The 368,138-nt window shown below is 52.3% G+C and carries 341 protein-coding genes, 33 pseudogenes, 4 riboswitches and 1 other annotated feature; of the genes and pseudogenes, 257 read left to right on the forward strand and 117 right to left on the reverse strand.

All coding sequences use genetic code 11. The features are described from left to right. Positions 1-25: 25 nt before the first annotated feature. The 4 genes from OCY70_RS06425 to OCY70_RS06440 all read left to right on the forward strand — a co-directional run bounded on the left by OCY70_RS06425 (position 26) and on the right by OCY70_RS06440 (position 5,549). On the forward strand, positions 26-1,663 hold the full coding sequence (locus tag OCY70_RS06425) for an SLC13 family permease (RefSeq protein ID WP_213430369.1): 1,638 nt from the start codon (positions 26-28) through the stop codon (positions 1,661-1,663). A gap of 278 nt (positions 1,664-1,941) precedes the next feature. Then, a complete protein-coding gene (locus OCY70_RS06430; protein WP_213430370.1) occupies positions 1,942-2,892 on the forward strand; it encodes a ring-cleaving dioxygenase in 951 nt (316 codons plus the stop codon). Beyond that, entirely contained in the window at positions 2,889-3,503 is a 615-nt protein-coding gene (locus OCY70_RS06435) for an alpha/beta hydrolase (RefSeq protein ID WP_213430371.1), read from the forward strand. Before OCY70_RS06430 ends, OCY70_RS06435 begins: the two co-directional genes overlap by 4 nt. Before the next feature lie 687 nt (positions 3,504-4,190). Continuing rightward, positions 4,191-5,549, forward strand: a complete 1,359-nt coding sequence (locus OCY70_RS06440; RefSeq protein WP_261944692.1) for an IS1182 family transposase — start codon at positions 4,191-4,193, stop codon at positions 5,547-5,549. A 439-nt stretch (positions 5,550-5,988) separates the two neighbouring features. On the opposite strand, the gene cdaS is transcribed toward OCY70_RS06440, so the two are convergent. Further along, entirely contained in the window at positions 5,989-6,621 is a 633-nt protein-coding gene (cdaS, locus tag OCY70_RS06445) for a sporulation-specific diadenylate cyclase CdaS (RefSeq protein WP_213431315.1), read from the reverse strand. 227 nt (positions 6,622-6,848) lie between these two features. Between cdaS and OCY70_RS06450 the strand changes: the two genes are divergently transcribed. The 6 genes from OCY70_RS06450 (at position 6,849) to OCY70_RS06475 (ending at position 11,945) form a co-directional block, all read left to right on the forward strand. Further along, the gene (locus OCY70_RS06450) at positions 6,849-7,586 is read left to right on the forward strand and encodes an RNA polymerase sigma factor (protein ID WP_261944691.1); all 738 of its coding nucleotides are present in this window, start codon (positions 6,849-6,851) and stop codon (positions 7,584-7,586) included. Between the two features lie 16 nt (positions 7,587-7,602). Further along, a complete protein-coding gene (gene clpP / locus OCY70_RS06455) occupies positions 7,603-8,178 on the forward strand; it encodes an ATP-dependent Clp endopeptidase proteolytic subunit ClpP (protein WP_213431313.1) in 576 nt (191 codons plus the stop codon). Positions 8,179-8,382: 204 nt separating this feature from the next. Next, a complete protein-coding gene (locus OCY70_RS06460) occupies positions 8,383-8,940 on the forward strand; it encodes a protein phosphatase 2C domain-containing protein (protein ID WP_213431312.1) in 558 nt (185 codons plus the stop codon). Then, positions 8,934-9,242, forward strand: coding sequence for a hypothetical protein (locus OCY70_RS06465; protein WP_213431311.1), 309 nt, complete (start codon positions 8,934-8,936; stop codon positions 9,240-9,242). Before OCY70_RS06460 ends, OCY70_RS06465 begins: the two co-directional genes overlap by 7 nt. 473 nt (positions 9,243-9,715) lie before the next feature. Beyond that, positions 9,716-11,074 (forward strand): IS1182 family transposase, encoded by a 1,359-nt coding sequence (locus OCY70_RS06470; protein WP_261944690.1) that lies wholly within the window; start codon positions 9,716-9,718, stop codon positions 11,072-11,074. 448 nt (positions 11,075-11,522) lie between these two features. Further along, positions 11,523-11,945: a C40 family peptidase gene (locus OCY70_RS06475; protein ID WP_373871463.1), complete on the forward strand. Its 423-nt coding sequence runs from the start codon at positions 11,523-11,525 to the stop codon at positions 11,943-11,945. Between the two features lie 67 nt (positions 11,946-12,012). Here the strand turns inward: OCY70_RS06475 and OCY70_RS06480 are convergent, their stop codons facing one another. After that, entirely contained in the window at positions 12,013-13,437 is a 1,425-nt protein-coding gene (locus OCY70_RS06480) for a sensor histidine kinase (RefSeq protein WP_213428602.1), read from the reverse strand. Positions 13,438-13,494: 57 nt separating this feature from the next. Continuing rightward, the gene (locus tag OCY70_RS06485) at positions 13,495-14,184 is read right to left on the reverse strand and encodes a response regulator transcription factor (protein ID WP_213428604.1); all 690 of its coding nucleotides are present in this window, start codon (positions 14,182-14,184) and stop codon (positions 13,495-13,497) included. A gap of 268 nt (positions 14,185-14,452) precedes the next feature. Between OCY70_RS06485 and OCY70_RS06490 the strand changes: the two genes are divergently transcribed. After that, positions 14,453-15,619, forward strand: coding sequence for an AI-2E family transporter (locus OCY70_RS06490; RefSeq protein ID WP_213428605.1), 1,167 nt, complete (start codon positions 14,453-14,455; stop codon positions 15,617-15,619). Positions 15,620-15,705: 86 nt separating this feature from the next. Here OCY70_RS06490 and OCY70_RS06495 read toward each other — a convergent pair whose 3' ends face one another. Further along, positions 15,706-16,500: a divergent polysaccharide deacetylase family protein gene (locus OCY70_RS06495; protein WP_306433936.1), complete on the reverse strand. Its 795-nt coding sequence runs from the start codon at positions 16,498-16,500 to the stop codon at positions 15,706-15,708. A gap of 165 nt (positions 16,501-16,665) precedes the next feature. Here OCY70_RS06495 and OCY70_RS06500 point away from each other — a divergent pair, with 165 nt between their 5' ends. From OCY70_RS06500 to OCY70_RS06515, 4 genes are all read left to right on the forward strand, one after another. Further along, positions 16,666-17,805 (forward strand): amidase domain-containing protein, encoded by a 1,140-nt coding sequence (locus OCY70_RS06500; RefSeq protein WP_213428606.1) that lies wholly within the window; start codon positions 16,666-16,668, stop codon positions 17,803-17,805. Between the two features lie 83 nt (positions 17,806-17,888). After that, positions 17,889-19,373 (forward strand): oligosaccharide flippase family protein, encoded by a 1,485-nt coding sequence (locus OCY70_RS06505; RefSeq protein WP_213428607.1) that lies wholly within the window; start codon positions 17,889-17,891, stop codon positions 19,371-19,373. Positions 19,374-19,536: 163 nt separating this feature from the next. After that, positions 19,537-20,259 carry an ABC transporter ATP-binding protein gene (locus OCY70_RS06510; protein ID WP_213428608.1) on the forward strand — a complete coding sequence of 241 codons (723 nt, stop codon included), beginning with the start codon at positions 19,537-19,539 and terminating at the stop codon, positions 20,257-20,259. Then, positions 20,256-21,356 carry an ABC transporter permease gene (locus tag OCY70_RS06515; RefSeq protein ID WP_213428609.1) on the forward strand — a complete coding sequence of 367 codons (1,101 nt, stop codon included), beginning with the start codon at positions 20,256-20,258 and terminating at the stop codon, positions 21,354-21,356. Before OCY70_RS06510 ends, OCY70_RS06515 begins: the two co-directional genes overlap by 4 nt. A gap of 54 nt (positions 21,357-21,410) precedes the next feature. Here OCY70_RS06515 and OCY70_RS06520 read toward each other — a convergent pair whose 3' ends face one another. Together OCY70_RS06520 and OCY70_RS06525 are read right to left on the reverse strand one after the other, a co-directional pair. Continuing rightward, on the reverse strand, positions 21,411-22,061 hold the full coding sequence (locus tag OCY70_RS06520) for a TetR/AcrR family transcriptional regulator (protein WP_213428610.1): 651 nt from the start codon (positions 22,059-22,061) through the stop codon (positions 21,411-21,413). A gap of 156 nt (positions 22,062-22,217) precedes the next feature. Then, the gene (locus OCY70_RS06525) at positions 22,218-23,543 is read right to left on the reverse strand and encodes a hemolysin family protein (RefSeq protein WP_213428612.1); all 1,326 of its coding nucleotides are present in this window, start codon (positions 23,541-23,543) and stop codon (positions 22,218-22,220) included. A 234-nt stretch (positions 23,544-23,777) separates the two neighbouring features. Here OCY70_RS06525 and OCY70_RS06530 point away from each other — a divergent pair, with 234 nt between their 5' ends. From OCY70_RS06530 to OCY70_RS06545, 4 genes are all read left to right on the forward strand, one after another. Next, the gene (locus tag OCY70_RS06530) at positions 23,778-24,536 is read left to right on the forward strand and encodes a DUF1836 domain-containing protein (protein ID WP_213428613.1); all 759 of its coding nucleotides are present in this window, start codon (positions 23,778-23,780) and stop codon (positions 24,534-24,536) included. Positions 24,537-24,828: 292 nt separating this feature from the next. Further along, positions 24,829-25,665, forward strand: coding sequence for a TrmB family transcriptional regulator (locus tag OCY70_RS06535; protein WP_213428615.1), 837 nt, complete (start codon positions 24,829-24,831; stop codon positions 25,663-25,665). Next, the gene (locus tag OCY70_RS06540; protein ID WP_249725168.1) at positions 25,662-26,312 is read left to right on the forward strand and encodes an AzlC family ABC transporter permease; all 651 of its coding nucleotides are present in this window, start codon (positions 25,662-25,664) and stop codon (positions 26,310-26,312) included. The genes OCY70_RS06535 and OCY70_RS06540 overlap by 4 nt, the downstream gene beginning before the upstream one ends. Beyond that, positions 26,303-26,629: an AzlD domain-containing protein gene (locus tag OCY70_RS06545; RefSeq protein ID WP_213428617.1), complete on the forward strand. Its 327-nt coding sequence runs from the start codon at positions 26,303-26,305 to the stop codon at positions 26,627-26,629. Before OCY70_RS06540 ends, OCY70_RS06545 begins: the two co-directional genes overlap by 10 nt. A 49-nt stretch (positions 26,630-26,678) precedes the next feature. Here OCY70_RS06545 and OCY70_RS35720 read toward each other — a convergent pair whose 3' ends face one another. Further along, positions 26,679-26,825 carry a hypothetical protein gene (locus OCY70_RS35720; RefSeq protein WP_306433937.1) on the reverse strand — a complete coding sequence of 49 codons (147 nt, stop codon included), beginning with the start codon at positions 26,823-26,825 and terminating at the stop codon, positions 26,679-26,681. Positions 26,826-26,871: 46 nt separating this feature from the next. Then, on the reverse strand, positions 26,872-27,228 hold the full coding sequence (locus OCY70_RS35725; RefSeq protein ID WP_306433938.1) for a MerR family transcriptional regulator: 357 nt from the start codon (positions 27,226-27,228) through the stop codon (positions 26,872-26,874). 168 nt (positions 27,229-27,396) lie between these two features. Between OCY70_RS35725 and OCY70_RS06555 the strand changes: the two genes are divergently transcribed. The 5 genes and pseudogenes from OCY70_RS06555 to OCY70_RS06575 all read left to right on the forward strand — a co-directional run bounded on the left by OCY70_RS06555 (position 27,397) and on the right by OCY70_RS06575 (position 30,175). Then, positions 27,397-27,846, forward strand: a complete 450-nt coding sequence (locus tag OCY70_RS06555; RefSeq protein WP_213428618.1) for a MarR family winged helix-turn-helix transcriptional regulator — start codon at positions 27,397-27,399, stop codon at positions 27,844-27,846. A 15-nt stretch (positions 27,847-27,861) separates the two neighbouring features. Continuing rightward, a pseudogene (locus OCY70_RS06560) lies at positions 27,862-29,055 on the forward strand (MFS transporter). 185 nt (positions 29,056-29,240) lie between these two features. Beyond that, positions 29,241-29,390, forward strand: a complete 150-nt coding sequence (locus tag OCY70_RS06565) for a hypothetical protein (RefSeq protein ID WP_213428619.1) — start codon at positions 29,241-29,243, stop codon at positions 29,388-29,390. 110 nt (positions 29,391-29,500) lie between these two features. Beyond that, a complete protein-coding gene (locus OCY70_RS06570) occupies positions 29,501-29,884 on the forward strand; it encodes a DUF2642 domain-containing protein (RefSeq protein ID WP_213428620.1) in 384 nt (127 codons plus the stop codon). A gap of 183 nt (positions 29,885-30,067) precedes the next feature. Beyond that, positions 30,068-30,175, forward strand: a complete 108-nt coding sequence (locus OCY70_RS06575) for a YjcZ family sporulation protein (protein WP_242069396.1) — start codon at positions 30,068-30,070, stop codon at positions 30,173-30,175. 226 nt (positions 30,176-30,401) lie between these two features. On the opposite strand, the gene OCY70_RS06580 is transcribed toward OCY70_RS06575, so the two are convergent. Beyond that, complete coding sequence (locus tag OCY70_RS06580) at positions 30,402-30,995, reverse strand: C40 family peptidase (protein ID WP_213428622.1); 594 nt, start codon at positions 30,993-30,995, stop codon at positions 30,402-30,404. Between the two features lie 287 nt (positions 30,996-31,282). Here OCY70_RS06580 and OCY70_RS06585 point away from each other — a divergent pair, with 287 nt between their 5' ends. Next, complete coding sequence (locus OCY70_RS06585) at positions 31,283-31,681, forward strand: Rrf2 family transcriptional regulator (protein ID WP_213428623.1); 399 nt, start codon at positions 31,283-31,285, stop codon at positions 31,679-31,681. 107 nt (positions 31,682-31,788) lie between these two features. Continuing rightward, positions 31,789-31,974, forward strand: a pseudogene (locus OCY70_RS06590) (FAD-binding protein); the annotation flags it as partial. Positions 31,975-32,506: 532 nt separating this feature from the next. Here the strand turns inward: OCY70_RS06590 and OCY70_RS06595 are convergent. Further along, positions 32,507-32,938 carry a VOC family protein gene (locus OCY70_RS06595; protein WP_213428625.1) on the reverse strand — a complete coding sequence of 144 codons (432 nt, stop codon included), beginning with the start codon at positions 32,936-32,938 and terminating at the stop codon, positions 32,507-32,509. 104 nt (positions 32,939-33,042) lie between these two features. Then, complete coding sequence (locus OCY70_RS06600; RefSeq protein ID WP_213428626.1) at positions 33,043-33,324, reverse strand: CPBP family intramembrane glutamic endopeptidase; 282 nt, start codon at positions 33,322-33,324, stop codon at positions 33,043-33,045. A 706-nt stretch (positions 33,325-34,030) separates the two neighbouring features. On the opposite strand from OCY70_RS06600, the gene OCY70_RS06605 reads away from it, so the two are divergent. Together OCY70_RS06605 and OCY70_RS06610 are read left to right on the forward strand one after the other, a co-directional pair. Further along, on the forward strand, positions 34,031-34,465 hold the full coding sequence (locus OCY70_RS06605; RefSeq protein ID WP_213428628.1) for an SRPBCC family protein: 435 nt from the start codon (positions 34,031-34,033) through the stop codon (positions 34,463-34,465). Next, complete coding sequence (locus OCY70_RS06610; RefSeq protein ID WP_213428629.1) at positions 34,466-34,834, forward strand: ArsR/SmtB family transcription factor; 369 nt, start codon at positions 34,466-34,468, stop codon at positions 34,832-34,834. It begins immediately after the preceding gene. Between the two features lie 84 nt (positions 34,835-34,918). Here the strand turns inward: OCY70_RS06610 and OCY70_RS06615 are convergent, their stop codons facing one another. Continuing rightward, positions 34,919-35,932, reverse strand: coding sequence for an MFS transporter (locus OCY70_RS06615; protein ID WP_213428631.1), 1,014 nt, complete (start codon positions 35,930-35,932; stop codon positions 34,919-34,921). Here OCY70_RS06615 and OCY70_RS06620 point away from each other — a divergent pair. From OCY70_RS06620 to OCY70_RS06655, 8 genes and pseudogenes are all read left to right on the forward strand, one after another. Then, positions 35,931-36,272, forward strand: coding sequence for an alanine racemase C-terminal domain-containing protein (locus OCY70_RS06620; protein WP_213428633.1), 342 nt, complete (start codon positions 35,931-35,933; stop codon positions 36,270-36,272). The genes OCY70_RS06615 and OCY70_RS06620 overlap by 2 nt on opposite strands. A gap of 204 nt (positions 36,273-36,476) precedes the next feature. Beyond that, a complete protein-coding gene (gene comJ, locus OCY70_RS06625) occupies positions 36,477-36,815 on the forward strand; it encodes a competence protein ComJ (RefSeq protein ID WP_249725170.1) in 339 nt (112 codons plus the stop codon). Then, positions 36,797-36,994, forward strand: a complete 198-nt coding sequence (locus OCY70_RS06630) for a hypothetical protein (RefSeq protein ID WP_249725171.1) — start codon at positions 36,797-36,799, stop codon at positions 36,992-36,994. Before comJ ends, OCY70_RS06630 begins: the two co-directional genes overlap by 19 nt. A 209-nt stretch (positions 36,995-37,203) precedes the next feature. After that, complete coding sequence (locus OCY70_RS06635; RefSeq protein WP_213428634.1) at positions 37,204-37,683, forward strand: DUF6530 family protein; 480 nt, start codon at positions 37,204-37,206, stop codon at positions 37,681-37,683. Positions 37,684-37,726: 43 nt separating this feature from the next. Further along, entirely contained in the window at positions 37,727-38,119 is a 393-nt protein-coding gene (locus OCY70_RS06640; RefSeq protein ID WP_213428635.1) for a GIY-YIG nuclease family protein, read from the forward strand. Positions 38,120-39,214: 1,095 nt separating this feature from the next. Beyond that, a pseudogene (locus tag OCY70_RS06645) lies at positions 39,215-40,141 on the forward strand (ABC transporter ATP-binding protein). Further along, complete coding sequence (locus tag OCY70_RS06650) at positions 40,134-40,691, forward strand: ABC transporter permease (RefSeq protein WP_249725172.1); 558 nt, start codon at positions 40,134-40,136, stop codon at positions 40,689-40,691. Before OCY70_RS06645 ends, OCY70_RS06650 begins: the two are co-directional and overlap by 8 nt. Positions 40,692-40,741: 50 nt before the next feature. Beyond that, positions 40,742-41,086: a hypothetical protein gene (locus OCY70_RS06655; RefSeq protein WP_249725174.1), complete on the forward strand. Its 345-nt coding sequence runs from the start codon at positions 40,742-40,744 to the stop codon at positions 41,084-41,086. A gap of 152 nt (positions 41,087-41,238) precedes the next feature. On the opposite strand, the gene OCY70_RS06660 is transcribed toward OCY70_RS06655, so the two are convergent. Next, positions 41,239-42,456 (reverse strand): cytochrome P450 family protein, encoded by a 1,218-nt coding sequence (locus tag OCY70_RS06660; RefSeq protein WP_213428637.1) that lies wholly within the window; start codon positions 42,454-42,456, stop codon positions 41,239-41,241. Between the two features lie 435 nt (positions 42,457-42,891). On the opposite strand from OCY70_RS06660, the gene OCY70_RS06665 reads away from it, so the two are divergent. From OCY70_RS06665 to OCY70_RS06690, 6 genes are all read left to right on the forward strand, one after another. Continuing rightward, positions 42,892-43,602 (forward strand): alanyl-tRNA editing protein, encoded by a 711-nt coding sequence (locus OCY70_RS06665; RefSeq protein ID WP_213428638.1) that lies wholly within the window; start codon positions 42,892-42,894, stop codon positions 43,600-43,602. Between the two features lie 635 nt (positions 43,603-44,237). Beyond that, positions 44,238-44,501, forward strand: coding sequence for a hypothetical protein (locus tag OCY70_RS06670; RefSeq protein WP_249725176.1), 264 nt, complete (start codon positions 44,238-44,240; stop codon positions 44,499-44,501). Positions 44,502-44,558: 57 nt separating this feature from the next. Then, the gene (locus OCY70_RS06675; protein WP_249725177.1) at positions 44,559-44,843 is read left to right on the forward strand and encodes a hypothetical protein; all 285 of its coding nucleotides are present in this window, start codon (positions 44,559-44,561) and stop codon (positions 44,841-44,843) included. A gap of 60 nt (positions 44,844-44,903) precedes the next feature. Then, on the forward strand, positions 44,904-45,452 hold the full coding sequence (locus OCY70_RS06680; protein WP_249725178.1) for a hypothetical protein: 549 nt from the start codon (positions 44,904-44,906) through the stop codon (positions 45,450-45,452). Further along, positions 45,359-45,568, forward strand: a complete 210-nt coding sequence (locus tag OCY70_RS06685; protein WP_249725180.1) for a M60 family metallopeptidase — start codon at positions 45,359-45,361, stop codon at positions 45,566-45,568. Before OCY70_RS06680 ends, OCY70_RS06685 begins: the two co-directional genes overlap by 94 nt. Before the next feature lie 74 nt (positions 45,569-45,642). Beyond that, positions 45,643-45,909, forward strand: coding sequence for an amidohydrolase family protein (locus OCY70_RS06690; protein WP_249725182.1), 267 nt, complete (start codon positions 45,643-45,645; stop codon positions 45,907-45,909). Between the two features lie 177 nt (positions 45,910-46,086). Here OCY70_RS06690 and OCY70_RS06695 read toward each other — a convergent pair whose 3' ends face one another. Further along, positions 46,087-46,527: an Hsp20/alpha crystallin family protein gene (locus OCY70_RS06695; RefSeq protein WP_213428643.1), complete on the reverse strand. Its 441-nt coding sequence runs from the start codon at positions 46,525-46,527 to the stop codon at positions 46,087-46,089. Between the two features lie 377 nt (positions 46,528-46,904). Here OCY70_RS06695 and OCY70_RS06700 point away from each other — a divergent pair, with 377 nt between their 5' ends. Both OCY70_RS06700 and OCY70_RS06705 read left to right on the forward strand, forming a co-directional pair. Then, entirely contained in the window at positions 46,905-47,519 is a 615-nt protein-coding gene (locus OCY70_RS06700) for a TetR/AcrR family transcriptional regulator (RefSeq protein WP_213428644.1), read from the forward strand. Further along, positions 47,516-48,166 (forward strand): HXXEE domain-containing protein, encoded by a 651-nt coding sequence (locus OCY70_RS06705; RefSeq protein ID WP_213428646.1) that lies wholly within the window; start codon positions 47,516-47,518, stop codon positions 48,164-48,166. The genes OCY70_RS06700 and OCY70_RS06705 overlap by 4 nt, the downstream gene beginning before the upstream one ends. Positions 48,167-48,265: 99 nt before the next feature. Here the strand turns inward: OCY70_RS06705 and gltS are convergent. Beyond that, positions 48,266-49,453, reverse strand: a pseudogene (gene gltS, locus OCY70_RS06710) (sodium/glutamate symporter). Then, a complete protein-coding gene (hutG, locus tag OCY70_RS06715) occupies positions 49,437-50,423 on the reverse strand; it encodes a formimidoylglutamase (RefSeq protein ID WP_213428647.1) in 987 nt (328 codons plus the stop codon). The pseudogene gltS and the gene hutG overlap by 17 nt, the downstream one beginning before the upstream one ends. A gap of 126 nt (positions 50,424-50,549) precedes the next feature. Here hutG and OCY70_RS06720 point away from each other — a divergent pair, with 126 nt between their 5' ends. Further along, a complete protein-coding gene (locus tag OCY70_RS06720; protein ID WP_261944688.1) occupies positions 50,550-51,452 on the forward strand; it encodes a LysR family transcriptional regulator in 903 nt (300 codons plus the stop codon). Between the two features lie 39 nt (positions 51,453-51,491). On the opposite strand, the gene OCY70_RS06725 is transcribed toward OCY70_RS06720, so the two are convergent. Then, a complete protein-coding gene (locus OCY70_RS06725) occupies positions 51,492-52,508 on the reverse strand; it encodes a PocR ligand-binding domain-containing protein (protein ID WP_213428650.1) in 1,017 nt (338 codons plus the stop codon). 205 nt (positions 52,509-52,713) lie between these two features. Between OCY70_RS06725 and OCY70_RS06730 the strand changes: the two genes are divergently transcribed. Together OCY70_RS06730 and dhaK are read left to right on the forward strand one after the other, a co-directional pair. Continuing rightward, positions 52,714-53,844: a glycerol dehydrogenase gene (locus tag OCY70_RS06730; protein WP_213428651.1), complete on the forward strand. Its 1,131-nt coding sequence runs from the start codon at positions 52,714-52,716 to the stop codon at positions 53,842-53,844. A 2-nt stretch (positions 53,845-53,846) separates the two neighbouring features. Next, a complete protein-coding gene (gene dhaK / locus OCY70_RS06735) occupies positions 53,847-55,607 on the forward strand; it encodes a dihydroxyacetone kinase subunit DhaK (protein WP_213428653.1) in 1,761 nt (586 codons plus the stop codon). A 349-nt stretch (positions 55,608-55,956) separates the two neighbouring features. On the opposite strand, the gene OCY70_RS06740 is transcribed toward dhaK, so the two are convergent. Then, positions 55,957-57,147, reverse strand: coding sequence for an IS4 family transposase (locus OCY70_RS06740; RefSeq protein WP_261944552.1), 1,191 nt, complete (start codon positions 57,145-57,147; stop codon positions 55,957-55,959). A 206-nt stretch (positions 57,148-57,353) separates the two neighbouring features. Here OCY70_RS06740 and OCY70_RS06745 point away from each other — a divergent pair. From OCY70_RS06745 to OCY70_RS06760, 4 genes and pseudogenes are all read left to right on the forward strand, one after another. Next, positions 57,354-58,051: pseudogene (locus OCY70_RS06745) on the forward strand (IS5 family transposase); the annotation flags it as partial. Between the two features lie 843 nt (positions 58,052-58,894). Further along, the gene (locus OCY70_RS06750) at positions 58,895-59,203 is read left to right on the forward strand and encodes a caspase family protein (protein WP_249725674.1); all 309 of its coding nucleotides are present in this window, start codon (positions 58,895-58,897) and stop codon (positions 59,201-59,203) included. Positions 59,204-59,261: 58 nt separating this feature from the next. After that, positions 59,262-59,657 (forward strand): hypothetical protein, encoded by a 396-nt coding sequence (locus OCY70_RS06755; RefSeq protein ID WP_213431336.1) that lies wholly within the window; start codon positions 59,262-59,264, stop codon positions 59,655-59,657. Positions 59,658-59,969: 312 nt separating this feature from the next. Continuing rightward, positions 59,970-60,842, forward strand: coding sequence for an AraC family transcriptional regulator (locus tag OCY70_RS06760; protein ID WP_213431337.1), 873 nt, complete (start codon positions 59,970-59,972; stop codon positions 60,840-60,842). Between the two features lie 276 nt (positions 60,843-61,118). On the opposite strand, the gene OCY70_RS06765 is transcribed toward OCY70_RS06760, so the two are convergent. After that, positions 61,119-61,772 carry an ATP-binding protein gene (locus OCY70_RS06765; protein WP_213431338.1) on the reverse strand — a complete coding sequence of 218 codons (654 nt, stop codon included), beginning with the start codon at positions 61,770-61,772 and terminating at the stop codon, positions 61,119-61,121. Between the two features lie 149 nt (positions 61,773-61,921). On the opposite strand from OCY70_RS06765, the gene OCY70_RS06770 reads away from it, so the two are divergent. Next, a complete protein-coding gene (locus OCY70_RS06770; RefSeq protein ID WP_390905197.1) occupies positions 61,922-63,499 on the forward strand; it encodes an IS5 family transposase in 1,578 nt (525 codons plus the stop codon). Between the two features lie 534 nt (positions 63,500-64,033). On the opposite strand, the gene OCY70_RS06775 is transcribed toward OCY70_RS06770, so the two are convergent. Together OCY70_RS06775 and OCY70_RS06780 are read right to left on the reverse strand one after the other, a co-directional pair. Next, the gene (locus OCY70_RS06775) at positions 64,034-64,771 is read right to left on the reverse strand and encodes a LytR/AlgR family response regulator transcription factor (protein WP_213431492.1); all 738 of its coding nucleotides are present in this window, start codon (positions 64,769-64,771) and stop codon (positions 64,034-64,036) included. A gap of 165 nt (positions 64,772-64,936) precedes the next feature. Beyond that, positions 64,937-66,096: pseudogene (locus OCY70_RS06780) on the reverse strand (IS110 family transposase). A 777-nt stretch (positions 66,097-66,873) separates the two neighbouring features. On the opposite strand from OCY70_RS06780, the gene OCY70_RS06785 reads away from it, so the two are divergent. The 12 genes and pseudogenes from OCY70_RS06785 to OCY70_RS06840 all read left to right on the forward strand — a co-directional run bounded on the left by OCY70_RS06785 (position 66,874) and on the right by OCY70_RS06840 (position 77,958). Next, on the forward strand, positions 66,874-67,338 hold the full coding sequence (locus tag OCY70_RS06785; RefSeq protein ID WP_213431495.1) for a hypothetical protein: 465 nt from the start codon (positions 66,874-66,876) through the stop codon (positions 67,336-67,338). Between the two features lie 34 nt (positions 67,339-67,372). Continuing rightward, positions 67,373-67,762: a hypothetical protein gene (locus tag OCY70_RS06790; RefSeq protein ID WP_213431494.1), complete on the forward strand. Its 390-nt coding sequence runs from the start codon at positions 67,373-67,375 to the stop codon at positions 67,760-67,762. Positions 67,763-67,828: 66 nt separating this feature from the next. Next, complete coding sequence (locus OCY70_RS06795; protein WP_261944687.1) at positions 67,829-69,391, forward strand: IS5 family transposase; 1,563 nt, start codon at positions 67,829-67,831, stop codon at positions 69,389-69,391. A 117-nt stretch (positions 69,392-69,508) separates the two neighbouring features. Continuing rightward, positions 69,509-69,892 carry a hypothetical protein gene (locus OCY70_RS06800; RefSeq protein WP_213431282.1) on the forward strand — a complete coding sequence of 128 codons (384 nt, stop codon included), beginning with the start codon at positions 69,509-69,511 and terminating at the stop codon, positions 69,890-69,892. A 30-nt stretch (positions 69,893-69,922) separates the two neighbouring features. Further along, entirely contained in the window at positions 69,923-71,740 is a 1,818-nt protein-coding gene (locus tag OCY70_RS06805; protein WP_213431283.1) for an ABC transporter ATP-binding protein, read from the forward strand. A 53-nt stretch (positions 71,741-71,793) separates the two neighbouring features. Continuing rightward, positions 71,794-72,966 carry a cysteine desulfurase family protein gene (locus OCY70_RS06810; protein WP_213431284.1) on the forward strand — a complete coding sequence of 391 codons (1,173 nt, stop codon included), beginning with the start codon at positions 71,794-71,796 and terminating at the stop codon, positions 72,964-72,966. Positions 72,967-73,051: 85 nt separating this feature from the next. Next, positions 73,052-73,300, forward strand: coding sequence for a GNAT family N-acetyltransferase (locus OCY70_RS06815; protein ID WP_249725664.1), 249 nt, complete (start codon positions 73,052-73,054; stop codon positions 73,298-73,300). Between the two features lie 259 nt (positions 73,301-73,559). Then, on the forward strand, positions 73,560-74,120 hold the full coding sequence (locus tag OCY70_RS06820) for a DJ-1/PfpI family protein (protein WP_213431285.1): 561 nt from the start codon (positions 73,560-73,562) through the stop codon (positions 74,118-74,120). A 65-nt stretch (positions 74,121-74,185) separates the two neighbouring features. After that, a pseudogene (locus tag OCY70_RS06825) lies at positions 74,186-75,475 on the forward strand (ABC transporter permease); the annotation flags it as partial. A gap of 137 nt (positions 75,476-75,612) precedes the next feature. Next, the gene (locus OCY70_RS06830; RefSeq protein ID WP_213426958.1) at positions 75,613-76,050 is read left to right on the forward strand and encodes a LytTR family DNA-binding domain-containing protein; all 438 of its coding nucleotides are present in this window, start codon (positions 75,613-75,615) and stop codon (positions 76,048-76,050) included. A 12-nt stretch (positions 76,051-76,062) separates the two neighbouring features. Further along, positions 76,063-76,518, forward strand: a complete 456-nt coding sequence (locus OCY70_RS06835; RefSeq protein WP_213426957.1) for a DUF3021 family protein — start codon at positions 76,063-76,065, stop codon at positions 76,516-76,518. Positions 76,519-76,656: 138 nt separating this feature from the next. Then, positions 76,657-77,958: an alpha/beta hydrolase family protein gene (locus OCY70_RS06840; protein WP_213426956.1), complete on the forward strand. Its 1,302-nt coding sequence runs from the start codon at positions 76,657-76,659 to the stop codon at positions 77,956-77,958. Positions 77,959-78,098: 140 nt separating this feature from the next. Here the strand turns inward: OCY70_RS06840 and OCY70_RS36000 are convergent, their stop codons facing one another. Further along, positions 78,099-78,644 carry a G1 family glutamic endopeptidase gene (locus OCY70_RS36000; protein ID WP_213426955.1) on the reverse strand — a complete coding sequence of 182 codons (546 nt, stop codon included), beginning with the start codon at positions 78,642-78,644 and terminating at the stop codon, positions 78,099-78,101. On the opposite strand from OCY70_RS36000, the gene OCY70_RS06850 reads away from it, so the two are divergent. From OCY70_RS06850 to OCY70_RS06855, 3 genes are all read left to right on the forward strand, one after another. Next, positions 78,529-78,957, forward strand: coding sequence for a zinc ribbon domain-containing protein (locus tag OCY70_RS06850; RefSeq protein WP_249724653.1), 429 nt, complete (start codon positions 78,529-78,531; stop codon positions 78,955-78,957). The genes OCY70_RS36000 and OCY70_RS06850 overlap by 116 nt on opposite strands. Positions 78,958-79,085: 128 nt before the next feature. Continuing rightward, the gene (locus OCY70_RS36005) at positions 79,086-79,298 is read left to right on the forward strand and encodes a TIGR04104 family putative zinc finger protein (RefSeq protein WP_213426953.1); all 213 of its coding nucleotides are present in this window, start codon (positions 79,086-79,088) and stop codon (positions 79,296-79,298) included. Positions 79,299-79,380: 82 nt separating this feature from the next. After that, on the forward strand, positions 79,381-79,740 hold the full coding sequence (locus OCY70_RS06855; RefSeq protein ID WP_249724652.1) for a hypothetical protein: 360 nt from the start codon (positions 79,381-79,383) through the stop codon (positions 79,738-79,740). Between the two features lie 325 nt (positions 79,741-80,065). Here the strand turns inward: OCY70_RS06855 and OCY70_RS06860 are convergent, their stop codons facing one another. Next, the gene (locus tag OCY70_RS06860; RefSeq protein ID WP_213426952.1) at positions 80,066-80,260 is read right to left on the reverse strand and encodes an aconitase family protein; all 195 of its coding nucleotides are present in this window, start codon (positions 80,258-80,260) and stop codon (positions 80,066-80,068) included. A gap of 444 nt (positions 80,261-80,704) precedes the next feature. Between OCY70_RS06860 and prpB the strand changes: the two genes are divergently transcribed. From prpB to OCY70_RS06875, 3 genes are read left to right on the forward strand one after another with little or no spacing between them, the layout of a single operon-like run. After that, positions 80,705-81,598, forward strand: coding sequence for a methylisocitrate lyase (gene prpB / locus OCY70_RS06865; RefSeq protein WP_213426951.1), 894 nt, complete (start codon positions 80,705-80,707; stop codon positions 81,596-81,598). After that, on the forward strand, positions 81,599-82,723 hold the full coding sequence (gene prpC, locus OCY70_RS06870) for a bifunctional 2-methylcitrate synthase/citrate synthase (RefSeq protein ID WP_213426950.1): 1,125 nt from the start codon (positions 81,599-81,601) through the stop codon (positions 82,721-82,723). 23 nt (positions 82,724-82,746) lie between these two features. After that, positions 82,747-84,186, forward strand: a complete 1,440-nt coding sequence (locus tag OCY70_RS06875; protein ID WP_213426949.1) for a bifunctional 2-methylcitrate dehydratase/aconitate hydratase — start codon at positions 82,747-82,749, stop codon at positions 84,184-84,186. Between the two features lie 60 nt (positions 84,187-84,246). Here OCY70_RS06875 and OCY70_RS06880 read toward each other — a convergent pair whose 3' ends face one another. Genes OCY70_RS06880 through OCY70_RS06900 form a run of 5 tightly spaced genes read right to left on the reverse strand, consistent with a single transcriptional unit; the run spans position 84,247 to position 87,463 of the window. After that, positions 84,247-84,906: a sensor histidine kinase gene (locus OCY70_RS06880; RefSeq protein ID WP_213426948.1), complete on the reverse strand. Its 660-nt coding sequence runs from the start codon at positions 84,904-84,906 to the stop codon at positions 84,247-84,249. Between the two features lie 17 nt (positions 84,907-84,923). Next, positions 84,924-85,154: a hypothetical protein gene (locus OCY70_RS06885; RefSeq protein WP_213426947.1), complete on the reverse strand. Its 231-nt coding sequence runs from the start codon at positions 85,152-85,154 to the stop codon at positions 84,924-84,926. Next, positions 85,141-85,947, reverse strand: a complete 807-nt coding sequence (locus tag OCY70_RS06890; RefSeq protein WP_213426946.1) for a hypothetical protein — start codon at positions 85,945-85,947, stop codon at positions 85,141-85,143. The genes OCY70_RS06885 and OCY70_RS06890 overlap by 14 nt, the downstream gene beginning before the upstream one ends. Beyond that, positions 85,944-86,717, reverse strand: a complete 774-nt coding sequence (locus OCY70_RS06895; RefSeq protein WP_213426945.1) for an AraC family transcriptional regulator — start codon at positions 86,715-86,717, stop codon at positions 85,944-85,946. The genes OCY70_RS06890 and OCY70_RS06895 overlap by 4 nt, the downstream gene beginning before the upstream one ends. A 50-nt stretch (positions 86,718-86,767) precedes the next feature. Continuing rightward, positions 86,768-87,463: a response regulator gene (locus tag OCY70_RS06900; protein WP_213426944.1), complete on the reverse strand. Its 696-nt coding sequence runs from the start codon at positions 87,461-87,463 to the stop codon at positions 86,768-86,770. Between the two features lie 201 nt (positions 87,464-87,664). Here OCY70_RS06900 and OCY70_RS06905 point away from each other — a divergent pair, with 201 nt between their 5' ends. The 14 genes from OCY70_RS06905 (at position 87,665) to OCY70_RS06970 (ending at position 100,225) form a co-directional block, all read left to right on the forward strand. Then, positions 87,665-89,098, forward strand: coding sequence for an extracellular solute-binding protein (locus OCY70_RS06905; protein WP_213426943.1), 1,434 nt, complete (start codon positions 87,665-87,667; stop codon positions 89,096-89,098). 20 nt (positions 89,099-89,118) lie between these two features. After that, positions 89,119-90,009 (forward strand): ABC transporter permease, encoded by an 891-nt coding sequence (locus OCY70_RS06910; RefSeq protein WP_213426942.1) that lies wholly within the window; start codon positions 89,119-89,121, stop codon positions 90,007-90,009. Between the two features lie 12 nt (positions 90,010-90,021). After that, entirely contained in the window at positions 90,022-90,900 is an 879-nt protein-coding gene (locus OCY70_RS06915; protein WP_213426941.1) for a carbohydrate ABC transporter permease, read from the forward strand. 145 nt (positions 90,901-91,045) lie between these two features. Continuing rightward, on the forward strand, positions 91,046-92,329 hold the full coding sequence (locus OCY70_RS06920) for an amylo-alpha-1,6-glucosidase (protein WP_213426940.1): 1,284 nt from the start codon (positions 91,046-91,048) through the stop codon (positions 92,327-92,329). 2 nt (positions 92,330-92,331) lie between these two features. Further along, positions 92,332-93,270 (forward strand): amylo-alpha-1,6-glucosidase, encoded by a 939-nt coding sequence (locus OCY70_RS06925; protein WP_261944749.1) that lies wholly within the window; start codon positions 92,332-92,334, stop codon positions 93,268-93,270. Between the two features lie 153 nt (positions 93,271-93,423). After that, positions 93,424-93,654: a hypothetical protein gene (locus tag OCY70_RS06930; RefSeq protein ID WP_213426938.1), complete on the forward strand. Its 231-nt coding sequence runs from the start codon at positions 93,424-93,426 to the stop codon at positions 93,652-93,654. Then, on the forward strand, positions 93,641-93,778 hold the full coding sequence (locus OCY70_RS06935; RefSeq protein WP_213426937.1) for a hypothetical protein: 138 nt from the start codon (positions 93,641-93,643) through the stop codon (positions 93,776-93,778). The genes OCY70_RS06930 and OCY70_RS06935 overlap by 14 nt, the downstream gene beginning before the upstream one ends. A 916-nt stretch (positions 93,779-94,694) precedes the next feature. After that, positions 94,695-95,342 (forward strand): hypothetical protein, encoded by a 648-nt coding sequence (locus tag OCY70_RS06940; protein ID WP_213426936.1) that lies wholly within the window; start codon positions 94,695-94,697, stop codon positions 95,340-95,342. After that, the gene (locus OCY70_RS06945) at positions 95,343-95,474 is read left to right on the forward strand and encodes a hypothetical protein (RefSeq protein WP_261944686.1); all 132 of its coding nucleotides are present in this window, start codon (positions 95,343-95,345) and stop codon (positions 95,472-95,474) included. Positions 95,475-95,833: 359 nt separating this feature from the next. Next, a complete protein-coding gene (locus OCY70_RS06950) occupies positions 95,834-96,910 on the forward strand; it encodes a FecCD family ABC transporter permease (protein ID WP_213426935.1) in 1,077 nt (358 codons plus the stop codon). Beyond that, on the forward strand, positions 96,907-97,686 hold the full coding sequence (locus OCY70_RS06955; RefSeq protein ID WP_213426934.1) for an ABC transporter ATP-binding protein: 780 nt from the start codon (positions 96,907-96,909) through the stop codon (positions 97,684-97,686). Before OCY70_RS06950 ends, OCY70_RS06955 begins: the two co-directional genes overlap by 4 nt. A gap of 22 nt (positions 97,687-97,708) precedes the next feature. After that, a complete protein-coding gene (locus OCY70_RS06960; RefSeq protein ID WP_213426933.1) occupies positions 97,709-98,782 on the forward strand; it encodes a methyltransferase domain-containing protein in 1,074 nt (357 codons plus the stop codon). Between the two features lie 36 nt (positions 98,783-98,818). Further along, positions 98,819-99,835 carry an ABC transporter substrate-binding protein gene (locus OCY70_RS06965; RefSeq protein WP_213426932.1) on the forward strand — a complete coding sequence of 339 codons (1,017 nt, stop codon included), beginning with the start codon at positions 98,819-98,821 and terminating at the stop codon, positions 99,833-99,835. A 27-nt stretch (positions 99,836-99,862) separates the two neighbouring features. Beyond that, positions 99,863-100,225 carry a (2Fe-2S) ferredoxin domain-containing protein gene (locus tag OCY70_RS06970; protein ID WP_213426931.1) on the forward strand — a complete coding sequence of 121 codons (363 nt, stop codon included), beginning with the start codon at positions 99,863-99,865 and terminating at the stop codon, positions 100,223-100,225. Positions 100,226-100,885: 660 nt separating this feature from the next. Here OCY70_RS06970 and OCY70_RS06975 read toward each other — a convergent pair. After that, positions 100,886-101,035, reverse strand: a complete 150-nt coding sequence (locus tag OCY70_RS06975) for a hypothetical protein (protein ID WP_213426967.1) — start codon at positions 101,033-101,035, stop codon at positions 100,886-100,888. A gap of 4 nt (positions 101,036-101,039) precedes the next feature. On the opposite strand from OCY70_RS06975, the gene OCY70_RS06980 reads away from it, so the two are divergent. Both OCY70_RS06980 and OCY70_RS36010 read left to right on the forward strand, forming a co-directional pair. Continuing rightward, positions 101,040-101,213 (forward strand): hypothetical protein, encoded by a 174-nt coding sequence (locus OCY70_RS06980; RefSeq protein ID WP_213426966.1) that lies wholly within the window; start codon positions 101,040-101,042, stop codon positions 101,211-101,213. A gap of 86 nt (positions 101,214-101,299) precedes the next feature. After that, positions 101,300-101,521: pseudogene (locus OCY70_RS36010) on the forward strand (hypothetical protein); the annotation flags it as partial. Positions 101,522-101,733: 212 nt separating this feature from the next. Here OCY70_RS36010 and OCY70_RS06985 read toward each other — a convergent pair. The 4 genes from OCY70_RS06985 to OCY70_RS07000 form a co-directional block, all read right to left on the reverse strand. Further along, positions 101,734-102,048 carry a DMT family transporter gene (locus OCY70_RS06985; RefSeq protein ID WP_213426930.1) on the reverse strand — a complete coding sequence of 105 codons (315 nt, stop codon included), beginning with the start codon at positions 102,046-102,048 and terminating at the stop codon, positions 101,734-101,736. Next, a complete protein-coding gene (locus OCY70_RS06990; RefSeq protein WP_261944685.1) occupies positions 102,048-102,386 on the reverse strand; it encodes a DMT family transporter in 339 nt (112 codons plus the stop codon). Before OCY70_RS06990 ends, OCY70_RS06985 begins: the two co-directional genes overlap by 1 nt. 57 nt (positions 102,387-102,443) lie before the next feature. Then, a complete protein-coding gene (locus tag OCY70_RS06995; protein WP_213426928.1) occupies positions 102,444-103,013 on the reverse strand; it encodes a TetR family transcriptional regulator in 570 nt (189 codons plus the stop codon). Between the two features lie 176 nt (positions 103,014-103,189). After that, entirely contained in the window at positions 103,190-104,350 is a 1,161-nt protein-coding gene (locus tag OCY70_RS07000; RefSeq protein ID WP_213426927.1) for a hypothetical protein, read from the reverse strand. 217 nt (positions 104,351-104,567) lie between these two features. Between OCY70_RS07000 and OCY70_RS07005 the strand changes: the two genes are divergently transcribed. The 4 genes from OCY70_RS07005 to OCY70_RS07020 all read left to right on the forward strand — a co-directional run bounded on the left by OCY70_RS07005 (position 104,568) and on the right by OCY70_RS07020 (position 107,228). Then, positions 104,568-105,416, forward strand: a complete 849-nt coding sequence (locus OCY70_RS07005; RefSeq protein WP_249724657.1) for a VanW family protein — start codon at positions 104,568-104,570, stop codon at positions 105,414-105,416. 271 nt (positions 105,417-105,687) lie between these two features. Then, positions 105,688-105,945: a hypothetical protein gene (locus OCY70_RS07010; protein ID WP_213426926.1), complete on the forward strand. Its 258-nt coding sequence runs from the start codon at positions 105,688-105,690 to the stop codon at positions 105,943-105,945. Between the two features lie 123 nt (positions 105,946-106,068). Further along, positions 106,069-106,986, forward strand: a complete 918-nt coding sequence (locus OCY70_RS07015) for a TetR/AcrR family transcriptional regulator (protein WP_261944684.1) — start codon at positions 106,069-106,071, stop codon at positions 106,984-106,986. A gap of 74 nt (positions 106,987-107,060) precedes the next feature. Next, positions 107,061-107,228, forward strand: a complete 168-nt coding sequence (locus tag OCY70_RS07020) for a hypothetical protein (RefSeq protein WP_213426924.1) — start codon at positions 107,061-107,063, stop codon at positions 107,226-107,228. A 36-nt stretch (positions 107,229-107,264) separates the two neighbouring features. On the opposite strand, the gene OCY70_RS07025 is transcribed toward OCY70_RS07020, so the two are convergent. From OCY70_RS07025 to OCY70_RS07035, 3 genes are read right to left on the reverse strand one after another with little or no spacing between them, the layout of a single operon-like run. Beyond that, entirely contained in the window at positions 107,265-108,353 is a 1,089-nt protein-coding gene (locus tag OCY70_RS07025) for an ABC transporter permease (protein WP_261944683.1), read from the reverse strand. 2 nt (positions 108,354-108,355) lie between these two features. Next, positions 108,356-109,177 carry an ABC transporter permease gene (locus OCY70_RS07030; protein WP_213426922.1) on the reverse strand — a complete coding sequence of 274 codons (822 nt, stop codon included), beginning with the start codon at positions 109,175-109,177 and terminating at the stop codon, positions 108,356-108,358. 15 nt (positions 109,178-109,192) lie between these two features. Continuing rightward, positions 109,193-110,125, reverse strand: coding sequence for an ABC transporter ATP-binding protein (locus OCY70_RS07035; RefSeq protein ID WP_261944682.1), 933 nt, complete (start codon positions 110,123-110,125; stop codon positions 109,193-109,195). Positions 110,126-110,323: 198 nt separating this feature from the next. Here OCY70_RS07035 and OCY70_RS07040 point away from each other — a divergent pair, with 198 nt between their 5' ends. After that, positions 110,324-111,541, forward strand: a complete 1,218-nt coding sequence (locus tag OCY70_RS07040; RefSeq protein ID WP_213426920.1) for a sensor histidine kinase — start codon at positions 110,324-110,326, stop codon at positions 111,539-111,541. After that, positions 111,537-112,199, forward strand: coding sequence for a response regulator transcription factor (locus tag OCY70_RS07045; RefSeq protein WP_213426964.1), 663 nt, complete (start codon positions 111,537-111,539; stop codon positions 112,197-112,199). Before OCY70_RS07040 ends, OCY70_RS07045 begins: the two co-directional genes overlap by 5 nt. Positions 112,200-112,291: 92 nt before the next feature. Here OCY70_RS07045 and OCY70_RS07050 read toward each other — a convergent pair whose 3' ends face one another. Further along, positions 112,292-113,749, reverse strand: coding sequence for a DHA2 family efflux MFS transporter permease subunit (locus OCY70_RS07050; RefSeq protein WP_213426963.1), 1,458 nt, complete (start codon positions 113,747-113,749; stop codon positions 112,292-112,294). 352 nt (positions 113,750-114,101) lie between these two features. Here OCY70_RS07050 and OCY70_RS07055 point away from each other — a divergent pair, with 352 nt between their 5' ends. The 5 genes from OCY70_RS07055 (at position 114,102) to OCY70_RS07075 (ending at position 119,091) form a co-directional block, all read left to right on the forward strand. Further along, on the forward strand, positions 114,102-115,301 hold the full coding sequence (locus tag OCY70_RS07055; RefSeq protein WP_213426919.1) for an NAD(P)/FAD-dependent oxidoreductase: 1,200 nt from the start codon (positions 114,102-114,104) through the stop codon (positions 115,299-115,301). A gap of 77 nt (positions 115,302-115,378) precedes the next feature. Further along, positions 115,379-116,824 (forward strand): MBL fold metallo-hydrolase, encoded by a 1,446-nt coding sequence (locus tag OCY70_RS07060; RefSeq protein WP_213426918.1) that lies wholly within the window; start codon positions 115,379-115,381, stop codon positions 116,822-116,824. Positions 116,825-117,049: 225 nt separating this feature from the next. After that, on the forward strand, positions 117,050-117,439 hold the full coding sequence (locus tag OCY70_RS07065) for a hypothetical protein (protein ID WP_213426917.1): 390 nt from the start codon (positions 117,050-117,052) through the stop codon (positions 117,437-117,439). A gap of 231 nt (positions 117,440-117,670) precedes the next feature. Beyond that, positions 117,671-118,726, forward strand: coding sequence for a TraB/GumN family protein (locus tag OCY70_RS07070; protein ID WP_249724649.1), 1,056 nt, complete (start codon positions 117,671-117,673; stop codon positions 118,724-118,726). A gap of 191 nt (positions 118,727-118,917) precedes the next feature. After that, a complete protein-coding gene (locus tag OCY70_RS07075) occupies positions 118,918-119,091 on the forward strand; it encodes a hypothetical protein (RefSeq protein ID WP_213426916.1) in 174 nt (57 codons plus the stop codon). Between the two features lie 169 nt (positions 119,092-119,260). Here the strand turns inward: OCY70_RS07075 and OCY70_RS07080 are convergent, their stop codons facing one another. The 6 genes from OCY70_RS07080 to OCY70_RS07105 form a co-directional block, all read right to left on the reverse strand. Then, complete coding sequence (locus OCY70_RS07080) at positions 119,261-120,475, reverse strand: M24 family metallopeptidase (RefSeq protein ID WP_261944681.1); 1,215 nt, start codon at positions 120,473-120,475, stop codon at positions 119,261-119,263. Positions 120,476-120,498: 23 nt separating this feature from the next. Then, on the reverse strand, positions 120,499-121,254 hold the full coding sequence (locus OCY70_RS07085) for an amino acid ABC transporter ATP-binding protein (protein WP_213426914.1): 756 nt from the start codon (positions 121,252-121,254) through the stop codon (positions 120,499-120,501). A 15-nt stretch (positions 121,255-121,269) separates the two neighbouring features. Next, positions 121,270-121,914 (reverse strand): amino acid ABC transporter permease, encoded by a 645-nt coding sequence (locus OCY70_RS07090; protein WP_213426913.1) that lies wholly within the window; start codon positions 121,912-121,914, stop codon positions 121,270-121,272. A 27-nt stretch (positions 121,915-121,941) separates the two neighbouring features. Continuing rightward, a complete protein-coding gene (locus OCY70_RS07095) occupies positions 121,942-122,757 on the reverse strand; it encodes a transporter substrate-binding domain-containing protein (RefSeq protein WP_213426912.1) in 816 nt (271 codons plus the stop codon). Positions 122,758-122,799: 42 nt separating this feature from the next. Further along, positions 122,800-123,381, reverse strand: a complete 582-nt coding sequence (locus tag OCY70_RS07100; RefSeq protein ID WP_213426961.1) for a TetR/AcrR family transcriptional regulator — start codon at positions 123,379-123,381, stop codon at positions 122,800-122,802. 455 nt (positions 123,382-123,836) lie between these two features. After that, on the reverse strand, positions 123,837-124,358 hold the full coding sequence (locus tag OCY70_RS07105; protein ID WP_213426911.1) for a helix-turn-helix transcriptional regulator: 522 nt from the start codon (positions 124,356-124,358) through the stop codon (positions 123,837-123,839). 191 nt (positions 124,359-124,549) lie between these two features. On the opposite strand from OCY70_RS07105, the gene OCY70_RS36015 reads away from it, so the two are divergent. The 5 genes from OCY70_RS36015 (at position 124,550) to nrdF (ending at position 131,124) form a co-directional block, all read left to right on the forward strand. Beyond that, positions 124,550-124,750 carry a hypothetical protein gene (locus tag OCY70_RS36015; protein ID WP_373871423.1) on the forward strand — a complete coding sequence of 67 codons (201 nt, stop codon included), beginning with the start codon at positions 124,550-124,552 and terminating at the stop codon, positions 124,748-124,750. Positions 124,751-125,910: 1,160 nt separating this feature from the next. Further along, positions 125,911-126,375, forward strand: a complete 465-nt coding sequence (locus OCY70_RS07115) for a hypothetical protein (RefSeq protein WP_213426910.1) — start codon at positions 125,911-125,913, stop codon at positions 126,373-126,375. 1,246 nt (positions 126,376-127,621) lie between these two features. After that, positions 127,622-127,993: a class Ib ribonucleoside-diphosphate reductase assembly flavoprotein NrdI gene (nrdI, locus tag OCY70_RS07120; protein ID WP_213426909.1), complete on the forward strand. Its 372-nt coding sequence runs from the start codon at positions 127,622-127,624 to the stop codon at positions 127,991-127,993. Positions 127,994-128,003: 10 nt separating this feature from the next. After that, the gene (nrdE, locus tag OCY70_RS07125) at positions 128,004-130,058 is read left to right on the forward strand and encodes a class 1b ribonucleoside-diphosphate reductase subunit alpha (protein WP_249724655.1); all 2,055 of its coding nucleotides are present in this window, start codon (positions 128,004-128,006) and stop codon (positions 130,056-130,058) included. Positions 130,059-130,128: 70 nt separating this feature from the next. After that, positions 130,129-131,124: a class 1b ribonucleoside-diphosphate reductase subunit beta gene (nrdF, locus tag OCY70_RS07130; RefSeq protein ID WP_213426907.1), complete on the forward strand. Its 996-nt coding sequence runs from the start codon at positions 130,129-130,131 to the stop codon at positions 131,122-131,124. A gap of 901 nt (positions 131,125-132,025) precedes the next feature. Here the strand turns inward: nrdF and brnQ are convergent. Beyond that, positions 132,026-133,387, reverse strand: a complete 1,362-nt coding sequence (gene brnQ, locus OCY70_RS07135) for a branched-chain amino acid transport system II carrier protein (RefSeq protein WP_213426906.1) — start codon at positions 133,385-133,387, stop codon at positions 132,026-132,028. A 62-nt stretch (positions 133,388-133,449) separates the two neighbouring features. Then, positions 133,450-133,706: a binding site (T-box leader), on the reverse strand. A 494-nt stretch (positions 133,707-134,200) separates the two neighbouring features. On the opposite strand from brnQ, the gene OCY70_RS07140 reads away from it, so the two are divergent. Continuing rightward, a complete protein-coding gene (locus tag OCY70_RS07140; protein ID WP_249724646.1) occupies positions 134,201-135,364 on the forward strand; it encodes a pyridoxal phosphate-dependent decarboxylase family protein in 1,164 nt (387 codons plus the stop codon). Positions 135,365-135,608: 244 nt separating this feature from the next. Continuing rightward, positions 135,609-136,415: pseudogene (locus OCY70_RS07145) on the forward strand (MFS transporter); the annotation flags it as partial. A 36-nt stretch (positions 136,416-136,451) separates the two neighbouring features. Here the strand turns inward: OCY70_RS07145 and OCY70_RS07150 are convergent. After that, positions 136,452-136,877: a DDE-type integrase/transposase/recombinase gene (locus tag OCY70_RS07150; RefSeq protein WP_213426905.1), complete on the reverse strand. Its 426-nt coding sequence runs from the start codon at positions 136,875-136,877 to the stop codon at positions 136,452-136,454. Between the two features lie 978 nt (positions 136,878-137,855). Between OCY70_RS07150 and OCY70_RS07155 the strand changes: the two genes are divergently transcribed. The 10 genes and pseudogenes from OCY70_RS07155 (at position 137,856) to OCY70_RS07190 (ending at position 145,277) form a co-directional block, all read left to right on the forward strand. After that, complete coding sequence (locus tag OCY70_RS07155; RefSeq protein ID WP_213426904.1) at positions 137,856-138,254, forward strand: hypothetical protein; 399 nt, start codon at positions 137,856-137,858, stop codon at positions 138,252-138,254. Between the two features lie 3 nt (positions 138,255-138,257). After that, complete coding sequence (locus OCY70_RS07160) at positions 138,258-138,854, forward strand: gluconate 2-dehydrogenase subunit 3 family protein (protein ID WP_213426903.1); 597 nt, start codon at positions 138,258-138,260, stop codon at positions 138,852-138,854. Beyond that, entirely contained in the window at positions 138,851-140,425 is a 1,575-nt protein-coding gene (locus tag OCY70_RS07165; protein ID WP_213426902.1) for a GMC family oxidoreductase, read from the forward strand. Before OCY70_RS07160 ends, OCY70_RS07165 begins: the two co-directional genes overlap by 4 nt. Positions 140,426-140,744: 319 nt before the next feature. Beyond that, positions 140,745-141,035, forward strand: coding sequence for an Imm63 family immunity protein (locus tag OCY70_RS07170; protein WP_249724644.1), 291 nt, complete (start codon positions 140,745-140,747; stop codon positions 141,033-141,035). 13 nt (positions 141,036-141,048) lie between these two features. Next, positions 141,049-141,306 (forward strand): carboxylesterase family protein, encoded by a 258-nt coding sequence (locus OCY70_RS07175; protein ID WP_213426901.1) that lies wholly within the window; start codon positions 141,049-141,051, stop codon positions 141,304-141,306. A 24-nt stretch (positions 141,307-141,330) separates the two neighbouring features. Continuing rightward, positions 141,331-141,636 (forward strand): annotated as a pseudogene (locus tag OCY70_RS36020) (carboxylesterase family protein); the annotation flags it as partial. 162 nt (positions 141,637-141,798) lie between these two features. After that, positions 141,799-142,113, forward strand: coding sequence for a carboxylesterase family protein (locus tag OCY70_RS36025; protein ID WP_213426960.1), 315 nt, complete (start codon positions 141,799-141,801; stop codon positions 142,111-142,113). A 250-nt stretch (positions 142,114-142,363) separates the two neighbouring features. Next, positions 142,364-142,681, forward strand: a pseudogene (locus OCY70_RS07180) (GntR family transcriptional regulator); the annotation flags it as partial. Positions 142,682-142,748: 67 nt separating this feature from the next. Then, on the forward strand, positions 142,749-143,741 hold the full coding sequence (locus OCY70_RS07185) for a DMT family transporter (protein WP_213426959.1): 993 nt from the start codon (positions 142,749-142,751) through the stop codon (positions 143,739-143,741). 345 nt (positions 143,742-144,086) lie between these two features. After that, positions 144,087-145,277 (forward strand): IS4 family transposase, encoded by a 1,191-nt coding sequence (locus OCY70_RS07190; protein ID WP_261944552.1) that lies wholly within the window; start codon positions 144,087-144,089, stop codon positions 145,275-145,277. Positions 145,278-145,985: 708 nt separating this feature from the next. On the opposite strand, the gene OCY70_RS07195 is transcribed toward OCY70_RS07190, so the two are convergent. Continuing rightward, positions 145,986-146,375, reverse strand: a complete 390-nt coding sequence (locus tag OCY70_RS07195) for a YetF domain-containing protein (protein ID WP_249725658.1) — start codon at positions 146,373-146,375, stop codon at positions 145,986-145,988. Further along, positions 146,368-146,643, reverse strand: a complete 276-nt coding sequence (locus OCY70_RS07200) for a hypothetical protein (protein WP_249725657.1) — start codon at positions 146,641-146,643, stop codon at positions 146,368-146,370. Before OCY70_RS07200 ends, OCY70_RS07195 begins: the two co-directional genes overlap by 8 nt. Before the next feature lie 284 nt (positions 146,644-146,927). On the opposite strand from OCY70_RS07200, the gene OCY70_RS07205 reads away from it, so the two are divergent. Continuing rightward, the gene (locus OCY70_RS07205; RefSeq protein ID WP_261944680.1) at positions 146,928-149,948 is read left to right on the forward strand and encodes a KAP family P-loop NTPase fold protein; all 3,021 of its coding nucleotides are present in this window, start codon (positions 146,928-146,930) and stop codon (positions 149,946-149,948) included. 259 nt (positions 149,949-150,207) lie between these two features. Here the strand turns inward: OCY70_RS07205 and OCY70_RS07210 are convergent, their stop codons facing one another. Beyond that, positions 150,208-150,984: a Cof-type HAD-IIB family hydrolase gene (locus OCY70_RS07210; RefSeq protein ID WP_213431225.1), complete on the reverse strand. Its 777-nt coding sequence runs from the start codon at positions 150,982-150,984 to the stop codon at positions 150,208-150,210. 781 nt (positions 150,985-151,765) lie between these two features. Between OCY70_RS07210 and OCY70_RS07215 the strand changes: the two genes are divergently transcribed. The 3 genes from OCY70_RS07215 to OCY70_RS07225 all read left to right on the forward strand — a co-directional run bounded on the left by OCY70_RS07215 (position 151,766) and on the right by OCY70_RS07225 (position 155,768). Continuing rightward, positions 151,766-153,226 (forward strand): BglG family transcription antiterminator, encoded by a 1,461-nt coding sequence (locus OCY70_RS07215; protein WP_213431114.1) that lies wholly within the window; start codon positions 151,766-151,768, stop codon positions 153,224-153,226. Positions 153,227-153,485: 259 nt separating this feature from the next. Beyond that, positions 153,486-153,851: a hypothetical protein gene (locus OCY70_RS07220; protein ID WP_213431113.1), complete on the forward strand. Its 366-nt coding sequence runs from the start codon at positions 153,486-153,488 to the stop codon at positions 153,849-153,851. Positions 153,852-154,049: 198 nt separating this feature from the next. After that, complete coding sequence (locus tag OCY70_RS07225; protein WP_213431112.1) at positions 154,050-155,768, forward strand: methyl-accepting chemotaxis protein; 1,719 nt, start codon at positions 154,050-154,052, stop codon at positions 155,766-155,768. A 246-nt stretch (positions 155,769-156,014) separates the two neighbouring features. On the opposite strand, the gene OCY70_RS07230 is transcribed toward OCY70_RS07225, so the two are convergent. Beyond that, a complete protein-coding gene (locus OCY70_RS07230) occupies positions 156,015-156,248 on the reverse strand; it encodes a transposase (RefSeq protein WP_213431111.1) in 234 nt (77 codons plus the stop codon). A gap of 19 nt (positions 156,249-156,267) precedes the next feature. Next, positions 156,268-157,023 carry an N-acetylmuramoyl-L-alanine amidase gene (locus OCY70_RS07235; RefSeq protein ID WP_213431110.1) on the reverse strand — a complete coding sequence of 252 codons (756 nt, stop codon included), beginning with the start codon at positions 157,021-157,023 and terminating at the stop codon, positions 156,268-156,270. Between the two features lie 298 nt (positions 157,024-157,321). Between OCY70_RS07235 and OCY70_RS07240 the strand changes: the two genes are divergently transcribed. From OCY70_RS07240 to OCY70_RS07265, 6 genes are all read left to right on the forward strand, one after another. Further along, positions 157,322-160,054, forward strand: coding sequence for a Tc toxin subunit A (locus OCY70_RS07240; RefSeq protein ID WP_261944679.1), 2,733 nt, complete (start codon positions 157,322-157,324; stop codon positions 160,052-160,054). Between the two features lie 30 nt (positions 160,055-160,084). Continuing rightward, positions 160,085-163,678 carry a Tc toxin subunit A-related protein gene (locus OCY70_RS07245; RefSeq protein WP_390905196.1) on the forward strand — a complete coding sequence of 1,198 codons (3,594 nt, stop codon included), beginning with the start codon at positions 160,085-160,087 and terminating at the stop codon, positions 163,676-163,678. 359 nt (positions 163,679-164,037) lie between these two features. Then, positions 164,038-167,337, forward strand: coding sequence for a Tc toxin subunit A (locus tag OCY70_RS07250; protein ID WP_261944677.1), 3,300 nt, complete (start codon positions 164,038-164,040; stop codon positions 167,335-167,337). Positions 167,338-167,367: 30 nt separating this feature from the next. Beyond that, complete coding sequence (locus OCY70_RS07255) at positions 167,368-170,967, forward strand: Tc toxin subunit A-related protein (protein ID WP_261944676.1); 3,600 nt, start codon at positions 167,368-167,370, stop codon at positions 170,965-170,967. Between the two features lie 62 nt (positions 170,968-171,029). After that, positions 171,030-175,346 carry a SpvB/TcaC N-terminal domain-containing protein gene (locus OCY70_RS07260; protein ID WP_261944675.1) on the forward strand — a complete coding sequence of 1,439 codons (4,317 nt, stop codon included), beginning with the start codon at positions 171,030-171,032 and terminating at the stop codon, positions 175,344-175,346. 16 nt (positions 175,347-175,362) lie between these two features. Further along, complete coding sequence (locus OCY70_RS07265) at positions 175,363-177,729, forward strand: RHS repeat-associated core domain-containing protein (protein ID WP_249725623.1); 2,367 nt, start codon at positions 175,363-175,365, stop codon at positions 177,727-177,729. Positions 177,730-177,867: 138 nt separating this feature from the next. Here the strand turns inward: OCY70_RS07265 and OCY70_RS07270 are convergent, their stop codons facing one another. Together OCY70_RS07270 and OCY70_RS07275 are read right to left on the reverse strand one after the other, a co-directional pair. Further along, positions 177,868-179,058 (reverse strand): IS4 family transposase, encoded by a 1,191-nt coding sequence (locus OCY70_RS07270; RefSeq protein WP_261944552.1) that lies wholly within the window; start codon positions 179,056-179,058, stop codon positions 177,868-177,870. Between the two features lie 158 nt (positions 179,059-179,216). Further along, a pseudogene (locus OCY70_RS07275) lies at positions 179,217-179,492 on the reverse strand (EamA family transporter); the annotation flags it as partial. A gap of 107 nt (positions 179,493-179,599) precedes the next feature. Between OCY70_RS07275 and OCY70_RS07280 the strand changes: the two are divergent. Together OCY70_RS07280 and OCY70_RS07285 are read left to right on the forward strand one after the other, a co-directional pair. After that, positions 179,600-180,541: an AraC family transcriptional regulator gene (locus OCY70_RS07280; protein WP_213430770.1), complete on the forward strand. Its 942-nt coding sequence runs from the start codon at positions 179,600-179,602 to the stop codon at positions 180,539-180,541. Between the two features lie 22 nt (positions 180,542-180,563). Then, on the forward strand, positions 180,564-182,036 hold the full coding sequence (locus OCY70_RS07285; protein WP_213430771.1) for a protein adenylyltransferase SelO: 1,473 nt from the start codon (positions 180,564-180,566) through the stop codon (positions 182,034-182,036). 347 nt (positions 182,037-182,383) lie between these two features. On the opposite strand, the gene OCY70_RS07290 is transcribed toward OCY70_RS07285, so the two are convergent. Next, positions 182,384-183,904, reverse strand: a complete 1,521-nt coding sequence (locus OCY70_RS07290) for an FAD-dependent monooxygenase (RefSeq protein ID WP_213430772.1) — start codon at positions 183,902-183,904, stop codon at positions 182,384-182,386. Positions 183,905-184,409: 505 nt separating this feature from the next. Here OCY70_RS07290 and OCY70_RS07295 point away from each other — a divergent pair. Together OCY70_RS07295 and OCY70_RS07300 are read left to right on the forward strand one after the other, a co-directional pair. Beyond that, positions 184,410-185,176 (forward strand): annotated as a pseudogene (locus tag OCY70_RS07295) (ABC transporter permease/substrate-binding protein). 80 nt (positions 185,177-185,256) lie between these two features. Next, positions 185,257-185,967, forward strand: coding sequence for a DsbA family oxidoreductase (locus tag OCY70_RS07300; RefSeq protein ID WP_213430773.1), 711 nt, complete (start codon positions 185,257-185,259; stop codon positions 185,965-185,967). A 79-nt stretch (positions 185,968-186,046) separates the two neighbouring features. Here OCY70_RS07300 and OCY70_RS07305 read toward each other — a convergent pair whose 3' ends face one another. Further along, the gene (locus OCY70_RS07305) at positions 186,047-186,409 is read right to left on the reverse strand and encodes a winged helix-turn-helix transcriptional regulator (protein WP_213430774.1); all 363 of its coding nucleotides are present in this window, start codon (positions 186,407-186,409) and stop codon (positions 186,047-186,049) included. A 145-nt stretch (positions 186,410-186,554) separates the two neighbouring features. Here OCY70_RS07305 and OCY70_RS07310 point away from each other — a divergent pair, with 145 nt between their 5' ends. Continuing rightward, complete coding sequence (locus OCY70_RS07310) at positions 186,555-186,704, forward strand: hypothetical protein (protein ID WP_213430775.1); 150 nt, start codon at positions 186,555-186,557, stop codon at positions 186,702-186,704. 237 nt (positions 186,705-186,941) lie between these two features. On the opposite strand, the gene map is transcribed toward OCY70_RS07310, so the two are convergent. Together map and OCY70_RS07320 are read right to left on the reverse strand one after the other, a co-directional pair. Beyond that, positions 186,942-187,688 (reverse strand): type I methionyl aminopeptidase, encoded by a 747-nt coding sequence (map, locus tag OCY70_RS07315; RefSeq protein WP_213430776.1) that lies wholly within the window; start codon positions 187,686-187,688, stop codon positions 186,942-186,944. A gap of 57 nt (positions 187,689-187,745) precedes the next feature. Next, positions 187,746-188,399, reverse strand: coding sequence for a TetR/AcrR family transcriptional regulator (locus tag OCY70_RS07320; RefSeq protein WP_213430777.1), 654 nt, complete (start codon positions 188,397-188,399; stop codon positions 187,746-187,748). 291 nt (positions 188,400-188,690) lie between these two features. On the opposite strand from OCY70_RS07320, the gene OCY70_RS07325 reads away from it, so the two are divergent. The 3 genes from OCY70_RS07325 to OCY70_RS07335 all read left to right on the forward strand — a co-directional run bounded on the left by OCY70_RS07325 (position 188,691) and on the right by OCY70_RS07335 (position 192,828). Beyond that, positions 188,691-189,143: a 6-phosphogluconate dehydrogenase gene (locus OCY70_RS07325; RefSeq protein WP_213430778.1), complete on the forward strand. Its 453-nt coding sequence runs from the start codon at positions 188,691-188,693 to the stop codon at positions 189,141-189,143. Between the two features lie 200 nt (positions 189,144-189,343). Next, positions 189,344-191,320 (forward strand): elongation factor G, encoded by a 1,977-nt coding sequence (locus tag OCY70_RS07330; RefSeq protein ID WP_213430779.1) that lies wholly within the window; start codon positions 189,344-189,346, stop codon positions 191,318-191,320. Positions 191,321-191,637: 317 nt separating this feature from the next. Then, positions 191,638-192,828 carry an IS4 family transposase gene (locus tag OCY70_RS07335; protein ID WP_261944587.1) on the forward strand — a complete coding sequence of 397 codons (1,191 nt, stop codon included), beginning with the start codon at positions 191,638-191,640 and terminating at the stop codon, positions 192,826-192,828. A gap of 521 nt (positions 192,829-193,349) precedes the next feature. On the opposite strand, the gene OCY70_RS07340 is transcribed toward OCY70_RS07335, so the two are convergent. The 4 genes from OCY70_RS07340 to OCY70_RS07355 form a co-directional block, all read right to left on the reverse strand. Beyond that, positions 193,350-193,646, reverse strand: coding sequence for an SRPBCC family protein (locus OCY70_RS07340; RefSeq protein ID WP_249725649.1), 297 nt, complete (start codon positions 193,644-193,646; stop codon positions 193,350-193,352). A 40-nt stretch (positions 193,647-193,686) separates the two neighbouring features. Beyond that, entirely contained in the window at positions 193,687-194,064 is a 378-nt protein-coding gene (locus OCY70_RS07345) for a VOC family protein (protein WP_213431207.1), read from the reverse strand. Between the two features lie 71 nt (positions 194,065-194,135). After that, positions 194,136-194,939, reverse strand: a complete 804-nt coding sequence (locus OCY70_RS07350; protein ID WP_213431206.1) for a helix-turn-helix domain-containing protein — start codon at positions 194,937-194,939, stop codon at positions 194,136-194,138. A 64-nt stretch (positions 194,940-195,003) separates the two neighbouring features. After that, the gene (locus OCY70_RS07355) at positions 195,004-195,993 is read right to left on the reverse strand and encodes a zinc-binding dehydrogenase (RefSeq protein WP_213431205.1); all 990 of its coding nucleotides are present in this window, start codon (positions 195,991-195,993) and stop codon (positions 195,004-195,006) included. A 132-nt stretch (positions 195,994-196,125) separates the two neighbouring features. On the opposite strand from OCY70_RS07355, the pseudogene OCY70_RS07360 reads away from it, so the two are divergent. The 5 genes and pseudogenes from OCY70_RS07360 (at position 196,126) to OCY70_RS07380 (ending at position 198,864) form a co-directional block, all read left to right on the forward strand. After that, positions 196,126-197,000, forward strand: a pseudogene (locus OCY70_RS07360) (LysR family transcriptional regulator). Between the two features lie 327 nt (positions 197,001-197,327). Continuing rightward, a pseudogene (locus OCY70_RS07365) lies at positions 197,328-197,463 on the forward strand (DUF3626 domain-containing protein); the annotation flags it as partial. Positions 197,464-197,553: 90 nt separating this feature from the next. Next, positions 197,554-197,772, forward strand: coding sequence for a DUF3626 domain-containing protein (locus OCY70_RS07370; RefSeq protein ID WP_249725648.1), 219 nt, complete (start codon positions 197,554-197,556; stop codon positions 197,770-197,772). Positions 197,773-197,780: 8 nt separating this feature from the next. After that, entirely contained in the window at positions 197,781-198,317 is a 537-nt protein-coding gene (locus OCY70_RS07375) for a hypothetical protein (RefSeq protein WP_213431204.1), read from the forward strand. A 106-nt stretch (positions 198,318-198,423) separates the two neighbouring features. Further along, on the forward strand, positions 198,424-198,864 hold the full coding sequence (locus tag OCY70_RS07380) for an NUDIX hydrolase (protein ID WP_213431203.1): 441 nt from the start codon (positions 198,424-198,426) through the stop codon (positions 198,862-198,864). A gap of 655 nt (positions 198,865-199,519) precedes the next feature. Here the strand turns inward: OCY70_RS07380 and OCY70_RS07385 are convergent. Continuing rightward, positions 199,520-200,843, reverse strand: a pseudogene (locus OCY70_RS07385) (ISNCY family transposase). A gap of 146 nt (positions 200,844-200,989) precedes the next feature. Here OCY70_RS07385 and OCY70_RS07395 point away from each other — a divergent pair. The 14 genes from OCY70_RS07395 to OCY70_RS07460 all read left to right on the forward strand — a co-directional run bounded on the left by OCY70_RS07395 (position 200,990) and on the right by OCY70_RS07460 (position 212,884). After that, a complete protein-coding gene (locus OCY70_RS07395) occupies positions 200,990-201,313 on the forward strand; it encodes an ArsR/SmtB family transcription factor (protein WP_213430258.1) in 324 nt (107 codons plus the stop codon). 11 nt (positions 201,314-201,324) lie between these two features. Beyond that, positions 201,325-202,383, forward strand: a complete 1,059-nt coding sequence (arsB, locus tag OCY70_RS07400) for an ACR3 family arsenite efflux transporter (RefSeq protein ID WP_213430259.1) — start codon at positions 201,325-201,327, stop codon at positions 202,381-202,383. Between the two features lie 3 nt (positions 202,384-202,386). Then, positions 202,387-202,806 carry an arsenate reductase (thioredoxin) gene (gene arsC / locus OCY70_RS07405; RefSeq protein WP_213430260.1) on the forward strand — a complete coding sequence of 140 codons (420 nt, stop codon included), beginning with the start codon at positions 202,387-202,389 and terminating at the stop codon, positions 202,804-202,806. A 158-nt stretch (positions 202,807-202,964) separates the two neighbouring features. After that, positions 202,965-204,008 (forward strand): helical backbone metal receptor, encoded by a 1,044-nt coding sequence (locus tag OCY70_RS07410; RefSeq protein WP_213430261.1) that lies wholly within the window; start codon positions 202,965-202,967, stop codon positions 204,006-204,008. 36 nt (positions 204,009-204,044) lie between these two features. After that, a complete protein-coding gene (locus OCY70_RS07415; RefSeq protein WP_373871510.1) occupies positions 204,045-205,025 on the forward strand; it encodes a FecCD family ABC transporter permease in 981 nt (326 codons plus the stop codon). 3 nt (positions 205,026-205,028) lie between these two features. Then, a complete protein-coding gene (locus OCY70_RS07420) occupies positions 205,029-205,841 on the forward strand; it encodes an ABC transporter ATP-binding protein (RefSeq protein ID WP_261944672.1) in 813 nt (270 codons plus the stop codon). Further along, on the forward strand, positions 205,825-206,343 hold the full coding sequence (locus tag OCY70_RS07425) for a HugZ family pyridoxamine 5'-phosphate oxidase (protein WP_213430264.1): 519 nt from the start codon (positions 205,825-205,827) through the stop codon (positions 206,341-206,343). The genes OCY70_RS07420 and OCY70_RS07425 overlap by 17 nt, the downstream gene beginning before the upstream one ends. Before the next feature lie 28 nt (positions 206,344-206,371). Further along, complete coding sequence (locus tag OCY70_RS07430; protein ID WP_213430265.1) at positions 206,372-206,842, forward strand: DinB family protein; 471 nt, start codon at positions 206,372-206,374, stop codon at positions 206,840-206,842. A 98-nt stretch (positions 206,843-206,940) separates the two neighbouring features. Then, positions 206,941-207,882, forward strand: a complete 942-nt coding sequence (locus tag OCY70_RS07435) for an ABC transporter ATP-binding protein (protein ID WP_213430266.1) — start codon at positions 206,941-206,943, stop codon at positions 207,880-207,882. Between the two features lie 11 nt (positions 207,883-207,893). Beyond that, positions 207,894-208,652 (forward strand): ABC transporter permease, encoded by a 759-nt coding sequence (locus OCY70_RS07440; RefSeq protein WP_213430267.1) that lies wholly within the window; start codon positions 207,894-207,896, stop codon positions 208,650-208,652. Further along, positions 208,649-209,641 carry an ABC transporter permease gene (locus tag OCY70_RS07445; protein ID WP_213430268.1) on the forward strand — a complete coding sequence of 331 codons (993 nt, stop codon included), beginning with the start codon at positions 208,649-208,651 and terminating at the stop codon, positions 209,639-209,641. The genes OCY70_RS07440 and OCY70_RS07445 overlap by 4 nt, the downstream gene beginning before the upstream one ends. A 101-nt stretch (positions 209,642-209,742) precedes the next feature. Next, positions 209,743-210,510 carry an AAA family ATPase gene (locus OCY70_RS07450; protein WP_213430269.1) on the forward strand — a complete coding sequence of 256 codons (768 nt, stop codon included), beginning with the start codon at positions 209,743-209,745 and terminating at the stop codon, positions 210,508-210,510. Further along, complete coding sequence (locus OCY70_RS07455; RefSeq protein WP_213430270.1) at positions 210,488-212,317, forward strand: helix-turn-helix transcriptional regulator; 1,830 nt, start codon at positions 210,488-210,490, stop codon at positions 212,315-212,317. The genes OCY70_RS07450 and OCY70_RS07455 overlap by 23 nt, the downstream gene beginning before the upstream one ends. A gap of 459 nt (positions 212,318-212,776) precedes the next feature. Then, on the forward strand, positions 212,777-212,884 hold the full coding sequence (locus OCY70_RS07460) for a YjcZ family sporulation protein (RefSeq protein ID WP_249725491.1): 108 nt from the start codon (positions 212,777-212,779) through the stop codon (positions 212,882-212,884). Positions 212,885-213,128: 244 nt separating this feature from the next. On the opposite strand, the gene OCY70_RS07465 is transcribed toward OCY70_RS07460, so the two are convergent. Both OCY70_RS07465 and OCY70_RS36030 read right to left on the reverse strand, forming a co-directional pair. Further along, complete coding sequence (locus OCY70_RS07465; protein ID WP_213430271.1) at positions 213,129-213,329, reverse strand: hypothetical protein; 201 nt, start codon at positions 213,327-213,329, stop codon at positions 213,129-213,131. Positions 213,330-213,369: 40 nt separating this feature from the next. After that, the gene (locus OCY70_RS36030) at positions 213,370-213,738 is read right to left on the reverse strand and encodes a ChbG/HpnK family deacetylase (RefSeq protein WP_373871509.1); all 369 of its coding nucleotides are present in this window, start codon (positions 213,736-213,738) and stop codon (positions 213,370-213,372) included. Positions 213,739-214,699: 961 nt separating this feature from the next. Between OCY70_RS36030 and OCY70_RS07470 the strand changes: the two genes are divergently transcribed. The 4 genes and pseudogenes from OCY70_RS07470 to OCY70_RS07485 all read left to right on the forward strand — a co-directional run bounded on the left by OCY70_RS07470 (position 214,700) and on the right by OCY70_RS07485 (position 217,911). Beyond that, positions 214,700-214,915: a helix-turn-helix domain-containing protein gene (locus tag OCY70_RS07470; protein ID WP_213430273.1), complete on the forward strand. Its 216-nt coding sequence runs from the start codon at positions 214,700-214,702 to the stop codon at positions 214,913-214,915. Beyond that, on the forward strand, positions 214,905-215,270 hold the full coding sequence (locus OCY70_RS07475; RefSeq protein ID WP_249725492.1) for an ATP-binding cassette domain-containing protein: 366 nt from the start codon (positions 214,905-214,907) through the stop codon (positions 215,268-215,270). The genes OCY70_RS07470 and OCY70_RS07475 overlap by 11 nt, the downstream gene beginning before the upstream one ends. Before the next feature lie 70 nt (positions 215,271-215,340). Further along, positions 215,341-216,102 (forward strand): annotated as a pseudogene (locus tag OCY70_RS07480) (DUF1854 domain-containing protein); the annotation flags it as partial. 207 nt (positions 216,103-216,309) lie between these two features. Then, positions 216,310-217,911, forward strand: a complete 1,602-nt coding sequence (locus tag OCY70_RS07485; protein ID WP_213430275.1) for an alkaline phosphatase family protein — start codon at positions 216,310-216,312, stop codon at positions 217,909-217,911. Positions 217,912-218,017: 106 nt separating this feature from the next. Here OCY70_RS07485 and OCY70_RS07490 read toward each other — a convergent pair whose 3' ends face one another. Both OCY70_RS07490 and OCY70_RS07495 read right to left on the reverse strand, forming a co-directional pair. Continuing rightward, complete coding sequence (locus OCY70_RS07490) at positions 218,018-218,737, reverse strand: beta-lactamase family protein (RefSeq protein ID WP_249725496.1); 720 nt, start codon at positions 218,735-218,737, stop codon at positions 218,018-218,020. Positions 218,738-219,250: 513 nt separating this feature from the next. Further along, on the reverse strand, positions 219,251-220,495 hold the full coding sequence (locus tag OCY70_RS07495) for an IS110 family transposase (RefSeq protein ID WP_261944499.1): 1,245 nt from the start codon (positions 220,493-220,495) through the stop codon (positions 219,251-219,253). A gap of 405 nt (positions 220,496-220,900) precedes the next feature. Here OCY70_RS07495 and OCY70_RS07500 point away from each other — a divergent pair, with 405 nt between their 5' ends. Further along, on the forward strand, positions 220,901-222,967 hold the full coding sequence (locus OCY70_RS07500) for a serine hydrolase domain-containing protein (protein ID WP_261944671.1): 2,067 nt from the start codon (positions 220,901-220,903) through the stop codon (positions 222,965-222,967). Positions 222,968-223,028: 61 nt separating this feature from the next. Here the strand turns inward: OCY70_RS07500 and OCY70_RS07505 are convergent, their stop codons facing one another. Genes OCY70_RS07505 through trhO form a run of 3 tightly spaced genes read right to left on the reverse strand, consistent with a single transcriptional unit; the run spans position 223,029 to position 224,878 of the window. Further along, entirely contained in the window at positions 223,029-223,301 is a 273-nt protein-coding gene (locus tag OCY70_RS07505) for a YuzB family protein (RefSeq protein ID WP_261944670.1), read from the reverse strand. Next, positions 223,298-223,924 (reverse strand): helix-turn-helix transcriptional regulator, encoded by a 627-nt coding sequence (locus OCY70_RS07510; protein WP_213426826.1) that lies wholly within the window; start codon positions 223,922-223,924, stop codon positions 223,298-223,300. Before OCY70_RS07510 ends, OCY70_RS07505 begins: the two co-directional genes overlap by 4 nt. A gap of 57 nt (positions 223,925-223,981) precedes the next feature. Continuing rightward, complete coding sequence (trhO, locus tag OCY70_RS07515; protein ID WP_261944669.1) at positions 223,982-224,878, reverse strand: oxygen-dependent tRNA uridine(34) hydroxylase TrhO; 897 nt, start codon at positions 224,876-224,878, stop codon at positions 223,982-223,984. A 346-nt stretch (positions 224,879-225,224) separates the two neighbouring features. On the opposite strand from trhO, the gene OCY70_RS07520 reads away from it, so the two are divergent. From OCY70_RS07520 to bshB2, 5 genes and pseudogenes are all read left to right on the forward strand, one after another. Then, a complete protein-coding gene (locus OCY70_RS07520) occupies positions 225,225-225,761 on the forward strand; it encodes an NADPH-dependent FMN reductase (protein WP_213426825.1) in 537 nt (178 codons plus the stop codon). Between the two features lie 760 nt (positions 225,762-226,521). Then, the gene (locus OCY70_RS07525) at positions 226,522-226,842 is read left to right on the forward strand and encodes a hypothetical protein (RefSeq protein ID WP_213426824.1); all 321 of its coding nucleotides are present in this window, start codon (positions 226,522-226,524) and stop codon (positions 226,840-226,842) included. 491 nt (positions 226,843-227,333) lie between these two features. After that, a pseudogene (gene thrS / locus OCY70_RS07530) lies at positions 227,334-229,239 on the forward strand (threonine--tRNA ligase). Between the two features lie 150 nt (positions 229,240-229,389). Continuing rightward, on the forward strand, positions 229,390-229,740 hold the full coding sequence (locus OCY70_RS07535) for a YojF family protein (protein WP_213426823.1): 351 nt from the start codon (positions 229,390-229,392) through the stop codon (positions 229,738-229,740). A 76-nt stretch (positions 229,741-229,816) separates the two neighbouring features. Beyond that, positions 229,817-230,497 (forward strand): bacillithiol biosynthesis deacetylase BshB2, encoded by a 681-nt coding sequence (gene bshB2 / locus OCY70_RS07540; RefSeq protein ID WP_213426822.1) that lies wholly within the window; start codon positions 229,817-229,819, stop codon positions 230,495-230,497. Between the two features lie 81 nt (positions 230,498-230,578). On the opposite strand, the gene OCY70_RS07545 is transcribed toward bshB2, so the two are convergent. The 4 genes from OCY70_RS07545 to OCY70_RS07560 all read right to left on the reverse strand — a co-directional run bounded on the left by OCY70_RS07545 (position 230,579) and on the right by OCY70_RS07560 (position 235,789). Further along, complete coding sequence (locus OCY70_RS07545; protein WP_213426821.1) at positions 230,579-231,697, reverse strand: mandelate racemase/muconate lactonizing enzyme family protein; 1,119 nt, start codon at positions 231,695-231,697, stop codon at positions 230,579-230,581. An 80-nt stretch (positions 231,698-231,777) separates the two neighbouring features. Beyond that, on the reverse strand, positions 231,778-232,161 hold the full coding sequence (locus tag OCY70_RS07550; RefSeq protein WP_213426820.1) for a YmaF family protein: 384 nt from the start codon (positions 232,159-232,161) through the stop codon (positions 231,778-231,780). A 144-nt stretch (positions 232,162-232,305) separates the two neighbouring features. Then, complete coding sequence (gene mgtA, locus OCY70_RS07555; protein WP_213426819.1) at positions 232,306-234,939, reverse strand: magnesium-translocating P-type ATPase; 2,634 nt, start codon at positions 234,937-234,939, stop codon at positions 232,306-232,308. 371 nt (positions 234,940-235,310) lie between these two features. Continuing rightward, positions 235,311-235,480, reverse strand: a riboswitch (M-box (ykoK) riboswitch). A 72-nt stretch (positions 235,481-235,552) separates the two neighbouring features. After that, positions 235,553-235,789: a hypothetical protein gene (locus OCY70_RS07560; protein WP_213426818.1), complete on the reverse strand. Its 237-nt coding sequence runs from the start codon at positions 235,787-235,789 to the stop codon at positions 235,553-235,555. 239 nt (positions 235,790-236,028) lie between these two features. Here OCY70_RS07560 and OCY70_RS07565 point away from each other — a divergent pair, with 239 nt between their 5' ends. Together OCY70_RS07565 and OCY70_RS07570 are read left to right on the forward strand one after the other, a co-directional pair. Beyond that, a complete protein-coding gene (locus OCY70_RS07565; RefSeq protein ID WP_213426835.1) occupies positions 236,029-236,460 on the forward strand; it encodes a ribonuclease domain-containing protein in 432 nt (143 codons plus the stop codon). Positions 236,461-236,477: 17 nt separating this feature from the next. Continuing rightward, entirely contained in the window at positions 236,478-236,753 is a 276-nt protein-coding gene (locus tag OCY70_RS07570) for a barstar family protein (protein ID WP_213426817.1), read from the forward strand. A 49-nt stretch (positions 236,754-236,802) separates the two neighbouring features. Here the strand turns inward: OCY70_RS07570 and OCY70_RS07575 are convergent, their stop codons facing one another. After that, positions 236,803-237,075 carry a hypothetical protein gene (locus OCY70_RS07575; protein ID WP_261944668.1) on the reverse strand — a complete coding sequence of 91 codons (273 nt, stop codon included), beginning with the start codon at positions 237,073-237,075 and terminating at the stop codon, positions 236,803-236,805. A gap of 17 nt (positions 237,076-237,092) precedes the next feature. Beyond that, a riboswitch (cyclic di-AMP (ydaO/yuaA leader) is annotated at positions 237,093-237,281 on the forward strand. 110 nt (positions 237,282-237,391) lie between these two features. Beyond that, positions 237,392-237,570: riboswitch (cyclic di-AMP (ydaO/yuaA leader) on the forward strand. 118 nt (positions 237,571-237,688) lie between these two features. On the opposite strand from OCY70_RS07575, the gene OCY70_RS07580 reads away from it, so the two are divergent. From OCY70_RS07580 to OCY70_RS07610, 8 genes are all read left to right on the forward strand, one after another. Continuing rightward, entirely contained in the window at positions 237,689-238,105 is a 417-nt protein-coding gene (locus tag OCY70_RS07580) for a hypothetical protein (protein ID WP_261944667.1), read from the forward strand. 131 nt (positions 238,106-238,236) lie between these two features. Beyond that, positions 238,237-238,299, forward strand: coding sequence for a potassium-transporting ATPase subunit F (locus OCY70_RS36035; protein WP_390955134.1), 63 nt, complete (start codon positions 238,237-238,239; stop codon positions 238,297-238,299). 32 nt (positions 238,300-238,331) lie between these two features. Beyond that, complete coding sequence (kdpA, locus tag OCY70_RS07585) at positions 238,332-240,011, forward strand: potassium-transporting ATPase subunit KdpA (RefSeq protein WP_213426815.1); 1,680 nt, start codon at positions 238,332-238,334, stop codon at positions 240,009-240,011. 12 nt (positions 240,012-240,023) lie between these two features. Continuing rightward, complete coding sequence (gene kdpB / locus OCY70_RS07590) at positions 240,024-242,057, forward strand: potassium-transporting ATPase subunit KdpB (protein WP_213426814.1); 2,034 nt, start codon at positions 240,024-240,026, stop codon at positions 242,055-242,057. Between the two features lie 31 nt (positions 242,058-242,088). Then, positions 242,089-242,712 (forward strand): potassium-transporting ATPase subunit KdpC, encoded by a 624-nt coding sequence (gene kdpC, locus OCY70_RS07595; protein ID WP_213426813.1) that lies wholly within the window; start codon positions 242,089-242,091, stop codon positions 242,710-242,712. Between the two features lie 87 nt (positions 242,713-242,799). Next, positions 242,800-245,139: a universal stress protein gene (locus tag OCY70_RS07600; protein WP_213426812.1), complete on the forward strand. Its 2,340-nt coding sequence runs from the start codon at positions 242,800-242,802 to the stop codon at positions 245,137-245,139. A 136-nt stretch (positions 245,140-245,275) separates the two neighbouring features. Further along, positions 245,276-245,665: a VOC family protein gene (locus OCY70_RS07605; RefSeq protein ID WP_213426811.1), complete on the forward strand. Its 390-nt coding sequence runs from the start codon at positions 245,276-245,278 to the stop codon at positions 245,663-245,665. A gap of 172 nt (positions 245,666-245,837) precedes the next feature. Next, on the forward strand, positions 245,838-247,037 hold the full coding sequence (locus OCY70_RS07610; RefSeq protein WP_213426810.1) for an oxalate decarboxylase family bicupin: 1,200 nt from the start codon (positions 245,838-245,840) through the stop codon (positions 247,035-247,037). A gap of 13 nt (positions 247,038-247,050) precedes the next feature. Here the strand turns inward: OCY70_RS07610 and OCY70_RS07615 are convergent, their stop codons facing one another. Beyond that, on the reverse strand, positions 247,051-249,108 hold the full coding sequence (locus OCY70_RS07615; protein ID WP_249724614.1) for a helix-turn-helix domain-containing protein: 2,058 nt from the start codon (positions 249,106-249,108) through the stop codon (positions 247,051-247,053). 164 nt (positions 249,109-249,272) lie between these two features. On the opposite strand from OCY70_RS07615, the gene OCY70_RS07620 reads away from it, so the two are divergent. The 5 genes and pseudogenes from OCY70_RS07620 to OCY70_RS07640 form a co-directional block, all read left to right on the forward strand. Next, positions 249,273-249,521 (forward strand): hypothetical protein, encoded by a 249-nt coding sequence (locus OCY70_RS07620; RefSeq protein WP_213426809.1) that lies wholly within the window; start codon positions 249,273-249,275, stop codon positions 249,519-249,521. A 379-nt stretch (positions 249,522-249,900) separates the two neighbouring features. After that, on the forward strand, positions 249,901-250,956 hold the full coding sequence (locus tag OCY70_RS07625; protein ID WP_213426808.1) for a FecCD family ABC transporter permease: 1,056 nt from the start codon (positions 249,901-249,903) through the stop codon (positions 250,954-250,956). A gap of 5 nt (positions 250,957-250,961) precedes the next feature. Next, positions 250,962-251,996: a FecCD family ABC transporter permease gene (locus tag OCY70_RS07630; RefSeq protein WP_213426807.1), complete on the forward strand. Its 1,035-nt coding sequence runs from the start codon at positions 250,962-250,964 to the stop codon at positions 251,994-251,996. A gap of 51 nt (positions 251,997-252,047) precedes the next feature. After that, positions 252,048-253,778 carry an ABC transporter ATP-binding protein gene (locus OCY70_RS07635; RefSeq protein ID WP_213426806.1) on the forward strand — a complete coding sequence of 577 codons (1,731 nt, stop codon included), beginning with the start codon at positions 252,048-252,050 and terminating at the stop codon, positions 253,776-253,778. Between the two features lie 90 nt (positions 253,779-253,868). Further along, a pseudogene (locus OCY70_RS07640) lies at positions 253,869-254,084 on the forward strand (ATP-binding cassette domain-containing protein); the annotation flags it as partial. A gap of 30 nt (positions 254,085-254,114) precedes the next feature. Here OCY70_RS07640 and OCY70_RS07645 read toward each other — a convergent pair. Then, on the reverse strand, positions 254,115-254,333 hold the full coding sequence (locus OCY70_RS07645; protein ID WP_213426805.1) for a hypothetical protein: 219 nt from the start codon (positions 254,331-254,333) through the stop codon (positions 254,115-254,117). Positions 254,334-254,477: 144 nt separating this feature from the next. Then, positions 254,478-254,675 carry a hypothetical protein gene (locus OCY70_RS07650; protein WP_261948756.1) on the reverse strand — a complete coding sequence of 66 codons (198 nt, stop codon included), beginning with the start codon at positions 254,673-254,675 and terminating at the stop codon, positions 254,478-254,480. Between the two features lie 251 nt (positions 254,676-254,926). On the opposite strand from OCY70_RS07650, the gene OCY70_RS07655 reads away from it, so the two are divergent. The 4 genes from OCY70_RS07655 (at position 254,927) to OCY70_RS07665 (ending at position 256,928) form a co-directional block, all read left to right on the forward strand. Continuing rightward, the gene (locus OCY70_RS07655) at positions 254,927-255,442 is read left to right on the forward strand and encodes a phosphotransferase (RefSeq protein ID WP_213426804.1); all 516 of its coding nucleotides are present in this window, start codon (positions 254,927-254,929) and stop codon (positions 255,440-255,442) included. Then, on the forward strand, positions 255,408-255,548 hold the full coding sequence (locus tag OCY70_RS36040; RefSeq protein WP_373871420.1) for a hypothetical protein: 141 nt from the start codon (positions 255,408-255,410) through the stop codon (positions 255,546-255,548). Before OCY70_RS07655 ends, OCY70_RS36040 begins: the two co-directional genes overlap by 35 nt. 4 nt (positions 255,549-255,552) lie before the next feature. Beyond that, positions 255,553-256,116, forward strand: coding sequence for a DNA-3-methyladenine glycosylase family protein (locus OCY70_RS07660; RefSeq protein WP_213426803.1), 564 nt, complete (start codon positions 255,553-255,555; stop codon positions 256,114-256,116). A 128-nt stretch (positions 256,117-256,244) separates the two neighbouring features. Next, entirely contained in the window at positions 256,245-256,928 is a 684-nt protein-coding gene (locus OCY70_RS07665) for a DNA alkylation repair protein (protein ID WP_213426802.1), read from the forward strand. A gap of 190 nt (positions 256,929-257,118) precedes the next feature. Here the strand turns inward: OCY70_RS07665 and OCY70_RS07670 are convergent, their stop codons facing one another. The 4 genes from OCY70_RS07670 to OCY70_RS07685 are packed head-to-tail and all read right to left on the reverse strand — an operon-like array spanning position 257,119 to position 259,438. Then, complete coding sequence (locus OCY70_RS07670) at positions 257,119-257,937, reverse strand: SPL family radical SAM protein (protein ID WP_213426801.1); 819 nt, start codon at positions 257,935-257,937, stop codon at positions 257,119-257,121. Further along, positions 257,934-258,326: a 2OG-Fe(II) oxygenase gene (locus OCY70_RS07675; RefSeq protein WP_261944665.1), complete on the reverse strand. Its 393-nt coding sequence runs from the start codon at positions 258,324-258,326 to the stop codon at positions 257,934-257,936. Before OCY70_RS07675 ends, OCY70_RS07670 begins: the two co-directional genes overlap by 4 nt. Further along, positions 258,319-258,867: a methylated-DNA--[protein]-cysteine S-methyltransferase gene (locus tag OCY70_RS07680; protein WP_213426800.1), complete on the reverse strand. Its 549-nt coding sequence runs from the start codon at positions 258,865-258,867 to the stop codon at positions 258,319-258,321. The genes OCY70_RS07675 and OCY70_RS07680 overlap by 8 nt, the downstream gene beginning before the upstream one ends. Next, positions 258,851-259,438, reverse strand: a complete 588-nt coding sequence (locus OCY70_RS07685) for a bifunctional transcriptional activator/DNA repair enzyme AdaA (protein WP_213426799.1) — start codon at positions 259,436-259,438, stop codon at positions 258,851-258,853. Before OCY70_RS07685 ends, OCY70_RS07680 begins: the two co-directional genes overlap by 17 nt. A 542-nt stretch (positions 259,439-259,980) precedes the next feature. On the opposite strand from OCY70_RS07685, the gene OCY70_RS07690 reads away from it, so the two are divergent. Further along, positions 259,981-260,382, forward strand: coding sequence for a hypothetical protein (locus tag OCY70_RS07690; protein WP_213426798.1), 402 nt, complete (start codon positions 259,981-259,983; stop codon positions 260,380-260,382). Between the two features lie 227 nt (positions 260,383-260,609). On the opposite strand, the gene OCY70_RS07695 is transcribed toward OCY70_RS07690, so the two are convergent. Next, positions 260,610-260,783 (reverse strand): DUF3918 family protein, encoded by a 174-nt coding sequence (locus OCY70_RS07695; RefSeq protein ID WP_213426797.1) that lies wholly within the window; start codon positions 260,781-260,783, stop codon positions 260,610-260,612. A gap of 214 nt (positions 260,784-260,997) precedes the next feature. On the opposite strand from OCY70_RS07695, the gene OCY70_RS07700 reads away from it, so the two are divergent. Next, positions 260,998-261,516, forward strand: coding sequence for a TolB family protein (locus tag OCY70_RS07700; protein ID WP_249724610.1), 519 nt, complete (start codon positions 260,998-261,000; stop codon positions 261,514-261,516). Beyond that, positions 261,513-262,241 carry a hypothetical protein gene (locus OCY70_RS07705; protein ID WP_249724607.1) on the forward strand — a complete coding sequence of 243 codons (729 nt, stop codon included), beginning with the start codon at positions 261,513-261,515 and terminating at the stop codon, positions 262,239-262,241. The genes OCY70_RS07700 and OCY70_RS07705 overlap by 4 nt, the downstream gene beginning before the upstream one ends. 19 nt (positions 262,242-262,260) lie before the next feature. On the opposite strand, the gene OCY70_RS07710 is transcribed toward OCY70_RS07705, so the two are convergent. Continuing rightward, positions 262,261-263,262, reverse strand: a complete 1,002-nt coding sequence (locus OCY70_RS07710) for a serine hydrolase domain-containing protein (RefSeq protein ID WP_213426796.1) — start codon at positions 263,260-263,262, stop codon at positions 262,261-262,263. Continuing rightward, positions 263,252-263,812, reverse strand: a complete 561-nt coding sequence (locus tag OCY70_RS07715; protein WP_213426795.1) for a MarR family winged helix-turn-helix transcriptional regulator — start codon at positions 263,810-263,812, stop codon at positions 263,252-263,254. The genes OCY70_RS07710 and OCY70_RS07715 overlap by 11 nt, the downstream gene beginning before the upstream one ends. A 187-nt stretch (positions 263,813-263,999) precedes the next feature. Between OCY70_RS07715 and OCY70_RS07720 the strand changes: the two genes are divergently transcribed. Next, the gene (locus OCY70_RS07720) at positions 264,000-264,479 is read left to right on the forward strand and encodes a GNAT family N-acetyltransferase (protein ID WP_213426794.1); all 480 of its coding nucleotides are present in this window, start codon (positions 264,000-264,002) and stop codon (positions 264,477-264,479) included. Positions 264,480-264,799: 320 nt separating this feature from the next. On the opposite strand, the gene OCY70_RS07725 is transcribed toward OCY70_RS07720, so the two are convergent. Further along, positions 264,800-265,096 carry a phosphatidylinositol kinase gene (locus OCY70_RS07725; RefSeq protein ID WP_213426793.1) on the reverse strand — a complete coding sequence of 99 codons (297 nt, stop codon included), beginning with the start codon at positions 265,094-265,096 and terminating at the stop codon, positions 264,800-264,802. Between the two features lie 159 nt (positions 265,097-265,255). On the opposite strand from OCY70_RS07725, the gene OCY70_RS07730 reads away from it, so the two are divergent. Together OCY70_RS07730 and OCY70_RS07735 are read left to right on the forward strand one after the other, a co-directional pair. Continuing rightward, positions 265,256-266,206: a LacI family DNA-binding transcriptional regulator gene (locus OCY70_RS07730; RefSeq protein ID WP_213426792.1), complete on the forward strand. Its 951-nt coding sequence runs from the start codon at positions 265,256-265,258 to the stop codon at positions 266,204-266,206. A gap of 82 nt (positions 266,207-266,288) precedes the next feature. Beyond that, positions 266,289-266,900 carry an HAD family hydrolase gene (locus tag OCY70_RS07735; protein WP_213426791.1) on the forward strand — a complete coding sequence of 204 codons (612 nt, stop codon included), beginning with the start codon at positions 266,289-266,291 and terminating at the stop codon, positions 266,898-266,900. A 134-nt stretch (positions 266,901-267,034) separates the two neighbouring features. On the opposite strand, the gene OCY70_RS07740 is transcribed toward OCY70_RS07735, so the two are convergent. The 8 genes from OCY70_RS07740 to OCY70_RS07775 all read right to left on the reverse strand — a co-directional run bounded on the left by OCY70_RS07740 (position 267,035) and on the right by OCY70_RS07775 (position 273,697). Then, positions 267,035-268,075, reverse strand: a complete 1,041-nt coding sequence (locus OCY70_RS07740) for a polysaccharide pyruvyl transferase family protein (protein ID WP_213426790.1) — start codon at positions 268,073-268,075, stop codon at positions 267,035-267,037. An 18-nt stretch (positions 268,076-268,093) separates the two neighbouring features. Then, positions 268,094-269,227: a glycosyltransferase family 4 protein gene (locus tag OCY70_RS07745; RefSeq protein WP_213426789.1), complete on the reverse strand. Its 1,134-nt coding sequence runs from the start codon at positions 269,225-269,227 to the stop codon at positions 268,094-268,096. After that, positions 269,217-269,939 (reverse strand): glycosyltransferase family 2 protein, encoded by a 723-nt coding sequence (locus OCY70_RS07750; RefSeq protein ID WP_213426788.1) that lies wholly within the window; start codon positions 269,937-269,939, stop codon positions 269,217-269,219. Before OCY70_RS07750 ends, OCY70_RS07745 begins: the two co-directional genes overlap by 11 nt. A gap of 26 nt (positions 269,940-269,965) precedes the next feature. Beyond that, positions 269,966-270,160 (reverse strand): hypothetical protein, encoded by a 195-nt coding sequence (locus OCY70_RS07755; protein ID WP_213426787.1) that lies wholly within the window; start codon positions 270,158-270,160, stop codon positions 269,966-269,968. A gap of 16 nt (positions 270,161-270,176) precedes the next feature. After that, complete coding sequence (locus OCY70_RS07760; protein WP_213426786.1) at positions 270,177-270,536, reverse strand: hypothetical protein; 360 nt, start codon at positions 270,534-270,536, stop codon at positions 270,177-270,179. 230 nt (positions 270,537-270,766) lie between these two features. After that, positions 270,767-271,645 (reverse strand): sulfate ABC transporter permease subunit CysW, encoded by an 879-nt coding sequence (gene cysW / locus OCY70_RS07765; RefSeq protein WP_213426785.1) that lies wholly within the window; start codon positions 271,643-271,645, stop codon positions 270,767-270,769. Positions 271,646-271,727: 82 nt separating this feature from the next. Next, positions 271,728-272,591 carry a sulfate ABC transporter permease subunit CysT gene (gene cysT / locus OCY70_RS07770; RefSeq protein WP_213426784.1) on the reverse strand — a complete coding sequence of 288 codons (864 nt, stop codon included), beginning with the start codon at positions 272,589-272,591 and terminating at the stop codon, positions 271,728-271,730. 38 nt (positions 272,592-272,629) lie between these two features. Further along, entirely contained in the window at positions 272,630-273,697 is a 1,068-nt protein-coding gene (locus OCY70_RS07775; protein WP_213426783.1) for a sulfate ABC transporter substrate-binding protein, read from the reverse strand. A gap of 902 nt (positions 273,698-274,599) precedes the next feature. On the opposite strand from OCY70_RS07775, the gene OCY70_RS07780 reads away from it, so the two are divergent. Continuing rightward, a complete protein-coding gene (locus tag OCY70_RS07780) occupies positions 274,600-276,675 on the forward strand; it encodes a DUF4855 domain-containing protein (protein ID WP_249724604.1) in 2,076 nt (691 codons plus the stop codon). Beyond that, a complete protein-coding gene (locus OCY70_RS07785) occupies positions 276,635-277,144 on the forward strand; it encodes a cohesin domain-containing protein (protein WP_249724603.1) in 510 nt (169 codons plus the stop codon). The genes OCY70_RS07780 and OCY70_RS07785 overlap by 41 nt, the downstream gene beginning before the upstream one ends. A gap of 112 nt (positions 277,145-277,256) precedes the next feature. Here the strand turns inward: OCY70_RS07785 and OCY70_RS07790 are convergent, their stop codons facing one another. Further along, positions 277,257-277,556, reverse strand: a complete 300-nt coding sequence (locus OCY70_RS07790; protein ID WP_213426782.1) for a YerC/YecD family TrpR-related protein — start codon at positions 277,554-277,556, stop codon at positions 277,257-277,259. Positions 277,557-277,885: 329 nt separating this feature from the next. On the opposite strand from OCY70_RS07790, the gene hppD reads away from it, so the two are divergent. The 10 genes and pseudogenes from hppD to OCY70_RS07840 all read left to right on the forward strand — a co-directional run. Beyond that, on the forward strand, positions 277,886-278,998 hold the full coding sequence (gene hppD / locus OCY70_RS07795) for a 4-hydroxyphenylpyruvate dioxygenase (protein ID WP_213426781.1): 1,113 nt from the start codon (positions 277,886-277,888) through the stop codon (positions 278,996-278,998). Positions 278,999-279,028: 30 nt separating this feature from the next. Further along, positions 279,029-279,640 carry a flavin reductase family protein gene (locus OCY70_RS07800; RefSeq protein ID WP_213426780.1) on the forward strand — a complete coding sequence of 204 codons (612 nt, stop codon included), beginning with the start codon at positions 279,029-279,031 and terminating at the stop codon, positions 279,638-279,640. Between the two features lie 24 nt (positions 279,641-279,664). Next, positions 279,665-280,600: a fumarylacetoacetate hydrolase family protein gene (locus OCY70_RS07805; RefSeq protein WP_213426779.1), complete on the forward strand. Its 936-nt coding sequence runs from the start codon at positions 279,665-279,667 to the stop codon at positions 280,598-280,600. 58 nt (positions 280,601-280,658) lie between these two features. After that, entirely contained in the window at positions 280,659-281,846 is a 1,188-nt protein-coding gene (locus OCY70_RS07810) for a homogentisate 1,2-dioxygenase (protein ID WP_213426778.1), read from the forward strand. 43 nt (positions 281,847-281,889) lie between these two features. Continuing rightward, positions 281,890-282,618, forward strand: coding sequence for a CoA transferase subunit A (locus OCY70_RS07815; protein WP_213426777.1), 729 nt, complete (start codon positions 281,890-281,892; stop codon positions 282,616-282,618). After that, the gene (locus OCY70_RS07820; protein WP_213426776.1) at positions 282,615-283,289 is read left to right on the forward strand and encodes a 3-oxoacid CoA-transferase subunit B; all 675 of its coding nucleotides are present in this window, start codon (positions 282,615-282,617) and stop codon (positions 283,287-283,289) included. The genes OCY70_RS07815 and OCY70_RS07820 overlap by 4 nt, the downstream gene beginning before the upstream one ends. Positions 283,290-283,309: 20 nt before the next feature. Continuing rightward, a complete protein-coding gene (gene hisC / locus OCY70_RS07825; RefSeq protein WP_213426775.1) occupies positions 283,310-284,428 on the forward strand; it encodes a histidinol-phosphate transaminase in 1,119 nt (372 codons plus the stop codon). A gap of 126 nt (positions 284,429-284,554) precedes the next feature. Further along, the gene (locus tag OCY70_RS07830; protein ID WP_283776714.1) at positions 284,555-285,721 is read left to right on the forward strand and encodes an acetyl-CoA C-acetyltransferase; all 1,167 of its coding nucleotides are present in this window, start codon (positions 284,555-284,557) and stop codon (positions 285,719-285,721) included. A gap of 243 nt (positions 285,722-285,964) precedes the next feature. Further along, positions 285,965-287,020 (forward strand): LLM class flavin-dependent oxidoreductase, encoded by a 1,056-nt coding sequence (locus OCY70_RS07835; protein ID WP_213426830.1) that lies wholly within the window; start codon positions 285,965-285,967, stop codon positions 287,018-287,020. A gap of 285 nt (positions 287,021-287,305) precedes the next feature. Next, a pseudogene (locus tag OCY70_RS07840) lies at positions 287,306-287,563 on the forward strand (thiolase family protein); the annotation flags it as partial. 48 nt (positions 287,564-287,611) lie between these two features. Here OCY70_RS07840 and OCY70_RS07845 read toward each other — a convergent pair. Further along, on the reverse strand, positions 287,612-288,247 hold the full coding sequence (locus tag OCY70_RS07845; RefSeq protein WP_213426774.1) for a GntR family transcriptional regulator: 636 nt from the start codon (positions 288,245-288,247) through the stop codon (positions 287,612-287,614). Positions 288,248-288,737: 490 nt separating this feature from the next. On the opposite strand from OCY70_RS07845, the gene OCY70_RS07850 reads away from it, so the two are divergent. After that, positions 288,738-289,766, forward strand: a complete 1,029-nt coding sequence (locus OCY70_RS07850) for an alpha/beta hydrolase (RefSeq protein ID WP_213426773.1) — start codon at positions 288,738-288,740, stop codon at positions 289,764-289,766. A gap of 173 nt (positions 289,767-289,939) precedes the next feature. After that, positions 289,940-290,824, forward strand: coding sequence for an endonuclease/exonuclease/phosphatase family protein (locus OCY70_RS07855; RefSeq protein WP_213426772.1), 885 nt, complete (start codon positions 289,940-289,942; stop codon positions 290,822-290,824). Here OCY70_RS07855 and OCY70_RS07860 read toward each other — a convergent pair. Both OCY70_RS07860 and OCY70_RS36045 read right to left on the reverse strand, forming a co-directional pair. Beyond that, complete coding sequence (locus OCY70_RS07860; RefSeq protein WP_306433908.1) at positions 290,779-291,576, reverse strand: LysR family transcriptional regulator substrate-binding protein; 798 nt, start codon at positions 291,574-291,576, stop codon at positions 290,779-290,781. The two genes, OCY70_RS07855 and OCY70_RS07860, sit on opposite strands and share 46 nt — an antisense overlap. A gap of 165 nt (positions 291,577-291,741) precedes the next feature. Next, entirely contained in the window at positions 291,742-291,810 is a 69-nt protein-coding gene (locus OCY70_RS36045; RefSeq protein ID WP_373871421.1) for a hypothetical protein, read from the reverse strand. Between the two features lie 66 nt (positions 291,811-291,876). Between OCY70_RS36045 and OCY70_RS07865 the strand changes: the two are divergent. Further along, a pseudogene (locus tag OCY70_RS07865) lies at positions 291,877-292,156 on the forward strand (SDR family oxidoreductase); the annotation flags it as partial. A 260-nt stretch (positions 292,157-292,416) separates the two neighbouring features. After that, entirely contained in the window at positions 292,417-293,391 is a 975-nt protein-coding gene (locus tag OCY70_RS07870) for an NAD(P)H-dependent flavin oxidoreductase (RefSeq protein WP_261944664.1), read from the forward strand. A gap of 503 nt (positions 293,392-293,894) precedes the next feature. Here OCY70_RS07870 and OCY70_RS07875 read toward each other — a convergent pair. The 3 genes from OCY70_RS07875 to OCY70_RS07885 all read right to left on the reverse strand — a co-directional run bounded on the left by OCY70_RS07875 (position 293,895) and on the right by OCY70_RS07885 (position 298,689). After that, positions 293,895-295,085, reverse strand: coding sequence for an IS4 family transposase (locus OCY70_RS07875; RefSeq protein ID WP_261944552.1), 1,191 nt, complete (start codon positions 295,083-295,085; stop codon positions 293,895-293,897). Positions 295,086-295,486: 401 nt separating this feature from the next. Further along, positions 295,487-296,833, reverse strand: coding sequence for a lytic polysaccharide monooxygenase (locus tag OCY70_RS07880; protein ID WP_261944663.1), 1,347 nt, complete (start codon positions 296,831-296,833; stop codon positions 295,487-295,489). Positions 296,834-297,210: 377 nt separating this feature from the next. After that, on the reverse strand, positions 297,211-298,689 hold the full coding sequence (locus OCY70_RS07885) for an aldehyde dehydrogenase family protein (RefSeq protein WP_261944662.1): 1,479 nt from the start codon (positions 298,687-298,689) through the stop codon (positions 297,211-297,213). A gap of 291 nt (positions 298,690-298,980) precedes the next feature. Continuing rightward, positions 298,981-299,079, forward strand: a riboswitch (glycine riboswitch). A 149-nt stretch (positions 299,080-299,228) separates the two neighbouring features. Here OCY70_RS07885 and OCY70_RS07890 point away from each other — a divergent pair. Continuing rightward, positions 299,229-300,569 (forward strand): alanine/glycine:cation symporter family protein, encoded by a 1,341-nt coding sequence (locus OCY70_RS07890; protein WP_213431232.1) that lies wholly within the window; start codon positions 299,229-299,231, stop codon positions 300,567-300,569. A 417-nt stretch (positions 300,570-300,986) separates the two neighbouring features. On the opposite strand, the gene OCY70_RS07895 is transcribed toward OCY70_RS07890, so the two are convergent. Continuing rightward, positions 300,987-302,192, reverse strand: a complete 1,206-nt coding sequence (locus tag OCY70_RS07895; protein WP_261944661.1) for an IS4 family transposase — start codon at positions 302,190-302,192, stop codon at positions 300,987-300,989. Between the two features lie 786 nt (positions 302,193-302,978). Here OCY70_RS07895 and OCY70_RS07900 point away from each other — a divergent pair. The 8 genes and pseudogenes from OCY70_RS07900 (at position 302,979) to OCY70_RS07935 (ending at position 314,276) form a co-directional block, all read left to right on the forward strand. After that, a pseudogene (locus tag OCY70_RS07900) lies at positions 302,979-305,269 on the forward strand (GH39 family glycosyl hydrolase). 287 nt (positions 305,270-305,556) lie between these two features. Next, positions 305,557-306,852: an MFS transporter gene (locus tag OCY70_RS07910; protein ID WP_213430753.1), complete on the forward strand. Its 1,296-nt coding sequence runs from the start codon at positions 305,557-305,559 to the stop codon at positions 306,850-306,852. After that, positions 306,845-309,145, forward strand: coding sequence for a beta-glucosidase family protein (locus tag OCY70_RS07915; protein WP_213430752.1), 2,301 nt, complete (start codon positions 306,845-306,847; stop codon positions 309,143-309,145). Before OCY70_RS07910 ends, OCY70_RS07915 begins: the two co-directional genes overlap by 8 nt. Before the next feature lie 28 nt (positions 309,146-309,173). After that, positions 309,174-311,453 (forward strand): glycoside hydrolase family 3 protein, encoded by a 2,280-nt coding sequence (locus OCY70_RS07920; RefSeq protein ID WP_261944660.1) that lies wholly within the window; start codon positions 309,174-309,176, stop codon positions 311,451-311,453. Between the two features lie 354 nt (positions 311,454-311,807). Further along, positions 311,808-312,008 (forward strand): hypothetical protein, encoded by a 201-nt coding sequence (locus OCY70_RS35735; RefSeq protein ID WP_306433979.1) that lies wholly within the window; start codon positions 311,808-311,810, stop codon positions 312,006-312,008. Between the two features lie 20 nt (positions 312,009-312,028). Continuing rightward, positions 312,029-312,688: a carbohydrate ABC transporter permease gene (locus OCY70_RS07925; protein ID WP_306433978.1), complete on the forward strand. Its 660-nt coding sequence runs from the start codon at positions 312,029-312,031 to the stop codon at positions 312,686-312,688. Further along, positions 312,688-313,209 (forward strand): carbohydrate ABC transporter permease, encoded by a 522-nt coding sequence (locus tag OCY70_RS07930; RefSeq protein WP_249725568.1) that lies wholly within the window; start codon positions 312,688-312,690, stop codon positions 313,207-313,209. The genes OCY70_RS07925 and OCY70_RS07930 overlap by 1 nt, the downstream gene beginning before the upstream one ends. Further along, the gene (locus tag OCY70_RS07935; RefSeq protein WP_249725567.1) at positions 313,140-314,276 is read left to right on the forward strand and encodes an ABC transporter substrate-binding protein; all 1,137 of its coding nucleotides are present in this window, start codon (positions 313,140-313,142) and stop codon (positions 314,274-314,276) included. The genes OCY70_RS07930 and OCY70_RS07935 overlap by 70 nt, the downstream gene beginning before the upstream one ends. A gap of 128 nt (positions 314,277-314,404) precedes the next feature. Here OCY70_RS07935 and OCY70_RS07940 read toward each other — a convergent pair. Continuing rightward, positions 314,405-314,797: pseudogene (locus OCY70_RS07940) on the reverse strand (VOC family protein); the annotation flags it as partial. A gap of 136 nt (positions 314,798-314,933) precedes the next feature. Here OCY70_RS07940 and OCY70_RS07945 point away from each other — a divergent pair. Next, positions 314,934-315,631 (forward strand): annotated as a pseudogene (locus OCY70_RS07945) (IS5 family transposase); the annotation flags it as partial. A 262-nt stretch (positions 315,632-315,893) separates the two neighbouring features. Next, a pseudogene (locus tag OCY70_RS07950) lies at positions 315,894-316,445 on the forward strand (SulP family inorganic anion transporter); the annotation flags it as partial. 108 nt (positions 316,446-316,553) lie between these two features. Here OCY70_RS07950 and OCY70_RS07955 read toward each other — a convergent pair. Continuing rightward, on the reverse strand, positions 316,554-317,258 hold the full coding sequence (locus tag OCY70_RS07955) for a TioE family transcriptional regulator (RefSeq protein ID WP_213429669.1): 705 nt from the start codon (positions 317,256-317,258) through the stop codon (positions 316,554-316,556). A 221-nt stretch (positions 317,259-317,479) separates the two neighbouring features. Here OCY70_RS07955 and OCY70_RS07960 point away from each other — a divergent pair, with 221 nt between their 5' ends. Then, entirely contained in the window at positions 317,480-317,881 is a 402-nt protein-coding gene (locus OCY70_RS07960; protein WP_213429668.1) for a GNAT family N-acetyltransferase, read from the forward strand. Positions 317,882-317,958: 77 nt separating this feature from the next. Here OCY70_RS07960 and OCY70_RS07965 read toward each other — a convergent pair whose 3' ends face one another. From OCY70_RS07965 to OCY70_RS07975, 3 genes are all read right to left on the reverse strand, one after another. After that, on the reverse strand, positions 317,959-318,843 hold the full coding sequence (locus tag OCY70_RS07965; RefSeq protein ID WP_213429670.1) for a cation diffusion facilitator family transporter: 885 nt from the start codon (positions 318,841-318,843) through the stop codon (positions 317,959-317,961). Between the two features lie 174 nt (positions 318,844-319,017). Then, on the reverse strand, positions 319,018-320,238 hold the full coding sequence (locus OCY70_RS07970; RefSeq protein ID WP_213429667.1) for a cation:proton antiporter: 1,221 nt from the start codon (positions 320,236-320,238) through the stop codon (positions 319,018-319,020). Positions 320,239-320,240: 2 nt separating this feature from the next. After that, positions 320,241-320,732 (reverse strand): cation:proton antiporter regulatory subunit, encoded by a 492-nt coding sequence (locus tag OCY70_RS07975; protein ID WP_213429666.1) that lies wholly within the window; start codon positions 320,730-320,732, stop codon positions 320,241-320,243. 624 nt (positions 320,733-321,356) lie between these two features. Here OCY70_RS07975 and OCY70_RS07980 point away from each other — a divergent pair. Continuing rightward, a complete protein-coding gene (locus OCY70_RS07980) occupies positions 321,357-321,536 on the forward strand; it encodes an H-type small acid-soluble spore protein (protein ID WP_213429665.1) in 180 nt (59 codons plus the stop codon). Between the two features lie 107 nt (positions 321,537-321,643). Here the strand turns inward: OCY70_RS07980 and OCY70_RS07985 are convergent. After that, a pseudogene (locus tag OCY70_RS07985) lies at positions 321,644-322,008 on the reverse strand (RtcB family protein); the annotation flags it as partial. An 821-nt stretch (positions 322,009-322,829) separates the two neighbouring features. Between OCY70_RS07985 and OCY70_RS07990 the strand changes: the two are divergent. The 19 genes and pseudogenes from OCY70_RS07990 to OCY70_RS08075 form a co-directional block, all read left to right on the forward strand. Next, a pseudogene (locus OCY70_RS07990) lies at positions 322,830-323,597 on the forward strand (glutamate--tRNA ligase family protein); the annotation flags it as partial. 9 nt (positions 323,598-323,606) lie between these two features. Next, a complete protein-coding gene (locus OCY70_RS36530; protein WP_444980924.1) occupies positions 323,607-323,834 on the forward strand; it encodes a hypothetical protein in 228 nt (75 codons plus the stop codon). Positions 323,835-324,095: 261 nt separating this feature from the next. Further along, on the forward strand, positions 324,096-324,749 hold the full coding sequence (locus OCY70_RS07995) for a FusB/FusC family EF-G-binding protein (RefSeq protein WP_213429663.1): 654 nt from the start codon (positions 324,096-324,098) through the stop codon (positions 324,747-324,749). 197 nt (positions 324,750-324,946) lie between these two features. Further along, the gene (gene speD / locus OCY70_RS08000) at positions 324,947-325,759 is read left to right on the forward strand and encodes an adenosylmethionine decarboxylase (RefSeq protein ID WP_213429662.1); all 813 of its coding nucleotides are present in this window, start codon (positions 324,947-324,949) and stop codon (positions 325,757-325,759) included. Positions 325,760-325,913: 154 nt separating this feature from the next. Further along, positions 325,914-329,384 carry a BadF/BadG/BcrA/BcrD ATPase family protein gene (locus OCY70_RS08005; RefSeq protein ID WP_213429661.1) on the forward strand — a complete coding sequence of 1,157 codons (3,471 nt, stop codon included), beginning with the start codon at positions 325,914-325,916 and terminating at the stop codon, positions 329,382-329,384. A 31-nt stretch (positions 329,385-329,415) separates the two neighbouring features. Beyond that, entirely contained in the window at positions 329,416-331,077 is a 1,662-nt protein-coding gene (locus OCY70_RS08010; protein WP_213429660.1) for a 2-hydroxyglutaryl-CoA dehydratase, read from the forward strand. 284 nt (positions 331,078-331,361) lie between these two features. Beyond that, positions 331,362-332,083 (forward strand): annotated as a pseudogene (locus tag OCY70_RS08015) (response regulator transcription factor). Continuing rightward, positions 332,073-333,089, forward strand: coding sequence for a sensor histidine kinase (locus OCY70_RS08020; RefSeq protein ID WP_213429659.1), 1,017 nt, complete (start codon positions 332,073-332,075; stop codon positions 333,087-333,089). Before OCY70_RS08015 ends, OCY70_RS08020 begins: the two are co-directional and overlap by 11 nt. A gap of 98 nt (positions 333,090-333,187) precedes the next feature. Then, positions 333,188-334,108, forward strand: coding sequence for an ABC transporter ATP-binding protein (locus OCY70_RS08025; protein ID WP_213429658.1), 921 nt, complete (start codon positions 333,188-333,190; stop codon positions 334,106-334,108). Then, complete coding sequence (locus tag OCY70_RS08030; protein ID WP_213429657.1) at positions 334,101-334,835, forward strand: ABC transporter permease; 735 nt, start codon at positions 334,101-334,103, stop codon at positions 334,833-334,835. The genes OCY70_RS08025 and OCY70_RS08030 overlap by 8 nt, the downstream gene beginning before the upstream one ends. Positions 334,836-334,898: 63 nt before the next feature. Then, positions 334,899-335,492: an undecaprenyl-diphosphatase gene (locus OCY70_RS08035; protein ID WP_213429656.1), complete on the forward strand. Its 594-nt coding sequence runs from the start codon at positions 334,899-334,901 to the stop codon at positions 335,490-335,492. Positions 335,493-336,024: 532 nt separating this feature from the next. Then, on the forward strand, positions 336,025-336,639 hold the full coding sequence (locus OCY70_RS08040) for a copper amine oxidase N-terminal domain-containing protein (RefSeq protein ID WP_249725412.1): 615 nt from the start codon (positions 336,025-336,027) through the stop codon (positions 336,637-336,639). Continuing rightward, on the forward strand, positions 336,636-336,986 hold the full coding sequence (locus OCY70_RS08045) for a copper amine oxidase N-terminal domain-containing protein (protein WP_249725411.1): 351 nt from the start codon (positions 336,636-336,638) through the stop codon (positions 336,984-336,986). Before OCY70_RS08040 ends, OCY70_RS08045 begins: the two co-directional genes overlap by 4 nt. 91 nt (positions 336,987-337,077) lie before the next feature. Further along, positions 337,078-337,251 carry a hypothetical protein gene (locus OCY70_RS08050; protein ID WP_213429655.1) on the forward strand — a complete coding sequence of 58 codons (174 nt, stop codon included), beginning with the start codon at positions 337,078-337,080 and terminating at the stop codon, positions 337,249-337,251. Positions 337,252-337,282: 31 nt separating this feature from the next. Beyond that, entirely contained in the window at positions 337,283-337,462 is a 180-nt protein-coding gene (locus OCY70_RS08055) for a hypothetical protein (RefSeq protein WP_213429654.1), read from the forward strand. 15 nt (positions 337,463-337,477) lie between these two features. Further along, the gene (locus OCY70_RS08060) at positions 337,478-338,182 is read left to right on the forward strand and encodes an ABC transporter ATP-binding protein (RefSeq protein WP_213429653.1); all 705 of its coding nucleotides are present in this window, start codon (positions 337,478-337,480) and stop codon (positions 338,180-338,182) included. After that, on the forward strand, positions 338,175-339,314 hold the full coding sequence (locus tag OCY70_RS08065) for a hypothetical protein (protein WP_261944659.1): 1,140 nt from the start codon (positions 338,175-338,177) through the stop codon (positions 339,312-339,314). The genes OCY70_RS08060 and OCY70_RS08065 overlap by 8 nt, the downstream gene beginning before the upstream one ends. A gap of 23 nt (positions 339,315-339,337) precedes the next feature. Further along, the gene (locus tag OCY70_RS08070) at positions 339,338-340,516 is read left to right on the forward strand and encodes a sensor histidine kinase (protein WP_213429651.1); all 1,179 of its coding nucleotides are present in this window, start codon (positions 339,338-339,340) and stop codon (positions 340,514-340,516) included. A gap of 13 nt (positions 340,517-340,529) precedes the next feature. Continuing rightward, a complete protein-coding gene (locus OCY70_RS08075; protein ID WP_213429650.1) occupies positions 340,530-341,276 on the forward strand; it encodes a LytR/AlgR family response regulator transcription factor in 747 nt (248 codons plus the stop codon). 65 nt (positions 341,277-341,341) lie between these two features. Here the strand turns inward: OCY70_RS08075 and OCY70_RS08080 are convergent, their stop codons facing one another. Continuing rightward, positions 341,342-342,322 (reverse strand): DMT family transporter, encoded by a 981-nt coding sequence (locus tag OCY70_RS08080; protein WP_213429649.1) that lies wholly within the window; start codon positions 342,320-342,322, stop codon positions 341,342-341,344. A 117-nt stretch (positions 342,323-342,439) separates the two neighbouring features. Here OCY70_RS08080 and OCY70_RS08085 point away from each other — a divergent pair, with 117 nt between their 5' ends. The 3 genes from OCY70_RS08085 (at position 342,440) to vanS (ending at position 344,988) form a co-directional block, all read left to right on the forward strand. Then, on the forward strand, positions 342,440-343,009 hold the full coding sequence (locus OCY70_RS08085) for a helix-turn-helix domain-containing protein (RefSeq protein ID WP_213429648.1): 570 nt from the start codon (positions 342,440-342,442) through the stop codon (positions 343,007-343,009). A gap of 139 nt (positions 343,010-343,148) precedes the next feature. Beyond that, entirely contained in the window at positions 343,149-343,844 is a 696-nt protein-coding gene (gene vanR-A, locus OCY70_RS08090) for a vancomycin resistance response regulator transcription factor VanR-A (RefSeq protein ID WP_213429647.1), read from the forward strand. Then, positions 343,834-344,988: a vancomycin resistance histidine kinase VanS gene (gene vanS, locus OCY70_RS08095; RefSeq protein ID WP_213429646.1), complete on the forward strand. Its 1,155-nt coding sequence runs from the start codon at positions 343,834-343,836 to the stop codon at positions 344,986-344,988. Before vanR-A ends, vanS begins: the two co-directional genes overlap by 11 nt. A 16-nt stretch (positions 344,989-345,004) precedes the next feature. Here the strand turns inward: vanS and OCY70_RS08100 are convergent. Next, positions 345,005-345,768, reverse strand: a protein-coding gene (locus OCY70_RS08100) for an IS5 family transposase (RefSeq protein WP_390905211.1) whose coding sequence is annotated in 2 segments (ribosomal slippage) — positions 345,005-345,432 and positions 345,432-345,768 — 765 coding nt in all. Because the reading frame shifts where the segments join, the coding sequence is not laid out codon by codon here. A 244-nt stretch (positions 345,769-346,012) separates the two neighbouring features. On the opposite strand from OCY70_RS08100, the pseudogene OCY70_RS08105 reads away from it, so the two are divergent. From OCY70_RS08105 to vanY, 6 genes and pseudogenes are all read left to right on the forward strand, one after another. Continuing rightward, a pseudogene (locus tag OCY70_RS08105) lies at positions 346,013-346,224 on the forward strand (VanW family protein); the annotation flags it as partial. 125 nt (positions 346,225-346,349) lie between these two features. Beyond that, positions 346,350-347,318, forward strand: coding sequence for a VanH-A/VanH-Pt family D-lactate dehydrogenase (vanH, locus tag OCY70_RS08110; RefSeq protein ID WP_213431310.1), 969 nt, complete (start codon positions 346,350-346,352; stop codon positions 347,316-347,318). Next, entirely contained in the window at positions 347,311-348,345 is a 1,035-nt protein-coding gene (gene vanA / locus OCY70_RS08115) for a D-alanine--(R)-lactate ligase (RefSeq protein WP_213431309.1), read from the forward strand. The genes vanH and vanA overlap by 8 nt, the downstream gene beginning before the upstream one ends. A 2-nt stretch (positions 348,346-348,347) precedes the next feature. Further along, on the forward strand, positions 348,348-348,956 hold the full coding sequence (vanX, locus tag OCY70_RS08120; protein ID WP_213431308.1) for a D-Ala-D-Ala dipeptidase VanX: 609 nt from the start codon (positions 348,348-348,350) through the stop codon (positions 348,954-348,956). Between the two features lie 62 nt (positions 348,957-349,018). Next, the gene (locus OCY70_RS08125) at positions 349,019-349,207 is read left to right on the forward strand and encodes a hypothetical protein (protein ID WP_213431307.1); all 189 of its coding nucleotides are present in this window, start codon (positions 349,019-349,021) and stop codon (positions 349,205-349,207) included. Positions 349,208-349,393: 186 nt separating this feature from the next. Continuing rightward, a pseudogene (vanY, locus tag OCY70_RS08130) lies at positions 349,394-350,093 on the forward strand (VanY-A/VanY-F/VanY-M family D-Ala-D-Ala carboxypeptidase); the annotation flags it as partial. A 17-nt stretch (positions 350,094-350,110) separates the two neighbouring features. Here vanY and OCY70_RS08135 read toward each other — a convergent pair. After that, positions 350,111-350,874 (reverse strand): IS5 family transposase gene (locus OCY70_RS08135; RefSeq protein ID WP_261944658.1). Its coding sequence is split into 2 segments (ribosomal slippage): positions 350,111-350,538 and positions 350,538-350,874, totalling 765 coding nucleotides; the frame shifts between segments, so codons are not numbered across the junction. 47 nt (positions 350,875-350,921) lie between these two features. Between OCY70_RS08135 and OCY70_RS08140 the strand changes: the two are divergent. The 4 genes and pseudogenes from OCY70_RS08140 to OCY70_RS08150 all read left to right on the forward strand — a co-directional run. Then, positions 350,922-351,119: pseudogene (locus OCY70_RS08140) on the forward strand (D-Ala-D-Ala carboxypeptidase VanY); the annotation flags it as partial. Positions 351,120-351,440: 321 nt separating this feature from the next. Continuing rightward, entirely contained in the window at positions 351,441-351,515 is a 75-nt protein-coding gene (locus OCY70_RS36050) for a hypothetical protein (RefSeq protein ID WP_373871535.1), read from the forward strand. 101 nt (positions 351,516-351,616) lie between these two features. Further along, on the forward strand, positions 351,617-352,093 hold the full coding sequence (locus tag OCY70_RS08145) for a VanZ family protein (RefSeq protein WP_249725619.1): 477 nt from the start codon (positions 351,617-351,619) through the stop codon (positions 352,091-352,093). A 93-nt stretch (positions 352,094-352,186) separates the two neighbouring features. Further along, positions 352,187-352,489: a cupin domain-containing protein gene (locus tag OCY70_RS08150; RefSeq protein ID WP_261944657.1), complete on the forward strand. Its 303-nt coding sequence runs from the start codon at positions 352,187-352,189 to the stop codon at positions 352,487-352,489. Between the two features lie 30 nt (positions 352,490-352,519). On the opposite strand, the gene OCY70_RS08155 is transcribed toward OCY70_RS08150, so the two are convergent. After that, positions 352,520-353,395 (reverse strand): metallophosphoesterase, encoded by an 876-nt coding sequence (locus OCY70_RS08155; RefSeq protein ID WP_213431037.1) that lies wholly within the window; start codon positions 353,393-353,395, stop codon positions 352,520-352,522. 174 nt (positions 353,396-353,569) lie between these two features. On the opposite strand from OCY70_RS08155, the gene OCY70_RS08160 reads away from it, so the two are divergent. The 3 genes from OCY70_RS08160 to OCY70_RS08170 all read left to right on the forward strand — a co-directional run bounded on the left by OCY70_RS08160 (position 353,570) and on the right by OCY70_RS08170 (position 357,127). Beyond that, on the forward strand, positions 353,570-354,682 hold the full coding sequence (locus OCY70_RS08160; RefSeq protein WP_213431038.1) for an MGDG synthase family glycosyltransferase: 1,113 nt from the start codon (positions 353,570-353,572) through the stop codon (positions 354,680-354,682). Positions 354,683-354,911: 229 nt separating this feature from the next. Continuing rightward, positions 354,912-356,033, forward strand: coding sequence for an AAA family ATPase (locus tag OCY70_RS08165; protein WP_213431039.1), 1,122 nt, complete (start codon positions 354,912-354,914; stop codon positions 356,031-356,033). Between the two features lie 32 nt (positions 356,034-356,065). Next, complete coding sequence (locus OCY70_RS08170; protein ID WP_249725621.1) at positions 356,066-357,127, forward strand: vWA domain-containing protein; 1,062 nt, start codon at positions 356,066-356,068, stop codon at positions 357,125-357,127. A 484-nt stretch (positions 357,128-357,611) separates the two neighbouring features. On the opposite strand, the gene OCY70_RS08175 is transcribed toward OCY70_RS08170, so the two are convergent. Next, positions 357,612-358,061 (reverse strand): DUF5946 family protein, encoded by a 450-nt coding sequence (locus tag OCY70_RS08175; protein ID WP_213431040.1) that lies wholly within the window; start codon positions 358,059-358,061, stop codon positions 357,612-357,614. Between the two features lie 239 nt (positions 358,062-358,300). On the opposite strand from OCY70_RS08175, the pseudogene OCY70_RS36055 reads away from it, so the two are divergent. From OCY70_RS36055 to OCY70_RS08180, 3 genes and pseudogenes are all read left to right on the forward strand, one after another. Continuing rightward, positions 358,301-358,402, forward strand: a pseudogene (locus OCY70_RS36055) (hypothetical protein); the annotation flags it as partial. After that, positions 358,402-358,761, forward strand: coding sequence for a sigma factor-like helix-turn-helix DNA-binding protein (locus OCY70_RS36060; RefSeq protein WP_373871536.1), 360 nt, complete (start codon positions 358,402-358,404; stop codon positions 358,759-358,761). The pseudogene OCY70_RS36055 and the gene OCY70_RS36060, both read left to right, overlap by 1 nt. Before the next feature lie 692 nt (positions 358,762-359,453). After that, positions 359,454-359,684 (forward strand): hypothetical protein, encoded by a 231-nt coding sequence (locus OCY70_RS08180; protein ID WP_213431042.1) that lies wholly within the window; start codon positions 359,454-359,456, stop codon positions 359,682-359,684. Between the two features lie 226 nt (positions 359,685-359,910). On the opposite strand, the gene OCY70_RS08185 is transcribed toward OCY70_RS08180, so the two are convergent. After that, the gene (locus tag OCY70_RS08185; protein WP_261944499.1) at positions 359,911-361,155 is read right to left on the reverse strand and encodes an IS110 family transposase; all 1,245 of its coding nucleotides are present in this window, start codon (positions 361,153-361,155) and stop codon (positions 359,911-359,913) included. Positions 361,156-361,563: 408 nt separating this feature from the next. On the opposite strand from OCY70_RS08185, the gene OCY70_RS08190 reads away from it, so the two are divergent. The 4 genes from OCY70_RS08190 to OCY70_RS08205 all read left to right on the forward strand — a co-directional run bounded on the left by OCY70_RS08190 (position 361,564) and on the right by OCY70_RS08205 (position 365,146). Beyond that, positions 361,564-361,830, forward strand: coding sequence for an FAD/FMN-containing dehydrogenase (locus OCY70_RS08190; RefSeq protein WP_213431343.1), 267 nt, complete (start codon positions 361,564-361,566; stop codon positions 361,828-361,830). A 69-nt stretch (positions 361,831-361,899) separates the two neighbouring features. Next, a complete protein-coding gene (locus OCY70_RS08195) occupies positions 361,900-362,607 on the forward strand; it encodes a response regulator transcription factor (RefSeq protein ID WP_213431344.1) in 708 nt (235 codons plus the stop codon). Then, positions 362,600-363,976: a sensor histidine kinase gene (locus tag OCY70_RS08200; RefSeq protein ID WP_213431345.1), complete on the forward strand. Its 1,377-nt coding sequence runs from the start codon at positions 362,600-362,602 to the stop codon at positions 363,974-363,976. Before OCY70_RS08195 ends, OCY70_RS08200 begins: the two co-directional genes overlap by 8 nt. 117 nt (positions 363,977-364,093) lie before the next feature. Next, on the forward strand, positions 364,094-365,146 hold the full coding sequence (locus OCY70_RS08205) for a zinc-dependent alcohol dehydrogenase (RefSeq protein WP_213431346.1): 1,053 nt from the start codon (positions 364,094-364,096) through the stop codon (positions 365,144-365,146). Positions 365,147-365,260: 114 nt separating this feature from the next. Here OCY70_RS08205 and OCY70_RS08210 read toward each other — a convergent pair whose 3' ends face one another. The 5 genes and pseudogenes from OCY70_RS08210 to OCY70_RS08230 all read right to left on the reverse strand — a co-directional run. Further along, positions 365,261-365,605, reverse strand: coding sequence for a hypothetical protein (locus tag OCY70_RS08210; RefSeq protein ID WP_213431383.1), 345 nt, complete (start codon positions 365,603-365,605; stop codon positions 365,261-365,263). An 11-nt stretch (positions 365,606-365,616) separates the two neighbouring features. Then, positions 365,617-366,909, reverse strand: coding sequence for a phage tail protein (locus tag OCY70_RS08215; RefSeq protein WP_213431382.1), 1,293 nt, complete (start codon positions 366,907-366,909; stop codon positions 365,617-365,619). After that, positions 366,899-367,219, reverse strand: coding sequence for a hypothetical protein (locus OCY70_RS08220; protein WP_213431381.1), 321 nt, complete (start codon positions 367,217-367,219; stop codon positions 366,899-366,901). Before OCY70_RS08220 ends, OCY70_RS08215 begins: the two co-directional genes overlap by 11 nt. Further along, positions 367,216-367,902, reverse strand: a complete 687-nt coding sequence (locus OCY70_RS08225) for a hypothetical protein (RefSeq protein ID WP_213431380.1) — start codon at positions 367,900-367,902, stop codon at positions 367,216-367,218. The genes OCY70_RS08220 and OCY70_RS08225 overlap by 4 nt, the downstream gene beginning before the upstream one ends. Positions 367,903-367,906: 4 nt before the next feature. After that, positions 367,907-368,138: pseudogene (locus OCY70_RS08230) on the reverse strand (baseplate J/gp47 family protein); the annotation flags it as partial.

A 368,138-nucleotide genomic window follows, 5' to 3' on the forward strand; every position in this document is an offset into this window, starting at 1 on the left:
AGCGCTTACAGATGGGGGATGAATGATGAAGCAATTGGTTGTATCCGCTTGGCGCAGCCTGTGGGCACAGCATAAGCGAACGAAAGAGGTATTGACGGTATCCGGCCAAGCTGCGGATCAGGGAGGCGTTCGGCCTGCCGTCAAGTTCAATAAGCCGTATGCCGCGCCTCAACTCGTCGGATTTATATTGGGACCTGCTTTGTTTATCCTGACGATGTTATTTTTTCAGCCTGATGGCTTGTCTGCGGAAGGGAAATCCGTGCTCGCCGTTACGTTATGGATTGCCGTGTGGTGGATTACCGAGGCGATTCCGATTCCGGCTACATCTCTGCTGCCGCTGATCCTGCTGCCTGTCACGGGAGCGATGCCAGGGAACGCGGTCGCCTCCTCCTACGGCAACGATATTATTTTTTTGTTCCTGGGCGGCTTTTTTATCGCCACCGCGATGGAAAAATGGAATTTGCACAAAAGAATGGCTCTCTTTATTATTTCGCTCATCGGCACGAGCACGCAGCGTATCCTGCTGGGCTTTATGGCCGCAACGGGATTTTTGTCGATGTGGGTGTCCAACACGGCCGCCGTCATGATGATGGTCCCGATGGGATTGGCGATTACGGCCCAGATTGCGAGCACATTGGCAGGCAAGCCGGAGGAAGAGGAGCTGCCGAGATTTGAGAAGTCCCTTATATTTGGCATCGGCTACGCAGGCACGATCGGCGGGCTCGGAACACTGATAGGCACGCCGCCCAACATTATTCTTGTCGCCCAAATGAATGAATTATTCGGCATTTCCATCTCCTTTGCCCAGTGGATGCTGTTTGCCGTTCCGGTCGTCATGCTTATGCTTATCTCCACGTGGTTTTACTTGGGGAGAATCAAGTTCAAAACATCGATCCGCCAGCTTCCGGGGGGAAGAGAGTTAATTCAGAGCGAGCGCAGCAAGCTTGGCAAAACCTCCTATGAAGAAGGGATGGTTGGCCTCGTGTTCGTCTTCGCAGCTTTTATGTGGATCACGCGCGAGTTTTTATGGGTAGACGTCTGTTTGTTCGTGCCTATCCCCGGCATCTCGGACGGGATGATTGCGATAATGGCCGCAGCCTTATTATTTATGATTCCGGCTAAAAGAGAAGCAAGCTCACGCATTTTGAATTGGAGCGATTCCAAGGACATTCCGTGGGGCGTGCTCCTTCTGTTTGGAGGCGGGCTGGCGATTGCGGCGGGCTTCCGTTCCAGCGGTCTGTCCGACTGGATGGGAGAGCAGTTGACGATGCTGGACGGTTTTCATCTCATTGTCATTATTTCTTGCGCTACGCTTTTGATCATGATGATGACCGAGATCACGTCCAATACGGCAACCGCAACGATGATCCTGCCTGTCGTCGCCGCGCTCGCGATCGCGCTTGGCATTCATCCGTTCGCTCTTATGATCCCTTGCGCCATGGCGGCCAATTGCGCCTTCATGCTGCCTGTCGGCACGCCGCCCAACGCGATTATATTCGGCACGGGGAAATTAAAGATTATCGACATGGTCCGGGCCGGCTTTTCCGTTAACGTATTCGCGACACTCATTATTATCCTTGCCGTATATTATTTGCTGCCGCTTGTCTTCGGGATTGATCTGAATGTGATTCCGGAAAGTCTCTTGACGAAAGCGCAGGGCTAGGTTTCTGCCATGCGGAAAGCCACAGAGACGAAGCACGCGCTTGCCTTTGGCGCCAGAGCGTTCATCAGCCGCTTGTCATACATGTTGACCGAACCGGTTCCTTTGCGGAGCCGGTTTTTTGTTGCGCATATCCTATTAGGATGAGGGAGGACAAGGCTTGTTGACTGGGGGCGGCGGTTGCGGGGCACACTTGACAGAAGGAGATAAATATAATATCTTTAATTCAAGATATTAATGAATGCAATTGATTTATACCGAGATAAAAAGGAGAGATCCATATGACTTTGCATACGGCAGGGATTCATCATATTACGGCTTTTGCCCGCGATCCGCAGGCGAACGTTGACTTCTATGCCGGCGTTCTCGGCTTGCGGCTCGTGAAGAAGACGATTAATTTCGATGCGCCGGAAGTATACCACTTGTATTTCGGGAACGAGGTTGGCGGTCCGGGTACGATCATTACGTTCTTCCCGTGGCCCGATTCCCGCTGGGGGCGCATCGGGGGCGGCCAGGTCGGCATGACTACGTATGTCGTTCCGCCGGGGGCCCTGGACTTCTGGGAAGCGCGGCTGAGACGGTTCGGCATTTCCGTCATGACAGGCCGCCGCTTCGGGGAGAACTACGTGCAGTTTACAGATAATGAAGGATTGCGGCTGGAACTGGTGGAACGGGAGGAAGGTCCGGCCAGCCAATGGTCGTTCGACGGAATTCCGGCGGACAAGGCGATCAAGGGCTTCGGCGGAGCGGTGCTGTTCAGCGTGCATGCCAGCCAGACGATGAGCGTGCTCGAGCATGTGCTCGGCTTGACCCGGGTAGGCGAGGATGCCGGATTCGTCCGGTTCCGCGCCGCCGGGGAGATCGGCAATCTGATCGATATTCCGAAGTCGGACATGGAGCCGGGAGTCGGGGGCGCAGGGACTGTGCACCATATCGCCTGGAGGGCCCGCGATTTCGAGGATCATGCGGAATGGCGGAGCAAGGTGGAGCAGAGCGGCTATCATCCGACGCCGATCGTGGACCGGCAATATTTCAACGCCATCTATTTCCGGGAGAGCGGCGGGATTTTGTTCGAGATTGCGACGGATCCGCCTGGCTTCACGCGCGATGAGCCGTTCGAGTCGCTCGGAGAGCGCCTGATGCTGCCGGAATGGTTCGAGCCGCACCGCACGCAGATTGAAGCGAATCTGCTGCCGATCGAGGTCAGAGCGCTCAAGGAGGGGGAAGCATGAGACATTTGTACGAAAAAGGGACGAACGAGTCGGCCCCGACGCTGGTGCTGCTGCACGGGACGGGCGGTTCGGAGCGTGATCTGGTGCCGCTGGCCCGAATGATCTCGCCGGAATCGGCGGTGCTCAGCCTGCGCGGCAATGTGCTGGAGAATGGAATGCCGCGCTTCTTCCGGCGGCTCGCGGAAGGCGTATTCGATGAAGAGGATCTGCTGTTCCGGACGGGGGAAGTGAACGAATTTCTGGACCAAGCGGCGGAACAGTACGGGTTCGATCGGCGCCATCTCGTGGCCGTCGGATATTCCAATGGCGCGAATATCGCCGCCAGCCTGCTGTTCCATATTCAAGAGGCATGGGCCGGCGCCATTCTCCACCATCCGATGGTTCCGCGCCGCGGCGTCGTGCTGCCCGAGCTGAGCGGGATCCCCGTCTTTATCGGGGCGGGCAAGAACGACCCGATCTGCCCGCCGCAGGAGACGGAGGAGCTGGAAGGGCTGCTGCGCGGAGCGGGCGCCGACGTCACCGTTCATTGGGAGCGATATGGCCATCAGTTGACCTCGACCGAGGCGGAGGCGGCAGCGGACTGGTTCCGCGGCAAGTTTTTGACGCAATGAAATAGCGGAATTACATATCGATGAATGCGCAAATGGGGCTGTCTTAGAAGTAGTTTCTAGCTGCAATGAGACAGCCCCAACCTGTGAAAACAGTACTGCGTTTTGCCGGACATGCCTAATTATTCATGATCTCATTTGTTCGAGGTGACAGTGGATTCGCTTTTCGTTTGGCTGATTTGGTGCTGTCTGATTCACTCCTACTTTACTCTGTTTCGATTCGACTTCGACTCTCCTTCGACTCTGCTTTCACTTTGCTTCCGCTCTGCCTTGATTCTGCTTACGGTTTGCTTCCGCTTTGCCTTGATTCTGCTTACGCTTTGCTTCGATTCAACTTTGATTCAACTTTGATTCAACTTCGATTCGACTTCGACTCTGCTTTCACTCTGCTTTCACTCTGCTTCCGCTCTGCCTCGATGCTGCTTCGACTCTGCTTCCGCTCTGCCTCGAGACTGCTCCGACTCTGCTTCTGCTCTGTTTCGATTCTGCTTTCGCTTTGCTTCGATGCTGCTTCTCGCCGCTCGACTTGCCGAAATACTGCGGAAATGCAGTATTTCCTTATGACGCTTCCTCCGTTACAGGGATTCCTGCAAAACTCAGAGTGTTGAGAAAGTCTATGTTAATTACCCATTCACCGCGTTAATTTGGTATAATGTTCTTATCATAATCCATGGAAAGCGCGGTGTTTGTATGCTTTACACGAATGATCCCAACCCACAACTGGACTATGAACTGGTTTGTCTTGAGCATATGGTTGCCCCTGATCACTTGCTTCGTCATATCGATAAACATATTGATTTTACCTTTATTTTGGACCTTGTGCGTCCTTACTACAGCGAGTCGAACGGCCGACCATCTGTGGATCCCATTGTGTTCTTTAAAATGCTGCTGATCGGCTACTTGTATAACATTCGCTCAGAGCGAGAACTGGAGCGAGTCGTCAACGATTCCCTGGCTTTTCGGTGGTTCTTACGGCTCGGGCTTTCCGGCAAAGCGCCTGACCATTCGATCTTTAGCTGGAACCGGAAAAATCGGTTTAAGGATACTACCATCTTCCAAGATATCTTCGATAATATCGTTCAGCAGGCGATTCAGCACAACATGGTGGGAGGTCGGCTGCTCTTTACCGACTCCACGCATATCAAGGCAAATGCCAATAACGGACGGTACGAGAAACGAGAAGTCACTTGTACGCCTTATGAATATCTCCAAGAGCTGGAGCAAGCCGTGAATGAGGATCGGGTCGCTTTTGGAAAAAAGCCACTGCCTCCCAAAGAGGAGGCCGAAACCAAGGAACAAAAAGTTAGCTTAACAGATCCGGAGAGCGGAAACCTGAATCGGGATGGAAAACCGGAAGGGTTTCATTATTTAGATCACCGCACCGTAGATCATAAATACAACGTGATTACGGACTGCTACGTTACGCCTGGAAATGTGAATGATTCGGTTGTTTATGTAGATCGTCTACTACATCAAATAGAGAAGTTTGGCTGGGAAAAGTCGCTGGAGGCCGTTGCACTCGACTCTGGTTACATGACGGCCTATGTTTGTTACCGTACGAACAAATTAAACATCACGGCAGTTATTCCAGAGCGTTCGACCCGTGAACACGGTGTATTTCCCAAAGAGAAATTTCATTATGATGCAGAAAAGAATGTTTTTATCTGTCCAAACCAGCAAGAACTCACGTACCGCACCACAACACGAAAAGGATTCAGAGATTATAAATCCGATCCCAAACAATGCGCTGCCTGTACATTATTGAGCAAGTGTAACGAGAACAAAAATAAACAACGCACCATACAACGGCATATCTGGGAAGAACACAAAGAGAAAGTAGTTCAAAACTTCCAGAGTGAGAGCGGAAAAGCCGTTTATGCCCTACGCGCCCAAACCATTGAGCGAAGTTTCGCGGATGCCAAAGTGCTCCATGGACTTCGCTATTGCCGGTTTCGGGGAAGAGACAAGGTGCAGGAGCAAGTGCTAATGACAGCCACTGCACAGAACATAAAAAAGATAGCCACACATCTCGCCAGAAGGGCGGGGTAAAGCAAAGACCCCATCCCCCCTCCATTCTCTCTCATCAAACACCACTTTTTCCCAGCGAAATGATATTACATTGATATTACTTCGTAAAAAACAGGGGTTTTCCAACAGCCTGAAAACTGCAGGAATTTCAGCCATGTCAATGGTTTGAAAGCAATAATCGGCGAAATTGATGCGCTTTTGCAGGAATTTCATCAAATAGTGGAACAAATGGTAAAAATTCCTGCGTTTACGCAGGATTTCGCTGCCTCATCTATTTTCCGATCGCATTGTCCGCGCTGTCTTTCCCACTTCCCAATTTCCACTTTCCGCATCCGCCGCATTGTCCGTACCGACTTCCCCGCCTCCACATTTGCCGCAGTACCGTCATGCCCCTCGCTATTTGTAAATGACGTATGGGACAGTCCCTTTTTTAAGTGACCGATGGAACAGTCTCATTGCGTTACTTCGTATTATCCCCGGAGATAAGCGAAGAGATAGGATACAGCCGCCCGCCCAACGCGAAGGAAGCGGTGCCCGATTCTTCGGAGACGACAAGCACGAGCGCATCGCTGCGCTCGCTCAAGCCCGCCGCGGCCCGGTGGCGCGTGCCGAATTTGGAGCCGGGAGGGATCGAACGGGAGAGCGGCAATATATTGCCTGCCGACAGGATCTCGTTCGCCCGGATAATGACGGCGCCGTCATGAAGCGGGCTGCCCGAGATGAAGATCGACTCGAGCAGCGAGTGGGTCAAGGTCGCGCCGATCGGCGTCCCGGGCTGGATCAGGTGGTCGAGCGGGTCCTGCCGCTGCACGACGATCAGCGCTCCGAGTCTTCGCTGCGATAAATGATGAATGCTCAGCGTCAACTCGGCGTATTTGTCGGTGTAGGGGGACAGATAACAGTTCATATAAAATGATGCCGCCGTCGATTCCAGTGCGATAATGCTTTTCCGGAATTGCTCGAACTGGCCGAGCATGCAGTTGTCGGATTCATCGAATACTTCCAGGCTCTGCCGGATATCATCGGAGAGCTGCTTGAGCTGCTCTTTCAACTGCTGCTTGACGATGGATAGATCGCAATTTGCCGTCTCCATGCTCCTGGCTCCTTGTCTTGCCGATTGTCTTCTTAATGTTAATGTAAACCTTCCGGAACCTCATTATACAGAAAAGCTCATTTAAACCAACCCGTAACGGCTGCCTGCGGGTTTCCATACAAGCTCATGATATGATAATTTTATTTCAAATGATGCGTATCCTTTTTGGCCGTTCGGCCGTTTACGTAGTGTAAACGAAAGGAATCAGCAAAGGAGGGCCCCATTCCATGGCCTTTGTGAAATCCGATCTGACCTCTTCTGCGAGCGAGGCGCATGATGCTGTCCTGGAGGCGCTGCCTTCGCTGCGGAAATATTGCATGTCCCTGACCGGCTCGCCATGGGATGCGGAGGATCTGGTGCAGGATGCCTGCCTCAAGGCGATCCCCGTGTTCCGGCGCCCGGGCGGCAAGCCGCTTCAGACGGAAGCGTATTTGCTGCGGACGGCGAAGCATGCCTGGATCGATCGCATTCGTAAAGATAGAAACGCGCAGCGTCTGCAGCATTTGCACACGCTGGAGGACCTCATCGAAGTTCCGGATTCCGATGCCGGGATGGAGCTGGAAGCAGCCATGTCTTTGCTGCTGGCCTATTTGTCGCCGCTCCAGCGGACCGTGCTAATGCTGAGAGAAGGTCTTGGCTATTCAGCGGCGGAGACGGCCGCTCTGCTCCATACGACGGAAGGGGCGGTCAAGTCTGCGCTGCATCGCGCGCGAACCGTTCTGCGGACCGGGCTCCCGGCGGAGGAGGAACGGCTTCCAACCCCCGAAGGGGTGGATAGCAGGCTGCTGAAGGACTATCTGTCCGCCTTCCGGAGCGGAGACGCCGCACGCCTCGTTGAACTGGGGCTGCAGGGCGCAGTCGAGCCCGTCGTCTCCCTGCATGCCGTCCTGGGAAGCCGCGCTGGCCGCGGTCAGGGAATGCTTACCAACTTTGTCCGTTCATCTTCTTGGAGGATGGCGGCCTAACGAGAGGAGCATTCGCATGAATTTTATACCGTATGTGGTCGAGCAGACCAAGGTGGGAGAACGCAGCTACGATATTTATTCCCGTTTGCTGAAGGACCGGATTGTGATGGTATCCGGGGAGATTGAGGATCAGATGGCCAATTCGGTTGTCGCGCAGCTGCTGTTCCTGGCAGCCGAGGATCCGGGTAAGGACATTCAGATGTATATCAATAGTCCCGGCGGCTCGGTGACGGCCGGATTCTCGATCTATGACACGATGCAGTTCATCAAGCCGGACGTATCCACGATCTGCATCGGTATGGCCGCCAGCTTCGGGGCGATGCTGCTGACCGGCGGCGCGAAGGGCAAGCGGATGTCGCTCGCCAACAGCGAAGTGATGATTCACCAGCCCCTCGGCGGGGTACGCGGGCAGGCGTCCGATATCCAGATCCATGCCGAGTGGATACTGAGCACGCGGCGGAAGGTGAACCGGATTTTGTCCGAGCATACCGGCCAGCCGATCGAGCGAATCGAGCAGGATACCGATCGCGATCGCTTCATGGATGCGAAGGAATCGCTCGCGTACGGGATTATCGACAAGATTATTGCCTAGTGCGGCGTGCAGGCAGCGAAGCCCTTGGAACCGGTATGGAGACGGCAGTCTCCATCGCGCCGGGTGCCAGGGGCTTCTTGTTGTTAGCGGCGATGCCCAGGCCTTGCGGGAGCAGGCGAAGGGACGTATGATGGAGAAGATTGGAAAGCACGGAGATTTCGATATCATATGTGACTATGTTTTTCATGGGAGTGGAGTTCAGCGATGCAAACTTGTCATCTGCAAGGCAGTGGAATATGGAATGAAGATGCCCTGGTCGTGAACGAGCGGAATCAGGTGTACGGGGTGGTCGACGGAGCGACCTCTCTAGGCGGCTACCGGGACAAATCTAGTAATACGGGCGGCTATATCGCGGCGCAGCTGCTCGCCGCCCACGCGATAGAGGCCGCGGACGGCATGCCGCTGGAACAGTTGGTGATGCAGGCGAATGCCGCGTTGGGGGATAGAATGAGGGAAGCCGGCATCGATATGGCGGACAAGGCGCAGCGGTGGAGCGCGGCATTCGCGCTGTTCCGCGTGCGCGAAGACTGGATTGAATATGTTCAGGCCGGGGACTGCATGCTCTTCGCCAAATATAAAGACGGCACCTACCGGCGGCTGACGCACGATCAAGTGGCACGGTTCGATCGCGCCTGCTGCGGAAGCGTCAGGAGGCGCTGGAACTGGGCATTCGCGAACCGGCGGAGATTCTTCGCTATCTGCTGCCGTTCCAGCGCGAGAACCGGTTCAGGGCGAATACCCGCGGCGGATACGCCGTGCTGAACGGAGATCCGGAATTGAAGCGCGGCATGGAGCCGGGACGCATCAGCCGTTCCGGGCTGACGGCGATCTATGCGGTCTCGGACGGGTTCTTCCACGGCATGGAGGCGGAGAATCAACCGTGGTCGCACATGCTGGAGGCGATCGACCGCCATGGTCTGGAAGCTTATGCGAAGCGGCTTATCAAGAGGGAAGAGGCGGATTCGGATTGCACCGTCTGTCCGCGCCTGAAAATATCGGATGACAAAACAACCATCGTATGGACGGATCCCGTGGCCGCGAATGCGCATTGTGAGAAAATATGATGGGAAAATGAGAGAGCCTGCTTGCCCGCGACCCGTCCGGCATACCGGATCGGGGGCGCAATAACTGGGCTTCCGCGGCTGCAACGCCGCAGTCCGCGCACGATCGGAGGCTGCCCCAAAGGCAGGGCACGCGGAGGGGGCACGACGGGACAACAGAGAATATAGAGGCGGGAAGATAGTGGTGGAAGATGGATGATGCAGTGAAATGCTGCGTTAACGCAGGAATTTACGCCCTTTGAGTCCATATTCCATTAAATTCCTGCAAAACTACATTATTTCCCCCGTTTTTTTTCTTTCTATCTCTTTCATATGTTGAATTCATGCGGTGTTGCAGGAATTCCTGTAACGAAGCCAACGTCATAAGGGAAAACTGCATTTATCAGAGTGTTGAGAAAGTCTATGTTAATTACCCATTCACCGCGTTAATTTGGTATAATGTTCTTATCATAATCCATGGAAAGCGCGGTGTTTGTATGCTTTACACGAATGATCCCAACCCACAACTGGACTATGAACTGGTTTGTCTTGAGCATATGGTTGCCCCTGATCACTTGCTTCGTCATATCGATAAACATATTGATTTTACCTTTATTTTGGACCTTGTGCGTCCTTACTACAGCGAGTCGAACGGCCGACCATCTGTGGATCCCATTGTGTTCTTTAAAATGCTGCTGATCGGCTACTTGTATAACATTCGCTCAGAGCGAGAACTGGAGCGAGTCGTCAACGATTCCCTGGCTTTTCGGTGGTTCTTACGGCTCGGGCTTTCCGGCAAAGCGCCTGACCATTCGATCTTTAGCTGGAACCGGAAAAATCGGTTTAAGGATACTACCATCTTCCAAGATATCTTCGATAATATCGTTCAGCAGGCGATTCAGCACAACATGGTGGGAGGTCGGCTGCTCTTTACCGACTCCACGCATATCAAGGCAAATGCCAATAACGGACGGTACGAGAAACGAGAAGTCACTTGTACGCCTTATGAATATCTCCAAGAGCTGGAGCAAGCCGTGAATGAGGATCGGGTCGCTTTTGGAAAAAAGCCACTGCCTCCCAAAGAGGAGGCCGAAACCAAGGAACAAAAAGTTAGCTTAACAGATCCGGAGAGCGGAAACCTGAATCGGGATGGAAAACCGGAAGGGTTTCATTATTTAGATCACCGCACCGTAGATCATAAATACAACGTGATTACGGACTGCTACGTTACGCCTGGAAATGTGAATGATTCGGTTGTTTATGTAGATCGTCTACTACATCAAATAGAGAAGTTTGGCTGGGAAAAGTCGCTGGAGGCCGTTGCACTCGACTCTGGTTACATGACGGCCTATGTTTGTTACCGTACGAACAAATTAAACATCACGGCAGTTATTCCAGAGCGTTCGACCCGTGAACACGGTGTATTTCCCAAAGAGAAATTTCATTATGATGCAGAAAAGAATGTTTTTATCTGTCCAAACCAGCAAGAACTCACGTACCGCACCACAACACGAAAAGGATTCAGAGATTATAAATCCGATCCCAAACAATGCGCTGCCTGTCCATTATTGAGCAAGTGTAACGAGAACAAAAATAAACAACGCACCATACAACGGCATATCTGGGAAGAACACAAAGAGAAAGTAGTTCAAAACTTCCAGAGTGAGAGCGGAAAAGCCGTTTATGCCCTACGCGCCCAAACCATTGAGCGAAGTTTCGCGGATGCCAAAGTGCTCCATGGACTTCGCTATTGCCGGTTTCGGGGAAGAGACAAGGTGCAGGAGCAAGTGCTAATGACAGCCACTGCACAGAACATAAAAAAGATAGCCACACATCTCGCCAGAAGGGTGGGGTAAAGCAAAGACCCCATCCCCCCTCCATTCTCTCTCACCAAACACCACTTTTTCCCAGCAAAATGATATTACAATGATATTACTTCGTAAAAAACAGGGGTTTTCCAACAGCCTGATTTATGCAGTTTTTCGGCAAGTCGAGCTTTGAGATCAGGGGGCTGTCCCACGGTAGCGAAAACTACTTATGGGACTGCCCCTTTGTCATGTCTGGGAGCGGGATAAGCTGTCAAGAGGAGTTTTATGAGAAAAGTCTAATCCGTTTCTCATCGGGCGGCGCAAACGCAACGGGGACCGATTACATTTCACTTTCAAGAAAATAATGTAAAAAATTTATATGTTATGGTGGTTTCAGGTGATGTGCCTAACCCGATTTGAAGGAGGATGTATTTCATTGAAACCAGCCAAGTTCGGTAAAATCCTGATTAGTGTCAGCTTGAGCGTCTCATTTCTGATGTCAGCGAGTGTCATGATGCCGCTGCAGCCGGCGAGTGCGGCTTCCGCCACCACGAGCAGCGCCAAAGCGAAAAGCATCATTGCCACCGGCAAAAAATATATGGGCGTACCCTATAAGTTCGGGGCGAAGTCCGGCATAACGAGCGCATTCGACTGCTCATCCTTCGTTCAATATGTATACAAGAAGCATGGCATCAAGCTGCCGCGTACTTCGAAGCAGCAATCGAAGGTCGGCAAGAAGGTAAGCAAGAGCCAGATGAAGCCGGGAGATTTGGTGTTCTTCTACTCTCCGGTTCACCATGTCGCCATTTATATTGGGAATGGGAAAATCCTGCATACTTACGGCAAACCGGGCGTCACGATTTCCAGCCTCGATGGAAAATGGGGTAAGCGCGTAACGGGAGTTCGCCGCGTCCTGTAACCGGACAAGCTATGATAAGGCCTCCTGAAGATACGAATCTCGTGTCTTTAGGAGGCCTTATTGCGCGTTAATGCCGCTGCGGAGCGGGAGGCAGGCATACCGTGAAGGTGCTTCCTTCGCCGAGGCGGCTCTCCACCTCGATGCTGCCCTGGTGATTGTTCACCAGCTGCTTGGCGATAGACAAGCCGAGCCCGGTGCCGCCGGTTGCTCTGGATCGCGCTTTGTCCACCCGGTAGAACCGATCGAATACATTGCCGATCTCATCGGCAGGAATTCCGATGCCGGAATCGGCGACGGAGAAGCATACCCGCTTCTTGTTCCGCGCCACCTCCACCCGAATCCAGCCTCCCGGGTTCGTGTAGCGGATGGCATTCTCAATCAGGATGATGGCGACCTGGCGGAGCTGGTCCCCGTCCCCGAGCACGAAGGCGTCCTTGTCCAGATTGACGCGGAGCGTAATGCCCCGATCCTCGGTCCAGAGCTGATGGATCGCCTGATGGATCGTATCGGAGAGATCGATCCGCTCCCGGCTTGGCGTGATGCTGCCCGTCCGGGCCAGGGTGAGCAATTGCGCGATGAGGCGCTGCATTCGCTGACTCTCCTGATCCAACGCTTCGAGCGAGCGGTTCAGGACATCCGGGTTGCTCGTTCCCCAGCGCTTCAGCAGCTTGACGTATCCCCGGAAGGCGGTCAGGGGCGTGCGGAGCTCGTGGGAAGCATCCGAGACGAAATTTTTCTCCCGTTCGACCTGCTCTCCCAACTGCACAAGCATATGATTGAGCGTACGGGCCAGATCGTTGAGCTCCCGCGGCGTATCCGGCACGGGAATCCGGTGCTTGAGATCCGGATGATCCTGAATGTTCCGGACGGCGTTCGTGATCGCGAACAATGGGGACAGATTGCGCCGCGTCACATGGTAGAGCCATAACGATCCGACGGTGGAGCTGATCAGTCCGGTGATGAACAGCACTTGCACCATAATCTGAAGGAGGCGTTTGACATTATTCAATTGAACGCGGATATGAATCGTCCCTTCTCCGCCGCCCAACGGATTCCAGACGAGCTGATCCCGGAAGAACAGCCCGCTCTTCGTGTTCCACTTCAATGTATCGACGACCCAGTTCAGCTTCACTTCCTGCTGATTCGTATCATAAGCCTCGTACCATCCCCGGGATTGGGCCAGGACACGTCCGGACGCATCGATCACCTGCACGTAGTAATTCGCATGATCGGGATAGAGCATCTCATCCAGAATATCCTGATACTGTTTATCCGCGGGCGTCTCCAGCGTATCGATTAATTTGAGCTCGACGGCGGTCAGTTCCCGGCGCGTATCCTGAATGACGGTATGACTGACGGTTCCCATAATGAACAGCCCGATCCATACGATGACCCCAAGCAAGCTCAGCACATATAACATGGTGGTGCGGAACATTAAGGTGTCCGGCAATAAACGGAAGGGCTTTTTGAGGCGGGAAAAGAAAGACTTCATCGGAACGACCTCCCGTTGCAGTAACGTCAGCCTTGGCCGAATCGGCAGAGCCTCGGGCTAAGACGAGCGCAGCACATAGCCGACTCCGCGCACGGTATGAATGAGCTTCGGCTTGTATGTGCGATCCAGCTTGTTGCGAAGGTAGCGGATATAGACGTCGACCACGTTCGTCTCGCCAGCGAAGTCATAGCCCCAGACGTCGGACAGGAGCTGCTCCCGGCTGACGACTTCCCCTTGATGCTCGGTTAAATAGAGAAGCAGATCAAATTCCCGTTGCGTCAAATCGATCTGTTCGCCCTCGCGCGTCACCCGTCTTTTTTTCACATCGATCGTCAAGCTGTCGACTTGATACCGTTCCGGCGCCGCGGCATGCCATGACGGATTGTGCCGGCGCAAGACGGTCCGGATTCGCGCCAGCAGCTCCTCGATCTCGAACGGCTTCGTAATGTAATCATCGGCCCCGGTATCGAGGCCGGCGATTTTGTCGCCGATATAATCCCGGGCCGTCAGCAAAATGATGGGCACATCGCTCGTCTTCCGAATGCGGCGGCATACTTCCAGGCCGTTGAGGCGGGGAATCATCCAATCCAGGAGGATCAGATTCCACTCCTGCTGCTTGAAATAGTCGAGCGCCTGCTCGCCGTCCTGCGCAATCGTCACATCGTAGCCTTCATGCTGAAGCTCCAACTGAAGGAATTCCGATACATTATGTTCATCTTCCACGAGCAGAATCGAAGTCCTTGTCATGGCATCACCACATTTCCCCTGTTTGCCCTTATTATGTCCGGACCGCCGGCAATCATGCCGAAGCGAACGGGAAGAAAAAGTATCGAATAGGCCGGACACCCTATGCCGGTTTAAAGCGGAAATCCGCCTGCCGGGAAAGCGGGAAAAATGAAGAAAAGGGGCGCGTTCCCGCGTTGGCAGCGGTGTTAGGATTCGCGAAATCATTATGCTAAAATGAGAAAAAAGACAATGATGAACCAATGATATGGAGTGGAGAAGGGGTATGCATATGGATCAACCTCAATCGAAGATGAGCAAGTTCAAACTGTTCTTTTTAAACAACCGCTTCGTGCTGTTTTTGCTGATTCTGCTGCTGATCGGGCTCAACATTTTCCTGCTGACGAAGATCTCGTTCGTCTTCCGTCCGGTGCTTGTCTTGATCAGGACCGTCCTGCTCCCTGTCATTCTGGCGGGCGTGTTATATTACTTGTTTAACCCGATCGTCGATTATTTACAGGAAAAAGGAGTGAAGCGGGTCATTACGATCTTGCTTCTTTATCTCCTTATTTTGGGACTTCTTACGATCGTCGTCTTGGCCGTGATTCCGGTCATCCGCCATCAGGTGATAGAGCTGGTCTCGAACTTCCCGGCTTTCTGGGCTCGTATCGAGACGCTGTTGACGGACTTGATTGGCAGCGATTATGTTCAGCGCTTTCAGCAGACCATCGATCTCGATACAACGAAGCTGATCAATACGATAACGGAGCGTGCCACGAGCCTGTTGAATAATACGTGGTCGGGTATTGGCGGATTCGTCGGGGCGGTGACAGAGACTATTCTCTCCTTGGTGATCGTGCCGTTCATCTTGTTCTACCTGCTGAAGGACGGGAAGAAGCTCCCAGGCTATATTCTCGGGTTCGTGCCGACGCCGCTGCGCAAGCAGACCGGTCAGGTGATGACGGAGATGAACCATCAGATCAGCTCTTATATCCGGGGGCAGATTATTATCAGCTGCTGCATTGGCATGCTTCTCTATATCGGCTATCTGATTATCGGCCTCGATTATTCGCTTATTCTGGCCATGATCGCGGCCTGCACGAGCATCGTTCCTTATCTGGGGCCGGCGATTGCGATTACGCCCGCGCTCATCGTGGCGCTCGTGACTTCGCCGATCATGCTGTTGAAGATGATAGCGGTGTGGACGGTTGTCCAATTGATCGAAGGCAAGTTCATTTCCCCGCAAATTATGGGCAAGACGCTGCGGATTCATCCGATCACGATTATCTTCGTCATTCTGACGGCAGGCAATTTGTTCGGCGTCCTCGGCATCATCCTGGCCGTGCCGGGATATGCGGTGCTGAAGGTCGTGGCGACGCATCTGTTCCGTTGGTTCAAAGCCCGCTCGCATCTGTACGACGGGCCTCCTGCGGGACCGGATCCGACCGTTAAGGGGTAGCCGGTAATCATGTGGCGCGGCATCCCTGCCAGCAGTGGTAGACCAGTTCGCATCTATGCGGCTGGTCTACGATGCATCGGCGAAGGCTATGGATGAGGGACGACGGGAACGGCAGGCGGCAGCACCTCCGACACGGTTTTGAACACAACCTGCTGGTGGTTCATCTCAAGCATTTGGTCCTTCAGGATAGCTGCCGTAATATGTCCCGCGCTTCCGACATGTCCGATGGCGATACATATATTGTGGTGATTCAAATGCGCCCGCATCCGCAAGAACTGCTTCTTGATCGCCGACGGTTTGTGAACATCATCCAGGAAAATATGGTTTTCCAGCGAGGGGATATCCACTTCTTTTGCCACTTTGGCGACGACGCTGCGATAGTTGGTATGGCTATCCAGGAAATAAATGCCCCGCTCCTTGCACACTTCCAAGATGACTCGCATCACTCTCGGCTCAACCGTCACCTTTGAGCCCATATGATTGTTCATCCCGACCGCATGGGGAACATCGTCGATCGCGGCATGCACCCGCTTGCGAATCTCGTCCTCACTTAAATCCATCGTAATCGCTCCCGGTCCAAGCCACGATTTTTTGCCCGCCAGCGCCTCCATCGGCATATGCACGATGACTTCGTGACCGGCCGCATGCGCCCGTTCCGCGTCACTCTTCGTATACTTCAAAAAAGGCATCACCGCGACGGTCACCTTGAAGGGCAGCTCCATAATCTGCTGCGAACCGCGCCCGTTATTGCCGAAATCATCGATGACGATGACGGCCGTTTTCTGAGGTTCAGCCGCTGCCGTTCCGGGCAGGAGGCAGCCAATGAGCGCCAGCATAATGATGTACCTGCAGCCTGCCGCGATGAATGGAAATGGTTTCATCTGCTCACACATCCTATCCATACATTCCTTTTTAGATTGCGTAGGAGGACAAATTTCAGTCTGCTATTTTTTCGCAGCATCAAAACAACGGGTATGGAGAACTTAAAGGCAGTGAAAATGCGTTCTTCCCTCAATGATGTGGAAATACTGCCAAGGAGATGCGAAATGGTAAGGAAAACGATGTTCATCATGCTGTCGCTATGCTGCATATGGATTACGGCGATAGCGGAGGCTGCTTCTTCCGGTGACAAGGATGAAGAGGTGACCGGCTACATCCAGCAGGTTTTCAAAGACAGGACGAATTTTTTGATTCATCAGCAGGAACAGGCGATTCGCGATCATTATGCCGCTTCCGGCAGCAGCCGTCACGCGCTTCGACATGAAATTGATCGCTCCGCCTATATTCATGCCTGGGCGGAACGAAGAGGCATGCAATTCATTAACGCCGATAGCGATGTCCGGATCATTCGGGCCAAGGTGAGAGGAAATAAAGCAACGGTCTCCGTCGTCGAATCTCTGCGGCTGGATTATATCTATACGCACAGCGTCGTTCCGACACAATCGTTCGGAATCGGCACCCGCCATGCGATCACGCTGACGAAGGAGGACGGCAAGTGGAAGGTGCTGCGGGAATGGTATCTTGACCCGCTGGAGGAGAACCCGAAGCTGATTCCCGAAGCCGACGATATGATGCTGAGGCCGCAGCTGAAGCAGCCATCCAACGACGCCGATCGGCCCTCCACGCAATCGGACACGAAGCGGAGGCCGAGATATAATCGGCAGAAAGCCGTCGCTTACGCCAATAAATATGCCGGTACGGCCTGGGGAGCGGGCAACAAGCACCGATATAACCCGAAGTACCGGGATTATACCGGCTTGGGCGGCGACTGCACCAACTTCGCTTCCCAATGTATCGGCGATCCGGAGGAAGGCGGAGGCTTGAAAATGAGAGGCGGCTGGCATTATTTTTTGTTCAACGGGGGATCCCAGACATGGGTTCAAACCGATGCCTTTAAAAATTTCCTGCTGCACAGCGGTTATGGCAAGATGATCGCCAAGGGCAAATTCACCGATATCGTCAAGCCATCCGAGAGGCATCCGGCCGGGGCGATTGCGAAGCTGCAGCCCGGGGATCTGATTGGCTACGACTTTAACGGCGATGTGGATCATTTCTCGGTCGTCGTCGGATTCGATGATTTCGGCTATCCGTTGGTTAACTCGCATACCGCCGATCGCTACCGCGTTCCCTTCGACTTGGGCTGGGATCGGAATACGACCTACTTGCTGATCCATATCCGCGATTAACCGCAGCGCCGTCTGTTGAACATAACCCGGCCCGTCCAATCATACAATGGGAGGACAAGGTTGGAATGGTCGGGTGATGGAAAATGAAGCTGCCAGTCATAAATCCGGCTGCCCTGCGGGCAGGAGCTATCCTCGTGGGCAAGGTCATTGGCTTAGCGGGGAGAGCGACGCTGTCCCGCTTTCTTGGCGCCGAGGGCGTCGGATTATACCAGCTCGCCTATTCATGCTATGGTATTTTTCTCATGATCATTACCGGAGGGCTGCCGACGGCATTGGCCTTATTTACCGCCAAGCATCCGGCCAGAGGCTGGGCCGCTTTTCGCACGCTGTCCGTGCCCGTCGCACTGGCCGGGGGCGCGGCCAGCCTCCTGATGTACATGCAGTCCGAACATATTGCCGCCCTTCTTGGGAACCCGGATGTGGAAGCCGCTATCCGCTGCCTGGCTCCTTCTTTGCTGGCCGTTCCGATACTGCAGCTGCTGCGAGGGTATATGCAGGGAACCGAGCGGTACGGAGCCATCTCCTTCTCGGAGATAGCGGAGCAGGCCGTTCGGGTCGGCACCATGATTATTCTTGTCTTTTTGTTCGCCTCCGAAGGGACGTCCATCGCTTTGGGGGCCGGGTTGACGGGAACGACGACGGGCGCGCTGTCCGCCTTCCTGCTGCTTACGGTCTGTCTCGCGACAAGGCGCTTCCTTCCCGCAGGCTCTATTGAATCCCATTCGCCAGTCCGGAGCGGAGTCCGATCGATTATCCATGCTTCCCTGGCGATTGGCTTCACGAGGCTGCTGGTCCCCGCCTCGGACTTCATCGATTCGCTGCTCATCCCGCGCCGGCTTCAGACCGCAGGATACACCCTTTCGGAAGCGATATCGATTTACGGCGTCATTACGGGAATGGCGGTCATCGTCGCTTATATGCCGACGATCGTAACGGCCGCCGTCTCGTATACGATGACGATGAAGCTGGCCTCTTATTTTCAGCAGGGCGAGTTGAGGTCCTACCATGCTATGGTCCGGAGGATGCTTCAGCTCTGCTGGACATGGGGCTTGTTAAGCGGCATGTACCTGTTGTTGTTCGCGGATCCGTTGGCACATCTGTTGTTCCATACCCCCGAGGCGGCGGCTCCGATTCGGTACTTCGCGGTTCTCCCGCTTATCGTCGGCATTCGCGAGCTGACGACGAGTATTTTATGGACCCAAGAAAAGAAAAATATTCCATTCATGGGCCTGCTGAACGGAATCGCCTTCTCGACGGCCTTGCTGTTCTTCCTGCTGGCCATACCCGGATTCGGGTATGAGGCGGCGTCTATTGGCGTTCTGGCGCTGGAAGGCGTCGCGGTATTCGGTAATCTATATGCGCTCCATCGAATGCGGGCCCATCTGTTCGCCTGGAGATGGATCGGGTGGGAAGCGTTATTTTGCCTCCTGAGTTTATTCCTTTTCTTGTTCGCTGCTCCATCGGGTCCCGGGACGGCATCGTTGTGGCCATCGGCGGGCCATATGCTGATCTATTGGCTCGGAGCGGGGAGCGTCCTCTTCGTGCGGGCCAAGTCCTTCATGCAATAAGTGCTCATGAGGAGCGTCTTCATTCCGGCGGGAAAGGGGACGCTCATTTTGCTTCGTTGCGGGTTGGGAGCGAGATGAAACAATCGATTTACATAAGGAGAAAAGTTGGTATAATAAAAATGAGTAAACACTCACTCACATTATTGCAGGGATGGTGAATCCTTTGAAAAACGTAATTGCCGTCCATCAGGTAAGCAAGCGATATGGCAAGAAGGCGATTCTATCTGACGTGGATATGACCGTGGCCGAAGGGGAGATCTATGGGTTGATCGGCCCTTCGGGGGCAGGGAAGACCACTCTGGTGAAGCTGATCGTCGGCATGGATTCCGCCTCTCAGGGGGCGATCGAGGTCGAAGGCGTCCGGATACCGAATCTCGGGATGCTGCAGCGAATCGGGTATATGGCCCAGTCGGATGCGCTCTATCCGGAGCTGACAGGGGAGGAGAATCTTGATTTTTTCGCTTCTCTGTTCGGCCTATCCAAAAAGAAACGATCCGTACGGATTGCCTATGCGGCTGATCTGGTTCAACTCACGCCTCATTTGTCCAAAAAAGTGATGGCGTATTCCGGCGGCATGAAGCGCCGGCTGTCGCTGGCGATTGCGCTCGTTCACGATCCGCAGGTCCTCGTCCTCGATGAACCGACGGTTGGTATCGATCCCGAGCTCCGATTATCGATCTGGAATGAGCTGTACCGCCTGAAGCAGGAAGGCAAATCGATTTTGGTGACGACGCATGTCATGGACGAAGCCGAAAAATGCGACCGGCTGGCGATGATGAGGGAAGGGCGCATGCTGACCTATGGCTCGCCTGCTGAATTGAAGAGCCGCTTCGGCATTCACAGCCTGGAGGAAATATTTATTAAGGCAGGGGGAATGGACGCATGAGAACGGGAGCCCTCGTTAGACGGATTGGCCAGCAGATGATGCGCGACAAACGAACCTTGGCGCTCATGATGGTGGCGCCCCTGCTTATTTTGACGCTCATTCACTTCTTGTTCACGAGCGATTCCGGCGCGATTCCGAAGCTTGCGGTGATCGGCGCGGATGAAGCGATAGCAGAGGCGCTGCGGGACAAGGAGATCGAACCGATGGTCTATCCTGGCGGAACCGAAGCGAAGAAGCTGCTGGCTGAGGAGGAGCTCGACGGCGTCCTGCAGTGGCAAGGGGAGGAGGCCGCCCTTACGCTGCGGAATGAGGATCCGGCCTCGGCCAAAGCGCTGCAGATGAAGGTGATGCAGACGCTTGCGGCACAGGCGGCGAAGCAGCAAGCGGAACGGCTGGCTCATCTGCTGCAAGGAAAGGTTGAGCATCCGGCAGGGAACCCTCTCGGCGAAGCGGAGCCGAAGCTGGCGATCGATTATATGTACGGCGATGCCGGCACCTCGTTCTTTGATGTGTTAAGTCCGATTCTTGTCGGTTTCTTCGTCTTCTTCTTCGTCTTCCTCATCTCGGGGATCGCCCTGCTGCGGGAACGGACGACCGGCACGCTGGAGCGGCTGATGTCGACGCCAGTTCGCCGCAGCGAGATTGTATTCGGTTATTTGTTGGGCTACGGGCTGTTTGCCGTTATTCAGACGCTTATCGTCGTCTTTTATTCTGTCAAGGTGCTCGGAATTGTGATGGCGGGCAGCCTCGGGAACGTGATTCTCATTAATTTGCTGCTTGCGCTGGTCGCTTTATCGTTGGGGATATTGCTGTCGGCCTTCGCCAACTCGGAGTTCCAGATGGTGCAGTTCATTCCGCTTGTCATCGTCCCCCAAGTTTTCTTCGCCGGCATTTTTCCGGTGGACGGCATGGCGGATTGGCTGCAGGCCCTGGCGCGGATCATGCCGATGTATTATGGAGGGGATGCGCTGCAAGCGGTCATGTACAAAGGGATGGGATTGTCTGAAATCTATTCCGATCTCGTCGCGCTGCTCGGATTCGCTTTCGTCTTTATCGTGCTCAACATTGCCGTGCTGCGGAAGTACCGCAAACTATAAAGTGGAACTGAAAAAGCCGCCGCGGATTGCGATCTGCGGCGGCTTGTCTTTGGATCAAGGGGTGAGCGCCTTCATCAGGAAGGAAATCGTGGCTTCCCGTTCCCGCTCGTCGTTCCACTCTGCTTGCTCCTTCTCGATGAAGAGGGATCTCGCAAGCACATACCCGATAATGACCGAGGCGGTGAGCCGGATAACCGTGCCGGTCGGCAGCTCGACAAGCTTCCCTTCGGCCTGGAAGCGGCGGATAATCTTCTCGAACCGCTTCATCACTTGGGAGACGACAATCTCCTGCAGTTGGGCCTGAAGATCGGGCTGGAAGGGAAGCTCCTGCAGCACAATGCGGACCAAGCTCATATTGTGATGCAAAAAATCGATGCGGTTCTCGATGACGGCCCGCAAAAATTGATCGTAGCTCTCATATTCCGTGTCCAGCACGTCCTTGAACTCGCGCAGGACGAACGGGGCAATCAGCTTCACGATGGAGGGCGCCACGATGGAGAGGAGCAGATCCTTCTTCGTCTTGTAATGACGGAAGATGGTGCCTTCCGCCACGCCGGCGCGCTGCGCGATCTCGCTGGTCGAGGAGGCCGCAAAGCCCTTTTGCGCAAAAACTTCAATGGCTGCCTTCACGATCCGCTCCTGCTTCTCGGTCATCTTCGCATTGGCATCGGCGTGCAGCAGTTCTTCAATCCATGGCTCGGTCATAGGTTTATTGGCAACTCCTTATTTCCTTCGTTCCGTGTCACGTTACCGTTAGCTTATCACAAAGCAATAGGATTGTTAAATGCAGAAGCGCCCTCTTCCGTTCGGGAGAGGGCGCGATTGTGGCACATGTCCCATGATCAGGGCCAATGGCGCCTGTTATTCCGGTACTGGTGCTGGTGCTGGTGCTTCCACTTTGTCCTCGACAATGACTTCAATCCGGCGAATGCGGTTCTTGCTCATCTCGCGGATAATCATCCGGACATGCTCATAACGCAATTCCTTGCCGCGATGCAGCTCGGTGAAATGATTGAACACCCAGCCCCCGAACGTGTCCACTTCCGCGTTCTCGATCTCAAGTCCGGTCAGATGACAGAACTCGTGCAGCGGCACAAGGCCGTCAAGCAGGTAGCATCCTTCATCCAACACTTCGATTTCGCGGCGCTCATCGGTATCGAACTCATCCCGAATCTCGCCGACGATTTCTTCCAATATATCTTCTATCGTAATAATCCCCGATGTCCCGCCGTACTCATCCACGAGCAGGGCCATATGCATATTTTCCTGCTGCATCCGCGTCAGCAAGGTCTTGACCGGTATTGCTTCGGGCACGGTAAGAATCGGGTGAATCAATGCTCGAAAATCAAATTCCTTTTCTCGGTCATATTCCAGGAACAGCTGCTTCGTGTTGATCATGCCGATGATATTGTCTTTGGAGCCGGTCGCGACCGGGAAGCGGGTGTACTGCTCCTTGCGGATAATCTCCAGATTTTGCTCCAACGAATAGTTGGTATATACGCAGGCCATATCTGTGCGCGGAACCATAATCTCCTTCGCCAACAGCTCATCGAAGGCGAAGATGCGGTTCACATAGCCGTATTCGGCGTTATTGATTTTCCCGCTCTGCAGGCTCTCGGACAGGATAATCTGAATCTCTTCCTGGGTATGGGCTTCCTCATGCTCGCTGGCCGGCTTGAGTCCGAATGTCCGGACCAACAGGTTCGCAGAGCCGTTGAGCAGCCAGATGAATGGGTACATCAATTTGTAAAAGAATATGATCGGCTTCGCCGCCAGCAAGGTGATCGCTTCGGCCTTCTGAATGGCCAGCGTCTTCGGCGCGAGTTCCCCGACGACCACGTGGAGGAAGGTAACGGACAAAAACGCGATGGCATAAGACAGCACATGGCTGACATTGCCGCTAATATTCATGTCCGTCAACCATGGGAGCAGCATCGCTTCCACGGTCGGTTCGCCCAGCATGCCGAGTCCTAACGCCGTAATCGTAATTCCCAACTGACAGGCTGACAGATATCCATCCATGTTGCTTGTGACTTGCTGAACGGCGAGCGCTTTCTTGTGGCCTTCCAGCACGAGCTGATCCACTCTGCTGGAACGCAGCTTCACGATAGCGAACTCGGTCGCGACGAAGAACGCGGTCAGCATAATCAATACGGCAATCATGAATAGATTCAATCCTATACCCATATAATGTTGTCTCATCCCTTTATTATCAGATTTAAGTTCTTATGAACTAATTTTACGAACTTTACCTTGGATGTACAACTGGCGGCAGGGGTCGTTTGGGGGGAACGGTCCGGTTTATCCCCGTTGAGGCCCGTGTGGGATGCGATTCCCTTCGTTTTTCGGCTCTTTACAAGCAATTTTGAACAGTGCTATATTAGGTTCATATGAACTTTTGCAAGGCAAGGAGGGGAGCAGATGGAGTCCTTCACGCTGACCCGCAAAGAAATGTCGTCTCTGTTGCTCTCGCTGCAAGGGGTGCAGCGCCAGTCGCCGTTGGCCATTCTCCAGGCTGCATGGTCGCATAGTCACGGCAGTGCGGGAGAGGCGGCGGATTCGATGCAGGCGATCTTGTCGCTGGATATGCCGCATATCATTAAGAAATTGATTCAGGGCCAGCCGTTTGCCGGATTCTCGCTGCAGGAAATCGCGGATCTGGGCCATTTGATAGAGCATTCGAACATTTCGATTACATCGATTCAGAATTGGGTGAAGCGCGATTTCAAAGAGCTGTTCGCCAGCATGAAGGAGGGGCGCAAATACTCGGTGAATCAAGCGGCGCTCATGTTCATGATCGACGATCTGAAATGCACGCTCGATTTCGTATCGATTCGCACCCTGTTCGAGTCCTTGTTCCGCGACAGGCACGAAAGGATCGATCCGATTCAGATCTATCATGCCTACGCGGGCATGTTCGAGGAGTTGGACGCGAACAATGACCAGTTGTTCGACGTCGCCGGACATGCTTCGGCCGGGGGCGCGCCGGATGCGCTGCTCGAGCAGCTCGTCAAGACGACGGCCGATCGCAAGGCGCAGGAGTGGGCGCTCTCGGGTCCCTGCCGGAAGGCAGTCAGCAACGGTCTGGTCATCGCCGTTCTGTCCGTCCAGGCCTCCTACTTGCAGGATATTGCGAAGCGGTATTACACCGCCAACGTGTTCCTGCAATTCGAATCGTGAATCGGCCGCGAAGCATGATCGTTAACAAGCACTATTCCGGAACCTCATCGGCGATTCCATGCCCTGCCTTTCAACGGAGAATGGCGAGAAGCGTCGCAATATTCAGATCTTTGATGAGGAACCATTGACAGGATGTGGAAGCGGCATTATAGTAAGGAGTAATCTAACGACGCGGCCAGGTTGGCCGAATACGGTTCGCTCTGCGCTGAGCCGTTTTTCTTTTCGGCGATCGCTAGTAGTTAGATACATAACTCCGCAAGGAGATCTTAATCCGGAAGAAGGGATGTGCCGCATGGAAGAGGTATTTAAGGAGCTGCAGAAGCTCGGTTTTTCTCCGTATGAGTGCAAGGCTTATATCGGGCTGTTGAAGGTTCACCCGGTGACGGGCTATGAGATCAGCAAGCGATCCGGGGTGCCCCGCTCGATGATATACGAGGTGCTGGGGAAATTGATGGACAAGGGGGCAGTTCATCTCGTGCCTTCCGATCCGGTCAAATATTCCCCGGTCCCTTCGAGCGAGCTCATTGATCGGCTGCGGAACCAATTTGAGCAATCCTTATCGTTGCTGGAACAAAAGTTGCCGCTGCTGCAGCGGGAGCGGGACATGGATGTCATCTGGCATATCCGCAGCGATGAACTGGTGCTGAAGGAAATGGCCGACATGATCGGGAGGGCCGAGGACGAGCTGTGGCTATCCGTCTGGGAGCCGCAGGTGCCCGTCGTTCAAGAAGCGGTGGATTCGCATCTGCGGGACGGAGTCCAGGTGTTTTCCGTACTCTTCGGAGCCCCGGAAGCCCGGATCGGGACGACCTTCCATCATGATTATATGCCGCCGGAAGTGGTCAAGGATCGGGCGGGAGGGCGCTTGACCATCGTCTCCAGGGACGGTGAGGAGGTGCTCATCGCGAACTTCTCCGGCGACGCCGCCTCCTGGGCGGTTCGGACGCATGACCCGGTGCTCGTGCTGGTGGCGACCGAGTATATCCGGCATGACATCATGATTGAAGAGATTACGGCCGTCTTCGGAGCGGAGAAGCTGGATGCGCTGTGGCGGAATCATCCTGCGCTCTATCATGTCGTTACCGGACAACGCTATGGGGAGCCAGGGCGGACAGAGGAGGAGCTATGAACCAACAATATGTGAATGCGCCTGCCAGGAGGAGCGAACCGTTTCTGCTGGGGGTGAAGGACTGCCTTCCCACCGTATTGGGATATTTAAGCATCGGCTTTGCCGCGGGAGTGGTGGAGAAGACGGCAGGCATGTCTTTGGCCGAAATCGCCCTGCTGTCGATATTTTTGTATGCCGGCTCCGCTCAATTCATCGTGGCCGGCATGCTTGCCTCCGGAAGCCCCGTGTTTGCCATTATTTTTACTGTATTTTTTGTCAATTTGCGCCATCTGTTAATGAGCGCGGCGATGTCGCCTTATTTCCGCCATCTGCCGGCTTGGAAAAATATTCTGATCGGATCCCAGCTAACCGATGAGACCTTCGGCGTCGCCGTGACGAAGCTGACGGGGCGGACGCAGGGAAGCTTCCCCTGGATGCTCGGACTGAATGTGACTGCTTATCTGAACTGGCTCGTCGCCAATCTCGCCGGCGGCATATTCGGACACTGGATCGCCGCGCCGGAGAAGTACGGCTTGGATTTTGCCCTGCCGGCCATGTTCATCGGCCTGTTCATGCTGCAATTGCTGGAACGGTCCAAGTATCGAGTCGATCTGGCGGTCGCAGGCTGCGCCGTAAGCGTAGGGATGTGGATAGAAAAATGGAAGTAAGATGGAGTTTTCTCTTGATGCTGGCGGGCGCGGCGCTCGTTACCTTGATACCGCGGGTGCTGCCGCTTATCGTGCTGAGCAAGAAGCCGCTCCCGGAATGGGGACAGAATTGGCTGAGCCACATCCCGATCGCGGTCATGTCGGCGCTGCTGGCTCAGGAGCTGTTCGTGGGCAGCGAAGGCGGCTCCCTGCTGCCGCTCATTGCCGCGGCGGCCGCATTCGCCGCCGCATACTTCACCCGGAGCTTGCTCATTACCGTCGTTATCGGGATGGCGGCCGTTGCGCTGCTCCGTTATGCCGCCTCCTCCTGGCTGTAGCCAGCGTAAGGCAGCGGGAATGCGGCGGGCGGGCGAGGCCGCTCGCCGCTTATGCGCCGGCCTCCTGCTTCGGCTGCCGGGCGTCTTCGCAGGCAAGATAGTGGTTATACGCCTGCTCGAACAGCTCCAGCAGCTCTGGCTCCAAGGGATACATCCCGACTTGGGCGGATTGCTCCGGGCACTTCGCCCAAGCCATTCCAGCGAATCGGGATCGCTGCCATCCACTCTTGGCAGGCGCGACATCAGCTTGTGCTCATGCTCCTGGAAGAGGAGCTTGCGGTATTTCTGGCGCGTCTCCTGACTGCGTCCGGACAGTTGAATCGCACATAGGCCAACTGATTGTGCAGACTGGCCGACCAATCCAGGTCATGGATGGCGAGCATCTCATCGATCTCCTGCAAGCGGAAGCCCGTCTGCTTCAAAAATTGAATATGCTTCAATCTCATCAAATCGTCATCCGAATAGAGCCGATGTCCGCCGGGCGTCTTGCCTGCCGGGTTCAAGAGTCCGATCTGGTCGTAATAGCGGAGCGTCCGGACGGTGATGCCGGTCGTCTTGGTCACCTCTTGAATCGGAATCACGAATAATCCCACCTTCATTGGATGATGTCTCCTCATGATACAAGATGACGCAGCGTCAGTTTCAAGCGCCGTTGATGACAAATAACAGACGGAGGCCGCCTGATTTCCATTGACAATTGTAGTTGTTAGGCATATAGTTGTTTAGACAACTGTATTGACTTTAACCATTGAAAGGAGACTGCCGGCTTGACCGAAGAGAACCGCCTGTTCCGTTCCATTGGCTTCGTGTTGGGCATGACCTACCGCAAGGTGTCGACACTGTTCCAGCACCGCTTGAAGAAGTACGGCATTACGCCGGAGCAATGGACCATCCTGTATCAGATTAGCCGGGCCGACGGCTTGATCCAAAAAGATATTGCCGAGCGCTCGGGCAAGGATAAGCCTACGACGACGCGGATTCTCGATCATCTGGAAGCGAAGGGATTCGTGTTCAAGACACCCGGAGAGCATGATCGCCGCTCCTTCCTCGTCCGCATTACCGAGCGGGGGAAAGCGCTGATCGAGCAAACATCGCCAATCGAGCAGCAAATGATTCACGATATCAAGCAATGTATGTCGGAAGAGGAATATGAACGGCTCATCGAGCTTCTTCTCCGCGTCAACAGCCATGTGAATGAATTAGCAGACAGAGAATAAGGAGAGAGATAGTTGATGAAGGAACCATCCACACCGCTTTGGACGAAATCGTTCCTGTCGTTAACGATTTGTTCGTTTTTATTGTTTTTGAATTTGCAAATGCTGCTGTCTTCCTTTCCCGCCTATGTGAAAAATTAATTCCAGGCCGGGGATGTGACCGTCAGCTTGGTCACCAGCGTGTTCGCGGCCTCCGCGATCGCGACCCGCTTCATTACCGCCGCGCTGATGCGGAGGATGAAGCGCAGCGTCATCTTGTACATCGGCCTTGCCGCCGCCGCGGTCACCACCGCCCTCTATGTCGCGGCCGATTCCGTCGGCTCCCTCCTGCTGATGCGGGTCGGATACGGCATCGGGTTCGGCATGGGCAGCACCATTATCCCGACAATGGTCTCCCAGATCATTCCGCTGCCCCGGATGGGAGAAGGAATTGGGTATTTCGGCTTGTCGACCAGTCTCGCCATGTCCATCGGGCCGATGATCGGACTCAATGTCATGAAGCAAGCCGGATTCGGCACGCTGACCATCATCGGAACGGTAACCGTGGCCCTCATTTTTCCGATCCTGCTGCTGACCCGCTCGATCCCGCCCGAACGCCGGCCTCCCGGCCCCGCAGGGGCGTCCCGAAAGAAGCAGCCGTTCCATCCGAAGCTGCTGTTCCCGGCTCTGCTCAATGTGATTCTGTCCATAACTTATAGCGGGCTGCTCGGCTTCATTGCCCTGTTCGGCGAAGCGGTGCATCTGGAGCAAGTCGGGCTGTTCTTTTTATTCAACGCCGTCACGATCATCATGATCCGGCCGGTATCGGGCCGGGTCTTCGACAGCAGGGGCCATGCGGCCGTGCTGATCCCGGCGGCCGTCTGTGTTATCGCCAGCTTGACGATATTATCGTATACGGCCTCGATTCCGCTGCTGATCGTATCCGCCCTGCTGTACGGGCTCGGGTTCGGGGCGATTCAGCCAACGATTCAGGCCTGGATGATCCGGCTCGTGCCGAAGGAGCAATACGGCATGGCGAACAGCATGTTCTACAACTCGACCGATCTCGGGGTCGCCGCAGGAGCGCTCCTGCTGGGGGCTATCTCGGCCGCTACGGGCTATGCCGACATGTACCGGTATGCCGCCGGCTTCATGATCTTGTTCCTGCTTGTCTACGCGATGGCGCAGGCGGCAGCGATGAGGCAGCGGAGCAAAGCGGATCTGTCGGCCTAATCCCACAGCTGTCATCTCTGCCAAGAAGCTGTTCCGGAACCCAACGCCTTCTTCCGGAGCGGCTTTTTGTGCGTTATCCGGGGGTCATGCCCGGATGGCCCGTCAGGATTCGCATGCCGCACTGGCGAATGATCCCGTCCGGCGATATAGTTAGAGGATAGCCGCGGGGGCTGTCTGACCTGCATTTGCCGCACGGCATGCTGTTTGACGAGGATGTGTTCCGCGAAGGACTGATCAAGGATTGCGCCATCGAACGGCAGAACGGGGATCGCGTCACGTTCGACAAGGTGATATTGCCGAAGTCCGCCATTGCAAGCTTATCGGCATCGACTTGATGGAAGCGACGCTCCGCAATGTGCGGTTCATCGGATTCAACACCAGCCGGAATATTCCCTGCTCCGGAACATATATAATTACAATGAGACGGAAAAGGAGGGAACCGCCCATGACGGAGAAGAAGCCCGCACCCAAGCCGCCTGCCGAAAAAGAAAAACCGCCTGCCAAGCCGCATCATGTTCAGACTTGCCTTCACCCGATCGTGCAGCCTGCCTATGTTAATCATCAACCGGCCGCGTGCACGCCGATATGCACGACGCCGGCCGTGCCGCAGCCAACCGATTACGTGACTTGTCTGGATCCGGTATTCCTGGATCATCTAAGCCGGCATCAGGGCCAGCGGATCACCGTCCGGACGACCGTAGAGACGCTGGAAGGCGTATTGGCCGGCGTCGCGGTCGATCATATTCAGTTGAATCGGCATGACAAGGCGTTCCATATCCGGACCGCGCAGATTGTCTACTTCGAGGGGCTGCCGATATCGTATTTATGAGGAACAATGGATAATAAGAGAGACAAAAAGGCTCCCGGCGGGGCCTTTTATCATGGATAAGAATCTTTGGGACAAGCTGTCCGCAGCCAAAGCCCAATTCTTGTTGTCTGGGACATAGCCAAGGCAATAAGGATGCTTTCCTAATAATATGACAATGAACCTAGTGAAAGGAGGCCGCATGGAATGAGTGACATTGGATGCAAAGGTGTCGGAGGTCTTTTTACTTCCACAGGCGTTATCTTGGTTCTGTTCATCTTGTTGGTTATCGTATCGCGCGCATGTATTTATTAAAAGATTCGGCCCTATAAACCGGCCCTGCTTCAACAGCAGGGCTATTTCGTTGTTTAGACCGCAAAAGGGTTGCCGCGAGCGCATGATGTTCATTCCAGCGGGGATACTAACAAGTAAGGAGGCCCGTACGGATAAAGCCGGCGGAGTCCAGAGGCAGACAGAGAAAAAGCAGGGCTTCCGCATGAACCCCTGCTGTCAAGCACGTATATTATAGTTACCAATTCCACTAGTTTTCTTGGGAAGGAGCTTCCTGATCGTAGCCTTCTTCGGCGTTACGATCTTGCGTTGGGGCGGAGGCTTCGGATTTCGAGGCGGAGATGACGCGGCGCGCGGTCACAAACGTCTTGTCCCAGGCGCTGCCGGAAAAATCGGAAATCGTTACGCCGACACCGACTTTATAGGTATGAAGGATTTTGTCCTCGCCCATGTAGATGGAAACGTGGTTGATCTTGCCGTCCCGGTTCGTATCGGAAAAGACGAGATCGCCGGGCTGCAGTTCGTTTTTGGAGACTTTAACGCCGGCCGTAGCTTGCTCCCGGGAAGAGCGCGGAAGCTCGATGCCATGCTTCTTGAACACATACTGCGTGAACGAAGAGCAGTCGAATCGATCGGTGCGGCCGGACTCGGCTCCGAAATGATAAGGGACACCCAGAAAGGCTTTCCCTGTCGCAATAATATCATCCGCTGCCGCGGAAGCGGACGCGGAGGCCGCTTGGGCTTGTTGAGGGGCCGCCATCGCCGTGCCGGACAATGCTATAAAAAAGCTAAGGCTGATTCCCATTACTGTTTTTACGATGCGTTGATTCTTCATGTTGTTCATGGTCTTCCTCCTTGTATTGAAAAGTTGGGGCAAGGCCTATAACCAACATAACATATGATTTGCATCCAGTATTTAACGGAAGTCATGAAAACGCTGTAACGTCAATGAATTCCCGGCTTTATTAGAATTCGATGAGAAAATATTAACGATATCGTCACAAGCAAATGCTAGAAGCTCTCCGCGACTCATTCCCATGGCCGGGAAGGCCTGGCTTGACATATTGGCTTGACATATATCCAGCATCAAGGATATTATAGATACAATAAGTCCTTGAATGAGGTGCAGTCATGAGATTTTCAAAAGCGACGAATTATGCTCTTCACACGATGCTCATGTTATTGGAAGCTTCTTCGGTGAAGCCGATTGGCGTTCAGCAGTTGGCGGAAGCTCAAGGCGTGTCGCCGACCTATCTTTCCAAAATTTTAACGAGGCTCGTGAAAGCAGGCATGATTGAATCGGTTTCCGGGGCCAATGGCGGTTATCGGTTAACCGGCAATAAAGACGACATTACGTTTTTGGATATCATTCACGCCATTGAGGGGACCGCTTCCTTGTTTGAATGCGGCTTTGCCCACGGATCGGAATGCTTGATTCAAGCGGTCATGAAGGAAGCGGAAGAGAAGATGGAGCAGCATCTCCAAAATGCGAAATTGGGGGATCTGGCCCGCAAGCAAACGCAGGTCTGACGAGATCCGCCGCTTCGCGCGGCGTGGAAGTGATAGGATTCGAAGCGAAAAGAACTTTTTTTGGTTTTATTATAGATATAAAGAGTCTTTGATATCTACATTAGAAAGGATGCGCAAGAACCGAATCGGGCGGGATTATGACGGATCAACAGGGAAGAACCTCGATACCCGGCTTATATGCCGCAGGGGAAGCTTCGTACTTTGCGCCTTCCCAAGTCGTATTTGCGGCGGCGGACGGCAGCCGGACCGCGATGACCGTCAATATGGATTTGACCGAGGAAGATTACGGATAGGGGGATTATGGGCATTCCGGCAACGATTCTGTTCAAAAATGGCGAAGCGGTCGCCAAAAAAAGTCGGAGTCATGTCGCTGGAGGGACTGAAAGCATTCCTCTCAAAACATCAATAATATGCGTTTTATTGTCTGAATAGCGCCATGTAAAAAAGGGAGTGTCTTATAGGCATTGCAAAATGATTGAGGTGACGTGTCAACAGAGAATGCGGACGCGGGAAAAACGGCGGCGGGCAACCGATAGAAGATGGATGAGGCAGTGTGATCCTGCGTTAATGCAGCAATTTACGTTATTTGACCTCCTATTTGATGCAATTGCTGCAAATGTAAATTATTTTCATCGATTTTTATCTTTTATCTATTGGATAGTCTGAAATTGATGCAGTTGTGCAGAATTCCCTGTAACGGAGTACACGTCATAAAGGAAGGCTGCAGTTTTGCAGTTTTCGGCGTGTCGAGCTTTGAGAATCAGGGGGGCTGTCTCACTGTAGTGAAATACTACTTGTGGGATCCCCCTCTCTTATTTCCCGCTTTTAGGCTTCCATTTCCCCGCCTTCGCCGAGGTTCAGCTGCCACAAAATTCCGAACCGATCTTCCACTTGTCCGTAGCGTTTGCTCCAGAATGTCTCTTGGAGCTCCATGACGACTTTGCCGCCGGCCTTCAGCTTGTCGTAAATCGACTGGAGCTGCTCCTCGCTCTCGAAAATCGCGGCGAGGCTGATATTGTTGCCGACCGTGAAAGGCATTCCCGGGAATACGTCCGAGAACATGACGTTGCTGCCCAAAATGTTGAGACGGGCATGCATCACCAGATGCTTGGCTTCCTCCGGAAGCGTAAAATCCGGGTGGGGCGGCACGTCGCTAAAGGTCATGATCTGCGGCTTGTCTGTGCCGAAGGCATCGGCATAGAACTCGACGGCTTCCCGGCAGTTCCCGTTAAAATTCAGATATGCATCTACGGACATGTGCTTCAACTCCTTTGTTCGATTGGATCTTCCTCGTATATTATTTGGCGGCAGAAAATCAATTATGCTATAAAAAAATAATTAAAATTTTAATAGTTCGTTCTCTAGTAAAAATTACCAGAGGTATAAATACAAATAACGGTGGCGTTCATGATGCCGTGCAGCATGACGGGCATCCACAGGGTGCCACTTGTTCCATAAAAAAGCGCGAACAGGCTGCCGGTTACGAAGGCATTCAGCATCAGCTCCGGGGCATGGCCGGCTCCGAAAATAAGCGCGCTTACGATGACGCCGGCCAAGACGCCGAAGCGGCTCCGCAAATAGCGGTAAATGACGCCTCGATTGACGACCTCTTCCACGAAGGGAGCAACGACAGATCCCATCATCAATGTCAGCTCGAAGGCGGACGACTCCGCCACCCCGGCCTTGGATGAACCTTCCGTCTACAGCACAGTAAACGTAAACCACAGCACAAGAAGCGAGATGCAATTGGCGAGAAGCGCCCAGGGCAGCAATTGCACCCAATCGTATCGCGTTGGCCTGCGAAAGCCAAAGGATGTCCAGGTTAATTGATATTTGCGGATGATGAACAGCCCGATCACGGCGAGTTGAATGATGTGGACGATAAAGGCCGCAGCGCTGCGGGCATAGGCGGGCGGGAGCCCCGGATTACTCCAGCGGGATGGCGAACGCGTTCATGACGGGAGCCGACAGCAGCAGCCTCCATATGACCAGGATGATCAGCACGTCGGTTCCCTTCCATGGCACGCTGCTTCGTTCATTGGCGCGAGGAGGGCGGATCAGAATGTTGCGCCTGGCGTATTCTCCTTTCGATGCTTTCGTATTATCGCGGACCATCGGTGTGTTGAACAGCGCTATTTCGAATATTTGCCATTATATCCGGCTCCGTTACGTCGCTTTCAATGAACAAACGGTGAACTTCGGTTTGTGCGAACGGCAATTGGGTAAAATTGGATTATATTGCTTGGCGGATAGAAGAGCACGAATGATTGACATAACACCAAATGGTTTCATATAATCGAAAAGCGAAACCATTCGGTATCATATTTTCGAATTTAAAGGAGAATGAGGATGGAAACCAACAACAACAATCAAGTTCCCGATATCCGGCAAACCATCGTGTTGAACGCGCCGATTCAAAAGGTGTGGGATGCTGTATCGACGGCGGAAGGCATTGCCTCCTGGTTCATGGATAATGATTTCGAGCCGCAGGCGGGACATGAGTTCCATATTCAATCCCCGTTCGGCCCTTCCCCGTGCAAAGTCATCGAGATTGAGGCGCCGCACCGGCTGTCCTTCGCGTGGGATACCGACGGCTGGGTCGTGACGTTCCTGTTGAAAGAGATGGGGGACCAGACCGAGTTCACGTTGATTCACGGCGGGTGGAAGGAAGCGGATGCGATTATCGGGAAGGCGAACGAGACAAGCGCCGTCATTCGCGATCGGATGAACCAGGGCTGGGTTGCGATCGTGCATCAACGGCTTCGCCAGGCGGTCGAGGGCTAAGTGTCATCGTCTGCGCCCAAATACGATGTATTTCAGGCGATCGCCGACCCAACCCGCAGGGAAGTTCTTCGCTTGCTGGCGGACAAAGAATTGCCGATTTCGCAGATTACGAGCCATTTTCCAATCAGCCGCACCGCCATTGCCAAGCATCTTCATATTTTGACCGAGGCCGATCTGGTAAGCGGACGGAAGGCGGGCCGGGAGAAGATCTACCGGCTGCACCCGGAGCCGCTGACGGAGCTGAAGGATTGGCTCTCCTTCTATGAGCGCTTCTGGAACAACAAGCTGTCGATCCTGAAGCATGTCGTGGAGCAGGAGGCGAGTTCCGGCTTGCCTGACGCGGCTGCGGAGAAGAAGGACAGGCACTGACATTCGCGTCAGTGCCTGTTCATATGGGGAGGGCGGAGGACTGCCGGCTCCTCGTGCAAGCAGCGGGATCAACATTCGCCTGGCTCACTTGGCCGTCCGAAAGGAGCTCCTGGACAGATAGGAAGCAAGACAGGCGACGATGGCGTTCGCGATGAGGAATAGCCACGGAATCGGCAAATGGTCCGCCCACAGGCATGACAAAAGCAAGCCAAGCGGCAGCGCCAGCTTCATGAACATCGAAGAGGTGCCTGCGACGCGGCCGAGCAAATGATTGGGCGTCGACTCCTGCGAATCGCCAAATACATGATATTGACGATAACGGTCGTGCATGCTCGGCAGGCTAACAGAATCGCGGGCTGCCACCAAGTCTCCGCGAAGAAAAAGAAGCAGAGCACAACCGCATCGATGCAGAGCATGGCATGGAAAATGGCGCCTCTTGTCCATTTGCTGCGCAGCAGCTTCAGTCCTTGCGCTCCGGCAATCCCCCCCGAAAGCCGAGATGGAAAACATCCACCCCACCTCCTTCGGCGTCGCTCCCAATTGATCTACCGTGTAGAAGACGAGAACGCCGATGACCAAGCTCGTGGCCAAATTGGTGAACAAGATGGTGATGGTCGGCGGAAGCAACGTCTTATTGCCGAACAGTTCGCTCATCCCCTTCTTCATATCCTGCCAAATGGTCTGTTCCCGCGCGCATTGAGGCGATGGCACCGGATCAAGCAGCAAAACAGTAACCGATAAGAGCAGCAGGCTGATCGCGTAAAGGAAGAACAGCCATTCGTAAGCAAGCCAAATGAAAAGGAAGCGGACGATGGACGGGCCGATAATCGAGAGTACCGTTCCCAGCAGCGTGAACCGGGCCTGGATATCCGTCATCCTCTCCCGGGGAAATAACTGCGGCACAATCGCATGCTTCGCATTGCCGAAGGTGTAGCTGACGGCCGACAGCAGAAAGCCGAACAGATAGAGCTGCCACAGATGGAGCGCATCGAGCCACAGCAGAAGCACAAGGAACGCAGCTAAGGCGGCTTGCAGCACGCTGGTCCACGCCATCATTTTCCGGCGGTTCATCCGATCGACCATCGCGCCGGCCAGCATGCCGAGCAGCTACGGGATCGTCAACTTCCCTGAGCTGCGCTGCGGCCTGGCCCTGGCCCGCCCGGGCATCGCCCTGCTTGGTACGGAACGCGACCAAGCGCAAGCGCCCGTCGATCTGCGTCCGGCCCCGTCGTGGAGGGCCAGGGTCACCATGGTCAAGCAGATGCAGGCAGACGAGCCTGTCGGGTACGGGCGCAAGTACAATACGAGGCCGGGGAGCGTCATTGCGACGGTGTCGATCGGCTATGCGGACGGCGTGCCTAGAGTTCTCGCGAACGATTACGAACGAGATCGTGAGCCGCATCGGGAAGCGAGTGGAGCGAATTTATCTATAGCATGAAAGGAACCGTCTCTAACATGAACGAATCTAACTCTAACATGTCCCCGCCTAATCGGACGGATCGGCCCCTAATCGGGAGGAAATGCCGCTTCCGGCGAATGTAACAAGGTTACTTGCAGATACCAGAGCGCCGCTCTTGCAGTCGGGCTCACTCCCCAGCAGTCGGCACCACTCCGCCAGTCCTGGCGATATGGGAGGAGAACTGTGGAGCGCATCATTGAGAGGAGCGACAACATGACGAAGGGCAAGCTGGCCCAAGATGCTAATACGGGCATCTCGTATCATCAGATTCAAGTCCAATCCCGTAATTTCGACGAGGAGCTGTGCCAGTGGGGCAAGGTTAATGTCGAGCAAGGAGCGGTGATCCATCCCGGTTACGTGACGTTCGACCCGATTGTGGACGGTCTATTCGGGGCGTGGGTGAAGCTGGCTCTCTGCGAACGGTTCGAGGCGGATCCGCTTGCCCAGCGGCGGATGGTCGTGCCTTCGATGTGCTGGAGGCGGACAAGCTGGAGGTGCTGTCCGTGCCGGACAACTTCCTAATCGAGCTTCCGCTGGAGCAGGGACGCTGCTATGCGTTGTATTACGAGGCATGTGTCGGGGATGAGGTATACTATAGACTGACCTTCGTGCCGGAGGAAGAGCGGGGGCAGGCGAGGTTCTTAATGGATGACGAATGGGGCGGCCAAGCGGGCGCGCTGCTGGCGGAAGGGCGACAATAAGCACGACATAGAGCAAGCAGTGTTCTCGTTGGAGGACGCGTAGCGGTGCTGCGGATCGCCGAGGCGATCGGCGGGCTGGACGCGTCCGTTTTGCGATGTCTTGACTTTCGGCGCGGTGCGGGATATGATAGATCATGTGAGTTAGTAATTTAGTAATCTAGTAAATGACTACTTTCGATATAGTTCAGATTGGATGGAGGAAATAGAAGATGAAAATTCCTACAAATCTAAAGCATAAGCCTGTCATTGTCTCGGAAAATTACGAGAATGTGGACGGACGTTATTCGGGACATTCCGATGCGAAGGGGCTCTCCTTGGGCTTGGCCCAATGGAATGACCGCGGCAAGGTCGATATCTCGGCCAAGGTATGGCGATATACCGGCGAGAAATGGTCCAGACAGTCGGAGGAGCTGCCGCTTCACCGCGTGCTCGACCTGGCGATTCTCGTATGCCGGAGCATGGTTCATTTTCGCGAAGCGTATCGTTATGAAGACCTGTACGATCCGGAGAATCCGGTGCTGGACCGCATCGGTTTGCAAGGAGATGCGATGACGGTGGCGGTATGCACTGACAACGAGAAGATTAAGGAAGATATCAAGCTGTTCAGCCAGGCGCTCAGCGACGACGACGAGCTGAATGGCGAGCGGCTGCGGACACTGTCCGCCCTGTTGAAGGAAATGGGGTATTGATTCGAATAAAGCATCCACGCCGCGTGAGAAGGGAGGAGCCGTCATGGGACTGGATAAACAGAGAAAGAAAGAGCTGGCCTCGGCCTACCAGAATTCGTTCCGGCCGATGGGCGTCTACCAGATTCGCAATGTGAAGAACGGGAAAATTCTCGTGGACGGCACGATGGATCTGGATGGAGCCAAAAACCGGCTCGAATTCATGAAGCAGACGAAGTTGAACAACATTCCGGAGCTGAAGCAGGATTGGGAGCTGTATGGCGGGGACTGCTTCGTATTCGAGGAGCTTGACCGGATCAAGCCGCGCGAAGAGAGCATCGCCGACCGTTCCGAATTGAAGAAATACCGGGACGAGGTGGACGCGCTGCGGGAGCTGTGGATCGAGAAGCTGCAGCCATTTGGAGATAAGGGATATAATAAACCGAAGCGCAAGCCTTAAGCGCAGGAACCGGCCGGAAGGCCGGTTTTTTGCTGTCCGGTGGAACGCATGGAGAGGGACGGCCGGGCGACAAGGCGCTGCTCCGATGGAAGAGAAGCCACCGCTTGCGCTGCCGTGCCTGGCGGGATGCTGGCGGGTCGAGTGAAAGCGTGGGGTAAAGCCTGGTGTAAGGCTTGGTGTAAGGCCAGGTGTAAAGTCCTGGTGCAGAGCCTGGCGTAAAGTCCTGGTGCAAACTTGGGGTAAAGTTCTGGTGCAAAACCTGGGGTAAAGTTCGGGTGCAGAGCCTGTGTATAGTCTGGAATAAAGCCAGGTGTGCAGCTAATCCTGCAAAATTACAGTAATTTATCGCGTTGGAGGGGGTATTTTCCAAAATTGATGCAAAAATACAGCAATTTTCTTGTTCTCACGAAATTGGAGCCGGAACAAGCTGAAATTGATGTAATTTTGCAGGATTCTAAGTAGCGTTAATCGGGTTTGAGGCAATTCCTGCGTTTTTGCAGCTTTTCTCCCGCTGGTAGGGCTGATGCCAGTAAGCTACTATGCAGGTATGTTGGTAAGGTGCTGCACTGGTAGGCTAGTAGGTTGCTAAGCTGCAATGCGAGTATGTCGCTATGCTAGTGGACTGCTAAGCTGAAAAGGGTGCTTAAAGGGTATATCTAGTAAACTACTACGCTAGTTAGCTACTAGGCTGGTAAACCTGCTATCTTGGTCAGCTATTATGCCACTATGCTGCTAAGCCCTGGTAAGCTGCTATGCCACTATGTCACTATGCTGATAAGCTGGTAGGCTGCTATGCTACTATGTCACTATGCTGATAAGCTATGCTACTTTGCCGTTATGCTGGCAGGACTGCAATGCCGTTATGCCGCTAAGCATCTACCTTCCCGCGTGTAAAGCGGATGTAACCAGAGTGCGAACAAAAGTCCTCACCGTTTCCGGAAATGCTGTCCGTTCACAGGGCGGCATTTTTTTAAATGCCTTTTCGCTTGGACTGGAGGAAATTCTTCCCTTGACATCTATATTTTTAGGTGTGCGATGTGTATTAGGTGTACTACATCATATAATACACAAGAAAGCAAGGAAGGCATCTGCAAGATGAGAGAGCAAGCCGTGCTGCAGCTGCGGGGCGTGACCAAAAAGAGAGGGAGCCGAACGATCGTGGATCATTTATCGTTCGACGTGCAGCCAGGGGAGGTGTTTGGATTCCTTGGGCCGAATGGAGCAGGCAAAACGACAACGATCCGTATGATCGTCGGTTTGATTTCGATAAGCGAAGGGGAGATCTTCGTTAACGGCCTTTCCGTGAAAAAGAATTTCGAGCAGGCCATGACCCATATTGGCGCCATTGTGGAAAATCCGGAAATGTATAAATTTCTTACGGGCTATCAAAATCTGATCTATTATGCAAGACGGCATGCTGGCGTGACGCCGGAACGGATCGCTTAAGTGGTTAAGCTGGTCGGCCTTCAGAACCGGATTCATGAGAAGGTGAAGCGTTATTCCCTCGGGATGAGGCAGCGGCTCGGGGTCGCGCAGACACTGCTGCATAAGCCCTCGGTCCTGATTCTTGACGAGCCGACGAACGGGCTTGATCCGGCCGGCATCCGAGAGCTGCACGATTATTTGCGGACGCTTGGCCGCCAGGAAGGGATTGCTGTTATTGTCTCATCACATTTGCTGTCTGAAATGGAGCTGATGTGCGATCGGGTGGAGGTCATTCAGGCGGGAAAGCTGATTGATGTGCGGTCCATGTATGCGCTGAAGAATGGAGCGGCGGCCGGGCACATTATGGTGGATGTCGAAGCGCCGGAAGCGGCGAAGGAGGCGCTGCATAAGCTGCTCCCGGACATCCGGATGACGGTCGTGGACGGGGCATTGCAGCTTGCCGCCGGACGAGAGCGGATACCTGAATTGACGAGAGCGTTGGTTCGGGCCGAGATTGATGTATTTGGCATTCGGATGGAGCAGCGGACATTGGAAGATCAATTTTTGGCCATGACAGGAGGAAAAGAAATTGTCTAGCTTATCAAGCCTGATTCGGAACGAGAACATGAAAATTTACCGCCGGCCGCGCACCTGGGCGATGATAGGCGTCTTCCTGGTTGCCCTTCTCATGTTGACCGGAATTTTGGAGCTCGATCAGAACCCCAATATACGACCCGACAATTGGCAGCAGCATCTGATGGAGTCGAATCAACGGCTGCAGCAGCAGATAAGCCAGCCTGACACAGACCCCGAGATGAAGCTTCGGCTCGAAAAGGTGCTCATCCTGAACCAGTACTATCTTGAACATCATATGAATCCTTATGAGATTACGTTGTGGAGCGTGGTCAACGTCTCGGCCAACCTGCTCGTCCTGATTACGCTTCTCACGGTCATTGTGTCCGCCGGTATGCTGGCCGCCGAATATTCATGGGGAACGATCAAGCTGCTGCTTGTCGGTCCGGCGTCCCGCACCAAAATTCTGTTCAGCAAATATATATCGACCATCCTTTTTGCATGCGCCTTGCTTGTGCTCAATTTCACGATTTCTTTTGCGCTGGGCGCTTGTTGGAGGGATTCGGGGACATAACCCGTCCGGCCCTTACGGTCGATCCGAGCGGGGCAGTACGGGAAGGCTTCATGCTGTGGCCAATTATCCAGCTTTACGGCCTGAAAACCGTTGAATTGCTTATGTATGTGACGACGGCGTTCATGATTTCGGCGGCTTTTCGGAGCTCGTCGATGGCGATCACCTTCTCGCTGCTGTTCATGCTCCTGGGCAATTCGATCGTCAGCTTGCTGAGCAAATATGAATGGGTGAAGTATTTGCTGTTCGCCAACGTCAATTTGAGCCAGTATGTGAACGGTACGCCGATTCGGCCCGACACGACGATGCTGTTCTCGGTATCGGCGCTGCTGGTCTACTTCGCGGAATTCCTTCTTATCTCTTGGCTTGTCTTTACGAGAAGGGATGTGGCAGGGTAGATGCAGCGGCTTAAGGGCTGCTGTGGAAAATAAAAACCCAACGTTGCGCAGGCACACGCAAAAGCCTCCCGCGCCACGAGGAGTGGAACAGGAGGCGTTATGCAGCAGGAGGGGGCCTCACTCAACAAGCCGCGTGTTCGGCGTTCACGCCGTCACTGGAATTGCAGCGGCAAAGAGACGAATCCGCGCATGAGAAAAGTGGGCTGCCATTCAAGCTGCTCGGGCGGCACGGCCAGCTTCATGCGGCTTCGGCGGCGCAAGAGCGTGCCGATCGCAATCCGTCCTTCCAGGCGGGCGAGGGGAGCACCCAAGCAATGATGGATACCCATTCCGAACGCGATATGATGGTTCCGCTCCCGGGCCAAAATCAGCCGATCCGGTTGCTTGAAGTACTCGGGATCGCGGTTGGCCGAGGCAAGCGCGACAAGCACCATGTCCCCTTGCGAGATGAGCTTGCCGTTCCATTCATAATCTTCTCCGATCCAGCGGTTCGTTGCGAATTCGACCGGGCCCATGAACCGGAGGAGTTCTTCGATGGCGGAATCCATTAAGGAAGGGGTGTTCCGAAGCGTCTCCAGCTCTTCCGGATGATTCAATAACGTGAATATGCTATTGCCAATCAGGTTTACCGTCGTTTCATGTCCGGCTATGATCAGCAGGAGAATCGTCGATACCAATTCCTTTTCCGACAAGGAGTCCCCTTCGGATTCCGCTTGCACCAGCAAGGATAACAAATCTTCCTTCGGATCTCGCCGGCGCTGCTCGATCAGGGCGGTGATATAGTCCGTAAATGCGTCTATCTCCGATTCGATTTGCTTATATTTCTCCGGCACATTGATGGCCGAGATGAGCGCATGAGACCATTGGCGGAACTGATCCCTCTCTTCGCTAGGGAGGCCCAGCATCTCGCTTATGACAATAATCGGAAGGGGATAGGCATAATCTTGAATCAGCTCCATGGAGGTCTGATCCTCCACTTGATCCAGCAGCCCATCCGCTATGCCCTGAATACGGTCCTTCAGCCTCTCGATCATGCGGGGGGTAAATGCTTTTTGCACGAGGCCGCGGAGGCGGGTATGATCCGGCGGATCCGAATTGAGCATATGTCTGGTCATCAGGTCCATTTGGGACGGCGGGAGTCCCATTTCATCGGGCGTGACGAATTGGAACAGATTTTTCTTCAAATGATCGGCTTTCAGCGCGGCTACGGCGTCCTTATAGCGGGTCACGATCCAGGCTGTCCTGCCGTTGGGCAGAGTAATGCGGTGAAGCGGATCATGCTCTCTGAGCTTCTCATACAGCGCATACGCATGATCTTTAAAATCGGATGAAAAAGGATTGAACGTCGGGATGGTTGGGCTTGTGGCCATTCGAGCGCCTCCTTCATTCATAGTTCATGGTTACCGGACAGGTATACCCATGCTTAATAATTATACCAGTAATATATGAATATGCCATCATGTACATATATTTCTTTTTTTTCGTGTGGCGCTCAACCTATTGGAGAAATGAGGAATCCAGGGCGACGGCAACCGTCCGGATGGAAAAGATGCAAAGCGGCGTTGGAGTTCATTTTGACCAATGAATATCCAGCGTTGATAACGTTGAAACGGAACATTCGTATGGAAATACTTGACTTCCCGGCATATCGAATTTATAGTAAGCAGTAATATAACTACTAGAAATGGGCTTGCCGGATTTCGCTCGGCTCCAGGAGAACGGTTCGCTTCGTTGTGAGCCGTTTTTCTGCCACTCTATTGTAGTGGTTAGTATAATAACGTCTAATAGAAGAGGAGAGAGCATCATTGACGAAAGAATTGTTTTTGGAAGATTGTTATCTGCAGGAATGCGAGGCGGCTGTGCTGGAAACGGTCGATGACAAAATCATCCTGGATCAGACCGTGCTGTATCCCGCAGGAGGAGGGCAGGAGCAGGATACCGGCATACTGGAGCAGGATGGGCGGACGTTCGAGGTCTACAGCGTAAAACGGGAGGGCGGCCGCATTGTCCACTATGTGAGGAACGGAGCGGACTTGAACCTTGGGCCGGTCCGCGTGCGTGTGAACTGGGAGCGCCGCTTGGGTCTGATGCGCCATCACACCCTGCTGCATGTGCTTGGCGCGGTGGTCTACCAAAAGTACGGCGCTTTGTGCACGGGCAATCAGATTTACCCCGATCGGGCGCGCATCGACTTCAACCAGCTTCAGGATCTGACGCCGGAGCAGCGGGACGATATCGTGAAGGAAGCGAATCGCATCATTGCGGCGGATGTTCCGATCTCTTACCGGACCGTCAGCAGAGAAGAGGCGGAGAATATTCCCGGCATGATTAAGACGGTTGTCAGTCTGCTGCCGCCCTCTGTCCGCGCCGTCCGTCTCGTAGCCATCGAATCCGTCGACGAGCAAGCATGCGGGGGCACCCATGTCCGAAGCACCGGAGAGATTGGCGGGATGGAGCTTACTGATATCAAGAGCAAGGGGAAAAATAATAAACGGCTGGAGGTAAGGGCGGTATAAGCCGGCTAATTATCAGTTGGACGAGCGGTCTTCCAGAGCCAGGCCGCCATTCTTTTGAGGTTCATGGCCGCAAACGTGGAAATTCTGCAAAATTACAGTTTTTTATTGAAATGAAGGGGGTATTCTTTGCAATTCCTGCGAAGCTGCAGGAATTCGGCTGTTGTAGCCGACTTGGAGCCGTAACGGGTTGAAATTGATGTATATTTGCAGGATTCGAAGGAGCGTTAAGCGGCTTTGAGGGAAATCCTGCATTGTTGCAGCTTCAGTGTTTCGTATGCTGGCTTGAACTCGTCGATGATCTCGATCGCATGCCATTTTATTGACGGCACTGTTTGTCGGCACTTCCGTGCCGGTTATGGCCGGCGTCCTGATGATTGTTGGCGTCGTTGCGGGTTGAATAATGTATCCTGGCAAGCCGCTATGATCGCGGCCACGCCGCCGGGGATGATCGGAACGGCGAGCGCTGCCCTTGCCGGCGGAACCGAGGGCTCTTATCCAGCAGAGCCCTCTTTTTTCTATCCATCAATTGTTAAAAAGTACAGTAAAATCTTTAATATATCGTTGGTGTTCATGCCGCGCATCCGTCATGTATGTTCATCTCGTAAGCACAATCCATGAGGCAAAGGAGATGGATAATGTTGAGTACGAGAAATCGAGGCAAGCGGATGCGGATCGCGGCATGCGCGCTGGCGGTGTTCATGGTGATGGGGCAGGCGGCCGCTGGGGCATACACCGCAGACGCATACGTCACTGGGGCATACGCTGCAGACGAATATGCCGCGGACAGCGGCTTCGCCGCCATCAAGACGCGGGCGCAAAGGGACCCCGGGAGCGGGACCGGGGCCCGGGCAGCTTCGCAGCATGATCTGGATGTAATCTACCGTGACCTGGGGGGATAACCTTCCGTAGCGGCCACCTACAATGGAGGCGTCGCCGCCATCGGGGACAACGCCTTCGTGCTGGCCGCCAACCCGGAGACGGCGCCGATTCTGGCGGCTGCCCATTACGGCGGCGGTCGGGTCGTCGTCGCCGGGGACGATTCTTACTTCAAATTTACCTCCGATATGACCGATGATCGCCGGACAGTCGCCCGCAATCTCCTCATCTGGGCAACCGAAGAAGCGGAACCTCTCACTTATCAGGATGCGCTTGATGACGCAGGCACACTTCCTCTGCTCACGGCGACAAGCAAGAGCTTTGCCGCAGATTCCCGTTACCCGCTCCAAGTCTTGACCAAGTGATCCTTCCATTCGTTCGAGCTCGATCCTGCCCGCTACCCGGTTGCCTATGTGGACGCGACGATGAAGCAGGACGAGATCGATGCGCTGGCTTCCTATGTGGAGCGGGGCGGCAGCATCGTCGTGGCGATGAAGGGATGGGTCATGGAGCAATATCCGAACGTGTTCCTGGGGGAGGCGTATCAGGGACGCACGGCCAAGCTGAACGAGGATTATCCGCTTCAAAGGCTGGTGAACAGGATGGGGCTCGGCCTGATGAACAATATTGCGACCACGAAGACAGAGACGTTCCCCAAGCTGACGGAAGAGGGGGTGAATCATTACCATGCCGCTGCTCTGGTTGATCAGGCGAAGCGGGTAGAAGCAGGGGAGTTGGATCCGAGTCAGCTTCAGATTGGCCCGGCGGGAGCCGAATCCGCAGCCCGTACGGCGGACTCCTCTATCTCATTCCGGCGAAGCCGCAGGCAGGCGTACGGAAGGACATCGCGATTGAGGGCGGAGTCGAGGCTCCTTATTATGTGCTCGGCCAGACGGCGGATGAAGAGTGGAGATCGGCCGTCAGCCAGCGCCCGGCGCCGTGGGCCGAGCTGCAAGGCCGCAGAATCATCCTGACGCTGCCGTCCGAATATGTGCGGAATCTCGGCGATCCGAAGCCATTGCTCGAGAAGTGGGATCGGATCGTGGATTACACGGATGGTGCACATTGCAGGATTCACTTGCCCGAATAGCGGGGTCTATGAAAATACTGTAGTTTTGCAGTTTTTTGGAGGGGAGAGGAGTAAATCGGCCGGACGAGCGCAAAGTGCGCAGTGCAAACGCAACTGGTCCTTACGCGCTCCGGACGCCGGGAAGGGGAGAGTGGAATACGTCCGCCGCGGCGCTTGCGATCCAGGAGTCGACAGGCACGATCGAGGCCGGCAAGAAGGCGGATCTGCTGGTTGTATCGCGCAATCCATTGGAGGATATCAAGGTGCTGGAGGATACGTCTGCGATTGAGCGAGTCTATGTGGGCGTGAAGTTAGGGGCGGGAGGCAAAGGTGCTGAAATAGGCGAGGCAAGGTGGAGTTAAAGGTTAGACAAGGCGCAGTGAAGGACCAGACAAAGGCAAAACGTAGCCGCAAAAAAGGCGAGTTGAAGAGGAAGGAAAAGCCGCGGGACAAACGGACGGAGGCGGCAGAGTCGGAAGCGGAACGGCAAAACCTCCGCGTCCACGGGGTCGTTGGACGGGAGGTTTTGCTGCGGCCGGTTAGTGGAATTGGACATCGATTCGCTTCTTGTTGTCTCCCTGCATTTTCTGCATTCGAACCTCCAGCACGCCGTTCTTATACGTGGCTGTCACGTTGTCGGGAGAAACTTGCGCCGGCAGGGCGATAGAACGATGGAAACGTCCCGACAACCGTTCCTGCCGGTGCATATGCTCTTCCTTCACTTCATTCACGCGTTGGATCGAACCGCTGATCGTCAGCATGTTTTGATCGACATCGATATGTACATCTTCTTGTTTCTCCAGGCCCGGAATGTCGCATGTGGCGACCACTTCCTGCTCCGTCTCATAGACATCGACGTTTAGATGGCCGAGGAACGGAGATCCTGCCTTGAAGGGAGCAAAATCATGGTCGAAGAACCGATCCAGCTCCCGCCGCATCGTTTCCAGATGGCGGAACGGCTCGTAGGGCACTAATGGCATATGGCGCAGCCTCCATTTCATGTAAGATTCATTCTTACTGTCACCAAAGCAAACGGAATTATTCATGCCTGCGCTTGCTCCGTTCCGGTTTTTGACGGGACGTGGCCTTTGCGGAAATCGTGAAATTCATGCAAAGATAAGCGGAGTATCCATCACGACCTCCAGCTCAACATAATGGGCAGGAGGCATTTTGTTATGTGGTAATTGCTTGCTTTGTTCTGAAAAAGGTGATACATTCGCATTAAACAATGATTTAAACATTATTTAATTGGAAGTATATTCAGCGTTTAAGTCATGGTTTGCTTCACCTCACCACGGCGGAAGCGGATAGGCAAGGATGAACGATCTTACATCAATTCAGAATAAGGAGGGGTTCGATGACATCGCCAGACCAGAGCAATGATACTAAAGAGAAGATTTTGCAGACGACATTGGACGTCATCAAGCGGGAAGGATTCGACAGCATGACGATTCGCAAGATCGCGTCCCGTTCCGGCACGAACATCGCGCTTGTCAATTACTATTTTGGTTCCAAGGATAAGCTGATCAACGAGGCGATCAAGGGCTTGCTGATTGGCTTCCGCGATACGTTCGATGTGCTGGATGAAGTGTCTGCGCCGCCGAAGGAGCGATTGAAATTATTTTTGGCACGCTATGTTCAGGTCATTCAGCAATATCCGCAGCTGGTGCTGCACACGATAGCCGCCGGCTCGGCGATGTTCGCGACCCAGCATGAGTATGGGGAATTTTTGCGGGCCACCGGATTTCATAAGCTGCAAAAGGTGTTGAGCGAGATGACGGGGGAGGAACGGCCGGACTTGTTAATGATGATGATTACGCAAATTTTCGGCGCCATTTTTCTCCCCGCATTAATGAAGCCGCTGCTTGAATCCGGGGCCGGAGTCAGGCAAGCTCCTATCGACCGGCAAATCGATTTCTTGTTTGAACGCTATTTTCCAGAACAGGGAGGGGCAAAGGAGCGGGGAAAATGAAATTTCTAAGAGATTATTGGCAGGATCTGGGTATCGTCGTCGCTTTTTTCGTATGCATTGGTTTATTGGTAAATGAAGCGCGCCTGCCGGAAATCGAGATCATTTTATGGCTCAGCTTTGTGGCGATATTGGTGCATCAATTTGAAGAATATCGGTGGCCGGGTTATTTCGGAGGGCTGTTTAACGGCGTTATATTTCGAAGCGAGCATCCGGAGCGCTACCCGCTGAATACGCACTCCGCCATGATCATCAACCTCGGCATCGCTTATCTGTTTTATCTTCTTCCCGTCTTTGTGCCGCATCTCATCTGGCTCGGGCTTGCCCCCGTCTTCATGGGCTTTTTCCAATTTATATGGCACGGCATCTTTGTCAACATCAAAGCCAAAACGATCTACAATCCCGGCTTGGGCACCGTTCTCCTGTTTCATTTTCCGATCGGCGGCTGGTATATCTATCATATCGTGACACACAACCTTGCAAGCGCGTGGGATTGGATTCTGGGCACGGTTTATTTTGTGATCGCCGTCTATATCTTCATCATCAAGGGGAATATGTGGCTGAAGGACGAACACTCGCCGTATGCGTTTACTCCGAAGCAGCTAGGCCCTTACAATTTGTCCGCAAAAACGAAAAACGTCGCGCGGTGATCGGGGCTTGCGAACGTTTGCTGAGGATACTCGCATGACAAGGTCCATCTTCTTCAGCCGTTCCATAATTAACGCGGCGTTAATGCCTGTGAGACTTTTTTACTTAAATAAGTTAAGCGTCGTAATAATGATCGGCATAGCGAACACATCAATCAGAAAGGCGCCGACAATCGGAACGATCAGGTACGCTTTGCGGGAAGGGCCGAAGCGCTCGGTGACCGCAGCCATGTTGGCCATCGCATTGGGCGTGGCGCCGAGGCCGTGGCCCGTGAAGCCTGCGACCATTACGGCGGCGTCATAGTTTTTGCCGAGCAGCCGGAACAAAATGAAAATACCGAACAGGACGATAAATACGACCTAGACCAGCACGATAACGAGGATCGGAAGCGCCAGATCGGCTACTTCCCACAGCTTGATGCTCATGAGCGCCATGGACAGGAAAATGCCAAGCGTGACGTCGCTAATCAGGTTGATGCTTTTCATATCGATCGCTTGTGGCTTGAATTTGTCGACGATGTTGCGGACGATGACGGCGACAAACATGGCTCCGACATAGCCGGGCAGGACGAAGCCCGTTGCCGAGGAGAACAGATCTCCCAAATAGGTCCCTAGCGCCATGCAGAAGGTGATGAGCAAGACTTGAATGAAGAAGGTATGGGTCGTGATTGGCTGCGCGTTTTCTTTTACGTCTGCAGCCTCTTCAGCGGCTTCGGCAGGTTTCAGATTGTATTTGCCCAGCAAATACTTTACGGTCGGGCCGCCGACCAAGCCGCCGGCGATAAGGCCGAACGTGGCCGCCGCGATTCCGATGGACAGTGCCGAAGGGATGCCCATCTCTTCTATGGTTTGTCCAAAAGCGGTTGCGGCCCCATGTCCGCCTTCCATGGACACGGCTCCGGCCATCATCCCGATCAGGGGATGGATGCCGAACAGCGAGGCGAGGGAGACGCCGATGACGTTTTGCGCCAGAGCGAGGAAGCCGCAGGCGAGCCAGTAGATGACGAGCAGCTTGCCGCCCAGCTTGATAAGCTGGAAGCTGGCGCCCAAGCCTACCGTGGTGAAGAACGTGAGCATGAACAGACTTTGGAGCGAGGTGTCCAATGTAATGGCTAACAGGCCCGTCGTCTTCAAAATCGTAGCGATAATGGCGAACAGCAGTCCCCCGACCACGGGGGCCGGAATGCAAAACCTTTGCAGCAAGCCTGTCTTTTTCACAATGAATGTCCCCAGTACGAGCAGCGCGACGGCCAAAAATATCGTGTTCACTTGATTAAGTGCCAGTGTCATCGTTGTCCCTCCCTAAAATGGCCATAATGGCTTCATTCGTCAAGTAAGCACCTAACTTCACGGTTTTTCCCTGTTCGTCTACGACCGGATTCACTTCGCAAATATCAAAAGAAAGCGCTTTCGAATGTGAGGCTGCCGTGCGAATCAGGCTGCGGACAATCATCGGCGTCAACCCGAATGGGGACGGGGCGCTGACTCCCGGCGCGAATGCCGCATTGATCACATCGGTGCACAGGGTAAGCATCACATAATCGTGCTGGTCGATAAATTCGTGCAAGGCGGATGTAATCTCATCCATCAGTCCTTCCTGCAGCTCTTCTTCCAAAATATAGCCCGCGCCAAGCTCGTCCGCCTTGTCGAACAGCTCCTGCGTATTGCCGAAGCGCTGGATGCCGAGCACAAAATAATGGCTGTTCTTGTCCTGTTCCAATATTTGGCGGAACATCGTTCCCGAGGAAGGCTGCCGGTCGTAGGCGCGTAAATCGAAATGAGCGTCAATGTTGATGATGCCCAGCGAAGCGTCTGCGCCGATATATTGGCGGACCCCTAAATAATGCCCATACAAGGTCTCATGGCCTCCGCCTAATATAATGGGAGCCGCCGCTGCGGACAGGATGCGGGAGACCGCACGGCCCAATGCTTCCTGGGCTTCTTCCAGCCGTTCGCCGATGCAGCTTATATTGCCCGCGTCGACAAGGCGTTGGCCTTCCTTCGCTCTCCAGGGGATGCTTGCGAGCGCCCGCCGGATCGCATTCGGCGCTTGTGCCGCGCCGACTCGGCCCTGATTCCGCCGCACGCCTTCCTCGCATTCAAAACCGATGATGGCGCAAGTCTTGGCAGAGGCAGTATGCCATGTATCCAGATCGATCGGTACCACGATTTGATGGTAGCGAAAGCAGCTTCTTCTCTCCGTATGATCCGTCCGTCCGGTCCACACATCAGATTCAACCTTATTTTGCAATTTTCCCATCCTCTCTCTATGTTCTGACTGCTATTCGGTTGTTTGTTTCATTATAAGATGACATTATTATAATTTAAAATATATAATATTAATAAATTAATAGTTTAGGGCTATAAATAGGAAAGGAAGATGGCGTTGGACATCAAGCAATTATTTTATTTCGTGACGGTTGCCGATCAGTTGAGCTACTCCAAAGCGGCGCAAAAACTGCATATTTCCCAGCCTTCGTTAAGCAACGCCATTAAAAATCTGGAGCATGAGGTCGGTTCGCCCTTGCTGGAGCGAAGCAACCGAAAAATAGAGCTGACGGACGCCGGCAAAGTGCTGTATGCCAAATCGCTTCAGCTCTTGTCCCAGATGAACATTTTGAAAAAGGAGATGCAAGAGGTAAGGCTGACAGGGAGCGGGGAGCTGATCATCGGCATGATCGAGTCGGTGAGGCATTGGGTTCCGAAGGTGATCCGCGAATATCAAGGCCGGTATCCTTCGATGCGGATCAAGCTGATCGAGGTGTTGAGCCGGAAGGCGGTCATCGATTCCTTGCGGAAATATCATACCCATCTCATCATCACCAATCAGTGCATTGAGGAGGAAGACATCGAATCGCTTCCTTTATATACGGAGAAATTAGTGCTTGTGCTGCACCGGGATCACCCCCTGTCCGCGAAGGAATCCATTACATTTGCAGAACTGGCCGAAGAGCCTTTTATTATTAGCATGGAGGGGTTCCAGACGAGGGAGGATATTTTGGAAGCCTTTGCGCTAGAACAAGTGTCTCCGAACATCCAATTTGAGATCGAACGCTTTGAGACCGCTTTGACCTTAGTGAGAGAAAATCTGGGGGTGGCCATCATCCCTGAAAATTATTTGGTTGAACCGCAAGATGACACGATTATCCGGAAAACGATGGATTCGCCTGCGCTCGAACGGACGGTGTATTTGACCTATATGAAAAACCGGTATTTGGCTCCCGCGGTCCAAAGCTTTTTGGAAGACATCCAGCGGAGCTTCGCCCCGGATCAAAAAGCCAACGTCTGACGGACGTTGGCTTGCGGCCTTGCGATGGAGCAAATCTCTCTAGCGCTGATAAATTTGCCGGTAGCGGGCCGGCGTGATGCGCTCGAATTTTTTGAATGTTATAATGAAGTAGCTCGGTTCGCTGAAGCCGAGATCGTTGCTGATCTGCGAGATGGACAGATCCGTCGTCTCCAGCAGCTGCTTGGCCCATTCCATCTTCAGGCGGGGAATGAACACGGAGAAGTTCTCCCCGGTCTCCTTCGTAAAGATGCGGCTGAAATAGCTCGGACTGACATGGCACAGGCTGGCCATATCGGCCAGCTTCACATTTTCGCTTTTATGCGTATAAATATAATCGAATGCCGGCTGCAGAATCGGATTGGACGATGCCGTTCTCTGCTGGGTCATGCTGCTGATGTGGCTGTCGATCAGCGTGTTTTCCAGTTCGCTTTTCATCGTCTGAATGCTGCGAAACGCCTGATCGGCGAAGGAATCAAGGATCGGGTTATTGCCGGTTAACGCTTGACGGTACATATCGATGGTCGCGTTTTTATGAATCGCTTCCTCTACAATATAATTGCATAGATGATACAGCATCTCCGAGATCGTCACCACTTCGTCATACGACAGGACCGGAAGCGAGTCGTATTCCTGCTCCAGGCTGCGGAACTTGGCGTTGGCGACGGCATTGGAGGGGCGCGTCACGATCTGCTCCAGCTCCATCGGGTTGTCGCGCAGCTTGACCTGTCCGGCCATGATCGCGCCCATATATTGAGTGTGAACGATTATCGGGATCGCGATATCGACAATATTGAAGTGGCAGAGGTAGATATAAGGCTTGTTCAGCCGCACCGCTTCCAGACCGCCCCGGGCGTCGCATTTTTGGCAGTACGGCGACAAGGCCTCGTCCTGGCGTATCGCCTGGCAGAAGCTTTGGCAGTGGCTGTGCTTCGTGACGGGCACGCCTTTATAGTCGGTCGTGATGACGGCCATTTTCGTAACGAGAGAGAGCGAGTCCTGCAGCGTCTGCCATTTTTCCATATCGATGATGCTGTCCAGATGAAAACGCGAGGTCATATCACTCATTCTCCTTCCGTACGCTCGGCCCTATTATAGCACATAATAATCGGATGACAGGACAAGATAATACTATTTTTGAATGAGAGGATAAGAAAATACGATAAGATAGCGCTTTATTTTGCAGGAATAGTGCCATGATCTTGTCCCGGGCCGCTACTATAATGGAAACGGAAGTACACATACGCAGAGGAGGATTACGCAAATGAGAAAAGCGTTTATCAGTCCAGCCAAATATGTACAAGGTGAAAATGAGCTGTTGAATCTGGGATATTTCATCAAGACCTTCGGAGAATCGGCTCTGCTGATTGCCCATGCCGATGATGTGCAGCGCGTCAAGCCGAAGCTTGAACATACGATGAAGACCTATGGAGTGACGCTAGTTGAGAGCGGTTTCAACGGGGAATGCTCCCGCCAGGAAGTGCAGCGGTTGAAGCAGCTTGCGGCGGAGCATAACTGTTCCTGCACGATCGGACTGGGCGGAGGCAAGGCGATCGACACCTCCAAATGCGTCGCGGAGGGCGAAGCGCTTATTATCGTGCCGACCATCGCGGCGACGGATGCGCCGACAAGCCATTCGGCCGTGCTGTATACGCCGGAGGGCGAGTTCGATGATTATGCTTATTTCAAGCAAAGCCCGACGGTCGTCATGATCGATACGACGGTAATCGCGAATGCGCCGACGCGCTTCCTGGTCGCCGGGATGGGGGATGCGCTGTCTACTTACTTCGAAGCAAGAGCGACGTCGAATTCGTATTCGCGAGTCAATGCAGGTCTGCCGTGCGGAGAGCAAGAGGGCGTTGGGCCGGCAATAGGCACCCGGGCCGCGCTGGCTCTGGCCAAGCTGTGCTATGAGACTTTGCTGGAGGATGGCGCTAAGGCCAAAGCGGCCTGCGACGCGAATCTGGTGACCCCTGCGCTTGAAAATATTGTGGAAACGAATATCCTGTTGTCCGGCCTGGGCTTCGAAAGCGGCGGTCTCGCGGCGGCTCATGCGATCCACAATGGCTTGACGGCGCTCGAGGGTACGCATCATTATTATCATGGGGAGAAAGTGGCCTTTACGACGCTGGTGCAATTGGTTCTGGAAAATGCGAGCACGGCGGAAATCAATGAGGTGCTGCAATTCTGTGTCAGCGTAGGCCTGCCGGTCTGTCTCGCCGATATCGGCGTGACGAGCGTGACGGATGAAGAGCTGCGGAATGTGGCGGCCAAAGCCTGCATCGCGGAAGAGTCGATTCATTCGATGCCGTTCCCGGTTAATGAAGATATGGTGGTGGCCGCGATTCGCGTCGCGGATAAGATCGGCCAGCAATTTAAGCAAAAGGGTGAATAATCGTGAAGAAGATCATCAATAAGCCGGAGACGCTCGTCCGGGAAATGTGCCGCGGACTGGTGCTTGCCCATCCAGAACTGGAGTTCATCAGCAAATACAAGATCGTGAAGAAGAGAGAGCTGAACGCGGACAAGGTCACCTTGATCAGCGGCGGAGGAAGCGGCCATGAGCCGGCGCATGCCGGCTTCGTCGGGCAGGGGATGCTCGATGTGGCGGTATGCGGCGACGTGTTCGCCTCCCCGTCCCAGATTCAGGTCTATCAAGCAATCAAGGCTTCCGCCAGCAACAAGGGCACGCTGCTCATCATCAAAAATTACAGCGGCGACATTATGAACTTCAAAAATGCGGCCCATCTCGCGGAAGAAGACGGAATCAAGGTCGATTATGTGAAGGTGGACGACGACATCGCGGTGGAGGACAGTCTGTATACGGTCGGCCGCCGAGGCGTGGCCGGAACGGTGCTCGTGCATAAGATCGCCGGCGCCGCCGCCGAAGCGGGCTTGGAATTGGCGGACGTGAAGGCAATCGCCCAACACGCGATCGACCGCACGCGAAGCATCGGCTTCGCCCTCACTTCCTGCACCGTCCCGGCCAAAGGGACTCCGACCTTCGAGCTGGGCGAGGAAGAAATCGAGTACGGCGTCGGCATACACGGCGAGCCCGGCATCCGCAGGGAGAAGATGCAGTCGGCGGATGAGCTGGCGAAGAAAATGGTGGCGGACCTGTTCCGCGACATGAAGCTGGACGATGGTTCCGCCGAGGAACTTGCGGTGCTGGTGAACGGCTTCGGCGGCTCGCCGCTGCAGGAATTGTATCTGTTGGCGAACGCGGTCGTGCGGGAAATCCGGAGTCGTCGCGTTTCCATCCTCAAGGTCTTCGTCGGAAACTATATGACGAGCATCGATATGGCGGGCGCCTCCGTGTCTCTGATGCGGCTGGATGATCAGTTGAAGAAGTATTTGGCGGCGAACTGCGATACCCCAGCGCTGCAGGTCAGCGGGCCGTTCGCTCCGCTGCCTGTCCAGGAGGAGGCTGCGGAGACGGCGGAGAAGCAAGCGGTGTCCTATCGCTGCGAGACGGATCCTGCCTATGCGAAAATTGAACGGAATGTGTTCTCGCTGAACAACTTGATCTATCTGACCGACAAGATGAGCGAGATTATTATCGAGAATGAAGTGGCCTTCTGCGAGCTCGATTCGCATGCCGGCGACGGCGACTTCGGCATGAGCGTCGCCAAAGGCTTCAAGCAATTGAAGCGCGAATGGCATGAGATTATGGCGTATCACGCCGGGAATATCGGCGAGTTCTTCCATGCCTGCTCCTTGGTCATTATGGAGCATTGCGGCGGCGCTTCCGGGCCGATCTGGGGCTCGGCGTTCCGGGCGGCCGGGAAATATGCCGGGGACCGCACCGAACTGACGGTTCCGGAATTCGCGGAGATGATGCAGGCGGTAGTCAAAGGGATTCAGGACACCGGCGAGCGTTCCTTCGGCCGCGGCGCGGTTGTCGGCGACAAGACGTTGATCGACGCGCTTGCTCCGTTCGCGGACGCCTGGGAGCGGAGCGCCGCAGCGGGCGACGATCTGAAGACCGCCGCGGCTGCTGCGGCGGAAGCCGCCGTCCAAGGGGCGAAGCATACAGAGACCATCGTCGCCCGGATGGGCCGGGCAGGCACGGTTGGCGAACGCAGCCTCGGCTACCCGGACGCCGGCGCTTATGCGCTCGGCGTGATTTTCACGGAGCTGGCGCGGGTGCTGGAGTAGGAACTGGCGTGCTGCAGCCCCTGCAGCTGTAGCTGCAGGGGCTGCAGCAGGTGCCATTCGCAGGTGCACAGGTGGAGTGCTGCTGGGCCTCCCAGGGGAAGTGCCGCGTCCGGGTGACAGTTGCTGCAAAACTACAGCATTTTCCTCCTTTGGGAGGCCGATTTGGTCAAAAAGCTGCACTGGTGCCACTAGCGTTGCATCGAGCGGTTAGTTCATAATCTAATTTCAATTAACATCAATATATGATATATATTTACATTTGCGATGTCCGCGCTAAGTCTAAAAAAGTCGAGCTGGAAACAGACCCTACGCGTTATCCATTATATGTAAAAATCGTTTTCGTTTGTCATTACGTCACAATCAGTCTCGGTTTCATCGACTTTGTTGCCTTTTTCGGACGTCTCCCATTTCGCTTTGGTCGACCTCTAGATGTTCGAGTCGGCTTGCGGTTGAGTGCAGCGATCAAATTTTCCCATGGTTTTTCCGCATAGATGCGAATCAACTGGAGGAGGTCCCATGTCGACTTTTTACAGTCCAGTGTTAATTTAATCAGCAAACAGAGAGCATACGCGATTAAAGCAATATACATTTGGTTCCAAATCGCTTCGGCCGTATAACCGTGGGGTTTTACCAATCGAATATGCTGCTTGACCCATTTAAAAAACAACTCAATATGCCAGCGATTTCGATAAATCTCGGCAATTTGATGTGCGGATAAGTCAAATCGATTCGTTACAATTCGATAGGTACGCCCTTGGTCATCCTTAAACTCAATCAAACGCAGAACCGCTGGCAGCTCCGGCATCGTCACATCAGCATCAAGGATAAACCCATTCTGCCTTTTGGGGAGGTCTCTTTTTCTGATGATCGTTAACCGGCTCTTTTGCTTGACGCGGCAAACAAATTTAATCTTATCCTCTACCCATTTCTGAAAATGGTCGTATACCTGGTATCCTCGGTCCATCACGTAGGTCGCATCTTTATCCACTGTAAATTCCAACACGACTTCATGATCGGCTACATCTTTGGTTGAAGCGACGATCTTGTCTGGATACATCGTTTTGGAGTCCGCAACGACCAAGGAGGTGTGCATCTTCACGCCATGGCTACTTTTGGAACAATAGGACCATTTCGCGAGAATGGGAGGTAGTGTAATTCCCGATGAATCGATTAGCTTGAGTTTCCCAATACCAGGCGTAATGCCGCGTTTCCCTTTTGTAAGTTGCTTGATTCGATCAATGAGCGAGAAAAAGAGCGTCTGAAGATACTCCATAGGCAGCCGTTTCAGCTTCCGCGATAGTTGAGAAGCGCTTATGCTCTTGAGACCCAGAAGATCTTGAAATTCAGGATTAGCCGCTACATGCTCTGACATGACTTTGTATGAGTCTCGTTGCTGAAGCTGTGCCTCTACAAATAAGAGTGTCGAAGAGCCGACAAACAGCTTTTGGGCCCGGTAATCCAATGACTCGTGTCGAGTAGAATGGACATGTAACCATTTTAGGCATTGACAAATGACGTTATGATTCGGTACGTTATCCATAAGAAATCTCCTTTGTTGAGGCGTTTTATGGATAACGTTAGGGTAACTCAACAATAGGAGATTTCTTTATTTTTGTCCATGAATATAGTTCAATAAGTTACAAATATAGAGACTTATGGGATAGAAATTTTCGTAAAAAGATTGATGCAACGCTAGGGCGTGTACGCAAACTATCGAAATAGCCAAATATCTGGTAAACTTATCCTATGAGAAGACGATATGAGATACGAGATGACCAATGGGAACGACTCAAAGACCTCTTGCCACCGGAACGGAAACCACAGGGTGGACGTCCGGCAATCGATAACCGAAAAATGTTCAATGCCATGCTTTGGGTGATTCGTTCTGGTGCGCCTTGGCGAGACTTGCCAGAGCATTATGGCTCCTGGAGCAGTGTCTACAGTCGTTTCCGCCGCTGGGAGAAAGCAGGCATCTTTGATCGAATGCTAGAGGTTCTGGCTGCCAATCCCGATGACGAAAGTGTTATGCTCGATGCTTCCATCGTTCGTGTTCACCAACACGGCGCGGGGGCAAAAGGGGGCAGCAATTCCAAGCCATCGGACGATCACGCGGAGGCTTAACCAGCAAGATTCATGCCGTTGTAGACGGCCTTGGCAATCCGCTACGCTTCGAAGTAACCGCAGGCAACATCAATGATTGTGTAACGGGTTATGAGATCCTGCAAACCCAAGACATACAAGGTAAACATGTTTTGGCGGATCGCGGATACGATACCGATAAAATCATTGCGCTTTTGGAAGAGAAACTGGCCCATTCCGTCATTCCCAGTAAGAAGAATCGCACGATCCAACGTACAACCGACTGGTGGTTGTATAAAGAGCGTCATCTGGTCGAATGCCTGTTCAACAAACTCAAACATAATCGTCGGCTGGCAACTCGGTACGATAAATTGGCCTGTACTTTTGTTGCCTTCTTAAAGCTGGCCTCTTCCATGATCTGGTTGGCTTAAGGTTTGCATACACGCCCTAGTGCACTGGTGCAGCTTTTTGACCTTTTTTATCCCGTTCGGGGCCGAAGTGGGGAAAATTCCTGCAGATTTGCAGGAATCAATTTCGGGTAGCTAGATGTCTTAGAGAATACTGCAGTGGTGCAGCAATTTTTAACTTTCGAGGGAACAAGTCGCATTAACAAGTGGCTTGTAGACAAATTTACGATTTATTTCTTTGAAGCTGCTGCATACAAAATGCATGTTATAGATGATGATATAGTTAGCCTCAATGATTTCCAGCAAAACGCACGAGAATCAAAAATTATGAATGGTGTTCATGCATCGTTTTCTGAAAGCATTGGAGACACTTCGATCTGCCTGCAGTTGGAGGAGGTGTCTTTTTTTCTATGTACGATGATATTTCCAATATTACACTCTGTAGGTATACTTAGGGTTGGCAAGCGTTGTGAGTGTGAATTTGGGAAGGTGGACTGAAGTGGAGTTGGCGTTAGGATTCGCATAGGATGCTAAGCTTGTACAATAGCCTGTAACCGTCCATTCGCTTTGCCATTCATTTCGCACGGCTCCTAGGTATAATTTCTATCATAGCAATACTGTCGTGAAGGTGAAGCGGTATGACGTCGCAAGTTTGCGTGATTTAGTGGTAGGGAACTACAGAAGAGAACTGGTGCGCGGGGTGCTCTATGTGCTGCTGGAGTATTCGGGGAATGTGAAATATGGATTCCCCCGCTGGTTAAGACTAATAATAAATTGAAAAGCTGATAACAATCTTAGGTGGTGATTAAAACTGCAGAGAAATATAATAATACTTATGCGGTAATTGTTGCAGTCGAAAATTATCAATTTGGAGTTAAAAAGGTTGATTACGCAAAAAATGATGCTCAACCAGTTCGACAGTGGTTAATCGATTATCTTAAAGTACCTCATGAAAATATTAAGATATGGCTAGACGTCGATGCAACAAAATCAGCACTGACGGAAGAGCTTCGATATGAAATATCCCGGCTAAATGAGAGTGATCAGTTTATTTTTTATTATGCTGGTCATGGATTCTTTGATTCTGGATATAACAAAATAATTTGCTAATAATATCATCGATAATAACTCAAATGAAAGGTCAATATCACATAGGTTGGCTATTCATTTGGGGGCGGTATTTTATGAATGGGATGTTGATGTAGAGTACAACAGAAATCTTAATGATATTAAGAAATTCAATGAACTAACAATGAAACTAATACACGAACTAAGTGATAATCAAGACTTTTTAACCGGGAAGAAGTCAGTATTTCCAGATATTATTGTACATAAAAGAGGAACAAGTAATAATCTTATTGCCATTGAGGTAAAAAAAGCAAATGTGTCAGAGAGACTTGAAAAATATGATATTGAAAAGATTAAAGGATATATACTGGATAATTCATTGAACTACAAATATGCTGTTTTTATTAAACTAGGATTACCAAATGACCGTAAAAAATTTAGTTTAGTCTTGAAGAGTAGAGAGGAAGTGCAACAGGAGTATCTCAAGGAGAGTTGAACTTCGGATAACACCGTATCTATGCTGCGGGCTTTGCCCTTGCTTCTCAAGAAGCGTTAACAAAGAAATTGAATCAGCGAACAAACAACCCTGCGAGGCGAAGTCCGTCGGACACGGTCGCTGACGCTCCTTTAAGCCACTCGGGCTCGTAGATACAAGAACGTTATAGGAAATCAGCACAAGAAATTATAAAAATTCAAAACCTCTTTATGGTCTGCTGCAAAGGATTTACCCTGCAGGAAAGTGCACGGAATGTCGGGAGGAACGAATACCGTTTCTGCTATGCTTTGGTTAATGAGGGGAGGCGTTATCATGGATATGCTGGCGCGACTGAACGAGGCCTTGAGCTATATCGAGGAGAACTTGACGAAGACTGTGGACTATAAGGAGGCCGCGAGGATTGCCTGCTGTTCGGAATATCATTTTACACGCATGTTCTCCTTTCTTGCAGGCATTACCCTGTCGGAATACATCCGCCGCAGACGGCTGACGCTAGCAGCATTAGAATTAAGTCATAGTGACATCAAGATCATCGATGTTGCTTTGAAATACGGATATACCTCACCGGATTCATTTACTAGAGCATTCCAAAGTATGCATGGGGTTACTCCCTCGGAAGCCAGGTTCCATGGACAGTCTCTCAAAGCCTTCCCTCGGATGACATTTCAGTTGACCATTAAGGGAGGAAGTGAAATGAACTACCGCATTGAAGAGAAAGAGGCTTTTCGTATCGTTGGGATCAAAAAGAGAGTGCCTATGATATTCCATGGGGTGAATCCGGAGATTGCCTCGATGGTGAAAGATTTAACGCCAGAATTTATTAAAATGATTAAGGGGTTGTCGAATATTCAGCCTTCGGGACTGATTAGTGCTTCTACGAATTTTAGTGAAGGACGGATGGAGGAGAAAGGGGAACTCGATCACTACATTGGTGCGGCCACGACGAAAGAGGCTCCGGAAGGCTTGGCGTCACTGGAGGTACCGGCTTCCACATGGGCTGTATTCACGGCCGTCGGCTCTTATCCACTTGCACTTCAGGAGGTTTGGGGACGCATCTATTCAGAATGGTTTCCGTCCTCAGACTATGAGCTAAGCAAGGGACCGGAAATCCTGTGGAACGAGCACAAGGATGTAACTTCACCAAATTTCAAAAGTGAAATATGGATACCTATTAAGAAAAAGTAAGGGGAAATGTGCTCGGCAGCGCATAGGGAAATAACTCTCGTTCCTTGAGGGGAATGGACGTTTTCAAAGAAGGCGCTGACATCCTATAACACCGTAATTCACGCAATGGGGCTACCGCCCCTTGGTTGACAGATGTATAATCATGGAAGAAGGTCGGTCAACAAACGACCCAGTCTAAAGATAAGAACTATCTAAGGCTGGGTCGTTACGTCTATTACCATAAGAGAAATCTACTCTTTTCAGTATCGACGCAATGGATGTTTTCGGTTAATAGGACTAATCTATTATAAATGGAAGTACGACGATAGTATCAAATCGTTTATTTCCTGGCCTCGTTTGGAGATATCCGCCGTATTTTTGGGCTACTCGCTGGATGTTGCTCAACCCGATTCCATGCAAGTCAAGATTGTTTTTACACGTGCGTTCCAAAAAGTGGTTTTGCCCTCGTCGTGCATTTATGACTTGAATGAACAAAGCTTGCGAGTTCGAGGATATATTCAAGTGGATAAACCTGTCTTCCATTTTAGGAACAAGCCGAGCGGCTTCAATTGCATTGTCCAGCACATTTCCTAGTACGATACATAAATCATAACGGTCCAGAAAAATATCTGACGCGACAATTCGTATGTCGTGTGTCATCGCTATGCCGCTATCATATGCGATATCAAGCGAATGGCTGACTAGGGCGTCAATAACAAGGTTTCCTGTTGTAATACGTAAATTGGCGGAATTCATGTGTTCTAACATTTGATTGAGATGCGCGATGGCTTCCTCGTCCCGCTGCTCCTGAATGCAAGCGCGGATGAATACTAAATGTTTTTTGGTATCATGTAGGATGCGTTTCAGGATTTTGAAGGAATGAACCATTTTTTCACCGTTATTGTGCTGATACTCTATTTGCTTTTGCAGTTGCCGGTTTTCATCTGCCAACCGTTTTTTTTCCATTAGACGATTAAATAGGGCTTGCTGAACAATCATTTTTCAAAGGTTTTACAAGGATTTCTGGACTCTAACTCGAAATAAAATGCAAGGAGAATGCGAATTTCTTGCAAAAAATCGTGCACGTGGAGTGAGCCGACATGTATCGTAGAACCGAAAGCCAGCTTCAGTTGTTCGAAGATTTCTACTTGCCGTTTGGCGGTAAATTAAATAAGGAGAACCGTTGGGTGCAACTGGCCGCTATCATCCCGTGGTGGCGGGCAGAAGAATTCTACGCGAAGTCGTTCAAGAAATCAATGCGCGGTCAGATCCCTTTGTCTGTTCGTATGGCTTTGGGAGCGCTGTACATTCAGGAACGTATGCAGCTCGATGATCGAGAGACGGTCCAGCAGATCACCGAAAATCCGTACTACCAGTACTTCCTTGGGCTGCCGGCGTTCCAAGATAAGCCTCCGTTTCATCACTCGCTGTTGACCCATTTCCGCAAGCGATTGGGTGCGGATGTCATTGAACGAATCAACGATTGGATTTTGGAAGAGGACGCAGAGCGAAAGAAGCAGGAACAAAACAAGAACGATCCTCAAGATCCTCCAGGCAGCGGCCATGGCTCTGATGGAACATCCGTTAATGAAGACGGCAAAAGCAAAGAGAAACCATGCAACAAAGGCACCTTGATGCTCGACGCGACCTGCGCACCGGCCGACATCTCGTATCCGACCGATTTGAAATTATTGAACGAGGCGCGGGAAAAACTCGAAGCGATCATCGATGTTCTGCACGAGCCTTTCGTCGGGAAGGCCAAGAAACCGAGAACGTATCGTCAAACCGCCCGCAAACGCTACCTCGAGATCGCCAAGAAACGGCGAACGGGTGCCAAAGCCATCCGGAAAGCGGTTGGCAAACAGCTTCGTTATGTTTCGCGTAATCTTCGCATCATCGAAATGCTGGCAGCGAAAAGCAGCTTGAATCAACTGGGTTCGCAGCAGTATCGGCAATTGCTCGTCATTTCCGAGCTGTATCGTCAACAGCAAGAGATGTACGACAAACGGACACACTCGGTGGAAGATCGAATCGTCAGTCTTTCCCAACCGCATGTACGGCCGATTGTCCGCGGGAAAGTGAATGCTCCCGTCGAGTTTGGAGCAAAGCTGGCGATCAGTCTGGTGGATGGTTACGCTCGGATGGAGAAGCTGTCCTGGGATAACTTCAACGAAAGCATGACACTGAAAGCTTCCGTGGAGTCGTTCGTCCAGCGATATGGGTGTTATCCGGAAGCCATTCTAGCCGACCAAATCTACCGAAACCGGGAGAACCTTCGCTATTGTAAGGAGCACGGCATCCGTCTGAGTGGTCCAAACTTAGGACGTCCGAAGAAAGAAGCGGAACCAGAACGGAACCAGGCCAGACAGGATGCTTCAACGCGTAACGCGATCGAAGGAAAATTCGGAGAAGGCAAACGCTCCTACGGACTGGGGCGTATTCGAGCACGCCTTCGAGAGACAAGCGAAACGGTCATTGCTCTACAACTGCTTGTTATGAATCTCGAACGCAAGCTGCGCGTTCTCTTTTTGCCGATTTTCAGACTGTTGCTGAATCTGTGCCGTCAGCCTCTGTGGCCTAAAAGGCAATATGTTCAGCAAGCCCTAAATAGAAAGACGATAAGAAAATTAATTCCGATAATGCCTATAACGGAAAATGGGTATAGCCAATTACGATGAGCATAGAAAAAAGTTGTCTTTAGTATGATAAAGTTAAACAAAATTACGCATAGGACGGCAAAATAACTGGCCTTTTCCAACTGACAAGTGTATCTTCTACATTTGATCACCTGCAGTATGATGATCAAATACAACATAATGAATGAAGAAGCAGCCAAGAGTAAAAACCGGGTTTCTGATGTAGTTAAATCGTTCGTGTTTTCCAGTCCTTGAAAAAACAAGATAAGCTGATACGACAGCCATTCCGCGATGAAGTCCAGGAGAAGATATAAGAAAGAGAACAAAACTCGGTACTTCATTGGCGCTGAGTAGAGAAGGGAGATAAGGAGAAAAATTGAAAATAACAATAATCCTGTGATTAGAACCGGTAAAAATGACATGGATGAAAAGAATATAATCCCTCCAGCTACTGTATAAGCAAGCCTGATGATCCAATTTTTTTTATCCGATGCGTAGAACAGAACTGTAAAGTACCGGTAAAGCAAATATAGTTCCAAAGAAGTTGTTCCTATGAAAAATTCAAACGGCATGAAGTTACCCCCGACCGTTGAATTGGGCAACTCTGTACCTGATATACGCTTCATGAATCCCCTTCTTATAGGAACGCCCCAACGGAAATGACTCCTTATTGGACATGAACACGGTATCGGAAGTGAATTTGTGTACATACTCTAGATTGATAATTATCGAACGATAAATCTGATAAAAAAAAGCATTTAGTTTGCTCGTAAAATCAGCCAATGTGCATACCGTGGTGAAGCGTCGCTCGATTGTGATCACTTCCACGTGTCTTTTATCAATCTTTACAATTGCAATGATGTCCGAGGCTCGCAATACGATTTCACCTGCATCCGTCTTGACTATTACATATTGGCGAATTGCGGCATTAATATAGTCACATAATCTCCCCATTATCACCTGAAACTGCTCATAGGCCACAGGCTTGATCATGTAATGAAATGGTTGTACATCAAAGCTGTCGATCATATACTGCGGATAATGAGTCGTATAAATGATTTGCACTTCCCGATCCGGCAATGAACGGATTGTCCTCGCCGTCTCGATCCCATCCATCCCCTCCATTTCCACGTCCAGCATCAGGACATGAAATGTATATCGGCCATGCTGTTTATAATGCTGCAATAATGCCTCTCCTGAAAAAAAGTAATATATTTCGAAGTTGTTGGATGTATCTTCAGATAATTGAGCAAAAAACGTTTGGAATTGCTGATGCTCTTTCATTGAATCATCACAGATTGCTACTTTTAACAAGCGAATTTCTCCCCCTTATTTTTTCTGTGAAAATCCAAACGCACTCATGAACGATTATCGTCTTTAAAAAGCTGCAGTTTTCTGAGAAATGACCATAAGATGCCCGGTCCACCTTCTTTGAAGGGGCCTTGTTTAAAATCGCTATGTTTCGTCAATGCTGTAAGGTTAGTTGATCTGCATGAGTGGTGCTTGTGGTCCACCTTCGATGTAAATTTGTTTGTTCTTCAGCATGTGGTAAGCAATGATAAGTATCTTACGTGAAATGGCAATGCAAGCTTTTTTCTTTCCTCGTCGTGAAGCAATCTTCCAGAACTTTGTTGCCAAGACCGTGTTTCGTGAGCGAGCGATTGCCCAAGACGCTTCGCATAGTGTCACTTTTGCATGAGGATTGCCTTTTACGCTTTTTGTACTTTTTTTTTGCCTGCACTCTCGTGGTTGCCGGGTGCTACGCCAGCCCAAGAGGCAAGGTGATCTGCGGATGGAAATTGCTCCATATCGGCCCCGATTTCTGCAAGGAGTGCTGCAGCTGTTCGTTCGCTAACACCTGGAATGGTCTGAAGCAGTTCGTACTCCGTCCGATAGGGCTCCAAGTGATCGTTAATTTCGGCTTCCAACCGAGCAATGGACTTCTCTAAGTATTCGATATGCTCCCAACAATCTTTAATCAATCGAATTTGATGCGGGGTCATCGTGCCAAAAAGAGAGTCAGTAACTTCACTTTTTTTGTTCTTGATCGAACCCTTGACGCTCGCTTCAACATCTTCCGCGTCAACGTAACCTTTTTCGATTAAGCGTTGCAACAAACTGCGCCCGGATACACCGAATACGTCTGAGATGACACTGCCTAGCTTGACGTTACCTGCTTCAAGATACTTCTGGATTCGGTTTTTCTCCGCTGTTAGGGAGCCGATTCGTTTTTTTCGAAGTCGGCAGAGGTCCCGTAGCTCCCTTAAGTCCTCGGATGGCACAAAGCTGGGCTCAATTAGACCGACTCGAAGCAGCTTCGCGATCCATTCGGCATCACAAACATCCGTCTTGCGGCCAGGAACATTCTTAATGCGCTGCGCATTCGCCAGTACGACGGTGAAGTAGCCTTCAAGGATGTTGTAGACAGGTTTCCAATAGATTCCCGTGCTCTCCATTGCGATGTGTGTAACGCCTTGGGACTCCAGGTACTTAAGCAGTTCGAAAAGATGTTTGGTCATCGTTCCAAAGGTTCGGATCTCGCTGTGGGCCTCCCCCGCAGCATCTGTGGTCATCACACAAACGACGATTGTCTCTTGGTGAACGTCCATTCCAGCACAGCGTTCAAGCAATACTTCCATCTTGGCTTCCCTCCATAACTGAAATGCATGACGGCGGATGAATTCGAGCTTGAGCATTTTTCTGTTCGCGGTTCTCTGATTGGGCATACAGAGCCAGCACAGGTTTGTACACAGAACTCATCCTCAACAGTTTATTTGTCGGGGTTACACCACCATTAAAAAGAACGTGTTTCGCGTCATGTAGTAGCAGTATGGGAAATAGGTCCGACCACTAAACCCTCGCTATTTTCATGCTAGGTTTGCGAACGAGAGTTCATGAATGTTTATTTAATACCCTTATAATTACATTATACCAATATATTACTATATAGCAACTTGTCCTTCTATCAACTGTAGAAAAAACACTCTTGCATAAAGAAAAAGCATTAAAAAAGGAATAAAACCTTACACGAACGTGCAGTAGATACCCTGAAATATGCAATATATCCAGAATTATTTATTAATGGATCTACATGTGTTATATTGGGTCTAGCAATAAGAAAGGAGGTGAAAAAATGGCTCAATGTCCTTCAGGTTACTGGGGTACTGGGAATTCCTATGGTGCAGAATACTGTGACGGTAAAAAGTGTTCGCTTTTCAGTAGTCAGCGTACTTATCAGCGTCATGTGTACCTTCGTTGTCAAAACAGCTCAGGAAAGATTCAAGATGTTTATTCCCACACGGAAAAGATCAGATGTTGTTAACTGAAAGCAGAATTAATAAGTAACAAAAATGGGGTATAATAGCTTAGGTTGTTGCGGCCTGGCTATTATACCCGTCTAATTAATGGGGGATAAAATGAGGGAGATCATAAAAACGCAAACTCATCATAAATTCCTGAAAAGCGAGCATCGCAATATTCCGGGTCTTGGTGATTATCTGCCTTCGTTTTGCGTGGACGACAAGATGAATGTCTACGAATATATTACGGACTATCTTATTGTTGTCGTCCTCTCCACAACTTGTTCTCCTTGCCGGGAAGCTTTGGAGGTAGTATATGAGTTCGTGAATAAGACGCCGAATGTAAATATGATTATGTTGATAGATACGGATAATGAAAGTTTCCTACAAGTAAAAGAGCTTTTCGAAGACAAAATGAATGTCTTTATTGCTTCAGAAGAAAAAATAAGAACTTATTTCCAGGGCGTGCCTTGGGGATTGAGTTTGAATGCTCACGGTCAAATTGTGGGGTCTTATCCATTTGACAATCTGGAATGGTTTGAGAAAATTATTTATCCTGTAAAAAATTTAATTTTGAAATAAAAATAAATCTTATCATTTGGAAGGAGGAGATAGCATGCAAAGCAAACTGGATAGAATTTTCAGAGCAAAAGCGGGAGATAGTGATGAATTCATGAAGAACTATTCCGTTGGCGATCTTTTTCCGTCTGAACCTATTGTTCTGGGTGGTGAGGAGCGCTCTTTGTTTTGTTTTATCTCTCTGCATTGTTTAGATTGCGTCGATTTATTGCCGCACTTGAAAAAACTGAGTGAAGTTTTTTCAGGAGAATTTATTCTATTTACAGACGCTAGTCATGAAGAAAATCTGGAAATAGCAGCGCACTTCGGTTATAAGTTTAAGCTTATTTCCTGTACAAAAGAAGATTTTACGATGAAATACCGCATCTATTTAGGGCTTGCTGAACAATCATTTTTCAAAGGTTTTACAAGGATTTCTGGACTCTAACTCGAAATAAAATGCAAGGAAAATGCGAATTTCTTGCAAAAAATCGTGCACGTGGAGTGAACCAACATGTATCGTAGAACCGAAAGCCAGCTTCAGTTGTTCGAAGATTTCTACTTGCCGTTTGGCGGTAAATTAAATAAGGAGAACCGTTGGGTTCAACTGGCCGCTATCATCCCGTGGTGGCGGGCAGAAGAATTCTACGCGAAGTCGTTCAAGAAATCAATGCGCGGCCAGATCCCCTTGTCTGTTCGTATGGCTTTGGGAGCGCTGTACATTCAGGAACGTATGCAGCTCGATGATCGAGAGACGGTCCAGCAGATCACCGAAAATCCGTACTACCAGTACTTCCTTGGGCTGCCGGCGTTCCAAGATAAGCCTCCGTTCCATCACTCGCTGTTGACCCATTTCCGCAAGCGATTGGGTGCGGATGTCATTGAACGAATCAACGATTGGATTTTGGAAGAGGACGCAGAGCGAAAGAAGCAGGAACAAAACAAGAGCGATCCTCAAGATCCTCCAGGCAGCGGCCATGGCTCTGATGGAACATCCGTTAATGAAGACGGCAAAAGCAAAGAGAAACCATGCAACAAAGGCACCTTGATGCTCGACGCGACCTGCGCACCGGCCGACATCTCGTATCCGACCGATTTGAAATTATTGAACGAGGCGCGGGAAAAACTCGAAGCGATCATCGATGTTCTGCACGAGCCTTTCGTCGGGAAGGCCAAGAAACCGAGAACGTATCGTCAAACCGCCCGCAAATGCTACCTCGAGATCGCCAAGAAACGGCGAACGGGTGCCAAATCCATCCGGAAAGCGGTTGGCAAACAGCTTCGTTATGTTTCGCGTAATCTTGGCATCATCGAAATGCTGGCAGCGAAAAGCAGCTTGAATCAACTGGGTTCGCAGCAGTATCGGCAATTGCTCGTCATTTCCGAGCTGTATCGTCAACAGCAAGAGATGTACGACAAACGGACACACTCGGTGGAAGATCGAATCGTCAGTCTTTCCCAACCGCATGTACGGCCGATTGTCCGCGGGAAAGTGAATGCTCCCGTCGAGTTTGGGGCAAAGCTGGCGATCAGTCTGGTGGACGGTTACGCTCGAATGGAGAAGCTGTCCTGGGATAACTTCAACGAAAGCATGACACTGAAAGCTTCCGTGGAGTCGTTCGTCCAGCGATATGGATGTTATCCGGAAGCCATTCTAGCCGACCAAATCTACCGAAACCGGGAGAACCTTCGCTATTGTAAGGAGCACGGCATCCGTCTGAGTGGTCCAAACTTAGGACGTCCGAAGAAAGAAGCGGAACCCGATCGGAACCAGGCCAGACAGGATGCTTCAACGCGTAACGCGATCGAAGGAAAATTCGGAGAAGGCAAACGCTCCTACGGACTGGGGCGTATTCGAGCACGCCTTCGAGAGACAAGCGAAACGGTCATTGCTCTGCAACTGCTTGTTATGAATCTCGAACGCAAGCTGCGCGTTCTCTTTTTGCCGATTTTCAGACTGCTGCTGAATCTGTGCCGTCAGCCTCTGTGGCCTAAAAGGCAATATGTTCAGCAAGCCCTATTTAACACCTTATATTTATTTATTGGATTCGAATTCAGTCGTTATTGGAGCTCATAATGTTCAAAATGAAGCCGAACTTATGCGATTGCTCCAAAGCTGGAGTCTATTGAAGCCGCTAGCATCAACTGAAGCTGGTGATCCGGAATGAGACAGCCTGCTGTAGAGGGAGTCATTTTGGCAGCTCAAAAGGTTCATTTTGATTACGAGCGTAAGTCTCATAGCATTGATAATGTCCTGAATTCATTAGAAGTAGATGTTTTGCCGTCTATTGCGCTTGTTGATGTATGGGGGAAGTTATTGTTCTCCGGTGTGAGTGAGATTGGCATTTGGATTACGGTGATGAATCCAGAAGATGAAGTGATGCTGATCACAGAAAAAAGCCTCATGTCAAATATACGGGATTCCCTTATGACGCCTGGAATTGATTTCTCGATGAGTATTCGGTTTTTGGCGAATATGGAGGGGAACTACAAGATACAGTTATGCTCGGAAAACAAAGAGATTTTCATATATCCTTTATATATAAGCTGTCAGAAACAATTTGGAGCAAATTTTTAAAAAAACTGTTGCAGAGGATTAAATGTCCCAATGACTATAATAAAAGAAAAAAAAGCAGATACTGTTCTTTTTATGCTTCGTCGAATCATACCTGTCACGATAAAGGTATTTCCGGGTCTAATGGCAATGCTCATCTTTATAGTGCTTATTCAGTCCGCTATTCCTCTTTTGCAAGTTTTTGTAACCACGAAATTAATCAATACGATTCAGCAGTTAATTGAAGGGAATACGCCGTTATTGATAGTGATTGCATGGCTAGCCATCGAGGGGGGCATTAGTATTGTGGCAGCTACCATGTTATTGTTTGAACAGTTGCTGCAAAAAAAAATGAATTTTAAAATTAGTTTCTTTTTCGAAAAATTAGTGCTGGAGAAGACGGAGAAGTTGTCTCTGATTCATTACGAGCTTCCTCATTCCTATGATCTTTTGGCCCAAACGAATGGCGCGGGAGATAGGGGGCTCCAGATAATTATGTCATTCAGTACGATCTGTATGTATTCGATTACAATTATAGGCTACATGATAACTTTGTTTCAGTATAGCTGGATTTTGCCTCTATCCGTCATTGTCCTTGCTGTTCCCAATATTATTTTAAATATTAGAGTCAGCGAACAAAGGTATGGGCAAATGCTGTTACAATCTCCAAACTCCCGAAAAGCATCTTATATCACACAGCTATTCAAAGGAAGAGATTCGATAAAAGAAATTAAACTGTATCAAACAAACAAATACCTTTTAGAGAAGTGGGTATCCATCTATTGGAAGCAAGCGAATGAAAAGTACAATTTAGAGAAAAAGGCCGGGATAATGGGTTTCAGCTTTGATAGCATAGGAGTGCTATCCATATTAGTCGCATCTGCCATACTGATTCATATCTCTTCCACAGGAAAATTGAGTCTAGGGGAGTATGTTGCCTTAACAATAGCGATCTCAACATCATATGGAATGATCAAAACGATAGCAAATAATTTTTCTAAAATGTATGAGGATTCTCTCTTTGCAAAAAAACTGTACTCATTTCTTGATCTGCCTGAAGAAGAAGGAATCAATAGCGGACAAAAATTCCCGGAAAAACTGTCGATTGGAATTGAGATTAGAAATTTGTCGTTCTATTATCCGGGGCATGATCATCCGACATTGAACAATATTAGTTGTAAAATACGGCCCAATGAGAAGGTTGCCATCGTTGGATACAATGGGGCTGGAAAAAGCACCTTGATAAAGTGTTTACTCGGTCTATACCCCGTCCCCGACGGTACTATTTTTTTTGATGGCATTGATATTAACGACTTGGATAGAACCTCATTATACGAAAATATGACGGCCATTTTCCAAGATTTTGTCCGCTACAACTTAACAGTAAGAGAAAATGTAGGTTTCGGCAACCTGAATAAAATGAATGATGACGCCATGCTGAATGAAGCAACTTCCAAAGCGGATATTGAGTCCGTAATTGATCAACTCCCTAATAAGTATGACACAGAATTAGGGCCCGTATTTATAGGAGGACAAGATATATCTGGCGGACAATGGCAAAGAATCGCGATTAGCCGCGCATTTTTGAGAGAGTCGCAGATCGTCATCTTGGATGAACCGACTTCTGCGTTAGACCCTATAGCCGAAGCGCATATCTTTGAGAAAATGATGACCATTACAGAAGATAAAATCGCCATTTTTATTTCTCACCGGCTTAGCGGTTGCCGCTTGGCAGATCGTATCTTTGTGCTGGAAAACGGTATGATCGCAGAGTCCGGGACTCATCAGGAATTAATGATCGAGGGAGGATGTTACGCGGAGATGTTCGAAAAACAATCCTCCGGTTATCATACCGCGGCAACAGCAATTTGACTGTGCGCGTGCTTCCGTTACGCGATGATGACTACGAAGATGGAGGTAGAAGTATGGAAAAAATATATTTTGATTATTGCGCGTCTGCTCCGCTCCATCCCAGAGTGAGTCAAGTGCTATTTGAGACTTCCAGGAATGTATTTGCTAATCCATCCTCCGTTCATGAGACGGGACTGAAAGCAAGTCAACTTGTCGAAGATTGCAGGCAAAAAATAGCGGATTTATTAAACGTGAATATGGAGGAGGTTATTTTTACATCAGGAGCTACAGAAAGCAACAATCTGGCGCTATTTGGAGTTTGCCGGGCCATGCAACAAAAGACATCGAAGCCTGTACACGTCATTACATCTCACATCGAACACCCGTCCGTTTACAACTGCTGCCAACAGTTAGAACAAGAAGGCATCGAGGTCACCTATATTCCGGTTGACTCCAATGGGATCGTCGATGTGTCGGATATCGAGAGAGCAATCAAAGATCATACTGTACTCATTAGCATTATGCATGTTAATAATGAAACCGGAGCAATACAACCCGTTCATGAAATCGGAACGGTGTTAAAAAATAAGCGTGAAGATATTTATTTTCATGTTGATGGTGTCCAAGGGTTGGGAAAGGCAGACTTACATGTAGACGATATAGACTTATATACATTATCAGGCCATAAAATCGGAGGTCCAAAGGGAATCGGCGCTTTAATCATCAAGAAAAATGTAGATATAGTGCCTCTATTTTATGGGGGAAATCAAGAGTTTGGATTGCGGTCAGGCACGCTTAATGTACCCAGCATTGCCGCTTTGGCAGAAGCAATTAAAATCGCGGTTTTGAAGATGGAAGAGAGAAAAAGACAGTTGGCCAGTCTTCATTTATTATTGCGATCAAAGCTTTCAACGATTCGTAATATCGTTATTAATAGTCCTCAAGCTTCTAAGTGCGCACCGCATATTTTGAACTTCTCATTTCCTGGAATACCATCGGCTGTAACCATTAGTATTCTCGCGAAGCAAGGTATTATTGCATCTTCACAATCCGCTTGTGCGTCTAAGGGCGACAAGATAAGCCGTATATTAATGGCTGCAACTCATGATTCTGACATTGCATCTAGTAGCATAAGGATTAGTATCCATGAAGAGGTTACACGTCCCGAGATGGAATATCTAATAAGTTCAATTGTAAAAATGAGCGATTTTACAGCGTCAAAGGGAAAAATGCTCACATTGCTATAGGGGCGAAGGGTGGTTCGAACTCGGTATAAGGATATCCACCAGAGGATCCTCTTTCATCTGGTTAATGGCTGTTCTCTGCTGGGGAATGGTCCGCCGCGACCTTCACCGCTGCGGGTTCGGCCGAAAGCTTCTGGCCGAGCGATTGCGGAGAATCGCGGCGGAGCCGCAATATTCTATGGTGACGATCGAGACGTCGCAATACAGCCGCCCTTTTTTCGAACGATTCAGGTTCACGGCGGAACGGGTTGTCCCGGACGGCTTTGCTCCGGGCTTGGATCTTGTGGAGATGGAGCTGGATCTCTCCAATCGAGACGTATTCGCGCATATGGCATGAGAAAGTACCGGGAATGCGATATTCCGCAGACAGCAGTCCAGGAGGGGCCGAAGATTTATGCCCGTTATTAAGCTTTTCCTTGATTTCTTTTCGAATGTCGGACATCGGGTAACCTTCACCTCTTTGTGATTCTAAGTCAATAGTACCTTTTTCGTAACCATCGTACAAAAAAGTGCATTCTTTCCGCACTACGCGATACGGGCTATAATGGCGTTGATTGAACATCATTCTTCTTATATTGTAAAGGAGTGACGCGACAATGTCTAAAAAAGTGCTGATTCTGACCGGCGATGCGGTCGAAGCATTGGAAGCATACTATCCCTATTATCGTTGCCTGGAGGAAGGATTCGAAGCGACCATCGCTTCGCCGACGGATACGAAAGTGCTGCATACCGTCGTCCACGATTTTGAAGACTGGCAGACCTTCACCGAAAAGCGGGGCTACCAGTTGGAAGCCCACGCTTCGTTCGAGCAGATCGATCCCGAGCAGTATGACGCCCTGATCATCCCGGGCGGTCGGGCACCAGAGCATATTCGCCTGCATAAGGATTTCCCGCGGATTGTCCGCCATTTCTTCCAAAAGGATAAACCGGTCATGATCCTGTGCCATGCCAGCGTGGCACTGACCGTGATCGCCGAAGAGATCAAAGGGCGGGAGATGACAGCCTACTTCGCTTGCCGTCCGGAAGTGGAAGCGGCAGGGGCGAAGTATGTTCAGACCCGGTTCCATGTCGATCGCAACCTGATATCCGGCCATGCATGGAACGACTTGCCGCAGTTGATGAGAGAATTCGTGAAGCAGGTTAATGCATTGGCTTAAGTAAAGAAAAATAGTTACTTTGTAATGATGACAAAGGTTAAGAAAAAATGAAGTACTTTATATGCAACTGCGAGATCGGCGATCGGCTCGCTCTCCAGGTTGGCGAACGGTTCAGTGAGGGCAGGGATAAGCCGCTGAATCAATCGGAAGCATTGCGAGTGGAAAATGACAATGTGACCGAGACCTTAAAAAATGTCACGACAAGGGAGTACACGATTGTCGGCATCATCAAGCGCCCTGCCTGGGAACCGACGTGGGCGCCGGGATATACGGCGATTAGCTATGTGGATGAGAACCTGCTGGGGGCAAATGATCGAGTTAATGCGGCGGTAGTCTTGCAGAAAGTCAATCATTCCCTGTTCGCTCATGCGGAAAATTTGGCAAAGAACAACAACATCGAATCCGTCCAATATAATCACGAATTGCTTCACTATTATGGCGTGGCCAAAAGCGAAGCTGCGCAAAACACGCTGTTTTCATTATCAGCCATTATTATGGCAGTCATTATGATCGGTTCGGTTTCGTTAATCTATAACGCGTTTGCGATTTCCGTCTCGGAGCGTTCCCGTCATTTAGGGATACTTGCGAGCGTAGGGGCTACGAAGAGGCAGAAGAGAAATTCCGTGTTTTTTGAAGGTGTCATCATTGGCTTGATCAGTATTCCCACGGGAATGATATGCGGTCTTGTCGGGATTGGGATGACCTTGTGGTTCATCAATTCCATAATGGGGATGATTACAGAAGGGTTAGGCGGGTTAAATATTATCGTCTCAGAGCGAGTCATGGATCAGTTGATGAACGATAAGGGGAAGGATGAGGGTCACACCTGCCTCTACCTGAAAAGCCCGGATCCGATGAAAACGCAGCAGCAAATTGAAGATATGAAAGAAACCAATTTGGATATTCACAATACGTATCAATATCGAAAACAGAACGAACAGAAGATTCTGTTAATGTCCGTTTTTTCTTACGGCTTTATCGCATTAATTTCATTAATTTCGATTGCGAATATTTTTAACACGATCTCCACGGGCATCTCTCTGCGCAAGCGGGAATTTGCGATGCTGAAATCGGTTGGAATCACTCCAAAGGGCTTTAACAAAATGATGAACTATGAAAGCATCTTTTATGGAATCAAGTCGCTGTGTTACGGGCTTCCTAGCAGCTTCGCCGTGATGTACTTGATCTACAGAGCGATGACGAGCAAATTTAACTATGGATTTGTATTTCCCTGGATGAGTGTGATGTATGTTATCGCTGCCGTATTTGTCATTGTTAGTTCAGCGATGCTCTACTCCAGCGCCAAAGTAAAAAAGGAGAACATTATTGATGCAATAAAGCAGGAAAGTATATAGGTTGGAGTAAATAGACCCTGATGTTGAAGTCAGGGTCGTTTTTATTGCGGAAAAGATCTTCTCGGCTTGACATAACCTAATAGAAAGGGATATGAATGGATAGTCGAAGTACATAACCAGGCGGTGTATAAAAAGAGATGAAAATATCAATCGAAGAAATCAATATCCTAGAGGAAGAAGAAATCATCATACGATGTCATGAGGTCAATGAGGAAATTTTGAGCCTTGTGCGCCGGATCAAAGTAAAAACTAAGATGCTAATGGGCTTTCATGAAGATGCGATTCACCAAATCACACTTAGCGATGTGTACTATTTTGAATCGGTGGATAACAAGGTGTTTATGTATTGCAGGGATAAAGTGTTTGAATCGAAACAGAAGCTATACGAGCTCGAACAGTTATGTGAGGGACGGAAATTTTTCCGCGCATCGAAATCCAGCATCATCAATATCGCCAAAATTTCGTACATCAAACCGTCACTGAGCGGAAGGTTCGAGGCAAGAATGGATAATGGGGAAACGGTTATGGTGTCACGTCAATATGTACCGATTCTCAAAACGATGCTTGGACTATAGGGAGGGATGAAAATGAATTTTTCAGAGATGGTAAAAAGACTGGCAAGAGATTACTTGCTTATTTTTGCAGGCATTGTGATTTGTGTCACTCTGTTTAATCACCTATATGCCGTGATGAACGCCCTGGATGCTTCGGAGTTCTCACTCGGTCTCCGTCATATATACGCAATCATGATGTGTGCATTAGTGGGCGTTTTGCCAAGTCTTATCTTCTATTTTCCCTCCACAATCAGTGAAAAGGGAATGCGTATGCGAATCTTGATTCATTTTATTATCGTGGAAGCCGTGCTGCTTATTTTCACGAATACAATGGGCTGGGTTACGGGAGCAGCCGGAGCAACGATACTTGCATTACAAGTTGCCATCATATACATGCTGGTCTGTTTGCTTGGATGGAACAATGACCGCCAAGTCGCCAGGGAAATCAATGAGCAACTAATGAAGCTTAAAAAAGCAGATGAACAGTAAGGCGGGGAAGCAGCAGCTTACCCCGTTTTTTTTACAGCTTACCTTGCTTATCATGCAGCATACCGCAATGCATATTTACGCTGCGCACAGGGTTGTGTATGCTGATCCTGCACTAGATAAACAAAGGGGGCTTGGATTATGGGGATCCTTCTGTTGGTTATTGCAGCCGTTTTTGAGGCCGCATTTGCTGTATATTGCATTTGGACAAAGTCGAATCAGAACAAAGTCAGAGGCGTGATGAGAATCGGCGCGTTTGCCGTATTCGTTATGTTTACGCTGGCTTCGGTCATGGAGTGGAGCTTCCGCTGGGTGGGGATTGGCCTGCTGCTGCTTGTCTGGGCGGTGCTTGGAGTGAGAACGCTGATACGCAGCAAGGAGGAGCGGCAACAATACAGATGCGGCCGCATTGTCAGAAATGCTGTCGTTATGCTTGTGCTTGTCGTAATAGCTGTAACTCCCGCCCTCGTATTCCCGCAGTATCCATTGCCCCAAGTTACGGGGGAGTATGAAGTCGCAAGCGTATCTTACACCTATATGGACAAAAACCGCATGGAACAGTTTACCGGCACGGGAGAAAACAGAGTCGTAAATGTTGAGTTTTGGTATCCCGACAATGCACACGGAACCTACCCGCTTGTGGTATTCTCGCATGGGGCATTCGGTATCAAAGGAAGCAACGCCTCTACCTATACGGAGCTTGCAAGCCACGGCTATGTGGTGTGTTCGATTGATCATCCTTATCATTCTTTTTATACGGCATCGGCCGACGGAACAGTCGCACTCGTCAATTCGGAATATATGCAGGAAGTCAACAATGTCAACAAGGGCGTGTACACGGTTGAGGAAACCTACAGGCTCATTCAAAAATGGATGAAGCTGCGTACGGATGATATGAACTTTGTGATCGATACGATTCTGGAAAAAGCCAAAACTGGCAGTGAGAACGTGTATCAATTGGTGAATACCGAAAAAATAGGTGTATTCGGCCACTCCATGGGCGGTGCAGCGAGTGTGTCGCTCGGCAGGGAGCGGGATGATATCGGCGCCGTTGTAAATATTGACGCCCCGCTGTTTAGCGAGCTCGTCTACAATCGAGAGACCGACGACTTTGCGGCAAGCGGCCAGCCTTACACGACCCCGCTTCTTAATATATATTCTGATAGTGTCTGGGTGCAGCTCAATAGCAATTCGACGTATGCGGCGAACAAAGCAATTGATGAACATAGCACAGAAGTTTATACCGTTCATTTTCAAGGCGCCAAGCATATGAGTCTTACCGATCTGGCACTCTTTTCACCGATGCTTGCCAATATGCTGCAGGGCGGCAGGGCAGAGATTGATGCCCACTACTGTATTGATACGATGAACCGAATCATACTGGAGTTTTTCGATTGCTATCTCAAGGGGAAGGGCAGCTTCACTTCTGCGGGGACCTATTAACGGCAGAGTGAGGTTACAAGCCAATGCCTGGCGTCATCCATGGAAGGACGCTCCGAGGAACCGGGCTTCGAACAAAAACCGCTCAGGCAGCTTGATTGCTGCCTGAGGGAATTTGAGCGGCAATATCATATCTTTTGATGTTAAGAGCTGCGACTGCTAGATTTCGAAGGCGATGGCATTTTGGAACCGTATGCGACGACGAAGCCGTTTCTCGTTTTGTTGGGAAGTGACGGCGTGGAGACGGCCCGTTTTCTTTGAATCATAATCCCCCCGTTATTCGGTTTTAGTAAAGCATTTTTATCATTTACACGGCATTTCTGAAACAGCACCTTGCGATAATTGGCTAGTCGGGCTATTTGTCCGTTGACAAAAGGTGCCTCCATAATCCATTCTGCCGTAGCGGCTGGCCCCGTGTACCTCGTTATCTTTTTGAATGTCCATCCTTTTGTTTTGTTCTTCAGCACAATCTGCCGTTTGTTTTTACGAAGCTTTGTAATATCCGCATATTTCCGGATTTCCACCCTGGACGAACATGTGCATCGATACGTATGTTGGAAGAGTATGATCTGAATGCAACAGATCTTTTCGTTGTTCTTTGTATCAATAAATCCACCAAGAATGCGAGGTCGTGGCCCTTCTGCAATGGAGGCAATTGGAAGTATCGCGGTTGGAGTATTTGGAGTCATATGGACATTCGCCGCTGCCAATATGGGGGCTCCGATTTTTTTTGTTCTTTTTGGCATTGTCTTTGTTGGAATAGCGGTCATTCAAGGAATCTATCATTTTAAAAATGCTACGGGGACAAATCGAATGTCTTTATTCGATATTACTGACGAGCAATCAGAACCTGATCCGCTGGAGAACATGATGAATAGAAGGCAAGATATGAACGCGAATGAATCGAGTGAAGTTAACTATTGTCCTTATTGCGGAAATAAAATCATGGATAATTCCTATAAGTTTTGTTCCAAATGCGGAAAGGAACTCGATAATCATTAATCATTGTGGCCACTGTACAGACCAAAAAGGAAAGAAGGATTCTCCTAAATAGGTGAAACTTGTATAGAATTTTGGTAATTGGGTAGGATGCGGGATCTAAATCATTTGATTGCTGGGGGACAAAAAGAATGCAGAGATGCTTAAACTGTGGAGAGGGGTTTGCATACAAACAAATTATGAAATCGCTGCTCTACGCTTATAGATCAATTAAGTGCAGTCATTGTACAGAAATACATAAAATCAAAGTCAGTTCAAAGCTTCTTGCCGCGGTTGCCGTGGCGGTTTCTCCAATGATTTCTGGATTCCTTTTCAATAAATTCAAGAACTTTCATTCCGGGTAAAGCTAATTCTTTTGCTTCTTGGAATGACAGCCATTTGATATGCTGTAGGTACATAGCAGCTTAGATTGCAAAGGAGAAAGAAATGATTATATTAATAAGCGGCAATAGCTGTACAGGGAAAACATTCATGTCGCAAAAATTGCTTGAAAAATATAAGATTCCTTATTTTTCGATCGACCACCTCAAAATGGGGTTGTACAGAGGGAACAGCAACTGTGGGTTTACGCCGGAGGACAGTGTTGAAGTAATTGGCGAGCAATTATGGCCGATCATCAAAGGGATGATCATGACGAGTATTGAAAATAATCAAAACATGATTATTGAAGGTTGTTACATATTGCCTCGCTTTATGAAAGACTTTGAACAACCTTATTTCGATAACATCATATCTGTTGTTCTTGGTAGCGAAGGCCCGATATTAAGTTGCAAGAACCCACCCTAAAGTTAGTGCCCAGGTGGGTTCTTATGTTTTTGCAACTTACAAGCGATAGACCCATCCAAGCCAGTGGTTAGCCGTTTGCCTCACTCGGTTCCTTTAATGGTATGATATTACAATTGGAAGAAGTGAACATCACGAGCGTGCAACCTGGTCTTGCCGAGAACATTCCCGTAATCACCGTCTGTATCGTGAGCGCTTGTGCGTCAGGAACATGAGCAGCCTAAGAAGTCTAGCGCTAACCAGAGAGGAGTCGAAAAAAACGCGAGTTACCCCGCCACTCCCCGTTGCCGGTCCAGATCCGCCAGGACGCGGCCAATTTGCGCTTCCTCTACCACTTCGACATCGCTATTCTCCGCTTCGGCATCGGGCTCGAACTGCTCGAAGCTGCGGCCGGTTGGAGTCCTTTGGTCGAGACCAGAGCTGTCTTGGCGCCCATTTCAGTAGCCATATCGGCGACGGTAATCCGGCTGTCATAGATAAAAGAAACCAGTGCCTCCCCGGTAAACTCAATGCAATAATACATGTTTCATGTCTTCCTCAATACCGTTATAACCCACCACATGCAGAATCACAACTGTCGCCTATGTCGAAAGCTCCGATGACACGCAGGAGCGGGAGTGAGAAGCGGCCTCCAGAAAAAATTGTCCGAGCACGAACATGATAGTTGTCAATCATCAATTGATGACAGATTCCTTCGCCCACATCGTACAGCATGATGTTGTTAGCCCTGACGAAGCAGCGCATCAAGTCGTGAAGATTAAAAGTGCGCCGGGTGATTTGTCCCCCTGATTTCTTTTTTTCTCTTCATTTGCATAACAGTAGAGGTAAGGCGTTCGCCCATGCACTGGTCGGTGATGAGAAAGGCTGAAGGCGGGCTAATGCTCCGCTCTTCATCTTGCGCCGCAAGGGCTGTCCAAGCTTGGTTGAAAGAGGAAAGAAGATAGAAAAGGAAAGGGAGGTGGCAAGTATGACCCGTTTAGATTCTCCAGGCTTACGATTGCGTCAAGCTGTTGAGGAAGAGCGTCCGCTGCAGGTGGCCGGCACGATTCACGCCTATGCCGCTATGCTGGCCAAGTCCGCAGGCTTCCGTGCGATTTATTTGTCCGGGGCCGGTGTGGCCAACGCTTCATTCGGCTTGCCGGATCTGGGCATGACGACACTGAACGATGTGACGGAGGATGTCCGCCGCATCACTTCGGCGGTCGACCTGCCGCTTCTGGTTGATGCCGACACAGGATTCGGAAGCGCCTTTAATATTGCCAGAACTATCCGGGAAATGACCAGAGCCGGGGCGGCGGGCGTGCATATCGAGGATCAAGTGATGGCCAAACGATGCGGGCACCGGCCGAACAAAGCGCTTGTGAGTAAGGACGAAATGGCCGATCGGATTAAGACGGCTGTCGATGCCAAGACGGATGGCTCCTTCGTCGTTATGGCGCGTACGGACGCTCTGGCTTCCGAAGGGCTCGATGCTGCGCTCGAACGGGCGGCTGCCTATGTGGAAGCGGGGGCGGACATGATTTTTGCCGAGGCGGTTACCGAAGTGTGGCAGTACCGGAAATTCGCCGAAGCCGTGAACGTGCCGATTCTGGCGAATATTACGGAATTCGGCCAAACGCCGATGCTGTCCGCGGAGGAGCTTGGAGCCGCCGGCGTCAGCCTCGTGCTCTATCCTCTGTCCGCTTTCCGCGCTATGAATGCCGCGGCTTTACAGGTGTACCAGACGATCCGCCGCGAAGGAACGCAGAAAAGCGTCATCGATATGATGCAAACACGCAACGAGTTGTATGAATTTTTGAAGTACCACGAGTACGAAAAAAAGCTGGATGAATTGTTCGCTGCCGGCAAGGAGGGACAGTAAATGACAACGGCAAAAAAACAAGGCGGATTAGCCGGAATTATCGCCGGCCAAACGGCGATTGCTACCGTGGGGAAAGAGGGTAAGGGCCTGAATTATCGGGGGTATTCCATCTACGATCTGGCCGAGCATGCGACCTTCGAGGAAACGGCCTATCTGCTCATTTATGGAACATTGCCTTCTTCCAGTGAACTGGCCGCTTATTGCTCGAAGCTGCAGCGCCTGCGCGGACTTCCGGCTGGTCTGAAGAGGGTGCTGGAACAGCTGCCAGCCGGATCGCACCCGATGGACGTACTGCGCACGGGGTGCTCGGTTCTCGGCACCATGGAGCCTGAGGGTACCGGACGCAGCCAAAGCGATATTGCCGACCGCTTGATGGCCAGCTTCGGCTCGATGCTGCTGTATTGGTATCATTATGCCCAGACCGGCACTAGAATTGAGACGGAAACGGACGACAGCAGCATCGCCGGACATTTTCTGCATTTGCTGCACGGCAAGAAGCCGGAACCGCTGCATGAGCGGGCGATGGACGTTTCTTTGATTCTGTATGCGGAGCATGAATACAACGCTTCGACCTTTGCCTCCCGCACCGCGGCTTCTACTTTGTCGGATATGTATTCGGCGATTACTTCAGGCATCGGCACGCTGCGCGGTCCGCTGCACGGCGGCGCGAACGAGGCGGCTATGGAACTGATCCAACAGTTCCACACGCCGGACGAGGCCGAAGCGGGCCTGCGCCGGATGCTGCAGGAGAAAAAACGGATCATGGGGTTCGGGCACCGGGTCTATTCCGTCTCTGATCCGCGCTCCGATGTCATTAAGGTCTGGTCGCGCAAACTGTCGGAGCATGCAGGGAACATGAATCTTTATCGCATCTCCGAACGCATTGAAGCGGTGATGCGGGAGGAGAAGAAGCTGTTTCCGAACCTGGACTTCTACAGCGCTTCGGCTTACCACCTGATGGGCATCCCGACGGCGATGTTCACGCCCGTATTCGTGATATCCCGCACGAGCGGGTGGTCCGCTCACATCATCGAGCAAAGAGCGAGCAACAAGTTGATTCGCCCCAACGCGGAATATATCGGTCCAGAACCGCAGCCGTGGCTGCCGATGGAATCGAGAGCATAAGTACTCGTTAGGAGGAATGCATTGTGTCGTCACATAGCAGCAATGTAAGACCTGAGCCGGATCAAGTGATTAAGGATATCGCCGCTTATGTAGGCCAGACGATTGATAGCGAAGAAGCGTACCGAACCGCCCGCTACTGCTTAATCGATACGCTCGGCTGCGGCATGCTGGCGCTTCGTTACCCGGAGTGCGCGAAGCTGCTCGGACCGATTGTGCCGGGAACGGTCGTGCCGAACGGTGCCAAGGTGCCGGGTACTTCCTACCAGTTGGATCCCGTTACAGCCGCATTTAACATCGGTGCCATGATTCGTTGGCTGGATTACAACGATACGTGGCTGGCTGCGGAATGGGGCCACCCTTCGGACAATCTGGGCGGCATTCTGGCCGTTGCCGATTATGTAAGCCGGAAGAACGTTGCGGAGGGAAAAGCTCCGCTGTTGATGCGGGACGTATTGACGGGCATGATTCAAGCGCATGAAATTCAAGGCGTGATCGCACTGGAAAACAGCTTCAACCGCGCAGGACTGGACCATGTCCTGCTCGTCAAAGTGGCTTCGACCGCCGTTGTTACGAAGCTGCTCGGCGGAACCGAGGAGCAGATCATGAATGCGGTGTCCAACGCATGGATCGACGGACAATCCCTTCGCACGTACCGTCATGCGCCTAATACGGGCTCTCGCAAATCGTGGGCCGCAGGCGATGCGACAAGTCGTGCGGTGCGTCTGGCCATGATGTCGCTGAAGGGCGAAATGGGCTATCCCTCTGCCTTAACGGCGAAAACCTGGGGCTTCTACGATGTTCTCTTTAAAGGCAACGAGTTCAAGTTCCAGCGTCCTTACAGATCGTATGTCATGGAGAACGTGCTGTTCAAGATTTCGTTCCCCGCGGAATTCCATGCGCAAACGGCCGTGGAATGCGCGATTCAGCTGCATCCGGACGTCAAGGATCGGCTGGACGACATCGACCATATTGCGATCACCACGCACGAATCGGCGATCCGCATCATCGATAAAAAAGGACCGCTGTACAACCCGGCGGACCGCGATCATTGCCTGCAGTACATGACGGCAATCGGGCTTATTTTCGGTGAGCTGACGGCGGATCATTATGAAGATTCCACGGCAAAAGATCCGCGTATCGATGCCCTGCGGGAGAAGATGACGGTAGTGGAAAATCCGCAATATTCCAAGGATTATCTCGATCCGGAGAAGCGCTCCATTGCCAATGCCGTTCAAGTGATGTTCAAGGACGGATCCAAGACGGATAACGTGGCCGTTGAATATCCGATCGGCCACCGCCGCAGAAGAGCGGAAGGCATCCCGTTGCTGGAAAAGAAATTTAAAAACAATTTGGAGACGCGTTTCCCCGCACAGCAAGTGGCGGACATTCTGGAGCTTTGCGAAAATCAAGAGCGCTTGGAAGCTACACCCGTACAAGTTTTCGTGGACAAGTTTTTTATCTGAAAAGTAAGAACCCACCCTCAGGTTGGCGCCCAGGTGGGTTCTTATGAGTTTGACGAACTACTAATCCGCAGGAATTCTCAGCGTTACTGTAGTTCCGAACTGAACGGCGCTGTCTATCGTTAAGCCATACTCTGGCCCGTACATGAGCTTTGCGCGGTCGTTTACGTTTTTGAGGCCATACCCTTTGGACTGCGTTTGCAGCAGCAGGGGAAGCCGCTCCGGCGGAATGCCCGCTCCATTGTCCCGGACTTCGAACACGATGCAGTCCTGTTCCCGTCTTCCCGTCACGCCAATTTTCCCGCCGCCTTCTTCCCGGTTCTCAATGCCGTGAAGAATGGCATTTTCAATCAGAGGCTGCAGCATTAAGTTAGGCATGCGGCAGGACAGAATCTCATCCTCGATCTGATATTCCACTTCGAAGCTGTTGCTGTGCATGATGAGCTGAATGCGCAGGTAGGATTGCACATTGAGAATCTCGTCCGAGACCCGAATCATATTGTCGCCCTTATTCAGGGTGGTCCGATAAAAGGTAGACAGCAGCTGAGCCATCTCGCTAATCTCCGGGGCCCGAAGCCGAATCGCCCTCCAATTGATAAGAGAGAGGGAGTTGTACAGAAAATGGGGATTGATCTGCGCCTGGAGCGCCTTCATTTCATACTCTTTGCGCGCGATTTCCTCCACATACACCTTATGAATAAGCGTCTTGGTCTCTTCTACCATATGGCCAAACCCTTTGATTAAGTCTCCGATTTCATCTTTCGAGTCGCTTGTGACCGTACCTCAAGCACGCCTTTTCCGACGAGATTCATATTTTGATGCAAATGATCGATGCGGGACATCATTCTTCTGGCAAAAAAAGTGCCGGCCACGGCAACGGCAATGATACAGGCGATCATAATCAGCACGATGGTCACAATAATGAGCCACGCGGAAGCCGTGATCAGGTTCGTCGGCTTATATAAATACACATTCCACCCCGAGATCGGAAGGATGCGATTGCAAGACGGTGTATTCCTTCTCGCTCCATAGCAGCTCATGCCCTGCTTGATTGAAGGCTGGAATCTCGGTATGGCCATCCCGCTTTTCCGAGGAATAGACCGCATCTCCGCCTGCGTCCGTCACGAGAATCTGGGCTCCATTGGCCTGCAGGGACTCGAAGGACTGGAACAAGGAAGCATGGTCTACTTCGGTATACAAAATATTATCTTTCGGATTTCTTTGTTTGGTGTTGAAAATACGCCCGACGCTGAACATCTTCGTTCCATCGAAAAACCACAGGTTTTCCGTCGTGGTCATCACTTGCGGATACCAGGAAGCATTGGCGGCCTCCGCGATAGGGATGACCGTGCTTCCATGCTTCGGCAGATTCGTTCCCGTATAAAGCGTGATTCGTTTGAGATCCGGATTCAAATACTGGGCGGTGTAGAAATTTTGATCAATGACGTTTTTGAGCTGATCATACATCGTATAAGCGCTGTCATACGTATGATTGGCCGCATTGATGATGGCTTGATTGAAGCTCAAAAAGGTAATGATCTTATTGTATGTATTCAATTGATTGTTCACCGCTTGCACGCTTTGCTCCAGATTCGCCTTCAGATCCGCTTCAGCCTGCGCCAACAATAGCGATCGGGTCTCAAAAAAACAAAACCCTCCCAACACAATGACGGGAATCAAGCTGAGCAGGAGAAAGGCAAGCTTGATTTTGGTTTGGAATTTCATGTCGCGAATGCGTGCTTTCAGCGCCTGCCATTTTCTCATGCTCTTTCTCCCGCAGCCATGAATTGCCGGTATTTTTCGGGAGTGCGCCCGTAAAAGTCTCTATAGTTTTGGCAAAAATACGACACATCCCGATATCCCACGGCGCTCGATATATCGGACACCTTGAGATGTGTGCTCGTTAATAATTCCTTCGCCTTCTGCATGCGCACGTTTTTTATGTATTTGTTCAACCCGCAGCCCATATTCTTCTTGAACATGGAGCTGAGGTAATGGGGCGATAAGTAGACTTTGGCAGCGAGCCCATCCAGACTCAGATCGTCAGCATAATGTTCTTCGATATATTTTGTGATATAGGCAATGTCCTGGTTGCAAGCTGCTTCGGAATCTGTATATTTTTCCTCCAGCCGCAAGACGTACTCATTGATGATTTTTTGGATATCCCGGATATGTTCGGCTCTATATATTTTCTCGATCCCGTGGTTCAGGTCCAGTTGCGACACATCCGCCATAAGCTGGGTGACGATTTCTTGGCAGAGATTCGAGAACAGATATTTGACATAGAGCTGCGAAAATTGAACCTGCTTGGCGTATTTCTGATAAAGGATTTCGGTATTCGCCTTCAGGCCGAATAGATCCCGGTTCTTGATATTCGCCCGAATCTTGTCCAAGATGGCGCTGTCACATTGATCCGTGTCCTCGGAAGCATAAAGGTGATTATCCTGTTCTTCAAAAATAAAACGGTCCGGCGAGAAGAAGCGGTACTCCATCAACTGCTCCAATTGGTCAAGCCCGGCGGCCAGATCTTCCATAGCCGTCGGTCGCTCGTTCAAGTCGACATAACAGATCGAATTGAACTTAGTCAGAATGCTCTCGTGAATCCGCTTGCCATGTCACGATAGGACAAGCCCGAGGAACAGTTCGCTTCGGGAAAGAGCAGCAAGCTCTGATAGCCATTCAAATTGATATAGTCAGCCGGCGTCTCCAACAGGGACAGAACATAGCCTTCGAACTCGGTCCCGGCATGCTCGAAGAAGTTTTTTTCGAATTCCAACAGCAGCATTCTATCATAAGCCGCTGGCAAATCCAGGGAAGGTCCCTTCAAGGAAGAAGGGGCGCCAACACCGTTGACGAGAGTGAACAGCACATGTTTTTTGACATAGGCTTTTCTCATTTTCGATGCTTCGTCTTCTTGCTTTTGTTTGGTGATGTCTTGGATGACTTTTTGCATCGTCTCTTCAAAGGCGTCCACATGGATGGGCTTGAGAAGGTAGTCGGATACGCCAAGGGAGATGGCCGTCTTCGCATATTCAAATTCCGCGAAGCCGCTGAATAAAATTACCTTCATCTGCGGTTGAAGCTGCAGTGCCTGCCCGTCCATCAGCGGCATCTTGACATCGGTAAATAATATATCGGCAGACTGGCGGCGCAGAAATTCAAGCGCCTTTTTGCCGTTTTCCGCAAACTCCACGTGAAGTGGAAATTGAAGCTCTTCGATAAGAAAAGCGATGCCTTCTCGTTCTTCCTGTTGATCATCTGCGATTAAAATGGTTAGCATGTGCATCCTCTTTTCAAGCGTTATCAACATTTATTATAAGCCTTTTCAAAACGAATGAAATAGAAGGAGCGCTCATGATAAAACTTCGTAAAAAATTCGCGTAAAGCACAATTAATTCATATATACGGCCGTAAAGACAACGCATTAGAATTAGAGACATGCAAGACATGTTGGATATCCATGTTCAAGCAAGCCGGCGTTTTGAAACTGAATGTCCAAAATGAGATTGCGTTCGAGGCCAATGACGGCACAGACTATCAGCAAAAAGTGTCGATGGCGATCGTAAGCGGCGCGATTCCGGATATTATGGTCGTTCCGGATCACGAAACATTGGAGCAGCTTTACGAGAACGATCTGATCGAAGACCTTACCTCAGCCTATGAAAATACAGCCAGTGAGCGCATCAAGGAAATCTATGCTTCCTATGATGGCCGCGTTCTGGACACGGCCAAGTTCGACGGCAAGCTGATGGCGCTCCCAACCACGGAAATCTCTCACGGTCCGGGCGTCCTGTGGCTGCGCAAGGACTGGATGGACAAATTGGGGCTGCAAGAACCGAAAACCATCGAAGATATTGAACATATCATCGCCCAGTTCGTAGAAAAAGATCCCGGCGGCAACGGACCTGGAAATACGGTGGGACTGGTTATCGATAATGAACAGCCTGTCGGAATTTCGGGCGGGCAATATGAAGTGAATAACATATTTGCCTTATACGGAGCCTTCCCGAAGCAGTGGATCGATGACGGCACGGGAAAAGCCGTATACGGTTCCATTCAGCCTGAAATGAAGCCCGCCCTGGCCAAAATCGCGGATATGTACAAAAAAGGGCTCATTGATCGCCAATTTGCCGTCCGCACATCGGATGACCGCAAGGCGCTGCTGACGAGCGGCAAAAGCGGCTCGTTCCTGGACAACTGGTGGGGAAGCTGGACCGTGGCGGACTCGCTCAAGCTGAATCCGGATGCCGAATGGGTATCTTATGTCGCTCCGCAATCCGAGGACGGTTCGGTCACGATGTTCACCGGCAAACCGACCAGCAGTTATCTGGTGGTCCGCAAAGGGTTCAGCCATCCGGAAGCCGCCATTAAGATTGCGAGCGTTCAATTCGATTATCAGCGTTATCAAGAGAAGGACGAAGCCGTGCTCAAGGAATTCGAGGATTACAGCGCGCATAATGTAGGCGGATCTCCGCTCGCCGTCAACATTGACTATTACGATGCTTTCTACCGCAATGTTGGAATTATGGAAGAGGCGTTGGAGACAGGCGATGCCAGCAAATTAACGAGCAATCTGGATATTGCGGCTTATAAGTCTTACAAAAAATATTTGGATGATGTGAAAAACGGGAATCCAGTCGATGCCAACGCATGGGCCGGATATACATCGAGCATTACGACGGCGAAGCTGGTCAACAACTCCAACATCAAAGAAGTCAATCCGATCTTCTTCGGCAGCACACGGTCCATGTCTTTGAAATGGCCGACCTTAATGAAAATGGAGCTCGAAATGTATCTGAAAATTATTACGGGCGAGCAAACGCCGGATGATTTCGATAAATTCGTGGAGAATTGGAAGAAAACCGGCGGCGATATCATTACGGATGAAGTGAACGAAGCGATTGCCTCCAATTGAAGCGAAAGAGAGCGTTCTTCATGAAGAATAAAAACGATCAGATCGCGTTCCACTCGATGATGGCCGCAGGCATGATCTTTCTCATTATTTTCTCGTTCATTCCGATGTTCGGGATTGTGATGGCTTTTCAAGATTATGTTCCTGCCAAAGGGATCAGCGGTTCGCGCTGGGTGGGCTTGGATAATTTTACATTCATGCTGCAAATTCCGGACAGCAAGCAGATTTTTATCAATACGATCGTGATTGCGGTATGGAAGATTATTGTGGGGACCTTCGTTTCGATTACGTTTGCTTTGCTCCTGAATGAGATTCGAGTGAAAATCGCCAAACGGTTCATGCAAACGGTCGTGTATTTGCCGAATTTCCTGTCATGGGCCGTACTGGCCACCGTCGTGATGAACATCTTTTCCTATGAAGGTCCGATCAACGCATTTCTGGGATGGTTTGGCCTAGACCCGATTTTATTTATGGCGAGCAATGAATGGTTCCGGCCGATGCTGGTGTTGTCCGATGTGTGGAAAGAGTTCGGCTATGGCTCGATCATCTATCTGGCCGCCCTGACCTCGATTGATCCGGGACAGTATGAAGCGGCGTCGATCGACGGGGCGAACCGGTTCCAGAAGCTGTGGTATGTCACGCTGCCCGGCTTGATGCCTACGATTCTGCTGGTCACGACGTTGAACCTGCCGAATGTGTTGAACGCCGGGTTTGACCAAATTTTTAATCTGTATAATCCGTTGGTATACGAGACCGCCGACATTATTGACACCTATGTGTACCGGGTAGGTCTGGTCGAAAGACAATACAGTCTCGGAACGGCAGTCGGTCTCTTGCGTTCCATTGTCGGCATTATCTTAATCTTATCCGCGAATAAACTGACACAGAAGCTGACAGATTATCGCATTTTCTAGGGGGTGTCTTCCATGATAGCTCAGACGATGAAAAGCCGCGCCGCCGATGTCATTATCTGGATCTTGTTACTGGCGCTTACGTTGTCTTGCCTGTTTCCGTTACTTAACATGGTAGCTATTTCACTGAGTGATAATGCAGCCGCTTCCGCTAATTTGGTGGGCCTGTTCCCGGTGAATTTTACATGGAGCTCCTATGAAAAGCTGCTGTCAGACTCGCAGTTCTGGCGTTCGTTCCTGATCTCGGTCGAAAGGGTCGTGCTGGGGCTAGGCGTAAATATGGCGCTGATGATCCTGATGGCCTATCCGCTATCCAAAAGCTCGAAGCAATTCCGCGGACAAAAAGTGTACATGAATATCGTGATTTTCGCGATGCTGTTCTCCGGGGGACTTATTCCGACGTTCATGGTCGTGAAGCAGCTCGGCCTGCTGGACTCGATTTGGGCGTTGATTTTGCCGGGGGCGGTGCCCATCGGCAATGTCATCCTGCTCATGAACGCGTTCCGTGCGGTTCCGAAGTCGCTGGAGGAAGCGGCCAAGATGGATGGAGCGTCGCAGTGGAAAATCTTATTCTCGGTCTATTTGCCGGTCGTCTTGCCTACGCTGGCGACGGTGATGCTGTTTACGATCGTCGGCCACTGGAATGATTATTTCAGCGCGTTGGTGTATATCAACAAGACTTCGAACTATCCGCTGCAGACTTATATTCAGCAGCTTAGCGTGGAAGTGCAGAACATCACGGACCCGGCGAAATTGGCCGAATATGCCAAAATTTCAGACCGGGCGCTAAATTCCGCCAAAATCGTCATATCTACGCTGCCATTGCTTTTGATTTATCCGTTCTTGCAGAAGTACTTCGTGTCCGGAATCGTGGTCGGTTCCGTCAAGGAATAAGTCATTAGGATATCCGCAGCAAAATACAATAGGGTGAAAAGAAGCCGTACGATATAGCAGGTATGCTGCCTCGCCGCAATGTTTCCACAGCGCGGCGAGGTTTCGCATATCGGCGGCCGGCCACACGGTAATCAGGAGGTTAGCAATGACGAATGCAGGTGCAACATCAATGTTAGATGACATGAAAATGTTTGTATCGAAGGAAGGGAACCGGGCGATTTCCTTTACCAATAAGGAGTCCGCGTTTTACTTTACGCAATCACACCACACGAATCATCCGGAGCATGCTTATTTTGAAGGCTGGAATATCGCGAAGCGCCGAATCTTTCAGGGCTATCATTTATACGAGGGCGGCCGCAGGCTGGAGAATCAGCATTCCCAAGTGTATGTCTATCCTTACAAAATGGTGCGCGAGCATGGCCCTCTCACAGAGGAACTGTGGATGCTGGATTATCGCAATGTGCTGGAAATCAGCCTTGCCGGCGCGCAGCAGCCGACTATCGGCATGGAGCTTCGAGGAGAGCATGTGAAGCCGATGCGCCAAGAGGGGCATATCCTTCTCTTGCCGGCGATGACCGAAGGCTGGGTGATCGCGGTAGGCTCCAGGCCGCTGCAGCCATTAACGCTGGAGGGGCACATCATCACTGCGGATGCGAAGGAGGAAGGCTTCTGCATCGCTGCCGGCAGAACGGCAGAGGAAGCCGTCGCTCTGCTGCGGGATACGAGAGGAGAGGTCGACCGCCTCAAGAAGGAGCGAGTCGAACGCATGGAACGTCTGCTTCTCGAGAATACGTATCTGAAAACTACAGATGATACACTGGAGCTGGCTCTCCGCTGGATAAGCATCACGATGGATCAGCTTGTCACGAGACAGCAAGGAGACGGGATCTACGCCGGACTTCCTTGGTTCAATGAATATTGGGGGCGGGATCAGTTTATTTCGCTCCCGGGGGCTGTCTTGGTTAGCGGGCAATTTGAGACGGCACGCAACATTCTGCTTTCTTTTGCCGAATTTCAAAATACGGATCAGGATTCCAAATTTTACGGCAGAGTGCCGAATATCCTTGCTCCGGAAAATATTGATTATCATACGACGGACGGCACGCCGCGATTTGTGATCCAACTGCAGGATTATGTCAAATATTCGGGCGATACGGACATCATTACAGAGCTGTATCCGGCCGTCATTCACAGCATACAAGGATCCATCGAGCACTGGATGGACGAGAAGGGCTACCTGACGCACGCCGACAATGAAACGTGGATGGATGCCCGGGACAGCCAATTGCGCTCCTATTCGCCAAGAGATACGCGGGCCAATGACATTCAGGCGCTATGGCACAACCAACTGCTGGCCGGAGTGTACTTCGCCGAATATATGAAGGATGAAGCTCATGCGGACAGTGGAAGCAGATTGCCGATCGGTTGAAAATGAATTTTGAGAAGGATTACCGCGATGCCGGGCATCCTTATTTGGCCGACCGGCTCGATAAAGAAGGCAAGCCGGAGTTCTCCCTGCGTCCGAATCAGCTCTTTGCCTTCGACATGATTGATGATCGGGAGTTTGCTTGTCAGGCCATCCGCACGGCTTGGGAAGAGCTGGTATATCCTTGGGGAGTCGCTTCTCTGGACCGGCGCCATCCGCTGTTCCATCCGTTCCACTTGACACCTCATTATCACAAGGATGCCGCTTATCACAACGGCGCCGTATGGCTCTGGCTGAACGGCATCGCGATGCAGCGCATGATTGAGGCGGGAGAGGAAGAGACAGCCTATCGGCTGTTCAAGAACATGAACGGGATGGCGCTGAACAAGGGAGTCGTCGGCGGACTGTGCGAAAATATGGATGCTTACCCTCATGAAGGCAAGAGCTGGGCGAAGCTGACGGGGGCGTATCTGCAAGCCTGGTCCAATGCCGAGCATTTGCGGGTATGGTACCAATACTTTTTGGGAGTACGGCCGGATCTGATTCGGCATACCTTAGTCCTCGCTCCGCGAATGCCGGAGGAGATTCCGGATCTGAATTATGAGATCAACGTGGGCAAGGGCCGCATTGCCGCAGAGTACCGCAATGAAGGGGCCAGGGTATACCGCTATCAGTTCCAGGACCTCTCCTTGCGAGCAAGGATTGATATTTCGCCTTTTGAGCCGCTGGAGATAGAGGTGCGACCTGGTTCGGAGCTAAGGATAACGCAGGCCGACGGGACGCTGACCGTAACCTTGCTCGATCCTAACCATGACATCATCCAGGCGATGGAAGCCTCCGTCTTGCCAGCGCGCGCAGAGCAGCGGGCAAAACACCGCCGCATCCTGAAGGATGTCCGCTTCGCCGAGCCGATGGATATACAGAACCACCCGGTGATGAGATAGCGTTGCCTCAATAACATAGCGAGCATGAATAAAGATCCCTGCTATCAAAAAAAGGAGGGATCTTTATAATGGAAAGAAAACAGCTATGTTCGCAAATACAAGCGATGTTGATGTTATGGGCAATTTCAGTAATTCCTTAGAAAGGGTGGGGCAATGAAGAACTTAATAGTATTAGCCGGCCTTATATTTATTGTTGGATGCTCCGGTGTTAGAGGAGATCATCTTCAAAGACCGCCTGCTTATCCTTCCGAACAAGCGGAGAAGAACGGTGATATTGTGGTTGCGCTCTCCGGAATGAAAAATACGGATAAAATGGAGGAATTCCTGGCTAAACTCAGCAACAGGGAGAGCGCCGCGTTGCGGGATTGCGATGTATACGGTTGAAGGGGATGCCATTCTTTATGACGTAAATACAGAAATCAAATCCGAAAGCACCGGTGAAAAGAACACTGCTGGCGTTGTGCTGGCGGGGCTTCTTTTTTTTGTTGAAATCAAACATATACGGTAAAAGCCCCGGGACTATTCCGAGGCTTTTTTCTTACGGGTATACACGGGGTGGAGCGTAGTTCGACGGGTGCTCCACAAAAATGAGTAATTACCAAAAATGTCTTTCACAACAATGTTTTTTCCGTTTTTTGCACACGATCAATACTTTCTGCCCTTCTTTAAGAACAACCGTGATTGCTTTACGATGACGTCTCATTCAAGCCACCCCCTTTTCTAAAATACAATATGAGAAAGTGCTTCAAATGATTGGACCAGTATCACGACCAGTTAATAAGGGCATACCTATTTTGGTTCTTTGCCTCCTTATCAGGTGGGCCGTCTGTGTACGGCCTTTTTTGTTCTTTTAGCTCCATGGTTTTATTTGATATACTGTTGCCAAGCCGGTACGCCGGCAATCACCGAAGAACCGTTGAGGAAAGAATCCTACGGCTCATTATTATTAATTTTAGAACTCATTTACTTACCCCGGACTGGGAATTTATTTTTTCATTGCATTACGAACATGCATTCGCATATGCTGATCTCGAATATTCGTTCGAGGTGAGGGCGATCAAAGACTGGCGAGAGGAACTGCAACGTGAAGAGGTGCTAGCAAACGTAAAGCCGAAGAATGAATCTCTGTGCAGCTGTATGGCCAATATGAAGGGGAAATGGATCGGAGGAGTGTATACCTGTCCCAGATGCGGGCGCCCCGTGTACGACGCATGCGGAAAAAGATGAGTCCCCACATTATACCAGGGCTTTTATATCATTAAACTACAAAAACAAAAGAAAAAAGGGGGTGTCTCACAGGCACTGCAAAATGATGGAGAATTCCATTGTCAGTATATATATGACCGGATTTCGCTACAAAGAAGTTCATGGAATTTAAAAATGATCAAGTGCATATCAGTAGTTGCCGGAGAAGGAGGGCCTTAATGAAATTTACATCGATACATAAAAAGGTTCGAGGCATGAGAAGGAGAGCGAGAAGCCTTCAATTATGGGGAGCTCATCATAAGACGCTTGACATCGATTCCTTAATCCGCGATAAAAGAGAATATGTAAAAGTTTGGATTCCTCCGTTTTGTCATCTGCATAAGATCAATGAGCGGGAAGCAGGAAAAAAGAATCCGCCTTATCGATTTCGAAAACAAACGTTGTACCACTTGATCGAAATGTATATCGCATGGAAGAAGCAACTCGATGCAATGAAGAAGGAGGAGCCTTATTATCTGAAAATGTGGCTCGGAGATCCGGAGTTTATGGATTCACAAGTCGTTGCGGCGATTGGACCGAAGATGGATGACTATGAACAGTTATTTATGAAGCATCCGGAACAAAGGCCATTTCCTTATGAACGAGCGCATCCATGCTTGGATTTGTTCACATGGGAGAGGCATATAAATGGTTATCATGTGTGGGAAAGTGACTTGGAGACGGCAGAAGAACTTGAACTCGCCCGCAAAAAAGCTTTTCAAACCAATGAATATATCATTAACGGCAAAGTTGAAAAGTCGTATTTTATCAGCAAGGGAGATATGTGGATTGGGTATATGCAATCGCTTGAAGAGGAAGGCGGATGAATGATGGATAAGTACACCGAACCGAACTTGCGCCGCTGTGCCGTCATCACCATTGATATGCAAAATGACTGTAGCCTCCCTGGCGCAGTTGGCGAAATAAAAGGAACCAATGAAATCATGCCGCAGATTTGAATAGTGAAGAGCTGCTGGAGGGAACGATGCAAATGATTGCCGATACTTGGTCTTGACGAAAAGAGAGATCGCTGATAAACTTCATTAAACGTAATTATTACGATTAAGATCAAGATAAGCGGTTTGTTCCGGGAACCGGTGGACTTAACATGGGAGAAGGGAGTGACGGGAACTTTCGAAAACTCGATGATATAAGTCACTGAATGCCGGCGTTCATTCGTTATAGTATGGACAGGAATGCCTTTCAATTGCGCAGCGATTGGAGCATCTTCTTGTTTTGTGGGGAATGTATCCGAAAAACGAGTCAACGTCTCCCTAAATCGTAATGATTACATATAAATAAGGATGAAGGTTGTGAAATGATGAAAGAACCGGCAGACTTCCGCCGCCGCTCCTTCTTTTTTACGGCCATTCTATTGGCGCTGACGGCGGGGCTCGTCCTCTCGGTTACGCTCGCGGTGATGCTCGGGCCGGTTCCGATCGCGCCGGCAACGGTCTGGAAAATTGCCTTCTCCCATCTGCCGGGCTTCAACGGATGGATCGAGGAGACATGGGACACGGGGCAGGGACATATCGTGTGGGATATTCGTTTTCCGCGGGTGCTGCTTGGTGTCATCGTCGGCGCGGGGCTGTCCGTGGCCGGCGCCGCCATTCAAGCGCTTATGCGGAATTCCTTGGCCGACCCTTATATACTCGGCGTGTCGTCGGGGGCGTCTGCGGCGGCCACGCTCGTCATTCTGTTCGGCGCGTTCCGCTTCTTCAGCCAATATGCGCTTTCCTTATCCGCCTTTCTCGGTTCGCTCGCCGTGATGGCTATCGTCATGGTTCTGGCCCGCGTGGGAGGCAGGATCGCCACGAGCCGGCTTTTATTGTCCGGCATCGCGGTGTCCATGATGATGTCCGCCATCACCAACTTGATCGTAACGATGGCGCCGCGCGAAGAAGGCATACGTTCGGCGATGTACTGGATGATGGGAAGCCTGACGGGGGCGAAGTGGGAGTATTTGACGCTCCCGGCTTTGATCGTGATTGCCGGAACGATCTTTTTGCTTGTTCAGTACCGGGCGCTGAACGCCTTGCTGATGGGAGAGGAGGCGGCGCTTACCCTTGGCGTCAATCTCCATTCCTTCCGCAAAGGGCTGGTCGTCGCGGTCGCTCTGTTGACGGGAACGATTGTGTCCGTGAGCGGAGCGATCGGCTTTGTCGGCTTGATGATCCCCCATATCGTGCGGCTCATCGTCGGTTCGGATCACCGTCGCGTCCTCCCGGTCAGTATGCTGCTGGGGGCCATCTTCATCGTATGGGCCGATGTATTGGCGCGGCTTGTGCTGGCGCCCGAGGAATTGCCGATCGGCATTGTGACCGCTTTATGCGGAGGTCCTTTCTTTATATGGCTGCTCCGGCGCAACTCATATTCTTTTGGAGGCGGAAAATGAACGTCGAAGTGAAAGACCTGTCGTTCAGCATTCAGGATAAACGATTGATTGAAGCGATATGCCTGGATGTGCGGGAAGGCGAGATGGTCGGCTTGATTGGTCCGAACGGGAGCGGGAAATCGACGCTGCTCAAAAATATATATCGCGTGCTGGATTCCGATTCGGGCGAAATATTGCTGAATGGGCAGCATGTATCCCGGATGCCGCAAAAGGAATTGGCCAGACAGCTGGCGGTGGTCGGCCAGGAGTCGGCCGCCGCGTTCGATTTTACGGTTCGCGACATCGTGATGATGGGGCGCAGCCCCCATAAGAAAATATTCGAAGCCGATTCGATGAAGGATTACGAGATTGTGGAGCAGGCGCTGACGCGCGTCGGCTTGCTGCATGCCGCGGGCAGCAGCTTCTCCGACTTGTCCGGCGGAGAGAAGCAGCGCGTGCTGATTGCGAGGGCGCTGGCGCAGCAAGCTCGCGTTCTGATCTTGGATGAACCGACCAATCATCTGGATGTCCGGTACCAGCTGCAGATGATGGATCTGGTGAAGGAGCTGAAGCTGACCTGTCTCGCCGCGCTGCATGATTTGAACATTGCGGCTTGCTATTGCGATCGCATTTATGTGCTCCAAGAAGGCCGGATGGTTGCTTCCGGAAGCCCTGAGCAAGTGATGCGGCCGGATCTGCTGTACGACGTATTCGGGGTTCGGACGGAGATTGCCATCCACCCCCTGACGGGGAGGCCGGCGATTACGTTTTTGCCGGACAGGATCGCCGGCTTATAACAAGGGAAGGGAGGCGTAGGCGATGGCGATGACCCGATGCGGCTCCTGCCAGTTCATGTATGACGAATGGTATGGCGACACGCGCAACGGCGTCCCCGCGGGCACACCGCTCGAGGACTTGGCCGCTACGCTATGCTCCCGCTGCGGAATGCAGGGCAACCGGCATCAATGGCAGCCGAGTCCGAGGTACGCGGGGCAGGAGGCCGAATATTATGATCAGTTTGCCGGAAAAGCGGGGATCGCGTTCTACAAGCATTGGCTGGAGCAGGCGGCGGGAGCGCCGAGCGTGCTGGAGCTAGGCGTGGGCACCGGACGCCTGGCGATCGAGCTGTCCGGCCAGGCCGCCCGCTACTGCGGCGTCGATTGGAGCCCCATGATGCTGAAGGCTGCGGATACAAAGCGCAAACGCATATTCAAAGGGGAAGCGGAGCGGCGGCTGGAGCTGGCGGAAGAGGACGTTCTTGCGTTTCGCCCCCCCGTCGCCTATACCCATGTGCTGTGCCCGGACGGGTTTTTGCAGCATTTTACGCGGATGGAGGAGCATATTGCGCTGCTCCGCAATATCCATCGTTGGCTCCAGGCAGGAGGCTGGATCGCCGTCGATCTGATCCTGCCACCAGGCGGCGCCGCCTGGCAGATGCTGGAGCGCAAGCGCGTGCAGCCGCACAAGCTTGTTCGCCGCCAGATCGACGGGGCAACCTCGCTGTCCCGGCAGATCTTTCACTGCGCTATCGCTTACGAGACGTATGTCGACGGCGCCATGGAATCCCGGTACCTGGTGGAGCGCGAATATGCGCTGATGACGCCGAAAGAAGCCGTGCTGCTGCTCGCTGCGGAAGGATTTGAGGTCACGCGGATGATTCAAAATTACGGCTCGTCCACGCCGTGGCGAACGGCGCTTCCACCGGGAGTGAACGAAAGAGGGAGCGATCCGGATGCCGGGGAGGCGATAGAGGAAGCGCTCGCGGCCGGGAAAACGGTACGTCCGTATCGGGAGCACGCATGGGCGGACGGCGGATATCCGCTGCGCGGCGCGCTGCCGGCTCTATCGCCCGATGCTCCGGCAACGATGACGTTGATTGCCCGGAAGAAATGAAAAAGATGTCGGAGGAATAGACGGAGGAAGGATTGGATGAATCGGAGAACGTTCACCAAGAGGTTTTTACTGCTAGGAATGACCATGCTGCTCGTCCTGTTGGCGGCATGCGGCCGTTCGGAACAGCCGGATGCGAAGCGCCAGGCGCAAGCGGAGCAGCCGGCGGCGCAAGTGTCCGAGAGCGGAACGGTCGAGCTTGAAAATATGGGGGAGAAGCTGAGCTTCCCCGACGCGCCGAAGCGGGCAGTCACGCTGAACCAGCATGCGACCGAAGTGATGCTGGCGCTCGGTCTCGAAGATTCGATGGTCGGAACGGCTTATCTCGACGACAGCATCCTGCCTGAATATAAGGAGAAGTACGACAAGATTCCGGTCCTCGCGGACAAATATCCGTCGAAGGAAGTGTTCTTGTCGGTGTCTCCCGATTTCGCCTATGCGGGATGGAAGAGCGCGTTTGGAGAGAAGGCGCTAGGATCGCGGGCGGATCTGGCCGGGCACGGCGTCCTGACCTATGTGCAGGAATCGTCCAACAAGCCCGCGCCGACGCTGGAGGATGTGTACCAGGACATCATGAATATCGGGCGCATCTTCCGGGTGGAAGACAGAGCCGAAGCGGTCGTGAACGATCTGCGCAAGAAGCTGGAAGACATCCAGGCGCAAATCGGCAGCGTGAGCGAGCCGCTTAACGTATTCGTGTTCGATAGCGGGGAAGACAAGGCATTCACGGCCGCCAATACGTATTTGACCAGCCTGATTGCCAAGGTTGGCGGAAAAAATATTTTCGACGATATCGAGAAAGGATGGGCTGAGGTTAGTTGGGAGGAAGTGGTGAACCGCGACCCGGACGTTATCGTCATTGTCGATTACGGCGACACGACGGCCGAACAGAAGCGGGAGCTGCTCTTGAACAAAGCGCCGCTGGCCGATGTGAAGGCGATCAAGAACAAGCGGTTTATCATGCTGCCGCTCTCGGCGGCCGCGGAGGGCATTCGCGCGCCGATCGCCCTGCAGACGCTCGCTGCCGGCTTGTATCCGGATAAAGTGCAGCCATAAATGCATTATCGGGAAGGAGAACTATTCATGCCAACATGGAATTTGGAGGAAACCCGCCATCATCTGCTGATATGCAACGGCGGCAACTGCATGAAGCAGCAGGCCGATGAAGTGACGCAAGCAATCCGGGATGAAATCTCGGCACTCGGAGCGAAACAACAGATTCATACGACACGCACCCGCTGTAATGGCCGCTGTACGGACGCTTGTGTCGTCATCGCCTACCCGGAAGGGGTCTGGTATAAGGAGATGACTCCGGAGCTGGGAAGGGAACTGGTGCGCAAGCAGTTGGCAGGCGAGCGGCTGGAGGAGCAAATGGTCTACTCGTATGATCGCCGTTTCATCGCTACCGGCCGCTCTGCAGCCGGCAAAGATAAATCGCCGAGCTAGGTCTTGCCATAGCCAAGCCGCGTCCACCTCTCGCAACGTTCGGGACACTGGCGTCTGTATGGGGGAGCGTGAATTTTACCGATAACACTTTTTATCATAAGGGGCTGTCTCCAAAGTTGTGTTGTAGCTGCGGCGAGACAGCCCCGCCTTGCTTCTCACACCTTAGCTTGCTGAAAAATACTGTGAAAATGCAGCTTTCCATTATGACGTGTACATCTAAACAGGAATTGCTGCAAAACCGCATTAATTTCAGACTATCCACTAGATTACAGACAAAAATCGATGAGGATAATGTGCTTTTACAGGAATTTCTTCAAATAGAGGATCAAATAGCGTGAATTGCTGCATTAAGGCAGGATTTCACTGCTTCACCCATCTTCCACCGCTTTGTCGCCGCCGTTTTTCCCGCTTCCATTACCTCTGGTTCACCCGTCGACCCAAATTTTTTGGCAATTCCATATAAGACCGCTTTTTATATCTGGAAATGAGGTTGTCTCGGCAGAGGATCAGTCAATCATGCGGTTGATCTCGTTCACGATCAGTTCGGGCTGGCTGAACATGACGAGGTGGCCGGAATTCGGAGCATCGATCCATCGCCCGTTGGCCAATGCCGCCGCCGTCTGGCGATGGGCGGCGGCGATGGCCGGACGCACGCTCCGCTCAAAGCAGGGACATCTTCGTGCCCGAGATGAAGCTGACCTCCAGATCGCCCAGGTCGACAGGCTGGTCGCGCAGCTTGGCCAGCTCGCCGATAAACGGCGTCAGTTCGGCGATCATCGTGGGTGCGGCTTGTTCCGTAAAAGTCCTCATTGCGGTGATCGGCTGCGATATCCACCGGCTGAATGCGGCCGGCCCGGCTGCCGATCAGGCGATACATGCCGAACCGGGCCAGCAGCGGCACGAGAACCCATCATCGCTTGCCGCTTGCTTCCGGAAGGGAGGAAGTACAGATCGCAGTCTGAACGAGACCCCAGACGGACCGGGATAAGCCATGCCGGATTCGAACACGACCGTCGGGTTTCCGCTTCCGTTAACCATATCATGCCGCCGGCGTCCATCCTCGATCGTGTGGAAATGTCCAATTTCAAAACGTCAGGCAATTTGCACTCGACCGCGGCCGATTTGCTCCAATGGGATCGATGCTTGCAGAGGCGAACCGTTCCTCTCGTCGCGCCAGCCACGTTGGACCTGATGTTCTCGTCCCATGCCGTAGTTGACGCCGGCCGCTCTTACGGATACGGGCTGTCCGTGGATTCATCCAGCCGCGGCCATGGCGGACACCTCCCGGGTTACTGGAGCAAATACCGTTATTTTCCGGAGAACAAGGCAACGGTCATCATGCTGAGCAATCATGATTTATCGTGGAAGGCGATATCGTCACCCGAACGGCGGGGCTGCTGTGAAAAGGGAAGGGCGGGGACTTCAACTTCGCGTAGGCACCGCAAACCTAAAAGGCTGCCGAGAATCAACTCGACAGCCTTCGCTTCCCGTCACGGGAATAGCCTTTATTATGAGACAAGCTTTAGTCCCGTAACGCCCACAATAATCAGGGCCAAGCTGACAAGTCGGGCCGCGCTTTTGGACTCTCCGAAAAAGATCATATTGATCAGCACGGCGCCCGCGGTTCCGATTCCAATCCAGACCGCATAAGCGATACTCAATTGCAAATAGCCGAAGGCCTGATACAGCAGCCCGAAGGAGAGGGCAAACCCGCCCGCGAATATGGCGCCATTGCGGATATTTTTTTCCTGGCTGAACAGTTTCAACCCCACAACGCCAACGATTTCACTTATTGCAGCTAAAGTAACGAACAACCAACCCATTATGGATGACTCCTTTCTTCCGCTTTATTGTCAGCGAGCTTCAAACCAATGACTCCAGCAACAAGCAGCCCGATAAAGAGCAATTTCAGCGCGCTCATATTCCCGTCAAACAAGAAGTAATCCATCAATACCGTCCCGATTGAACCGACCCCGGCAAAGATGGCATAGACGGTCCCGGTAGGCAGCCCTTCACAGGCTTTGGACAGGAAATAAAAATCAACGATAATGACACCGACGAGCAAAATCCAATGCCATACGGCATCTGCTGTACTAAACCCAAAAACCCATACCATCTCCAATAAACACGTGATGACTACATACATCCAATATTTGTTCATCGCACACACTCCTAAATGAATGACATTCAGTCATTTTTGTAGAAAAGACAACATACTTTACGGACGCAAAGCATGCTCTAAAAAGGTCAGTAATTCAGCCTTTTGAGTGATTTCATTTTGTTGATCGTACACATCATATAAAAATACTTGCTCCGCGGCCGATTCGATCAGGCCAAGCACCAATTTGGCCGTACGGGCGGGATCCAGGTTTTCACGAACGAGGCGGCGTTGTTTGTTCGTCTCGAACAGAGAAGCGACCAAATCGTAAAGCGGAGTATAAATATTTTCCCATTTGCTCATATTTTCGGTTGTGGAAAGGCCTGCATAGACAAGAACGGACACATCACGAAATTCACCCGTAACCTGAAAAATGGCATCCACCAATTGACGCAGTTGTTCGGTCAACGGGTCGTCAAGTGAAACGGTGGCTTCAATTTTCTTGATAAATTGCAGAACAATTTGCTCCGCAATCACAGGCATAACCGATAATTTAGAGGGAAAATACAGATAAAACGTTCCCTGAGCAATCTCTGCCTTTTTTACGATGTCTGCGATTTTTGCTTTTTCAATCCCTTTCTCTTTAAAAACTTCGATGGACGCTTGTACGATCTTTTCTCTTTTGTCCATATGCGGTACCTCCCGGCAAAAATGACTGAACGTCATTCATTGTAACAGAAGATATTACATTCGTCAATCCATCCGCGGAAATTCAGGATTCCAAGACAATCCCTTACTATTGAGAATTAAAGCATATGACGGTGATTTGATCAATTCAATCGGTTAGAAAAAATCGTCATGAAGCGTTAACGGCGCGGACTCATGTTGCTCTTTACGCTGCTTATTTTCCAAGGTGAATGCAAAGAATCCCGCGCAAATTCAAATCGGAAGACTGCGCTCTTTTCGGCCTGATTTTTGCGCCGCCACGACACGCTGTGAGTCACTTCCGCCATCAGGCTGTCAACAGTGTCAAGTTCGGTATTCCGCGTTTTATCGTTACGCTTGTTTTTGGTCGTTAGACGAAACGTGGTTCCACTCTCCATCTCTTGAAAAAGGTAGTCTGCCGCTTCGGGTTCGAGCCCCTTCGAGACGCTTTTCAGGAGATCATGATCCTGAACGGACAATGCCCCGATGAAAATTTCCGCAAGCATGGCGGGCGACGCCGTATGGAGAAAGGTCTCGCGCTGTCCGGAAGCCGTATAGACCATCAACTGATGAAATATATCCGGGTTGGCGGAGCGGTGTGTGCTGCTGTCTAAGAAATGAACGCAGAAGTGGCCTGCAAATCCATTGCCCGGGATACCATCTCCTCCATGCGGCATTCCATTCATGGAAGCGGCAATTTTATGTTTATCCGTAACCACTAAAATCGCTTTTCGTTTCCAGCTCCATTGGTTGTCATAAATTTGCTTCATAATCTTCGTGTCCTCTTTGGTCAGCGGCTGCACGTCGGCATGTCTGCTTCCCGCTCGCCGTTGGACGCGGAACGAGAGCCCTTTTTCCAAATCGATGATGGAAAATGTGCTTTTCCGCGGGATTAATTGCTTCGCTTCACTCCAAGGGATGGTCGCTCCATAGTGGCGCTCCTTTAATTCTGCGCCATATTTTTGCATTCGCCGCGCTGCTTTTGGAGACAGGATAAGCCGTTTTGATTCCGTTTCGCTCCAAAGCACGCCAGGCTTTTCCATGCGGAAAGCTCTGGCCTGACCGTTTCGCGATATCAATACATAAATATCGGTAAGCGCATCCGGGCGTGAAGCCTCTTCCTCTCTGCTCGCCTCCAGCAGTTGGGCAGCCTCTTTAGGATTCAGAACCGTCATCTGTTCAAATGTGGCAGAAGGAGTGGTTCGCACACTGATGACAACCGTGGATTGCGGCTTGCGAGCTGCATAGACGGCCGGATTGTGAACGGGAAAGAAAGAAATAATCAGCAAGAATAGGACGATGCGAGTCATCAATGGATTCATGGTCGGGCCTCCATATCAATTCAGTCTGCCGAAGCGATAGTTGTGAATAGTGTTGTCATTTTTTATCAAATTATGTGTCTATAATCGGCCGCCGTTCAGGGAAATGTATGGAGGTATATTTCGTGAATTGGGGTGTCCCGATTTGAGTTGGAATACATATGTGCAAATTCTACTCCTGCTGCACCAGGCCCTCAATCCCGGCAGTGTGCAGATCGGCATGCAAGGGCGCAGCGTGGCGACCGTGAATCGCGCCGATTATATGGCGCCAGTCTTTCCGCTATTGGCTGATGATAAAATAGACCGGCTCCTCGACGATCTCGATAAGAAAATGTATCACGCCCCCCGGAATGCCCGGATTGGGGATCACGAGGAGATCATTCCGGAACAGAACGGTTACAAGCTGGATCGCGATCGTTTTCGAGAGCAATTCTATTCCTTCCTCTATGGCAGCGGTTCCTTGTCCATCGAAGCGCCGCGCTTGAAGATCCATGCCAAGGTCGATAGCGAGCTGTTGGCCCATATTCGCGACAAAAGAATCGGACATTACGTCACCTTTTATAACTCGAGGAACAAAAATCGTTCGCATAATGTTGCCCTGGCCGCGCAAGCCATTAATAACACCGTCGTGTTTCCGGGCGAGCATTTCTCGTTCAACCGGGTTGTCGGTATGCGAACCACGGCGAAAGGGTACAGGCAGGCTCCGATTATCGTTCGCGGGGAGTTCTCGGAAGGGATCGGCGGAGGGATCTGTCAGGTATCCTCGACACTGTTTAATGCCGTGGACCGGGCAGGGCTTGTCATCAAGCAGCGTTACTCCCACAGCCGGAATGTGCCCTATGTACCGCCCGGACGCGATGCGACGGTGAGCTGGGGCGGTCCGGATTTCGCTTTTCAAAACCTGTACAATCAACCGGTTCTTATCCGCGCTCATGCCGGCGGGGGCCAAATGACCGTGGCGGTCTATTCTTCCGAATTGATTAATCATAAACCACGGGAGGTCCCGGGAACGACCCGGCGCCTGCCGGAGGAGATCATCTTTGATTTAGAAGCGAAAGCAAAGGAATAAAGGAAGAGGCGCATGCCCGGCTGGAGGCATGCTTTTCCGCGTATTAACCGGGTCTGAACTAGCTGCAAGCTCGTCAGCCGCTTCGACCCAATCGATGGACCTTGGATAGATTTTACAGCATGGCGATCATATAATAGATTCAGGGAACAAGATGACAAGACTTGGATGTAAGAAGGGACGAAATGACCCTGGAAGCTGAAATTCTTACGATGGGAGACGTTAGAAGATCACACCGTAAAAAAGATCGTGGAAGCAGGTAAATCTGATTTTTGTGAATGTCGGCGAAAATAAAAACGAGGATTGCGGCTATGCTCTTCAAAACGCATGGAAGAATGGCAATAAGAATGATTTTATTGTCAGCTTCATAGCAGAAATCATGATATGGGTCCTTGCTGGAGTAACCTTAGTGGGACAATATATTTATAAGAATGAAAGAAGAGAAAGAAGACATCAAAAATTGTTGGAAAGTCTAAACCAACGGACAATTCAAATAGGAGATAAGAGTGTTAAAATCAGGATTCTAAAATGATACAGAAAATTATGATATGCACAGTAAATATATTGTAAGGGACAATGGAAATATTGTGATTTTGCAGAAAAATAGTCGTATACTCATAAGGGGACAAGTACAGATTAAGAAACGTTCGTTCGCTTGTTCGTTGTCAAAGGGGGGATCAGAATGAGCATGTTAAAGGAAAAAATTGTACAATCCGCGATCAGGCTTTTCACAGAAAAAGGGTACCAAGCGACGTCCATTCAAGATATCGCCGATGATTGCAGCATTGCCAAAGGCTCCTTATATAAGCATTTTGCCTCAAAAGAAGATTTGTATATCCATATCCTTGAGCTGCGGCAGCAAAACATGATGGATGCTGTAGAAAAAATTAAACAAAAAGGGTTGTCAAAAAGAGAAACATTCCTTGAGGAGATTGCTTGTCAGTTCGAGTTTTTCATAGAGCATGGATATTATATATCACGCGATCATAACGAGCTTCCTCCGGCAAATAACGATAAAATAGGAGCCGTAATTAAGCAGCTCCGGATCAATATGTTTCGTTATTACCAGGATATCTTGGTCCGTCAGTACGGAGCGATTGTGGAGGGCTGGAAATGGGACATCACGGCTCTGTTTAACGGGATGATAAGGGAATATACCTTTCATTTGCTGTTCGGGCACAAGCCGCTGGCCCAGAAAGATTTGGCCTTGTTTATAGCCGGCCGCATGGATGATCTCATCATTGGCTTTGAGCGGCATTCGCCAGCCCCCCTTCTTACGGATGAGCTCATGAAGGAATATGCGGATGCACAATTTGAACCGGAGAACGGCATCCAGGAGACTCGAAGATCTGCCTTGTTCCATACGATATTATCGATCATACCCGATATGTCTGTTCCGAACGCAAGAAAAAAAGATTTATCCGAGGTTGCGGCAATGCTTCGGGATGAGTTGGAAAAAGATCAGCCGAGGGGATTTTTAGTACAGGCGCTGCTTCGTGATCTGGCAGCGGAAAGAGAGCTCGGCTTTTATGTTAACCAGCTCCAGCCGCTGATGCCCAATACAAGCGGATAGTGAAGGACTTGTATGAGCTCTCGTCCCATTCCCGTGTCGGACCGGTGGTCCGACATCCGGGAGTTGACGCTTCAATGGGTAAGCTTCGAAATGCCATTGATGATCAGATATATCCCAATCACCCGAAGGGGGATTCGGGGTCCAGTGCCATCCTTCCGAAAGATGGCTTTGGCCATAAGGCCGATATTAATATTGATGAAAAGTCCGGCGAGCAGCTCCACGATACCGATGATAAAAATTGAATTCATAATGCGCACTCCTTGTCGTCGTTATCAATTTCATTCGTACGTTCTTCGTCTTTGTATTCGAAAGCTTATCAGAACAAAAGAGAGCGATAGGCCGAAGAAGCCGAGGCCGCTCAGTAATCCACTCGAAGTTAGCGCAGACGTAGCACCATTCAACCCTTCCCATGCCCAGGTTCCTGGAACGGCTCTGGAGATGAAGCGGAACCACTCGGGAAGAGCCGGATTCTGAACAGGGAAAAACGCTCCTCCGAGAATGCCTGTGAACACCATGATGACCGAGCCGCAGATCGTAAAGCTTTGGTGGCTTCTAACCCACGGCACAAGCAGGGTCACCACTCCGGTTACGGCGAGCAAGTAAGAAGCCCAGATCAGCATGTTGACGCCCATGCCGCCGGTTATGTTGATGTTAAGGATCCATTTTCCTGCACATAGTACGAGGCCAATGGTAAGGAGTCCGAACAGATAAGCAGCAATCACTTTGGATAGCAGGTATTTGACAAAGCGAACCGGCGTACTGAGCAATCTGTAGAGCATCCGGTTCTCTTGTTCGTCAATGAATGTCCGGAATCCCTGAATCACCGCGAACCATACAAACATAAGCATAAATCCGGTAAGCCTCTGGCTGATGGCTTCGGTATGGTCTGCTTCATGGCCAGTTGCGGCTGCGCTACTTTTCGTGTCCGGGCTGGGGAGAGAGGCCTCTTTGCCGGATAAGAGCAGGGCTAGCTCTTCCGTGACCGCAGCCTCCAGTCCGTTATCCCCGGTCTCCCGTTCCTGAATCATCTTGATATGCAGAGGACGATGCTCCGTCAGCATGTAATCACCGAAGCCAGGCTCAATGACGAGGCCGGAAGAGATGTCATGCCGCATAACTTTTTCCCGTATATCGGTTTCCTTAGCCAGTGTAATGTCCATATTCTGATGAGCCCGCATGCCGTCGATAAGCCGCGCCGAGTATGGACTCTGATCTCCATCCGCGATATACAGCTCTGCCCGATTGTCAGCTTGAGCAACACTGAAGAAATAGGCAAGCAGGACCGGGGAAGCTAATATCGCCAGTAAGGCCATCCTGTTCCGCAGCATCAGCTGCAGTTGCTTGACGACCATGGTTATTAGTTGCATTCTTATTTCCCCTTCCTGCCTGCCAATAGGATAGCTGCGATGAAAAATACCGCTGCTGCACCAGCAAGCATCAAAATATCAGACGAAATCCTGGTCAGGCTCCCGCCCTGAAAAATATGCAGGTAGGCGTTGATGGCCATTCCATTTGGCGTTACGGCCTGAACTGCCTTCAATATGGGCGGAAAATGATTTTTTTCGAAAAAACTGCCTCCCAAGAAACCGAGGCCATATAATACGGGTGCGGCAAAGCTGGATATCGAGGCTTGATTGTTCGCCAGTAATCCGCAGCACAGAACGAGAGAGCCGAGAGCCAGCCCGTATATGCAAGTGACAAGCAGTATGCCCGGGCTGTCGACCCAATTCACATGGAAAATCAGTCGACTGCCAACCATCACAACGGTCATCTGGACTGCAATGGCGAGAGTGATGCCAAGAAGCTTCCCCATGCAGTATTGCACCATCAAGGTGGGAGTGGAGCGAATTCTGGCCATCGTATGGTTCAGCTTGTCATTCACTAAGCTGTGAGCGAGTTCGAAGGCGGTCAGGAAGGAGAATAAGACCGTCATGGCCGCCACCTCATACTGCATCGCGCTTACCGGCCGTGTTCCGCTCGCAATCACTTCCTTCGGAATGCGCAGGTCTGTGTTCTGAACATGCACTGTCTCGCTTGATGGGACTGCGGAAGAGAAGGAGGCGGACTGATCGAACAGCGACCCCAGCATAAAGATGAGAACGAGCGGGAGCAAAATGAGCTTCAAATAAAACACCTTCGACTTGGCCAACAGCTTCGTATCCAGCATCACAAAACGGATCAATCGGTACAAATCGTAACCCCTCCTTCAATCTCTCAATGATTTTCCGGTAACCTGAAGGAAAATTTGCTCCAAATTGACTTCTTCATATTGGAAGGAGGCCAATTGAGCGCCCAAGCTTCGCAGGCCATCCAATATATCAATCACATTGCCTTCCTGCGGATTCACCAGAATCGACAGCTGCTGATTTTCCATCGTTATTTTCTTAACTCCGGGGATATGCTTTGACTTGCCGACCGCCTCGCTGTCCAAGGAATGGAAGGTGAACGTCAGCGTGTCCAGAGCTCCCGTACTTTGCTTCAACTCATCCTTGGTGCCATAGGTCAGGAGCCTTCCATGATCCATAATGGCGACCCGATCGCAGAGAAACTCAACCTCCTCCATGTAATGACTTGTATAGATCACGGTCATTCCGGTTTCCCGGTTCAGATGTTTTACCGTTTCTAAAATATGGTTTCTCGACTGCGGATCGATGCCAACGGTAGGCTCGTCCAAAATCAGCAGCTTCGGATTGTTCATTAGGGCAACGCCGATATTTACTCTTCGTTTCATCCCGCCGGAAAACTCGATTACATCCTGATGTCTGTGGTCGGATAGACCGATCAGCTCGAGAACCTCATTCACCCTTGCTTGCAATGGGCGCCCGCTCAAGCCATACAGGCATCCGAAGAACTCCAGATTATCCTTTGCGCTTAAAGGCTCATACAAAGCAATATCTTGGGGCACGACGCCCATTATTTTTTTGATTTCCCGCGAATGATCTTTTAGCGAGTTATGATCAATCAGGATATCTCCGCCGCTTGGCGCCAGTACCGTGGAAATCATGGAGACCGTAGTGGATTTGCCGGCGCCGTTCGGCCCCAGAAGTCCTACGATTTCACCTTGCTTTACATACAGGGACAGATTGTCGACAACGGTTTGCTTGCCGTATTTTTTCGTCAGATCGATTAGCTCAAGCATCAATTCATACCTCCTGCTGCCATTTGGTTTGGCTTACAGAATATATTGTAGAATGATGGCGAACTGTGCCCAATTCACGAAAGTACTCAATTGACGCATAACTTTTCCTATTTTTTCGATGACTTTCGTTATCTATGAAACCTAAAAAAGCCATGATATCATTAAGTGATATGATTGAAAGAATAGGAGAAGGAACAGATGACATCGTTGTTTGCCTCGCCGAAGAAGAGAGTTTTTATTCTCCTGATGTTCAAAGGTCTCGTGCTTCTGTCTGTAATGAATCAGGCAGTCAGTATGACAGAAACGGATAGCGCCACGGGAATCATATGGTGGGGAGCTGTTGCGCTGCTTGCCGTCAATGACTATGTACGGGGACGCTGCTGGTTGTTATCCCAGGATCATCCGCGGCACTTCTATATTTCGGTAACGATCAGCATCGCAATGCTCGGCTGGCTGAACTTGGTGACCCCAGATTCCGGTATATTGGCATATATTCAGCTGATACTGATTGAGCTGCTGATTTTCAGCGCCCGCGTGTCCTATATACTGGCAGGTCTTAATCTGATGAGCTATGTGCTGCCAAGTCTGCTCCAGCATCCTTCGGCAAATGATCTTCGCAGTCAAGTTATAAACTATGCAGGATTTCTTATCGTGGGATTGCTGTTTAGAACCATCATTAATGAGAAAGTCAAAACGGTGAAACTGTATAAGGAACTGCAAGAAGCCAATGCCACGCTGCAGATCTATTCGTCTGCCGTGGAAGAGCTGGCCATTGCCAAGGAGCGGACAAGAATTGCCCAGGAATTGCATGACTCCATCGGACACGCTCTCGTTGCCTTAAGCATGAACCTGGAATATGCTCACCAAGCAATCGACTCCAAGCAGGACAAGACGAAGGAGGTCCTTGCCACAGCCCTTTCCCTTTCAAGGGACGGCATGGCCCAGTTGAGAAAAGCGGTTCATACATTGAATCAAACGTTTACTGCGGAACATCTCCGCCGCGCTTTGACTGCGTTGTTTTCCAATTTTGAACAAACCCAACTGCTGACTTTCCGCTTGGAAATGGATGAAGAGATAGAAGCGGAGAATCCCCATGTTAAGGATTGCCTGTTCAAAACGGTTAGGGAGGCCATCACGAACGGAATTCGGCATGGGGGGGCGACCTCGTTCACGATTTGCATCAGTCACCATGAGTCGGGAAGTCACATGCAGATTCACAACAACGGTCTGGAAAGCGGGCCGTTGGCCAAGTCTAACGGTCTATTGGGGATGGAACGACGAATTGCAGCTCTCGGAGGACAACTGGAGTTCAGTTCCGATAAGGGATTTACCATTGATGTCCGGCTCCCTCCACAGCCTGAGCAGGCTCGGGGAAGCAGGGCAGCATGCATAAACGAAGGGGGACACTATGATTAAGGTAATGATTGCAGACGACCAGGAGATTGTCCGGGAAGGGCTTAAAATGATATTAAGCCTATATGAGAAGGAGGAGGTCTCGGTCATCGGAGAAGCGCCAAACGGAAGGGTGCTGTTGGAACAGCTTGAAGAGATGAATCCTGATGTCATTCTGATGGATATCAGGATGCCGGAGATGGACGGGATTACGGCTGCCCAATTGGTGAAGGAGCGGCACCCGCAGACCAAGATTATCATTCTGACCACCTTCGATGAAGATGAATATATTATCCAAGGATTGAAGAACGGGGTGGAAGGGTATATATTGAAAGATTCCAGTTCTGGGGATCTTTTAAACGCCATTAAAACGGTATATGCCGGCAGCGTGCTTCTCAATCCGAAGGTGACCGAGCGCATGGTAGAGGCCATATCCTCCTCTGGTCTGGACAACTCCATATCGTCTCGCCACGAGGAACAGGATAAGCTGGGGCTGCTTACTCCGAGGGAGATGGAAGTCGCCCGGCATATCCTGTCCGGCAGCAGCAATAAAGAGATCGCTCAAGCTTTGTTCGTCACCGAGGGAACGGTCAAAAATTATGTTTCCCGAATTCTGGATAAGCTCGAATGCAGGAACCGGACGGAGCTCGGTCTATATTTGAGCAGGCTGGGCCGCTTTTAACCCGCGTTTTGGATGAAAAAACAAACTTCATCATTTTTTCCCATCCTTTCGACGTCATTATACTCGGAGTTTGTGGAACCATGATTTTCAGTTTAGCCTTCCTTGGCTTCGGCCTCTTGTTGTTTTGGTTTTCTGAGAAAAAGGCTTGAAATCAAACCTGCCCCTGCTATACACGTTGCCAGAAAAAACGTCTCCCCGAAAGAGGCCGCGCTTGCTTCCGGCATCGTCATTCCTGCGGTGGTTCGGGCCATATTCACCGTCATGCGCGAAGCGAAATATCCGGTAAATCCGGCAATGGCGAACGAAGAGATGACTTGCTGAGAAGCGCTGGTAAGCGGTGTAACTCTGCCGACAAGGTGTCGGGGCGTTGCATTCAATACATGGGTGTTCAAAGCCATCATGGATAGTCCCATGCCAGAACCCAGTAAAAACAGCGCGCTCAAAATGATCGCTAACGAGGTGTCCATCGTAAGGCATGACATGGTGAACAGCGCGCCCGTGATCAGCGTCATGCCAACCAGGAGAGGGGGACGTGCTCCAACCCTGTCAAAAATTTTGCCCGCAATGGGCATACAGATCATGGAGCCCAGTGCCTGCGGCAGCATGATTAGCCCCGTCTCCAGCGGCGTATATTCTTTCATTTGCTGAAGCAGAAGCGGAAATAACAGAACCGTCCCAAATAAGGCGGTCTGCATAATCCATGAGATGACAATGCCGCGGGTGAAGTCCGAAGACCTGAAAACGCGCAGTTCCAGCAAGGGTTGCTGATGACGCAAGCAGGAGATCACAAAAAGAATCAGAGAAAGTCCCCCAATAACCAGACCGGTTAACGTTCTCGCAGAGGTCCAGCTCACCCCGCCCTCGCTAACCCCAAACGTAATCATAGAAAAAGCAAGCGGTCCAAGGATCATTCCCTTCATGTCCAGAGAAGGGGCCTGCATGCTTGGGAAGGAAGGCAGCCATTTCCGCCCAATCACAATCCCAGCTATTCCAATTGGAAGATTAATAAGAAAAATCCACTGCCAGGTTACATACTCAACCAGCCACCCGGACAATACCGGGCCCAGGGCCGGAGCAAGCAGCATCGGAATCCCGAGCATACCTATGACAGAACCTCGTTGGCGGGGTGGAGCAAGCCGGTATACCATGGCCATGCCGATAGGCGAGACCATTCCGCCTCCTATCCCCTGAAGCACTCGAAATAGGATTAATTGCTCAGTTGTCTGCGCGCAAGCGCAGAGGATAGATCCGACCGTGAATAACCCTATGGAAGCCAGAAACACCCGCTTGGCTTGAAATTGATCCGACATCCACCCGGCAAGCGGGATAACCGCAGACAATGCAAGCGTATAGGCCGTCACCGACCATTGAATCGTTTGAAGAGAAGCATCAAAGTATTCTACTAGTGTTGGAATGGCAACATTGACGACGGTGCTGTCTAGTATAACCATAAAAGTTCCGATGATGACGGCAAGAAGAGGCGCGAATAACTGTTTGAGTGAGACTTCACCGCCCTGCGGAGATTGATGTGCTGCAGAATGGTTGTGCATAACATAAGACCTGCTTTCTAAGAAATGTGGAATATTGAAGTAACTGATAAGCTGCAGGAACAAGGGGAGACTTCTTTCTCCAGCATAGAAAACAAATAGTTTTCCATAAAACTTAACAGTCACTTTCTGCAGTATAAATAATAGCGAGGAGAATCTCTGATGTCAACGATTACTCATTTTTTTGCCTCGGCATCAAAAAGAAAAGTAAATCATACAACCCGAAGTCCAGGCATATAATTTGACGATTGGTTCATTAAGGGTAGCTGTCAAACATTGGGATACAACTGCAGGCAAGGCCTCACAGGTTAAATGGAGAAGCTAGCAGCATTTGGGAACAGGGGGAGGGTAAGTGATGCCACAGCAATTTCACTATGCCGTCGCCATTGTCGGGGCAGGCAGCGCCGGGTTGTCGGTTGCGGCCCGTTTGCTGCGCGCGTCGGCCGCGCTGCACGGCTCCGTCGTGATCGTTGATCCCCAGGCCAAGCATTACTATCAACCCTTGTGGACGCTCGTCGGCGGCGGAGTCATGCGCAAGGAGGTAACGGAGCGCGATCAGCAATCGCTTATCCCGAAGGGAGCCGATTGGCTGCAGGAGGCGGTCGCGCATTTCCGCCCGGACGTGAACCGCATCGTGACAAGCGCCGGCACTGTCATCGGATACGATGTGCTCGTCGTCGCGGCCGGCATCCAGGTGGATTGGGACCGGATCAAGGGGCTGAAGGAATGCATCGGGCGCGAAGGCGTGTGCAGCAACTATGATTACCGCTATGTGGACAGCACTTGGCGGTCGATCCGGGAGTTCCGCGGCGGAACCGCGATTTTCACGCAGCCGAATACGCCTATCAAGTGCGGGGGAGCGCCTCAGAAAATCATGTATTTGGCCGATGACGCCTTCCGGCGCGCGGGTGTGAGGGAGAAGACCGATATTATCTTTGCTTGCGGCAATGCGTCGATCTTCGCCGTCCCGAAGTATGCCGCGGCGCTCGGCAAGGTGGTGGAGCGCAAAGGCATCACGGCCAAATACAAGCGCAATCTGGTGGAGATTGACTCCGCCAAGCGGGAAGCGGTCTTCGAGCATGTGGACACGAAGGAGCGGGAGACGCTCCGGTACGATATGATTCATGTCGTGCCGCCGATGTCAGCTCCGTCCTTTATCCGTGACAGTCCGCTTGCCGGGCCTGGCGGGTGGGCCGAGGTCGACAAGCATACGATGCAGCATGTCCGGTTCGCGAACGTGTTCGCTTTGGGCGATTGCAGCAATCTGCCGACCTCGAAGACAGGCGCGGCCATTCGCAAGCAGGCCCCGGCGGCGGCACGCAATGTGTTGAACGTGCTGGCGGGGAAGCCTCTGGATGCAAGCTATGACGGGTATACCTCCTGCCCGCTCGTAACGGGCTACAACCGGCTCATTCTGGCGGAGTTCGATTATGATTTGACGCCGCGGGAGACGTTCCCGTTCGACCAGTCGAAAGAGCGGTACAGCATGTATGTGCTGAAGAAGGATCTGCTGCCGAAGCTGTATTGGCATGGCATGCTGAAGGGTCGGATGTAGGCGCGCGCCCATAAACGTCAACAGAACAGATACAAAACGATAGTTCACTGTCTCGGAGAAAGGGGAGAGCGGCATCCATGCTGCTGCGCTATTTTTATGATGAGAAGCTGGCTCACGCTTCGTATCTTGTAGGCTGCCAAGCGACGGGAGAAGCGATCGTGATCGACCCCGCCCGCGATGTTGTTCCATACTTCAAGACGGCTCAGGCCGAAGGCTTGAAGGTCGTGGCCGCGGCGGAGACGCACATCCACGCCGACTTCGTATCGGGCGCCCGCGAGCTCGGGGAGGAGCATGGGGCGACGCTATACGTATCGGGCGAAGGCGGGCCGGACTGGTCTTACGCTTATGTGAACGGCGGGGAGGGCCGGGCAGCGATCAAGCACCGTCTGGTCCGGGACGGGGATCGGTTCCAGGTGGGCCGGCTCGAGTTCGAGGTGCTGCATACGCCGGGCCATACGCCCGAGAGCGTGTCGTTCCTGCTGACGGACCGAGGCGGGGGCGCCGATAGCCCGATGGGCATCTTTACGGGCGATTTCGTCTTCGTCGGCGATGTCGGGCGGCCGGATCTGCTGGAGAAGGCGGTGGGCCTGGCAGGCACCGCCGCGGAGGGAGCGCGGCAGATGTACCGCTCCCTGCAGCGCTTCAAGCAGCTGCCCGACTATTTGCAGGTTTGGCCGGCCCATGGAGCGGGCAGCGCCTGCGGCAAGGCGCTCGGCGCGATCCCGTCCTCGACGGTCGGTTACGAGAAGCGCTTCAATTGGGCGTTATCGATGGAAGACGAGCCGGCCTTCACCGCCGCATTATTGGCGGGACAGCCCGAGCCTCCAACCTATTTCCCCCGCATGAAGCGGGTGAACCGCGATGGTCCGGCGCTGCTGGCCCGGCTTCCCGCGCCGGAGTGGATTGAGGGGACACTCACGGCGGTCTCCGCTCTCGCGGAGGAAGGCGCGGTTGTGATTGATACGCGGCCTAGTAGGGAATTTGCGCGCGGGCATGTGAAGGGAACGCTCAACCTTCCGTACAACCGTTCCTTCACGGGATGGGCCGGATGGCTCGTCGATGACGAACGGCCGCTGTACGTGATGGGGGAAGCGGACCGGCTGCCTGAGATTGTTCGCGACATGCGGTCCATCGGCATCGACCGGATCGCGGGCACGATCGAGGCTTCCGCGCTGTGGAGCGGCATCGATGCGGCGGCGTCAGGCCTGGGATCCTATCGCGAAGTGGCCCCGGCGGACATCGCCGATCAGGTTCTCGCCGGGGAGCTAGCGGTGGTAGACGTGCGCTCCGGGGCGGAGTGGGAGGAAGGACGCATTCCGGGCGCAAGTCATATTCTGCTCGGAACCCTTCCGGGGCGCATTCGCGAGGTGCCTGCCGGCAAGCCGGTGCTTGTCCAATGCCGGACGGGGGCGCGTTCGGCGATTGCGGCCAGCATTCTGCAGGCGCATGGCTGCATGAATGTCATGAATCTGCAGGGGGGCATCGTCCGATGGCGTGAGGAAGGATGGCCTATCCTGAAGTAAAGGCTGGCTCTTGTGAGCGGCTCGATCCATCAGGCTGGAATGGCCTATGGAGAGCCGCTCTTTTTTGCGTCTTGTTATGGCCGGAGCTGTGAAATAAAATTTGTTCTACCAAATGTCACAAAAATTAGGAAAAGAAGGTTTACATTATATTATATCTTTGTTATATTTAAGGGGCGAAACTACCATATATTACATCTAGTACAAATATTTAAGGAGTGATGTGAAATGAAGAAGCTTCTGCTCTCACTGTCCGCGTTAGCGATCCTGGCTACCGCTTCGCCGGCCTATGCGTCTCAGAACCCTGTTCCTAGCGCCTCTGCCGGTCCCGTCGTTCAACAAGGCCAGCAAATCATCAAGTATTACGCGCTGCGGCCGAATGAACTCAGCCCATGGGAAGGAATCTACTTGAAGAAGGGACAGCAGCTTACCATTTATGCGCAAGGAAGCTACGCCTATTATTCGGTGTATAATTCAAACTATCATCTCGGCACTTTTTACAATAGCAATGTAGGCAGAATTTTTACGGCGACGGAAGACGGTTATCTGTATGTTCAATTTGCCGCTCCATCTTCGTATACGATGAATCACTTCACGGTTACATACAAAATCAACTGATTGGCGGCAGCAGGCGGCCTGGTAATAGATAGCCGCATGGAGCCTGCCAGCAAGCACCAACAAGGAGAGTCAGGGGCGACCTGACTCTCCTTATGTTGTTCGGCCCCTGGGTCCGTCATCGCCCCTGAACGCGATTCCCGACTCGACTTCAGCCAAATGGATGCGCTCGAATTAAAGAAAACAGGGAAGGTCGCCATTCCGTCCGGAGCAAAGGAAATTACGAGAAAAACGGTGATTGATGCCGTGTACGGCGTGTTGGCCCAGTACGAATGGCCGGAGTCGCTAGAACTCGATATGTCCGATGCGGTGGCGTTTTTGCAGAAGAACGGCATTGTCTATGGAACAGGCAAAGGGCTGGAGCTGGATAAGCCAAGCACCGTGGAGCAAGCGTCTGTCATGGCAAGCCGTCTGGTCCAATTCAGTTATGATGCGGTTGGAGGCGGCGCGAAGGGACTTCGCTGGAAAGCCACGAAGGGGCAAAATACGCTCTATCTTCTAGGGTCGATTCACCTGGGCATTCCTGACATGTATCCGATGCAAAAATCAATCAGAGACGCGTTTGAACGGTCGGACACGCTGTGGGTTGAAGTGAATTTGCTCGACAGAGGAGCCTCGATGCAGTATTTCACCCAACTCAAGACGTACAACGACGGCACCCAATTGAAGGATCATGTGTCGCAGCAAACCTATGAGAAGCTGCAAAAGGTGCTGGAGCAGCTGAACATGGCGAAAGATATCTTCGATCCGTTCAAGCCTTGGGCCATCACGACCAATCTCTCCATGGCCAATATGGCAGGTGAATCTGCAGATATGGCTCAGGGGGCAGCCCTCGGTGTCGATATGTACTTCACCAACTCGGCCCTGTTGACAGGCAAGCCGATCCATGAGCTGGAAGGACTCAAGTTCCAGGCGGATCTCTTCAATAATGTGCCGCCTGCGGTGCAGGAGAAAGAATTGAACGAGGCGTTGGATCAAATCCTGGCGCCGGCAGACAAGCCGAATGATGCAAGGGAGCAGTTGAAGCAGTGGCAGGTGCTGTGGGCCAAGGCCGACCTTGAAAAATTCTCGGAGTCCTTCACGGAATCGGAGGAATTGGTGAAGAGCGATTCGGCGCAGCGCTTGTTCGGGGAACGGGACAAAAATATGGCCAAGAAGCTGATGGCGCTGCTGGATAAAGAAGGGGCGTCCACGCACTTTGTCGTCGTCGGAGCCGGTCACTTCGTTATCAAAGATATGATTATCGATCAGCTAAAAGCGAACGGCTATCAAGTGGAATTCGTGAAATAGAATACAGCAACGGCAAAGGCTAACCCGTACGTAATTCCGAAGGCGGCGGGTTAGTCTTTTTGTTTGTAGTGGCATCAGCCGTTGTTCATCCAGCCCTCTAGAAAGAAGGGTATCCTATAGGCATTGCAAAAGAATAGGGACGACAGGTCATCAGAGAAGGCGGGGCGGGAAAAACGGCGTCGGGGAAAGCGGTGGAAGATGGATGGGAACAGAGAAATCCTGCGCCAATGCAGGAAGTTACGCTATTTGCTCAGCTCTTTGATGAAATTCCTGCAAAAGTACATCAATTCCGCCGGTTTTTACTTTCCATTCATTGGTATGGCGGAAATTCATGCCGTTTTGCAGGAATTGCGGTACCGGAGTAAACATCATAAAGGAAAACTGCATGTTCGCAGCTTGTTTAGCAAGCTGAGCTGTCAGAAGGTGGGGCGGAGCTGTCTCGCTGCAGCTAACAAACTAGCTTATGGGCTGCTTATGAAGACTGCTTATGGGACCAACCCCTTGTTCAACATAATAGGAGCAGCAGCGGGGGAGCTACAGCGAGATGAGATCCCGGGACAGCTTGTTCAATCGCTCACCGCCGGTGTCCGTAACCAGCACCATATCCTCGATCATGATGGAGCCAATGCCGTAGCCGTAGTACGGCGTCTCCAGGCAGATGACCATGCCCGGAACGAAGACGGCTTCCTCTGCCGGGCTCAGGAACGGGGCCTCCTCGGCCGCCAGGCTCAGGCCTGCGCTGTGGCCCAGATGGCCCCGGTTGTAATTCGGCAGGCCGGAGCGGCGGATGACCTGCATCGCCTCGTCAAATGCGCGGCTCATCGGCAGACCCGGCCCGATCAGCTCCAGCAGCCGGTCATGTCCGGCCCGCAGCGCGCCGTAGATGCGCTTCACCGTATCCGAAGGCGAGCCGAGCACGAAGGTGCGGGCCATGTCCGAACCGTAGCCGGCCACATCGACGCCGACGTCGAATTTGATCACGTCGCCGGGCTCTGCCGGACGCGTGTCGAATAGATGCGCGGGTGCGAACTTCGCCCCGACGGAAATCATATGGAAGCGGGAAGGCGCTCCATCCGCACGGGTCAGCAAGGCAAGCCGGAACGCGTCGGCAATGTCGGCCGCCGAGCTGCCGGCCCGGATTCCCTTTATCGCTTCGGCGATGCCGATTTCGGCGTAAGCGCAGCTTTGGCGAAGCTGCTCGACTTCCCAAGGCGTCTTGCGCGCACGCAGCTCGGTCAGCAGCCCGCCGGCCTCCGTCAGCTCCAGCGCAGGCACAGCTTGGCGCAGCGCATTCACGGCAGCATATCGCATCGCGCTCAGCTCGACAGCCACCTTGCCGCCGCGAATCCCGTATTCCGCCAGCACCTCCCGGAGCAGTCCGAACATTTCCTCGACTTGATGGTTGACGGGCCGCCGTCCTTCGTACCGATCGCCGCGCAGTCCGAGCGGATCGTCGACGTCAACCCAGGTCGGGTACGTTCGCAGCTCGCATTGGGGCAGATCGTCCGGTACGCCCGCGGCCTCGAACTCATTCATGATAATTACCGTGCGGCGGGACGGATCGCGGAATATCACCGCCAGCGCGACTTCATTCATGCGCAACGTATACATGAACGTGCTCGGATGACCGGACAAGTAGTAGAAATTTTCGCAGCTCGATGCCACGATCGCTTCTACGTTCTCCCGCTCCATTATCGCCCGCGCCCGTTCCGTGACATCTTGCAAATGCTCTGCTTTGCCGTAAACCACATTGTCAACTCCTTCGAAGCCGCTCATGCTTCCGGCTCACTGCCAAGCTGCCGCAAAAACTTGCGGGCCCGCTCCGTCTCCGGCTGTGTAAAAAATTGCTCTGGCGAGCCTTCCTCCTGGATTTTCCCGTCGCTCATAAAAATAACCCGATTCGCCACTTCCCGCGCGAATCTCATCTCGTGGGTGACGACGATCATCGTCATCCCTTCCGTGGCAAGCTGCTTCATCACCGCCAGCACCTCTCCCGTCAACTCGGGATCGAGCGCCGAGGTCGGCTCGTCGAACAGCATGATCTGCGGCTGCATGGCAAGAGCGCGGGCAATGGCTACCCGCTGCTGCTGGCCGCCGGACAGCCGGGAAGGATGTTCATTTTTTTTGCTTAACAATCCGACCTTGGCAAGCAGCGACTCGCCAATTTCGACCGCCTGCGCCTGGTTCATTTTTTTCACGATCATAGGGGCCATCTTGACGTTCTCCAGGACGGTCATATGGGGGAACAAATTGAACGATTGGAACACCATCCCGGTTAACGTGCGAATATGCCGCACCGCTTCCTTCTTGGCGGCTTCGCTCATGGAAGCGCTCCAGTCCGCATCGCCTACCCGGATCGAACCTGTGTCCGGCGCCTCCAGGCCGTTCAAGCAGCGCAGCAGCGTGCTCTTGCCGGAGCCGCTCGGCCCGACGAGGACCACGATTTCTCCGGAATCAATATGCAGGTTGATGTCTTCGAATACGGTCAACTCGCCGAACCGTTTGCCGAGATTGTTTACTTCTATCATGTGCATCACACGTCCTTAATAGGCTTTTGATAACCGCGTCTCGATGCGGTTCAGAATAAAGGAGAAGAACACGCTCATCACCCAATACATGAGCGCGATCGCCACATAAAAAGGCATGGCGACATAATACTGCGCGATAAGCAGTTGAGCGGAACGCAGCAGCTCGGTCACGGTAACGATGGAGACGAGCGACGTCTCCTTCAGCATCCCGATGAACGTGTTGCCGAGCGGCGGGATCGCCACCCGGGCCGCCTGCGGCAGCACGACGCGCCGCATCGTCTGCCAAGGCGTCAGGCCCAGGGACTGAGCGGCTTCCGTCTGCCCCCCGGGCACGGATAGAATCGCGCCGCGGAGCGTCTCGGACAAGTACGCGCCGATGTTGATGCTCAGGGAGATAAAGGCAGCGGCAAGCGGCCCCAGCGTGATTCCGAAATCGGGCAGTCCGTAATAGATAATGAAGATCTGCACCAGGATCGGCGTGCCCCGAATAAGGGAGACGTATCCTTTGGCCAGCGTGCGGACGAGCCGGTTTCCTTTCAAGCGGGCAATGGCCACGACGATCCCGATAATGAGCCCGAAAAACATGGAGACGATCGTAATCAGCAAGGTGTAGTACGCGCCTGTTAAGAGAAATTGAATATTACTAAAGACCAGCTCCATTATCTGTATCCTCCTGGCTCTTGCTCATTAGAAGTTCGGATCGACATCGAACCATTTATGGAAAATTTCCGCGAATGTGCTGTCGGATTTCATCTCGGCGAGCGCTTTATTGATCGCATCGAGCAGCTCCGGATTGTTTTTGCGGATCGCGATCCCGGCAAAATCCTCTTTAATCGGCTCGCCGACCGCTTTCACCTTGAACTGATTTTTCTCGATGAGCGGCTTGATGGCGAACACGTTATTGATCGTCGCGTCGATGCGGCCGACGTCCAGGTCTTTCAGAGAGGTGATGACATCGTTATATGTGGCGATCTCAAACGTGCCGACCTTCGGCATCGCGACGTCGCGCAAATATTTCTCGTCATTTGTTCCCAGCCCGACGCCAATCTTTTTGTCTTTGAAATCTTCGATCTTCTGAATCGTCGTGTTGTCGCTCTTGACGATGACGTTGACGGCGTTCTTCACGTAAGGCGTGGAGAAATCCATCATCTTTTTGCGATCCTCGGTAATCGTCACTTGGCTGACCAGCGCATCGTATTTATTTTGTTGCAGTCCTTCAATCAGTCCGGAAAACTCGCCGGTGATAAATTCCACTTCCACGCCGAGGCGCTTCGCCACTTCTTTGGCGACGTCCGCATCGAAGCCGTCGACCTCGTGCTTGTCGTTCAGGAAGTTATATGGGGCATAGGTGCCCATAAGACCGACTCTGATTTTGCCGGCCTTCTTGATCTGCTCAAGCGCGTTCGCGTTTTGGGCCGGCTTGCTTCCGCATGCGGCGAGACCGACAGACAGAACCGTGAGCAGCAGGGCGGCTTTGACGAATTTTTGCAGTTTGACAGACATGGTGGTAGCCTCCTTATAGGGTCTTCATATCAGTAAAATGGGTTATCCGAGCAACCCCCGGAATTCGAATCTAGCGGTTTCTTCGGCAATTTCCGCTGGGGAATAGGCGGACCTGAAATCGACCTCGTGCATCGGCCCGAACAGCCACTTGGACAGTACGCCCGTAATCAAACAGACGAGAATGCCGGCCCGAAGCGGCAGATCATTCGCAGGAGGAAGCATGCCCAGCTCTACCGCCCGCAGCATGTTGTTTTTGAAAGCCTCCTCGAACGCAACCCACGTTTGCGAGACCGCTTCCCGTACCGGAGGGTCTGCGCCTTGGCCTTTCATCAGCAGGAAAGCCATCAGTTCCCGGTTCCGGCCGGCGAAGGTGAACAGCTCCGTGAGCAGCCGTGCGGACGAACGGACCATATCATCGACCGGGCCTGCGTGCTTGCGGTAGCCTTGCTCAATGACGTTCATCAGTTTCTCTTTTCCGTCTTCGATTAATTGCAGCACGAGCTGTTCCTTGCTTTGAAAATACCAATAGAATGTTCCTTGCGACACTCCTGCGGCTTTGACCACATCGGAAATCTTGGTGCTGTGATATCCCTTGCAGGCAAATAGCTTCAGGGCGGCGCCCATCAATTGATGACGGCGATCCTGATCTTGATTCGGTCCGGCAGGCAGCTCCTATCGCCCCTTTCCACTTAACTGACGAGTCAGTTAATGATAATTCCGATGGGATTACTATATTTTAAAGCGAGGCTTGTGTCAAGCTATATTTTTGAAAGTGGGGGCGGTCTATCATTTTGATGGATCGCAGGGGCGCGGAAGCGAGCTAACTGCCGCTAGAAGCCGCGCTGACACTGAACGGTTGATGCGCTGCAGTACGGCATCGTTCTGACAAGGTCAACGGATGGAACGGATGGACAACGATAGCGCACGAACAACAAAGGCAGTTGCTGCAGGAGGTTTCTCCTTCTACAACTGCTTTTGGTACATTTCCCCGCAAAGGCTGATGCTGCGTGCAGCACAGGGCTTCTTCGGGCGGGAACCGATGCGTCATCCAACGCCGAAGCGGGAGAATAATTGCCAGATCAGTTCTCCGCGCTCGTGACTCCCGTTTTGCTGAAAATGGATTTGATGTGATCCTGCGCGGTATAGAAGGAAATATGAAGCGAATGCGCGAGATCTTTGGTCGACATGCCTCTGATGAGCGCATCGAGGATTTGCTTTTCGCGTTCGCTTAGCCCGTACGCTTCGGCCATCAGGCGCAGCGTGTCCGCCGGCCCGGTCGGCTCGAACGAGACGGCCAGCCGCGGTCCGTCTTCCGGTTCTTGGAGCCGACTTGCGCGAATCGCCAGATAAGGATGCCCGGGAAGATGGACGCAGGATTTGGCCGGAGACATCGCGGGAGGCGATGCCGCGGACAATGGCGACAACGCGCGGAAGCAAGCCGTCCTGACCGGCCGCCGAAGCGTGGCGCCGCCGATGCCTTCCCATTCGCGCAGCCGCGACAACCAGCGGTGCGCGGTTCCGTTGGCCGAGACGGTTATCCAGCACCAGAATGCCTGGATGCCTGGCTCGATCTCGGGCTCTGCCTTCGTCTCCGCAGGCAATGCGAAGCTCGAACGGCGCAGGCGCAGCGCAATGGCCGGGACGAGAGAAGTGCCCGGGAAATTTTTGAATAAAAAGCGATGCTATTTCCTAATCATGATAATTGAACAATGCGAACAATTGTTCTATAATTATACGTACAATTCATTGTTCTAAGTTGATTTACTGATGGAATTACAAGGGAGATCATGATATGGATCAAGCAATCCAAAAACTGTTTTCTGAATTAGAATCCGAAGTTAAGGATTTCCAATATGAAGCTTTGCAGAAGCTTTTAGCAGTAACGGATAAAGAAGTGGATTGGGCTTATGAAGTTTTGGATCAATTATTGGGATGGTTAACCGACCGGGAAAATCACAAAGATCCCGAGCAGCTCAGTTTCTCTCTAATTTAGCGCTCAGTGACCCGGAAAAACGGATCGCTTTCGAAAATGCTCCGTTGAGAAGAATGGTACATTGATTCGGGACGCTATCATTGTAGGCTTAAAGAAAATGTACGATGAATGAAAAGACGAAGAAATTAAGCAAACTGCTTTACAATTGATAGAATCAGAAGATGATATTAAATATCGCAATAAGTATGCGAAAACATGGCCAAATAATCCTTAACCGCACTGAGGTTGATTATAAACTGCCTGTCTGAGAAGACGTGTTCATTTTGGTCTTCAATCAACATTAATAACATCGCTTAATAAAAAGATGCACACGCCTGACTTCGAGCGAGCCGTCCAAATGACGAAAGAAAATAAAGTTATAGACTAGGCAAATAAAGTTGTAGACTGTGAAAATAAAGTATTAGACTGACGCATTTGTTCTGTTTTTTACCTTGATGCCCTTCTTTATTCCAATACCAGGAGGCAATAGCTTATTTCTTCAAAATATGAATCTGGTTCCTTTTAGAGATGTGATTAAAGGAATTAACGGTGCTATAAGGGAAGCTATTCTAAATATTATTATGTTAATACCATTTGGATTTTTACTTCCTATTCGTAAGAAAAAGAAATGTAATTACTATAACTCATTTTTCATTATTATTTTCTTTATCAAAAGAGCTAATGCAATTACTGTATATATGGTCAGCAGGACCAATAAGTAAAAGTTTGATGTTACAGATTTAATAAATAATACTATTGGAGGAATGATTGGCTATTTAATTTTTCTTATTTTTCGTCCACTTATTAATAAGATGATCTAACAAATAAAGTAACAATATTTATAGAATAAACGTGTGATTCAACTAACGGGAAACGTTAGTTCAATGAAACAGCGACAGTCTAGAACTTTATTTTCTCGTCCTTAGCTGTCGCTGTTCCAATATAGACATCCGGTCTAATACTTTATTTTCTGCTGACAACGAGCCTTAGAAGTGATTCTTGAGGCTCGTTGTCTCTTACGGCCAAAGTGGACTTTTTGAGAATCGCTCTCTCTTTTTCTTCTGAAAAACCAATGATAGATTTTGGTTGAATTGCCATGTATTCATAGTAAAATTGCCTTTTAATAGCTTGCATGCTATAATAACAACCTAACATCTACCACATAAAGGGGGAAGAGGAATATGAGGAAATATTTCCGTAACACGTTTTTTGCTTTCTTCGTTGTCGCCTTAGTAGTTACATTCACTACACCACAAACGGGATATGCAGAAACTAGTAAAAACTTCGAGTTCAATGTCGGGTACAGAGATGATGGCGCGTATGCAACGAAAAGTTCTGGTAAAAGGTTCGAGGTTACATTTAAGAAGCCAGTAAAATATTTATCGTTTGCTGCTGTGCTAGACGATTATAGTAAGAAAGAACTCCCACTGAAGCTTTATTTTCGCATAGAAGAAAAACTCGATAACGGAAGAACACATATTTTCAAGGACAAGAAAATTAAATTTAGTTATATTGGAGAAAGAGATTCATCAGAAGGCTACACACAAACAATTGATCCCGGTACTTATTATGTGTATGTTTCACGAAGAGATGGTTCAGTCCATCCAATAGAGGGTAATGGTTACTTCTATTATGATTATGAGTAATAAGTAAGTAATAAAGCAGGGATTCTTTGCCTAACGAAGCAGATCCCATAATGTGAGACAAATAAACACCTTCAAGAGAATGTTCTTATATCGTAAGATATAAAGACAACCTTGGAGGTGTTTTTACATTAGCAACAAGAGTGAGCTATCCAGTAGATGTGAAGATGCAAACGATTCAGATAAGATTGGCAGGCGGCGTTCCAATACAGGTACCGTTGATAAAAAGCTTCATCATGACCAACTGTTGAAAGAAAATAAAGTACCAGACTGAAAAATAAAGTTTTAGACTGAGAAAATATAGTTGTAGACTGTAGGCGCTGTAGGGCGTGACGGTGGTGGACGGACTTACGCAGCAGCTGCTCACATTCCTGGTACTCCGGAATCGATGCGTGCTACCGATCTGCATGCCGATTCCGGTGGACGGATATGCGTAGCCACACCTCTCATTCATTCACTCAGTCTAATACTATATTTTCTGGTTTTCATTTTTTAACGAATCATAATCATGAGACAGTCTAAAACTTATTTCTCGAATGCTGACGATTTTTCATACACAAAAATCGCGGAAAATCAACGATTCCAGTCTAGTACTTTATTTTTTCTGTACACCAAAGGCTCGTTTTTTGTATATAATTAATGCCGTAAACTATCCTTCCGCCGAGGAAAATTCCAACTTTGCGGCCGCCATGGAGATTGAAATCTATGGATTAATTAATCTCGTTAAATAAATCGCAAATACGTCACGGGTGCCCCTATTTCCTGCCGCGAGTATTGGTATTTGGACGGAGAGCGGCTGACTTGTCCCTCACTAACGGCTGCAAGGCGGCCCATTCGCGACAAAATATCCCGCATAATTCCAAAAAAAATGAACACCAATAATGGTCGCAGTTGTGGTACGATAGATATGTTTTTTGTCACAGGCCGACCTATTTCGTTGCTGCCGGCGAGGACAAAATGGGCTTGCCATTTATCTTAAAATTGGTTATTATTCAATAACGGACTATATATAGTATGACTAAATCGATACATACACTATATATTGTAACGGCAAGTGGAGTTCCCTGACTAACCAATATTCTATGTTTCTATCATTCTTCGAAGAGCAAGGAGAAGGAAGCGCCAATATCGGGTGCGGTGCATCGGTACATCGCGTCCATCGGCTTCGGTCTCTTTTCTTTGAGATGTGCTTTTTTTGGTGACTCCAGGCGGCTCTATTTGAAAGATTTCAATGCGACGGAGGGATCACGTGCTTATCGCTTACGACTCGAAGACTGGCAACGTGAAGCGTTTTGTCGAGAAGCTGGATATGGAGTGCGTTCGCATATCCGCGGATACGAAGCTGACTGAATCCTTTATTTTGATCACGTACACGACCGGGTTCGGACAAGTGCCTCAATCTACGATGCAATTCCTCGAGGAGCATGGCCGCTTGCTGCAAGGAGTCGCTTCCAGCGGCAACATGAACTGGGGCGTCCGGTACGGACTGGCGGCCGATCATATTTCTCGATTATTTTCCGTGCCCGTGCTGATGAAGTTCGAGCTCAGCGGCACGAAGAAGGATGTAGAACAATTTACGCGGGAGGTCCATTACTTTGATACCAAAATGGATACAGCTTAACAACGAAATTATGGTCCAGAAGGACGGCAAATTCCAATTTGACAAAGATCGCGAAGCGGCAAAAAGCTATTTCATCGACTATGTTAATCAAAATACAGTATTCTTCCATAATCTTGAGGAAAAGATTCATTATCTGGTAGAGAACGACTACTATGAAAAAGAACTGTTCGATCAATACGAATTCAAGGATGTCAAGCGGCTCTACGAATATTTGTACGCGAAGAAGTTCCGCTTCCCGTCGTTCATGAGCGCGTTCAAGTTCTATAACAACTACGCCATGAAGACCAATGACGACACGAAGTTCCTGGAGCGCTACGAGGACCGCCTGGCCGTCGTCTCTCTGTTCTTGGCGAGCGGGGATATCGACAAGGCTTTCGAGTATGCCGAATTGTTGATTTCTCAAGAGTACCAGCCGGCGACCCCGACCTTCCTCAATGCCGGCAAGAAGCGGAGAGGGGAGCTGGTCAGCTGCTTCCTGCTCGAAGTGGACGATTCGATGAACTCGATCGGATTCTCGATCAACTCGGCGCTGCAGCTGAGCAAGATTGGCGGCGGCGTCAGCCTGAATTTGAGCAAAATACGCGGCGCTGGCGAGCAGATCAAAGGGCTGGACGGAAAAGCAAGCGGCGTCCTGCCGGTCATGAAGCTGTTCGAGGATGCGTTCTCCTACGCGAACCAATTGGGGCAGCGCGACGGCAGCGGCGTCGTCTACTTGAATGTATTCCATTCCGACATTCATGAATTTCTGGATACGAAGAAAATCAACAGCGATGAGAAAATCCGGATGAAGACACTGTCGCTTGGCGTGGTCGCGCCGAATAAATTTTTTGAGCTGGTGGAGCAGGACAAGGATATGTACTTGTTCTATCCGTATACCGTGTACAAGGAATACGGCAAGCATCTGGACGACATGGACATCAGCGAAATGTACGACGAGCTGGTTGACAATCCGAATGTCCGGAAGAAGAAAATTGTCGCGCGCGACCTCATTTTGAAGATTGCGCAGATTCAGATGGAATCGGGCTATCCTTACATTATGTTCGTTGATAACACGAATGAATATCATGCGCTTAAAGAAATCGGACGCGTCAAGTTCTCGAACCTGTGCAGCGAGATAGCGCAGCTTAGCGAAGTGTCCACGATCAACGACTACGGCGTAGAGGATGAGATCCACCGCGATATTTCCTGCAACCTTGGGTCGTTGAACATTGTTAACGTCATGAAGAACAAGCGGATGCGCGGCACGGTGCACCGCGCGATGGATGCGTTGACCGAGGTGAGCGACCGCAGCAATATCAGCATTGTGCCTTCGGTGGCCAAGGCGAACCGCGAGCTCCATTCCGTCGGCTTGGGCGCGATGAACCTGCACGGCTTTTTGGCGAAGAACAAGATCGCCTATGAATCGAAGGAAGCGAGAGACTTCGTTCGCACGTTCTTCATGATGGTGAATTTCTATTCCCTGGAGCGTTCGATGCTGATCGCGCAGGAGCGCGGCGTGACGTTCAAAGATTTCGAGAAAAGCGAATACGCAAACGGCGCGTACTTCGACCGTTATCTCAATACGGACTTCAGTCCAAAGACGGAGCGAGTGAAGCAATTGTTCGAAGGGCATACGATTCCGACCCTCGAAGATTGGGCCCGCTTGAAGGAGCTGGTGATGGAGCATGGCTTGTACCATGCGTACCGTCTGGCGATTGCGCCGACGGGTTCGATTTCGTACCTGCAGTCCTCGACGGCGTCCATCGCGCCGATTACGCAGCGCATCGAAGAGCGCGAATACGGCGATTCGAAGACGATCTATCCGATGCCGTACATTAGCGATGAGAACTACTTCTATTACAAAGAAGCTTACGATATGGATATGTTCAACCTGATCGACCTGGTAGCCGACGTGCAGGTCCACGTGGACCAAGCCATTTCGACGGTCTTGTTCGTGAAGGATGATCTGACGACCCGCGATCTGGCGAAGTACTATATCTACGCGCAGAAGAAGGGGCTCAAGACGCTCTACTATACCCGGACGAAAAAGAAAACGATCGACGAGTGCGTGAGCTGCGTCGTATAAGTTGAATAAGTCGTATCAGTCGGAGCCTTATAAATTGCAGATGTTGCAGATATAGAAGGAGAATTCGTCGATGAAAAATTTTGAAGCAGTGAACTGGAACCGGCCCGAATCGGATTATATGGAAATGCTGTGGACGCAAAATACGTCCCAGTTCTGGCTGGATACCGAGATTCCGATCTCGAAGGACCTGAAGTCGTGGTCCAAAATGACCGAAGACGAGAAGCTCGCCTACATGCATGTGCTTGGCGGCCTCACGCTGCTGGATACGGAGCAGGGGAATGTGGGCATGCCGGTCATCGCCCAGCACGTGGAAGGCAAGCAGAAAAAAGCGATTCTGATCTTCCAGGCTGCGATGGAAGAGATTCACGCGAAGAGCTACAGCACGATTTTCACGACCGTGGCCAGCACGGCCATGATCGACGAGACGTTCGACTGGGTGAAGGAGAACAAGCATTTGCAGAAGAAGACCGCGATCATCGATGGTCTGTACAAAGGCATTCAAGACAATGAGCCGGTCAGCCTGTACAAGGCCATGGTCGCCTCCGTCTTCCTGGAGAGCTTCTTGTTCTACTCCGGTTTCTTCTATCCGCTGTACTTGGCCGGACAAGGCAAAATGGTCGCCAGCGGGGAGATCATCAAGCTGATCATCCGGGACGAGAGCGTTCACGGCGTCTTTGTAGGCTTGCTGGCGCAAGAAATCTACAACAAGCAGAGCGCGGCCATGCAGCAGGAGCTGTCCCGATTTGTGCAAGATCTGCTGATCGAGCTGTATGAGAACGAGCTGGAGTATACGGAGCATCTGTATGATGCGATTGGACTTACGCATGAAGTGAAGAAGTATATTCGCTATAACGCCAACAAAGCGCTCATGAACCTGGGCTTTGAGCCGCATTTCCCGGAAGAGGAAGTCAATCCGGTCGTGCTGAACGGCATTCGCACCGAGACGAGCACGCATGATTTCTTCTCGACGAAGGGCAGCGGTTATCAGAAGGGGAAAGTGGAGCCTTTGCAGGACAAAGACTTTGCGATGCTGAACGATCGCGTGAATCAGTCGGAGATTTTCTAACGAACAAAAGTGGTTGTGGCACCCTTCAGTACGAGGGCGGACGAAACGGGGAGCGGACGAAGCCGCCGGCTAATCCGCTGCCTGCTGAGGGTGCTTTTTTATGCCGCGCCGCGGGCAGTCGCCTGTGTACCGCGATGACTGCTCCCGTGCGTCCTGCAATGTGTTGCTGTACCGTTTATTGTACAGCGTTCGTGCTGCACACTCATGCACCCTGCTCAGCTCTGCGTCGCTGCGGTTTCAAGTTGCTCAATCCGGTTTGCTAGCTTGGAACAGCGACATAGCTCCCAAAAAATGCTGCAAATCTGCAGTATTCTCATGATCATGTCTGCAGCTAAGAGGGAATCCTGCAAGAGTGCAGCAATTTCAGGTCGAACGCTTAAAAAGAGGAGAAGATCCGCGAAAATGATGCCGATTTGCAGCAATTCCATTGCGTTGAAGCTCAAATCGCGAAAAATGATGTAGAAACGCAGGAATTTACTTTTCCACCTCCCGCCATACCACCATTCGCAATCAACAAGTCAAATAGGGAACCCACCGCACGCCAAAATCCAAATTGGAACAGCGGGCAAAGCGCCAAAAAAATGCTGCAAATCTGCAGTATTCTCGTAATCACGTCCGCGCCTTAGAGGGAGTCCTGCAAAAGTGCAGCAATTTCAGACCTATCACTTAAAAAGAAGAGAAAATCCGCGAAAATGATGCCGATTTGCAGCAATTCCATTGCGTTGAAGCTCAAATCGCGAAAAATGATGTAGAAACGCAGGAATTTACTTTTCCAGCCTCCCGCGAAGCCAACACTCGTCATCAACTAGTCAAAAAGGGAATCCCCACGCCCGCATAATCCAAAAAAAGCCGGCATGACGCCAGCTTTATCAGAAGGTGCTGTATTTTGGTTTACTGCAGCTTACTCTTTGTATTGCGAAGCCGGGGCAGCGGCGCGTCCGCGATTCCATATCGCTCCGATGGCCCATCCAATAAGCCAGCCGATTATCCCGCCTGCTATCGCTGGAATGACCCAGCCGATTCCCTGCTTATACAAAGGAAGGTGCTTGAGCAACTCCGTAACCTGTTCTACCGGGACTTTGGCCTCCTTCAGTCCGTCAAATAAGCTGATGAGCACGGTGCCGATGAGCGCTCCGGCATAGACGGACGTGCGCCCGCCGAACAAGCTGTGGCCCAAGGACATCAACAGCAGCACAATCGCTACCGGGTAGATGACCAGCAGCACCGGAACAGATACCGACAAAATAGTATTTAATCCCAGATTGGCTACCAACAAGCCCACTAGGCAGGTCAAAAATGCGACTTGATTATAACTGAGCCGGCTGAATAAAGTGGAAAAATACTGGCTGCAAGCCGATACGAGCCCGATGCAGGTCGTCAGGCAGGCGAGCGTTACAATGACGGCCAACAACAGTAATCCGGACTGTCCAAATAGTTTTTGGACGATTTGCGTTAACAGTTGTCCTCCGTTTTGCGCATAGCCGAACTCGGTTACACTCGTCACTCCGAGCCATCCCAGCGCCGCATAGACGAGCGACAAGCCCAAGCCCGCGATGAGGCCTGCTTGAATCGCGGATTTCGTTATCGCGCGTTTGTCCTGAACTCCTTGATCGCGAATCGAGTTAATGACGATGATGCCGAACGCGAGCGCGGCGATCGTATCGAGCGTCAGATAGCCTTCCATAAATCCTTTGACGCCGGGCGAAGCCGCATATTCCTTGATCGCAGGCTGCGCTTCTCCAAGCGGGCTCATCATCGCGGAGACGAAGAGCGCCGCGATGGAGAGGAGCAGCAAGGGCGTAAGAATCTTCCCGACACGATCCACCAATTTGGATGGATTCAAGCAGAGCCAATAGACGAGAACAAAGAACGCGAGCGTATAAGCCAGCAACACCCAACCGTCTGCTTGGAGCGGATCGGGCAAAAAGGGACGAATTCCCATCTCGAAGGACACATTCGCTACGCGCGGAATTCCCATAAAAGGCCCGATCGACAAGTAGGCGATAATGGCAAACAGGATGCCGAACTTCGGATGCACCCGTCCCGCGAGATGCTGCACGTCACGTCCTGTCATGGCAATCGCGATGACGGCGAGCAGCGGCAAGCCAACGCCGGTTACAATGAAGCCCAGGATGGCGACGGCGAAGTTGTCTCCAGCCTGCTGCCCCAAAATCGGCGGAAAGATTAAGTTCCCCGCGCCAAAAAATAACGAAAAAAGCATGAGTCCCACGAAAAATACGTGGCTTTTCGATAGTGATTTCATCTTTTCTTCCTCCTAGATATCTTGACGCATTTGTACCCAAACGCAAAAAATCCGCCCCTCCTTACAGGGACGGATTGTGATCCGCGTTACCACCCATTTTCACGGCGAAGGCTCTTATCGTTCCCGCACCATGCAGCTCAACACGTATTGATATATCATACGAATTCCGGATAACGGTGGAAGTCCGTCGCAGCTTACTCGGGTTCAGCCGCGCTTCTCGGAGATGACCTTCAGTTATGAGCCGAACGTTGGCTTGCAGCATACACCAACTCTCTGGGGATCGGGATTCATAGCTTACTCTTCTCGTCCATGAAATTTACGCCAAGTGATTTGTTATCTATTTTCACATATTACCATGGAGTTTGTCTACGCACAATATTTCACAAAATATTCCTGGCAGGCTCATCCCTATTATCCCCCCCTGCTGTATGAAACTGTCAAAGCGAGAAGAGAAGTTGCCGCTCCTCACTCTAAAGTTTCGAAATATTGCGGTTATATTCGAAAATGCGTCCATGCGGATGACTGCGGGTGTATACTCGGAAGCAGCACAGGAATTCAAAATTACGACACAAAGGGGAACCGTTTTTGGCATGACGACGAAAAAATTCAATCTGGATTTGGATAGGGAAGAACGAATGAGCATCGGAGACTATCTGCTGGAACAAATCAATGACTATATGGGGAGCATCCGCGGAGTCCGAGTCTCGCCTGAGCTTGATGTGGATGCGATCGTTGAGTTTGCGCGGAAATTATCGTTTGAGCATCCTGTCAGCGCACAGGAGGCGATTGATCATATTGTGGAGGCCCAACTACATGGGAATTATGGCGGACACGGTTACCGCGGCGTTCAATCCGCAGCTTGCGGCGTGGAGCCATGCGCCCATAGCGGTCGAAATCGAGTATTACGTCCTGAAAGAAATCGCCGCCAAATTCGGTTATTCCGCCGAGACGGCAGACGGGACCTTCACGACGGGGGGAGCGGAGGCCAATCTGACGGCCGTCCTGACCGCATTGATCCATCATTTTCCGTCCTATGGCAAGGAGGGGCTAAGGACGCTCAAGGCGCAGCCCGTGATGTACGCATCTGCGGAGAGCCACCATTCCCTGGTGAAGGCTGCGCGTTCTTGCGGTCTCGGAACCGATTCGCTCCGCATCATTCCGGCGGACTCGCAATTACGCATGAATGTCCATGCGCTTCAGCGGCAGATCGCGGCGGATCGCGCCGCCGGATATGCTCCGTGTCTCCTCATCGGGACGGGGGGCACGACCGGAGCCGGAGCGATTGATCCGATTGGCGCGCTTGCGGATGTGGCTGAGGATGAAGGACTGTGGCTGCATGTGGACGCGGCATATGGCGGAGCCTGCGTGTTTGCGCCAGAGCTGATGGAGCAGCTTCGTGACATTCGGCGGGCCGACTCGATTACCTTCGACGCGCATAAATGGATGTCTGTTCCGATGGGAGCGGGAATGTATTTGACGCGTCATCGCGATGTTCTGCATCGAGCGTTCAGCATCACGGCCGATTATATGCCGAAGGAAGGGGCTGGCCTGGACCGAGTTGATCCGTTCACCCATTCGATTCAATGGTCACGAAGATTTATCGGTTTGAAATTGTATTTATCGCTGGCGACGGCGGGCTGGGAAGGCTACCGCAGGGTGGTGCGGCACCAGGCCGGGATGGGGGATCGCTTGCGTCAGGAGCTGACGCGCTCGAATTGGACGGTCGTCAATGATACCGCGCTGCCCGTCGTATGCTTTACGGATATCCGTGTCCCGGCAGAGGATCGATCGAAGTTCGTATCGTTCATCTGTCAAGAGGTATTGCGTTCCGGGCAAGCCTGGATATCCGTCTACGAGATGAACCGGGAACCGGCGCTGCGGGCTTGCATCACGAACTATGAGACGACAGAGGAAGATATTATCGCGCTGGTGGGGCTGCTCAATAGCGCGAGGGCACAGATGATGAACGAAAAATAAAGATAATAAAAAGTAATACCAGGAATCGACTTGTACGGCCGCTGCCGCAGAGTCGATTCTTTTTTGATCCTGGCCGGGGGGGAGGACGGGAGCCGCGCGGAAAATCCGTTTTGAAGCAGACATAATCCGTTCATCGGTGGCTGGCGTCCGATTTCTCGTCTAGCATGAAAGGGAGCGTGTGCCATGTAAAGCAGCGAAGGAAGCATGACGGTGCATAGAAAGATGGGAAAGGAACGATGTAAAGATGACTCGAGTTCGATTCAGTATATTTTTTTGCGTGTTCGTGGCGATGGTCGGGTTGATGATTATCGCCCCCGTGATGCCCCCGCTGATCCGTGAGTTGGGGCTGAGCGAGACGCATTCGGGCCTGATTATTTCGCTTGGATCGGTCGCCATGGCGGTGATGGCGCCGGAGTGGGGGAGATGGAGCGATGTGCGGGGCAGGAAGCCGGTCATCTTGCTGGGCTTCCTCGGCATGTTCATCAGCTACGTGCTGTTCACGGCGACGATGTACGCCGGCTTGTCCGGGCTGATCAGCGGCGGGCTGCTGGTCGCGCTGCTCATCGTGGCGCGCGGCCTGGTCGGCCTGTTCATTCCGGCCGTTCCCTCCGCCGCGCAGGCGTATATGGCGGACATCACGGATGAGCAGGGCCGCTCGGCAGGAATGGCTCTGATCGGCGCCGCCAATGGCATGGGCCTCGTGCTTGGCCCGGCGATTGCCGGGGCGTTCGCGCTTATCGGCCTGATCTGGCCGCTGTATATTGGCGCGCTGCTGCCGCTTATCGCGATTGTCGTCGCCCTGATGCTGATTCCGGCGCACAAGGCGAAGGTTCAGGCCAAGCCTCCGAAGGTGAACCCGTTCCAACGCGGTCTTCGCCTGTACTTATTGGCCGGACTGGCGACAATGCTCAGCATCGTCACCTTGCAAGTGGTCGGCGGCTTCTATTTTCAGGATCAGTTGTCGATGACGACGCAGGAGACCGCGCGGATGTTGTCCATGGGCTTGATGGTGAGCGGGGTGGCGATGATTGTTACGATTCATCTGAAGTTGATTGTATGATACGAAGTATATTGAAAACCTCTGTCACTATGGAGAAGTGGAGTCACTCCCGGGTTCACTCCTGTAAGCCTTCTTCACTGTATCCATGACGAGTTTATTATTGTTGGAGTGGCTTAACACCCATGAAACTATGGAGTTATCGTATACATCAACAATAGCGCTCAGATAGGCTTTACGACCGTTCCCGTACTTCAATTCTGTGACGTCCGTACACCACTTCGAATTAGGAGAATCCGCTTGAAACTCACGGCTCATCACATTTTCAGCCACATGTATTTCGGAAGCTTTCACGTCGTTTGGCCGTTTCTTACGAATCACAGCCTTCAATCCAAGAGCACGCATGATTCGATAATAACGCTTTTTGTTGTAATTCTTTTTAAGTTTTCGATTCAATTGTGTACGGATCTGACGATAGCCAAGTCCCCCCTTCCGCTTGTCATGGCGAAGTTTCACTTCCTTGGCCAGCGAAAGAATTTCAAGTTCTCTGGTGGATGGTTTCCATCTCAGCCATTTATAATAGGCAGACCTGGCGACTCCGGCGAGCTTACACAGCTTCGTAATAGCATAGCCTTTCTCAAAGTTCAGTTCTTGAATAGCTTGATATAAGTCTGCATGTCGAACTAAGGTTAGCGTGTATTTCGCCGCCTGATCTCTGCCAACTTTTTTGCGAGGGCGTTCTCCATTTCTAAATACTCATTTCGTGCTTCCAGTTCTTTGATCCGAAGCTTAAATCGTTCATGATCATCTAACTTTTCCACAGGCTTATTACGACCGCGATGGTCCTTGAGGGCTTAAGTCATTCGCGATCGTATATTGCGCGATTTCAATACGTTCTTCAAAAGTGGTTTTACGTCCTTTGTTCATTTGGGATTGTCCTTTTCCTTTACGAGTAGGTTTCATTTCTATCCCATTAGTATAGTTGGAAATCCATCTCGTCAAAACACTAATGCTCGAAATATGATACTTCTTTGTCGCCTCTCGTATGGAATGATTACTGGATAGTACATCCTTGATTGCAGCCCGTTTCAGTTCCTCTGAGTAGACTTTACATCCTCTGGATTCTTTTAATCCTTCATAACCGTCCGCTTTATACTCCCTTATCCAATCTGTAACCGTGTGCCTGTCTACCCCCAGCTGTTTCGGCTCATAACTTGGGTTTGTTTCATTCTGAAGGCATCGCTTTACGACACGTAACTTTACCTCTAAAGAAATTGGACTCCTTTTGGACATCATAAAAACTCCCATCATTGTAGAAGTAGAAGTTTTTGTTTTTTCTACTGTCTACGATGATGGGAGCATATCAAGCCTTGGGCGGACGGGAGCTTTCTTTTTTATGCGGGTGGTCCCGCAGCGCGAAGCAGGAATATCCGGTCATCATGCAGGAAATAATTGAATTGAAAATTATAAAAATCTGGAAAAAGGGGTCGCTGCATGAATTGGTCTGCATGGTCGATAGATCGAGTTCTCATTTTGTTTGTCAGTCTGGCGTTTCTCTTGATGAGCGTCCAGGTGACCATGTTTCATTATCGCCAAAATTTTCACCACAAAGCGATGTGGGTGCCCGTTTTTCTCTCTCCCCTCTTTTTCATTGCCGGGATCGTGTTAACCTGGTATAACCAGGCCTGGCTTGCCGTTCTGTTCCAGGTGCTGATGTGGCTCGGCTTGATATCCGGACTGATCGGCTTTTATTTTCATTTTCGGGGAGTCGGGGTTCGGGTCGGGGGATGGGCCTTGCGCAACTTTTTGATTGGTCCGCCCGTCATTCTGCCCCTGATGTTCTCCGCGTTAAGCACGCTCGGATTGATTGCGATGTATTGGAAGGTGGGGTGAGCGATGGCACGGAACAGTCATTATCCGTCTTTTGATGTGATGAAGGAACGGCATGAATGGGATGACCATACGCAGACCATCGTGATGTCTCGCGTCAAGCCGAACAATGCTCTGCACTTTTTTACGCCGCCTGAGGCCGGCCTGATCCGGCGAATCGCCTCGCTGCTCGTAGACGATGAGACGCCGGAAGCGCTTGATTTCGTGCTGATCCACATCGACCGCACGCTGCACCGCTCTCCAGGGGAGAGCCAGCGCAAGGCGGGCGTTCCCGAAGCGCCGAAGCTGCTTCGGACGGGACTCCACGCACTGGAGCAAGCGGCCCAAGCCTTGCACTCTTCTTTTTTTGCGGACCTGGACGCGGACGTCCAGAGGCAATATTTGCAGGACATGAGCCAATCCGCCGCCAAGCCGAAAAAAGCATGGACCGGCATACCGCAAGCCGAGCTGTTCAGGAAGCTGTTGAATCTGACGGTCGAAGCGTACTGTTCTCACCCGAAGGTATGGTCCGACATCGGATACGCCGGTCCGGCCTATCCGCGGGGATATGTCCGCACGCAGATGGGACAATTGGATCCATGGGAGGCTCAGCCGGAACAATGATGAACCGAAAATACGCGAACGAAGAAGTGGATGTCGTCATCGTGGGCGCGGGCGCCGCGGGCGGCGTGCTGGCCAAAGAATTAAGCGAAGCGGGGATGAGCGTGGTTGTCCTCGAGGCCGGGCCGTTCCGCGATCCGCAGAAGGATTTTGCGAGCGATGAGCTTGCGATGAGGAATCTGGGGTGGCAGGATACCCGGATCGTGGACGGGAAGGACCCTTTGACGATGGGGCATAACAATTCAGGCCGCGGGGTGGGTGGCGGAACCGTTCACTTTACGGCGGTGTTTTTGCGGTTCCACGAAGCGGATTTCAGAGCAAGGACACTGGATGGCGTCGCGGAGGATTGGCCGATCGGCTATAGCGATCTGGAAAGGTACTATGCAAGAAATGAAAAAGAAATTGCCGTATCCGGACCGAAGCATTTCCCGTGGGGCAACTACCATGGACCATATCCATACCCGGAGAGGGAGCCGCTCAGCCCGAACGCATACATGTTCATGAACGGCTGCGACAAGCTCGGCATCCGCTCCTCCGTCGCTCCGCTCGCAATTCTGTCCGCGCCGTTCGAGGGCCGTCCGCCTTGCATCAACCGGGGCTTCTGCAATCAAGGCTGCATGCCGGACGCCAAGTTCAGCACGCTCATCGTCCATATTCCGAAAGCGATCCAGGCCGGCGCCGAGGTATTGGCGAACTGCATGGTAACCCGGGTCATCATGGGCTCTGACGGGAAGGCGAAGGGAGTCGCTTTCATTCATGAAGGGAAATCGTATGAGCAAAAAGCGAAGCTCGTCATCTTATCCGCCTACGTGGTCGAGACGCCGCGTCTTCTGCTCAACTCGGCGACCGCGCAATTCCCCGACGGGCTGGCGAATAGCAGCGGCTGGGTCGGGAGGGCCGTCATGGTCCACAGCAGCCACGATGTCTATGCCAAATTCGACACTGAAATCAGACTGTATAAAGGCACTCCGGTGCTGGCTACGACCCAGGATTTCTACCAGACCGATCCGAATAATAATTTCGTGCGCGGGTATACCCTTCATGCTCACGGGGCACGGCCGGTCGAGTTCGCAAGCGGAATCTCGAAGGCCGAGGGAGGACCGGTATGGGGGGAACGGTTAAGGGAGACGCTGCTCGATTACAATTATTATGGAAGAGTCACGTTAGTCGGCGAGGTGCTGCCCCATCCGGAGAACCGGGTAACGTTAGCGGAGGAAAAAGACGAGTACGGCTTGCCCCGCGCCACAGTCACCTTCAGTTACGGCGATAACGATCGGAAGCTTATCGACCATGCGGTCGCGAACATGAAGGCGATTCTCGATGCCGCGGGCGGCAAGGTTGAATTCGTCATTCCGGATAGCGCCCATATGATGGGGGGCTGCCGCATGGGGAATGATCCGGAGAGCTCGGTGGTCAATTCCTATGGACAAACCCATGACATTCCCAATCTGTTCGTCTGTGACGCGAGCATCTTTGTCACGTCCGGTGCCGGCAACCCGACGAACACGGTCATGTCATTGGCGCTCCGAACAGCCGATTACATTAAGGAAAAGGCAAAGAAGCTGGAGTTGTGACATCCTAACCCCTTTCGCGGCACTGCGGAAGGGGTTGCTGCTGTGTTTATGGGCTGGCCCTGGGGAAATCAATCGGTAGTTTTCCCCAGCTTCCTTAGTTCCCGAGACGGATCGAAAACAAGACTAGACTTGGTATGATTTAAAGATAGGCCAAAAGACTTCCATAAAAAGGCGGTTCGAACATGTATAGTCGTATCTCAACGGCTGAGTCCCGTTCCTTCCGGCGTAATTCGGCAGGCCGAGCAAGACATGCGGGCCGCTTTTCCCGACGGGTATAGCCGCTTCCTGCAACAATACGGCGAAGGGGGAGCACTGATCCATGATGCATACGGAACGGGAAATTACGGCCAGCATTATCCGCCTGCTGCGGCTAACGTCCATCTATGATGACTCCTATGAGAAAATGGTGACACAGCCTTTTCAACAAGACGATCTCGGCGATCTCAGCCCCTGCGTGCGCATTCGAGAGCATGCGTATGAGCTGGTCATGTATGAACGAGGCGTGCAGATGCTAAGCAAAACGACCAAAAATGTGGATGATGTAGATTTAGCCATAGCTTTAGAGATGTTATTTCGTCCGATATTTCGTGAAACAGATAACGCAAGATAGGTGGGAAATTGTAATGGAAAAGAAGATGATGATGGTGAACTGTGAACAAGGCGAGTTAGTCGGAATCGAGGGAAATAAGGTGTTCGCCTTTTATAATATTCCATATGGTGCTGATCAAGGAAGATTTATGCCCGTTGGAGAACCCGTTGCATGGAGCGGTCCAAGAGATGCGGCCACGCCGGGATCCGTGTTTCCCCAATCCCAAGCCGGCTGGCGGCTGTTGTGGGTTCCAAAGAAGAACGGAATCAAAAGGAGGATTCCTTCACTTTAAACATATGGTACTAGTGAAAAACGGCCCGTTGTGTTGTGGATTCATGGCGGAGGGTGGTTGTCAGGCGGCGGTTCCCTGCTTTGGTATAACGGAAGCGACTTGGCTTCACGGGGAGATGTCGTCGTTGTTACCGTCAATTACCGGTTAGGGGCTCTAGGAAATCTATTCTTGCCCGGCATATCGGAGGGCAACCTTGGACTCAAAGATTTAATCGCTGCATTGCATTGGGTAAGGAAAAACATTGCGTTTTTTGGCGGCGACCCTGACCAACTCACGATCGCCGGACAATCGGCTGGCGCGTGGTATGCCGTGGCCTTAATGGCATGTTGAAGAAGTGAAAGGCATGTTTAAGCGCACCGCATTATTTAGTTTTCCGGGCGGCATACAAGCGCTAACGAAACACGATTCACTGGAATTGTCTCATTTGCTACTGGAAAATCTGGGAGCCTTTTTGCATCGATCTGAATGTAGAGACAAGAGAACTACTTCGACCTGGTAGAGGTATTTTCGAATGCACTCTTTACTGATCCAACCTATGAGTTCATGGCCTCTTTCCATGATACCGGCAGTCACACTTATGTATTCCAGTTCAATTATCCATCACTGGCCCCTTATTTGTTAGGTTGCCATTGCATTGAATTGCCGTTTGTATTCGGAAATTTCGAGAAATGGGACAATGCCCCGATGCTAGAAAATATGAGCATGGAAGAAGCGCGGCATTTGTCGGACCAAATTCAAGGGTATTTTCTCGGTTATATTAAAAATGGCATTCCTGAACATGAAGGCAGTATCGATTGGCCGATATAAGAAAAAAGCCATCGAAACGTTCTTATCTTTGATAAAACATGGGAAAGAAAAGTAATCAGCGCGCCCGATTCTTCCATGATTTCGGTTTGATCGGAGAGGCTGTGCAGAAAAATGCCGTTACGCCCTGGATTAGAGGGCTGATGAATGATTATATGGAAGGAACTTTTCCGATTTCTTCAAGAGAAGACATGGACGGAACGGATGAATAGGGATAGCAGAATGAACCAAGAGTACGCAGCTTTTTTTCTTTTTGAAACCGTTGTGCGTTAAACTAATATTTGTTAATCTGGAATTACAGCCTGAGCAGCGGTTGCACGACAAGGAGTTGGCCGAAATAGTCGGAATTAGCCGCACTCCGGTACGGGAGGCATTGAAGCGTCTTGAGGATGAAGGACTTATTGAGTCGATTTCGGGTTCAGTTACTTGCGTTGCGCCATTACATCTGGAGGAGGCGAAGCATGCATTTCCGGTGGCAGCCGCTTTACATGCTTTGGCTTCTCGTTTGGCGGTTCCGTTAATCCAAGAGTCCGATATAGAAGAATTGGAATTCACCCATAAGGCTTTACTTGCGGCTAAAAGCAGCAGCCCGTCTTGTGGAACAGAACTGGTTAAGTCTTGGGGAGAGATACTCATTTATGAAACAGATTGAAGCAGGTAAACTGCGTCCTATTTTGTTAGGGATTTGTGCGGCTTTCTTTTTTGCGTTTACCTTTATACTGAATCGTGCCATGGAACTATCAGGCGGAAGCTGGGTATGGAGCGTTTCGCTGCGATTTATATTTATGGTTCCATTCCTGCTGCTTATTGTGGTGAGCAGGAAGAAGCTGCGGCCGTTATGGCAAGTGATGAGAGAAAATCCTGGGACATGGTTTTTGTGGAGCTTTGTCGGGTTTGGCCTCTTCTATGCTCCCTTATGCTTTGCGGCCGCGCATGCGCCGGGATGGATGATTGCCGGGACTTGGCAAATGACGATCATATCAGGTTCTTTATTGGCTCCGCTGTTCACAGAGACCATTCAAACACCAGATGGACTTCTGAAAAAAAGAAGCAAAATCCCGATCAAAGGGTTGGTTATGTCCCTTGTCATTCTTCTTGGCATTATGCTTATGCAGGTGGAGCAAGCCCAATATCTTGCGGCAAAAGATATTTTATTGGGAATTATACCTGTAGTCGTCGCTTCATTTGCTTATCCGCTCGGCAACCGCAAAATGATGGAGATATGCGGAGAGCGTGTGGATGCTTATCAGCGGGTACTCGGAATGACCTTGGCCAGCCTGCCATTCTGGTTTTTACTGTCCTTGTATGGTTTTGTTGTGGAGGGAGCGCCAAGCAAAGAACAAACGATACAATCTGTACTTGTCGCTGTTTTCTCAGGGGTCATCGCGACGGTATTATTTTTCCAAGCTACTGATATGGTCAGAGGGGATATGCCAAAGCTGGCCGCTGTGGAAGCGACTCAATCGATGGAAGTGCTTTTTGCCGTAATCGGAGAAATCGTGTTATTGGCTTCTCCGCTTCCTACTATTATATCTTGGTGCGGGATGTTCATCATCATGCTGGGAATGATATTACATAGTTATGTGTCACATAAGGATGGAAGGACACGCATTCAAGATGTAAGTGGCTAAATAAAAGGGGACTGTCCCATAGACAGCGCACAAGGAGGATGCGGGCAAGAATGCGGGGCAAGACGGGACAACAGAGATTATAACGGCGGGCAAAGCGGCGAAAGAGGGAACAGGCAGTGAAATCCTGCGTGAATGCAGCAATTTACGCTAATTGAGTCGCAATTTGATGAGATTCCTGCAAAAGTACCACTAGCGTTGCATCAATCTTTTTACGAAAATTTCTATCCCATAAGTCTCTATATTTGTAACTTATTGAACTATATTCATGGACAAAAATAAAGAAATCTCCTATTGTTGAGTTACCCTAACGTTATCCATAAAACGCCTCAACAAAGGAGATTTCTTATGGATAACGTACCGAATCATAACGTCATTTGTCAATGCCTAAAATGGTTACATGTCCATTCTACTCGACACGAGTCATTGGATTACCGGGCCCAAAAGCTGTTTGTCGGCTCTTCGACACTCTTATTTGTAGAGGCACAGCTTCAGCAACGAGACTCATACAAAGTCATGTCAGAGCATGTAGCGGCTAATCCTGAATTTCAAGATCTTCTGGGTCTCAAGAGCATAAGCGCTTCTCAACTATCGCGGAAGCTGAAACGGCTGCCTATGGAGTATCTTCAGACGCTCTTTTTCTCGCTCATTGATCGAATCAAGCAACTTACAAAAGGGAAACGCGGCATTACGCCTGGTATTGGGAAACTCAAGCTAATCGATTCATCGGGAATTACACTACCTCCCATTCTCGCGAAATGGTCCTATTGTTCCAAAAGTAGCCATGGCGTGAAGATGCACACCTCCTTGGTCGTTGCGGACTCCAAAACGATGTATCCAGACAAGATCGTCGCTTCAACCAAAGATGTAGCCGATCATGAAGTCGTGTTGGAATTTACAGTGGATAAAGATGCGACCTACGTGATGGACCGAGGATACCAGGTATACGACCATTTTCAGAAATGGGTAGAGGATAAGATTAAATTTGTTTGCCGCGTCAAGCAAAAGAGCCGGTTAACGATCATCAGAAAAAGAGACCTCCCCAAAAGGCAGAATGGGTTTATCCTTGATGCTGATGTGACGATGCCGGAGCTGCCAGCGGTTCTGCGTTTGATTGAGTTTAAGGATGACCAAGGGCGTACCTATCGAATTGTAACGAATCGATTTGACTTATCCGCACATCAAATTGCCGAGATTTATCGAAATCGCTGGCATATTGAGTTGTTTTTTAAATGGGTCAAGCAGCATATTCGATTGGTAAAACCCCACGGTTATACGGCCGAAGCGATTTGGAACCAAATGTATATTGCTTTAATCGCGTATGCTCTCTGTTTGCTGATTAAATTAACACTGGACTGTAAAAAGTCGACATGGGACCTCCTCCAGTTGATTCGCATCTATGCGGAAAAACCATGGGAAAATTTGATCGCTGCACTCAACCGCAAGCCGACTCGAACATCTAGAGGTCGACCAAAGCGAAATGGGAGACGTCCGAAAAAGGCAACAAAGTCGATGAAACCGAGACTGATTGTGACGTAATGACAAACGAAAACGATTTTTACATATAATGGATAACGCGTAGGGTCTGTTTCCAGCTCGACTTTTTTAGACTTAGCGCGGACATCGCAAATGTAAATATATATCATATATTGATGTTAATTGAAATTAGATTATGAACTAACCGCTCGATGCAACGCTAGTGCAATAGTACATTATTTTCGCTGATTTTTTCTTTTAATCCCTAGGCAGGGCTGAAATTCCTGCCGTTTTGCAGGAACTCCTGTAACGAGATAAACGTCATAGGGGAAAACTGCATTTTTGCAGGTTTCGGCAAGGCGAGCATGAAGAAGTAAGAGGGCTGTCTCACCGCAGCTAGAAACTACTTTGATATGCTCCCCTTACACAGGTTTTATTATTTCACCTGTCTACCGTAGGGGAGCATATCCTTATGGGATAGCCCCTTTTTTATTGCACTGTGGAAGCAGGAATATCGCCATTCCCGCTATGTCAAACCAGGGAACAGGTTGAACATAGCTCTTTCTGCATCTTACGTTCGTTATCCCCATGACGCAGGTTGGACAAGTCCTCGTTTTCGTCTTGAACCACGGTTCCCAGAACGAGCGGGTTGTAGGCATGAGTAGTGACGTCTGAAAGACGGGGATATTGGTCATAAGGAATCAACCTAGAACATCGATCGATCTCACCAGAAGGACGGGGATACTGGCCGTAAGGAGACGGGAAGGAATATCAGTTGCGGTTGAGACACCAGAGTAACCTTTGGATCGATGGCTTTTGATGGTTCTTCTGGCGTGTAAGAGCTCGATACTCATCGCATTTTACTGAAGCTTGGGGGTCGATTGGATTCGGATGACGGTTTTGGCTTACTTCTTGGAAAAGGAGGCCTTGTCCCGTTGGAGTTCCTGATGTTATGCCAAGAAGGCGCTCTAACTTTCCGACGGTTACCGGTTTGGCGTGCCTCATGAATTCGTACCCGAGTTGGCCATTTGGCTCTAATGTCGCAATTTTAACATCACTGATATTCGCGATTCCCTCTTGCCTTAGACGTATCTCCAGTTGATCCACTGTCATTCGGATCGTATGCAGATTCTTTTGATTGATTTCCCCATTCTCAATCACAACTATAGATCTCCCCGCTCATAAGCTTTTCGAACCAGTCAGATTTTAATTGTAAATATTCAATGTGTAAGAGCGTTACGATGAAAATTGCAGCTGAACCAATCGCTTTCCAGAGTTGGTTGTTGGCAATCGGTTGAACGATAGTCGTCCCAATCGAAATCATGATAACAGTCGTGGCTACGCTCATTTGTGCGAGAGCGATTTTCTGCCTGCAATCCGAAGAAGCGCCATGCCCGCAATAACCAAAAAGGCGGACTTCCAAATCCAAGCCAGATCCGCGAGCACAACCTCCTCTAAGATTATATTGATTCTCTTATGCTGCGAAATTTATCGTTAATTTAGTTCATAATCAAGGGTATAAGCACCTAAGCAGACACTTCGCATGATATGTTCATGTTCCCGCCGTTCATATCTCGTCTTCGGCTTGCAGGCATTTGGGAAAAAATTCAGATATCTCATTTATATGTCATAAAATTCCTAATTGGATATTAGACTTAATACGAAAAGGAAACTATCGTTGGCGCGAATAAAGGGATGGCGGAGGAGGCGAAGATGCTAGAAACAAACCACAAGCGTGAATTTATGAAAATAAACTATTACCTGCTATGTAAATTATTTTTATTTGGTGCTGTACTCGCGGAAATTGTACTTGGGTGTATCGAAGTTATTTTCAGTTTCTACAGCAGCTCCATTCATCATCAAATGGAAGCCTGGTTCTGGATGATGGGCGCGCTGTATGTTCCCATCCTGGCGGCCTGCTTGCTTAAACGAAAAAGAGAGGTCTGGAGAAACGCCAGGTTCATAATGAGGAGCAGGAGAACTGATCTCCTTATCGTTTTCGCTGCTGGCGTGCTTTCGATGTTCTTCATTGGCGGGATAGGAATAGGATATCTCCGTAATTGGGTTGGGGCGCTGGCTTGGCCGCAGATGACCGTGCTGTTCTCGCTTCCCCTTGCGTTCTTCGCGGCAATAAAGGTGAGAGGGCGGCAGATGAAACGGATGACAAGGAGCACGAGAGATTCGAGCTTCATCAGTGATCAAGAAGGACGGACTAGAGAGGATGACGCGTTCGAATTTTTTGAACTGGCCGTGAGATTTGCCGAGAGGGTATATAACCAAGGTTCGCCGGAAAGCTTGGTGTTCGGCATCGATGCGCCCTGGGGAACCGGGAAATCGACCTTCGTCAATTTGTGCAAAGAACATTGGGACCAACACTACAATGATAAAATTATCGTCTACCCATTTGATCCGCTTCGATTTGAGAACAGCGATAACCTAATGGAGAAATTTACGGATGGCCTGTTGAAGGTGATAAAAGAGAACCTTTTCGCCCCGGAACTGGAAACTCTTATGGCCAAGTACATAAAACTGATAAGTGATTCGAAGCTATCTTTTTCCCTTATGGGCTTTCACTTTGGGCTGCCTTTCGACAAGTCCTCCATTGACAACATATTTGAAAGGCTAGGAATGGTCCTCCGAAGCATCGATAAAAAAATCGTGATTGTGGTGGATGATTTGGACCGTTTAACCTTTTCCAATATCAAAGAGATCCTGTTCGTCGTTAAGAAATCCTTTCTTCTTCCCAATTTATCTTATGTGCTCTGTTATGACACCGAGAATCTTACGGCACTCGAGCAGCAAAAATTAGATACGGAAAAAATGAATGAGTTCCTGGAAAAGTTTATCAACATCAAAACGAGCTTGTACATTGATCATAAGTTATTGTTGAAATATTTTACGGAAAACACCGATAAATCATTAGCCAGGAATCTGCTAAGCAATCCCGAATTGGTCGCCAAAGCCGTTGAGGGGCTCAAAGATATCTTTCATTCCAAGGAGTTTGATTTGTATATTCCTTTTATAGGCGATGCAAGAAAACTAAAAAGACTCATCAATACCATGCTCTTGCTTGAGCTTGAACAGTTGGATTTCTCAAACTCGGATTTTGATAAGCATGATCTGATTCATCTGCTGATCATCTACATCCATTACCCGAATATTTTCAGAAAAATATACAATACGGAGGCGCAGGGGAAACGAGGCTTTTTTTCGCTTATTCGAAAATATGATGATGACTATCCGGCAGACGATGATTCGGATAGCGAAGATGATGTCTATAAAAACTCCACGAAGTATACGGCATACCTGGAAGGTCTGACTGAACATCAACGGTTTATTTTAAATAAAGTGTTTGATGCCAAGCAAAGACTGGGATCGGCGAGACATATTTCTCAGGAGCAATTCACTTCCTATGCTTGCTTTAATGGATCAAAGTGGAGTCCCGGCGGCAGGAATCTGGAACAGTACTTAAATCTCATCATTAGAGTATCCCGTCCAGCCCCCACCCAGCAGTATAAATTTTATGTCAATCTAAAAAATGAGATGTTACATCGAACAAGCATTACCGAGGTGCTGCAGCGTGAAGAGTTTGCCTTCACCAGCGGCGAGGCCAATCATGAAAAAATTTGGCGGATTCTCATTAATTCACCACACAGTGAATATACGCCTGAAAAAGCAAAAGAAATCATTTCTTATGCCCTGAATTCTTTACCGCAATATTCAAGTCTCGAGATTCCCAAAATGAACGTCGGCTTTCGAAGCTTTACGCTTATTTTTTTCATTGCGAAATTATTGGATAAAATCGGGTGGACGGACGGAGAAGGGCAGCATTGGAATAACAGCGACAGGAATGTCGTTCAAATTGCGGAATGGATTTTTGGCGAAAAGCGGCATAGGCATGACGGGGTATTGGAGAACCTGGCCAAGCGGGAGAGAGGGCTTCTTGGGCTGCGCGATTTATTAATCTTCCGCTTATGCTGCTGCGCGGACAGGGGCGGGGATATGTTTAATCTGTCAAGGGCGCTGTCCAAGCACGGCGGGCCGCATAACCCCACGGAAGGAACTGTCACCGAGATCGTTATCGGAGAGATGCGCGAAATCTCCCAATATATATTCCAGGTATTTAAAAATAGATATATGGACAAGCAAATCAATCTTTTTGATGAAGTGATGGGGCTGACTGCAGAAGAGATTTGCGGCCGATCTTACGGTTATCTTGCATCGCAAATGACGGCTGCGGATTTACGCCATAAACTTCAAAGCTGGAAATCTAAATTGCTGAATTTTATGATTTATCAATTGGGGAGCACGATCTACAGCAGCGGCATACCTTGCGGCTACTACAATATAGAAGGAGATAGAGACGGGCAAGGCATCAATAAGTCGATGAATAACTACCTTTTTCACACATGTTTTAGTCCAAAAGTAAACGAAAAAGGCTTTGATTATTTTATGTATTATCTTTTTATCAATTTTGAAACGACATTCGGTCATACCAAGCATCGCGTGCCTCGCCTGGAAGGATTTTTGAAGGTCCTTGATAAAGAGCGCATCAAAAGTTATTGGAAAGAGTATAGGGACAGAATAAAAGAAAGGCAACAATGGAGCTGGGATGATCAGTTGCTCCGTGGCGAAGACGAGGCATTATATGCCCGCCATTTGGAAGAGGCTTATAAAGTATTGGATGACTTATTGCAGGAGGATGACAGGCCGGCAAATGTTTATGAAACATAATTCCTCCGCAAGCGTATTCCAAGATATGTCTTGAAAAGGCGCTGAATTGACGATAAGTTAGATGTACTGTCTAGTTGCTAACGTCGAAGTCGACAGAGGAGATTGTAGAGGGAGATCGTATCGTTATTCCGGCATGGCAGGTTGCGATTCGCCCTCATGTGGCGAGATGGTCGGAGCAGTCCGTTATGCTTCGCTTATTGGCAGGAGCTTTTTACGGAGGGGCAGCCGAGCCACAGCCCGCTACCCCTCGTTAGTTAGCTCAATCAATTAGCCCGGCATGCCGCAGTCCTTGGCGGATGCCGCCTTCATCTACTGAAGAGGTAACGTAATCGGCATAAGGCAGCAGTTCCGGGTGAGAATTGCCCATCGCGATGCCGAGACCTGCCTGCTGGAGCATCTCCATGTCATTGAGTCCATCGCCGAATGCGACGGCATTCTCCGGAGCCAGGCTCAATCGCTCCAGCATGGCATGGATGCCGACGGCCTTGGAGCCGCCCTTGATCAGGACGTCGATCGCTTTGGAGTGCCAGCGGATCATGCGAAGATCATCGAACACATTTTCATATAAATGCTCGTCCTGCGCTTCGCAATGCAGGAATACTTGATAAATATCGGCTTCGCGCCAGAACTCGGGATCATAACCCGGCCGCTCGACGCGAAGGGAATCGATGGATTCCACGACGAAGGGATGGGTTTCGGCATTCGCGTAAAATTGCTCGCTGCCTTCAAACACAAGGGGGTGACGATTGCGCCCCGCCAATTCCACAAGCTTCGCCACACTTTCTCGCGGAAGCGGGCGCTGATAGAGGGGCTCACCTTTGTACACGACATAGGCCCCATTCAAGCTGACAAAAGACTCAATCTGAAGCTGCTCGGCAAGCGGCTTAAAAAAGTAGGGGGCGCGCCCCGTGGCTATGACGGGTTCAACCCCGTTCGTTTTCAATTCCGCGATCGCCTCAACGGTGTCTTGCGGCACCTGCTTCTCTTCATTGACCAATGTGCCATCGATGTCAAAAAATACAATGTTGTAACTCATGTCAGGTCTCTGCTCCCATCTCTGTCTATATCAATGCTGTTATTCTACCAGTGTAGCACTGATTGGGGGCTATAAGAAATAGGTTCGTTTGAACAATGTGTTCCAAAGCATAGGAAGGGAAAGCCTGGGTCACCGGGCAAATCTGATTGTCGTTCGAAACGGAAGCTATCACATGTACTATAGTCATTGGTGCGCCAATACGCTGCCGCAAGTGATGCCATGACAGGGCTGCAGAGCCCCCCTGATCCCAAAGCTCGACTCGCCGAAAACTGCAAAACTGCAGCTTTGCTTAATGACGTGTACTCCGTTACAGGGAATCCTGCAAAACGGCATCAATTTCTGACTATCCATTCGATAAAAGATAAAAATCGATGAACATCATGTAGCATTTCACTGCTTCATCCATCTTCCACCGGTTTGCGCGCCGCCGTTTTTCCCGCATCCACATTCTCTGTTACCTCGTCATCTCCATCATTTTGCAGTGCCTGTGAGACACCCCCTTTCTCTTTATGCCCAAAAATAGTAGGTGGCGATCAAGAGTTGGTATATAGGTCTTAGTTATAAGTAACCAATACAACATTCTTATTTTGGTAAAAAATAAACTTATATAGTACTTTTTATATAATATAAATATATGTTCATGTACTAAAGTATAAATTTTAGTACTTTTTGTCTATGAACAGCTCTGTTGGAATAGACCATAATGAAAGTTGGTTTACGCTCCTTAATCGTATATCCAAAAGAAGGCAGTGAGTACGGAACGCATCAGAGGTGAATGGAAGTGAAAGCTACAGATCGACTTGTTGCTTTATACCAATATTTGGTGGAGCATGACAGTTGGATTACAACCCAACAATTAGCTGCGATGCTGGGTTGTTCTGTTAGTACGATAAGAAATGATCTTGAAATACTAAAGTCTTTTTTACCGGATACTTGGTTTATTGAAAGCCGGAGGGGCAAGGGGGTTCATATCAATCGTCCCTCTAACCAACCTATTGTACCCTTTAAACAGTTACTAAATGAAACAGATAGAGTTCAAAATCTAATAGCATATCTCATTCATAATGAGTCAGGGTGTACATTGACAGAACTCAGCCAAAAATTATTTTATAGTGTCAGTACAGTCAGTAAAATTATAAAGATATTAAAACATGAGTTGAAAAAATACCACCTAAAATTAGGTACAAAACCCGTGAAAATTCATGGAAATGAGTTTCATTTACGACAATTTTATTTTGACTATTATCTGAATAAAAACTGTACGGCTTGGATACAACAGGATACTTTAAAATCGATATGTACTCTTATGGAATCAATTGAACAAAAAGGGAGATTTAAGTTTTCTGACACTTCCTATATCCAACTTCCGATTGTATGGTGTATCTGGAAAAGTCGCCTTTTAAAGAAACAGCACATTACAAAATTTGTTTATCCAACAGTTTTTTACGAATCCAGTGATTCATTTCGATGGATTATTCCAATGATTGAAGAACATCTAAAAAAACTGCATATAAGGGCAAGCCCTCATGAATTACAATATGGAGCGGCTCTGATACTTGGCGTACCACGAATTGAGGGGAAGATGGCAGGCAGCACGAAGACTCTTATTAATGAAATGCTCGAGCAGTGTCATATGGAGACTGTTACTAAAGTGATTCAATATATAGAAGAAAAAACACGGGTGCCTTTTTCCGACGACCCCATTTTGTTTCAACAATTATATGACTATTATAAATACGCAAGTATAAGATGGATTACCGGAATTCACAGCAATGCTAACCAAAAGACTATCAAAATCAAAGATAGTGAATTCAGTCTTTTTAAGTCAGTCCATGAGGCCATGCACCACTACTTTAATTATGCAGAATCCATTAGGGATGATGATGTTGCAGACATTACGATGTTCTTTGTGGCCAGCAAGCTAGGGTATAGTATGCAGCAGAAAGAAAAAGCAATATTACTGTATGTAAGTGAAATCGGTGTTATGAGATATGTGAAGTTGAAGCTGCTTGAAACTATCTGCGGACGAATCAAAATTGTTACGACAAATCATGCCCATGAGATGAAATATCTAGCCTCAACTAAAAAGATAGATATCATAGTGACAACCAATCAGCAAAGTTATACTCTGCTGCCCAATAACATTCCTATCATCCATATAGACCCGATACCATCCAGCTATGATATTACTATTATTCAAGATGCATTAAAACGGGAGTCTGATCATTGTAACTGCGGGTAAAACGATCCCGTTTTTTCTTTACTCTTCGCACGTATCCCCTTCCGTCATTTCATCTATATTATCTCCCATTATATAGTTACACATTTTCTGCTGATAAATGTTATTTTTCAATATTTTATTGTTACCTATAGATGTTAACATACTTTACGAAATGGGGAAGAGGAGAAGCGCTCCTTATTTCTAAATGGCAATTCAAACCCGCAAGTATCTTACTTGTGCCTGAATTAGCGAAAAATTAATGAGGAAGGAACATCGTAGTATGAATAGTCGTGTGAATAATCAGTCTATTTTATTTCAAGTGATCGGTGAGCTTAATAGAGGCGAGCTTCAGTTTCAAATTTGCGAATGGAAGTTATTGATTGAGACGAAAAGATACCTTGAAATTAAAGCACCGAATGGAATGGTAAAAAGAATCTACAAGGAGAAAATAAATGTGGTTATTGGCGACACAAAATACTATTCCGATGGACATCTATCGTGTTCAGCCTTTTGTGTAGAGGATGATATTTCAACAATAAAAATAGCGATCGTAAAACAGCTTAAGCAGCAAATAGATGCATTAATGTCTGACCTTCAAATAAACCAAAGTGCTCTTTCCAAAAAAATGATTACTATGGAACTGTAAATTAAAAAGTAATTTTGTATATTTATTCTCTACTTTAATGCCAAAAAAAGATAATGTACGTAAAATCAAATAAATTAAAATAATAATCTATGTAACTATTGACTTAAGTTGATTTAATGAAAGAGGGAAGAAGGGGGATAGCTCTTAAAAGCTTTTCAACGTTTGAAGCAAGTTATTTCAACAACGAGGTGGAACTGAATGATTAATAAACTGAGAAATATCTCGGCGGGAAAAAAGTTGTCACTATTGGTGGCCACATTAATTCTATTTGTCGCTATTTCCAACATCATCAGTATCAGTGTCTTGAATTCGTTAACGAAAAACACGGAAGAAATCATTAATGACCGATTGGTACCTTCCATTATATTGGGTAGTTATTCGTCTTTAAATCAGTTTATACATACCCAAATTTTACAAGACATACTCGAGAGTGATTATCAAAAAAGGATAGATATAGAAAAAAATGTTATGGATGCAGTTGAAAAAAACAGAAAAAATCTTGCTGCTTATCAAGAAACGAACTTATCTCCTGACGAGGAAGTCCTCATTAACTCAATGCTCAGTATATATCCTGAATACTTGGAGGCCGTAACACACGCCTTAGGACTGTCAAGAGAGAATAAGAGCCAAGAAGCTTATGATTATATCCAGACAAAAGGACTCGCTATATTAAAAGAAATGGATGATCTTGTTGATTCTGTAAATGAATTGAATGTTAAATTGGCCGAGCAATTAAGTGATGTAAGCTCGAAACAAGCAGTCACCACTAGAAGTTTGCTTCTAGGCGTAACCATCCTCCTTATGATAATTGGAGCTCTCATGGGTATCGCGTTTACCAGAATCATTGTCAAGCCGCTCAAAAAAGTGAGCGAAGTCATGAAAAAGGCCGAAGAAGGGGATTTTACCCAGAAGATTGATTATCCTTTTTCAGATGAAATCGGCCAAACTTCAGATGCCATTGATCATATGCTCAATAAGGTGAACGGGTTTACAAAACATATTGCACAAACATCGCAACAGATAGCGTCATTTACCGAGCAGCTTAACGAAAGCGTATCTCAGACGAGTTCAGCAAGTGAACACATTGCACAAAATGTACAGGAAATAGCGGAAGGTGCGGAACACCAGGTGCAACTGGTGGATCAGGCCGCAAAGAGTTTGAATCAGATGGTACAAGATACGGATGTAATAATCACGACTCAAGTTGCCTCCGTTAACGAAGCCGTAACGAACGCATCCCATAAATCAACGGAGGGGAATAAAGCGATTGAGTTTGCAGTAAATCAGATGCAATCGATACATAGAGTTATCTCGAACCTCGAACATACCATTCAAGGTTTAAATAGACGCTCTAGCGAGATTGCTCAAATCATGGACTTGATTAAAGACATTGGAGAACAAACAAATCTGCTGGCTTTAAACGCTACAATTGAGGCTGCCCGGGCAGGGGAAAGAGGACACAGCTATATGGTTGTAGCTAACGAAGTACGTAAGCTTGCTGAACAGTCTTCTCAGTCAGCGGATAAAATCGGCAGCTTAATTCACGCGATACAGGATGAAGCATCCCAGGCGGTGCAGTCAATGCAAAGGACAAAAAATGAGGTGATAGCCGGGGTGAACGCCGTTGGCGATGCAGGACAACTTTTCGAGGGGATCAAGGAATCGGTAGAAGAAGTAGCTATCCATATTGAAAAGGTAATCTCTTCAGTAAATAAAATGACACTGGACGCGGAGGCAATCCAAAATACGGTTCAATCGGTGAATCATTCCGCTATACTTTCTTCTTCCCGTTCCCAAAATATTTCTGCGGCGACACAAGAGCAACTCGCTTCGATGCAAGTAATCTCTGCATCCACCGGAGAACTGACTCAAATGGCTGCCGATCTTCGCTCTCAACTCTCCAGCTTTAAAGTATAAGAGGAAATCCGAATTTTTTTACCTCGCTTTGCTTCATTAAGACGGGCCGTTTCAGGTTTCATTCCTGAACGTCCCGTTTTTTGTTCAGAAGTGAAGATGCAGGCGAGTAACACTCCATTCACATTTAAAAGAATTATCTGAAAAACATCGATATTTTCATTAAATAGGTGAAAATTTCTATGCTATTTCGACCCTATTCCTCGCAAAAAAACCGCAGGCCTAAGCTTGCGGCTCAACTCTATATTTTTATTTCCTTAAGGCGCTTTTCCCCGTGCTGTACAATCCGCAGGAGGTGAGGCCAGAGACAATTCCATACATGACGCCCATTTTCAAATCGCCTGGAGCGAGATATACAACGCCGGCCGCGATACCAAGGATAATGGAAAGTACCGGAGCCAGACGAATCGGCAGGCCGAGCCCTTTTGCTATTTCCACTAATCCGACAATGACGGCCACGATAATACCATCAGTAATCTCCATATCGATTCCTCCTCCCGATTTACGCGTCTCTCAATTCATAGCTCCACCCGTGATCTTGGAACCATTTCTCCGCACGCGCCAAATTTTCACCGCTTAACGCTCCTGTAACCGCATAAGAAGTGCCATTATTTAAAAACTGAATCTGTGCCCAAAATCTCTTCTCCAGGAACATCTGAGAGAGCTCATGAATAGCGGCTACACTCAATCCGCCTGTAACGATTTTCTTTTTGCCGGAGGACACAGGCACCTCTTGGCCAGTTACTGTCTTCACGATGGAAGAAATGACATTATGTTTATTTTTCAGAAGCTTCCGCATATCGTCAGGATTCGTGATAAAAGCGAGCTCTATTAATATGGCCGGAGCGTTAGTGGAATTGAGCACCCGAAGCTCCTTTCGTTCCTTAGCTCCTCTGTCTCTAATTCCAACCGTCTCGGAGATTGCCCTGCTAACGCTTGCGGACAAGGATTGTTGATCGTAATACAGAACTTCTGCCCCTGTAGCCGTTGGTGCGGCCGCGTTAAGATGCAAGGAAATGTCTAATCTTCCCTCTTTATTGTAGCTGTTACAATTGCGGACGATGTTGGTCAGGTTCTCATTCTGCGTCTTCCCCATGTCGTCCGTAGTGCAGGCAACGGCTTGCCCCGCTTGTTGGAAGGCATCTATGAGCATGGCTGCAAATTCTCTGGCGACTTCATGTTCTTTGTACCCGCATCCGGATGCTCCCGGAACAAATGCGTTGTGCCCCGCATGGACCGTAATCAATTTATAACCCATGTTTTCTCTCCTTTTTTACTAATGTGTGTGATTTCTTTTGATTGCTAATCTTCCTTGCAGTTACACGTAAAATATACCTTCCGAGATTCCTGAAGGATGAACCATATTTTCACCCAGCAATGAAAATATCTATGTTTTTTTTTGGAAGGCGAGAGGTATGCTTGGATTGTAAATGAAAGGGGGACCTGTTCATGGGGAATAACCAAAAACGGTAACGGATATCTTCTATGGTTTTGATGTCTGCGGTTATTTTGACTGTGCGGAGTACTCATCATTCAGAACACAAGAGGAGGAGTTCATGGTGTCAACAATAGACAACACGGCCGGCGTATTCCGGCTCGGAAGCGAACAATTAACAGAAGCGCTTAAGCAATCTGGTTATCGGACAGTCTTTGATATTGCATCTGACAATCTTGCGGAGTTTCAGAAAAACAATCCGGAGATTCCCTCTTCCGACGCGAAGGAGATTTATCAATTAGCCGTCCAGAGGACAGAAAACTTATACATGCTTTATAAGGCCTGGCAACTGCATAATGATCCGGTCGTTCAGAGCCTTCCCAAATTATCCGCGGATACCGGCCTGCAAGGCATGCGTGCCGCGCTGGAGCGGAGTCTTGGAGGCGGAGCCGATTTTGGAGATTTGTTCCCGGAGCGATCGCCAGAGGGTTATGCGGAAGCCTCCTCTATACAGTCGCTTTTTTCGCCGGGACGTTACCTGACGGTGCTGTATAAAATTGCCCGGCAGCTCCACAGTCCAGGCGACAAATTGCATATTGACAACCGCCGCCCTGATTTGAAGTCGCTGATCCTGAGCAATGACAATATGAACCGGGAGTTGTCTTCTCTGGATATCCTGCTTGATGTGCTGCAGCCCGAAGGCTCTGACACGCTGACATCCTTGAAGGATACCTACTATCCGATGACCCTCCCGTATGATGACGACCTTGCGCAAATCAATGCCGTGGCGGAGGCGCGCTCATCCAATTTGCTGGGGATCTGGGATACCCTGCTCGACACGCAGCGGACTTCCATCCTGCAGAATTCCGCCGCTGCCCGCCGGATTGGCAAGCCGCGGGAATTGCCCTCCCCAATTGCCGATACTACCCCGTCTCCGCGGACGAGGGAAGCCCTTTCCTTGACGCCAAACAGCTTCCGTCTGCTGGTCAACCCCGAGCCGACAGCAGAGGATATCGCCAACCACTACAACGTCACGCCGGCCCTAACCCGAGCTCCTGCCGATCTGGCCGCCGTTCTGAATGATGTTGATGATTTCTGCCTGAAAACCGGTTTGAGCTTTAATGAATTGCTGGACTTAACGATGCAAAAGGATTATGAATCAATCGGCAGCGAGTACAAAAGCCGGTTTGTAAAATTTGGCGGCGAGGCCAATGTTCCGGTTTCGACCTATGGAGCTGCTTTTCTGACAGGAACGGAAGAAACTCCGTTGTGGGTAAAACAGTATAACAGCGCGGGCGCTCCAATAGACACCCCTGTTTTGAACTTTACGGCGGATAATGTTGTGGCTATGGCAGGAAGGGCGGAAAAGCTTGTCCGGCTGGTGCGCAGCACGGGTCTTTCCTTTGAGCAGTTGGATTGGCTGATCACCAATGCCAGCCGCGCCGTAATCGAACACGGCGGAGAACTGATTCTGGATAAGCCGGTATTGGAGGCAGTGGCGGAATTCACCCGGCTCCATAAGCGTTATGGCGTCACATCGGATATGTTTGCCGCTTTTATCGGCGAAGTCAATACGTATGCAGAAGCGGGCAAAGATAGCTTTTATCAGACGCTCTTCAGCACAGCCGACCATTCGGCTACCTTACCTTTGGGGGCTACTTTGCAATTTGAGGTGAGCAAGCAGGATCGATATGAATCGATTTGCTGCGGGGCCATGGGGGTAACTGCCGATGAGTTTTCCCGTATCGGCAAATACTGCTTTGGCGACAAAGCTCAGCAAATCACCGCCAATGAAACAAACGTTGCCCAGCTTTATCGTTTGGGCCGAATTCCTCAAATGCTTGGATTGCGTTTTACCGAGGCGGAGCTGTTGTGGAAATTGATGGCTGGCGGCGAGGATACTTTGCTCCGTACGATTGGCGCTAACCCTCGCAGTTTAGAAGCGTTAGAGATTATTCGCCGTACGGAGGTCCTTTTGGACTGGATGGATGCCCATCAGCTGGATGTTGTCTCCCTGCAAGCAATGGTTACCAACCGGTACAGCGATACGGCTACGCCGGAGCTGTACAATTTTTTGGTACAGGTGCACCAATCCGCTAGCAGCGCCGCGAACATGTCCAGAGCGGATGCTCAGGATACGTTGCCCGCAGACAAGCTGTGCCGGGCATTGGCGGCGGGCTTCAAACTGAAAGCCAATGTGATGGCGCAAGTAATTGACTGGATGGAAAAAACAGGATCATTTACGCTGCGGGCTTTCTGGGACAAGCTTCAAGCGTATTTCATCGCCGATCATGAGGATGAACTAACGGCCCTGGAAGGAGAAGCCGGATTACTGCAATGGTGCCAGCAGATTAGCCAGTATGCGCTGATTGTACGTTGGTGCGGGTTAACCGAGCAAGATCTGGCCCTGCTGACCGGGCATCCCGAGCAGCTAATGGACGGACAACATACGGTGCCCGTACCCTCGCTGCACCTCCTGCTGGTACTGACCCGCCTGAAGGAATGGCAGCAGCGCGTCCAGGTTTCCAGCGAGGAGGCTATGCGCTATTTTGCCCAGGCCAATTCGCTGACCGTCACGCGCGACACTGCGCTCAAGCTGCTTGCCCGTATCCATGGCTGGAATGAAGCGGATACCGCCTCGATGAATGACTACCTGCTGGGAGAGAACGAATATCCCAAGAACTTCGAGCAGATCTTTGCTTTGGAAAGCTGGGTCAACCTGGGCCGTCAACTGAACGTTGGCAGCAGAACGCTGGGAGAACTGGTTGACATGGCCGAAGAGGAAAAAACCGCGGAAAACATGGATCTGATTACTTCGGTAGCCCACAGCCTGATGGCTGCGACGCAAGCCTGAACCGACATGACCAAGGAAGGTGATAAGCATATGTCTACTTCAACCCTGTTGCAATCGATTAAAGAATCCCGCCGGGATGCGTTGGTTAATCATTATCTCGCCAACAATATTCCGCAAGAGCTTACGGACAAGATTACGGACGCGGACAGCCTGTATGAATACTTGCTGCTGGATACCAAGATCAGTGAACTGGTGAAAACATCGCCGATAGCGGAGGCCATCAGCAGCGTGCAGTTATACATGAACCGCTGCGCCGAAGGCTATGAAGGCAAGCTGACTCCGGAAAGCAACAGCCATTTCGCGCCGGGAAAATTCCTGGATAACTGGGATACCTATAACAAGCGTTATTCCACCTGGGCAGGCAAGGAACGTCTGAAATATTATGCAGGCAGCTATATTGATCCGTCGTTACGCTACAACAAAACCGATCCGTTCCTGAACCTGGAACAAAGCATCAGTCAGGGAAGAATCACCGATGACACCGTAAAGAACGCGCTGCAACACTACCTGACTGAATATGAAGTGTTGGCGGATCTCGAATATATCAGCGTAAATAAGGGAGCCGACGAAAGTGTTTTATTCTTTGTGGGCCGGACCAAGACAATGCCTTACGAATATTACTGGCGCCGCTTAACACTGAAAAAGGACAATAACAATAAACTGGTACCAGCTATCTGGTCCCAGTGGAAAAAAATCACGGCCAATATCGGCGAAGCGGTTGATAACTATGCAGTGCTTTTCTGGTATAAAAATCGCCTACATGTACAATGGTGTTCTACAGAGAAGACTCAAAATGATGCTGGAGAAGCCGTTGAGAAACAGTATCTGAATGACTGGATCATGAATAGTTCCGGAATCTGGTCTTCATTCCGAAAGTCTTCATTTATCAAAAATAGTTTTACATATCACTCAGGTCCCATTGCCTCCGAATATGTTACTAGTTTTGGGAATGAACTGTTCTGTGATGATCCAGGTTCTTTTAAGGCAACATTAACAGCACTTCCATATGGAAGAATACATGTTTATTTTGAAAAAAGGTACCACCTTAACTATGCTTGGCTCCATGTTGGAGGCATGAACAAAAGTTTACGAGAAGGGGAGAGTGGGGAATTCAGCTTCCCTGCAAATCAAAGTTTTTTTGTACAATTAAGTAATCAGTCCGGACCGTCTATAGGGCCTTCTTTCGTTACGAATTATTTAGGAGATACACTCCAAAACTCTTACGGCTCAATTAACAACGATCAATACAACCCTCCATCAGGAAGCAATATCCGAGGTCCTATCGACCTTACCCTGAAAAATAATATCGACCTGTCGGCCTTGTTGGAAGAGAGCCTCGACGCACTGTTCGACTACACCATTCAGGGCGATGAACAATTGGGCGGCATGACTGCCTTTAACGGGCCTTACGGACTTTACTTGTGGGAAATCTTCTTCCATGTTCCTTTTTTAATGGCGGTTCGCTTTCAAACCGAGCAGCGGTATGAGTTGGCGGAACGTTGGTTTCAATTCATCTTTAACAGCGCCGGATACCGTGATGACTACGGCAGTCTGCTGACGGATGACAAAGGGAACGTGCGCTACTGGAATGTGATGCCGCTGCAGGAGGACACGGAGTGGAATGACACGTTGTCCCTGGCAACGACCGACCCGGACGAGATTGCGATGGCCGACCCGATGCAATACAAGCTGGCTATATTTATTCACACCTTAGACTTCCTGATCAGCCGCGGCGACAGCTTGTACCGGATGCTGGAGCGGGATGCCCTGACCGAAGCCAAGATGTATTACATCCAGGCCAGCCAACTGCTGGGTCCCCGCCCCGAGATCCGGATCAATCACAGTTGGCCTGATCCGACCCTGCAAAGCGAAGCGGAGGCGGTAACCGCCGTACCGACGCGAAGCGATTCGCGGGCAGCGCCAATCCTTGCCTTGCGAGCGCTTCTGAAAGCGGAAAACGGGCATTTCCTGCCGCCCTATAATGATGAACTGTTAGCTTTCTGGGATAAAATCGAACTGCGTTTATACAATCTGCGCCACAATCTGAGCCTGGACGGTCAGCCGCTTCATTTGCCGCTCTTTGCCGAGCCGGTGAATCCCCGTGAGCTGCAGGTGCAGCATGGCGCAGGCGATGGATTGGGGGGAAGCTCCAATTCCGTCCAAAGCCGTCAGAGTGTCTATCGTTTCCCTCTGGTCATCGACAAGGCGCGCAATGCGGCGAACAGTGTTATCCAATTCGGCAATGCCCTGGAAAATGCATTGGCCAAGCAGGACAGCGAAGCCATGACCATGCTGTTGCAAACCCAGCAGCAGATTGTCCTGCAGCAAACCCGCGATATTCAGGAGAAGAACCTGGCCGCGCTGCAAGCAAGTCTGGAAGCAGCCATGACAGCGAAAGCGGGGGCGGAATCGAGGAAGACCCATTTTGCCGGCCTGGCGGACAACTGGATGTCCGAAAATGAAACCGCCTCACTTGCACTGCGTACCACCGCGGGAATCATCAATACAAGCTCAACCGTGCCGATCGCCATCGCCGGCGGCCTGGATATGGCTCCTAACGTTTTCGGACTGGCGACCGGAGGTTCCCGTTGGGGAGCCGTCAGCTCCGCTGTAGCCCAAGGATTGCAAATCGCCGCCGGAGTCATGGAACAGACGGCCAATATCATCGATATTAGCGAAAGCTACCGCCGGCGCCGGGAGGATTGGCTGCTGCAGCGGGATATTGCCGAGAATGAAGCGGCGCAGCTGGATTCGCAGATTGCGGCCCTGCGGGAACAGATGGATATGGCGCGCAAGCAACTTGCGCTGGCGGAGACGGAACAGGCGCACGCGCAAGCAGTCTACGAGCTGCAAAGCACTCGCTTTACGAATCAAGCTTTGTATAACTGGATGGCCGGACGTCTGTCGTCTCTATACTATCAAATGTATGACGCCGCATTGCCGCTCTGCATGATGGCCAAACAGGCTTTAGAGAAAGAAATCGGCAATGATAAAACGGCTGGACTCTTCACCCTCCCGGCCTGGAATGATCTGTATCAAGGATTATTGGCGGGCGAGGCGCTGCTGCTCGAGCTTCAGAAGCTGGAGAACCTGTGGCTGGAGGAAGACAAGCGCGGAATGGAAGCCGTAAAAACGGTATCTTTAGATACCCTTCTGCGCAAAGAAAAGGCAGAATCCGGGTTTGCAGATTTCGTCAAGGAAGTTCTGAACGGAAAAACGCCTGACCCTGCAGGCGGAGTGGGCGTACAACTGCAAAACAATATTTTCACCGCAACCCTTGACCTGTCCGTTCTTGGCCTGGATCGCTTTTACAACCAAGCGGAAAAGGCCCACAGGATCAAAAACCTGTCGGTTACCTTGCCCGCGCTATTGGGACCTTATCAGGATATAGCGGCAACCTTATCGCTAGGCGGCGAGACCGTTGCGCTTTCCCATGGCGTGGATGACAGCGGCTTGTTCATCACGGATCTTAACGACAGCCGTTTCCTGCCTTTCGAGGGCATGGATCCGTTATCCGGCAGACTCGTTCTGTCGATATTCCATGCCGGGCAAGACGGTGACCAGCGCCTCCTGCTGGAAAGCCTGAACGACGTCATCTTCCACATTCGATATGTCATGAAATAGTGAAAAAGTTGAGCAGCCAGATATACTACGGGGCTTAAATACAAGCTCCCCCAGATTGAGACAAACTCCCGCGAAATACTGCAACCGCGGGAGTTTTTTTATTTTCCATCCATACTTTCAAATATGAAATTGAAATTATATCTCCCAGCGCCTGAAGAATGAAACATATTTTCACCCATCAATGAAAATATCTATGCTTTTTTTTGGAAGGCGAGAGGTATGCTTGGATTGTAAATGAAAGGGGGACCTGTTCATGGGGAATAACCAAAAACGGTAACGGAAGCTTCTATGGTTTTGATGTCTACGGTCATTTTGACTGTACGGAGTACTCATCATTCAGAACACAAGAGGAGGAGTTCATGGTGTCAACAACAGACAACACGGCCGGCGTATTCCGGCTCGGAACCGAACAATTAACAGAAGCGCTTAAGCAGTCCGGTTATCGGACAGTCTTTGATATTGCATCTGACAATCTTGCGGAATTTCAGAAAAACAATCCGGAGATTCCCTCTTCCGACGCGAAGGAGATTTATCAATTAGCCGTCCAGAGGACAGAAAACTTATGTGTGCTTTATAAGGCCTGGCAGCTTCGCAATGATCCTGTCGTCCAAAGCCTTCCAAAATTATCCGCGGATACCGGCCTGCAAGGCATGCGTGCCGCGTTGGAGCGGAGTCTTGGAGGCGGAGCCGATTTTGGAGATTTGTTCCCGGAGCGATCGCCAGAGGGTTATGCGGAAGCCTCCTCTATACAGTCGCTTTTTTCGCCGGGACGTTACCTGACGGTGCTGTATAAAATTGCCCGGCAGCTCCACAGTCCAGACGACAAGCTGCATATTGACAATCGCCGTCCTGATTTGAAGTCGCTGATTCTCAGCAATGACAATATGAACCGCGAGGTGTCTTCTCTGGATATCCTGCTGGATGTGCTGCAGCCCGAAGGCTCTGACACGCTGACATCCTTGAAGGATACCTACTATCCGATGACCCTCCCGTATGATGACGACCTTGCGCAAATCAATGCCGTGGCGGAGGCGCGCTCATCCAATTTGCTGGGGATCTGGGATACCCTGCTCGACACGCAGCGGACTTCCATCCTGCAGAATTCCGCCGCTGCCCGCCGGATAAGCAAGGCGCGGCACTCGGCATACGCCAATCAGAAAGCTGCCGATGATGATGAGGTATTGATCACAGGGGAGGAATTCTACCTGGAGACCGGCGGGAAACGTCTCTTTTTTGCGCATAAACTCGAAATAGGGTCAACCATAAGCGCTAAAATCAACATTGGAAAGCCGCAAGCGGCCGCAGTCGCGCCGGCGAAGTTTCAACTCGTGTACTATGGCAGGGGAGACAAAGGGAACTACTTCCTGCGCGTGGCAGACGATGTCTCGCTCGAAGGAAAGCTGCTGACAAATTGTTATATGGCCAGCGACGACGGACAGAGCAACAATATTAGCGGGCCATACTGCCTAATGATCAATCGAGGTAGCGGCAACAGGCCCAGCGGGACTCACCTGCCAGTTCAGATTGAAAGGGTGACAGATACATCCATACGCATTTTTGTGCCGCAACACGGTTACTTTGGGCTGGGAGAAAGCCTTGCCAGCAACTGGAATGAGCCGTTGGCGCTGAATCTGGACTTGGATGAAGCGTTGACCTTTACCCTGAGAAAGAATGAGTCCGGACAAGATACCATTTCCATAATCGATATGATGCCGCCTGTTGCCGACACGACCCCGTCTCCGCCGACGAGGGAAACGCTTTCCTTGACGCCAAACAGCTTCCGTCTGCTGGTCAACCCCGAGCCGACAGCAGAGGACATCGCCAAGCATTACAACGTCCCGACGGCCACTACCCGAGCTTCTGCCGATCTGGCCGCCTCCTTAAATGTTGTCGATGATTTCTGCCTCAAAACCGGTTTGAGCTTTAATGAATTGCTGGACTTAACGATGCAGAAGGATTATCAGTCAAAAAGCAGTGAGTACAAAAGCCGATTTATAAAATTTGGCGGCGGGGAGAATGTTCCGGTTTCAACCTATGGAGCTGTGTTTTTGACAGGTACGGAAGAAACTCCGTTGTGGGTAAAACAGTATAACAGCGCGGGCGCTGCAACAAGCAACCCTGTTTTGAACTTTACGACAGATAATGTTGTGGCTCTGGCAGGAAGGGCGGAAAAGCTTGTCCGGCTGGCGCGCAGCACGGGTCTTTCCTTTGAGCAGTTGGATTGGCTGATTGCCAATGCCAGCCGCGCCGTAATCGAACACGGCGGAGAACTGATTCTGGATAAGCCGGTATTGGAGGCAGTGGCGGAATTCACCCGGCTCCATAAGCGTTATGGCGTCACATCGGATATGTTTGCCGCTTTTATCGGCGAAGTCAATACGTATGCAGAAGCGGGCAAAGATAGCTTTTATCAGACGCTCTTCAGCACAGCCGACCATTCGGCTACCTTACCTTTGGGGGCTACTTTGCAATTTGAGGTGAGCAAGCAGGATCGATATGAATCGATTTGCTGCGGGGCCATGGGGGTGACCGCCGATGAGTTTTCCCGTATCGGCAAATACTGCTTTGGCGACAAAGCTCAGCAAATCACCGCCAATGAAACAAACGTTGCCCAGCTTTATCGTTTGGGACGAATTCCTCAAATGCTTGGATTGCGTTTTACCGAGGCGGAGCTGTTGTGGAAATTGATGGCTGGCGGCGAGGATACTTTGCTCCGTACGATTGGCGCTAACCCTCGCAGTTTAGAAGCGTTAGAGATTATTCGCCGTACGGAGGTCCTTTTGGACTGGATGGATGCCCATCAGCTGGATGTTGTCTCCCTGCAAGCAATGGTTACCAACCGGTACAGCGATACGGCTACGCCGGAGCTGTACAATTTTTTGGTACAGGTGCACCAATCCGCTAGCAGCGCCGCGAACATGTCCAGAGCGGATGCTCAGGATACGTTGCCCGCAGACAAGCTGTGCCGGGCATTGGCGGCGGGCTTCAAACTGAAAGCCAATGTGATGGCGCAAGTAATTGACTGGATGGACAAAACAGGATCATTTACGCTGCGGGCTTTCTGGGACAAGCTTCAAGCGTATTTCATCGCCGATCATGAGGATGAACTAACGGCCCTGGAAGGAGAAGCCGGATTACTGCAATGGTGCCAGCAGATTAGCCAGTATGCGCTGATTGTACGTTGGTGCGGGTTAACCGAGCAAGATCTGGCCCTGCTGACCGGGCATCCCGAGCAGCTAATGGACGGACAACATACGGTGCCCGTACCCTCGCTGCACCTCCTGCTGGTACTGACCCGCCTGAAGGAATGGCAGCAGCGCGTCCAGGTTTCCAGCGAGGAGGCTATGCGCTATTTTGCCCAGGCCAATTCGCTGACCGTCACGCGCGACACTGCGCTCAAGCTGCTTGCCCGTATCCATGGCTGGAATGAAGCGGATACCGCCTCGATGAATGACTACCTGCTGGGAGAGAACGAATATCCCAAGAACTTCGAGCAGATCTTTGCTTTGGAAAGCTGGGTCAACCTGGGCCGTCAACTGAACGTTGGCAGCAGAACGCTGGGAGAACTGGTTGACATGGCCGAAGAGGAAAAAACCGCGGAAAACATGGATCTGATTACTTCGGTAGCCCACAGCCTGATGGCTGCGACGCAAGCCTGAACCGACATGACCAAGGAAGGTGATAAGCATATGTCTACTTCAACCCTGTTGCAATCGATTAAAGAATCCCGCCGGGATGCGTTGGTTAATCATTATCTCGCCAACAATATTCCGCAAGAGCTTACGGACAAGATTACGGACGCGGACAGCCTGTATGAATACTTGCTGCTGGATACCAAGATCAGTGAACTGGTGAAAACATCGCCGATAGCGGAGGCCATCAGCAGCGTGCAGTTATACATGAACCGCTGCGCCGAAGGCTATGAAGGCAAGCTGACTCCGGAAAGCAACAGCCATTTCGCGCCGGGAAAATTCCTGGATAACTGGGATACCTATAACAAGCGTTATTCCACCTGGGCAGGCAAGGAACGTCTGAAATATTATGCAGGCAGCTATATTGATCCGTCGTTACGCTACAACAAAACCGATCCGTTCCTGAACCTGGAACAAAGCATCAGTCAGGGAAGAATCACCGATGACACCGTAAAGAACGCGCTGCAACACTACCTGACTGAATATGAAGTGTTGGCGGATCTCGAATATATCAGCGTAAATAAGGGAGCCGACGAAAGTGTTTTATTCTTTGTGGGCCGGACCAAGACAATGCCTTACGAATATTACTGGCGCCGCTTAACACTGAAAAAGGACAATAACAATAAACTGGTACCAGCTATCTGGTCCCAGTGGAAAAAAATCACGGCCAATATCGGCGAAGCGGTTGATAACTATGCAGTGCTTTTCTGGTATAAAAATCGCCTACATGTACAATGGTGTTCTACAGAGAAGACTCAAAATGATGCTGGAGAAGCCGTTGAGAAACAGTATCTGAATGACTGGATCATGAATAGTTCCGGAATCTGGTCTTCATTCCGAAAGTCTTCATTTATCAAAAATAGTTTTACATATCACTCAGGTCCCATTGCCTCCGAATATGTTACTAGTTTTGGGAATGAACTGTTCTGTGATGATCCAGGTTCTTTTAAGGCAACATTAACAGCACTTCCATATGGAAGAATACATGTTTATTTTGAAAAAAGGTACCACCTTAACTATGCTTGGCTCCATGTTGGAGGCATGAACAAAAGTTTACGAGAAGGGGAGAGTGGGGAATTCAGCTTCCCTGCAAATCAAAGTTTTTTTGTACAATTAAGTAATCAGTCCGGACCGTCTATAGGGCCTTCTTTCGTTACGAATTATTTAGGAGATACACTCCAAAACTCTTACGGCTCAATTAACAACGATCAATACAACCCTCCATCAGGAAGCAATATCCGAGGTCCTATCGACCTTACCCTGAAAAATAATATCGACCTGTCGGCCTTGTTGGAAGAGAGCCTCGACGCACTGTTCGACTACACCATTCAGGGCGATGAACAATTGGGCGGCATGACTGCCTTTAACGGGCCTTACGGACTTTACTTGTGGGAAATCTTCTTCCATGTTCCTTTTTTAATGGCGGTTCGCTTTCAAACCGAGCAGCGGTATGAGTTGGCGGAACGTTGGTTTCAATTCATCTTTAACAGCGCCGGATACCGTGATGACTACGGCAGTCTGCTGACGGATGACAAAGGGAACGTGCGCTACTGGAATGTGATGCCGCTGCAGGAGGACACGGAGTGGAATGACACGTTGTCCCTGGCAACGACCGACCCGGACGAGATTGCGATGGCCGACCCGATGCAATACAAGCTGGCTATATTTATTCACACCTTAGACTTCCTGATCAGCCGCGGCGACAGCTTGTACCGGATGCTGGAGCGGGATGCCCTGACCGAAGCCAAGATGTATTACATCCAGGCCAGCCAACTGCTTGGTCCGCGTCCTGATATCCGGATCAATCACAGTTGGCCTGATCCGACGCTGCAAAGCGAAGCGGATGCGGTAACCGCTGTGCCGACCCGAAGCGATTCGCGGGCAGCGCCAATCCTCGCCTTGCGAGCGCTTCTGAAAGCGGAAAACGGGCATTTCCTGCCGCCTTATAATGATGAACTGTTAGCTTTCTGGGATAAAATCGAACTGCGTTTATACAATTTGCGGCACAACTTGAGCCTGGACGGTCAGCCGCTTCATTTGCCGCTCTTTGCCGAGCCGGTGAATCCGCGTGAGCTGCAGGTTCAGCATGGCGCAGGCGATGGATTGGGGGGAAGCTCCAATTCCGTCCAAAGCCGTCAGAGTGTCTATCGTTTCCCTCTGGTCATCGACAAGGCGCGCAATGCGGCGAACAGTGTTATCCAATTCGGCAATGCCCTGGAAAATGCATTGGCCAAGCAGGACAGCGAAGCCATGACCATGCTGTTGCAAACCCAGCAGCAGATTGTCCTGCAGCAAACCCGCGATATTCAGGAGAAGAACCTGGCTGCGCTGCAAGCAAGTCTGGAAGCAGCCATGACAGCGAAAGCGGGGGCGGAATCGAGGAAGACCCATTTTGCCGGCTTGGCGGACAACTGGATGTCCGCAAATGAAACGGCTTCACTTGCACTGCGTACCACCGCGGGAATCATCAATACAAGCTCAACCGTGCCGATCGCCATCGCCGGCGGCCTGGATATGGCTCCGAACGTTTTCGGACTGGCGACCGGAGGTTCCCGTTGGGGAGCCGTCAGCTCCGCTGTAGCCCAAGGATTGCAAATCGCCGCCGGAGTCATGGAACAGACGGCCAATATCATCGATATTAGCGAAAGCTACCGCCGGCGCCGGGAGGATTGGCTGCTGCAGCGGGATATTGCCGAGAATGAAGCGGCGCAGCTGGATTCGCAGATTGCGGCCCTGCGGGAACAGATGGATATGGCGCGCAAGCAACTTGCGCTGGCGGAGACGGAACAGGCGCACGCGCAAGCAGTCTACGAGCTGCAAAGCACCCGCTTTACGAATCAAGCTTTGTACAACTGGATGGCCGGGCGTCTGTCGTCTCTATACTATCAAATGTATGACGCCGCATTGCCGCTCTGCATGATGGCCAAACAGGCTTTAGAGAAAGAAATCGCCAATGATAAAACGGCTGGACTCTTCACCCTCCCGGCCTGGAATGATCTGTATCAGGGATTGCTGGCGGGCGAGGCGCTGCTGCTCGAGCTTCAGAAGCTGGAGAATCTGTGGCTGGAGGAAGACAAGCGCGGAATGGAAGCCGTAAAAACAGTCTCTCTGGATACTCTTCTTCGCAAAACAAATCCGAACTCCGGGTTTGCGGATCTCGTCAAGGAGGCTCTGGACGAAAACGGAAAGACGCCTGACCCGGTGAGCGGAGTCGGCGTACAGCTGCAAAACAATATTTTCAGCGCAACCCTTGACCTCTCCGTTCTTGGCTTGGATCGCTCTTACAACCAAGCGGAAAAGACCCGCAGGATCAAAAACCTGTCGGTTACCTTACCCGCGCTATTGGGACCTTATCAGGATATAGAGGCAACCTTATCGCTAGGCGGCGAGACCGTTGCGCTTTCCCATGGCATGGATGACAGCGGCTTGTTCATCACGGATCTTAACGACAGCCGTTTCCTGCCTTTCGAGGGCATGGATCCGGTATCCGGCACACTCGTTCTGTCGATATTCCATGCCGGGCAAGACGGCGACCAGCGCCTCCTGCTGGAAAGCCTGAACGACGTCATCTTCCACATTCGATATGTTATGAAATAGCTTTTCAGTCAGATATATTCAGGGGCTTGTATTCACAAGCCCCTCCAAGGAGGAATTGGATTATGCCACAATCTAGCAATGCGGATATCAAGCTATTGTCGCCATCGCTGCCAAAGGGCGGCGGATCGATGAAGGGAATAGAAGAAAACATCGGAGCTCCCGGCTCCGACGGCATGGCACGTTGTAACGTGCCGCTGCCGGTAACCTCCGGCCGCTATATTACTCCTGAGGTAAGCCTGTCCTATGCCAGCGGCAACGGCAACGGCGCTTATGGAATGGGTTGGACGTTAGGAGCGATGCGCATTTGCCGCAGAACAAGCAGAGGGATACCCTGTTATACCTCCGAAGACCAGTTCCTTGGTCCGGATGGGGAAGTGCTTGTTCCGGAAAGCAATGAACAAGGGGAGGTCATTACCCGCCGCACCGATATCGCCCAAGGGATATCGTTAGGCGAGACGTTTACGGTTACCCGCTATTTTCCCCGGCTCGAGAGTGCCTTTCATTTGCTGGAATACTGGGAAGCGCAAGCAGGGAGCGCAACAAAGCCGTTTTGGCTGATTCATGCTGCCGACGGGGTGCTGCACTGTCTGGGCAAGACTGCTCAGGCGCGAATTGCCGCCCCTGACGATTCCGCCAAGATCGCAGAATGGTTAGTGGAGGAGTCCGTCTCTCCTTTCGGAGAGCATATTTATTACCAATACAAAGCAGAAGACAATGAAGGCGTGAATCTGGAGCAAGACACTCATCAATATGGGGCGAACCGCTATCTGAAATCGATTCGCTATGGAAATAAGGTCGCCTGTCCTTCCCTCTATGTCTGGAAGGAGGAAATCCCGGCGTCCGGCCAATGGCTGTATTCCGTCATCCTGGATTATGGCGAGAACGATACTTCAGCGGATGTTCTTCCCTTGTACGAGCCCCAGGGCAAGTGGCTGGCTCGTCCGGACTGTTTTTCCCGCTATGACTACGGATTTGAGATCCGAACCTGCCGCTTATGCCGCCAGATACTGATGTTCCATGCCTTTGCCGAGCTTGGCGAGGAGCCGGCGCTGGTGTGGCGGATGCAGCTGGAATACGACGAGAACCCCGTTGCGTCCATGCTGAGTGCAGTCTGGCGATTGGCTTATGAAGCAGACGGAACCATACTGAGCATGCCGCCCCTGGAATTCGATTATACGCCATTTGACATCGAGTCAACGGCCGATTGGCAGCCTTTTCTGCCTGTGCCTGAATTGGAGAATGGAGAACATTATCAGCTTGTCGATTTGTACGGAGAAGGTATCCCGGGCTTGTTATATCAGGACAATGACCACTGGCATTATCGTTCGCCCGCCCGGAGCGATTCACCGGATGGGATCGCCTATGACAGCTGGCGGCCGCTGCCTCAAATTCCCGCGAACTCCCGGAACGGGATGCTGATGGATCTGAATGGCGACGGGTATCTGGAATGGTTGAGTGCGGAACCCGGGGTTGCGGGGCGCTATACCATGAATCCGGATAAGAGCTGGTCCGGTTTTGTGCCGCTCCAGGCACTGCCGACGGAATTCTTCCATCCGCAGGCACAGCTTGCCAATGTGACCGGATCAGGATTAACCGATCTGGTTATGATCGGACCGAAGAGCGTCCGGTTTTATGCCGGAGAAGAAGCGGGCTTCAAGCGCGCATGCGAAGTGTGGCAGCAAGCGGGCATTACTTTGCCTGTGGAACGCGTGGACAAAAAGGAACTGGTGGCATTCAGCGATATGCTGGGATCGGGTCAGTCTCATCTGGTGCGCATCCGGCATGATGGCGTTACATGCTGGCCTAATCTGGGGAACGGCGTGTTCGGGGCGCCGCTGGCCCTTCCCGGGTTCACGGCAGCGGAACGGGAATTCAACCCTGAGCGAGTATATCTTGCAGACCTTGATGGATCCGGTGCATCCGATATCATTTATGCTTCTCGCGATGCTCTTCTCATATACCGGAATCTTTCCGGCAATGGCTTTGCTGATCCGGTTCGAGTTCCGCTGCCTGACGGCGTGCGGTTTGATGATCTGTGCCGGCTGCTGCCTGCCGACATTCGCGGGTTGGGCGCGGCCAGTCTGGTGCTGCATGTGCCCTACATGGCACCCCGCAGTTGGAAATTAGATTTCTTTGCGGCGAAGCCGTATTTATTGCAAACCGTCAGCAACAATCTCGGAGTTTCCAGCTCGTTCCTGTACCGGAGCTCCGCCCAATATTGGCTGGATGAGAAACAGGCTGCCTCATCGGCTGTCTGCGGTGTGCCATTCCCGATCAACGTGGTATCGGACATACACACGTTGGACGAAATCAGCGGCCGCACCAGGATTCAGAAGTATACTTACCGAAATGGCGTATATGACCGGACCGAAAAGGAATTTGCCGGGTTCGGCCGCATTGACACAAGGGAAGAGGAGCGGGACTCCGAGGGAGCCCTGAGCACCAGCACTCCGCCCGTGCTGACGCGGACCTGGTATCATACCGGGCAAAAGCAGGATGAAAAACGCGCCGGACAGCAATATTGGCAAGGCGACTCTGCCGCTTTTCAGCTTAAACCCATCCGGCTTACTCGATTCGATGTCACAACGGCACAGGATGTACCGCTAGATTCTTATAATTGGCGGCAAGAGTATTGGCTGTACCGCTCCTTACAAGGAATGCCGCTGCGTACTGAAATTTTTGCGGGAGATGTTATGGACTTGCCTCCTTATCAGGTGGAGAGCTTCCGTTATCAAGTGCGCTTGGTGCAGAGCACCGATTCGGAATGTGTTGCCTTGCCCATGCAGTTGGAGCAGCTTACGTACAACTATGAGCAAATCGCCTCTGATCCGCAGTGTTCACAGCAGATACAGCAATGGTTCGACGAATACGGCGTAGCGACACAGAGTGTAACAATCCAATACCCGCGCCGGGCACAGCCGGAGGACAATCCGTACCCTCACACGCTGCCGGATTCGAGCTGGAGCAGCAGTTATGATTCGCAGCAAATGCGGCTTCGCCTGACAAGGCAAAGGCAAAAAGCATATCACCTTCCAGAACCTGAAGGCTGGCGCTTGAACATTCCCCATCAGACACGCCTGGATGCCTTCATCTATTCAGCTGACCGCGTGCCTGCCGAAGGAATAAGCGCAGAGTTGCTGGGAGGGGACGGCACGTTATTACGATCTCCGGCACTGGAACAGGCTTATGGCGGCCAGACAGAGATCATCTATGCGGGCGGGGGCGAACCGGATTTGCGAGCTCTGGTTCATTACACCAGAAGCGCGGTTCTCGATGAAGCCTGTTTACAAGCCTATGAAGGCGTACTCAGCGACAGCCAATTGAACTCGCTTCTTGCCTCTTCCGGCTATCAACGAAGCGCAAGAATATTGGGTTCGGGTGATGAAGCGGATATTTTTGTCGCGGAACAAGGATTTACCCGTTATGCGGATGAACAGAGTTTTTGCCGCATTCTGGGACAACAAGCCTCTCTCTTGACCGGGGAACAAGTATTGTCATGGGATGATAACTTCTGTGCGGTGACATCCATCGAAGACGCGCTTGGCAATCGAATTCAGGTTGCATATGATTACCGCTTTGTGGAGGCTATCCAGATTACCGACGCGAATAACAATGTGAATCAGGTCGCCCTGGATGCTCTCGGCCGGGTCATATACAGCCGGAACTGGGGCACGGAGGAAGGGATAGAGACGGGGTTCCGCCCGGAGACGGAATTCGCGCCGCCCGAGACAATGGAGCAGGCGCTTGCCCTGACGTCTCCCTTGCCGGTTGCATCCTGCTGTGTCTATGATGCGCATAGCTGGATGGGAACGATATCGCTTGAACAACTGTCAGCGCTTATTCCAGATAGTGAAAAGCAATGGTCTTTCTTGATAGCCAATCGCTTGATTTTGCCGGACGGCAGGATAAGAGCCCGCGGCCGGGATCCATGGTCGCTACAACGGCTATTGCCGCCTGCCGTGGCCGAGCTGCTAAGCGATGCGGACCGTAAGCCGCCGCATACGGTAATTTTGGCGGCAGATCGCTACCCGGATGACCCATCCCAGCAAATTCAGGCCAGCATCGTGTTTAGCGACGGCTTTGGACGTACGATCCAAACTGCTAAAAGGGCAGATACCCGATGGGCGATTGCGGAACGGGTTGACTATGACGGAACCGGAGCCGTAATCCGCAGTTTTCAGCCTTTTTATATTGATGACTGGAATTATGTGGGCGATAAGGCCGTCAGCGGATCTATGTATGCAACGATCTATTATTATGATGCTCTGCGACGCCAACTAAGGATGGTCAACGCCAAAGGATATGAGAGAAGAAATACCTTTTATCCGTGGTTTACAGTGAATGAGGATGAAAATGATTTGTTCCGCCCAGCACGGTGAGATGGAGGTTAAACCTATGAATACAACGTCCATATATAGCGGCACGCCTACGATTTCGGTAGTAGATAACCGGAACCTGGAGATTCGTACCCTTCGGTATAACCGTATCGCGGCTGGAGATCCGGAAGATGAGTATATCCTGCGGAACACGTATACGGCGTTAGGCTATCTTGACAGCAGCATGGATCCTCGCCTGTTCGCACAATATCAGGAGGATAGCGGCACTCGGCCGAATCTAAGAACCATGGCTTCCCTGAGAGGCGAAGCGCTGAGTTCGGAAAGCGTGGATGCCGGCCGCAAGGCGGAGCTTTTTGATATCGAGGGGCGGCCAGTCTGGCTTATCGATGCCAACGGTACGCAGACGACTCTCGAATATGATGTATTAGGCAGGCCGGCAGCCGTATTCGAGCAGCAGGAAGGTACGGACTCCCCCCAGTGCAGGGAGCGGTTTATTTATGGCGAGAAGGAGGCGGATGCCCAGGCCAACAATTTGCGCGGGCAGTTGGTGCGCCACTACGATACCGCGGGCCGGATACAGACCGACAGCTTTACCTTGGCTGGACTGCCTTTGCGCCAAAGCCGTCAACTGCTGAAAAATTGGGATGAACCTGGCGGCTGGAGTATGGATGAGGAAAGCGCCTGGGCCTCGTTGCTGGCTGCCGAAGCTTATGATACGAACTGGCGGTATGACGCGCAGGACAGGGTGCTCGCCCAGACAGACGCCAAAGGGAATCTCCAGCAACTGACTTACAATGCCGCCGGCCAGCCGCAGGCGGTCAGCCTCACGCTGGAAGGCCAAGCGGAGCAACGGATTTGGAACCGGATCGAGTACAACGCGGCGGGTCAAGTGGATCTCGCCGAAGCCGGAAATGGTATCGTAACGGAATATACTTACGAGGAGAGCACGCAGCGGTTAATCCGAAAAAAAGATTCCCGCCAGCTGTCCTCCGGGAAAAGGGAAGTGTTGCAGGATTATCGTTATGAATATGATCCGGTGGGCAATATCCTGTCTATCTGCAATGAAGCGGAGCCGGTCCGTTATTTCCGCAATCAGGCCGTCGCTCCGAAAAGGCAGTATGCTTACGATGCCCTGTATCAGCTTGTATCCAGCTCGGGGCGGGAATCCGACGCGCTTCGTCAGCAGACGTCGCTTCCTCCCTTGATCACGCCTATCCCTCTGGACGATAGTCAATATGTCAATTACGCTCAGAAATACAGCTACGATCGGGCCGGCAATTTAATCAAGCTTAGCCATAACGGGGCAAGTCAATATACAACGAATGTGTATGTGGACAAAAGTTCAAACCGGGGGATTTGGCGGCAAGGGGAAGACATCCCGGATATCGCGGCTTCCTTTGACAGAGCAGGCAATCAACAAGCTTTATTCCCGGGGAGACCGTTGGAATGGGATACACGCAATCAGTTATGCCGTGTCCATATGGTCGTGCGCGAAGGCGGCGATAACGACTGGGAAGGCTATCTCTATGACAGCTCGGGAATGCGCATCGTAAAACGGTATACCCGCAAGACACAGACAACAACGCAAACGGATACGACCCTCTATTTGCCGGGCCTGGAGCTTCGCATCCGCCAGACCGGGGACCGGGTAACGGAAGCATTGCAGGTCATTACCGTGGATGAGGGAGCGGGACAAGTGAGGGTGCTGCACTGGGAGGATGGAACCGAGCCGGGCGGCATCGGCAATGATCAGTACCGGTACAGCCTCAACGATCATCTTGGCTCCTCTTTATTGGAAGTTGACGGGCAAGGTCAGATCATTAGCAAGGAAGAATTTTATCCCTATGGCGGCACAGCCCTGTGGACAGCCCGGTCAGAGGTGGAGGCAAGCTACAAGACCATCCGCTATTCAGGAAAAGAACTGGATGCCACGGGCCTGTATTATTACGGATACCGCTACTATATGCCATGGCTGGGACGTTGGCTGAATCCGGATCCGGCCGGAACGATAGATGGATTAAACCTGTACCGAATGGTCAGGAACAATCCTGTAGGTTTGATGGATCCGGATGGGAATGCGCCAATCAACATGGCGGATTATAGCGCCGAGAATGGCGATTTATTTTATGGACTTAGCGGCGAAAGGGGAAGATATATAAAGAAATTTAATCCTGGCTTTAATATGGAAGATCCCAGTGCTCCTGCCATGGTTATCGATCAATATAATAATAATGTGGCATTGAGTATAAATCTTAGCTACCCAGTGACACAATTGATGGATTTCCAAAAAGACTTAAAAAAATCCGCAGGGAAATTGAAGGTTCCGAAGGATTTAAAACAGAGTGTTCTGAAGGATCCTAAAAAGAATTATCCTTTGTGGAACGATTACTTTAACATTGGCACTAGCGTTGCATCGAGCGGTTAGTTCATAATCTAATTTCAATTAACATCAATATATGATATATATTTACATTTGCGATGTCCGCGCTAAGTCTAAAAAAGTCGAGCTGGAAACAGACCCTACGCGTTATCCATTATATGTAAAAATCGTTTTCGTTTGTCATTACGTCACAATCAGTCTCGGTTTCATCGACTTTGTTGCCTTTTTCGGACGTCTCCCATTTCGCTTTGGTCGACCTCTAGATGTTCGAGTCGGCTTGCGGTTGAGTGCAGCGATCAAATTTTCCCATGGTTTTTCCGCATAGATGCGAATCAACTGGAGGAGGTCCCATGTCGACTTTTTACAGTCCAGTGTTAATTTAATCAGCAAACAGAGAGCATACGCGATTAAAGCAATATACATTTGGTTCCAAATCGCTTCGGCCGTATAACCGTGGGGTTTTACCAATCGAATATGCTGCTTGACCCATTTAAAAAACAACTCAATATGCCAGCGATTTCGATAAATCTCGGCAATTTGATGTGCGGATAAGTCAAATCGATTCGTTACAATTCGATAGGTACGCCCTTGGTCATCCTTAAACTCAATCAAACGCAGAACCGCTGGCAGCTCCGGCATCGTCACATCAGCATCAAGGATAAACCCATTCTGCCTTTTGGGGAGGTCTCTTTTTCTGATGATCGTTAACCGGCTCTTTTGCTTGACGCGGCAAACAAATTTAATCTTATCCTCTACCCATTTCTGAAAATGGTCGTATACCTGGTATCCTCGGTCCATCACGTAGGTCGCATCTTTATCCACTGTAAATTCCAACACGACTTCATGATCGGCTACATCTTTGGTTGAAGCGACGATCTTGTCTGGATACATCGTTTTGGAGTCCGCAACGACCAAGGAGGTGTGCATCTTCACGCCATGGCTACTTTTGGAACAATAGGACCATTTCGCGAGAATGGGAGGTAGTGTAATTCCCGATGAATCGATTAGCTTGAGTTTCCCAATACCAGGCGTAATGCCGCGTTTCCCTTTTGTAAGTTGCTTGATTCGATCAATGAGCGAGAAAAAGAGCGTCTGAAGATACTCCATAGGCAGCCGTTTCAGCTTCCGCGATAGTTGAGAAGCGCTTATGCTCTTGAGACCCAGAAGATCTTGAAATTCAGGATTAGCCGCTACATGCTCTGACATGACTTTGTATGAGTCTCGTTGCTGAAGCTGTGCCTCTACAAATAAGAGTGTCGAAGAGCCGACAAACAGCTTTTGGGCCCGGTAATCCAATGACTCGTGTCGAGTAGAATGGACATGTAACCATTTTAGGCATTGACAAATGACGTTATGATTCGGTACGTTATCCATAAGAAATCTCCTTTGTTGAGGCGTTTTATGGATAACGTTAGGGTAACTCAACAATAGGAGATTTCTTTATTTTTGTCCATGAATATAGTTCAATAAGTTACAAATATAGAGACTTATGGGATAGAAATTTTCGTAAAAAGATTGATGCAACGCTAGTGGTATTGAACCGCGAGCATGCCGAATAACCCGAAAATAATGAGCTGACAAGCGGTTTTTCTGTTTTTCCATACCCCAAAAATCTGTGAACGGCCTTGTATGCAAAACTGAACGGTTAACAGCAGAACGCCGGCGATAAGCAAACGAATCGTGACAAGCCAATTGACCTCAATGGCGAATTGCTGAAAAAGCTTTTGCGCGACCGTTCCCCCGATACCCCAGAGGATGGCCCCTGTGATAACTAGAAAGAACCCCATTCTTCTCGTATTCGTCTTCATCATTGAACCCTCACCCTTACATCCAATAATAGTGATATAATAAGGAAAATATCCGGAAATTAATACTTCAATTGAATGAAAAAATATCAATATATTGAGGCGAGCCTGTGCAGATCAAAAATTTCAAGATTGACCGCAACTTGAAAGAGCTAACCCGGCATCGCACCGTTGAATTGCCGATGGCCTGTTATGAAACCGCGATTCAGCAAAATATAAATGGATATATCCCGCTTCATTGGCATGAGGAACTTCAATTTGTGCTTATCCGCCAGGGGGAAGCCGTCTATCAAATCAATGAAGAAAAAGTAGCGATACAAGAAGAAGAGGGGCTATTCATCAACAGCGGCTGTCTTCACATGGCGGAAGACAAGAATCACTCGGGCTGCGTGTATATTTGCCTGAATGTGTCCCCGCAATTCGTCTTGCCTCACGAACTCTATACGGGATATGTGTATCCATACATTCAAGCGACGAATTTGCCATACTTATACTTGCATGCAAAGGAGCCGTGGGGGAAAAACATTTTAGATGCCATCGGCAAAATCCATCAATGGATCGAACAAAAGACGCCTTACTATGAAATCGACGTTGCCCTGCAGCTTACATTTATCTGGAAGAACTTAATTGAGAATGGCTTTCCGTTAGAATATGATCGGACGGCTATGGTCAAGAGTGAGCGAATGAAGGAAATGCTGCAATGGATACATCTCCATTACGCGGAGAACATCAGGCTGGACGATATTGCCAGAGCGGGTCAATTAAGCCGTTCCGAATGCTGCCGGTACTTTAAGCGAATGCTGAAAACAACCCCGTTGAGCTATGTCATAGATTATAGAATTCAAAAAAGCTTGGTTTTATTGCAGCAAGCAGACGCTAATGTGACCGAGGTCTCTTATCAAGTCGGATTTAACAGCACGAGTTATTTCATCGACAAATTCCGGCAGACGATGAACATGACCCCGTTAGCCTACAAAAAATCTAGCTTGAATAAAGAACAACCTGAATCGTTAGGCATAATTAATGAACAGGAGCAAACGCTACATTCATAAGACACAGGAAAAGGGAGATACGATGACGGAGAAAAAAGCAATTCCGGAAGGATGGAACTTCGATAACAGTTATGCCCGACTGCCGCAGCTATTTTTTACGAGGCAGACTCCCTCCCCGGTGCGGTCGCCGAAGCTGATTATATGGAACGAAAAGTTGGCGGCATCCCTTGGACTGAATGTCCAGGAGCTGAACAGCGATGACGGTGCGGCGGTGTTCGCCGGCAACCGGATTCCCGAGGGCGCCGCGCCGCTTGCCCAGGCTTATGCGGGGCATCAATTCGGGCATTTTACGATGCTCGGGGACGGACGGGCGCTGCTGATTGGCGAGCAGATCACGCCCACGGGGGAGCGGATGGACATTCAATGGAAGGGCTCGGGCAGGACGCCATACTCCCGCGGGGGAGATGGCCGCGCGGCGCTGGGGCCGATGCTGCGGGAATATATTATCAGCGAAGCCATGCATGGACTTGGCATTCCTACCACCCGCAGCCTGGCGGTCGTGACGACCGGCGAGCCGGTATACCGCGAGACCGAGCTCCCTGGCGCGGTGCTGACCCGCGTGGCGGCCAGCCATCTGCGCGTCGGCACGTTCGAATACGCTTCGCAATGGGGCAAGGTGGAAGATCTGAGAGCTCTGGCCGATTATGCCTGGGAGAGACATTTTCCGGATGCTGACGCGGGCGAGAACCGGTATCTGGCCCTGCTGGGGGAAGTCGCCAAGCGCCAGGCCAAGCTGATTGCCCAATGGATGCATGCGGGCTTCATTCATGGGGTGATGAACACCGACAACATGGCGATTAGCGGCGAGACCATTGATTACGGGCCTTGCGCTTTTATGGACAACTATGATCCGGCGACGGTGTTCAGTTCCATTGACGTGCAGGGCCGCTATGCCTACGGCAACCAGCCCTATATCGGCGCATGGAATCTTGCGAGACTGGCCGAGGCGCTGCTGCCGCTGCTGCATGAGAATCAGGAGCAGGCTGTCGAGCTGGCCGAGCAGGAGATTGCGGCGTTCACCAAGCTCTATCAACGCCATTGGCTGGCAGGAATGCGGGCGAAGCTGGGGCTTTTCAATGAAGAGGCGGAGGATGAGTCCCTGATCGAAGAGCTTCTTGAGCTGATGGAGAAGCATTCTGCCGACTATACGAATACGTTCCGCGCCTTAACTCTGGGGGACACGGAGGAGACGGGCCTGTTCGGAACGGGCGAGTACGCGCAGTGGCATGAGCGGTGGCAGGCAAGACGGGGCAGGCAGGAGGAGCCGGAAGCCTCCTCGCATCAATTGATGCGGGACAGCAATCCGGCGATCATCCCACGGAACCACCGGGTGGAAGAAGCGCTGGAAGCGGCAGTGGAGCAGGGAGACTACAGCGTAATGGAGCGGCTGCTGGCTGTGCTTGCGAACCCTTACGCCTACTCCCCGGAGCAAGCGGAATATGCCGCGTTGCCTGAGCCGTCTGCGTGTCCGTACCGAACCTTTTGCGGAACCTGAACGATTGTCGCATGAACCTGCCGGGGAGGCTGCAGCGGAACGATTGTTCTTGCCGCGCCTACCCGATGGTTATCCAGCAGAATAGAACAGGTGATGAATAGTGGTATCGGCCGCGTTCATCTGGATGCGGCAAGGGGTGAGCAGCGGTTCAACCCTGACAGGGGCTTCCGATTCAGCCTGCGACACCGGGAGTGATAGCAGCTGCGATTGAGGGCGGCGGCCTGCCGGATGAGCGGCGCGAACAGAAAGGGTAAACAGCCAGCCGGTCTCACGCCCCCGTAATCAGGCCGCGCCCAGAGCATGACTCTGAGCAGCGGCTTTTTTACGAAACATTTCCCATTTACACTCTAGCTTCGCAATTCAGGCACAGGGAACAGCCATGCTCGCAGCCCACTATACCTGTCTTCCGTCGAAGCTTTCGTATCGCCCTGGGCGATCGCCCACCCGATGTGACCGTCCGGGCGAACAAGCAACGCCTCGATGCCCTCCATTCCGGCATCCTCGATTTTGGCGGTGATGACGCGGATATGAGAATCGGCGCATGAATCCGGCAGATCCTGCGGAAGCGAACCGGATTCAGGATGATGAATAAGCACGAACTGTCCGCCATGCATCAGTTGATAGAGCGTTAGCGGAGCGCCATCTGACAGGACGAGCCTCAGATTCGGGCAGCGCCGGCCTATCCACGGATTCGCGCCCGTGCCCGGAAGGGGCCGGTAAGCGATGCCGGTCGCTCCGACCTGCTCCGCGATCGACCGATTGGCGTCAGGGAAGGAGAGGAGGCGCGATACCAATTGTCTGAGGGCGGTTCCCGTCTCCGAGAAGTCGGTCATCAGTTGACCCTGGGCTCTCGTATCGGCGAGAAGTTGCCGTCCTGCTTCATGTCTCTCGGCATGGTAGCTGTCCAGCAGCCAGTCGGCCTTCGCTTCATCGCGGAGGGCGGCCGCCAGCTTCCAGCCCAGATTGAATGCGTCTTGAAGCCCGACATTCAAGCCTTGCCCTCCAGCCGGGAAATGGATATGGGCCGCATCGCCAGCGAGAAATACCCGGCCGGCCCGGTATGCTTCCGCTTGCCGATTGGCATCGCCGTATCGGGACAGCCAGACGGTGGAACGAATGCGGAGCGTCTTGCCGGTAATCCGTTCGATCCCGCCCTGCAGCTCTTCAAGCGTGACCGGCACATCTGCAGGCAGATGCTGATGGAGCGGGTCGATGATCGCGAACCGGTAGGTCTCCTTGCCAATCGGAACCATGAGTAATAATCCATGCTTGTTAAAGATGGATAGAAACGGGTGCTCCGGCGGTTCCTCCGGCACGATGTCGCCTAAAATGCCCGTCGAAGCCGTGTCGGTCCCCGGGAAGGGAATGCCCGACTGCCGACGAACGAAGCTTCGCGCTCCGTCTGCTCCGATCACATACCGTGCCTCCAGCAACCTGGCTCCATCCCGACTATGCGAGTGAATGTGAACCGCTTGAGCATCCTGTGTTAATCCGGTAACTTCATGCCCCCGCCATATGGCTGCCCCAAGCTCCCTCGCACGCTGCTCCAAAATCTCCTCCGTAACAAATTGGGGAATCAATAGCGTAAAGGGATAATCCGTCTCCAGCGCATCGAACCGCAATCGGGTCTCCAGATTGGCATAATGGCCTGTCGGCAGCGTTTGTCCCCGGGCAAGGAAGCGATCCGCGATTCCTCGCATCGCCATCAGCTCCAGGGAGCGGGGATGAAGAGTAAGCGCCCGTGAATTGCGTACCCGTTCCAAGCGGCGTTCCAGCACTAGGGCGTTAACCCCGGCAAGCGCCAGCTCACAGGCAGCCATCAGTCCTGCCGGACCGCCTCCGACAATGATTACATCAGCCTTTTTCATACCAGTCACGCTCCATTCTTTTAGGAAAATGATATTGACAGATAATATTGTTTCGGATGAAACAATATTATCTTTGCATGTGTTGCTCTGAATGTCAAATGCAGGCAATTAAGTACTTAGGTTATGTGAAGCCTTTCTGTTGTACTTGAAAAAATACATTCCCATCAAATCAATGTTTATCGTTTCGATTGAAACAATATTTGCTAGTTGAGGTGAAATGTGCAAACAACCCTCCGCTTTGCCAACGGCTTTTTAGGGTACAGCACATAATGAAGATGGCTCAACACATAGAATTCAAGATAGAAATAAGGCAATAACGGCTGTTCAACGGCCGTTTTTTCGTTGCATGGCGTCCACATAGGAAGCCGCTTAAGCCGTGCTGTGATCGATTCCCGATTGACCCGTGCGGCGATTGGACAATCAATAATATGATCATCCAATGATGCGGAGATGCCCGTCACGTTCGCATAACGGGAAGCGATCCGCAGGAAAGAGGTTCCGGTTCATGAGTATCCTATTCGACGTGTTGAGAGAACGGCAAGACCAACTATTGAGCGCTCTGCTCGCGCAGGTTCAGATTTCGTTCGTCGCCTTGTTCCTTGCCTTGATGATCGCGGTTCCGCTTGGCATCCATATTACGCGCCATCCGAAAATGGCGGAAGGACTGATTGGCCTCTCCGCGGTGCTGCAGACAATTCCGTCGTTGGCCCTCCTCGGCTTGCTCATTCCGCTCCTCGGCATCGGGACGCTCCCCGCGATAACCGCATTGGTGGCCTATGCGCTCCTTCCCATCCTGCGCAATACATACACCGGCATTAAGGAAGTCGACTCTTCCCTCAGAGCGTGGAGCAGATAATGAAGGCCGGCTTCACGCTGGAATTCGCCGATCGGGAGGACGGCTGCGGCGGGATTCAGGAGCGGTACGGCATTGCGTTCTCCCACATGCAGACAATGGAGCCGAAGCTTCGTTATACGGCCATCGAGACGGGGGATATGAATCTGGTGGATGCGTATTCTACAGATAGCGAGATTAGGCAGCTTCATCTGGTCGTGCTGGAGGATGACAAGCATCTGTTCCAGCCTTATCAAGGCGCGCCGCTTATGCGCAGCGATACGGCGAAGCGGTATCCGGAGCTGGCAGAAGCATTGAACCGGCTGGGAGGCCGCATTACGGATGACGAGATGCGGGAGATGAATTACCAGGTGAACGAGGAGGGCAGAAGCCCCCATGATGTCGTGAAGCAATTTTTGACGAAGGCGGGCCTGCTGTAAGGCAGGTTGGATTTATCTTTATTTCGAGATATAATGGGGAAGAAGGCAAATTTCGGTTGGCAGTCAGGAGGAAGGACAGGATGAAAGTAGAGATTTGGTCGGACGTTGCATGTCCATTTTGTTATATCGGGAAGCACCGGTTCGAGGAAGCGCTAAGCCAGTTCGGGCACGGGGATAAGGTGGAGGTCATCTACCGCAGCTTCCAGCTTGACCCGAATGCGGAGAAGCATCCGACGAAGGATGCGTATACGGCCATCGCCGAGAAGTACGGCATCAGCCGGGAACAGTCGATCGCCATGCACGAAGATATTGTCCGTCAAGGCAAGGAAGCAGGGATCGATTATCAATTCGATTCGATGATTATGACCAATACGATGGATGCTCACCGCCTGATTCACCTCGCCGGACAGCACGGGAAGCGGGATAAGGTGGCCGAATTGCTGTTCAAGGCGTACTTCACCGACGGCAAAAACGTCAGTGAAAAGGCTGCCCTGCTCGATATTGCCGCGGAAGCGGGCTTGGAGCGGGAAGCGGCGGCGTCGATGCTGGAGAGTACGCAATTCACGTCCGAGGTCGAACAGGAGATGCGCGAAGCCAATCAATTGGGCTGCCGCGGCGTGCCGTTCTTCGTCTTCAACCGGAAGTATGCGGTTGGCGGAGCCCAGCGGCCGGAGATGTTCCTCGAAGTATTGGACAAAGCCTGGAAGGAGGAGCATCCGCTGACGGTATTGACTCCGGAAGGCGGCGAAGGGCTGTGCACGGACGATTCCTGCGGCATTGGGGAGAAATAATCCGGGGATAGGAGCAGGCGCATGTCCCGGAGACGGGCCTGAGAGAACCCGATTGCCAGGGGCAGGGGCCAGGCGGAACTCACCTGGTCTCCACGGCCTGCTGCTGCGCTTTTTTCCGATTCATCCGTTCGGAATGGGCCTTGCCCCAGTTATGCATCGCTTCCAGAATCGGGACGAGGCTCTGGCCATATTCCGTGATGGAATACTCGACCTTGGGCGGAACGACCGGGTAGACGACGCGCTGCACAAGATCTTGCTCTTCCAGCTCGCGCAGCTGCAGTGTCAGCATGCGCTGGGTGATGTCGGGATTCAGCCGCTTCAACTCGCTGAAGCGCTTCGTCCCTCCGGTAATGAGCTGCATGAGAATAATCGGTTTCCATTTGCCGACGATGGCATCCAAGGCGACGACGACTTCGCATGCCATTGGATTGGTCTTGTTCATTTCATTCGCTCCCCCTGTATAAAGACAGTATCTTTGGTGATACTACAGCACATAGAAGTGCCTACTTATATTAATTCGATCTATCGTTTATTATAGCATGTGTAGGCAAGACGATCTTATCGGTAGATGAAGAGGAGTGGTTCAGATGAGTAAAGAGTTTCTCGACGCAGTCAAAAAAAGACGCAGCATCTATGCGATCAGCAAGGATTCCGTGCTGAGCGACGAGCAGTTGGAGCGCTTGCCGGGCGAGAAGGAGTTCCAACCGCTGGATGAGCGCCTGAAAGTGTTCAAATAAGGCAAAACAAACAAGCATCCGCCGACATCCGGATGACAGCAAGAGGCTCAAGCGTCCATCGCTTGAGCCCTTTTTTGCATATGTCCTGCGATATCTTCAGTCGAACAGGTTTCGCCCACTTATTGCCCTGACAAAACTCCGCTTCGTTCGCTTCGACTCTCTTATGGCGCAGCTACAATCAGCCTCAGCGCCCCGGTAAAATAGGGCTCCGTCCGATAATGACCATCTGCTCTTGGGCTACAGCTTCGTTAATATTTCAGGGCCGTTATCGGTAATCGCCACAGTGTGCTCATACTGGACGCAGATCGAGTGATCCACGGTCCGGGCGGTCCATCCGTCACTCTCGACATAGGTGTGATAGTCGCCCAAGGTCAGCATCGGTTCGATCGCGATGACCATGCCCTGCTTCAATCTCGGACCCGCACCCGGCCGTCCGAAATGGGGAATGGGAGGCTCTTCCCACAGATCCTGGCCGATGCCGTGCCCGGTGAAGTCTCTGACATTGCCGTATCCATGGCGGTCGGCCAAGGTCTGAATCGCGAAGCCGATATCGCCGACGCGATTGCCGGGGACGGCTTGCTCGATGCCGAGGAACAGGGCCTGATGGCAGACGTCCATCAACTGCCGGATGTCGTCGGACACGCTCCCGACGGCGTATGTCCAGCCGGAATCGCCATGATAGCCGCGATAATGCGCGCCGATGTCAATCGTGACGACATCGCCTTCCTCAAGCGGCTCGTCATCCGGGAAGCCGTGGCAGATGACATCGTTCTTCGCGACGCAGATCGAAGCGGTGAAGCCGTGATGGCCGAGAAAGCTCGGCACCGCTCCGCGCGAACGGATATGCTGCTCGACCAGCCGATCGAGCGCTGTCGTCGGGACGCCCGGCTTGATCGCCTCGGCCAGCTTGGCATGGCATTCGGCCACAATGCGTCCAGCCTCTCTCATAAGGCCGATTTCTTCCTTTGATTTCAGTATTATCATTGACTCTCCTCCTGCTCTTCTTTTCTGGATGATCATGAATGGCCCCCTTCATCGACCTTATGCATCGCGGCGGTTCGCGGTGTCATTTCCTTGGGGCTCATGCAATAATCCGCCGCATAACAGCTCTGCCGCTTCATTCACCAGGGCGTCCAGTTCCTCCCCGGTTGCCTGCCGCCCGGACAGGCTCGCCATCGCGCCGAGGAGTCCGCCCCAGTACATATCGGCGGCCAGGGCCGGGTCGGCTTGGCGCAGCTGCCCGGCTGACATGCCCTCGCGGAACGCTCGGATAAGAGAGGGGCGAAGCCGCAGAAGATTCCGCTGCTCCCCGGCATGCTCGCCGAAGACGGCAGGCAGATCTTCATCGATACGGCGGGTGAGCAGGACGAAGGACGGATCTTCCGCTGCACGCTGCATATAATAACGGGCATGCCGCTGCAGACGCGCGGCCGGCGCTTCCTCCGTATCCAGCGTCCGCCCGGCCCATTGCCGGGCATGATCGATGAAGCCGAGAAAGAGAAGCCGGAACAGCTCCCATTTATCCTGATAATAATAGTAGATAGAAGCTCGGGCGATGCCGGCCCGCTTCGCGATCTCATTCATCTCGGCGCAGTGAATGCCCCGGTCAAGATAGACGTCGAATGCGGCCTGGCGAATCAGCTTCATGCGCGCGGCCCGCATTCGCTCGTTCTGTTCCTTGGTTCGCGGCGACATCGGATCACCTCAATTCACTGACAATGTTGTCAGTTTATTATATCTTTCACTGACGTTAGCGTCAATTTATTCGGATAGCGGGCTAACAAGAGAAGGACCGTCCCGGAAATACAGGTATCTGTCTCCGGCGAAACTCCCGCCGCCGGGCACGGAGCCTTACATCTTGTTCGTAATTGTCCATTCTGTGAAAAATATGTGTCAAAATTCGTAACGGCGATGATATAATAAAGGTAAAAGCTGCTAATGAGAGACCATCCGTAATCATCACTTTACAGAATGGAGCGGATCATTATGCATTATCGAATTATGTATCCGACAAGGACGAAGGAAGTGCTTGCGGCAACCTTCCTGTTCAGTGCCGCCATGTTGCATGTCGCGCTGATGACCGAACAGACCGTGCCCGTGCTGTTCTTTCTGCAAATGGCTGCCTTGGCGGTGCTCATTGGATCGCTGTGTGCGGAAGTATGCGTGCGAATGAAGAAGCGAACGGCAGACATTCGGGCGGAATCGGATTCCATCACGATTCGGGGGAAGTCGATCGCGGCGGATGAAGTGGCAGAGATCGTGGTGAAGGGATATCGCCAAGCCGCTGTAGGCATCCGGCTGAAGGGCAAGAGCTCCATACCGGGCTATTGCTGCTTTCGGTTCCCGGGAGGGGAGAACGGAGGCATGAATGAACTGGCCCGTTGGGCCGAACGGCATGGCATTCCGGTGAAGCAGGGCTATTTCATGACCTGGCTCTAATGGCTTCTTTGAATTTGTAAGCCCTTACTTTGGCGGAAAAAAGAACATCGCGGCGCTGTGCCGCGATGTTTTATTTTGTCATTTTTCCAATCTCTTATTATACTGAAGGTACCTTATGAACGGGAGTGTGATTAGCATGCGGCAAAGAACCACATTGCGAAAGGAGAACAATATGAGAGAAGAAATGAGGATTTCTATACATGAAAACAATCAATATCGGGATCGTCGCCCATGTCGACGCAGGCAAGACGAGCCTGACTGAACGATTATTGTATGAGACGAAGGTCATCCGGGAGCTGGGCGGGGTCGATTCGGGCAACACGCAGACGGACTCCCTGGAGCTGGAGAGAAGAAGAGGGATTACGATCAAGGCATCGGTCGTCTCTTTCGTCGTGAACGAGGTCAAGATCAATCTGATCGATACGCCCGGCCATGCCGACTTCATCGCCGAGGTGGAACGGGCGTTCGGCGTGTTGGACGGAGCGGTACTTGTCCTGTCGGCGGTTGAAGGCATTCAGGCGCAGACGAAGGTGTTGATGGCGGTACTCGAAAAGCTGGAGATTCCGGTTATCCTGTTCGTGAATAAAATCGATCGGAGCGGCGCGCAGCCAGAGGCGGTATTCAAGGCGATACGTGAGCGGCTGTCCCGCAGCGCCATTCCGCTGTACGGAACCGTGCAGGCGGGGACGAAGCAGGCCGATATCGTCAAAAAACAGTTCGGCAAGGAGGACCCGGAATTCGAAGCGCAATGCATCGAGCTGGCGGCCGACCATGATGAACAGCTTCTCGCTTCCTATGTGTACGGCGGCGAGATACTCGGCTCCCGAATCGAGGAGGCGCTGACCCGTCTTATCCGGGAGGCTCGCGTATACCCGATCCTGGCCGGTTCCGCCATGACCGGGATCGGCATCCACGAGCTGCTGGAAGCCATCACCCGGTTCATCCCCGCGCCGCAGCCATGCGCAGATGCGCCGTTATCCGGAGTGGTGTTCAAGATCGAACGGGCGTCCTCCGGCGAGAAAATCGCCTATATCCGCGTCTTCAGCGGAAGCTTCGGCGTCAGACAGACGATTCAAGTGAACCGGAAGCAGGCTGACGGACAGATTGAGGCCGCTTCCTATAAGGTCAAGCGGATCCAGCTCTTCGATCGCGGACGGACGGCCGACGCGGCGAGCGCGGGAGCCGGCGAATTCTGCAAGGTATGGGGCTTGCAGGAGGTTCGCATCGGCGATGTGATCGGAATCGGGTCGGAGCGGATTCGCGAGCTTCACGTCGCCGCGCCGCAGATGGAATCGCGCGTCGAGGCGGTTCCGAAGAGCCGCGATCATGCGCTGTATCAAGCCTTGATGAAGATGGCGGAGGAAGATCCGCTTATCCATATCTGGCGGGATGAGCATCACGGGGAGACCTATATTCGCTTGTTCGGCGAAGTGCAAAAAGAAGTGATCGAAGCGACGCTCAAGGAAGCTTACCAGTTGGATGTCCGCTTCGCGGAGACGCGGATCGTCTGCATCGAGAAGCCGCGAGGGACGGGGGCGGCCGTGGAATTCATGGGGGCGGAAGGGAATCCGTTCTATGCCACGGTCGGCTTCCGGATCGATCCGGGCGAGCCCGGAAGCGGCATAACCTACCGTCTGGAGGTGGAGCTGGGGGCGCTGCCGCTCGCATTCCATGCGGCGATTGAGGACACGGTATATGCCACGCTGCGCCAAGGCTTGTATGGCTGGAAAGTGACGGACATTGCCGTCGCCTTGACCCATACCGGATATGCCAGCCCGGTTACGGTAGCCGGCGATTTCCGCAAGCTGGTGCCATTGGTGCTGATGGAAGCATTGTCCCGGGCCGGAACGGACGTATATGAGCCGATCCATGAATACGAGCTTGCCGTTCCCGCCGGCAGCATCAGCTCCGCCATGCAGCGCTTGGCCGGCTTGCAGGCGGTGATGAAGGAACCGGTCATGTCCGACGATACCTGCCTGCTGAGCGGAACGATCCCGGTCAAGACGACGGAGGCGTTCAAGCGCAGTCTCCATGCGATTACAGAAGGGGAGGGCGTGTTCATCGCTCGGCCGTGCGGCTATATCCGGATGGAATCCGGGTATCCGGTGCGGAAGCGGTCGGACTATAATCCGCTGAACCGCAAAGACTACCTGCTTCACGTGCTTCGCGCCTACTAGAGAGACGCGGCATGCACATTGAAGAAGGGACTGTCCCATAAGACATTTAAAAATGACGAGAGGGGAAGACGACGGAGAAATACGGCGGAGGCAATGTGGCGGAAAATAGATGAATAGGTAAAAATGCTGCGTAAACGCAGGATTTAACGGTATTTGAGCACTAGCGTTGCATCAATCTTTTTACGAAAATTTCTACCCCATAAGTCTCTATATTTGTAACTTATTGAACTATATTCGTGGACAAAAATAAAGAAATCTCCTATTGTTGAGTTACCCAAAGCGTTATCCATAAAAACGCCTCAACAAAGGAGATTTCTATGGATAACGTACCGAATCAAAACGTCATTTGTCAATGCCTAAAATGGTTACATGTTCATTCTACTCGACACGAGTCATTGGATTACCGGGCCCAAAAGTTGTTTGTCGGCGCTTCGACACTCTTATTTGTAGAGGCACAGCTTCAGCAACGAGACTCATACAAAGTCATGTCAGAGCATGTAGCCGCTAATCCTGAATTTCAAGAACTGCTTGGACTCAAGAGCATAAGCGCTTCCCAACTATCGCGGAAGCTGAAACGGCTGCCTATGGAGTATCTTCAGACGCTCTTTTTCTCGCTCATTGATCGAATCAAGCAACTTACAAAAGGGAAACGCGGCATTACGCCTGGTATTGGGAAACTCAAGCTAATCGATTCATCGGGAATTACACTACCTCCCATTCTCGCGAAATGGTCCTATTGTTCCAAAAGTAGCCATGGCGTGAAGATGCACACCTCCTTGGTCGTTGCGGACTCCAAAACGATGTATCCAGACAAGATCGTCGCTTCAACCAAAGATGTAGCCGATCATGAAGTCGTGTTGGAATTTACAGTGGATAAAGATGCGACCTACGTGATGGACCGAGGATACCAGGTGTACGACCATTTTCAGAAATGGGTAGAGGATAAGATTAAATTTGTTTGCCGCGTCAAGCAAAAGAGCCGGTTAACGATCATCAGAAAAAGAGACCTCCCCAAAAGGCAGAATGGGTTTATCCTTGATGCTGATGTGACGATGCCGGAGCTGCCAGCGGTTCTGCGTTTGATTGAGTTTAACGATGACCAAGGGCGTACCTATCGAATTGTAACGAATCGATTTGACTTATCCGCACATCAAATTGCCGAGATTTATCGAAATCGCTGGCATATTGAGTTGTTTTTTAAATGGGTCAAGCAGCATATTCGATTGGTAAAACCCCACGGTTATACGGCCGAAGCGATTTGGAACCAAATGTATATTGCTTTAATCGCGTATGCTCTCTGTTTGCTGATTAAATTAACACTGGACTGTAAAAAGTCGACATGGGACCTCCTCCAGTTGATTCGCATCTATGCGGAAAAACCATGGGAAAATTTGATCGCTGCACTCAACCGCAAGCCGACTCGAACATCTAGAGGTCGACCAAAGCGAAATGGGAGACGTCCGAAAAAGGCAACAAAGTCGATGAAACCGAGACTGATTGTGACGTAATGACAAACGAAAACGCTTTTTACATATAATGGATAACGCGTAGGGTCTGTTTCCAGCTCGACTTTTTTAGACTTAGCGCGGACATCGCAAATGTAAATATATATCATATATTGATGTTAATTGAAATTAGATTATGAACTAACCGCTCGATGCAACGCTAGTGGTATTTGAGCCGCTATTTTATGAAATTCCTGCAAAAGCGCATTAATCTCTCCGATTATTGGTTTCAACCCATTGACATGGCTGAAATTCCTGCGGTTTTGCAGGAATGTCTGTAACGGAGTACGCGTCATAAGGGAAAACTGCATTTCCGCAGCTTTTTTTGGCAAGTCGAGCGGTAAAAAGCCTGGGGGAAGCAAAAAGCGTCAGACAAGCGGAACAAACAAAACGAACCAACCGTCGCATCGAATCAGAGAAATATTGAACAATTGGGCTTGTCCGGCAAAACGCGGTACGGTTTGTTCACAGGCCGGGGCTGTCTCACGGCAGTTTCTTACTGCTTATGGGACAGCCCCTCTTCGTTATGGGCAGCATCCGGCTCCTTCTCCGGACTCGAGCATCGCCTTCAGGCTGGCCAGCATTTGCCGCCAAGCCTCGACATGCCACTGCCGCGCCTGCTTCCATGCTTCCGTGTCCTTCCAGCCGCTATGCTCCAGCCGAACCGTCGTGCCCCGATCCGTCGGCTCAAGCGTGACCTTCACCAGCGTCAGCCGCTCCTGCCGATTCATCGTCTCGGCGAACGGATCGGGTCCCTTCCATTGGAACGTGAAGGAGCGAGGCTCGTCGTAGCGGACAATTTTGCAGCCGATGGTGCTCATGCTGTCTTTGCTGGCAGGATGGCAGAAGTCCGTTGGTGTCTCACTGCTCGGACGGCCGCTTGCTGAATTCCAATAACTCGATGACATTGCCGAACGGATCCCGGATAGCGTTATAGGTCCCCGGCGGGCATGGCTGCGGCATATCGTAGATGGCTTCGATCCCTTGGGCCGCCAGGTCGGCGATCGTGACGGCCAGGTTGTGCGTCTCCAAGCCGATCACGACCTGGGCTTGCTGCGGATAGACCGGCCGGGCCGGCTGCTCCACCCGGTACAGCACGATCGGGATGCCTTCATGCTTCAGGCTGACCGTCTTCGCATCGTACTCCCGCGATACCTCGAAGCCCAATTTGCCGCAGTAGAACCGCTTCGCCAGCTCCAGGTCGGATACATAAATCGAAATGACACATAGCTTCGGCATGTTGCTCCCCCTTATCTGGTCAGTGATTGTACCGTTTCCATTATATCGGGGAGCGCTGCCGGGAAATTCTTCTACTTTGCGGTGTTGCTCTCCTTGTTCTTCTCAAAGAGGAGCTGCGGCAGGCTGACGACGATCGGCGGATCGTAGGGCAGCGGGTCCCGCAGTTGAATCGCGATTCCTAGCTCTGTCCGATCATTCACCTCGATGGTGGAAGGATATTTGCCGCGGATGGCGCGATCCAGCACGAAATAATCCTTCGGACGAAGACTCCACGGGATGCCGGCGGCGAGCGCATAATACGTCCCTGGCGGCACGTCCGAGAACACGCATGTCCGCTTCCCTCCGGCGAGCGCCGTGCCGGCAACCGGCCGCTGATCCGGGATCGGATGAGGGAACAGGCCGACGAAGATCAAGCCGCGGAAGGAGGCCGGCGCATCAATCCGGCACGTAATCTGCGGAGCCGTGTCCTTTCCGGGAACGGGCAGCGGCAGTTCGCGATCCTTGAATTGATTCATATACGCCGTTAACGCTTCGGAACCGATGCGGAACGCCCGCGGCGGAATGCCGACTTGCCGCTTGAACCGCGTGTTGAACGAGCCGGCGCTTCGAAATCCGATCGACAGCAGCACTTTGACGAGGAGCGACGGCTCTTTGAGCAGCGCCGATTTCCCGGATTCCATCCGCAGGGCGGACAGATAGTGGCGCGGAGAGATGCCTGTCACGCTCTTGAATATTCGCGTGAAATGATACGGACTGTATCCCACATGCTCCGCCAACTGTTCGGATGTGGTATCCTCGTCCAGATGACTTTTCATATACAGAATGGCTTGTTGCGCCGCGGCGATATGCTCGTCCTTCGTCAACTGCGTCTGCATGGTTTGCCCTTGCCGGGGTGTGAGTCGCGCTTCGCGTCCACCGGACGTCAGCCTCCTTAATCTCTTACTCTATGCTGATCCCTATATTACCAAATTGCTCTGCCTGCCGCATCCGCTCGAAGGCTTGAACCGTATCTTGCAGCGGATATACGCGGTCGGCTACAGGCCTGATGGAGTGACGCTCCATGAACTTCAGCACGGCCTCGAACTCCTGGCGGCTTCCCATAGAGGTGCCGATAATACTTATCTGCGGGAAAAAGATCGCACGCACCGGAATCTCCATCCGATCGCCCGAGCTGGCGCCGAACGTGACGATGCGGCCATTCGGCTTGATGACTTCGAAATATTGCCCGAATGTCGCCGGTCCGATGCTGTCGAGGATCAGATCGGCCGCTTCTCCGCCGAGCTCGTCCTTCCATACCGATTGGCTGTCGAAGGCATGATGCGCCCCAAGTTCCAGCGCCCTTTGCCGCTTCGCCTCGCTTCGCGACGTGACGCTCACTCTTGCTCCCGCCGCCGCAGCCATGAGCAAGGCATAGGTCGCGACCCCGCCGCCGATCCCCGGGATGACAACATGCTCTCCGGGCCGCTTCCGTCCTCTCGTGAACAGAGCCCGGTAGGCTGTCAGAGCGGATAAAGGGAGCACGCCCGCTTCCTCCCAGGTCAGGTATGCCGGCTTCGGGAAAGCGTTGCGGGCAGGAATGACGATGCTCTCGACAAAGGTCCCGTCCGATGGACCGCCGACGATGGCGGGAAGGGCAGGGACGATATCCGGCGTCTCCCAGTCGAGGCAAGGGTGAATGATGACCTCGCTGCCGATGATGTCGGGGGATACTCCTTCCCCGACGGCTTCGATCGTCCCGGCGCCGTCCGAGCCGAGAATAAACGGCGGGTCTTGGGGCGTTCGGCGGGCCATCAGGAACAGATCCCGATGATTCAGACCCGCGGCCCGCAGCCGTACCTTCACTTCTCCCGGTCCCAGCTGCTTCGCGGCCGTTTCCTTATATGACAAGCCCTCCAGACCGCTCCGGCCGTCGTGCACGATTGCTCTCACATGAATTCCTCCTTATCCCAATCGGTTGTTGCGATGATTCGGTTTGATTGTTCAGAACCAAGATCATCAAGTAAAATGAACAAAAACGAAGGTGAGTATCATAAACTTTTATACCAAGCAGGTGACATCGCAGTGGAGAGCGGAGAATTGAAAATATTTCAGGCCGTGGCCCGGGAAGGCAGCATCACGAAGGCGGCGCAGGCGTTGAATTACGTCCAGTCGAATGTGACTACCCGGATTCAGCAGTTGGAGGCTGAATTGAAGACCCCGCTGTTCCGCCGCTCCAACCGGGGGATGACGCTCACGCCCGCAGGCAAGAATCTGCTGGAGTACGCGGATCGGATATTGAGTCTGCTGGACGAGGCGGAGAAGTCGGCGCGCTACTCGGAGCATCCGTCCGGACCGCTTCGCATCGGTTCCATCGAGACGGCGGCCGTTACGCATCTGACGCCGCTCCTGAAGACCTACTGTCTGCAATATCCCGACGTGCAGCTCTCGCTCCGACTGGGGAGACGCACCGCCTGACGCGGCAAGTGCTGAACGATGAACTGGACGGGGCCTTCATCTATGGTCCGGTAGAGCATCCCGATATCGCGCATGTCGCCGCGTTCCGGGATGAGCTGGTGCTGATCTCGGAGCCGGGAGCGGGCAGTCTGGAGGATTGCCTGGCGAAGCCGATGCTGTTCTTCGATGTCGGATGCTCGCACCGCGCCCGCGCCGAGCGCTTCCTGAGCGAATCCGGCCACCCCTCCGGCCCGGTCATGGAATTCGGCACGTTCGAGGTGATTCTGCGCGGCGTATCCGAGGGGCTCGGCGTCTCCATGCTGCCGAAGTCGTCGATCGCCGAGGCCGCGGAAGCCGGCCGGATCGCGACGCACCGCCTGCCGGACGGGTACCGCGATCTGCATATCTGGTTCGTGCATCGGCGGGAGCCGGTCTGTTCCAGCGCTTTGACCGCATTCATCGCGATGCTGGACGCCGATGCGGCAACTAATTCTGCCACGTAATTCGAAGACGGTGCAATAACGGCAGATACCGGGCGAACCAAGCGGGAACCGGCAGGTCCATTTATCCGGGAAAAGAGGTGCGGTTCATGGTTGAATCATTCCATAGCAAGCAGGCATTGACGCCGGCGCAGGCACAAGCCATCCAGCATGTAAGTGCGTCCGCCAGCTCAGTGCGGCAGCCCGCTCGCGAGCGCATCGAACGGCATTTGACGCGAGCGGGCTTCCTGTTTTCCATGTTGCGCGATATTCTTGCCGCCGTGCGGCGAATCGGCCCGGGTCACGGTCAACTTCCACCCCGACCGGTTGTTTGCCGACGGCTTGCTTGTCGTGGAGGGGCTGCTGCGGGACGGAGTGTACCGCAGCCAGTTCGAGACGGGCGTGACGAGCGCCAGCCCGACGGCTTACTCCGGCGGGGACCGCTGGGAGCGGAGGCTCTTCGGCGGCGCCTATCATCCGGCCGGAGTTGCACACCGGGAGCGCCCGAAATACGGGGCGCTGAATCTGATGCAGCACCCGCACGGGGGCGCGCCGGGTCGCACGGGACTTCGCCACCGTGCCGGGGCAGTTGGATGCGAACGCGATCGGGAAAGCCGCCCGTTCGCTTGCCCGTCATCCCGAGCTCTGGGCGGACTGGGGGACGCCCGGGGAGACCTGGCAGCTTCTCAAGCAGCTCTGGCATGTTCTCGCGCGTTTCGGCCATCCTTATCGCGGCGATGGGGGGCATAGCTTGACTGCCAGCCAATATGTTATATACAATCGGCTGGAGGAGTGATATGTATATTGTTGGCAAACATGAATCGTCATATGTTGGAACGTCTCGATGATTGGACGCTCGCATCCGCGTGCTATGAGCCGTTGATCCTGGCTTTCAAGGCAGCGTCCGCTCGCGGGGACGATGGCCGTCGGCTTTTCTCCGAAATGACTGCGGCGCAGCAAGTGTTGTTCATCTTCCGGGTGTACCATGATCATGTCCGCCATTCGGCTGAAGAGCTGTACTGGTGGAGCGCCTATTTCATGGCGGAATCCGGACGGTGGGCCGCGCTGCTCGGCAGTCTGCGCCAGGCGGATGACCGCCATCTGCTGCCGCTGCTGCAGGAGATTGACGCCCTTCTGACGGAGCGTCAGCATCCACGCCCTCTGAACCAATTCGATGTATCGCGTCATGATCTGGAGGAAGACGCAGAACTGCGCTCCCTGTTCGACGCGTTGCATGGCAGGTACGAGGCGGCTGCTTCAGGCACGGCAGCACAAATCGCCAGGCATATCCGTCTTCAGCCGGAACAGTACGGCTTCGCCATTGACGGAGACGATGATTAAGCTATACCCCGCCTTCGGGCCGGGGGGGGGGGAAATGCGGCTGGCAACAGCCGCTATTTTATAATCCAGAGATAGTTACTTACCGTCAGGGAGGAAGGCTTTCCTAATGACCATGCCAACACATATTGTTGCTGTAGGCGGTATTGTAGAGAACGAACAAGGACATATTTTGTTAGTGAAGACGCAGCATGAAGGTTGGGTATTCCCGGGCGGGCAAGTCGAGGCAGGGGAAAATCTGATTGACGCCTTATGCAGAGAAATCAAGGAGGAGAGCGGAATCGATGTCGAGGTATCCCGCTTAATCGGCGTATATTCCAACACAGGAACCTATAAATGGCATGACGGGGTAACCGATGTTCCCACCAAGCTCATGCTCGAATATACCTGCACGGCTGTGGGCGGACAATTAAGCACATCGGAAGAGATATCCGATGTCCGCTGGCTTGCGAAGGAGCATGTGCTCGACTTGATTGCTGAGCCTGCTATCCGCACGCGCTATCAAGCTTATTTGGATGCCGATGGCCGCATCAATTATATACAGAACTAATATCTGCTGCCGTCTAAGCCCCTTACACTTGTCGTGATGTATAGATTGAACTCCTTATAACCAAGATCCCATTCGGTCAGCAAGGAGATTCATGCACATAACCTCTTATCATCAATCTCCCATCCAGTCAGGAAAAGATATATTCACAGATTTCCTTTCGTGCATTATCCCAAGCACTCATTGTTCTATTTCAGGATTCATATTACTGCTAAAAAATAGAGCGAGGTAACCTTGTGCTCGGCCTGCCTTTGATAAGTGGAAACTAATCCAAGTCCAATCCCAAATGTGGATTCAAATATTTGAAAAATCGGATTTCGACCAAGGTCAACCTGACCCGACGGAAGAACGAAGCAAAGGCCGTGCAACAAAGATGAACTGGTTGACGCGGTGAGGCGCAGATTCGATACGAAGATGACGTTCGGTCTGCCGGATCGTGACCGCCGAAGCAAAATGTAACCGAGATCTAAGCTTCTCATATTTCAAGAGATAAAAGTTGCAAATTGCAAGTAAGCATTCTATACTATTGATAAATTTAGCAGGTATTTTCGTAATTGTTATCTAATCTTTATTTTGATCATTTTGTATGTCAATCGTCTGTGAAAATGTCACTTTAACTGTGCTATGAAAATGTCACTTGTGTGATCAGAGGTCAGCTTTACCAGGTGATCTCTGCATAGCTATTATGTTGTGAATACATTGCATCTTGGAACGAACTGTTTTTTATGGTACGCTTATTTTTAGTGGTATCATACGTGGTTTTCCACGGATGATTCTGGGCGGGTTTGCGCGGGGACGCAGAACTCGCCTTTTTTGATCAGGACTTCTTGCGCTGTGGCTTGTGAGTTTCTTTCCGTGCCCAGGGCTGGCCTTGGTGCCACAATAATACGTCCCCTGTTAACGTCTCCCGCACTTCAACCGTCGTTTTTGCATCTAGACGAAGGGAAGCAGGCTGGGCAAGGGTATAGCACTTTCCGTTGTACGAGAGGGTGTTTCCGGTCCCGAGTTGCCGATAATTGCGAAGCGTGAACACATGATTTAAATCGATAGATGGATCAAGTTTCAGGTAAGCCGAATCGGTCATTTTAGGCTCTATGGCAAATTTGTGATTGTGCTTCTGCAATAGGCTGGGCAGAGCCGCGTTCGCCTCTTCCAGCGTCTTGATGCCAAGAAGCCGCAGTTCGATCACCAAGCGATCCTGAAATGTTTGCCAGAGGCGTTCTACCCGTCCCTTGGCTTGCGGTGTAATTGCCTTGATGTGCTCAATATGCAAGTCAGCCATCGCTTTGCCGAAGTGGGAGAGCGGTTTGGTCTCCCCAGCGAGCTCTTGCTCGAGCGTCAGCTTTTCGTTAGGCGACCGGAAAATCGTATGCCGATCACTGTAAAGCCCAAGGGGAACCCCGTATTTTTCTATCCCTTGCTGCATGACTAGAGAGTAGGCCTCCCGGCATTCGTTCGGACGAAAGACGGCACCGACAACGGTACCTGTTGCATCGTCAATCGCAGCATGCAGCGTAAAGGATGAAGCCCGATCCTCCAACCATGCATAAGGAGTTGCGTCAATCTGCCACAGCATGCCGGCTTGCGGTTTGCGTTCCCGTGGCGGATGGGCTTTACTGCGGCGCCGTTGCTTGGCCTGCTTAAGCCCACTAGCCAGAAGGATACGTCTCACGCTGGAAGCGCTCAGTGTCAACGATTCACGCTCCTGCAGAAGCTCTGCGAAGTGACAGCAATTGCTTCCGTAATACTTGGCTGTGTACAACTCAATGACTCGTTCCTTCACTTCATTGGGTAGGGCGTGGCCGTTTCCCCCGATTCTTGTGTATAAGTTCTTGTGCCCCTTTTCCGGATTGGTATTTCTTCTTCAGCCGAATGACTTGGCGTTCTGATAAACCAAGCGCTGCCGCTCCCTCCCTATTGGTCATCCGCCCATCTATGATTTTCTCCACAACGGGTACCTTCTTCATTTCTGCTTTCGTCAATGTCATTATCTCCTGTCCCATAGTGACATTATCTCAGAACAGTTATAGGGTGACATTATCACAGAAGAACTACATAACTAAATAATCACTTGATTATATCATTGTTTGTTTATATAATGATCACGAATCGAAGGAGGCATATTGCTATGGTTACGATTGACGCAATGGCGGATCAATTCAAATTGCTGGGCGATAAGACGCGTTTGAGCATTATTTCCATCTTATTGCGCCAGGAGGCGTGCGTCTGCCATCTCGTTGAGATTTTGAAGACGACGCAGCCGAATATCAGCCAGCATTTGCGGAAGCTGAAGGATGGAGGAATCGTAAGGGAGGAACGAAGAGGGCAGTGGATTTACTACTCGCTCACGATCGAGGATAAGCCCTATATTCAAGAAGCTTTAGCGCATTTGCCGGAGTTAGGAGAAGAGGCAGTATCGATTCTGGGCGGTCTGCCGTGTAAACCAAGATAACGAGGGGGAGATTGGACGTGGGTCAGCCTAGCAAGCGATTGTCTTTTCTGGATCGCTACCTGACATTATGGATCTTCGCGGCGATGGTCATCGGCATCCTGCTGGGGAGTCTGGTTCCAACCGTATCCGGCGCGTTGACCGAGATGCAGGTCGGCACGACTTCGATTCCGATCGCGATCGGGTTGATTATTATGATGTATCCGCCGCTGGCGAAGGTTCGTTATGAGAAGCTCGGCCGGGTATTCAAGGATTGGAAGGTGCTGCTCGTATCTCTAGTGCAGAACTGGGTAATCGGCCCGATACTTATGTTTATCCTGGCCATTCTGCTTCTAAGCGATATGCCGGAGTATATGATCGGCCTGATTATGATCGGTCTTGCCCGCTGCATAGCGATGGTCCTGGTGTGGAGCGATCTGGCGAAGGGCGATCCGGACTACACAGCAGGTCTGGTTGCATTTAACTCCATATTTCAGATTTTGTTTTATTCCGTGTTTGCCTACATCTTCATTACGATTCTGCCGGAATGGTTCGGAATTCAGGGTGTCGAAGTTCACATTACGATGGGGCAGATTGCGGAGAGTGTGTTCATTTACTTAGGGATTCCTTTTGTAGCCGGCTTCCTGACGCGCTTGATTCTCGTTCGGGCCAGAGGAGAACAATGGTATGTTCAGAAGTTTATACCGAAGATTAGCCCGTTAACGTTAGTTGCGCTGCTCTTTACGATTATTCTCATGTTTTCGTTGAAGGCCGACATGATTGTCAGTCTCCCTTGGGATGTCGTTCGGATTGCGATCCCGCTAATTCTTTACTTTGTCATCATGTTCGTTGTCTCTTTCTTCTTATCGAAAAAGACGGGAGCAAGCTACCAAGTATGCACTTCGCTGTCCTTTACGGCAGCGAGCAATAATTTTGAGCTTGCGATTGCCGTGGCCATCGGCGTGTTCGGCATTCACTCAGGGGCGGCGTTTGCCGCCGTTATCGGTCCGCTCGTTGAGGTGCCTGTATTAATTGGATTGGTCTCTGTCGCGCGATGGATCGAGAGAACATACTTTCTGAATAAGGAGTCGTGAAAAATGACGAAGCCGCTCGTTTATTTCTTATGCACAGGCAACTCTTGCCGCAGCCAAATGGCGGATGCGTGGTTGAAGCATCTTGGCGGAGAACGTTATGAAGTGCTCAGCGCAGGCCTTGAAGCTCATGGATTGAATCCAAGAGCCGTTCAAGTCATGCAGGAATCCGGCATTGATATGACGAGCCATACTTCCGACGTGATTGATCCGGAGATTCTCAACCGCGCTGCGTATGTAATTACCTTGTGCGGACATGCGGATGAACATTGTCCCGTAATTGCGAATCCGAATGTGATCAAATGGCATTGGGGATTCGAGGACCCGGCCAAGGCTACAGGCACGGAAGAAGAGATCATGCGGCAGTTCCGGGCCGTTCGCGACGCCATACGAGCGCGGATCGAGCAATTTGTAACTGAAAAATAATGCGCGCTGAAAGGGGGGAGGAGATCCTCCCTTTTTTGATGAGGAAATTCTTTTCAAATTTTAATTGAAAAAGATTCTCACACAAGATATAATGAGAACCGTTATCATCTAATAGATAACGATTCTCATTATCATTTATAAGGGAGGAAGCTCATAGAATGATACATAGAAGGGGAAGGGCGGCCGTCATTATCTTGCTACTGATGCTGGTCGTGGCGGCTTGCGGCACAGCGGAATCAGATCAAGCGGGGAGCGCGGCGCCGAATCAAGCGGCTGGGCAGGAGAACAAAGGCGCGAGCGGTGACGCCGCCCAGACGGAGAAAGGCGCTGAGGGCAATAACAGCGAGGCCGGCAGCGAGCAAGCGGCGAATGAAGGCGATGCGGAGATGGCGGAGCTGTTGAAGCAGTTCGGCGAGCAGAAGCCTGCCCGTATCGTGACGTTATCCGTCTCGATTACGGAAATATTGCATGAGCTGGGCGTCGAACCGGTCGGCGTGCCGACGACAAACAGCAAGCTGCCGGAGTCGTTGGCAGAGGTCCCGCGCATCGGTTCGTCTCATCAGCCGGATCTTGAGCAGATCGCGAAGCTGCAGCCGGATGTCGTCCTGGGGCCGGCTTCGATTAAGGACAGCATGGAGAAGAAGCTCGGACCGGCTTCGCTGCCGAGCGCTTATTTGCCGGTCGATTCCTTGGAGCAGCTGAAGCTGTCGACGAAGACGCTTGGCCGCCTGCTCGGCCGGGAAGACCAGGCCAACGCTTTTCTGCAAGAGATTGAGCGGCAGGAAGGTGAAGCGATCGAGCAGGTGAAGGGCAAGCCGGCGCCCAAGGTGATGTTCCTCTTTGGCTCGGCGGAAGCGCTGATGCTGATGAACGATAATACGTTCGCCGGAAGCCTGGCGCGCAACCTGGGGGCGGTCAATGTCGTGTCTGAAGAGCTGAAGCTCACAGAGGCCTATGTTCCGTTCAATATGGAGAGCATCGTCGCGGCGAATCCGGACGTCATTCTGCTCGTCGCGCACGGCGACCCGGATGCCGTCGCCAAAAAGTTCGAGGAGGACGTGAAGAAGAACGGCGCCTGGGAGAAGCTGAACGCCTTCCAGAACGGGAAGATGGCTTCCCTTGACTTCGAGCTGTTCGGCATCGCTTCGATTGTCAAGGCGCCGGAAGCTTACAAGGAAATGGCACGCATCCTATATGACTAAGACGGAGGTTTCGGGACGGTGACGGAGAACAAACAGATGCGCAAGACAGCCCTGGTCGGAGGTGCGGCCGTATTGCTTGGAGCGGCGGTGCTGCTCTCCATCGGCATAGGCAGCGTCGCCTTGTCTCCGCTCGACACGCTCCAGACCGTGTTCGGACGCGGGGATGCCGCCGCCGACACGATTCTGTGGGACATCCGGATACCGCGCGTCCTCCTCGCTCTCCTGATTGGCGCCAATCTGGCCGTATCCGGCGCGCTGCTGCAAGCCGTCATGCTGAACCCGCTGGCCGACCCGGGCTTGACGGGAGTGTCCAGCGGCGCTGCCGTCGCCGTGCTGTTCATCATGCTGGTCGTTCCCGGGTATGCTTCCATGATCCCGCTGGCCGCGATTGCGGGCGGCGGGATTGCGGCCGTGATGGTCTATGCCCTAGCGTGGAAGAAGCTGCAAGGGGGATTTACGCCGGTCCGCATTATTTTGTCGGGGGTTGCCGTCAATGCGGTATTTGGAGGCATCATCGGCCTGCTGTCGATTTTGCACAGCGATAAGCTTCCCTCCGCCTTGCAATGGCTGAACGGCAGCCTGTCCGGCACCGGGATGCGGGACGTCGCCGTCATCCTCCCGTATTCGCTTGCCGGCTGGCTGGCCGCGCTGCTTTGCATCCGGCAGGCCAATATATTGCGGCTGGGCGAGCAGACCGCCCATAATCTGGGGCAAAATCTGAACCGCATCCGGTTCGCGCTGTCCTTTATCGCGGTCTATCTGGCCGCCATCTCGGTCTCGACGGTCGGTCTGGTCGGCTTCGTCGGACTTGTCGTGCCCCATATCGCCCGGATGATGATCGGCTCCGACTACCGCTATCGCCTGCCGATGAGCCTCGTGCTCGGCGCGCTCGTCCTGCTCGTGGCCGATACGATCGGACGCACGGCATTCGCTCCGCTGGAGATTCCCGCGGGCATCATCATGGCGATGGTGGGAGGGCCGTACTTCCTGTATTTGATGCGGAAAGGAGGAGCGTGACTCATGCTGAAGGTACAGTCGCTGAACATCCGGTATGCGGATAACACCGTAGTTCATAACTTTTCCCTCGATGTGAAGGAAGGGGAAGTCGTCTCGATTATCGGCCCGAACGGCTCGGGCAAATCAACGATACTGAAGGCGATGACCCGTCTCATTCCATGCGAGAGCGGCCGGGTATGCATTGCCGAACGGGAGCTGCGCTCGCTCAGCACGAAGCAAGTGTCCCGTCTTATGTGCATGCTCTGCCAGTCGAACGCCAGTCCGGCGGACATGACGGTAGGAGAACTGGTCAGCTACGGCCGCATGCCGCATAAGAAATGGTATGAGCGCCTCGACGCCGAGGATGAAGAGGTGATTCAATGGGCCTTGGAGAAGACGGGCATGCAGAGACACAAGGATCGGCTCGTCGCCTCCTTATCCGGGGGAGAAGCCCAACGGGCCTGGCTGGCGTTGGCGTTGGCCCAGCGTCCGAAGGTGCTGCTGCTCGATGAGCCAACCACGTATTTGGACATCGCGCATCAATTGGAGGTGCTGGAACTCGTCCGCACGCTGAACCGCGAGCTGGGGCTTACGGTCGTCATGGTGCTTCACGATCTGAACCATGCGAGCGCGTACAGCGATCGGGTGTGTGTAATCAAGGACGGGAGGCTGCGCCTGTACGGCACGCCGCAGGATGTGTTTACGATGGAGCTTATCCGCAGCGTGTACGGCGTGGAGACCGAGATCCACTACTGGCTGGACAGCGATAGTCCGCGGATTCATGTATTGCAAAAATGGAACAGAAAAGCGGGGGATGTTCATGAAGCCATTGGATAACGAAACGGTTAAGCTTCAATATATGAAATTGGCGGATCGCGTGAAGACGTTGATGCTGGCCACGATCGACGAGAACGGCCGGCCCTTTGTCTCCTATGCGCCGTTCGTGAAGAAGGACGGGAGGCTGTATATCTATATTAGCCGCATTGCGAATCATTATCGACATGTAGAGGCCAATCCGGACGTTGATGTCATGCTGATTGAAGATGAATCCAACTCGGCGAACCTGTTCGCCCGCGAGCGCGCCCGCTTCGTGTGCCATGCCGTCAACATCGGCAATGAAGGCCATGAGGAGCTGTTCGAACAGTTCGAAGCCTCGTTCGGCGCTCCCATGATCCGGGTGCTGCGCGGGCTCGATTTTTCGCTGTTCGAGCTTACTCCGCTGGAGGGCCGGTATGTTGCGGGCTTCGGCCAGGCGTATGATATCGATCTGAACGCCGACCGTTTCGAGCATGTCGCCCGGGATGGGCATACACAATCCGCCAAGCAAGCCGCCACATGACCGGACAATGGGAAAGGAGCCGAAAGCAGTGACCTATTCATCCGTAGCCGTAATCTGGAACACGCTTCATGAACGCTTCTACAATATGGCCAGCAGCTTGCCAGAGGACGCTCTGGGCTTGCGGATCGGGGCCGCCTCGATCGGTTATATGCTCCGCCATAATGCGGAAGTCGAGTATTTGTTCGCGGAATGGTTCTTCCGGCGCGGCCTGCCTCCCGGGCTGGAGATCCTGACGAGCCGCGGGCCTGCGGCAGGCCAGGAACGAGACGAATTCATGGATCGGGAAGGATTGCTGGCCCTGCTGCGCGCCTCGAACGAACACGTCACGGAAGCGATGCGCGAGTTGCCCGAGGAGGCTTGGCATGCGGCGGTGGATTCGCCGATGGGAGCCTCGACGCCGCTGGAGGCGGTCAGCCGTCTGCTATATCATACCGGCCTGCATGCGGGCCAGATTTCTCTTATCCACAAGCATGCCCAACCGGCCGGCCAAGCAACGTGACCGAGCCGGGGACAAGAATCAACCTTCGGAATCAACCGAACGGTTGATTCTTTTTTTGTCTCTTCATCGTAACATGAAGGCCAGAAGGAGGGATACGCATGAGTCAACCGATATTGCAGGTGATGGGGTTGGAGAAGCGCTTCAACGATTTCCAGGCGCTGCAGGACATTTCGTTCGAGATTTTTTCGGGAGAGATCGTTTGCTTTCTCGGTCCGAACGGAGCGGGGAAAAGCACGACCATCAACATTTTGGCCGCGTTATTGCGATATGACGGCGGAGAGATCCGGTTCCAGGGGGAGCGAGTGGAGAAGCATCCGGCCCGGTTGAAGGAGAGCCTCGGCATCGTGCCGCAAGATATCGCGATATACGAGAGTATTTCGGCTGAGGCGAATGTGAGGTTCTTCGCCTCCTTGTACGGCTTGCGGGGCGAAGCGCTCCAGCGTGCCGCGGAGGAAGCGCTCGACTTCGCCGGATTGTCCGGGCGGAAGCGGGAGAAGCCGAAGACCTTCTCCGGCGGCATGAAGCGCCGGTTGAATATCGCCTGCGCGATCGCGCATAAGCCCCGCCTCATCATTATGGATGAGCCGACCGTCGGCATCGATCCGCAATCGCGCAATCATATTTTGGAATCGATCCGGGCGCTGCGTGACGAGGGGGCCAGCATCATTTATACGACGCATTATATGGAAGAGGTCGAAGAGATTGCGACCCGCATCATCATCATCGATCACGGGCGCATAATCGCCAGCGGCACGAGAGACGAACTGAAGGAGCAGCTCGAGGAAGAGAAACTCTACGATGTGGAAGTGGAGGACGCCAGCGTCGCCGATCCGGATGAGCTGTACCGAATCGATGGCGTGAAGAAGGTATACGTGGACCATAACCGCATCCGGATTACGACCTTAAAAGGAATCGAGAACCTCGACAAAATCATTGCGCTTCTGATGAGTCAGGGAATGAAAATTATTAATATGACGAGCGCGTCCGCCAGCCTGGAAATGGTCTTCCTCAAGCTGACCGGCCGGACGCTGCGGGATTGAGGTGGACGCAGATGCCGTCAACTCTGTACAGATTCCTCGTCATTCTGAAGCGCGACATCGTTAATCTGGCGTTGAATCCGGTGCTTCTCCTGTCGAATTCGGTGTTCCCGCTGCTGCTGATGCTCATTCTCGGATATTTGGCCCGCGGCATCTATGGCGGCGGCGAAGTCTCCTCCTACGATTATTACGGGGTGACCATTCTCATCTTTACGTCCCTGAACGTATCGATGATAGCCTCGAACAGCTTCATGGAGAAAAGCTTGAAGAAGAGCAATTTGCGGATTCTGCATGCTCCGGTGCGGACTTCCTATCTGTATCTCTCGAAAATCGCCGCCACCTTCTGCTTCTCGACGCTGAGCATGCTGCTGCTGATCGCCCTCGCCCATTGGCTGCTTGATGTTCATTATGGCGGGAGCGGCTGGATCGTGGTCGCGCTGATTCTTATCGGCTTCAATCTATTCTCCTCCGCGCTCGGGGTGCTGATGTGCTGCCTCTGCCAGAGCGAGGAGACGAGCAATAAAATTTTGAGCTTCGTCAATAACCTGCTTGCCCTGATCGGAGGACTGTTCTTCCAGTGGGAGGGCCTGGGCCGCGCAGCAGAAATTCTATCCTCTCTCTCGCCGGTGAAATGGGTGGCGGAAGCGGTCTTCCGCGTCATCTACGACCAGGATGCCGGCATGGCGCTGCCGGTGCTGGGCGGCTTCGCCGCCGGCTCGCTTTTGCTGCTGTGGGGCTGCAGCCGAATTTTTCATGCGGAGGACTATGTATGAGGGAAATGGCATATGTTTTTCATCTTAATTGGTTGAGATTGATGAGCCGCAAGGCGATTGTGGCGATTACAGCGGTGATGACGATCGCCGCTGTGGCCGCCGCGCTGCTGTTGACACCTGCGAATGCTTCGAGAGGCAGCATCGCCTTCATAACAGCCGCTTCCGAGCCGGGAGAGGCTACCCTTGCCGGTATGCACGAATTCAAGGTGAAGCGGCTCGCGGAAGTTCCGCGCAAGTCCGAGCTGGTCCGCAACAAATATGATGCCGTCATCATCGATGAAGGAGACGGGAGCTATACGATCGAGACGATGAAGAGCGACGCGTATGCCGCGATGGTGCGCCAAGCGCTGGAGCATCCGGAGCAGCCGCTGCCGGCAGCGGAGAAGCGGGGCGCCGGGGCGAATATTGCCGGCTTTCTCATGATGTTTGTGCTGCTGCAGGGCATGTTCTACATGAATTTTTTTGCGGAGGACAAGGCGCAGGGCACGCTGCGGCGAATTGCGGCTTCTCCGCTGTCCGTCATGAGCTATCTTGCGGTTCAGGCTCTGTTTTGCTTCCTTCTTATCAGCGTTCCGGCCTATCTGTGCATTGCGGGAGCAAGCCTCCTTCTGCGTGCGGATATCGGCTTCACGCTGCTGCAATACGGCTGGCTTATCGCCGTATTGTCCGTGCTGGCCGCCGCGTTTGCCCTGTTCATCACGGTCTGTATCGACGAGATTGACAATGCGGTTACGACGGCTTCCAGCCTGATTCTTGTCACTTCGCTTCTGTCCGGCGGCTTCTACACCGTAGAGCACGAAGGAGCGATGAACGCGCTGACCTATTGGCTTCCGCAGCGGCAGTATATGGCTGCCGTGACCAGCTTGGAACGGGGGGCTGCGTATGCGGACGCGGTCTGGCCTCTGGTCTATGTGTTGGTTCTGTCCGGCATTCTGTTCGCGGCCGGCGCCCTTATTTGCAGAAGAAGATGCCAGGCAGGAAGATATTGATACGTGCGATCGGCTCCGGCGTGGTATAGTAAGAGAAGCGGATTCCCAGTTGCTGGGTTCCCGTCATGCGGCAGTACACAAGTAAGTGGGGTAGAGGAGAAATGGATCGCATCAGGTTGATTTCCGCCAAGCTTATGGCGCCGGTTCCGCGCAAGCATTATATTCGGAGAGAGCGGCTGTTCGCCAAGCTGCGGCATGTGCAGGAATACAAGGTCGTTGTCGTGCAGGGAACCGCCGGGAGCGGGAAGACGACGCTGCTTACCTCCTATATGAAGGAGGCGGGCCAGCGTCATTTCCGCTGGATTGCGCTGGACGAGGACAATAATGACCTGTATTCGTTCTGGCACTACGTGTTGGGGGCCTTGAAGGAGGATCTGGGCCGGAGCGCCGATGACTTGAACCAAGTATTCGAAGCGATCCCGCACAAGCATGATATGGAAACGATCTTGACCATGATCGTGAATCAGCTCCATCAGATGGAAGGGCTGACGCTGGTCCTGGATGACGCTCATGTCCTCGATAAGGAGGAGGTGCTTCGTTCTCTGGAATTTTTCATCAAGTACAGTCCGGAGCAGGTCCGGTTCGTCCTGCTGAGCCGTGAAGCGCCGAGGCTGTATTTGGGTGAATGGATGATGGATGGCCAATATGCGGAAATCAACGAATCCGAGCTGAAATTTTCAGATGAAGAGGCGGCTCAGTTTCTGCAGCAGACGTTGGCATTGGAGGTGGATGATGATACGGCAGGCCGATTGAATGAGCAGACGGAAGGCTGGGCGGGAGGACTGCAGCTTCTCGCGCTTGCGATGTCCCATAAGACCCGGTTATGGCAGCGGGCTCAACAAATATATGGTGACGTATTTATCCAATGAAATTCTTCGTTCGCTGGATGGGGAAGAGACGCGGTTTTTGCTGCATACGTCCATTCTTAGCTATTTCGATGAAACGATATGCAATGGCCTGCTCGGGATAAGGAATGCGAGGATGTTCATCGATCGGCTGCAGGACAAAAATCTGTTCCTGGTCACGATTGACGAGACAGCCGGTTTATACCGGTATCATCATGTATTCGGCGAATTTTTGCGATATCGGCTGTCTGAGGAAGGGGAAGCGATTTGCGGGTTGCATGCCAAGGCGGCGGCAATCTACGAGCAGCGGGGCGACCAGGCCGAGAGCGTCAAGCATTATATCCAGGCCCGCCGGTATCCGGAAGCGATGGACGTCATCGCCCGCATGCCGCAGTCGATGCAGGGCTGGGTGCTGCTGAGGCAGATTCCGTTGGCATGGTTGAGCGTTAACCGGGATTTGCTGTTTCAGCGGCTGTTCTACCATTTCTGCAATCAGGAGTTCGAACAATGCCGACTGGTGCTGGAATCGCTGCAGACGGAGCCCGGCAGGGAAGTGGATGGGAGCATCCTGCAGTTCACCCGCTTCTTCATGGACGAACCTGGTCCCGGCTTGGACTTCGAGCCCTTGTCCCTGGAGGAGATGGAACCGATCGGATTGTCTGCTCCGACGAGGGCGATTATTTATGTAACGAGCTCCATGATGCTCGGTCTCCGAGATCAATATGCGCAAGCGCTGCATTGTGTCGAGCAGGCGCTGGCCCTCGAGGAGCGCAGCCCGAATCCGTATATCCGCTTCTTCGCGTTGACGTGCAAGTGCCAGCTTCTTGAAGCCATCGGCGAATTCGCCGCCTGCGAACGGCTGTATGCCTCGTTGTTCCAATTGACCGAGGATCATCCTTATCTCGCGCCGGCAATGGCGACGTATCTGATCGGAATCGGCGGCATTTATATGAAAATGATGCGGCTCGATGAGGCGGAACATTGGTTCGGAAAGGTGGAGCGCCGGCTTCCTGGCAATTATCCTTCTATGGAAATGGGGTATGCCTACAACCGGTTAGAAATGACCTTGCTGCGGGGGGATACGCGGGCGGCGGCGGAACTGATGAGAAAGGTAGGGGACGATCCGGCGTTCCGCCATCATCCCTACTACCATCTATCGCTATTGAGATACCAGTTGTCACTCGGTGATCCGGATTCCGAGCTGCTGCAGCGGTTCCTGGCACGCGTGCAGGAAGGAGAAGCAAGATGCCGGCTGCGCTATGATGAGCGGCTGCTCTATGCCAGAGTGCTGGCCGCCCGTGGAGAAGCGGAGGAAGCGCTGGAGCAGACCGATGATATATTGATGGAGGCGCGCAAGCATAAGCTTCCATTGCTCCTGGTCGATGCTTTGCTGCACAAGATTATGATTTTGCATCAGGAAGGCTCCCGTCCGAGTCCCGAAATATTGAATCTCATCCGTGAAGCCGTTCATTACAGCTATGCGAACGAGATTGCCTATCTCTACCTATTGGACGGGGAAGCCGCGCAGGAGGCGCTTCATTGGCTGCTTCAGGAGAAGGAACAGGATCTGCTGGCGAAGGAAAAGGCGTTCATCCAGCGTGTCAGCTCGTGCTGGAAGCGGGATTCCGGCGGAGGAGATGTGCTGACCGAGCGCGAGCTCGAGGTGCTGCATGCCGCGGCCTCGGGCCTGAGGAACAAGGAGATCGGGGAGCGGCTTTGCATTTCGGTTGCCACGGTCAAGACCCATATGATCCACATCTATTCCAAGCTCCAAGCCTCCAACCGGGTGGAAGCGATCGAGAAGGCGCGGCAGCTTGGATGGTTGACTTGAGTTGTGATGAGGCTGTCGTTTATTGGTAAAATTCCCGGTATAAGCGAGCATCAGGAAGATAGAGCAGTCCTGGGGCAAACCGTATTTTTTAGCCGTATCAAGAAAATGCACTAATCAACTTACGCCTTTGGGGGCTGGACGACGCTGCTAAATATCTTACTGTTTGCTGTTGTGGCCGATTTCATCTCCAGTCCCAGAAATGCATCCATTATCGGGAGCGAAAGTAGCCGAGGCGCTCGGGGCCCGGGTAAAGTGGAGTGCCAAGGAGCGAAAATTGTCCATCACTCAGTAAAAACGGGCGGGGCTCCTTTTTTTACTATGAGTACAGGGAAACCCTTGGCATGGCTAAGGGACTTGTCATTGCCGCCTAATTTTTGCTTTACGGGCTATAACCAAGTCAATCTTGAAATTAATCCAATATAATGGTGACATATCCTTGATAAAGGAGGAGGCAACCTGATGAGCGATATCAAAGGTTACGGATGTCATCATCTTTTCACTTCAACTGGTGTAATCTTGGTTCTGTTTATCTTGCTCGTAATCGTGTCTCGCGCATTTATTTATTAAAATCAGCGATAAGATGATTGGGTGATTGGCACCTCATGCGTCCGTGCTTATAGGTCGTCTTATTTACTGCCCTGCTGGCGGAGCAGGGCTCCTTTTTGTTTTTCCAATACGGCTGCGATCAACGGCGAACCAGTAGCCGGCCAGATCATCGGCGGCAGTGGTACGCCCACGTCCAGGCGGGATTAACACTGTGAGCCGCGAAGTCATGTCCTACGGCTCTTTTTCCCGCGTGTCTCCTGACGTATCAGCGTCTGCTACCGAGCGTCAGGACGGAGCGGATGGCTGGGAACTGGCCATAATGAATGACTTGAAGTATTCCATGGGCTTGAAGCTCTGCAATGCATGCGACAACCTGTGGATCAATGAATACGAGCAATTCCTTTTCCCTGGCCGTCGTCCAGGTGGACAGCCGGCGGACGTCATCGTCAACATAGCCAGATGGCATAAAAGCTCGGTTATTCCTTCCGGGATTTTGCGCCGCAGGCTCAAGAGGCGGGGGACGCCTGTCTGGCTATCGTACGTATACATAAATAGTTCACCCGTGATCCATGGAAGATCAGGGTCTGGACGACTGGAGGGCAGCCGCAAAGGAAGTTCTTCGTACTGCACGAGCTCTTTAACGAGAGAATACACGACTCGATTATCCAAATGATATGGTGATGCGAATCGACATGCGTAGGGCGGAGTCCATGCTTCCGCATTCGACCGTAGCGGGTATAGAGTTCTCGTGCAATATCTTGATCTCTCCATTCCGCGTGGTTCCCGTGAAAGGAACCTCCAGCCCGGACAGGGGAGGGAACAAGAAGAGGATTCGTAGCGGGTGTTCCATATATTAAGTTGAAATGCAATCCCACTCCATTATGTACCGAGGCAATTCAATCCCACCTTACTGTATTTTCCAATGATAGTAAATTCATCTCGGGAACCATACGGAAAAGATAAGGGGCTGTCCCACAAGTAGTTTTCGCTACCGTGGGACAGCCCCCTGACCTCAAAGCTCGACTTGCCAAAAAAACTGCATAAACGCAGTTTTCCCTTATGACGTTGAATTCGTTGCAGGAATTCCTGCAAAACCGCATGAATTCAACATATGAAAGAGATAGAAAGCAAAAAAAACGGGGGAAATAATGTGCTTTTGCAGGAATTTAATGGAATATCGACTCATAGGGCGTAAATTCCTGCGTTAGCGCAGCATTTCACTGTATTATCCATCTTCCACCGCTTTTTCTCGCCTCAATATTCTCTGTTATCCCGTCTTCCCCCGCCTCAGCGTGCACTGCCTTTGGGACACCCCCTTTTTTCCTACGGGTTACACGTGGAGGAGCACCGCCGTCAAGCCGTCAGCCGGGGGAAATAATTAGCAACAATGTCTGCGTTTTTTGCACACTACCAATACTTTCTGCCCCCGTTTAAGAACAACAGTGATTGCTCTACGATGACGTCTCATTTAAGCCACCTCCTTTCTATATTACAATATGACAGATTGCTATAAATGATTGTGCCAAAGCTGCGGTGAAACTAACATGATATGCCTCCAGAGCCACATGACATCCCGAATATATTTCCAATGCACAAATTCCAACCTGATTTGGACGCGGCGTAGGAGCCCCGTCGCTCCTGGAAAAGGCCACGAAGTCTGGACGGTTTCTCGGTCCGACATTCTTTTCACAGAATCCCTCTTCGGAAGGGGGCCGGGAAGCCCCCTAAGGGCTCACTTGAAAACGATCGTAACAGTGTTTGATGGAGGCAATAAGCAACACGATTGTCAAGTCTTCTTTTTCATCCTTCGCAGCTCTTTTCTAATACCAATAGACAATGACGAAGTTGAAAGGGACCCCAAAGCTAGAGAAATTGCGCAAAGAGCGGGGCTGGACCCAGGCCGAACTTGCAGAGAGGGCTGGATTGTTACAGAATGACATATCCCGGTTTGACCGGCAGACGCAAGGATCGTATGTAAAGATAATCTCCTTAGCCCGGGCTTTGGGCGTGGCGGTGGAGGAGCTATTTGACATCGAGGAGATTGGGGAGTAGGAGAGGCAGAAGCCCCTCATTTTTCTCTCCCCCGTTCGAGCAGGTCAGCTACGGCTACGAGGCTTACCGGAAGGTGCTCAAGGATATCGACCTCTCGGTGAAGGCCGGAGAGATGATCGGCCTCGTCGGCCATTCCGGGGCCGGCAAGTCGACGATGATCAATCTGCTCTGCCGCTTCTATGATCCGAGCAGCGGCCGCATTACGCTCGACGGCATCGACCTGCGCCAGATCAGGCAGGAGGCTCTGCGGCAGCAGATCGGCATCTTGCTCCAGGAGACATTTCTGTTCGATGGCACCATTGAGGGGGATTGTCGGCTCATGACGGACCAGGGCGCGAAGCAAGTCAATCTATAGGCTCCCGAGCAAGTCTCGCTGAGCCGCACGGCAGGCGGCATGCTGCAAGGGAGCGCGGCGGGATAAGGACGGAACGGAAATCGGCCTGATCGTGGAGCCGTACGAGCTGGACGAGGAGAGCCGCCGCGAGCTGCTGAAGGAACTGCGCATGCGGTATTTTTTGCCTCAGGTGAGCCGGATTGTGCAGGTGCGCCAGCATCATGATGTGTGGATATGGCAGTTGGAGACGGATGCGGGCCCGATGCGGATGATTATGCCCAATCTGCATGAGCATGTGCAGGCGCACGGCGTCAGCCGTCTTATCTTGACGGACGTGAACGGAAGGCGCGCGGAGATTCGCGATCTTCAGGCGCTGGATGGCGCTCTTTATCATGTGGACGCCAAAGGAACCCTACCGAAGCCGTTTCTATTGATGGAAGCGGAAGATTTTATGGCGAGAAGGCGGCAAATCGAGCAGATGAACGAGACGATCACGGACGAAGAATTGAAGAAAATGTACTTAACGCGGGAGATGCTGCACGGCTTGAAAAAGCACTACAGCTTGATCGATCGCGTGTCGCAGCAGGGAGCGACGCTGGTGTATCTCGAAGGGGCGGCCCATTATAATTTCACGTATTTCCCGCTGTTCTCGGATCTGCTCCGCTATACCGGCATGGCGGGCAGCATGAAGGGGGCGAGAGGAATTGACATCATCCATCAATATGTGCTCGACTTCTTCAACAAGCATCTCAAGGGAACCGGGGGCAAGCTCCTGCAGGGACCGAGCGCAGAGTACCCGGAGGTGAAGTTCCCGTATCTTTCGGCGCCTTTGAAGCCGTCCGGGGGGCAATAGATGGAGGAATGTGCACATTGGCTGCTTGCTCTATCGGCGTATTTTCCAACAAAATAGCATAAAAGCCCGCTTAATTCGCACCCTATAGTTGTATGAGGTTATTCATGCCAAGCGAGCAGGGGAAGTCTTCCGTTCTTCGCAGATCCGTCGGCTTCCCCAAGCTCTTGGCTCGTAACCTATTTCATCTATAGGGTGGGTGACGCGTTCATGCGGACCAAAATGAGCCGGCTGATTGTCTTGCTCTGCATCTTGGCCATCGCTCCCGGATGCCAGAAGCCGGAACAGAAAGCGAAGGAAGAGCGAATCCAACTGCAGTCCATTCAAGGCACCGGTTCCAAGAAGGTTATCTATCTGATGATCGATTCCTTGATGGCGCAAGCCATCGATCGGGGCATTGAACGGAATGAGCTGCCTGCGTTCCAATTTCTTGTCGAGCACGGGCAATACTATAAGAACATGGTCTCTTCTTTTCCGACGATGTCCGTTACGATTGACAGCTCTCTGCTGACGGGAACGTATCCCGACGAACATCGAATCCCGGGACTGATCTGGTATTCCGCGTCCGAGAAGAAAGTCATTAATTACGGGACGGGCCCGATGGAGGTGGTGAAGCACGGCATTAACCCGGTATTGACAGATCTCTTGCTGGACCTTAACGGCTCGCATCTGAATTCCCAAGTCCCGACCATCTATGAGGAATTGGCACGGCGCGGGCAGACAGCCGGCTCCATTAACGGGTTGATCTTCCGGGGGACGAAGAAGCATACCTTATCGATTCCCGCCTGGATTCAGCGTCCTGCCTCCTTGCCGCGGCAGATAGAGGTGACTGGCCCCGATCTGTTGGCGCTTGGCGCATTTTCCAACCCGTTCGAGGGGAAGGCCGATCTTCGTGACGGCATCACCCGTCGTCTGGGGTTGAATAATGCATATTCCGTGGAAGCGGCGAGATACTTGATAAGCAACAACCAACTGCCGGATTTCTTATTTGTCTATTTGCCGGATCTGGATCAGAAGCTGCACAAGAATGGACCCGGGGAACGAAGGGGCGTCCAACAAGTGGACCGGCAGCTTCGCTCCTTGCTAGAGGAATTCGGGTCGATGGAAGACGCTTTGCGGCAGGCGGTATTTGTCATTGCCGGGGATAGCGGCATGACCTCCATATTGCCTGCCCGGGACAATCCGGTCATCGAGCTGCCTTCTCTCCTTGCCGGCTATAACGTGCTGCGTCCGGGGGAGGCCGTGTCCGATGAGACCGACTTGATTCTCGCGGTCAATGAGACGATGGCCTATATTTACACAAATGGCAAAGATAAGCCGCTCCGAAAGGTAGTCGAAGCGCTGTCTGGCGATCCGCGCATCGACATTATCGCGTGGAAGGAAACCGGCTGGGTACATGCGGTGCCAGGGAATAAGAGACAGGAGATGCGGTACCGTGCGGACGGGCCGTTGCTCGATGCCTATGGGCAAGCATGGACGATCGAAGGCGACGCGAAGGTAATGGATCTGCAGATTGATTCCGCAGCGAAGAAGATTGGCTACGGTCAATATCCGGACGGACTGCGGCGCTTATCGGCGGCGCTGCACTCCCATGAGGGAGATTTCCTCGTCGTCACCGCGAAGCCGGGCTATGAGCTGGCGGACAGAAGCTCCCCGACGCATAAAGGCGGCGGGGGCCACGGGTCGATGCGAAGCGAGGAGTCGCTCGTGCCGTTGATTATTTGCGGCACCGATCGGAAGCCGGAGCATTTGCGCATCATTGACTTGAAGCCGTTTCTGCTCGAATTGCTCGCGCGTCAGGAAGAGTCTTAGAAGATATGCCGAGATGATGAAGCAATCACGTTCGCCGGTTGATGCTTTGGAACGGGGGATTACCTATAGGAAGCAGCTCCCGACGAGCATGGGAGCTGCTTCTTCGTTAGAACACCCCGCCTTCGCGGTATAACCCCTGGAAGGCATGGTACAGCATATATGCCGCTTCCTGGCGCAGCAGCGGATCCGCGGCCCGGACATCGATGCGGCCGTCTGTGCCCGGTACGGTATCCGGGCCGAACAGCCCGAGAGCTTTTTCGATTACGTGCCGGCCGTTGTGCAGCGGATGCAGCGCCGCTTCGAACCCATAGGTCATATTGGGCTTCTTCGGGTGGATGGCATACTGGAAGCGGCGCATTTCCTTCGCGGCTGCTCCGGATAGAAGACGATGGCCATCGAGCCCGCCGCCGTTCAGATGGGCCATCATGAACCTCGTCATGTCACGGGAGGCCGAATGCATGCTTCCGTGCGGAGCGGCGGTCGGCGTATAGGCGTACGGCGCAATTGCCTCGCCGGAAGAGTCATAGCCGATGGCCATGGCGGATCGGACGACCGTATCCGCCGTCATCGGTATCCGTTTCTCCGCGTTCGCCATGCCGTACCCTTTATCGAGAAGAACCTGATTGTCCGTCACAATGGCAACTACTGCGCCGGGAGCGCCGGACGAGCGGAAAGAATCGCTTGCAAAGAACGCATCCGCAAATGCCTCCACTTCCTTCAGATCACCGGGACCGAATCGCGTGGCTTGCGGCTTCGTTCCGTTGGAATCAGATCCCTTTGCCGCAGCGGGCGGACCGAACGCCATGATGGCGGCAAGCGCCAGCATTAACACGCGGGCGGCCGTGTTTCTTTGTTTCTTTGTTTCATTGTTTCTTTTCCCCTTTCTCAAGACCGTTTTGATCAAGCCTTGGTCGAGTATATCCGCTGACGCGGCGTCACTTTCAACCCCCAATATGCAGCATGGATAAGGATCGGGCCTTTGAGAAGCGGCATGGAATGGAGTTGAATTGAATAGGCGATAGCATCGCGGCCCGTGAATGCGGGCATCAGACGGAGCCCCTTCCTGGATCTGCGGATCAGGAAGGGGCGTTTTTGTCGCAGTAAGTCTTTTTCCAATTTAATTGAACCGATCACGCTGGCAGATCGTACTAATTAATAGATTCACAACAAGTCCAGCGGTATGATGTCAAGTCCCTGATTGATGAGAATTGGAAAATTTCCTTGGCGTGCAGCAGGATCAATCCCAAAAAAGGCATCACCAAACTAGACCCAGTCGAAAATTAAGTAAAATACCATAATTTAACTGGGAATTAGAGAAGAAAATTCATGAGCCAAGGCATTATTGCTCTGTCGGCTTCACCTTCCTTCTGGGCGTATAGAGTTGGTCGTTGCGTAGCAGCACATCGACCAGACGCACAAGTTTTCTTGCCGTTAAGACGAGGGCACGTTTGTGTTGATGCTTAGGGACTTCATTGAATTTCTTCCGGTAGTACTCCCCGAATTCCGGGTCGCGGTTTTTTACCGAGTTGGCAGCTTCAACAAGGTAGTAGCGAAGGAATCGGTTGCCGGAACGAATGCGCTTTGTATCTTCCGCCTCGAAGGAGCCGGATTGGTGCTTGCGCCACGTCAGACCCGCATACTTGGCCAAGGCGGCTTGATCCGTGAAGCGGTCGATGTCGCCGATCTCGGCCAGGATGCCTGCGGCATAGACCCGATCAATGCCCGGAATGGAACGGAGGCACTGGCTGCTGGAAATGCCGTCTAAAATGCGCTCAATCGCCTTGTCGAGCTCTTTAAGCTGACTCTGGATGCTCCGGATCGACTGAATTGAGGTGCCCAGCACCAAATCAATGGAATCCTCGACAACCTTCGAGAGACGGTACGAGGCCCGAGCCGCCTTTTGAATACAGCGGGCGACGTGTTCGGGATCGGGGAAACGATTTCTCCCCTTGTCCTTGAGATAGTCAGCCAAACGGGCGACATCCATATTCGCCATCTCATCCAGACTATACTTTTCCGAGAGCATTTCCATGATGGCATGGCCGAACACGGAACTGTCCACCTCCGCGCGAAAAGCATTGCACTTGTAGAACAGATTTTGCAAAAAGTATTGCTTCTCGCGGGTAAGGTTGTGTACGAGATGGAATCGCATGCGAGTGAGCCGCTGCAAGGCGATGTACTGTTCCTGCATCACGATAGTCGTCGTGAGTCTGCCAAAACGCAGGCGGTCTGCAATGATCCAGGCATCGATGCGATCGGTTTTGTCCAGGTCGGCATAAGCGTCTTTGAATTTGTTAATCAGCTTCGGATTAATGGTGAACACCTTGGCATTCAATTGTTGAAGGGCCTCATCCTCATGCAAGTACATGGCTGGATGCCAACTGTAGACGGATGTGGCTTCAAGCCCGATATGAACCTCAGAGCAGGCTGTCTTGACCGCAGCAGAAATGATGCGATCCCGCAAGTAAGAAGCGCCGTGCAGATTGTTGGTGGTCTTGAAGGTCTCCAGGGTGTCGCCATCCGATTTCATCAAACAGGCTTCCAGTTCTTCGGAACTGACGTCAATACCGACAAAAAGCTTCAAGAGAATTCCTCCTTTCTATAAGGGATTCAGGGAACGGACTCTCCGGACTGTCTCCGGCGCACTCGCCGATCAATCACCCTCGCATATGAGAACACGCTTCGGTTCACGAGCTGCCCCGACGCTGCTACAGTCGGGCATGAGTTGCCGAAGGGAACAGCCCGGGTAAGAAGTGCAAGCGAGTACCGGAGAAACAGACTTAAAAAGTAGATTGGACTACAGGAGGGAGACGAATTTCCCCGAATGGAACCCTAAGTTCCATTGTCCAGAGACATTCCGGAAAGTCCAGTCCCCATATTAATTTTCAATGTGCAAGCTGGAAATTTTGAAGGCATTCTATGTTTCTATAAAGGACTGGAAAAAGACTCAAAACTGCCTTCAGGAAATACTATACGAGGAGGAATTGGAATGAAGAAAAGGCTCTCTTGGGTGCTGGCCGCAGCGCTTGCGCTGTCGTTGATCGCGCAGTCCGCGGCGATGGCGTCCCCGTCCGCCAGCAGCCCTGTCGCGGCTGCCACTCAGGGATTGGAGAAGATCGCGGCCGAGAAGGCGGCGCTGCTCACCGAATCGTACGGAACGATCAGCGTGCAGTATGCGCTCATTGACAATGGGAAGATCACGGTATCCGGCCAGACCGGCATGAACGATATGGAAGGGAAGAAGCCGTTGACCAAGGAGACGATGTATGGCATCGGATCGACGAGCAAAGTATTCACGGCGGCGGCTGTCATGAAGCTGGCAGACGACGGGAAGATCGATCTGGATGCGCCCTTGGTCCGGTACATACCCGACTTCACGATGAAGGACGAGCGGTACAAGCAGATTACGCCGCGCATGCTGCTGAACCATTCCTCCGGCCTGCAAGGCTCCAGCCTCGGCAGTTCCTTCTTGTTCGAGGACAATGATACCTATGCTCATGATACCTTGCTGAAGCAATTATCCGCCCAGAGCCTGAAGGCGGATCCGGGAGCGTTCTCGGTCTACTGCAACGACGGATTCACGCTGGCCGAGATTTTGGTAGAGAGAGTCAGCGGCATGGATTTTACCGCATTTATTCACAAATATTTTACCCAACCGTTGCAAATGAACCATACCAAGACATCGCAGGACGAATTGGAAGCAAGCAAGATGGCCGGGCTCTATTACCCTGTGTACCAAGGACAGCTTCCGAATGAGACCGTCAATGTAATCGGGACAGGGGGGATTTACTCCACGGCGGAAGATCTGGCGCGATTCTCGCAACTATTTACGGGCCAGGCGAACGGCATCCTCTCTGACAAGGCGGTACAGGCGATGGCGCAGGAGGAATACAAGAAAGGCCTGTGGCCGGAAGATACGGATAATATCTTCAACTACGGTCTCGGTTGGGACAGCGTGAAGCTGTTCCCGTTCAACGAATACGGAATACAGGGTTTGGCCAAAGGCGGGGACACGATACTGTATCATGCTTCCCTCGTCGTGCTTCCGGAGCAGAACATGGCGGCAGCGGTGCTGTCCTCCGGCGGTTCCAGTTCGTTGAACCAGTTGCTGCTGCAAGCGCTGAAAGAAAAGGGCGCAATCAAAAACATCAAGCCGGAGAAATCATTCGGCAAGCCGGTCAAGGCGGAGATGCCCGCAGAGGTGGCGAAGCATGCCGGCTATTATGGCACCATAGGCCAACATATCGAGATTGAAATAAAGAAGGATGGAGAACTTTCCTTGCCGCTTACATTTATGTTGGACAATTCGAAGGAAAAATATGTGTACACGGCGGATGGAAGCTTCGTCAATGAGAGCGGAACATCCAAGGTCAGCTTCGTAACCGAGAAGAATGGACGCACCTACCTGTGGATAAGGGAATATGTGACGATGCCGGGACTGGGGCAGCTTGCCATGTCCCACTATGCAGCCGAGAAGCTGGAAGACAATGAACTGCCGAAGGAGACGGCCAAGGCATGGGAGAAGCGGGAGGGAACAACGTTCTATCCCGTAAGCGAGAAGTATACCTCCCTCATGTATCTCATTATGCAACCGACCATACAGATTCCCCGTACTGACGAGCTGCCGGGCTATCTGGGGGACAAAAAGATTACAGGTCCGAACACGGCGGCGAGCCAGCTTCAGATCCCGGGAATGGCCGGCCGGGATATGGCGGAATTCCGCTTCTTCAAGCAGGATGGCGTGGAATATATGAAAGTATCTGGAAGCTTATATGTGAGCGGGGCGAAGGTAAAGCCGCTTTACGCGGGCAAAGAATCCAAGCTCACGCTGCAAGCGAACGGGCATGCCCGATGGTTCACGGTTCCGAAATCGGCCGCAGGCAAGACGATGACCGTCGCGCTCCCGGCGAAGGGCGCCTTCGCGGTCTATGACGAGCAGGGCCTGTGCGTGAACTTCACGGTCGTCAGCGGCAATAACGAAGTGATGCTGCCGGAGAACGGCACGATCGTATTCGCCGGCGCTCCGGGCTCGGAATTCGGCATTGCATTGAAATAGCCGCACGCAAAAAACCAGTAAGACACAAGAAGATGTGTTTTACTGGTTTTTTTCGTTTTCTTTATTCTTCGTACGGATCTTCCTCCGCATATTCATCCAGCTCTGCCGCGATTTTGTCCTTCAAGCGCTCAAGGCACTCGTTTACGGAACGGGCCGTGACGCGTTTGCCATTGACGAGCGAATAAGGCTGCCGGGCGCACAGGCCGCACAGCGACAGACATTCCATGCGCAGGACGGCAATGTCCGGATTCTCGGCTTCGAACTCCTCCAGAGCGTCGGAATTGATGCCGTTATTGGCACATACTTCGACGATGACGAAGCCCATATTGTTCATGCTGTTCCCCCCTTGGCTGACCGGATTCCGCCATTGGCCGCCTGGATGCGGTAGACGCACTTCCTGTCCCCGCTGGCCAGACAGGATGTCCGTTCCACTTCCGCGCCGAGCAAGTCCTCGAACAGCCGCAGCTCGCAAGCGCAGGCGTGGTTATACTGATTCGCAATTCGGGCAATCGGGCAATTGTATTCGGTCAAGACGAATTTGTTCTCGTTTATTTTATCCCATTCGGCCATATAGCCGCTCTCATTCTGAATATCGGACAGCAGCGCGACCTTGCCGGCCAGATCCTTCCCGCGCAGGCGGGACTCGTATTGATTGAACAAGGAGCGCTGCCGGAGATCGAACAGGCGGTTCACCTTGTCTTCTCCGGAATCGTGAGCCAGCTCGGCCAGGAGCTCCAGGGCTACGGCATGATAATTCTTCGGAAAATAATCATCGCCGCCTGGCGTCAAGCGATAGACGGACATCGGACGACCCATCGGCTGGCGGACGGTGCCGGATTCGATCAAATGATCGCGTTCCAGCGTATTCAGGTGCCGGCGCACAGCCATCAAGGTGATTCCCAGCCGCTCGCTCATCGCTTTGGCGCTCAGCTCCCCATCCGTCTTGAGCATGTTCATGATTTTATCGCGCGTCGAGAGCGGCGCGCGATAAAATCATGGGCAATCACCGCCCTGTCAGCGTGCTGCCGCGGAGACCGAGTCATGCTCCTGGCATTCCTCGGAGCAATACCCTTCGTACTTGTCTTGGCACGCATCGCAGCACAGATGCTGGCGATGGCAGGTATCATCCGCGCAGTTGATATAATTTTCGGTCGGCTGGCCGCAATGATAGCAGGTGCCAACGACGACGCTTTCGTCCGTATGGTTAATCGGAACCGAGATTCGTTCGTCGAACACATAGCAGCTTCCATCGAACAGCCGGCCTTGGGTGACCGGGTCTTTGCCGTACGTCACGATGCCGCCGTCCAATTGATATACATCCTTGAAGCCTTCCTTGCGCATGACGGCGGTCAGCATCTCGCACCGGATTCCCCCTGTGCAGTACGTAATGACGGTCTTGTCTTTATGCTGCTCCATATTGTCCCGAAGCCAGCCGGGGAATTCCCGGAAGCTGTCAACTTCTGGACGGATGGCGTTCCGGAAATGGCCCAGATCATACTCATAGCCGCTGCGCCCGTCCAGCACGATGACATCGTCACGCTGCAAATATTGCTGGAACTCGGCCGGACTTAGCCGTCCGCCGCCATCCGTGTTCGGGTCAAGCTTCTGATCGTAGCGAAGCGTAACCAGCTCCTTTTTGTGACGGACGAACAGCTTTTTGAAGGCATGCCCGTCGCTCTCGTCCACCTTGAACAGGAGATCGCTGAACAGAGGGTGGCCGTGCATATCCGCCATATACCGTTCGGTCTGTTCCACCGTTCCGGACAGCGTGCCGTTGATTCCTTCGCTCGCAATCAGAATGCGCCCCTTGATGCCGAGATCCTGGCAATATTGCAAATGCTCAGCCGCAAAGGCTTCCGCGTCCGGAATCGCGGCATATTTATAAAAAAGAAGCACTCGATAGTCTTTCATCGTGCGTACTCAATCCTTTCTTTATGGGAGTCTGTCAACAAGAAGAGCGGAAGAGAGAGGGGAGCCTCTGCCTTCCGCCGCAATTCCATTGCATAATGAAGCTTGCCAATGCTTGTCAATTGCAATAGACATATTCTAACGAACGATACCTACATAGTCAACATAGAAGTTTATAATGTATCTATAAAGTGAACTTGGATGGAGCGGCCGCCCGCCGCGCCCCCTCGATTGACAAAGCCAATAAGTGTAGTTCACAATTATTATACATTAATGTTTCAAAAGTATCAAAACCATGATATGGATGTCTAACGACGTTACGGTCGGGAGAAGAGAGGGAGTGTCGGGCATGAAATTACTCGGTATATCAGGAACGATCGTCGGTTCCAAGACGGGCATTGCGGTGCAAAGCGTATTGGAGGCGGCGAAACGCTTCCATCCCGAGATCGAGACCGAATATCTCGATATGAAGAATTATCAGGTCCAGTTCTGCGACGGGAGAGATCCGTCGGCGTATACGGGGGATACGAAGACCGTCATCGATATCGTGTCTTCCGCGGATTGTTATATCATCGGGACGCCGATTTTCCAGTCCTCAATCACGGGCGTGCTGAAAAATCTGTTCGACTTGGTTCCGACCGCGGCATTGTACAATAAGGTGATGGGATTTGTCGCAACAGGCGGCACGTACCAGCATTACCTCGTCGTCGAGAATCAGTTGAAGCCGATCGCCGGTTATTTGCGGGTGTTCGTCGCGCCAAGCTACGTCTATTTGCATGACGATCATTTCAACGCGGAGCGGCAGATCGCCGATCCGGATATTCGCGACAGACTGGAGAGGCTTGCACGTGAAGTCGTATTCATGAATCAGAAGCTGAAAGGCTGAACCCCGCTGTATTAACAATTGCTTGCGGACTCTCGCTCCTTTATAATCTAATTAATGAGAATGATTCTCAATAAGATCAGCAGGAGCAATCATAATGAATACGGCTGACATTCATGACATTCATGATAAGTATTTGCAAGGTCTGCACCTGAGGCGGCCCCCATGGGATCAATCCTTCCGAGCTGCTTCGCAGACGGTAGGAGCACATGTTCCCGTGCGGTTGGAGGCAGGAACATAGGGCACCGTTATCGGAGTAAACGTCAAGACGATTAGGTCTTGGCGTTTTTTTCTCAGCATACGAAAGTAGGGCTGCAAAAAGTGGCCCATTGCGCCAATTGGCTAAAGCCTGCGATTTTGCAGGAATTTTCCTCTATAAAATAGAGATCTTAGGATATTGCTGCGAAAATACAGGAATTAATCCAAATAATACGTTTTAAATCAATTTTATTGCGAAATTGATGTATATTTGCAGGAATCCCTGCCCGCAACATCGTCCCGACTCAATGGAACTGCATTTGTGCAGCTTTGTTCTCGTTCGCGGCAAAAAAATTCGTCCTTCCGTTATCCGATCCGTACGCCGGTAGTGGAAAAGCAGCACGCCGTGCATGATTATGATAATATGAGAATCATTATTCATACAAAAAAGGGTAGAGTCGTGTGAGAAACAAAATATGGCTGTCCTGTTGACAGTCATCCTTATTGCAGTTACTTTTCTTGGATGTGCAGGGGACGGGAATCCTGCCGGAAAAGAAGGGGCGGCATGCGCCCAACGGGAAGGAGCCTCTGCAGCGCCGACCAGACGCCTGCGACCCGCATGGTGAAGGAATCTCAGGGTGAAGTCGAGATTCCTGCCCATCCGATGCGAATCGCAGATATCGATTTTGAAGGACAAGCTGAGAGCGGATATCCAGATTGCCGGCTGGTTCCAGACTCCGGTCATATCCAGGCCGTTGCCGCCGCCGAGCCCGACTTGATCTTGCGAGGGCCAACGCAGTCCACGCTATGCGATGAGCTGGCCAAAATCGCTCCCACCGTACAGGTTCCTTACAGCTTCACCGCCTTCCGCGAACGGTTCGCGTGAGGCCTTCACCGCATGGGGCAAGCTGTCCGTGATGGAGCACCTCGCGAACGATATTTTGCAGAAGAATCAACGTGAGCAAGGACTTGACTTTTTTTGAAATGCGCGTGTAATATAAAATTCATATTCATCAGGCGATGACCAAAGACATGATTCCCTGCACGGGCTGCCCAGAGAGAGAAGCGCATGGTGCAAGCTTCTTCGGCTACGGTTGCGGAATTACCCCTTTGCAGCCGTGGCGTTGAACCCGTCGAGCGAATGATGTGCGTCGGCAGTAAGCGGCACCGTCTCATCCTCGTTAGCGGATGTCCAATGAAGGATCTTGCATCTGCATGGCTTATGAAGCGAACCCGGCCAGGCGGCCATGCAAGGTCGAAGTAGGGTGGAACCACGAGCGGAACGCACTCGTCCCTGTCAGGGAGAGCTGCGTTTTTTTGCGTTCCCGCGTGCGTTCATCAAGCTTGGACCAGTATGGAGGAAAGGGAGGCTGAAGCATGGAGATCAAGGTTACATTTCCAGACAATTCGAACAGGAGGTATACGCAAGGCACGACCATCGCGGACGTGGCGGCTTCGATCAGCACCAGCTTGAAGAAGCAGGCCATTGCCGGCAAAATCGATGGCGCGCTCGTGGATCTGAACCAGACGATCGAGCATGACAGCCTTGTCGAAATCATTACGCAGGACAGCCTGGAAGGGCTGGGCATCCTGCGTCACAGTACGGCGCATGTCATGGCGCAAGCCATTCAGCGGATATATGGAGCCGATCAAGTCAAGCTTGGAATCGGTCCGGTCATTGAGGATGGTTTCTATTACGACATCGATATCGAGCGGCCGCTGTCCACGGAGGATCTGGCGGCCATCGAGCAAGAAATGTCTCGCATCATTCAGGCCGATAGAACGGCAAGCGGTCAGCCGCGAGGAAGCGCTGCGGTTATTTGAACAACGGGAAGAGCCGCTGAAGCTGGAATTGATTCATGATTTGCCTGCGGACGCGGTCATCAGCATTTATAAGCAGGGCGAATTTGTTGATTTGTGCCGCGGTCCGCATCTGCCGTCCACCGGACGGATCAAGGCGTTCAAGCTGCAGAAGGTATCCGGGGCCTACTGGCGGGGCGACGCGAACAACAAAATGCTGCAGCGCATATACGGCACGGCGTTCGTGAAGCAGGAGCAGCTTGACGAGCATCTGCACCGGCTGGAGGAAGCGAAGAAGCGCGATCACCGCAAGCTGGGCACGGAGCTGGGCTTGTTCATGTTCTCCGAGGAAGCGCCGGGCATGCCGTTCTATTTGCCGAACGGGATGACGATTCGCACGGAGCTGGAGAACTTCTCGCGCGAGCTGCAGCGGCAGCGCGGTTACGAGGAAGTGCGCACGCCGTTCATGATGAACAATCGGATGTGGGAGCAGTCGGGGCATTGGGATCATTACAAGAACAATATGTACTTCACGAAGGTCGACGAGACGACATTTGCGCTGAAGCCGATGAACTGCCCGGGACATATGCTGATTTATAAAAATGGCCTGCACTCCTACCGCGAGCTGCCGATCCGGCTTGGCGAGTTCGGTCAAGTGCATCGCCACGAGATGTCGGGCGCCTTGAACGGCATGCTTCGCGTCCGCACGTTCTGACAGGATGACGCGCATATTTTCGTCCGCCCGGATCAGATCGAGGACGAGATCAACGAAGTCATGTCCTTGATTGACGAACTCTACAACGTATTCGGCTTCGAGTACAAGATCGAATTGTCCACCCGGCCGGAGGATTCTATGGGATCGGAGGAACTGTGGAACGAGGCGGAGCGGGCGCTGAAGCAGGTGCTCGACCGACGCGGCGTCGATTATCGGATCAACGAAGGAGACGGCGCCTTCTACGGGCCGAAAATCGATTTCCATATCCTCGACGCCCTGAAGCGGAGCTGGCAGTGCGGAACGATTCAGCTGGACTTCCAGATGCCGGAGAAATTCGATCTCGCCTATATCGGCGAGGACAGCCAGAAGCATCGCCCGGTCGTCATTCATCGCGCGATGTACGGCTCCATCGACCGGTTCATCGGGATTTTGACGGAGCACTATGCCGGCGCGTTTCCGCTCTGGCTGGCTCCTGTTCAAGCGAAGGTGCTGCCTGTATCCGAGATGTTCGCGGATTATGCGCTTCAGGTGAAGCAGGCGCTGGCAGCGCGCGGCCTCCGCGCCGAAGTCGACGGCCGCAATGAACGGCTCGGCTTCAAAATACGCGAAGCCCAGCGCGGCAAAATTCCATACATGCTTGTCGTCGGGGAGCAGGAACAGCGGGATGGAAGCGTGTCTGTGCGCAAGCGGGGCGAGGGCGATCTCGGATCGCGATCCGTTCACGAGCTGGCGGAGCGAATCGAGTCAGAAATCCGGAATCGACAGTAGCTCGCTTCCCATATCGTAGAAATTGCCGTACACTAAAAGTAATGGATGCCAATAACAGCCGCCTATGCACGCGTCGGCGGCGATATCAAAAAGATAGCCCCTTGCGCCTTCGGGCGGACGAGGGGCTGTTCCATGTCCGGGGGAATGAACATGCAGTTGATACAGCCAGAGAAGGTGCAGCAGGCGCTGCAATTATGGCGAGAGAAGCCATTATATCTCCATCTCGAGATGACGACCGGGGCCTATGCGTCTCATCGCGACAAGACGAAGCATACGGCTTCCGCCTTCGTCACCAATACCGTCATCCGCTATGCCGAAGGCTCGATCGCCGGGAAGGGACCGTACCGGGTCGGACTGAAGACGCCGGACGGCTGGGTGTATGCGGAAGGGTTGACCCATTGGGACGAGCAGGCACAAGCGCATGCCAGGCTGATTATGGCGGGCCATGATCAGGAAGGCAGACTGATTGTCAGTCTGCAGCTAAGCGAAGAACCATTTTAACATTAGAAGCCCCCACCTCCAAGCACAACGCAGGTGGAGGGCAGTTCACGATGACGAAGAGGAGAGCAGACATCTTATGGACAGACAGCGTCATATTGTCGTCATCCTGCCGCATCCGGATGACGAAGGGATCATTGCCGGCACATTGGCCGCACATATTCAGGAAGGAGCGGCTATCACATACGCCTGCCTGACATTGGGGGAGATGGGGCGAAATATGGGCAATCCTCCATTCGCGAACCGGGCAACGCTGCCGCTCATCCGCAAGGGAGAGCTGGAGGAAGCGTGCCGCCGCATCGGCATTCGCGACCTGCGGATGTGGGGATACCATGACAAAACGATAGAATTCGAAGACGAAGAGAAGCTCGCGGACCGGATCGAGGCCTTGTTGGCGGAATTGGAGCCCGAATGCGTCTATACCTTTTATCCCGGGTACAGCGTTCATCCGGACCATGACGCAACCGGGGCCGCCGTCGTGCGGGCAGTGGGGCGGATGCCGGCGGACAAGCGTCCCCGCGTTTTGTGCATCGCGATTGCGGCCGGCCGCGAGAAGCTGCTCGGCCCGCCGGACGAGCTTCACGATGTCAGCGATTATGTCGAGCAGAAAATTTATGCGATTCATGCGCACGAGACCCAAATCCGGCACCTGCTTGGCGGCGGAACGCTGGATGATCCGTCGTTCCGCGCCCGATACAGCCGGGAATTGTTCTGGACGTACCTCTTCCCCGAGGAAGGAGAAGGGGCCCCCTTAGAATAGGCGAAGCTTGTCCAATTGAATCTGCAGCCCGAAGGGACATTACAGCGCCCCGCTTGCAGATGCCCGGAAGGGAAGGCATCCCTATGTATAGGCGCTGCCGTCCCATTGATAGAACGCGAGCATGTCTTGATCCAGCTCAACTCCAATCCCCGTTCCTTCCGGAAGGGTGACGGCGCCGTTCTCCGGCTGCAGCGGGATAAGGCGGGTGAACGGATTGTCCATCACGTCCCATTCCACCGGCTCGATCGAATCCGTAACCATTTTGGTCCATGGCTCGGTACATGCCTGGGCGAACATGGCGTATAAGCGGGACAGCGCCCCGTCATAGGCATGCGGGGCCGCGCGCATGCCGAAGGTGCGCGCCATGCGCACGGTATGCCTGAACTCGTCGATCCCGGCCATATGCAGCGGATCGGGCGTAATGATATCTAGCGCCCGGTTCGACAGCAAGGGCAGGAAGGCCGCCGCCGTACCGAGATTTTCGCCTCCGGCCAGCGGCACGGCGATCCGCTGTCTCAGCAGCGCGTACTCTTCGACCTGCGCGACAGGAAGCGGCTCCTCCAGCCACATCAGATTGGGCCACGACTGCAGCAGGGGCTGCCATTGCAGCGCCGCGGCGGCGTCATAGCTCTGATTTGCGTCGAGGGCCAATCCGATGCCGCCAGACAGCAGCTTCTGCACCTCCCGCACATGCTCCTGATCCTCAGCGACAGACTTTCCTCCGATTTTTAGCTTGATTTTGTCAAATCCGTCGCTCAATGCCTTTTCCACTTGCTGCAGGGAAAGCTTTTTCCAATCCGCTTCTTCGCTGTAGGATTGGAATGACGCATAGACGGGCACGCGATTGCGATACTTGCCGCCCCATAGATCGCATACCGAGAGGCCGCATGCCCGGGCCATAATTTCAGTGCATGCCATGCTGACGGCTGCAGCCGCGCGCGAATGCCAATTCTTGATCGTGCGCAGCCAGGCGCCGCGCTCGGCGACCGGCTTGCCTATCAAAAAAGGAATAATCCGCTCATGGAAGCCGGAGTGCAGCGTCGGCAGCCAGTCGGCGCATTCTCCCCATCCGGTAACGCCGGTGTCCGTTGTCAGCCGGATAAGATAACTCGTCCGGTACATTTTCGGGCCATTGGCGTCGCCATATGGGCGGGCAAGACGATAGAAGAGCGGAAAGGTCTCGATCTGCTGTATCCGCAAGGAATGGTTCCTCCTTACACATCGTTTTGCCGCTTAGTATGTGCCGGGACGGCCATTTTATGAAGAAATAGGGAATCGCGTTAGCGGGAGATTTCATTCCCCGTTCTGCCTTCATAATGATGGATGTGGGGAGGGCTTCCATTTACGGTCGTGACGCCTTCGAACAGATGAATATGACCGCCCCCAGGCAGGGGAAGGGCCGGGCCCGTCGTGCCCCTGATATCATGCGTATGTCCGGCATCGAATGAGGTCACCGCATAATATTGATGCGTATGCTGAACACCGCTCGGAGCCGGTTCCGTCGTTCCGGCGTATTTATGCCGATGACCGGCATCCACGGACGTGACGCCGGAAAATTCATGAACATGCACAGGTCTCCCATTCCATGAAGTAATATATAACTTGTGGGAGTGCATGTTTCCCTCCTCGCTATGATGCACAAATCCGGTAATCGGAACCTCCATGATCGCAATCTCCTTCCATCGATGATTACCCATATCGTATGTTTGGGGGCAGTCTGATGGTACCGCTCAAGTCAAGCAAATTTATTACGATCAACATAGATTTTGTGGACATGGCGGATGAGCCGCTCACGCGGATCGGCAAGCTTACAGCCATTCTCCGAATTTGCGGATATACCAGGTTTTGACCGTCTGGGTCAGCACGCAATAACAGAGCAACGTCGCGACAAGCCATGGGAAGTACGACAGCGGCAGCGGCACAAGGCCGATGGCGGCGCCCATTCCGGTAAAAGGAAGCGCGATCCCGCATGCCATGATCAGTCCCGTCAGCACCAGCACGGGAGTGCTGGCCGTGCTTTGGACAAATGGAATTTTCTCGGTGCGGATCATGTGCACGATCAGCGTCTGCGACAGCAAGCCCTCGATGAACCAGCCGGAATGGAACAGCGCTTGCTGGCCGACGGAATTGGCCGAGAAGACGTACCACATCAACGCATACGTCGTAATATCGAAGATCGAGCTGATCGGGCCGATGAACACCATAAATCTGCTGATCGACTTGGCATTCCATTTTTGCGGCTTGCGCAAATACTCTTTATCCATCTTGTCCCACGGAATCGAGAGCTGGGAAATATCATAAAACAAATTTTGCAGCAGCAAATGAATCGGCAGCATCGGCAGGAAGGGAAGGAAGGCGCTGGCCGCCAGAACGCTGAACATATTGCCGAAGTTGGAACTGGCGGTCATCTTAATACACTTGATCATGTTGCCGAACGTCTTCCGTCCTTCGATGATGCCTTGCTCCAGCACCATTAAGCTTTTCTCCAGCAAGATCATGTCCGCCGATTCCTTGGCGATATCGACCGCGGTATCGACAGAAATGCCTACGTCCGCTTCCTTCAGCGATACGGCGTCATTGATTCCGTCGCCCATGAACCCGACCGTATGGCCTCTGCTTTTGAGTACGCGAACGATTCGCGCTTTTTGCAGCGGATTGATCTTGGCGAACACCGTGGTCAACTCCGCGATCTCGGCCAACTGCTCATCCGTCAGGGCATCCACGGCGTCACCAAGCAGAATCGCCTCGGTGCGGCTCCCGACATCCTTGCATACTTTGCAGGCGACGGCCGCATTGTCTCCCGTGATAACTTTCACATTGACCCCGTTGTCTGCCAGCGCCCGGATAGCTTTCTTGGCGGAAGGCTTCGGCGGATCAAGGAAGGTGAGACAGCCGACCAGCGCAAGATCCTGTTCATCCCGGATTCCGTAAGGCTCATCGCGGGAAGGGGTCCGCTTCACCGCCACGGCCAGCACGCGCAATCCGTCCTCGTTCATCTCCCGGGCGAGCCGCTGCGCCTTATCTGCCCGAGCGGAGGTGAGCGGGACGATTTGGCCCTGCTCGTAGACATGCGTGCAGATGGCAAGCATTTCTTCCACCGCGCCCTTGCATACGAACAGATGCTCTCCGTGGGGCGCGCGGAGAACGACAGACATCCGGCGCCGGTTGAAGTCGAAAGGAATCTCATCAAGCTTCGTAAAGCTGTTGATCATATGGGAATACTCGGTATGCTTCAATATGGCGGCATCGAGCAGATTGCTCAGCCCGGTCTGATGATAGCTGTTCAAGTAGGCATATTCCAGCACGCTCTTGTCCGGATTGCCATTGATGTCAAGATGCTGTTCCAGCACAATTTGGTCTTCCGTCAACGTTCCCGTTTTGTCCGTGCACAGAATATCCATCGCGCCAAGATTCTGAATCGCGTGCAGACGCTTCACGACGACTTTGTTGCGGGCCATCGTTGCCGCTCCCTTGGCGAGATTCCCGGCCACGACGACAGGCAGCATTTCCGGCGTCAATCCGACCGCCACCGACAGGCCGAACAAGAGGGCGTCCCACCAGTCGCCCTTCGTGAATCCGTTGACGAAGAAGATGACCGGAACCATAATCAGCATGAAGCGGATCAGAAGATAGGTGATGCTCTTCACGCCGAGATCGAAGCTGGTGAGCGGAGCTTTGCCCGTCAGATGGCTCGCCATTGAACCGAAATACGTCTCCGAACCGGTGGCAACAACGACAGCCGTCGCCGATCCGCTGATGATATTCGTTCCCATGTAGCATATATTCGTCAACTCCAGCGCGTTGGCGGGCTTGGTCCGGCGCGCGTTCGCCAGCCGGGATATGCCCTGCGGGAGCATATCGAATTTTTCCACAGGAAGCGCCTCGCCCGTCAGGGCGGATTCGCCGGCATACACATCCTTGGCGGCGATCAGCCTGACGTCGGCCGGAACCATGTCCCCGGCGGACAAGTAGATAATATCCCCGGGCACCAGCAGCTCGTTGTCGATTTCGCGGCGGCGTCCCTGCCGGCATACCGCGGTCGTCGTGCGGACCAGAGCGCGCAGCTTCTCGGCGGACCGGGCGGACCGGAATTCCTGGGTAAACGTAATGATAATACTGACGGTTACCATCGTTGATATGATAAGAACGGCTTGAATATCCTGGTCGGCGATATAGGAAAAGGCCCCCAGGAAAAGCAGTATCAAAATAAACGGGTTGGCAAAGCAGGACAGCAGTTGAATATACCATGCAGGCGGCTTGTCTCGGGCCACCTGATTTTTGCCGTATTGCTCCATCCGCGCCTTCGCTTCGTCTTCGGTCAGACCTTGAGGGCGGGTATTCCATTCTTCCATAACATCTTCTTCCAGCGAGATGGATGCCTGAATGAGGCGCTGCGCGATTTTTTGCGCCAGATCATCTTTGATTTTCGCTTTACGTGCCATTGCAAATTCCTCCTCTCGCAGGTCATCACAGAATCCCTACGGTATCGATTCGTTTTGAACATCAACATAAAAAAGCTCCCCCTGTATTCCAGAGGGAGCCGGAACCGTATACCGATGCCGCTCAAGTCACATACGCATACTTAATAAACCCGCCGCCATCGAATTTTTTCGGGGGAATATAATAAGTCGGGTATCGCTTGAAGAGCGGCAAGCAGACGGCTCTTCCTCAATACAGGATGCTGGCGCCTATGCGGCTGATGGCTACTCGATCCGCTGTCCATGGACATATTCCCCCTTTATCACAGATAATAAAAAACCCTCCAGCAGAGCTAGAGGGCTGAATACGCGCAGAAATAGAGACTACAACGTCTATTGCTCCCCCTAGTCTAGTTTTAGCACTATACAACGTAAAGAGCGGCCGCTCTTAGCCACCTTAAGAAAAGCCTTAATCCGGCAGTTCCTGTTCTACCCATTGGCATCTTTCGATATTTCCGGGCAGTGGCCTATGTTCGTATAGGAGCCTCACCTAACGAGGATTTTATGAAATTTACTTTGTTATCATATGTCTTGTGTTATCCGTTGTCAATGATAAGGAGTGAAATGGAAATATTTATTACCTTCTGCCTCTTCTCCGTTTTCTTGCGCTAGAGCAAAATACATCCTTCTCTTTTACGGAACAGACATGCTTGAATACCGGCACGCAGAAATGTTGATTAATGACCTCGATCTGATGGATCACATCGACCTGCTGCGGATGGTACTTTTTGTTGAAGATATATTGCGGCGGATCGTAAATCGCTTTGCTCGGGCAAAACTCTTCACCGGCGAATTTTTTGTAGTCATGAGACATAAATTCCAGCTCCTCTCACATTAGTGTCGAACCTAATGGCATCATATGCGGGGCTTTTTGGCCTTGATTGGACATCTTCCCGCAGACAGCCACCTAGATTTTGATAGAAGTGGAAGGGGAGGGACATTTGTATGCAAGGGGTTGAAAATAGAGAAAAGATATATGATACTACAGCGAGAGGGCAGGAAGAGGTTCATGAAGCCTCCTGCTCTACGAAGAGCGAAGCGGGGTTGACATCGTTGAAAGTCATCAAATCAGTGCTGGTCTTTCTATTGAGCTTGCTGCTGCTGGCCGGCTGCGGTCTGGACAGCAAGCCGTCCGCCATTCCGGATTCGGGCAAGCAGGAGCTGACCGGCTTCGAAGAGGTTGCGAACTATATCAAGGCGCACCAGCAATTGCCGGATAACTTCATCACCAAGGAGGAAGCCAGGAGGTTGGGCTGGGATGCCCGCCAAGGCAATCTGCACGAGGTAGCTCCGGGCAAAAGCATCGGGGGCGACATCTTCCGCAACCGGGAAGGGAAGCTGCCCAAGAAAAAGGGCAGGATCTGGTATGAAGCGGATATCAACTATACGAAGGGCCACCGGGGGAAGGATAGAATTGTATTTTCCAACGATGGGCTGATCTATAAGACCGAAGATCACTATGAAACGTTCGAACCGATAGAATGAGAAAGGGGGGACGTTCCGTGCGCAACATAGTCGTGGAGGGGAGCTCCATCGAGAGCAAGGAGCAGATGCATGCGTTCCTGCAGGAAGCGCTCGAATTGCCGGAGCATTACGGCCGCAATCTGGACGCGCTATGGGACTGTCTGGCCGGATATGTCGAGCTGCCGCTTACGGTCACTTGGCTCGATTATGAGGCAAGCGAGCAAAGATTGGGCGAGTACGGCCGCAAGCTGTTCGAGCTGTTCGAAGAGGCTGCCGAGGAGATCGAAGGATTTTCATTTGTTGTCAAAGGTTGAATAGACGAACGGAAGGGCCGTCCCAAAACATAAAGAAACCGTTTCCGGGTCAGATGGAGGCATCGCCGACATCATGGCAAGGAACGGTTTTTTTGTGCATTTCGAGAGCCGGTAGCGGTCCAATGAAGCCCCAATTTTCCCGCGAAGAGAGGACGGTCTCCCGCTGTATCAGGATAATGGCGAAAACACGAGCTACAGCGAGGCAGGTAAAGAAAGAACCTTTTGTAATCGCTGCCGTTTCCTCTACTCTTGCCAAAAAGGAATTTTTCTGCCTTTCCGCTTCCTTTACAAAGCGTGGGGGCAAGCGTAATATACGATTCATGAATTTCAGATATTTTCATTTTACAATCGCTGAGTTTCCGCAAGGAAAGCGGGGGAACCAACGGTGCGGCCTGATCGGTGTGAGAGTCGATCAGCGGCACATGGGGTGAATCCTGAGCGCGGCGCCTAGGGCCGCATCACTCAGGTAGGGCGACTCTCACCGCCCGAATCCGACAGCTAACCTCGTAAGCGTTGTTGAGTGCGGCATTCCGCGATCCGCGGCTGCTTCGCTCATGAGGGAGAGGATGATGAACTTGTGACCATTGCGGCCGCAGGGGGGTTCCTCTGGGGCCTTTTTTTATGCCAACTGCACTTGATTGTCTGTATCGCTGAATCCCTGCGTGGCAGGGAGCGGGGGAACCAACCGGATGTCTGCGCACATTCATGGGGTGAATCCCGGGGCATGCGGCGCGAATGATGCGCCATGTCCCGAGGTAGGGCGACTCTCTCGCCCGAATCCGACAGCTAACCTCGCAAGCGTACCGAGAGAGGCAACGAATGTCGTGAAAGACACGGTTATTTTTGCTGTGCCTGGAAGCCGCGGGAAGAGTTCCTCTTGTTGCCGGCTTCTTTTTTGTTGCTGTCTCCGGACGAAGAATCGGAGGAGAGAAGAAATGGATCAACAGGAAGTCGTACTGGTGTCTGCGCCGAATGCCGCAGGCGAAGCGTTCGTCAAGCTGCTGCTGGAGAAGGACATTCCCTTCGCCGCCCTCGCGAACAACCGTAGTGAGCTTAAGCGGATGCGCGCCCTGGGCGCTCGTCATCTGATACTGCTCCATACGGCCGACGAGAAAACCTGGGTCATCCCGCAGCTGGCCGTCGGCAAAATCTTTTTGTTCGAACGAAGCTTGAATCTGTGCTGCCGGTACCTGCAAATCTGCCGGAGCTGGACGTCGAAGCCGATTTATGTCATCACGGCAAATCAAAATCCGCGGCTCGTCTACCGCGGGTTGGGCGCCAACTATGTCATTTATACCGCGAGCCGGAATTATTCGTTTTTGGTAACGGACGATTTCGCCGCTCATTCCTAAGGAGGTATCCGCATGTCTGATCTCGTTATGGCCGTGCTCATTGCTGCGGCATTCGCCCTGTTCTATGGCTTCTTGGCCTGGTGCGGGCGGGTCGTGGATGAAGGAGGAGAGCGAGGATGATCGTCATCGGGATGATTGCAGTCTTTCTCTTCTTGTATTTAGGCTACGCTTTGGTTCACCCGGAGAAATTCTGAAGCAATAGAAGGAAAAAAGGGAGGCAAGCTCTATGGACTGGCTGCAAATCGCCGTCGTGCTGCTGGCGCTGTTATTGCTGGTGAAGCCGCTCGGCACTTATATATACCATGTATTCTCCAATGAGCCCAATCGTACGGACCGATTGTTCGGGCCGGTGGAGAACGCCATTTACAGATTGGGCGGGCTGGCCCGCCGTCCGGATATGAGCTGGAAAAAATACATGTTCAGCCTGCTCGCCACGAATCTGATGCTCGTCGCGGTCAGCTACGTCATCTTGCGGGTGCAGCATCTGCTGCCGCTGAATCCGAACGGAACGGAGCGGATGGAGCACACGCTGGCGTTCAATACGGTCATCAGCTTCATGACCAACACGAATCTCCAGCATTATAGCGGCGAGACGGGATTGTCGTATTTCTCGCAAATGGCGGTGATTACGATGATGATGTTCACTTCCGCCGCAACCGGCTTGACGGTGGGGATCGCGTTCATGCGCGGCTTGACGGGCCGGGCCATCGGGAACTTTTTTACCGATTTCGTCAAGGCGCACACGCGCCTTCTCCTGCCGCTCGCCATCGTGATGACGCTTGTGCTGGGTGTGCTCAAGGTGCCGCAGACGCTCGCTCCCGTGACGGAAGCGGCGACGCTGCAGGGCGGGACGCAGCATATCGCTGTAGGCCCGGTCGCATCGCTCGTGTCCATTAAGCATCTCGGGACGAACGGCGGCGGCTTCTTCGGCGTCAACTCATCGCATCCGTTCGAGAATCCGTCTCCGCTGACGAACGTGCTCGAAATTCTGATGATGTGGTGCATTCCGGCCGCGCTTACTTATACCTTCGGCCGCTTCGCGGGGAACCGGAAGCAGGGATGGGTCATTTTCAGTGCGATGTTCATTCTGTTCCTGCTGTTCTTGAGCCTGGCCTGCTATGCCGAGAGCGCGGGCAATCCCGCATGGAGTGCGCTCGGGGTGGATGCGTCCCAGGGCAATATGGAAGGCAAGGAAGTGCGCTTCGGCATCGCTCAGTCCGCCCTGTTCACCACGGTGACAACCGCCGCGACGACCGGTTCGGTCAACAATATGCACGACACGCTGACCCCGCTCGGCGGATTGGCGCCGCTCGCGCAGATGATGCTGAACTGCGTATTCGGCGGGGACGGCGTCGGACTGGTGAACATGCTGATGTACGCAATCCTTGCGGTGTTCCTCGCCGGACTGATGGTCGGCCGCACGCCCGAGTTTTTGGGACGGAAGATCGAGGCGAAGGAAATGAAGCTGATTGCGATCGCGATCCTGGCGCATCCGCTTATCATATTGGCGCCGACCGCGATTGCGTTCCTTACGGATCTGGGCCGGGGAGCCATTACGAATCCGGGCTTCCACGGGATTACCCAGGTGCTGTACGAGTATACTTCTTCGGCCGCCAACAACGGTTCCGGCTTCGAAGGGCTGGGGGACAACACGCCGTTCTGGAATCTGTCGACCGGGCTCGTCATGCTGCTGGGGCGTTACATCTCGATGATCGCTCTGCTTGCCGTAGCCGGATCGCTGCTGCGCAAGCAGCCGGTTCCCGAGACGGCCGGCACGTTCCGGACCGATAACAAGCTTTTCGTCGGCATTTTGGTCGGAACGGTATTGATTATCGGGGCGCTTACGTTCCTCCCGGCTGCCGTGCTCGGTCCTATCGCGGAGCATCTGACGCTCCGGAATCTGTGAGGTGAATCGGCTATGAATACAACGAATCGCAAGCGCATGCTGACGAAGGATATCGTCAAGCAGGCAGGGAAGGACAGCCTGCGGAAGCTGAATCCGGTGACGATGATGAGAAATCCCGTCTTGTTCGTCGTCGAGGCAGGCACCTTCGTCATCCTGCTGATGCTGTTGTTCCCGGGCTATTTCGGCACGGAGGAGAATATGGGCTTCAATCTGGCCGTGTTCCTGATCCTGCTGCTCACGCTGCTGTTCGCCAATGCCGCGGAGGCGTTGGCGGAAGGGCGGGGCAAGGCTCAGGCGGGCGCTCTGAAAAAATCGAAGCAGGACATCGTGGCGAACAAAGTGACAGAAAACGGCACCGCCGCCGTGGCCGCATCGGAGCTGCGCAAGGGAGATATCGTCCTCGTCTCGCAAGGGGAAGTGATTCCCGGCGACGGAGAAGTTATCGAGGGTCTTGCCTCCGTGGACGAATCCGCGATTACGGGGGAATCGGCTCCCGTCATCAAGGAAGCGGGCGGCGATTTCAGCTCGGTGACCGGCGGCACGCGCGTGGTCAGCGATGCCGTCAAGGTGCGGATCACGAGCGATCCGGGGGATACGTTCCTGGATCGGATGATCTCGCTCGTCGAAGGAGCGAAGCGGCAGAAGACGCCGAATGAGATCGCGCTCAATACGCTGCTGATCAGCTTGACGCTTATTTTCCTGATTGTGGTCGTCACTCTGGCCCCGATCGCGGCTTACCTGAATATTCAGCTCGATGCGGCGGTTCTCATTGCGCTGCTCGTCTGTCTGATTCCGACGACGATCGGCGGGCTGCTGTCCGCCATCGGCGTAGCCGGCATGGACCGGGTAACGCAGTATAATGTGCTGGCGATGTCCGGGAAGGCGGTGGAGGCCGCGGGGGATATCAACACGATGATCCTCGACAAGACCGGCACGATCACCTTCGGCAACCGGATGGCAAGCGAGTTCGTGCCTGTCGGGAATGAACAGATGCGCACCGTGGCCGAATGGGCCGCGATTAGCTCCATGAACGATGATACGCCGGAAGGCCGCTCCGTGCTGGAGTTGATGAAGAAGGAAAATCTTACGTTCGATCCCGCCCTTGCGGAGGGCGGAGAGTGGATTGAATTCCGGGCGGAGACCCGCATGAGCGGCGTCGATCTGAAGGACGGGCGCCACGTGCGCAAGGGAGCCGTCGATGCGGTGAAAAAATGGGCGGCCGCCCAAGGGGGGACGATTCCCGCGGATCTGGACGAGCAGGGGAACCGGATCGCCTCGCAGGGCGGCACCCCGCTCGCGGTTGCGGTAGACGGGCGGATTATCGGACTGATTTATTTGAAGGATACGGTCAAGCCGGGCATGCGCGAACGCTTCGAGCAGCTCCGCAAGATGGGGATCAAGACGATTATGTGCACGGGCGACAACCCGCTGACGGCCGCGACCATCGCCGCCGAAGCCGGCGTGGACGACTTTATCGCGGAGAGCAAGCCCGAGGACAAGATCGCCGTCATCCGCCGGGAGCAGGCGGCCGGCAAGCTGGTCGCCATGACCGGGGACGGCACGAATGACGCGCCGGCGCTGGCCCAGGCCGATGTGGGGCTGGCGATGAACAGCGGGACGATCGCGGCGAAGGAAGCGGCCAATATGATTGATCTCGATTCCGACCCTTCGAAGATCATCGAAGTGGTAGGAATCGGCAAGCAATTGCTCATGACCCGCGGCGCGCTGACCACCTTCAGCATCGCGAATGATATCGCGAAGTATTTCGCGATTATTCCCGCCATGTTCATGGTCGCGATTCCCGAGATGAAGGCGCTGAATGTGATGGGCCTCGGTTCGCCCATGTCGGCAATATTATCGGCATTAATATTTAATGCCATTATTATTCCGCTGCTGATTCCGCTGGCGATGAAGGGCGTCTCCTATCGTCCGGTGAGCTCCGGACGGCTGCTCGGCCGCAACCTGCTCATCTATGGCCTCGGCGGCGTAGCAGCGCCATTCATCGGCATCAAGCTGATTGATCTGGCCGTTCATCTGTGGGTATAACCGAATCGATCGGGAAGGAAGGATGAAATATATGGTGAATTATTCTGTACAGACGGCACAGGAGCCGGGTGCCCGAAGCGGAGCAGCGGCTGTCATCAGTATGGCGCGAATCAGCGTCGTCTTTATCGTGCTGTGCGGCATTCTCTATCCGCTCGCTTGCACCGGACTGCTGCAGGCCTTGGTGCCGGAACGCGCCAACGGAAGCCTTATCCGCGACAGCAGCGGAGCCGTCATCGGCTCCGAGCTGATTGGCCAGCTGTTCGACGATCCGCGCTATTTCCATGGCCGGATTTCAAGCATCGGCTATCAGGCGGAAGCGTCCGGCTCGAATAACTATGCTCCGTCCAATCCGGAGCTGCTGGAACGGATGGAAGCGTCCGTCCGCGCTTGGGAGCGCGGCAATCCGGCGGTGCCGGCCGCGCGGCTGCCGATCGATCTGGTCACCAACTCCGCTTCGGGGCTGGACCCGCATATCACGCCGGAAGCGGCACGGGTTCAGATTCCGCGCATCAGCGGCTTGACCGGAATTGCGCCGGCGGAGCTGGAAAAGCTGGTTGCCGAGCATACAGAAGGACGCGATCTCGGGCTGTTCGGCGAGCCGCGGGTGAATGTGCTGGCCCTGAATCTGGATCTCCGGGCGATGTTGAACCGGTAATCGATAGGCCCTGCGCCGCTTGCCTATACGCGATATGCGTTCGTCGTCCGGGCACGAGCAGGGCCTCCCCCGAAGGAGGGATCACGCGTGGAAGAGGAACGGCGCCAGACGCCGGAGGAACGAGGGTTGCCGCTCCCGAAGCGGCGGCATGGCAGATTGAAGCTGTATATCGGCCCGGTCAATGGCTGCGGGAAGACGTATGAGCTGCTGCAGGAAGGGCAACTGCTGAAGCGCCGGGGCGCCGATGTGGCCATCGCGGGCGGATCGGGGTTATTCCCGGGCGGCCTGGCGGATCCCGGGACCGAGCTTGAATCTATTCCCGGACTTCCGTGGCCGCCAGGGAATGCGGGCAAGCAGGATCTTGACGTGAAGGCGATTCTGGCCCGCCATCCGGACGTGCTGCTCATTGACGGCCTGGCCCATCGCAACCGCCCGGAGGCGCGGCGCCGGACGCGGCTTGACGATATCCGCTGCCTGCTGGCCCACGGCATCAGCGTCATTACGACAGTCAACGTCTATGAGCTGGTCGGGGCGAATGAAGAAGCCCGCGTTTTGCCGGACCTCGCGGGCGAAGCCGCGGTAAGCGCCGATGTGCTGGCGCTGGCCGATGAAGTGAGACTCATCGATGTCACTCCCGAGACGATGCTGGCCCGATTGGCCGCGGCCGCGAGCGCTCGGGAGGAGGGGGCGGAGGTTCGGGATGCCCCCGCGTTCCGGCGCGATCATGTGGCGCTGCTGCGGGAGCTTGCGCTGCGGCTGGTCGCCAAGGACGCGCACGCTTCGCTCGCGCAGCGCCGGGAAGCGAAGGGGATGGACGGCCCGGCCGGTTCGGCGGAGCGCATCCTCGTCGCCGTGCAGTATCACTGGAACGGCTCCCTCTATATTCGCCGCGGCCAGCAGATCGCCAAGCGGCTCAATGGCGATATGCTGGTCGCCGCGTTCCTTCGGCCGGGGAAGAAGCTGTCCCGGGAGGAGCGCGCCTTCCGGCGTGCGATGCGGAAGCTGACGGAGAAGGCAGGCGGACGATTCGAGGAGCGTCCGCTGTCCTCCCGCCGTTCCTTCCCGGAGGCGATCATCCGCTATGCGGCGGAACGGCAGGCGACCCGGCTCGTCTTGGGCCACTCCAAGCAGACCCGGATTCAGGAGCTCTGGCACGGCTCCGCGGTCAATGGCTTGCTGCGGAGGATGGATCGCATCGATCTGTTCTTCATGGCGGATCGTTCCCAATATGAAGGGGAGCGCATGCTGGCAGCCAAGATGAGGGATCCCTCCGCCGCCGGGAGCCAGGGACGGACGGACTCGCGGAGAGGAGAGGTCGCGGGCGCCGCGCCGAAGCGGGGCAGCTTCAAAGTCTATGTCGGGGCCGCTCCGGGCGTGGGCAAGACGTACGCGATGCTGCGCGAGGGCAATGAGCTGCAGCGCAAAGGGCTTCATGTCGCGATTGGACTGCTGGAGACGCACGGCCGTAGCGAGACGCAGGCGCAAGTAGGGAGCCTCGCTACCGTGCCGCGCCGGATTGTCATATACCGGGGAGCGCGCCTCGAGGAGATGGATACGGAGGCGGTGCTGCGATCCCGTCCGGATGTCGTGCTGGTGGACGAACTGGCTCACACCAATGTCCCGGGAAGCGCGCGGAAGAAGCGGTATATGGATGTGCTCGAGCTGCTGAACGCAGGAATTTCCGTCATTTCGACCGTCAACGTGCAGCATCTGGAGAGCCTGAATGATGCCGTAGCGCAGTTGACCGGCATTCGCGTGCGCGAGACGGTGCCGGATCACGTGCTTCATGCGGCGGATGAGGTGCAGCTTATCGACGTGACTCCGCAGATGCTGCGGCAGCGGATGAGGGAGGGGAAAATCTATGCGAAGGAGAAGGTAGAACAGGCATTAAGCCATTTTTTCACAACGGAAAACCTGATCGCCTTGCGGGAGTTGGCTCTGCGGGAGATCGCGGACGATGTCGACGAGCGGCTGGAATCGTGGGCGCGGTCCTCTTCGCTGCGCGGTCCATGGCGCCTGCATGAGGCCATTCTGGTCTGCGTCCCGAATGCGCGGCATGCGGAGACCTTGATTCGCCGCGGATTCCGCATCTCCTGGCGCCTCAAGGCCGAATGGCATGTGATCCATGTCCGGCCCGGAGGAAGGGAGGCCGGGGAGGAAGAGCTCAGCCGGATCACACGGCTCGAGGAGATGACCGTCCGCTTGGGCGGGACGTTCCAGGTTCATGATGCGGCGAAGTCTGAGCGCATACACCAAATCATTCTGCGCCAAGCGGCCGCATGCCGGGCGACGCAGCTCATTGTCGGCCAGCCCGGGAAGCGGACGCTCGCGGAAGAGCTTGTCCGCGGATCGACGGTCCGCTCGCTGCTGCGACATGCCCGCGATATGGATGTGCTGGTCGTGTCCTGTCAATGGCATGGCGGCTGATGAATAGGAATACTATAGTTATAGCGAAATCTAAGCTTCATGTGTCGGACGCTGCTGTTGAAATGCCGATGAAACGCCGTCTGCCACTATCGCTATGCTTAAGTGCAGGAAGCTTGTAAGGAAAGGAAGAGATCGAATGTTGAGTATCGAAGCGTTGGATCATCTCGTCTTGACCGTAAAAGATATCGAAAAAACGATTCATTTCTATCATCATGTGCTGAATATGGAAGTCGTTACCTTCGGCGACAACCGGAAGGCGCTGCGGTTCGGCAGACAGAAATTCAATCTGCATGAAGTGGGCCAGGACATCGAGCCGAGGGCGAGGAAGCCGGTTCCGGGCTCTGCCGACGTATGCCTCATAACGAAGATGTCCATCGAACAGGTCATTGAGCATCTGGAATCATGCGGCGTTCCGATAGAGGAGGGGCCGGTGGTTCGCACCGGGGCCGTCGGCCGCATCATCTCGGTCTATGTGCGGGATCCGGATGAAAACCTGATTGAGATATCCGTCTATGTGGATAAATGAGATCTGATCCGGAAGCATCCCGTGTCTGTCTCGTTTATTTGCGGGAATAATCATCGCCTCCGCCTCATATGGTTCAAGTGATTTGTACGGGGAGATAACCTGCAGATATCCTCAATGGTTCGTCCGGGGAAGATGCCAGGCTACAACAAATTGAGGCGGAGGTGGTTAACGGGTGCAACACAATCTGAAGCAAGCGCAGCCGGAATGCATCCCGCATCCGATTCGGAAAAGTGACGGCGCCGGTGCAACCGATTATGGCCCGCGCGATGTGATGCGCGATCGGGAGAACCCGGATATGTTCGTGCCGCCGGTTACGGACGAGGGACTGGTGCCGAACTTGAAGTTCTCGTTCTCCGACGCGCATATGCAGCTGAATCAGGGAGGATGGTCCCGCGAGATTACGGTGCGGGAGCTGCCGGTCGCGAAGACGCTGGCCGGCGTGAACATGCGTCTTACGCCGGGAGGGGTAAGAGAGCTCCATTGGCATCAGCAGGCCGAATGGGCCTTCATGATATTGGGCCGGGCGAGGATTACGGCGGTTGATCAGAACGGCCGCAATTTTATTGCCGATGTCGGTCCGGGCGATCTGTGGTATTTCCCCCCGGGCATTCCTCATTCGATTCAGGGGCTGGAGGAAGGCTGCGAGTTCCTGCTTGTCTTCGATGACGGCAATTTCTCCGATCTGAACACCCTGTCGATCTCCGATTGGTTCGCGCACACCCCGAAGGAAGTGCTGTCGGCCAATTTCGGAGTGCCGATCAGCGCATTTAAGCATGTGCCGGCCGAACAATTGTATATTTTCCAGGACGAGGTTCCGGGTCCGATCTCGGAGGAGCAAGTGCCGGACCCGAACGGCGCCGTCGAGCGGAGCTTCGTGCACCGTCTGCTCGCCCAGCCTCCGCTGACGACGCCGGGAGGCTCCGTCCGCATCGTCGATTCCTCCAACTTTCCCGTATCCGTGACGGTGGCCGCCGCCCTGGTGGAGATTAAGCCCGGCGCGATGAGGGAGCTGCACTGGCATCCGAATAATGACGAATGGCAGTACTATCTTAGCGGTCAAGGAAGAATGACGGTCTTCGCGGGCAACGGCTCGGCACGGACGTTCAATTACCGGGCGGGCGACGTCGGATACGTTCCGTTCGCATTCGGCCACTATATTCAGAACACGGGCACGGACAGCTTGTGGTTCCTGGAAATGTTCAAGAGCGACCGCTTCGCCGACGTGTCTCTCAACCAATGGATGGCGCTGACGCCGCATGATCTGGTGAGAGACAATGTCTATGGCTCGCCGGAGCTGATGAAGGCGCTCCGCAAGACGAAATGGCCTGTCGTCAAGTATCCGGGAATTCCGCCGGTGATTGAGCAGGATTAGGCGGGCCGGGATGTTACTCCTGCCGGGAGGGCGCGGCCGCCGCTCCGGTCACGGTCAGCTTCGGATCGAACTCTACCTCGGGATAAGGAGGCGCCGGCCCGTCCAGCAGCGGCGCTTCCTTGCCGAGCAGGTAGCGGTCGAAGAAGGAGCGGACATAGTCACGGTTAATGCGCACGGATTGGTCCGCGGACACCTCCTTGGCGAACAGCGGAGACAGGAGCGCGGCATCCGCGAAGCGCTGATGGAAGAAGCCCTTGACGGTCAAGTAGTAGCGGTCGGCAGCGCTTTTCTCGAAGACGGACTGCAGATCGGGAATATATTCCTCGTAGAACAGCTTCTCCCGCGTGCCTTGGCCGATCCCTCCGTCTTCGGCGGATTGCTTCCCTTCAAGCTGCTCCCGGATCATGTCCGCCGTATCGGATGTCAGCATATACATGAACGGCTGCTTCAGGCCCGTGTGCGCCACGTTGCCCCAGAAGCCGCCTTCCAGGCTTACCCCGGCCTTGAAGCGGCTGTCCTTGGCCAAGGTCTCGGCCGTCTTCGCCCCGCCGTAGGAATGTCCGAAAATGCCGGCCCGATCGAGGTCGATCTTGCCGCGCAGCAGATGGTCCGCATCGCCCGTGCCGGTGTTCCATCCGGCCAGCGTGTCGAGCACGAAGCGGGCATCGTCGGAACGAATGTCAGTCCCGGTCACATTCGCTTCATACTGCGCCGCGGAAGCAGGGTACTCCGGATCGGGGCGGTACAGCACGCTCCTCCCAGCGGGGAAATTCACCTTCGAGGACGTGTACGGGTGATCGATGCCGACGACGATATATCCGTTGCTGGCCAGCTCTTCGACGATCGTCATGCTCTGGTAGCGCGTGGAACGAATCCCGGGAGAGAACAGCAGCACCGGATACTTCGGCTGCGCGTCCGAGACGGCGGCTCCCTCGACCGTATGGGCCGGGATGGCGTCCAAATATCCGAACAAGGACGGCGGGAAGCCGAAGACAAGACTCATGGCTTCGGCCACTTCCTTCGGATAGGGCGTGCGCGGCAGCTTGGCTGCCGCATCCGGATCGGCCGGGTACCAGACGGTGATCATCAATTCCCTGTTATCGCCCTTTTCGTCAGTATAGGTCTCCTCGCGGCTCGGATCGGCCAGGTGATAGGATGCGGTGCCGATCGCATAGGAGCCTGTCGGTTCCGGGAGGGCGAAGACCGGGAACAGATACGTCAAATAGGCGGAAGCCCCGGACAAGGCCAGCACGAGCAGCGACAGCGCCGCGATCGTGATGCGGGCCGGGCGGTGGCGCCCACCGCCGCGAATGAGTCGGGTGAGCAGCATTAGGCCTAGAATCAAAGCCAGGATATAGGCGGGAAGCATCTGCAGCCGAAGCGGGCCGATGCCGGCATGCAGCAGACATGCGGCAGCAAGCACGGACAGCGCCGACGCATCCCGCCGCTTGTCCTTTCTCCCGAAGCAGATCCAAGCGGCCGCCAGCAGGTTGGCGGCGATGACGGCAAGTTCCAATCCTCTCATGTTACATACCTCCAGTGCGACGAACTCGCTCCCGAATTCAGGGAACGGGTTCATCTGCCCGCCAATGGCATCCGCGCCAAGCGCCAGCAGATCCCCGAGCGTCTCCCCATAATAGAAAATCCGCTCCGGCCGGGCCGGAATCTCGACTTCATGCCCCGTCCAATCTCTTACGCGCGTCCGGCTTCTCATGGAACGGGCATATTGTCGCGGCGTCACCCCCGTGGTCTGCCGGAAGCGGCGGTTGAAGTAATATTCATCGGAGAACCCGACTTGGCGTGCGATCTCCCGCAGCGGATCCTGCGATGCGATCAAGAGCTGCTTGGAGCGGTTGATGCGCAGCTCGGTCACATAATCGAGCGGCTTTTTGCCGGTCAACTCCCGGAAGAGAGCCGTATATTGCCACTGTGGCAGCCGGGCCATCTCGGCAGGCTGCCGGACCGTTACCGGCTCCGCATAATTGCCCTGCAGAGAAGAGAGCGTATCCTCGACCGACTGGGCGGGGTTCGGCGCATGTTCGGAGCGGCAGTTCTGCTCGAGCAGAAACATAAGCAGCTCCTGAAAGCGAAGCTGCCGCCGGAAGGACTCCACATCGGAACGATGTTGACTCCCCGCGTATAATGTTCCACGATACGGATTAGCCGCGAGAACGGATAGGCCGCAAGCGCATAGCGATTCGGCATCAGGCTGGCCGCATAAGGCGTATGGCGGGAATGTCCTGCCCGGATGGCGGCGAAGGCGAGCCGGTAGAAGCGGACGGCGTTATCGTATCCGTTGCTGATGCGGGCCGTGCTTCCAGGCGCCAGGAGATAGCATTTGTGAGCGCCGGCATGGAAGGGACGGCTATCCACGGCGAGGCTTCCCGAGCCGCTGGTAAAATAAGAAATGAATGGCTGTTCTCCGTATGGATGTCGCCGGTCTATCCGACAGGACGTTCGAACAGCTCGATCTTGAATAAATGAAAGAGCAAAGAGCGGAGTGGAGCGGAAGCGTTATTCTCATCAACCATCAACATGCTGCCACTCTCTAATTGATAATGATTATCAGTGATTATTGTAGTCGAAAAGTACAGGCTTTTCAATGACGAGTGAAAAGAGGCGGATTTTATTTTGTGCAAAAGAAAAGGGGAAGAACGAAAGGGAGAGGAAAGCCGTCCATATGGCCGATAGGCCGCGGCTGAAGGAGTTGCCCGGAAACCCGTCCGCCGGCGGGGGATGAAGGGCCTTCGATTTTGTGCAAAAAATCGCTTTCGTTTGTCCATTGTCACCGCTGTGTGATCGCCCTAGAATGATATTGATGAAAATGAGAATCAATATCACAAAAATCATAAGGGTGACAGGCATGAATCAAGCAGCAAACGCGTTGCGCAAGGAAACCGTCCCGGAGAAAGTCGAATTCCGGTCGCGTCCGTGGGCGGGCGTCATCATTATTTTAGGCGGCCTGATTGCGTTGGCATTCGGCTTCGTCTTATCGATATCGTTCGGAGCGGCGGATATCAAGTTCGCGACCGTATGGGAAGCGATCTTCCGCTTCAATCCCGATGTGACGCAGCATCAGATTATTCAAGAGCTCCGATTGCCGCGCGTCTTGGGCGGGGCCATGGTCGGAGCTTGCTTCGCTGTGGCCGGAGCCATCATGCAAGGCATGACCCGGAACCCGCTGGCGGATTCCGGACTGCTGGGGCTCAATGCCGGGGCCGGATTTATGCTGGCCATCTGCTTCGCTTTTTTCCCGGGCTTGCCGTTCATGTATCTGATTATGTACGGCTTTCTGGGCGCCGGACTCGGGGCCGGGCTCGTCTATGGCATAGGATCGCTGGCCAAGGGCGGGCTGACGCCGGTGCTCCTTGTGCTGGCCGGAGCGGCGCTGAGCGCGCTGCTGTCGGCCCTGAGCGAAGGAATCGCGCTCTACTTCAAGATCGGGCAGGATCTGTCCTTCTGGTATGCGGGCGGCGTGGCCGGGACGAAATGGTTCCAGCTCAAAATTATGTTCCCCTGGATAGCGGCCGCGCTGATCGGCGCGATCGCCATCTCGCGCTCGATTACGATGCTTAGTCTGGGCGACGAGATCGCGAAGGGGCTCGGGCAGCGCACCGGACTGGTGAAGCTGGCGGGGACGGTCATTGTCCTGATTCTGGCCGGGGCGGCCGTGTCCGTTGTCGGAGCGGTCGGCTTCGTCGGACTCATTATCCCTCATCTGGCGCGTTATCTGGTCGGCGTCGACTATCGCTGGATTATTCCTTGCTCGGCGGTATTCGGCAGCCTGCTCGTCGTATTCGCCGATCTGGCCTCGAGAATGATCAATCCGCCGTTCGAGACGCCTGTCAGCGCGCTGATTGCGCTTATCGGCGTTCCGTTCTTCCTCTTCCTGGCGCGTAAAGAAAGAAGGGAGCTGTAAGCAAAATGGCACAGATTACATCATTCACGCCCGAGCGCCGCAAGCGACACCGGAGCCTTGCGATTATGGCCATATTGGGAATTTTGATTGTTGTAATGTTCATTGTCAGCATGAATACCGGATTCATCCGGCTGTCTCCGCTGGATCTGGCCCGCACCTTGTTCGGAGCGGGAACCGACAAGCAGCAATTGATTCTATTCGAATTCCGGCTGCCGCGGATTGTTCTCTCCTTGCTTATCGGAGCAGGCCTGGCCGTATCGGGCTGCGTCATGCAAGGCATCTCCCGCAATGCGCTGGCCGACCCGGGCATTCTCGGCATCAACGCCGGCGCCGGACTCATCGTGATGCTGTTCATCTCGTTCTATCCGACGACGGCTGCGGCTCCGGTGTTCCTGCTGCCGGTCCTGGCTTGGATTGGCGCGGGATTGACGGCCGCCCTTATCTGCGCGCTTGCCTATAAGCGCCATGAAGGGATGCGGCCGACGCGCCTGCTGCTGACGGGCGTGGCGGTGGCGGCGGGCATCAGCGCCGCCATGATCGTGCTGACGCTGCGGCTGAGCCCGGAGAAGTATCAATTCGTGGCGACCTGGCTGTCGGGCAGCATCTGGGGAACGAACTGGAAGTTCGTGCTGGCGCTGCTTCCGTTCATCATTGTGCTGATGCCCTATATATTCTGCAAGGCGCGCGTCATGAATGTGCTGAATCTGGGGGAGCAGACGGCGACCGGGCTCGGCGCGAATGTGTCGCGCGAGCAGCTGAAGCTGCTCGGGGCGGCGGTCGGCCTTGCCGGCTCCAGCGTCGCCGTGAGCGGGGGCATCGGCTTCGTCGGGCTGATCGGCCCGCATCTGGCCCGGCGCCTCGTCGGACCGAAGCACCAACTCCTGCTGCCGACATCCGCGCTGACCGGCGCGTTGCTTGTGCTGGCCGCAGATACGATCGGCCGCTGGATTTTGCAGCCGTCCGAGGTGCCGACAGGCATCGTGGTCGCGGTTATCGGCGCCCCTTATTTTCTCTATCTGCTTGCGGGGTCCAAAGCGTAGGCAAGCGACGGACAGAAGTCCCGATCATGAAGGAAAAGAGAGGTTATCACTGTGCTGCGTCGATTTTTTGCTTACTATCAGCCCTATAAATGGCTGTTCATTCTTGATTTCTCCTGTGCCATCCTGGCCGCTTTGCTGGAGCTGGCTTTTCCGGTCGCCGTCAACGGCGTCGTCGATCAGCTGCTTCCGAGCGGCAACTGGAGGTGGATTCTGTTTGCCTGCCTCGGGCTGCTGGGCATTTATGTCGTCAGTGCCGGGCTGCACTTCGTCGTTACCTACTGGGGGCACAAGCTGGGCATCAACATTGAGACGGATATGCGCAAAAAGCTGTTCGATCATGTGCAGAAGCTGTCCTTCCGCTTCTTCGACAACAACAAGACGGGCCATCTCGTGTCCCGCATGACGAACGATCTGATGGACATCGGCGAGATTGCGCATCACGGGCCGGAGGATCTCTTCATCGCCGTCATGACGCTGGCGGGGGCCTTCGGCATTATGCTGAGCATCAACTGGGAGTTGGCCGTGCTGACCTTCATCATCGTGCCGCTCATGATTTATTTGTCGCTCTATTTCAGCCGCAAAATGTCGCGAGCCTTCAAGCGAACGTTCGCCGATATCGCCGACTATAACACGCGGGTGGAGAACAACGTGAGCGGCATCCGGGTCGTTCAGGCGTTCGCCAACGAGAAGCATGAGATTCGCCGCTTCGCCGAGAACAACGCCCGCTTCCGGTTGACGAAGCTCGTCACGTACAAGATCATGGCCTGGAACTCCTCGATCAGCTTCATTCTGATGAAGCTCATCTCGCTGTTCGTGCTCTTATGCGGCACATGGTATGTCATCAACGAGCAGATGACGTACGGGGAATTCATTGCCTTCGTTATGCTGAGTAACGTATTTCTGGGCCCGATCAAGCAGATCAACGCGGTCATCGAAATGTATCCGAAGGGGATCGCCGGCTTCAAGCGCTATCTTGAGTTATTGGAGACGGCTCCCGATATCGCCGACGCTCCCGATGCCCGGCCAATTGGCAAGCCGAAGGGGGATATTCGCTACAGCGGCGTCAGCTTCGGCTATGAGAACAAGGAGAGGATTTTGAACGGCATCGACTTGACCATTCGGGCGGGAGAGACCGTCGCGCTCGTCGGCCCGTCCGGCGCAGGCAAGACGACGCTATGCAGCCTGCTGCCGCGCTTCTATGAGATAGACGAGGGCTCGATATCGATCGATGGGACAGATATCCGGAAAATAACGCTCGAATCGCTCCGTTCCCATATCGGGATCGTGCAGCAGGACGTATTCCTGTTCGACGGCACGATTCGGGAAAATATCGCGTACGGCAAGCTCGGCGCGAGCGAGGAAGAAATATGGGAAGCCGCGCGGCAGGCGCAACTGGAGGAGCTGATCCTGTCGCTGGAGGAAGGAATGGATACGCTTATTGGCGAGCGCGGCGTCAAGCTGTCGGGCGGTCAGAAGCAACGCTTGTCGATTGCCCGCATGTTCCTGAAGAATCCGGCCATTCTCATTCTGGACGAAGCGACGTCGGCGCTGGATACGGAGACCGAGGCGGCGATTCAGGAGGCGCTGTCCGCGCTGTCGCAGGGAAGGACGACGCTCGTCATCGCGCATCGGCTGGCCACGATCAAGAATGCCGATCGGATCGTCGTCGTCACCGAGCAAGGCATTACGGAGCAAGGAAAGCATGATGAGCTGTTGGCCGCTCGGGGCATCTACTGCCGGCTGCATCAGGCTCAGTTCGGGGCTGGCATGCTGATTTCATAGATTGTAGAGGTGCTGAGAACCGGTCTTTTTGAATACATATTTCACGAATTATATCGTATAGAATGCCGTAGCGAAGGGAGCGGAACGAAGATGAAGGAACGGCTTCAGACACAGAAGCTCGACATTGGTTACAGCGAGAGGGCGATTGTGCAAAACTTGAACTTGTCCATTCCGCACGGCAAAATAACGGCCCTCGTCGGAGCGAACGGCTCAGGAAAATCCACGATTCTGAAAGCGATGGCCCGCATTATGCGGCCCAGCTCGGGGGGCGTGCTGCTGGACGGCCGATCCATTCACTCGATGTCGGCGCTACTGTGAGACAGCCCCGCCTTGCTTCTAACCGCTCGACTTGCCGAAAAACTGCGAAATTACAGTTTTCCATTCTGACGTCGACTTCGTTACCGGCATTCCTGCAAAACGGCAGGAATTTCTGCCACGACAATGGGTTGAAAGCAAAAATCCGCGCAAAGGATGTACTTTTGCAGGAATTTCATCAGGGAGGGGCTGAAATAGCGTAAATTCCTGCACAAATGCAGGATTGGCTGTCTCAACCATCTTCCGCCGCCTGTCCCGCTGGTCGTCCTGCTAATTGTAGTCGTCCTGTCTGAACGTCCCGCCGCCGCTTTTCCCGCATCTACCTTCTCTGTAGTCCCGTCTTGCCCTGCGTCATGATTCAAGGCCAAAGGGACACTTGATGATTTAAATCCGCCGGCCGTATGTGCGCAAATAATCCTCCACGTCATTGTACGCTCCTGTCTGATTGGCGTATTTGACGTAGTTCTTCGCTTTGCGCAGCCATTCGAGCGTAGACGGGCGCGCGGTCTCCAGCAGCGCTTCGAAATCGTTCAATTTTTGCATGAGCCGATGGATGTGATCCGCATCCGCTGCTTCGGACAATCGCCTGCGCTTATCGCAAAGATTATCGATGAGTCTTTGTCCGGCATCACAGCGATCTTCCGCCGCCATGCCACGGATCAGGGCTTTGCCGGCGACGTATGAACACTACCTGGTACGGGCCGTCAGCTAACGGCGGAAGGGGATGGAGATGAGAGAGACATGATAGTCAGGTTCGCGACTTATCCGGAAGCGGTGCAGGCGTTTGCCGGGGAGCGGCGGTCACGGTCGTCAAGGACAAGCCCCGCTCCGCCGTGTATCGCTTGGATCGAACGGACGATTCCTTTTATGTCAAGGTGACCGCTGCGGGGCAGATGGAGAAGGAGGCGCGGATGACGGCCTATCTGTCGAAGATAGGCGCGTGCCCGAACGTCAGATTGTATATGACCGATGCTTCCAGGGATTATCTCATCACCGATCGGATCATCGGAAGGGATGCGGCCAGCTCCGAATATCTCGCTGAGCCATCCCGCTTGTGCGACATCTTTGCCGACAGCTTGTCCTATTTCCATCGGCTTCCCGATACGGACTGCCCCTTCACGAACGGATTGGAGGAAATGGTCAGCCGGGCGGAGGAGAATTACCGGAGCGGCAAGGCGGAGTTGAGCCTGCTTCGTTACGCGGGATATGCAAGCGTCGATGCCGCTTATCAGGATATGATCGCTCTATACAGCGTCGCATCCGGCTGCGGGGGAACAGACGCTCATCCATGGCGATTATTGCCTGCCGAATCTGATGCTGGATCAATTCGCGCGGAGCGGTTACATTGATGTGGGCTACGGAGGATTAGGCGTTCCGCATTATGATCTGTTCTGGGCGCTATGGTCGCGGCAATTTTACGAACGGCAGGATCACAAGCCGAACGGAGGAGGGTAGCGGATTGGGGACCGTCGCGAAGAAGCATTTTGACTATGGAGAGCGGGAAATCAATTACTTGCGATGCGCCGATGCGGCGCTGGGGGCTGCGATGGCCCGGCTCGGCCGGGTGGAGCGGGTCATTATGCCCGATCCGTTCGCCGCGCTCGTCCACGCTATCGTGGGGCAGTTGGTCTCCGTGAAGGCGGCCAACACCGTCTGGGAGCGGATGCAGGAGCGATTGGGGGAGATCTCTCCCCGGAATCTCGCAGCGCAGCCGGCTGAACGGATTCAAGGCTGCGGCATGCCAATGACGAAGGCGGAGCGCATTCAGGAGATTGCCCGGCTGGTCGCGAATGGCGAATTCGACCTGCAGGAGCTGCGGCGCTTATCCGATGCGGAGGCCACTACGCGCTTAATGACGCTGCCCGGAGTCGGGAAGTGGACGTCCGAGATGCTGCTGATCCACGCTTTGGAGCGGCCCGATGTCGTAAGCTGGGGCGATATCGCCATTCGCCGCGGCATGATGGCCTTATATGGGCTTGACGCGATGACGAAGGCGCAGTTCGATCGGTATCGGAGGGCGTAGTCGCCGTATGGCTCGGTCGCTTCCATTTACTTGTGGGCTGTGGCTTATGAATAAGCGGTTGGCTCATGGCGGTGCGGCGGTCAGGAACGTGCGGACGGAAGGAATAAGCAAGCGGGAGGAGATCGAAGATGGAGACCACGATTCGGGCACAGATTATGGCGATGGCGGATGAGAAATACCGGCAATTTAGCGCTTCCCTGATTCCGAATATCAATAATGTCGTCGGCGTGCGGCTGCCGGAACTGCGCAAGCTCGCCCGGAGTATCGCGAAGGGCGACTGGCGGGCTTATTTGGCGCAGGCGGACAGCGATTATTTCGAGGAAGTGATGCTGCAGGGCATGGTCATTGGCTGCGCCAAGGCAGATGTGGAGGAGATTCTCCGTCACGTCTCTGCGTTCGTGCCCAAAATCGACAACTGGTCCGTATGCGACAGCTTCTGCTCGGGGTTAAAAATCGCCTCTTCCCATCAAGAGCGGGTCTGGGAATTCATTCAGCCTTACCTCGAATCGGACAAGGAATACGAGATTCGCTTCGGCGTCGTGATGCTCCTGAATTATTATGTCGATGAACCCTATATTCACCGTGTGCTGGAGCGGCTGGACCGGATTAAGCACGAGGGCTACTACGTCAAGATGGCGGTAGCCTGGGCCGTGTCCATCTGCTTCGTGAAGCTGCCGGACATCACAATGGACTATTTGCGAGGCAATTCGCTTGACGACTTCACTTACAACAAAGCGCTGCAAAAGATTACGGAGTCCTATCGCGTCGCTCCGGAGACGAAAGCGCTGATTCGAAGCATGAAGCGGAAATAAGGAGCTGTGCCGCGGTGCGCTCGGCTCTGCGCCGATAACTTGCGGCGACAAGGGCAAGGCTGCGGCACAATTCATCGGCATGAAACGCGAAGAAGCAGAGACATTCCGCCACGCTGCACGTTGCCGACACGGCTCTGCTTCTTTTTTTACCCCGGTCATATCTTCGGCGCATGGGCTGACGCACAGAGCGTCAAGGCTCGAATCCCGCCTGGCTGATGTACAGCTCCTCCTCGGAGAAATGCCGCCGCAGCCGATCGTAGACGATGCGGTAGGCGGAGGGATGATACCATTCCTCCAATCCCAGCTTCCGGTACAACGCTTGCATGTTCAATTGGCGGGTTCTCTTGCCGCCGCTCCCGTCGCCCATAAAATAATCGTCGATGCATACCCGGTTCACGAGCGGGCGCAGCACGGCCCCGAACGCTTCGCTGCTCGGCAGCACCGGCGCGATCGTGGCCTGGGCCGGCACCCCGGCTTCCGCCAGCAGCTCGAGCGTCTTGAGCCGTGCCGGAATGGGGGGAGCTTGGGGGGAGAAGTGCTTGCGTATCTCTTCCAGATCCGTCTCCACCGTCATGCTGACGCGAACGGCATCGCCAAGGCGGACGAGCAGATCGATATCTCTGTGCACGAGCGGGCTGCGCGTCTGCACGAGCAGGAAGTCGGGGGGACACTCGGCCATAATCTCCAGCAGCGACCGGGTAATCCGCTCTTTATGCTCGATCGGCTGATACGGATCGGTGCTGGATGACATGAAGATGGTGACAGGCCCTTTCTCCTTCGCCCGGCGGTATTCCTTCCGGAACAGCTCCGCCGCGTTCTGCTTGACATCGATCCAGCTTCCCCATTCCTCTTCGCGGTAGATGGATACCGGCATGCGGCGCACATAGCAATAGGAACAGCCGAACGCGCACCCTGTGTAGGGATTAAGCGAGTAGCTGTAGCCCGACAGGAATCCGGTGCCTTTATTGAGAATGGTCTTCGGCGATTTGTAAGCGCAACCCGGCTTCATGTCCGTCCTCCTTTACTTCGCATCATGGAAGATGATGCCCAGCGCTCCAGGAATTCGGCCAGCCGTTCCGGATATGCCGCGCCGCCGCGTCCGAGCCGCTCGAGCCAGTCATTGGCTATGCGGGCCAGCTCCGGGTACAGCGATTCTCTGAGCTGCTGCAGCAGCGGAAGCGGCGCATCATAATATTTGTATTCCCCGATTCCGAAGCGGTATCTCGCCATGGAGATCGTCTTGCGGAAGTTCGCTTCCTCCGGATAGGTGCCGATAATATGCTCGCAGGCGGCTGCATCGAGCACCGCAGGAAGCTTCGCATAGCCGTGCTCGTCCAGCGAGCGCCGGACGGAGCTCCAGTCAAGCCGCGACATCCGTTGTGCCAGGCGGTCAAGCATGCATCCGCCCTCCTTCTGCCGACAGGACGTCCCGTTCCAGCCGCAGCAGCTTCGCTTTCATGTCCAGGCCGCCGCGGTAGCCCGTCAGCGCTCCGTCCTTGCCGATGACGCGGTGGCAAGGCACGGTGATAAGGACGGGATTGGCCCCGATGGCCGTTCCGACGGCCCGTACAGCCGACGGACGCTGAAGCTGCTCGGCAAGCTCCGAATAGGAGAGCGTCTCTCCATATGGAATGCCGCAGAGCGCACGCCAGACCGCCATTTGAAAAGGCGTTCCCTGCAAGTCCAACGGCATGGCGAAGCTGCGCTGCTTGCCCTGCAAAAAGCCGGCAAGCTCCTCCGCATAGGGCTGCAGCTTCCCGTCATCCCGCTGCAGCAGTCTGGCCGGCCAGCGGCGGCCTGCCCATTCGGCGATGGCATCGAGCGGCTGGCCCGGAGAGCCGACATAACAAAGTCCGGTGTCTGTCGCCGCAAGGATAAGATTCCACTCCTCGCATTCGACAGCGGACCAATAGATCGGCGTATCAGCTTTCTTTTCCATAATCGCTATCCTCCTCCGTATCCGCCTGCCGCTTCCGGTACTCGGCCGGAGTGCACCCGGCGGTCTGTTTGAACAAGGTAATGAAGTAGGGGGGATTGGACAACCCGACGGACTGCCCGACCTCGGCGATGGCCAGCTTCGTTGATCGAAGCAGTTCCTTGGCTTGCCCAATCCGCCGCCGCTGGACATATTCAACCGGGGTCATGCCCATGATTTTTTTGAAAATCCGGTGCAAATGATAGGGACTTCCGTGGCTAATCTCGGCCAGGCGGCGGAGTGTTAGCTTCTCCGCATAATTCCGGTCGATATACGCGGTCACTATCGCAATCCATTCGTCATCCGGCAGCCGCTGTCCGGTCGGCTTGCAGCGCTTGCATGGGCGGTAGCGGGCGGAGAGCGCCGCTTCCGGACTGCGGAAGAAGCCGACATTCTCGCGCTTGGGCGGCCTGGACTTGCAGGAAGGGCGGCAAAATATGCCCGTCGACTTCACGGCGTACCAGAATTGTCCGTCATAAGCGCTGTTATTGCTGACGATGGCCTGCCACATTTCATCGGTTACCGACTCCGGCATGGGCGTTCACCTCCACCCCTAGTATATCCTTCGCACGTTTGTACGCAAATAAGAATAGAATAGCAAGATAACGAAATTGGATATATCAATTATACTTCAGATCCTGCCCGGTACGGCAACGCCAGATGCTTCCGATTCAGGGACGGGAGCGGTCAAGGAATATCCCTGTGCTGCCATGTCACTAGATTGCGGTGGGATGATGGACAAGACCAAAATATTAATTATCGAAGACGAGGAAGCGATTGCCGATCTGCTCAACGGATACCGCCAATCTCCCTATAGGTCAAGGAGTCGTATATGTTCAGAGTTCCTTTTACCAATCTCCCCGTAGGTCAGGAAACTCGTATATCCTCGGATTCTATTATCTAGTTATGGAACCGATGAATCGTTTATTTCCATGTTGAGCCTGCCTTAATGCTGACACATTCCCCCTGTATTGTATGGATTGTAGCCGCCGCAACGTATGACAAAGGGTTCTCGTACGGATAGCGGCAGGAAAAAAACAGGATTGCAGCAGCAATCACCATCAGGAGGAGATTCATATGAAAAAAAGATTGACCGCAGGTATCGCATCGTTAGCTGTTTTTGCTATGGCCGGCTCGGCCTATGCGGCGGAAGTTCCGAGCGGCACCATCGCCAGCAAAATGGTGAAGGCGTCTGCGGCAGAAGCGAATGGGAAGGCCGCGAATCACGGATTTCAGGCGCAGCTTCAAGTAACGTCCGCATCGTCAACGATCCGAGCAGAAGCCGTGTCCGGCGGTCAAGCCAAGCGGCAGATGCTCAGCAAAAATATAGCCGGTGATGGCGCCGAGATCGCGGTGAGCGTGACAAGCCTGGAAGAGCTGGCGAAGGAAAAGGGCATCACCGTGGAGGAACTGATTGCTCAATTGAAGCGGGAAGCGAAGACAAGCAAGAGTGGACCGGTGATGATGAAGAAGAATTAAAGGATACCAAGCCTCTGGCCGTGATAGTGCCGGAGGCTTTTTTTCATAGGAGGCATGGAACGGTCTATCTTATTAGAAAAACGTTTAATAATTGCCTATTTGTGAACGGGGTGCTGCCTGAATCCGCACTCTGTCACGGGACAATACGTCCGCAAGCATGTGCGAATGTAACGGCGTCTCATGGAATAACAGCCAGACCTGCGAAGGGACTGGCTGTTATTTTTTTGCTATCCGGTGCGGAGCTTTTTGCGAAGCTGCTTTAAGGGTTGGTTTCTTCTTCCGTTCATGCGCATGCGCTGCTGCGTTAATCCGACGGCTGCCGCTCCGACGCCAATCGCCAATAAAGACCAAAGCGTTTTCCGATTATTCCAATTTTTCAAAAAACCAAACACTCCGTTCATCCCCATCCCACCCCCTTAATGGACACTTGAATAATGGCATTCGCACACCGTTTTTATTGTGCTCCGGCATCGGCGGCCGCATGCAAGGAATGCTTTCCGTCTTCAGCGGCTTATGGAAACAACGCATTGGGGCCAAGGCTCGGCTGTCATAATTTTGGCATCATGGGGAACGCTAGATTGTGCAGGATGATCGGATTCGGCAGGAGGAGTTCCCATGAAAAACCGCTTGATCGCCCTTATCGTCTTCGCTTTACTATGCTCGTGCTTGCCAGCGATCAGCCGGGCGGACAACGTTGCGGAACAGAAAGCGGCAGCCGCATTTATCCGCGGCAATGATCTGTGGATTGCGATCGGCTCCGAGGAGAAGCGGCTGACCCGCGGAGAATTTATCCGAAATCCGCGCTGGTCCCATGATGGGAGCTGGCTGGCCTTCTCGAAGGGCAAGGAGGAGAAGGAAATATGGCTGTATCATGCCGCGACGGGCAAGATGCGCCAGGCGGGCCAGGGGTATAACGTACAGTGGTCGCCATCGCGCAACGTCTTGGCTTTCCAATCGCAAGAAGCTCGTCGCACTCTGTACGTCATCGATGCGGAAGGCAAGCGGAAGCCGCAGCGCATCGCGGAACATGCCGGCAACTTTTCCTGGAAGCCGGATGGCGCAAGTCTGCTATACTCTGTGGAAGCTCGCCTGCTGGGGACGGAACATGGTCGGATATCGGATTGTATACCGTGAGTCTGCACCCGGACGGACGCAGCGAGTTATTTTATACCATCAAAAGCCAAGCACAGGACTTCTTCGCGGTCACGACAAGCCGCTTCAAATGGTCGGCGGACGGAAAATGGATCGCGTTCATCGCCGTTCCGACGGCGTCGTTGTCGGCAGACGGCAATATGTTATGCTTGTTGTCCGCGGACGCAGAGACATTCTTGAAGGCGGGGCAAATGCTGAACTATGATGAGTGGTTCCAGTGGGGGCCGCAAGGCAGCACGCTCGCCTATATCGAAGGCTATGGACGGGAAGCGACAAGCAATAAGCTGCTTACCGTCTTGAACGGCATGCCGTCGCTTCTGCAAAAATCATATACGCCCGCGGGCTATGCCGATCGGGATCTCGCTTGGCTGGACCATGAGACTCTGGTCGCCGCCCGGGCGAAGGAAGCCGCCTGGTCCGGCGAACCAAGCGAGCGCCCGCTTCCTTCTCTGGTGCTCGTAAATCTAGGAGGAGGGCGGCAGCCAGAGCTTACTCGTCCGCCTCGAAATGTCGGAGATTTCTTCCCGGTCCTTCTGAGGGATCCAGGAAGCCTCGCCTGGATACGTGCCGACCGAAGCAAGGCGCACGTGATGCTGGCTCAACCGGAGGATGGTAGACGTGCGGCGCAGTGGATTAGCGATCTGACGGTTCCTGACGCTTATTACGAGCATTGGAGCTGGGGAGAGGTCATTGACTATCGGGGGTGAATTCGGGCAGAAGCATTGTTCACTTGGTTAGCAGTGCTTCTCCGATTTTGGCGATATTCAGTAAAAGATAATTGGATAACACAACGGCTCCTCTTCTTTTGCTTTTCTCAAAGCCGACATAAGAGGTGAAGCATCCAGTGCCGCCATCCTTATAAATCAGATTAGAATTTTTATGGATTTCCCATCCAAGCCCGATATCGAATTTCTTCGTTGCTGCAGCATGTTTTTGATGACATAGAGAAAGATAGGGCTTCTCGTTGCCCATCTGATGCTTGACATAAAGCAGTAAATCTTCGGCAGTCGATGTGATAGCGCCAGAAGGGGCAAAAAAGTTGTCCGTTCCCCATTGCCAATTCCCGCAATCTTGATTTGCTTTATTATACCCATGAAGGTTCGTCTTTCTATATGTCCCAACATAGGTATTACTTAGTCCGAGATCATTCGCTATAAAGTCATCCATTGCTGCCGAGTAATTCTTGTTCGCCAGCAAACTCAGTATATGACCTAAAATACTGATGCCAAAATTGGAGTAGGCATATTTATAGTCTTGATCCTTTAATTGTTTGGACTGGATAATCGACATCCAATTTATTTGACTTTTATCGTAAAATGGATTGTTTTTTATGCAGCCCTTGACCACGGCTCCGACAAGCATGTTCATATACTCTGTTAGTTGAAAAGGAACAAACGAAGAATATCCGGAAGTATGAGTCGCTAATCTCTTCAAGGTTGGATAATATTGATTGTGGGGCAGATCCTTCAAGTATTTTTGTATGGAATCATTTAAGTCCAGTCTGTTTTCTGAAGCAAATTTGGCCATTAACGATGTGGTGAACGTTTTCGTAACCGATCCTATTTCATAGTTATAGGATGGCGCATCCTTCATTTCGCCGTGATGATCATACACTTTGATTATTGTATCTTCACCGGAGACGAATCCTATCGTCATCAACATATTTTCCCGCTTCTTCTTTTTTGTGTTCTTTTCGACGAGATGCAATACATCGGAATTAAACCCCATTCTGTTCTCTCCTCCATTTGAAATACTCCAATGCTTCCAGATAATCATTCGTGACTGCTTGATCCAATTTACAGCTGACATCTTCTTCCAATCCGCTCTGGCTAACCCCGTCAAATTGATATAATTTCTGCAATAGTGTCCAAAATGTTTTTAATTCTTCATGTGTGAACTTTTGAAAAATATCGGCCATAAAGTAGATGCTTGCTTTGCCGCACGAGAGCAAGATATCCTTGCCCCGTTCCGTTACCAAAACATTGTTAGCTCTTTTGTCCAACTTGCTTGGCTTTAAGGTTACAACCCCTTTTTCCTTGAGACTTGATACCAGGCTGCTAATATTTTGTTTGGTTGTTCCTAGTTTCATTGCGATATTTTTAAAAGTTGTTTCGTCTTCGGGCAAGTGCAAAATGGCAAGTAAAGTCAAAAATTGGCGAGCGGTCAGACCGTTAAAATAGCAATCGCCTTGAACCTGTACTTTGTTGGTTACCGAGAAAAGAGAAGCGTAAATTTGCTGCATCATATGTAAAGCTTCTAATTCTTTTGAATAGCTCATTATTAGTGCCCTCCATTATTAGACAAGATCTTGTCTATATGAGTATAGATCTATAGGGCATATTAGTCAATATATTGTCTATGTTAGGCTAATAAGTTAACCGCTTAGAAAGCAAGCAACATGAAAAAAGCCGCAGATCTCATCTGACGGCTTTTATTGCTTGGAGGGGTAGTAATCCACAGCATAAATGTTATATAATGGGCGGCAAAATAATTATAATCTATACAAAAGCACTTTGAGTTTACCCTATCCCTATCCTTTGGAATGCGCGCTTTCGTGGATTGCAACTCATGAGCAAAACTTTGAATTAGACCGAAGGTACGAATTCGCCATAACGGACAAAAACAGCGGACAGCTATATGGCGCTATTGCTCTTTCAAATCATAAGCAACACAAAAATGGTGAAATCGCTTACTGGATAGGAGAAGAATTTTGGGGAAATGGATATGCGACAGAAGCAGCCATAGCAGTTTTAGAATTTGCTTTTAAAGAGAAGAGTTACCATCGTGTTTATGCTTGTCATTTTCGATCAAATCCCGCATCTGGAAAGATCATGGAAAAGTGCGGGATGTTATACGAAGGCACTCTAAAAGATCATGTTTATAAAAACGGCTCTTTTGAAGATCTGGTTTTTTATGGGATTATGAAGCCGATGAAATACGTATAATATGCGGTATTTTTATTCAAATTGGGGGTGTCCCATATAGCCATAGTGAGACAGCCCCCTGATTCTCAAAGCTCGACTTGCCGGAAAACGGCAAAGATGCAGTTTTCCTTTATGGCGGTTACTCCGTTACAGCCATTCCTGCAACACCGCATCAATTTCAGCCTATGCAATAGATATAAAGCAAAAATATGCGGAAATGATGCCTTTTTTCATCAATTTAAAAAATATCGGATCAAACAGCGTAAATTCCTGCATCGACGCAGGATTTCATTGCCTCATCCACCAGCTGCCGCTTTTCCCGGCGCCGTCCTCTCTGTTGTTTAAATGAAAAAAGGAAGAAGAAACAGATCCACGAAGCTGAAGAAAGGAATTCGGCGATGAAAGAAGCGCCGTCTCGGGAAAAAGCCCGGGTAGAAGCCGAATTGTCTGTAGTAGGAAGGCTGCGCCGGCATCCCGCTCATGTCGGTCATCATCTGTTCGGTAGGAATCGCCAGCGTGATTCCATCTTGATCAACATGGGCGATAAATCCGTCATAACAATGGCCGTCCTTCGTGCGGATTCCGACATACTTGTTCATACAGCACCAGCTGAGCTGGTGAAAATCATGTGGACTCATTGGTGACCTCCTGTTTGCGTGGTTCATCTCAACATTAGTCTATCCGCTCCTCCCCATTTCGCTCACGGCATTTGCCCAGAGAGGCATAATATCGCTATGATAGAAGAAGCCATACTTGGTTCCTCAATAACGGGGCTCATATAAGGAGGATATGATCCTGTGACGAATATCCATGATATCGCGAAGAAAGCCGGGGTATCGGTGTCCACCGTATCCAGAGTGCTTAACAATTACAAATATGTGTCTGAAGAAAAAAGAAAGGCCGTGCAGAAGGTTATCGATGAATGGAGCTTCGCTCCCAACCGCAATGCGATTGGCTTGATTCGAGGGGAGACGCGAATGATCGGGGTCATCATGCCGTACACTAACAATCAGGCCTTCGATCAGATGCTGCATGGGGCATTGAACCGATCCCGGGAGCTGGATTATTCGGTCGCCGTGCTGCCGACGAAATACGATAAGAGCAAAGAGCTGGAATATCTCTATATGCTGAAAAATAAATGGCTGGATGGCGTGATCATCACTTCCCGCGCGAATGAGTGGGAACAGATATTGCCTTATGTCGAGTACGGAGCCGTGATTGCTTGCGAATTCACCGAGCATCCCGAGATTGGATGCGCTTATATCGATCGGTATGCCTCTTATGTGGACGCTTTTCAGTATTTGAAGGACAAGGGACATACCGCAACGGCCTTCACGACGGCCCGGGGAGGGGAGAGCAGGAGCACGCAGCAGACGATCGCGGCGTATGAGAACGTATTCGGCAAGGTGCCGGACGGTTACTTCATCTCGAATTGCTATTCGTTCGAGGATGGGTATCAAGCCGCCGAGAAGCTGCTCGGCCTGGAGGACAGACCTACGGCCATATTCGCCAACGGAGATGAGGTGGCCGGCGGGATATACCGGTATGCGCTCTCGATCGGGCTGACCATACCGCATGATCTGGCGATCTTGGGGCAGGAGAACCAGCCCGTCGGCGTCGCCCTTGATCTGTGCTCCATTGACCATCGGCTCGTGCAGGTCGGCGAGCAGGCATTCGACCTGGCGGTGCGGCGTCCGCGCGACAAGGTGAAGATTCCTTACCGGATCATTGCAAGATCTTCGGTATAGCATTTCATATTCAAGGCTTGACTTGAAATCCATTTCATCCTGTACGATAGGTTGCGAAGAAAGAAAGGGGAGGATGAATGGCATGTATCAAGCTTTTCTCTTTGATCTGGATGGCACCATTATCGATTCGGAGCTTATCGGGCTTCGTGCGCTTCAAGAGACGCTGGCCGAGCTGGGTCTTACGTATCGGTTGGACGAGCTTCGGTTCTCGCTGGGAATTCCAAGCTACAAAACGATGGAAATGTTAAACGTGAAAGACATTTCGGCCGCCATTAAAACATGTGTAGAGAAAGAAAAACCGTATATGAGCAAGGTTCCCCTTTTCGAGGGAATGCGGGACGTCATTGGCAAGCTTCCGGCATGCGGGATCGTAACCTCCAAGACGGCAGAAGAAATGAATGACAGCTTCTATCTGCTCGGCATCGATCATTATTTTCAGGCGGTTGTGTGCGCCAGTGATACGAGCAAGCACAAGCCCGACCCGGAACCGCTTGAATTGGGGCTGCGGCGAATGAATTGCCCAGCGGAGAACGCGATTTATATCGGGGACTCACTCTATGATATGAAGTGCGCCAAGGCGGCGGGAGTCGATTTCGGTCTCGCGCTGTGGGGGGCGAAGTCGACATCCGGATTCGAGGACGCCCGGTACATTTTCGAGACGCCGCTCGATATTTTGAAGCTGCTGCATCGGTAAACGGATGAATTCATGCGCGGCCGGTGCTGCTGACTTGCTGCACTGCCGCTCAGTTCATCTCGCGCACGATCGGCAGAGGCCATCCTTAAGCGGGATGGCCTCGTAAGGGCGACGTCATCAAGACTAACATTCGGTTAAAATAAACGCTCCAAAAAAGGCTTTTCCAAGCTTGCTTTCACTGCTTGCCGGTGGCTGCCGATTTGCTCCATAATCGGCCGCTTGTTGGCCAGCGCATAGGCGGCCGTGTAACGTATCCGCTCGGCGAGCTGCGTCGCGTCCGTGGAGATAGCCAGTTGGGGAAGACCGATGGAATGGGCGAAATCAAACGATTTGAACCGGTACCCCAAGCAAATGAAAGGAACATTCGCCGCCGCGGACAGAATGCTGGCGTGAAGCTTGAAATTGATGGTCAGGTCAAACCCTTTGATCAGCTGCATATATTTTTCATACGAATGCACTCCCGCATCATACACAACCTTGTCGGAAGCGCCGATCTTATTGCACAGCCGCTTGCATGCCTCCCGGTCCGGCCCCCACGCCGGGTACACATATATCTTGTAGCCTTCCTCGATGAGGAAGCGGGCTGCGGAAGCTACCTGATCCTCGACGTACGCTTCATCCTTGCCGTAAATCCGGTTATAGGATGTGCCCCAATTGATCCCGATCCATCGCTCTCCGGTCTGCCCGTCATCCGAATCTGCCGCTGGCGGGGACGATAGCATGGCGGGATCGCCGCTCAGTGTCACCCGATCCATCGCGACGCCCATTTGCCGCATATATTCGAATGTCCACGGCCCGCGCACACCGCAGTAGGCCGCATGATCGACTACTTCTCTCATTTTCAGGCAAAACCCTTCGCTTTCAGGAGGAGCATGGGAGCCGAGGCTGAGCGAGTGCAAGCGATCGTGGCCGCTGCCCCAGATGAGTACGCGTTTTTCTTGCCGCACGGCGTCATGCAAGATATCGAGATAGCCTGGTATGAGCAGGGATCCGCCTCCCATGACAATCGTGTCATACTTCGTGACATCTTTGATGTCGACTCCGGGTACCGAGGGAATGACCTGGTATTCCTCCGGGCTCAGATGAAGCTTCGCCAATTGCTCGAACATGGCTCGCATCCATTCATCGCCCAAATTATTGAATCCAATCCATGCCAGATACAATACTTTTTTCACGTTAATCTCACACTCCCGTCATTGGGTTCGGGCTTGAACGGCCGTATAGATTTCATCCATCCGCGCAACGATTTTATGGATATCAAAATGCTTCAAGGTCCATCTTCGGCCGTGCGCTCCCATTTCCTTGAGAGCTTCCCGATCGGCCATTGCTTTTTTCAATGATTCGGCGACTGCGTCTTCCGTCGCCCTGCATTCGGAATCATGGTCGCCGAAATAACAGTCCCACGCTTGTCCGTATACCGCCGGCGCGACGAGACCGAAGAAGCCGTGGTTGCCGACGGCCAGCACCGGCTTCCCGCAAGCCATCGCTTCGAGAGCAACCCGGCCGGTGCCCACTACGATATCCCCAAGCGCGTAATATTCACGAATCTGCGTCTGATTCCCGGCCATATGAATAAAGGTTTGTCCGGTATGATCATGGATGGCATCGACTATCTCGCAAATTTCGGAAAATTGGATGCCATCGCCGACCACGACCAGATGCAAATTCGGCAGCTCCGTGCTGCGCAGCCGTTCCGCCGCCTTAATCAACATCGTGCAGACGATAGCTTTGTCCCAGGCCAGCCGGCTTGCATAGACGACAACGTTCGCATCATCCGGAATCTGGAGCGACTTCCGCAGTTCATGAGAGGGCGCCGGGTAGAACGCCTCCGGGTCGATTCCGTTCGGCACCAGCAGGGAAGTGATCCCCATATCTTGCAAATAGCGCTGCACCGGCTTGCTTACAGAGATGACCGCGTCGCTGTATTGGGCCGTGCAGATAAGCTGTTCCTCGGGATAATAAGCTCCGTGAACCGTAAAGACGACAGGTATGTCCAATTCTTGGGCAGCCATGGCCGCATACATTCCCGACGGAGTTTGATGCACATGGACGACATCGATTTTGCGGTAACGCATAATCTGCTTCAAGGTGCGGATCGTCTGCTGCAGCGAGCTATCCAGCATAAAGGCGCCCGCAGTTAAATCGACGGCATGAATCGGGCATCCCGCTTGTGCGAAAGAATTGTACAGTAAGCCGCTCGCTCCGCAGTATACCGGCTTCACTCCTAATGCTTGCAGCCCCTTGACCAGACTTAGCACATGGGTTTCCGTGCCGCCGACGGCCAAGCTATCCAACACCATCAGCACACGGTAGCCTTTATTTCTCATTGCGCTTCAGCCGATTTTTTCCAAAGTATTTCCGGGACCGCTGATTCGGATGGCTGCGGTAATAATACAGAACATCCGGCAGATTAGCGATATTCAGGGGCTTTGCCTTCAACGCCTTGGCAATAAATTCATAGTCTTCCGCACCTTCTATTCTCCTTGTATGCCCGCCGATCCCATCGAACAGCTTCCCGCGAAGCATGATGGTTCCATGGCATACGCAGTGGCCGCCGTTGGCATATACTTTGCGTATTTGTTCCCCGTACCGGATCCAGCCCGCTCTTGATTTCGGCTCCAACAGACTGTGATGGAACACTTCATAGTTGGTTCCCACCACCTCGATTTCCGGTCGGCTCAGCAAGAAGTGAACTTGCCGCTCCAGACGTTCATGATGCGAAATATCATCGGAGTCCTGGGCCGCGATATATTCTCCCGCAGCCAAAAAGAAGCCGGTCGTCACCGCTCCGGCATAGCCGATATTGCGGGGCAGGGGCACCGTTATAAACGTGCGGTCGCCCAATTGCTCCCGATTGACCTCCAGCCAGTTCTCCACCTGCAGCAAAGAATCGTCTGTCGAGGCATCATCGACAAGAATGATTTCCCAGTTCGGGTAAGTTTGCCGTAGGAGGCCATCCAAGCAATCTGTCAAAAAAGCTGATTTGTTATAGTTTGTGATAACAATACTTACTAGACCGGGTACTCTCGGGTAGGTCATCATTTTCACCGCCTTATTTCAGCTTGTTATGAGATAACACGGACATAGGACACCATATGGAGTTGAAAGATGGCATACTGTCCATTGTCATATCCCGTCAACCGGGAAGTGCGGACAGTCAGCTTCATATCGTCGACGGATACGAGAATGCCTGTTATCAAGTCCAATGCGCTTGCCACCTGGACTTGCTTTCCAATCAATGAACGGAGCTTTTCTTTCATTTCGATCACCTTCCTCTTATTGAATTTGGAACGAGATGACTTGATTCAGGTGCACAAGCACGATCGATCCATCCGACTCTCTAATTTCTGCATAGTCCTCTCCAACCTCGGTGATAATGCCTTGAATCGTTCCCCCGAACGAGGTCAATTCAACCTGGCGATGAACGTATCTCTCGAGCGATGGCTTGAGCGGCGAATTCGAACCGCGATTCCCTCCGCCCCCCATCTCCTCCCGAATCGCGGTCCGAAGCGCTTGAACGAGCCTGTCTCCTTGCAGCTCGTCCCCCGTGATAGACTCCTTGACGGCTTGCTTCATGAGTTGAGCCATTCCTTCAAAATAACGTTGCAACTCCTTTTCGTTTGCTTTCAATTTCATAATATTTCACCCGCCTTTCATTTCCGTATTAATAGAGTATAAAAAAAGGAGAAGGCTTGACTAAACTTCTCTCTATCTTTTGGCAAATTGTTCGTTTGAACGATCGCGTGAGATGGGGAATGTGGCCGATGACCGAGGGGAGCCATGCAACTATATTATCTAGCAGGGTTAAAAGATAATAAAAAAAAGAACATCTATCGCAGATGTTCTTCGATAAGGCCGGACCGCGCTCAGGCGCGCGTCCGCTCGAGCCATTGCTTCGCCGCGAGCGTGAACAGCGCCAGGGCGACCAGCAGCGAGGCCGAGGCGAACGCGGCGGAGAACTGGTACTCGTTATACAGGATTTCCACATGCAGGGGGAGCGTGTTCGTCTCGCCGCGGATATGGCCGGATACGACCGATACGGCTCCGAATTCGCCCATGGCGCGGGCGTTGCAAATCATAATGCCGTAGAGGAGCCCCCATTTGATGTTCGGGAGCGTAATGCGGCGGAACATCGTCCATCCCTTCGCGCCGAGCGTGGCGGCCGCTTCTTCTTCCAGCGTGCCCTGAGCTTGCATGATCGGGACGAGCTCCCGCGCCACGAACGGAAAGGTGACGAACAGCGTGGCGAGCACGATGCCCGGGAGCGCGAACACGATCTGCACATCATGCGCCGCCAGCCAGGAACCGAACCAGCCGTGGGCGCCGAACAGCAGAATGAAGAGGAAGCCCGCAATGATCGGCGATACGGAAAAGGGCAGGTCGATGAGCGTGATGAGCCATTGCTTGCCGCGAAAGGCGAACTTGGTCAGGCACCATGCGGCGGCGATGCCGAATATCGTATTCAGCGGCACAACGATGAGGGCCGTCAGCAGCGTGAGCCGGATGGCCGACAGCGCATCCGGCTCGTTCAATGCCGCGAAGTAGACCTCCGCGCCGCGCTTGAACGCCTGCGCGAAGACGGCTGCGAGCGGGAGCAGCAGGACGAGACCGATGAAGCCGAGCGCGACCGCGATGAGCAGCCGCCGGACGAGCGGGGATTCGGTCGTGCAGCCGGCGCGGGGCTCAAGCTTGCGGGATGCCGGCGGCGGGGAAGGGGAGAAGGCGGCGGACGGAGAAGCGGCCATGCGTGTAATCCTCCTTCGAGCTGAAAGTAATGTGAATAACGGGCGGCTGCCCATGAATGAATTCGGCAGGCATTCATGCGCTTCATAACGAGGTCATGCGGCGCGCCGCCTTCCATTGCAGCGTATTGATAAGGAGCTGCAGCAGAAAGGACAGGATGAGCATGACGAGCGCGACGGCGGTGGCTCCTGCGTAATCATACTGCTCCAGCTTGGTCATGATGAGCAGCGGCGCGATCTCGGTCTTGTACGGCATATTGCCGGAGATGAAGACGACCGAACCGTATTCCCCGATGCCGCGGGCGAAGGCGAGCGCGAATCCCGTCAGGAGCGACGGAAGGAGCTGCGGCACGATGATGCGGCGGAAGACGGTCAGCCGCTTCGCGCCGAGCGTGGCGGCCGCTTCCTCGACCTCCGTCTCCCATGATTCCAGCACCGGCTGAACGGTGCGGACGACGAAGGGGAGACCGATGAAGACGAGGGCGATCGCGATGCCGATCGCGGAGTAGGCGCTCGGGATGCTGATCGCGTACAGCCAGCGGCCAATCCAGACGTTCTCGGCGTAAATTGTCGTAAGCGCGATGCCCGCCACCGCGGTCGGCAGCGCGAACGGCAGATCGATAATGCCGTCGATCAGCCGCTTGCCGGGGAACGTGTAGCGCACGAGCACCCAGGCGACGATAAAGCCGAACACGACATTGACCAGTCCGGCCGCGAACGCCGTCGCGAAGCTGATGCGATAGGCCGCCAGGACGCGCTCGTCGAAGACGGCGGCCCAGAACCCGCTCCAGCTCAGCTCAAGCGACTTCAGCACGACGGCAGACAGCGGGATGAGCACGAGCAGCGACAAATAGCCGACGGTGAATCCGAGCGTGATGCGGAATCCGGGCAGGACTGCATACGGTTTGCCTTTTTGCGGGGGCCGCTTTGGGGGTGATGTGGCAGTCATGGGGCATTGCCGCCTCCTTTTTGCAAGAGATTGAACGTTTACCGTTTATAGATTTCGTCGAACAGCGCGCCGTCGGCGAAATGCTTCTTGTGGGCCTCGGCCCAGCCGCCGAACGGCTCCTGGATGGTCAGCAGCTTCACTTGCGGGAAGCGCTGCTCGTACTTGGCGGCAACGGATTCCAACCGCGGCCGGTAATAATGCTTGGCGGCGATGTCTTGCCCTTCCTCGCTATACAAATAGTCGAGGTAGGCTTCCGCCGCCTGGCGCGTTCCCCGCTTATCCACGATCTCGTCCACGACCGCGACCGGCGGCTCCGCCAGAATGCTGAGGCTCGGCACCACGATCTCGAATTTATCCTTCCCCAGCTCGTTGGTGGCCAGGAACGCCTCGTTCTCCCACGAGATCAGCACGTCGCCGATGCCGCGCTCGACGAAGGTGGTCGTCGCGCCGCGAGCGCCGGAGTCGAGCACGGGCACATTGCGGTAGAGGCTGCGCAGCCATTCCTTCGCCCGCTCCTCGTCATTGCCGCTTGCCGCGAGCGCATAGCCCCAGGCGGCAAGATAATTCCAGCGCGCGCCGCCCGAGGTCTTCGGATTCGGCGTGATAACCTGGACATCCGGCTTCACGAGATCGCTCCAATCGCGGATGCCTTTCGGATTGCCCTTCCGCACGAGGAAGACGATGGTAGAATAATAAGGGGCGCTGTTGTCCTTCAACCGCTCCTCCCAGCCGTCCTTGATCAGGCCAGCCTGTTGGATGGCATCGATATCGTAGGCCAGGGCGAGGGTGACGACATCCGCCTGCAGCCCGTCGATAACGGAACGCGCCTGCTTGCCGCTGCCGCCATGGGATTGCTTCACAGTAATGGACTGCCCTGTCTTCTTCTGCCAATACGCCGCAAAGGCTTGGTTGTAATCCGCGTACAGCTCGCGCGTCGGATCATAGGATACGTTCTGAAGCACGATGGGCTCCGTGCCGCTGCCGTCCGTTCCGCCTTGGGCGTCCGTCTTCGCGCCTCCGGATCCGTTACCGCAGGCGGCCGTCAGGCTCAAGGCCGCGATAAGTGCCCATAGCATCGCTTTTTTTCGGTATAGTCTGCCCTTCATCTTGCATGCTCCTCTCTCTCGGCTGCTTTCAGCTTCATCGCTGCGCCGTCTGCAGCCCGCACTGTCTGATTTGTGTGCGCTCACGCTCATTTTAACTATATATCCGATAGGACAACTTGGTTATTATGGCGTATGCAAGTATGGTATCAGCCCTTTCGCGTGATAGTCAATAAAGATTTTCAGGAATGCAACTTATTCCCATCCCTGTCGAAAGAACCGTTCTTTCACGTCGTGAAAACGTTTTTGTTGATGCGGTTCCGGCAAGTGGAGGTCCGGTTTTATCCAAATTGCGCTTTAGGGAACAGGGCCTTTTCTCCTCTCGGTTTTGATAGAAGCAAATCTATGTTGGCGCAAGCATTTTGGGAGATTGGCGCTATCGAGGGATTGGCGAGATAAGGCAACCCGGAAGCAGGATAAATCGATTTCTTGCGTCGAAGTAGATTGGGGATGCAGTTCAAGCTGCGCGAGCGAATGCATGCGCAAGCAGTTGAGATTCGAGAGGAGGTCAGACATGAACGTCGGACATGCGCGCAAGGCGGCGGCAGACTGGGTCATGCGGCATGCCAGCCGGGAGGAGGGATTCATGGGCCATTATGGGCGAGCACCCGGACATCGTGGAGAACTAGCACTTTGCTGCCTTCCTGTAAGCATAAGATCTAACGGTAAGATCTTGCGGACAGAGAAGGTAAACAACTGTATATGAAAGTCATAAGAAATCTCTTTCCTCCGGGGGAGATGGTCTTTTATTGTCATAGTGAATACGCTTACATTACACGGCTTCGAAGGCTTCATGACCTGTGCGTCTCCGTAGAAGGGAGGGAATTGATATTTGTCGGGCGCGAGGCAGTCCCGCCTAGAGAAGCGGCATGGGGGATTGTAAACCACACTCAGGAGGGAAAATAATGCTATCTTTGAAAAAGAGAATATCCCTGGCCTTATGCATGATGATGCTGATCGCTTTCATCCCGGTTCCGAATGCGCATGCGGCCGAGAGCGAGCCGGAGCTCCGCAATCTGGCCAAGGACTCCATCTATGTATGGTCGGAGGCGCCGGATTACCGCTACCCGGATACCGGTAACAAGCTGACGGACGGCAAAACCGGCGGCACGAACGTGCTGGATCCGGCATGGACCGGACATTTGCAGAAGCAGACGCGGGAGATCGTATTCGATCTGGGCGAGGCGAAGTCGATCTCCAGCATCAAGTCCCACTTCCTTCAGGATTGGCCCGGTTCGGCCATCCTGTTCCCATTGACGGTCTCGATATACGTCTCGAACGATAACGTGAATTGGGGAGAGGTATCCCACAAGGCGACCGAGCTGCTGTGGGTCGACGGTCCGCCCAAAGATCAGTACTATGTGTGGGACGGAAGCAAGGATGGCATTCCTGCGGCGGGGCCCGATGCCAACATGGCTTATGGGCGCTACGTCAAAGTGATGTTCTCGATGCACCCGAAAGCCTGGACCTTCCTCGACGAGATCGAGATCATCGGAGCGGACGGCAAGCTGGAGGGCGCCAAGGAGGTGCCGGCCAAGTCGTTCGAATATTTGCGTCCGGGCGCGGATACGGCGGGAATCCGCAATCTGTCGCTCGTCTATAACGGATACTACAGCGATGTGCCGGAATGGACGAAGGATAATTTGATTCCCGAGATTGGCTATGTCAATAAAAACGGGGAGCTGACGGACTGGTTCTTCGACGGCGTGCTGATGCTCGGCTTGAAGTCGCCCGAAGGACGCGATTTCGGCTTGGACTCGCTCTTGCCGGACTGGAAATGGTACCTCGGCAAAACCTTCAAGCCGGAAGGCGATATGAGCCAGTTGAATGAAGCGGTGAAGGAAGTCGGGCAGAAGTTGAAGCAGCCGGACTATAAAATGAAGGTGGTGGGGATGATCCCGCTTCCGGCCGAGCATGTGACGGACTTCGGCGATGTGGACGGGGACGGCGTATCCGAGAACTTCAGTGAAGGAAGGGTCGGTCGGGAGCAAGCGTTGGCCAATCGGCAGAAGGCGGTCCGCTGGTGGATCCAGGAATTCCTCAAGCGTTGGGAGGAGAACAATTACTCCAACCTGGAGCTTGTCGGCCTGTATTGGCTGGATGAGTCGATTAGCACCAGCGAATCGGGTCCGGATTTCGTCCGCATGGTCAATGCCGATGTGCATGCGCAGGGCCTGACATCGTTCTGGATTCCGCACTCCATGGCGTATAAAGCATTTATGTGGAAAGATGTCGGACTCGATGCGGCAGCCTACCAGCCGAATTATTTCTTCGAGCCGCTGCCGATCGATCGTCTGATTGACGGAGCCAAGACGGCGAAGCGGTTCGGCATGGGCGTAGAACTCGAGTTCGACAACCGCATGCTGACGGACGAGGCATTCCGCAAGCGGTTCCATGAATATCTCGATGCCGGCTATGAGTATGGCTTTGCTGGCCCGGACACGTTCAAGGCATACTACAAAGGAAGCGGTCCGGTGCTGCGCGACGCGGCGAACAGCCAGGATCCGCAAATTCGCGAGCTGTACGACAGACTGTATCGATTCGCGAACGGCAAAAATACGGGCGGCAATACGTCGCCCGAAGCGTCGGACGCCTCGTTCCGCACGGCGGCCAATACCCCGGTAACCGGCACCCTCACGGCTGCCGACAGCGACGGGGATGCGCTGACGTATAGCATTGTCGACAACGGCACAAATGGCAAGGCCGTGGTGACGGATGCGTCGACCGGCGCCTTCACCTACACGCCGAATGAGGGAGAGACGGGCCCGGACACGTTCACCTTCAAGGCGAATGACGGTCAATCCGATTCGAATATCGCCACCGTAACGGTAACCATCGATTCGTCAGCGGCCGGATGGCAGACCCAATTGAGCGGGGCAAGCAACGTTCAGCCCGGGGCCTGGGGAGAAATTCACCGTTACGTACGGCTTGAACGGCGGCTTGCAGAACATCTGTGCGCAGGATATCCGAGTCGAGTATGATCCTGCCTTTATGGAACTGATGTCCGGCAAATCGGTCAAGAAAGGCGTAAGCCTGATTGAGAGCGACAAAAAGACGCCCGGCAAGCTGCATCTGATTGTGGCCAGCCAAGGCGAGGGCAACGCGGTGAACGGCGCGGCGGATCTGCTGGAGCTGACGTTCCGACTCAAGAAGGAGATCGGTTCGAAGACCGGCGTCATCTCTATCTCCAGCGCGGTGCTCGGCGATGAGCAGGGACGGGAAGCGCAGGCGACGCCCTCTTCGAAGACCATTCAAGCCGGGGCTTCGCTTCCCGGGGACTACAACGGGGACGGCAAGGTAACCGTTGGCGATCTGGCTATCGTCGCCTCTCATTACGGCAAGACGAAGCACAGCCCGGATTGGGAGCGGGTGAAGCATATGGATGCGAACGGCAACGGGAAAATCGACGACCAGGATTTGGCCTTCGTCAGCCGCAAGCTGATGAACTAGAAGGGGCCGACACGCGCCAAGCGCTTGCGCTTCGCATGTGTCGGCTCTTGTGCCGGCATAACAGCTGAATGAGACGGGGACGCGAAGAGCTTCCCGGTCCCGATTACTATTGCTATTGCTGCTGCTGTTCAAGCCTGCCGAGCATGAGCCGGTAACTTCCGTTGCCATAATGAAGGATTCGCTTGACGCGAGAGATAATGGCCGTGCTTGCGCCGGTCTCCGCTTCGATTTCCATATACGTGCTGCCGTTCAACAGCATTTTGGCGACTTCCAGCCGTTGGGACAAGGCCTGCAATTCTTTCGGAGTCGTCAAGTCTTCGAAAAAATCATAACATTCCTCGATGCTTTGCAGCTTCATAATGACCTCCAACAATTGCTCGATGGCCGGGTCGCCGGAACGCTTGGCATACATATCGTCCTATCAACTCCAATTCGAAATGAATACCATAAATGCGCATACTCCTTATTTTTTGACAAGAAGCCGTCTATTTCCTTCTGTTTGTTCAAAAAACATTCACAATTTCGAACCTTTCCGAAAAACAGCCTGATACTACTTGGTGATGCTTCAATGCGATAGCGTCCCGCTGCGGTTTATCCCTGCCGGATTCATGCGCCCGGGTGCCGCCGCGGTTCATCTGCCGCGCGTTGGAGCATGCTCGCGTTCGAGTACGCCTTTGCTAGATATTGGAATCCGTCATATACTCTCAGTGGCAGCAATCATGCGAGTGTAGGAGGGTGTTTATGAAAAAACAAGCGATTACCGAAAGAACGGAGCAAGAAATTTTCTCGATTCAGGACATCGACTACATTGAATTTTATACGGGGAACGCGAAGCAAGCGATGCACTATTTCGTCAAAGGGTACGGATTCCGTCCTATCGCTTATTCCGGCTTGGAGACCGGCAACCGGGAACATGTATCGTATGTTATCGAGCAGAACAAAATTCGGTTCGTTCTCTCCGGCGCTCTCTCAGACAATCATCCGATTGCCGAGTTCGTCAAATTGCACGGCGATGGGGTCAAGGATGTCGCATTGCGGGTCAGCAATGTTGAAAAGGCTTACAAGGATGCGGTCTCGCGCGGCGGAATCGCCATTATGGAACCGGCTGAATATTCGGATGAGCACGGCAAGGTGAAAAAAGCGGTTATTGGCACGTATGGCGATACGATTCATACGCTGATAGAGCGGGACGATTATAACGGATTGTTCCTGCCTGGCTATCAGTCGATCGAAGATAGCCTGCCGCACCAGCCGGCCGGACTGATCGGCATCGATCATGTCGTCGGCAACGTGGAGCGAATGGATGAATGGGTGGCTTACTATGAAAAAGTGATGGGCTTCAAGCAAATGATTCATTTCGATGATGAGGACATCAGCACGGAATATTCGGCTCTCATGTCCAAAGTGATGCATAACGGGGGCAGAATCAAATTCCCGATCAACGAGCCGGCGACCGCTAAACGCAAATCGCAGATCCAGGAGTATCTGGAATATTACAACGGCCCGGGCGTGCAGCATCTTGCCCTATTGACGAACGACATCGTCTCGACCGTGACGGCGCTGCGCGAGAACGGGGTGGAGTTCCTGAGCACGCCGGATACTTACTACGATATGCTGACGGAACGGGTAGGACGGATCGATGAGGATATCGCCAAGCTGAAGGAACTGAAAATTTTGGTCGATCGGGATGATGAAGGCTATTTGCTGCAGATATTCACGAAGCCGCTTGTCGACAGACCGACGCTGTTTTTTGAGATCATTCAACGCAAAGGAGCCGTCGGCTTCGGCGAAGGCAATTTCAAGGCCTTGTTCGAATCGATCGAACGGGAGCAGGAACGCCGCGGCAACTTGTAGCCCCGCGCCGCAGGAAGGAGTAGAAGCCGCATGGAAATTGCACCGCACGAGCTGCACTGGAGAGACGCTTATAAGCTGATGATAGGCTCCATCCTGCCGCGTCCGATTGCTTTTGTGTCCACGATCGATTCGGAAGGTACGGCGAATCTGGCTCCGTTCAGCTTTTTCACGGCCATCTGCGCGGAGCCGCTCCTGATCTGCTTCGCCCCGATGCGCCGGGGCACGGACGGCCGCAAGAAGGATACGCTTGTCAATATTGAAGCGACTGGCGAATTCGTGGTGAATATCGTCGGGGAACGGATCGTGGAGCCGATGAATGAGACGGCCGCGGAATTCGATCCGGAGGTGGATGAGTTCCAGGCGGCGGGCTTGACCCCGATCCCGAGCCGGCTCATTCGTCCTTGCCGGGTGCGGGAAAGCGCCATCCATATGGAGTGCGTGCTCCATGATATCCTTCATTTCGGCGAGCAGCCGGGCGCCGGCAGCCTCGTCATCGGCAAGGTCGTGCTGATGCATATTAGCGACGAGCTATATGCCGACGGCAAAATCGACATGGAGAAGCTGCTTCCGATCGGACGCATGGCCGGCCATGTCTACACCCGGGCCGTCTCCGACACCTTTATGCTGGAGAGAAAAAAGTAACGGCCACGGGATGCGGGAGGTTCTATGAAATTCGTGACATTTGACACCGGCACGGGCGCGCCGCGCTCCGGTTGGCTGAGGGAAGGCTGCGTCGTCGACATGCGAGCCGTCAGCGAAGGACGGCTGCCGGGCGAATTGCTGGAATTGGTGCGCCATCATGAGGACTATATGGAGGAAGCAGGGCGGATCGATCGCCGCCTTGGCCCGGATGCGGAGTCGATGCTCGCGCATGCGGGCGTCTATCCTGCGGCCGATGTCGCCTTGCTCGCGCCGATTCCGAAGCCGCCGAGCGTCCGCGATTTCTATGCCTTCGAAGCGCATGTCATCGCGGCGCGGCGGCGGCGGGGGCTCGATATGGTTCCGGAATGGTACCGGTTCCCGGTGTTCTATTTCAGCAATCATCAGGCCATCGCCGGCCCGGACGCGCTTATCCGCAGACCGGCCGCCGCCTCCGCTCTGGATTACGAGCTGGAGGTGGCCTGCGTCATCGGCAGGGAAGGACGGGATATCGGGGCAGAAGAAGCGGACGCCTATATTTTCGGCTATTGCATCATGAACGATTGGAGCGCGCGCGATCTCCAGCGGGAGGAAGTGAAGGTCGGCCTCGGCCCGGCCAAGGGCAAAGATTTCGCCACCTCGCTCGGTCCTTATCTGGTCACCAAGGACGAGCTGGAGCGCTATCGCGCCGGCAGGCGCCACGAGCTGGAGATGAGGGCCCGCGTCAACGGCGCCGAGCTGTCGCGCGGCAATATGCGCGACCTCCATTATACGTTCGGGGAGATGATCGCGCGGGCTTCTGCGGACGCCACGCTGTACCCCGGCGATATTATCGGATCGGGCACGGTCGGGACCGGCTGCCTTCTTGAGCTGGGACCGGAAGCGCACCGTTGGCTGGAGCCCGGCGATGTCGTCGAATTGGAAGTAACGGGACTCGGCCTGCTGCGCAACACCATCGGTTGAAGCGGCGAGGAGACCGCGAACGACCGGTATTGAATTCAGAGAGAGGAGGATTCATGTCATGGCCTATTACCGCCGCATGGGGGACATCCCGGGCAAAAGGCATACGATGTTCCGCAAGCCGGACGGCACCCTGTACCGGGAGCAAGTCATGGGAACGAAGGGCTTCTCCGGCATTCAGTCGATCTTGTATCACCATCATCCGCCGACGGCTGTCGGCAAGGCGGAACTGCACGCCGCCTTCGACATTGAATTCGAAGAGCAAGGCGCGCTGCGCCACCGCCATCTGTTGACCGGCGATTGCACGGATACGGGCGATGCCGTCGCTGGCAGACGCTATATGCTGGGCAATGAGGACCTGCTCATCGCCGTTGCGAACGTCGATCGGCCGATGGATTATTTCTACCGGAACGGGGACGGGGACGAGTTGTTGTTCGTGCATGAAGGGGAGGGCGCCGTAGAGACAATGTTCGGCACTCTCCGTTACCGGCCGGGGGATTATATTGTCATCCCGATCGGCACGATCTATCGCGTCATTCCGGAACCGGAGCGTGGGCGTACGAAGCTTTTGGCCGTGGAGACGAACAGTTGGATTACGACGCCGAAGCGCTACCGCAACTCGCATGGCCAGCTTTTGGAGCACAGCCCTTTCTGCGAGCGGGATTTCCGCGGTCCGGAGAAGCTGGAAACGTATGCCGAGCTCGGCGAGTTCGAGGTGAGGACAAAGTCTAGGGGATATATCCACCTGCATATGTTTAATCATCACCCGTTCGATGTCGTAGGCTGGGACGGGTATTTGTATCCGTGGATTTTTAACATAGCCGATTTCGAGCCGATTACGGGCCGCATTCATATGCCGCCGCCGATCCATCAGACCTTCGAGGGGAATAACTTCGTCATCTGCTCCTTCGTTCCCCGGTTATACGATTATCATCCCGAGGGGATTCCGGCCCCTTATTTCCACAGCAACGTAGACAGCGACGAGGTGCTCTATTATGTCAGAGGAAACTTCATGAGCCGCAAGGGCGTGAAGGAAGGCTCCATCACCTTGCATCCGTCGGGCATTCCGCACGGCCCGCATCCCGGCAAGATCGAAGACAGCATCGGCAAAAAAGAAACTACGGAGCTTGCGGTCATGATCGATACGTTCCGGCCGCTGCGCGTCGTCAAGCAGGCGCTGGCGTATGAGGATAGCCAATATATGTACAGCTGGTGCGCCGATTCGCAGGAAGCGTCGCGGACCGTGTAAACGCGCTTAGGCGCAAGATATGCCGATGAAAGGAGCGCATGGCATGAAGCAGCATGGGAAAGTCGTGCATTCCGCCGCCGAGGCGATACAGGGGATTCAGGACGGAGCCACCTTGATAGTGGGCGGATTCGGCCTGTGCGGTATCCCCGAGCTGGCCATCGCGGCGCTGAGAGACAGCGGCGTGAAGAATCTGACCGTCGTCAGCAATACTTGCGGCGTGGACGACTGGGGGCTCGGCCTCCTGCTCCCGAACCGCCAGATTAAGAAAATGATCGCCTCGTATGTCGGGGAGAACAAAACGTTCGAGCGCCAGCTTCTGAGCGGCGAGCTGGAGGTGGAGCTTGTTCCGCAGGGAACGCTGGCCGAGCGTATCCGCGCGGGCGGAGCCGGCATCCCGGCCTTTTATACGGCGACGGGCGTCGGCACGCCGGTGGCGGAAGGCAAGGAGCATAAAGAGTTCAATGGCCGCACATATATGATGGAAGAGGCGATTGTCGGCGATTTCGCGTTCGTGAAGGCGTGGAAGGGAGATACGCTCGGCAACCTGATCTACCGGAAGACGGCCCGGAACTTCAATCCGCTGGCAGCGGCTGCGGGCAAGATTACGATTGCCGAGGTGGAGGAACTGGTCGAGCCGGGACAATTGGATCCGGATCACATTCATACGCCCGGCATCTATGTGCAGCGGGTGCTCCACGGAACCGGGTACGAGAAGCGGATTGAACGGCGCGTCGTGCAGCCGGCGACGCTGGGAACGGGGGGATTCTCATGAGTGACGCACGCGAGGCCATCGTCCGGCGGGCCGTGCTGGAGATTGAAGACGGGATGACGGTCAATCTCGGCATCGGCATGCCGACCCTGATTGCAGGAATCATTCCGCCGGAGTGCAATGTGATGCTCCATTCCGAGAACGGCCTCCTGGGCCTCGGTCCGTATCCTCAGGAAGGGGCCGAGGATCCGGATCTGATTAACGCGGGCAAGGAGACGGTGACCGTCGTGGAGGGCGCCTCCTATTTCGACAGCGCCGAATCGTTCGCCATGATCCGGGGAGGACATATCGATCTCGCCATTTTGGGCGGAATGGAAGTATCGGAGCAGGGCGATCTGGCGAATTGGATGATCCCCGGCAAAATGATCAAGGGCATGGGAGGCGCCATGGACCTGGTGAACGGCGCCCGGCGCATCGTCGTCATTATGGAGCATGTGAACAAGCACGGCGAACCGAAGATCAAGCGGGAATGCGGCCTTCCGCTCACAGGCAAGCGAGTCGTCGACCGGTTAATCACCGATTTGGCCGTGTTTGATTTTACGGCGGAAGGCATGGTCCTGATCGAGACGCAGCCGGGCGTCGGCGTCGAGGAGATTCGGGACAAAACCGAGGCGCCGTTCCGGTTGAGTCCCGCGCTGAGCGCGGCGAACGCGCCGCCGCGGGTATCGGAGTAAAGGGGGAAGGAGGATGGTCTATGCAAGTGTCTGTCAAGATTCCGACGAGAAAAGAAATCGAACCGTTGGGCGTGTACGTGCCGGGAAAACCGATTGAAGAGGTAAAAAGGGAATTCGGTCTTACAGACATCATCAAGCTCGCGTCCAATGAAAATCCGTACGGCTGCTCGAAGCTGGCCGCTCAAGCCGTCGTGCGCGAGATGGAGAAATGCGCCCTGTATCCGGAAGGCACCGCCCCCGAATTGGCGGCGAAGCTGGCCGCCCGCCTCGGCGTGGAGCCTGAATATTTCATCGTCGGCAATGGTTCTGACGAGATTATCCGCTTGTTGACGCGGAGCTATATCGCAGCAGGGGACGAGGCGATTATGGCCGATGTCACGTTTTCCCGCTACGAGACGAACGTCCGCATTGAGGGCGGCGTTCCGGTAACGGTGCCGCTCATTGACGGCGTTCATGATCTGGCCGGCATGCTGGAGGCGATCGGCAGCAGGACGAAGATGATTTTCGTATGCAACCCGAACAATCCGACCGGGACAATCGTGGGGCAGAGCGAGCTGCTTGCCTTCATCGAGCAGGTGCCGCGCCATATATTGCTGATCATCGACGAGGCTTATTACGAATATGTATCCGATCCCGATTACTTGCAGACCGTGCAGCTGCTCGCCAGTTATCCGAACCTGGTCATCCTGCGCACGTTCTCCAAAATTTACGGTCTGGCCGCCCTGCGCGTCGGTTACGGCATGATGCACCCGAGCATCGTGCAGGAGCTGGTCAAAGTAAAGGAGCCGTTCAATTCGAACCGGATGGCGCAAGCCGCGGCACTCGCCTCGTTGGACGATGCGGCGTTCGCCGCCGACTGCGCGCGGCGGAATGAGGCGGCCAGAACGAAGCTCGTCTCCGAGCTGAAGCAGCTCGGGCTGTCCTGCTATCCTTCGCATGCCAATTTCCTGATGGTGAAGCTGGACCGCTCCGGAGACGACGTATTCGGCTCCTTGCTGGCGCGGGGCGTGGTGGTGCGCGCGGGCAGCCTGCTCGGCTATCCCGACACGATCCGCGTATCCGTCGGAACGGAGCAGGACAATGAGGTGTTCATCGAGGCGCTGCGACAGATACTCGGACCTGACGGCCAGCCGGCGTGAACGAAGCGGGAGGCATTCTATTGCCTATCTATTTACTTACTAGTGCATTGGGTCTTTGATGGTCTATTGCACAGCGTCTTTGATAATCTTGCATAGCGGAATGGGGGTGACGGTCTGACGGACGTCGTGATTGCAAGCGCCGTACGGACGCCGATCGGCGCGTTCATGGGCGGATTGAGCGAAGTGCCGGCGGTCGAGCTGGGAGCGCTGTTCATTGGGGAAGCGCTGCAGCGCGCCGGGCTGCTCCCGGAAGCGGCGCAAGAGGTGATGATGGGCAATGTGCTGCAGGCGGGCAGCGGGCAAGGCCCCGCCCGTCTGGCCGCGATGAAGGCGGGCCTGCCCTGCGAGGTGCCGGCCGTAACGATCAATAAAATATGCGGCTCGGGTCTGAAAGCGGTCATCCTGGCCGCACAGGCCATCAAGGCGGGCGATGCGGATCTTATCGTCGCGGGCGGCATGGAAAATATGTCGATGGCGCCTTATTTACTGACGCAAGGAAGAGCCGGATACCGGCTGGGGGACGGAGTAGTCGTGGACAGCGTCCTCAAAGACGGGCTTACCTGCTCGATCTGCGGCATTCATATGGGACAGACCGCGGAAAATATCGCGGCGAAGTATCGGATTGCGAGGGAAGAGCAGGATGCGTTTGCCTTGACGAGCCAGCAGAGAGCCCGCGAGGCATGGGAGCGCGGCGAGTTCTCCGCCGAGATCGTACCGGTGGAGATTCGGACCAAGAAGGGGCTGACGCGGATAGAAGCCGATGAGCATCTGCGCCCGGATGTGACGGCTGCCGCCCTGGCCCGGCTCAAGCCTGCCTTCCAGCCGGACGGCACGGTCACGGCCGGGAATGCCTCCGGGATTAACGACGGGGCGGCGGCGCTTGTCGTCTGCTCCGGGCGCATGGCGAAGCAGATGGGGCTGCCCGTGCTCGCGCGCATCCGCGGCTACGCCTCCACAGGCGTGGACCCCGCCTTGATGGGCATGGGCCCTGTATCGGCCGCGCAATCGGCGGTGAAGAAAGCCGGGATGTCGCTCGCGGATATCGACGTGGCGGAATTGAATGAAGCATTTGCCGCCCAGGCGATCGCCGTTATTCGCGAGCTCGGGCTCGATCCGGCGATTGTCAATGTGAACGGCGGCGCCATCGCGCTCGGGCATCCGATCGGCGCCAGCGGCGCGCGCATCCTCGTGACGCTGCTGCATGCGATGAAGCGCAGGCAGGCGGCCGCCGGACTTGCCGCCTTGTGCGTCGGCGGCGGCCATGGCGTCGCTGTTGTCGTCGAGCAAATGTAAAGTATAGAATAGGGAGCACCTCCGATTGTCCTTGGATCGGAGGTGTTGTCGTTTTATCGCAAGGCACTGTAGGGGGGCAGCTGCCAAGGTTCCATGAAATGTGTAACTCGATTTTTTATACAGAAAATAATTGAAAATTACAAGAATAACCTATGAAATAATGAAAATAAGTGATAAATTAATATACCGTCTGTAGTGTGCGTATTATGAACATGAACATCAATGGAAAAGAGGAAATGGATTGTGGAACTAGGTATAAGCACGTTTGTCGAGACAACACCTGATGTCAACACGGGAACAACGATAAGTCACGCGGAGCGGCTGCGTGAAGTAGTGGAGGAGATTGTTCTCGCGGATCAGGTAGGACTGGATGTATATGGGGTAGGCGAGCATCATCGCCATGATTTTGCGGCATCATCTCCTGCGGTTGTATTAGCTGCTGCTGCATCTAAAACAACGAAAATTCGGCTGACGAGCGCTGTCATGATTTTGTCATCTGCTGATCCCGTACGTGTATTTCAAGATTTTGCAACACTTGATGGGCTGTCTAACGGACGGGCGGAGATTATGGTCGGTCGAGGCTCCTTTCTCGAATCATTCCCATTATTCGGTTACGATCTGGACGATTATGAAGAGCTGTTCGATGAGAAGCTGGAGCTGCTGCTGCACATTCAGAAGTCGGAGAAAGTAAGCTGGAGCGGGAAGCACCGCCCTGCGATTCAGGATCTAGGCATATATCCTCGCCCCGTGCAGGATCCTTTGCCGGTCTGGATTGGAAGTGCGGGAAGTCCGGAATCCGCGATTCGTGCAGGGGCATTGGGACTTCCGTTTGTGCTCGCCATTATCGGAGGAGTGAAGCCGCTCGACTACGCTTCACAGGTTGAGCTTTACAAGAAAGCGGCTGCTGAAGCTGGTCACGATGTAACCCGTTTGCCAATTGCTTCTCATTCTCACGGTTTTGTCGCGAAGAATCAAAAACAAGCAATCGAAACGTTCTTCCCGTCTACATTTGCAAGAACGAACGTGAGAGCCGCTGAAAAAGGAGCGCCACCGTACACGAGAGCGGACTACGACGCGGCCTGCAGCCTGGAGGGTGCCCTATATGTTGGCGACCCGGAAACGGTAGCCCAAAAAATTATTCATCTTCGCAAGCATGTAGGCATCACCAGATTCATGTTACATATGCCGCACGGCACAATGCCTCATGAAGAGGTCATGGAAGCGATACGGCTATTCGGAACGGAAGTAGCGCCTCGTGTAAGAGAAGAGGTAGCGGGTTGGGAGCAACATCATTGTTGAGCTAGATTCGAATAGACGCTGCCTGTATGAGGAGGCAGCGTCTGCGTATCGTTTCTGAACGTTGTTCCCGTAACACGACATATATGAAGGTATTGGCAAGGCATGCTTGTTCGTAACTTGCCATTGTCTTCATTAGTTATTGTAATAATCAATCTGATGTTTCTTCGTCAATATCAATCTGTTGCAGTTCGGATTTCCATTTCTTGTGAAATTGCCGGCTGCTCTTGCTGTAGGCGGGAAAGGCGGAAATGAGCTGTTCGGCACGAGCATGCGTGGCGAAGACATCGTCTCAAGCCTGCCTTCCAGCGGGACGGCACGGTCACGGCCGGCAATGCCTCAGGGATTAACGACGGGGCGGCGGCGCTTGTCATTGTGAATGGCGGCGCCAACGCGCTCGGGCATCCGATCGGCGCCAGCGGCGCGCGCATCCTCGTGACGCTGCTGCATGTGATGAAGCGCAGGCAGGCGGCCACCGGACTTGCCGCCCTGTGCGTCGACGGCGGTCATGGCGTCGCTGTTGTCGTCGACATAAGAGTGAAATGAAGAACACCTCCCCTTTGGGTCGGAGGTGTTTTCACTTAACCTTAAATCTTACAATAACCCTAAAATAACTTCCTTATTAATTTGCTCAAATGTTTGAATTGCTTTTTCATATTCTTTTTCTTCCAGATGCATAACAAACTCTTTCATTAAACCAAGCAGTTCCTTTTCATACGGCTTTCGTCTCATATATCTAACTTCTACAGTATCTAGCAGTTTTTTCTTTTGTATTTCTTGTATAACTTGCATAATTGTTTTATTTTCGGCCGGAGACAATAATAATTCATGTATTCTCCACAACGTATTATGAAATTTTTCGACATCTCCCTTCTCTAAAGCAGTTGGAAGCTCTTTCAAACATTTTCTTAAACTGACGACATCAAAGCCTTTCTGGTTCACAACAACCTTTTCAACGGAAAGTTTAAAAAACAACAAACGAATTTCTAAAAACTCAACAATGTCTTCGAATGATGATTTTGTTTTTGCTACAGTTATCCCACAGTGACTTTGGTGTTTTAGAAATCCTTCTGATGTTAAACGAGAAAGCGCGTTACGAATCGGCGTTCTACTCATATTTAGCTCTTTTTCTAATCTAGATTCTGTTAAACGAAGCCCTTCTTCATATTTGCCTTCAATAATTTTACTTTTTATCTTCATATACGCTATTTCTTCCCGTGTTTTTTTCATAATCCTTTCCTTTCTAGTAATCACCATCATTCTTATTGCAAACAATGAAAATACATAATGTATACAATCCAGTTTATCATATAACATCTCTATTTATAAATGCCTTACTCATTTCCATTATTTCCCAAAAGTTTATTATCATTAACCAATGATCTTACACCATACTTCCAAATACTCTATGTTTGAAGATTTAAAATTCATTCTTAATTCCCATCAAATACCTGATCGAAGCCACATCAAATCGGTATTCAAAATGTATACAATTATGATATAATCTCTTCATTAAAAGATGGTATTCACTATCCGAACTCTCTTTATTTAAAGAAGATGGAAATAATTGTCCAAGTAATAACTGTCTAGCATGTACACAATAAGATTCACAACCTTATTGTATACAATAAATAAGCATTGAGGAGATGAGAACAATCTAATTCAACAGAGTTTTACTTTCTCACGATGACAATATGAACAAGGAATGGAGAAATTATTAATGGCAGTGAAAAAACAAAAAACTAAAGGACTAGTGAAAAAAAGAATGGTTGTGGCTCTTCTGATTGTTTCCGTATTGATACTTTCAGGTGTAAGTTTTTGGTTTTTTACGCCAATCCCCAAAGCATATCTGTACGGCAAGGCGCTAAACGAAATGACCTATGCGAAATCCGCTAATTATGCAAATGCCTTAAAAGCAGTCGAAATCGTAGAGGATATCGATTACAATTCTAAATTTCGGAATGGTGCATTAGATATCATTTTTCCTAAGAACCGTACAGAAGAAACGCCTGTTATTTTTTGGACACATGGCGGCGGGTATGTGGCCGGAGACAAATCAGGACTCACGAATTACGCAGTGGAATTGGCTGCTCGTGGTTATACCGTGGTGAATATTAACTATGCTCTTTCTCCGAAAGCCAAATACCCTACTCAAGTACTTCAGCTTGGTGAGGCTTATCAATATATAAAAGAGAATAAAGAGCAATATAACGTAAAACTCGATAAGGTGTATTTTGCAGGAGACTCTGCCGGAGCAAATCTGGCTGCTCTGTTTGTGAATATTCAAACCTCTCCAGAGTATGCGAAGTTAACCAACATTGACGCTGTCGTTGATCCTTCCACAATAAAGGGAGCCTTATTATATTGCGGTCCATATGATATGGTTGAGATTGCAAAAAGAACGACAAAAGAATCGCCAATGTATGATTTTGTTCGTACCGTTGGTTGGTCACATTTTGGCAAGAAAGATTTCGAGGAATCAGAAGACGCGAAAAATGCTGCCGTTTTGAATTATGTTACGGAAAATTTCCCGCCAGCCTTTATTACGGATGGAAATACGGGATCATTCGAAGCTCAAAATAAAGCGTTGGTTTCGGCTTTACAAAGTAAAGGCGTACCTGTAGATTATCTCTTCTTTGATATAAATGTTACCGGCGAGCTGGGACATGAATATCAACTTCAAATAGATACGCCAGCAGGTCAAGAAGCTTTCAACAAAACGGTTGAATTTTTAAGCAAAACGAGATGATGATAAATGACGCCCAAGATCTTTTGGGTGTCTTTGTGCATGTCTGAAAACAAATGAGGAAAATATGCCTGTCATCAGTTCCAATCGGGGATCGGGTGAGATAGAATAGAAGAGTGCAGCCTGCACCAACCATCGCAAATCGAACGCCACATCGCCAAGAGGAGTGAATAGTCATGATGCTACATAATGAGAACCAATCATTGCGATGCATGTCTTTTAACATTCGGTATGGTAGCGATAACATAGAGGGTGGGGAGCAGAGATGGAGCCGCAGGGCGGATATGGCCGCCAGCATGATCCGCTTTCACCGCGCGGACATGGTCGGCCTCCAGGAAGCGCTCCGCCATCAGATCGCCGATTTGGAACGCATGCTGCCTGATTTCGGCTGGGCAGGCAAGGGCAGAGACGACGGCGCCGAAGGAGGGGAATTCTGCGCCGTGTTCTACCGCAAGAGCCGTTTGGAGCCGTTCGACAATGGGACATTCTGGCTGTCCGAGACGCCGGAGACTCCCGGTCGCCTAGGCTGGGACGCCGCCTGCCCGCGCATCGTGACATGGGTTCGATTTGAGGATAAGCTGATGGGAACCCGGTTCATTCATTTCAATACTCATTTCGATCATGTAGGGACGGTAGCGATGGAGCAGAGCGCGCACTTGCTGTTGAACCGGATCGCGAAGCGGGAAGAACGCTGCCCTGTCATCGTCACAGGGGACTTCAACTGCACCGAATCATCGGTGCCATACGGTATCCTTACCGGAGCCGGGGCCGGCTCTGGCGCTTTGCGGGACGCGCGCTACGCCGCGCAGCATCCGCACTTCGGACCGTCGTTCACGTTCCACGGATTTCAGCTTCAGCGGCTGATCGAATGCCTGTTCCGCGACGGCGAATGCTTCAAGGGCGATAATGGAGAGGATCTTGACTCGCCGATCGATTATATTTTTGTCAATGAGCAGGTTCGCGTGCTGCAATACGGGGTTCTGGCGGATCAGCAGAACGGCCGCTTCCCTTCGGATCATATGCCGGTTGTGGCCGATATCCTATGGGATAAACAGCAATAAAAGACGGCAAGTCCACGACCGTTAACCCGTCTGGCACATAAGGCAATCCCCGGCGCAGTCTTTGGACGTCCGCATGAAGGGCGCAGGACGAACCGGGGACTGCCTTTTGTTATGCAACTGCAGTTATTATCGCGAATGAAGATCAGAGCTCGGCCTGAAGCCTGTTCAGAAATCGCTTCGCCGCCCGTGCGATATGCTTCTCCTCCGGATGCACCCATCCGTAATAAACCGGCTCGGTAGTCGGGGATTCCAGCGGCAGCGTGATGATATGCTCTCCGTCCTCCTTGAACGAATAATCGAGTCACCGCGATGCCTTCCTTGACCGCATTGTAAATCGCCTGCGTATTGTTGCTGATGCATAGAATGTCAACCTCGCCATAGGACGCGACAAACTGATCCATGAAGTCCCGGATATGCTCGTCGTCATACAGCACGAACGTCTGCTTCGCTAATTTAGCGGGCGTGATCGCGCTCTCCAGACGAAGAGGGGAGTGCTCGTTGACGCAGACCACCATTTTGCCTTCCAAGAGCCGTTCGAAGGTTAGGCAGCGTTGTTGATGGAGCAGGCTTTCCGGCAGCGCGATTAATCCAATGTCAATCTTGTCATGCTTCAGCAGCTCCAATATTTCCTTCGGGCCCTTCTCCATAATCTCCACCTTCACCCCCGGGTAATCCCGCTTGAAGCGCGAGACGACATGCACCAGCAAATGCATCGGTCCCGGTATGGTGGCGATTCGCAATTGCCCGCTCATGGCGTCGCTGTAGGATTGGGCTTCGGCCCTGAGCTCATGGAGGGCGGCCAGCGCTTCATTCGCCTTGGCGATAAGGGATCTGCCTTCCGGCGTCGGGACGGCGCCCAGCCCGCGCGAGCGGTGGAACAGGCTGACGCCCCATTCCGATTCAAGCAGGGAGATGGACTAGCTTATCGCCGACAGCGTGACATGCGAATGCTCCGCCGCTTTCGTGAATGCTCCGGTTTTGGCCACCTGGACAATGTATTCGAGCTATTCGAGATTCATCGGCTTCCACCTCTTATTAAGCATTGATTAACTATACTTGACCAGAAGCTGAAGGATTATCATGATGTCATCAACGTGAACCAGCACGGGGTAGCCTATGGGATTATCGCGGCCGGGCGCAGTCGATACGCCGATTATTCAGGGCTACAAGGATAGAGGCATGGCAGACTCCATGAAAGCAAAAGTTATCGGCAACAAATTGACGCAGCCAGAGCAAGTGGCCGATGCGATCTATTTGATGCCTCTCGAGGAAACCAGCGCGATTAACGGCAGTGTCGTGATGGCGGATGAAGGATATGCGTCCTTCAAATAAACGGAGCGCTGCCGCATTAGAACTTTCAACAATAGGATAATGGAACGTAAGCGCTGAGCCTTCGAATCCGATAGGCTCGGCGTTTTTGTGCTCTACATGACGGTGATGATGTGTGGCGGCCCTAAGAACAAGTGATAATGGGAAGATCAGGATCGTATGATTGAAATAACTGGTCATAATTGATAAGCTGTAATTAATCAACAGAATTGGTTGCTAGATTTCAGTGCCACACAGAAAAGGTTGAAGGGATGAGGAAGATCATGTCGCAACAGCAACTCGCACGGCTAAAAGAGCGGCTAACAGTGCCTGTTATTGCCGCTCCTATGTTTCTGGTGTCAAGCCCGGAAATGGTTATTGAAGGCTGCAAAGCCGGTATTATCGGGTCGTTCCCTCTGCTGAACGCCCGTACGACCGAAATTTTGGGAGAATGGATGGAGCGGATTACGCAAGAGCTGGCCGCAGCCCAGCAACAAGAGAGAGCACAGCCGGTTGCTCCCTGGGCAGTAAATCTGATCGTGCACCGTTCGAACAAGCGCTACGAAGCGGATCTCGAGATGATCAAGAAGTTCCAGCCGCCGATTGTGATTACATCGCTGGGGAATCCGCAAGCGGTTGTCGATATCGTGCATGAATATGGAGGGCTTGTATTTTCCGACGTTATCCATCTGACTCATGCGAGAAAAGCAGCCAAAACGGGCATTGATGGCCTGATTCTCGTGTGCAACGGCGCCGGCGGGCATGCGGGAACGCTCAACCCGGTTGCTTTTCTGAGCGCGGTGCAAGAATTCTGGAACGGGATTACGATTGTCGCGGGCTGCATCTCCCGCGGGCAGGATATCGTAGCGATGGAGGTGCTCGGCGCCGATATGGTCTATATGGGGACGCGCTTTATCGCGACGGACGAAAGCTTTGCAAGCAAGGCTTATCGAAGCATGCTCATGGCATCGGGTGCGGAAGATTTGATTTACACGGATGCTTTTAGCGGCGTACACGGCAATTATCTCGTTCCCAGCATTCGCAAGGCAGGGCTTGATCCGGACCAATTGCAGAAGAAGGAGACGATGGACTTCTCTTTTGCGGAAGTCAGCGAAGCAAAGGCCTGGAAAGATATTTGGTCGGCCGGACAAGGCGTGGGGGCGATCAAGCGGACGGCGCCGATTACCGACGTTGTCGCCGAGCTGCGGGAGGAGTATGAGCGCACCTACGCTTCTCTCGTCTCCGCTCGCAAGGGCTGACACACAGGCCAAGCGATGCTGGCCGCGAATGTATTGGCAGGCGGAAAAGGGGCGATCAGCCCCTTTTCTATCGTTCCGGGCTTCCGGCTTATTGGAGATACAGCTCTTGAAATTCCTCCTTGGTCATGCCGAAATAGAACTCGTCATCATATTGCCTGTCCGTATAAATCATCTTTCTCAATTAGGGCAAAGGAGAGGGTGTCTTACAGGCACTGCAAAATGATGGAGATGACGAGGTAACAGGGAATGCGGATGCGGGAAAAACGGCGGCTCGCAAACCGGTGGAAGATGGATGAAGCAATGAAATGCTGCGTGGATGCATCAATTTCTGCTCTATAAGCACTAGCGTTGCATCGAGCGGTTAGTTCATAATCTAATTTCAATTAACATCAATATATGATATATATTTACATTTGCGATGTCCGCGCTAAGTCTAAAAAAGTCGAGCTGGAAACAGACCCTACGCGTTATCCATTATATGTAAAAATCGTTTTCGTTTGTCATTACGTCACAATCAGTCTCGGTTTCATCGACTTTGTTGCCTTTTTCGGACGTCTCCCATTTCGCTTTGGTCGACCTCTAGATGTTCGAGTCGGCTTGCGGTTGAGTGCAGCGATCAAATTTTCCCATGGTTTTTCCGCATAGATGCGAATCAACTGGAGGAGGTCCCATGTCGACTTTTTACAGTCCAGTGTTAATTTAATCAGCAAACAGAGAGCATACGCGATTAAAGCAATATACATTTGGTTCCAAATCGCTTCGGCCGTATAACCGTGGGGTTTTACCAATCGAATATGCTGCTTGACCCATTTAAAAAACAACTCAATATGCCAGCGATTTCGATAAATCTCGGCAATTTGATGTGCGGATAAGTCAAATCGATTCGTTACAATTCGATAGGTACGCCCTTGGTCATCCTTAAACTCAATCAAACGCAGAACCGCTGGCAGCTCCGGCATCGTCACATCAGCATCAAGGATAAACCCATTCTGCCTTTTGGGGAGGTCTCTTTTTCTGATGATCGTTAACCGGCTCTTTTGCTTGACGCGGCAAACAAATTTAATCTTATCCTCTACCCATTTCTGAAAATGGTCGTATACCTGGTATCCTCGGTCCATCACGTAGGTCGCATCTTTATCCACTGTAAATTCCAACACGACTTCATGATCGGCTACATCTTTGGTTGAAGCGACGATCTTGTCTGGATACATCGTTTTGGAGTCCGCAACGACCAAGGAGGTGTGCATCTTCACGCCATGGCTACTTTTGGAACAATAGGACCATTTCGCGAGAATGGGAGGTAGTGTAATTCCCGATGAATCGATTAGCTTGAGTTTCCCAATACCAGGCGTAATGCCGCGTTTCCCTTTTGTAAGTTGCTTGATTCGATCAATGAGCGAGAAAAAGAGCGTCTGAAGATACTCCATAGGCAGCCGTTTCAGCTTCCGCGATAGTTGAGAAGCGCTTATGCTCTTGAGACCCAGAAGATCTTGAAATTCAGGATTAGCCGCTACATGCTCTGACATGACTTTGTATGAGTCTCGTTGCTGAAGCTGTGCCTCTACAAATAAGAGTGTCGAAGAGCCGACAAACAGCTTTTGGGCCCGGTAATCCAATGACTCGTGTCGAGTAGAATGGACATGTAACCATTTTAGGCATTGACAAATGACGTTATGATTCGGTACGTTATCCATAAGAAATCTCCTTTGTTGAGGCGTTTTATGGATAACGTTAGGGTAACTCAACAATAGGAGATTTCTTTATTTTTGTCCATGAATATAGTTCAATAAGTTACAAATATAGAGACTTATGGGATAGAAATTTTCGTAAAAAGATTGATGCAACGCTAGTGCTCTATAAGCCGCTATTTGATGTAATTCCTGCAAAAGTACATGATGTTCATCGATTTTTGTATTTTGTCGATTGAATAGTCAGAAATTGATGCCATTTTGCAGGATTCCCTGTAACGGAGTACACGTCATAAAGGAAAAGTGTAGTTTTGCAGTTTTTCGGCGAGTCGAGCTTTGAGAATCAGGGGGGCTGTCTCACTGTAGTGAAATACTACTTCCGGGACACCCCCGTTCACTGCTGCATACTATTTCAAGAGCCACAGGGCAGGGACATTCGGCGGCTCCCAGCCGACTTGCGAGGTATGCGCGACCCGCGCCTCGTACGTCTTGCCATTGTATGTCACAAGCGCGCCGGCCGCATACGAGGTGTTCGGAGCCCAAGGCGTCGCCACAGGGGCAGGCGCTGTCGTTACCTTCAATGCGCTGCTGGACGGGGATACATTGCCGGAAGCATCAAACGCCACGACCGTAAACGTATTGGAGGTCTCCGGCTGCAGAGCGGAGACGGTGTAGCTCAATCCGCTCGTCGTCCCCGCCAATGCCGAACCATTATAAATGCGGTACCCGGCAACGCCGACATTGTCCGTGGATGCGCTCCAGGTCAAGGTCACGCTCGACGAGGTGATGGCGGAAGCGGTCACGGATGATTGCGCAGAGGGAGGTTCCGTATCGGGCTGCGGGGCCAGGGTGGTGAAGGTGACGACATTGCTGTTGGCCGATTGATTGCCGGCAGTATCGACTGCCCGGACCGAATACGAATAGGAGGTGCTCGGCGTCAAGCCCGTAAGCGTATAGGTTAACGTCGTTCCGTTCGTGGAAGCCGCCAGCGTGGAGCCTCGATAAATCTTATAGCCCGCGACGCCGACGTTATCGGTCGAAGCATCCCATGTCAACACGGCGCTCGTTGGCGTAACGTTCGATACGGCCAGGTTCGCCGGCGCGCTCGGAGGCGTCGGATCGACCGGGGAACCGCCCCCGAAGTCCACATCGATGACATTGTAGAACGCATTCGCCGTATCCGCGATTTCCCATACCGCCAAAATGACCTGATAGCCGGTGCGGCTCGGGACGTCGCACGTATCCGAATAGGAATGAGGCGGCTGCTTGCCTTTGTAATCGACGTTGCAGAACGGGGTCAGGTCGAAGGAAGCGCGGGTGAGCGGCTCATCCGGATTCCAGTTCTGCTTCGTGATGTAGTACTTCCAGCTTGTGGTCGCATGATTGGCTTCAATGGTCCAATGGAACGTCGTCGTTCCCGGCGTAATGCTGACCTTGCTCCAGCGGGTGGCCGATTGCTGATCCAGTTCCGGGAAAGCGCCGTCGGCGCTTGCGATCTTGCCGTCGGCCGGACCGGCGGCAGGGAAGCCCTTGTGCGCTTCCAGGCTTTGCGGTTCGTAGATGATGAACCCGCATTTTTTGTTGACGCCCTTGGCGCACAGGTCTGCGCGGCTGCTTGGGGAATCAATATAGCCGTGGGCAAGCGCCTTGCCGGAGAAGACGAGCATGACGAACAGGAAGGCGAGCGCCATGCCGCCGGCAAGCAGCCATCTCCGGAACAATGGATGAGGTACACAACGATTTGCCAACTTCATTTTCCTCCTTGCGATTGGAATGGATGTGTATAAGAACTCAAGCTGAGCTTATACCGAATGAGGGGCAATAGGCCGCGGTACGTGCAGCGAGAAATGCGCTTTAACTTCGCGGCCCGCGCATGAAGATCCGGGTATGCGGATTTGATATGTATATTTATTCATGGGGTTTGGCTCTTATTAACAGAAAATAGAAAAATTATTATGGAAGGGCTGTCGAACAAGGGCCGGGAACTGGTTTGAGCGAACGGCAAAAAGACGCCAAGCCGCGCGCGGCTTGGCGTCTTGCCGAATCCCGGGTTCGCGCGATTACGTTCCGGATGCGGCCTGAGCCGTCCGCCGTAATCCTGGTCCCCGCAGTCCCATTTCCAGTCCCAGTTCTATTTCAGGTTCACCCAGACGGTCTTCACTTCGGTATAGTTGTCAATCGCATAGGAGCCCATCTCGCGCCCCAGGCCCGATTGCTTGTAGCCGCCGAACGGAGCGGCCGCATCGAAGACGTTATAGCAGTTCACCCAGACGGTGCCGGCTTGCAATTTGTTCGCCAGATAATGGGCTTGCTTCAGATTTTGCGTCCAGACTCCCGCAGCCAAGCCGTAATCGGATTGGTTGGCCTGCTCGATCAAGTCGTCGAGCGTATCATACGGCATCGCAGCCACGACCGGCCCGAAGATCTCTTCGCGGGCGATCGTCATCTGCGGATCGACATGCGCGAATATGGTCGGCTCGACGAAGTAGCCCTGATCGGCAGGCACTTTCCCGCCCGTAACGAGCTCCGCACCAGCCGCTTTCCCCGCCTCGATATAGCGCTTCACGATGTCATGCTGCTCGGACGAGACGAGCGGACCCATCTCCGTATCCGGATCGAGGCCGCTGCCCACCCGGATCCGCTTCGCCTCCGACGCCAGGTCGGCCACGACGTTATCATACAATTTCTTCTGCACATAGAGACGCGAGCCTGCCGAGCACACCTGTCCCTGATTGAAGGTGATGCCCCGCAGCGCGCCGGGCACCGCCCGGGACAGATCGGCATCCGGGAGGATGATGTTCGGCGATTTGCCGCCGAGCACAAGCGTTACTTTTTTGACGGTGTCCGCAGCTTCGCGCATGATCGATTTCCCGACCACCGTCGAGCCGGTGAAGGCGATCTTGTCGACCTGCGGGTGCCGGACGAGCGGCGCGCCGGCCGTCTCGCCGAAGCCCGGAATCACGTTGATGACGCCATGCGGGAACCCGGCTTCCTGGGTTAGCTGAGCCAGGTAGAGGGCGGACAGCGGCGTCTGCTCCGCCGGCTTCAGGACGACGGTGCAGCCGGTGGCGAGGGCGGCGCCGAGCTTCCAGGCCGCCATCAGCAGCGGGAAGTTCCACGGGATGATCTGGCCGACGACCCCGACCGGTTCATGTCTCGTATAGGTAAGGAAGTTGCCTGCCGTAGGAATGGTTTGTCCGACGATTTTTGTGGCCCAGCCGGCATAATAACGGAAATGCTCGATCGTGAGCGGAAGATCGGCCGCCTTTGTTTCCCGCAGCGGCTTGCCGTTATCCAGCGTCTCCAGCTCGGCCAGCTCTTGCTTGTTCGCTTCGATAAGATCGGCCAGCTTGTAGATGAGCCGGCTGCGATCCGCGGCGCTCATGGCGGACCATTTTCCATGATCGAATGCCTGGCGCGCCGCCTTGACCGCGCGGTCCACATCCTCCTCCCGCGCTTCCGCCACGACCGCGAGCACTTGCCCCGTGGCCGGATTGATCGACGAGAAGACGTTGTTCTGGACGGATTCGACCCACTCGCCATTGATGAACAGCTTCTTCGTGCCCTGCAAAAATGCTTCAACCTTAGGACTGATATGGAATTGTGACAAGCATAATCACTCCTTTGTGAGAATATTCATTGACAATGATTACAGGCTCTCACATGATATGTATTCTCCAGGAGGACGAATCATGCCCGTTGTGAGCGGGAGAAAGCGGGACTGGTTCATTTTCCCATATAAAAGATCCTTGCGGAACCCGAGATGGTTCTCTATAATAGATAAACAACTTCATAACTGGATGAAGTATACGGGAGACAGGATTAAGCCTGGCCGAAGGGGCAAAGCTCTCAGGCGCTTGTTATCGTTCGTAACCGAATTGGATGAAGCAGGACCGTATACGGACAGGACTCTGGAGAGACTCCATCGCGGAGCACCGAAGGGGCAATACGTGGCAGGACACACGTTAAAACTCTCAGGTAAAAGGACAGGGATTGCAGATGTCAGGCATCTTTATGTTGGTATTGTGATTGCATTCACATATCGTTCTTTTTGCTGTTCTGCAAAAAATGTCCCCGGAGTCAAATCTATCGATTTGGCTCTTTTTTATGTCTTCGGACATTGATTTCAAGATGAAGAGGGGAATTGTAATGCATGGGTTGGAAGTATGGCTGGATCGGGTGAATCAATTTGTATGGGGGCCGCCGCTCTTAATCTTATTGGTGGGAACGGGGATCTTCTTGACGATTCGGCTCGGGCTGCTGCAGGTGCTTCGTCTGCCGCTGGCGCTCAAGCTCATATTTACGGCGAAAAATGAAGGCCAAGGCGACGTCACGAGCTTCGGCGCGCTGGCTACCGCCCTGGCGGCCACGATCGGAACGGGGAATATCGTCGGCGTCGCCACCGCGATTCAGATGGGCGGGCCGGGCGCGCTGTTTTGGATGTGGCTGGCCGCGTTTTTTGGCATGGCGACGAAGTATGCGGAAGGCTTGTTGGCCGTGAAATTCCGGAAAATCGACGAGAACGGGCAAGTGTCGGGCGGCCCGATGTATTATATCGAACAAGGGTTGGGGGCGAAGTTCAAGCCGCTCGCGATCTATTTCTCCATAAGCGGGGTATTGGTCGCTCTGTTCGGCATCGGCACTCTTCCCCAGGTGAACGCTATCGTGTCTTCCAGCCAGTCGGGCCTGGGGCTTCCCGTGGCGGTTACCGCGGGAGTGGTGACCCTCGCGATCGCTCTGGTGACGATTGGCGGTCTCAAGAGCATTGTCAGGGTGACCACCAAAGTCGTGCCCGCGATGGCTATCATTTATATCGCGGCATGCTTTATCGTTCTCGCAGCATTCGCCGACAAGATTCCATCCGCGCTGTCGCTTGTCTTCCACAGCGCCTTCAACCCGGCGGCGGCCGGAGGCGGCTTCCTCGGCGCGACCGTCATGATGGCGATTCGCAGCGGCATCGCGAGAGGGGTGTTCTCGAATGAATCCGGTCTCGGCAGCGCTCCGATCGCGGCGGCGGCGGCCAAGGTGAAATGGCCCGCGGAACAGGGGCTTGTCTCGATGACCGGGACGTTCATTGATACGATTATTGTCTGTACGCTGACCGGCCTGACGCTTATCGTGACCGGCACATGGAACGGCGCGGCGGAAGGCGCGGCGATGACGCAGGCGGCGTTCGATGCCGCGATGCCGTTCGGTTCCATCGTTCTCATGTTATGTCTTATTTTATTTGCTTTTACGACGATTCTGGGGTGGAATTATTACGGCGAGCGCTGCATTGTCTATTTATTCGGCGTGCGGGCGATCTTGCCTTACCGCATCGTGTTCATCGTGATGGTCGCAGCAGGCGCGTTCATCAAGCTGCAGGCGATCTATTTCCTCTCGGATATCGTGAACGGGCTGATGGCGCTGCCGAATCTGGTCGCTCTGTTGGGGCTGTCCGGCGTGGTCGTGGCAGAAACCCGACTTTACTTGCGGCATATGAAGCAGTGAGGAGCTTAAGCGCAGGCAATGCCCGGGAATAGCAAGACTGGCCGAACTTTGATGTTCGGCTTTTTTTGGTATTTGGAGGGCGGGGCGGGAGAGGGCAGGTTAAGGCAAGGATGGGCAGGGACAAGGCAGGACAAGGCAGGACAAGGCAGGACAAGTTAAGGCATGGCAGGTCACATGAAAATCCTGCACAGGCGCAGCATTTGGAGACCCAAGAGGCGATATTCCGAGAAAATCCTGCAAAACAGCACTAGCGTTGCATAGAACCTGACATGAAGAAGACTTTAAACTCCAGATACGGAACTAATAATCATTATTTATATATATTTACAGTTTCTTTTTTCCTAGCAAAGCCAAAAGTCGATCTCCTACTAAACCATAGGAACATGTTACCATCAAATGTTAATATGCCATTATTACCTATTTAATCACCACTTTAACGGTCTTACATTGCTTTGGGTGTTTTCGTGGTCGACCACCCTTTCGTTTCTTCCGCCTGCCCTTCGAGTGCTTGGTTGGTTTGCGGTGCAGTGCCATCAAAAATTGATGCCACGTTTTATTCATATAGACCCGAAGCAGCTTTAGAAATGACCATAGCGTTTGAGTGGTGTCAGCCTCCTTCCGGACCAACATGACTAAACCATATGCGATGAAGGCTAAAAAAATCTGGTTCCATACTGCCTCTGGATGGAAACTGTACAAATGGACTAAGCTCATATGTTGCTTCATCCATTTAAAGAATAATTCAATCATCCAGCGGCGCCGATAAATCTCGCAGATTTGGGCTGCGGACTTATCCCAGACATTCGTAAGCACACGGTACTGGCGGTTCTTCTCATCGGTATACTCCACTAACCGGAGCTGGGCTTCTATCACATGGCCTTCTTCATCCTTGTAGCTCACGATCACGTCAGCATCACGCACCACAGGCGTCGTTTCATCGATCTCGTGCTCGCAGATGATCGCCGTCTTGTTGCTTTTCTTAATGCGTGCCACGAAGCGTAGATTATCATCCAGCCACTGCTTATAGTGACCATATGTGATGTACCCGCGATCCAAAACATGAATGGCATCTTTATCGATCACCAGATCCAAAGCCACTTCGCTGTCAGCAACGCCTCGTGTGGAACAAACAATGTTTTCGGGATAGACGGTATCCGGGTCGCAAACAGCAAGTTTGGTGTGGATCTTTACCCCGTTGCTGTGTTTGGAGCAGTAGGCCCATTTTCCAGCGACATCAGGGAGTGTAAGTACCGTTGAATCGACAATGCTCAGTTTCCCGATGCCGGGGATACCCTGCTTCGGATAAAGTTGTTGCAAACGTTGTGTCACTTGAATCCATAGCTGCTGCAACACCGGTAAAGGCAACGCTCTGAGTGTACGTACGAGTTGGGAAGCGCTAATGGATTTCAAGTGGATCGCCTGCTGCAGCTGTTCGTTCGCACGCAACGCGTTGCAGATATCTTCGAGGTCCGTGCGTTTATTCAATTGAGCATCAATGAGTAGTTTGATCGCTCTCACGAGTGTAAACTTTCGTCGATAATTGAAGATTGGGAATTCGTCGTCCGAGAGCTGAATCAAATTTAGGCATTTACAAATGACGGTCTGATCTGGTATATTACCCATGGTCTTTTCTCCTTTTGGTGAGGGAATGGGTAACATGCCTATCCTTCAACATTAGGAGATTTTTTTATGAGTTACCAGATATAATCGATCAATAAATTGAAGAAAAAGTAATTAATGAGAAATATATTTTTCATGTCAGGTTTGGTGCAAGGCTAGTGGCAAAACAGCATCATTTCGCCCGTTTTGAACTCTATCCGTGCCAAATCGCAGGTAATTCCTGTATTTTTGCAGCATTCCTTTTTTCACAAACTCGGGTCAATGAAATTACTGCATTCTTGCAGCATTGGTGGGGTCGAAGAACAGAGGGGGGAGAAAATGCGGCTTTGGTGAAGTGGATGGACAGAGGGGAAGGAGGTAATGCCGCATTGGTGAGCAGATGAACAGAGGGGGCAGATAATGCAGGAGTAGATAAACAGAGGGGACGGATTCCTAATGGATGGGCTGAGCTGATGACGGATGGGCGGAAGGAAATTCAGTTTGTTGTGAATCGAACAAAGGGACGGAGTAAATCCAGCTATGGTGGAGTGGATAAACAGAGTGGAGGGAGCAAACTTCAGCTATGATGGACCAGATGACGAGGTTGCGGGCGCGATCAAGTTTTTTGCTTTCAGCCCGGCTTCATATAAAATGTAGGTATATGGAGATACGCAATCGCTAGAAATCGTACTAATGGAGGATATCCCGGTGAGTCATCCGATTTATGAATTCGTGGAAACGGACGAGGCATTGCCCTTCGATGTGTCGCTGAACAGCGTGAACTACGTGCCGAATCACTGGCATAACAGCATGGAAATCATCTTCGTTCTGCGGGGCAACCTGGAAGCGACGGTCAATCAGCGGAAATATTCTTTGTCCGAAGGGGATGTGCTGCTGATCAATCAAGGCCATGTGCACGAGGTCATTGGGCTGGACGTCAATATCATTGCGACGTTTCTGATCCCGTTCAAGTATATGAAGGATAACGTGAACGGCGTCGAAGCCATCAATTTCGCCTGCTATTCGGGGGAGGCCAGCAAGGAGGAGAAGCTGGCGCTGGACCGCATACGCCAATGCTTGGCAGAGATGGTGCAGTTGAAGCATAAAAAGGGGGAGGGCTACGAGCTCGACATGCAGGCGCGCATGCTGAGCGTGTTTTCCATCCTCCTGAAGCAATTCAAGCGGCCCGCGATGGAAGGCGCAATGAATGAGAAGTATATGGACCGAATGCTGCGCATCATTACCTTTATCGACGAGCATTATCAGGAGCCGATCACGCTGCAGGCGATCGCCGAGCGCGAATATTTGTCGGTGCCGTATTTGTCCAAATTTTTCAGCGAGAACATCGGCCTGAACTTTCAGGCTTATCTGACCAGCATCCGCTTGAAAAATACCGTCGAGGATTTACTGCGGCATGCCGACGCGCCGATCGCGGACCTCGCCATGCATCACGGATTTCCGAATGCGAAATCTTTCTACGCCGCCTTCAAAGCAAAGTATCATATGACGCCCAACGAGTACCGCAGGCAGTACCGGCCGCCGACGGATCATAAGCAAAAGCCTTCGGCCAACTATTTGGCGTTCAATCAGTCCAGCGCGCTGGGCATCATCAATCAATATTTGCAGCGCAGCCAATCGCTTGGCTTAGCGGACGATATTCGCGAGGTGGAAGAGGCCGCCTATGACGTGGACCTGTCCGTCACCGGCGAACCGATCCGGCATACGTGGAAGCAGCTGATCACGATCGGCAAGGCCAAGGAAGGCTTGCATGCCGATGTTCAGGAGCAGCTCCGGCATGTTCAGCGGATATGCCCCTTCCGCTATTTGCGGTTCCACGGCATCTTCGACGATGAAATGATGGTATATGATGAGGACGAGGCGGGACAGCCCCGGTTTAATTTCCGGTTCGTGGACCAGTTGTTCGATTTCTTGCTCTCCGTCGGCCTGAAGCCGTTCGTGGAGCTGGGCTTCATGCCTTCCTTGCTGGCGGCCGACCCGGGCAAGAAGGTGTTCTACAAAGCAAGCTGCGTCAGCCCGCCGAAATCGATCGACCGCTGGTGGACCGCTTCCTTCGCCACTGCCTGAACCGTTACGGCGCGGAGGAAGTGGAGACCTGGAGGTTCGAATTCTGGAATGAGCCGGAGCTCCGGACGTTCTGGCCGGGAACGATGGCGGAATATATGGAGCTGTATTTGCGGACCTATCAGACCTTGAAGGGCGTATCGGAGCGGCTGCGAATCGGCGCGCCCGGGCGGATCATTACCATTCGTTCGCATCGGCTGAATGACGAATTTTTTGCTTTCTGCCGCAGCAATCAATGCTTGCCTGACTTCATCCCGCTTCATTTCTATCCGCATGACGATATCGAGGACATGCTGTACCCCGCCCCGCCGGATCCGCTGCCGCTGCAGCCGTACCGCCGAATTTTGGAGGAGTTCATCGGGATTTCCCCGAATCCGGATTTTTTGCGGGATATGCTGGCGCGCGAGATGGAACTGCTTGCCGAGCATGGGCTGTCCGATAAGGAATTGGTGCTCACGGAATGGAATTCGACCGCCTATCATCGGGAATTGACGAATGACACCGTGTATAAGGCGGCCTATCTCGCCAAAAACATTATCGACAATCTGGACCGCATCAGCGGCTTCGGCTACTGGGTGCTGAGCGACAATATCGAGGAGACCGCCGCTTCGGCCCATCTGTATCACGGAGGGCTCGGACTGATCGCCCAGCACGGCATTCCGAAGGCCGCGTTCGTGGCGTATGAGCTGCTGGCCAAGCTCGGAAATCGCCTTCTTGCCCGCGGGGAACGCTACATCGCGACGGCCGGCCGCGGAGGGTATCAGATCCTGACCTTCAATTATTGCCATTTCGACGACCTGTATGCGATGGGGGATACGTCCTTCATCAACGCCACGAACCGGTACAATGGGTTCAAGGATGAAAAAACGGTAAAAATGCAGCTTGAGTTAAAAGGAATCCGCCCCGGCAGGTACCGCTGGTCACGCATACGATCAGCCGCAAGCACGGGAGCAGCTATGACCGCTGGGTGGAGATGGGAGCGCCCGACCCGCTGTCTGCCGAGGATATCGCTTACCTGAAGGCGAATTCCGGTCCCCGGATGCATGTCCAATATGTCGATGTTGAAGACGGCAGGACCTATTTATCGGTATTGGAGCCTCACGGGGTGCAGTTGATGGAGCTGATCCCGGTGTACTGACAATTGGGTCACTTTTTAATCTCGGATCAAGCCGCCGTGAAAGCGTTTCTAAAAAAGACGTTAAAAATTACTACAGAAGACTATAAATAGCCGCCTGTCCCGGAACAGGGGCTTTTTTTTATAATAGATTTGCAAGCGTTTTCAACTCTCGCTTAGGAGGAAATTACGATGGCTGAACCAATGATAAAAGGGCAAGTCCGAACTCCGCTGGGCCGGTTGACGTTCGGCATCATCTTCGGCTATGGCTGCATGATGCTCGGACTGATGACTCCGGCAATGCTGCTGCTCACCTTCAAAATGATAGAGGTCGATCCGAACGGCTACACCGCTTCGTACGGCTTAGTCGCCGGCGTCGGCGCATTCTTCGCCCTGATCGGGAACCCGCTCGGGGGCGCGATCAGCGATCGGACGAACATCTCCTTCGGGCGAAGACGGACATGGATTTTCCTCGGCCCGCTGGTCGGATGCGCCGCGCTGCTGTGGGTGGGGATGGCCACGGAAATCTGGCAAATCCTGATCGGCTGGGCGGTGGCGCAGTTGTTCTTCAACTTCGGCATGGCGGCTTATACCGCGCTCATCCCGGATCAGGTCATGGAGGAGAGACAAGGAACGATATCCGGGATTGTCGGGCTCGTCCTGCCGGCGGCCGTATGCATCGGCATGGTGCTGATGATGCTGATGAATTCCGCTTCCTCGGACATGAAATGGCTGGTGATTGCGATCATCGGCATTACGGGTCCGATCGTCAGTTTATTTGTGATTCGCGACGGCAAGGTAGAGATCGTGAAGGCCGAACAGCAGAAGCTGTCGCTCGGCGAGAAAATCAGCAAAATCTATCCGAGCCCAAGAAGGTTCCCGGAATTCACCTGGGCCATCGTCTCGAAGTTCCTGCTGATGATGGGCTATTGCAGCACGCTGTACTTGACGGTCATGCTGGTGAACCGGATGGGCTTCACGGAGAGTCAAGCAACGAACAGCGTCGGCGCCTTGAACATTATTTGCCTGATCGCTTCGGCCGTGACAAGTATATTCGGCGGCGTATTGTCCGATAAATTCAAGAAGCAGAAGCCTTTCCTGTACGGCTCGGCGCTGATAATGGTGTTCGGCATTCTGTTGTATGCCTTTGTGCCTCAATATACGGCATACATTGTAGCGTCAGCCATCATCGGCCTGGGCTTCGGCTGCTTCAGCGCCGTCGACATGGCATTGGTCGCCCGGATTCTTCCGCGCAAGGAGGATGCGGCCAAAGACTTCGGCCTGATGAACGTAGCCAATGCGCTGCCGCAATCGATCGTGCCCGCGATCGCTCCGCTGCTGCTCGGAATCGGCGGCTGGCCGTTCTTCTATATCGCGTTGGCGCTCTGCGTCGTGCTGGGGATGGCTGCCGTCAAGCCATTGCCGGAAATCGGACAGACAACGAAAGACATCGCATTACCGCATACAGGAGGATTATCGCATGAGTAAACAGGTGAAAGACATCATCAAGCAAATGACGCTGGAAGAGAAAGCAAGTCTCTGCTCGGGACTGAATATGTGGCAGACCAAGGCGGTCGAGCGGCTGGGCATCCCGTCCATCGTCATGACGGACGGACCGCACGGGCTTCGCAAGCAAGCGAATCCGGCGGATATGTCGAGCAAGACCGTTCCGGCGACATGCTTTCCGAGCGGCGCCGGCCTCGCGTCTTCCTGGGATCGGCAGCTTATCGAGGAAGTGGGGGCTGCCCTCGGGGAAGAATGCCAGGCGGAGGACGTTCAGATCCTGCTCGGCCCCGCGGTGAACATAAAGCGTTCCCCGCTGTGCGGCCGCAATTTCGAATATTTCTCGGAGGATCCGTATCTGTCTTCGGAAATGGGCGCCCATCATGTGCGGGGCGTGCAAGGGCAGGGCGTCGGCACCTCGGTCAAGCACTTCGCGGCCAACAATCAGGAGACGCTGCGCAATTCCATCAATGCGGTCGTCGACGATCGGTCCTTGCATGAAATCTACCTGCGCAGCTTCGAAGGCCCAATTATGGACGGGAAGGCGTGGACCGTCATGTGCGCCTATAACCAGGTGAACGGGGAGTTCTGCTCCGAGAATTCGCGGCTCCTGACGGACGTGCTGAAGGAGAAGTGGAAGCATGAAGGCTTCGTCATGACCGACTGGGGCGCGATCAACGAACGGGTCAAGGGACTGAAGGCGGGGCTGGAGCTGGAAATGCCATATGCCGGACCGGAGCACGACCGGATGATCGCCGATGCGGTGCGAGCGGGCGAGCTGGATGAAGGTGTCCTGGATCAGGCGGTGGAGCGGCTGTTGACCGTTATTTTCCAAGCTCATGACCATAAGAAAGCAGGCCTCACCTACGACAAGGAAGCTCACCATGCCTTGGCGCGGCGGGCGGCGGCGGAATGCATGGTCTTGCTCAAAAACGACGGCGGCCTGCTCCCGCTGGATAAACAGCAATCCGTCACGGTTATCGGCGCCTTCGCGTCGCAGCCCCGCTATCAGGGCGGCGGCAGCTCGCATATTGTGCCGACGCGGATGGACACCGCGCTCGAGTTCATGAACTCGATGGCGGAAGGGGAGGTCGCCTTCGCTCCGGGCTACCGGCTGGAGGAGGACGCGATCGATGAAGATCTGATCGCGGAAGCGGCGGAGCTGGCCGCGGGCAAGGACGTCGCCGTTATTTTTGCCGGTCTGCCGGATGCCTTCGAATCGGAGGGGGTGGACCGGTCCCATCTCGATATGCCGGCGTCGCATTGCGTCTTAATCGAGGCTGTGGCGGCCGTGCAGCCGAATACGGTCGTCGTCCTGTCCAACGGATCGCCGGTGGCGATGCCGTGGCTGCCGAAGGTGAAGGCGGTGCTCGAAGGCTATTTGGGCGGGCAAGCGACGGGCAGCGCGGCGGCGGACGTGCTCTATGGACATGTCAATCCGAGCGGCAAGCTGGCGGAGACGTTCCCTGTCTCGCTGGAGCAGACGCCAGCCTATCTGAACTTCCCGGGCGGGAAAAAAGAAGTGTTTTACGGGGAAGGGATATTCGTCGGTTACCGCTACTATGAAGCGAAAAAAGAAACGCCGCTGTTCCCGTTCGGGCATGGACTCAGCTATACGACGTTCGCTTATGAACAGATTCGGATCGACAAGCCAAGCATGAAGGATACGGAGACGGCGACCGTGGCCGTTACGGTGCGCAACACGGGCAGCCGCGCAGGAAAGGAAGTCGTGCAGCTCTATGTGAAGCATGCCGGCAGCAGCGTGGTCAGACCGGTGAAGGAGCTGAAGGGCTTTGCCAAGATCAGCCTGGAACCCGGCGAAGCGGCAGAGGTGAGCTTCACCTTGGATAAACATTCCTTTGCCTATTTTAATACGGATATTCACGATTGGTTCGCGGAGAGCGGAACCTATGAGATTCTGGCCGGTCCTTCCTCGGCGGATACGCCGCTGACGGCAGCGATAGACGTGCATTCGACGGCTATTCCGTTTACGAAGGTGACCCGCAGCACGCGCTTCCATGAGCTGCTGGCGATTCCGGCCACGGCCGAGCTTGCCGAGCAAGCGATGAACGACAGCATGGAAAGCCTGAAGCAGATGGGGGCGATGTTCGCGGAGAGCATGGACGACAATGGTCTCGCGCAGTTGTTCGAAGCCGTCGTGCAATGGAAAAAATATGACGGGCTTCGCTCCTTGGCGGGCATGATGGGCAGCGGCATGACCGAAGCCGAGCTGGAGAAGCTGATTGAGCGGCTGAATGATGCACTGGGACTGAACTAAAGAGATTGATAGCGGAGGGATTGGAGACGTGACACAGAAACAGACAACGGCGGTACGCCAAGAAGAAACCATCGCGTATGTACACAATCAGCAAGGTCCGACGCTGGGATATTCCAAGACGTCAGGCGTGTCGATATTGGAGCGGGACGGGTTCTATTTCAAGGATTTGAACCGGAATGGAAGCCTGGATAAATACGAAGATTGGCGGCTGCCGCCGGAGGAGCGGGCGAAGGATCTCGCTTCCCGGATGTCGATTGAGCAAATCGCGGGCTTGATGCTGTACAGCAGGCATCAAGCCATTCCGGCGGCAAGCGGCGGCTGGTTCGCGAGCACCTATGCCGGCAAGACCTATGAAGAGAGCGGCGCGAATCCATGGGATCTGACGGATGAGCAGATCAAGTTCCTGACGGAGGATCATGTGCGGCATATTCTCGTCACCTCGGTGGAGAGCCCCGAGACGGCGGACCTGTGGAGCAATGCGGTGCAGGCCTTCGCGGAAGGCACGGGCCTGGGCATTCCGGCTAACAACAGCTCCGACCCGCGGCACAGCTCCGATTCCAGCTCCGAATTCAATGCCGGGGCAGGCGGCGCCATCTCGATGTGGCCCGAGCCGCTTGGCCTGGCGGCCACCTTCGACCCGGAGCTGGTGCGGCGGTTCGGCGAGATCGCGGCCAAGGAATACCGGGCGCTCGGCATCGCCACGGCGCTGTCGCCGCAGATTGATATCGCCACCGACCCGCGCTGGTTCCGGTTCAACGGCACCTTCGGCGAAGACTCGCGTCTCGCGGCCGATATGGGGCGCGCTTATATCGACGGCTTCCAGACCTCGGCGGGGGACGCCGAGATTGCGGACGGCTGGGGATATGACAGCGTCAATGCGATGGTGAAGCACTGGCCGGGAGGCGGATCGGGCGAAGGCGGAAGGGATGCGCATTACGCGTGCGGGAAATACGCGGTCTATCCGGGGAACAATTTCGAGGAGCATCTGAAGCCGTTCACGGAAGGCGCCTTCCGGCTTGACGGCCCCACGAAGATGGCCTCTGCCGTCATGCCATACTACACGATATCGACCGATCAGGACACCGTGAACGGGGAGAACGTCGGCAATTCGTATAACGCCTATCTTATCCGCGACCTGTTGCGAGGGCAATATGGCTATGACGGCGTCGTCTGCACGGATTGGCTGATTACCGCCGATGAATCGGGTTGCAAGGACAGCTTCCTGTCGGGCAAGCCGTGGGGCGTCGAGGAGCTGTCCGTCGCCGAGCGGCATTATAAGCTTATAATGTCCGGCGTCGATCAATTTGGCGGCAACAACGAGATCGAGCCTGTGCTGGAAGCCTACCGCATGGGCGTGGCGGAGCACGGCAAGGAGGCTATGCGGAAGCGGTTCGAGCAGTCGGCAGTGCGGCTGCTGACCAACATGTTCCGCCTTGGTCTCTTCGAGAACCCGTACCTGGACGTCGAGGCGAGCGCACGGATTGCCGGGAACCCAAGCTATATGCAAGCCGGTTATGAAGCGCAGCTCAAGTCGATCGTGATGCTCAAGAACAAGAACGGCGTCCTGCCGCTCAAGCCTGGCAGCACCGTCTATATTCCGCAGCGGTACACGCCCCCGGGAAAGGACTGGTTCGGCAATCCGACGCCGGAGACGCTCGAATATCCCCTTAATCTGGAGATCGCCGCGAAATATTTCAAGGTGACGGATAACCCGGATGAGGCTGACTTCGCGCTCGTCTGCATGCGCAGTCCGAAGTCGGGGACGGGATACAGCCAGGAAGATGCGGACCATGGCGGAAACGGGTATGTGCCGATCAGCTTGCAGTATAAGCCCTATACGGCGGCGCAGGCACGCAAGCGGAGCCTTGCCGGAGATGTCCGGGAAGGAGAAGCGCAGAACCGCTCTTATTACGCCAAAACGGTGACGACGCATAACGCAGCGGATCTGGACGCTCTGCTGGATACGGCGGAACGGATGAAGGGCAAGCCGGTCATCGTCTCGCTCTTGTTGTCCACTCCGGCGGTCGTCGCTGAGTTCGAGCCGGCGGCGGACGGAATCCTCGCGCACTTCGGCGTGCAGGATCAGGCGATCCTCGATGTGCTGACCGGGGCTGCCGAGCCATCCGGACTCTTGCCGATGCAGATGCCTGCCCATATGGAGACCGTGGAGGCGCAGCTCGAGGATGCCGCTCATGATATGGAGTGCCATATCGATGCGGAGGGCCATCGGTATGATTTCGGGTTCGGGCTCAATTGGGGCGGCGTCATTCAGGATAGCCGGACGGAAATATACAAAAAATCTCGGTGAATGACCTGATAAGCAGCGAGAGAGGAGGAAAGGCCGTGCCACGGGAAGTGGCCCGGCCTTTCCGCACCCGGTGCCAGATGTGGACAGACCGGATAAAAAAAGGTATTGTCAAATCGAACGGAACTGGGTATTAGTAACTCATATTCATTCATGGCCTACAAAGTTAAAGCCCTTTAACTTCTAACAGAGAGCTTCGTAAGCGTGTTCATGGAGACGTTATCGATGGATACGGCTATGCTGGGCGGGGAGAAGGATACTGCGGAGAAGAGGCTGCTTTTCATTAAAGTTAAAGCGTTTTAATTTTATTGCGCTTGTGAAGCACATATGACTACATACAAAGGGGAGGGGGGGAGGATGAAGCTATCTGAGTCCAAACGCGACAATATCCATTTCTACTTGTTTATTTCGCCATGGCTGATCGGATTCGCCGTCTTTGCGTTATACCCGATACTGGCATCGCTATATTACAGCTTCACGGATTATGACATCATCAGCAGTCCGCACTTTATCGCTCTCGCCAATTACAAGGAGCTGTTCGAGGATGAATTGTTCTAGTCGTCACGCTGAAGTACACCTTGATTAGCGTTCCGTTAGGGCTGTTCTTGTCTTTGATCTTCGCGATGCTGATCAATATGAAAATCCCGGCGCGCGGATTTTTCCGCACCGCGATGTACTTCCCGAGCATGGTATCCGGCGTCTCGATGTCGCTGCTCTGGTTCTGGATTTTCAATCCGGAGGTAGGGGTGTTCAACTATATTCTGTCCTGGTTCGGGGTGAAAGGTCCGGCATGGTTCCTCGACGAGCAGTATGCCATCTGGGCGTTAATCATCATGACGTTCTGGGGCGTAGGCGCGGGGATGATCATTTTCCTGGCAGGCCTGCAGGGCGTTCCGAGCAGCTTGCTGGAAGCGGCGAAGCTGGATGGCGCGGGCCGATGGACAACGTTCTGGAACGTGACGTTCCCGATGATTTCACCGGTATTCTTATTCCAATTGATTATGTCTGTTATTGAGTCGTTCCAGGTTTTTACGCAGGCCTATGTCATGACCCAAGGCGGCCCGAATTATTCCACCCGGTTCTATGTCTATAACATCTATGTAAGCGCGTTCAAAGACTTCCGGCTCGGATACGCGTCGGCGATGGCCTGGCTTCTGCTGATTGCGATTCTCATTATTACGGTCATCATTATGAAATCATCGAACCGATTTGTCTACTATGAAGGAGGGCGGGAATAATGAGCGAGATTGCGATGGATACGACCCCGAAGCGGATCGGCGATCGCAAGCCAAGAATGACCCTTGGCCAGATTTTCGCCTTCCTCTTATTGATTGCCATTACGATCACGATGCTGTTTCCGTTGGTGTTCATGATATCGACGGCCTTGAAAACATCGAAGGAAATGCTGCAGTTTCCTCCGACCATTATTCCGCATACGTTCGCTTGGGATAACTTCAAGACGCTGTTCACCGGCAACGAAATCAAGTTCGGGATTTTATACAAGAACAGTCTCATCATTGCCGCTTTTTCGGTGATCGGCACGGTTCTGTCTTCCTCCATGGTGGCCTACGGGTTTTCCAGATTCCGGGCCAGGGGCAAAAAGCTGATGTTCATGCTGATGATCTCGACGATGATGCTGCCCTATCCGGCCGTCATGATTCCGCAATTTTTGCTCTTTTCCAAGCTGGGTTGGAGCCATATGAGCAATTCGACTCCAAATTGCAGGCGAATATCGCGGCCAAAAACGCGCCCGACGTGACGTCTCACTTCGGCTACGGCGGCTTCGCCGAATATTATAACAAAGATTTGCTCCTGGATTTAACCGATATTATGAAGGAAGACAACTTCAATCCGGCCGATTACGGCCTCAAAGATGAACTGATGGACATTTACAAGGTGCAAGGCAAAACGTACGGCATTCCATTCAGCAACTATGTAACGATCCTGCTCTATAATAAAGACCTGTTCGATAAAGCGGGCGTGCCGTATCCTCCATCGGACTACGAGGATCCGAGCTGGACGTTCGACAAGATGGTCGAGGTGGCCGAGAAGCTGACCATTCGCGACGATGATATCGAGAAAGCGCAGTATGGCCTCGACTTCAACTGGGGCGAGCTGGATATGAGACCGGCCTACTTCGGGGCCAAAGTCTATTCCGATGACACATGGACGAACGGCGGCAAGCCAAGCGAGACGCATTTCGATTCCCCGGAAGCGATTGCCGCGTATAAGAAATGGATCGGACTCATCTGGGATAAGCAGGTCTCACCGCCTCCTGCTTGGTCCAAGTCCGTGGCCGGCCAATTCGGCGATCCGTTCCTCTCGGGCAAAATCGGCATGTCGGTGGGCGGTTCCTGGAATCTGGCGAGCCAGGACCAGTTCAACTTCAAGGTCGGCGTCGCAGCCGTACCGTTCGGGGGCAATCCACAGGAACGAAGCGTACTGTATGTTGACCCGTTATTTGTGCTGAAAGATTCCAAGCATCCGAAGGAAGCGTATGAATTCATTAAATTTATGATCTCCAAGGACGTGCAGGAGAAATCGATCGAATTGAGCGGCGGCACGCCTCCGATCAATGAGCAAGCGAAGGAAAAATACTATACCAGCTTCGAAGGCGTCGATCCGGCCGTCATTAAAAACGTCTATGACGGAGCCAACAAATACGGCGTGGAATCGTTCAACCATTTGGTCGCGAACTACTCGCAAATCAATGAATTGTTCATTAACGAGTTCGCCGCCGCCCAGAATAATACCAAGACCGTGGAAGAAGTCATGCCGGAGATTCAGAAAAAATTAGATAAGCTGCTGGAACGGGTAAATCGATAGGGCAGTGAGGGTGACAACGTAACGGATAGATCGGATTAACGAGAAATATGGATGGCATCGACAGCGATGCCGTCCTTTTACATTCTCCGAAAATTTGAATTAACGAATATGAAGTCCGGCTTGCTTCGTTACCAATCTGCCGGTCTGCCGTGCCCCATTTCCCACACTTCCCACGGCACGACGCCTAATTCTGGCTGCGGCTCATCGGGCAGCATCGCAATGAATTCCAGCGGATGTCCGTCGGCGTCGGCAAAGCAGATAGACACAGCAGGCATCCATGCGAAGACAAAGGGGCGTTCCGTACCATCATTCAAGAAGTTTCGCACAGCAAGTCCGCGTTCTTTCAAAAACGGCACCGCCTGCTTCATATGATCAATCGTCGTGTGAAAGGCAAAGTGCTGTCGAATGACTTGAGCCGGTTCTTTTTCCCATATGCCGAGCATTGCTTTTCCTCTTTGTCCAATCCAATAGAATCTCACCCGCCGATTGTCCTGATAGGCAAATTCCAGTCCAAGCGTGTTCTCGTAAAATTCGGCTTAACGTTCCAAATGGGTCACATGGATATGTGTCTCGAACAGACCTTGTATCAAGGCATTCACCTCCCTAGGGCGTGTACGCAAACTATCGAAATAGCCAAATATCTGGTAAACTTATCCTATGAGAAGACGATATGAGATACGAGATGACCAATGGGAACGACTCAAAGACCTCTTGCCACCGGAACGGAAACCACAGGGTGGACGTCCGGCAATCGATAACCGAAAAATGTTCAATGCCATGCTTTGGGTGATTCGTTCTGGTGCGCCTTGGCGAGACTTGCCAGAGCATTATGGCTCCTGGAGCAGTGTCTACAGTCGTTTCCGCCGCTGGGAGAAAGCAGGCATCTTTGATCGAATGCTAGAGGTTCTGGCTGCCAATCCCGATGACGAAAGTGTTATGCTCGATGCTTCCATCGTTCGTGTTCACCAACACGGCGCGGGGGCAAAAGGGGCCAGCAATTCCAAGCCATCGGACGATCACGCGGAGGCTTAACCAGCAAGATTCATGCCGTTGTAGACGGCCTTGGCAATCCGCTACGCTTCGAAGTAACCGCAGGCAACATCAATGATTGTGTAACGGGTTATGAGATCCTGCAAACCCAAGACATACAAGGTAAACATGTTTTGGCGGATCGCGGATACGATACCGATAAAATCATTGCGCTTTTGGAAGAGAAACTGGCCCATTCCGTCATTCCCAGTAAGAAGAATCGCACGATCCAACGTACAACCGACTGGTGGTTGTATAAAGAGCGTCATCTGGTCGAATGCCTGTTCAACAAACTCAAACATAATCGTCGGCTGGCAACTCGGTACGATAAATTGGCCTGTACTTTTGTTGCCTTCTTAAAGCTGGCCTCTTCCATGATCTGGTTGGCTTAAGGTTTGCATACACGCCCTATTGGAAAGTATATACTAAGGTGATGAGCAGTAGTCGCTCTGGAATCAGAACATCCATTCAAGCAAAAGAAAAATCGCACCGTTTCGGGAAAAGGATAGATGCAGCCGGTTAGTTTTCTAACTAGCGGTATAATGTCGATTTGCTGATTCCGGTCGCCTCTTTTATTTCAGATAATGTATAGGGATTACATTGCTTATTGTGTACGTTGTCCCCAAGTTTTTCAAGGCCATTCCGGCACCGCTGATCGCGATTGTCATCTTAACCGCCGCCGCCATGATAGGGAAGCTTGATCTGGGAACGGTCGGCGATCTTGGCTCGATTACGCGCACGCTGCCGGCTTTTCTGATACCGGATGTTCCTTTCCAACTGGAGACGCTGGCCATTATTTTCCCTTATTCATTGGCTCTGGCGATTGTCGGGCTTTTGGAATCATTGCTTACGTCATCGACCGTCGACGATATGACAGAAGGACAGCTGTTCTTCGCGTCAACGAATAGCTTCGTCGACGCCTTCGATACGAGCTGTCATGGGCGAGAGATTGTCATCGACTTCTCCCGTGCGCAGGTATGGGATGATTCGGCCGTGGGAGCCATCGACAAAGTCGTCCTTAAGTACAAGGAGAACAACAACAAAGTAACGATCAATGGACTCAACGTATCCAGCCAAAAGTTACTGGAGCGGGTTGCAGTCCATCACGATACCAATGTCAAGCTGGCTGCTCAAACATGAAATATGAAAAAGCGGGAAAATGACATCGTACGATTGAACTGTTTTCTTGAACCGGGTGTAATCTGCCCGGTTCTTTATTTGTTCTCAGCAGGCGGTTTCGAGTGGGATTCACATCAGATCCAGCACTTTGCACAGCTCGACTAACCGGTGCACCCCCTGGAATTGCTGGCGGTTGCGCTTGTGGATAATGAGGAGGGCATCCTCCGTTACTTTTTTGACCTGATCGATGCTGTGGTTGTCCAAGGCCTGCACAATATCCTTCATGCTCTTCAAAAAGTAGACGGTGCTTCGCAGCGTGCGAATCAGCAAAATTTTCCGGATATGCATCGGCGTGAACAGGCGGTACCCATTTTCCGGATCGCGCGCCGGCGTCAGCAATCCTTCCTTCTCCCAATGGCGTATGGCCGATGCCGTCACGCCGGTGAATTCGGCGGCTTCGCCGATCGTCATGTACTCCTTCATCCTCTTGTTCGCGATCGGAGGAAGCTCGAGATGGTGCAGCAGCTCCAGCGTTTGGTCAGCGGCGACTTTTTCCTGATGAAGATTCGCCTGCTCCTTGTTCACGATCCAGAAAGCGGCGTCAACATTCGAATCTTGAATATGGCGCAGCACATTGCAGGTGACCGCGACGCCGAAGCCGGGGAACATGGCGCGCAGGCAGCGGAAATACGCCAGATGCTCGATCGTATACAGGCGGTACCCGTTGGCGGCGCGCTCAGGGGCAGGGACGACTCCCCATGCTTCGTAGTGGCGCAAAGCGCTCGTGCTGATGTGAAGCTCCTTCGCTATCTCGCTTGGCTTATAGTAGCGCATCTGTCTTGACCTCCTTGTGATTTCGCTCGGGATTTCACTATAGCAGACGAAGCGGCGAAGGGCAAATCTTATAAAAAAACATTCAAGCTCCACAATAGGGTTTGAATTTCCCTCACTATAGCCTCCGGCAGCGCCTTTTTCAAAACTTTAGCACTTGCATCAATGTAGTATGGTGGTTTAGGAAAGAGCTATTTCGAGAAAGGACGAGAGGCGCACATTTGATGAACATTTTGCATGAAGTTCCCGGTACGGGAGAGTATGTGGAATTGCGGGCGGCTGCGGGTCTCGCCCCGAAGGAGGAGGCGGTTCTTCATACGGCATTGAGGAATTCCCCGTTTTGCGTCGTGATGAGAGATGATCACGGGCAACTGCTTGGAATGGGGAGAATCATCGGCGATAGAGCCTGTTTTTTTCAGATCGTCGATGTCCTGACCCATCCTTCCTGTGAAGGCGGGGAAGGGGAGAAGGCGATAATGGACGCGTTGATGGATGATTTGCAGCAGCAGGCGCCGCAAGGGGCAGACATTCTGCTTATGGCTGATGTCCCGTCCGTTGGCTTCTACAGGAAATACGGGTTCGAGCTGACTTACCCGAATTCGTTGAGCATGAGCCGGGGACTGTAAAGCCGCGGCCGGGGCTTGCGGCAGAAACGGCTGGAAAAGCGGGAGGGGGGAGCCAATGCGGCGGCATTGGCTCAATCCTATTTATTCAAGCTGGCCAATCGTTCATGCTCCGGTTCGACATGAATAAAGACTTGGGCACGGCGGAACGACGCCGTAATCGCCTGCTCGATGTCATCGCATAGCTGATGAGCGGTTTCGATATCGAGCTTGGAGGGGACTACGAGATGGAAATCGACATATTCGACGGGACCGGAACGACGGGTGCGCAAGTCATGGAATTCTATATATTGATCTTGAAAAGATTCTATCGCCTGCACGATTTCCCGTTCCTCTTGTTCGGTTAAGCGAGCGTCCAGCAGCGGAGGAAACGACTCTTTCATCAGCTTGTATGCCTCTCTCATGATGTAAAGGGCCAATATAATGCCGATGATCGGATCCAGGATCGTCCATCCGGTCAGGGCAGCAAGCAGCAGGCTGCACCCGACGCCTAACGAGGTATACACATCGGTCAGCAAATGCAGCGCATTTGACTTCATGGCGACCGAATTCAATGCCGCGGCCGCTTTGCTTACGCGGCGAGAGACGATGAAATTGATTCCCGCCCCAATAAACATGACGATGACGCCCAAATAAGGAAGATCGATCGGCGCAGGCTCGAACAGCTTATGCACACATTCATACATGATCCAGGCGCCCGCTATAAAAATAAGCAGCGTCTCGATCGTTCCCGAGATATTCTCCACCTTGCCGTGGCCGTATGGGTGATTTTTATCCGCGGAACGGCCCGACAGCCGCACCGAGAAAAAAGCGATCACGGAAGCCGCCAAATCCAGCGAGGAGTGGATCGCTTCCGAGATGACGGCAATCGAGCCGGTAAAAATGCCCACGATGAGCTTCAACAAGACGACAAAGGCATTGCTGAGTACCGATAAAATAGCTATTTTCGGACCATTCACACGCATCACAACCCCAAGCTTCGTTATTGTTCATATACAATAACAAACGAAAGTCGAGTGGGTCTACAGAAACCTTTTTTCATGCTCGCCGTCATGTAGCCGCCGGATAACAATGTTGCTCCTTCGCAAATCGGCCGCGAAGCCGGTGAGCCGCCAGCGAAAGCTGCTCTTGCCGCAGAATTATTCGCCCCGATCGGGAACGCGTTCTTTGCTCTTTTCCCAGCGGAAAATTTTGTTCAAGCTTCTGAAAATGAGCCGGGATTCCTTCGTCAACAGCGGTCCCAAAATAGCCAGGATGAGGACGTACAGCGCCGCGAAGGGCTGGAGCAGCTCAAGCAGTCCGCCGGATTTGCCGAGGTTCGCCATAATGATGGAGAACTCGCCGCGGGATACGATGGTCAGCCCGATATTGGCCGACGCCTTGGGCGACAAGCCCGCGCTCTTGCCCGCGAGCATACCGGCAAGGAAGTTGCCGAACAAGGTCACCGCAACGGCGCCGACGGACAGCCACAAGGCTCCGCCAAGCGCGGAAGGAACGATGGTCAGTCCGAAGCTGAAGAAGAATAAGGCGCCGAAGAAATCACGGAATGGCAAGATCAGCTGCTCGATTCGCTTCATGTGCATCGTTTCGGCGAGTATGAGCCCGGTCAGCAGCGCGCCGATCGCTTCGGCTACGTGAATCGTCTCCGAGAAGCCGGCCACGAGGAATAAGAAACCGAACACCAGCAGCAAGAACAATTCATTGGAACGAATGTTGAGCAGCTTGTTCAGAAAAGGCGCAGCTTGACGTCCGACGAACAGCAAGAGAAGCATGAATCCGAGAGCGTACAAGGCTGATAATACGACGCCCCCCAGCGAGGACGAATTGCTGAGCACAAGCCCGGACAGGACGGAGATATATACCGCCAGAAATATGTCCTCGAACATAATGATTCCGAGAATCATTTCCGTCTCCGGATTCGCGGTTCGCTTCAGATCGACGAGCACCTTCGCCACGATGGCGCTGGAGGAGATCGTCGTAATACCGGCCATGACCATAATTTCCTCGATCGGGAAGCCGTTGACCCAGCCATAGAGCAAGCCTAATGTAAAGTTAATAAGGATGTAGATCGTTCCGCCCATGACGATAGAGCGGCCTGATTTCATTAAGCGGCCGATGGAAAACTCCAAGCCCAAATAAAACAGCAGAAAAAGCACGCCAAGCCGTCCCATAAACGCAATGATCTCCGCGCTCTCGATAAAACGGAAGTCAAAAGGGCCAAAATGCGGCGCATGCGGACCGACGGCCATGCCGATCAAAATATAAAAAGGAATGACCGAGGTGCGAATGCCGGCCGCGAGTAATCCAACCAGGGCAATGAGAATAACGGCAAGTCCAATTTCCAGCACGAGATGATCCATGATTAGCGTCTCCCGGTTTGCAGCAGTTGCTTCAACTGCTTTAACTGGTGGCGTTCACCCGCAACGACAAGGATCGTGTCTGCCTTAAAGGTATAATCCGGACCGGGATTGATATGCTTGGCGCCTTTCTCGATGGCGGCAATAATCGTCACTCCCGCCGTCTGACGAATATTAGCATCCCCGATCGTGCTGCCGACGCAGGCAGCATCAGGCGCGACTCGGTACCATTCGATCGTGAGATCCTCTAATGCGACATCCATCGTCTCCAATGCCTTCGGCCGGTAAGTCATTCCGCCGACGATGGCCGCCAGTTGTCTTGCTTCTTCATCCTCGAGCGTAACCATCGAGGTGCAATCATCCTGATCCTGGTTGTCGAAATGGTACATTTCACGCCGGCCGTCATCATGGATGACAATGACCAGCCTGTCGCTGCTTTGCGTAATCATTTCGTATTTATGACCGATGCCTGGCAAATCGGTTTCTTTGATGTACATGCTGTCAACCTCCTCCATTGCGGTTAGTTTGTGAACATTGCAGATTTTTTACTCAAAAAAGGAGAAATGCTCCAGCTAACAAGCCAATGGAAGGAGTGTTGGATAGAAGGGCAGGGGAGTTGAACAGCAAAAAGGGGGCTCACATCTGCACTTCAAAATGGTTGGGGGATGGATCGACAGAGAATGGGATGCGGGAAAAACGATGGCGGTCTAAGCGGTGGAGGTGGAGGATGGATGAGGCAGTGAAATCCTGCGTCAATGCAGCAATTTACGCTATTTGAGGCGCTATTTGATGAAACTCCTGCAAAAGTACAACATTTTCTCCGAATTTTCCCTTTAATCTCTTGCATCGTCTGAAATTGATGCTGTTTTGCAGGAACTCCTATCACGGAGTACACGTCAGAAAGGAAAACTGCATTTTCACAGCTTTTTCAGCAAGCTGGGCTGTGAGAAGCAGGGGATGGGGCTATCTCGCTTCCGCTTTTCGTTATACTTCGTAACCACGACATTCATGAAAATCTCCTCCGTTCAGTGAAGTCCAACCGAGCCAACGTATAACAATATGGCATGTAACGTATATTAAAGAGCGTATCATGATAGAGGTCAAAATGGAGGTTCATAGGAATGAATACACAACGAGCGATCGAAATCTCATCCTCGCCGGTGATGACAGACGTTACCTACCAAGGGGAGCCCGTATACATTCAACATGTCAATGAAGAGGACGGCATGGCAAGAATTTATCCCCTTAGCAATCCGGAAGATGAACGGGACGTTCCGGTGAGCATGCTTATCGAACGTTAACGAACAAGGAGGCGGCAGGACCGCCTCCCGATCTCTTCAGACCACTGCAGCCGTGGGGCTATTCATGGCTCAATGGGTGCATGCCGTCTACGGCAAGATTCGCTCTCTCATGAGGGCACGACGCCGGCAAGACCTGCCCCGACGACGCTCTCGATAATCTGCTCTACATTTGTAGGCTTGCGGCGCTTCATCGATAATCGACTCCAGCATGCGCTGATTCACGACGACTTCGTCTTCCGTGCCGACCTGAAGCGAAGCCGCGAACTCGTCGACGGTCACAAGCTGCTTCGTGGCGCTGCGACCGGACGCGCCCCGCGCCGTGACAGATGGAGTAGTAGTTCGCCGCGCCGGTGTCACGGCCGACCATCAGGTAAGACGCGCTGCCCATCGAACCCGGGATGAGCGCCGGATGTCCCGTAGCCGCATAAGGCTTCGGATTGTCCGGATGGAGCGGCGGCAGCGCGCGGGTCGCTCAAATGGCAGTGCCCTCGATGTCAATCTTTAATTTTCTCGACGAAGGCTGTGACGCATTCTTCGCACACGCATGCTGTCCGGCGCAGTTTCCGCCGGTAACTGCTCGAGCAGCTCCTGCGGAACGGAATTCATAGTCCATTTACACCTGCTTCTGACTGAAATTTTCTTCGATGAGAAAGCGAACGCGAATCTGGCGCTTACTTGCGTAACGCCCTGTGAACAATGCTTATCAATTCACTGCTGTACGTCTCCAGATCAACGCTGCGGGCAAGGGCGGAGCTCAGCATATATTCGCCGATGGCTCCTTGGATTAGATTGGTCTCCATTCCGCTTGTCGCAGGCGTATTGCTAACCGATATTTACCCTCATTTGCAATCTAGATATGAACAGATGAATGAACGATTGGGAAGGTATTATATTTATGGGTCCGAGGAGTAAAAACCGATCATTGCCGCATATGTTTACTTTCCTCATGATTGATGATACTATGTACCAAATGAAAAACGCGTTGAAGAGAAGAGTAGATGACTGAGGAAGCCTTACAGAGAGCTCCGGCAGCTGAAAAGGAGCAGGATTCCCTTCGTTGAACCAAGCCTCTGAGCGGCGCATCGGAACGGAATCCCGGGATGGTGTGACAGGAGCTCCAGTTACAGAGCTAGGGTATAAGCATCCAATGCGGGTGCCGTACCTGATGAGGCGGATATAGAGATATATCGGCGAACCGGGGTGGCACCGCGACAGCAAATCTCGTCCCCAAGACAGCAGTCTTGGAGGCGGGATTTTTTTATTTGGACAACACATGCAAGGAGGTATTTCGTTATGAATCCTGGCAAGGACACGGCAGAGACCGCGAATTTTTTGGAAAAGCTGGTGCGGGATGATATCGCGCAAGGGGAATATCACAGACCTGTCGCCACGAGATTCCCCCCGGAACCGAACGGGTATCTGCATATCGGGAGCGCGTATGCGATCCATGTGAATCATTCTATCGCGAGCAAGTATAACGGGGCGTTTCATCTGCGCTTTGATGACACGAATCCGCTGAAGGAGGATGTCAAATATGTGGAAGCGATCCTGGAAGACATCGCATGGCTGGGATATGAACCGCCGGTCTACTTCGGTTCGGACTATTCCGAAAAAATTTATGAGTGCGCCGTCAAGCTGATTCGCAAAGGGAAAGCCTATGTCTGCGAGCTGACGCCCGAAGAAATAGCCTTGTACAGAGGGACATTGACTGAACCGGGAACAGACAGCCCGTTCCGCAACCGGCCCGTGGAGGAGAGCCTGCTCTTGTTCGAACGAATGCGGAAGGGAGAGTTCCCGACAGCCTCCAAAGTGCTTCGCGCCAAAATCGATATGTCCTCGCCCAACCTGAATCTGCGGGACCCCGTTCTCTACCGTATCGTGCACGCGGAGCACTATCGGACGGGAAATGAATGGTGCATCTATCCGATGTATGATTTTGCCCACCCGATACAGGATTGGATTGAAGGTATCACGCATTCCTTCTGCTCCGCCGAGTTCAAAGACCATCGCCCGCTGTATGAATGGGTACTCCATGAGCTGGAAGCTTCGGAGCCGCCGAAGCCTTCCGCCGTGCTGAAGGAGTCGGAGAACTGCTGGGAAGCACTGCTCCATCCTCATTCGCTCGTCAAAATGAAGCGTGCCGTGCTGGAGCCCGCCTTAAAGGACGCTTCCGCCAACGAAACATATCAGTTCGTGCGGCATGGCTATTTCTGCCTCGACACGAAATATATGACGGAGGACAGACGAGTGTTCAACCGGATTGTCTCTCTCAAGGATTCATGGAAGAGGGAAAGATAAGCTTGCTCAGCCGCAAAAAAGGGAGTTGCCGTTCAGGCCGTATTCCCCTTATAATGGACAGCACAAGGGAGGTCGATAGAAATGGCAAAGCAGTTTGCCGGAATCGGCAGCGACTCATGCAAAGCCTGAATTAGGGCGATACTTTGCATGGGGCGGACACGTGATCAGAAGGAAATGTCGCCCGCGTGAGTTTAAATCGTTTCTAATGATGGGCTTTGCACCTTATTTTCATTCCATTAAAAAATAAGGAGCTGTAAAGCAATGTTGAAACCATTTATTAGAAACCATCAATATAACCTGATTAAGAAGCAGACTGATCTGCTTCAGCATGCCTGTAACACGGTGACTGATCCGAAAATCGTGGAATCGGTAAGATACAGCGCGCTCACCAAGATCGCCGAAGCGTTCCCGGATGCGGAAGAGGCGCAAAAGCAAGCGTTGGAGAAAATCTCGGCGCTGCATGAGAAAGCCGAATTCCAAAACTATGTGGAGTCGCTCGTTCCGTACATGGCTGAATTTGAGCCCGTGACGGAAAAGCAGATGAAGAAGCTGTTTCCCAAAATCAAAAAGCTGAAGGTTCCCGATGCGGCTGCCATCGATTTCCGCTATGTCACCTATGTTGGCTGGACCGACATCGCGACGAATCGAATGTTCTTTGTGTACCATCTGAATGGGCAGCTAGTGGGCATCGAAGGAAGATATACCCCGACGAGCAAGAAGAGCGTTTGCTTTTTGTGCAACCGGCATCAAGAGGTCGCGTTATTCTCGGCGGTAACCAAATCGAAGCCGGCCAACGCATCGCCTGATTATTACAAAGCAATCGGCAACTATGTATGCGTGAACAGCGACGCCTGCAACAAGAGCATTACCGATGTCGGCACATTGGAAAAATTTATAGGCAACGTACTTGGTTGAACGCAACGAATACACAGAGGCTGCTGGAGCATATCCGGCGGCCTTTTGTTGTGCAAGCTTCTAATAAGACAATCATTTTGTATAACAATATGCGCCGAAGAGGGATACTGAAGTAATCGGGGAACAAATAGAAGAATTCCCGTCTATGCGGCACGCCGTGAGCGTGCGCAAGTTCATTATCCAAAGGAGCATCTACCATGGCAGTCACTCCACAGCGGCACATCCAGCTTCATGGCTTTAACAATCTGACCAAATCATTAAGCTTCAATATGTACGATATTTGTTATACCAAGACCAAAGAAGAGCGTGAAGCTTATATCGGGTATATCAACGAACAGTATAATGCAGACCGGTTGACGGAGATACTGGAGACCGTCTCCGAGATGATTGGCGCGAATATCGTGAATACCGCCAAACAAGATTATGTTCCTCAAGGAGCAAGCGTGACCATGCTTGTATCCGAGGGACCGGTGATCGAGGTTCCACGTACACCATCCAATGAAATCCCCGAACCTCTACCCGAGGCGGTGGTCATGCAGTTGGATAAAAGCCATATTACGGTCCACACGTATCCCGAATACCATCCGAATGAAGGGATCAGCACGTTCCGAGCGGATATCGATGTCGCCACATGCGGCGAAATCTCGCCGCTGAAAGCGCTGAATTATTTGATTGATTCCTTCGATACCGACATTATGACGATTGATTACCGGGTGCGGGGATTTACGCGTGATATCGATGGCCGCAAACTATTTATCGATCATGATATCCGCTCGATCCAAGACTATCTTGACGACAGCATCATCCGGCAATTCGATCTGATCGATGTCAATGTATATCAAGACAACATATTTCATACCAAGTGCCGGCTAAAAGCGTTCGATTTAAATAACTATTTATTCGGATACTCCAAAGAGGAAATCACCGCCGAGGAACAGCAGGCCATCACGAAAAAAATTAAAACGGAAATGGACGAAATCTTTTTTGGAGTCGCTTCCTTGCGTTCCTGAAGCCATAAAATCGGTCTGAGCCGTCGCTCTCGCCGCCTTTATGGCCTTTTTCTTTTCACCCGAAAAGAATCTCTTTGCAAACGTCCGGTGTGATAAATATCACACATAAAGTGTACACTAAGTAAAACCTGATCTGGGATAAGGAGGTAATCGTATGACAACCATCACCAGGGAGCTGGATTCGCTCATTATTGGAATTGACGTCGGCTCAACGACCGTCAAAGCGACAGTGGTGGATCCCGCCAGCAAGCAGATCGTATGGTCGGATTATCAGCGCCATCATACGAAGCAGGCAGAAAAAGTGCTGGAATTGCTGGTTGCCATCGGCAACGAATTTCCGGATATGAAGCCGGAAAACATTCGTGTCTTTGCGACCGGCTCCGGCAGCGGGCCGATCGCGCCCCATATCGGGGCGAAATTCGTGCAGGAGGTCAATGCCGTTACGATGGCCGTGGAGCATCTCCATCCCGATGTCGGAAGTGTTATCGAACTCGGGGGGCAGGACGCGAAGATTATCATTTTCAAGGAAAACAAGGAAACGGGCAACAAGCAAGCGCTTACCTCCATGAATGACAAATGCGCCTCCGGTACGGGCGCCACGATCGACAAGTGCATGATTAAAGTAGGGATGCCTGCAGAAGAAGTAGGCAAGCTGCGCTTTGACGATTCGAAACTGCACCATGTCGCCGCCAAGTGCGGCGTATTTGCCGAAACGGATATCGTTAATCTCGTGAAAAGCGGCATTCCATCGGGGGAGATCATGTGCTCGCTCGCGGATGCCATCGTCATGCAAAACCTCTCCGTGCTCACGCGGGGCAACACGCTGCGGCACCGGGTCCTGCTGCTGGGCGGGCCGAACACCTATTTGCCGTTCCTGCAGCAATGCTGGCGGTTGCGAATTCCTCAGACCTGGAAGGAGCGGGGCTATGAATATCCGACAGATGTGCCTATCGACAGCTTGATCTTTGTTCCGGAGAATTCGCAGTATTATGCGGCCTACGGCGCTGTCCTGTATGGACTGCATGAGCCTGCCGATGTCGGCTTATACACGGGCTTGGAGCCACTGAAGGAGTTCATTGCCCACGGACGCAAGGCGAAGCTGGGCGAGAAGGCGGGCCCGCCGCTGGTGGCCAGCGAGACGGAGCTGGAGCAGTTCCGCCGGAGCTACAGCATCCCCAAGTTCACTCCCGCGACATTCACGCCCGGACAGAAGGTCAGGGCGGTGATCGGATTGGATGGCGGTTCCACTTCGTCCAAAGCCGTACTGGTGGATGAACAAGGGGATATTTTACTGAAAGAATATCAACTGTCCAAGGGCAACCCGCTGGAAGATACGAAAGAAATGCTGAAGCGGATCCGGGACACGCTGAAGGGGCAGGGGGCCGAGCTGGAGATTATCGGGTTCGGCGCTACGGGATACGCCGCAGATGTGCTGGAAAAAACGCTGCGTGCCGACGTCAATATCGTGGAGACGGTCGCGCATATGATGAGCGCCGTTCACCAGTTCGGCGACATCGATGTGATTTGCGATATCGGCGGTCAGGATATCAAGGTTCTTTTCCTCAAAAACCGGGATATACGCAATTTCAAGCTGTCCAATCAATGCTCAGCGGGCAACGGAATGCTCCTGCAAGCGATGGCGGATCAGTTCGGCATTCCGGTGCAAGAGTATGCGGATACGGCTTTTCATGCCGATTTGAGCCCCAAATTTTCTTACGGCTGCGCGGTATTTCTCGATGCGGACCGGGTCAATTTCCAGAAGGAAGGGTATTCGAAGGAGGAATTGCTCGCCGGACTCGCTCTCGTCCTGCCCAAAAACGTATGGCAGTATGTCGTGCAGATTCCGCGCATGTCCGAGCTCGGCCGCAAGTTCGTGCTCCAGGGCGGAACCCAATACAATCTGGCAGCGGTCAAGGCCCAGGTCGATTATATCAAGGAGCGGGTTCCCGATGCCGAGGTATACGTTCATCCGCATCCGGGCGAAGCGGGGGCGATCGGAGCCGCCATGGAAACGCTGCGCGTCGTGAAGCGGCGGGGGTATTCCAGCTTCTTGGGCCTGGATGCCGCTATCAATCTGCGGTATGTAAGCCGCAACGATGAATCGACCCGCTGCAATTTTTGTCCCAACCATTGCAGCCGGACGTTTATCGATTCCGAGACGCCGGACGGCCAGACGGCCCGTTATATTAGCGGTTTCTCTTGCGAGAAAGGAACGGTCGAGGACCAGGAAGCGGTCTTGAAATTAACGAAAGAGCGGCAGGCGTTGAAAAAGCATTATCCGAATCTCGTGGAATATGAAGCACGGCGCATGTTCCAGCATTTTTACGATGCGGAACCGCTGCCGGAAGCGGGGCTGGAGGTGAAGGACGTCCTGTTGAAACGCCGCTTGTTCGGATTTGGCATGCGCAAACTACCGAACCGGCGTCCGTTCGCGCGCTCTTCCGCCGAATCGATGGAGCGGCGCCAGCGGATCCGGATCGGGATACCGAAAGTATTGAACATTTGGTCGACCGCTCCGTTCTGGCGGACGTACTTCGAGACGCTCGGCATCGATAAGCGCAACATCGTATTCAGTGATAACACGAGCGAGGAAATGTGGCAGGAAGGCGGCAAATATGGCTCGATCGATCCTTGCTATCCGTCGAAAGTGGCCCAGGCTCATGTCCATAATTTGCTGTTCAAGCATCATGAGTCCAAGCCGCTGGATTACATCTTTTTCCCGTGCATCACGCATATTCCGACCCATCTTCACAATGTGATGGACTCGGCAAGCTGCCCGATCGTGGCGGGCGCTCCGAACGTGATCAAAGCCGCCTTCACCAAGGAGGTCGATTTTTTCGCGGCGAGAGGAATCGCCTACCTCGATCCGGCGGTTACCTTCACCGAGCCGAACATGCTGAAAAAGCAGTTGTTCGAGGCATTCGTCGAGAAGCTGCAGATCACCGAAGACGAGAGCGATTTTGCCGCAGAGCAGGGGTGGAAGGCGATGGATCGGTTCGATGCGGAAATGCAGGAGAAGGGCCGGGAGATCCTGGAGCAGATCGAGCGGGAAAATCGCCTTGCCATTCTGATGATCGGCCGCCCTTATCATTCCGACCCCGGATTGAATCACGGCGTGCTCGAAGAGTTCCAGGTGCTCGGATACCCGGTGTTGTCCATGCGATCCATTCCGAAGGACGAGGCATGGCTGCAGCGCTTTTTCAGCGAGGATCTGAAGAGCGGCCGCGTGGAATACGCTCTCGAAGTGAGCGATGTATGGCCTGAAAATTTCAGCTCCAACAGCGTGCAAAAAGTGTGGGCGGCCAAGTTCGCCGCGCGTCACCCCAATGTGGCGGTATTGGACCTGTCCAGCTTCAAATGCGGACATGATGCGCCTACCTACGGGCTGATCGAATCGATCATATCGACGGCCGGGACGCCCTACTCCGCGCTGCACGATATCGACGCCAATAAACCGGGCGGCTCGATCAAGATCCGGGTGAAGACGTATGCGCACAGTCTCGGTCTGCATGAAGAGCGGCTGCAGGATGTGGCGCGCAAAAAGGCGGAGCTGCAGAAGCGGCTGGATCAAAAGCTCGCCGAGCTTACGGGCAGAAAGCCGGGAGATCAAGCTGAGGTTATATAACATACAAGATAACGAAGGAGTGACTTACGAGATGTCTGTTGCAGGAAGCAAGCAAAAAGACAAAAATCAGGCGTCTATCGAAGAGATGATGCTGAACTTTCAGAAGGAACAGGAAAAAGCGCTCGGCCTGGATGAGCAGACCATGAGCCAATGGTTCGATCCGGTGCCGCGGCAGTTTTTGGCCAAAGACAAAGCGACGACAACCCTTCTCTTCGGAGGCTTGACGATGGCCCACGATTATTTGGTCGAGGGCGCGCTGACGGGGTTGGGGTATCGGGTGAAGCATCTCGATTGCCCGGACAATGAGTCCCTTCGCTACGGCAAAGAGTTCGGCAATCGCGGGCAGTGCAATCCAACCTACTTCACGGTCGGCAATTTGATCAAATATTTGCATCACCTGCGGGATGTGGAGGGGAAATCGAAGGAGGAGATCATCTCCCGCTATTTGTTCGTCACGAGCGGGTCCTGCGGCCCGTGCCGCTTTGGAACCTATGTTACGGAGTACCGGAAGGCGCTGCGCGATGCGGGGTTTGACGGGTTTCGGGTTCTCATCTTTCAGCAGACGGACGGGCTGAAGCAGGCGACCGGCAGCGACTCGGCCTTGAAGCTGGATACCGCGTTTTTTCTCACCTTTTTGAAGACCGTGCTTCTGGGAGACATTTTGAATGCGCTAGCTTACCGTATCCGCCCTTATGAAGTGGAGCCCGGCGCGACGGATGCCGCGCTGGAACGGTGCAAGCGGTATCTCTATGAAGCGCTGAGCGAACGCCAACGGCTGCGGCCGGCTCTGCTCAAATCCCGCAAGGAACTGCAGGCCGTTCGGGTAGACCGGACCAAGGTCAAACCGAAAGTAAGCATTCTCGGCGAATTCTGGGCGATGACTACCGAGGGAGACGGGAATTATCAGCTGCAGCGTTTTCTGGAAAGCGAAGGGGCCGAGGTCGAAGTGCAGTCGATGACGGCCTGGATCTTGTTCCTGATCTGGTCCGGGCGCTTCGATACGAAGGAGCGGATGACGCTTCGGCAAGCCGACTCCGGAAAGCATGGCCTGGAAGGGAAAAATCCGCAGAAGCGGCTGCGGATGCTGTGGCTCGCCGATCGCGCATTGCGGGTCATGTTCCATGCGTATGCGCGGACCCTCGGTCTGTATCGCTACCCTCTGCCCGACATGGAGGAGATTGCCCGGGTCGCCCATGAGCACTACAACAATCATCTGCGGGGCGGAGAAGGCCATATGGAGGTCGGCAAGCTGATCTTGAACGTCAAGAAGCGGAAGGTGAACATGACGATCTCCGTCAAGCCGTTCGGGTGCATGCCATCTTCCGGGGTCTCCGACGGGGTGCAATCGCTAATTACCGAGAAATATCCCGACGCGATCTTTCTGCCGATTGAGACGACGGGCGACGGGGCGATCAACGTGTACAGCCGGGTGCAAATGATGCTGTTCAAAGCCAAGCAGGCGGCACAGCAAGAATTTGACGAGGCATTGTCGAAAAAAGGCATGACCGCGGAACAACTCCAAACAATAAGGGAGCGTTCGCGCTTTACCCGTCCGCTGCGGACAAGCCGCCATGTCGTCGCATGCACGGCGGCGAATGGCGTATATGGGGTTCATCGCTTATTCAATGGCGCGTTGGCCGCAAGCTGGCTCTCCCGATCGCTGCGAATTCTGTCCGCGCGGTCATCGCGCTGAATCGGGGATGCAGCATAGGAAGAGGCTGCCGGAGCATTTCCGGCGGCCTTTTTTTGCGCATGGACGCGGAGCGGTCTGGGGCGGGTCTAAGCCGTCAAGCGGCATTCAACTCTTTCATTTCCGTCACATTGATAGCGGACAAGCCGATTATCCTGTAATATGATCATGGACGAATGATCAAGAGCGGCTATACGCGATGTTCCGCCTGGCGGCATCGTGTCTCGTCCACGGGATCAGAGCATGTTATCAATGACCGCAACTAACCTTGTGGAGACGGTGAGAAGATGGAAGAGATTCGAGTGCTGATAGGCGATGATGAAAAAGAAATACGAGACTTGGTTAAAACGTATCTGGAAAGAGAAAGATATCAGGCCGATACGGCGGCCGATGGAGAGGAAGCCCTTCGTCTGTTCGATAGCCATAAATATAATTTGGTCCTGCTGGACCTGATGATGCCGAAAATCGACGGCATTGAAGTTGCAGGAGATTGCGCCAGAAGACCAATATTCCGATCCTGATGCTGACGGCCAAGGATCAGGAGATAGACAAGGTTCTGGGGCTGGGCATCGGAGCGGATGATTATATGACGAAGCCGTTCAGCATCAACGAATTGGTTGCGAGAATCAAGGCCCATTTGCGAAGGTTTTTGGTACTGGGCAGCGAGGCCAACCGCAGCGCCGGCCAGGAGGAGCCGCACATCCGGTACAAAGGCTTGACCATCGATCTGAAAAAATATGCGGTGATGATAGAGGGAGAAGAGGTTGCGTTGACGGCCAAGGAATTCGAGCTGTTGAAGTTTTTGGCTTCCCACCCGGAGCAGGTCTTTACGAAGATGCAAATTTTTCGCCAGGTGTGGGGCAGCGCTTATTTGGAAGACGATAATACGGTGATGGTGCATATCCGCAAGCTCAGAAAGAAGATCGAAGCCGATCCGTCCGATCCGAAATGGATCCAGACCGTGTGGGGAATCGGGTACAAGTTTGCAGGTGAAAAAGATGAAGCGTGACACAACGCTCCTTCTTCTCGGCGCGCAATTATTTCTGATGACCGGTCTTATTGCGATAGAAGCAACGAACCAGCCCCACCGATTCCTGCGCGGGGCTTTATTTATTGCGCTGGCGGCGATCACGGTCGTGTTGCTGCTTATGCGCTTCCGGTTCCGGGCGAAGCTGGCGGACATGTCCGCGGCGTTGAAGCGGGCGGGGAGCGGGAATGTGAACACCCGCCTGCTGGCGAATGACGAGCCGTTCATCAATGAGGTCATATTTGCCATCAATGAGCTGATCGGGCAATTGGATAAAATCCGGGTGCAGACGATCAAATCCGAAGCGGCGAGAAAGAGTTTGTTGTCCAATATTTCCCATGATATCCGGACGCCGCTGACCTCGATTATCGGATATGTGGATGCGCTGAACGATGATATTGCGGCCTCCCGCGAAGAAAAGCAAGAGCATGTCGGCATTATTTTGAGGAAGGCAACGGCGTTGAAGCAGTTGATCGATGAAATATTCGATCTGGCCAAGCTGGATGCGGACGAAGTTCCGCTGCGTCCGGAGACGCTCGATTTGGCCGAAATGGCGCGCGAGGCGGTCATCGCGTTTTTGCCCGAGCTGAAGCAGGCGGACATGAAGCTGAACGCATCTATTCCCGAGGTGAAATGCTTGGTTACGGCGGATCGGATCAGCCTCCAGCGAATCATGAATAATATGATGAAAAACGCCGTGCAGCACGGACGCGACGGACAAGCATTGGGCATCGAACTGGCGGAGCATGCGGGAGCGTATCATCTGACCATCTGGGATAAGGGGCAGGGCATCCCGGAGGATGAATTGGCCAAAGTGTTCGAACGCATGTACCGGACCGAGCGGTCGCGCAGCCCGATGTACGGAGGAAGCGGCCTGGGGCTCGCCATCGCGAAGGCGCTGGTCGAGAAGAACGGAGGGAAAATATGGGCGGAAAGCGAGCCCGGACAAAGAACCTCTTTCACCTTCTCCCTTCCGAAGCACCGTTAAGATTTAATTAAGAACCGATTAAGAGGCATTTAAAATCGCCTGCTTATCATAAAGGTATGGGCTGGCGAATACATCGCGCCGCAGCAGGAGGTGCAGCAATGACCGCAATTATCAAGACGACCCGATTAACGAAGACCTATGGCGATCAAATCGCGGTGGACAACCTGAACATGACGGTGAGGCAAGGGCAGATTTATGGCTTCCTCGGCCAGAATGGCGCAGGCAAAACCACGACCATTCGCATGCTGCTCGGGTTAATCAAGCCGACGCGCGGGGAGATCGAAATGTTCGGGGAACATCTGCACAGCAAGCAGAAGGAGATATTAAGGAGAGCAGGGTCGATTGTCGAGTTTTCAGGCTTCTATGAAAACTTGACCGCCCGGGAGAATCTGCTCATCAATGCCAAGCTCATGGGCGTTCCTAAAAAGAATGCCATCGAGGAAGCGCTCGAGATCGTCGGGCTGCAGCATGAGCCCGCCAAGCGGCTCGGCCAATATTCCTTGGGAATGAAGCAGCGGCTGGGCATCGCCCGCGCCATCCTTCATCATCCGGAGCTGCTTATCCTCGATGAGCCGACCAACGGCTTGGATCCGATCGGCATCAAGGAGATCCGGAAGCTCATCAAGTCGCTGGCCGAAGAACGAAACATAACGATTCTGATTTCGAGCCATATTTTATCCGAAGTCGAGCAATTGGCCGATCATATCGGCATTATTCATCAAGGCAAGCTGCTAGAGGAGCTCTCCTTTGCCGAGCTTCGGCGGCGGAACCGCAAATTTCTCGAGTTCCAGGTCTCGAATGATAACCGGGCGGCCATGCTGATGGAGCAGCATTTCGGCATTTCCGACTATGAGGTGCAGGACGGCGGGATTATCCGTGTGTACTCGCATCTTGGTCAACAGGGGCAGATTAATAAGTTGCTGGTCGAGCATGAGATCGAAGTGACGAGAATTGCGCTGAGCGAAGATGGATTGGAAGATTATTTCATTCACTTGATAGGGGGCGGAACGATTGGTTAATTTGATATATACCGATCTTCTGAAGCTGAAGCGGGCCAAAATGTTCATGGTCAGCCTGATTGGAGCCGCGGCCGCCCCGATTATGGTCTTTATCGGGTATCTGGATTACATGGCCAAAAAGCCCGGCATGCCCGTCTTATACAGCGACGCGTGGTCGGAGAGCAATCTGTATACGACCCTGCTTATCGGGACGCTGCTGTACGGCGTCATCACGGCTTATCTGTTCAACCGCGAATATGCGGAAGACACCTTGAAAAACCTGTTGACTATCCCGGTGTCCAGAACCGGTCTCATTGCCAGCAAGCTGGTGCTGCTGTTCCTGTGGATCATGGTATTGACCTTTACGTCGTGGGGACTGACGTTTATATTCGGATTGCTGGGGCAGTTTGAAGGCTTGACTGCCGGCGTTGTGCTGCAGTCGTTGAAGAAGTTTTTAATCGGGGGCAGTCTGCTCTTTCTCTTGTCGACCCCGACGATGTTCGTTTCTTTTCTGTTCAAAAACTATGTGCCGACCATTATTTTTACGGCCGTGATTACGATGGGGAACGTGGCGTTGGCCAACCGGGAATACAAGGCGATCTTTCCGTGGTCGGCGGTCCATGTAATCGCGGAGAACGGCTTCGTTCCGGCTTATCCTCCGCTGTATTCCTATGCGGTGATTATTGCCGCCGCAGTCATCGGGTTGATGGCCACGATCGTGTACTTCAACAAAACGGACATTCATTGAAGTCGTCCAGTTGATTCTGTCGTCATATAGAAAGAGAAATACAAATAGAGGAGGAAGGTCATTTTGTCTCAATGGAATATAGATATCTTTCGCGCCATTAATGATCTGGGCAAGCAATTCGCTTCCCTCAATCCGGCCGCCGTCTTCGTGGCGGAATATATGCTGTACCTGCTGGCCTTGGCCATGCTTGTCTATTGGTTCACCCGCAGCGGCCGGAACCGAATGATGGTGATCCAGGCGGGACTTGCGTTTATTTTGGCGGAAATCATGGGGAAAGCGGCCGGCAAGCTCTACTCGCATCATCAGCCGTTCGCTGAGCTTCCGCAGGTCAATAAGCTGATTGACCATGCTATCGATAATTCTTTTCCGAGCGATCATACGATTCTCTTCTTCTCCGTCTGTGTCTCCTTCTGGCTCGTTCGCAGGAAGGAAGGGTGGATCTGGCTTGCGCTCGCATGCTGCGTAGCCGTCTCCCGGATCTGGGTAGGGGTTCATTATCCTGTAGATATCGCGGCGGGGGCGCTTATGGGCATTGTGTCCGCCTTGGTCATGTACTGGCTCATTCCCAAGCTCGGGTTCGTCAAGCGACTGCTTGCTCTGTATGAACGGGCGGAGCGGCGCATCCTGCCGAGCAGAAGCAAATCCGATAGCTTCTGAGAAGAAGGGGAGCTGTCCCATAAGTAGTTATTAGCTGCAGTGAGACAGCCCCCCTGCTTCTCGCCGCTCGACTCCCCGAAAAAACTGCGAAAGTGCAGTTTTCCCTTGTGACGCGTACTCTGTTACAGGCATTCCTGCAAAACCGCAGGAATTTCAGCCATGCCAAGGGATTGGAAGAAAAAATAGGGGAAATTGATGTACTGTTGCAGGAATGGCATCAGATAGCGGCGGAAATCGTGTAAATTCCTGTACCAATGCAGGATTCGCCTGCCTTACCTTCCGATCGGCAGCGGGGCTCGCCTGCTTCTGGCCGCGAAGACGCTACTGCCGTGGACGCTGATTGAGAAGCTGGTCTTGCGTCTCCTTCGCTGAACTGGCCTGCGGGAGAAGGAGATCAGGGCTCTCTGCCAAAAAATCACGCTCTATGCAACCTTCTGCGAATCATCTCCGTCTGGGAGTGTGAAAAAGCGGTCAACCAATTGCGCAATTGGAGTCCATGATATGACCTGCACTCCAGAGAGGATGACATCGAATGAACAAAACCATTACCGCTTCTATCGCTTTGGCGATCGCGCTGATGAGCGCGCAACCTTTTGCCACGCCGGCGAGCGCGATGAACGATCAAGGGACGGCAGTTCCCGTGGAGCAAGAACGTAATTTTTATGATGAATATGTGAAGCAGTTCGTCCATAATGAGAACGGAGAGATCATCGGCACGACCCGCGAGACGAGCCTCAACCAGGACTGGCTGAAGAAAGTCGCCGAGCGGTACAGCTTGACCGTTGACGGCCAGAACGTCGATGCCGGCGCTGTCCTGGACGGCAACTGCCTCCTCATTCCGCTGCGGCCGGTCATGGAGGGTATCGGTTACGAACTGACATGGGACGCCAAGAACAAGTCGGTCGAAGCTGTGAAGGGCGCTCTATGGACAAGCATGAAGCTCAACAAGGACCAGTACAACTATGCTAAGATGCCGATCCAGCTCGGCAAAGCTCCCGTGATCAAAGAAAATAGGATGTATGTGCCGCTGCAATTTGCAGCCGAAGTGCTGAAGGCGGACGTGAGCTTGAACGAGCAAGGCGATGTCACGATACAGAGCGGCCGCATCAGCTCCCGGAAGATTCCTTCGGGGGCATGCATTGGGTGATCGTCGTCAATGGCGAGGGCATCGGCGTCAAGTCTGAGGACGTCTTCACGACGGAAGATGACGTGATGGTGCCGGCGGAAGCGATCGGGAAGGCGCTTGGCTACACAGTCGAGCTTAATAAGGATACGGGCGCTTATGAATTCGTGCGCGGCGCGAAATGGATCGCCTTGAAGGAAGGCGGGAACACAGCCGCCGTCGGCAAAATGAGCGTCGAACTGAAAACGGCTCCGATCGTCAAGGACGGCAAGATCTATCTTCCGTTCGGCTCGCTGGCCGATGTCTTCGGCGTAAAGGCGGGCATCGACCCGACCGGCGTCATTGGAATTCAAGAAGAGTTATCATCATAGATCAACAAGAGATAAAAAACATACGAACAAGATATGAAAAAGGAAAAGACATGCTTCGGAGATTCGCCCGGACTAAGGGAGAGCTCGAGGCATGTCTTTTATCGTCCTGCGCCTGGAAGAGCTCCAGGTTGGAGGCAAGCGCATCCTGAACGTGCCCGCTGAGGTCTTGACCGTCACTCCAGTCTGCCGCCCGAGGACTGTCGGCACGAATACGATGTCTGTCAGGACGGAACGGCAGATCTCCTCCAGCGAACAAGTACAATAAACGTATCAACTCATTAGGGGAGGGGTCAGCGATGCTGCTGGATACGAAAAAGAAAAAAATACGCTTTGCCGTCATCATGCTTGCCGTATGGGGGACGGGAGGCGTCATATATGCCATCAAAGGCAGCCTCCTGCTCTCGATCGTCGCGTTCGCCGTGGCGCTTGGAATGGGCTTGAAGCTCTATGGCGCCCTGAAACAGTCGGACAAATAAGGCAGGGTGAGAGCGATGATACTGGAAGTGAACCATTTACATGGTTGGTATACGAAAAAGAAGCCCGTTATCGAGGATGTTCACTTGCGGATCGAGGAGGGGAGCATCTGCGCTTTGCTCGGCGCGAACGGCGCGGGAAAAACAACCTTGCTCCATATTCTGGCCTCAATCCACAGCCAATATAGCGGGGAGATTCGCTACTGCGGCGAGAAGCTGACGCCGGGCAATTCGTTGCGGCTGAAGCGCCATCGATACTTTATCCCTGATCATCCGGAACTGTTCGATGAGATGCCGTCCATCGCCTTTATGGAATTGGTGCACCGCTTATACGGCAAAAGGCTCGATACAGACCGGTTGGCGGAACTATGCGCGGCCTTCTCTTTCGACGCATTCCTTCATCGGAAGATCGGCGCCTTGTCGCTGGGCAACAGGCAGAAGACGGCGCTTATCAATGCGCTGCTGCTTCAATGCCCGCTGCTTATTATGGACGAGCCGCTGGTGGGCCTGGACGCGGTGGCGATCGAGACCTTCTACCGGGAACTAAGGGCCTATGCGGCGCAAGGGAATGCGGTGCTGCTGTCCACTCACTTATTCCCGATTGTGGACCGTCTTTGCGACCAAGCCTTCATTCTTCACCAGGGGACCATCGAGGAATGCGTCACGATAAGCGAGCGGCGCTCGGTAAAAGAGCGCTTCTTCCGGGTGATTGGCCATGACTAACCCCGCATCGGTCTTTCAAGTTCTGCTGCTCGATGAGACCAAGAATAAAAAGTGGACCAGGGAGCTGTTCGCGGTCGCGGCCGTCATGGCGGTCATCCTGTTCGTCATCCCCGCTCCGTATACAGCTCTCGGCCTCCAATCGCTGGGCACCCTTCTGAAGGGGACGATGGCGGCTGCATTGTATTTGTCGACGCTGTCGTCCATCTCCAAGGTCCGAGACCGGAAGTACAAGCTGATGCTGTCTCTGCCGATAGACAAGAGAACGTTCATTTTCCAGTATGCGCTCGTGTTATGGATCAAGACCTATGCGCTTCGCGTCATGCCCATAGTCCTGTCCATTCTTGCCGTAAGCATGCATAGCGGGAGGCTCACGCTTCTGCAATCCGTCTTGGCAGGGGCGGCATGCGCCATCGCCGGGTGGACCGCTTCATTCGTCAGCATTGGCGCCGTTATTTTCGCTTATGAACGCGGCTTCCTGCGGTTCCCGTCGGGGCGATCGAGCATGAAGTTCAACTGGCTCAAGCGGGAGTTCGTCCGCTTCGCAAGCGATAAAGTGCTCCTTGTGAATCACATTGGGTATTCGTTGTTTATACTCTTTTTCCTCTGGAACGCCGTTACGGTCTCCGGTGTGGACAACGAATTGGCGCTCTTCCTGTTGACTCTGCTGTCGACATGCTCGACGCCCGGCGTGTTGTTCTCCTATGAGAAGCCCTGCCGCGAGCTGCTGCTGTCGCTGCCGGTATCGATGAAGAGCCTGTTCGCCGGGAAATATATATTCAGTCTCGTGATTACGGTGCCTCTGTATGCGGCTGCCTATGCGATCGTCCGCGCCTCTCATCCGGCGGGGTATTCGCCAGGGCTGCTCTTTGTCATGCTGTGCTCGCTCGTACTCATCACGTTCCTCAAGCTGTATTACGACTATAAGCGGCCGAATTACAATTGGAGCCATACCCGCCAGATGTTCGAGCATAAGCGCAAGTATGCGCTCTGGGCCATGTCGATGGCCGTATCGGCAACCTGGATGTTATACTCATATGTGTCGATACCCGGGATCATCGCTGCCCAATCGCTATTGACGTGGGGCTTCCTGTTCGCGATTCGGAGGGGAGGACACTCAGACCGGGCAACCTAGAAAAGAGTAGCCGGTGGTGTAAGATGGATATTAGTACGGCGTGGATCATCGTTTTATTCTTCCTGCTCCTGTATATACGGACCAAAGACGTTGCGGCATCGCTGCTATTCGGCGTGCTGACCTATGTGAATTTTGTGTTCGCCCTTCAGATCAGCCACATTCTATGGGCAGAGATGCTGAACATGCATCATCCGGCGGCTGAGCAGTTATTTCTGTTCGCGTTCATCGGAATCGTCGCCTATCTGATCGGGCGCTTGTTTGCGGACGGAGCGAAGCGGGAGGGCCGCGGCGAGCAGCATGTGTTTTCTTTGCGGCAGCGCATATTTATTTTGTTCGGCAATATGTGCATGATTATGGGAGGGATATATCTTTCCCTTATCTTTTACCGGGACGCGACCGATGTGGACGGCATGCTTTTGCATACTCTTCTGCTCATGGTGTATATCGCCGTCATTGTTTCGAGTCACCGGTTATATACGCACACGTTCGCGAAGGAAATGGAGAAGCGGCAGATGGAGCGGGAATTGGGGCAGATGGAGGAGTATGCGGCATCCCTGGAAGCGGTGCTGCATGATATGCGGGCATTTAAGCATGACTATGCCAACATTTTATCGACCCTGCAAGGGTTCATTGAGGAAGAGAATTATACAGAGCTGAAGCGCTACTTCTATGACGATGTATATGGGTATTCCGAGAAGCTGTTCCAGATGAATACGAGACTGTCCCTGCTCGGACATATCAAGATCGCGCCGCTCAAAGGGGTTGTCTCCTCCAAAATGCTGCGAGCCCTGACGGAGCGAATCGATATCTTTATCGACATTGCGGAAGACATTGACGAGGTGGACATGTCCACGATCGATCTGTGCCGAATCATGGGGATTCTGATGGACAATGCGATCGAGGCAGCGCTGGAGACGCCGGAGCCGCGGATCGAGCTGGGCATCGTGTCCGCGAAGGATTCCGCGCTTTTCATTATCAAAAACAGTTGCTCTGCGCAGGTCCCTCCGCTTTATAAAATGTTCGAATACGGATTTTCCACCAAAGGAGAGAATCGGGGTCTCGGCCTGTCAACCGTGCGGGAACTGCTCGATCGCAAGTACCCCCAGGCGACTCTGAACACGGAGATCGACCCTGCCGCAATGACATTCATGCAGCAGCTTCGAATCAAGCAGATCCATCACGGGAAGGATATATCGGGATAAAGGGGATTACCTTATGTTGAGCGTCTATATATGCGAGGACAACACACGGCAGCGGGAACAGCTTGAACGAATCGTGACCCATTCCATTATCAAGCAGAAGCTGGATATGAAGGTGGCTCTGGCTACCGGCGACTATCGCGAACTGGTGGAGCGGCCGGGACGCGACGGCACTCCGGCCCTTTTCCTGCTGGATATTGATCTGAAGGCCGATATGAACGGCATCCAGCTCGGCGGTCTGCTGCGCGACAAGTATCCGGACTGCTTGATCGTCTTTGTAACTACTCATTCGGAACTGAGCTATCTGACGTTTCAGTACAAAGTCGAAGCCTTTGATTTTATTATGAAAGATCATCCGGACCAATTTCAGATGCGGTTGGAGGAGTGTCTCCGCATAGCATATGAACGCCATTTGAAGAAGGGCGCAGATCCCCGGAGGATCACGATCGAAACCGATGAATCCATTATCAATGTGAAATATGAGGATGTGCTCTTTTTCGAGACTTCTTCCTCGCCGCATAAAATCAAGCTCCATGAGCGGAACCGGCAGATCGAATTCTATGGAACGCTGAAGGAGCTGGAGAAGCAGCTGGACGATCGGTTCTACCGCTGCCACAAGGCGTATATTGTTAATGTGAATAATATCCAAGAGATAGACAAGCTGAAGCGGGTGGTCCATATGGTTAACGGAGAGACATGCTATGTTTCCTTCCGCTATTATAACGGACTCCTGAAGGCCATGACGACCCAGACGGATAAATGAACGCTCCACGCGACACAACCCTCCGGCGGCACCGGAGGGTTGTGTCATGTATGGGAGCCGCCGCCTTACGCGCTCTGCTCCTTGGCTGCCGCCGCAGGCTTCGCCGGCGCGAACCGCCGGCCCGCCAGGCTGGTCGCCACCATGCCGACAATGACGATGATCATGCCCGCCATCGACCAGCCTTGGGGGAAGGTGCCGTTCAGCAGCAGCACTTCGCCAAGCACGGTGAATACCATGGTGCCGGATTGCGTCGATTCGACCGCCGCCAGCAATATGTTATTGTGCTTCGCCATATCGGTGGCGAGGAAGAACAGCAGACTGGCGATAACGCCGGAGCAGACAGCGAGCAGCAGCGCCTGCAGAAGCTGCGGGCTGGTCGGCCAACCGACGCTTGCCGTTCCGTACAGGCCGAGCAGAATTGCGATCGGCAGGCTGCTGATCGCCATGCCCAGCGTGCGCTGGAAGGTGTCCAGCTTGCCGTGGCACAGCTCCATCATCTTGCGGTTGCCGAGCGGATAGAGGAAGGCGGCGGCGAGAACCGGAAGGAAGCCCGCCAGCAGCTCGGACATCGTAATTTGCCCCGCTTCGGTCACTTGCATGAGGATGACGCCGATTAATATAATGACAGATAGACGCAAGCTTTTATAGGGAATCGCCTGCCGAACTTTGCGCGGCCCTTCCGGCGCAGGCACGGTCACGCAAAAGAGCGGCGACAGCAAGGCTCCCGCCAGGATCGTGATCTGCCACGTTCCGGAAGTGAGCCAGGAAGGGGCGAAGACCGCTGCGAAGCTCAGCAGCGAGTAGAAGCCGACGCCGCCAAGGGTGCCCCAGAGCAGCCATTGCAGCGGGTGCTTGCGCATCTCGCGGAGCAGGCCCGCCAGGTTGCCGCGGAAGGCGACGATGGCGATCAGAAAGGGAAGCGCCAGCAGAAAACGGAGCGACGCGGTCCATGCCCAACTCGTGCCGGACAGATTCATGGCCCGATTGATAAGAAAGGTCGCCGAGAAGAACAGCGACGATAATATGCCAACAATGATGGCTCTCATTTGTCTCACCTCATTGATAATCGTTTTTCATTCAGCTACAGTAAAGAATAATATACTAAAACATATAAAAAGTAAACTAAAATATGTTTTTATTCTCTGGTAAAGGTGTGGTGCGGCATGAAGCCTGTTCATGAAGAGGAGACGAAGCAGCTGATGCAGTCGGTCGGCGGCAACCTCCGCAAGCTGCGGAAGGAGCGGAAGCTGAGCCTGGAGGAGCTCGCGGCGCTCACCAGGGTAAGCAAATTGACGCTCGGCAATATCGAGCGCGGGGACACGAATCCGACGATCGGGATGATGTGGAAAATTTCGAAGCAGTTGGAGGTCCCGCTGATGGCGCTGTTGAAGCCGGGAAATGCCGTGTCGATCTCCCGTGCGGGCGAAGGGCCGAAATATGACAGCGATCAGCCGGGTTGGACGCTGGAGCCGATGTTCAGCGATGTCAGGGAAAAGCTGGAGATGCATCGCGCGTTTGTGATGCCGCATACCGTCTACATCCCGGAGAACCATCATGCCGGCACGATTGAGATTGTTACGGTGATGGCAGGATCCATCGAATTAACGATCGGCGAGAAGACGTATTCGCTGCAAACCTTTGATTCCATTCAATTTTCGGCTGCGGAATCCCACCGCTATCATAATCCCGGCGAGGAGGAAGCGGTATTGCATTTAACGATGTGTTACCCTTGAACAGGAGGATATTAATTTTTTTTCAAATGGATCAGCGGATATCCTACGTGGATCAGTGGATTCCAGTGATTATAAAAACTATATATTCGGAAAAGATTCCGATTGAGAAAAGCAAATCCATAAAGGAGAGTTGATAACTATGAGCGATAAAATACTTGTTGTGGACGATGAACATGAAATTGCCGAATTGGTTGAGCTATACTTGAAAAACGAGAATTATACGGTTTTCAAATACTATACCGCCAAAGAAGCGTTGGAATGTATAGACAAGACCGAGCTTGACCTTGCCATATTGGACATCATGCTTCCCGGCGCAAGCGGCCTCGCTATCTGCCAAAAAATAAGGGACAAGCACACCTATCCCATTATCATGCTGACCGCGAAAGATACGGAGGTAGATAAAATTACAGGGCTAACAATCGGCGCGGACGATTATATAACGAAGCCCTTTCGCCCGCTGGAGTTAATTGCGCGGGTCAAGGCGCAGTTGCGCCGATACAAAAAATACAATGGAGTAACGGAGCAGAACGAAAATGTTATCGTCCACTCCGGCCTTGTCATTAATATAAACACGCATGAGTGTTTTCTGAACGAGAAGCCGTTATCCCTCACTCCCACCGAGTTTTCAATCCTGCGCATCCTCTGTGAAAACAAGGGGAATGTGGTTAGCTCCGAGCAGCTATTTCATGAGATATGGGGCGACGAATATTTCAGCAAGAGCAACAACACCATCACCGTGCATATCCGGCATCTGCGCGAAAAAATGAACGACACCATTGATAATCCGAAGTATATAAAAACGGTATGGGGGGTTGGCTATAAAATTGAAAAATAAAAATAAGAATAAAAAAACCGATTATTCCAAACTAAAACGAAAACTCTACCAGTATATCGTTGTGATTGTTATGGCAGCAGTTGTATTCGTGTTGTTTTTGCGTTTATTTATCAAGGGGACACTTGGGGAGTGGATCGTACGTTTTTTGGAAAACAGTTATCACTTAGAGCGTCAGGACGCTATGAAAATATATCAGTATGCTATACGGAACAATATAGAAATCTTTATTTATGTGGCGATTGCCATTAGTATTCTTATTCTATGCCGCGTCATGCTTTCAAAATTTGCAAAATACTTTGACGAGATAAATAACGGCATTGATATACTTATTCAGAACGAAGATAAACAAATTGAGTTTTCTGCGGAAATGGAGTTCATGGAACAGAAGCTCAACACATTAAAACGGACCCTGGAAAAGCGAGAGCAGGATGCAAAGCTGGCCGAACAAAGAAAAAATGACGTTGTTATGTACTTGGCGCACGATATTAAAACGCCCCTTACATCCGTTATCGGTTATCTGAGCCTGCTTGACGAGGCGCCAGACATGCCGGTAGAGCAAAAGGCAAAGTATGTGCATATCACGTTGGACAAAGCGTATCGCCTCGAACAGCTAATCGACGAGTTTTTCGAGATTACGCGGTATAACCTCCAAACGATTACGCTCACGAAAAAGCACATAGACCTATACTATATGCTGGTGCAGATGACCGATGAATTTTATCCGCAGCTTGCCGCGAATGGAAAACAGGCGGTTATCCATGCTTCCGAGGATTTGACCGTAACCGGCGACCCCGATAAGCTGGCGAGGGTCTTTAACAACATTTTGAAAAACGCCGCTTCATACAGCGAGGACAACAGCGTCATTGACATTACGGCGGGCCTCTCCGGGGATGTGGTGTCCATCGTTTTCAAGAACGCCGGAAGCATCCCCAAAGATAAGCTCGCTGCCATATTTGAAAAGTTTTACAGGCTGGACGCCGCCCGTTCTTCCGATACGGGCGGCGCGGGACTTGGATTGGCGATTGCAAAAGAAATCATTGTTCAGCATGGCGGGCAGATTTACGCGGAAAGCAATGATAACTACACGACGTTCACGGTAGAGCTTCCGGTCTTGCCAGACTTGGTTGATAAAAGAAGTTCCTAGGGCGTGTATGCAAACCTTAAGCCAACCAGATCATGGAAGAGGCCAGCTTTAAGAAGGCAACAAAAGTACAGGCCAATTTATCGTACCGAGTTGCCAGCCGACGATTATGTTTGAGTTTGTTGAACAGGCATTCGACCAGATGACGCTCTTTATACAACCACCAGTCGGTTGTACGTTGGATCGTGCGATTCTTCTTACTGGGAATGACGGAATGGGCCAGTTTCTCTTCCAAAAGCGCAATGATTTTATCGGTATCGTATCCGCGATCCGCCAAAACATGTTTACCTTGTATGTCTTGGGTTTGCAGGATCTCATAACCCGTTACACAATCATTGATGTTGCCTGCGGTTACTTCGAAGCGTAGCGGATTGCCAAGGCCGTCTACAACGGCATGAATCTTGCTGGTTAATCCTCCGCGTGATCGTCCGATGGCTTGGAATTGCTGCCCCCTTTTGCCCCCGCGCCGTGTTGGTGAACACGAACGATGGAAGCATCGAGCATAACACTTTCGTCATCGGGATTGGCAGCCAGAACGTCTAGCATTCGATCAAAGATGCCTGCTTTCTCCCAGCGGCGGAAACGACTGTAGACACTGCTCCAGGAGCCATAATGCTCTGGCAAGTCTCGCCAAGGCGCACCAGAACGAATCACCCAAAGCATGGCATTGAACATTTTTCGGTTATCGATTGCCGGACGTCCACCCTGTGGTTTCCGTTCCGGTGGCAAGAGGTCTTTGAGTCGTTCCCATTGGTCATCTCGTATCTCATATCGTCTTCTCATAGGATAAGTTTACCAGATATTTGGCTATTTCGATAGTTTGCGTACACGCCCTAAGAAATGAACATCGTTTCTTAGGAAAATCTTAAGGTCATCTCTACTTTTTCTTAGGAAATTAACAATTTAATATTAAAAAATGGCTCGTTCTTATGCGGTAGACTTAAACCGTAAGAAGGAGCTTTTTTCGTTTCGCCAGAGAAGGAAATGACAAGTTATGCGTGGATTAAAATACAAGACAGGTGCTCACATGGGCAGAAAAAGAGTGACACAAATATTCCCTTTCCAGTTGCCGGTCAGGGTAATGCAGCGGAAAATGTGTTTTTATGCCGGGATGCGGTTTGATGGCCGCCGCTACGCGGACACCATTGACGGAACCTGAAGCTGGCGGCAAAGACACTGAACGGCCTTTTGATAAGACCGGGCGAAACCTTTTCCTTTTGGCGGCTTGTCCGCCTTGCGGTAGAGGTCAGAATTGTAAGGTTCATTCTTTTTGAGAATGTTGTAGATATGTTTCAATTTACCGCGATCGGCATCCCCGTTTTATTTCTTATTGGTGCCTTTCGCAGAAAGGAATGGTCTTGATTATGAAAAACATCGGCATTACCGTTTATGGATGCGAGCAGGATGAGGCAGATGCATTCCGTGCCCTTTCGCCGCGCTTTGGCATTACACCCACGATAATTAACGCCGCCGTGTCAGAAGCCAACGCCATATCAGCCCCCTGCAATCAATGTATCAGCGTGGGACACAAATCCGAGGTTTCCGCGTCTATTCTTCTTGCGCTGAAGAGAGCCGGCGTGAAATATATCTCTACCCGAAGCATCGGCTGCAATCATATAGATACAACTGCCGCTAAGAGAATGGGCATCGCTGTCGGCAATGTGGCGTATTCGCCGGATAGCGTTGCCGATTATACCATGATGCTGATGCTTATGGCAGTACGCAACGCGAAATCTATTGTACGCTCTGTGGAAAAACATGATTTCAGGCTGGACAGCGTCCGTGGCAAGGTGCTGCGCGACATGACAGTCGGCGTGGTGGGAACCGGCCATATAGGCAAAGCGGTTATTGAGCGGCTGCAGGGATTTGGATGTCATGTGCTGGCTTATGATCGCAGCCAAAAAATAGAGGCAAACTATGTTCCGTTTGATGCGTTGTTGCAAAATAGCGATATCGTTACGCTTCATGTGCCGCTCAATGCGGATACGCGCCATATCATCGGCCACGAACAAATGAGGGTAATGAAGCAAGGCGCGTTGATTATCAATACAGGGCGCGGCGCGCTTGTAGATACCGATGCGCTGGTTAAAGCATTGGAAAACGGAAAACTGGGCGGTGCCGCATTGGATGTATTGGAGGGAGAGGAAGGGCTTTTCTACTTTGATTGCGCACAAAAAACAATTGATAATCAATTTTTACTGAAACTTCAAAGGATGCCGAACGTGATAATCACGCCGCATACGGCTTACTATACCGAACAGGCGTTGCGTGATACCGTTGAAAAAACAATCAAGAACTGTTTGGATTTTGAAAGGAGCCAGGAACATGAATAGAGTAAAAGTTGCAATCCTGTTTGGCGGCTGTTCGGAGGAGCATGACGTGTCGGTAAAATCCGCAAGAGAGATCGCCGCTAACATTGACAACGAAAAATACGAGCCGTTATACATTGGAATTACGAAATCCGGTGTTTGGAAAATGTGCGAAAAACCGTGCGCGGAATGGGAAAACGGCAATTGCTGTTCAGCCGTGCTCTCGCCGGATAAAAAAATGCACGGATTGCTTGTTAAAAAGAACCATGAATATGAAATCCACCACGTTGATGTAGCATTTTCGGTTTTGCACGGCAAGTCGGGTGAAGATGGATCAATACAAGGTCTGTTTGAATTGTCCGGTATCCCCTTTGTGGGCTGCGATATTCAAAGCTCCGCGATTTGTATGGACAAATCGCTGGCATACATCATTGCGAAAAACGCTGGCATAGCTACTCCCGAATTTTGGGTTATTAATAAAGACGATAGGCCGGCGGCAGATGCGTTTACCTATCCTGTTTTTGTTAAGCCGGCGCGTTCAGGCTCATCCTATGGGGTGAAAAAAGTCAATGGCGCGGACGAATTGGACGCCGCAATTGAATCGGCAAGACAATATGACAGCAAAATCTTAATTGAGCAGGCTGTTTTGGGCTGTGAGGTCGGTTGTGCCGTATTGGGAAACGGTTCCGAGTTGATTGTTGGCGAGGTGGATCAAATCAGGCTGCAGCACGGTTTCTTTCGTATTCATCAGGAAGCCGAGCCGGAAAAAGGCTCTGAAAACGCAGTTATAACCATTCCCGCAGACCTGTCGGCAGAGGAGCGAGGACGGATACAGGAAACGGCAAAAAAAATATATAAGGCGCTCGGCTGTAGAGGTCTTTCCCGTGTTGATATGTTTTTACAAGATAACGGCCGCATTGTACTTAACGAAGTCAATACCCTGCCCGGTTTCACGTCATACAGCCGTTATCCCCGTATGATGGCCGCTGCAGGTATAACGCTTCCCGAACTGATTGACCGCCTGATCGTATTAGCGTTAAAGGGGGAATAAGTATGGAAAAGGGATTTGTTTTTTTAGATGAAATATTGCACGGTGTTCGCTGGGACGCCAAATATGCCACATGGGACAATTTCACAGGGAAACCAGTAGACGGATATGAGGTCAATCGCATAGTGGGAACACATGCCTTAGCCCTTGCGCTGCTGGAGGCGCAGAAGCAAGCGGCGGCTCTTGGGTACGGTTTGCTGTTATGGGACGGGTATCGGCCCAAACGTGCGGTAGATTGCTTCCTGCGTTGGTCCGAACAACCGGAAGACAACCTCACAAAAGAAAGATACTATCCGAATATCGAGCGAACCGAGCTGGTTGCAAAGGGATATGTGGCGTCACAATCAAGTCATAGTCGCGGAAGTGCTATTGATCTTACGCTTTACCACTTAGATACGGGTGCGCTTGTTTCCATGGGAGGCAGCTTCGATTTTATGGATGAGCGTTCACACCATGCGGCAAAAGGAATTTCAGGCAATGAAGCGCAAAATCGCAGACGTTTGCGTTCCATCATGGAAAACAGTGGGTTTGAAGCATATAGCTTCGAATGGTGGCACTATGTATTAAGAAACGAACCATACCCCAATAGCTATTTTGACTTCCCCGTTAAATAAACTTTTTACCGTTGCACGGACAACCTATATAAAGGTATCTCTTTCGGCAGGGAATCCGTCGTTTGATAATCGTAATCTTCTGCTCACGTTCGCCGCAGGGCAGCAATTCGCGGCTCAATTGCTCCAGTTCCGCTTGGTACCGGGAGGAACAGGCCGCCCTTGCCGGCCATATCCTGGAGGCGCTCTGCAGCCGCAGCCTTTCTCTGTCCGAGGCCGGCGTCGAGATCGGAAAGACCCGCGCCTCTACCTGAATCGCCCACGCGCCATCGCCAAGTGCGGGCGCGTGGGCGATTTCTGGCTCAAATGCAAATATCCCGGCATGGCGTATATTGCCGAGAGGTGGCCACGTCCAGCATCGACTACAAACCTGAAATCTCCCGCGCGCTGACCCAGCGCGGCATTATCACCAAGCCGCTCACTTAAGGAGGAAACTGAAAATGAAGAAGTGGGGTTTTTTATTGTTATTTTTATTGTGCTTAGGTTTTGCCTTCATTAATAAAGCACTGTTTTTTCAGGAAAAAGTAGAAATTCTAAACTATGAAAAAAATCCCAAGGAAGATTTAGATAATAGAGGGACTTCTGAAAGTATCCAAACGAAAACGATTACAAATGAACAGATTTATCAAGGAAATCTGCTCTTAATCAACAGTAAATATCCTGTTCGCCAAGAAAGTGTGAAGTCAGATATCGTAAATTTATCTAAACATAACGAATTGATAAAGGGATACGGGTTGCTTGATACGAATATTTATCTGTCAAAAGGAATAGCACAAAGAATTTTCAGAGATGGTCAATGATGCTGAAAAGGAAGGGGTTAGTCATTTTTTGATTAATAGTGGCTATCGTGACTTTGATGAGCAAAGTGTGCTTTACCAAGAAATGGGGGCTGATTATGCCTTGCCAGCAGGTTATAGTGAACATAATTCAGGCTTATCAATTGATGTAGGATCAAGCTTAACGAAAATGGATCGAGCACCTGAAGGAAAGTGGCTGAAAGAAAATGCCTGGAAATACGGCTTTATATTACGCTATCCAAAGGATAAAACTGATGTTACTGGAATTCAATATGAACCATGGCATATCCGTTATGTTGGTTTCCCTCACAGCGCGATTATGAAAGAAAAGAATTTCGCTCTAGGGCGTGTATGCAAACCTTAAGCCAACCAGATCATGGAAGAGGCCAGCTTTAAGAAGGCAACAAAAGTACAGGCCAATTTATCGTACCGAGTTGCCAGCCGACGATTATGTTTGAGTTTGTTGAACAGGCATTCGACCAGATGACGCTCTTTATACAACCACCAGTCGGTTGTACGTTGGATCGTGCGATTCTTCTTACTGGGAATGACGGAATGGGCCAGTTTCTCTTCCAAAAGCGCAATGATTTTATCGGTATCGTATCCGCGATCCGCCAAAACATGTTTACCTTGTATGTCTTGGGTTTGCAGGATCTCATAACCCGTTACACAATCATTGATGTTGCCTGCGGTTACTTCGAAGCGTAGCGGATTGCCAAGGCCGTCTACAACGGCATGAATCTTGCTGGTTAAGCCTCCGCGTGATCGTCCGATGGCTTGGAATTGCTGGCCCCTTTTGCCCCCGCGCCGTGTTGGTGAACACGAACGATGGAAGCATCGAGCATAACACTTTCGTCATCGGGATTGGCAGCCAGAACCTCTAGCATTCGATCAAAGATGCCTGCTTTCTCCCAGCGGCGGAAACGACTGTAGACACTGCTCCAGGAGCCATAATGCTCTGGCAAGTCTCGCCAAGGCGCACCAGAACGAATCACCCAAAGCATGGCATTGAACATTTTTCGGTTATCGATTGCCGGACGTCCACCCTGTGGTTTCCGTTCCGGTGGCAAGAGGTCTTTGAGTCGTTCCCATTGGTCATCTCGTATCTCATATCGTCTTCTCATAGGATAAGTTTACCAGATATTTGGCTATTTCGATAGTTTGCGTACACGCCCTAGAAGAATATATGGATTTTTTGAAGGAACAGAAGTCCATTACGACTACAATAGACCACCAAGTCTATAAAATCTTTTACTATCCTATCTCCCAAAATACAACAATTTCTGTGCCTGCGAATGGCCAGTATGAAATTTCAGGCAACAATATGGATGGCGTGATTGTGACAGTGTATTCTGGTAAGCGAGACTAAGTTTACGGCGGACAAGGCTCGGGCGGAGAGGAACGGATGAACGGCGGAAGCAGGTTGTAGAATTGGGTTGTTCGGGCATTTTTTGCCTCCTATATGTACGCATTATTCAAAATCATCCTGCTCAAGTTTGGCCAGGCAGACGTCGAGTTTCTATGGGTACGGCTAATGCGAAACTCGACCAACCCGGAATGTATTGCCGCTCGGCTGCATGCCGGCAATCTGATTTTCCTTATTGCGGGTGGTAACAGCTTCGCTATGACATGATTGAACAGAAAACAGGTATCTCAAGAGTAACTGTCGCAAAAAGAAATCAATCCAGATGTGATTTTTAAAGATGGTAAAACAGAGCGTATGAATGTATTCATTCGTTATAGAAACATAGAGAGCCAAGAATAAATAATTTCTTAGTACGGTTATTCTAATTTCTTGTACATTCATGCCCATAAGCGAACCAGCATTGTTTCAGGGTGGCGCGACAAGAAATTGGAGGAGAAATATTGGAAAATAAAAAATTGACATTCGTATTATTCATAATCTATGTATTAGCACTTATTTGGTTAGTTCTTTTTAAGTTACAGTTTTCTTTTGATCAAATAGACAGAGTGCGAGTAATTAATATGATTCCACTTAATAAGTCTGTGTTTTCTGAGGTGTATAGCAATATAAGCATTTTTGTACCTTTGGGTATCTATATTTGCATGTTGAAAAGTAAGTGGTCTTTTATGAAAAAACTTGTTTCAATTCTTGGTTTTACTCTGGCATTTGAGATTATACAATTTGTTTTAGCAATCGGAAGAAGTGATATTACTGATATACTGGCCAATACACTTGGAGGTACAATCGGTATTGGTATTTATGAGCTATTATTCAAGATTCTAAAACACAGGACGAATAAATTTATAAATTTATTTGCCTTGGTGTTAACTTCTTGTGCCATATTTTTTATTCTCTTTATATTTAAAAGGCACAGGTAGGTACGTAATGAATGAATTAGATTAGATGGAACACGGTATGTGGGGAAAATTTCCTTAACGTTGTAAATTCGCATTTTCCTGACGCTGGAGCCGATGTTCAGCGATGTCAGGGAAAAGCTGGAGATGCATCGCGCGTTTGTGATGCCGCATACCGTCTACATCCCGGAGAACCATCATGCCGGCACGATTGAGATCGTTACGGTGATGGCAGGGTCCATCGAATTAACGATCGGAGAGAAGACGTATTCGCTGCAAACCTTTGATTCCATCCAATTCTCGGCCGCGGAATCCCACCGCTATCATAATCCCGGCGAGGAGGAAGCGGTATTTGCATCTAACGATGTGTTACCCTTGATCGAGAGGATTATGAATGATACTAGTGAAATGGGGTCATAATAAAACGCAACAAAAAAAAGACTCTGGCGGTTACATGGCCGCCAGAGTCTTTGCTTGTTCTTGTTCGCTATTCGATGCGGATGATGCCAACGGCAAGCGGTGGATGGTGATTTCAGGCCGGCTGCCTACGCGAATGTTCACTCCAGTCTGCCCCAAGCCTTCGCTGATATAGAATGGTTTGCCGTCATAGACATGCAGACCTTTGATCATATTCATGCCGACCAGCTTCCCCATGGCCGCCAAATGATACGGCTTCGGCCAATGGATTTGTCCTCCATGAAAATGGCCGCAAAGCAAATAATCAAACCGATAGCGTCTCATGTTCAGCACAATATTCGGATCATGCGTAAGGACAAGACGGTATCCGTGCCCGATTCCATGGAAGGAAGCGGCGAGATCGCTTCGTTCCGTGCTGGAGTCATCGATCCCGATAATATTGAGCCGCGTACCGTTGATGTCAATCCTGTCATTCTCGTTCTGCAGCGTTTTACAACCGTTCTGCTCTAAGGTTTGCTGCAACGAAGCAAAGTCCTTCCCCTTCAGCACATAATCATGATTCCCGAACACTGCGTACATGCCGTATTTCGGCTGCAGGCGGTTCAGCACCTTGAGATAAGGGACCAGCTTCGGTATAGAGCGGGTCCGATCGAGAAAATCGCCGGTAAGAGCGATGAGATCGATCTGTTCATCTGCAAGCTTGTCGAATAATTGATTGGGCGAAATCGAGATGTTCTCCAGATGCAAGTCCGATAGATGCAAGACATGAATGGCCTGTCCGGAACGATTCGGTCCATTGCTCTCCAAGCTGATCTTGTTCATATTTACTTGCCGCGTATTCAGATGAGCTTTATATAAAAGGTAGGTCAGCATAGCCAGGAGGATTGCGATAAACACAAAAAATAGCATAGCTTAAATCTCCTTTCTATATACCAGTATATAAGGATCGGCAGGTCGATGTCTGCGGTAATTCATGGAGTGGATGGTATTCCATCTTCGATCTATGATCTTGGATGTATGCCGGCCGGTGATTTCGCGCAAATTAAGCATTCAAGAGGAAGCTTGGTTGCGGAGGAAAAGAACATGTCCAAAAAAGTTCTGTTACTGCCCTTTTTGCAAATCAAAATGGGACATCATCAAGCCGCCGACGCGCTGGTGGAGCACATGCTGTCGATCGATCCGTCCATCGAATGCGATATCGTTGATATTTTGGACTACAGCTACGGCAGCCGCGTGGAAGGCTTGGTGTCCTCAACCTATTTGAAATGGATTCACTTCCTGCCGCTCACTTACAGCTGGATGTACCGCAAAAGCTGCGGCGGCCAGCTCCGCCATAAGAGGCGTTACCGCCTCTATGAGATGATCTTTATGAGAGGCATGCAACAATTGATACGGGAAAAGCAGCCGGATTGCATCCTGTGCACTCATTCGCTGCCGTCGTACTTGCTTGATCGCTTGAAATGCAAAGGCCTGCTATCCATTCCGGTAATCAATGTGTATACGGATTTTTTTATCAATGATGTGTGGGGGAGGGACGGGATCGATTATCATTTCGTTCCGGATACGCATATCAAGGACTGGTTGACCAGCCGATCCGTTCAGGCCGAGCATATCTTCGTCACCGGCATACCGGTGCATCCCCAATTCACCGCTTCGCGTCCGGAACGGAAACAAGCGAATTCCGAATTCACGGTCTTGATTACGGGGGGAAATCTCGGCGCCGGGGTGATGAAGGCGATGTGCCGCACGATCGGGAAGGCGGAGGGCGTGCGGTATATCGTGTTATGCGGGAAGAACAAAGCGCTCTATCGCCATTTGAAGAAGAAAAACTGCCCCAGCATCATTCCGATGCCTTATATTGAATCGAGAGCGGAAATGAATGATTTATACAATCAAGCCGACGCGGTACTGACCAAGCCGGGGGGAGTAACGATTAGCGAATGCTTGTATAAAAAAGTGCCGATTCTCGTCTACCATGCCTTGCCCGGGCAGGAAGAAATCAATCTGCTGCATCTGCTCGACCAACAATTGATCGTGTACGTGAAGGATTGGGCGAAAGAGACGATGGACAAGCAACTCCAACTGCTCTGGAATAAAAAGGCGATGGAGCGTCTGACGGGACAAATGAATGCTTACAGCAGGGATATATCGGATCTGAGTTCAACGCTTCGCCACGTTCTCAAACTGCCGCAGTAGAGGGCCGGAGCTGCATATGCATAATAGCCGCATGATGGCGGCTTTTTTTGTGCGCCAATTTGGCTGTTCGGCCTGCCGCGAGCATCTCTTGGGCGAAGACACGGATTGACGAATACGAACATGCCGTCTATAATTTGATTTAGTAATTTAGTAAATAAGTAAATTACTAAATAATTAATGTTGAAGCATCGCGGCGCGTTAACCGAAACGGCCCGAGAGGAGGAGGAACATGAATCACGAGGAAGAATTTCGCTTGTCGCCTGCAAGACAATTGACCGAGATCGAACAAGCGCTTGTCTGGACAAAGCCGCCTTCTCATCAAGCAAGCGAGGAAGAATTGCGGATATGTAAAGAAATAAAGCGCAACTGGAACCGCGGCGAGATGAAAATCGCGAATATTTTGCTGGAGGGCGATGCCGGCTCGGGCAAAACGCAGCTTGCCAAAGCATTGTCCGCCCATTTCGGGCTGCCCTATACGAAGGTGACTTGCTTCGCCGATATGGATAAATCCGATGTGATCGGGGCGATTTTGCCGGTGATTGCGCCCGAACGGATCAAAAAGCTGGAACCGGAAGAACAGCTTGCCTTGAACGCTTTGTATGAGAGCGACGGGTTCCGGAGCGCCACGGAAATATTGACGGACGCCCTGGGGGTACCCCCGGAAGAGGCGGCCCTGAAGATGAAGCAATTGTTGAAGAGGGTTGGGCAACATCACGAGGGCGAAGCGGTGGAGTATCGATTTTACCCCTCCGAGATCGTCAGGGCGTATCAGCATGGCTATCTGCTGGAAATCCAAGAGCCGACCGTAATTCGCGATGCGGCCGTGCTCATGGCCCTGAACTCGGCTCTAGAGCTGGATGGAAGCATCAACCTGCCGACCGAAGTGATCCGCCGGCATCCCGACTTCATCGCGGTCATTACGACGAATCGCAGTTATGCCGGGACGAGGCCGCTGAACGAAGCGCTGCGCGACCGGGTGCAGCATACGGAGAAGATGGATCTGCCGGCCAAGAGTGTTATGGTGGAGCGGGCCATGGCCAAAACGGGCTCTCGAAATCAACGGGTGCTGGGCGTGTTGGCGGATGTCATCATTGTTCTCGATCAAGCAGCCCGGACCCATGCCATCAAGGGCGTGGCCGGGATGCGCTCGTTCTTCTACTGGGCGGATGCGGTTGCCGGAGGCGCTTCGGCCCGTGAGTCGCTCTATTATAAAGTCATTTACAAGATGACGACCGATTCCGAAGAAATCAAACGCTTGGAAGAAGCGCTGCAAAGCCGTGAGCTGTTGGCAGGTCTGGATGATATAGATGCCGCCGCAAAAAAAAAACAATTTTTGGAACCGCTGAAATAAGGTCATGGGGGGCAGCCGACGACATTGCTGCTATGGATGACAACCAAGCCGAGGAAAGGGGCGTCGCCTTGAAAAAGACGGCGGATAGCGACGAAAGCTCGATTGGCGCAGCGGCATCCAGTGAATCAGCCGGTACGGCAAGCCGGGATCTGGGAGAGGACGGGGCCCCTCTTTATCATCAGCTCCATCCGGATTCGGTGCCGGACGACGCGAAGCCCCGACAGCGGGATTTCCGGAAAAGGCGGAATCAAGAGGCTAGAGAGGCGGCGGCTCAGTCGATTCATAAAGGGATCAGGCTCATCGTTCATCATCCGGACGTCCTGGATGAGCATCGTCAGGAATATGCCCGCCTGAGCAAGGAGCTGATGCCTATCGTGCGGGAAATGGCCAGACAAGCGCTTCCGCTGCTGGAGTATGAGAGTTCTTCGGAATGGGCGAGGAACCGGTATTACGGCAGCAAATTTGTGGCTGACAGCGTAGCTTACCGCGATTATAAGCATTTCGCCAAGCGGCGTCCTCCGACGGAGTCCCCGTCCCTGGCCGTCGGTCTGAGAGTGGATGAGTCGGCATCGATGTCCGCCTTCGGCAGGCTTGAAGCCGCCAAGCGCGCGGCGCTCGCCGTCTACGAATTTTGCCGAATGTGCGAGCTGCCTGTATGCATCTATGGCGATACGGCAGACGCTTCCCGCTTGGAACAGATGTCGATATTTGCTTACACCGACTTCGAGAAGGCGGATCCCGAAGATCGGTTCAGGCTGATGGGGATGCGGGCCAGAAGCAATAACCGGGATGGACTGGCTCTTCGAATCCTTGGAGATCGGTTAGCTGCCGCTCCGCAGCAGACCAAGCTGCTGATCAGCATCAGCGACGGCCAACCGAAAGCGAGGGATGACTATACGGGAAGCTGTGTGATCCAGGATATGCAGCAGACCATCGCCGGGTATGAGCGGAAGGGAGTGGCCGTGCTGGCCGCCGCCATCGGCCAGGATAAGGAGGTCATTAGCCAGATCTATGGAGCCGAGCGATTTTTGGATATGACGAATTTGCAAGAGCTCCCGGTCAAGCTGGTCCGGCTTATCGCCCGGTATATGTGATGGCCCGGTTCCTATCCCAATCTGAAAAATAGGAAGTGCTGAGAAAAATGGAGGCCGACAAAGATTGCCGACATGGGCTGGGAGCTGAGGCAAATCGTAAAGCCGTGGGAGTGTCTCATAGGCATTGCAAAATGATTGAGGTGACGAGTCAACAGAGAATGTGGATGCGGGAAAAACGGCGGCGGGCAAAGCGATAGAAGATAGATGAGGCAGCGTGATCCTGGTTAATGCAGCAATTTACGTTATTTGACCTCCTATTTTGATGAAATTCCTGCAAAAGCACATTATTTTCATCGATTTTTATTTTATATTTATTGGATAGTCTGAAATTGATGCAGTTGTGCAGGATTCCCTGCAACGGAGTACAGGTCATAAAGGAAAGCTGCAGTTTTGCAGTTTTCGGCGAGACGAGCTTTGAGAATCAGGGGGCTGTCTCACTGTAGTTAAATACTGCCTTTGGGACACCCCCTTTTTTTGGTTTCCGTTATTCATGAAGCTCCGTTCTAATCCTGTCCCTCCATTTCAATAGATTGGCGATTGCATGTTGTTCACCGCCCATGTAGATATCCTCAATGGTCATGGTCCAAGGTTTATAGTTCCGTATTCTTTCTTGATTGGGAAGAGGATTGGTTATTTTGCCTGCTTTGCTGACGAGTTCGCGATTTCTTTGCAGAATATAGGCCGTGTCCCATTCATTATCATAGGCGTCAATAAATAAACGAACCAAGATCCGGTAACCTTCTTCTGTATAATTGGAGGGGTGCTTTATCATGTAACAAGCAACCAGCCAAAAATGCAAGGCATACAATTCGGGATCGCGATGCTCCCAAGCAAGAGGAAAGCCGAATAGCTCGTAGCAGGAAAATCCGTCGAGACCTTGCGCTCCGCATTCCGCACATCTTCCTGACTCCATCACGGTGCTGTTGTCAACCACTTTGGATCGCCCTCCGATCAAAACTGCTGTTTATTCAAGTTTACAACCATACCGTAACGTAAGGTCAAGCTTATTTTTGTTTCGCTGGTCGTGGAGACGCTGTACCATGGAGTGGGGGAAGCAGCACCAGAGCAGCGTTCGTAAACAAAACCGGGCTTGTTGAATAGGAGCACCATGTCAGACAACGGGAGATAGCCAAGCTGATTGGCACGAAATTTCATAATGAGAGGATGTTGACGATGAAGGAATCAGTAACGATTCAGCAGCCCCCATCTTATGGCCCGCTTGGCCATTTGCCTTTGATTGACAAAAACAATCCGACCCTCTCTCTGTGCAAGCTGTGCATTGCCTCACTCCCAAAGAGCGGAAAATATTTGAGGCTTGCTTTTTTCGCCAACTGAGTCCAGAGGACATCGCGTCCATGTACCAAATGACAACCGGCTCCATTTATACTTATATACACCTCTCCCGCCATAAGTTTCGAAAAGAGCATGCCCGTGCCTCCTTGGGGATATTGCCTCCGAAACAAGGGTTTTCATTGACGAAAAGCAGTGTTTTGACATTGCCGGACTGGCCGGCGCAGCCTTCCATAAAATGCCGAGACCAAACGTTATGCGTCGCTTTACTTGCGCGGCGTTCCATTCGATGGGGAAGCCAAGCGATTAACGCTGCTGGCTTCGTACGCTTAGGAACAGGCTGACGGAATCGATAGAGAAGGTAGGCTCATTCGTACCGTTTGTCCGCACCTTGGAGATGCTGTTGCAAGAGATTCTTGAAAACTGTGCCTCATGTTTGGAACAAGCAAATGAACTTGAAGCGGCTGCCGTGGGATACATGGAAAAAGCGCTCACCTTGCTGATCGATGAGAAGGGACGATAACCATGACGGAAATCCGATTTTTACGCAAATTGCATACAACATAAAAATGTGATCGCTGCGAAGGAATCATTTGAACGAGCAAACCCGGGTATCCAAATTATTATTAAGCAATTCAAATAATTATTTTGAGATGATGCAGGCTTATAAGTCCGATTGCCCGGCCGATATGATAGAGACCGGCGGGTTTCAAGTGATCGAGTGTCATTCTTGGATGCCCCGATCTCGAAATCGCAATCGGAACGACGAGGTTTGACAGAACACCGGATTGGGTCCCGCTACTTGAAGGAGCTTGATCAGGTGCAGATTAGCGGCTTTTTTCTGAATAAGAAGTGGAATGCTTCCCGGCAGCTTATTAACGATGATAGTCGCAAAATGATTGTGGATGGTGCTAAGGTGGCGCAGACATTACGATATTGGACGAGGACGAGGTATACATGACTCGATGAATCGGTTAGGGCTTCCGCAATCGCCGCCATGAATGATAACGTCCATTCCGTGAAGGGGGGATTTTGGTTGAATCGGATATATGCGATGCTGAAGGATCATTATGCTATTGACGGTGCGGAGGTCATCCCGCAGCAAGGCGGATGGTCCGCGCTCGCCTATAAAGTAGGTACGGCCCGGCATGATCGTCCACAGCCTGTTCAATACGATTGCCGTGGCGCTAGGTTAACGAAGGTCTATATTTCGATAAACCATGCCCGAAATGAAAATAAAATCATGACCGACAAAACGCCTTTATAACTTCTTCACAACTTGCAAATACGATCTTCATATCTCTCCTTTATATTATAACCATAAGTCCAGCGGTATGATGTCAAGTCCCTGATTGATGAGAATTGGAAAATTTCCTTGGCGTGCAGCAGGATCAATCCCAAAAAAGGCATCACCAAACTAGACCCAGTCGAAAATTAAGTAAAATACCATAATTTAACTGGGAATTAGAGAAGAAAATTCATGAGCCAAGGCATTATTGCTCTGTCGGCTTCACCTTCCTTCTGGGCGTATAGAGTTGGTCGTTGCGTAGCAGCACATCGACCAGACGCACAAGTTTTCTTGCCGTTAAGACGAGGGCACGTTTGTGTTGATGCTTAGGGACTTCATTGAATTTCTTCCGGTAGTACTCCCCGAATTCCGGGTCGCGGTTTTTTACCGAGTTGGCAGCTTCAACAAGGTAGTAGCGAAGGAATCGGTTGCCGGAACGAATGCGCTTTGTATCTTCCGCCTCGAAGGAGCCGGATTGGTGCTTGCGCCACGTCAGACCCGCATACTTGGCCAAGGCGGCTTGATCCGTGAAGCGGTCGATGTCGCCGATCTCGGCCAGGATGCCTGCGGCATAGACCCGATCAATGCCCGGAATGGAACGGAGGCACTGGCTGCTGGAAATGCCGTCTAAAATGCGCTCAATCGCCTTGTCGAGCTCTTTAAGCTGACTCTGGATGCTCCGGATCGACTGAATTGAGGTGCCCAGCACCAAATCAATGGAATCCTCGACAACCTTCGAGAGACGGTACGAGGCCCGAGCCGCCTTTTGAATACAGCGGGCGACGTGTTCGGGATCGGGGAAACGATTTCTCCCCTTGTCCTTGAGATAGTCAGCCAAACGGGCGACATCCATATTCGCCATCTCATCCAGACTGTACTTTTCCGAGAGCATTTCCATGATGGCATGGCCGAACACGGAACTGTCCACCTCCGCGCGAAAAGCATTGCACTTGTAGAACAGATTTTGCAAAAAGTATTGCTTCTCGCGGGTAAGGTTGTGTACGAGATGGAATCGCATGCGAGTGAGCCGCTGCAAGGCGATGTACTGTTCCTGCATCACGATAGTCGTCGTGAGTCTGCCAAAACGCAGGCGGTCTGCAATGATCCAGGCATCGATGCGATCGGTTTTGTCCAGGTCGGCATAAGCGTCTTTGAATTTGTTAATCAGCTTCGGATTAATGGTGAACACCTTGGCATTCAATTGTTGAAGGGCCTCATCTTCATGCAAGTACATGGCTGGATGCCAGCTGTAGACGGATGTGGCTTCAAGCCCGATATGAACCTCAGAGCAGGCTGTCTTGACCGCAGCAGAAATGATGCGATCCCGCAAGTAAGAGGCGCCGTGCAGATTGTTGGTGGTCTTGAAGGTCTCCAGGGTGTCGCCATCCGATTTCATCAAACAGGCTTCCAGTTCTTCGGAACTGACGTCAATACCGACAAAAAGCTTCAAGAGAATTCCTCCTTTCTATAAGGGATTCAGGGAACGGACTCTCCGGACTGTCTCCGGCGCACTCGCCGATCAATCACCCTCGCATATGAGAACACGCTTCGGTTCATGAGCTGCCCCGACGCTGCTACAGTCGGGCATGAGTTGCCGAAGGGAACAGCCAGCGGGTAAGAAGTGCAAGCGAGTACCGGAGAAACAGACTTAAAAAGTAGATTGGACTACAGGAGGGAGACGAATTTCCCCGAATGGAACCCTAAGTTCCATTGTCCAGAGACATTCCGGAAAGTCCAGTCCCCATATTAATTTTCAATGTGCAAGCTGGAAATTTTGAAGGCATTCTATGTTCCTATAAAGGACTGGAAAAAGACTCAAAACTGCCTTCAGGAAATACTATACGAGGAGGAGATACGAATGAAAAAAGTATGGCTTGGCATAACCGCCTTGGTCTTGGTGATGGGAATTGGAGCAGCCGGCGCATATGCTGCATCACCCGATAATAATGCGGGCGGGGACCGCAGCGACTTTGAACAGATGCTGCCGTTCGCGAAGCAAATGCACCCCGACCTCTCGGATCAACAGATTGAGCAGATGTACAACAACTGTCACAAAGGCAATGGCATGGGACGGGGAATGATGACCAATTCCCAATGGCGCGGCAGTATGATGAATTTCAATTAATACTGTGCTATGATAGGCCTCGCGAATATCGCTAGGCCTATCTTTATATATATGGTGAGGTTGATACGTATGGACCGTGCAAAAATTTTGATTGTCGATGATGAGCCTGATATCCTTCAGGTGATTAAAGCCTATCTGGAGAAAAATGACTACCTTGTGTATGAGGCAGATACAGGGAAGGGGGCGCTGAGTCTGTGGGAGCATCTGCGGCCTGACCTGATCATATTGGACTTGATGCTGCCTGATATGTCCGGCGAAGAAATCTGCAGAACCATCCGCAAGACATCCAACGTTCCCATCCTGATGCTGACCGCCAAAAGCAGTGAGGACGATATGGTAAATGGAATTCTGATCGGCGCCGACGATTATATTACGAAGCCGTTCAGCCCCCGAGAGCTGGTGGTGCGGGTGATTAGCTTATTGCGCAGAGCGCGGCTTCCCGTCGCGCCGCAGCAAGAAAAGCCTCTTTCCTTCGGCAACAACCATCTGTCCATCGATTCCCAACGGCATGAAGTGAAAGTCAGGGGGCAGCTTGTCTCGCTCACACCCATTGAATTCAAATTGCTTGAGCTTCTGGCAAAGCACCCCAAGCGAGCGTTCAGCCGCCTGGAACTCGTTAACCTTATCCAAGGGGACACGTTTGAGGGATTTGAGCGCACGATCGATGTTCATATTAAAAACATCAGGCAAAAAATAGGGGATAACCCGAGAAAACCGGCATTTATTGCGACGGTTTTTGGCGTCGGTTATAAATTTCAGGTGAATCCGGATGAATAAGAGCGGACTTCGGAAAAAGCTGTTGTTGTCGCATATCGGGGTAGCGCTCACATCGCTGCTGACCATAACGCTTCTTGTCTACTTGGTCATGACGTTTGCCTTCGGCCAGTATATGAAGAATCAGCAGCAAGCCGAAGCCGATACGCTGCTGAAAGATCTGGCGGCCTCCTACAACGCGGAAGCAGGCGGGTGGACGATGGGCTCGCTCATGCAAATTTCCCATCAAGCCATGCTCCGTAATTATACCGTCAAAATCTACGACGACAGGAATAAATTGATCTGGGATACAAGCAACATGGGGATGATGCCGGGAGGCACGGACACAGGATATGAGAGCGGCGGTAACGACAATATCATTTCCACAAGCATTATGAAAAACGGGCAAAAAATCGGCAGGCTCGAAATTCAAGGAATCGAGAGCGCATTTGCCTCCCAAAATCAACAGTTCCTGCGGTTGTTCAACTCGTTATTATGGGGTGCCCTCCTTCTCGTGATCGTTGGCGTCTCCCTCTTTAGCGTCTTCATGGCGAATAGTTTAAGCCGCCCGCTCATGCGAATCAAACAGATTGCCACCCGAATGAGAACCGGAGATTTGTCTTCACGGGTTGCCCTGGCGAGCCCGAGAACAGAAATCGACGAGGTGGGCTTGGCGTTGAATCACCTGGCGGATGCCCTGGAGCAGCAGGATAAGCTGCGCAAAAATTTGACGGCCGATATCGCGCATGAATTGCGCACGCCATTAGCGACGATTCAAAGCCATATCGAAGCTTTTCAGGATGGGGTGTGGCAAGCCACGCCTGACAAGCTGGAGGTATGCCATGAGCAAGTGATGCGATTGGTGAAGCTCATCCATGATCTTGAGAAGCTGACGGCGGTCGAGAATCCGATGCTGCAGCTGCAAAAAAATATGGTGTCGCTGAATGAAGTGATTCGGGAGTCCGTGAAAACGGTAAGCGGCCAGTTTGAAGATAAAAAGATTTCCATCGATATACAGCAAGACCAGGAAGTTTTTTTGACCGGCGATTATGTAAGGCTCGTTCAAGTTTTTGTGAACCTGTTGAATAACGCCTATAAATATACGAACGAGGGCAATATTCGCGTCGTTATATCCGAAGAGCCGGCCTATGCGAAGGTCACCATTTCGGATACGGGAACAGGCATCGGCCAAGAGGAACTTCCGTTTATATTTGAACGATTTTATCGGGGCGAGAAATCCCGCAACCGGAAAACCGGCGGAGCCGGGATCGGACTGGCCATCGTCAAAGCGATCGTGGAGGCGCATGGAGGGCATATTGCCGTCCAAAGCGCGGTTGGCCAAGGCAGCCAGTTCTCCGTTCGTCTTCCAAAATCAGACAGAAGCACATTCTAGCTCTTTCATGTTCAGCATGACCATCCACTGTAATAATATTACTGGCTATGGAGTACACATCTAATATTACTGGCTCAATATTACAGGAGAGACTATGGGTGAAAGGATTCGATAGGTTTGAAAGCGGTACAGTTTAATGTTGCCATACCGCAATATGTATTGTGCAAAGCGCTCGGGCGGCTTATTCCATCTCTTTATATTGGACCATTATCATGTACTCGTTATCGGGACGTCCCTGAACCGAAGCTGCCCGATGAAGAATGGGTAAAAGTTAAAGTCAAATACGGCGGAATTTGCGGCAGCGATCTGAACCTTATTTTTCTTCACGACAGCCCGGCCACCTCTCCATTTGCCTCCTTTCCCTTCACGATCGGGCATGAAGTGGTAGGCGTAATCGATGAAGTGGGACAGAAAGTATCTGGTATTCAACGAGGGGAACGAGTAATAGTCGATCCGATCTTATCGTGTATGGCTAGGGGATTTCATGAAGCTTGTCCGGCTTGCCGCCGAGGAGACTTGAGTCTGTGCGAACGCATGGCTTCGGGACATATCTCTCCAGGACTGCTCATCGGAGGTTGCCGGGATACCGGTGGAAGCTGGAGCCCGTATCTGGTCGCTCATCACAGTCAGATCTTCAAAGTGCCCGCCACAGTCAGTGATCGGAACGCGATTATGACCGATCCGTTTGCTACGGCGTTGCATGCGATAATGCGGGATCCCCCGCGTGACAGTGACACGGTACTCGTCATTGGAGCCGGAGTTATCGGCATATGCGTGATAGCTGCCCTTCGTGCACTTGATTATTCCAATCGAATTATTGTTTTGGCGAAGCATCCTTTTCAGATGGAACTGGCCCGGCTGTATGGAGCCAGCGAGAATTTTCAATTGACAAACGGTTCCGAATGCTACGAACAATTGGCTCAACTCCTCGGAGCTAAGGTGTTACCACCTCTATTCGGCAAACCGGTGATACAGGGAGGAGCAGATATTACATACGAGTGCGTGGGCCGGGATCGAAGCATTGATGATGCGTTGCGTTTTACGAAGAGCGGCGGGAAGGTAAAGCTCTTGGGAGTTGTAGCGGCGCATTTTTTTTGGCAATGTTTATCAAGATATTTGGCAAAATTGCGCCGTTATAGAAGTGAGGTTCTCACCCTTTCGTCTCAATGATTTCTTGACATTCTTCAGCCGAAATGTACTTAGGAACATACGACTGAAGCTTATCTTCATCAGCAAAACCTTTTCGCCAGCAGTCCATAAGAAATGCGAAAAATAGGCTCTTCATTATGCATTACCCCCTTCGTCCATCATACCCATCACAGCCAACTGCAACGCGTCAAGCTGCCTCCGAAGCTCTTCGTTCTCCGCCTGTAGCTTTTCAATCGGGCCGGGCTCACGTGGTCTATTGCGTTCTGCTTCATAAGCTGCCTCGTACTCTTCTTCCGTAATAAGATGGATGTCCTCGTGTTCCGGGATTTCTTCCCTTGACTGCTCTGTTATGACATAAAAGTCATATGATTCTGAAGGATATACCAGTGTGCCCGGGACAAACTTGTTCGTGTCCAAACCCTTGTAATCATAGTTACCGCCTCTCGGCCCTATAACATTTGTTAATTTTAATCCAATCATGTTAATCCTCCTTATCGATATGCGTGTGCTCCAAGAAATTGAATAACGCCTGAGTCTGATGTGCTTTTGTCTGTCATTTCGTAACTAAAGGACAGGTTGTTTCTCGTAATAATAGTATGCTTGCGAGCTATCGGCGAATAACTTTGTCGTGCTACATACAGTTTTGTCTTGCTTAAAAAAACAGCTTCCTCGGCGCTGACACTTCCGGAAGGCATTGTGAAATAAGGTACTGCTGCATGGTTTAAAATTCTTACAGGGTCTCTATCTCTATAACCTCTATCAACAATGAACGTGTTAGAGCCGTCACGAGTGACTGCGATTACTTCGTAGTCGGGAGCAGAAGAATCCACATTGTTTTTTGATATGAGTTTTCCCGCATGGTCATACAGTTCATATGTTTTTGAAGAGCCACTCAACACGATAAGTACAACATTATCGCCTACCACCAAACTACTCGCCGCAAACTCCCGTGGAGCGCCCAGATGTACTGCCCTCACAACAGTTCCGTTTGGCGACACCTCATGTAGCTCCGATTGGTATTTTACCGGGGAACCTGATGTTGTTTCTTTGACTAGTACAAAATTATTATCCTTGTTGATAAACATGCCTTTCCCAACATAGTTTCCCAGCATGTCAAAGAACGTGCTTGTTAGGGCGAGGTTGCCCTTCGCTTGTGGAATACCACTAATTGCAGCAGCCAATTGGTCAAACGTACTATTCGCGGAGACTGGCCCGCCACCTTTGTCGTTGATGACCCCCGCGACTTTCCCTTTCCCATCAACGACAGATTGCTTTACCGAATCGAGCTCCGTTATGATATTGCGCGATTGGACGGTCAGTGCACCGTTAACAGTGAGCCCGCCCGTGATAGTGCCACCCGAGCGCGGCAGACTTGCGCTTTTGGCGTTCGATTCAGCTTGGTTTGCTTTTGCCTGTGCCCCTTCAGTCGTTTCCTTTGCATTCCAAGCCGTCCGCTCGGCAGCCGTAATATGCCGGACTTGATCCTCAGTATGAGCTTCGATGGCTCCTTGTGCATTGACAGCTGCTTGCATCGCCTCGTTTACGGCCTTCGGCGTGGCTGCCTTCGTCTCGTCGGTGCTGTCCGTTGCATTTGATAGCTGGGTGATGCCCGCCTGGGTCAGGGAAGCAGCCGGAACCTTCACATCATCAATCCGCTGGCTGAGCTGGTATATCCCTTCCTCAATGTTATTTAGGTTTCGGGCTGATATCGGCGTGCCTTCCTGGATGACTTCGCCAGTCGGTGCAACGATATGGTCACGCCATTCGGTGCGGTTATATGCCAAGCCCCTCGACCTCCATTTCAATCAATCTATATTTGAATGCTACATACAAGCCCTTACTCGCTGGCTTGATGAATTCTCTTTCAGCCCGGGCAACAATATCGCCGTCATGGTCTATCAATTCAACGTTTCCAATTTGACCCGCGACACTGTCATCGAAATAGATGTACACTCGAACTGTATCTCCCTCGGCAGTAAGCTTCATGAAGTCAATCCGTTTCGTCTCGCCTGAGTTTTGATATGCTGCATGAGAGAGAGAATCGGCGAATCTTTGTAATTGCTTTTGAAGTCCGATTTCTGTAAAAGTCTTCACGACGTCGTCACCTCGTTAGCAGGTGGCCATGTGCCACATTTGATTGTGTTGCAGGGAGGAGTATGGATCAAGTAACCAACCCCTGTCGGCCACGTCCCGCATTTGATGGTATTACAGAGCGGCAGCCCTACAGAGCCGAAGCTGAAGGTAGATTGTATCACTACAGTCGATCCGGCCCCTTCTTCGATGCCGTAACTAGGCTTTGAACGAGCTGGCTTTACCTTCATCACTTCTGCATCAATGACGGCGATGTCATTAATTCCGCTCGGTGCCGAGCTGCCCAGGTAGACAATAAATTCGGCCCAACGCTCCGGGTCATGGATATAATAGGGCTCGATATATGAATGCTCATATCCAAGCGCCCGAAGCGCGGTAAGTATGCCTTCCTTGGTTCCGGCTTGTTCCGCTATAAGGTTCTTCATCATCAACCGTAAACGATACGCCTCAACGTCTTCGCCCTTTAATCGTGGCATGTCCCGATCCCGACCGTGTTCGAGTAGCATCGTCTCGCTTGCAGAGATGATCATCGATTCCTCGCGGACGCGGAAGATGTCTTCCTTCGTCTGGTCAAACAATTTGCCAATTACCTTGAGAAAGATATAGAACTGATTATCCTTCTTGGCAATTTTTTTTAATGGGCCATATAGGAGATAAAACATGTAATCACTGAATTTTTGAAACATGTAGTTACCCCCTCATCAGCCTAACGGTGACCTCACCGAGAACAATCACCTTGGAGTTGTCCAAGACAACGTCTTGCGGCGGATTATTGACCTTTACGTTCCTGACGTCGAGTTCCTTCCGAATCGCGAAAATGATGTCTGAATGATTCAATTCATTCAGGCTGCGACCTTTTTTGATTCGGAGGAGCTCTGTCAGAATGGCCTTGGCGCGCTCTTCTATGCCTGCATCGGATGCA

It is taken from the genome of Paenibacillus melissococcoides, from assembly GCA_944800085.1.
In the GTDB taxonomy this organism is placed as follows: Bacteria; Bacillota; Bacilli; order Paenibacillales; family Paenibacillaceae; genus Paenibacillus_B; species Paenibacillus_B melissococcoides.

Excerpts from the sequence above, each read along its gene's own strand:
- OCY70_RS06425 (WP_213430369.1), top strand. The coding sequence starts at position 26 with ATGAAGCAATTGGTTGTATCCGCTTGGCGCAGCCTGTGGGCACAGCAT.
- OCY70_RS06430 (WP_213430370.1), top strand. The coding sequence starts at position 1,942 with ATGACTTTGCATACGGCAGGGATTCATCATATTACGGCTTTTGCCCGC.
- OCY70_RS06435 (WP_213430371.1), top strand. The coding sequence starts at position 2,889 with ATGAGACATTTGTACGAAAAAGGGACGAACGAGTCGGCCCCGACGCTG.
- OCY70_RS06440 (WP_261944692.1), top strand. The coding sequence starts at position 4,191 with ATGCTTTACACGAATGATCCCAACCCACAACTGGACTATGAACTGGTT.
- cdaS (WP_213431315.1), bottom strand. The coding sequence starts at position 6,621 with ATGGAGACGGCAAATTGCGATCTATCCATCGTCAAGCAGCAGTTGAAA.
- OCY70_RS06450 (WP_261944691.1), top strand. The coding sequence starts at position 6,849 with ATGGCCTTTGTGAAATCCGATCTGACCTCTTCTGCGAGCGAGGCGCAT.
- clpP (WP_213431313.1), top strand. The coding sequence starts at position 7,603 with ATGAATTTTATACCGTATGTGGTCGAGCAGACCAAGGTGGGAGAACGC.
- OCY70_RS06460 (WP_213431312.1), top strand. The coding sequence starts at position 8,383 with ATGCAAACTTGTCATCTGCAAGGCAGTGGAATATGGAATGAAGATGCC.
- OCY70_RS06470 (WP_261944690.1), top strand. The coding sequence starts at position 9,716 with ATGCTTTACACGAATGATCCCAACCCACAACTGGACTATGAACTGGTT.
- OCY70_RS06475 (WP_373871463.1), top strand. The coding sequence starts at position 11,523 with ATGTCAGCGAGTGTCATGATGCCGCTGCAGCCGGCGAGTGCGGCTTCC.
- OCY70_RS06480 (WP_213428602.1), bottom strand. The coding sequence starts at position 13,437 with ATGAAGTCTTTCTTTTCCCGCCTCAAAAAGCCCTTCCGTTTATTGCCG.
- OCY70_RS06485 (WP_213428604.1), bottom strand. The coding sequence starts at position 14,184 with ATGACAAGGACTTCGATTCTGCTCGTGGAAGATGAACATAATGTATCG.
- OCY70_RS06490 (WP_213428605.1), top strand. The coding sequence starts at position 14,453 with ATGGATCAACCTCAATCGAAGATGAGCAAGTTCAAACTGTTCTTTTTA.
- OCY70_RS06495 (WP_306433936.1), bottom strand. The coding sequence starts at position 16,500 with ATGAAACCATTTCCATTCATCGCGGCAGGCTGCAGGTACATCATTATG.
- OCY70_RS06500 (WP_213428606.1), top strand. The coding sequence starts at position 16,666 with ATGGTAAGGAAAACGATGTTCATCATGCTGTCGCTATGCTGCATATGG.
- OCY70_RS06505 (WP_213428607.1), top strand. The coding sequence starts at position 17,889 with ATGAAGCTGCCAGTCATAAATCCGGCTGCCCTGCGGGCAGGAGCTATC.
- OCY70_RS06515 (WP_213428609.1), top strand. The coding sequence starts at position 20,256 with ATGAGAACGGGAGCCCTCGTTAGACGGATTGGCCAGCAGATGATGCGC.
- OCY70_RS06520 (WP_213428610.1), bottom strand. The coding sequence starts at position 22,061 with ATGACCGAGCCATGGATTGAAGAACTGCTGCACGCCGATGCCAATGCG.
- OCY70_RS06525 (WP_213428612.1), bottom strand. The coding sequence starts at position 23,543 with ATGGGTATAGGATTGAATCTATTCATGATTGCCGTATTGATTATGCTG.
- OCY70_RS06530 (WP_213428613.1), top strand. The coding sequence starts at position 23,778 with ATGGAGTCCTTCACGCTGACCCGCAAAGAAATGTCGTCTCTGTTGCTC.
- OCY70_RS06535 (WP_213428615.1), top strand. The coding sequence starts at position 24,829 with ATGGAAGAGGTATTTAAGGAGCTGCAGAAGCTCGGTTTTTCTCCGTAT.
- OCY70_RS06540 (WP_249725168.1), top strand. The coding sequence starts at position 25,662 with ATGAACCAACAATATGTGAATGCGCCTGCCAGGAGGAGCGAACCGTTT.
- OCY70_RS06545 (WP_213428617.1), top strand. The coding sequence starts at position 26,303 with ATGGAAGTAAGATGGAGTTTTCTCTTGATGCTGGCGGGCGCGGCGCTC.
- OCY70_RS35720 (WP_306433937.1), bottom strand. The coding sequence starts at position 26,825 with ATGGCTTGGGCGAAGTGCCCGGAGCAATCCGCCCAAGTCGGGATGTAT.
- OCY70_RS35725 (WP_306433938.1), bottom strand. The coding sequence starts at position 27,228 with ATGAAGGTGGGATTATTCGTGATTCCGATTCAAGAGGTGACCAAGACG.
- OCY70_RS06570 (WP_213428620.1), top strand. The coding sequence starts at position 29,501 with ATGACGGAGAAGAAGCCCGCACCCAAGCCGCCTGCCGAAAAAGAAAAA.
- OCY70_RS06575 (WP_242069396.1), top strand. The coding sequence starts at position 30,068 with ATGAGTGACATTGGATGCAAAGGTGTCGGAGGTCTTTTTACTTCCACA.
- OCY70_RS06580 (WP_213428622.1), bottom strand. The coding sequence starts at position 30,995 with ATGAACAACATGAAGAATCAACGCATCGTAAAAACAGTAATGGGAATC.
- OCY70_RS06585 (WP_213428623.1), top strand. The coding sequence starts at position 31,283 with ATGAGATTTTCAAAAGCGACGAATTATGCTCTTCACACGATGCTCATG.
- OCY70_RS06595 (WP_213428625.1), bottom strand. The coding sequence starts at position 32,938 with ATGTCCGTAGATGCATATCTGAATTTTAACGGGAACTGCCGGGAAGCC.
- OCY70_RS06600 (WP_213428626.1), bottom strand. The coding sequence starts at position 33,324 with ATGATGGGATCTGTCGTTGCTCCCTTCGTGGAAGAGGTCGTCAATCGA.
- OCY70_RS06605 (WP_213428628.1), top strand. The coding sequence starts at position 34,031 with ATGGAAACCAACAACAACAATCAAGTTCCCGATATCCGGCAAACCATC.
- OCY70_RS06620 (WP_213428633.1), top strand. The coding sequence starts at position 35,931 with ATGCCGAGCAGCTACGGGATCGTCAACTTCCCTGAGCTGCGCTGCGGC.
- OCY70_RS06615 (WP_213428631.1), bottom strand. The coding sequence starts at position 35,932 with ATGCTGGCCGGCGCGATGGTCGATCGGATGAACCGCCGGAAAATGATG.
- OCY70_RS06635 (WP_213428634.1), top strand. The coding sequence starts at position 37,204 with ATGAAAATTCCTACAAATCTAAAGCATAAGCCTGTCATTGTCTCGGAA.
- OCY70_RS06640 (WP_213428635.1), top strand. The coding sequence starts at position 37,727 with ATGGGACTGGATAAACAGAGAAAGAAAGAGCTGGCCTCGGCCTACCAG.
- OCY70_RS06655 (WP_249725174.1), top strand. The coding sequence starts at position 40,742 with ATGCTGTGGCCAATTATCCAGCTTTACGGCCTGAAAACCGTTGAATTG.
- OCY70_RS06660 (WP_213428637.1), bottom strand. The coding sequence starts at position 42,456 with ATGGCCACAAGCCCAACCATCCCGACGTTCAATCCTTTTTCATCCGAT.
- OCY70_RS06670 (WP_249725176.1), top strand. The coding sequence starts at position 44,238 with ATGTTGAGTACGAGAAATCGAGGCAAGCGGATGCGGATCGCGGCATGC.
- OCY70_RS06680 (WP_249725178.1), top strand. The coding sequence starts at position 44,904 with ATGAAGCAGGACGAGATCGATGCGCTGGCTTCCTATGTGGAGCGGGGC.
- OCY70_RS06695 (WP_213428643.1), bottom strand. The coding sequence starts at position 46,527 with ATGCCATTAGTGCCCTACGAGCCGTTCCGCCATCTGGAAACGATGCGG.
- OCY70_RS06700 (WP_213428644.1), top strand. The coding sequence starts at position 46,905 with ATGACATCGCCAGACCAGAGCAATGATACTAAAGAGAAGATTTTGCAG.
- OCY70_RS06705 (WP_213428646.1), top strand. The coding sequence starts at position 47,516 with ATGAAATTTCTAAGAGATTATTGGCAGGATCTGGGTATCGTCGTCGCT.
- hutG (WP_213428647.1), bottom strand. The coding sequence starts at position 50,423 with ATGGGAAAATTGCAAAATAAGGTTGAATCTGATGTGTGGACCGGACGG.
- OCY70_RS06725 (WP_213428650.1), bottom strand. The coding sequence starts at position 52,508 with ATGACCTCGCGTTTTCATCTGGACAGCATCATCGATATGGAAAAATGG.
- OCY70_RS06730 (WP_213428651.1), top strand. The coding sequence starts at position 52,714 with ATGAGAAAAGCGTTTATCAGTCCAGCCAAATATGTACAAGGTGAAAAT.
- OCY70_RS06740 (WP_261944552.1), bottom strand. The coding sequence starts at position 57,147 with ATGGATAACGTACCGAATCATAACGTCATTTGTCAATGCCTAAAATGG.
- OCY70_RS06760 (WP_213431337.1), top strand. The coding sequence starts at position 59,970 with ATGGATATGCTGGCGCGACTGAACGAGGCCTTGAGCTATATCGAGGAG.
- OCY70_RS06770 (WP_390905197.1), top strand. The coding sequence starts at position 61,922 with ATGTATCGTAGAACCGAAAGCCAGCTTCAGTTGTTCGAAGATTTCTAC.
- OCY70_RS06785 (WP_213431495.1), top strand. The coding sequence starts at position 66,874 with ATGAGGGAGATCATAAAAACGCAAACTCATCATAAATTCCTGAAAAGC.
- OCY70_RS06790 (WP_213431494.1), top strand. The coding sequence starts at position 67,373 with ATGCAAAGCAAACTGGATAGAATTTTCAGAGCAAAAGCGGGAGATAGT.
- OCY70_RS06795 (WP_261944687.1), top strand. The coding sequence starts at position 67,829 with ATGTATCGTAGAACCGAAAGCCAGCTTCAGTTGTTCGAAGATTTCTAC.
- OCY70_RS06805 (WP_213431283.1), top strand. The coding sequence starts at position 69,923 with ATGACTATAATAAAAGAAAAAAAAGCAGATACTGTTCTTTTTATGCTT.
- OCY70_RS06810 (WP_213431284.1), top strand. The coding sequence starts at position 71,794 with ATGGAAAAAATATATTTTGATTATTGCGCGTCTGCTCCGCTCCATCCC.
- OCY70_RS06815 (WP_249725664.1), top strand. The coding sequence starts at position 73,052 with ATGGTCCGCCGCGACCTTCACCGCTGCGGGTTCGGCCGAAAGCTTCTG.
- OCY70_RS06820 (WP_213431285.1), top strand. The coding sequence starts at position 73,560 with ATGTCTAAAAAAGTGCTGATTCTGACCGGCGATGCGGTCGAAGCATTG.
- OCY70_RS06830 (WP_213426958.1), top strand. The coding sequence starts at position 75,613 with ATGAAAATATCAATCGAAGAAATCAATATCCTAGAGGAAGAAGAAATC.
- OCY70_RS06835 (WP_213426957.1), top strand. The coding sequence starts at position 76,063 with ATGAATTTTTCAGAGATGGTAAAAAGACTGGCAAGAGATTACTTGCTT.
- OCY70_RS06840 (WP_213426956.1), top strand. The coding sequence starts at position 76,657 with ATGGGGATCCTTCTGTTGGTTATTGCAGCCGTTTTTGAGGCCGCATTT.
- OCY70_RS06850 (WP_249724653.1), top strand. The coding sequence starts at position 78,529 with ATGCAACAGATCTTTTCGTTGTTCTTTGTATCAATAAATCCACCAAGA.
- OCY70_RS36000 (WP_213426955.1), bottom strand. The coding sequence starts at position 78,644 with ATGACTCCAAATACTCCAACCGCGATACTTCCAATTGCCTCCATTGCA.
- OCY70_RS36005 (WP_213426953.1), top strand. The coding sequence starts at position 79,086 with ATGCAGAGATGCTTAAACTGTGGAGAGGGGTTTGCATACAAACAAATT.
- OCY70_RS06855 (WP_249724652.1), top strand. The coding sequence starts at position 79,381 with ATGATTATATTAATAAGCGGCAATAGCTGTACAGGGAAAACATTCATG.
- OCY70_RS06860 (WP_213426952.1), bottom strand. The coding sequence starts at position 80,260 with ATGTATTATTGCATTGAGTTTACCGGGGAGGCACTGGTTTCTTTTATC.
- prpB (WP_213426951.1), top strand. The coding sequence starts at position 80,705 with ATGACCCGTTTAGATTCTCCAGGCTTACGATTGCGTCAAGCTGTTGAG.
- prpC (WP_213426950.1), top strand. The coding sequence starts at position 81,599 with ATGACAACGGCAAAAAAACAAGGCGGATTAGCCGGAATTATCGCCGGC.
- OCY70_RS06880 (WP_213426948.1), bottom strand. The coding sequence starts at position 84,906 with ATGGTAGAAGAGACCAAGACGCTTATTCATAAGGTGTATGTGGAGGAA.
- OCY70_RS06890 (WP_213426946.1), bottom strand. The coding sequence starts at position 85,947 with ATGAGAAAATGGCAGGCGCTGAAAGCACGCATTCGCGACATGAAATTC.
- OCY70_RS06895 (WP_213426945.1), bottom strand. The coding sequence starts at position 86,717 with ATGGAAGATCTGGCCGCCGGGCTTGACCAATTGGAGCAGTTGATGGAG.
- OCY70_RS06900 (WP_213426944.1), bottom strand. The coding sequence starts at position 87,463 with ATGCTAACCATTTTAATCGCAGATGATCAACAGGAAGAACGAGAAGGC.
- OCY70_RS06910 (WP_213426942.1), top strand. The coding sequence starts at position 89,119 with ATGAAGAATAAAAACGATCAGATCGCGTTCCACTCGATGATGGCCGCA.
- OCY70_RS06915 (WP_213426941.1), top strand. The coding sequence starts at position 90,022 with ATGATAGCTCAGACGATGAAAAGCCGCGCCGCCGATGTCATTATCTGG.
- OCY70_RS06920 (WP_213426940.1), top strand. The coding sequence starts at position 91,046 with ATGACGAATGCAGGTGCAACATCAATGTTAGATGACATGAAAATGTTT.
- OCY70_RS06925 (WP_261944749.1), top strand. The coding sequence starts at position 92,332 with ATGAATTTTGAGAAGGATTACCGCGATGCCGGGCATCCTTATTTGGCC.
- OCY70_RS06930 (WP_213426938.1), top strand. The coding sequence starts at position 93,424 with ATGAAGAACTTAATAGTATTAGCCGGCCTTATATTTATTGTTGGATGC.
- OCY70_RS06935 (WP_213426937.1), top strand. The coding sequence starts at position 93,641 with ATGTATACGGTTGAAGGGGATGCCATTCTTTATGACGTAAATACAGAA.
- OCY70_RS06940 (WP_213426936.1), top strand. The coding sequence starts at position 94,695 with ATGAAATTTACATCGATACATAAAAAGGTTCGAGGCATGAGAAGGAGA.
- OCY70_RS06945 (WP_261944686.1), top strand. The coding sequence starts at position 95,343 with ATGATGGATAAGTACACCGAACCGAACTTGCGCCGCTGTGCCGTCATC.
- OCY70_RS06950 (WP_213426935.1), top strand. The coding sequence starts at position 95,834 with ATGATGAAAGAACCGGCAGACTTCCGCCGCCGCTCCTTCTTTTTTACG.
- OCY70_RS06955 (WP_213426934.1), top strand. The coding sequence starts at position 96,907 with ATGAACGTCGAAGTGAAAGACCTGTCGTTCAGCATTCAGGATAAACGA.
- OCY70_RS06960 (WP_213426933.1), top strand. The coding sequence starts at position 97,709 with ATGGCGATGACCCGATGCGGCTCCTGCCAGTTCATGTATGACGAATGG.
- OCY70_RS06965 (WP_213426932.1), top strand. The coding sequence starts at position 98,819 with ATGAATCGGAGAACGTTCACCAAGAGGTTTTTACTGCTAGGAATGACC.
- OCY70_RS06970 (WP_213426931.1), top strand. The coding sequence starts at position 99,863 with ATGCCAACATGGAATTTGGAGGAAACCCGCCATCATCTGCTGATATGC.
- OCY70_RS06975 (WP_213426967.1), bottom strand. The coding sequence starts at position 101,035 with ATGAGGACTTTTACGGAACAAGCCGCACCCACGATGATCGCCGAACTG.
- OCY70_RS06985 (WP_213426930.1), bottom strand. The coding sequence starts at position 102,048 with ATGGGTTGGTTGTTCGTTACTTTAGCTGCAATAAGTGAAATCGTTGGC.
- OCY70_RS06990 (WP_261944685.1), bottom strand. The coding sequence starts at position 102,386 with ATGAACAAATATTGGATGTATGTAGTCATCACGTGTTTATTGGAGATG.
- OCY70_RS06995 (WP_213426928.1), bottom strand. The coding sequence starts at position 103,013 with ATGGACAAAAGAGAAAAGATCGTACAAGCGTCCATCGAAGTTTTTAAA.
- OCY70_RS07000 (WP_213426927.1), bottom strand. The coding sequence starts at position 104,350 with ATGAATCCATTGATGACTCGCATCGTCCTATTCTTGCTGATTATTTCT.
- OCY70_RS07005 (WP_249724657.1), top strand. The coding sequence starts at position 104,568 with ATGCAAGGGCGCAGCGTGGCGACCGTGAATCGCGCCGATTATATGGCG.
- OCY70_RS07020 (WP_213426924.1), top strand. The coding sequence starts at position 107,061 with ATGGGTAAGCTTCGAAATGCCATTGATGATCAGATATATCCCAATCAC.
- OCY70_RS07025 (WP_261944683.1), bottom strand. The coding sequence starts at position 108,353 with ATGCAACTAATAACCATGGTCGTCAAGCAACTGCAGCTGATGCTGCGG.
- OCY70_RS07035 (WP_261944682.1), bottom strand. The coding sequence starts at position 110,125 with ATGCTTGAGCTAATCGATCTGACGAAAAAATACGGCAAGCAAACCGTT.
- OCY70_RS07040 (WP_213426920.1), top strand. The coding sequence starts at position 110,324 with ATGACATCGTTGTTTGCCTCGCCGAAGAAGAGAGTTTTTATTCTCCTG.
- OCY70_RS07050 (WP_213426963.1), bottom strand. The coding sequence starts at position 113,749 with ATGCACAACCATTCTGCAGCACATCAATCTCCGCAGGGCGGTGAAGTC.
- OCY70_RS07055 (WP_213426919.1), top strand. The coding sequence starts at position 114,102 with ATGCCACAGCAATTTCACTATGCCGTCGCCATTGTCGGGGCAGGCAGC.
- OCY70_RS07060 (WP_213426918.1), top strand. The coding sequence starts at position 115,379 with ATGCTGCTGCGCTATTTTTATGATGAGAAGCTGGCTCACGCTTCGTAT.
- OCY70_RS07065 (WP_213426917.1), top strand. The coding sequence starts at position 117,050 with ATGAAGAAGCTTCTGCTCTCACTGTCCGCGTTAGCGATCCTGGCTACC.
- OCY70_RS07085 (WP_213426914.1), bottom strand. The coding sequence starts at position 121,254 with ATGATAGAAGTAAACAATCTCGGCAAACGGTTCGGCGAGTTGACCGTA.
- OCY70_RS07090 (WP_213426913.1), bottom strand. The coding sequence starts at position 121,914 with ATGGAGCTGGTCTTTAGTAATATTCAATTTCTCTTAACAGGCGCGTAC.
- OCY70_RS07095 (WP_213426912.1), bottom strand. The coding sequence starts at position 122,757 with ATGTCTGTCAAACTGCAAAAATTCGTCAAAGCCGCCCTGCTGCTCACG.
- OCY70_RS07100 (WP_213426961.1), bottom strand. The coding sequence starts at position 123,381 with ATGGGCGCCGCCCTGAAGCTATTTGCCTGCAAGGGATATCACAGCACC.
- OCY70_RS36015 (WP_373871423.1), top strand. The coding sequence starts at position 124,550 with ATGGATCAAGCAATCCAAAAACTGTTTTCTGAATTAGAATCCGAAGTT.
- OCY70_RS07115 (WP_213426910.1), top strand. The coding sequence starts at position 125,911 with ATGAGGAAATATTTCCGTAACACGTTTTTTGCTTTCTTCGTTGTCGCC.
- nrdE (WP_249724655.1), top strand. The coding sequence starts at position 128,004 with ATGGTCCAGAAGGACGGCAAATTCCAATTTGACAAAGATCGCGAAGCG.
- nrdF (WP_213426907.1), top strand. The coding sequence starts at position 130,129 with ATGAAAAATTTTGAAGCAGTGAACTGGAACCGGCCCGAATCGGATTAT.
- brnQ (WP_213426906.1), bottom strand. The coding sequence starts at position 133,387 with ATGAAATCACTATCGAAAAGCCACGTATTTTTCGTGGGACTCATGCTT.
- OCY70_RS07140 (WP_249724646.1), top strand. The coding sequence starts at position 134,201 with ATGGGAATTATGGCGGACACGGTTACCGCGGCGTTCAATCCGCAGCTT.
- OCY70_RS07155 (WP_213426904.1), top strand. The coding sequence starts at position 137,856 with ATGAATTGGTCTGCATGGTCGATAGATCGAGTTCTCATTTTGTTTGTC.
- OCY70_RS07160 (WP_213426903.1), top strand. The coding sequence starts at position 138,258 with ATGGCACGGAACAGTCATTATCCGTCTTTTGATGTGATGAAGGAACGG.
- OCY70_RS07165 (WP_213426902.1), top strand. The coding sequence starts at position 138,851 with ATGATGAACCGAAAATACGCGAACGAAGAAGTGGATGTCGTCATCGTG.
- OCY70_RS07170 (WP_249724644.1), top strand. The coding sequence starts at position 140,745 with ATGATGCATACGGAACGGGAAATTACGGCCAGCATTATCCGCCTGCTG.
- OCY70_RS07175 (WP_213426901.1), top strand. The coding sequence starts at position 141,049 with ATGGAAAAGAAGATGATGATGGTGAACTGTGAACAAGGCGAGTTAGTC.
- OCY70_RS07185 (WP_213426959.1), top strand. The coding sequence starts at position 142,749 with ATGAAACAGATTGAAGCAGGTAAACTGCGTCCTATTTTGTTAGGGATT.
- OCY70_RS07190 (WP_261944552.1), top strand. The coding sequence starts at position 144,087 with ATGGATAACGTACCGAATCATAACGTCATTTGTCAATGCCTAAAATGG.
- OCY70_RS07205 (WP_261944680.1), top strand. The coding sequence starts at position 146,928 with ATGCTAGAAACAAACCACAAGCGTGAATTTATGAAAATAAACTATTAC.
- OCY70_RS07210 (WP_213431225.1), bottom strand. The coding sequence starts at position 150,984 with ATGAGTTACAACATTGTATTTTTTGACATCGATGGCACATTGGTCAAT.
- OCY70_RS07220 (WP_213431113.1), top strand. The coding sequence starts at position 153,486 with ATGAATAGTCGTGTGAATAATCAGTCTATTTTATTTCAAGTGATCGGT.
- OCY70_RS07225 (WP_213431112.1), top strand. The coding sequence starts at position 154,050 with ATGATTAATAAACTGAGAAATATCTCGGCGGGAAAAAAGTTGTCACTA.
- OCY70_RS07230 (WP_213431111.1), bottom strand. The coding sequence starts at position 156,248 with ATGGAGATTACTGATGGTATTATCGTGGCCGTCATTGTCGGATTAGTG.
- OCY70_RS07235 (WP_213431110.1), bottom strand. The coding sequence starts at position 157,023 with ATGGGTTATAAATTGATTACGGTCCATGCGGGGCACAACGCATTTGTT.
- OCY70_RS07240 (WP_261944679.1), top strand. The coding sequence starts at position 157,322 with ATGGTGTCAACAATAGACAACACGGCCGGCGTATTCCGGCTCGGAAGC.
- OCY70_RS07245 (WP_390905196.1), top strand. The coding sequence starts at position 160,085 with ATGTCTACTTCAACCCTGTTGCAATCGATTAAAGAATCCCGCCGGGAT.
- OCY70_RS07250 (WP_261944677.1), top strand. The coding sequence starts at position 164,038 with ATGGTGTCAACAACAGACAACACGGCCGGCGTATTCCGGCTCGGAACC.
- OCY70_RS07255 (WP_261944676.1), top strand. The coding sequence starts at position 167,368 with ATGTCTACTTCAACCCTGTTGCAATCGATTAAAGAATCCCGCCGGGAT.
- OCY70_RS07260 (WP_261944675.1), top strand. The coding sequence starts at position 171,030 with ATGCCACAATCTAGCAATGCGGATATCAAGCTATTGTCGCCATCGCTG.
- OCY70_RS07265 (WP_249725623.1), top strand. The coding sequence starts at position 175,363 with ATGAATACAACGTCCATATATAGCGGCACGCCTACGATTTCGGTAGTA.
- OCY70_RS07270 (WP_261944552.1), bottom strand. The coding sequence starts at position 179,058 with ATGGATAACGTACCGAATCATAACGTCATTTGTCAATGCCTAAAATGG.
- OCY70_RS07285 (WP_213430771.1), top strand. The coding sequence starts at position 180,564 with ATGACGGAGAAAAAAGCAATTCCGGAAGGATGGAACTTCGATAACAGT.
- OCY70_RS07290 (WP_213430772.1), bottom strand. The coding sequence starts at position 183,904 with ATGAAAAAGGCTGATGTAATCATTGTCGGAGGCGGTCCGGCAGGACTG.
- OCY70_RS07300 (WP_213430773.1), top strand. The coding sequence starts at position 185,257 with ATGAAAGTAGAGATTTGGTCGGACGTTGCATGTCCATTTTGTTATATC.
- OCY70_RS07305 (WP_213430774.1), bottom strand. The coding sequence starts at position 186,409 with ATGAACAAGACCAATCCAATGGCATGCGAAGTCGTCGTCGCCTTGGAT.
- OCY70_RS07310 (WP_213430775.1), top strand. The coding sequence starts at position 186,555 with ATGAGTAAAGAGTTTCTCGACGCAGTCAAAAAAAGACGCAGCATCTAT.
- map (WP_213430776.1), bottom strand. The coding sequence starts at position 187,688 with ATGATAATACTGAAATCAAAGGAAGAAATCGGCCTTATGAGAGAGGCT.
- OCY70_RS07320 (WP_213430777.1), bottom strand. The coding sequence starts at position 188,399 with ATGTCGCCGCGAACCAAGGAACAGAACGAGCGAATGCGGGCCGCGCGC.
- OCY70_RS07325 (WP_213430778.1), top strand. The coding sequence starts at position 188,691 with ATGCATTATCGAATTATGTATCCGACAAGGACGAAGGAAGTGCTTGCG.
- OCY70_RS07330 (WP_213430779.1), top strand. The coding sequence starts at position 189,344 with ATGAAAACAATCAATATCGGGATCGTCGCCCATGTCGACGCAGGCAAG.
- OCY70_RS07335 (WP_261944587.1), top strand. The coding sequence starts at position 191,638 with ATGGATAACGTACCGAATCAAAACGTCATTTGTCAATGCCTAAAATGG.
- OCY70_RS07340 (WP_249725649.1), bottom strand. The coding sequence starts at position 193,646 with ATGAGCACCATCGGCTGCAAAATTGTCCGCTACGACGAGCCTCGCTCC.
- OCY70_RS07345 (WP_213431207.1), bottom strand. The coding sequence starts at position 194,064 with ATGCCGAAGCTATGTGTCATTTCGATTTATGTATCCGACCTGGAGCTG.
- OCY70_RS07350 (WP_213431206.1), bottom strand. The coding sequence starts at position 194,939 with ATGCAGACGCAGTTGACGAAGGACGAGCATATCGCCGCGGCGCAACAA.
- OCY70_RS07380 (WP_213431203.1), top strand. The coding sequence starts at position 198,424 with ATGACCATGCCAACACATATTGTTGCTGTAGGCGGTATTGTAGAGAAC.
- OCY70_RS07395 (WP_213430258.1), top strand. The coding sequence starts at position 200,990 with ATGGTTACGATTGACGCAATGGCGGATCAATTCAAATTGCTGGGCGAT.
- arsC (WP_213430260.1), top strand. The coding sequence starts at position 202,387 with ATGACGAAGCCGCTCGTTTATTTCTTATGCACAGGCAACTCTTGCCGC.
- OCY70_RS07410 (WP_213430261.1), top strand. The coding sequence starts at position 202,965 with ATGATACATAGAAGGGGAAGGGCGGCCGTCATTATCTTGCTACTGATG.
- OCY70_RS07415 (WP_373871510.1), top strand. The coding sequence starts at position 204,045 with ATGCGCAAGACAGCCCTGGTCGGAGGTGCGGCCGTATTGCTTGGAGCG.
- OCY70_RS07420 (WP_261944672.1), top strand. The coding sequence starts at position 205,029 with ATGCTGAAGGTACAGTCGCTGAACATCCGGTATGCGGATAACACCGTA.
- OCY70_RS07425 (WP_213430264.1), top strand. The coding sequence starts at position 205,825 with ATGAAGCCATTGGATAACGAAACGGTTAAGCTTCAATATATGAAATTG.
- OCY70_RS07435 (WP_213430266.1), top strand. The coding sequence starts at position 206,941 with ATGAGTCAACCGATATTGCAGGTGATGGGGTTGGAGAAGCGCTTCAAC.
- OCY70_RS07440 (WP_213430267.1), top strand. The coding sequence starts at position 207,894 with ATGCCGTCAACTCTGTACAGATTCCTCGTCATTCTGAAGCGCGACATC.
- OCY70_RS07445 (WP_213430268.1), top strand. The coding sequence starts at position 208,649 with ATGAGGGAAATGGCATATGTTTTTCATCTTAATTGGTTGAGATTGATG.
- OCY70_RS07450 (WP_213430269.1), top strand. The coding sequence starts at position 209,743 with ATGGATCGCATCAGGTTGATTTCCGCCAAGCTTATGGCGCCGGTTCCG.
- OCY70_RS07455 (WP_213430270.1), top strand. The coding sequence starts at position 210,488 with ATGGTGACGTATTTATCCAATGAAATTCTTCGTTCGCTGGATGGGGAA.
- OCY70_RS07460 (WP_249725491.1), top strand. The coding sequence starts at position 212,777 with ATGAGCGATATCAAAGGTTACGGATGTCATCATCTTTTCACTTCAACT.
- OCY70_RS07465 (WP_213430271.1), bottom strand. The coding sequence starts at position 213,329 with ATGCCATCTGGCTATGTTGACGATGACGTCCGCCGGCTGTCCACCTGG.
- OCY70_RS07470 (WP_213430273.1), top strand. The coding sequence starts at position 214,700 with ATGACGAAGTTGAAAGGGACCCCAAAGCTAGAGAAATTGCGCAAAGAG.
- OCY70_RS07485 (WP_213430275.1), top strand. The coding sequence starts at position 216,310 with ATGCGGACCAAAATGAGCCGGCTGATTGTCTTGCTCTGCATCTTGGCC.
- OCY70_RS07490 (WP_249725496.1), bottom strand. The coding sequence starts at position 218,737 with ATGCTGGCGCTTGCCGCCATCATGGCGTTCGGTCCGCCCGCTGCGGCA.
- OCY70_RS07500 (WP_261944671.1), top strand. The coding sequence starts at position 220,901 with ATGAAGAAAAGGCTCTCTTGGGTGCTGGCCGCAGCGCTTGCGCTGTCG.
- OCY70_RS07505 (WP_261944670.1), bottom strand. The coding sequence starts at position 223,301 with ATGAACAATATGGGCTTCGTCATCGTCGAAGTATGTGCCAATAACGGC.
- OCY70_RS07510 (WP_213426826.1), bottom strand. The coding sequence starts at position 223,924 with ATGAACATGCTCAAGACGGATGGGGAGCTGAGCGCCAAAGCGATGAGC.
- trhO (WP_261944669.1), bottom strand. The coding sequence starts at position 224,878 with ATGAAAGACTATCGAGTGCTTCTTTTTTATAAATATGCCGCGATTCCG.
- OCY70_RS07520 (WP_213426825.1), top strand. The coding sequence starts at position 225,225 with ATGAAATTACTCGGTATATCAGGAACGATCGTCGGTTCCAAGACGGGC.
- OCY70_RS07525 (WP_213426824.1), top strand. The coding sequence starts at position 226,522 with ATGCGCCCAACGGGAAGGAGCCTCTGCAGCGCCGACCAGACGCCTGCG.
- OCY70_RS07535 (WP_213426823.1), top strand. The coding sequence starts at position 229,390 with ATGCAGTTGATACAGCCAGAGAAGGTGCAGCAGGCGCTGCAATTATGG.
- bshB2 (WP_213426822.1), top strand. The coding sequence starts at position 229,817 with ATGGACAGACAGCGTCATATTGTCGTCATCCTGCCGCATCCGGATGAC.
- OCY70_RS07550 (WP_213426820.1), bottom strand. The coding sequence starts at position 232,161 with ATGGAGGTTCCGATTACCGGATTTGTGCATCATAGCGAGGAGGGAAAC.
- mgtA (WP_213426819.1), bottom strand. The coding sequence starts at position 234,939 with ATGGCACGTAAAGCGAAAATCAAAGATGATCTGGCGCAAAAAATCGCG.
- OCY70_RS07560 (WP_213426818.1), bottom strand. The coding sequence starts at position 235,789 with ATGTCTCATGACTACAAAAAATTCGCCGGTGAAGAGTTTTGCCCGAGC.
- OCY70_RS07575 (WP_261944668.1), bottom strand. The coding sequence starts at position 237,075 with ATGAATCGTATATTACGCTTGCCCCCACGCTTTGTAAAGGAAGCGGAA.
- OCY70_RS07580 (WP_261944667.1), top strand. The coding sequence starts at position 237,689 with ATGGATCAACAGGAAGTCGTACTGGTGTCTGCGCCGAATGCCGCAGGC.
- kdpA (WP_213426815.1), top strand. The coding sequence starts at position 238,332 with ATGGACTGGCTGCAAATCGCCGTCGTGCTGCTGGCGCTGTTATTGCTG.
- kdpB (WP_213426814.1), top strand. The coding sequence starts at position 240,024 with ATGAATACAACGAATCGCAAGCGCATGCTGACGAAGGATATCGTCAAG.
- kdpC (WP_213426813.1), top strand. The coding sequence starts at position 242,089 with ATGGTGAATTATTCTGTACAGACGGCACAGGAGCCGGGTGCCCGAAGC.
- OCY70_RS07605 (WP_213426811.1), top strand. The coding sequence starts at position 245,276 with ATGTTGAGTATCGAAGCGTTGGATCATCTCGTCTTGACCGTAAAAGAT.
- OCY70_RS07615 (WP_249724614.1), bottom strand. The coding sequence starts at position 249,108 with ATGTTTCTGCTCGAGCAGAACTGCCGCTCCGAACATGCGCCGAACCCC.
- OCY70_RS07620 (WP_213426809.1), top strand. The coding sequence starts at position 249,273 with ATGTCCTGCCCGGATGGCGGCGAAGGCGAGCCGGTAGAAGCGGACGGC.
- OCY70_RS07625 (WP_213426808.1), top strand. The coding sequence starts at position 249,901 with ATGAATCAAGCAGCAAACGCGTTGCGCAAGGAAACCGTCCCGGAGAAA.
- OCY70_RS07630 (WP_213426807.1), top strand. The coding sequence starts at position 250,962 with ATGGCACAGATTACATCATTCACGCCCGAGCGCCGCAAGCGACACCGG.
- OCY70_RS07645 (WP_213426805.1), bottom strand. The coding sequence starts at position 254,333 with ATGGTTGAGACAGCCAATCCTGCATTTGTGCAGGAATTTACGCTATTT.
- OCY70_RS36040 (WP_373871420.1), top strand. The coding sequence starts at position 255,408 with ATGCTGGATCAATTCGCGCGGAGCGGTTACATTGATGTGGGCTACGGA.
- OCY70_RS07665 (WP_213426802.1), top strand. The coding sequence starts at position 256,245 with ATGGAGACCACGATTCGGGCACAGATTATGGCGATGGCGGATGAGAAA.
- OCY70_RS07670 (WP_213426801.1), bottom strand. The coding sequence starts at position 257,937 with ATGAAGCCGGGTTGCGCTTACAAATCGCCGAAGACCATTCTCAATAAA.
- OCY70_RS07675 (WP_261944665.1), bottom strand. The coding sequence starts at position 258,326 with ATGCTTGACCGCCTGGCACAACGGATGTCGCGGCTTGACTGGAGCTCC.
- OCY70_RS07680 (WP_213426800.1), bottom strand. The coding sequence starts at position 258,867 with ATGGAAAAGAAAGCTGATACGCCGATCTATTGGTCCGCTGTCGAATGC.
- OCY70_RS07685 (WP_213426799.1), bottom strand. The coding sequence starts at position 259,438 with ATGCCGGAGTCGGTAACCGATGAAATGTGGCAGGCCATCGTCAGCAAT.
- OCY70_RS07690 (WP_213426798.1), top strand. The coding sequence starts at position 259,981 with ATGAAAAAAAGATTGACCGCAGGTATCGCATCGTTAGCTGTTTTTGCT.
- OCY70_RS07695 (WP_213426797.1), bottom strand. The coding sequence starts at position 260,783 with ATGAACGGAGTGTTTGGTTTTTTGAAAAATTGGAATAATCGGAAAACG.
- OCY70_RS07700 (WP_249724610.1), top strand. The coding sequence starts at position 260,998 with ATGAAAAACCGCTTGATCGCCCTTATCGTCTTCGCTTTACTATGCTCG.
- OCY70_RS07710 (WP_213426796.1), bottom strand. The coding sequence starts at position 263,262 with ATGGGGTTTAATTCCGATGTATTGCATCTCGTCGAAAAGAACACAAAA.
- OCY70_RS07715 (WP_213426795.1), bottom strand. The coding sequence starts at position 263,812 with ATGAGCTATTCAAAAGAATTAGAAGCTTTACATATGATGCAGCAAATT.
- OCY70_RS07720 (WP_213426794.1), top strand. The coding sequence starts at position 264,000 with ATGTTATATAATGGGCGGCAAAATAATTATAATCTATACAAAAGCACT.
- OCY70_RS07725 (WP_213426793.1), bottom strand. The coding sequence starts at position 265,096 with ATGAGTCCACATGATTTTCACCAGCTCAGCTGGTGCTGTATGAACAAG.
- OCY70_RS07735 (WP_213426791.1), top strand. The coding sequence starts at position 266,289 with ATGTATCAAGCTTTTCTCTTTGATCTGGATGGCACCATTATCGATTCG.
- OCY70_RS07745 (WP_213426789.1), bottom strand. The coding sequence starts at position 269,227 with ATGAGAAATAAAGGCTACCGTGTGCTGATGGTGTTGGATAGCTTGGCC.
- OCY70_RS07750 (WP_213426788.1), bottom strand. The coding sequence starts at position 269,939 with ATGACCTACCCGAGAGTACCCGGTCTAGTAAGTATTGTTATCACAAAC.
- OCY70_RS07755 (WP_213426787.1), bottom strand. The coding sequence starts at position 270,160 with ATGAAAGAAAAGCTCCGTTCATTGATTGGAAAGCAAGTCCAGGTGGCA.
- OCY70_RS07760 (WP_213426786.1), bottom strand. The coding sequence starts at position 270,536 with ATGAAATTGAAAGCAAACGAAAAGGAGTTGCAACGTTATTTTGAAGGA.
- cysW (WP_213426785.1), bottom strand. The coding sequence starts at position 271,645 with ATGGCCGCTTCTCCGTCCGCCGCCTTCTCCCCTTCCCCGCCGCCGGCA.
- cysT (WP_213426784.1), bottom strand. The coding sequence starts at position 272,591 with ATGACTGCCACATCACCCCCAAAGCGGCCCCCGCAAAAAGGCAAACCG.
- OCY70_RS07775 (WP_213426783.1), bottom strand. The coding sequence starts at position 273,697 with ATGAAGGGCAGACTATACCGAAAAAAAGCGATGCTATGGGCACTTATC.
- OCY70_RS07780 (WP_249724604.1), top strand. The coding sequence starts at position 274,600 with ATGCTATCTTTGAAAAAGAGAATATCCCTGGCCTTATGCATGATGATG.
- OCY70_RS07790 (WP_213426782.1), bottom strand. The coding sequence starts at position 277,556 with ATGTATGCCAAGCGTTCCGGCGACCCGGCCATCGAGCAATTGTTGGAG.
- hppD (WP_213426781.1), top strand. The coding sequence starts at position 277,886 with ATGAAAAAACAAGCGATTACCGAAAGAACGGAGCAAGAAATTTTCTCG.
- OCY70_RS07800 (WP_213426780.1), top strand. The coding sequence starts at position 279,029 with ATGGAAATTGCACCGCACGAGCTGCACTGGAGAGACGCTTATAAGCTG.
- OCY70_RS07805 (WP_213426779.1), top strand. The coding sequence starts at position 279,665 with ATGAAATTCGTGACATTTGACACCGGCACGGGCGCGCCGCGCTCCGGT.
- OCY70_RS07810 (WP_213426778.1), top strand. The coding sequence starts at position 280,659 with ATGGCCTATTACCGCCGCATGGGGGACATCCCGGGCAAAAGGCATACG.
- OCY70_RS07815 (WP_213426777.1), top strand. The coding sequence starts at position 281,890 with ATGAAGCAGCATGGGAAAGTCGTGCATTCCGCCGCCGAGGCGATACAG.
- OCY70_RS07820 (WP_213426776.1), top strand. The coding sequence starts at position 282,615 with ATGAGTGACGCACGCGAGGCCATCGTCCGGCGGGCCGTGCTGGAGATT.
- hisC (WP_213426775.1), top strand. The coding sequence starts at position 283,310 with ATGCAAGTGTCTGTCAAGATTCCGACGAGAAAAGAAATCGAACCGTTG.
- OCY70_RS07845 (WP_213426774.1), bottom strand. The coding sequence starts at position 288,247 with ATGAAAAAAACACGGGAAGAAATAGCGTATATGAAGATAAAAAGTAAA.
- OCY70_RS07850 (WP_213426773.1), top strand. The coding sequence starts at position 288,738 with ATGGCAGTGAAAAAACAAAAAACTAAAGGACTAGTGAAAAAAAGAATG.
- OCY70_RS07855 (WP_213426772.1), top strand. The coding sequence starts at position 289,940 with ATGATGCTACATAATGAGAACCAATCATTGCGATGCATGTCTTTTAAC.
- OCY70_RS07860 (WP_306433908.1), bottom strand. The coding sequence starts at position 291,576 with ATGAGCGGGCAATTGCGAATCGCCACCATACCGGGACCGATGCATTTG.
- OCY70_RS07870 (WP_261944664.1), top strand. The coding sequence starts at position 292,417 with ATGTCGCAACAGCAACTCGCACGGCTAAAAGAGCGGCTAACAGTGCCT.
- OCY70_RS07875 (WP_261944552.1), bottom strand. The coding sequence starts at position 295,085 with ATGGATAACGTACCGAATCATAACGTCATTTGTCAATGCCTAAAATGG.
- OCY70_RS07880 (WP_261944663.1), bottom strand. The coding sequence starts at position 296,833 with ATGAAGTTGGCAAATCGTTGTGTACCTCATCCATTGTTCCGGAGATGG.
- OCY70_RS07890 (WP_213431232.1), top strand. The coding sequence starts at position 299,229 with ATGCATGGGTTGGAAGTATGGCTGGATCGGGTGAATCAATTTGTATGG.
- OCY70_RS07895 (WP_261944661.1), bottom strand. The coding sequence starts at position 302,192 with ATGGGTAATATACCAGATCAGACCGTCATTTGTAAATGCCTAAATTTG.
- OCY70_RS07910 (WP_213430753.1), top strand. The coding sequence starts at position 305,557 with ATGGCTGAACCAATGATAAAAGGGCAAGTCCGAACTCCGCTGGGCCGG.
- OCY70_RS07915 (WP_213430752.1), top strand. The coding sequence starts at position 306,845 with ATGAGTAAACAGGTGAAAGACATCATCAAGCAAATGACGCTGGAAGAG.
- OCY70_RS35735 (WP_306433979.1), top strand. The coding sequence starts at position 311,808 with ATGAAGCTATCTGAGTCCAAACGCGACAATATCCATTTCTACTTGTTT.
- OCY70_RS07930 (WP_249725568.1), top strand. The coding sequence starts at position 312,688 with ATGAGCGAGATTGCGATGGATACGACCCCGAAGCGGATCGGCGATCGC.
- OCY70_RS07955 (WP_213429669.1), bottom strand. The coding sequence starts at position 317,258 with ATGCGCTACTATAAGCCAAGCGAGATAGCGAAGGAGCTTCACATCAGC.
- OCY70_RS07960 (WP_213429668.1), top strand. The coding sequence starts at position 317,480 with ATGAACATTTTGCATGAAGTTCCCGGTACGGGAGAGTATGTGGAATTG.
- OCY70_RS07965 (WP_213429670.1), bottom strand. The coding sequence starts at position 318,843 with ATGCGTGTGAATGGTCCGAAAATAGCTATTTTATCGGTACTCAGCAAT.
- OCY70_RS07970 (WP_213429667.1), bottom strand. The coding sequence starts at position 320,238 with ATGGATCATCTCGTGCTGGAAATTGGACTTGCCGTTATTCTCATTGCC.
- OCY70_RS07975 (WP_213429666.1), bottom strand. The coding sequence starts at position 320,732 with ATGTACATCAAAGAAACCGATTTGCCAGGCATCGGTCATAAATACGAA.
- OCY70_RS07980 (WP_213429665.1), top strand. The coding sequence starts at position 321,357 with ATGAATACACAACGAGCGATCGAAATCTCATCCTCGCCGGTGATGACA.
- OCY70_RS07995 (WP_213429663.1), top strand. The coding sequence starts at position 324,096 with ATGTTGAAACCATTTATTAGAAACCATCAATATAACCTGATTAAGAAG.
- speD (WP_213429662.1), top strand. The coding sequence starts at position 324,947 with ATGGCAGTCACTCCACAGCGGCACATCCAGCTTCATGGCTTTAACAAT.
- OCY70_RS08005 (WP_213429661.1), top strand. The coding sequence starts at position 325,914 with ATGACAACCATCACCAGGGAGCTGGATTCGCTCATTATTGGAATTGAC.
- OCY70_RS08010 (WP_213429660.1), top strand. The coding sequence starts at position 329,416 with ATGTCTGTTGCAGGAAGCAAGCAAAAAGACAAAAATCAGGCGTCTATC.
- OCY70_RS08020 (WP_213429659.1), top strand. The coding sequence starts at position 332,073 with ATGAAGCGTGACACAACGCTCCTTCTTCTCGGCGCGCAATTATTTCTG.
- OCY70_RS08025 (WP_213429658.1), top strand. The coding sequence starts at position 333,188 with ATGACCGCAATTATCAAGACGACCCGATTAACGAAGACCTATGGCGAT.
- OCY70_RS08040 (WP_249725412.1), top strand. The coding sequence starts at position 336,025 with ATGAACAAAACCATTACCGCTTCTATCGCTTTGGCGATCGCGCTGATG.
- OCY70_RS08050 (WP_213429655.1), top strand. The coding sequence starts at position 337,078 with ATGTCTTTTATCGTCCTGCGCCTGGAAGAGCTCCAGGTTGGAGGCAAG.
- OCY70_RS08055 (WP_213429654.1), top strand. The coding sequence starts at position 337,283 with ATGCTGCTGGATACGAAAAAGAAAAAAATACGCTTTGCCGTCATCATG.
- OCY70_RS08060 (WP_213429653.1), top strand. The coding sequence starts at position 337,478 with ATGATACTGGAAGTGAACCATTTACATGGTTGGTATACGAAAAAGAAG.
- OCY70_RS08065 (WP_261944659.1), top strand. The coding sequence starts at position 338,175 with ATGACTAACCCCGCATCGGTCTTTCAAGTTCTGCTGCTCGATGAGACC.
- OCY70_RS08070 (WP_213429651.1), top strand. The coding sequence starts at position 339,338 with ATGGATATTAGTACGGCGTGGATCATCGTTTTATTCTTCCTGCTCCTG.
- OCY70_RS08075 (WP_213429650.1), top strand. The coding sequence starts at position 340,530 with ATGTTGAGCGTCTATATATGCGAGGACAACACACGGCAGCGGGAACAG.
- OCY70_RS08080 (WP_213429649.1), bottom strand. The coding sequence starts at position 342,322 with ATGAGAGCCATCATTGTTGGCATATTATCGTCGCTGTTCTTCTCGGCG.
- OCY70_RS08085 (WP_213429648.1), top strand. The coding sequence starts at position 342,440 with ATGAAGCCTGTTCATGAAGAGGAGACGAAGCAGCTGATGCAGTCGGTC.
- vanR-A (WP_213429647.1), top strand. The coding sequence starts at position 343,149 with ATGAGCGATAAAATACTTGTTGTGGACGATGAACATGAAATTGCCGAA.
- vanH (WP_213431310.1), top strand. The coding sequence starts at position 346,350 with ATGAAAAACATCGGCATTACCGTTTATGGATGCGAGCAGGATGAGGCA.
- vanA (WP_213431309.1), top strand. The coding sequence starts at position 347,311 with ATGAATAGAGTAAAAGTTGCAATCCTGTTTGGCGGCTGTTCGGAGGAG.
- vanX (WP_213431308.1), top strand. The coding sequence starts at position 348,348 with ATGGAAAAGGGATTTGTTTTTTTAGATGAAATATTGCACGGTGTTCGC.
- OCY70_RS08150 (WP_261944657.1), top strand. The coding sequence starts at position 352,187 with ATGTTCAGCGATGTCAGGGAAAAGCTGGAGATGCATCGCGCGTTTGTG.
- OCY70_RS08155 (WP_213431037.1), bottom strand. The coding sequence starts at position 353,395 with ATGCTATTTTTTGTGTTTATCGCAATCCTCCTGGCTATGCTGACCTAC.
- OCY70_RS08160 (WP_213431038.1), top strand. The coding sequence starts at position 353,570 with ATGTCCAAAAAAGTTCTGTTACTGCCCTTTTTGCAAATCAAAATGGGA.
- OCY70_RS08165 (WP_213431039.1), top strand. The coding sequence starts at position 354,912 with ATGAATCACGAGGAAGAATTTCGCTTGTCGCCTGCAAGACAATTGACC.
- OCY70_RS08170 (WP_249725621.1), top strand. The coding sequence starts at position 356,066 with ATGGATGACAACCAAGCCGAGGAAAGGGGCGTCGCCTTGAAAAAGACG.
- OCY70_RS08190 (WP_213431343.1), top strand. The coding sequence starts at position 361,564 with ATGAAAAAAGTATGGCTTGGCATAACCGCCTTGGTCTTGGTGATGGGA.
- OCY70_RS08195 (WP_213431344.1), top strand. The coding sequence starts at position 361,900 with ATGGACCGTGCAAAAATTTTGATTGTCGATGATGAGCCTGATATCCTT.
- OCY70_RS08200 (WP_213431345.1), top strand. The coding sequence starts at position 362,600 with ATGAATAAGAGCGGACTTCGGAAAAAGCTGTTGTTGTCGCATATCGGG.
- OCY70_RS08210 (WP_213431383.1), bottom strand. The coding sequence starts at position 365,605 with ATGATTGGATTAAAATTAACAAATGTTATAGGGCCGAGAGGCGGTAAC.
- OCY70_RS08225 (WP_213431380.1), bottom strand. The coding sequence starts at position 367,902 with ATGTTTCAAAAATTCAGTGATTACATGTTTTATCTCCTATATGGCCCA.